The organism is Chryseobacterium sp. UF-81 (assembly GCF_058245105.1).
In genome coordinates this window covers 57,672-519,044 of the sequence record NZ_JBSIBX010000001.1, presented here as the reverse complement: position 1 = coordinate 519,044, position 461,373 = coordinate 57,672, and the positions used below count along the sequence as shown (strand labels likewise).

The window sequence follows — 461,373 nt, the reverse complement described above, 5'->3', positions numbered from 1 at the left end:
GATTGTCTAAAATATTAAGGATATACCCCTGTTTTTCCCAGCCTGTAATATCTTCTCCGGTACCATGGTACAGATATAAGACAGGCAATTTTTCAGATCCATAATTGGGTGGAAGATATACTTTAAAGTTCCGCTGGCTCTGTATTATTTCTGAGTGTAAACTGTCATTAACAATTTTTCCGTGCTTTATATTTTTTTCCAGGAAAAAGTCTTCGCCGGAAGGAACTTCAATTCCACTCGTCGGCTGGCTGTACCCGAAATACAACTGTGTATTGGGATCGTTTGTACGCTGCCCATCCACATTGAACCAGTAATAATGAAAGCCTATTTCCATGGGAGTCGTGGAAATGTTCCAAAAGCCGTCTTTATCTTTGGAACCGGAGGATTTTATACTTTTCATCCCATCTCCTCCATCTAAAATTACGGATTTTGCATCCGGAAAGTAAACACGGAATTCTGCTTTTTTCTCTGTGTCTATTTTCGGAAACTCCTTTCCCGGTAAAACTGTTGAAGAAGTTTTATAGGCCTGGGAAAATACAACTGAAGAAAATAAAACGAGAATTAAGGGTATTTTTTTTGAGTACTGCATTGTTTTAATTTTAGAATATGAGATTCACAGTCACACGACTTTTCTGAAGAAAAGGCCTCTTGTTATTTCTGTCAATCCAGTGTTATTACATCAATATTAAGGAAAATATTTTTTCTGTATTAAAATCTGTAGAATATTGTTCTTTGTTTCCAGTATTCAAATCAAGATTTTTTCAACTTTTTTATTCTGATTATTTAAGAAACTGCTTCATCATTCTCAGTGTGATGTCCATGCTTCCGGGAAGTGGCATTCCGTGAGCATAGCCTGCAAAAACGTGTAATTCTGTGAAAACACCTGCTTTTATCAGGCGGTCTGCGTAAGCTATTCCACTATCCCGTAAAGGATCTGTTCCGGCAACAAAAATTACAGCAGGTGGAAGATTGGAAACATCTTTAATGTTGCCAGGCAACACATATTTTTCTTTTGAATTGCCATTTTTCCCTATAAAGAAATCTTTTAAAACCGGGAAATCATCACTTTTGATACCGGGAATTCTTTTAAATTCAACAATTGAGGGATAATCCATCCCGAAATCACCGGGAGGAATTTCCAGAACCTGTAAACTGATTTCCGGACCTTTCTGATCTCTTGCATATTGTACCAGACTTCCGGATATCCCGGCTCCTGCACTTTCCCCTCCCACTGCAATCAATTTTGGATTTCCACCAAGATTTCCTGCATTTTTGTTGGCCCACAAAAGTGAAGCATAGGCATCGTGAAGTGCCGCAGGAAAAGGATTCTCAGGGGCGAAACGGTAATCTACATTGATAACGACAGCATTTCCTCTCAGCGCATAATCTGCACATCTCTGATGATCCCATTTAGGGGTTCCATACACAAAGCCTCCGCCGTGGAACCAAAGAAATATGGGTAAATTTTTCGCGTTTTTAGGCTTATAAATGGTTACCGGAATTTCGGGGTCTTTTGTATTCAGTCCCGGAAATTTTGTATGGGCTACATCAAGGCTGTCTTTATTTTTGAGTTCCGGCCAGGGCATTTGTGCCTGGGCTTTACGTTCTTTTTTTACTTCTTCCAGGGTAATATCCTGAATCGGAGCATTAATCATGGCTCTAAACTGGGGCAGTAATCTTTTTTCTGCTTCCTGAAGGGTAAGTGGGTTATATTGTTGTGCAAATGATAAGCCCGGGATCAGGAAAGATAACAGAAATAACAGGTATTTTTTCATAATAGTATAGTAATGGTAAAATCTATTCTTTCAAAAGTAATATTATGCTTACCACCGGATGATACGAAAAGGAAATTTTGTGATACGGAAAAGGAATTTTTATAACCGGATCTTCAAATTCGTCCGCTGTAGATTTTTATTTAGTTTTAAACTTCTTCCGGAAAGCAGCAGCTGTCATTCCCCTGTGTTTTTTGAACTGCCTGCTTAAATGGCTCTCATCTGAGAATCCTAAGTCATCTGCAATTTGCCCGATGGAATATTCACTGTAGATCAACCGCTGTTCAACAATATTCATTTTATACTGGGTGAGATAGCAGTGTAAACTGTCTCCTGTAAGATTTTTAAAATATTCGCCGATATAATTGGCAGAGAGATTAAACTGTTCTGCAAGATGTTTTATTCTTAAATTTTTAGGACAGTGTATATGCTGATGCAGGTAAACCAGTATTTTATTGATCAACGGTTCATCCATGGTTGAATCTGATATGGTCTGCTGAGGATTCACATTACGGGAAATGATATTTAAAACAAGGATTACCAAATGCTGTAGGTTTTCATCAAAATAGGAAGGCTTGTTATTGTATTCTATGATCATGTTTTGAATTAATGAAGTAATCATATCACAATCTCTCTGCTCTTTAATCAAAACCTCTTCAAAGCGGTTGTGATACGTAAAAATAGCTTCGAGTTGTTTTAACCATTTGATAACTTTCTCTTTTTCGTGTTTGGTTTTATACTGTTCAAGAAAAACTTCAGAAAACCGGATGGAGCAATAGCGTGTAGTGGTAGTACTTTCAAAACCTCTACAATCTAATGGCGTGAATAAAAAAATACTCCCTTTACTGTATGAAAACTTGTTTTCATTGACAATTCGGGTACCTTCACCTTCTATGATCTGTACAATTTCGAAGAACTGATAGATCAGCGGTCGCTCGTTCCAGTGCTCCATATCTGATACAAACAGGTCTAAAGGTTTATGTAAATGTTTAGCTTTCATTACCCGAAATGTACAAAAAAAACCGCTTGATATTCCTGTTCCCGTCTGTTGTCCCATGCTAATTTTGTCAAAAAAAAGAATATGTCACAGAAAAAGTTAGCCACGCCATTCATCAATGAGAATATTTCTCTTTCCAGCAGAGTTGTCATGGCTCCTATGAACCGCAGAAGAGCCATTAAAGGCATACCGTCACCATCCATGATCACGTATTACCAGCAAAGAGCCGGTTCAGGATTATTAATATCAGACAATATTGCAGTTTCTTCCAATGGTGGAGCGTATATGAATACTCCGGGAATATATAATAAAGAACAAAAAGATGCCTGGAAAAAAGTAGTGGAAGGAGTACATGCAAAAGATGGAAAAATATTTGCCCAGCTGGTACAGTCAGGCCGTGTCGGACATCCGGCTATCCAAAATAACGAGCCATTGATAGCACCATCTGCCATCTCCGTGAATGAAACTATCCGTATCCCTGATAACAGCTATCAAAGCATGACGATACCCGTTGCCATCAGCACAGAAGAAATTCCGGTTTGGGTGCAGGCTTTCAAAGAGGCAGCTATCAGCGCAGTGGAAGCGGGATTTGACGGTGTTGAAATTCATGCAGCCCACGGCTTTCTGATCGACCAGTTCATCAATCCTCTGAGCAATACCCGAACGGATGAATACGGCGGAAGTATTGAAAACAGAACGAGGTTCCTTTTTGAAGTCATGCAGGAAGTTATTGCAGCAGTTGGTAAGAATAAAGTAGGTATAAGGCTTTCCCCTTTCCGCGAAATTTATGATCTGAAAACTTATCCTGAGGAACTGACCACCCATGAATATATACTTGACGAGCTCCAGAAACTGGATATTCTGTACATTCATTTTTCTAATGCAATAACCGATGGCAAACCTTCAATTCCAGTAAGTTTTCTACAAAATGCCAGACAACGTTTTAAAAATATCATCATGATTGCAGGTGGATTTACAGTAAAAACAGCCGAGGATATTCTGCAAAACGGCCTTGCCGATATGGTTGCTTTCGGTAAGCTGTATATTTCTAATCCTGACCTTGTGGAACGTATAAAAAGTGACCTTCCATTGGCAGATTGGGATGAGGAAACCTTTTATCATGGCGGAGACAAAGGTTATATTGATTATCCGGATTTCTCTTACAGCAAGTGTATCAATTATTAAAAAACAAATTTTCAATTACTTCTGCTATGGAAATAGCTTCTCTGGTTCATGTCATTGAAACAGAGAATATCTTCAAAATCCTCGTCTTTTCACGGGGATTTTTATCTTTCAGATGGAGTACGGGATTTAACTGCGTTTAACAATGTAGTAAGCTAGTTCACCATATGTTCTTTTCAGATTATCAATCCGATTAAAACCTGCTTTCTCCAATACTTTCTGTGAACCTATGTTATTCAGGTCTGTTACGGCTACAACTTCATTTGTCCGGGTATTTAAAAAGCAATATTTTACGAGTGCGCAGCTTACTTCAGTTGCTATGCCTTTTCCCCAATATTTTTTACTCAAAGTATATCCTATTTCCACCTGACCGGGTACGTCTGCAAAGATCCTGGCAAGACACATTCCAATAAAATCATTATTTTCAGAGTTGAATATTCCAAAACGGCCAAAGGGACCTTTAAGATAATCCTCCAGAGCTATTTCAAACATTTCTGTATACTGCTCAGGGGAACGGTATGGAAGATACTCTGTAACTTCTTCATCTTCAAAAAGATCACAAAACAGGTTCCGTTCTTCAGGTAAAAATTCACGGATCATAAAGTACTGATCCTGGTGTACAATACGCATATTAAAATTCTAATGATGAGAAAGTAAAGGTACAAATTAATGCTTCGTCAGCAAGAATATAGTATTTATAACTATTTATTCAGGCTCATGGCCTTAGTTTCAAAATATTCTGCCTTCGAAAAAAAATCTTTATCTTTCATAGCCTTTGAGACCAATTGAGTATCTTTGAGTAAACTGAGGAGCAAATATAACAGCCTTTTTTGAAAATTGTTTAATAGATCGAACCTTGAATATGAAAAACATGTTATTTTCAATTGTATTATGTTGCTCGATGGTAACAGCGGTTTTCTCCCAATCGAAAGCGTATATCCCTGTATCCAAAGAACTCTATGACAACATCATAAAAAAAGACAGCATTCTCTTTGCCGCGGCCAATTCCGGAAATATCAATAAACTGAAGACTTTCTTTACTGAAGATCTTGAGTTCTTTCATGATGTCGGTGGCCTGGCCGACTATAAGGAAACTGTTGACAATTTCAGCAGAGTAGCCAAAAATTACTCCTATACCCGGAGAGTTTTGATTCCCGGATCTGTCGAAGTATATCCTATTAAGGATTATGGTGCTGTACAAACCGGAATCCATCAATTCTGCCGCCTGGAAAACGGCTCTCTGACCAACTGTGGAACATTTAAGTTTGTTCATGTCTGGAAAAAAACTCCTGATGGATGGAAAATTTCAAGAGTGGTCAGCTACGGACACTAAATAAACTCAGAATAAATTTTAAAGTCCCTGTTAATTAATAGTTTACAGCACCAAAAAGCTCACTCAGCTAGTTTAACATTTCGGAATTGATGCAAATAACTTATAAACGTCTGCTAACAAATGATTTGCAAACCTTTCATCACATGCAATGGTATGCATAATATCAACAGCTTTCCCATTACGGATATTAAAAAAAAGTATTACTTTTGCTTGAGATAATAAAATTGTTTAAACACTTTTTATTAGTAATTTTAAGACACAAATTTATAAAACATAAAAATCCCTTCCACATGAGAAAAATAATTCTACTCATTACATGCATGTTCAGTATTTCAGTTTTCTCGCAGATCAAAGTGCTGAAAAATGAAAACTTGGTGGAAATTGGCAAAGATAATTCCGTAGGTTTATATAAAAAAGAGGATAAATTTACCATCAATTACCAGGATCTTAATACAAGTAACCTGAATACCATAAGGTCTTTTTCCTTTCACAACCTGGACAGCGATGTATCCGGTCTGTATAAACTGCTCATGGACGGCTTTATATCCTCCCCGGACGAAAACATCATCCTGGAACTTCCTAATGATATTATTGAACTTCATTACGAGAAAAATTACGGGCAGCCGACCGTACAGTTTATCCAATACATCAATAAAAACCGTAAGTATGTTGGAAAATCACAGTTTTTAACCAGAAAACAGGTGGATAAAATATTCGGAAGAACGAACGGAAAATCCGCTATGTATGAGAGACCTGCTACCATGCAGCAGATCAATGGTACAAAATCTTCGTCAAATCAGGCATCTACTGCGGCTCCAGCTTCAAACAGCGGCAATAAAAACAAGAAATCGAGAAAATAATTATACTATTTTTTAACATTACTGGACTCATTCATTCGGATGAGTTTTTTATTTTAAGATAAATCCGGGAGATAACGCTTTTATTTCTAATATTACGCAACCGTACATTACGAAATGAGTTTTTTATTTTTTACTTTTGCAGAAAGACATTACTTATTATGCCGCTTCAGATAATCAATTTAACCAAGAAATTTGGGGAACAGACCGCACTAGACAACATCAATATTTCTATTGATAAAAATGAGATCATTGGCCTTCTGGGTCCTAACGGAGCCGGAAAATCCACCCTGATGAAATCTATTGTCGGAGCATTGAAAATTGATCAGGGCAAAATTATCTTTAACGGAATGAATATTTCCGAACACGAGATCGAAAGCAAGAAAAAAATAGGCTTTCTTCCTGAAAACAATCCGCTATATCTGGAAATGTATGTCAAGGAATACCTTCAGTTTGTTGCCAATATCCATAAAATATCTGCAGCTAGAGTCGATGAGGTGATCGGGCTTGTGGGAATTACTCCGGAAAAGTCAAAAAAGATCGGGCAGCTGTCTAAAGGATATAAGCAGAGGGTTGGTCTTGCACAGGCTATCATCCATCAGCCTGATCTGTTGATTTTAGATGAACCTACCAATGGACTGGATCCTAACCAGATCATTGAGATAAGAAATGTAGTGAAAGAGATCGGGCAACAGAAAACAGTCCTCCTGTCTACTCATATTATGCAGGAAGTGGAGGCACTTTGCTCACGTGTTATTCTGATTCACAAGGGAACCATTCTTCAGGACTGCCCTATTGATGAATTTAAAGGCAGATTTAACAGTCTGGAAGAAGCTTTTGCAAGCTATACGGCTGTTTCTTAATTACTCATGGAAATCCACATCACTCACGGACAGGGCATTATTAAAGTTCTGTACGATGGTTTTGCCAGCTGCTTAATCATCCGGCGGCCTGTGGCCATTAACTGGCCGGATTCCAGAGGAAGTGTGGGTGAATACTATTCGGTATCAGAACTCTCTGATGAAGAAAAAATAACTTTGGCCGACAGTCTTAACTGTGCTCTTACGGATGGAACTGAAGCCGAAATCATGACTGGGATTAAGGATTTTCTCAAGCTTTTTGAAAGTGGCAGTTACCAGGTTAATCTGGGTGAAATTCCGTTTGACAATTCCAACTTTTATATGGCCAGACCTTTACCTGCCGACAAAGATATTCCTGACCGGAAGAGGTTTTCCGGCTGGTTCTACCCTTTCCAGGATTTCAATTATCTGTATACGCTGGAAAGTAAAAGCATAGATCCCAACAGAATAGAATATTATATGGATCTTATCAGAAAAGGAGGCCGCCCAAAACCCGTTGTATTTTACAGTCTTTACCATCTGGATCCGATGATGAGCTGTGCTTTTGTTTTGGACGGACACCATAAAATTGAAGCGTATACCCGTCTGAAAATGGATATCCCTGCAGTGTTTATTGTAAAAGATAATAATGACTACAGTCCTGCAGCAGAGATCATGCACGGAGCACACCATATGCTTCAGGATATTGAGTTTGAACATCTTTTTCAGAACAATGACGAAAATCTGCCCGACATTAATTTTATCAATGACGAAATACTGACCCATGCTCTGGATAAAATGCTGAAAGAATCGGAAAGAATTGACACCTCCATCATTGAAGTTTTGATCAGGCATCACAAGTCCGGTTCTGTGGAGGAAAGAAAGTGGCTGGACAGGCGGCTCGATTTTTTAAAAGAAAATATTCATCTTAGCTTTTTTAAAGAGGGCCTGAAAGTATATTCACCCCAATATTCTGAAAGACATAAGACCAATATATGGTTCCTGACAACGCTTAAAAACACAATAGAGCTGGATGCATGGATCAAAGAAGTCATCTTAGGATAAATATCCATGGCTTCATATTTGATGGGTCTATTAATCTAACCAATAACCCAAATTGTAATGATCAAAAGAATCTTATTAGGAGCTTTTTGTATGGCTCAGTTTTCTTTAGCTTATGCAGCCGAGAAGCCTTTAGCCTCCAGTTTTATTAGTATTTCCAGCAAGATGCTTCCTTCTCAGCAAGTCCCGAAAACCGTGATCATCAAAACGAAAAAATTTAAGATCAGGATTGATAAACAGCCCAATGGAAAATATCTTTACCAGTCGTGGGCTGCTAACGCCAGAATTACGTCAAAGCCAAGCATGATCATCAGTGACGGTGAGCTGATCCCTGACGGTTCAGGAGGAAATTACTATTTCAGCTTTGTGAATAAAGGACACACATACCAGGTATGGAGAAATTATCTCACCGATTCAGCGACCAAAGCCCCTTACACACTCACTGTGAATGACGAAAATGACCAGGAAATTGTACGTCAGGACGGGTTTGTAGTGAAGCAATAAAATAGTATTATAAAGCTTAACGATATGCCTTACTAACCTGCAGATTACACCCATCCAATTCCACGAATAGTGTAATCTGTGGGATTTTTATTATAAATTCAATTTGTTGTATAAATAATCTTATGAACCAGACTGTTTCAGCTCTGTATGAAAACTGCTTGTTTCATAGCTTTCTTCGGCGGCTTTATATCCTATGTTGAAAATTTCTTCCAGACGGTCTTTTTTGCGTTCAAAAGTTCCGTAAGAGGAAAGCTTTTGGGAAGAAATAAACCAGTCACAATAATCGAATTTTCCTTTTTCGACTCTATAGGACAGAAGATCATAGGAACGGGAAACAATGGCTTTGATGGATTTCAGGTCTTTAATATCAATATCATGCGGTGGTGATACGAAAACACCGATCAGTTTATCACATTCATCTCTGATGATATCTGCAGGAAAATTGTTCAGTACTCCGCCATCGCAGTACATTTCCTCACCAATGATATAGGGTGTTGTAACCCCTGGAATGGAACAAGAGGCAATAATGGCATCTACCACTCTGAAGTTTTCATCAAAAATTTTCTGGGTTCCGGATACCAGTTCTGTGGCTACAATTTTCACTTCTTTTTTCAGATCTCCTAATTTCATATCGTGAAAAATAGGCTTAAGATAATTACTGAAAATCACGGAAGAAACCAGCCCAGGCTGGTTGAAGGTAAAATGTTTCCAGTTGAAGAAATAAATAGAATTAAAGAATTCCAGGATCTCATCCGGCGTTTTTCCTACTGCATGCAAACATCCCACAATAGATCCTGCACTGCAGCATGCCAGCACATCGATGTCTATATTTTTTTCGTTCAAGAATTTTAAAACTCCTGCATGGGCGATCCCTTTGGTACCGCCTCCTGATAAAACCAGCCCTGTTCTCTCAAAATTCATAGAATAAAATTAAGAAAAGAGGATGAGAAAATAAGATTAAATTTCATAAATATTGTATTTAGAAGTATTCTGGCAGTATGATTCCGTTAAAGCTGATGAAAATTTTCTAAAAACTGTCCCCGATATTTATCATAGAAAGATTATCCTGAAAAATGCAGGTTTATCTCATTAATTGTATAGCCTTATTAAGGTTTTTGGGAATAGGCAGGATACTTTCCGGCAATAATATTATCATTAGGACTTACCTGAATTTACAAAAAAACCACAGACATCATCCGTGGTTTCATTTATTTACAAAAGTTTCTGTATTATTTTTTATCGTATCGTTCAAGAATCGTTACTAAATCTTTATCTTCAACCATTCCATCTATCAATAATGAAATATCGGGATATGTCCCGAATATTTCTTTCAGTTGCGCTTTTACTCCGGGTGCCCAGAAATATATTTCATTAATATTTTTATTCTTACGCATGATCAGATAATCTGTATTCTTTGTTTCGTAGGTATAGATAGAACCTGTATAGTCGCTTTTTCTGTACCATTGTGTCTTATTCCCGCTGTACATCACCTGAAGCAATCCGGAAGCTGCTGGAAGAACAGATTTTGAATTAACAAAGGTTCTTTTCACTTTTTTAAGGTCTCTTATTTCCAGGTATTTAATATCATTTTCATTCACCTTCATCTTTTTACCTGAGGGATTCAAAACTGTGATCTGCTGGATATAAGTTGCCGGAGAAAACTCGTCATTATCATACAATCCAATATTCAGAATTTTTGTTTTTATGGTGTCTTTAGAACTTTTCAGGACATATTTGGCCGGAAAGTATGTTTCTTTCTGAGAAAATAGAAAATTAAAACAAAGGAAAAGAAGGAGTAAATGTATCTTTTTCATAATTGCAGCTATCATAAAAAAAGCCCAGAACAAATCTGAGCTTTAAATATAGTTATTAATATTTTAGTTATTAATATACTTTTCAAAAATCGCTGAAAAGTCTTTCTGATTGTATTTTTCAAAGCTGTTTTTGACCAGTTGAAAATATTGCCAAAAGAACTTTGCTTAGATGTGGATTACTTCACCGTAAGCTGCTGCTGCCGCTTCCATAATCGCTTCAGAAACTGTTGGGTGCGGGTGGATAGATTTAATGATCTCATGACCTGTTGTTTCCAGTTTTCTGGCAACTACTGCTTCTGCAACCATATCTGTAACCCCTTCTCCGATCATGTGACATCCTAACCACTCACCGTATTTGGCGTCAAAAATAACTTTGATAAAACCGTCTGTATTTCCGTTAGCAGTAGCTTTACCACTTGCAGAAAGAGGGAATTTTCCTACTTTGATCTCGTATCCTTTTTCTTTAGCCTGCTTTTCTGTAAGACCTACAGAGGCTACTTCTGGGTGACAGTATGTACATCCCGGAATATTGCCGTAGTCGATCTTCTCAACATGCATTCCTTTGATTTTTTCAACACAAGTGATTCCTTCTGCGGAAGCAACGTGTGCCAATGCCTGTGTAGGAATGATATCACCGATCGCATAGTAACCCGGAACGGAAGTTTCGTACCATTCGTTCACTAAAACTCTTCCTTTATCAGTCTGGATTCCTACTTCTTCCAATCCGATATTTTCGATATTGGCAGCGATACCCACAGCAGAAAGCAAGATGTCAGCTTCAAGGGTGATGTTTCCGTTAGCTGTTTTTACAGTAGCTTTAACGCCTTCTCCGCTTGTGTCAACGCTTTCAACTGATGCATTGGTCATGATCTCGATTCCTGTCTTTTTAAGAGATTTTTCCAAGTGCTTAGAAATTTCCTCATCTTCTACAGGAACAATATTTGGCATAAATTCTACAACCGTTACTTTGGTACCCATTGTATTATAGAAGTCGGCAAATTCTACCCCGATAGCACCAGAACCTACAACAATCATAGATTTCGGCTGCTCAGGAAGAGATAATGCCTGTCTGTATCCGATTACTTTTTTACCATCCTGAGGAAGGTTAGGAAGTTCTCTTGAACGTGCTCCTGTTGCGATAATAATGTTTTCTGCTGCATATTCAGTTACTTTACCATCTTTATCTGTAACAGACACTTTTTTACCTTTCTGAACTTTAGCTGTACCAAGAATCACGTCGATCTTGTTCTTCTTCATAAGGAATTCGATTCCTTTGCTCATTTTGCTGGCTACGCCACGGCTTCTCTGGATCACATTTGGGAATTCAAAGCTGGCTTCCACTTTATTCAGACCATAGTCTTCAGCATGGTTGATATAATGAAAAACCTGAGCAGACTTCAGTAAAGCTTTCGTAGGAATACATCCCCAGTTCAGGCAGATTCCCCCTAAGTTTTCTTTCTCGATAATTGCAGTTTTGAAACCCAATTGTGCTGCTCTGATCGCTGTAACATAACCGCCAGGACCGCTTCCGATGACAATGATATCGTAGTTCATTATTTTAAAAATTTTATGCGAATTTAAGGAAAAATATTGGATGTTCTATGTCCTGTCATTCATATTTCACTGAATGCTACGTTCATTTGGCGGACCGTTGACTGGCTTTATATTTCCTGGTTATTTTTTTCTTTTCAATCTTTTACTTTCAGGAAAATTATATAAAGCCGAAATAAGCACAGAAAAAAATAAAGAAAGCCGTTCTCAGCTGGTGAAAACGGCTTTTTATCTGTTTTAATATATAATTTTAAAAAGATCCGGGATTACAGTTTTTTAAGTAATCTTTTCTCGGTCCGGTATCTTTCATTTAAAGCTTTCATCTGATCTCTTTTCATCTTTTTTGTCGCAAGCGGATGATTCATAATCAGTTTCTTTTCTGTATTGTATTTTTTGTCCAGCTCACGCGATTTACTGCTGATTAGCTCACTTTTGGATGGATGTGGAGGAGCCGGTGGACGTTTCTGGGCATTCACATTCATTGATAAGCCTAGTAACAATAGTGTTGATATAAAAAAATTTCTCATGACATTTACTTTTTTTAAATGATTAATTATCAATTGATTCACTTAGGTTTAAGTAAATATTACATATATCGTACCATAATTTTTATCTTGTTTAAGTTAGCTTGTTACAAGTCGAATAAAGCAATCCTTCACCTTTTACTTCTTTCAACTGCTTAAAAAAGTTATACAATATATTTCTTTGTATTCACTTCAATTTCAGAACCTTCCGCAAGCATTACTGAAACAGGAATCTGCTCGTTCAGGAACTCAAATTCTTTTCCATAAAGGGCACTGAATTCTATATCCAGCTGATAATCTTTGATCTGATAATGATCCCATTTTGGGTGGCAGACTTCATATTCTGAGGTTTTATTTTTTCTTTTGGTGAAACCGAAATAATGCTCTGTAATAAATTCAAATTCCGAATCATTTTCCATTAGAATTGCATTACAGTCGGCTGTGATCCGGAGAGAATGCCAGCTTTTGTCTTTCCAGGAATATTGGACTGTCAGTTCGTCATCATTTATCTGGATATCATTGTTCATTGGCATCGTTTTGTAGTTCTCTTTATAAAATGCATTAGCTACAAAACTTAGCGCGTATTTGGGAACAATCTCTTTGATAAAAACTACCCCTCTTTTCCAAGCATTCTTTTCCTTCTTTTTAACGTAAAATCTCAGGTTTACTTCTTCGAAATTCCGGTAAAAAGGAATTGAAAGACCCAATAATCTGGTATTTAAGAACATAAATCCAACCAAGCTCACATAGCATTTTCCATGATAAAAATCGAGTTCCGTACCTTCAGGAAGATATTTTTCCAAAATTTCAGGATCTATTTCGTAATTGATGATGGCCAGCTTCTGCCATTCTGCTTTTAGGAAGTTCATTTTTTTGTTATTTTTATTTTGGGTCCGGGTTTCGAGATACGAACTGCAGTTAAAAATATGGGATATAGTATATTTCAGATTAATTAACTGTTTCTGCCGTTGTTTTAATTAACTCATTCCGTTCCAGCAAGAAGTTTTTCATGTAATTTTTAAGGAAAATATGATTAAAGAATTAAAAAGTCTGTTTTTTGTTCAGCTCCGGTAGTTCCTTATCTATTCTTGCAGCAAGTTCCTTTAGTTTAATCGTTGGGACTGCAGGAAAAAGGTGGTGTTCCATATGATAAAACATACTGAAAGTAATTTTATTTTTCCAGGATCCGCGCTGTGTTCTTGCAATATTAGGGGCTTCATGGGTATCGTGATGAACAGTCCATACTGCAAAGAATGCCATTGAAAATTCTCCGAAAAGCATGATCAATACATGATAGATCAGAAAATTAATCTGAAAATAGAACACTATAAAAGCAAAAACAGCTATTGAAACAAGTTCTGCCATCATATTTCTTTTATACTTTTTATTGGCTTTTTTAAAGGTGATCCAGTGGATCATGAACATATGCTTCGGGCCATACAGGATTGCTTCATACCATTTCATAGAGGCAGATTTGCCTTCGTAATCCTCCTCTGAAAGACAGAATTTATGATGCCTGATATGGTTAAATTTTACCGCATGAATAGATGTCATCATCAAAATACTGTTCAGATACAGGGAGAGCCATGTTAGAAATTTTCCTGTCCCCAAAGCATTGTGGAAACCATTATGCACCTGTCTGAGTGCCGTCAGAAAATAGAATGCAGAAAAAGGAAGAGCCAGTCAGGAATATTCATAATAAGCCAGGAATATCGAAATAAAAAACCATGGCAGACTGATATTGTTTTCAATGAGCATTTCTTTAACGGAGAGAGTTCTGAGGTCTTTCCATTCTACTTTTTTAATAAGTTCAAGATGGTCCATGTTTTCAATTTTAAAGGGTAAGCCAAATAATAAGTGCCAAAGCTGTTATTCTGAACAGGATCCATGAGATGGTAGGAAGATCGTTCAATTTTAGGAGTCTGCATCGTCTTATGTGTTCCAGAAACATCATTAATACAACAATTCCGAAATAAATGATATAAAAAGAAGGGGAGAAATTGGTCAGTAAAGCAGGAATTAAAAGCAGAGTTCCAATCAGAGAAACTGTCATCATATTTCCGAGATAATCCCAGATTTTATCTTTTAAATAAATTCTCAGAAATACAGTCTGCCAGATCATTTGTCCGATGCAAATGCTCAATTCTCCTGTAAAATTATGATTCAGGTTAAATCCCAGCTTTACTGAAAATATACTTAAAATATATGCTGAAAAGATCATCACAAAAGCAATGTATAGTATTCTGTATTTCAAATTAAAATCAGGAATACAGGCTTGGTCGGTATGATCTGTTGCTGACGGAATGATCTGCTTCCGGTTATAGGAAACCAATGAATACAGTTTTTTGAAAAACCAGTACAAAGGTTTTGTCCTGGCAATTTTTTCCAGCAGTGGGAAGGAATTTCCAATGATCAGAAGAAGGCTGTCTAATCCATACACCGCTTCATTTTTACCGTGATCTATCAATGCAATCTCGTTTTTTGCACGATTGAAATCTATGATAGACTTATGGGCGGCAGATATTTCTGTAAAGGCTTCTCTCCCATTCTCATCAAGCATTCCAATTTTTGTAAAACCTTTAGAATAAATATTACACATGGGACATTCATTGTCGTAGATCAGGGTGTGGTTTTTTAAGGTTTTCATAGCAATTATTTATAAGATTTGTAAAGTCTAAAATTGTCATAGATATAGATTACGGCCATAACCGGACTGTAAAATAAAGCACCCATTAAGATCAGTAAAAGCAATTCAGCAATTTCCGGGTGCATCTTAAGTCCGAAAACAAGCAACAAGGAGACCCAGACCGGCAGAATTAAAATCCCATAAATGGTGTATAAAACAGATTTTTTTTCCGGTTGAAAGGCTCTGATCAAAAAGCTAACGAACTGCGGAATACCTACCACAAAATAAAATGCTCCACCAAATATTCCTGTACTTTCGATTATAATTCCGGCAGCCAAAATTACTAATTGAATATAAAAGTCATATTTTGCAAATGTTTTCATGATTATTCATTTTAAAAGGTTAGGAAATCGCCCCTGGTTCTTTTATTGTTGGATCTGAAAGTAATATACATCCAGATCTTAAAGATGAGTGTTTTCATTCTGTCGGTATTTTTATTAAATATCTTATAAATATTATATTTTCAGTAATTTTTGAAAATTAAATTCAAATAAAAAAGGATTCACTCCTCTTCTATTTTAACAGGTTGGTGATTTTGCCTACCAGCCAGTGATCATCACTTTTGATTGCTAGATCCATAATATTGTTGATCTTCCCAGTCACGGAGCTGAAATCATTCATAAGCTTTATAAATTCTTTTGCTTCCTGAGAATTGTTATCTTCTATATTTTTCAGCTCTTCCAGGAAAGAAATTACCGGTTCTATTTCTCTCTTCCTTCTTTCTTTCGTGATTTGCTTAAACAGGTACCAAACATCCTTTTCTGCCACGAAATATTCTTTCCGCTCTCCTTTTACAAATTCTTTTTTTACAATGCCCCAGTCTATCAGAGCGCGGAGATTCATATTGGCATTTCCTCTTGAAATTTCCAGCTGCTCCATTACCTCATCGGTGGATAAAGGTTTCCCATTGGCCAGAAGCAGTGCATGAACCTGCGCCATCGTACGGTTGATTCCCCAGTTGGTGGCAAAGGTCCCCCAAGTCTGAATGTACTTTTCTTTTGCTTCCGAAAGTTTCATTTTTAACTATTTTAATTCTGTAACAAATGTAATTATATTTTTCGAATTTTCAATAATTATTGAAAGATAAATTTAAAATAAAACAGACATTTTTAGTAATAATGTCTGTTTTAAATCTACTTTTGAATGGTTTTGTACGTTTCTACCAATCTTACAAATTCGGATCTGTACCCTTCTTCATCATTGCTTTTACCTTCTCTGGCAAGCATTTCAATATCGTTAAGGTCTTTTTTGCCTATTAATTTTGAATCTCTCAAGACCAGCCCAAACCAGGCTAAAGATGATGCAAATTTAAAATCAGGACTAGCAGATGTAGCCGGTTCATCAGAGTTTTTTATAATCTGAATAATCTCAACACTTTTATCTTCATCCGGTTTTTTATACCGGAATTTAACTGTTGCCAGTTCACCATTGAAATTTCCTGAAAGGGAAGTTTTGTTATATTTCAATTTATTTTCCTCAGGCAGAAACTCAGATTTCACACCGGCAGGAATTACTTCATATAAAGCTGTTACCGTATGCCCGCTTCCCAGTTCTCCGGCATCAATTTTATCATTGGTAAAATCTTCATTTCTCAGTTTCCTGTTTTCATATCCAATGAGACGGTAGGAGCTCACATATTTAGGATTAAACTCAATCTGGATTTTTACATCTTTTGCAATCGCATACATGCTACCGGCAAATTCCCTTCCCAGGAATTTATTGGCCTCCTGCATATTATCAATATAAGCATAATTACCATTTCCTTTATCCGCCAAAGTTTCCAGCATATTATCTTTATAATTACCCATTCCGAAGCCCAGACAGGTCAGAAAAATTCCGGATTTCCTTTTTTCTTCAATCAAGGTCTTCATATCTGAAGTGGAAGAAGCACCGACATTAAAATCTCCATCCGTAGCTATAATTACCCGGTTGTTGCCATTTTTAATAAAATTTTCCTGAGCCAGCTTATAGGCGAGCTCAATTCCTGCACCGCCTGCCGTACTTCCTCCTGCCTGAAGATTGTCCAGTGCAAGAGCTATTTTTTCTTTCTCTCTGGCAGAAGTCGGTGGCAGTACCATACCTGCACTTCCGGCATACACTACAATCCCAACCTTATCTTCAGGTCTGAGCTGATCCAGCAGTACTTTGAAAGAAGATTTCAGAAGAGGAAGCTTATTCGGCTCATTCATAGATCCCGAAACATCGATCAGGAATACAAGATTGGATGCAGGCACTTTGTTCATCGCAACATTTTTTCCCTGAAGACCTATTTTTAAAAGTTTATGCGCAGGATTCCAGGGTGCATTGCTGTATTCTGTATTAATGGAAAACGGATCGTTATTTTTCGGCTGAGGATAGGTGTATTTAAAATAATTAATCATTTCTTCGATCCTTACCGCGTTTTTATCTACGGTTTGTCCATTATTGATCATTCTTCTGATGTTGGAATAGGCCGCATTATCCACATCAATAGAAAAAGTTGACAGCGGCTGATTCCTGGTGAGCTCAAATGGGTTTTCTTCAAATGCATCATAGTCTTCATTATCGGAAACAGTATTCTGCTTGTATTGGCTGATTGTTTTCTGTATTTCCTCCATCCTTCTTTTCTCCTTACCGGAAAGCCTTTTGGTCTTTATTACAATAACTCCGTTCGCTCCCCTGCTTCCGTATAATGCTGTTGCACCAGCTCCTTTTACAACTTCTACACTTTCAATTTTTTTTGGATTCAACGCATTGAAATAATCACGCTGTACTATTTCACCGTTAACCACAAATAAAGGTTCATTTGTCCCTGTAAGACTTGCAGCACCTCTTATATTTATTTGATTATTATTTGAATAGATATTATTAACTGTACTGAGTTTCTCTGCAATTTTATCATTTCTTCTCCGCTTAGTCCCGTAAGCCTGAATCTGGACTCCCTCTACTCTTCCCTGAAGTGCCTGGGAAACAGTATTTGATGCAATATAATTAGACTGTACGCTAACAGCACTTGAGGTATAGGCCTGTACTTTTTTAGGCGCAAATCCTGTTACAACAACTTCTTCAATATTCTGCGTCTGTAAAGTATCTCCCTGCTTACCTCCTTTTACCTGGGCAACAGTTACATTACCGGCTTCTTTCTTTTTGATATAATATTCATCTGTTGAGTAAGCATTTTTTCGTGACGCATACCTCTCCTCATTCTTATTAACGGCTAAGGTTTTATTCTTGCTGTTCGGATCTTCATTTTTTGCTAAAGAAAGGGGTTTCTGTGGTGATTTTGAAATTTCGATTTCCTTTTCAATATTCGATTTAACTGTGCTGTCTACTGTATAAATGTTCCTTTTTTCAGGATGTGTTTCAGTCCTGTTTTCTACAATTAAAGGAGCTGAATTTTCAACAGTTCCATTTTTGCTGATAAAATAAAATGCTCCCAGACCGAGAATTAAGCTGGCTGCAACTCCATAAGGAAGCCAAACCGGTAATATTCTCTTTTTCTCCTCTTTTGTATCTAATTTTTCTTCAACCTTCGCCCAAACTCTATCAAAACCCTGAAAAACAGACGGCTCTTCTGAAAGCTTAGAAGCATCATTGAATCTTTTATCTATGTCGTGATTATTTTCCATTTTCCTAAAGTTTAAATGTTCTGATTGACTAAAAGCTCCTGTAGTTTTTTCCTTGCAAAATTGAGCTGGGATTTGGATGTCCCTTCGCTTATCGACAGCATGGAAGCAATTTCTTTATGCGGATATCCTTCAATGGCAAACAGATTGAATATGGCTCTGCAGCCTTCGGGAAGAAAATTCAGCAGGCTCAGAATATCTTTTTCAAATGAAATGCTTTCCGATAAGGTTCCGGATGTTTCTGCAAAACCATCATCCATAGAGATAAACTGTGTCTTGGTAGCCCTCAGTTTCTGAAGGCATTCATTGACTGCAATTTTTTTAGCCCATCCCTCAAAAGTATCCAGATTCTGAAGCTGAGTGATTTTGGTGAATACTTTGTAAAAAGTATCGGCCAATACTTCTTCAATATCTTCATCGTTTTTCAGATAGCGTCTACAGACTGAGTACAGCCTGCCCGCCATTTTCTCGTAGACTTTCCGCTGTGCACTGCGGCTGTTACGCTGGCATTCTATTAGTAATTCTTTTTCCATAGTCAGGCTTTATACTGTAATAGATGCATAAACGGTTGGATGGGTTGGAAACATTTAAATCTTTTTTTTGATAAAAAGCAAAATACTTAATTAACTGATAACAAATACATTTATTTACTTCGGAATTTTTTTCAGTTTTATCTGGCTTTTTTGACTTCCAAATTTAACTTTTCCCTTTGTAACAAATCTTTAATATGAACGACTATTCATATAAATAATCTTTTTATAGTAATGAAAAATACCAAAATTGCCTCATTACTTTTTGTTTTGTCTGCAGGAAGTATGATGTTTGCCCAAGATGACTTGATCAACAAATTAAAGAACAATCAATCTCAAAATGCTAATTTTCAGTTCACAGCGTTAAAAGACGTAGGAGCTACTTCAGTAAAGAACCAGGGTTCATCAGGAACCTGCTGGAGCTACTCAGGAAATTCTTTCCTTGAATCCGAAATGCAGAGAATGGGTAAAAAACCTGTAGATCTTGCTGAAATTTTCACAGCAAGAAATTCTTATCATGATAAAGCTAAATTATATGTTCTCAACAGCGGCGCTATCAGCTGGGGAGATGGCGGTGAGCTGCATGATGTGGTAAATATGTACAAAAAATACGGTGCCGTACCTCAGGATGTTTATACAGGACTGAAATCCGGGCAGACCCTTAATAACTTTAAGGAGATGCAGGGGAAACTGAAACCTGTTTTAGACAGTCTTGTTCAGGCAGGATCAAAAGCACAGCTTACGGATAACTGGATGGATTCTGTAGATGCAATTCTGGATGAATATCTAGGAAAAGTTCCGGCTAACTTTACGTATGAAGGAAAAAATTACACTCCCAAAACATTCGCTAAGGAAGTTGTAGGAATCAACCCTGAAGATTATATCGAGATCTCTTCTTACAAAGATTATCCGTATTACCAGAAATTTGTAGTTCCGATTCCGGATAACTGGAGCCATGATTCTGACTGGAATCTTCCGATGAAAGATCTTACAGCTATTATTGACAATGCAGTGAACAAAGGATATTCTGTAGGATGGGCAACGGACGTTTCCGAACCTTATTTCTCTTACAAAAACGGGGTAGCTTATGTGCCGGACATGGATCTTAATCAGATCACTGCTGAAAACAAGCAAACATTGTTCACTGAGCCTAAAAAAGATAAAACCATTACGGAAGACATGCGTCAGAAAGCTCTTAATAACCTTTCTACAACGGATGACCACGGTATGCACATCGTAGGACTGGCAAAAGACCAGACTGGTAAAGAGTATTATATGGTAAAAAACTCCTGGGGTGTAACCAATGATTTCGAGGGTTATCTGTATGTAACAAGACCGTATGTAGAATATAAATCAACGGCCATCTTAGTTCATAAGAATGCAGTTCCAAAAAGTATTCGTAAGCAACTGAAGCCTACCAAAAACATTGGCTTATAAGAAATAATCACTGTTGCCGTCATTACGGTAATTTTAGATATTTAAATCTGTTAAAACCGCGCTCCAGAAATTCTGGAGCGCGGTTATTTTTTTAATATATGCAACATCTATTTAAATAATATTTCCCTAATCAGTGAAAATATTATATTTTTATTATCCAATAAATCATTACGATATGAAAAATCTAAAAAAATTAACTAAACCTGATCTAAAGAAAATCAATGGTGGAAATGCACCTGATTGCCCGGCAGGAACAACAGCATGCTATATTCCCCCGAAAAATGGTTTTCCAGCCCACTGGAAATGTATTTCAGATACTATGGAATGCCCGGATTAACAACAATCAAAACCCGCTTTCAGAAATTCTGAAAGCGGGTTTCTTTAAATAAATAGGTGAAAAATTATAATATAAAAATAAAGAAAAATATAATTTGTGAATGGTGAATAGTGAATTCGCTTCGCTGTCAATTTTTTATTTTCGCTGAGTTAATTCTATTCACTTGCGAAGCAAAATTGACCATTCACAATTGCCTTCTTAATACAGTTTCGCCATGCTTTCTGCTGAAAAGTCAAGAAGCTCGTCTGTATTGCCGTTTTTTATTTTTTGAACCCACTGAGGATCCTGTAAAAGTGCACGTCCTACAGCAACAAGGTCAAATTCTTCATTGTCCAGTCTTCTGATCAATTCGGTCAGGTCGGTTTTTTCAGTTCCCTGTCCTGCGAAAGCACCCATGACATCTCCTTTCAAACCTACGGAACCTACCGTAATCGTCGGCTGACCTGTGATTTTCTTTGCCCAACCTGCAAAATTTAAATCTGAACCATCAAATTCCGGCTCCCAGAAGCGGCGTTGCGAGCAATGGAAAATGTCTACGCCGGCTTCTTTTAATGGCAATAACCATTCTTCCATTTCTTCCGGATTAGCAGCTAACCTGCTGCTGTAGTCCTGCTGCTTCCATTGTGAAAGACGAAGAATAATAGTGAAATCCTCTCCTACTGCAGCTCTGATAGCTTTAATGACATCTACTGCGAAACGGTTTCTTTCTTTGATTGTTTTTCCCCCATATTCATCTGTTCTCGTATTGGTCACCTCCCAAAAGAACTGATCGATAAGGTAGCCGTGTGCTCCATGAACCTCAACGACATCAAAACCTAAGTCTTTTGCAGATTTTGCAGAGGCAGCAAACTGTGCAATGGTATCCTGAATATCCTCCAGAGTCATTGTTGAAGCTTTTTCCATAGGTGCCAGCGGATAATCTTCGGACATTCTGGTATCTCCTACATGCCAGATCTGCGGTCCCATTTTGCCGCCATTCTGATGAACGGCATCGATCACATTTTTCCAGCCCGCCAATGCTTCATTTCCATAAAAATCAGGGATATTCTGCATGTTTTTTGAGGATGGCCTGTTGATCACAGTTCCTTCAGAAAGAATCAATCCTACTTCTGAAGCTGCCCTTCTTGAATAGTAGTCTGCAATATTTTGGGTAGGAACTCCATTATCAGACTGTGCTCTGGTCATAGGAGCCATAACGAGCCTGTTTTTAAGTTCCAGATTTTTGTAAACAAATGGTTTAAATAATGATTCTGTGCTCATTTTTTAATTGGTATTTTATAATTGTTACACAAAGTAACTAATAATAGTTTGTTTTTGTATCTTTCATTGGAAAAATAGTGGTAACTTCGCAGTAACTTACATTAGTAACTTAAAAGTAACATATGGTAAAGAATGAACTGATGAAATACAGCTGTCCTCTGGGCAAGGCAATGTCTGCGCTGGGAAGCAAGTGGAAGCCAATTATTGTTTTGGTGATTAAAGACCGTAAATTACGTTTCGGAGAATTAGCTGTACGGATTAATGTCATCTCCAGAAAAGTTCTAACAGACCAGTTGAGAGAAATGGAAAGCGACGGACTGGTTATTCGTGAAGAGTTTAAAGAGCTGCCCCCGAGAGTTGAATATTCTCTGACAGAAAAAGGACTGGCATTGCTGCCGATTTTATATTTACTGGAAGAATGGGAAGCGAAATTTACTACTGAAGATTTTAATTCTGAAAAAAACTGCAGCTTATTGGATAAGGAAAACCGAAAGGAAGTCAGAGCCTAAATTGCAATATAACAAAGAGAAACCGCTTCCAGAAATTCTGAAAACGGCTTAATTTTATTTAAAAATCCCAATTAAAATATCGCAGGATATTTCTGAGGGTCTGTTTCATTGAACATAGCATAGATTCTTTCCACCATATCATCTGAAGATGGCTTGCTGAAGTAATCTCCGTCACTTGCATAAGCAGGTCGGTGATCATTAGCTGCAATCGTCAACGGATCTGAATCTAAATATCTGAATGCTTTCTGCTTTTCAAGGATCTGCTGAAGAATAAATGCTGATGTACCGCCTTCCACATCTTCGTCGATCACAACCAATCTGTTGGTTCTTTTCACACTTTCAGCAATTTCATTTGTTAAATCAAAAGGAATTAATGACTGAACATCGATAACTTCTGCAGAGATTCCCAGTTTTTCCAATTGTTCTGCCGCATCCATTACAACTCTCCAGGTAGAACCGTAAGTTACCAGGGTAACATCTTTTCCTTCTTTGGTTACTTCAATTTTTCCTACAGGAACAGTGAATTCACCTAAGTTATCTGGCTGCTTTTCTTTTAATCTGTATCCGTTCAGACATTCAACAATAACCGCCGGATCATCACTTTGAAGCATTGTATTGTAGAATCCTGCAGCTTTCGTCAGGTTTCTCGGCACCAGGACCAGGATTCCTTTAGAAAGGTTAAGGATTCCAGCCATTGGAGAGCCTGAATGCCACACACCTTCCAGCCTGTGTCCTCTTGTTCTGATAATTACAGGAGCTTTCTGACCGCCTTTTGTTCTGTATTGTACAGTCGCCAGGTCATCACTCATTCCCTGTAAGCAGTAAAGGATATAATCTAAATACTGGATCTCAGCGATAGGTCTCAGACCTCTCATCGCCATACCGATACCCTGGCCAAGAATGGTCGCTTCACGGATTCCTGTATCTGCTACACGTACTTCACCATATTTTTCCTGCATTCCTTCTAATCCCTGGTTCACATCACCGATATTTCCGGCATCTTCACCAAATACCAAGGTTTCAGGATATTTTTCGAAAATTTTATCAAAATTATTTCTTACCACCACTCTTCCGTCTACTTCTTCAGAAGTTTCTGAAAAAACAGGTTTCACCTCCTTCACATTTTCAGCTTTCCACTGAGACTGTGAATATAAGTGGGAAGAATAGTTATCTTTTTCTACTTCAAAAACTTCATGGTACTTCTGCATCAATTGGGTCCTTTCCGCAGAAGTTGTTCCTCTAGTCGCCAGTAAAGCTTTTCTCGTCAGATGGAAAATATCTTTTTTAGCTTTGGAAACCAATTTATTGAACTGAGCAATATATCCTTCGATTTCAGCATTCTGACCTTTAAGGTTTTCAACTAACGGAAGAACAGACTGAGCTAAATCCGTAATGGTCTTCTGATAGTTCTCCCAGGCATTCTTCTGGCCTGCTTTTACTATTTTTTTAGCTTCTTCATCTATTGCATCCAATTCTTCTGCTGAAGCAATAATCTCTTCTTTTCCTTCAATTTCTATTGAATAATTCAGGATCCATTCTTTGAATTTCACCATACCGTCAAAATCTGCTTCCCAGGAAAGACGTTCTTCATTTTTATATCTTTCATGAGATCCTGAGGTTGAGTGTCCCTGAGGCTGTGTAACCTCAATAACATGCACTACGACCGGAATACTTTCTGTTCTGGCAAAATGTTCGGCTCTGGCATAAGCATCCAATAAGGAAGGATAATCCCATGCTTTTACCTGAATGATCTCGCAGCCCTGGTTTTCCCCTTCTTTTCTCTGGAAGCCGCTCAACATTTCAGCAATGTCCGCTTTTGCTCTCTGGTTTCTGGTTGGAACTGAAATTCCGTATCCGTCATCCCAGATAGAAACAATCATGGGCACCTGAAGCGCACAGGCTGCATTCAACGTTTCCCAGAAATGCCCTTCTGCTGTAGAAGCATCTCCAATTGTTCCGAAAGCAACTTCATTACCTCCTTTTGAAAACTTCTCAGAACCGTCGAATTTTACACTTTTATACACTTTGGAAGCCTGAGCCAGTCCTAATAATCTAGGCATCTGTCCTGCTGTAGGGGAAATATCCGAAGAAATATTTTTCTGCGCCGTAAGATCTTTCCAGCTACCATCTTCATTTAAACTTCTTGTGGCAAAGTGCCCGTTCATCTGTCTTCCAGCTGATGCAGGCTCTCTTTCAACGCTTGTATCTGCGTACAACTGTGCGAAAAAACTTTCAACTGTTAAAGCATCTACTGCTAATGCAAAAGTCTGATCCCTGTAATATCCTGAACGGAAGTCGCCATTTCTGAAAACTTTCGCCATTGCCAGCTGAGGAAGTTCCTTACCATCCCCAAAAATTCCGAATTTAGCTTTTCCTGTAAGCACTTCTCTTCTTCCAAGATAAGACATCTCACGTGATATCTTCCCTAACCTGTAATCTTCAAGTATCTGGTTTTTAAAGTCCTGGAAAGAAATTTGCTGTGTTTCAATATAGGTTGTCTGCATAGCTAGATATAAAAGTTTTTATTCTTCAAGTATGCCGCTAATATACAATTTTTAAATTAATTTTAATTTTCAATAATCTTTTTTAAAAATTTGATAATAAACGAATTGTGTTTTATATTGTAAAAAAATTGTAAATGATGGAAAAAAAGTCAACCCACATTCTGAATGCGTCCAGCAACCTTTTAGGTTTTTCGCTGATTATCATCACCTCGCTCAAAATCACTAAAATCAGTGGGAATACACATCTGGATGAGTTTGCCGGTATAGCATGCCTGTTATTTTCATGCAGCTGCTTTTTTTCGTTTATGGCTATCAGAACCAAAAACGAAAAGCGAGAAAATAAATATGAGACCATTGCGGATTATCTATTTTTAATCGCTTTATTTTGTATTGTTTTAGCAGTTCTTATTGTGACCGTAAAAATAATTGATTAAATCTATCATCTAAACATTTTGTTTTTCAAAATTTTATTTCTTTTGGGTATATAATTCACTGATTTGTTCTTACAGATAAAATGAGTAACGGGACTTTCGTATTTAAATCAAATGCAGGGGGCATGATTTATATATTTCTCAATTTTAAGACAGAAAAAACATCAATTACTAATCATTATTTAGGGATAGGAACAGCCACTCCTAACCGGCTATCAAATTCGTTTTACCTCTGCCGGTTTAAGGCTGTAAGGTTTAAAAATGAACATTTTCTTTCATTCACTGCATTTCTGCCAACATTAAATCTTCCTGCTCGCTGCATATTATTTAATTTATTAGAAATATTTTGCATATTCTGTAAAATTTAACTCCTAAAAAAGCTAAAATTTATCATATTGTTAATTATTTTCCCTTTAACGGTATAAAATTTGATAGTAAGATGAGATGTTAGATAATTTAACATACACAAGAAAAAAATTAAATCGATGCAAAAAAGAATTATTTCGCTTCTTGGCGTTTTTTTAACGTCGGGTATTATCTATGCACAAATAGGCATAAACACAAACAATCCCCAAGCCAGTTTTCATGTTGACGCTGCAAAAGACAATCCGCTGTCAGGTGTGCCTTCTGCCACACAACAGACTAATGATTTTGTTGTAACCAATGTTGGAAATGTTGGGATTGGGACCACAAATCCAACAGACAAGCTAGATATAGCTTCAGGAAATGCACGAATCCGCAACATCAATTCTAATATTGGGGTCGGAGGTACAGACAGAGTTGTTGTTGCTGATGCAAACGGAGTTTTGAAAACTATCAATTTTAATTCATATTCTTTATTCCATGCCCGCCTTACAGCTAATCAAAGTTTGACGACTGCTACCATTACTACTTTAGTATTCTCTACACCGCTGGCCACTTCTCCTTATTACAGCTATAGCAACACAACTGGTGTTTTAACATTTAATCAGGCAGGGAATTATCTGGTGACCTTACAGGCAAGTTTCACAAATATGCCGGCCGGGACACAATTGCTGCTAGGGATAAGACCTGTTCCGGATGCGGATTATTTAGGAAGAGGGAGCCATTATAACGCTGTTGCTAACTCTGGAAGTGTTGGAGAATTAATGAATTACACTACATTACTGATTATACCGACAGCCGGTTATCAGGTTCGTTTTACGGCAGCTCCCAATCAAAATGCCACTGTTTTAGCGACTGAAACGGGAAGTACCGGAAGCGGTAACGTAACGAATGTTACCATCCAGAAAATATAAAATTTAATTAGAGAAAAACAGCCTGAACATACAAAACGTTCAGGCTGTTCTCTGATGATATGACATTTCACATCATTATACTTTTTGCACGTATTTTACTGGTCAATTATATAAAGCAGTTTTGGGAATTCTGTACCTGATGACCACATGTTGGTTATTTTTTCGGTTACCAGGAAGTATTTTTTCGTTTTAATGTATTAAATTTTATTAATGATTAGCGGAAACTTTTCTTCCATTTACCTATTGTATTTCTGCTAAGATTAAATTCTTCTGCTAGCTGCGTATTATTTAATTTATTTGCTTTCTGATAGTCTAATATTTGCAGTACTGTAGGCTTGCTATAAGAACGCAATTTTTGATTAAATTTAAATGTTTCAGCATTTGTATTATCAAAAATAATATTGTTTACCTTGATGATATCCAAACTGGACAATTCCTTCTTACCCAGTATACCCTGACATGCAGACCTTTTGTGAGGATATTTTTTTGAAATAATATCTTCGTAAATTAACTTATAATTTGGGGCTATATTATTCATATTGTATTAAAATTATTAATTCATTATTTAACCTGAATTCGGGATAAAAAGATTAAGTATAATAGGCTGGAAGTTGGAAGAGAGAGGCTGGAAGTTACTATTAGCCTTACAATCTCTGATGTTGTCGTAAAATTTGATGAAGCAGTCTTAAAAAAAATAATAAATTACGGGTTGTAAGTGGCTTTTTCAACCTCAACTCACTTCCCTCTCCCAGCTCCCGGCTTCTTTACTTATTAAAAACAGAAATCTCTTAACCTACTCATTTTATTAAAAACTTATTTCTGTTATTGCACCTATGAAATGGGCTAATCTCATTCTGCTTTCTTCCTTATTTGCTGGTTTTTATTATATTTTGCTATCCATTTATAAAGTGTGGTTTTAGGAATCCGGTATTCATCTATAATCTGTTTTTTTGTTTTTTCACGTGAATTGATGAGCTCTAAAATAAAACCAATGACTTCTGCTGTATAGATATTTTTTCTAAATCGGGGCAGCTGGGAAACATTTTTTTCAACTTCGCCTGTACTCCTTTTAGATGGAGGTGAGAATAATATCAGGTATTGGGTATAGAGTCTGAAGAAATCATATTCCAGCAATTTACTCCAACTCAACAAAATATTTGTTGGCAAATCTTTCTGCAGGAACATTTCTTCCACCTCTTCCACACTGCATTTCATGAAATTACAGATGCGGGAAGTTTCCATATCAAGCTCAATGGTTTTCTGTTTAATTAATGACCCTATATGAATGTTTTTTAAGCTATGACTCATATCAATAATTTTTTATTTTTAATTTCTTTAAATATTAACAACACCTGAGAGTTCGGGATAAGAAAATTAAGATTAATGTGCCGGAAGCTGGAAGAGGGAGGCTTGAAGTTACTATTGGGCTGATAGTTTCTTAAAATTGAATTAATGAGTCTTAAAAAAATTGATAAAACCGGAGTATCGTTATTTTTCACGACCTTAATAACTTCCCTCTTCCAGCTTCAGGCTTCCTTACCTTATTAAAATCCCGAACTCAGGTTAACAACACTAAACATTTACTCTATTATTTACTAAAGTAATGTTAGTCAGCAAGATCATAGAATTTCAAAAAAGAAAATCAGCAGGGAAACTGATTTTCTTTAGATTGCCTCTGCATTATGCCATTCCTCATCATTTATTTGGTTTTTAGAATCTTTTGAACTATGGTACTGCAGTATACATTACGGAAACATGACAGCCCGCTTCTCTGTAGTATCCGCTTTTAGCCATCGCTGTTGCCAGATTAAAAGTATCTCCTGCATTTAATTTGATTGTTGTGGCTATAAAAGTGGATCCGCTTGAATCTCTCCGTCTGCTTCCTTCAAAGTTTATATTTACATTTCCTGCAGTCAACCCCATTCCTATACCTTTAGTTCCAGACACGTAATCTGCTAATTTCTGAAACATATTTACGTAAACTTGTGGTATACCTGATGAAGCAACATTAAGCTCTTTCTCAGGAATATCTGAAAAGCTTGCCCGCACATCGAAGGTATATAAACCCGTTTTATTCACCATAAATTTTCCCGGATCCACTCTGGTGATATATTCATTATTGATATGATCCGTTGCTTCAAACCAAAGTGGATTCACTGTATTGGAGCCTGTCTTCCATGAGGTAGAAGTTCCTCTGGCATACAAAACGTTCGATGGAATCTTAAGGTCAGATACAAAACCATCTGTAATCAAGCGTACCCATTTTCCGTTACTTATAGTTCCGGAGGCTGCAGGATTGGAAAAATAGTAAAACCCGGGCGTTACAGCTACCTGCTTCCCTTCATTTATCATGGTATTTCCGGTACCGTAGTTATAAACCATCATTCCATCAAAATCTGATAATATCTGAACATTATTGATGACTGACACATCAAACTTAAACTTCGTAAGATCAACTCTGGGAAATCCCAGTCCTTTTCCAATATTGTTCTCATAATTGTTAAATTTACTTGCATCCATAAAAAAATTGGAATTCGATAGTGTATTTTCAACATTCTGATTGGTCCCAATCTGCGCCTTTACAGAGTAAAATGCAAGCATAAGGATAATGCATGATATTATTTTCTTCATTTGTTATTTATTTTTTTGATTAATTATAATTTAAAATCCTGCTATCTGATACCATCTGATCCCATCACTATGAAACAGGATAGATCTTGTTGTCAGTAAAGAAACTGCTATCTGGTTGGTATTATATGCTTCCTGGAATGTAAATCCAAATGCTGCATCAGCACTATTCCTTATTGAGACGGTTCTGTCCTTGTAAGCATTTGCCAGAGGCATTAAGAGATTCCCATTTGAAATGCTGAATTCAAAAAAATTAATACCCTGCTGGTTATTATTTGCCGACATATCAAAACTGCCGGAAGAAAGGTTAGTCATTACTTTGAATGGAGCCTGTGGAACAGTTGTGCTTCCTCCATTCAACTTCACCCATTTACCTAAAGACTCATCAAAATAATAGAAACCAACCGAGTCAACATCAGAAGCCTGTCCGGTAGCCGAACCTGTAGTGATTTCATTAACATAGATAAGTGTGGAATGCTTAACCTGGGACATATTCAGTGCCCTTTCCCTGTCCACCCTGGGAATCAGTAACCCGTCAATATTCTTCGTTGTCCCCGATACATTTTTCGACTGAATGTCTAGTGTAGCCTGGGGATTTGTTGTATTAATTCCCACCTGAGAATAAACTGCTGTGGAAGAAAACCACATGGATAATAAAAATAATTTGTTCATTACTTGGATTTTTTATTTCCCTACAAAAGGACAAAATATTCTTAATACCCTTGCTACAAAATGCTACGTATTAGATACTTAAGCATCATAAAAAGATCGCAAAACCCTGTCTTTCAACACAAAACAACGGGCCGGAATTATTGTTCTGAGTTTCCCATATTTTGAATCCAGAGATAAATATCAGTCCGTGCAGGAATATTCAGCTTTTTACGGATATTATATTTGCGGGTCTGAACGGTTCGGGGTGAGGTAAAGGTAAATTCGGCAATATCCTTGGTAGAAAAATTAAGAAATAAAAAAGTGCAGAATTTAAGCTCAGTAGTTTTCAATCCGGGAGAAGTTAAAAGCAGCCTGCTTACGAACTCAGGGTAAACTTCCTGAAAACGGATAAAAAATTCAGGATGATTTTCTTTAGCCAAGTAAACAACTTCTTCAAAGCAATTATTGATCTTTTTCTGCATTTCTTTTGCCTCTTGCTCTTTCTCCAGAAGACGCTGCTCTTTTTCCATAAGCTCGGATTCTCTAGCTTTTTTATCATTCAGCACTACCTTATAAGCCAGGTATATGCAAAGAAGAATGATTAATATAGAAATACTGACCAGCAAACAGACCTTATTCGTCTGCTTTCTCTGCTCATCGTCCTTTTCATCAAGGATATTATGAATGACAAAATCCATAATCTTTGCATTTTCCCGGGTAAGGCTGTCATTTAGCTTTATATATTTATTCAGGTATTCTTTTTCCTTTTCAGGTCTGTTCATAGCAGCATAAACTTCCGCGAGAAGTTGATATTGATCCTTTATATCTGCTGAATGGTTTTGTTTTTTGTTATATCGGATGGCTTCATTTATAAAATGCAAGGCCTTTTCGTATTCTTTCTTTTCATAAGCAAGCTTTCCTGATGCATACCAAAGGTATTTCTTATTAGGATGGTGGCATTTTTCCAGTATCTGCGCTGCGCTATGAATATGTACTTCTGCAGAATCTACTTTTTTCTGTTTTAAGAATAAGATGGCCAAGCTAATGTGAGCTGAACTGAAGCTATAATGGTTAAAATCTTTCTGTATTTTGCTTTGCTTTTCATACCCTGCAATACAAAGCCGATGATAATATAGGCTGGAGTCAATATCATTTTTATCTCCATACAGGCTTCCGAGTTTTAGATAAGAAATATTCAGGTATTCTAACCGATACTCTTCGTCCGGAATTTTATGGGAGAGCTTTATTTTTTCTAAAAACTCTTCCTTTGCTTTGTCATAGAGCTTCATTTCTCTATATATGCTGGCAAGGATGTTTTTGATATCTGCCTTCAAAGTATAATCATTTTCAGGAATATACTTCTCCCCTATTTTAGCATACTTTAAGCTTTCATTATACATATTAAGATATAATAAAGGATAGGCAATATAAATATTTCCCTCGGCTATCCCCTTGGAATATTTTTTTTCTTTTGCCAAGGCCAAAGCCTGGCGGGCGGTCTTTATGGCAGCAACCGGCTGGTCCTGGTAAGCCAGCTCTGCTGAAACATCCAGCAGGCTGTCTACCCTTTGCATTTCGGATCTGGACTGACCGGAAACAAAAACTGATAACGTAAGAAAGAACAGATAAAAGGATAATTTCATTGGTGATAAAATATGAAGACTAATATATCAGATTTACAAATAATCCAAAATATTGAGACTGTTTAATTTCTCTTTTATAAAAAATCCTGTTCTCTAATGAAAGCTGTATTATAATTGGAAGCAGTAATAGGAGATATACTATTGAATGTACTCTTATGGTACCATTTATATCCAGTATTTCCGTAGATTGTTGTGTATTAATACCTACTTGAGTGAACTTAAGCAAGCAGATACCGGCTGCAGCTGTTACCATTAATTTTTTCATTGTTTATGTTGTTTTCATTCTGTTGCTGCAAAACTAAGAAAGGAACTCTGCAGTCCTAGTATAGGGCAGTACGTATTGGATACGTATTGAAATAAAAGAAATAAAATATTAAAAATCAATATTTTAAAATAAATAATCATTCAAATGCAGTAGAAATGCAGTGTAAAATCACAAGAACTAAATCTTTAAAATTGAAAAAACATAGATTCTTGTTACCAATCATGATCTAAACTCTCATAAAAATCAAGACAGGGTGAAGAAAAATAAAAAATATTGATTGATAAGCAACATATTGCAACTAAATCAAAGAAACTATATATAGAAGACAACCATGATATTAACAAATTTTCTCCAGAAAAAAGAAAATCAGCAGGGAAACTGATTTTCTTTAGATGGCCACTACATTTTATCTTTTCATCATTTATTAAATTTTTTTAGAATATTATTCTAATAATTCTTATTTTAATCGTTTTACAGACATTTGAGTAATAGGACCTGAACCTGTACTGCCTGAACTTAAATACCTGATAGTCACATCTTTTGTATTATGTAATCTGAAAGAATATGTATGAGAAGCTACCATAGGAATAGAGGTAATCAAAGTATAAGTTTGTAAACTTACACCATTAGCTGCACTTCCAGACATATAAACATCATTAACACGTGCTACCCAACCACCAATTGTATCGTCCCATATACCTAACACTGGAGCGGTAGGTGTAGTACCTTCATTAGTTGTTGTTAACTGTCCATTCATGATTACCTGATATACTCCATCAGCAGCAACTTTAAATGAATTAGTTGACGGTGAGCCTGTATACAGGTTTTCATTATCTACAATTTCATTATTTAAACTTCCTATGGCAACCGGAATACCTCCATTAGTGCCAAAAACAGTAAAATCGGAAGTCATTTGTACAATAATTTCCTGCGCCACCAAAAATTGTCCATTCACTGCAATGACCGTTCCTGTAGAACTGGGAACCCCTGCAAGGTTTTGCCATGTAGGAGCAGTACCTGGTCCGTTAGACTTGAGCACCTGCCCGGCAATCCCCGGCGACCCGGCCGTAGAAGCATCTCCTCCTACATTCAGCTCATTCACGACCTGTAACGATCCATTGACATGCAACATTTTTTGAGGAGTTGTCGTGTTAATCCCTACATTACCAGCTTGAGCAAACATAACTGAGGAGATACCGGCTGCACCTATAGCCATTAATTTTTTCATTTTTTTCATTGTCTATATTTTATTTGCTGCGAAGCTAATAAAAGGACATCGCAAACCTACAATAAGACAATACGTATTAGATACGTATTAAAATAAAAGGAAATAACATACTAAAAAACAAAACTTTAAAAGAAAAAACTAAACGAATGCAGTAGAAATGAAGTGGAAGAATCGTGAGAAAATAAATCTCTACAATTGGAAAAGCAGAAGTTTCCGTTACAAACAATGACGTAAACTGTGAATAAAAAACTAAAACAGGGAAAAGAAAATGGAAAAGTGATTTTTTAATTTGGCATCAGAACTTTCGCCCGATGATAGCATAAGAAGAATAGGCATGGAAATAATTTTATTGATCATAAAATATAAAGGCTAATATAGGTTATTTACCAATAACCCCTAATATTGGGACTGCTTAATTTTTATTTTATAAAAATCCATCTCTCTCAACCACACATTAACAACCATATTGTTGATGGTAGACGCAATTAATTTTCCTCGTTCACCAATATTCAGTCTTATTTGATTATTACTAGTCCGAATTTCTTGATTCGTCGATTTGATTTCTACAGCTAGCTTTCTTAAACTCTGTACTGCTTTTATTATAAGATTAAATTCTTTTTTCATGATGTGTTTGTTTAATTTATAACTGTAAATTTTTATTTTTTTTAATAATCTGTTTTTAATTACTTACATATAGCCCATATCAGCTACAATACAAAAGAGTACGGAAATTGACAAAAAGAAAACCAGCAGGGAAACTGATTTTCTTCAGATAACTTATGGAATTAGCATTCTTTATCATCATTGAAAAGTTTTTAGAGATTTTTTTTATGATCATATTGCAAAATCTGTAGTTAATAATTACATACTACTATTGTAGGGACAACATATCTCATATTTTTTGCGACGGCAACAACAAAAAAATCCTCAGATTAATCCTTTTGTTTTTATCTATTTTGATTTCCACTTAATTAGTCTGCTTTACTTTATCAATAGTATAAATAACAAATAATCCGGCATTAGGAAAATAAGTAGGCTTGTCATCAAAAGAATCGCTAATCTGACCATTAGCATAGGTCAGCGTATGTCCTGATCCAGCACTACATCCAGAGGCATTTGCCAGTTTTTCAAGTGGTTGTCCAAAAACAGACTGGTTGCTTGCTAAAGTAACTGCAGAATATGAGGTTGTGCCTTGTGTCGCTCTTCCCTGTAATGTAGCCCCTAAGTAGGACGTCCCTATAAAATAAATTGTAAAATCCACCATTACTCCATTACATGCCCCCACAGATGTTCCTGTAATTTTAGTAAGATATCCGTTTTCTAGAGTTAAAGGGATGGTTTGGGTATGGGTAGGAGCCATAGGACTAAATCCCAGATACGTATTATAAGATGAAATAGAAGTTTCTTTGGCAAGCACTCCAAGCTCATTGACTCCTAACCTGTACATCAGTGCGTCTTTCTGAACATCTGGAACGAGTCTGAACCTCGCATTACCATTCACATCCAGTGTTTCAGTAGGTTGTTGCGTATTGATACCTACCTGAGAGAACATCAGTGAAGAAATACCCGCTACCCCTGCTAACATTAATTGTTTCATTTTTTTCATTGTCTATATTTGTTATTTATTCTATTTGCTGCAAAGCTAGGAAAGGACCTTCACAGTCCTATCAAAAGATGATTCGTATTGGATACGTATTTAATCAAAAATAAATAACACACTAATAACCAATATGTTTAAATGAAAATTATACAAATGCAGTAGAAACAAAGTGGAAGAATCGTGAGAAAATAAATCTCTACAATTGGAAAAGCAGAAGTTCCCGTTACAAACAATGATGTAAACAGTCAATAAGAAAATTAAGACAGGGAAAAGAAAATGGAAAAGTGATTTTTAATTTGGATCAGAACTTTCGCTCGATCACATAATCCAGCATAAGATGTAATGATTTCTTAGGCTCAGAATCCGGAAATTCATTAAGAATATCTTTAGCCTTCTGTTGGAAATCTTTCATTACTTTTATGGCATAATCCATACCTCCGGAATTTTTGACAAAGTCTATAAGCTCCTTAACCCGTTTCGGATCGTTATTGTAACGTTTGATGGTATTGAAGTAATATTTACGCTCTTTTTCGCCGGCTATTTTTAAAGTATGGATCAAAGGAAGAGTCATTTTTTGCTCTTTAATATCAATTCCTACAGGTTTCCCGATGACATTGGAACTCAGATAATCAAAAAGGTCATCCTTGATCTGGAAAGCCATCCCGGTATAGGTCCCGAAATTCATCATCTTTTTGGCCAGAGTTTCATCTGCATTATTGGAGAGAACACCAATTTCACAGCAAGCCGCAATCAGTGTCGCAGTCTTCTGGCGGATAATCTCATAATAAACATCTTCGGTAATATCCAGCTTCCTGGCTTTTTCAAGTTGCAAAAGCTCACCTTCGGACATTTCACGGATAGTTCTTGAAATAACACCTAAAAGATCATAATCCTTATGGTCTGTGGAAAGCAATACGGATTTTGACAAAAGATAATCTCCTACCAAAACCGCAATTTTATTTTTCCATAAAGCGTTGATTGAAAAGAAATTACGTCGCTTAAAGCTTTCATCCACCACATCATCATGTACAAGAGTTGCGGTGTGGATCAGCTCGATCATGGAGGCTCCGCGGTAGGTTTTTTCATTAACGTCACCTATCAGCTTTGCGCAAAGGAATACGAACATAGGACGCATCTGTTTTCCTTTAGTAGTAACAATAAAACGGGTTACTTTATCCAATAAAGGCACTTTGCTCTGCATCGATTCATAAAACTTCTGCTCGAAAAGCTTCATTTCCTCATTGATCGGTCGTTTGATTTCTTCTACGATGTTTGCCAAAATCTGTGAATGAAAGGTAAATACTAATTAATTCTCACAAAGATAATTTTTTTCACGCAATTTCAGGACAAAATTAATCTCTGAGTTCTTCATTTGGAATAAAATAAAGTGAAGGCTGTGCACTTCCCAATCCAGACCTGAATTTTTCCCCTGAAATATAGATTCCTGATTCATTAACTGCAATACCTTCAATCTGACCTACTGCCAAAGCACTGCCCAGATAATAATGCTTTGGCTTTTCTTTAAAAAAAATGCCGGATTCCGTTTCCGTAAAAATATTAAGAAAGACTTCCGTTTTCTTGGTATAGCCTACCAGATACAGCTTTCTGTCAAAATAAGCAGCATCGGTTACCACAAAGTTGGTTTTGTAAGATTCTGTTCTTTCTGCTTTCTGCGGTTCGGATATCTCAGGATCAATGATATAATGGGAAGTTGATTTTGATTTCCATTCTTTGGTAAACAGGTGCAGCTTTCCATTGAGATAGATCATCGCTTCCGCATCAAAATCATTGGCAGTATATTTTGGAATGAATTCTGTCTGTTCCGGATAATAAAACGATATTTTCGTAATGGAATCGTTCTTGGGTTCATTCATAAAAGGTAATTTATAAATTTCCAGATCTCTTCTGGTTCCCCCGTTATTTCCGATATCTCCAATATAAAAGTTCTTTCCGTCATTAGTCAAAGCCTCCCAGTCTTTGTTTTTAGCATTGATTGTGAATGTATTTCTGATATTGCCCGAAGCTTCATCCAGTTCAAAAAGTTCCGGAGCATTGCCGCTGTCATTGAATGTATACAGCTTACCGTTCAGAATACTCAGCCCTGATGTTTCCTGAATTTTATCCTCTAAATAACCGACTCTGTATTTCCTTATTTTCAAGAAGTCTGTCTGTTGCGAAAACGAAGATTGAAAAATGACAATAGCAGTAAAAAGAAGGAGTTTTTTCATAAGGCAAAGGTAAATGTTTGCGGATGATTGGGAAAGTTGAGATATATTTTGTTTAAGAACCACCCCGTCAAAAATTCTTTGAATTTTCGCCACCCCACCAAAGGAGGGGAATTTGGGTACTACGATTTCTAGTTGTCGGAATAAAGACCGGTAATTTTCAAAAACCTAAGTGTACTTCTCTACTATATGCATTAGTAACTTAAAATAAACTAACGTGTTAAAAAAATTGCGTTTTTGTAATTAAGATATAAATACATATCATGAATACATCATGCTGATTCTGCTTTTTGTTTCTGTTTTTTAGCCTGGCTTTTTAAATAATTTTTCTGATATTGTCTTACTGTTTTTCCCGTACCATCATGTCTCCAACCTGGAGAATTAAAAATATAATTGATGCGGTCGGAAAATTTCAGTCCCGGCTGTCTGATGTCTTTCCAGATTTTTCTCCATTCATAAAGAAGAACAGTGTCTGGCTTATTGTCCGGCATTTTTGGATAAATTCCATATTTTACGGGTACATCCGGATCTTCTTTTTCGAAAGTTCCGAATATTTTATCCCAGATGATGAGGCACATACCCATATTTCTGTCCAGATATTTGATGTTACAGGCATGATGTACCCTATGATGTGAAGGAGTTACCAGAATATATTCCAGGATTCCCAGTTTTTTTACAGTCTGTGTATGCACCCATGTTCCATACACCTGCCCAATGGCATAAACCACCATAATATGCCACGGATTAAAGCCTAAAAAAGCAAGCGGCGAAAAATAAAGATACCGGTAAAGCGGTTGCAGTACGGGACTTCTGAATCCTGTTGTAAGGTTAAAATACTCTGAATTGTGGTGGGTAATATGAACCGCCCAGAACGCTCTGGAGTGATGATCCACATAATGCAGCACATAATAGGCAAAATCTGTGATGGTAAAACAGATGAGCCAGTACCAAACGGTAAAATCCCAGGTAAAAAGCCTGTGATTGTAAAAGAAAAACATAACTCCCATGGCAAAAGCCTTCATGACCAGGTCCAGCCCGAAATTCATTAAGGCAAGATATACGCTCGTGGCTACATCTTTTCCGTTGTACAGCTTTGCTTCAGAAACATGACTGTAAATCATTTCAGCCAAAATAACGGCAGCATGAAACGGAATAGCCCATGCGTAAACGTTCTCCAAACCGTCCTCGCCCATAAAGAAGTCCATAGTAAACTTTTTACTTTATGTAAAGGTAGGATTTTAGGAAATTTTTAAGGAAATTTTTCGTTTTTTTAAGGAAATTTTAATCAGCTGTTTTATTGGCAAGCTGCCCACAGGCCGCATCGATGTCTCCACCACGGCTTTTTCTGATCATTACAGTGATTCCTGCATTTTCCAACTGGCGTACATAATTTTCTTCTGCCTGCTTGTTGCATTGGTCATATTTTCCGTCCCCGATAGGGTTATATTGAATCAGATTCACTTTGGAAGGAACCTGTTTGCAATATCTGATCAGCGCTTTGATATCTTCATCCCCATCATTAATACCTTTCCATACACAGTATTCAAAAGTAATGACAGAGCCTGTTTTCTGATACCAATACTGAAGCGCCTCCATGATATCCGTCAATGGGAATTTATCCGAGAAAGGCATAATCTCGTTCCGTTTGGACTCAATAGCAGAGTGAAGCGAAAGTGCCAGTTTTACACGGAGCTCATCGTCTGCCAGCATTTTGATCATCTTTGGAATTCCGGATGTAGAAACGGTAATTCTTCTTGGTGACATGCCCAGACCTTCCGGCTGGGTAATTTTTCTGATGGCTTCCACTACATTTTTGTAATTCATCATCGGCTCTCCCATTCCCATAAAAACGATATTGGAAAGCGGTCTGTTGAAATACATTTTACTTTGGCTGTCAATCAGAGCCACCTGGTCTACGATCTCTGCTACTTCGAGATTTCTCATTCTTTTGAGCCTTGCCGTTGCACAGAATTCGCAGTTTAATGAACATCCAACCTGGGACGAAACGCAGGCCGTCGTTCTTGTTTCTGTAGGAATAAGAACAGATTCCACCAGCAGACCGTCGTGAAGTTTCACCCCGTTTTTGATGGTTCCGTCTGTACTTCTCTGAAGCTGATCTACAGAGACAGGATTAATGGTATATTCTTCGGAAATTTTTTCGCGGAGAGATTTCGAAAGATTCGTCATTTCATCAATCGAATGGAGGTTTTTACTCCATAACCAGTCATAAACCTGCTTCGCACGAAACGGTTTTTCCCCTAAAGTCAAAAAATAGTCTTTAAGCTGGTCTAGTGATAAAACGCGGATATCTTTCAAAATAGTAGTGATTATAGATTTTAAATTATAAATTTTAGATTAAAATCCTTTACAGAAGTTGGGGACTCAATCTAAAATTTATAATCTATAATTTAAAATTAATTACAAAATAAGCATGGCGTCACCATAAGAATAGAATTTATACTTTTCTTTTACGGCTTCTTCATAAGCATGCATGATGAAATCTTTTCCGGCAAACGCAGCAATCATCATCAGTAATGTTGATTTCGGCGTGTGGAAGTTGGTGATCATTGAATTGGCTACTCCAAAATCGTGAGGCGGATAAATGAATTTATTCGTCCAACCATTGAATGCAGAAATCTTTTTGTTTGAAGAAACGGAAGTTTCCAATGCTCTCATCGTTGTAGTACCTACTGCACAGACTCTTCTGTGGGCATCTACCGCTTTATTGATGATGTCAGCATTTTTCTCATCAATAATGATTTCTTCAGACTCCATTTTGTGTTTAGAAAGATCTTCTACCTCGATCGGGTTGAAAGTTCCCAAACCAACGTGAAGCGTTACTTCAGCAAAATCAATTCCTTTGATCTCCAGTTTCTTCATCAAATGCTTGGAGAAGTGAAGCCCTGCTGTAGGGGCAGCAACCGCTCCCTCAACTTTTGCATAGATCGTCTGGTATCTTTCCGCATCTTCCGGCTCTACGGCTCTTTTGATATATTTTGGAAGTGGAGTTTCACCTAATTCCTTCAGTTTTGTTCTGAATTCGTCATAAGAACCATCGAATAAGAATCTCAATGTTCTTCCTCTTGAAGTGGTATTATCGATCACCTCAGCTACCAAAGATTCATCTTCAGTAAAGAATAATTTGTTACCGATTCTGATTTTTCTTGCAGGATCTACAAGAACATCCCATACTCTGGTTTCTTTATCCAGCTCTCTTAAAAGGAAAACTTCAATTTTAGCGCCTGTTTTTTCCTTATTTCCATAAAGACGTGCAGGGAAAACTTTAGTATTATTGAAAATGAATAGATCTTTCTCTTCGAAATAATCCACAACATCTTTAAACAGCTTATGCTCAATGGTCTGTGTTTTTCTGTTAAGAACCATTAGTTTGGCTTCGTCTCTGTGTTCAGATGGGTGTTCTGCCAATAATTCCGCAGGAAGATCAAAATTAAAATCTGATGTTTTCATTTTTTTAAATTACGGTTTAAAAATTATTCAAATTACAAGTGTAATTTCGGAGTGCAAATATACAACATTCAATACCCCTTTGTCAAGTATTATTTAAATCAAATTGAAAACCGGGATTCTACGGTGATCTATGAGCGAAAAAAAAGATTATTTTTGGAAATATTAAAAAAATTTACACTATGAGCAAATATTCATTGGAAGCTTTCGTCAACGAAACTAAAGAAAATCCACAACAGAGAGATTATTTTGAGCTGGAAACTCCTCATATGCTGGAAATCAACCTCAACAATCAGGCAGTTTGGACCAAAAGAGGAAGTATGGTAGGCTATGTAGGAGGCATTAATTTCGAAAGACAGGGAATGCTGGCAGGAGGTATCGGCAATCTTTTAAAGAAAGCGATCAGCGGCGAAGGAAGCAAGCTGATGAAAGCTGAAGGAAACGGTAAACTGTATGTGGCAGATGCCGGAAAGAAAGTACGTATCCTGTATCTGAACAATGAATCGGTTTGTGTGAACGGAAATGATGTTCTTGCCCACGAACAGACTGTAAAAAGTGATATCACCATGCTAAAAAGCGTTGCCGGAATGATGGCCGGCGGTCTTTTCCAGGTAAAACTTTCCGGAACCGGACATATCGCCATAACAACGCACGGCGAACCATTGACTCTTATGGTAACTCCGGACAACCCCGTTTTTACGGATCCTAATGCTACAGTGGCATGGTCAGGAAACTTAAGTCCTGATCTGAAAACCAATGTTTCTTTCAAAAGTCTTATCGGAAGAGGAAGCGGGGAAGAATTCCAGATGAAGTTTTCAGGAAACGGATGGGTACTGATCCAGCCGTACGAAGAAGTATATTTCACAGAAAAATAATATTAAAAATTGATGATTATAAACGGCTGTTCCTCATAACTGGACAGCCGTTTTTATGCTCAAACTGGGTCTCAGATTCCCGGATCTACAGCCCAAAACCAAGGGCTAATACGCCTATTCCACAACTTTTTAATATATTTAAGAAAAAATTTTAATGGACACCACCTCTTCACGCAGAAACTTTATTAAAACTGCTGCCCTGGCAAGCTTTGGGGCGTTGGTTTTACCTAATTCTTTATTTGCCTATTCCAATGATTTCAAATCAGATAAAAAAATCCGTGTAGGTTTTATCGGTGTAGGACTCCGCGGGCAGGAACATGTAAAGCTGCTGGCAAAACGCAGTGACGTAGAAATTGTAGCTTTTGCAGATCCGGATCAACGAATGCTTCTGGCTTCTCAGAAAATACTGAAAGACAATAATAAATCCGCGGCCCAGGAATTTTCAAACGGTGATTATGACTATCGGAATCTTTTAAAGTTAAAAACCATAGATGCTGTCGTTATTGCCACTCCATGGGAATGGCATCTTCCACAGGGAACGGAAGCGATGAGAGCAAAAAAGATCGTAGGAATGGAGGTTTCCGGAGCAATAAAGCTTCAGGACTGCTGGGAATTTGTAAAGGTATATGAAGAAACAAAAGTTCCTATTTTCATGATGGAAAATGTTTGTTACCGCAGGGATGTCATGGCTGTTCTGAATATGGTCCGTAAAGGGATGTTCGGCGAGCTGGTTCACGGAAGGGGCGGTTATCAGCACGATCTGAGAGGGGTTCTTTTTAATGACGGCGTTACGCCCTACAATTCGGGTGCTGAATTCGGGGAGAAAGGTTTCAGCGAGGCTCACTGGAGAACGGAACATTATGTAAAACGCAACGGAGAGCTTTACCCAACACATGGATTGGGGCCTGTAGCAGTGATGATGGACATCAACCGTGGCAACCGCCTGACGAGGCTTTCATCATTCTCTTCAAAATCTGTCGGGCTGCACAAATATATCGTGGAGCATCCTAAAGGCGGCGAAAATCATCCGAATGCCAAAGCAAAATTCAACCAGGGAGATATTGTCACCACACAGATTGCCTGTGCCAATGGCGAAACTATTCTTTTAACCCATGATACAAGTTTACAGAGACCTTATGATCTTGGATTCCGGGTACAGGGAACGGAAGGCTTGTGGCAGGATTTCGGATGGGGAGATTTCAACCAGGGACATATTTATTTTGAAAAAACGATGAATCACAGCCACCGGTGGGAAAATACAGAAAAATGGATGAAAGAGTTTGACCACCCGATCTGGAAAAAATTTGAAGATACAGCGGCAGGCGCAGGCCATGGCGGAATGGATTTCTTTGTAATGAATACCTTTATCGAATGTATCAAACGAAATATTGAATTCCCTATGGATGTGTATGACCTTGCTTTATGGTATTCTATCACTCCGCTGAGCGAAGAATCTATTGCTAAAGGAGGCCAGGCTGTTGATATTCCGGATTTCACCAACGGAAAATGGAAAACCCGTAAACCTGTATTTGGAATGACCGATGAATTCTAAAAAAACACTGCTCATATTAGCCGGAGGCCTGGGAAGCCGCTACAAAGGCCTGAAACAGATAGACGGAATATTGGATAACGGCTCACCTATCCTGGAATATTCCATATATGATGCATTGGAAGCCGGTTTCAGTAAAGTTGTTATTATTGTGAACAGGCTGATCCCTCAAAGCTATATTGACAGATTAAATACCATATCCGGCAAAGCAGGCTTTCAACTTCACTGGGTGTATCAGGAAAATGAAAGCTTTTTAGCTCAGGATTTTGATATTTCACAGCGGCAAAAGCCTTGGGGAACTGGACATGCCGTACTTTGTGCAAAAGGTAAAGTACCGGAACCTTTTGTTATGATCAATGCAGATGATTTTTATGGAAAAGAAGCGTATCAGCTGGCCGCTGAAGAAATTGATACCCATATTTCAGGATCGCGGTTCGGAATGGCTGCCTATCCGGTAGAATCTACTTTAAGCGGAAATGGAAATGTCGCCCGGGGAATATGTACTTTAGACGCTGACAGTTATCTCGTAAAAATAGAGGAACAGACTTCTATCCGGAAAAAAGGAAACCTGATCATATATACAGAAAAAGCAAAGGATATAGAAATAGCTCCAGATACGCTGGTATCTATGAATTTTTTCATTTTTCATCCGGCAATTTTTGATGCTCTTGAAATGTATTTTAATGATTTCATAAAGTCGGATCCGGAGCCCACGCAGGAGTTTTACATTCCTTCTGCCGTGCAAAAAATGATTGATGAGAAAAAGGCAAAGGTATTGGTAAAAGTTTCTCCCTCGCAATGGATGGGTGTAACCTATGCAGATGATAAAAGCAGTATTAAAGATTTTCTGGCATCAGAGATCAAAAACAACAGATATCCTGAAGATTTATGGAATTAAAACAAATTGTGACCGGGTTTACCGGAACTGAAAACTGTACGGTCACTCCTATCACCAACGGACTGATCAATACAACCTATTTAGTGGAAAACCATGATTCTGAGGAAAAATTCATCCTTCAAAAGATCAATACTCAGATTTTTCCGTTCCCTGAGATCATCAGCCTGAATCATCTTTTGATCAACGGGATGCTGGAAAACGAAAACTATCCGCTGCAGCTGGTAAAACCGAAAAGAGCTTTATCTGGTGATTTTATTATGAAAGATGAAGAGGGAGAATCATGGAGAATGCTGAGCTTTATTGAAAATACGAGGACTTTATTTAAGATTCCCGATATCAAAACCGCTTATGAATCGGCAAAGGCTGTAGGGTGTTTTTTAAGTATGGTCAATCCCGAACATCTTCCGGATATTCAGCCTCCGATTCCTGATTTTATTAATTTTGAAAAAAGAATCCTGGATTACCAGGCCTCTTTACAATATGCAAATGAAGATCTGCTGAAAAACGCTGAGCTGGAAATCAGGACAATGAACGAGCTTCTTTTTCTTCCGCAAAAATGGATTGAAATGGAAAAAAACGGTCTGTTGCCCAAAAGAATTGTACACGGAGATCCTAATGTAAGGAATATTCTTTTTGATGAAAATTCAAAACCCTTGGCTGTTATTGATCTGGATACGGTAACGGTTTCCACAATCCTGTATGATTTCGGCGACATGGCGAGGTCTTATACCAATACTTTGGATGAGGACAATGGAAGAGCCGAAAACAATTTTAACCCTCAAATTTACAGAACCGTAAGAGACGGATTTCTGTTGTATTTGAAAGATAAACTGACTTTTGAAGAGCTTGAAAACCTTGATTATGCTGCGAAAACCGTTATTTATATTCAGGCAATCCGTTTTCTGACTGATTATCTGAATGGAAGTACTTATTATTCAACACAATATGCTGCACACAATCTGGACAGGACCAGAAATCAGCTGGAGCTGCTAAAAGGGCTGAGAAAATATTTGAAAGATGATTAATCTGCGAGAACAAAATTTATTTCAAGAAATCTAAAATCTTCTTCCATTCTTCCAATTTTACATCAAAAGATACGGTATGAAGAGGGCTTGTGGAAGGAAGCTGAAAAATGGGTAATCTAAAGTTTTTCCCTAAAAGCTTCTGCAGGTTTTTGTACGATTTCCCTCCATTACAGAAAATAGCTTTAATGCTGGAATGCTCCTCCAGAAGTTCAGCAATTTGGTTGGCTTCCTCATTTTTGATCTCAGAATCCAGGCTTCCTTTTCTTTCACAGGAGTCAATGACATCCCAGACTGCTATATGATTTTTCTTTAAAATATTCAGCCGTTCAGTATAATCTTCAGTAAACTTTTCATTGAACAGTTCAAAAATAATAGCCCAGAATTTATTTTGCGGATGCGCATAATACTGTTGTTTCTCCAAAGATCTGACACCGGGAATTGAGCCCAGAATTAAAATTTCAGACTGATGATCAATTATTGGCGGAAATGAGGAAATTCTGTTTTGCATACTCAAATATATAAAATTTGGCTAAAGCCTCTCAAATCTGAAAACAAAAAGCGGGCTAAAGCCCGCTCCTATTGATATTTTAAGGAATAATTTAATCTATTTTCATTATTCACTTTTAATTTTTAATTATAAAGTTTCCTTCAGCCAGTCGAAGAATTCTCTCTGCCATACCAATCCGTTTTGCGGATGAAGTACCCAGTGGTTTTCGTTCGGGAAATAGACTAATTTAGTTTTCAATCCTCTTAATTTAGCTGCCTGAAAAGCTTCCTGCCCCTGCTCGTAAGGTACACGGAAATCGATTCCTCCCTGAACAATCATGATTGGCTTGTTCCATTTTTCAACAAAATTGCTTGGATTGAATTCCGTATAGGCTTTTGGAAGCGGCTTTTCCCATGGAGAGCCAAGGTCCCAGTTGGCAAACCAAAGCTCTTCGGTAGTAAGGTACCAGGATTTCATATCAAATAATCCATCATGGGCGATGAACGTTTTGAATCTGTTTTCGTGGGTTCCTGCTAACATAAATACACTGTATCCTCCATAGCTTGCTCCTACTGCTGCTACTCTTTCGCCGTCTACATAAGGTAATGTTTTCGCAAAATCGGTTGCTGCCAGATAGTCTCTCATCGGCTGTCCACCCCAGTCTTTAGAGATTTCTTCGTTCCATTTTGTTCCCCACCCCGGCATTCCTCTTCTGTTTGGAGCCACTACGATGTATCCGTTGGCTGCCATCAGAGAGAAGTTCCATCTTGTACTGAAATACTGTGTCAGTGCAGATTGCGGACCTCCCTGGCAATATACCAGTGTAGGGTATTTTTTATTCGGATCAAAGTTGGGTGGGTAGTGGAACCATACGCCCATTTCTTTTCCATCCGTTGTTTTAACCATTTTCAGCTCAGATTTCCCCTGTGCCAGTTTAGCATAAGCTTCTTTATTGGCTTCGGTCACCTGCTTCATTTCCCCGTTTTTCACGTTGACAGAAAATAATTCTGTTGCGTGGTTAACGTCTGTTCTTCCTACCAGAAGTGAAGTTTTATTGTCGGTAAAGATTTCGTTAACGTCAAAATCCCCTTTTGTTATCTGCTGTACTTTTGCTGCTTTAGGGTCTAAAGAGAAAAGCTGTTTTGTACCTCTGAATGCTGCTGTAAAATAGATGGTTTTTGAATCACCGCTCCAGAATACATCTCCGGAAACACTTTCATCCCATCCCGCAGTAAGATTGGTTGTTTTTCCGGACTTCCAGTCCATGATTTTTACATCATTTTTATCCGCTTCATACCCATCTCTGGCCATGCTTTGCCAAACCAGTGATTTTCCGTCCGGACTGAACTTTGGGTTTACATCGTATCCTTTATTGGATTCTGTAATATTCTTTGTAGTTCCTGAAGCCAGATCGTACGCAAAGATATCTGTGTTGGTGCTTGTGGAATATTCTTTTCCGCTTTTAGGTTTTGTAACATATAAAAGCTGTGAAGAATCCGGGCTCCAGATAAAATCTTCCGCTCCTCCGAAAGGTCTTTGGGGAGAATCCCAGGTTTTACCTTCCAGAAGATCTTTTGCAGATTCTGCCTTGTCTGTGGCATTCACTACGAATACGTGGTTGTACTTCCCTTCATTGAAATAATCCCAGTGCCTGTGATTCAGATCTGTATATACCTGGGCTGTCGTTTTAGGGGTATCGCTGTATTTGTCTTTTCCCATCAGCTTTTCTACCAGAACCTGTTTGCTGAACGCAATTTTTTTACCGTCCGGAGAGATCACAATATTGTCTACTTCTCCGATGGTGTAAAATTCTGACCAGGTTTTCCCGTTATCTTTTGAAAGGAAAATCTTATCTCCTTCCTGAGCATAAATCCCGTTTTTATCCCACTGAATAAGGGCTTTTTTACCGAAATCTATTTTGGAAGACTGGTTATTAAGAACATTGAGAAAGTAGTTCTCACTTTTTGTTTTTTCTGTTTTCAGATCTACTTGTCCCACTTTATAAATCAGTGAAGACTGATCCGGTGAAACGGCCTGTACTCCTACCTTTTTCAAAGTCCAGAGAATTTCAGGCGTCATTAACTGTTGTGCATTCATTAAGAGCGGAGCTGCCAGGGCCAGCAGACTGTACTTAAATTTCATATGTTGATATTCATTTTTTAACGGAACTATAGAATCTTACTGATTTCATCCCGTTTGTTTTATTTAATTCAAAGATGACCAAAGTTAATACTTAAAATCCCAATGGACGAAAGAATTAACAAGAAAATTCCATTTCACAATTGAGGTGTGCTTTACAGGAAAACACCTATTTTTTAAAGATGGGTATTTTCCCTCTTCTTTCACTGACCTGAAATCCTGAATTTTACCTGAGTGAAATCAACAGAATCGTGATTTTATGACAGCATAAACAGCAGTTCATAATTGACTCGGTTTTTATTAATTAACCATTTAAAATTTACATCATGAGTACATTAGAAACAGGCGATTTTAAAGCAACCCAAGTAGATGCAGGAGCAGCTAATCTTTGGCACATTCACAAAGACCATTTGAAATATGGCTCGATTCAGGCAACAAGAGTCGATTTTAAAGGTAGAACTCTGGAGAAAATCATGGCTAAAATTGCCGAAAATGCTCCTACGAATGCTCCTTATATCCAGACCCCGGCACAGGTTCAGACTTACGAAGAATGTATAGATTGGATTAATGAGAATTATTCTTAAAAACAGATCGGCTGTCTCAATGAGACAGCCGATTTTGTTTGCTATATTTTTTACTATTAATCCCCGTCTGAAAACATGGAATTGGCCAGTGAAGTTACAAAGGACAGCAGCACACTGAAAATAAGTGCCCACCAGAAGCCGTCTACGACCATACTGTCTATAAAATAATCTGCGATCAAAATAATCAATGCATTGATTACTAAGGCAAACAGTCCTAATGTAATGATTGTAAGCGGAAGCCCTAAAAGTCCTAAAATAGGTTTTACAAAAATATTTAATACCCCCAGTACGATGGCAAAAATGATGGCCGAAGAAAATCCTTCGAAATGTACCCCCGGAAGCACCTTAGTCAAAAGGTATGCAACGATTGCTGTAATGAACAGCCTGATAATTAAGTTCATATTATTATTTTTTAATGTTATGGTATTTACGTTGCAAATCCTGTTCCATTCACGCCTAAAAAAAGCCGGTAATTCCTGTATTTACGGAATATTTTGATGGCTGCATTTCTATTTATTTGATCCTCATCATGGTTACCAATGAAGTCGCCACATGACTTTCCGAACCGGTACTTTCATCAAGGACGTAAATTTCAGTCCTCACCACGATAATCTTTGCTCCACCTTTTACAACATAGGACCTCGATATGAGGGCATCTCCCAATGCAGGGCGAAGATAGTTCACCTTCAGTTCAACAGTCACTACATAACAGTCGTCTTTATAGTGGCTTACCGAAGCATATCCTGAAGAAACATCCACCAGAGAGGCAATCATAGCACCATTGAACATTCCGGCTTTACGGGTCATCATTTCCATTTTGGGAATTTTGATGGAGACGAAATCGGTGTCTACTTCCAGCAGTTCGGCATTGTAAAATTTCAGCGTTTCTGAGCGGCCGAAGCTGTCTGTCATGAGTTTCTTTTTTTCCGGAGTCATGAATATATATTTTAATCTGAATGGAATACAAAGTACACAAATGTTTTTCAGAAATGCCAGAAAATTTGGAATAAGTTTACTTCTTAATGCTGGAACTTCAAAATTCGACAGGTTTTTAACCACAAAAGTCACAAAAGTTTTTTGAACACTTAAGTATTTTTTTTAGTTAAATATATTGCGCATAAGAGTACACTTAAGTTTCTATGAAAGTCTTTGATTTTCATGACACCTGTTGTTAATTGGACAATTATTCCCATCCTCTGGAGGGGTGGCGAAAATCCACAGAATTTTTGACGGGGTGGTTTCCAAAAAACAGTTACAAAAAATAGTAGCTTTGCACAAACAGCCATCCATATGACTACAACAAAGATTTTCCTATTTTTAAGCCTCCTTCTATGCTGTATTTCACAGGCACAGACGCTGCATCTGTACGGAGGTTCCAACCAGGATCAATATTTGGGCTGCTTGAATTGTGATACTTTTGATAAAAATTCGATCTGGAATCCATACAGTGATTATGGAAATGTACTCAGTTCAAAATCTATTTGGAACGGTTATGGAAACTATGGAAGTTCATACAGCACCTATTCTCCGTGGAGCAGTTATGCTTCTTATCCACCAGCAATTGTTGATCAGGATGGTAACTTTTTCGGTTATCTGACTTTAAACACTTACAAATCGGAAAGGTCCGAGCTTGAGCTGGCGCAAATCTTGTGTACATACCATGATGCTATCAGGAAAGACCTCAGTGGCTGGTATGATAAACTATTCCGCTAAACCTTAAGAAAGCTGCACCTGAAAATCTTCTCCAAGTGCTAAAATTCCTTCTGTTAAGGCTTCAGAGTGTGCAGTGAATCCTTTCAGTTTTGAAGTTTTCCCTTTTAAAACCAAGTCCAAGAGTTGTTTGTCCGAAAGCTTTTTGCCGAAAATATCAAAAGTAATTTTGAACCCGCAGTTTTTGAAATCTGAGCATCCTACAGCTGCTTTTCCTTTGATCAGATGATGGTCTTTACATTTCGGACATTGGGTTTCTTCCCAGGACTGAAGTTCTTTTTTTACGGCAGGCTCGCGTTTTTTCTTTTCTTTGACTTCCTCTTTTTCTTCGTATAATGTAATTACTTTTCCTTTTCCATACACGACCTTTTCAGTCAGTTCCGTTACCATCTGAATCAGTTCTTCCTTAAACTGGTTGGCTTCATATTCTCCTTTTTCAATCTTACGAAGTTTTGACTCCCATTCTCCGGTTAATTCGGGGCTTTTCAACAGTTCGTCCTCAATGGTATCGATCAGCTGAATTCCGGTTTGAGTGGCGATCAGATTTTTCCTTTTCTTCTCAATATATTTCCTTTTGAAAAGGGTTTCGATGATATTGGCACGGGTAGAAGGTCTTCCGATCCCGTTATTTTTAAGGAGTTCGCGCAGTTCTTCGTCTTCAACCTGTTTTCCGGCGGTTTCCATCGCTCTCAGCAAAGTTGCTTCAGTGTATGGTTTGGGTGGTGTGGTTTTCCCCTGATGGATCATCGGGTCGTGCGGACCGGTTTCTCCAACGGTAAATTCAGGAATGGTTTGTTCTTCTTCCTTTTCTTTTTCCTTATCTGTAGATTCTTCTTTGGGCTCTTTTGCATACACCACTCTCCATCCCGGCTCCAGAACCTGCCTCCCACTTGTTTTGAAAGGAATAGTGCCTACTTTACCTTCTACCAGGGTATTTGAAATTTTACATTCAGGATAAAAAACAGAGATAAAACGTTTTGCAATCAGGTCATACACTAACTTCTCTTCTCTGCTCAGGTTTTGAGAAGGCGGAACCTCTGTAGGGATAATCGCATGGTGATCGGTCACTTTCGTATCATCAAAAACTGCTTTTGACTTAGGAATCGGCGCTTCCAGCAATGGGGAAACCAGATCCTGATAAAAATGCATTTTCCGGAGAATGCCTTCTATTTTCGGATACAGACTCTCGGATAGATAAGTGGTATCCACACGCGGATAAGTCACATGCTTTTTTTCGTACAGACTCTGGATGTAATTTAAGGTATTTTCTGCGGAGTAGCCATATTTTTTGTTGGCTTCTACCTGAAGTCCCGTCAGATCGAAAAGTCTTGGATTCTTTTCTTTTCCTTCTTTAATTTCAAAAGAGACAATTTCAAAAGGGTTCAGTTTAAGATATTCAAGTCCTTTTTCGGCACGGTCTAATGTTTTTAACCTGTCGATCGCTGCATTGAAAATTACGTCACGGTACTTGGTTTTGAGTTCCCAATATTCTTCGGTATTGAATGCATCGATTTCCTTCTGACGCTGAACCAACATAGCCAAAGTAGGCGTCTGCACTCTCCCGATGGAAAGAACTGCTTTATTACCACCAAACTTCTTGGTAAATAACCTCGTTGCATTGATTCCCAACAGCCAGTCACCAATCGCTCTTGCATTTCCTGCCAGGTACAGATTTTTATACTCTTCAGCCGGTTTCAGGTTGTCAAAACCTTCTTTAATGGCTTCTTCAGTAAGGGACGAAATCCATAAACGCTGAATGGGCTTGTTGCATTTTGCTTTCTGTAAAACCCATCGCTGGATCAATTCTCCCTCCTGCCCGGCATCACCACAGTTAATGACTTCCTCACATTCTTCCACTAATCGTTCAATGACCTTGAACTGGTTTTCTACACCTTTGTTTGGAATTAATTTGATTCCGAAACTGGCTGGAATTATGGGTAATAAAAACAAATTCCAGGATTTGTACTGAGGACCATAATCGTGAGGTTCCTTTAAGGTACAAAGGTGCCCGAATGTCCATGTCACACAGTATCCGTTACCTTCCATATAGCCCTGTTTAGGCGTGGTAGCACCTAATACTTTGGCGATATCTCTGGCAACACTGGGCTTTTCGGCAATACAAAGTTTCATGAATTCGGGATTATTGAAGGGGGACAAAAGTCGGGATTTTTTTTGGATTTTGCTAATTTAGCCAGGAGTTAAAATCGGCTATTGAGAAATAGTACCATGCAGAATTATAAGGTATCAGTACTTATCATTATCCTGATTATTGGATGATAGTAATAAATAAATTAGTCTTCATCAGTAAATATTAACAAAATTTAAAACAAATTAATCCACTGAAAAACAAATGATTAAAAATTAATAAAACAAAAACCATTAAAAAAGTCTATAGTTTTAGTGGACTAATAAAAATATATGTTCTATATTTGCACCCGTATTCAGGAAAAGAAAAATAAAATGATACAAGGATTTAAACATCAGCCAATGAAGAAACAGACCATCAAAACTATGATGATGTGCAACTGTATGCTTATGCATCAAAAATCCTGTGGCTGACCTTATTTTATATTACATATTTCTAAAGGCCTTACCACGTTGTAGGGCCTTTTTATTTTAATACACATCACAAAAACATAAAGAATGAGCACTTCTAAAAACAGCTGGCTGGTGCCGGTAGCATTTATCAATATTTACGTAATCTGGGGAATTACATTCCTCGCTATTTCATTTGGTCTGAAAGGGTTTCCTCCTTTTATTCTTTCCGGATTCCGTTTCCTGGCGGCCGGACTTCTGATGATCGGCTGGCTGCTTGCTAAGGGTGAAAAAGCCAATTCTCTGATCAACTGGAAAAAGAATGCCATCACAGGAATACTTATTCTTACCGGCGGAACAGGACTTGTTGCCTGGGGCGAACAGTATGTATCGGCTTCTGAAGCGGCGATCGCCATTGCAACGGGACCTTTCTGGTTCATTGCTATTGATAAGAAGAACTGGAAGTATTATTTTTCAGATAAATTTATCCCGATTGGACTGGTCATCGGATTTGCAGGCTTAATCTTATTCCTGAACGGAAGTGTTTCCAGCGCACATCATACAGCGGTGGACGGAAATCTGCGAATCACAGCATTCATTGTACTGGCGTTAAGCTCAGTGGCCTGGGTGCTGGGATCTTTATATTCGAAGAAAAATCCGGCTTCACAGTCTACATTTATGAATATAGCACAGCAGCTTATCACAGCAGGCGTTGTCGCTTTTATTATTGCCGCATTCAGAAAAGAATGGCACGGTTTTTCATTCTCCAATGTTCCGATATCGGCATGGGCGGGTATTCTGTTCCTGGTATTCTTCGGATCTGTAGTCGCTTATTTATCTTATATATGGCTGCTTTCTGTAAAACCTGCAGCTTTGGTAAGCACGCATACTTATATCAACCCTATTGTTACAGTACTGGCAGGCTGGATTGTAGCCGGCCAAACCATTAACGGAAGCCAGCTGTACGGATTGTCCGTGATATTACTCGGAGTTTTGCTCACCAATGTTACCAAGTATTTCAGACTTTCAAAAAGGTCAAAAGTGAAGATAAGAAGACTGAAACGGTTTTTCAATAAGACCACGCAACCGTATCAGCCTATTTAAAAATTAAATCAGACATTAAAAATGATAGAAATCAAAAACATTTCAAAAACATTTCACCAGAAAAAGCAGTCATTCAAGGCATTGGATCAGGTAAGCCTTAGTGTTGAAAAAGGAGATATTGTTGGCATCATCGGGTTTTCCGGAGCCGGAAAAAGCACTTTGATCCGTACCGTAAATCTCCTGGAAAGGCCTGATGAAGGGCAGATCATTATCAACGGAAGAGATTTCACCAAATTAAGCTCAAAGCAGCTTGCAGGTGAAAGGAAAAAAATCGGGATGATTTTCCAGCATTTTAACCTGCTTTCATCCAGAACTGTTTTTGATAATGTCGCACTTTCGCTGGAATTGGATCACGTCAGCAAGGATGAGATCAACAGAAAAGTCAATGAGCTGCTGAAGATTGTAGGATTGGAAGACAAAGCCAATGATTATCCCAAAAGCCTTTCGGGCGGGCAGAAACAGAGAGTAGCCATTGCAAGGGCATTGGCAAATGATCCTTATCTCCTTCTGTGTGACGAAGCCACCAGCGCACTGGATCCGGCAACTACACAATCCATCCTGCAGCTTTTAAGGGATATCAATCAGAGGCTTGGCATTACGATTCTGCTGATCACCCACGAAATGGAGGTCATCAAGGCAGTCTGCAACCATGTAGCTGTCATCGACAAAGGAAAATTATTAGCAAAAGGAACATTAAGCGAGATCATCTCGGATAAAAAAAATCCGGTGATCCGACAATTTATAAATTCAGACATCATGACGATTCCTCAGGAACTCAATAAAAAACTGCAGAAAGAGCCTCAAGACGGTTTATTTCCGCTGATTGAAATAGAACTCAATGAAAATATAAGTGTTGAAAAACTGCTTTCAACGCTTTACGACCAATACAAAATTCCTTACAAGCTTCTGAAAGCTGATGTAGAATATCTCGGTGATGCCAACTTCGGGAAACTTCTGCTTCACCTTCAGGGTGAACATGAGGAAAACCAGAAAGCTATTTATTATTTTAACCAGAATAAAATTCAAAATACAGTAAAAGGATATGCTTAGTGATTCGGTAATTGCTCTTTTGGGAAAGGGACTTTGGGAAACGGTTTATATGACGTTTGTTTCAGGATTTTTTGGATTTGTTTTGGGGCTTCCGGTTGGAATTCTATTATTTTTAACAAGGAAAGGACAGCTGCTGGAAAATGCCGTGTATTACAGAGTAACTTCTATTCTGGTTAATATTTTCCGTTCTATCCCATTTATTATTTTAATTGTCTGGATGATCCCTTTTACGAGAGTAATCATAGGAACTTCCATCGGGATGAATGCGGCTTTGGTTCCGTTGAGTGTAGGAGCAGCTCCGTTTATCGCCAGACTGGTGGAAAACAGCCTTCTCGAAGTTCCCCATGGGTTGATAGAAACGGCCAGAGCTTTAGGGGCATCTCCTTTACAGATTATCCAAAAAGTATTGCTTCCGGAAGCGCTTCCTTCTCTGATCAACAATGCAGCCATTACGCTCATCACTCTGGTAGGGTATTCTGCAATGGGTGGAGCACTGGGAGCCGGTGGATTAGGACAGATCGGTTATCAATACGGTTATATTGGTTATGATGCGGTGATCATGAATGTGGTATTGGTGCTACTTGTTGCTTTGGTATTTATCATTCAGTTTGCAGGCGATAGGTTGGCGAAAAAGTTCGATCACAGGTAATTAAGGCCTCAGACATTTAATATAAAAATAATAAAGGCAGTTTCAAGCGCCTCAATCAACTTTTAATTTTAAAATTCTAATGAAAAAAATAAAAATAACAGCCCTTTTAGCGACTGGACTTCTCCTGTTCAATGCATGCTCAGGAAAGAAGGATGACCCGAATCATATCGTAGTAGGAATTACCTACGGTCCTGAACTGGAAATTGCCGAAGCGGCTAAAAAAGTAGCCAGGGAAAAATACAATCTTGATGTAGAACTGATTCCTTTCAATGATTATGTAGTTCCGAATGAAGCATTGAACAACGGAGATATTGAAGCTAATGCTTTCCAGCATGTTCCTTACCTGAATGAGCAGTCGAAGCAGAGAGGCTATAAACTGGCCGTAGTAGGAAATACTTTTGTCTATCCCATCGTGGCCTATTCTAAAAAGATCAGAACGATCAGCCAGCTTCAGAACGGAAGTACCATTGTTATTCCTAATGACCCAACCAATGAGGGGCGATCTCTTCTTCTCCTTCAGAAAAACGGACTTTTAAAGCTGAAAGAAGGAACAGGATTATTACCCAAAGTTACCGATGTCACTGAAAACCCCAAACAGCTGAGAATCCTTGAGATTGAAGCTCCGCAGTTGCCAAGAGTTCTGGACGATAAAGAAGTGGTTATCGCCATTATCAACAATAATTTCGCATCACAAGCTGGATTAGATCCTGCTAAGCAGGGCGTCTTCAGCGAGGATAAAGATTCTCCATATGTGAATGTAATCGTTGCGACCCATGACAATAAAAATTCCGCCAAAGTAAAAAACTTTGTAAAAGCCTACCAATCTGACGAAGTAGCTAAAAAAGCTGAGGAAATCTTCAAAGGTGGCGCAGTGAAGGGATGGGTGGATCATGAGTAATCAGTAATGAGTAATTGGCAATAAGTAATAGGTGATGAGTTTGTTGTGGGTACTTGGGTTTAAGAGTCAGAGAGTTTTAAAGTTTCGGAGTGCGGATTGTAAGTCGGAAGAAAGAACTCAAACCTCGAATACGAAACCCATACTCTAAAACTCTCCCTACCCTCAAACTTCGAAGTCGGGATCAAAAATTTATTGGTTAAAATTTATTTTCTCAATTTGAGATAATAAAAATTTTACTTACTTTTGTTGTTAATCAATAAAAAGGCATTTATGTTCAAGAAAACCGCCATTGTAAGTTTATTCACTTTTATTGCTGCTTCCTATATGGCTCAGAATCATACCCAACCCGTTTATTTAGATGAATCGAAACCCGTAGAACAACGTATTCAGGATGCTCTTTCGAGAATGACCGTGGAAGAAAAAGTCACGATGCTGCATGCACAGTCCAAGTTCAGCTCGCCCGGCGTTCCAAGGCTGGGGATTCCTGAATTCTGGACCACAGATGGTCCCCACGGGGTTCGTCCGGAAGTGATGTGGGACGAGTGGGATCAGGCCGGATGGACGAATGACTCTATCATTGCCTACCCTGCCCTGACGGCACTTTCTGCAACATGGAACAAAAAAATGTCGTGGAATTACGGAAAAGCTCTGGGAGAGGAGGCACGATACAGGAAAAAAGATATTCTTCTGGGACCTGGTGTTAATATCTACAGAACACCTCTAAACGGAAGAAACTTCGAGTATATGGGTGAAGATCCTTACTTAACTTCAAAAATGGTAGTTCCCTATATCAAAGGGGTACAATCCAATGGTGTGGCTACTTCTGTGAAGCATTTTGCCCTGAACAATCAGGAAATGTTCCGTCATACAAGCAATGTGAATATTGATGACAGAACGCTTTATGAAATCTATCTTCCCCCTTTTAAAGCAGCGGTAACTGAAGGGGATTCCTGGACAATCATGGGTGCCTATGATATGTATAAAAACCAGTATGCCAGCCAGAATCAGTATCTTTTAAATGATATTCTGAAAAAGGAATGGGGCTATAAAGGAGTTGTTGTATCAGACTGGGGAGCGGTCAACAATACGGAACAGGCCATCCACAACGGATTAGACCTTGAATTCGGGAGCTGGACGAACGGACTTTCTGCCGGAACTAAAAATGCCTATGACAATTACTATTTAGCAAAACCTTATTTAGACCTCATCAAGGCTGGAAAAGTAGGAACACAGGAACTTGACGATAAAGTGACCCGATTACTTCGTTTAGCCTACAAAACAACGATGAACAGGAACAAGCCTTTCGGGAATATTGCTTCTGAGGAGCATAAGGCTGTAGCAAAAGAAATTGGTGAGGAAGGAATTGTATTGCTGAAAAATCAGGGCGACATACTTCCTATCGACATTAATAAAGCTAAAAAGATTGCAGTAATCGGTGAAAATGCTATCAAGATCATGACGGTCGGCGGTGGATCTTCTTCATTAAAAGTAAAGTATGAAACCCTTCCATTGGACGGAATCAAAACCAGGTTCGGAAAGCAGGCAGATGTACAGTACGCAAGAGGCTACGTAGGTGATATTGGTGGGGAATATAACGGGGTAAAATCCGGACAGAACCTTAAAGACGACCGTTCTGCAGCTGAATTACTAAACGAAGCTGTAGAATTGGCTAAAAAATCCGACTATGTAATTTTCGTAGGAGGATTGAATAAATCTGATTTCCAGGACAGTGAAGGTAATGACAGAAAAAGTTACGGGCTTCCCTACAATCAGGACAATTTGATTTCCGCATTAGCGAAAGCGAATAAAAACCTTGCAGTTGTTCTGGTTTCCGGAAATGCAGTAGCTATGCCGTGGATTAAAGAAGTGCCTTCTGTTCTGCAGTCCTGGTACCTTGGTTCCGAGGCAGGAAATTCCATAGCTTCCGTTCTGGCCGGTGATGCCAATCCGTCAGGAAAGCTTCCGTTTACTTTCCCTGTGAAACTTGAAGATAATTCAGCCCATCGGTTAGGAGAATATCCGGGACAGAAAGATGAGCTGGCAGCAGGCAAAGGAAAAGATCAGAAAAACCCGATCAATATTACCTATAACGAAGGTGTTTTTGTAGGCTACCGTTGGCATGATACGAAAAAAATAAAGCCTCTGTTCAGCTTTGGCCATGGTTTGAGCTATACCACATTTGAGTTTGGAAAAGCTTCTGCTGATAAAACAGTGATGTCTCAGGATGATAAGATCACATTTACTGTGACTGTAAAAAATACAGGTAAGAAATCAGGTGCTGAAGTTGCGCAGTTATATATCAGTGATATCAAAGCTTCCGTACCACGTCCTTCAAAGGAACTCAAAGGTTTTGAAAAGGTATATCTTAATCCTGGCGAGCAGAAGGAAGTGACTTTTACGATTGATAAAACAGCTTTGAGCTATTTTGATGCCGATAAGCATGAATGGACAGCCGAGCCCGGAGATTTTGAAGCACTGATCGGGAATTCTTCGGATGCGATTAAAACAAAAGTGAAATTTACGCTGAAGTAATTTTCATTATTCATAAAATTTAAAAAGCAGGTTCTACGGGATCTGCTTTTTTGCTTAAAGTACCTTTTGTGGTGGTGTTTTACCCACAGATTTCACAGATGTACACAGATGTTTATGGATAGTATTTTGGATAAAAATCTTTGATTTTTTTAATACTTATGTGAGCTTTTATGCATCAGGCTTTCAAGCTTAAGAATTACTTAAGTGTTAAAAACGTTTGTTCTTTTGCCTTGAAACAAAAGAACCAAAAATTCAAGATCAAGAACCTTCTGCTAAAAATGAAATCTATTCTCTAAAAACTCTAAACTCGTACGGTAGTTACTATATATTAAGAATCATTATTCTATCCGTATTGATAATATCAAATGATACTATCAAAAACATTAAATCGAGTTCAGTCAATAAAAAATGCCGGACCTCACCCAGGCATCACATAGCAAACTGACAAGGATAAAAAAACAGATATGCTAGTTGGCATTCTCGAAATAATGGATCATCCCACCTTCAGGAAGATGATATTGCTGTGTATTGATTTCTGATTTTTCACTTTCGCTGTTTTCTAAAAAAGAATGACTGAAAAGGGCATAAGATGGATTTTCTGCAAATTCATTCTTCAGCATCTGGTGGGCCTCCACGACTGTTTTTCCGTAAAGTTTTTTAAAGCTTCCGATCGTATACTGGGAAAATTTTCCATAATGTACAATGAACTTGAGCGACATGTCTATGGACATACTTAATTCTTTGCTTAATTCCTTAATCTTTTGGTTAAATGCATTCCGCATGTTCCAGAGCATTCTTGAAATATGATCATACGACGGATGATTGTCATACCTGTAAAATAAAATGGCATCGCCCTCGATCTCCGAGATATCAAAATACTGATCATTCATATCGATCAGCGTAGATAGTAGCTGTCTTACAATATATTCTCCTGTATAAAGTTTCGTATTGAATACAAATTCAGTAAATCCACTGAAATCAGGAATAAGAATAATACCCTCATGTATATTTATATTCTTCATAATGATTATAGTTTTAAAAACCTGCTGCATTATGATAGACGGACAAGGTTTCATTTTACTTTATTATCAGTATTGCCAACCATTCTAGAAGTTGCGGCATCCAATAATTATACTTTCAAAAGGACGAATATGCTGAAAGATAGAGAACCTAATAGAAAACAATTCCAATCCTACACTTCAATGATGAGCTCTTTTTCATAGCCGTTGTATTTTTCATCAATATAACCATGCGGATTACAGATAATTTCAGTTTTTCCTATTCTGTAACGACACGGTGTATGAATATGTCCGTGAATCCAGTACTGTGGTTGATGTTCTGTGATGAAATCTTCCAGATTGGATGCATAAGCGGAAGTCACAGGATCTTTTTTGTACTGTTCCGGAACAGATTGAATACTGGGTGCATGATGAGTAACGACAATATTTTGCAAGCCCGCAGAACTTTCCAGGCTTTCTTTTAACCAAAGCTTTGAGAATTGATGAATTTTAAACGTATCAAGAGTCCTCATCTTTGAATAGGAAGGATCCCGTTTGATTTTTTTATAATCATTCATTACCGGCTGACAAATCATTCCGTGATATAAAGGATCTCCGAAAATAGAAAAGTCCGTCCAAAGCGTGGCTCCGTGAAAACGGATTCCGTCAATATCCACGGAATCATCTTCAAGTACAAAGACATTTGATCCTTCAGCTGCCTGTTTTATCTTATTTAAGGTTTTAGGATAGGAACCTTTATAATATTCATGGTTTCCCAGAACATACACAACAGGTTTGTCCCTGATAGTCGACCTGATCCATTCAATTCCTTTTGTCCCCAGATTAATATCTCCGGCCAATATGACAACATCTGCCTGATCAAAAAATAAATCAGTTGATCCGAATTCCTGGTGAAGATCGCTGATGATCTGTATTTTCATACTGCTAAAATAAAAAGAATCGTCCTAATAATGTTGATCCTTTTTATATAATTGGTGTATTTCGCATGAATCAGGGGAAGAGTAAAGTTAAACGCAGTGATAAACAAAATTTCATATGTTCTTTTGTCTTGAAACAAATAGAAAGTAATAATAATTTCTTTGTGTTAAAATCATGGCTTTATACCTGTTTATTTTTATGAAACCGCTATTTCAGTCTGTCTGGCTTTTAAACTTTTAACAATGAAATACAGCAGCATTCCAAGGGCCAGTAAAGCATATCCAACCAGAATGATCAGACTTAAATCTCCAACCGCATACTGAGAAGGAAAGATCTGGCTCATTAAAGTCATAAATGACAACCCGATACCTGCACCCAGAAAATAACTGGTAGAACTTAAGCTGGATGCCACCCCATAATGAGAGGGCTCCACATCCTGAATTCCCATCACCGAAAGTGCCGTAAAGCAGAACGTCATTCCTATCCCTGAAATGCAGGCAGCTCCCAGCAACACCATTACCAACGGATGGCCTGTATACACAGCGATCAGCAAGAATAAAGCACCTGCCAGCATAAAGCACCATCCGAAAACACCCATTTGGGAAGAACTCAGCCTTTTGGAAACATGAGGCAGGACAAATTTCGCCGCCAATGCTGACATAATACTGAACGGTACAAGCATCAGCCCTGCCGAAGCTGCACTGTGCCCCATATCTTTCTGAAGCATTAATGAAATAAGAAAAAGAAATCCTATGAAAAACGCTCCCAATGTGAAGAAAACGGCATTGGAAACCATCAGCGATCTGTGCTTCAATAACTGCAGATCGATCAGAGGCTGAGCTACAGATTTCAGTCTCATAAATACAGCAGCTAGAAGCAGAATGGCAAGTACCAGAGAGCCGATAATCATGAAAGAATTTTCTTTGATATGAACCAATTCATGGGTTCCGTAGGTGAGACTTAACAAGCCTAAAACAAGCAGCAATCCTGATATAAGATCTGTTTTCTGACCGGTTTCACTTTTTTCATCTGCAGGCAGATATTGATAGGCAAAAATCAGGGTAAGTAAAAGAATAGGGACATTGATCAGGAAAACCCAGTGCCAGCTAAGATAAGTACTGATAATGCCGCCTACAGAAAGTCCGCTTCCCGAACCAATCGCCGCAAAAGAACTGAAAATCCCGATAGCCCGGTTGCGTTCCTGCTCTCCCATGAATGTGTTGGTCACAATGGATAAGGCAGAAGGCATAATCAAAGCCGCTCCCAATCCCTGTAGGGCACGGAATATAGCCAATACCTCAAAGCTCTGCGAAAGTCCGGCTCCCAATGAGGTCAGCATGAAAACAAGAGCTCCGATAAGGAATATCTTTTTACGGCCGATCTGGTCTGACAGCTTCCCGCCAATGATCAGAAAACCTCCGAAAAACAGTACATAAAGGGTCTGCAGCCACTGTACAGTTTCCGCTCCGATATGAAACTGCTCCTGAATAGAAGGAATCGTTAAATTAATAATGGCAATATCCAAAGCCTCTACAAAAGTTCCTACCGATGCTAATATTAATATTAAATTTTTCCTTGTACTCATGTATTCAAATTTCCTGCAAAATTAATTTTAAAAGAACATATTCAAAAATTATATAGTAAATTTGGAACAAATTTGTACTTTATTTAATTTTAAAAGAACAAATACACTATCACCGACAATAACAAGCTTAAAAACAGAACAAATGACTGCAGACCATTATTCTCCCGATGAAAAAGACCTTTCTATCCTTCGTTTGCTACAGAAGGATGCCAAAATGAGCATACGTGATATTTCCGCCAGAATCAATCTGAGCCCCACCCCTACCCATGAACGGATCAAACGAATGGAAAAGCTCGGTATCATCAGGGAATACACTGCTGTAGTAGACCGTAAAAAGGTAAATAAAGGCATGATGGTCATCTGTATGATTGCCCTGAATGTTCACAATAAAAAAACAGCAGGAAAATTTATTGAAGAGGTTGGTAAGCTGAAAGAGGTTGTAGAATTTTACAATATAAGCGGAGACTTTGATTTTATGCTTAAAATCCTTGCACCGAATATGGATGAGTTCCATGAGTTTTTTGTCAACAAACTTTCTGAAATTGAAGGCATCGGGCAGACGAAAAGTATTTTTGTAATGAACAGCATTAAGGAAAGCGTGCAGATTTTGTAGTGAATTGAGAAAGAAAGATGGCAGTTGCCAATTTTTATTTCTTATCCATGTCAAGGTTTAAAACCTTGACATGGATACCAGCACTCGATGATTGTCCTCTACCCTTTCAGTAATTCCGGCTCCCATCTGTTTTTTTAAGAATCTTTTAATATTTTAATTTCCTCATTCTATTCAGGAATTGCTAAATTGAAGTCACATTAAAATGACCGAATATGCCCTGGAATCCTGACGTTTACAATCAATTTAAAGATATCCGCTTCAAACCGTTTTATGATCTTGCCGAGCTGATCATCGATGAAAGTAACATGAAAGCGGTAGATATCGGCTGCGGAACAGGTGAACAGACCGCCATTCTTACAGAAAAATTTCCCAATGCTGTTTTTACAGGGATCGACTCTTCTCCCGAAATGTTGGAAAAATCCAATACCCTGGAAAATGAACGCCTCCATTTTAAAATATTGACGACTGAAGCAATGCTTGATGCTGATGAAAACTGGGATCTCATTTTCAGTAACGCTGCCCTGCAATGGTCTGATAACCATCAGGAATTATTTCCGAAGCTGATCTCCAAGTTGAATGGGAACGGCCAGTTAGCAGTACAGATGCCTTATCAGCCAGGGAACATCCTCAATAAAATTCTTTTTGAGCTGGCGGATGAAGAACCGTTTAAATCTCAGCTTAACAGCTGGAACCGTCCTTCTGCGGTCCTGACCATTGATGAATATGCACAGATCCTTTTCGACAACGGCATTCAAGATCTGAATCTTTCACAAAAGGTATATCCTATTATTGCCGAAGATCATGAAACCCTGCTCAGCTTTATCTCCGGATCAGCCCTGATCCCATACCTGGAAAGGCTTGATGAACAACAGCAGAAAACCTTTACAACAGAGTTTAAGCTGCGTATTACGAGGAATTTTCCAAAACTTCCGGCTATTTATGCATTCAAAAGAATCCTGCTGTATGGAAGGAAAAAATAAAAAGCCCTGTTTATTATTTAAAACAGAGCTTTTTTGAATAGCTTAATATTACTACTTCCAGTAATTCCAGACCGTTCCGTCAAAAACAGCAAACGTTTTGCTGGCTGTATCGTAGCATATCATTCCCGGATACGGATTTTTCACATTAAGATGCGGCGAAGATATTTTAGGAAGAATCATTGCCTTGTCAGATGATTCCAGAACGAGTACTCCGTCTGCACTTCCTTCTTTGGAGCCAATCACTACGCCATTCCCGGTTTCATCTGAACCGTTAGGTATTACGGATGCAGAATTTCCCACATCACTAAGTGCTTTCCAGGTATTATTCTCGTACATCTTTACTGTGTCATCTGAGGTATCAAATACAAATGTTCCGTTTGCCGCACTGCCTGAAGGAAGCCCCTGTGTGGCAGGAAGAATAAGACCTTTTGTGTTGGTGGAGGTATTATTGAAATCCAGTATGGTGCTTCTGCCGTCGATTGTGTCTTTACCTATAGCTACCTGAGCGTAAAAAACATTAAAAATCATCAATATCAGGGTTATACTTATCTTTTTTACAGGTTTCATATGATGTTAAATTAGGTTAATCGTTACAACTTCTTTCAATACATTTCCACTGAGTACCGTTGTAGAGTTTTACACAGCTGTCCTGAATATCATAGACCAGCATTCCCTCTTTCGGTTCTGCAACTGCATCTCCTGGCTTAGGGGTCTGACTTACATGCTGAACTCTGGTGATAACGAACCCTTTGGTTTTCGATTCCAATGCGAGAAAACCATTAGGAATATGCTCAGGCCATTTACTGGTTTTCTGCTGTATGGTAATTCCCATTTTGGTATAGCTGTCAGGACTTCCCGAGGCTCCAGGTTTGGTACAATAATTATCTAATTCATGAACGATTTCATCCGCAAAGCCGCAGGCAAATTTGTCATTGGGAAGCCCGGCTGGCCAAAGATCCGGGCATGAAGCCTGAGTAGCATTCGGTCCGCAGAAACTGGCATTTCCGGGAGCAAGCCCTGTTACGGTATCCATTGCAATGGCTATAATCTGACTGTCGTTGCTGAGTATGGAACTTCCTCCTCCATTCACCTGGGCTTTGGCAATACAATAGGCTTTACCCAAGGGAGCACCAACATAATTTATAAAAGGATAGGTAATAGACTGCTGGCTGAAAGTTCCGCATATTTCCACAACGCTGTATGTTCCCATATCAATGGTTGAAGTAGCTCCGGGAAATGTTCCCATGAATGAAGGATCTCCCTGAGAAACTGAACCGGTAAGGGAAAGATAGGCTTTTGTTCCCAATTTCACTTTTGAATTTTTCTGGCTTCCAAACACTCCTATGATGATTGATCCCTCGGATTTTACACTGGCAGCATCCCGGATCTCAAGGTTACCGTTTACCGTAATCCCTTTTACAGTAAGCACTCCTCCAGGTTCAATAATAAGAAGTGCATCCTGAGGGATGGTAATATCATTAGCCAAAGTAAGGTTTCCGGTAAGACAGTAAGTCTGTCCGGTACTCATTGCCTGACCTGTGTAAGGCGTACATTGCGCGTTCGCAATACCGTAAAAAACAACCATTAACAAGAAAATGAATTTCCCATTAATGGCGCTAAAATTTAAATTATTCATATGACTTTATAATAAATTAATATTTTTCACATAATTTAATGCGTTAAAAATAAAATTTTAGTTAGCCCTCTATTCAACAATTTATGTACCAAAATTTTATCCGGAGCTTCATTTATGCCCGAATTATTTCAGCCAAATACACTTAATTAACGCAATAACAGGAAATTAAACAACTGTTTAAAAAAATGAAATTTATTTTAAAGTAAGATCAGTCTTTGCCAATTCAGCCTGAATTATATTAATAAAAAAAGATGCATCGTTCTGATGCATCTCCTGAGTTAAAATTATTGTTTTCAGTTTTAGTTAAGCTGTAACTTAATTATCTGTATTAAAAAGGCTTTTCAAAGTAATTAGATGATACAAATAAAATATATAGAAATTAATTATAATACATCGATTTACCTTTATCATTGAGCTTAAATCAATAAAACAACATTTAATATCACATAAAAGTGATTAAAGTTTTAATTTCAATAAAAATATTTCATACTTTAGTGATAACTAAAACCATCAAAATTCAAAATTATGAAAACACCATTATTATCCATGAAAAGTGGCCTGGCAGCAGCTATGCTTCTTTTGACAGGAATTGCTAATGCCCAGCAATGGCAAATTACCGGAAATGCAGGAATCACACCGGCAAATTACGCAGGCACAGTAGATCCGAGACCCTTTTTCCTGAGAACCAACGGAGCATCTGCCAATCCGGGGCAGGCTATCCTGAATGAAACAGGTTCGTTTATCGTAGACGCCGTGAACAACTCCAATATCGCCAAAGTAAAAGGAAGCATCATCACCGGAAGCTCCAATATTCTTGGAGGACTGGCAGGCAGTTCCATAGTAAGCGGCTGGGGAAATGATCTCAGTAATGCCGGAGGTGCCAATATCGTGAGCGGACAGGATAACATGGTCCTGAATAGCTCAAGCAAGTCTGTAGCATTGGGCTGGAAAAACACAATCAGAAATCATAACCAGTTCGCATTAGGGGTAGGCATCGATCTTAAGGATGTATATTCCGGGGGATTCGGAATTGACCTGGCTGCTACCGGAAACCGTTCTTTCGTGATCGGATCAGGCACAGGAGGTGTGAAACTGACAAATAATATTCCGTTGTCCATCATGTTTGGCTTATCTCCTACCTCAACGATGCTGATCAAAGATCAAAGTGTGGGTATCCTTACCCTTGCTCCGACTGCCAATTTCCATACGGTGGGAACGGTAAGGCATGAAAACCTGCCCACAGGAAGTGGCCGGGCCCTGGTTGTAGATGCGATTGGAAATGTAATGGTTTCGAACACGCCGCTCAACAAAACAGCTCCGGCTTCAGATGAAACCATCCAGCAGCTGGAAGACCGTATTAAAAATCTTGAAAATACGGTAGAGGAGCTGAAACAGCTGCTATTAAATAAAGGCATTTCATCAACTGATATTTCTTCTTCGGATGTTGCGCAACTTGCTCAAAATGTTCCCAATCCCACCAAAAACGGAACGAGCATCAGCTATTATCTTCCAAAAAGTGCTAAGACAGCCTCTATTGAAGTATACAATATCTCCGGGCAGCTGGTGAAATCCCTCCCACTCCGTGAGAAAGGCAACGGAACAATCACCCTATCAGGCTCAGAACTGCAATCCGGCACTTATGTATACAGCATGATTACAGACGGAAAAGTGACGGGTTCTAAAAAGATGGTTATCCGGGATTAAATTCTTGATATCATATTTTCAAAAGACGATCAATGGAAGTTCCATTGATCGTTTTTATTCAGTTAAGAAATCCAATTTCAGAATAATGGAATTCTTATTCTGTTTTTTGAAATACACCTATCTCCAAACAATGTGATTTAAATCCAATTTTTTCGTAAATTTCAACCATAAAGAAATATCATTGTAAATATTTAATATTATGGAAATTGAGAACATCTGTAATGCCATCAGGAAATGGAATACTTTAACAGAATCGTATAAGATGGGGAATAGGGTAAGTGAACAGGAAATCCTCAACGCACTTAATCAGGGGACGCATTTCAGTGTTACAGGAAAGGAAATTAATGAGTGGAAAAGCTATCTGGGACATGAAGATAATAAAGCTATACACGCCTATGCAGGCATTGATGAAGGCCAGCTTAAATTTTTCCTGATCGATTCCAAAAGCGATGCAGATGCTGATTTCAGCCATATCCTTGTCAAAGAGTTTACTCGCGGATCAATTGATCCGCTGCAGCAGTATTTCAGTGAAACATTGGAGATACCGTCTATTGACTGGGAATCTGCAATCAACCGGAGTTTCAGATGGAATATGTTCGGCAGCACATGGCTTGAGGTGAACAGGGAAAAGCCATTTTTCAGGTTAATTTCTATTCCTTTTTCAGATTATGAAAAATTAGGCCTTGAGGAGGATCAGTCATGCATCTGTTTTCTGGGACTTACCACTTTACTAAAAGACGGAGGCAGTCTCTCGGATTATCATATAGAATTTATCACCGTGAAATATCTGGAAGTGAATGAAATGAGTAAGGAAGCAGAAGACTTTTCTACACCCAGACCGCCATTCTCCATATCCGGCCTTCAAAATTTCCAACTCCTGATCAAAAGTGATGGAAACATATAACAGCCTGTCTCTTTTTCTGCAGATCCTTATCAACATTACACTGATCGCCGGCCTTGTTCTTTTTCTGATGACCGGAATAAGAGAAAAGCTCCTGCTATTGTTGTTTTTTCTCGGTGAATCTGCTTTGGAACTGTCTGACCTCATCGGAAGGCTGATGAAACTGAATGCATACAATGTTTACAATTACTCATTAAGCCAGTTTTTGAGTTTGCTTGCCCTGACAGAAATTTACAATAGCTATTTCTTCAAAATTCCTTCTCGTATAAGAGCTCTGATCTACACGTCTGCATTGGTACTGCTGATATTCAACATTGTGTACCGCCAGAGTATTGAAGCACTTACCTTCTACTCTAATATTATCCCGAATATTGTGATCTGCAGCTTTGGAGGACTTTATTTCCTGAAAGTAATCAGAAAGGCAAAAACAGACTCTCCCCTGTTCATGGTGAATGTTGCTGTATTTCTGTTTTTTTCCATTGAGACGGTGATCTCCACAACATTTAATTTCCTGATCAACAACCATATGCAATGGGTAGCGCCCATCTGGCTTTTCAGAGGAGTTCTTTTGCTGTGCTTTTATCTTGCTATCGTTAATATGGGATGCCGTACCGGGAAGATCAGAATCTGGCAGTAGTTGTATGGATCTGGATTGGGTTTCTGTTCTTAATAACCTTATTCATAACCGTACTCACGGCCACTTATCTGAAAGGTATCAAAAAAAATAAAAAAAAAATAATGCAGATGGTCAGAAATGCCCAGACAGAATGTTTAAAAAACACACTTTATATCCAGGAAAAAGACAGAGAGCGCTTGTCGGAGGAACTCCATGATAATATTATTTCAAGACTTAACCTCATCCGTTTAAATACGGCAGGTAAAAGTGTTAATGATCTGAGCAGGGACATCAGAGTGTCGATGCAGCTTATCCGGGAGCTTTCCCACAACCTTACGCCACCGGATCTGGATGAGATAGAACTAGCGGATCTTATGGCAGATTATCTTGAACAGGTTGAAGACATACCTGTTATTTTCCATCATTACGGAACTGATGGTAACAGGATCAGCAGTTCAGTCAAATTGAATCTGTTCAGGATCGTGCAGGAGCTTATCAGCAACGTACTGAAACATGCGCAGGCTACCAAACTGGATATAAGGCTCAGGATTTCATCCCGGTATCTGGTCTTAACTGTAAAAGATAATGGATGTGGCTTTAAGACAGGAAATAAATATGGAGGAATAGGCCTGAGAAATATAAAATCAAGGACTCAGCAGATCAACGCTGCTTATAAAGTAAAGACCAAGCCGGGAAAAGGAACCCAATGGCTGCTCTTTATGACATTAAAATGAAACTAAAATATGAAAGAACCAGAAAAAATAAAGATCGGCATTGCAGACGATGACCTTCTATTTGTACAGCTTTTAAGGGATTATATAGACAGGGATAAACGATACCGGACGGTACTTACCTGCGCCAGCGGAGCAGCTTTCCTGGAAGAAATGAACAGGCATACCCCCGATATTCTGATCCTGGACCTGAGAATGGCCAACGGCAGCGGCCTGGAAGTATTATCAGCTTTATCCAACAGCTCTACAGGTATGAAAATCATTGTACTTTCGAGTTTTTACAGGCGGTCTTTTATGGGCCAGATGCTGAAAATGGGAGCGCATGCTTTTCTTTCCAAAGAAATAGAAATGAGTGAGCTTTCGGATGTGATTAATGCTGTGCATGTGAACGGCCATTATTTTTCTGACGACCAGGTAGAGGTGATGAGGCACCAGCTGTCTAATAAACTTCCTGAATTTCACGCTTATTCAAAAGATGATCTTACGGAAAGGGAAATTGATGTCCTAAAGCTTGTTTGCCAGCAGATGAGTACAAAAGAAATTGCAGACACCCTGTTCATTTCCCCGAAAACCGTTGAAACACATAAAACCAATCTGATGATCAAAACCTGTGTAAAGAATATGGCCGGACTGGTGATTTATGCTGTACAGAACCGCATTATTGATGCAGACGAAATTGTCTTGCTGGATAAATAATAATTTATTCCATAAAAAATCAGGGAGTACACGTAGGCACTCCCTGACAGGAAATCTAAAAAACATGTTATAAATTAAGGATTCAATATTTTGGCAATGGAGACAGCATCTGCTATCGTATCCATGCTGTAGATCTGTATAACCCCTTGTGTAGTGGCTGCCTGACCTAAAATATTTTGCTGATTCTGCGTATTCACTGCATTTTCAAACATGATTCCTGTAGAGTGTGCAGCGGACTGATACACGTTGCTTAATGCCATTGCAGGAGACTCTGCTACTACCTTTACATTGGATTGGGTAACTGCGTCTGTGATTTGTTCGTTAACTGTTGCCATAATGATTATTGTTTATTTGGGTTAGAAAACAGCCGGCTTATCCGGCTGTCAGGATTTTTTTGCTTTCAGCCGAGTCTTAAGGATTCAGGATTTTAGCAATAGAAACAGCATCTGCTATTGTATCCAGGCTGTAGATTTGCGTTACTCCCTGTGTAGTAGCTGCCTGGGTTACAATATTTTGCTGATTTTGGGTATTTACTGCATTTTCAAACATGATTCCTGTAGAATGCGCTGCTGTCTGATATACGTTGCTTAAAGCCATTGCAGGAGATTCGCCTACAACTTTTACATTGGATTGTGTAACTGCGTCTGTGATTTGTTCGTTAACTGTTGCCATAATGGTTATTGTTTATTTAGGTTAAAAATGACCGGTTCATCCGGCTGTTAGAATTTTTTTGTTCTGAATTTTTTTTAAGGATTCAGGATTTTAGCAATAGAAACAGCATCTGCTATTGTATCCAGGCTGTAGATTTGCGTTACTCCCTGTGTAGTAGCTGCCTGGGTTACAATATTTTGCTGATTTTGGGTATTTACTGCATTTTCAAACATGATTCCTGTGGAATGCGCTGCTGTCTGGTATACATTGCTTAAAGCCATTGCTGGAGACTCTGCTACCACTTTTACATTGGATTGGGTAACTGCGTCTGTGATTTGTTGGTTAACTGTTGCCATAATGATTATTGTTTATTTGGGTTAAAAACGACCGGAATTTCCGGTTTGTCATGATTTAGTATCTGCTGAAAAGCTTTTAAGGTTTCAGAATTTTAGCAATAGAAATTGCATCTGCAATGGTATCCTTACTGTAAATCTGAGCAATACCCTGCGTTGTGGCTGCCTGAGTCACAATATTCTGCTGGTTTTGGGTATTCACTGCATTTTCAAACATGATTCCTGTAGAATGCGCTGCTGTCTGGTACACGTTGCTTAAAGCCATTGCAGGAGATTCACCTACTACTTTTACATTGGATTGCGTTACTGCGTCTGTAATTTGTTCGTTAACTGTTGCCATAATGATTATTGTTTATTTGGATTAAAACACCGGATCTGCCGGATTTGTAAAGCTTATTTTTTGTCCTGTAAAAATTAAGGTTTCAGGATTTTAGCAATTGAAACAGCGTCTGCTACCGTATCCATGCTGTAAATTTGCATAATACCCTGAGTAGTGGCTGCCTGTCCTAAAATGTTCTGTTGGTTTTGCGTGTTCACTGCATTTTCAAACATGATTCCTGTAGAATGTGCAGCGGTCTGATACACGTTGCTTAAAGCCATTGCAGGAGATTCACCCACCACTTTCACATTAGACTGCGTTACTGCGTCTGTAATTTGTTCGTTAACTGTTGCCATAGTTGTAATTGTTTTTTTTGAGATCCGATCTCGGTTAATAAAATATTTGATTTAAACTAGTTTCTATATTATTTAAGCCCCTGCAGATGATACGGTAAAACAGATTTCAAAACATTGTTGTAGACTGTGACTGTGCTTCCGCTGTATGGGTGATTCTCAATACAATGGGTTGAAATCATGGTCTGTAAAATCTGCAAGAGTTAAAATCTCTATTTTAAGCTCCAGCTATCCTGGTATGATACTGAAAAAAGGATACGGTTGAGATTTTCCGGGTATATTCCTGAAAAATCAGTTTCTGCCGTAGGTATGCTGTAACATGATATACGCCTGTATTTGAGGATTACCTGACTGTGTATGTTAAGCATCTAAAAACCGGTGTGGAAAATAATATTGACGTGATTGTATATGCTGAGGTCACCGGTTTCTATCTTTACAGAGAAATAAACCGCATCCATTGTTATTGATGACTGAAATAGGTTAAAAACGGCCTCTTCCTGATATTGAACCTTTCAGCTTTAATCTCCCGGAACCCATCTTTTTTATTCCCATAACGTAATTGCTCATTCCCAGCATTGCGTCCCGCTGCTGATTCAGGGAGGAATTGATATGCATTATCCCCGTGGAATGTGCGTTTATCTGCATTGAGATGGCTGCTGGTACGGAGGCTGACATTCCCATAACTGCTGTATTGATTTCATTCATATAAACTGTAATTTTTTGATTGATATATTATTTACGGATATTGGCAAATCTTATCTGAAGCTTATTCATTCTTTCCGCTATCTTTAATTCTTTGTCTTTTATCTTTACCACAGAAGCTTCCTGCAGCTTTTTTAACTGTTCGTCATAGTTCATGGTTACCGGGCTGGCTGCAGCAGGGGACAGATAAGCTTCCTGCTGTTTCACTGCTTCTTCCAGTTTTTCCAGCAGAGGTGCTAAAGATTTAAGCGTTTCTTTCGTCGCTTTATCTTTGATGTAGTTAATGATTTCATCTTCATGGCTCAGAACAAACGGCATGGCGCTGATGTCTATTCCCACGGTATTATTTTTTGTTTCTACAAAAGGAATACAATTTTCCGGTTCCGGATCTGTCACTCCGTTTTCCGTTCCCTGGATTGGAATATCTTCATAGATTTCCGGTTCCATATCTTTGCTTCTATCTTTTGAATAGTCCATTTCCTATTTTTTTAAGTTTATCTGTAATCTGTATAACTAAAGGTTTTCTCACCTCTTCTTGTTCGGGTTCCTCTGCAGGGATTACCGCTTCCTCAATTTTAGGCTTTACGAGAGGCTGAGCCAGCTTGATAGATTTCAGCACCAATTTTCCGTCCCTGCCATCAACTTCAAGATTTTTATTTCCCATGCTGTTTTGTTCTTCTGATTTCTCATTGGCAGGCTCTGATGTCAGACATTTTTTTTTTCAGCATCTTCTGCATCGGGATCTTCAACAGGTGCAGTATGCTGCGGGGCATTGAGATTGCTGTTAACGGCATAAATTGCGGTAGAAATTTTCGTTTTCACTTCTGCATAATCACTGACTATTTTAAAGAGATCCCGCATCATTTCATTCCCAGTCCCGTTTCCTGTATCATCGGCCTCACTCAGATTGTTTTTTGGTGGCGGTTTGTTTTCACTGGGAGTTCCGTAGGTCAGTAAATTATTGGCCAGTCTGCTCAATGCGATGAGACCTACCTGCTCGAATCCTTTTAAGAAAGACTGCAGATCCTGAACCATCATTCCCGTCGACTGATCGATCATCACTTTTCCGGCTCCCGTCATTGGCGAAGCCGCAGGTGGCGACAATACCTCTTTGTTGATGAAGATCACCGCCTCTTGTGCAGATTTGGTTCCCTCTGAATTTTGCGTTCCCATTGTGTTAAAGTTTTAAATTATCCTTTTAGGATCTTAATGGCATCTGCTACAATAGCAGGATTAAGCTGATTAAGATTCTGTTGGTTTGTTACTGAGTTCTGTATCGAAATTCCGCTGGCATGCATCGCCATCTGGTACAACATACTCATTGCCTGAGCCGGCGATTCGCCTAGCACTGTAACATTGGTCTGCGTTACCGCATCTGTGACCTTGTTATTTACTGTATCTGACATATACTTGGTTTTAATGGTTATTAAATTAAGAGGATCATCAATTCTTCTTATCTTTAAGAACTTTTCTCCCGGTTTACTTTTCTACGCCTCCCCTCTTCCTCATTTCCGTTTCTCCCATTCTTCTGATACAAATGTCCAAAAGAAAAATATATCCAGATTAAGGGAATTTACTGAATTTTAGAAACTCAGGTATTTCCCTTTAATGTGACAAAATAATAAATCCATCATATTGCCGCTAATTAAAAACAAGGTATGGCTGTTTATTGAAGGGGTACAGAGATTTTTAAACATCAAAACCGCCACACACAATGCAGACGGTTTTTTATTCAACTGAAAAATGGCCATTTCATACAGCCAGATACAGCTGGCAATCTATAAACATTATAGATTTAAAATGAGCTAACAATTAATTTTAATGATTTTTATATTGCTTTTTGAGATTACATTTTCACAGGGAACCATATTTACTGTGGCCTTTTAAAATGACATTAAGTTTATAATTATCCGGCATTAGTAGTTCTATAATCCTTTCTTCCCCTCCATCCAATACGCCTGTGACCTGATACACTTCCCATCTACCCCCTTTGCCTTAAGAAACTTCCGGATTACAGACATCGTATTTCCGTTTCCTGTAAGATAGAAAACCGCTTCGTTATTGTAAATGGCTTGTTTTTCTTCTTTTAAAAAGTCGTTTAAAGCTTCCATGATGTTTTGAATATCATTTTTGGGAGCGTGATAGCCGTACAGTTCCAGTTTTTTCAACACCGAAGAATCTTCCAGCTCATGAAGGCATACAAATGCACCTCCGATCTCCTCCGCTGCTTCTTTGATGGACAGAGAGCTTCCCAGCGAAGTGGCATCGCCTATGGAAAAGTGAATTTCTGCATTGGGTTCAAAAAAACGTTTTCCCCTGGGCATCAGTATTTTTGTAGTTTCGCCTACTGAAAGACGGCTTGCAAAACTGCTTCCTACAGAATCCGTATCATGAAGATGAAATATTACATCAAAAGTTCCGGTGTGCTTATTAAAACTGAAGGGTGAATAATTACGGTAATCCCTTTCGTTGATCCTTATTCCTATAGCGTAAGCCGGCTCAAAGTGAACATCTTCCAGATCTGAAGTAAAGCGGATAAGGCGAAGGTCCTTTGAAACAGTTTCTGTATAAATAACGGTGCATTCTTTAAATTTTGAGGACATGACATTTTCTAAAGTATCATTGATCCATTTTGGAAGGCTTGGCATAAATAATTTTAATGCAAAGGAAGCTTCAAAATAAACGCAGACCGATAGCTGTATCGGGGTATTAGTTGGATAATTCGCGGTTTAGTGCCGGCTCTGGTATTTGTTCCGGAATTCTGTAGGCGGAGAGCCCTCAACCTTAGCAAATAAGCGGGAAAAGTAGGTATGATCAGTGTAACCCAACTCGTACGCAATTTCTTTTACTGTAAGCTGGGTAAAAGACAGGAGCCTTTTCGCTTCTATCAAAACTTCCTGGTGGATCCAATACTGCGCAGATTTACCTGTTACCTCACGAATAACCTCAGTCAGATAACCGGGTGAAATATTCAAAAGTCCGGCATAAGCCGATGGACTTTTCAGGGTCTTAAACTCTTTTCTCACCAGAATCCTGAACTTTCTGGTCAATTGAAGAGCCCGGCTTTCACCGGATGTTCCCGTATGGTTGACACTTAAAAAAATAAGGGCATACAAGCCTGTAAACGCATTCATTAATGACTGGACAACAAGAAATCCTTCTTTAGAACCCAGCATTTCTTCTGTACAGGACATCTGAAGTATCCCGGCACAGGCATTGAGCTTTTCAACCCAGCTATCATCAACGGGTACCGGCTGTATATCCACTAAAGATTCTTCAAAAACGGACCTTACAGCATCGGGCAGCAGATCTGCTTTAACGGCAATAAACCATCCGCTAACCTGCTCCATTAAAATTCCCTGATGAACCTGTCCCGGCAGCAGAAAGAATACAGCAGCGTCGCGGGCTTCTATCATCTTAAAATCGACCATCATCCTGGCCCTGCCACTTTCAAGGAATGTAAAAATATAATGGCTGTCCCTGTGAATTCCTTTATCAAAAAGATTATCTATGGTGCTCATCGTCCGATTTTCAATTCTTTCGATCAGAATGCCATGCTGGGTAATACTGCTTAAATCGTATGTGGGAATGGACTGCTTCATTGAAAAATAACTGATGATGAGAAATTATTCTGATGTATTAGCCTCAGGTTATCTGGCCTTCGACAAAGCCATTTTTACGGCTAAATAAGTAAGTACACCCGCCATAAACCATTTCTGAATCTTCACCCAAAATGGATTATCAGAGAAAAATGCAGCCACCCTCGCGGCTGTAAGGACAATAATAAAATTAACACTGAAACTTACCAAAACCTGGACAATTCCCAGTTCAAAACTTTGAGTTAAGACAGAGCCGTATTCAGGTTTTATGAACTGCGGGAAAAAGGACAGGTAAAATACAGCCACTTTCGGATTGAGTGCACTTGTCAGGAAGCCAATGGTAAAAAGCTTTTTGGTGCCATCATGCGGACTGTTTTTATCTACTTCAAATATATTTTTACTCTTAGGTTTTATTGCCTGGTACGCTAAATACAGAAGATAAACGGTTCCAAGTGTTTTCAGAACGGTATAAGCAACCGGAACTGCCAGTAATACCGCTGTAAGCCCGAAAGATACCATGATAATATGGAACATAAAACCACAAACTACTCCTGCCAGAGAAATCAGTCCGGATTTTTTTCCCTGTGTAATTGATTTTGAAATAAGGTAGATCATATTAGGCCCGGGGCTTATCACTAAAACAAGGGCAGCCAGGACAAAGAATAAAAGCTCGTGAAGTGGAATCATTTTTTATGCAGTTATTTATTAAATAGTCTGTGCAGGAATACGGTACTCCGAGTATGGAGAATAACCGAACAAATATATTAATTTCCTTCGCAGCCTGTTTAAAGTGATGCTCATTTTTTATCCTGCAGTGATCATTTAACATTAAGATGACATAAAATATAAGCCTGGTCATGGTATTTTGTTATTTTTGTATTCCCGGAAGAGGGATTTTCTACCTTTTCAGGATAACCACACCAAAAACTATGAACCGAAATCAATCGCTGCCTATTGGCTGTACACGAAAAAAGACTGTAAAGGAGCATTCAGTCTCAAAAATACCTTCTCATTCCTTCAGAATATTCACAAACCCATCTGCCATAAAAGATTGATAAATATTTATTCGGCTTTGGTATCTGGCAGATATTTTTTTCAATATCAGTAATATCGCTTGAATTTTTACGTTTGACAGTAAACCATGAACCATTTTACCTAACATTAAAAGCTTTATCCCTCTAATTCTTTTTTCTGCAATTAGCTTTAACATCACCAACCTAAACATACTATTTGAGAGGACTTCTACTACATTAAAATTTAAACTCAATGCAAAAATTGTTTTTTAAAACGGCCGTCACCGCCGCTGCACTCTGTTTCAGTGCCATGGCCCTGGCGCAGCAGAAATACTCGGTAAGCGGTACCGTGAAGGATCACAAGAACGGGGAGCTGCTGATCGGAGTGACTATAAAAGTAAGTGAAGATCCTTCTGTTTCTGTGGTTGCCAACGAATATGGCTTTTATTCGCTATCACTTCCGGAAGGAAGTTATACGCTGATCGTTTCCTATCCGGGGTACCGTGATTTTGAACTGCCTGTAAAGGTTGAACAGAATACAAAGCTGGACCTGCCGCTCGATCAGGAAGAAAAAGGGGATGAAAAAGTGGGGAAAATTGATGAAGTCGTTATTTCAGGGATTAAGAAAGATAAAAACCTTAGTTCGGCCCAGATGGGAACTGAAACTTTAAGCATCAAAAATATAGAAAAGCTGCCGGTTTTATTCGGGGAAAAGGATGTCATGAAAACGATACAGCTTTTACCGGGAATTAAAAGCAATGGTGAGGGAAGCAGTGGATTCAGTGTAAGAGGAGGCGCTACGGACCAAAACCTGATCTTACTGGATGAAGCACCGGTTTATAATGCTTCGCATCTGTTGGGCTTCTTCAGCACCTTCAACAGTGATGCACTGAAAGACGCCAGCATTATCAAAGGAAACAGTCCTGCCCAGTACGGAGGACGGCTTTCTTCTGTGATGGACGTTAAAATGAAAGACGGGAACAACAAGGATTATAATGTGAACGGAGGGATAGGGCTGATCAGCAGCAGGCTGAGTGTGGAAGGCCCTATTCAGAAGGAAAAATCTTCATTTATTGTTTCGGGAAGAAGAACATATGCCGATCTTTTTCTTAAGACGAGTGATGATTACAAGGACAGTAAACTGTATTTCTATGATCTGAATTTGAAAGCCAATTACCAGATCAATGAGAACAACCGCCTTTACCTTTCAGGATATTTCGGCAGAGATGTCCTGGGATTGGGTGATACGTTCTCAACAGACTGGGGAAATACAACGGCAACACTCCGCTGGAACAGTATCATCAGCAGTAAACTGTTCTCCAATACTTCACTAATTTACAGCAATTACAATTATAAAATCAGCCTGAAAAGCAATGATAATACGTTTGGTTTGGATTCGCAGATCGAAGACTGGAACCTTAAACAGGATTTCACCTGGTTTGCCGGCAATAAGCATTCGGTTCGTTTCGGGCTTCAGTCTATTCACCATACCATCACACCAAGCAGTGCTTCCGGTACGAGTGTGAGCAGCTTTCCGAGAAACCCGAGAAAATCATGGGAGAATGCAGTATATATCAATGATGATTTTAAAGCCTCTGATAAGCTGACTGTGAATTATGGTTTAAGACTTTCTGCCTTCAGTATTTTAGGCGGTGATACCTATAATACTTATGACAATGGAGTGATTACGGACAGCCGGTTTCTGGAAAAGGGTAAATTCGGGAAAACCTATTTTAACTTAGAACCGAGAATTACCGCCAATTACCGGATCAATGAGGTAAGCAGCATCAAGGCCGGATATTCCCGCAACACACAGAACCTGCATCTTCTGAGCAACAGCAGCAGCGGAAATCCTACGGACCAATGGATCGGGAGCAGCTACAGCGTAAAGCCGGAGATAGCCGATCAGATCAGTGCAGGGTACAGCAGAAATTTCAACAACAACAATTATGAACTGAATGCTGAGATCTATTACAAATCCATGCAGAACCAGATCGACTTTAAAAATGGTGCCCAAATCACATTTGATACGGCAGCAGATGTAGAAAGTGAATTGCTGTATGGTAAAGGAAGAGCCTATGGACTGGAACTGATCGCCAAGAAAAAAAGCGGAAGACTTACAGGATGGATTTCTTACACCTTGTCTAAAACAGAAAGAAAAATAAACGGAATCAATGATAATGACTGGTATAATGCCAGAATGGATAAAACCCACGACCTTTCTATCGTAGCCACTTATGAGCTGAATAAGAAATGGTCTTTATCCGGATTATTCCTTTACAGTACAGGAAATGCCGTGACCTTCCCTACCGCGAAATATGAGCTGAACGGACAGACAATATTCCAGTACAGCAGCAGGAATGCAGACCGTATGCCTGCTTACCACAGAATGGATCTGAGCGCTACCTATGAACCGGAATCTACCAAGCGTTTCAAAGGCTCCTGGTCATTCGGCATTTACAATCTTTACGGACGGGAAAATACCTACACGATTACATTTGAAGACAACCCGAACAATCCGGGAACAACACGCGCTATGCAGACCTCTCTTTTCCGTTGGGTACCCAACATCACTTATAATTTCAAATTTTAGATCATGAAGAATATCATTTTTATCATATTATCGCTGTTTTTACTAACTTCCTGCGAAAAGGAAATCGACCTTGATCTGGATGACAAAAGTGGAAACATTGTCATAGAAGGCAATATAACAAACCAGCCGGGGCCGTATATTGTAAGAATCACAAAATCTGTAGCTTTTACACAAAACAATCAGTATCCTGCAGTTACCGGTGCACAGGTTGTCTTAAGTGACAATACAGGTCAGACAGAAACTTTACAGTATGTAGGTAACGGTAAATATATAACCACAGTTTTTACCGGGGTGACCGGAAGAACCTATACCCTGAAAATACAGGCGGAAGGAAAACAGTATACCGCTCAAAGTACAATGCCTGAGGTTGTCAGCTTTGATGGCCTGACCCAGGATTCGTTTACGTTCGGAAGTGAAACCACCTACACTCTTTTACCTGTTTTCACTGATCCCGCAGTACTGGGAAACCGTTATCTTTTCAATTTTACCATCAATAACATGACTAAAAAGACATTTGAGGTATTTTCGGATAATGTTAACAATGGAATGGTCAACCAAAGACCGCTGTTTCTCCCGAATGAGGACAAAGATGATGATCCCACCGACCACAAGGTAGTGCCGGGAGATACTGTTTATGTAGAAATGCAGTCCATTGATCATACCATATTCACCTATTATTCTGCCCTTCTGCAGATTTCAGGGGACGGCGGACCAGGCGGAGGTGTTACACCTTCCAATCCTCCAAGTAATATTAACAATGGGGCTTTGGGTTACTTCTCAGCGCATACGGTACAGAAAAAAAGTATTGTTATTCAATAAATCAAAATGGTTAATCTCTATAAAAGGCTGCTCCTAATGACTGGAGCAGCCTTTTTTTAATCACTCTGCTAATTATTTTTCTAAAATTTATCTGAATTGTCTTATCAGAAATCGTGTTTACAGAATGGATTAAAATAATTCACAAACAGCTAATAAACAACTAATTACCATTACTAAGTATTTCTACTGAAAATAATATTTGGTTATTTACACTCTAAAATCCGGTCCCTTTTCTTCGTTCCTTTGAGTTGTTCAATAAGTAATTACAAACACCAACCAAAAAACAAAACAATGGAAACAATTCAAATTACACAGACCGAAGTGGGCTTCAAAGATCCGTTCGAACGCGTTATTTCATCCTCAAAAGCAGGAGGAGAATCCAAAGAGTCTTATTCTATCGAAGTAGCAGGGGAAGGGCAGCTTACAGGGCTTTCCTATTCTGTACCGCCATTCACTCAGGGAAGGATCACGGCTTCACTTCAGGTATCTGCCATGTCCAGTCAGGATGTGAAAAACCTGAATGACCTGGCCATGAGCATGCTGAGTGCCAGCTACAAAGAAGAAGTGAAAGAGTATGAAAAAACATCGGCAAGTGCCAATTTATCCGTTTGGACCTGGTTCTTCGGTGGCGGAGGCGCTTCTGCTTCTTATGAAAAAACAAAAGAATCTATGAAATCCAAAGGGCTTACGGAAGCTCAGATCACCACATTAATGGATGCTTTTCTTGAAAAGGCAAAGCAGATGTCTACTGTAAATATTGACTTTTATGTGAATAATTCAGCCAATGACTTTGCCGTTTCGGGTGACCTGTATCTGTATACGGTTTCAGGAACGATCAAAACTGAAAAAGGAACGGCACAATACCGTATGCTGGCCGATCAGGCTTCTGCAGGCGGACCTCCTCCTTCTGGCGGCGGCGCACCTTCTTCAGGAACCATTAAACTGAACTAACATTAAGTTTATTGAGATGATTAGAGTTCGGAACGGCGACGCCGTTCCGAATTTTAATACAGTAATTATTACCTATTCTATTTATCAATCCAATAAAACCACCAGATCATGAAACTAAGTAAAGAAGAACTGGCCCTGCACGATGAAATGGCCAAAAAGCTCCCTGAACTCGTTAAAGAGTATTTTAAAAGACCTGAGATCACTTCTTTAGGGGTCTCTCTGAAAACAGTGAACGACCAACTGATCCCAAGCCTTAGCTATACGTTCGGAGTAAAAAAGAAACTGCCTTTAGCCAAAGTCAGCAATCCAATTCCGGCTGTCCTTTTTGGTTATCCTACAGATGTTGTGGAATTTGAAATTCAGCCTAATAATTTAGCAGCTCCGGATTCAGTTTTGGCAGCAAGAAACGAAAAAACAGATCCGCTGATCGGCGGGGTAAGCATTTCGGCTAACGGTGAACTGATGCAAGGAGGAAAAGAAATCGCCGGAAACGGCACGTTAGGCGTGATGATCAATAAAACGGGGGATGACAATCCTTATTTGATGACGTGTGCCCATGTACTGGCAGGAACAACTACGGAACTGGATTCGGATGTATGCCAGCAGTCTAAATGGGAAACAACTCTGAATTACTGCCACAACTGTGCATCCCTGAAGAGCTATTATCATGAAAATGTCACATTTCAACGTAACTCGGTAATTATCGATGCATGGCTGGACTGTGCTATTGCAAGAAAAGGATATTTCAGATATGCTACGATAGGAAAAGTATATGGTGTAGGAAGTATCATCGGAGGATTTTCTGATATCAGCCCTGCCCTTCTGGGTGAAGAAGTGATGAAAAGCGGCATTTCAACAGAAGTCACCACAGGAGAAGTAACAAGTATTACCAACTCACTGAAAGCCAGAAATTTTAACGGCACAGAAGTGACAGCCAACAATATGATTATGGTAAAGGGTAAATCAGGATCTTTTTCTGCTTCAGGAGATTCCGGATCTGCAGTCTTTACCACCAATGGCTCTCTGATGATCGGTGTTCTTACAGGCGCTGGGGTTACAAGCGGACTAAGTTCGATCTCTGCGGCTGATGCTATTTTAAGCAAATGGCCAGATTTGAGATTTTAAACTCAAAAAAAGACCGGTCCACAAAGCTATTTACAGAAAAAAGACAGAATGGTATCCTAATATTTTGGGTAACCGTTCTGTCTGATTTTTTTTAAAATTAAGAATTATATTCTTAAGATGTAGGCCATTCTGCTTTGTAAGAAGAATTACCTAAGTCAATCTGTTCTGCACTTACGATGAAGCTGATGTACATACTGTTTTCATCTACTGCATTGAAATCTACTTCGTGCTGAATTACATATCCGTTCTCCCATTTCAGAGTAGTGAGTGTTCCTTCTTCGTGAGATTTGTTGAACGTTACTTCTCCGCTTGTAGGCTTGTATTTTCCGTTCAGAAGACTTTCCAGAATATCTGATTTTTCTGTAGCTTCCACTGTAATTTTGATAAGAGCATTAGAAGGATCTGATGCTACTCTTCCTGATACGTCCGTAGAACGTGATACACTGTAGTGAAGTTTTAGCAGTTTCTGCCCTTCTCCACCATTAAATTTTAAGATTCCTCTTGAATTTCTTTCTGCCATGATTTGTAAATTAATGGTTAATATTTTGTGATCTGATGTTATTCTATTTCACCAAATATAGAAGTAGTTACACTATAAAAAGGATATTTTATGATTTATCTGAGAAAGTGTAGTAGTAGTACGACTAACAACTGTTAGGGCTTTTATTAATTATAAATCAAATATTTACGGTTGTAAGGAAGATCAGTTCCTGTTTATCTTTCTTTGAAATATTTTTTAAGATCTGATATATTCTTTATATGAAGGTCCTGGGACTGCTTTTTGCGCATCATCAAAGCATAGGAATTATTAAACCCAAGAGGTTTAAGCCACTGAATACCATACTGCTTTTTAAATTCGGAATTGACATAGGCATATGTTTTATCAGGACTTTGAGTTACATTTTTAAGAGTTTGCTCTGAAGATTTCAAAAGTACCAAAAGCCCTGTTCCCGTATATTCAGGATAAAAATCAATTCCATCATTCATTAAGGCATCAAAACAGATCTTGGTACCACCCAGCCCCGTTTTTGTTTCCACGCTATAGTCTGTATAGCCTTCAATAAGCATTTTATACATTTCCGTGAGAATATACTGCTCGCCAAAAATCTTCGAGCCAATCCGTATCGTTCCGGAGTTTCCTTTTCTGGAGTTTTTATATAAATTATTTTTAATTAAAAAATCCTTTGCTATTTTTTCCGGTGTCTGGTTAAGATAATCAGATTTATAATTCAGATCGGTCATTATGGAGTCATTGAATTTACCGGCCAGCAGATCAAGGGTTTTTTCCAGCCCAGGAAATTTCTTCAGTGTTTTTATTTTAATGATGGGTGCTGCAAAATAGGGCGGAAATATTTTTTTGTCATCATTCAGGACATAGAGGTCAAAAGCTTTAATCCTGCCATCGGTAGAATACCCGCTGATAAGATCCAGCTCTTTTTCGTAGGCTGCTTTATACATAATGGCATCGTTTACAACAACGGGATTTACATTAAGTCCATAAACGGATCGCAAACCAAGATCACCATCCTGCCTTCCCATAAATTCGGGCGTAAAACCAGCCTTAATTTTATTCTTTGATACGGAAGTAAGCAGATACGCTGCACCAACAATAATAAGGATGGCGGGAATTATATATTTCAGTTTCTGAAATAATCGATAGCCGGATTTCTGTACAACGGCAATGGTCTGATCGAGCAAAACAGCCAACAAGGCAGCAGGAATGGCACCTGCCAGGATCATATTGGTATTATTCAGTGAGATGCCTCCGAAAATAAACTCACCCAAGCCACCTGCTGCCACAAAGGATGCCAATGTAGCCACCCCTACATTGATAACCGCTGCCGTTCTGATTCCTGCAATAATGACAGGCATGGCTAAAGGTAGTTCTACTTTAAAAAGGAGCTTTCTCCTGTTCATTCCCATTGCTTTTGCAGCTTCTACAACGATGGGACTCACTTCTGTAATTCCTGTATAGGTGTTTCGGATGATGGGTAACAGAGCATAAATTAACAAGGCTACAATAGCCGGCCTGGCCCCTATTCCAAAAACAGGAATCATAAAACCCAGCAGGGCAATGCTCGGAATAGTCTGCAAAATACCGGTAAAACCAAGCACCGGACTGGAAAGTTTTCTTTTTCTCGCAATCAGTATTCCTAAAGGCACACCGACAATAATTGCTAAAAGTAATGACAGAAATGTAAGCCCGAGATGTTGCACAACCTGGGTCAGTAATTTTTCCTGCTGTTCAATAATAAACTGCCAAAGACTTTGCTGTGTCATATGATCTTTAATTTTCTGTACTCATTAAATGCCCTGATCAGGTTTTCATAATACTGCATATTTCTGTGCTCCGAGCTTAATTTTTGCAAAGCATTCCAGACACTGGTATTTTCAGTAAAACCAAATTCACTGTATAGGTTTTGCGAACCAGGGAGATCCCTCAAAACCGCAATTTTGTATTCAAGCAAAAGCCTGTTTTCGGCAAAAAATTCATTCACAAAATCGTTTAGAGGACGGTAAAGCATTTCTTCAGGAGTTCCTGTCTGGATAATTTTCCCTTTATCCATCAGGCATATACGGTGCCCCAGTTCAAATGCTTCCTGAACATCGTGGGTAACCAATATGATGGTTTTGTTTTTAAGTTCTTCCAGCGATTTAAATTCCGAATGAATATCAGCCTTGGTGATATTGTCCAGGGCTCCAAAAGGCTCATCCATCAGTAAAACGGGTGTATTGGCGATCAAAGCTCTTGCAATGCCTACTCTCTGCTGCTGTCCCCCACTGAGTTCGTTCGGAAACCGCGAAAGTACATCTTCTGAAAGATGAAGTTTGTTCAGCAGCTCATGGGTCCGGTTTTCTGTTTTTTTCCTGTCCCATTTCAGTAATTCCGGAACTACGGCAATATTCTCTTGAATGGTATAGTGAGGAAACAGACCGGAATGCTGCATCACGAAACCGATTCCCATCCGCAGTTCTTCAGGTTTCTGATCACGGATATTTTTACCGTTGATCGAGATATTTCCTGAATCTGCTTCTACAAGACGATTGATCATTTTAAGAGTGGTCGTTTTGCCACAACCGCTCGTTCCCAAAAGGACCAAGATTTCCTGATCATGAGCCTGAAAAGAAATATCATCTACAGCAGGTTTTCCGTTAAAATTCTTTGAAACTGATTCAACTGTAATCATCGGCAAAAATTATTGAGCAAGTCGGATTCCTGTAAACTGCCATTTCAGATTGGTCTGAAAGAAATTGCGATAGGTATTCCTGCTGTGTCCGGCAGGAGTAGCCTCAGAAGCACCGCGCAAAACCATTTGATTGACCATAAATTTGCCGTTATATTCTCCTACAGCTCCTGCTTCTTTTTTGAAACCGGGATAAGGTAAATAGGCAGAATTGGTCCACTCCCAACGCTTTCCCCAACTGAATTTATCTGATGCTGCTTCCCATTCTGCTTCGGTAGGCAGACGCATTCCTTTCCAGGATGCAAAAGCAGAGGCCTCATAAAAATTGATATGGCAGACTGCCTCATTAAGGTCAAGTTCCTGTAAACCGTTTAAGGTATAATTCATCCATTTTCCATCAATAAGATGCCAGTACAGCGGAGATTCTGCATTGTTCTGCTTTACCCAATCCCATCCTTCGGCATGCCAGTGTCTGAAATCAGTATACCCTCCAGCTTCCATAAACTGCAGATATTCTCCGTTGGTCACCAGTTGATCTGCAATTTCAAAATCGTTCAGATAAACTTTATGCCTGTCCAGCTCATTATCAAAGCAGAAACCTTCTCCATTAAATCCAATTTCATAAATTCCTTCGGAAAAGTTTAGCATTTCAGTGCGTCCGCCACTTTCTTTTTTTGAGATCGTTTCTTTTTTATAAGCTGGAAAAAGCGGGTTGTGCCCCAGGATATATTTAATGTCGGTAATCAATAATTCCTGATGCTGCTGTTCATGATTAAGCCCCAATTCTAAGAGCGGCTCAACAGTTTCTGTCATGAACCTGCTCTGAAGAAATATCTTCATGTGCTCATCTACATACTGCCGGTATTTATAGATATCTGAAACAGAAGGACGGCTGAGATTTCCGCGGTCCGTACGGATCACTCTCGCTCCAATGGTCTCATAATAGCTGTTGAAAACAAAATTATACTGGGCGTCGAAAACTTTGTAATCAGGTAAATTGGGAATCAGAATAAAAGTTTCAAAAAACCAGGTAGTATGGCCGAGGTGCCACTTCGGCGGACTTACATCTACGATGGGCTGTACCACATAATCCTCTATTTCCAAAGGAGCACATATCTGTTCAGAATGCTCCCGAATATCTGTGTATTTTTTTACTAAATCCGTAGTGGTTATATCTGGGGTCATGTTCTTTAGTTTTAATGGGTTATCTTAACTTGAGGTTAAATAAATATACTTCTTATTTTTTACTCTAACAGATCGAGGTCAGATTAAAAGAATTCATGCTTTTGTAGATATATATGTTTTTTATTTAACGTAAAGTTTTATGAGTTCAAATGTATGAGATGAGGAAAGAAAATCGACAGAGCTGATGAAGCTGTATAGCTTGGTTGTTCGCTTCTTAAGAATCAACGTCCTTTATTTTACCTGCCAGGCTGCATCTACAAACCATTTTTTTGAGTCATTGATCTCTCCTATCCGTTTAAAACCTGAGTTATCTCTTAATTCTTCTATTTTTTCCATGGAAAATTTTTGTGAAATCTCCATGTCAATAAGTTCATTTTCCTCAAATGAAATGCTCTCGTTTCCAATTTTTACGGTCTGTTTTTGCAGACTCACGAGATAGCTTTTGCAAGCTCCGCTTATGGGATCGTAGGTTTGATAATGCTGGAATTGTTTCAGCTCAAAATTGGCATCAAGCTCTCGGTTGATACGGGCCAGCAGATTAAGGTTAAATGCTGCCGTGATACCTTTCCGGTCATTATAGGCATTTAAAATGGTATGAGGATTCTTCTTAAGATCAAAACCGACCAATACCCTGTCGCCGGAAGTCAGATTGCGGTTTAAACTGTGGCAAAAATTTTCAGCTTCTTCGGGATTCATATTGCCTATATTGCTCCCTAAAAACAGGATGACTTTTCTTCTGCCGGACAGTAAGGCTGCTTTCTGAAGCATTTCAAAATACTCACCTTCTAAGGCGGATACATCCAATTCCGCAAGTTCCGTACTTAATCTTTCTTTTAATATGGAAAGAATATTGCCCGAAATATCAATGGGCATATAGGTGAAATGTATACCTTTTTCTACCAGATGCTTCAGTAAAAATGTGGACTTCATGGCATCTCCGGCTCCCAGTTCAATCAAATCGAATGGCTCATTTTCAGGAATGACAAGACGGGCCAGATCAGTTGTTTTATTTTTGAAGATGTCGAGCTCACACTGGGTGAGGTAATATTCAGGCATAGCCATGATTTCCTGGAAAAGCCGGTCGCCTGTTTTATCGTAAAAATATTTTGAAGATAGCTTTTTCGGATTGCTTTTTAAGCCCTCCAGAACATCCGGAAGAAAACCATCAACATGATGATTGTCAACCTTTGAATGTGGGTTTAACTGTAAATTCATATGTTTTAATTTGTGTGGTTTTTAGTTAACTACAACTATCTTGCCGCCCCAACATTGAATTTACAAAAATATATTTACTCTTGTTTCATTCATTTAAATATCTGCTTAATTGATGTATCCCTTACCTCTTAATAATCTTATTTTACAACAATCTCCTAATCACTGAAAATAAACATTATATTTGAGAAAGCTATAACAAACATCTACTATGAAAAAGTTCTCAATATTGTTCTCTGAGTATTCTATCAGTATTTATTTTATTGGTCTGATCAGACTGAAAATTCAAAATTAATATCTACTTCTAACCTATTACATTATATTAAGCTACTATTTCGTAGTCATCATCAAAATATATAGAAAATGCTGAAATCTGCTTTAATTTCAAGTCTGGTATGTCTCACTATTTTTTGCTTTGGCCAAAAAGTAAAAAATAAAAAAAACGATTTACAACAGAAAACATATCTCTTGGATAAACTCATGAAATCTGCCTATGATATGGGAATATTTAATGGTAATGTTCTTGTTTCACAAAATGATAAAATAATTTACAAAGCTTCGTTTGGTTTTTCTGATGCTGCAAAGACCACTCAATTAACAGATGAATACAGATTTCATTTAGGCTCTATAACTAAGGAGTTTAGTGCCATTGCGTTATTTCAATTAAAAGAACAGGGGAAACTAAAACTATCTGATCATGTTTCCAAATTTATTCCTGAACTTCCTGTCTGGGCCAATGAAGTTACCATAAAAGATCTGTTGCAATATACAAGCGGAATTCCTAATGTGAATTGGAAGAAAATCAAAAATGACGCAGATATTTTCAATGATTTATTGTTGATTGACCATCTATCTTTTAAGCCGGGTACTGATTATGATTATAATAATAACAATCTTTTTCTGAGACAATTTATTATTGAACGTATTGCAGGAATTCCTTTTAAAACTTATGTTGAAAAATTTATTTTCAAGCCTTTGGAAATGAATACTACCCTGATGACTCCTTTTGAAAACGAAAAAAACATTGCTCAGGGATTTAACAATCAAACAATACCAGATCGTGCAGAACTACCCATAACTGGTGGAACTTATACTACAACTCTTGATTTATTGAAATGGGCCAATAGTCTACATTCCGAAAAAGTTATCAGTAAAAATTCTCTTTATGAATCAGGTCAAAGCTTTCATATTTCAGATAGCCAATCAGCGTTGGGAAATGCCAAATTTGATAATAAAAATTTAAAAGAACATCTTCATGATGGCAGAGCGGGAAGTTTTGAAGCTATCTTATTTTCAGATGTTCAAAACAAAATAACGATCATTTTACTCAGTAATAATTACAACGGAAAAATTTTTGATATTTCAGAAGCCATACAGGCGATTTTAAAAAACGAAACATTTAAAACGCTGCAAAAATAAAGACATCAATATTCAATTGTAATAATTCTTATAGAATATTGGTTTGCTTTAATTCATATTCAATTTCACCGTCGTCTGAATCTCCTGTTTTCACAAAATTAAGCCGTTCCAGCAGTTTAATGGCAGAACCATTATCTTGGCTCGTTGCCGCCCATATACGCTTCAACCCTAATGTATTCCTTCCAAAATCTATAGCCAGCGACATTCCATTGGTCATATACCCTTTGCCGTAATATTTTGACAATAAGACACAGCCCAGTTCTCCCTCTCCTTTATCTAGCCCCCGGTAATAGCCACAAGTTCCAACAATCTTATCAGTTGCATTATCTACGATTCCCCAGTGAATGGAATTCCCGTCCAGATAATCCTGATTGATCTTTCCCTGCATTTCCGCTGCCTGCTGAGCAGTTTCTGCCCGTACAGCATCATAAAATGAGATCTCGATAAGATCTTCAATATCAGTTTTCAGAATCTGTCTTAATGATACTCTGCTGCCTGTCACTTGTGGGAAATTGTTGTATTGAAATAGTTTCATGAGGATAGAATTATTAATTTTTGAAGATCAGTATCTAAATATAATTTCTATACATGAATTACATCTGATCTGTGATTTGATAAATATACTATTAATTGAGTATAAGAATTAAAAAAATACCGTTGGACCAATCTGTTAACGGAAAAAATGAAGAACGGGATTACGATTTCTGATTTAGAAAAGAAAAGTACTGCAACCTGTTTTCAATAAGGATGAAATTATTCTGACTCTGATCCGGGTTCGGAAAAGTGAAACATCAGAATCTTCTATCTGCTTTTTTACCAATCATTTTTATTACTAATGACCGATGTTGAGTTTTAACTGATTAAAAACCTTACCTATACTTCATTTTATTGATAAGAGGGTTCGCATACATGGTAAGAAAAAACTCTTTGGAGATAGCATCGGAAGGGTCAATACGCATTTCAAGTCTGCGCACGAACAGCTGTTTTTCCTGTTCCGTATATTGGTCAGCATAAATATCGGTATTGTGAAGCAGGTCGTAAGCTATAAATTTGGTGGGCCAAAGCTTATAGTTTTTTATAATGGAATCGTCGATGATCTGTGCAATTGCCTGCAGCTGCTTATTTTTATTTTCAGCATTGGCAGCAATATCATCCAGCTCCGTATTAAGAACTTTGCCTGCATGCAGGTGAATCCGTTTCTTCTGGCCTAAAACTCCGCTAAGCATGGTCATAAAATCCTCATCTTTACCTTTAACGTACTCTTCATCTCTGTGTTTAGCCAGAAGCTGAGGCATTTTTAAGGAATCTGTAGGATCATATTCGTAGGAAATGGATACGGGAACAATTTTCAGTGTTTTAAAATAATCCACCAAAGGTACATCTTCTGCGGCCATGGCAAGCATTTTTAAAACGCCTTGCTGGGTAACATCATTTCCGTCTTTTGTGCGTCCTTCGCGCTGGGCAATCCAGACGGAGCGGTTTTCTTTATGTAAAAGTTCCTTAATATATTCAGACATGATCTGGGAGCTCTTCAGCTGCTCACGAAGCGGCAGTCCTCTCTGAACTAAAAAATTACGGTTCAGCTTGGCCAGGTCATGTAAAAAAGTTTTCTGAACAAGATTGTCCCCAATCGCTGAAGCCGTCATAATAAGACCTTTCTCTAGAAGAACCAGGTTGATCAGTGAGGTATCTAAAACGATATCCCTATGGTTCGAAATGAAAAGGTACGACGTGTTTTTATCCAGCTTATCGAATCCCGAAGTCGTAAGCCCCTCAGAACTTTTCGCAAGGATCTGGCGAATGGTATGGGCAATAAAATTGTGCTGAAAATCACTTACAGAGTGGATATTTTTAAACTGCTCCCTCCAGATTTTCTTATCTGTATCAGGAAAAGTAAAACTCATCAGCGCGTTCATCATGGGATCACGGGCTATTCCAAGCAATGCTTCATTCACTTCACTGTCATCAAAAAACCGGATCTCATCGAACTTCGACATGTAATACTGTTAAAATTAAACTTTTTGCAAAAGAACAAAAATTTATTGAGGGTACGCCACAATGTTTGTTAAAGTATTATGATTGACGTTTAAGTTTAATGCTCTCCCTCGAATCGTGTTAGTCGGTTTCATCGGCCTAGGAAGCTGTAGCGTTTAAAAAAATAAAAATTGATCCGTTAAAAAATTCCCGCTGTCTGAGTGCGGACAGAACATTGAACCGAAGAAGAAACATTCAATCCGCACGAGTTTTGGGAATTTTAGGAGCAAATTTTATTTTTTAGCGAAAGATTCCAAGCCTTGAATTTTTGGTTCATTTTGTTTCAAGACAAAAGAACAATTGATAAAAAATAATCAATTATTTTACTTTTTCCAGCAGATACAGCTTAGCCCCTGAAAAAGCAAGTTTAGGCATTAGGTTTCCTTCCAGCACCATGGTTTTATTATTGACATCAATCACAGAAATATAATTATTGGAATTGTATTCTATATAATTTTCCTTTTCTTTGGTTAAAGGATTTTTCCCGAATTCCATAGAATATTTTACCCAATCTTCTTCACCGGAACTGCAGTGTACCGGTTTAAACTTGGATTTTTTAGCTTTGAAAATAATCTGATCGAAACTATCCGTACAGTCTGATGTAAATGAACTTTCCGGGTTCGGATCGTTGGTAAAATCTTCAAAAGAGCCTTTATAAACCCCTACAATTTTCCAGGTCCCGTCCAGGCGGTCTTCATCTATTTTTCCTTTGGCTTTGCTTACCGCCCAGCTGATGCCATTCACGGTTCCTTTTACGGCTTTGTAACCAATTGTCGCAGCTCCTGTCACCACTTTTGCAGCTGTTCTTACAACGCAGGAGTTTAGCACAAAGGCTGTTGAGACAAGGAATATTATCTTTTTCATATCATCAAATTATTTAAGATACGAAGATAAGATTTTAAAAACAGTATGTTTATTTCTGCAATATAGATTTCAGCTTTAGTGATCTACTGCTTTGAAAAAAGTATATTTTCAAATAAAAAAACAGCAAAAACTTCGTCTTTGCCGTTTTTTTTTATTACTTCGACAGTATGGCATGCACTCCTATTTTTGTACAAAAATGCTGTGTGGGATAAGAATGTCATCCCCTTCCCTGCCATACTGTGGTACAATAAATCCTTTCGGTTCATACCGGTTGGTCCCTGAATTATAATACCAGTTGGCACAGCCGCTTATCTGGAGTTTAATATGATAAATATGATCATATGCCTGTTGTTGGAAAGCCCCGAAATCAGGGAGGGAATTATGAAGATCATCCAGTTCCTGCCCATACGCATCGTGTAATCTCATCGCTTCTGTACAGGCTTCCTGATAGGTAAGGTTGTATTGGTGGCTCAGAATGAAGATAATATTCAGACTTTCACTTTCTATTTCAAGCTCTTTTTTGATAGAGGCAAAATCATTCTGGATCACAATAATCAGGGAAAGCAGCTCTCTGCAACGCTGTACAATAGGATGGTTGTAAATAAAAACCGGCAACGGAGAATTCGTTGCAGGATCTATCAGGTCCCCATATGGCCACATCCCGATCGAATATTTTCTGAAGCTGAGATAATGCGGAAGTAATGGATAAGTTCTTTTTTCAGCTTGTTTGAAAGGTATCTCCTCCAGCATTCCATAGATAATAAATTCATAAAAATTGATGGCCACCCGGTCTATCCAGAACCGGGGCATAAATGTTTCCCATTCTTTTCTTGCCTGTGCCATCTGCCGCAGAATACCAATTTCACCCGGATCCGGATCATCGCCCATCATGACTTCATATACCCTTTCTGCCATTGCTTTCAGTTCTTTCGCAGGGGTCATTCCGAAATAGTCATCAAACAATGTGATATAGATCATCAGCCTGGCACAGGGACGCATCCGTTCTATACTGTCGCAGGTAGGATTCATATAAGTAGCTACGCGGGACAGAAACTGGGGTTTGCATCTTTTTATTCCTTCTTCAGAAATGAAAGTATAATCATTGTCATACCAATCCTTTTCTTCTTCATCAAAGGCATTGGCAATGGGGCTGGTAACAGTGGGCCAAGGGTAGCGACATTTAGGGACAATTAATTCTTCTCTCATGGTTTTTTTTATCAATTTTAAATGGTTTTCATATCATTACTTATCTCCGGCCAGGCAAAGCCTACGCCTCCATGCCGGTATCTTTCGGTTTCCAGATAAAAAGAATTCACTCCCTGAAGCCCTACCCCTGCGTAATAAACGAACTTGTCTACATGCTCCTGATATTCACCAAACTCCCGGTACTCAGCATGTAAAGCAAGAACTTTTGCCAATTCTTCATTATGGATGCGAAATGCCTCTGCACAGGCATCCTCCAGCGAAAGATTATATTCCTGCTGCAATACAAAGACCAGGTTAAAAACCTCTGTCCCTTTCGCCATTTCTTTTGGCAGCGAGTGAATGTCATTTTGCCATGCAACAACCAGGGTTAAATGAGATATCATTTTTTGAACGACAATATGCTCAAAAATATGTTCAGGAAGAACGAGACCTGATTCAATCTCGCCCAGGATCAGATAGGGTCGCATAAGAACAGAATACTCACGAATTGTTTTGAAAAGCGTAAGCGATGGCGGACGCTCTGCTATTTTGTACGGATACTCCAACTCGATTCCGTATCTGAAGGACTGATAAAAATAGTAAATAAAGCGCTCCACCCATATATCCGGCATCAAGGCGCGAAATTCATCTCTTATTAATGCCATATGATGATAGAGTGCATTTTCTTCCTGCTTCGGCTGAGCTCCCTTCAGAATATCTACACAACGAGTTCGCAGCTGTTGGATTTCCTCCAGAGACGAATGCTCCACCTGATCATCAAGAGCGACATACTGAAGCATAAACCTGTTACAGGGAATAGTCTGTTCATAGGTTAAGTCCGGCCACATACGGGCGGTGCACATGTGCAGCCTCATTTTTTTGTATGTTGTGCGTTGTTTTTCTGTCAGGAAAGTGTAGTCATTGTCAATCCATCCGTCCATATCTTTCCCCATCTGCTCTGCATGTGGATTGATAAGGTCTGGCCAGGGATAATGGCCACGTGGCAGATAATCTTTTGAATTATATTCTTCCGGTTTCATATTGTTTACGATATAAGTTTGTAGATTATTGAATAGGTATAAGTTTACTGCTTTAATGTCTTTTTATATTTGGTTCAGTCTTTCTTTCAGCTCCCTGGCCTCCGGAAATTCCATAGCATTGTAACGGCCAAGTTTTGTAGATATATTCTTCCATCCGCTCAATACCATGCTCATATAATGAACCCAATTGACAACGGCGTCCTGCCAGATACCGAAGTCAGGTAAAGAAGTCTGTAAAGCCACAAATTCTTTAAGATCCTCATTGTGAAGACGCAGATCTTCAAGACAAGCCTCCTCCAGAGAGATTTGTCGTTCGTTCTGGATCACTTTAACAATATTGTAATAAACACTGCCGGTCGCTTCATCTTTCACTACGGACTGTACTTCGTTGAAATAAGTTACCAGATGGCAGGCCAGAGTCTGCAGGCGGCGGATGACCGGATGCTCGTGTATTTCCTGTGGCAGAATGATTCCTGTTTCTACCTCTGTAAGCTGCAGAAAAGGATAAAGACAGATAGAATCTTCCCTTAAAGCAATACATTCTTCTATGGTTGGAAATATTTTTTTCTCCTTGTATTGAAGTTCAGTTTCCAGTCCGGTAAAGTACCGGCTGATCATCCTTGTAAACCGCACGATTGATTCCTGTGGGATAAACTGCAGCAGCTCCTGCCTTAATGAAGCCAGCATAGCTCCCAGTGGTATTGTTGCTTCTGCAGCGCTTATTTCGCCATTAAGCACGGCAACCGACTGGAGATGTATTTTTTTAATATCACCGGATACACTTTCTTCATAAAGATCATCATTGTACAGCGTCCACAGCATCAGCCTGCAGATGGGTCTAAAACGTTCAAGTGATGCGGTAGGAAACCACTGAGCAGCAATGTGTGCCGTTTTGGTTTTTTTGTATTTTTTCCGAAGATCAGGATTTTGCTCATAAAGCCACAGGTATTCCCCGTCTATCCACTGATTTTCAGTTATTTCCTGCATTTTATCTGCATGGGGATTCTTTAATGTCGGAAACGGATAATTAAATTTTTTGTTTAATAGTTCAAGTGTGTTCATGGTTTTATAGTTATTTTAGTTTTACATAATAGGTACAATATGGGTGTCGTTGGGCCTAAAATGATAAATAGGCCCTATAAAAATTTAAGCATACACATTCCGTTGATGAATTATCTGTCTTTAAATTCATTCAATCTATATTTCCCTGGCATATCGGGTATAAGCTTCTTATAAAAATAATTCGGGATATAACCAATCCCAACCTGACTAAAAATATCAGAAATTATTTAAATTTAAAGGTTGATATCAAATAAACTAATCTGTTGTATGCAGATGAACAGCTCTATTTCTTTATGGGAATTTTGGTAAATCGTAGTATCCGAACAGGTTTACCATCTTATCTGATTGGGCAGAAAATTTTCATGAGTTTTCATTTAATTATTTTATGTTTTAATGGCATTAGTTTCTGATAATGAAAATAATAAAAAATATGACATGATTCAAATTTATCTCACATCTGATTGATATTTATCACCGTAACATGCTGATATGACAGCATTAATGAGCTTTCAGGAGAATAAAAAAGATTTAATGATCATTTAAAACATGACAATTTTTGTTTTTTGAACCATTTTTCTTCCTTTTCCATCTTCCGTTTTTAGCGAGAGAACACAAAACAATAGCAAATTTGTCAAAAAAAATACTTTATGATTAAATTATTCATTGGGTGTCATTGTAGGGCCAGTATCATGCCATGAACTGCTGTTTATTTAATAAAGCAGGCCTATATCAATTCTTGTAAGACACAAAAAAATTATAAAAACAGGTAATTATTATTCTTTCACAATCAAACACATTTTGCCTAAAAAATATCTATTTCAATATCAACGTCTATTCCCTCTATTTTAATATGATCCGGATTTTCAAACTGAAAAGTACCTTTTGCCGTAAAGGCTTTATTATAGGATATCTCCCGATCATCTTTACCTGACTCCACTGTTACGTCAAAAGAAAAGAAACCGTCATTTACTGAAAAAGTTCTGTTAGGAATATCTACCCCAATATCCGTTGGATTAATATCTACTTTCCAATGGTCACAAACATAATTTTCGGGCTGTGTATTATTCAATACACTGCTCCATACATGATAATCATTGTTTAGTTTCTGCACAATGTGATCTCTGATTTTGTCAATTTCCATAGTTATCGTTTTTTGGTTAAGTAAAATTAATAGAGTCCGCTATGAAGCTACCACAGACCGGCATAGATATCTTTTCAATCTTCTTACCGGCACATACACAAAAATGACAGACAGTACTCCTGCCAGCACGCCTACAAGCACTGCCATCGCCGTAGCATCCAGCTTATAATATTTTGAAAAACCGTACTGTGCAAAAAGTAATACAGACAATACCAGTAATCCGGTAATAAGTCCGTGCAAAATACTCAGCTTGATCATGAGTTTCTTTTTATTCAGCTGTTCATCTACGGTAAATTCAATCGCACCCTGTTCGGAAGCAATGATCACTCTGTTGATGATATCAATGGTGAGCACTACCGGTAAGAATATGGCCATAGGCAGGGTCAGCCGTGCCAGATTTTGGGTTCCGGAAAAGAAGTGTGTGTAACCCAATTCCTGAAAGCTGGCGTAAGCAATAATGAAATTGAAAAACACATTCGGAAGGACATAGTAAATCGTCCGCCTGATTAAAAAGCGTTTCAACGTGGTTTTTTTGAGTTTTTTAGGGGGTGGCGGCTTCAGTTTAAATTTCATAGCGACGAGGTCAGAAGTTCAATGGCTTTATTTTTAATGGTAACGGCTTCTTCTTTGGGCAGGAAATCCTCATTGGACATCAACGTGAAATCCATTTGCTGGCTATACGTTGTTGCAACCAAAGTATTCGAATTCAGCCAAGGAAAAGCAACCGTCGGGCTGAAGACCGTTTCCACTTTAAAATGTTTATAATCGCTTGGGATATTGATTCTTCCCATATTGGAAAGTGTTACATCATGCCCGCCTTTACTGGATTTCATCATGGAAACCATACGTTCAGCGACCGGATGCATCTGCTCACCCATCCACAGAAGCTCTCTGGCCTCCATTTTTTCTATTTTTTCTACAAGATCTTTTTTGATCTGTCTGGCGTTGTCCAGGACATCCGTGTTTCCTTTTTTTAATGACAATTCAACGGTTGGCGCGAAAGCAAATACATGATCCTGCCTGATCTCCGGAATAAAATGGCGCACATCTACCGGGCTGATCACCTTACCTTTTGCCTGCTTTCCCTGAATCTCCTGAAAAGCCTGCATAAATGAAGAACAGAGCAAAGCATGTACAGAAACACCATGAGCTTTGGACTTTTCCATTATCTGCGCAGTTGTATCTGAATTCAACTTCCAATGGACCGCGTAATTTTTTCCGAGGTTTCTTATCTTACTTTTTCGCTGCATAAGAAAAAAAAGTCGGGCCATCATGAGGTAAAAACGGGCTTTACGCTTCTTTTTTTTCATGCTGAAATCCAAAGGCAGAAAATCATCTACAGAGCTGAATACCTCATAAGGCTGCAGCTCCAGAGCAGGATCATCCAGTAAAGCAAGAAGCTCGGTCATCATGGTAACAAGGGAAGTTCCGTCGCAGATGCAGTGAGGCAGTACCCAGAGAATTTCCGATACATCCTGTCCTTTAACCCAGACCAATTGGGCCAGTGGCTTTTTTTCATCTTTAAACAGCCTGAACCACTCAGCTTCGGATTCCTGCAGCCAGTCTTCATCTGTTTTCCGCTCAACAATACGGAGCGGAATAGGTTCCATTTCTTTTTCTTCTATGAAAAACGGGTACTTTTCACTGCTGTTATCAATCCTTGTTCTCAGCAAAGGATGTTTTTGCTGGATTTTTTCTAAAGCAGCCTTAAAGTTCTCCTCAGGGATATTTCCCTTGATTTTTGCCGTAAATACACAATTGACAGGGGTTTCAGGATCAACATACATGATCCGTTCCACCATCATTAAATTTCGCCTGATCATAATACTGCTATAGGGTCTAATTGTAATTTCACCGTATGAATCACCTCATCACGAATAGCTAAGGCTTCAGCATACGGTAAATATCCTTCGCTTCCTACAAATGAAAAATCCATTTCCCCTCTGAATGTTGACGTTACCATCGTCGTGGTATTACCCAATGGCCCGATCACAGAAGGACTGAAAATGGTTTCCAGTGTAAATTCTTTGTACTGATGGGGAATCTGAATGCGTCCTAAATTGGAAAACATACAGTCGTTGGAAGATTTCCCATGCTTTAAAAGCTTGGTGAAATTTTTCAAGGCATCATGAGCAGACTCCATCACCATCATGGTAATGTAGGGATTCAGTTTGGAGGTTTTCTTTTCTACAGACTCCTGCATCATCCACAAATTATCTGAAAAACTCATCTTATCGTCAGATGAAACCACAATCATCAAACCGAAAGCGAAGATATGATCGTCCTTGATCTGTGGAGCAAAACGCCTGATATCTACTGGACAGGAAACTTTATTAAAAGCCGCCTCTCCCCTTACCTTTTTAAATGCATGAAGCAGCACAGCGCTTAAAAATGTATTGACAGTAACCTCCTGTGACTTGCAATAGGAAATCAGTTCCTTACTCATCTCTTTGTCAAATTTCCAGTGGATCAGGTAATCATTTTGCCGTTCAACTGCTTTCTTACTGACAGGAATACATTTGATAGCCGTTGCCGCCACCCTGCTGATGACCTTCGCTTTCAACTTTTGGTAGCGGCTTGTGAGAATCGCTTCCGGGACCACATCATGAATTCCAAGAATAGGATGTTCTATCCCGATTTCAGCCGATGGATTGTCCAAAATTGTTAAAAATTCATATAGAAAAGCCATCGCAGAACCCCCATCACATAAACAGTGATGAAAAGAAAAAAGCATATCTGAAACCTCTTCACCTTTGATCCAGATAAACCGGAGAAGGGGTTGTTGTCCAAAATCAAATAAAGTCTGCCACTCCCTTCTAGACTCTTCCTGCCAGTCATCTTCCCCTTTTCTGGAAACGATCCGTATCGGGATTTGCGGATATGTTTCCAACACTTCAAACCAGGGAATATCATCTTCATCATAACTGATGAGCGCTCTCAGCCAGGGATGTTTACCCTGAAGCTGATTCAGGGCATTTTGGATATTTTCTTCTTGAAAAGTACCACGCAGCCGAAACGGAATTACTGCATTGAATGGTTCTGTTCCGTCTCCTAAAAGCATACGCTCGCCAAATAACAATTTTCGTCTCATAGGCTTATATCGTAACTAATGTTGAACGATGTTGCTGTACAAAATCTTCCAGAAGCTCTACCGCCCGGTCATTACCGCCTGCATTCAATAAATTCGTCTGCACCTCCTTTGCTGCGTTTCTGTAGGCAGGATTTTCCAGCAGTTCAAAAACGGTTTCACGAAGAGACTCAACACGCAATCTCTTGTACCGGATGCTAATTCCGCAACCGGCCTTTTCGATTAATTTAGCAATATGAAAATGGTCGTAGGCGATAGGGGTAATGAGCATCGGTAACCCGTTGGTGAATGTATCATTAACGGTATTGAAACCTCCGTGGCAGATCACCGCATCCATATGAGGCATCAATGCGGATTGAGGGACAAAACCGTTTACAATAAAATTAGAAGGCCATTCATCAAATATGTCCGGCGGAGTTGCCGCGATGACCGTTACAGGTTGATCTGCAAAAGCGGCAATCACCTTTTCAAAGAATGCTTTACGGATGTCTACTAGAAGTGTTCCAAGTGATACAAATATTTTTGGTGTCGTAGATGCTTCCAGTTTTTCCCAGTCAAAAGGAGCCGGATTCGGACGTCCTTTTACGGGACCTACAAATCTCATATGGGAAGGTACCGTTTCAAAATCTGCAAACGTCTGTGATGTGAATACCAGATTTAACTTATTGGAATGGATAAAAATGCCTTCATCATTAATCCCTACTTCTTTTTGAAGATCTTTGATCAGGTTTTGCTGCCATTCAAATATTTTGGGTGCGTTATTTGCGGTATCGCCCATTACATCAGGGGGAACAGGGGTAGTCGTTACACATGGAATGTGATGTTTGTGGGCAAAAAGAGCTCCTCCGAAAGTGATGCAGTCATTCACCAGAACATCCGGTTTCCACTGCTGTACGAGACGCTCCAATCCGGGCATCATCATTTTGGCAAACGGAACATAGGTTTCCTCGAGTGCCAGTTTCATGACCTCAGGTCCTGAACAAGCGGGCCCGTCATCCTGTCTCTTTAAAATACGCTGAATTTCTTCCTGAAACGGACTCAAATCTTCTTCAGGATAAAAATAACTTCCTCCTTCCGGAATATGTTTGCTATCCAATGGGGTGATTCCAAACCATTTTACTTCGTGACCACGGGCAATCAAACTGGCACCAACACTCAATGTTGGGCTGATATGTCCAAAAAACGGCGGGATCACAAATAAAAATTTAGACCCCGGCTTTATTGTTTCCGTAGCTGGGATTAATGCTTTTTCAAGCAAATTGGCTGCAGTGGCAGTACCTCCGGCTTCGGTGAAAGACTCACTAACTTTTTCAGCAGCTTCTTTATATTCTGAATGATGTAAAATTTTCTGAACTGCTTCGTTCAAATGATGGGATTTGAACCGGTTAAAATTAAGACGTTCTCCTGCTCCGGTGCGTACTACGCGTCCTGCCACATGAGACTGATCATACGCAATCGGAATCACCACCAACGGAAGACCGTTGGAAAGGGCTTCAGAAACGGTATTGTGACCACCATGACAAACGACTCCATCCAGATGAGGCAGAAGATCCAGTTGTGGAACCTGATTATAGACCATAAAGTTTTCCGGCCAGCTGTCAAAAAGCTGCGGATCAGAAACCAGTACAACGATCAGATCTTCATCTTTAAAGGCATCTACCACTTTTTGGAAGAACGCTTTTTTATGATCATGATCGAAAGTTGTTCCGATACTTACCAGGATCTTTTTGTTGGTACTGCTTTTCAATCTGTCCCAATCAAATTCACAGGAGATCCGGCGTTCCGTAAGAACAGGTCCCGTAAATTGATAGTTTTCCGGCAGATCCATTTCGCCAAAGAAATATTTTGAAGTTAAAACAAGAGTTAACAGATCCGAAGAAGCGAATGAACGGTTTTCCGTTACCCCCAGTTCTTTCTGCAGTTCAATGATTTTATTAACTTCCCATTCATGCACTTTAGGCAGCTCGTCCATCATTTTAATGGCAGCCGGAGCGGTAACGGAGGTGCTGTAGGGAAGATTCAGTTTTTTAGAGGCAATAGCAGCAGCGAATAACTGATGATCGCCAATCACCATATCGGGCTGATATTGTTTCAGCAGGGTAACGATCCCATTGTAGCAATGTCTGTTTAAGGGAATCAGTACGTCATCGTAAAGAAACTTGATACTGTCGATACCGTAGACTACTTTTTTAGAAATAATATCGAGATAGCTCTCGCTTTCTCTTTTTTCTTCGTCGGTCTGGTCATATTGAATGAGCAACAATTCTCCCCCGACCGGAAGTTTTGTACCTAGATTTTTATCAAGACTGATCCAGGCTACTTCATGTCCTCTTTGCAGTAATTCTGCGCCGATGCTTAAGGTTGGATTGACATGGCCTGTCAATGGTGGAACAACAAATACAAATTTAGCCATGATTTTGTGTTAATGCGTTAGATAATGATTGAGATAAAAAATGAACGATCGATTCTGCGATCTGAACGGGCTCCTGTATCGGGACATTGTGATCCCCGGGAATCAGTTCCAGCTCTGATGAATTGATCTGTGTTTTCAGCCATTCCCCTGTAGGTTTACAGTTCGATTCGGATCCGTAAAGCAAAAGTGTAGGAGTATCCAGTTCTGAGAAATTGGCTTCCCCCAAAAAATGTTTTTCCCTGATCATATCTGCTTTGATACTGGTTTTTTCAAACAGGAATTCATACATCCGGTGGTTTTTCTCCATCTGTCTTTTTCCCATCTGCACTTTGGTGGTGTCTGTAAAATTGGCCACATAATGTTCGAGGAATTCTTTACTGTATTCATCGATGATGTTACGGGCCTTTTCGTCCTGAGGATCCGGGGCTTCTATAACGACCAGCTGACTGACACGATCCGGCGCGTTCAATGCCGTTTTCAAAGCGATCAATCCTCCAAAACTGTATCCGGCCAGATGTACTTTTTTAAGGTTTAAAACATCCATCAAAGCCAATACATCGGATGACATACTTTCCAGATCGTAGCCGTCTGTAAAACGCTCGCTCATGCCGTGGCTTTTCAGATCGTACATCACCACGTGGAAATGTTTTGCCAGAATCGGGGCAATATTAAAATAATAAATGGAGAGGTTGCTGAACATCCCGTGGATCAATACCACCGTCTGTTCAGCCCCTTTGTTGAGTTCCTGAATATGAACCTGTTTATGGTTTACATTGATTATTGGCATTCGTAGATATAATTGATGATCATACGGAGGTCAAGGTTGATCAGTTCGTCTAAATCCATAGAAGACAGCCATCCCGTGAAGTCAATCTGATCGCCGAAATGCGCTTTGATCTTCTCGGAAAAAGAAACGATTTCTATGCTGTCCATTTCCAGGTCTTTCGTGAATGAACTGTCCGGAGTGATATCCATCTCCTCTACAAATTCGGCACCTATCACTTCCGTAATAAAACCTTTTAAAAGTGTGAACAGTTCCTCGTGATTCAGTTTTAATGTGTTGTTTATAGTGTCCATCCGATAATATATTTTTTATGTTTAATAGTTTTTATTTCAGTTTGGTTGATCCATAAATGATCTCCCTCAATATGGGTGATTTCAAAGGCTTTTGGATTTCCTTTCAGTCCGGATCCCAGAAACTTTCCGTACGCTTCTTTCGCTACCCAGAATCTGGTGGTCCATTCCGCCTGATCTCTGTCTTTTAATAAGGTTAATTCATGATCGGTAAATACCAGGTCGTAAAATCCGGAACTGCGTTCTTCCATGACCTCCATGTCAATTCCCACCGGACCGCCTTGTCGTGCAATACCTACCGCATCCTTTTCTTTATGAGCTAAAGAAATATGGATATCTTCCGTGACATCACCTATCAGATAAGGTTTTCCAGCTTCATCCTTCCCTATTTCAAAAGTGATGGGGAAACAAGGGTGATTTTTCTTTTCACGGAGAAGATTCCGAACGGCATCTTTCACGGCTACGCGGCTCACCATCCATTCTTTCCGCTTGTTGGGAAACAACTGCTGGTGATATTGTTTTTCCGTCTGGTTGAAATATCTTTTAAGAATAAAATCCCACGAAGCCACTCTGGTATACGCCTGATGAAAGAAAAATACTTCAGGAGCTATTTCCTCCGAAAGACGGTTGTGCAAAGGCGACATGGAAACATTCCACAGCGGTTCATCGATCTCCAGTCGGCGGTTTTGCCATCCTGTAATCGCACACCATACTTTTCCGTCTCTTTTCAGGATAATATCGGCAATGGCAAATTCTTCATTGAGTTCAGTAAGGATGCAGGTGCATTCAAAAAGGCCATCCTGGTCTTCCATAGCACCAAAGAATTCGATATCTCTGATTTTCACGGGGAAAGCGATACGGTCTTTGGTCAGGGTAAGCTGCAGCCACAACCCGAATAATTGCCCGGCATTATCAAGCAGTGAACCTTTTCCTCCGTTTCCTTTTATTTTTCCTATAATTCCCTTCGTTCCTACCGCTGAAATCTCTGTAATTCCCTGGTAGAGTTCTCCATGGAACATATGTTTGTCATAAATCTCTTCAGGGGTTCTTTCAATAGGCAGAAGATCCCCGATCGATAGGTTAAAGGCCGGAACAGCAGGTGCAGAGGAAGCCAGCAGGACTTCTGCATTGGCAAAGTTCTCAATATCAAGGTAGGCATGGTTGGGTGAGCGCCATTCTCCTTTGACTGTTTTTTCAAAAGGTTTGGCGACATTCATCCATTGAAACACGCTCACGTTCATAATTTTATGAACGCGGGTTCCCGGTATTTCGGCCTGTGCTATTTCTGCTAACTGCTCAAAAATCATGGTCATCGGGATTACCGGTTCCATATCAGAGACATTGGTCCATCCTTTCGGCTGTCTCAATAAACTGTGATCGATAAGGTAAGGATGCGTATCTAAAGTAACATGCAAAAGCTTCGAGAAATTCTTACTGACAGGTGCTCTAGAAACCACAGGTCTTGGGATTGTAATTTCCGGGCGGTTTTGAAACAGTGTCAGTACTTCTTCCTGCATCCGGATCATATCGCTAATATTTTCCTGGAAAGCCTGAACAAGAGGATGACCGGTCTTAGCTACCGTGGCAGAAATGGTATTTAGCTTTGGTATTTCAAAAGACTGAGCCAGATTTTTAATTTCTTTAAAATCACGGATGATCGGTGAACCCAGCTGTAATTTGATTCCCTTTCCTGATGATTTTTTAGGTGAGTTTTGTATTTCTAAAAAGTCCAATGCCACGGTTTTACCTTCCACAAATAATGCGGCTACCACACGCTGCAGCTGAGCCAGTGCAGATCTTGTGGCCACGCTGGAAGCAATCGTACTGAATGGTTTTCCTTTCAAAGTATCATCAATAAACCCGATCAGTCCTCCGGTACCAATCTGAATAAAGAATTTTGCGCCTTCTTCATACAGCTTATCCGTCAGTTCACGGAAACGGACCGGCTGTACCAAATGCTCGGCACTTAGTTTTCGGATCGCATCCTGATCGGCAGGATACGGTTCTAAAGTCGTTGCAGACCACAACGGGATTTTCGTCTGTTGAAACTGTGCTTTTTCCATTCCTGCTAAGATGACATCCAGTTTATCAGCGATAAACGGTGAATGAAAACCGGACTGGAAAGGCAGAATCTGATGAAAGATCTGTTTTGATTTTAACAATGGGACCAATTCATCCAAGGCTGCATTACTGCCACAAAGGATCACCTGATTGGGACAGTTGTCATTGGAAATATAAAGATTGGGAATCGCATCGATAAAAGGCTTCACCGCATCAATCCCCGCTCCGATGGCAATGAATCTGGAGTCTTTTAATTCAAAGGTTTCCGGATTCAGAACATCAATCAAAGCTTTCACAGAATTCACTTCTGCCAGTTCTGAGGAATATCCTGCCAGCCATTCTCCCAGGCTGTGCCCGGCATTCATAGCGGGAACAATTCCCAGTTTTTTCAGGGCGTTATCCAGGATGCTGCATTTATTGAAAATTCTCAATGCATCGCTTAGTAAACCTTCCCCTTCCGTTTCGATAGGTTCTGTTAATCCAAAATAACGGCTTACGCTGTCCACTTCACCCTTCGCAAGGCCATCCAGCCCCGGAAATACGAAAGCGATTTTGCCTCCATCTTTCAGTAAAGGGGTGTTGGTGTACCAGATATCCTGTTTGTTACGCCATGGATTATCTTTAGCTACAATTTTAGTGGCTTTTTCTATTCTTTCAGGGGTCGGGTCGAATAAAGCAATCCGGTAATCCCCTTCTCCTACTCTGTTGTCGTTGTTTTTTAAAGCTGAAAGCAATTCTGCATGGGTAGGTCTTGCCAATACTAAAACACGGTCTTTTTTCGGCATATCATAGCCTTCCAAAACAACATGTGCATTGATTCCTCCAAATCCGAAGGCATTGACTGCCGCTACTTTCGGCAAGCCTGTTTTCGACCAGCTTTTCGGGTCCTGTACCGGAGCAAAACGGGTCTGCTCCATATCTGCGATTGGATTTTCGCAATATAAGGTAGGTGGTAAAGTATCATGATGAAGTGCCAGACAGGTCTTGATCAAACCAGCGATTCCGGCAGCCGGCATGGCATGTCCAATATTGGATTTAACGGATCCTATTCCTGCAGCCTGGGTTGTTTCTTCTTTAGTGAAAAACTGAGCCAGGGTTTGAAGTTCTGTTTTATCTCCAAGTGGTGTTCCTGTGCCATGAGCTTCCAGATAACCGATCTGTTTTTCGTCCAGATCTGCATTGATCCAGGCCTGTTGCAAAGCTTTAAGCTGACCTTTAACGGATGGGCTCATCACGCTGGTTCCATTCCCATCGCTGCTTACACCAACGCCTTTGATCACTGCATAAATCTTATCCTGCTCACGAATGGCGTCTTCCAATCGTTTTAACACGACGAAACCACAGCCTTCGCCAATCAATAATCCGTCTGCATCTGTACTGAACGGCTTGATCTGCTGCTGATGTGACAGGGCTCCCAACTGGGCAAAAATGCTCCAGAAAGCAGCATTCTGTCCGGTATGCACACCTCCCGCGATGACCATATCACAACGGCCACGGTTGAGTTCCTGAACGGCGTGATCTACCGCAATCAGGGCACTGGCACAGGCAGCATCTACTGTGAATGCAGCACCTCCCAGATTGAACCTATTTGCCACTAAAGAGGCAACCAGATTGGGAATCAGTCCCATGGCTGTATCTGCGGCGAAGCGGCCTTTTCGCTCCTGGAAAGCATGTTTCACCTTTTCGATATCTGCCGAAGTTACCTGAGGAAGCAATTCCTGCAACAGCGAAGAAATCTGTTCTCCAGTGCGAACGATTTCTATGGCACGCGTTGCGCCGGGACCGGTATAATTTCCTTTACCAATGATGATTCCTGTTTTTTCAAGAGATGTTCCCTTTTGAAATACACCGGCATCTTCCAGGGCTTTCTGCACCAGATCGAGGGTTAATAAATGATCTGGCTCGGTACCTTCTACTGCTAACGGAAGAATTCCAAAAGCTGTCGGATCAAATTCATAATCTGAAATAAATCCACCGCGTTGACAGTAAAATCTGTCGACAGGACTGGTCGCATCACTGAAGTGTACAGGATCAATCCTGTCCGCAGGAGCCGGTTGGGTGGAATCTACCTTATTGACAATATTCTGCCAAAAAGTTTGGGCATCCTGTGCCCCGGGAAAGACACAGGACAGGCCAATAACAGCAACATCTGTTTTTTTCATAGTTATTGTATACAGAGGGTTACCAGTTGTTTCCGGACATGATCAGTACCTGACTTTCGGTTCCGTATTTGATCTCGTTAAGAAAAATTTCTTTCCCCTGGTCCAATGGAATTAAAGAGATACCGCGGCGTTCATATTCTGTTTCGAGAGACGATGAAACCATTCCGGCTCCTTTCCACGGGCCCCAGTTGATGGAAATTACTTTTCCTTTTAATTTTTTGTTTAATGCTTTCGCATAATCATCCAGTACGGAGTTGGCCGCCGCATAATCGGTCTGGCCTTTATTTCCGTATACTGAAGCGATGCTTGAAAACAATACCACAAACTGACAATCAGCACGAAGCTGTTCTGCCAATACTCGAAGTGGTTTCACTTTGGTATCAAAGACCCGTTCAAATGAGCTGGAGGTCTTCTGTCTGAACAGTTTATCTTCCAAAAGACCTGCCCCATGGATCACTCCGTCTAAACGGCTGTATTTCTTGTAAATATTTTTGATCAGATCTGATAATCCTTCTTCATCACAAAGGTCTAAGGATTGGTATACCACCTTATTTCCCAATTGTTCCATATCACGGATGGTACGCAGAATCTGATTGTTTTTGAAAATTCTTACGGTCTCTTTTTCTATTTCGGCAGGAGAAGTGAATGTTCCGGTTTTAATAAGATAGCTTCTTATTTCTTCCTTGGTTGTCATGGCTTCCACTTCTTTCAATCCGGCGGCGGCATCTCTCGGATCTGCTGATCTTCCGACAAGGATATAGGTGCAGGGATATGCTTCGGACATATGCTTCACCAGTTCGGAAGTGATTCCCTGTCCTCCGCCAAGTACCAGGACAACAGATTCCTGATCCAGTTGGATATGAGCCTCTTCCAGACTTGTCGACAATGGAGAAGGAATGATCTCTATTTTATGCCTTTGGTCATGTTTGTAAACGACTTCGGAAGGTTTATCTGTGGTTAATATTTCTTTTAACGTGATTTCCGTAATCTGATCCACTTCCTGTGGCGTGCTCAGACTGATCAGCCTGCATGAAGTTTGTTCAAATTCTCTTGCCAAACTTTTGAAAAGTCCGGGATAGCCTTTGTAATGACGTAAAAGACGGGTATCAGTCAGTTCCTGAATATGGGCAGGAATGTCTGAAATCAGATACACCCATTTGGCCTTGTCAAGATCCAGTTTCTTGATCTGGTCCACATGATCAATGATGCTGTGTTTTACGGTTGACGAGAACAGATCCAAAATGATCAGTCCGTCAAAATCTTTAAGATCTCTTTCCGTATCCACCAATTCTGCAACAGCGCCATGTTTTTCTAAAGCATTTTTGATCGCCATCGTCTGCGGACTGTTGTCCTGAGTGATCGCAAAACATTTTCCCTTGATGATGTCTGTATTCTGTTCTGTAGAAACATCGGTTGGAGTCAGATCAAAGCGAAGGCGTGACAATAAGTTCTGCACCGGTTCAGCATCGGTGTTTCCACTCATCTCGCTGATCCATGAAGCCAGTCCTTTTAATGTTTTAATGGCCGCCAGTTTTTCCATCAGATCGTCGGCCTGGTCCATATCCTGACCGAAACCGATTTTGGTTTTAAGGTCTCCGATAATTTCCATTCTTTTAATAGAGTCAATGCTCAGATCAGCTTCAAGGTCAAGATCCAATCCCAACATTTCTTTCGGATAACCTGTTTTTTCACTGACGATATCCAAAATGACATTTTGAAGTTCTTCAAGAGAGAATGCAGATTTACTTTGTACTTCTGCTGCCGGTGTTACTGCAGTTCCGTTTTTTTCAGGAGCAGCTGCCGGAGTTCCTGTCAATTCCGTCAACCAGGAAACCAGACCGCTTAACGTTTTGATCGATGCTAATTTTTCCATGACCGTATCTTCATCGGCATTACCTGATGTAAGCGCTCCCAGCTCACTGCGAAGTGTTCCAATGATTTCCACCCTTTTGATAGAGTCAATACTCAAATCAGCTTCCAGGTCCATTTCCATGCCCAGCATTTCTTGAGGATAACCTGTTTTATCACTAACCACCTGTAATAACAAGGTTTTAATATCTTTTGCCGCAGCCTGTTTTACTACAACAGCAGGCTGCTTTTCTACATTGACCGACTGTGCAGGAATCGTCACCAAACGGTCGTTCACAGGGGCCTGTACCGGCGCAGCATAAACAGGAGCAGGATTGATCTGTGGATTCTGTCCCAGGAAGGAAAGCATTACATCACGCTGTGCCTGGATCAGCTGTTTCATGGTATCTAAATATTCGTAAAGCATGCGTTCAGCGAAAGGCTGAGATTCTGCTATTGGAGCTGGTTGATTATTGGTAAAATTGTTCATTGGAATAGGATTTAATATCGGTAATGCACCATTAGCCGGTAGATTACCTGTGGTTGGATGTGCCGTCTGTCCGTTCACACGCCAGATGGCCGGATTTTTCTTATACAGTTCAGGCTGGTCCATCTGAATCAGTCTGGCATTGCGCCCTTCGAAAAGTTTTTCAATGCTGAAGCTTCGGCCTGTTCCCAGATATTGTGCCAGCATGGCAAGAAGATGGCTCAGTTTATTACGGTTGCTGTCTTCTACGTAAAGCGTCAGCTGATCTTTCTCCAGGCAGGATTTAGTCAGTCCGGAAAGAACTTTTCCAGGTCCTACTTCAATGAATATTCTGGCTCCGTCTTCATACATCGCCTGAATTTCTTCTACAAATCTTACCGGCTGCACCAAATGATCCGTCAGTCTTTTTTTGATTTCCGATGGACTTTTTGGATAGATTTCCGCAGTTGTATTCGACCAAACCGGAATCTGCATTTCATGGAAAGGAATGTCTTTTAAAACCTCATCATATAAGCCTTTGGATTTAGCCAATAATGGGCTGTGGAATGCACACGCAACTTCTAATTTCTTAGCAGAAATACGCTCCTGTTTTAGGGTTTCCATTAATTTATTGATGGCCGACGTACTTCCTGCCACCACGCATTGAGTCGGAGCATTATAATTAACCGGATAGCAGCCTTCCGTCTTGTCCAATACCGGCTGTAACTGTTCTCTTGTTGCGCTTACCGCAATCATGGTACCCGGATCTCCGCCTTCTACTGAATTCAGAATGGCGTGGGCTCTTTGAATACTTAGGTCAACCAGTTTTTCTTCTTCAAAAACACCGGCAAAGCATAAAGCGGGTAATTCACCATAGCTATGACCTGCTACCATATCCGGAACGATATCCAGTGATTTCAGGAATTGAGCCAAAGCAAGATCTACCATTCCCAAAATAGGTTGTGCCAGGCGGGTATCTTTAATGGTTTCTTTTTGTTGTTTTAAGGCAGTTTCATCAAACGTTGACGAAGGGAAAACTACTTTTTCCAATTCAGGATATCCGTCAATCAGGTTACGCATGGCCGGAAAAGCTACGAACAGATCGCGGGCCATATTGATTCTCTGGCTGCCCTGTCCAGGGAAAAGGAATGCTACTTTACCATCGCGTTTATTTACTGTAAAAGTGTCTTTGCTTTCAATGCCGGATAAAGCCAGCTCGATATTCATCATCAAATGTTCAGCAGTATCAGCAACAATGCTTAGCTGGATTGGCTTTTCTGAGTCCACCGCTAAGCTGTAAGCCATATCTTTTAGCGGAATATCACCGTTAATTTCTAATAAAGATTTGATCTGTGCCAATTGAATTTTCGCATCCTCATACGTTTCCCCACGGAATACAAATAATTCTGACGGCCACGATTGCAATACCGCAGAATCATCTTCTTTAGGATGATTGGCAATAACTGTATGGAAATTGGTTCCTCCGAATCCGAAAGCGCTGATTCCGGCATAACGGTTCTTCTCACTCCACAATCCACTTTCTGCATAAAAAGCAAAAGGACTGGTTTGGGCATTATAATAAGCATTAGGCTGCTGTAAGTGAAGTGTCGGTGGTTTTACACCGTGATATACTGCCAGTGAAGCTTTGATGAGTCCGGCTAATCCGGCCGCACATTTGGTATGCCCGATCTGCGTTTTCACGGAGCCTAAATGAGTCTGTCCCGGTATCGCTCCTGAGCGGCTGAATAAATTCGTCAGTGCACTCAATTCAGTTTTATCTCCAACTACAGTTCCTGTTCCGTGAGCTTCCACTAAACCAACTGCCGCAGGACTAATCCCTGCTTGGGAATAAGCACGTTCTAAAGCACGTACCTGTCCTATTTTTCTCGGGGCCGTAAGACCCAGCGCTTTTCCATCACTGGATCCTCCTACTCCTTTGATCACAGAATAAATACGGTCACCATCACGAACGGCATCTTCATATCTTTTTAAAACTAGTATTGCAACTCCTTCTCCAAGGGCAATTCCGTCAGCATCACCATCAAATGTCGCACATCTTCCTTTTCTGGAAAGTGCGTGGGTACTGGAAAACATCAGATAATCATTGATCCCGTTGTGCAAATCTGCTCCACCGGCAAGAACCATATCGGATTTCCCTAATACAAGTTCCTGACAGGCCAGATCAATAGCAGCCAAAGAAGAAGCACACGCCGCATCTACGGTGAAATTTCTTCCCCCAAGATCCAGACGGTTGGTAATCCTACCTGCAATTACATTCGCCAGAATACCCGGGAATGAATCTTCCGTCGTATGTGGAAATGCCTGCTTCACCTCTTCATGAAGTTCTCCGAAAACCTGTTTATAGTATCCTCTGAAACTATAGCTGTTAGCGAGGTCATTCCCGCCTTCAGCGCCGATAATGACAGAAATATTTTCTCTGTTGATGTGTTTTTCTCCATAACCTGCATCTTCCATGGCGCGTTTGGCGACCAATAAGGTCAACAGCTGTGTTGGCTCAATAGCAGCAAGTGACTGAGGAGGAATCCCGAATGCCAAAGGATCGAAATCTATTTTCGGGATAAATCCGCCCCACTTAGAGTGCGATACATCCGGCCCGTCTGAATCCGGATGGTAATACAGTTCTTTGTTCCAGCGTTCATCAGGAACTTCTGTAACACTGTCTCTGCCCAGGATGATGTTTCGCCAGTATTCTTCAAGGTTTTTAGCGCCCGGGAAAATACATTCCATCCCGACAATCGCTACATCCAAAGGCTTTTCTGTGGATATCGGCTGTTCCGGTAAAGCGGCCTCTTCAATATATTTATAATTATCAATACTTACGTTCTGATGTAGTGATGCAAGGGAAATCACGCGGTTTTGCATCGTGGCTACCTGGCCAATCATGTACATGCCCAGATCCAGCTGCTCATTTTTAGGAATATTCACCAGTTTATCGCCCTGACGGTCGATTCCTTTTGCAGCAATCCTAAGCCTTCCCACATTCAATTTTTCAAGCTGTTCCCAGACTTCTTTTTTATCGGTTCCGGCTGCCAGAAGCTTTATCTTCTCTTTACTGAAATGCTGGGCAAATGCTGTATTTAAGCAACGTGTCTCGTGTCCGGGTGCAGTCTCCAATAAAACCGTGTCTTTGGCCTGCATGGCCTGTACCTGAAATTCTTCCTGGATAGCTCCCGTTCGTACGGCTTCTTCAGTATACAGATAGGCAGTTCCGATTAATACTCCAACTTTTACGCCTCTGGCTGCTAACGGAGCCGCCATGACAGAAACGAATGCTGTTGAAAATGCATTGTGAATTCCGCCTGCAAAAAATACGCTGATCTTTTCCGGGTGTTCTTCTTTTAAGATGCGTTCAATCTGTTTTTCCCAAAGAACCATGCTGGAAAGCGGGCCTACGTGGCCACCGCATTCACGGCCTTCAAAAATGAAATTGGTAGCACCTTCTTTTAAGAAAATATCCAGTAATGCAGGGGAAGGAACATGCAAAAAGGTTGTTATTCCCGCCTTTTCAAATACCTTAGCCTGAGCAGGTCTTCCTCCGGCAATAAGAACCACAGGAGGCTTAGCTTCTAATATGTATGAAGTCTGTTCATCTCTCAATTCCTGAGGGGCAAATCCAAGGATACCTACGCCCCATGTTTTTTCACCAGCCAGTCTTTTAGTATCCATCACTAAAGATTTTGCCTGTTCTCCCTTAAGTAGCGACAAAGCCACAAAAGGCAGGGCACCTGCATCTGCAACTGCATTGGCAAATAGAGGTACGTCACTGACGCGGGTCATTGGTCCCTGAGCAATAGGATAACGCAAGCCCAGCTGTTTAGCCATTGTATTATTCTCGCTAATTACCTGAAGGGCTTTAGCCTGCTTCAGATGTCCATACATCGCTTCTTTAAATCCGAAAATCATTTTTTTCAGATTTTTGAAATTTTCATACAGATCTGTTGCTAACGAAATATCCTGGCCCATAGGAATATAATTTTTATACAGATCAAAGCCTGTAAAATATTCTCTGAGCTCTTCAGGAGTGATATTGTCCTGTAACGCAGGTGAATTTGGCCTCACCAATACGCGATGATTGGTTATTATTTTGGTTTCGGTACCGTTGAGCTTTGAGCAAAGGTCCTTGATTTCCTGTGGAACGGAACTCTCCGGGAACAGAGCAAGCTGGCTATCCAGTACAACACCTGCTGCTCCCAGTGCTTTGGCAGCAGCGGCCGTATGAATCCCTACTCCTCCATGTATCCAAACGGGAACAGAATTAATTTCTTTGATGATACGCTGAAATAATACAAATGTAGACTCATAGCCTACGAGGCCACCTGCTTCATTGCCTTTGATAATAATCCCTTCGGCTCCAGACTGTTCGGCCAACCTGGCTTCATCTAAACTGGTCACCTGATAAATAACGGGAAGATCCGGAATAAGGTTCATTAAAATACCGGACGGAAGGATGGCCAGCCTGACGTTTTCCGGGATCTGAAGGGATATAAAGTTGTCGTTCGGCAGATAAATTCCATAAGACGGTATATCTGTCTCGTTCATTTGATTCAGCGCTTCCTGAGCTGCTTTTGAATCATGTCCTAGGCTTAAGACGGGAAACGCACCTGCCTCATGCAATTTCAGCATAAGATTAACATCCGGCTTTTCAAAAGGCGTTACACCAATAATGGTTAAGTTTTTCATTACATTCATGGTATTGAGATAATAACTGGGAAATTATATAACACAACTCGTAACCTTTCGGTATAAAGAGCATTTATCAATTATTAGGGAATAAAAATAATAAATTTATATTACATTTCTAATCATAAATAAAATTTAATAATTAATTATTAACAATTAATTATTATTAATTTAAATAACATTAAAAAATGTAGATTATATTTTTATTATCGAAAATGAGACGGTACAGCCTATAAGCTTCAATTATAAACGTTTATAATTGATAATTTAAAGCAAATATAGAAATAAAAATAAAATAAATCAATAATAAGAGAATTATTTACCCTATATTACAAAAATATAACACTCCTGTAAAAGTGTATGAAATCTACAAAAAACAGGTTTGCTGATCCGGTAAAAAGAATCTGCAAATTCAGAATTTAGAAAAAACAATCGTAAAGTTCTATAAAACTTCACAAAAAAATAACGTTACCCGAAAGCACCGTTATGAGAATAAGAAGATTATAGAATTATTTTTTTATCCGTTGGGATTAATCATGCAACAGATGATTTAAGATCAATCCCTGTTCCCACTTTTAGCCTGTCGTACTGTCTGATTGTCTTTTTGGTTAAATCTGTAAACCAGCGTTAACCGATAGCGGGCAGCATTGGGAATACTGGTCTGGCTGATTTCGTAATCTGCTCCTGCAGTTTTGCTGATCGATTTTCTTAATCCAAACAAATTGCTTATATCAAACATAATCGTTGCCTTGTCTCTTAAAAAAGTTTTACTGAGTCCAAAATCGATGCTGTGAAGAGCATCTGTATGCGTCTGGGCTGTAGCATTGGCTCCTCTGAAATTATAAAGCGTCTGAAAAGCAAGTTTATTCTTCAATTTCAGCTGGGCACTTACGCGGGCGGTTAAGGTATTCCCGGAATAGTCGAAGTTTTGATCTTTATAACTGCCCTGTTCGGCATAATGAAACAGATTAAGCTCTGTATTAACCTGCAGCCATTTGACAGGATTATAAAGCACAGACAGCTCAAGACCGTAACGGGTTTCCCTGTTGATATTAACCGGCATCGTGATAAACAGCCCCTCCGGGTTCCGGAATGTATAATCTTCCATCACTCCGGTATTCCGCTGATAATAGAGGGATGGATTAAAAGTAAGGATCTTCCAGTTTTTAAGAAAAGCAAATTCAAAGACATTGGCGTAAGATGGGTTAAGATCTGGATTGCCCACATAACGGCTGGTCAGATCAGTCAGTTCATTAAAAGGATAAATCATATTCAGCCTTGGTCTGTTGATTCTTTTGCTGTAGCTTCCCTGTAAAGTCGCCTGCTCATTGAAACGATAGCTTACATTTAATGTTGGAAACAGACGGTTATAATTTTTCTCATTGGTATAACTGCCCGCACGGTCTTCGATACCAATATGGGTAAGCTCGCCGCGTACACCGGCCTGATAACTTAAAGCTCCGGTTTTTCCGGAAAACTGCACGTAAGCACTTCCAATCAATTCTTTATATAACAGATGGTTATCAATCTGATCAATAATCTCCCAGCCGGCTGAATTCTGCTGTTCCGCGATAAAGTCGCTGCTTACTCTCCGGTCTTCCAATTTCAAACCGAATTCCAGGGTGGAAATACTGTCCAGTGGCTGCACCATATCTGTTTTAATCATAAAATCTTTACTTGCACCCATTGAACTTGTTTTGATCACAGGTAAATCTACAGCAGATGGAAACACTTTGCGGGTTGATAAGTTCCAGTCTTTGTCACTATCCCAGAAATCATACTGCATGTCTACGGTCAGCTTCTTTCCTGCTTTAGCAAAGTTTTTGGTATAATTGAATTCGAACTGGTTATAGCTGCGTTTTTCCCATGATTCACCCTTTCTGGAAAGGCTACTATCCATAACATTGCTTTTATTTGAATATAAATAATTAAGCCGGGTCTTGTCGTGATCATGAGTTGAATTTCTCAGGAAAGCTGCGGTAATGGTATTATGATCATTAATCTTAAAATCTGCTCCAAAATAAAGTAATTTGGCATCATCATGCCGGTTCTCATCCTGCCTCCGGTTCAGATCAACCGGTGTTCCTGAAAGTCCAGTGGACTGTTTCATCGTATACAGACCTACATAATCTGACAGCCTAATGCCATAGGTAGCAAACAGATTCAGTTTATCTGATTTATAATTCAGGCTGGGACTGATACGGGTTTCATTGGGAATACCACCCACCAGACGCAGCTGTCCACTGAATCCAGCCTTTTTATTTTTTTTAAGTATGATATTGATAATCCCTGCAGAGCCACCTGCATCGAATCTGGAAGAAGGGTTGGTGATTACCTCCACACGCTCTACCTGATCTGCAGGTACCTGCTCCAAAGCACTGCTCTGAGTCAGTCCGGTCCGGCGGCCGTCAATTAATACCAATACATTAGAATTTCCCCGTAAGCTGATTTCCCCACCCGGACTCACACTAACAGAAGGAACGATGTTGAGAAGATCCGTTACCGCACCCGACTGTGAAAGAATATCCTTACCTACTTCAAAGACTTTTTTGTCGAGCTTTAAACTGACCGATGAACGTTGTCCTGTTACAGACACTTCCTGCAATAGTTTTGTATCAGACTCTAAAATGACCGTTCCCACATTGACTACCTCATCAGGCTTAACCGCCACAGACCTGCTGATCGTCTGAAAACCCGCAAGAGCATAAATGACGGTATAATTTCCAGCTGTAATGTCTTCCAGCCTGAATATTCCTTTAGCATCCGAAATACCGGCGGCAATCGCCCGATTTCCGCTATCCTTTAAAGTTACGGTTACATACGATATGGGTATATCCTGTTTTTCCTGAATGATTCCAGTGATCTGACCTTTCTGTGCGAATGAATACTGAACAGAAAAGATGATAAAAAAAATGATGGCTACTTGTTTCATGATGTAAATTTAAATCGCAGGAAAAGTCATTCACAGAAAAAACATCTGAACAGCTCTACAGACTTTCCAATGACATCCGGTTTTTCAAATTAGCTTGTATATTTACATTATGTATTATTTAATATTTTTATTAACGCTGCTTGACCTGCTGGCCATACCTGTTATCCGCAATGAAGACCCGGTACCGGTTTATAAAACCGGAGACAATATGGCCTGGGTAAGTAAAAATTACAATGATAAAGACTGGTCTGAAACCAGGGGTAATACTTCGGATAAGATATTCTGGTCACGTACCCATGTTGATCTGCGTCCGGTGGAAAACGAACTGATCCCTCTCGGTCTTCAGATCAATTCTTTCGGGGCTTTTGAAGTGTACTGGGATGGTGTACTGATCGGCAAAAACGGACAGCTTCCGAAAAATGGAAATCCGGAAATACCGGGAACCGAATGCAGTTATTACAGAATTCCGAATCATCTGATTTCGCCTGGTCTTCATACTATTGCCATGCGCAGCTCCCAATCCCTTTATCCGGATGTTCAGCGGAATATTGGATTCACAATCAACAATTACGAAACATTACTGACCAATCCGCTGATCACAATGGCCTATATGAACCTGATGGCCGGAGCTTTTCTGATTGCAGCCGTTTATTATTTCTTCATCTATCTGAACAGCAAAAGAAGGCAGAAAGACATCCTTATATTTGCCACCATATGTCTTCTTTTTTTTACTTTACTGATCATGGAATATCTGAAATTCCATGTGATGCTCCCCTATTCTAAGTTCTTCGTACGCCTTGAAATTATCGGATGGCTGACGTTTACCAATGCGCTGCTGGTTCCATGGTATTTTATTATTCAGTTTAACTTCAGGTATGGGAAATGGCTGATGCTCGCCCTGCTGCTGACACTGCTTGGACTCTATTGGTTTAATTACGGACACTATGACCTGACTGCCCGGCTCTACAGCCTGGCCATGCTGATAACTGCCTTCATTGTGGTTCTGAATGGAATTCGTCAAAAGGAAAAAGGTGGCTTTATTGCTCTGGCTGCTCTTTTGGCGAGTGCATTGGTGAACAGGCTTGTGGTTTACGATTTTGGGCTGTTCATCAGTTTTACCATTATTGTACTGTCTATGCTTTATCTGCACTCTATCCGTACCAGTGTCATTGAGGCGGAGCATCAAAATGCCGTTTTACTTTCATCAAGACTGCAACTAGAATTGCTTAAAAAGAATATTCAGCCTCATTTTTTAAGGAATACACTGACTTCGATGATGGATTGGGTAGAAGAAGCCCCTAAGGACGGAGCCCGCTTTATACAGGCACTGGCTACAGAATTTGACATTATGAACGAGATCTCTGAACAGACCCTGATCCCTATAACCAAAGAGCTAGAGCTTTGCCGCCAACATTTGTCGGTGATGGGTTTCCGGAAGGAAATGAATTATATCTGGGAGCAAAAGGGAATCGATGAAACACAGCTGATACCGCCGGCGGTAATTCATACTTTGCTGGAGAATGGCATTACACACAGCGAGCCATTGTCCGGAAATACAATTCAATTTGTACTCCATTATTCTTTATTAAAAGATGCCCATCATTATACTTTTGAAACTATTGCGAAGAACCGGCCAGTGATGACTGACCGTGCAGGCGGAAACGGCTTTAAATACATCAAAGCGAGACTGACTGAAAGTTACGGCCAAAACTGGACATTCGAATCGGGTTCTACGGAAAACGGCTGGATGTCTGCTATTCAAATTTTAAAATAATGAATATAGTAATTATAGAGGACGAGGCCAGAATTGCCCGCCGCCTGCAGCGTATGACATCTGAATTCTTTACAGACAGACCCCATGAGATCATTATCTGTGATTCCCTACAAAAGGGGCTTGACCAGGTTTCGGGCCGGATTCCTGACCTTGTATTGCTGGACCTTAACCTGAATGGAGATAATGGTTTTGAACTGATGGAGCAGATGGTAGCTGCTTCTTTTCATACGATCATCGTTTCTGCCAATATTGATAAAGCAATTACCGCTTTTGCGTACGGAGTTCTTGATTTTGTCCCCAAACCTTTTGATCAGGAAAGATTTTTTAAGGCCTTGACAAGATTCGTCAGCCCCACCCTAAAACCGAATGAAGGCATTAAATACCTTGCCGTAAAAAGGGCCGGACAGGTTCGTCTGATCAGTATTTCCGAAGTGATCTACATCAAAGGAGCCGGCATTTACACAGAGTTGCATCTCAATAACGGGCAACATGAACTCCATGATAAGTCCCTTGAATATTTGCAGCAGCTTCTTCCTGAGAGGTTTGAGCGTATTCATAAGTCTTATCTTGTCAATTTTCAGCAGATCGAAAAAATCATTATCACTCCCGGCACACGATATGGAGCATTGCTTAAAACAGGCGAAGTACTGCCTGTAGGGCGCTCCAAGTATAAGGATCTGAAAAATAAAATGGTCTGATGTCTGAACTCTACATGTAAAGACCTATTTTTAAAACAGACTCAGGTCATACTGTTTTACCAGGTCTAAAATCATGTGATAACCGGCTGAAGAGTTTCCATGCTGATCTAAAGCAGGACTGAAAACACCGATTCCCATTTTCCCGGGAACACTTACCGTAATTCCGCCTCCGACACCGGATTTGCTTGGCAAACCTACTGTTCTGGCATATTCTCCACTGAATTCGTACATCCCGGCAATGAGCATTTGAGACTGGATCAATCTGGCAAGATCCTCATTTTTATAGGCAGAATCTCCATCGAACCGCACACATTGATTGGCAAAGAAATAACCGATTTTAGCTAAATCTTCGGCTGTCAGCTCAATAGAGCATTGCTTGAAATAATTATCCAGCTGATCTTCATTTCCGGTAATCAATCCGTTGTTTTTCATCAGGTAAAACATCCCGCGATTACGATGCCCGGTAGATTTTTCAGATTGATAAACGGATGTATTATAGTCAATTGTCTGATTTTTGGTAATATACCTTACCAAATCCAAAATTTTAAGAAATGGCTTTTCACCTTCTCCAGCAATTAACGAAGTGGTAAGAATCGCTCCTGCATTCATCATCGGATTCAATGGCTTACCTGTGGTTTCGAGATTGGAAAAGTGGTTGAAAGGTTTATCGGTTCCGAAATAACCCATTTTATCAAAGACACCGGATTCACCTTTTTCACTGACAGCAATCATCAGTGCAATGATTTTGGAAATGCTCTGCATGGTAAATTTCTTGTGAACATCACCGGTATTAAAGATTTTCCCGTTTTTACCGACCACTGAAAAAGCGATTGCTTTTGCATCCATTTTCCCCAGCTCAGGAATGTAATCAGCCACTTTTCCCTGTGTGTAATAGGTTCTGTTTTTTTCCAGAATACTGTTTAAGGTTTTTTCCGAAATTGTGGAAATATCTGCTGCTTTTTGGGCATATATCACAGTATTCAAGGAAAGAAAGGCTGCAATACAGACCCCTTTTGCAGAAAGTAAGAAACTATTATTGTTCATAAAGGCATTTCGGCGGATAACTTATCATCAGCCATGAAAAACAAAGATAAAGCATTTCCTCCTCTGCCAACAAGTCTAACGGAAAATATCAGTTTTACAATTTGTTCTCCTAAGCTAAGTATTTCTACCCAAAGCCATAATTGGTCATTTGTACTCTACAACAGCCGTATTCTTATTTGTTACTTTGGAATACTAAACAATTAGAAATAACCAACAAAATAAATTCGATATGGAAACTACAAACGTTAATGCCAACTCTTCCGGCCAGCTTCAATTGGGTGGAGGGGCACAATTCTGGGTTTATCTTTCACCTCAGAACAATACCGCTAAAATGATTTCTACATGGCGTGTCACATTTTCACAGGGTAACTGGAGTGATTCGATTTCCAGCGATGACCCGACGAAACAAATCCAGACTCCCAATCTTTCGGGTATTTTTGAGATTAAAGTGGAATTATTAAGCGGTTCTACCGGTACTTGGCGCCAAATTCCGCCTCAGGCAGGAAGTTACAATGAAATAGGCTGTAATTCGAACTGCGCTTCTATGGTAGGTATTGTTGCTGACAGCACCAACCCGCCTCCGGGAGCTATAAATGCGCATTTCTGGACGACATGGGATGCTATGTGTAAAGCAGGATAAAACAATCTTCATCGCACTAAGCTGTCAGCTATTCATTTAAGGACATCAGATACAAAATCAGATAAAGCCGTCTCATTGCTAAGACGGCTTTATATTTATTACCGAAATCGTCTGAACATTATCTAACAAAAGTCAAGTGCATTGGCAAACGGTTGCAGGAACTTTGTGTTATTAAAATAAGCAATTATGACACAGAAAAATCTGGCCTTAGTTTCCGGGGCCAACGGACATTTAGGAAATAACCTGGTGAGATTCCTGATCAAAAAAGGTATTCCTGTAAGAGCCAGCGTAAGAAATATTAATAATAAAGCGCCATTTGCAGGACTTGACTGCGAGGTGGTACAGGCCGATATCACCGACAAATCATCTTTTATCAAAGCTTTACAGGGAGTGGAGACATTTTATGCAGTGGGAGCATCCTTCAAGCTCTGGGCACAGGATCCTGAAACAGAAATTTATGATGTGAATATGCAGGGCACAAAAAACACTATTGAAGCCGCAGCAGAAGCAGGCGTAAAACGTATTGTCTATGTAAGTTCTATAGCGGCATTAGATTATACAAAGCTCCCTACCAAAGAAAACTACGGCTACAATCCTGACCGCAGGGACATGTATTACAATTCTAAAAATGATAGTGAAAAACTTGCCTTTGAACTGGCCGGAAAACTGGGAATAGAAATAGTATCCGTCATGCCTTCAGCAATGATCGGAAGTGAGGCTTTTTTACCGCTGAATGTTTCTTACGGAGTTTTAAAGCTTATCCTCAACAAGGAAATTCCGGTAGACACCAAAATCACCCTGAACTGGATTGATGTAAAAGATGTAGCGGAAGGCTGCTATCTGGCTGCACAGAACGGCCGAAACGGAGAACGCTATATTCTTGCCAATGAAAAGTGTATGACTATTACAGACACTACTATCTTAGCCAATACATTATTTCCTGAGCTGAAGATCAAAATACCCGGTTCGGTACCTAAATCTGTTTTATTTATTATTGCGGGGATCATGGAGCTTACTGCCAAAATACAGAAAAAGCCGCCTGTTCTGACCCGTAAGGATATTGCCATGTTTTCGGGCTTACAGCAAAATTTTGACATTACAAAAGCAAGAAAAGAATTGGGATTCAGCCCCAAAAGCCCCGAACAGGCAGTAAAGGAGGCATTACTTTATTTAATGGAGCATAAAGAGCTATTGAAATAGTTATTGTACATTTGAATATATGATCACTGTAAGGTATGATGCAGCAGAAATTAATTGATTTTATCCAAGCCGGATATCCTCTTTCCCAAATGGATAAGGATTTTATTTTTCAGTATTTTGAACCGGTACTTTTTCCTAAAAACCGCATTATTGAAGAATCGGGAAAAGTACCGGAATACCTTTATTACATTATATCAGGTTATTTACGCCTGTTCCATTACAATGAAAATGGAGACGAAGTGACAACGCATATCAACTGCCCTCCGGGATTTTTCACTTCCTATTTTAATTTCATAAATGCAACAAAATCCAATGAAAATGTTGAATGCATCACTGAATGTGAGCTTCTAAAAATCAGCAAGAAAGACCTTGATTTTCTGACTTCAAAAAGTGAAGCTATGAAAGATTTCAGCATAGAAGTTTTTCAAAAGTCTATTATCTATAATGAAACCCGGTCCACCGAGCTTGCCACTCTTTCCGGGGAAAAACGATACAGGAAACTTATTGAAAATTATCCGGGAATCCTGCATAATGTTCCTATTAGCTATATTGCTTCTTTCCTTGGCATGAAACCGGAAAGCCTGAGCCGCATCCGCCGGAAACTGACATGAAAAATAATTAGAGTCTAATCCTTATTTTTGCAGATCATTAAGCAACTTAATTGTTTATTCTAAATTATGAACCGAACATTTTCTGGCAACAATCAAATTGAAGTAGTTTCTACTTTTTCTGAACTTGTAAATACTCATTTTCAGGGAGCGATGAATGCAGTTTGCTGGAACAGGAATTTAGCCGGTGATTTTAAAGAAATTGTATCTCAACTTCAATTAAAAGAGAATATTACAGAAGTTTCCATTGAAGATCTTTTAGCGCTACAGCTATCAGAAGAAGGTCATATTGCAAGAGAAATTATCTTAAGTGATTTACAGCAGTTAACTGATTTCGGAGCCTCTCCTTCACTCAATTTACTCAAAAGTTACGAGCGAGATGAGGAGTTCGATTTCATTTCCACAGACGTATATTCATACCATGTAGACCGTTCGCCTGTTGGTACGCCAACTTTTTTATGTACCTACCATGGTGCTGCAAGCGATATCTTACCCAATGATCAGGCTATACAAAAAATCCTGATTCCGGAAATCCGGGAAAAGCTTAAAGAATTACATGACGGTCCGGAGGCCGAATTTGAAACATTCCTGAAAGACTGTTTCTTCGATCTGCATTATCAGCCCAAACCCAATGCCCAACCCATCAATCTAGGATCAGGGCATCTTTGGAAATTGGCTGTAGATCATCCCGGACAGCAGGCCCTGCCTTGTATCCATAGGGCTCCTGCTGAAAATGAGGGTGAATGTAGATTGCTTTTGATTTGTTAAATGAGGATTGGTATTTGCTAAAATTACTTCCCGATACAAAAATAGTTAATATTAATTACCAATTAGTTACAAAAAATAGAAACAGTATAGTAGCAAATAAATAAAATAACATTATTTTCACCCAAATTGTAGCTCGCTAATAACAAGATAACTAAGACCTGAAATAATGTCCATTTGATTCAAAATAATCATACATAACATTTCTTGCTGTAGCTTCCCAATCAATTACTACAAAATTCGGCAAATTAAATGGTATATCATTTTCATATAGATATTCCACGAACTTAATATCGTTTGCATGCTCACCGTAGTAAAAATTGTTTATGTACTCATAAAGGCTTTGAAAGTCAATTTTTCCAAGATTATCCAAACAGGCTTCAAATACTTCTGAGTTGTATTCTGATTCATTTATTTGCTCAGCAATGTTGTAAATTTCGGGAGATAAAAAACTTTCTCCTATCAATCCTAATTTCTCAAAGAGTTCGCAGTTTTCGTAATCTTGGAGCATGAACTCGCAATCTTGTTCATCATTGTGTAACTCTCGCATTGCTTCTAATAGTTCGTCATAATCTGAATAATCAGAAAGATTTAACCATTTGCCGTAAAGGCTTCCGTTGTTGTACTTGGCATATGTGCCACAATAGATACTAGCAGTATCAAGACAATTTCGTAGATTTGTCATGTTGATAAGTTTTAAGTCAGATTTAAAATTTATTGATTCGCCTAGCAGTACGCCAATACTGTTAGGCACTTTTGTTTTTATATTGCACCTTATGCCCAAAGATACAAGGCTAAAAAGTAGCTTGTAAAAGATGTATAAATATACAATAAAAAGTGCATAAATACAAGGGTTTACAACACTTTTTAACCAGAATATCAACGTCAGTTAAAAACTTTTTGACTACTCGGAGCGCAGGAAAGAAAAACAGCAGTCAAAAACAAAGAATCTTTGACAGGGGGTATAGCAAAAAAAACTCATTTACGGGGTATCAAAATACGTATAGTAAATACACACCCGATACCTATATGAAAATTTGAGATTCTGCATGGGGGGACATTTTTTAAGTAAAATTTGACTAGTGGTGTAAATAGTAACCTAAGTATTGTACATTTTTCATTATTTCTAGCCTTAATAACCTGACTGTAGAATAAAACGGTAGTTTGAGTCTTTCCTAGTAAAAAGAATTGTAAAAACTAAAGATGGTCACTAAAAGCGACCATCCAAATTATTTATACCAAAAATTTCTAAAAGATATTTTTCAATTAACGGAGAAAGTACCCTATATATTTCCTTTTTATCATCAGGAATATCATTAGAAGAAATTGTCAATAGATACATAATTGCAACTGGAATATTTAAAACTTCTGAAATCTTTTCTAAAGTTTCAGGGCTAGGACTATATGCTCCATTAATCATTTGAGATACAGCAGTTTTACTTTTACCAATTTTACTAGCTAGTTCCAATTGTGTAATATTTCTACTTTTTAATATTTCTTTTATTACTTCTCCGATTGTCATTTAAAATAAATTTTGAAAAATTGAGTACATATGTAAAGCTTCCTTAAACAAGGTTATCCATTTTAATGCAATGTCTTTTGCCTCCTTTTTATTTTTATTTTTATTTTGTTTTATGCTATCTTTTAAATCAACCAATTTTTCTTTTAAATCAGTAGAAAGTTCAGAATTAGCTAATAATTCATCTATTTTATCAATAATTATTTTTGCTTCCATTATGAAGATTTTTTGAGTAAGTATTAGAAATTAAATTTTTGGACTTTAATTTTAATACTATCTCTTCTTCATCATTATAATTAAGATTAGATTTTACATGCTTTATATTTATTCTTTGGTCTATTTTATTACGTAACTTATCATAGGCTTTTACTCTAGACAATGAAATAATATACTTCGTTAAAAACCTGATTTTTTCCTCTAATAAATCTAAAGAAATTACAAAATCTAAATCACAAAGAATCTGTTGAGCTATTTCTCTTACAGAAATATTTTGCTTTATATATTTCGACGAATTTTCCAGAACGAATTCTTTTTCGTAATCTGAAATAATACTGTGACTGTAATCATGGTTAAACAAAAATCTATGCGAGTGACGGATTGATAAGTCTTCAATGAGAGACTCTTTTAATCCATTACTAATACGAATATTACTATTTGAATAATATTTTTTGCTAACCTTTCTACCTATACTAGACTCTTTTTTACCCTTGTAAATTATTATTGAGCTAGCAATTGTATTAAGTGCATTTTGTAATTCATTACCACTTAATAGATACTGCATACATAATATTTTATACAAATTTAATAAAAACTTAAACAAATGCAAATTAATTAAATAAAAAAATAACAAAAAATTAAATATCATTATATTTTACTCCATACTTTTTTTACACCTAAACCAAACAACAAAGATTATTTACTATCCCAAATCAATATTTATTTATTCAAATTTGAAAAAATCCATATTTTTGTAGTTGAATTTTATCGAAAAAATATAAAGCGTTAGCTTTTATTCTGTTAATAGGAAATCTCGCAAATTAACTAAAGTTACACAGGATAAACAGTTGATGCCTCCACATATGGCGTGGAGGCTATTCTTGTTTGTGTAACACGGTTTCGCGAGAACCTCCTATTTACAAATTAAGTTTAGTCCTTCACGCTTTCTGTATTATTAATACTCACTTCAGGAGGACGAGTGAATAAAAACATTCACTATGAAAAAGTTTATCCTTTCCGCATCTTTGTTAATTGGAACTTTTTGCTTTTCTCAATCAGTTACTAAAAAGTATAATTCATTTTATGACAGATATGAGTATTTTGACCCAAACGGAAATATGATTAGCTATGAAAAGTATAATAGTTTAGCTAAACAATGGGAAATGTACAATGTTGATGGTTCAAACATTTCAAGCAATAATAGGCAACCCACACAATATCGTGACCCACAACAATTAAGCATTTCAGGCTTAGGAAATGCAATGACAGCAAAGCAAAACAGATATGACAATAATGTTCAGCAAGTTCAGAATACCGTAAACTCAATATCTAATCAAATCAATAATTTAAACGTAACTGACGAACAAAGGCAACTTATACACGATACTTTTCAAAAAAGCTGTGTTAATGAAGTAAATCGAACAAGAATTAATTACTCATCAGCCAATGAAACCAACCGTGTTATACAATGGCTGTATGATTCTATAAATACCATTATTAAAAATGTAACAGCTTCTTCCAGTGTCAGCTATAATAATAACAGTAGTAATTATCAAAACAATTATGGTAGTGATAGCAAGATAAAAGCTAATTATGGCAGAACATTACCTGTCTATAATATTGCCATTTTTGATAAGGATAATCGCAGACTAAAAGACGAAACGATTATTAGTGATTCTTATGTAATTATAAATGAAAATCGAATTGATTTCAAAAGGGCTGATGGATTTGTCACTTATAGAGATTTTTATGGGAAGGTTTATAATGAGCAAAAAAAAGGTTATACATATTCATCAACTACAGGTGCAGTTTTTATACATGATGATTTGAAATATATTGAATTTTTCACTAATAATTTAGGAGAGGGAGAAAATTACACTTATTACATTACACCATCGGGAAATAGATAGAACATTTCATGTAAAAGGCAGTCCAAAAGGCTGTCTTTTAAATTTATATCATTTACTTTTTAACAAAAGGGATTGCAGGAATTAAGCATAATCGTTAAAAGATTATCTCAAAATACCGTAAAAATACCTATCAGCAAATCTCTTTTTTTATCGATATTGTAGAATTAATTTTAAAGCTAATAATATATTTTAAGTTATGAGAACACCAAATTTCAGAAATATATCCACATTGATAAAAAATAATAGCTATTATGGTTTCCCGTAGTTATAGAAATTTAAAAAAAATTATTTTAGTCCCATTACTTACTAATAATTTGCTATTAAACTAATTGAATTAAAAACATGAGTGCTTCTTCTGCTTTAAAAGGATACAGAACACAATTTCTGTATTCATTATATAGGATATTAAATGAATATGAAAAAGGATATATCTATCAACCTGAAGGTTTTTATGAAGATTTAGATATTCTTGATACTGAAAATAACCATATTGAAATAATACAAATTAAAAATTTAAGCTCGAGATTAGTATTTAGTGATTTATTTACTAACACTACATCTTTTTTTAATAGAGCGGAAAAAGCAATCACTAACAATGAAAGTTGCATCCTTAAATTAGTTTCATTTGGAGAGATTAGTGATGAGATTACAGATAAGAAGAAATTAGAAAAAAAATTAAAGAATAAAAAGTTCAAACAAATCAGTATTAATAAAATTGTTGATAATTTTTTCTTCGAAATAATTGAGGAAAAAGATATTGAAGAGAAAGTTTTAAAATTAATAAAAGAGACTAATCTATTTTCAGACCCAAAGGCAGCTTTAGAATTGCTAGTCTATTGGTTATATACATTAGGTGAAAATAGAAAACCTACGAGAACTTCAGAGTTAATATTAAACTTACAAAAAATAGGAAAATTTATTAGTGAACAAGAAGCTTTCAATAAATCCTTCAATAATACCATTCTACCCTTAAAAATTAAAAATATTGAAAATGACGATTTAGCGAAATACAAAGATGATTTCTACTATGGTGTATCAGCTAGGTATGAGCATATTTTAGCTGATTTAGATATAATACGAGAAGAAAAATTATCACAAATTGAAACTCTATTCCAAGAAAGTAATATCGTCTTTATTCATGGAGCTTCAGGACAAGGGAAAAGCACTTTAGCTTATAGATATTTAAACAACTATGGAACTGAAAATATAGTATACGAACTAAAAATATCAGAATCTCTAAACAGTGTTTTTGATACCATTAATAGTTTAGACGCTTTAAGTAAAGGGTTAAAGTTCCCAATATTATTATATATAGATGTTACCCCTCAAAATACTAACTGGAATGAGATATTAAAAGAACTTTATGGAAAAGAAAATATTAAGTTTTTAGTTACTATAAGACAAGAAGATTGGAATTTCCGAAGTAATGATTTACAGCAATATTATAAATACAAAGAAATTGAATTAGATTTTAATGAAGAGGAAGCAAAAATAATCTATGACTCTCTGTCAAAATACAAAAAGGATTTAAAATTTACAGATTTTGAAGAATCTTGGAATGCATTTGGAAATCAAGGTTTATTGTTAGAATACGTTTATCTAATAAACCAAGGAAATACATTAAAAAGCAGATTATTCCAACAGGTTCAAAATATAAGAAATAAGGTTGCTCAGCAAAAAACAGATGAACTAGACATATTAAAATATGTTTGTTTATCAGATTCCTTTAATGCAAAATTAAGTTATAAAAAACTTATTAATCATCTTAACATACAAGTCCCAATTAAGTATATTAATGAGTTAGAAAAAGAATATTTATTGCAATATTCTGAAAATAAAGAGTATTTATTAGGGCTTCACCCTATACGGTCAAAAATATTATGTGAAATTCTCTTTGATGAAGATGAATACACCAATATATATGAGTTCATTAGTAACGCTCTTTCTTTAATTGACGAAGATAGTATACATGAATTCTTATTAAATTCATTCATGAAAGGATATAATGTTCATGAAAGTATCAAGTCCTTAATAAAAATTAATTTTAAAACATATACAGCATATAAAAATATATTTAATGCGTTAATGTGGAAAGGAGTTTATGAATTTATATTTGAAAAGAATTTTGAAAATTTTGAAAAATTAAGAAACTTTTTAGGGGATGCATGGTCTTTAGGTCTGCCTTTTAATTTCACATCTTCAGACGGAAGTAGTATGCACGATATAATAAAAAATTCATTTCCTGATGATAAAAATGAGGTCATTAAACAAATTCATGAAGGCTTTTCAGATGAAAGATTAGTTTTTGAATACATACTGAAATGGTTCGAAAAAATATCAATATCTGATTTAAGTATAAATAACGACGAGGAATTAGATGCTCTTTCTGAAATTCTTTTCTGGAAGGCATATTTAAAAAATAAGATTCCTATAGAATTTAATCTTCCTGACATTACTAATCTGTCAAAAAAAATAAAAAGCAATCAAAAAGAGTTTGCTAAACTCATCTATTCTTTAGAAATGCTTCCAGAAAGTGACAGGAATTTTATCTCAGAAATTAAAAACAATCTTATTGAATATATAAGAAAAGAATATAGTATTCCCTACTTCCAAGAAACTAATGATACGGTAGTTGCTCAATATTTTTATAACCCCATAAAATACGAAGAGGGGAATTTAGAATTTAAAGGAAATCTCTTTCATGAAATGACAATGGAAATAGTTGACTTGCTAAAATATATATTTCCACACAAGAAAAAATACAACGTAAAAGGAATTGCCCTTACAAATTTTTTAGGTATAAACTTTCCTTATGACCCCTCTGAAAAAAATATAAGTAATGAAAATCTGCCTATCGAATATTTAATTAATATAAATTCACTCGTTTTAGGTATATATAGAATGAGTTATAAAAATTCAGAATGGAATGATTATATAAGATTACTTAATGAAAGAAGGAGTTTGTATAATGACTTAACACAAAAACTTATCAAATCCTTTTCTGAATATTTCAAAACTAACAATTATACAGTATTTATAAATACTCTACGTTATATCAATGATAAAATTTATGGTTTAAACGAAATTTCCTTTCCTTCATCAAATGAATATAATAAGTGGGGATATAGAGAACCTATAAATAAAAACTCGTTTGAAGATAGATATACTTTATATAAAAAATACCAGAAAGATTATTTCCAGGGAATTGAAAATTTTTTAAGGCAAATTGAGAACAATATTTTAGCAATTTATGATGAGTCACTTGGCATATCTAAACAAGAATACAACCATAATATTGCTTTTTATAATATTAAAGAAGCTATAAAGAATCATGTATGGTTTAAGGAAGAATATAACAAGTTCTTTAGAAAATATAATGAGTCATCACTTCTTAAAAACCTAGAAGAGTCGGAAAGTAATAATTTACAGGCATTATTTTATTGTTGGAATAAATTTTACTCTCGACAAAATGGTGGAAATAAAGTATTTAAAGATTCTCAAAAGCTAATAGAAAATGAAAGAATAAATTTAACAAAAAGATTTAAAGCGGAAAGAGAAAAAATCTTCAAAGAAACAGGATTTTCTTTTGATATAGAATTAAATTCCAAATTAGAAAAAAACCTTATAATAACTAATGAAGTCTTTGGAAATACTTATTTGCACTCTCTCATAGCTGCTAGAGAATTAGTTAGAAAAGTTTTAAGCACTGGAAGTCTTTTTAGTGCAAAGAAATTATTTATTGAAATTAATATAGAATCTGTCATTTATATCCCAACAATGTTTGGAAATCCTATTAACAATAAAGCTTTTGAGATAAATTTACATCATCTTGATGAAGAAATAGTTGTGGAAGATTTCTATAAGTATATAAACTTTTTTAATAATATTCCTAAATGTGTGTTGGATTATTATCAATTTGAATTATGGAATACAAGAATTGATTCACTCAAACATTTCGAACTCAATATGGGGAATATTTCTACTTTATTATTTTTTCAAATTCAAAAAACTCATTTAAACCAAATTAAGATAAGTGACGAAGATAAAGCAGGTAGAGAAATTGTCAGCAATTATTTTGATGAGATAAAAGTTTTCATGAAAAATAAAATTTCCGATGAACTACAGCCGTGGAAAAATATAGAAAATGATATTAGTAATAAAGAACTTTACAATAAAACCAAATCATTGTTAGATAATTATCTTATCAATATTGAACCACAAAATGAGGATTTAGAATTACTACAAAGAGAATTAGGTGATGAATATTACATCTTTGCTGATAAAGTAATTAGTGAAGATTTTAATAAATAATATAAAGTGTGCAGAGATATATTAAAACTGTTTTCTTAAATAACTATAAAAATAACCTAAAAAAATTAAATATGCGATTTTTAAATACAAACGATTTAGAAAGATGGGCAGATACTGTGGAATGTAAATATCATTTGCCTCACGTTATTAGAAAATTAATTTTATCTACAATCGATAATAATACAATTAAAAATATTTCTTTCCCTTATGGAGAGGACGTTCAGACAGGTGGATTTGATGGGGAGCTTAATACAGAATCTGAAAATGTATTTGTTCCGTTAGGCGAAAGTGTTTGGGAATTCGGAACAACAATGAATAAAAAGGGTAAGGCAGATGATGATTATGAAAAGCGGAAACAAAATACTTTAGGAAAAAATCCAACAGATACTACATACATTAATATTAATGCTAAAAAATACAGAGATAAAAGTAAATGGGCTACAGAAAAAAAAGCTGATGGCTTTTGGAAAGATGTTAGATATATAGATGTATTAGATATAGAACAATGGCTAGAATTGGCGCCAACAGTAGAATTATGGCTTGCTGAAAAATTAAAGAAACCTACATTAGGAATATATACAATTGAAGAATATTGGAAAAGGTGGAGTGAAAATGAATCAGTAAAAATTATTCCAGAAATGTTATTAGGAGATAGCAGGTTAAAAGAGATTGAAACAGTTAAGTTATTTTTATCAAATACTGAGAAAATACTTTATATTAAATCAATAACTGTTGATGAAGCAGTTGCTTTTCCAATAGCAGTTTTACAATCTAATGATTTATCAAATCATAATGTTGTTGTTATTGATAACAGAGAATCTTTTAACCAATTTACACAGACAGAAAAGCCATTAATTGTCATTGCTAAATTCAAAATAGATAGTATAGATTTAAGTGGAGCTATACAGAGAGGACATAAAATAATAATTCCAATAAGCCTTTCAGACGAAACAACTTCATCTGAAAAAATTCAATTACCAATAGTTTCGAGAGATACATTTGAAAAAAGCTTAGAAAAAATGGGTATAGACTCTGAGCAAGCTGGTGTTTTGACTAAAAATTCAGGAAGAAATATCTCTGTATTAAAAAGACTACTAAAATTTAATGATAGCACTAAACCAAAATATTTAGATAGTGTTGAAATTAGGGATATCATTCCTATGCTTTTAATAAATCGTTTTTCAGAAAACCTTGAAGGAGACAGAGAAATTATTGAAAAATTAAGTGGTAAGTCTTCTGATGAGTATATTCAGTTTTTGAAAATTCTAGTTACATTAGAAGACTCTCCTATTTATTACATTAATGGAGTATGGAGGTTGATTTCACCAACTGATACATGGTTATATTTTGCTAAATATGTAACACAGCAAGACCTTAAGAATTTTCAGGAAGCATGTTTAGAGGTCTTAAATGAAGTTCAGTACAAATATACTTTACCATTAGAAAAGAGAGGTGGTTTATTTCAAACAAATGAAAATAGAACAACATACTCATCAAAATTAAGAGAGGGACTTTGTGAGACTTTAAATGTTATATCTGTTTTCGGAGAAAATTATGGCTTAGATTCTATCTCTAATATTTCTTCATATACAGATAATATTGTTCAGAAAATTCTTGAAATGGATTTGGTAGTCTGGAGGTCATTGTCCAGTAATTTACAGCTTTTAGCAGAAGCTTCTCCGATAGTATTTTTAAATAATTTGGAAAGAATTATAAAAGATAAATCTTTTACCGTATTTTTTGAGGAGGAACAAGGATTTCTAGATACCTCAAATGACCTAGCTCCTATATTATGGTGTCTCGATATTATTGCTTGGTTTCCAGAACATCTTATGAGAGTCTCGGTAGCATTGTGTGAAATAATATCAATCTCTCCTAAAAGTTTTCCAACGACAAACACGCCATTAAGTAATTTAAGAAATATTTATAGACCTTGGTATCCTCAAACTAACACAAATGCAGAGGACAGAAAAAAGATAATGGAAATCCTTATTAAAAAGTATCCAGAAACACTCTATAATTTACTTCACGAAATCATTGATTCTAAATTTGATACTGCCTTTCATGTACCAAGACCAAAATGGAGATTGTTTTCAGAACTTAGAGAGATTCGAGTAACTCAACGTGAAGTTTACTATATGCGTAATTTTTGTATAGACAATATTATTGAAATGTCTAAAAATAGAATTGATAGGATTTTAATTCTTATTGATTTATTAGATGATATGGAATGGGATAAAATGGATGAAGCATTGTTGGCAATAGAAACTGCGATTGGTTTTGATGAAATACATAAAAATGAAATTTATCATAAGTTCCGAAAATTTATAGGAAATCATAGAAGTCATCTATCTGAACATTGGTCTTTACCGAAAGAGATTCTTAATAAAATAGAACAGGTAGCACTTAAATTTAAACAAGAAGATAACCTATTAAATGATATCTATTTATTTAAAGACTCCTATCCGATGTTTATTGAAGGACAGCAATGGGATGATTATACAAAACACGATGAGGAAATTTTAACAAAAAGACTTCTATTTGTTGAGGATATCTATGATAAATATGGAGTTAATAAAATACTTGAATTAGCTTTAGATACGGAACACCCATACTTATATGGAAATATTCTAGCTATCTCTGATAAAATAAGAGAAGAAGACAAACCTATTATTTATAAACTTGTTGAATCTACAAATAAAAACCATTTATCCTTAGTTAGAGCATTCATAGGAACTTCAGAAAATAAGACAAACCTTAGGGTACAAACAGATATTTTAGATGAGATGCTAAAAATAGGTCTTTCAACACGGGGCACGGCTAATTTCCTCATGTCATTGAGAAGTAATATTGATTTATGGAGGTTCATCTCGGATTTAAATAATAATGAAGTAGAAAAATTATATTGGCAATCTCAACAAGGATTCTTATATACAAAGAGTAAAGAAGAACTCTTTTATGCCTTGGATAAGTTAGAACAACATAACAAATCTATAACCTTATTAAATACACTTGGCTGGGGGGCTTATGTACATAAAACAACTTTGACTTCAGAGGAGGTTTTGACAGCACTTGAAAAGGTATCATTATCAGATTTTGGAGATACGTCTCATTTAGACCATCATCATTTTAGAAACATTTTGGATTTCCTATATTCAAAAGACGATTATAATATAGAAAGGGCGGCAAAAATTGAAATGAAATTCATGTTTATTTTTGGAGGAGGTACTTATGGACCAAAGCCAAGAAACCTTTACAAATTGATGTCACAAAAGCCCGATGAATATTTTGGAATATTATCGCAGGTTTATTTACCAGATGATGATGAACTTAGAGAATCTGAATTGCAGAAAGTAAAAGATAATCCTGGATATAACGAAATTCTTAAAATGGGATGGGGTATCTTTAATTCCTTTAATTTAATCCCTTCACTACAGGAAGATGGTTCTTTGGATGGAGAAGTATTAAAAAACTGGATAATAGAGGTACGAAAACTTGCCGAAGAGAATCATAGGATTGGAGTAACGGATGATTGTTTAGGAAAGTTATTGGCAAAATATCCTATTAATATGAAAGAAAATACAGGATTTCCAAGTGAAATTTATGACCTCATTGAACAAATTAATACTAAGGAAGTCAAAATCGCTTTTGAAATTCAAATTTCTAATAATTTAGGATTCACTAGCAGAGGAGCATTTGAGGGAGGTGATATTGAACGATTCAGAGCTAATTATTTCAATTCTCTGTTTGAAGAAACAAAAATTACTCATCCAAATGTTTCTCTAATTTTTAAAAATCTTCGAGATAAATATATACATGAATCAAAATGGGAAGATGAAAATGCTTTGCTGAGAAGTTTAGAATAAATTAAACTTTGTAAAATTGAAAGATTGGCTTTATATATTTTTTATAAAATCAGTCTTTTTTTAACATAATATATTAATAATTATTTTTCATCCCACATTCATTTAATATTAATTATTTTACACAAATATAATTAACATGGGGTTAGGTAGAATTGCATATAAACAAGAAAATAATTATATTAGAATAAAATTACAACACATTTAAGCAGTCAAATGTGAAGGCTTTAGTCAATAAATTTTGAAATTATACCATGTCAATAGAAGTCCATATAGATAGTATTACCTTAGATATTCTTTCTCGAAGGCTCAAAAATACAGTTACTCCTATGGGGATATTGAATTGGCTCAATAATTTTGAAAAAGAAGAAACAGAAATAGCCATTGATTTTCTTAAACGTTTTACAGTTTATACCTCAAATGAAATTGAAGAAATTTTTCATGAAAAGTTAAATTTAGTATTCAGAAAATTACAAAAATCTGAATGTATGATAGTACATCCAATAGGCACTTTTGGTAAAAGTGGAAGCATGATGAGTTATCTATTGAAAAAGACTAATATTTATAAAATAAATTCTGAAAGAATAAAATTATGTCCCAATAGTATATTGTTAAAAAACTATGATAAAACTACTCACAAAACACTGGTACTAATTGACGATTTTATAGGTTCTGGAAAATCAGTTATTGATTATTGGAATAGCGACTTAAATGAAATACGGGATTATTACGAAAATATATTTTTTATAGGAATAGCTGGTATGGAATTAGGCATTAATAATATTGAACCACTTTTTGATGATATAATAATTCCTAAATCAAATATTTACAAGAAAGCATTTTCCAGTGACGCAAGTTTCTTTGGATATAGAAACCAACACCAGCATAGAGAAATTGCTTATAAATATGGATGTAAACTAACTAAACCTAGAAGGCTAAAATCTAAAAAATTTAAATATGATAATGCCTTAGGTTTTGAAAATTCTCAGTCATTAGTAGGTTTTTTTTACGGTTGCCCAAACAATACTCTGCCAATTTTTTGGCAAGATAGTAATAGTGATTTTAAATGGGCTTCACTATTACCTAGATTTAGTCAAGACAAAATTTCAAAAGCTAAGGACTTTAGAAAAAGTATTTCATTTGAATTGAGTCTCTTACAAGAATTTGGCACAGATAGATTGCAAAGAGAGTTTGTTACTTATGAAGTTATTCGAGGAAAAAAAATATTTGAATCTGTGAATCATATTGATTTTTCCTTATACGCTATTTTAAAACTTACAAGAGAAGGACATAATGATTTTAATATTTGCCAAAAATTAGGTATTTTACATTCAGATTATTTGGAATACCTTAAACTTGGAAAAAGAAAGGGAATATTTAATAGTAAATACGAGATATCACTTAAAGGTCTCGAATTATATAGCGATGCGAAAAAATGTATAAAAAACAGTTTTGCTTTTAAATTTGAAAGTAAAAATGATTTTAATGATAATCAAATAAATTATATACCAAAAACTTTCAATGGGAAGTCATAAATGGCAAGCAATATCTTGTTTAAAAACAGATAATAAGCAAGATTACCTGAACAGTTGTTCAAGTTTAGCTGAAGATACTTATCAACTTTCACACCACAACATCTTTCCAAGTATTCGAGAGTTGTGGTGTAATACGCTTCGCATATTTTAAAAAAGAGTTGCCATTATGACTTTTCCGTTGGATAAATACATAGAAAATGCTTTAGCACTTAATCATAGTGAAGATTTTACAAAAGACACAGTTGATTATGCTACAAAACTAATCAACAAAGATTTACCTGTATTGTTTTCATTGCCTCATTTATGTTTAGCATCCACAGTTAGTATAAAAAATACTATAGAGATTTGCTACTCAAGTCGTATTGATTATTACAAAAGATTTAAAGTAAAAAAAAGAAGAGGAGGATATCGGGTTATTCAAACACCAAGTAATGAACTAAAATATTTACAAAAATGGATTTTGAAGAATATATTAGAGAAAATTCCTTCACATCAATGTTGTAAAGGTTTTGATAAATTAAGTTCTATAAAAAAAAATGCTGAATCTCATTTAAATGCTGAATGTATTCTTAAAATCGATTTGCTTCGTTTTTTTGATTCTATAAATGAAAAAAGAGTTTATGGCATTTTTAAATCATTAGGATACCAAAAAAACTTAAGTGTATCATTAGCTAAAATTTGTACGATAAAACAGAATGATACATTCTATAAATCATTTAAAAAAAATGAAAATAACTTACTGAAATATTTATTATTTAAAGATGAAGGAATATTACCACAAGGAGCTCCTACAAGTCCAAAACTCGCAAATCTTATTTTAAGAAATTTGGATTTACGCTTATATAAATTATGCTCAAAAAAAAATGTTAAATATTCTAGATATGCAGATGATTTAACATTTTCTGGAAAAAAGGAAGATTTGGTACACCTGAAAAAAATAATTTATAAAATAATATATAGTGAAAATTTATTTGTGAATTTGGGGAAGACAAAATTTCTAGTTCGAGGTAATTCGTATTTTGTTACAGGATTGTCAGTTCATAATAATGAGGTCAAAGTAATCAAACGAAAAAAGAAAGAGATAGAACATCATTTATATCACTGTATTAAGAATGGAGTTATGGGACATTTAAATAGGTCAAAAATAAAAAATAGAAACTTTAAAGATTGGTTATATGGAAATATTTGTTTTATATTTTCAATTGAGCAAGATTTAGGTCAAGAGTACTTTAATCAATTCAATAAGATTGACTGGCCATTGTAACTACTTAATTGAATTCAATAAGCAAAAATAAGTTACAGTTTCAACTTTATATGTAAACCTTTTTGGTCATATTTTGACTTTAATTAATAGATAAGAAATTTACAGAAATGATTGGTTTACCTTATCGCGGGAAAACCAATCATTTTAGGTAGTGCTTTCACTTATATACATTTTCAGATAGAATATAAGGTACACTTACGTTCACTTATACAATGTCCGTAAATTAATTATCTAATAGTTCAACGAACTTCCTGTCCATCAGGTTTAAGAGAATATTTTTATGTTCTAATAAATTATTTTTTTCAAGATAGGGATAAACTTTTTTTGATTCAAGTTTGAACTTATCTCTATCCAATTCTCCCCAGAATTTATGAGAACTATATTTGTAAAGTTTATTTTTTTTGTAGTTGGAAAACTGTCTATCTTCAATATTATCAATACACATTAATTTGAAATTTATGAGGGTGTTTAATTTATTATAGAAAAAGATGAGATTATCTTTATTATATAAATCGCTCAAAACATAAATATTATTTTTATTGAAATCTCGCTTATCTAAAAACTTGACTTCAACTCTTAAAATATTTTCTCCGTGACATTGCTGCCTGCCTTTGTGATATATTTTAAGCCTATAGTTACCTTTCTCAAATTCTTTATAAACCAATTCATCATTTGGCGGTGGCACTTTTGATGCTTGACAAAAATCGTAGAGTACACATTCATTTAAAATAAAATTATCTAAATCAAAAGGTATAGTTAGGTTTAACCCAAACTCCAAACCTTGTGAAAGTTGCAATTTTTTAACGGGGAATTTAATTTGTTCTTCTAAAAAACCGATTGAACTGCTGAGTGATGAATGGCTAAAATCATTATAATTCCCATCAATTCCAAGTAATATTTTATTGTAAAAATGATGTAAAGAATTATGAATATATGCTCCCTGGTTAGTAATTTTAAGCTGCATATTTTCAAAATCTTTCTTATAAGTCTCATATAAAACATCTGTATCTTTATTTTTATCAAATCGGGAATAACTGATTTTTTCGAGATTGTAATTTTCTTGCATAATTTCAAAAATTTCATTCTTGTCAGGAAAATATGCTTTAATGTAATCTATCATGTCTTATGGATTAAGATTAAACATATTTTCTATTATCAAATCCACGATTGACTTCAGCGTTAATCATTGAAATTGATTTATACTGAGTTCCTGATGTAATCTCTTTAATTAATTCTTGCTTTAACACAAAAAACTTATTAGTAATCTTACATTTATAAGCAGGAATTAATCCTGAATTAATCTTTTGAACTATTACTCGTTCATTCATGTCAAGAAGTTCTGCAACATCTTTGACTGTTAGAATAGCTTTTGAATCAGCTATTTCAATTATTTTTTCCAATTCTGTTGTATAAGCAGAGAAATATTCACTTACTTGTCTCTGTACCAATTTTTCGATTATAGAATCGAAATTTTCGTTATGGCTGGTTTTCGCCGTCATGATTTTATCTTTCATGCAACGGTTACATCAATAACTTAGCGACTGTGCCAAAAACAAAAAAACTCCTACTATACAGTAAGAGTTTTTATTTGTTGATTTTCAACAACTTGAATTATATATTAATCGAGAAATAATTCATTTATGCTATAGGTTATGGGAAAAATTTAAGAAAGTCTAAAAAATTTTTAGAGGTGGAGTGTAGTTTTAAGTCGTGACAAAGTGACAATCATAGTTCAGTCAAATTGTTAGATAAACTTGTGCCTTGTTTTTAGTTATTCATACGAATATCAAGTTTATGCAACAATCTTTTTCAAAAAACTAAAAGTATCTTTAAGTTCATCTACCATATTTAGGTTTGTAGACCTTTTCTTGCCTCTAAGTTCTTCTTTCGTTATTTCAGAATCCTTTGTTAAAATGAAATAATCTGATAAAATTTTCCAATGTTCTCCCTCTGAATCCTGTATAATTTTGTCTTCTTCCATTACTTTGTAAAATGTATGTAAAGCTGTGACATTCTTAAGCCAAATGATTTTATGCAATTCTCTTCGCTTATTATTAAAAAGGTCATTAATTTGTTCATAGGTAGTCGTATCTGAAATAAATCCATTGTCAATTAGACTCTTTTGAATAGATGATATAATCTGAAATCTTGCATCCATATCCTTTAGATTCCTATAGTTATTCCTTGTTGCCAATTTAAATGATTGAACCTCTTTTTTGGACGGATATACAAGCTTTTTTAAAATCTCAAAATTTTCGTTTGATAAATAATCCGCAAAGTTTGAATAAAAATCCCTAAAAATTTGTAAATAAACTTCCTTTATAACAATTCCATACTTGGCAAAAACATTTTTCTCTTTTCTTATCGCATCATCTAAATCATAATAATCACCAATCATCAACTGAGTGAGTTTATTTGTGTAAGAATGTTTGTTTTTTAATAAGATATATTCATGCCTTAGTAATATTTGACATCTATTTTTTTCCTCAATCAAGGCATTGTATAAAGGTTCAAAAAAGGAAATTGTTTTTAAACTACCATTATCTTCAATTTTCATTCTTCCTTCAACTTTATACTCAAAACCATAATCTTTAACATGATTAAAATATTGATAAGCTATAAGGTAGAAATAATCTCCTCTTGTGAATATATTTTTGAACATATCGAATCTTTCAATCCGAGATTCATCTATTTGTAAAAATGCTGGCAATCTTTTTTTTTCCCAAAAGAAATATCTAAATCGAGAAAACGGGTATTCTGTAAAGTTAACATCATTACTACTATACATATCCGCCGTAGAATAATGTACAAATAGTGGTGAAAAGTCAAAGTCATCATAAATAGCAGGTAAAAAATTTATCATATTCCTAAAATTATATTATTAATGGTATTTGCTTTACGCTTGTCAACTATTTTTGCGTAAATCTCTGTTGTTGTTACATTTTTATGACCGAGCATTTTGGAAATTAGATAAATATCCGCTCCTGCTTCTAATTGAGCAACTGCATAAGAAGTTCTAAAATTATGAAAAGTAACCTTTTTGTCAATTTCTGCCTTTGAAAGCCATTTTCTTAAATTATCATTCAATGAGTGATACGCAATTCTATCAAAAACAAAATCTGTCTTGTCTTTTCTTTCTCCCATCAACCTTATAGCTTCTTCTGAAATTGGATGATACTGAAAGGCTGAGGTTTTCTTCATTCTGAAAAATATATAGTTAATTCCTTCCCGTTCGACTACATCACACCATTGTAAGCTATTAATATCACTGTATCTTAAACCACTCAAAAGGGCAAAAATGCAATATTTCTTTAATGCTTCATCGGGAAAATCAGTAGTAAATAATATTTTACATTCTTCTATAGTCAAGAAATTTTTCATTACCTCTTCCTCTTCAATCCATTCTATTCGCCCCTTAAAACTTTGAGAAAGATAGTTTTCATCATAAGCCATTTCTAAAACCTGTATAAACCTAATAAAATAACTTGCTGCTGAATTTCTGCTAATTTTATGTGTAGTACTTTTTAACTGATAAGCATTAAGTAACTTATTTTTAAAATCTTCAATGAGAGTCTTATTAATATCTTGAAACAGAATATTTCCATAAAATTTTATAAAATGTCCGTAGCTCCCACTCCATGCACCTGCAGAACTAGTTGCATTTTGGGCTTTTTCCTTAAAATATTCAGTAAAGATTTTGCTTTTATTTTCCGCTAATTCTAAAGACTTTAATTCTGTTTCTGTATAAATGTCAGGCTTTGTTATTTCTTTGAATCTTTTAGCTCTGTATAGCTCAACCATTTCCAAGACTTCTTTATTATGAAGTTTTTGAGCTGGAGTTAATGTTAGTTTTTTAGGAAAACCTTTTTTATCTGTGACAATTTCAATTTTAGACTGCTTTTTACCTTTTGAATCATTGTAATAAATAATCTCACTTTGAAAATCATTATATAAAAAGTAACTTGTTTTTTCATAGCGGGTATATTTGCCAGTCTTCCTATTGAAAACAGGAGGATAAAAATTTAATGATAGATTACTCTTATTACCTTTTACAAGTTTTTTCAGTACAGTTACTTTTTTACTCATTATTGAAGATTGTATTTACTAAGTTTTTGGGAACATAAACATTTTTACCTTTTGGAATTTTCGGAATATTATGTTTTTTGCATAAATGATAAAATGAACCAGAACTCACTTTAAATAAGTCTAAGACTTCGTTAATCGTGTAATAATTGTCATCACAGAAATATGGTAAATTATATTGTTTTTCTTCGTTATTTTCGGCTTTTTGCCTGAAGAGTGCATCTAAGTCAATCTTTCTAATCCTAACCGATTTAAAGCCTTCTAATTTGCTTAATCTGCCCTCTTTTAACATTCGATAAATTGATGTTCTACTAATATTAAGTAAAAGCATAACTTCTTTGATTGATAAGTAATCTTTCTTTTGAATTTCTTCAATATCATAACCTTTAATTTGCACTTCCAAATCCTTATCACTCGCTTGAATCTTTTCATTACGCTTTCTCTTTTTGTAGAATTTCTTAGCACAGTCATCAGAGCAACATTGAGTAGTTGTTCTTTTGGCTACAAATCTATTTCCGCAGAATTGACAAATTTTATTGACTTCCATAACAATTAAATTCTCCTCAGAAATGTTTCACATTGTTTCCTCATGTTTCTCATTGTTTCAAAATGTAATATTTTTTAACGATGAAATTACAAAATTTATTCCAAATTAAATTCATAGAAACGAAATAGAAACAAATAGAATGTATATATTCTTCAATATTAAATTTTGAAACAAAACAGAAAGCAAATAAAAAACCCCTTAAATACTATATTTAAAGGGTTTTTTGTATTATTGTAATTGCAATCTATATACAATTTAAAACACAGCCTACTTTCCGATACAAAACTTAGAAAAAATATTCCCCAGCACCTCATCATTGGTTACTTCACCGGAAATTTCACCAAGATGTTCCAGAGCATTTCTCAGTTCATAGGCCAGCAGCTCTGTGGAGATCTGGAAAGAAATGGCTTCTTTTACTTTATGGGTAGCCTCCAAAGATTTGCGAAGGGCTTCAAAATGTCTTTGGTTCGTAATAACTACATTATTTTCCTGGGACTTTAACTGTTCAACGTAGGAAGACAGTTCATTTTTAAGATCCTGGATATTTTGGTTTTCTACCGCTGATATTCTGATAAAATCAAACTCCTGGGGAATTTCATTTCTGAAAATATCTTCTACAGCTTCATATTTCGGAGGCAACACTTCGTCAATTTTTGTAGCACAGATAATCAGTTTCAGATCATCTCTCTGCAGGGATTTTATCATTTCGATATCTTCAGAATAATCTTCTGTCGCGGCATCTGCCAGATATACAAGAATATTGGCATTTTCTACTTTTTCTTTGGCCTTCTTTACCCCGATGGCTTCGATCTCATCAACCGTTTCACGGAGTCCGGCCGTATCAATCAAGCGGAACGCATGACCTTTGATGTGGAGCACTTCTTCGATCGTGTCTCTTGTAGTTCCGGCAATATTACTAACGATTGCTCTTTCTTCTTTCAGTAAAGCATTTAGTAAGGTTGATTTTCCGGCATTCGGCTTTCCGATAATGGCCACTGCTGTTCCGTTTTTGATGGCATTTCCATATTGGAAACTTTCAATAAGAGAGTCTAATTTTAATTCGATCTTATCCAGCAGTCCGTTAAGGGCTGATCTGTCAGCAAATTCTACATCCTCTTCAGCAAAATCCAGTTCCAGCTCAATCAGGGACACAAAATTCAGAAGATCTGTCCTTAAGATTGATATTTCATTGGTAATTCCTCCTTTCAGCTGATTGATCGCTACTTTTCGGGAAGCTTCATTTTCAGAGGCAATCACGTCCGCAATGGCTTCCGCCTGTGAAAGATCTATTCTTCCATTGATAAAAGCACGAAGGGTAAATTCTCCTGCCTTGGCCATTCTTGCCCCGTTCTTAGTCAGAGTTTCCAAAATACGTTTTCCGATATGCGGTGAACCGTGAAAAGCTATTTCCACAGAATTTTCTGTAGTAAAACTTTTCGGAGCCAGGAAAATAGAAAGCATTACTTCATCAATAGCTTCTTCACCATCCATAAAATATCCGTAATGGATGGTATGAGACTTCTGCTTTTCCAGTTTTTTGCCCGGAAAACTCTTCTGGACAACCGGTAAAGCATCGTTCCCTGAAACCCTGATAATCCCTAAAGCTCCCACTCCATTGGCTGTGGCCAGTGCGCAAATCGTATCGTTATTCATGATGCAAATTTACGTTTTTTCAGGCTAATTTCTGATGGGGTATTTTATACAGATTGTCTATGTCTTTGATTGGAATTATTGGAGTTTTAAAGTCATTGCGAGGAACAAAGTGACGAAGCAATCTCAATTCGTGCTAAACCTTTGTGCTATTTGTGTTAAGATACCCTATAATTCTGTAAAAAAGCTCTTGCATAATTATAAGTCTCCAGGAATTAAACATTCCTTTTTTAAATAAGGCTGCTTCGCCCCTTTGTTCCTTGCAATGACAGCTTACTGTCTTCTGCCCAATTCCTTCACTTTCTGAAGCCATCCGACACGCTGTGCCTCGGTAGAATTCCGTATGATACCTATATAAGTAATTTTCACCGGTTTTACACCGCAGAATTCCAACGTTGATTTTTTCAGCTGATTAATGCTGGGCCTTCCATATAAAAGCCGGTAATACCATCCCGGCTGATCGAGTGTTGTGATGATATGGGCGGTTTTCCCTTTCAGCAGCTTATCCCACCAAACTGAATTTTCCCTGTACCGGTAGGCAAATCCGGGAAGAAAAAGCCTGTCAATGAAACCCTTCATCAGCGCAGGTAAACCTCCCCACCAGACCGGATGAATCCACACCAGATGATCTGCCCATTGTACGGTTTCCCAAGCCTTCAACAGATCAGGTTCCAGCTCCATTCTTTTCTGGTATCCAAAGTGAAGAACAGGATCGAATTCCAATTCGGCTATTATGATTTCTCTGATTTCAGCGCCTGATTGTTCGGCTCCTTTCCTGTAAGCTTCTGCCATTCCGAAATTGAATGAATTCTTATTGGGATGTCCGTTGATGATGGCTATTTTTTTCATCTTGATGTTTTTATATTTATGGATTCATAAGCTTTAAGCTTCTCTAGAAGTGAGTATGGCTGATGGAGCTGATGACTGAAATAAGTATTATTTTCATGGGAATTCTTCAACAGCTCTTCCGTATGAAGCACTGCAGAAAGTGCCGTTAATTCTGCCTGTCCTTTTGTACTTTGCAGGCTTAATTTTTCATTCCCTGATTTAGTTTTTATAATAATCTCAAATACGCTTTGATCGCCATTTCCACTTGATCCGAAAATCATTCTCCGTTCTTTAAGTGATAAAATATTAAAAATCCTCACCTTTTGAAATGCGCCTAAAAGCCATGTAATAAATTTAGAGTTATAAGTCATCTTCACACTGACATCAGGTATTTTTTCTATCTGATTGAGAATATATAAATCCGGAACATCAAAGTTATAGGCTTCCCTTTTCCCTATTCCAAAAGAAAAATCAAAATCTTCGGAATCCAAAAAGTGTTTTATGGGAACCTGTCGGTTATTCTCATACCTGATAAATGGCTTTGCTACGTTTTCAGCCATAAAGTGGGCTGAGCTTTCTCCCGCAAGGTCTTTCACGGAGTAGTATACAAAAAGCTTCACTTCCTGAATGTCGCCTGTATTACCTGCAAGTGTTTTTACCAATCCGTTGACAATACCTCCCATCCATCCGGAACTGAATACAATCCTGCTCCTGACATTTCTGTTTTTAGCAATTGCATACGCTTTGACAAGGTCGGGAGTCGGTTTGGTGATATCCAGATAATCTATTTTATTTTCGATGGCAAAACGAAGAATATTATCCTCTTTATCATTCACAGAAAGAATGACCAGATTTATTTCCTTTTCCAGAATCACCTGAAAAGTCCCGGGATCCGTAACATCAATTTTAAGATGATTGCCCGTTCCTCCTTTTCTGCCACCAATGAAAATATTAACCTGGGGATTTCTTGATTTTAAAATTCGGATAATTGTTTTACCTACAAGGCCGTTTCCTCCAACAACCAGAATATTGTGCTCCATATTATTTTTTTTACAAAATTATAGAGCTGTAATGCTGGGGCACAGGACAAATGTCCAAAAATTATATGACCGTTTCTTTTCTGATCCTGCTAAGATGCCTCTGTGTAATTCCTAAGTAAGATGCCAAATACTGCAGAGGAATTTTCTGTACATAATCGGGTTGATTGCCAAGCAGCGTTTCATACCGCTGTGAGGCACTGTCTCTTTGGAGCTGAAAAAATCTTTTCTCAAGCTCAAGATATTCCTGTTCTGCTATCATCTTTAAAAATTTTGTCCAGTTAAGATCATCTTTTATCAGATCATCTATTGCCTCTTTTTTTAAAACCAGCAAATCGGCATCGGTAATAGCCTGCATATTTTCCCTGCTGGGACAATCTGCAATAAATGAGGAATAGCTAGCCATCAGTTGATTGGGAAACCTGAAGCAGTAGGTCATATCCTTTCCATTATCCGAGATATAATAGGAACGGAATATTCCTGATATAATAAATGCTATTTCCCTGCATTTGTCACCTTCCTGCACAAAAAAGTCATTTTTATACACTTTTCTGGTTTCAAAAAGCTGTAAAAAATCTTCAATCTCATGGTCTGAGAATATATTAAAGCTCCGGAAATAGTTTTCTATCATATTTTTCAAATTGCAATTAGAATCCTGAAAGTTTTTCTTCAACGTGTTTTTTGCAAAATTAAACAAATACAAAGCGACTGCAAGCCTTTGAAATTTTCTTTGATGCTTATAACCTTACTCCATTGAATTAAGTATGATTATATTCAAAATTGAATGTATTCTATCTGTGAGAAATCTTAACCCGATGATGAAAAATAAAACCATTTCAGAACGAAATGGTTTACCTGCTTTGAATTTAATAAATATATGAAGATATGAAATGATGCATTTTTATTGACACAAAGATAGATCGTCCCGCAGGGTTTTCTGTCAGGGGAATCCCTAAAATTATATCCGTGAAAATACGGTTGCAGGTATAAAAAAGCCCTGCGGATTTCTCCGTAGGGCTTCAGAATTTATCTAACAATTATTAATGTTCTAAGTATGGAATTCAATATTTAAGGTCCAAAAATTGACCATTGACTATTCACAATTACCATTTATTGACCTACTAAAGAGGACTTACCAGTTCAAGGAACCATGTTTTAACATCTCCTTCAAGGTAAGGACCTATTTTTTCTTCACATGTTCTGTGGTAGTTATTCAGCCATGTTATTTCTTCTTCTGAAAGGATTTCTTTTACAATAGTATCCTTAAAGAACGGGCAGAACGTCAGGGTTTCGAATTCATAGAAAGTTCCATGAATTGTTTTTTCCGCTTCTTTTACAGCAATCAGATTTTCATGTCGGATTCCGTATTCTCCTTCAAGATAATATCCCGGCTCATTGGAACATACCATTCCCGGAAGAAGATCCTGCGGGTTCATATCTTTTCGGATGCTCTGCGGACCTTCATGAACGTTCATAAAGCTTCCTACTCCATGGCCTGTTCCATGATTGAAGTCCTTCCCTTCCATCCAGAGTGGAAGCCGTGCAATGGCATCAAGGTGAACCCCTTTTGTTCCTTTCGGGAACTTTACCATCGATAAACGGATCATGCCCTGAAGCACTAAGGTAGAATTTCTTTTGAACTCATCGGAAACAGCTCCTAAAGCCAGGGTTCTTGTAATGTCGGTCGTTCCCTCCAGATACTGTCCTCCTGAATCTACCAGGATACTTGCATCATTGGTAACTTCTTTACTTCCTTCACTTTTTGCAGAATAATGCATGATAGCTCCGTTATCCTTATATCCTACAATGCTGCCAAAGCTTTCCCCAACAAAGTTTTCTCCTTCTGCACGGAAGCCTCTCAGTTTTTCACCGATAGAATATTCGTTCATACTTTCTTTCCCTGCATGATGGGTCAGCCAGTAAAGGAATTTTACCATGGCAACACCGTCCCTTACCATCACTTTTCTGAATCCTTCCAGTTCAGTTTCATTTTTCTGGGCTTTCATCAGGTTACCGGGAACCGGAGCTTTTATAAACTGGTTGTTTTCTTTTAAAGTTTCAATGATCATCTGGTTGCTGTTTGGCGAAACCAGGATTTTTTCATCTTTAAAGGCTTTCAGATAGTTGTAAAATTCTTCATAGGGCATCATTTTCACAAAGGAATCATCCATCTGTTTTCTTGCTTCAACTTCCAGCTTTTCAAGGTCTGTGAACAGCACTGCGTCATTTTTGGTAATGACAATATATCCTAAAAATACAGGATTGCTCTGTACATCACTCCCTCTTAAATTCAGTGTCCAGGCTACATCATCGAGACTGGAAATAATATGAACAGTAGCTTCCTGTTCTTCCATTTTCTGACGGATTGCTCCCAGTTTATCTGTAACAGATTTTCCGGCTCTCTCGACAGGATGTACGAAAATAGGATTTTTTGAGGGTGTGCCCCTGTCTTTCCAGATCTCCTTTAATAACGGAAAATCTGTTAAGGCAATATTTTTTGACTGCAGTTTTTGCGAAAGCAGTTCCCAATTGGCATTTGAAGTGGCAACTGCATTAACGGCCACTTTTCCTCCGGCAGGAATCTGGGAAATAATCCAGTCAATATAATTGGGTGTCCCTTCCATTCCGTCTTTGAAAAGATCGATTCCTGAACCTTCCAGCTCCAGGGCAGCCTGAGTAAAGTATCTTCCGTCCGTCCAAAGCCCCGCTTTGTCTTTTGTTATTACTACAAAACCTGCAGAACCTAAAAATCCTGACAGCCAAGCTCTTTCCTGCCATTCTTCAGGCAGATATTCGCTCATATGGGGATCTGCAGAATATATTATAAATGCATCAACATTATTTTTTTGCATTTCTTCACGAAGTGCGGCCACTTTTTCCTTTGAAGTCATTCTTTTCTTTTTTAAAACACCGAAAGTTACAAAAAAATTGAGGTTTGGAAATGAATTCCAACCTGTATTTTCGTTAATAATCTGTTATTTTTCTTTGTTTCTGCATTCAATCCGTAAAAATTTTATCGCGTTTAATTTTAACGCTTATTCTGGATTCAGATGAAATATATTTTTTACATCTTGATGATTTTATCAACAATATCTATTGTAATAATATACTTACATACCACAAAAACAACATTATTGCTAAACATATAAGGTTTTGGAGAGATTATTGCTAGTATTATAACATGAGAGAGCAGAATTATAAAAATCACAGGAAATTTTATCCTCCCCATCATTTTATTTATCTTCCGCTACTGATCGTGCTGGAAATTCTTGGGATTTATAAAATCTGGGACGATCCTGAAAATAAGCTGATATGGATATTATTTTCAACCGTGATATTTCTGCTTTTCTACCTGGCTTTTATGACGAGACAGCATTATGCGCTGGGACTTCAGAACCGTATGGTAATGCTTGAATTTAAACAGCGGTATTTTGAAATTTTCGGACAGAGATCTGATGAAACGGCAGATAAGCTGAGATTTGACCAAATAGCAGCATTAAGGTTCGCCTATGATGATGAATTCAGGGAACTTCTGTACCGGGCACTTCACGAAAATATATCAGGAGACGAGATCAAGCGTTCTATCAAGAACTGGAGAGCTGATCGCCAGAGAATCTGATTTAACACCAAAAATATTTATATCATGAGAAAGTTAACTTTATACAGTATGATCGTTTTCACATTGCTAACGTTAACAAGCTGTGAAGCAATTGAAACTATTTTTAAGGCTGGAATGTGGTGGGGAATTATCCTGGTCGTTGCAGTAGTAGTAATCCTTTTTTTAATCTTTTCGAGGGGTAAGAACTCTTAACCATTTTTTATGGAGAAGAATACGGATCTGGAAATTATTTCCCACTTAAAGCCTTCAAAAATTATCAAGATCATGAAGGATCCCGAAGCCTCCGCAAAGGCGGTACATCTTGTATATACCACCGATGCGGAAACTGCCGGGATTACCCGCAAAAAAACGGGAAAAAAATATTCTTATTACAAAGACGGTGAAAAACTCAAGGATAAGGATGAAATTTCAAGAATCAATAAGCTGGTGATACCTCCTGCCTGGGAAAACGTCTGGATATGTGCCTTGGACAATGGTCATCTTCAGGCTACAGGTTTTGATGTAAAAAAAAGGAAACAGTACCGTTATCATCCGCTGTGGAGCGCACTCAGAAACCACACCAAATTTTACAGAATGCTTCAGTTTGGGTATGCATTGCCCAATATCCGGCTTCAGGTAGAGCAGGATCTTGCTTTAAGAAATTTCGAGAAAAGAAAAATCCTGGCATTAATTGTCAGTTTGATGCAGCATACGAACATCCGTATCGGCAACAATGCCTATGAAAAGCTATATGGCTCTTTTGGCTTAACCACTCTGAAAGGCAAACATGTGAAAATTAACGGTCAGAAAATTTCCTTTTCGTTTAAAGGAAAGAAAGGGGTTATGCATAATATTGATCTTAAAAGCAAAAGGCTCTCCAGACTTGTGCAGAAATGCAAGGATATTCCCGGAAAAGAACTTTTTCAGTATTTTGATGATGATGGAAACCGCCATTCGATAGATTCAGGGATGGTTAATGAATATATTAAGGAGATCAGCGGAGAAGATTTTACAGCCAAAGATTTCAGAACATGGTCAGGAACAGTAAGTGCTCTGATCGCTTTTAAAGAGATAGGCTACGCCGAAAACAACAGCCAATATAAAAAAAAGGTAAAAGAGGCCCTGGAAATCGTTGCCGAACATCTGGGAAATACCAGTACGGTATGTAAAAAGTATTATGTACACCCTTTGGTGATCAATCTTTATGAGAATAATACGATTAAAAAATATCTTGACGAACTGGAACAGATTGAAGAAAATGACGGAAAAGCAGGTCTTACTCATGAAGAAAAGCTTGTCCTGAAAATTCTGGAGAATGAAAAGATGTAGGTTAAAAGGACATAAAGCAGATTCTTGAAAATGGAAGCCCAAACCTTAGATATAGGTTTTTATTGCTGATTTTTCCTTAATCCACAGACTGCAAATTGTTTTGGCTAACCAAGAATATATTAAAATAATAAATTTCCCCTTTTACACTGTAATTTTATTGGTTAAAAAATGCGATCTGTATTCTTTGGGCGTAATACCGGCAATTTTCTTGAAAAGCTGGGTGAAGTGTGAGGCGGTCTGGAAATTCAGTTCGTAGGCAATTTCAGCAATATCCCTGCTCGAGTGAAGCAAGGCTTTGCTATAATTGATATCAATCTCATTGATCCACTGTTTTAGTGACTTTTGAGTAACATTTTTCACACACTTGTTAAGATAACTCTCCGTTACCGATAATTTATCTGCATAAAAAGCCACTCTTTTTTCTTGTACGTGATATTTAAACAACAGGTCACGAAACTGAAGCGAAAGCTCCATTGGCCTTGTTGCTGATTTGTGATGGTTATCCGGGTCCGTGTTCAGCATTTTCATCAGGATCAGATGTAGCATTGTGACAATAACTTCGTTCATATTCAGATTATTCAACCATATTTCCTGTTCCATAATCGGAAGAAGCTGGGTAATTGTTCCATAGGTCAGGCTGTCGAGATTAAGGAAAGGGGTCATGAAGAAGATACTGCTTTTATGCTTCGGCAGTTCCTGTTCGGACAGAACATTATTTTCGTAGGCCAGGAAAAATCCCTCGATATCATCGGAGAGTTCCAGGGTGGCAGTAATTGTTCCCTGTTTGATAAAGATTACACCTCCTTTTTCTGCATGATACTCCTTATTTTCAAGATATTGCCGGATATGACCGTTGGTTACAAAAATAATAAAGTTAAAGGTCGTACGGTACGGAATCACCGGGATCAGAATTCCTTTAAGATAATTCTCCAGCCGGTAAAGCTGTATATCGGCATTATTGGCTAATATTTTCTCCGTAATATTCGGGAGGAAAAGCTTTTTATACTGAAAATTGGATAATACTTCCATATCCGATAAATAATTTAATAAAGTTAGACAAAATTTGCTTAATCAGGTTAAAAGGTTTGAGAGTGGGAGAGTTTTAGGGTGATAGAGTCAATCAAGTTGGAAATATCCTGATAAATTTTCAAAAGATTTTTTTTCAATATTCTACCATACCTTTACACCCAAACTCTCAAACTCTCCCACTCTCAAACCCTAAAATTTATAATACATTCCTACTTTCACTCCCAACGGGCTTCCCGGCGTATAGGTAAGATCAGTAACGGATTCTGCTTCGCCTTTTAACTGGGTTTCCGTGGCAAACTGGGCTTCGTTCCATTTTACATTGAAAAGATTGTTTACCTGAATATTCGCACCCCATTTCTGGCGGCTGTAGGATAACATAAGATCATTGACGAAATAAGCTTTTGTTTTGATGCTGTTGTCTTCCACAGCAGGTCTTGATCCAAGATACCTGTACTGAAACCCTACCGAGAATCCCTGCAGAAAATCCCAGTTAACGGATCCTGTACTGGTGACAACAGGAGCCAGCGGAACGTAATCCTGACCTTTTTCTTCCTCAATGAATCTTGCATGGGAATAATTGATATCTGCATTGAAATAGAAATTTTCCACCGGCTGGAAACGGATTCCCAGATCCGCCCCGAAGCGTCTTGATTTTCCGGATGGTTCCACTACCGCATCATCTCCTACGTAAACAAACTCCTGCTGAAGATACATATACCATAAAGCCGGAGTAATAATCAATGATTTAAAAGGATGCAGCCTCACCCCAAAATCTCCGCCTATGGAATACGGAAGTGTTTTCTGATCAGGATTCGGGACAACTACTCTCAGGTCATTGGAATGGAAACCCATTCCGGTTTTCAGAAACCACATGATATTATCGTTCTGAGCATAGGAAAAATTAAGTTTCGGGCTTAATCTTGTGGCTTCTTTTGACTGTCCCGAAGGAAGTTGTTCCGGGTCCAGAAGATTATGCATATTGAAAATAAAATGATCTGCTCTCAAAGCCGGATTAACGGTCCATTTTCCGCTTTTCCAGATCAATCCTGAATAGACATGAAGATTGGTTTCTGTTCCGTTCACGTCAGCTTTTCTGTCCAGCAGAAGATCTCTGTGATAAACATGATTGAGCTGTAGTGTATTGATATCGTCATTTCTTAATCCTACTCCGGAAATCCAGTTCAAAGAGCTATTTGCGAATGTAAAGCTTTTGGTATATTTTATCTCGGCTCCGTAGATGTTTCTTCCGTCTGTCTGCTGGATTTCGTCACCATGGTCTTTATCATTCAGATAAAAAGTAAAATCTGAATAGAGATTAAAATTATATTTCGAATAAAAAGCCATGACATCCATCTGTTCCGAAGATGAAATAATGTGCTTAAAGTTCATCTGCAGGTTGGTTCTGGAAGTTTTTCCGCCTTCCGTAGGATCAATACTTCCCCATCTGCCTATAATTCCTTCATCTACAGCCCGTTCAGGAATCTGTCCGGAAGCGTTCCACGAAGAATTAAATGTTGAGAACTGGATGTTGAAATAATCATTATCAGTAATCCACTGGTTATATTTCCCGAAAATATTAACTCTGTTAAAATTCTGCTTTACATCAAAAGGTCCGTCGGTATAGTTGTATTCTGCAGCTACATAAGCATTTTTCCTTCCTGTATCATCATGCAGAATATTGAACATTCCCAAAATTCTTTTTGAATTAAATGAACCGCCTTCCAGTTTGACCACGCTGTTTTTTAATCCGTTATAGGTTTGAAAATCCACATATCCGGCGGTATTAAAATCTCCACGGTCCATATAATAGGCCCCTTTCCCGAAATCAATATTATTTACGGTTTCAGGAATCACAAAATGCAGATCGGAATATCCCTGTCCGTGCGCATGGGAAACAATATTTACCGGCATTCCGTCCACGTTGACGCTCACATCTGTACCGTGGTCTGCATCAAATCCTCTCAGAAACAATTGCTCAGCCTTTCCGCCTCCTGCATGCTGTGCAATAAACAGTCCGGGAACTTTTCTCAGCAGATCCTGAGCGGAATTCACTGGAAACTTGTTCAGGTCCACTTTGGTAATAGCCGTTAAAAACGAACTGTGATTAATAGATACTTCGGAGATCTGATAAGGTTTGTGCTGTAAAAAGATAACTTTATTTTGATCTTCACCATTTGTTACCACCCATTTAACCTCATCGTATCCCTGACGGCTGATCATCAGCGTATCAGGAAGACTGGCATCAGGAATGATAAAGGTTCCGTCTGTTCCTGAATGCGTATGGCTGTTTCCGTGGTTGTATTTCACTAATACATCGGCGACTGGAAATTTATCTTCTGCATCTTTTACTAGCAGTTTTTTTTCTGTTTCCTGAGCTGATATTTTTCCGTTAAAAGCCAGTGCCAGAAATATGGCTGCTATTTTAGTTATCTTCATTTTTAATTGAATATTTATTTTGTTTAGTGTCTGGTAAGAGTCAAGAACCTAGAACCAAGAGACAAGACTTCAGATGCCAGACGCTAGATTTTAAATTTTAGATTTAAATATTGTACACTTCTTTCCTCTTTTTGCTTAAAGGTATCTTAATCATTTTTTTTTGCTTTAAATATTTTTTGAATTACAAGGGTTATCCATGTTCCCGCAACAAACGGGAAAGTCAGTACACCTCCTACTTCACTCAGTGTGTTATGATCTATCAGGAGATCATCTATAACAACTGTAATAACAACTGCTATCAGTACCCAAAGTCCGTCTTTCTTTTTAAATCCTGAAAAGACAATAGCAGAAAGTACCGCATTGAACCCGAAAAGCCCCATGTGTATCTTCTCGATCGGCTCACCATTCATATGGGATATGTAAGACCCTATGATAGCGCCTGCAAAACCATACAGTGCCGCCGCCGGCGAGCTTATGAAAACGGCCACAAAGAAAATGATCCCCGAAAGTATTCCTCCCTGAAATATTACCTCTCCAAAAGCATTGGTACAGGTCAGAAAATCATCATAGTCCGTAGGAACTGCCGAAGCTGAGATCATTTCCGAAGGAGGAATCTGTGTGAAATGATGCAATACAAATACACACCCCCATGTAATAATGATAAAGGGCAATGTAAATACCGGAATCTTTTTCTGAATGAAAAAATGCTGGATAATCGCTGCCAAAGTACCTCCCAGTATAATAAGTATCCAAATGACCACAGTTGTCTGAAAAACAAATGACAATGCAACTCCCACAAGCGCAGCGCTGAAACCATAAAGCCCTGCATTGATTTCGGAAAGATCATATTTAAGCTTCATCGCGGTAAAAGTTCCTGCGATTGTTGAAAGTAATACCGCAACACCACCCTGCCAGCTTCCCATAAAGATTCCGATGAGGAAGAGAAGCCCCGTCCATCTGTTTTCCTGGAGCATAATCTGCCCGATTCCTTTTAAAATGTTGTCTATAAAAGGGAGTTTTTTAAAAATTTCGTCCATAGTTTTTTTATGTATAGTGTATTATTTAAAGTGTATTAATGCCTTGAAGTAAAGATTTTAGATTTCAGATGCCAGACATCAGATTTCAGATTTTAAAGAGCTGGAAAATGAGTAGTTTCTTTTTCACTCTAACCCTAAACATTCTGACTCTAAAGCTCTCCGACTCTCAAACCCTGCTTACCATCCCAGAAACACCATCCCAATGCCGCAGACTGTTACCACAGCACCGCTTACCACTCCCATATATCTTTCCAATTTTTCTGTGTTGAATAACGTTGAATAGCCGTAGCGCCCCAGAAGAACCATTCCCAGCATTGTCAGAACAGTTGTTAATGTGAATGAAGTAACCAGTACCACAATTTCAGACATCGAATGTTTCACTCCTGAGTAGAATAGCAAAGGAATCAGCGGTTCACTGGGACCCATCACGAAGATCATGAAAAGAACCAGAGGAGTTACCTTAATTCTTTTCTGAGGCATCACCATTTCAGTGTGGTTGTGTTCATAAACATATACATCATCCCCCATCACATCGAAATGCTTATGAGGTTTGTTTCTGATAGCCTGGATCAATCCATACACTAAGTAGATCCCCCCAAATATCAGCAAGGCCCATCCTGAAAAATTTCCTCTGATATCCTGAAACCATGATATTTTATTCAGCTGCCAACCTAAAAACACTCCGATGAAGCCTAAGATCAGAGAGCTCAATACATGCCCGAATCCGCAGACAACAGTTAAGACAGCCGTTTTCATTCTGCTCCATTTTTTGGATTTTGAAAGCACAATAAACGGCAGATAATGATCCGGTCCGGAAGCTGTGTGTATAAAACTTATTGAAACGGCACTTATGAGAAGTGCCCAAACTGTACTGTCCATTCTTCTGTTTTTCTGTTATGCCTAATCTTATTTAGGTTTGGCTAAAGCCATTTATTAATGTTTTTATTTTTTTAGCGGGCTAAAGCCCACTCCTATTGAATTGCATTCTGCCGTAATTCAAAAAGAAATCAAACCGATTATTTATTCTAAAGACCAAAGGATTTCCTGAGCCTGAAGGAAAAAATTATACATCAGTTCGCCTCCGTGGCCTAAAGCCCTTACCACAAAACCATTATCTTCCATAGCGGAAACTCCTACTTCCATTGCTTCCTTATGCTGTTCTGCCAGTTCTACAATAGTCTCAACCAAATTATTTTTGTCAATATTGTTTTTTGTACTGTAGAAAATAAGGGTTCCCTGGTGCGTATACTGCTCCAGATTTCCAATACTGCTGATAGGAATCAGATCCGGTTGAATGACAACATTATCCTTGATAACCAGCTTATTTTCATGGTAGATTTCCATCAGATTCTGGAAGCGTTTCAGTTTAAAAACCTCACCGTAATGCTTTCTTCCGCAGGTAATAATTTCACTGATGATGATCTGGCTGTTCTTTCCTACCTGAATATTAGCTTTACTCTGAAAATTGGAATTTTCATGAGGAACCACAGGATGAGGCACATAAGCAAAAGAAGTATTGTCGTCCATCTTTACATTAAGCTCCTGAACAGCTTTATCTTTCATATTGAATAATCTCTGATAGGACTGCGACTGCAATTGCAAGGATGAACCTTTTTCCAGCTCAATGTTCAGATAATAATGATCTCCATCCAGGATTCCGGGAGAGGAACTCATTACCATCTGGTAAAGCTTGTTGTCACTTTTCCTCTGCCCTACGGAAACCACCCTAAATGGAAGTGAAACATAGAGGTCTTTCACATAAGATCCTCCATCCTTGAATCCTGCAATGATATGTAAACGGCTGTCCATCTATCTTACCAGGTTCGGTTCTTCAATTTCTTCCAGAAGTGCATATTTTTTGATCCAGCCGATCACTTTATCCAGACCTTCATCTGTTTTAAGGTTGGTGAAAACAAAAGGATTCCCGTTTCTCATTCTCCTGGCATCTTTTTCCATGACCTCAAGGCTGGCTCCCACGTGTGGGGCAAGATCTATTTTATTAATAATCAGCAGATCTGATCTTGTAATACCAGGTCCTCCTTTTCTCGGGATCTTCTCTCCTTCGGCTACGTCAATGATGAAAATGGTTACATCCGCTAAGTCCGGACTGAATGTTGCGGATAGATTATCGCCGCCACTTTCGATCAGTACCAGTTCAATATCCGGGAAACGTGCTGCAAGCTCGTCTACTGCTTCCAGATTCATACTTGCATCTTCACGGATCGCGGTGTGCGGGCAGCCTCCTGTTTCTACCCCGATAATCCTGTCATGAGGCAAAAGGCTGTTTTTTGCCATAAATTCGGCATCTTCTTTTGTATAAATATCATTCGTGATCACCCCAAGATCATATTTTCCGAATAATTTTCTGCTTAAGCGTTCCAATAATGCTGTTTTTCCAGAACCCACAGGCCCGGCAACTCCTACTTTTATATATTTTCTGTTTTCCATTTTTTAATTTTATTTATTTTATGAACAACTTCTCTGCTCTTTATTTTTTAAGACATATACAATCTGGAATACAACCTCTCATGTTGCATGCATCTGATATCAAAGGCTGTATTGCATAGGCCAATCATCTCCCTGTCCAGTTCTATTGTTTCATTGGCTGTTTTTTCCATGACCGGATAGAGAGAAAACAGGATATCCTGGCCGTCCAGCTGTCCCAGTGGCACCAGTTTTACTGCATTGGTAATCATTCCGGCTACGGAAGTGTGATAGAATCCCAAAAGTGCTTCGTATAAAGGAATTTTCATCAAATAAGCATACACCCCGAATACGATGCAGTAATGTGAATTGGCTTCACGGTTCTGAACTGCTTTTTCAAAGGCTTTCATCAATGGGAAATGCTCCCTTCTTTTAAAGATTTTAATTAGCCTCAATCCCAGTTTCTGGCTGGCCTGCCGGATTTCCTTAGGACATTTTATGGCATTACATTCATTGTCAAGGCTTATCAACAGTTCCAGATCATTATTTTCTGCAGCATTGTAGGCAAGCTTTACGAAGGCTCCGTCATTGTATTTGATGTTGTACTGAAGCATATTTTCAACAAATTCTTTAGCGGTCTGTAAATTATTGACAATTCTTTGCTGCACATACGTTTCAAGACCATTGGAATGAGTATAACCCCCTATCGGAAGGGTTGGGTCAGACAAATGAAGCAGACCTGACAGGAAATTTAAATTCATATTATTCATCTTTTGGAGCAGCCATTTTTAAGATTTTAGTAAAAATTGAAGATCCCAAACTTCCGTGCCCGTGAGGTTCCACATTGGATTTAAGAAGGTTAAGCAGTTTTACGGTCTGTTTTTCAGGTTTAAAGCCACTTGCCTCGAGCCATCTGAACATCGGCATTTCAAAAGGAAGAAGCACTTTATCGTCCTGAATAAAAAGCGGAATATGCTTGTTTCCGATTTCGTAACAAACAGTTCCCATTTCGAGCAAAGACCCAGGCGACATAACGATGGCTTCTGTTTCCAGTACATTTACTGCAATCACTTTTTCTTCATCTTCAAACAGGATATCTCCTTCACGCAAACGTTGTCCTTCGCGGAGAAACTTGATGGCTACGTCTATTCCCTGTCTTGTTTTCTTGCGCTGAATTCTTTTTGTGGTTTCAAACCACTCCAAATCCAGAAAATCAACAGATTTTGGTGTAGGATTTTGGGAAAGGTTACCAATTGCTTCATTAATTATCATCTTTTTTTGTTTTTTTTCTGAAATCTAGATTTTTAGAAATTCCCACTCCGAATGTTGAACCGCTGATTCCGGCAACATAAGTTTTCGTCCAGCCTTCCTGTTTTGTTTTAGTCTGAAGCATTGAAAGCTCTGCAAACTTGAATTTCAGGGCCCAGCCTCCTCCCAGCACAATCCCGATCAAAGGATAGGCACGAAATCGGTAGCCGTTAAAATTTTCCATTGAATCTGCTGTTCCTGATACCTGCTGCCCCCATACATAATGCGCATCCACCTGGGCAATCAGAAGGAAATATTTCCCAAGCGTTAATGACGGGCTGTACCAAATTCCGGCTTCATTCTGTTTATATACTACGTTATGGTCCACAGCATTCTGCGAGTAAGCATAGTTTACTCCGATAACATCATTATTATTAATGAAATATCCCAATCCAATCGGCGCACTTGAAACTGTGCTGGAGCTGCTTGAAGGGGTTGTTATTTTTGAGTAATCCAATGAACCATAAATCATAAATTGCCCTTTAGGCCCTTCATCATCATTTTTCAGTCTGCTCCCTCCCAGAAACTGAGCGTTAAGATGTCCTGAAAGCATAGACATTCCGGCTACAGCAAAGGAAAAAACAGTTTTATTTAAGTGTTTCATTTAATTTGTTCAATGTTAGTTATATCATTCATTTTCTGAAAAGGCCCGGCATTTAACCGAGCCTAAAAACTCAAGATTAAAACAAGTAATACAACTGTGTTAAAGGAAGTTTTTCCGCAGGTTCGCAGGTAATGTATTCACCGTCAACCGTTACTTTGTAGTTTTCGGGATTTACTTCAATTACAGGTGTTTTATCATTGTGGATCAGGTCCTTTTTTGAAATATTTCTACAGTTTTTCACTGGCAGGATCGTTTTTTCCAGCTTGTATGATGCTATAGTCCCGTTATCAATGGAAATTTGAGAAACAAAATTCACGCAGGTTCCAAATTTTGCCTTTCCGTGCGCTCCGAACATATTTCTGTAAATAACGGGCTGTGGTGTAGGAATAGAAGCATTCGGGTCACCCATTTTAGCGGCAATCACAAATCCTCCTTTTACAATCATTTCCGGTTTTACCCCAAATAATGCCGGTTTCCAGATGACAAGATCAGCCAGTTTTCCTTCTTCAAGAGATCCCACATATTCTGAAATACCGTGGGCAATAGCCGGATTGATGGTATATTTTGCTACGTATCTTTTGGCTCTGTAGTTATCATTTCCACCTTCTTTATCTTCTTCAAGGTTACCTCGCTGCTCTTTCATTTTGCTTGCCGTCTGCCAAGTTCTGGTAATCACTTCGCCGGGTCTTCCCATCGCCTGTGAATCCGAGCTCATAATACTGAAAACACCCATATCATGAAGAATATCTTCTGCAGCAATGGTTTCAGGACGGATACGTGAGTCAGCGAAAGCTACATCTTCAGGGATATTTTTGCTTAAATGATGACATACCATCAACATATCAAGATGCTCATCAATCGTATTTATGGTATAAGGACGTGTAGGGTTTGTGGAAGCCGGAAGCACGTTGGGATACATCGCAGCTTTGATGATATCCGGCGCATGGCCTCCACCAGCTCCTTCTGTATGGAACGTATGGATTACTCTTCCGTTGATGGCTCTCATGGTATCTTCCAGGAACCCTCCTTCATTGAGTGTATCGGTGTGGATAGCCACCTGAACATCATATTTATCAGCAACTTTTAATGCTGCATCAATGGTGGCCGGAGTTGCTCCCCAGTCTTCATGGATTTTCACACCCAAAGCCCCTGCTTCCACCTGCTCTTCAATAGGTGCTTCTGCAGAACAGTTTCCTTTTCCGAAGAAACCGAGATTCATAGGATATTCTTCAGCAGCTTCAAGCATTTTCTGCATATTGAATTTTCCCGGAGTAACGGTGGTTGCATTGGTTCCGTCGTTTGGTCCTGTTCCGCCACCGATCATTGTGGTGATTCCGCTGTATAAAGAGGTTTCGATCTGTTGTGGGCAGATATAGTGAATGTGGGTATCGATTCCTCCTGCCGTCACAATATATCCTTTTCCGCCATGCACTTCTGTGGAAGCACCGATAATCATGTTTGGAGAAACACCGTCCATTGTGTCAGGGTTTCCGGCTTTTCCAATGCCTACAATTTTACCGTCTTTAATTCCGATATCCCCTTTTACGATTCCCCAATGGTCAATAATCACTGCTCCGGTAATGCAGAGATCCAGAACACCTTCATCTCTTTTCGCGGTAACGTTCTGGCCCATTCCGTCACGAACGGTTTTTCCACCTCCGAAAACGGCTTCATCTCCGTAATGGGTGAAATCTTTTTCTATTTCAATAATAATTTCAGTGTCTCCGAGTCTGATTTTGTCGCCGGCTGTAGGCCCTAATATATTGGCATATTTTTTTCTGTCTACGTTTAAGCTCATCTTAGTGTGTTTTAAAGTTTAATTGTTCAGCTTTTGCAAGGCTTGCTTTTTTCTGGTCTTCAGAATCTGTCTGCCCGTCTACAAGGTTATTGAAGCCCATAGCTTTTTTTGTCCCGCCTATTTCCACCAATTCCACCTCTTTTTCTTCTCCCGGTTCAAAACGGACAGCAGTACTTGCTACGATATTCAATCTTTTTCCAAAGGCTGCTTCCCGGTCAAAGCTCATCGCTTTATTCACTTCAAAGAAATGGAAGTGGGAACCTACCTGAATTGGGCGGTCTCCTGTATTGACAACTTTTATTCTGACAGTTTTTCTACCTTCATTGCAGATGATTGTGCCTTCTTTTACAAATATTTCTCCTGGTATCATAGGTATTAACGAATTGGGTTATGTACGGTTACCAGTTTGGTTCCGTCCGGAAAAGTTGCTTCAATCTGTACATCGTGTATCATATCTGATACTCCGGGCATTACATCATCTTTGGTTAAAAGATTTGCGCCTTCCTGCATCAGTTCGGCCACTTTTTTTCCGTCTCTTGCGCCTTCAAGCAGAAAGTGGCTGATGAGTGCAATAGATTCTGGATAGTTAAGTTTAAGACCTCTGGCCTTTCTTTTTAGGGCAAGCTCGCCTGCCATGAACAGCATGAGCTTCTCCGTTTCTCTCGGTGTTAAATGCATTGTATTTTTATTTTAAATTGGGTATAGGGAATCCTGTTTGCCTCATAAAAAGGCAAATAGATATATTCAAAAAATATTGAAGCCCGGAAATGAGACTTACAGATCTGTATTTATATACAAATCATAGTAAATCATTAAGATGGGGAAAAATTTTAGTAGCGTGCAATTTGCAGAGAATGATACAGAATGTATCTGGGTGCTGTAATATAGACGCGGTTTTGTACAGCAGCGGTTTTGGTTTTGTAAGAATAATCAGTGAAGAAAAAGTTCAACCACTGCTGTATGATGACTGAATAATCAAATTTAACTTTTTCAAGATCATTGGAATCCTGTGCATCCTGATCATCCGAAACACTGTAAATTTCCAGCTGTCCCTGCTCATCTACATGCTTCAGAAGACTTGTTTTTGAGGACTTACCCAAGTATGAATCTACCTTATCCTTACCTGCAAAAAAACCTGCACATAAAGCGGTGAAAAAAATTACAAAAGAGAATAATAGGATTCTATTTTTCATACCTGTCATTGATGGGATAAAATTAGACAATCCGATATGCCTTAGCTATCAAAAAGATCATTTAAAATGTTCAAAATCGAGACAAATATAATCCCTACCCAAACAAGTATTTATTGTTGATTTCTTTTAAACAGCCCGTTTTGAAGCATTTAATGGATTTTTCTATTGCAATATATTTTAATTCTCATATAATTACTAAGCCAATATATCTTCATTATAAAATTTAAAATCATCTAAAAAAAGCTAAAATCTATCCAATATGTCTTATAAAATCTCCTATTTTTTAAATTTAAGACCGTATTAAATTTTATTTTATAAAGATGAACTGCTTTTTTTCTTTGCGTTAATTATTGTAAATTTGTATACCAACATATTTATCAATTTAAAATAATACAACATAATATGTCAAAAGCAATTTCGCAAGTACCATTTGCAGTAAACGAGCCGGTAAATTCTTATGTACCGGGATCTCCAGAAGTTAAAAGCCTTATCGCTACTTACAAAAAGATGTGGGCCGAGAAAACAGAAATTCCAATGATCATCAACGGGAAGGAAGTAAAGTCTGACGAGAAAATTCAGCTTCAGTCTCCTCAGGATCATGCTCATGATTTCGGATTTTACTACAAGGGTACGATGCAGCATGTAGATGACGCTATCAACGCGGCACTGGCAGCTAAAAAAGAATGGAACGAACTGGGCTGGGAACAGCGTGCAGCTATTTTCCTGAAGGCAGCTGACCTTTTGGCCGGACCTTACAGAGATGTGATCAACGCGGCAACTATGATCGGACAGTCTAAGAATGTACATCAGGCCGAGATAGATTCTGCCTGCGAATTTATTGATTTCTTAAGATTCAACGTAGAATTCATGACTGAAATGTATTCTGAGCAGCCGGTTTCCGACAGCGGAATCTGGAACCGTGTAGAGTACAGACCATTGGAAGGGTTCTGTTTTGCAGTAACTCCGTTTAACTTTACGGCAATTTCCGGAAACTTACCGACCTGTATGGCAATGCTTGGAAACGTGGTTGTTTGGAAACCTTCCGACAAGCAGGTTTATTCTGCTAAAGTCATCATGGATGTATTAATTGAAGCAGGTCTTCCTGCGGGGGTTATCAACATGGTATTTACAGACGGAAAAGAAACTGCTGAGAAAGTATTGGCACATCCTGATTTTGCAGGTCTTCATTTCACAGGTTCTACGAAAGTATTCCAGGGAATGTGGAAAATGATCGGTGATAATATCCATAACTACAGAACTTATCCAAGAATTGTCGGAGAAACCGGTGGAAAAGACTTTGTAATCGCTCACCCTTCTTCCAATGTTGAAGCTGTGGCTACTGCTTTGGTAAGAGGTTCTTTTGAATACCAGGGGCAGAAATGTTCAGCAGCTTCAAGAGCTTATATTCCTAAATCTCTTTGGGCTGATGTGAAAAAAGTAATGGAAACCCAGATGAATTCTATCAAAATAGGTTCTCCTGAAGATCCGTCTAACTTCGTTAATGCAGTAATCGACAAAAATTCTTTCGAAAAATGTAAAGGTTATATCGACAGAGCAAAAGCTTCAGGTGAAGCGGAAGTAGCAATAGGCGGTAAATATGACGATTCTAAAGGATGGTTTGTACACCCAACTGTCATTGAAACGACAAATCCACATTATGAAAGCATGGTTGAAGAGATCTTCGGACCTATCTTATCGGTTTATGTATATGAAGATCAGGACTGGAAAGAAACCCTGAAATTGGTAGATTCCACTTCTCCGTATTCATTGACAGGTTCTGTTTTCTCACAAGACCGTTATGCAATCAATGAAGCTTTCAAAGCTCTGGAAAATGCATCAGGAAACTTCTATATCAACGATAAGCCGACAGGCGCCGTAGTAGGACAGCAGCCTTTCGGAGGAGGAAGAGCTTCAGGTACCAACGATAAAGCAGGTTCTAAAATGAACTTACTAAGATGGACTTCCGTAAGAAGTATTAAAGAAACTTTCGTTTCTCCAAAAGACTACAAATACCCATACCTGGGATAAGAGCTAAATTGTGAGTTAGATGATGAGCAATCAGTAATGAACAAAGAATAATCCAAAGCCCCGAATTTATTTTCGGGGCTTTTTTTATTAATGATAAAACATTATTTATAATTCAAAACTTTGTTCTAACCATCTATAATCTTTTACTGTTATTTTTCTAACAACTTTTAACAAAGTTTATCTATGTTTTAATATTTTGAGTGACCGGTTAGGAATAATTATTGAACTTTAAATAATAACACCAAAATAAAATATTTATGAAAAAGTTTTTGTTAGCAGCCATAGGTACAGGAATACTGGTTGTGAGCTGCGGAACCAAGGAATCTTCTATGTCATCCGGTAATACTGATTCAACGGCAGTAGATACTACCAGAACAGCAACACCTCGTACAACAGATACAACATCCACAAAGATGGCTACTCCTGATACGATGAAGATGAAAGTAGACTCTACGGCTACCACACCTCCGGCTAAATAGATAAAAACAAGTTTAATCTAAAATGGAAAATCCGCAGATGAAAGCTCTGCGGATTTTTAATGTTTGCTATTGAAGGTAACAATAATTTTTTCTTAGAATCTATAGCTGACTCTCAGAAAGCTCCTAATATTTTTTTATATTTGATTGTATTAAACATCAAAATTAACTATTATGAGAAAATTATGGATAGGAGCTGTTCTGGGGATATTGTTTTTAGGAAGCTGCGCTCAGAATAAAGAGAAAAGAGAAGAGTTTAAAGATGAGCACAATAAAGATTCACTGAGAAACAATATGGGAGATTCAGCGGTTGCCAACTCTGAACCGGCTCCGGTTGCTCAGGATACCACCAAAATAAAAGCCGACAGTCTTAAAACAAAATAAAAAAACAAATCCGCAGCATACTGCGGATTTGTACTTAAAAAAACTTGACTGAAAAAAACCGGGCAATCAACCCCGATTGTATTATTGCATCAGATCAGATTACTACTCCTGATCAATAAAAAACATTTGCTATTTGATGAATATCCGTTAATCGAATACTGTTTTCAAAAAGTCCTGGAGAGATTCTCCCCTAGTCTGGGATCCGTTACTGTTCACGACGATATCCAGACCGCAACCGAAACAGCAGTATTGGATCTCTATCTTTTCAAAGACATTGATAGAAAATATAAATTCCAATACGGCCGCTGAAGTTGCCATCCGTTTAATTTACCAGCTTAAAAGTTTTCATGGTTAATGTAAAATAATCAGATATTTTACACGTCTAGTAATTTTAGTGTTTAGATTGGAACGCTGTTCTGCTTTATTGGAATGAAGATTAAAAAATGAGTGACAAACCGCAGTAGGTCTATTCCCATAAAGCTGGCGCAAAGATATAGATGTGAAGCCCTTACGTAAAACAATAGGTTAGCCATTTTCGTGAAAATGAAAAGACAGAATATATAAAAACATCTGCTTTTTAATTGTTTTCGGGAAAATGGGTATTTTTATCTGACTGATTTTCATCCAGATATTTAATATAGGCTGAAGGAGAAAAATCTGTCACTGCCTTAAATACGGAAGCAAATTTGCTGTGGGAAGAAAAACCGCATTCTTCAGCAAGGATACTTATTTTATACTGCCTGTATTTATCATCATTGATGAGTTTGTCTACAATATAATTAATCCTTAAGCGGTTGACATATGTTTTTACATCTGTACATTTATGCCGGTTGATCACATAGGACAGGTATTTCGTATTGGTATTCAGTTCTGCGGCTAAAAATGATAAAGACATATTTTTGTTGTTGTACAGCTCTCCTTTTTCAAATTCCTCCAGAAGTTCCAGAAGCTTAGATTCTGTTTCGGAAGTCATCAGGGATTCACTTCTTCGTTTATCACTTTCCCCGGCTCTGTCGTCTACTTCTTCCACAGAAATATTTGAAAAATCAGATTGTTCCCTTTTTAAAGGTAAAGGCTCGTTGCGTACACTGATCATCTTCAGCTGGCTCCTGATAATATTCCTGAATTTTGCACGCTGCTTTTTCTGTTTGGTTCTGAAAAAAATAATGATAGTAACCAGCGCAGCAAACAGAACAATAATTGCAGCATTTTTAACAATACTGATCCGGGCACTTTTTTTATTGGGCTGAACAAGGGTTTCAGGACTTTTAAGGGCAAATTCACGGTTTCTTGCCATAAGACTGTCATAAGCTCTTACATATTTTACGGCATAAAGTGAGGCTTTGACGTTATCGCCAATTCCTTCATAATAATCATTGATATTGGAATATACTGCTTTTTTAAGCTTGAGACTCCGTGAACTGTCCGCTATATTTTCAGCTTTTTTCAGATAGATTTCAGCATCCTTCCAGTTTTTCTGCTTTAGGCAAATGCCGCCCAGCCCGTTATATACCAAACCCAGAACACAGCATTTATCTTTAAGCATCGATTCTGCTTTGCGGTAATTGCTTTCAGAAGTCACGTAATCTTTAAGCTTAAAATATATGTCTCCAAGAAGCTGGTATGAGGCTGCTACAGCCCGTTCATTATCCTGAAGATTATTTTTCCCAAAAGAATGTAATGAATATTCAATATATTGAATGGCATTGGAATAATTTCCCTGTTCGATTTCATAATAGGCCATTTCCTGATCCAGCAGCCCCAGTATCTCTCCTCTTTTTCTAATATCGCTGAGACTTTTCGCTGCTTCCATACCCTTCAGCGTGTATTTTTTCGATCGCTCAAAGAGGCCGACCAGCCGGTACTCTTTAGCCAAAAATTCATTGACACGGCAACGCCATTCAGCATCATCAATCTGGCTAAGCAGGGAATGGGCATTTTCACCATAACAGATGGACTTTTTGAATTCACCCGCTGAGTGGTACAGTTCGGCAGAAAGTAAAAGGCTTTTTACCTTATCCAGGGGCTTTTGCGCCGTCATGTATAAAGAATCTGCTGTTTTTAAAGCTTCGGGAATATCTTTTTGTGCTACCTGAACCGATGTTCTTTCACAGATCTGGTCAAAGTTGTATTTTTTCTGCGCCCAGACGGGGGCAGCGGTAATGAACAAAAACAAAAGTTTTAGCAGACTCCTGGACATAAAAAAATAAATTATTATTTTGATTTTATAATAATTCATCATTCTCATGGGGTGTCTTTTTGTTTTTACAAAGCTACTAATATTTTATATTTTATTAAAATATTCTTCTATTATTTAATTTTTTTAACTAAAAAGTTCAATACTATTTATTTTAATAACATTTCATCAATAATATTTATTTTTATATAGACTTATTACATATTAAAATAAATATCCGTAACTATTTTCTTTATGCACCGACTTATTTGTTAACATAATTATTACATTTGTAATCAATAAAAAGTTTTATGAAAAAATTAGCACTATTTTCTTCTTTATTTATAGGAGCTCTGGCATTGGCGCAGGGAATTAAATTTGAAGACAGCAATTTTGCCGCTATACTGGCAAAAGCAAAAAAAGAGAATAAACTGGTATTTGTTGATGCTTATGCATCATGGTGCGGACCCTGCAAACTGATGGTAAAAAATATTTTCCCGCTTCAGACGGTTGGAGATTTTTATAATTCCCACTTCGTGAATGCAAAAATAGATATGGAAAAGGGCGAAGGAATAGCTCTTGCCAAGAAATACAATGTAAAGGCATTCCCAACTTATCTTTTCATCAACGGTGACGGAGAAGAAGTACACAGGACATTAGGCTATGTAGAGGAAAAAGATTTTATCCAGTTTGCCAAAGACGCTGAAGATCCTAATAAAAGGCTTACCGCATTGAAGCAAAAGTTTGAAAATGGAGAAAAAGATCCTGAATTTTTAAAGAACCTTGCAGGATTGACGATCTATAATGATTCCGAATTTGCAGGAAAGGTAATGGACCGTTATTTCCAGCAGAAAACAACCCTTGACCAGGAAGATGTACAGATGCTTCTTTCAGGAACACAAAGCACGGAAAGCCCATTATATAAGACATTCCAGGCAAGAAAATCTGAAATCATCAAGATTTTCCCGGAGGAAAAGTATGCAAAATTCGACAAAAACATTAAGCTTAATACTGTTCTTAAAAAGTCTTACAATGCAGATACAAAATCCTGGAACGATAATTATTTTCTAGCCGAATCTCAAAAATTCATGACGAAAGACGAGGCTGAAAAAACATTAAAAAGAGCAAAGGCAGGCAGAGCTTTAAAAAATAAAGATATTCCAGCCTATGAGAAATTAATGCTGGAGCTGTATAAGGATTCTTCTGCAGCTAGTTCTGAAGAATTAAATTCTTTAGCATGGAATTTTTTTGAAAACGTAAGCAACAAAGCTTCTCTGGAAAAAGCAGTAGCCTGGGCCCAGGAATCTGTAAAAAAAGATGAAAACTATGCCAATACAGATACTCTGGCCAATCTTTACAACAAGATCGGTGATAAAAAGAATGCCAAGATCTGGGCTGAAAAATCTGTTCAGTTGGCTAAAAGTACTGGACAGGATTCAGCAGATACCGAGAAGTTGCTGAAGAGCCTGTAAATCTATCAAACCACAAATAAAAAATCCGCAGAAAATTCTGCGGATTTTTTATTTTTTAATCTTTGCTGTTTAGTTATTGTATACCAAAACCTGCATTTTGGTCAGCATTGATTCTGTATCACCATTATATCCTCCATATGTAGAAGGCACAAAATTAACGATTTGATTTCCTGCCCATGCAGAATACTGCACTTTAAAAGTATAGGTCCCTGCTGTAAGCGTCACAGCCTTCAGAAAAGTGACCGGAATTGGAAGTCTTACTAAAGCAGTTCCACTTACCATTGAAGTATAGGCAGAGGATATTTTAGTTCCATCCTGTAACAAATAGAAAGCGCCTTGTGCATCAGTTGCAGTCGTACTCGCTGCATATCCCAAAATAGTAAACAGGAAAGTTTGAGTAATACCGGCTGGTACTGTTAAAGTTATGGTAACTCCCGGCACATCAGCAACCGCCCCTTGGTTAACCGTCAATGCTGTTGTACCCTGCACATAATTAGCCGAAGAAATAGTTCCACTTGATGTATTAAGAGTCTTCCAGGTAGGTGCCGCTCCGGCTCCGCTCGATGTGAGAATCTGGCCTGTAGTCCCTGCCGATCCAGCCGTAGTAGCATTACCCCCGACGTTAAGTTCATTCACAACCTGTAAAGAACCATTAACATGCAATGTTTTCTGTGGGGTCGTTGTCCCAACCCCCACCTGCGCATGATAGAATAAGGGCAAGAGAAAAACCCCAAGTAATAAATTCTTTTTCATTTGTTATTGTTTATAAATTAGCATAACAAAGTTAACAAATTAAAAATTCATCTCAGACTTTTTTTTGAATAATTTTTAATGAAAACAATTAAACACCCTTAAAAACACATGATAAAATAGAAATCAATCAATTAATCACATAATATTGAAAAATTATTAATATTCAAACAGAACACTTCCCCATGTAAATCCGCTTCCGAATGCTGAAAGAAGCACAAGATCTCCTCTTTTGATCTTTCCTTCCTCGATTGCTTCGCTTAATGCAATAGGAATAGAAGCAGCCGTCGTATTTCCGTATTTCTGAATATTATTATGGACCTTCTCATCCGGAAGACCAAATTTCTGCTGGACAAACTGGGCAATTCTAAGATTGGCCTGATGAGGAATGAACATATCAAGATCTTCAATAGTTTTTCCTGCTTTATTCAGAGCCTCCATCATGGTTTCAGGGAATCTTGTCACCGCATGCTTGAATACAAAGTTACCGTTCATGATAGGATAAACTTCCTTGTCAGTAACATTTTCAGGCTCTTTTCTCATTCTGTCGCTCCACCCGAATTTGGAACCCGGGAACTGTGTACACAGTTCATCAGCATATTTTCCTTCGGAATGCATGTTTACCGCTAAAATATCTCCTGCATTTTCATCTTCCGTTGCTGAAAGTATAATAGCTCCTGCCCCATCTCCAAAGATCACAGAAACACCCCTTCCTTCATCTGAAAAATCAAGTCCGAAAGAATGGATCTCTGCTCCTACTACAAGTATATTTTTATAAGTTCCTGATTTGATAAAAGCATTGGCAACACTTACTGCATACACAAATCCGGAACATTGATTTCTTACATCCAAAGCACCGATGGTATCACACCCCAGCATATCCTGAAGTAAAACACCGCAACCCGGGAAATAATAGTCCGGAGAAAGCGTTGCAAAAACAATATAATCTATATCCTGAGCAGTAAGGCCTGCCTTTTCAAGAGCTTTTTGAGAAGCTTTGAAAGCTAAATAGGCAGTGGTTTCCTGAGAATCATTTCTGTTTTTTCTGTGTCTTCTTTCTTTGATACCCGTTCTTTCCGTAATCCATTCATCATTGGTGGTCATCAGTTTTGCTAAATCATCATTCGTAACAACATTATCTGGAACATAAAATCCAATCCCCTTTATTGTACTTTTAATCATATAGTTTTTTTAATTTTGGTAAAGATAAAATTATTAACAGATAGTTTTTCAAAATATTAGTATTTTTATTATATGCCAATTGATACGATATACAGAGACTCCCAATGTGAATGGGTAGATGTAGAGGCTCCCACTGCGGAAGACCTGAAATTTCTTCACGAAAGATATGAGATCAACAATCTTCTCCTGGAAGACACGATGGACCCCAACCACCTTCCGAAATATGAAGAGGATGGCAATATAAAGTTCTTTCTCCTCCGCGAAAGCACAGAGCTGGAACGTAAAAATCTCAATACCATAAGCGATATCAGCACAAAAATCGGGATCTTTCTGGTGGAAAATACCATTATTACTATCCACAGGATGAAGACCAAAAGCATTTCGGAAACGAAGAAGCAAATCACCGGTATGCAGACAGAAGTTCCGCCTTCAAAAATAGCTTTAATAATAGCCCTGCTGATCATGAAAAGCTTCGATGACGAGTCGGTAAGTCTGCTGGAAACGATGGACAATATCGAAAATGAAATTTTTCTTAAAAACACCAACCATACCAACCAGATCAGAAGACTGTATAAGCTAAAAAGGAAATCCGGACTGAATTCCAGGGTGATGACCATTTCCACAGATGCTGTGGATAAATTCAGATTATTACATCTTCAGGATTCTGAAATTGTTGATTTAAAGGACAAACACAAAGATGTAGTGGCAGATTTTGACCATCTTAATATCCAGATTACCAACCTTATTTCGATGTTCCTCGCATTGTCGGATCAGAAAGCGAACCAGGTCATGAAAGTTCTGGCTATTTATTCAGTATATTTCTTGCCGATCACCTTCATTGCCGGTGTTTACGGAATGAACTTCGATAATATGCCTGAGCTTCATCATAAATACGGTTATTTTATAACGTTGGGCATTATGGCTTTGGTGGTGATCTGTACGTTTATTTATGCAAGGAGAAAACAATGGTAATGGAATTAAAAAAAAATCAAATAAATGAAAACACTTAATGAAAAAATGAAAGATTGGACGGATATTGACATTGCAATGCATGAGATTGCATTGAAATTAGAACTCATACCTGAAGACAATTTTCCCAAATTTAAGTCATATTATTGGTCAGGGACAGAAAAAAGCAAAGCTTTAAAAAATATATTATATGAATTAACAAATATTGGATTTCTGGACTTTAATACAGATGAAAATATTGTCAAAGTAAATCAAGAGTTTTGTTTTGAAAAATAGTTTATAAGCTTATCAAGAAATGTTTTTTCGTTGGTAGAAGAAACTTTTTCAAGATTGACTGCTCAGTCACAATAAAACACCAAACCGCCATGAAAACCGAAATCCTAAATAAAATTCTTGAGGAAGATATTCTCTCCGGAGCGTCTAAAAATAAGCTTTCTGCTCTGCACGAAAATATTTCTTCTAAAGAGTTTTCTGACCTGTTAGATGCTCAGGGAAATCAATATGTAGAGTTTGTTCAGGAAGGAGGCGGTGTATGGGGGAGTGCGCTGGTTGGCTATCTTTATGGTCTGGAAATTTTTGGAGTCCGTTTTCTGAAAGTAGCGGGAACCAGTGCAGGAGCGATCAACACGATGCTTATTGCTGCCTGCAAAACTAAAGAAGAGGCTAAAAGTGAGATCATCAAAGATATTCTCTTCAGCTGGAATTTTGCAGATTTCATGGACGGAAAAACCTACGTTAAAACAACCATCCATGCAATCCTTAACAATAAAGATTTTTTTAAGATCAATGCCATTATTGCAGCGGTCCTTATGATCATTCTTATAATTATTCCTTTTGCAGCTCAGCCTGAAACCACGCTAAGCGCCAAACTGCTTTTCCTGATCCCACTGATTCCCGTTATTATTGCTTTTTTCTGTATTAAAAAATTCTATAATGATTTCAGAAAGCAAAACAGCGGATTCAATCCGGGAAATACATTTTTGAGTACAATGCAAAGTGTTCTGGATGGTTTCGGAATTAAAACTGTGGCTCATCTTAATGAGAAATTTATTCAGGAAGAACAGGATCTCAACCTCAATTACCGCTACGGAAATAACCAGGAGTATTATACCATTGCTCTGAAAAGCATAGAGGCAATCAAGGAGAAAAATCTTGAACATATTGACCAGACCCGTTACAGGATATTTTACGAAAGTGCCGTCAACAATGATTATTACAAGAACAACCCTTTCTACCAGCTCCGTTCGGAATATGTTGTAATTACTACGGACATTAATGCAAAGATAAAGGTAGAGCTTCCCACAATGGCCAATTTATACTGGTCGGAAGAGGAACTGAAACATATCAGCCCCGCTGAATTTGTGCGGGCATCCATGTCTGTTCCTTTCTTTTTCGAACCCTTCCAGAAAAGGATCAATAAGGATGATGATTCTGTGAAATACGCCTGGAAATTCTGGATGAACACGAAACCGGAAGACATCTACCCTGTCGGTCTGTTCATTGATGGGGGAAGCATTTCCAATTTTCCCATTGACATTTTCCACGCCAGCGATGTATTTTATCCGAGAATGCCGCTTTTCGGGGTACAGCTTACCAGTGATTCCGATATCCTTTCGGACAAAGGAAAAACCAGTGAACAGATTCTCAAAACACCATTTTCTTACGCAGGAAACATCATCAGTACTTTAAAAGGTTTTAATGACAAATTATTTCTTACCAAGCACAGTTTTTACCGGCTTTACAGTATCCAATCTGTGAACTGTGGCACAAGCAGCTGGCTGAATTTCTTCATGAAAAGAGAGGAAAAAGAAGATCTTTTCAACAGAGGCTTCCAGGCTGCCCTCGACTTTCTTAATCAGTTTGACTGGGAGAAATATAAATATGAAAGGATGATGCTTTCGATGAAGGAGAAAAAAATATTGAAGGAAGAGGATACAAAAACGGTGGGGTAAGGAAATTAAATATTTACAGGAAACTTAGTATTTACACTAGTTTCATCACAAACTTTCCAAAAACTCCAGATACATCGGTACACTTCTTTCAATCCATTCTTCTGAAGGATCGTTTTCGATTCCATAATAGACAAATGGTTCTTTGTAATCTGCTCTGATATAGTCAAAAGTAAGCTCATAAGGCCGGAAAAGCTCGTTCATGGTATATTTATATTTCCCGGATGCGCTGTAACCTTGCTCATCAATTCCTGCCGTAACGGCCAGGGTCATCTTCTTTCCTCCTAATTTATAGCCGCTTTTGCTTCCGTAAGCCCAACCGTAAAGCAAAACCTCATCAAACCATTTTTTCAAAAGAGGCGGACTGCTGAACCAATAAAACGGAAACTGGAAAACTATTCTTTCATATGATTCCATGAGTTGCTGCTCTTTCGCAACATCTATCTTTTCATCCGGATATGCTTCATACAGAGAGTGAACGGTATATTTCTCAGGATGTTTTTTCAGTTCCCTGATCCATCTTTTATTGATCACCGATTTTTCTATATCAGGATGAATGACTATGATTAATGTTTTCATTTTTATTTAAATTTCTTCAGCAAAAATAATATGCGTAACTTACATTTTCAATAGTAGTGCCCAATTGTATGGTACTATAAAAAATGTAAGTAATGACTAAAATAAAGGAAACATCTACCAATTTTGCCAATAAAAAAGCCCTTGCTGATGAATGTCCCGAAATCTATGCTTCCAATACAATCGGCGGACAGTGGGCACTCGCAATCTGCTGTTACCTGATCAACGGGAAACTGAGGTTTGGAGAGCTTAGAAAAAAGCTGAACAATATCACAGAACGTATGCTCACGCTGCAGCTTCGCAGGCTGGAAGAAGACCGTATTATCACCAGAACCGTTTATGCTGAAGTTCCGCCCCGTGTGGAATATGAACTGACCGAGATTGGATATAAGCTGAAACCTATTATCCTGGAATTTGAAAAATGGGGGAAAGAGCATAAGGAAATTATGAAAAATATAGATTCTGCTTCTGAATCACAAAAATTATAATACTAAATTTAGATTCTAGCTAAAGCCCGCTTCTACTATCAGAATTCATTACTCTAGTCCATCCAAAGCGGCTTCTGTTTCAGCACATGATGATAAACAGGGCAGCTCTCGGCATGTGCCCCTTTCAGGTAACCTGTACTCATTAAAAATTCATTGACAATTTCTCCGCCTGTAAATTTGAATGTCTTTTTGAACAGCTTCATCCATTCCTGAAGGGTTTTCGGATGATGATATTCCAGCCACTTTTCAAACGACCCGAATTCTTTCTGCAATTCTATAATGGTCTTCGCATTTTCAATGGCAGCATTTATTTTGAGTCGGTTTCTTATGATTCCGGCGTCATTCATAAGCCTTTCTCGATCGTCTTCCGTATAGGCTGCAATGATCTGAATATCAAAATTGCTGTAAGCTTTCCTAAAGCTCTCTTCTTTCTTTAAAACAGTTTCCCAGCTTAGTCCTGCCTGGTTGATCTCCAGAATCAGCCTTCCGAAAAGTTCATTATCATCATGGATAGGAAATCCGTAATAATTATCGTGATAGTTTTTATGCAGTTCTTTTCTGCTTTCGGGCTGCATTCCTTCGATGGCTAAACAATAACTCATTTTAATAAATTTTCTGTTTTGGTTGAACAATTTCAGGCGGTAAAGATAAGACAGGTTTGTGACAACAGTTAGTCAGCAGTATTTTAATTTTTAAATATTATAGTCTATATATTTATAAAACATTTTAAATTAGAAGCTTCAAAAAACAATCCATGAAATCTCTCCTGTCTCTTCTTTTCAGCCTGCTTTTGGTTTCCTTTAATGCCCAGAAAATCTATTCTAAATCTTACGGCAGTCCGAAAGACACGCCTGTTATTTTCATTCATGGCGGACCGGGTGGAAATGCCACTTTATTTGAAGGAACAACAGCTCAGAAGCTTGCAGATAAAGGATTTTATGTTATTGTATACGACAGACGCGGAGAAGGCAGGTCCAAAGACGGCAATGCTTCTATGACTTTTAAAGAAAGTTTTGAAGACATCAACCAAATTTATAAAACCTACGGCATTAAAAAGGCAAATATTCTCGCCCACAGTTTTGGGGGAATTATAGGAACCCTGTTTACGAGACAGTTTCCTGAAAAGGTAAGTTCACTGACCCTGGCAGGAGCTTTATTTTCCCAGCAGGAAACCTACGATCATATTTTGAAAAAGGCTGAAGAAAAATTTAAAGACAATCCTTCAAAACTGAAAGAGATCTCTGAGATTGAAAATTTAAATAAAAACTCTGCAGATTACAGGAAAAGATGCTACAATATAGCAAGTGATATGAATCTCTTCTCCATGCCTTCCCCTACTCCTGAGAGCCAACAATTAAGGAAAGAATATGAATCGGGTGAGTTTTATGCTGCCAATTTCAGAAATCCGGAATCGCCCTTGAAATTTTATAAAAATGAAACTCGGAACAATCTCGACAATACTGCCGTTTTGAAAGAAATCAAAAAACAGGGAATCCCAATTTTTGCTATTTATGGAAAAGATGATGGCATATTTTCAGAAAAGCAGCTCAACGATATGAAAGCAATCGCCGGAGCAAATCATTTTAAGGTTATTGGCAACTGTTCGCACTACTTATTCGTGGATCAGCAGCATGAATTTCTGCAATTCCTAAGCTTACATCTAAAATAAAGTGTAGTTTTGTAAAAATGCCCATACCAGGAACCCATATGAAAAACCACAAAGCACTCATCATGATGCTTATACTGGTGTTTTCATTATCACCGTGTTCCGTAAAAAGAGATTTTCTCGGAATTTTTGATATCCAGCATATCAGCGGTTTAAATAAAGCAAAAACAACAACCGTTTCAGTATCGTTATGTGGCCCTTCTGCCGACGCTTCATCAGTGCAGACTATCCTTTCAAAGGCTGATGTTAAGCTTAAAAGTAAAGGTTTTCTTTTCAGTTTAAGTACAGTTATCGGTTTAGGAGAGAAAAAAATTGCTTTCAACAAATATTCCGGACACTCTACCGGAAACAGTCCACCGAAATATATTTTGTTTAAAAGATTGAAGTTAGATCTGGTTTAAATTCTAACCGGATTAATTTTTAACACACAGTCTTTTAATACAATACAATTTCAATGAAACATACTTCAGACAGCCGGTCTTATGACCTGGCCGGACTCTACACATTATCACTCCGTCTGGTAATCGGATGGACTTACTTCTCAGCTTTCTGGCGCAGACTCGTTCTCGAAAATAAATTAAGCCCTGATGAAGCGGGATATATCGGTGAGAAATTCAATCATTTCCTGCCTAATGCCTTAGGCATAAAACCTCTTATCGAATATCTGGTTACCCATCCGGATGCCTTACATACGTCCATGGTTACCTTTACCATTGTGGAAGCAGTTGTAGGGCTTTTTATTATTTTAGGATTATTTACAAGATTAATGAGCATCGGCATTTTTGGCCTTGCGATGGGAATCCTGTTGGGCTCCGGCTGGATCGGGACAACCTGTCTTGATGAATGGCAGATCGGTGTTTTGGGAATTGCGGGAGGATTTGTTCTGTTCCTTACCGGAAGTGGTCCTTTTTCCCTCGATCATTATTTCATTAAGAATGATAAGAATTTCACCCGTAAAAAATGGTTTTTATGGCTGGGATCGGGTATTCTTCCTTTCTCAAAGCCAAAGACAATTGTACTCGCAGGTTCTATCTTCATTTTTGGACTTACACTCTATACCAACCAGTATTTTCATGGTGGAGTCTGGGGGATACTGCACAATAAATCCGTAAAACCTAAGATTGAAATTTCCAATATTTCTTTAGTCAATACAGATCTAACCTTTGAAGTTTACAGAACGGAAGGTGCAGATGTTTACGGCTCTTTTGTTATAGGCATTCATATTCTGGATAACAACGGGAAGATTATAAAAGTTGTAAACCACACAGAACTTTCAAACTTTTCAAAAGAAAACATCAGAAACCATTATGTAGCTAAAGTAAAGCCGGGAAAACACAGCCTGGTTATTCCGCTTGGCTCAAAAGCTGTCCTTACATTGAACCTCAATGATATTTTAATGGAAAAAGACAAGATTCACACGATAAAACTGATTGACATCAGTGGGATAGAGTGGACGGCGAAAATTAATAAGTTTTAAAACCATTAAGGACTTTTAAGCTTTTAAGAATATTAAGTGAAATGCTTCGACTCCGCTCAGCATGACGTTTCTGATACTAACTGTTTTTAACAATCCTTTTTAGTGTTGTTATGCTGAGCGAAGTCGAAGCATCTTTCAGGAAGAACATTCGTATCATTTCCGCAAAAAAACCTCCGGATATTTCCGGAGGTTTATATTGAATTCAATTTAATGCATGGCTTCACTTAAATCTATTTTCTCTTTGCTTTTCCTTTCTTTAATGAAAAGAATAAACGGTATACAAACGAGGAATATAACTCCTAAATAAAGGAAAACATCCATATATGAAAGTACCGTAGCCTGTTTTGTGACTGATAGATCCAACATTTTATAAGCGGCATTCATGGCTGCATCCGGAGTCATTCCCTTTGCAACAAAGCTGGCTTTTAATGCATTCAGACGCTGCTGTACATCAAAACTGTTTTCATCCAGATGGGAAATCAGATTAAGCCTGTATTTCTGACCTGCATTGGCAATAAACGTGGTAATCGCTGCAATCCCGAATGAACCTCCGAGCTGTCTCATCATCCCTGTAAATGCCGCACCCTGGCCAATTTCCTGTCCTTTCAATGTACTCAAAGACAGTGAAGTGATCGGGATAAACAAAAGTCCCAAACCGGCTCCCCTTACGATCAGCATCCAGAAAAAAGCATCTTTACTGGTATCCGGTGTAAGGATTTTGTAGCCCCAGAAGCTATACACAAAGAAGATGAACAGTCCCAGAGAAACAAGGATCTGCTGTTTTGCCCCTTTTGAAAGGAGTCTTCCGATAATCGGCATCATGAAGGCTGTCGTCAGCGCTGCAGGGATCATCAAAGCTCCCGACTGCAGGGCCGTCCATCCTAAAATACTCTGTGTATAAAGCGGAACGATGAATGTAGAACCATACAGCCCAAACCCCAAAACAAACGACATCACCGTTCCGATTCTTAAGTTTCCGTTTTTCAGTACCCGGAGTTCCACAATGGGATATTTGAAGGTAAGCTCCCGCCATAGGAAGAGGATGAATCCTAATATGGCCGATACGGTAAATGTTACGATCATTCCACTCTCAAACCAGTCTTCTTCGTGCCCTCGTTCCAGAATAAACTGTAAAGATCCAACGGTAACGGCCAATAAAGCAATTCCGATCCAGTCTACATCCGAAGCCTTCCGTTTTTCAGCATATTTCGGACTTTTCACAAACTGTAAAGTCATCAGCGTTGCTGCAATTCCAATCGGAATATTGATATAGAAAATATACGGCCAGCTGAAATTATCTACGATATATCCTCCTAATGGCGGGCCTAAGGTTGGACCGATAATTACTCCCAGACCATAAATCGCCTGAGCCATACTTCTTTTCTCAATAGGATACGATTCTGTAATGATCGTTTGTGAAGTTACCAGAAGAGCTCCCCCACCTATTCCCTGCATGAGTCTGAAAAATACAAGCTCCCAGATATTGGTGGCATTTCCGCATAAAAATGAAAATATGGTGAATATAATGATGGAGGCAGCAAAGTAATTTCTACGTCCGAACTGCTGCGACAGCCAGCTTGTCATCGGTACCACAATTACGTTACCGATGGCATAAGCTGTAATCACCCAGCCAACTTCAGAAAGAGTGGCTCCAAGATTCCCCTTCATTTCATTCAGGGCAACATTCACAATCGTGGAGTCCACAATTTCAAGCAGAGCACAAAGGATTGCTGTGATCGTGATGATCACCCTCCGGGCTCCATATTCTACTAATGATTCTTGCATAGTTTTTTACGATGTAAAAAAGTCAATTGTGAATTCTGCTACGCAGGGGAATGATGAATTTTAAAACCAATCATTTAAATTGACAATAAACAAATTCACCATTGACAGCGAAGCTAATTGACCATTCACAGTTTTAATATTATTTAAGCGACACTTCTGCTTTTACGTTCATTCCTGTTCTCAGTCTTTTTGCAATATTCTTGTCCAGATTTACAAAATCGATCTTTACAGGAAGTCTCTGAACCACTTTTACGAAGTTACCGCTGGCATTATCCGGAGGCAGAATTGAAAAAGTAGCTCCTGTTGCCGGAGAGAATGAGCTTACAACTCCATCAAACTCCTGGTCAGGGAAAGCATCAATTTCAATTTTAACTTTCTGTCCTTCTACCATTTTATCTACCTGTGTTTCCTTGAAGTTGGCCACTACCCATTTCTGGTCATTTTTAACCAAAGCAAAAAGTTGCGATCCGGCTTGCAGGTATTGACCCGCCTGAGTGGAAACTTTACCTACATACCCGTCTTCCGGAGCAAGGATCACCGTGTATGATAAGTTTAATCTGGCATTTTCCACATCCACTTCTCTCTGTTTTGCTACTGATCCGGCAACGCTGATCTGCTGAGAGCTTGCTGCAGTCTGAGAAGACGCAATGGTAGTCTGCTGTGCAATCTGATTTCTCTGATCCACCAAAACCTGAAGCTGTCTGTCCGCCGACTGTTTAGCCGCTAAAGCCTGTTCGTACTGCTGTTCTGTAATCGAATGGTCTTTGACAAGATTGGCATATCTTTTCAGATCCTGTGATGTTTTCCAAACATTTACTTTTGCTGCTTCTATCTGTGCATTGGCTGTTGTTACCGCTGCCTGGGAAGAGCTTATATTTTTTGAAGTAGCCGTAGTGGTAGCTTCTGCATTTGAAATATTGCTTCTGGCTGTTGACAGAGCGGCCTGAGCCTGCTCAAGGGCCATTTTCTGATCTCTGTTATCCAGGATCACCAAAGTATCTCCTTTTTTTACGAACTGATTGTCTTTTACTTTTACTTCTGCTACATATCCGGAAATTTTAGAAATTACCGGCGCCATATTGGATGTAATCTGTGCATCGTCGGTTTCTTCATGATACTGTCCGTAAGTAAAAGCTCTGTATCCATAAATCCCTCCACCGATTACAACAGCGGCTAAGATGATAGGAAAAACAAAACTTTTTTTCTTTTTAGGTTCAAGTTCAGCGGTTGTTTTATTATTATTTTCCATTTTGGTTTCAGTCTGATTATTTAATTGTTAAAGTTCCTGTTGTCTGTAATAATTTTCTGTACGCTAAAGCGGCATCTGCCTTGGCATTGATCACACCTACATTAGCTGATATCTGAGCAGCGTCCGCATCCAGAAGTTCTGTCATGGTTGCAAGACCGTTGTCGTATTTGTTTTTGGTAATCCTGTAGTTTTCATTAGCCTGTTCAGCAGCTTTTTCATAAACTGATATTCTCTTTTTAGAGTAATCAGTGTTCTGATATTCTCTGTTGACATCAAGTTTAATGTTGTCATTCAGCAATTCATCATTGGCTGCCAACTGCTTTTCTCTAGCCTGAGACTGTCTTAACGATGAATTTTCTTTCCAGATATTGGATAGGTTATAAGAAATTCCAACCCCGACGTTTACAGCATTGTATATGGTCAGGAATTTTGGAATATCTGCCGCCACATATCCTCCGGTAAATGCTATAGAAGGAAGGTTTTCAGCTTTTGCGGATTTTGTTCCCAGTTCTGCAGCTTTTCTTTGCTGAGCCAGAGCCTGCAGATCTTTACGGTTTTCTTTAGCCTCATTTACGTAGTAATCCACTGTTTTTACTTCAGAACCTTCATCGATATAATTCGGATCAACCTCAATTTCTGTGGTTTCCGGAATCCCCAGCAGCAGATCCATATTGATATTGGCAATATTATAGTTGTTTTTAGCTTCCAATAGCTGCAGCTCGATATTTGAAGTCTGAAGGTTTGCTTTTAAACGGTCATTTCTTGCAATAACTCCATTATTTTCAAGCTTAAGAAAAGTCTCATCTCTTTTTTGAGAAGCCGTAAGGTTTTCTTCTAAAACTTTGATGGACTGGTTAGCTTTAAATAAATTATTATAAGCCTGGGCAACATTGTAAGCAATCGCTATTTTATCATTCTCCGTGCTTAGCTTTGATGCTTCCACCAAATATTTTGCAGACTGGATACCATATTTGATCCTTCCACCGCTGTAAACCGGAACACTTAGGTTAACTGATCCGTAAGCCACCTGATGCACTTCCGGGCCTCCTTCGCCTGAAACACCTGAAAGCTTCAGATCAACAGTGGGCTTAAGAGGAAGGTACATATAGCTTCCCGAAACTTTAAGTTCCGGAAGCTGCCTGTTTTTAGCTTCCAAAAGATCTGCCGTAGCTTCTTCTATTTTAGCAGCATCGATCTTAAGGTTTTTACTGTTCTGGATTCCCAGCTGCACGGCTTCATCGAGAGTGAGCTGTTTTTTCTCCTGAGCATTGATGGCTGCCATTCCCATAAACAGGGATAATGCCAATACCGAGTTATTTATTCTCTTCATAACCTAAAAGGTCTTTTAGTAAATATTTTATATGTTTATTAAGTTCTGTGTAGTACTTTTCATCAAAAACTTCATCCTCCTCCGTATCGTTCAGGAATTCTTTGTACATCTCTTTGGCATTGGATGCATAAAATAAGGTTCCGCTTACTGTGGCATGAAGTAGATAGATAGGAGGATTTTTAGTGAAAATTCCCTTTTTCAGACCGCTTTCAAGAACCTGGGAATACATGGAGATAAAGCCCATCTTAGTCTGCTTCAGAAATTCCACGATCTGCGGCTTTTCCGTGTGAAGCTGCTCACGCTGCATGATTCTGTAAAAACATTTATGATGTCTTACTCTTCCGGAAAACTGGTCTACGATCTTTTCTATTTTCTGCCATTCATTGATATCTGTTCTTTCAAGAATATCTTTGGCAAAGAACTGACCTTCATTCATTCTGTATTCCACTAATTTCTCGTACAGCTTTTCCTTGGATCCGAAATAGTAAGAAATCATCGATATATTTACATTCGCCGCCTTGGAAATCTCCCTGGTGGAAGTTCCTTCGAAGCCTTTTTCAGCAAAAAGCTTTTCAGCAGCAAACAATATATTTTCTTCTTTTGAAATCATAGTAATTCTATTTTTCAGGCCGCAAATTTACATAAGATTCTAAACAAATCAAACGATTGATTGATTTTTTAATTAATATTTAATATTAGCCAATGTAAACAGCTGAATATTAATTACATTTAAAACAAAAAAAATTAAAGAAAATGTAAGTAGCGTCAGAAATTTTGCGCAATATGGAAAGTCCGAAAGAGTCCGGACTTTATTGTATTCATTTAAAATTAGTCGTGTAATCAGCCGGAACTATGAGTTTTTGTGAATGTACCGTGATAATTTAATCCCAAGGTCTGTCCAGACAATTTTAGGATTCCCGTTTCTTGTCAGGTGCAGATCCGCAGTGCTGATCTCTTCCAGAATACTTTCAATATTGGCCCCGCTGATGAATTTTGAGAATCCGGTCCAGTTGAAACCGTCTGCATCAATCTTTTTATACACCAGATTTTCGGACTGGTAATTCTGAAGCAGGGCAAGCCTGAAGATCTCGGAGCAGTAGTTAAGGAAGTTTTTCTGTTTTTCACGGTTCCAGCCTGCAATTTCTCTGGCCCATAGGATAATGCTTTTAAGGAACTGAGGTTTCTTTTTTACCATGAACGCATCTCTTACCCACTGTATAAAAAGCTTTTCAAACTCGTCGCTCTTATGTCCGGAATTTAAAATTTTCAGAGCTTCATTAAGGTCGCCTTGGGCTTCGTGAACAATCTCCCTAACTTTTTCTTCTGAAATTTGAAAATTCTTCCTAAAGTAATTTTCCAGATCCTCATCACTTATTCTTGGAACTTCCACGATCTGTGTCCTGGAAAGAATGGTGGGAAGAATATCATTAGCCGTTTCAGCAGTAAGAAGAATAAGTGTTTTTGCCGGTGGTTCTTCCAAAAACTTCAGAAATTTATTCGCGGCTGCTATATTCATTTTATCGGCTCTCCAGATGATCAGGATTTTGGTTCCGCCTTCAAAACTCTTTAAAGCAAACTTCTGGTTCTGATCATCAATTTCATCGGCAGAAATAAAAAGCTGTTTGTTTTCAGATTCAAGAAAAGCGGTCCAGTCGTCATAGCTTGCATAGGGAGAAGCCATGATCATTTCCCTGAAATCCTCAAATTTATTTTTACTTAAAGAATTTTTGTTATCGGTAAAAACGGGGAAACTAAAGTGCAGATCAAGATGGTTCAGATGTTCCACTTTCGAAGCAGCATGTTCATTTTCCCGGGTAAAGATCTCTTTGGCATAGGCCAAAACCATAGGAAATGTACCATATCCTTCTTTTCCTAAAAAAAGCTGGGCATGGCTTACCCTGTTTTCAGCAATGCTTTCACGAAGAAGTTTTTTCAGATTTTCCTGTCCGGCGATGTTCTCCCAATTCATGGCTCAAAGATAAAGAATTTTTAGAACGGATGATTTCTGAAATGTGAATTTTGCTTCGGAAGTGAATGGTGAATTTTAGTAATATCATTTATAAGTAAAGCATAAAAATAACAGGCAAAGCGTATTCACAATTAACAATTCACCATAATTATGGCTATTCATCCCCCTTAACAAACTTTAACCACATATAATTTTTACAATTCATTAATATTTAAGATATTTGCGCATTGTTTTAAAAATAAAGAATGAAAAAAATCTTTGCCGTATCATTCATATCAGTTGGATACTTCCTAAATGCACAGAGTATTAGTAACTCTCCGTATGCAACTTATGGAATTGGGGATGTAAAATATGATAATACGATTGAAACTGCCTCTATGGGTGGTATATCTACTGCTTATATCAGTGATTTCACGAGCAGCTTCAATTTCGCAAACCCTGCGAATAACTCTAATTTCGAGCTTACAAGTATCAGACTGGAGGCTACCAACGAAAACAATTACTTCAAAACAGATTATAACGATACGAAGTCTACCAAACATTCTACGTATCTTTCTAATATTGCATTGGCATTTCCATTGTCTCCAAAGGTAAAGATGGGACTTTCTTATCAGCCTTACAGTTCCAAGAGCTATGATATTGTAAATACGATTAAAACCTACGAAACTGTAGATAATGTTCAAACATTAAGCGGATATTATACGAACCGTTTTAAAGGAAGCGGAACTTTGAATACTGCCCAGGCAGCCATTTCTTATAAAATCAACCAGAACTTTGCGGTAGGTTTGAGAGCTAACCTTTATTTTGGAAATCTTTATGACCTGAACGAGCTTAGGTCTTACGATAAAGACGGAGTAGCTAATGCTGAATATATCAACGGTTACGAAACTAAAAACAGCATTAAAAACTTTAATTTCACGCTTGGGGGTAGCTACCAGAGCCTGAATACGCGTACAGACAAGAAATTAACCATCGGGGCTACGGCTACGTTTGGTAATACCAGCAACATGACCACAGATTACGTCAACAGTACTTATATATATTCTGATGTTGCACAGACAGTTAAGGCTTTGGAAACCGTTATAGAACAAAAAAGCACAAGCTCTAAAAACCTTCTTCCATTACAGGCATCTTTAGGGGTTGGATATGGAAGCGAAAACCACTGGTTCTTTTCAGGACAGCTTGACTATAAAAAAGGAGAAGATATTTCTTATTTCGGAAGAACTTTTGACTTCCAGGATACTTACAGAATTTCTGCCGGAGGATGGTATCTGCCGAATTATAACAACTTCAGAAACTATTTTTCAAGAGTAACCTACAGGTATGGGGCTTTCTATGAACGAGGAAATCTTAAGATAAACGGTACCAGCATCAATAAGTTTGGGGTCTCTGCAGGGGTATTGCTTCCATTCAAAACCAGCAGTATTACAAGAATGAGCGGTCTTGAACTGGGCGTTGAACTTGGAAAGAGAGGAACTCTTAATAACAACCTGATCAACCAGAATTTCATTAACTTAAAAGTCGGCTTCAACTTTGCTGACAGATGGTTCAGAAAGACTCTGTACAACTAAAATGAATTTTTCAATAAAAATATCATATAAAAATATAGCATGCCTTTTTAGTTGTGCTATATTTTTTATACTGACATCCTGTGAGGAAGATCTTACCAAAGCCAATGGAAATAAAAGCAAGAACTTCCCTTCACAGATCATCAATAACGCAAATATCATACAAAGGGATTCAGGTTTTATATCTTTAAAAGCCAAGGCTCCGATCATTGAAAAATATGAGCTGATCGACAGTCCGTACGTTGTGGCCAAAAGGGGGATCAACATAGAATTTTACGATAAGAAGAAGCCTAAGATTCCTGGTAAAATCACCGCTAAATATGCCCGCATTTTTGAATATAAAAGATTCTACGAAGCCAAAGGCGATGTAAGAATTACGACCAATGAAGGCCAGCGGTTCGCAATGCAGAGTATCTACTGGGATCAGAAAAAGAAAAGAATTTACACAAAAGACACCGTATATGTCACCATGGAAGACGGCTCTACTCTGGTTGGTGCCAATGGTATGACAGCCAAAGATGATTTCTCCGAATATACTTTCTTCAATAATTCAGGGGATTTCAGTACAAAAAGACTCGAAGAAAAAAAAACACCACAGTAATATGAAAGTTCAGGCTATTGGGCTCATGTCCGGAACCAGTCTGGATGGTCTGGATATCTGTTTTGCTGCTTTTGAAAAAAAGGAGGACTGGAATTTTCAGATCATAAAAGCTGAAACCCTTCCCTATTCTCAAAACTGGGAGGAAAAGCTCAGAAATTCCATTCATTTATCTTCGGAAGAATTACTGGAACTTCACTCGGAATATGGTTTTTACCTTGGCCAGAAGGTCCGGGAATTTATTGACCGTCATCGTCTCGAAAAGATTGACCTGATCGCCTCTCATGGCCACACGGTATTTCACCAGCCTAAAAAGAAATTTACTCTCCAGATCGGAGACGGCAGAGCCATCAAAATAGAAACAGGACTTCCGGTTATCTACGATTTCAGAAGCCAGGATGTATTGATGGGAGGAAACGGAGCTCCCTTGGTTCCCATCGGGGACGAACTTCTTTTTTCTGAATATGATGCATGCCTGAATCTGGGTGGGTTTTCCAATATCTCTTTAAAGCAGGATGGCAAAAGAATAGCATTTGATATTGCTCCTGTCAATATTGTTCTGAACAGGCTTGCTCAGAAATTCAATAAAAATTTTGATGAAAACGGAGATTTAGCCCGAAAAGGCCGTATTGACAAAGATCTTCTGGAAAAACTTAATTCCCTGGATTTTTATGATCAGCCACATCCTAAATCTTTAGGAATTGAATGGTGCAATGAGTCTATCTTCCCTCTTTTGGCAGGCATTACAACAGAAGATGCCATGGCTACGTTCACTGAGCATGTGGCCTGGCAGATCTCAAATGTTATTAACCAACACCATTTAGAAAATGTCCTCTGCACCGGCGGCGGCAGTTATAATACCTGTCTCATCGAAAAGATCAGAGAAAAAACAGCGTTTTCAGTTATCACTCCGGACAGGCAGATCATCGATCATAAAGAAGCGTTAATCTTTGCCTTTATGGGTGTTTTAAGGATGAAGAATGAAATCAATGTCCTTTCTTCTGCAACCGGAAGTACCGGAGATCACAGTTCAGGAGTATGGGCATAAAAAAACCTTCATTGCTGAAGGTTTTCATATTATTTGTAAGCTTCGATCTTATCTGTCAGTGTATTGATAAAGTTCTGAAGCGGCTTTTCCACCATCATTTTGATAAAAGGATTAAATTTTCCTTCAAAAAGCATCTGAACTTCAGTTTGACTTTCGTTGATAGAGTTTAAAGCAGCGGTCAAGGTAAAATCCAGACTTGAGCTTGCGGATTTCAAAACTGCTTTCTGCTCGTTCACTTCATCTATTTTCAAAGCGATTTCAGGCATACCCTGAAGACCGAATTTGAACCCGTTATCTCTGGTTTCAAATTTCTGAAGACCATCCGGCATAAAATCTTTATAGTTTTCAGGCGATTTCAATATTTCAGACAAGTCTTTAGATGATTTATTGACAATAATCTTTCGTCCTTCTAAATTCATTTTTTATTTTTGTATTTAAATTCTTAATTCTTACAAATATATGTATAAAGTTTTTGTGAACGAAAAAAAATTATTAGTGTCTAAGCAGCCCGAACCTCTTGAAAAAGAACTTAGGTACGAAAGTTTCACAACTTTAGAGATTGCATTGGATCTTCTGGAAAATACTTCGGTGAAAGAACTTAATGTTTTCGGTGAGAATATTGAAGAAATCTGGAGCGAATTCCAGAAGCTTTTCAGAATCATAGAAGCGGCAGGCGGCCTTGTCAGCAACCCTGACGGAAAGCTGCTTTTCATTAAAAGGTTAGGCAAATGGGATCTGCCCAAGGGTAAAATGGAAAAAGGCGAATCCCGCGAAGAATCGGCTATAAGAGAAATTGAGGAGGAAACAGGGCTGAAAAATGTAGAGCTGGTAAAATTCATTAATACAACCTACCATATCTATATCGAAAGAAACGGTGAAAAGATCCTTAAATGCACACATTGGTTTGAAATGAACTTCGATGGTGAAGATACCTCGAAACCACAGATAGAAGAAGGAATTACAGAAGTTGCCTGGAAAAACACCACTCAGATCGAAAATGAAGTTTTCCCAAGCACTTTCCAAAATATTAAACTGATCGTAAAAGAATTCTGGAATTCAAAGCTTAAATAAATTCGATAGCCTTTTCAAGCGCAATCCCTCTTGAACCTTTTAACAGGATATTTTCTGCATCAATTTTATTCTGCTTGAGATATTCTATTAATTCTGCCGTATTTTCAAAAGACAATGAAGAGGAACTGACAGCTTTAAAATGTTTCCCTACCGTAATGATTTGGTCAAAAGCTAATTCCTGGGCAAGATTTAAGATATTTTGATGTTCTTTTACGCTCTCCTCACCCAATTCAAGCATATCACCGATAATGATTGTTTTACGGCCTTCAAAGGTCACAAAATTGTGCAGTGAAGCAGTCATAGAGCTTGGATTGGCATTGTAGGTATCCAGGACTAATGTTGCATTTTCCTTTTTCACGACCTGCGAGCGCATATTGGTCGGGGTATAATTTTCAACAGCATGTTTTATGTTTTCAAAGCTGATCCCGAAATGAAGACCAAGACTGGCTGCTGCACATAAATTGGTAAAGTTATATTCTCCGGTCAGCTTCGAAACTGCTTTTGAATTCTTATATTCTAATCCTACAAAGTGTTCTTCGGAAAACAGTCCGAACTGGTAATCGGAAGTATGTTTTCCAAAGGTAATTGCAGGCGTATAGTTTTCCGTTTTTTCTACCTGTACCGGGTCATTCTCATTGACAATAATAGTCTGATGATGGGCTTTCAAATAATCATACAGTTCAGATTTCCCTTTGATCACTCCTTCAAATCCACCAAAGCCTTCCAGATGGGCTTTCCCAAAATTGGTAATATACCCAAAGTCCGGCTGTGAAATAGTACATAAAAGCTCAATTTCTTTCTGGTGATTGGCTCCCATTTCTACCACTGCCATTTCATGCTCAGGTTTAATGGAAAGAATGGTTAAAGGAACTCCAATGTGGTTATTTAAATTTCCGGAAGTATACTGTACATTGAATTTTTCAGAAAGAACAGCATGGATAAGCTCTTTGGTCGTTGTTTTCCCATTACTTCCCGTAAGCCCGATAACAGGGATTTTAAGCTGATTTCTGTGGTGAATCGCAAGCTGCTGAAGAAATTCCAGTGTAGAAGGAACACAGAAGATGTTTCTATCCTTATTTTCAAATTCCTGTTTCTCCACAATCACGGCCAAAGCTCCGTCATCAGCAGCTTTTTCTGCCAGTGTTGCAGCATTGAAATTTTCACCGGAAAAGGCAAAGAAAATATCATTCTTACCGACTTTTCTGCTGTCGATTGTCACTTTATCTGACTGTAAAAATAAAGGATAAAACTGTTCTATATTCATGTGGAAATATATATTTTTTTTAAAGAAGTCACATGCAATCGCCAAATCTATACAAGTGTTTTTAGACTTTTTAGCCAAAGCGATTTCATAGTTCAAAAATAAAAAAACCTTCCGGAAATCCGGAAGGTTTTTTATAAGTATTTTTTGATAAATATTATCTTCTAGTTCTGCCTTTATCATTAGCTCTGGCATCCTGTGCAACACGGAACCCAATCCATCCGAAAGCTTTGCCTTCGTTTTTGTATCTTCTTTGTCCCGGATCCAGCCAATATGCTGTATCCTGCCAAGAACCACCTTTTACAACTCTTACGTCATTAGATACTGCAGATGTTCTGTCTCTGGTATCTTTCTGTAGTTTTACTCTTCCCCCTGCATCTACAATAAATCTTCTCTGAGGAGCATTGTACATATTAAATGAAGAAGATGAGTCTGAAGAAGCTCTGTAATATTCTAAAGAAGACTGTCTGTCACCATCTCTGTAGTTTCTAAGATCAGCAACGGTTTCTCTTTCAAACTGTCCAGGTAAACCTTTGTATACTAATCTTCCGTCTGCTAAAGTATCATACTTGATCGTACCTTCGTCGATCATTTTGTAAGTTCCGTCACCGTTTCTTACAATAGCCTGAGGCATATTCCCTCTATAGTAGTTGAAATCGTTGAAATCTTCATCAATGATTGGTCTGTATACGTCAGCCGTCCATTCAGAAACGTTTCCGTACATACCGTAGATTCCAAGATCGTTAGAAGGATATTGTCTTACGTCTGCTGTTTGTGCAGCTCCGTCGTTTTTCCATCCTGCAATACCGGAATAGTCACCTCTTCCCATTTTGAAGTTTTCAAGGAACATTCCTTTATCTCTTCCTTTGGTACCTCTTAATCTTTCGATTTCAGGTTTTTTACCTAAGTATTGGTTGTATTCTCTGTTTTTAGCCATACCAAGAGCTGCATATTCCCATTCAACTTCGGTAGGAAGTCTGAACTTCTGAACCATTGAAGCATTTGGAGCTCTGTTTGCAGAAAGAAGTCTCTGGTTGGTTGTTTTCATACCAGATTTTTGCTGCAACCTTTTCTCATTGATATATCCCTGCATTTCCGGATCATTCGATTTGAATTTATCCATGTTGAATGCAGTTCCGCCCTGGTTATTGGATTCGTTGATGTACAAATCTTTAGCAATAACTCCGGCTTGCATTAAAGCTTTTTCATTTGCTCTGTCTGTAAGCCATTCACAGTATCTGTTCGCCTGAGTCCAGGAAACGCCTACTACCGGGTAGTAATCGAATTCCGGAGAACGAAGATACGTTTCATTATAATCGTTTCTAGCTAGTTTGTTGTCCCATAAGAGAGTATCTGGCAAAGCGCCGTTATAGATCTCCTTGAAGCTGGGGTCACTTGGTGGAAATACATACTTCAACCATGTAAGGTATTCGCGGTATTCGTAGTTAGTAATTTCTGTTTCTCCGATGAAGAATGAACTTACCTGCATTCTGCGCGGTGTGTTATTCCAATCATGCATAACATCATCTTTCACTAATCCCATTGTAAAAGTTCCACCTTCTACATATACCATTCCTGGCCACCCCTTCTGTTTTTGTTGCTTTCCTGCAAAAAACCAACCTTGTTTTTCGTTTGGTTTCCAACCCGTCTTGCTGACAAATTTTTTAGTACCGCCTCCTTTGCTGGTCCCGGATCCGCCACAGCTGGTTAATGCAAGTGTAGAACTTAATGCTATTAATGAAAACAACTTTAGTTTTTTCATAGTCGATATAAATATTTTCAAAGTACAAAGAAAAAATAAATTATTCAATAAATCAAGTAAACATTTGATTTTTTTGAAAAACGTTAACAAATTAATTTTATTGTATCACAATTTAATTCTAAAATTTTCATTTTATTTGTAATTCAGAAATTTCAATAATAAACATGAAACAAAAAATCACCTTTTTATTACTATTCTCTTTTGTATCAACACTTTGGGCCCAGAGAAAAGCCATAGAATGGGAAGGCTCTAAAATCCAAGATTTTGGTGACACAAAATTAAATCTTCCAAATTTCAAAAATGAAGGTTTTTCGTTCAGCCAAAATAATGTTTTTATCATAACCAAACAAAAAATAGGAGAAAAGCAGCTGAAAGTTTCAGATCTGGCCTGGGAGAATGTTTCCAGTAAAGATTTATATGATCTTGACAAGGGCAGACTGCCGGATTATGACGTTGCAGATATTGCCTACTATACATTGGAAGGAGAAAGGTATGCAAGCATCAGTGTGTCTTTATTTAAGAATGTAAAGGGACGTATCCAGAGACTTTCTTCATTCAACATTTCTGAAACAGCAGCTTCCAGCAATTTCATATCCGGAAATGCAAACAAAGTGGGAAGCACCGCAAATCCTCTTTCGAGTGGTGGCTTTTATAAAATTAAAGTAGACAAATCGGGTATATTTAAAATTACAACCCAGTTTTTAAAAGATAACGGCATTAATCCGGCTTCTGTAAATCCGAAAAATTTCAGAATTTATGGAAACGGCGGTGTAATGCTTCCTGAATATAACCTGGACACCAAATACAGCGCACTTCAGGAAAATGCTATTCAGGTAGTGGGTGAAGAAGACGGTGTATGGAATGACGGTGATTATGCTCTGTTCTATGCTCAGGGGCCAGACGGATACAATCTTTATGACACATCCAACGGAAATGGTTTCAAGAGAGTGGACAATAGAATGGACAGAAGCAATAATGTCAAAAATATATATGAAGATTTTTCTTACTACTTTATTAATTTTGATAAGGGTGCAGGCAAAAGAGTGCAGCCAGTCGACGTTAATCTTCCGGCCGGTAATTTAATAACAAGGTATGATAATTACCAGGTGATTAATAATGACCAGAAGAATCTTTTAAAAGTAGGACGAATCTGGGTGGAAGAAGCGCCATTTACTACGGATAAAGCAGTAACTTTTACTACCAATTCACCAATACAGGCTGGTGATGTCATAAGATACAGAACACAGGCGATAGGCTATAGATCTCAGCAGAATAGTGTTGAATTTAAAATTAACAACCAAAACCCTATCACTCAGACGGTTCCGGCCAATACCAATAATTATGTATTTGATTTTTATCAGCTAAGATATGAAGGAACGATATCCAACCTGAGCGGAAACCAGATTACTTTTAATTATGCTCCCAATATTTCTGTAAATCCGAACGGAGTTTTCCACTTTGATTATGCGGAAGTACAGTATAAAGAAAATCTTGCTTTCAACGGATCCCAGATGAACTTCAGGGATTTCTCACTTACCAGCGGAACCAATACCAGTTACGGCTTCGGTATTTCCAATGCTGTAAACCTTGAGCAGGTATGGGATGTAACTGATATTACAAATGCCAACAGAAGAGTAAATAAAGCGGGCGCAGGCAGCTTTAACTTTGGCTACCTGACTTCTGACCCAAATTTCAATAATGAATTTGTGGCTTTCCGTGCTGATGCAGCATATAACCCTCAGTTTGTAGAAAGAGTTGCCAACCAGAATCTTTCCGGGCTGCAGAATGTGGATTACCTCATCATCACAGTTCCCGAAATGATGGGACAGGCCCAGAGACTGGCCAGCTACCACCAGACTAAAAACAATTATACGGTAGAGATCGTAGATGCGGCTAAGATTTATAATGAATTCGGGAGCGGAAGCAGAGATCTTACTGCAATAAGGGATTTTGTAACAAAGCTTAATAACAGCGCAAGACTTAAATATGTATTTATTTTGGGAGACGCTTCTTATGACTACAAAAACAGGATCTCCGGCAATTCGAATATAGTTTCTGGTTACCATGGTGAAAATTCGGCAGATTTTGTCGGTTCTTTTATAACCGATGACTATATTGTGATGACGCAGCCACAGACTACATCTTCCATTGAAAATAACCTTCCGGATATCCCTGTGGGCAGAATTCCTGCAGCCAATGCAACTGAAGCGGGAAATATGATCAGTAAAACTCTTGCCTATTACAATGCTCTTCCAGGGCAATCTTCTCCTTTCGGAGAATGGCGTATGAAGCTTGATTTTGTAGTAGATGATGATAAAGATGGCGGAAGTCCATTCCATGAAGTAATGAATAATACGCTAGCCAGTGTTTTTGAAGTTCCCGGCCAGCAGGATCTGAAAGAATATAACGTAAGAAAATTATATCTGGATGCTTTCGCAGCCCAAAGTACTGCGGCCGGACAAAGATTTCCTCAGGTGACCCAGGCCATTTCAAATGATATCGGAAACAGTCTTTATCTGTTCTATTTCGGACATGGAGGAATCAACGGATGGGCACAGGAAAGGGTACTGACGAGTACGGAAATTCAGAATTCCAATAATTTCTCCAATGTATACAGCAGATTCCCGTTTGTATCTACCATCACCTGTGAATTTACATTATGGGATGAACCGGCTACTTCTTCTGCAGGGGAACAGTTCATTAAACTTAAACAGGGAGGTGCTGCTGCCATGATTACATCAAGCCGTGCCATTGGGGTAGATTACGGACGTAACTTTACAGATCTTTACACAAAGAATATTTTCAAACTGATCAATGACGATTTCGAAACTTTAGGTTATGCCCATTTAAATGCTAAAAAACAAAAAGGAGCCAATATTGACCATCTGAAAGTAAATTTACTTGGGGATCCGGCAATGAAACTGAGCAGGCCACAGAGACAGCTTGTTATCGACAATATTGAATCTCCGGTTCCGGGACTGATCAGAGGTCTGGATTTCATTAAAGTGAAAGGCCATATCAACAATCCTAACGGAACGGTTAACACAACTTTCAACGGAAGGGTTTCTATCAATATTTTTGATAAAAGACTCAACAAAAAAACCTTGAATAATGACGGGGCATTAGCACCTGTCATGAATTACACAGAAGAAGGAAGTGCTATTGTTAAGGCCTCAGGAACTGCGGTAAACGGAGTCTTCACTGTAGAATTCTATGTGCCGAAAGATATCAACTATGCTGTAGGACAAGGAAGAATACTGGGCTATGCGGACAATAAAGTAACAGATGTGTTCAATAACCAGGCAGTACAGGTGGGAGATATCAATCCTAACGGAATCAACGATAACGAGCCACCAAAAGTAAAATTGTATATGAATAATACAAATTTTGCCGATGGCGGAATTACCAACCAGAATCCCATGCTTTTGGCTTGTGTTACAGATGATACGGGGATCAATTCCACAGGATCTGGTGTAGGTCATGATATTACTGTTTATCTTGACGGGCAGATCATCAACACGGTTGTTCTGAATGATTTCTTTGCATCAGGCGAAGGAAACGGATGTCTTAGCCCAAGTCTTGCCGACTATCAGAAAGGAAATGTAACCTACCCTTTCAGGAATTTAGCAATAGGACAACACCAGTTAACATTTAAAGTTTGGGACATAAACAATAATTCGACAACGTCTACGTTAAACTTTGAAGTTAAGGATGAAACCGACCAGCATCTGATCATTAACAGACCGCTAAACTGGCCGAATCCGTTCACCAATAAAACATACATCCAGTTTGAACATAACTGCGATGATATTTTAGATGTAAATGTTCAAATCTATACGATAACAGGAAAATTAGTGAGAACATTATCTCAGCCTGTAGTTGCAGAACCGTTCCTACAGGGCTTTAGAACGCCTCGTCAGGCAATAGAATGGGACGGAAGAGACGATTTTGGGTCAACTGTTGCAAAAGGTACGTATATTTTTAAGATATTTGCAAAAAGTCAAAATCAAGAAAAATGCAAAGGAAGTGCTACAGCTGTAGAAAAAATGGTACTTTTGAAATAAATTAAATAAGACATAGACAATAATTTTTATAAAAAACTGATAATATATAAAAGACAACATATGAATTTAACTACTAAACTGCTTTTGGGATTTGGTTTAAGTGCTGGTTTTTTAGGCTATTCGCAAGATTTAAGTAAAATAAATCCAGTATTAACCGGAGCTCCTTTTCTAAGAATTGCACCAGATGCAAGAGCTGGAGGTATGGGAGACCAAGGGGTGGTAACTTCACCGGATGCATTTTCACAATTCTGGAATGCGGCAAAATATCCTTTTAGCAGAACAAGTTCTTCCATAGGTCTTAACTATACGCCTTATATGGGGAAACTTACCAATGATGTATTTTTACTATATGGTGCATTCCATAAATTTTTAGGCCAGGAAGAAAGATCTACTATTTCAGCAAGTATCTATTATTTCAACATGGGTGAGGTAGACCTTACTCAGCTGGTAGGTTCAGAAGTAACTTCTATGGGTACATCGAAGCCTAATGAATTTTCCATTGATGTTGCTTACGGCCTGAAACTTTCTGATTCTTACTCAATGGCCGTTACCGGTAGATTCATCCGTTCAGATTTAGCCGGAGGTTTTAACACAGATACTACCCTTAAAGCTGCCAACTCTTTTGCAGTTGACGTTTCAGGATACTATACTTCTCCAAGATTTTCAAGTTTCGGAGGATATGATGGTAAAGTGAATGCAGGTTTCGCTATTCAGAACTTAGGTCCGAAATTAGACTATACAGGAAATGAAGAATCCAGATCTTATCTGCCTACGATGGCAAGATTGGGGCTTGGATACGATATGTATTTAGATGATATGAACAAAATCGGCATTAGTGTTGAAGGTTCTAAGATTTTGGTTCCGGGTTCAGAATATGTTGGAATAGATCCTAACACCAGACAGCCAAGATATGAGATTCCTAACGTAGGAGTAATGGCAGGGATCGGAAAATCTTTCAAAAATAAAAATTCTATCATGATGAGTGGTGCCCTAGAATATTCTTATGATAATGCATTTGCCGTAAGAACAGGTTACTTCCACGAAAGTGAAGAGCAGGGAGCAAGACAGTTCGCTACAGCAGGTATCGGATTAAAGTACCGTTCTTTCGGACTTGATATTTCTTACCTGATCAATATGTCAAAAATAAATACTGCTTTAGATAATACCCTTCGTTTCGGTCTTACCTGGAACATTGGTGATGAGACATCTAATGTAGATAATTAAGATATTTACTGCCCAAATACAAAAGCCTCATTTTTATGGGGCTTTTTTTTGTAAACCATTAGTTGGTCAATAGGCAATTAGCTGCGCTGTCAATTGGCTTCGCCGTGAATTTTTCTACCTTTTACAGATTCACCATTCACTTGCAAAGCAAAATTCACCATTCACACTTGAGCAACAGACAATGCAATCCCAGCACTAAATTTGTATTGGCTTTGCCGTGAATTTTTCTACCCTTTACAAATTCACTATTCACTTGCGAAGCAAAATTCACCATTCACACTTGAACAACAAATAATACAATCCCAGCATTAAATTTATATTGGGATTACCATGATTTTTCTGTCCTTCACAGATTCACTATTCACTTGCGAAGCAAAATTCACCATTCACACTTGAGCAACAAATAATACAATCCCAGCACTAAATTTGTATTAGACCCAACCACAATCCATTACCAATTGAAAAATTATTACAGAAATATAATATATAAGTTTGCAAAAGTCTCATTTTTATAAGGCATTTCTTGTTTTCAATAATTAATTTTGTAGTATGAACTATTCAGCAGAACTCAAAAAATTTGTTACCAGCCAATATGTCTATTCTGCGATCAGAATTACGCTGGCAACTGTTCTGCCTTGTTTAGTCCTCGCCCACTTCGGAATCCTGAAAGAGTACTTTTTATTTCCTCTCGGAACCAGCTTTGTAGCACTTTGCGATCAGCCCGGGCCTTTTATCAGAAGGAGAAATGCACTTACGTTTGCTATTTTTTGTTTTGTGTTCGTTGCATTTATTGCCAGCATGGTCATGAATTTTAAAGTCCTGGTCATCCTGGAAATTATTGTATTCGGCATGTTTTTCTCTCTTATCGGGGTGTACGGACAGAGGCTTGCTGCCGTCGGTTCGTTATCTCTTGTTGTACTCGCGATCTTTATTGACGGGCATCTTACGGGAGGTAATATTTTTAAAAGCCTGCTGATCTTTGCATCCGGCTGTATCTGGTTTTTGCTGATCTTCCTTGTGGTTACCACCATCCAGCCTTATAAACTGGCAGGACAGATGATCGGGGAAAATTATCTGCAGCTCGCAGAATTTTTAAAGATCAAAGCTAATTATTACCAGAAAAACCCTGATTTTGATAAACTGACCACTCAGGTCATTGCCAAGCAGGTCGGCATCAAAAACCTTCAGGAAGAAACAAGAGAAACTGTTTTCAAAACGAGAACCATCGTAAATGAATCTACCACAACCAGCCGATTGCTGATGCTGATGTTCCTTAATTCTATGGATCTTCATGAAAAACTGATGACTTCTGAAAGCGACTATCAGAAACTGCAGCAGAGTTTTGAAGACAGCATGATCCTTGTTAATATTCATGACTATCTAAACCTTCTGGCTGAAGAAATCACAAATATCGGAATCTCGCTTCAGATCGGAACAAGGGCAAAACCCATATTCGATCTGGAACATGAACTGAAAAATCTCAACGTTCATTATTTTGAGTTGCGCAATAAACAGCTGACCCCTGATAATCTGGAAAATTTTATGATCCTCCGTCAGATCCTGATGCGCATCAACGAGATCACAAAAGAGATCAATGAAATTTATAAAGTATTTTCCCAGGATGTAAAACTGGCCAAAAGTCTTTCCACAGGTTTAGATTTAAAAAAATTCATGCCTAATGAAGAGAAGCTTAACTTCAAAGTTTTAAGGAATAATGTTTCGTTTTCTTCCTCTCATTTCAGACACGCCATAAGAATTACGACAGCACTGCTTGTAGGCTATCTTTTCTCTATGTTCGATTTTCTGGGCCTGGGCCATACCTATTGGATCCTGATCACAATTACGGCGATATTGAAGCCCGCCTACTCCATTACAAAAAAGAGAAATCTTCTCCGTTTATACGGAACCATTGCAGGTGCAGTTATTGCCTATACGATTCTGCATTTTATACACTTCAATGGGCTTTTATTTACCATTCTGCTTTTGAGCATGATTATGTGTTTCAGCTTTCTGAAAGGCCGCTATTTCTGGGCCGTCCTGTTTATGACCATCTATATATTTCTGAGCTTTAACTTTTTAAATCCCGGAAATGTAAACGTGATCTTTAAGGACAGGATTCTGGATACCATTATAGCCGGAGTTATTGCTTTTGCCGTATCATATATTGTTCTTCCTGTATGGGAACATACTCAGAATCTTGATCTGATGAAAAAGTCTGCGGCAGATAATCTGATTTATTTTGAAAGTGTCATTTCGAAGTTTTTACATGGAAATTTTGATATTGAAGATTATAAAGTAAAGCGGAAAAATGCCATTATTTCGCTGGCCAACCTTTCCGACAACTTCCAGAGAATGATCTCTGAACCGAAGAACCAGCAGAAAAAGCTGGAAGTCGTGCATCAGTTTGTCGCAACATCACACCTGATCACAGCCTATACCGCTTCCCTTTCCCAATATTCTAAAAACAATGAAAAGTATCCTGAAATAGATGCCGAAAGCTGGAGCAGAAAAATCGAAGCCGAAATGCAGCAAACGTCCGTTTTATTACATGGAAACGAGATTAATGAAGCTTTAAAAATGGAGAGCCGCCTGGAACCGGAAGATTCTTCCATTGAAGATCTGATTTCGAAAAGAAAAACGGAGATAGAGGAAAATGATCTGGTTGACAAAAGAGATCCTGATAAAATTTCACATTTAACGGAGCTTAAAAACATCCACGATATTCTGGAACTGATTTACGACGTAGCCAAAGAACAGAGAAAAGTAATTGAAAAATACAGAAGCGAAGCTGATTCTACTCCTCCACAATCGTAAAGCAATAGTCATCAAAAAATTCCACTCTCGCCTTGAATTCGTCTGAAAACTGTTCATCATAAACCCTGCAGCTAATTTTATAAAGATGCTTGAGCTCAAACGGCTTAACTTCGTAATTCTTCTTCAGGGACCAATACTTGGAATGATGAATCTTGTACATGCTTTCCTTCACACTCCATATAATAGTGTAGAAAGCAGGAGCATTATCTTCAGGAATGAATCCTCTTTCATGCTCGTAGGTGAATTTATCGATAACTCTTAAAATTTTTGGATTGAACTTTTCAATATCAATGCCTATTTTATTTTTAGAAACCGCTATCGCTGCGAAAGGAAATGAATGGGTAATAGAAATTTCTGCATCTTTAGGCGACAGGAAAGGCTCCCTTTCTTTATACAATATTTTGGAGTGAGGTTTTAACCCTTTCAGGAGCTTACGGACCATGAGTACCTCCTGGAGTTTTTTCGGATGATAGTCTTTTACTTTTTCCGCATTTTCAGGTTCCAGAAGCTCGTTGATGTCAAGTTCTTCGCTTTCATCATATTTCCATACAAGGATCGTGGCATTGTCATCTGAAAAATCTCGGTAAAGGGGCATCGTTTTTTTATTCGATAAAAGTAGTGAAAAGAAGCGGAAAGAGAAAATGGAGTAAATGAAGAGGGACGGAAGATGGAAGCTTGAAGAAGGAAGTTTATATTTGTCAATAAAACAAAGGTACCTATTAAAAGTATTTTTGCCTCTTAGCTTAACAGGTATAACCTCCAGCCTCCCTCTTCCAGTTCCCCTTACCTATTTACTTAGACTGATGGTTCACATCATTTCTATGCTCAAGAATTTCAAGATTCTCATCTACAAAATACGCGCTTCCAAATCCGTTTACATAGGAACCTTTTACGGCTGCAGAGCGATAAGAATAAAATCTCCCATTTCTGAAATAACATCAACCACTTTTCCGTGAGTTTCTTTAAGCTTAGTAACAGCAGTGTTCCAGGTTTCAGAATCTCTTTCTATCCGGGATGTTGATGCTTCAATGGTGAGACGTTCACGGGCATAAATCTGTTTAGTTGCAGATTCGTCTTCAATAAACATTACTGAAGCTTTTCTGCCGTCTGCAAGGTTTTTAGTATGTTTTGCCATAAAGGATACCAGAATATACAACGTATTTCCCAACTGTACAAAAGGTGCATAGCTGGAATTAGGAGTTCCTTCCGCATCTACCGTAGCCAAAATCACACTTTTGGCACGTTCTATCAGTTCCTTTACTTTTGGAGCAACCGGCTTTGCTTTTCTGTTAGCCATTTCCTGGGTATTCGTATGATTCATAGTATAAAATTATCTGAACAAAAATAGTTATTTATATTAAGACTAAATAATATTAAATTATGTGTAATCTCATTAATATAACCCGGCCTGCCGTTTTTTTATCTTAATTATTAATCGTAATTTTGCATTTCGTTATCAACTGAATTTAAACTTATTCATTACATATGAGTACTACAACACAATACGTTCCTTACAAAGTGAAGGACATATCCCTAGCAGAATGGGGAAGAAAAGAAATTACCCTTGCCGAAGCAGAAATGCCAGGTTTGATGTCTATCCGTGAAGAATACGGACCATCTCAACCCTTAAAAGGCGCAAGAATTGCCGGATGTCTTCACATGACGATCCAGACAGCTGTGCTTATCGAGACATTGGTAGCTTTAGGAGCTGAAGTTACCTGGTCTTCTTGTAATATTTTCTCTACACAGGATCATGCTGCTGCTGCTATTGCTGCTGCAGGAATTCCCGTTTATGCCTGGAAAGGTCTGAACGAAGAGGAATTTGACTGGTGTATTGAGCAGACTTTATTCTTCGGTGAAGACAGAAAACCATTGAACATGATTTTGGACGATGGTGGAGATTTAACAAACATGGTTTTTGATAAATACCCTGAATTCACAAAAGATATCAAAGGTCTTTCTGAAGAAACCACTACAGGTGTACACAGACTTTATGAAAGAATGAAGAACGGAACTTTAGTAATGCCTGCTATCAACGTAAATGATTCTGTAACTAAATCTAAGTTCGACAACAAATACGGATGTAAAGAATCTGCAGTAGATGCTGTAAGAAGAGCTACAGACGTTATGCTTGCCGGGAAAAGAGTGGTAGTTTGCGGTTATGGAGATGTTGGTAAAGGTACTGCTGCCTCTTTCAGAGGAGCTGGTTCTATTGTTACGGTTACTGAAATTGACCCAATCTGTGCGCTTCAGGCTGCCATGGATGGTTATGAAGTAAAAAGACTGGATACAGTTGTAGACAATGCAGATATCATCATCACCACTACAGGTAACTTCAACATTGTAAGAGGAGAGCATTTCCTTAAAATGAAAGATAAAGCGATCGTTTGTAACATCGGTCACTTTGATAATGAAATCGATATGGCCTGGTTAAACAAAAACTACGGTCACACAAAATCTGAAGTTAAGCCTCAGGTAGACATCTACACATTAGAAGGCGGGAAAGAAGTAATTATTCTTGCTGAAGGTAGATTGGTAAACCTTGGTTGTGCAACAGGACACCCAAGTTTTGTAATGTCTAACTCTTTCTCTAACCAGACTTTGGCTCAGATCGAATTGTGGAACAATGCTGCTGCTTACAAAAACGAAGTGTATATGCTTCCAAAGCATTTAGATGAAAAAGTAGCTGCTTTGCACCTTAAAAAATTAAGCGTTGAACTGGAAACTCTTTCTCCGGAACAGGCTGAATATATCGGTGTAGATGTAAAAGGGCCATTCAAGCCTGAGTACTACAGATACTAAGATTTATTTCAATCCATACACAATCCCATTATTCAATATAGTGGGATTTTTTTGTTTGCTGTATTTCCAAACCTGACAAGTATTCCTTATTTTTGGAAAATAAAAAAAGAGAATGAAAAAATATTTATTTCTGGGGTTAATGGGCTCAGCGACAATTTTTACAAGCTGCAGCAGCGATGATAACGAAATTACAAATGATCCTTCAGAAAAAAAATTGTTATTGAGTAAAGTCACTACCATTTACTACGACAATCCTTCCAATCCTGAAACCACTGTATCCACATTCGAATACAACAGCCAGGGAGAGCTCATAAAAATGCTGTCCGGAGGGAGATCTTCCGTTTTCGAGTATAGCAACGGAAAACCGATAAAGATAAATTACTACACAGCCAATCAGACTTTAGAGTATTATGCTGTATTTAATTATAATGGCGATCAATTAGTTGATATCAAAGCTATCTATACGAACCCGGATTTCAACAGAAAAAGCACTTATACATATAATTCAAACGGTAAACTCGTATCTTCCACCCATTGTCAGTCAGCAGACTGCTCGAATCCAGGTACTTCCACCTACACTTATGGCGGAGACAACATTTCCGTGGAAACTTCCACCTTCGGCGGAATAATAAGCCCTACTTATAAAAGAGAATTCTCTTATGATGATAAACTAAGTCCGTTTACCAATACAAACAAGTATATGAGAATTATGATGGAAGGAGCCTATTCTTTAAGCAAAAACAATTATACAGCAGAAAAAATAAGTTACAGAAATAGTGACGGAAGCTGGACCCAAAATCAAACTAATACTTATACCATACAGTACAATAGTGCCCAGCTACCCATTCAGGTAGTCGGAAAACAGGCTAATGGAAGCAATTACGTGCAATATAATTACGAATATATTACACAGTAACGGCTACAGAAAACTTTCCATTTAGGAGAGTTTTTCTTTTTTGAAGCTATTCCCGCTATCCGCTTCTACTCCTCGCGCCGGGCTTAAGGCCTCACTGCTGTGGGGTAACCGCTTCTATCGGGGCTAATGGAATCCCAATTACTGCCGTATCCCTATTTTATCCATATTTTCTTCCATCGTGCTGTTGGCAGTTGGGCTTTGGAATGCCACCATACTTCCAAGTGAAAAAGGATTTTATGCATTTGCATTTCTCCTCGCCCTTTTCGGAGCCATCTCCGTCCAGAAAAATACACGGGACAATATGATCCAGGAATAATAAAAAAACGCTTCAAATATTGAAGCGTTTTTTTATTAAAAGCAATATAATGAGAATACAGGAATAGATTTTCCAATATTTGCAGAATTTTATTAATTTACATATATTTATTTCCAAAAAACTAATATATGATTAATAAAATTCTATTATTTATTTCAATAACATTATTATTTCAATCTATCAATGCCCAGGATGAATTTATTACAATCTGGAAGCCCAACCTCCAACCACTGAACTCCGTCACTATAGATGCTCCTGTACAGGCAGGGGTTAATGAAATATGGTTTCCCGGAATTGGTGAAAACTACACCATTACTTGGGAAGAAGTAAACTACCCCCAGCATAATGGTACAATGGTGAATGTCAATTCGAACAAACAGGTACTGATTCAGTTCGGAACTCCTCTGAACCCCATTCCTGCCAATGCCACTTATAAAGTAAAAGCAAGCAACGGAAACGGTCTTTTCAAACAGATTCAATTCAGCAGCAACATAGGCAACTCATGGACTAATTACGGAAATATTGATAAGATTATGGAAATATCTCAATGGGGAAATATCCAATGGACATCTATGAAGAGTGCATTTGCAAACTGCCCTTCCCTCCAGCTCACTGCATCCGACGCACCTGATCTTTCCCTGGTTACTGATGCATCCTATATGTTTTACAATATCAGACAGTTTGCGGGAAACCTATCAATGGGTACCTGGAATACATCGTCCATAATAAATTTTGAATATATGTTTGCCTGTCCTCCTTTTTTATCACAGGATAATTTTGATGCACCTATAGGTTCCTGGAATACTTCATCTGCCGGAAATTTCAGTTACATGTTTTACAACAACAAAAAATTTAATCAGAATCTGAATAACTGGAATACATCAAATGTTACAAATATGCAGTATATGTTCGCTGAAACACTTAATTTTAATCAGCCTTTGAACAACTGGAACACTTTGAATGTGACCAATATGACCTTCCTTTTCCATTTCAACCCCAATTTTAATCAGCCGCTCAACAATTGGAATATCTCCAACACCACTGATATTTCCCATATGTTTCATGGCTGTACCGCATTCAATCAGCCTCTTGATTCATGGAATACCAGTAAAGTGACTACTATCAATACCATGTTTACAGGAGCGGCTCATTTTAATCAAAGTCTGGAAAACTGGAATCTTCCATTTCTTACCGATGCGCACACGGTTTTTTATAATTCGGGGATTAACTGTACAAATTACAGCAAAACCCTCTCCGGATGGGCCATGAATATCAATACAGCAAATAATATTAATCTGGGCCCGCTACAGCCCCTTTCCTATTCTACGGATATTATTGATAAAAGAAATATCCTGATTGCCAAAGGCTGGATTTTCACTTATGATCTGCCTGGAGATTGCCGTGTATTATCTGTTTCAGACTCACATTTGGAAGAAAACGGATCTATCTATCCCAATCCCGTACATCATAGCATTTTTATCAGAAATATGCCGGAAATCATTTCTTATATGATTCTGGATACATCGGGCAGAATATTAATGAAAGACCATATAAAAGGGGATAGCATCAATGTAGAACCTTTACTACCGGGAAATTATATGCTGCAGCTTATTTCAAAAGAAAAAATCCGGTCTTTTAAATTTATCAGGAAATAAAACAAAAATCGCCTTATATCTTCTGATAGGGCGATTTTTTATTGGTGCATGTGCTATTAAAGATCAAAATGATTCGGGTGTATGGCTTTGATATCATCCACTGTTCCCAATACTTTATCTTTAAGGGAGTCCTGGTATTTCTGCAGATTTTCAGCGATTGCTTCATCTGCGCTTCCCAGAATTTTCACAGCTAAAATTCCAGCATTTAAGGCTCCATTCAATGCTACCGTTGCCACAGGAATTCCTCCAGGCATCTGAAGAATAGACAGTACAGAATCCCAACCGTCAATAGAATTGCTGGACAGGATTGGAACTCCAATGACGGGCAAGGTGGTGCAGCTCGCTACCATTCCCGGAAGATGTGCTGCCCCGCCGGCTCCTGCAATGATTACTTTAAGCCCTCTCTCTTTTGCCGTTTTTGCATAATCGAACATTCTTTCCGGTGTTCTGTGTGCTGAAACTACTGTCAGTTCGTATGGAATGTCGAGGCTTTTCAAAAAATTTGCAGCCTGTTCCATGATCGGCAGATCGCTCTGGCTGCCCATTATAATTCCTACCATCTTCAATTTTTTATTAGATGGTCAAAGATAAAAAAATATAACCTTTTTTTGATATACATTTTGTCCTGCCCTTTCAGATGAGAAAGGATAAGAATATTTCACTTTATCCAATCAAATAAAGAAGTTAAACTGTGTTAATTTTGACTTGTCGCTATTATTTTTTTCCAATATTTGTTTCACCAATAACATAAAATTTACTTGTAATGAAAAATTTAAAAAAGCTTAAAAAAGAAGAATTAAAAAAAGTTTTAGGAGGTATTGAAGCCTGCTCATTCCAACTTTGCTATAGAAACGGCAAATGGGTATGTGTCCCTTTTGACACATGCGGGGGATTCCAGCCTTAAAAAAACAAAGAGAGTACATTTTTAATGTGCTCTCTTTTATTCCATACCTGATCAGTTCTTCTGTATCTTCAAAAAATACAACAACTGTACCCATTCGCTTTATTTCATAACAGGTATATTTGTTTGTTATACTATAGATTCACCTTGAAAGATTACAAACTTCTTTTTGCCGTTCTCACTGTCGCCCTCGTTTGGGGAACTACATTTCTTGCTATCCGTGTTGCTGTAGAAACTATTCCTGCTTGGTTTGTAGCCGGAATCCGTCAGTTTCTGGCCGCCATGATTATGCTTCTTATTCTCCTGTATAGAAAAGAATTCAGATGGATTGGCTGGAACAAGCTGAAATACCAGCTTATATTTTCGTCATTAATGCTGATCATTGCAAACGGAATGACGACGGTAGCGGAGGAAGAGGTTACCAGCAGCCTGACATCCCTGATCAGTGCCTGCTCACCTATTCTTGTTTTTCTGGGAAGCCTGGCATTTGGGCTTCAGAAGTTCCATGCAAGGGCTTTTATCGGTATCATCATGTCTTTCAGTGGCATTGTTTTTATATTTTGGGATGGCATTCATGATCTTAAAAACCCGGATTATGCCTTAGGTATTCTGTTTCTGTTCATTGCCATTGCAGGATGGGCTTCAGGAACGATCTTTACAAAAAAAATGAATATCCAGAGTGGTAACATTTTTCTGAATCTGTTTTACCAGTTTCTGTTTGCCGGAATCGTACAGATTATTTTTGCATTTTTGTTTTCAGAAAATTATAATTTTGAGAATTGGAGCTTAAAAAGCATATCTGCAATGCTTTATCTGGCCGTTTTTGGCTCTGTTGCAGCATTCTTTGCCTTTCATTATGCTTTAACCAAAATATCACCGGTGCAGATATCAATACTTGCTTACATCAACACCCTTATTTCTATATTTTTAAGCTGGCTGATCCTTAATGAGGATATCAGCGTTAAATTTATCATTGCAGCCGTACTGATCATCCTTGGGGTATTTATCATTAATTATAATCCGCAAATGTTCAAGAAACAAAAAATAGAATAATAATAAAATTAAATGGCCGGTGCAGAATGCAGAAAATATTCCCGTCAGCTGAAAACTCAAAAGCCTGTTTTTTTTTCGCATTTAAGGGGATATGAACCGGTAAATTTTATATTTTCCTTATTTTTTCCTATATTGTTTAAACCAACACTGACAATATGCTTAAAAACACATTTTTTATCCTTCTTACCGGCTCATTTCTCCTGATCAGCTGTGATGATAAGGAAAAAGAAAAAAATCTGACAGAAAGGGAAAAACAGCTGCTCGAAAAAGAAAAAATATTTGCCCGGAAAGAATCTGAATATCAGTCTCTTTTAAAAATGAGGGATAGTATTTTTGCGAAGAAAGATTCCGTTAAGATCGCTTTATGGCCGGAAGAAATTTCAGGTCTGTGGACGGGAAAAGTCATCTGTACAGAATCTAACTGCAGTGATTATGTAGTGGGTGATCAGCGTACGGATACCTGGGAATTCGACAGCGACTCTATTCATCTGTCGGCCAAAATCATCAATAACAATAACCTGGTAAGGGTTTATTCCGGAAGGTTCGAGCATAATGAGATTAAGCTTAATTTCAGGACAGATTCCACTTCTCAAAAGAAAGTAGAAATGAACGTCCTGCTTAATGATATTTCGGATACCAAATTAAAAGGAACAAGAACTATTACTGCCGAAAACGGCTGTACAGCCAAATTTTCCGTCGAATTAGTACGTTCTACCAAATAAAACACCTATGATTTTACTGAGTATACATAATCTGAGTTTTCCTATAGAAGATCCGGTTCTAAAATTCCTGTTGGTACTGGTCATCATCCTTGCCGCTCCCCTTCTTCTGAATAAAATTAAAGTTCCGCACTTGTTGGGCCTTATCATTGCAGGAGCTATAATAGGCCCCAATGGCTTTAATGTATTAGCCAGGGACAGCAGCATTGTTGTAACGGGAACTACAGGTCTTCTTTATATCATGTTTCTTGCCGGATTAGAGATCGACATGGGCGATTTTAAAAAAAATAAGTGGAAAAGCCTTACTTTCGGAATTTACACATTTACTGTCCCGTTCGTTCTGGGATATCTTGGCGGTTACTATCTGCTGCATTTCTCTATACTGACCTCTATTCTTTTTGCGAGTCTTTTTTCTTCGCATACATTGATTGCCTACCCGTTAGTCAGCAAACTGGGAATTGCAAAAAATAAAGCAGTGAATATTACAGTCGGCGGAACTATGATTACCGATATTCTGGCGCTTTTGGTTCTTGCCGTCATTGTAGGGATGTCGCAAGGTGATGTGGGTACGGAGTTTTGGGTTAAACTCTCCGTTTCCTTTATCGTTTTTGCCCTGATTGTTCTGATTGTATTTCCAATCATAGGACGTTGGTTCTTCAAAAAGGTAGATGATAAGATTTCACAGTATATTTTTGTGCTTGTCATGATCTATCTGGCAGCGATGCTTGCTGAGCTTGCAGGAGTAGAAGCTATTATTGGAGCATTCTTTGCCGGACTTGCCCTAAACAGGCTCATTCCGCATACCTCATCTTTAATGAACAGAGTAGAGTTTGTAGGAAATGCGATCTTCATTCCGTTCTTTCTGATCAGTGTAGGAATGCTGATCGACTTTAAAGTTTTCTTTAAAAGCTGGGAAACACTGGAGGTAGCGGGAATCATGCTCGTTGCATCCATCGGAGGGAAATATCTCTCAGCGGTAATGACCCAAAAGACCTTCAGGCTGTCTAAGGAAGAAGGAAAGCTTATTTTTGGATTGAGTTCTGCTTCTGCGGCGGCAACATTGGCCTCCGTAATGGTAGGATACAATATTATTCTTTCTGAAACGGAAACCGGTGAACCGGTAAGATTGCTGAATGAGCATGTACTGAACGGAAGTATTCTTCTGATCCTTATTTCCTGTACCATCTCTTCATTTATTTCCATGGCCAGCGCCCAGAAAATTGCAGAAAGCGACAATGAAGATACGGTTTCGGGTAACAGCCATGAAGAGGAAAATATCCTTCTGGCTATTAACCATGAGGAAACTGTGGAAAGAATGGTGAATCTGGGTATTTTGATCAAAGCCCATTCTAATACAGAAAACCTGTTTGCTTTAAATGTCATTAATGAGGATAAAAATGAATCTTCAGTAAAAAATGCTGAAAAACTACTTCATCAGGCTGCCGATGCTGCAGCCGCAGCTGACGTTAAAATGCAGTCTCTGAAAAGGTATGACAATGATGTCATTAATGGAGTTAAAAATGTCATTAAGGAGCAGAACATTACGGATCTTATCATTGGGCTGGAAGATGAAAAAGGCTTCTCTCCTTCTTTTGTGTACAATCTTTACAGCGGATATCTTCAGAATGATGACGTGAACGTGCTGGTGTACCATGCTGCACAGCCACTCTCCACGATAAAAAAATATGCTGTGATGATCCCGGAAAATGCTCATAAGGAAGCTGGATTCTTCCATGCGCTTCTCAGAGTGTGGAATATTGCCAGAAATTCCGGTGCCAGTGTAGTATTTTATGCCCCGGAAAACATATTGGACATTCTTCAGAAGATCGTTAAAAAAGCCAATATAGAAGCTGAATTTATCATTATGAGTACATGGCAGGATGGTGAAAAAACAGCAGCCCAATTGAAAGAAGATGAAGCACTGATTGTCCTGATGGCTAAACGCGGAATGAAGTCTTATATTCCGCGGATGAGGCTTATCCCGGAATTACTGAACAGATACTTAAATGGTAATAATTATCTGTTGATCTTCTCGTTCTCAGAATTTGATGAAAACAGCCCGGAGATACGTTCCGTAGGGAACCATGGAGATTTTGTGGAAATCGGAAATGTGATCCAGAAGATTTTTAAATAACAGGAATGAATAAAAAAGCCGGAAGAAAAATCTTCCGACCTTAGGCTACCAAAGGGGTATCTTTATTGTATGTACCAACGTCCACAAGCATTATGACAACCCAAATTAATATCAGGGTCATAATTTGGAGATTGAAGACAGGCAGTCTGACTTGTATAATATGGCTGCCCTGAGCCCCACCATTGTGCACATTCCGGAGTAATTCCTCCTTTTACAGATTTTAAAGATTCTCTTGAAATTTTTTTTAAATTTTTCATAGTAAATAATGTTTGATGTTTATCCTACTTTTATACTTTAGGATTCGTGTTATGAAAATACATGTTTTATTTTAATTTAAATATATTTTTTTATTAAAATCAAATAAAAAAATTAAAATAATTTCATTGACAGGCACAATTCACAATCTAATGTAATATTGAGAATATAAGATAAAGCTGGAATCAACAATTTGATTTGATGAAGCGGACAGATTGTAATCACATAAAAAGAGCTGTAATAATTTTACAGCTCTTTATCTTTTTTCTTTTATCTAAGTTTTATTCAGCAATAACCTTTACCATGCTTTTTACCTTCACCAGCTTTTCCATCAGCTCTTCTCTGGAATCAGCCAGCACATTGATGTGTCCCATTTTTCGTCCTGGCTTGGTTTCTGTTTTTCCGTAGAGATGAATATAAGTTTTCGGTAGTTTAAGAACATCATCCATTCCTTCATAAATCACTTTTCCTGCATGTCCTTCTGCGCCGACAAGGTTCAGCATTCCGCTGTAAGTAAAAGCATCTGTGTCTGCCAATGGCAGGTTTTTTACAACCCGGTACATCTGCTCAAACTGGGAATTGGCATTTCCTTCCTGGCTTTGATGGCCTGAATTATGCAGCCTCGGAGCAGTTTCATTCACCCATACTTTTCCATTTTTATCAAGAAATAATTCGATGGCAAAAAGCCCCGGAGAATTGACTGCATCCAGAAATTTTTCAGTAATGGAATTGATCTGCTTCTGGATATCATCGCTCAAAAATACAGGGCAGATATTGAAATCCAACAGGTTCAGCTTTGGATCAGCTACCATTTCCGTTACGGGAAAAGTTTTGGTTTCACCATTTTCATTTCTTGCAACAATTACAGAAAGTTCTTTGTCGATGTCTACCAGTTTTTCAATCACAGAATCCTGTACCCAAAAATTTTTCATGTCTTCTGCTGTGCGGATTACCTGAACTCCTTTTCCGTCATATCCTCCCGTATTCATTTTCTGTACGAATGGTAGCAGCATTTTAATTTCGTCAGAACTTCCGTCCATCACTTCAAATTCAGGACTTGGAATATCGTATGTTTTGTAGAATTCTTTCTGGAGGATTTTCTGCTGGATGGTTTTGATAATAGCGGCATTGGGAACTACTTTTACCCCCTGCTTTTCAAGTTCGGCCAAAGCATCAGCATTCACATGTTCTATTTCAATGGTTACCACATCTTTATCTTTTCCGAAATTCAGTACCGTATCATAATCATTGAAATTTCCCTGGGTAAAATGGGAGATGCTGCTGCACGGTGCATCGGAAGCAGGATCGAGTGTATAAAACTGGTCGTCGTATTTCAGTGCGCTTTGTATCAGCATTCTTCCAAGCTGTCCGCCTCCTAAAATTCCTATTTTCATTCTTACTTTATTTTTTTCTATTAGATTTTTAATGGAAAGCTTTATTAAATTTTATCAATCTTTAAATACCCAAGCTCTATTGGATTCTCCTGGTTTTCTGCATCAGATTTTGTCAGGATGATGGAGTATTTTTCTTTCATTTTTTCCGGCAGAATATCATTGACATTGAAAATATCATCAATATCAACACCATGCTTATCATCAATATGGCTCACAGCTCCTTCAAAGCCCATTGTTGCATAAAATTCTGTAGCCTTAGCTCTTTTCACAATTTCCCCCATTGATTTTCCTACCATCAGGTGCTGTTCGTGAAATTCTTCAAAAAAACCTTTTTTATATCCTCCTAAATTAAGGAAATACAACTGGTCTTCAGACGGCTGATCTGTTTTCTCAACGATCTTCACCTCGTATCCGTCTGCAAATTTCACTTCCTGATAACAGTCCAAATGGATCTTCCCTTCTGCTTCTTTCCAGAAATCTTTCATATCGGGAACGAGATCTTTAAGATTTTCTGCGATCCCGAAAAAAACGTCATGCTGCTCGATATTCCTGCCTTTGGGCGTTGCACCGAGAATGATATAAAATAATTTCATTTCACTTTTCATACCTGCAAAAATACATCAAATTTATCTTTTTTAAACGTTTGGCAGAGTACGACAATAGTTTTATATTTGTAGCATGTCAGAAATTATTATTCTGTTTCTCGGCGCAGTTTCCGCCGGTCTTTTGGGTTCACTTACAGGTTTGGGAGGAGGAGTTATTATTATCCCTTTATTGACGCTGGGTTTCGGCGTCCCAATGCATTATGCCATTGGTGCTTCTTTAATTTCTGTGATCGGTACATCTTCGGGTGCTGCCGTAGCTTTCGTGAAGGAAGGTTTCACCAACATGCGGATAGGCATGTTTCTGGAAATCGGGACTACTGCCGGGGCAATTATCGGAGCATTGGTTTCCGGAATGCTTAATCCGAATACCATCGGAATTATTTTCGCCAGTATCCTTTTATTGACAGTTATTATCAACCTTAAGGGAAAACCTGATCACCAGGAACCTTTGATAAAAGGAAGCCTTGAAGAAAAACTGAAACTGTACGGAACGTTTCCTGATAAAGGGGTTGTAAAAAGCTATTCTGCAAGAAATACCGTTTCAGGATTCCTGATGATGCTGTTTGCCGGTGCCATGTCCGGGCTTTTAGGAATCGGGTCTGGTGCATTAAAGGTTTTGGCGATGGACAATATGATGAAGCTGCCGTTTAAGGTTTCTACAACTACAAGTAACTTTATGATCGGTGTAACGGCTGTGGCCAGTGCCCTGATCTACTTCCAGAGGGGTGAGATTATTCCCGTAATTGTAGCTCCGGTACTTATCGGTGTCGTAGTAGGAAGTTTCATAGGTTCAAAAACCCTGATGGTATCCAAAACGAAGAAGCTAAAAGTATTCTTTGCGATTGTGATAACCATTTTATCAATATATATGATGTATAACGGTATCAATAAAAGTTTCAGATAATGAGAAAGAATTTTACAGATGTAGATCTGAACCGTTCGGTAGGAAATCTTCTGAGACTTGGTGTTATTTTATCCGTGGCAACATCATTGATCGGCTTTATCAAGCTTTTTATGGAAGGCTTTAAAATGCCTGAAAAATATACTTCTCTGGAAATGGGCTCGTCATCTGAAAAGGTATGGGCAATGTTTTGGAATTCTTTATGCAAGGGGGAAGGCATGGCCATTATTCAGCTGGGAATACTACTGCTGATCTTTACGCCTCTGGTCAGGATTATTTTTGCACTGGTAGGGTATCTAAAAGAAAAAGACTACGTGTATGTAGTCATTTCTTCAATTGTGTTGGCGATTATGGCAATCAGTTTCTTTGCAGGTTACGCTCACTAATTTTACATTTCATAAAATTCCAGCGGAAGCTGATCCGGATCCTGGGTAAAGAAAAATTCCTTTCCTGTGTATTCATCTATGCGGATATCCTCGCAGATGAGTCCTTTGGCTATAAGCTCATCTCTTTTGATCCCGACATTTTCTACAGAGAAAGCCAAATGCCTTAAACCACATGACTCCGGACGGGAAGGCCTTGGCGGCGGATCGAGAAATGAAAACAGTTCAATAACGTAATGATCTCCGATAGCGAGGTCAAGCTTATAGGACTGTCTTTCTTCACGGTATACTTCGCGGATTATAGTAAGACCTAAAACTTCAGTGTAAAATTTCTTTGAGACTTTATAATCTGAGCATATAATGGCAATGTGATGGATCTTCATTTTAAATGTTTTTTAATTCTTCTGTCAGATTTGATAGGTTTTGAAGTGAAATCAGGTTTTCAGCTCTTCATTATTTTATTTCTCTGCAATTCTCTTTTCTTCTGGTATCTACAATATACTGAATTTTCCAGTCATTCTGTTGCCTAACCAGTTGAAAGCTGTTCGCCCCACAATGTGAGAATTTACCTTTGAAGAAGAAAGAATACGGCGTGAACACACTTGCAAGCCCACCATCAGTATGGATTGCATCTATGATAATCCTTTCATCAAGATCATCTTTTGAAAATTTGGAAACAGAGGCGATAAATTCCTGTACATTTTCATTTTTCACTGTTCCGTCCTTAGTAATACTCTGAAGAATGGCTCCTTCTGCAAAAGCGGATTTCATCAGTTCAGGATCTGCATTCTTCATCCCTAAAAACAGGTTACGGATTGGTTTTTCTATTTCCAGGTTCTGCTGTCCGAAACAAAAAGCACCAAAGAGCAGGGCAGCTGCAATAAGTTTATTCATATGGGATTTAATTAATCTGACAGGATAAAAATAGGAAAAATTATGGCAAACTCTTAAATTAACAAAGCTTAAAAAGCGAATTGATTTGAATTGTTTAAAAAATAAACTATTTTTATCCGTTGATTAAATTTTATGTGGGGTATTTATTTGTCGTTAATCGGATTGCTGGTGCTTTTGACACTATTGCCTAAAATTCAGAATTCCCATTGGATATTCAGGGTTCCGGAGTTTGGTAAGATCCAGATAACCTATATTGTTGTTATTACTTTTATTGCAGGTCTTCTGATTGATCATCCTCAGGATTTCTGGTATGGACAGGGAGTTTTACTCTTACTCTTTGTTCATCATGGGGTCACGCTTGTAAAATATACTCCGCTCTATCCTGTGAAAAAGCATAAGCAGCAGCAATCTTCTCAAAGGCTGCATTTCATTTCTGCCAATGTTTATCAGTTTAATAAAGAATATGGCAGATTTATCAGCCTTATTAAAAAATACAGGCCCGAAGTCTTCATGACCATGGAAAGCAATGGCGATTGGGAACAGGCCATGCAAGCTCTTGAAAAAGATTATCCGTTCCAGCATAAAGTAACTCTTGAAAACACCTACGGAATGCACTTCTACTCTAAGCTTGAGGTTAAGAGTGCTCAGACCCATTATTTCGTAGCTGATGATATTCCTAGCATTGAAATACACCTAAAGACCGAAGATGGTTTTTCATTTGTGTTTTTCGGAGTGCATCCGCCTCCACCGAGCCCTACTGAAGAGGAGACTTCAAAAGAAAGGGATGGTGATCTTTTAAGTGCGGCCAAACGGGTAAAAGATATCCATGAGCCGGTGATTGTGGTGGGAGACTTTAATAATGTAGCATGGTCAAAATCATCCATATTATTTAGAAAAACAAGCCATTTGATTGATCCCAGAATCGGGCGTTCCTTTGTGTCTACCTTTCATGCCAAATACCGCCTGTTGAGATTCCCTATCGATCTGATGTTCCACAGTGAGGATATTTTTATCAAAGAGCTTAAAACTCTGGAAAATTTCGGTTCAGACCATCTTCCGGTCTACTGTGAGTTTTTCATAGACCATCACAATGATGAACAGGAAGAACGGGTTCAGGAAGCTACCCAGGAAGAAAAAGCGGAAGCAGAAGAAATGATACAGGAAGGAAAAGAAGAAGACGGCAACCGTGATGAAGTGGTAACTGAAGGATAAAATCCTTTCTCACATGAGCTGATAATTTTTCCCCATAAAAAAAGAGACTGTCGCTTGACAGTCTCTTTTTTTATTATATTGTATTCTAAAAATATTAGAATAATTCTTTTCTGATGATGTTCTGGCTTCTTTCAGGACCTACAGAAACCAAATATACATTGATTCCCAAATACTCCTCAATAAACTCGATGTATTTCTGAGCATTATCCGGAAGTTCGTCATAGCTTCTTACTTTTGTAAGATCTTCGTTCCAGCCTGGTAAATCGTGATAAATTGGCTCGTAGTTGTACAATTTCTCCGTTGAAGAAGTGAAATAATCGATGATTTTTCCGTCCTCAGTTTTATAATGGGTTACAATCTTTAAGTTTTCGATCCCCGTAAGAACGTCTAGCTTTGTAATAACAAGGTTATTGATTCCGTTGATCATACAAGCATGTTTTAAAGAAACAAGGTCTAACCAGCCTGTTCTCCTTGGTCTGCCTGTTGTAGCTCCAAACTCACCACCGATCTGTCTGATCTTTTCTCCCAATTCGTTATCCAGTTCAGAAGGGAAAGGCCCGTTTCCTACTCTTGTGCAATAGGCTTTGGCAACACCGATAAGGTTTTGAAGTGAAGTCGGCGGTACACCTGCTCCCGTACAAACTCCTCCTGTAGACGGAGAAGATGAAGTTACGTATGGATATGTCCCGAAGTCGATATCCAGCATCAATGCCTGAGCTCCTTCGAATAAAACATTTTTACCGTCTCTGATCGCTTCATTCAGCTCAACTTCTGTATCTACGATTCTGTCCTGAAGCTGTTTTCCGATGGCTAAGAATTCGTTATAAATTTCTTCTACATCCAGTGTCGGTTTTCCGTAGTATTTTTCAAAAAGAGAATTTTTAACTTTTAAATTCTTCTCAATTTTATCTCTTAAGATTTCCGGATTTAAAAGGTCTACCATTCTGATCCCGATTCTTGCGATCTTATCTTCATAGCATGGCCCGATTCCTTTTTTCGTAGTTCCGATCTGAGTTCCTCCATGTTCCTCTTCACGGTAAGTATCCAAAAGAATGTGGTAAGGCATGATCACATGCGCTCTTCTGCTGATAAAAATGTGGTCAGTTCTCAAGCCTTTGCTCTCGATCTGGCCAACCTCTTTAATGAAAGATTTTGGGTTTACCACTACTCCATTAGCAATGATACATTTCCCTTTGCACTGCAGTACACCAGAAGGAAGAAGGTGAAGTACAAATTTTTCTTCGCCTACATAAACCGTGTGACCAGCGTTGTCTCCTCCTTGGAAACGAACAACATAATCCGATTTAGCCGATAAAACATCCGTGATTTTTCCTTTACCTTCATCTCCATACTGAAGACCTACAACTACGTAAGTTGACATATTTTACTTTTATTTTAGATTCATGCAAAATTACTTTTTAAAAATAGGGTGGGCAAATTATGAGGGAAATTTATTTTATGGGTGGGGTGGAAATCATAGAATTATATAGAATTTTCCTTCAGTATATTAACTTTATTATGTTTGAAAGTTTACAAATTAATTTCATTAAATCAATATAAGATCCAATTTCTATTATTTGGTAAATATCAATAATTGGTAACTTTGAATTAAATTAAAATGGAATGAAATGGCAAAAAACACATCCATATTATTGGGAGATTATTTTGATAATTTCATCAGTAAACAAATAAAATCCGGAAAATACTCTTCTGCCAGTGAGGTAATAAGAAATGCTCTTAGATTATTTGAATATGAACAGTCTAAGAAATCAGAATTAATCAATGAATTAAAAAAGGAGAAAAATCTGGCTTTGTTGAAAGTTTTGACCGCAAAGAATTCTTAAAAAATATTTATCAAAACAACGTGATTAGATGAATAGACTAAAAATTTAAAATCATCAAAAAAGCACTTGATGATCTTAAATGAGGTTTAATTAATTCCGTATATTTGATTGTCTACTGAAATAATAAGGCAATCCATATGGCATCAAAAGAATCATCCTACTTCTCCCCATCCCCAACCAGCAAAACAAAACTCTTCCATACCCTGTTCACGCCTGATGCAGTTCCCGTAAAAGCCACTCTGCTTATTATCCACGGCATGCAGGAACACAGCGGAAGATATGCTGAAATTGCCGGTTATTTTGCAGACCGGGGATTTGCTGTACTCACCTATGATCATCTGGGACATGGAAAATCGGTGAAAGACAAAAAAGACATCGGGTTTTTCCAGCAGGACCAACCTGATGAAAAGCTTATTTCAGACGCTGAAGCAATGAGTAAATATCTTCACCAACAATATCCTGATGTCCCCCATTTTGTTCTTGGACATTCCATGGGATCATTTGTTACACGCTGTCTTCTGCAAAAATCCAGTGGGAAATTTACCGGAGCTGTCATTGTTGGAACCGGTGGTCCTTTGGCCGGCATTAGCCTGATAAAAGGATATCTCTCCTTAGCTAATAAAATAGCACCGCATTATCCGACTTATCTCAATACTCTTTTCAATATTGTCAATAATAAACATTTCAAGAAAGATCCGGATTTCAGCGACACGAGCTGGCTCAGCCTGAATCCTGCCAACAGAAAAGCTTTTGCCCAAGATGAGCTCTGCGGACTCCCTTTTACCAATAATGCTTTCTATGCGCTGTTCAGCATTTACAAAAAGGCTACAGCAAGAAACTGGGCTTCCACTATTTCAGAATCTTTTCCTTTTTTGTTTATCAGTGGACAGAATGATCCGATAGGAGATTTCAGTAAAGGTGTGCAACAAACAGTTGATCATTTGAAACAGGATGGATTCAAAGATGTAGATGCTAAAATCTATCCCGAAATGCGCCACGAAATATTAAATGAGAAAATCAAAGCAGATGTCTTCAATGATATATACCAGTGGATTCTAAAGCATTTATAACATTAATGTCCGTGTTCATCTGTAAAATCTGCGGGAGATCTTTATGTTTGAAGGCTGCAAGCTTACTTTCTTCTTTCATTTTTTTAATTATTATATATTTAAGCATTGATAATTATAACAAAAACACAAAAAATTATGGCTAAAAGATTAAATTTTATTGTTGCTCTACTTTCCCTCATAACATTTTCTCTACATGCTCAGAATAAAACGATTGATTATTTAAACATTCCTGGCCCAATTAAAATGGATAGCAAAACCTATAATTTGGTCTGGAGCTCTCATCCCAATGAAAATTATTACAAGCAGGAATATTTATGTTCCAACGAAAAGATTGAAAAATACAATACATTAACTTTGATCGAATTTGTAAAGGGAGATTTCAATCTTAAAGATGTTATTGATCAAAAAGTAAGCGAACTTGAAAAAATGAAGCAATCGAATCCGGTTGTAAATTATAAAATATATGAAAATGATGGTGAATATATTTTAGATTTTCTCATGAGCGAAAATTCGAAAGATGGAAAGGAAATACTAATTGCAGAAAGAAATATATACCGTTATAAGCTGATTACTGCAAATGAAAACAAAGGTGTCTTACTTTTCGCCATAAGTGAAAGAGGTTATAAAGAAAATATGGCGAAATTTTTCAACAATCTAAAAAATAACTCTGCTCATTTAATAGAAGTCGTTGGGAATTATAAACTACCCAATGTTCAGTTAAAATAAAACTTTGCGAACAACAGAGAAACGTTACCTCCACTCGAACCTTATAGGTTTTAGAAACCTATAAGGTTTACATCTCCAATAAAAAATACAATATATATCTACATCATCTGCAAAATCTGCTAGAGATTCTTAGCTAATTTATCCTTTATACGATTCTTCAAATGTAAATTGTGACTGTCATTGCGAACCGTAGGTGAAGCAATCTGGATTGCTTCGTCCTTGCGCTCCTCGCAATGACAAATACAACAAAAACATCTGCTCAATCAGCAAAATCTGCGGAGCATAAAATCATCAGGTCATAACGGTTCAATTTAATCTAAAACAATCTCCCGCTCCACTCCGATCTCTTCCAGAAACACCTCATCATGCGAAATAACTAGCAAAGTCCCATGATAATCTTTAATAGATCTCGTTAAAATTTCCACATTCTGCAGATCCAAATTATTCGTAGGTTCATCAAGGACAATCATATCAGGTGCTGTACTGCTTATGGAAAGTCCGCACAGAAGCACCCTTAAGCGCTCTCCTCCGCTCAATAGTCCGCATTTCTTATCCCAGGCTTCTTTTCCAAACAAAAATCTGGACAACAAAGTTTTCACTTCAGACTCCTGCATCGCACCGTCATTAAACTGTTGTACAAAATCATACACGCTTATTTCCTGCCCGATCAGGGAATATTCCTGGTCAATGTAAATCGTATTAAATTCTGACCTCGAAATATTACCAACAGTCGGTTGTAAACTTCCCAACAACAGTTTTATCAAGGTCGTTTTCCCCGATCCGTTTGAGCCTTTGATAGAAATTCTGTCGCCACTTCTGATCTCAAGACTGAGATTATCTTTCCATAGGTTTTCATTTCCGTATTTGAAATTAGTATCCTCCGCATTGATCAGAATTTTCCCGGAATGCAGACTGGAATCGTTGAAATTCACTTTCATCTGATCAGAATTTTTCAGTGAAGAACGAAGATCGCGAAGGTCACCGGAAATGCCGCTGATTTTTTCAGCATGAACACCTTTTAATCTGGATGTATTTTTCTCAGCATTATTCCGTAAGGTATTCATCATAATTCTTGCCACACCGGATTTTTCCTGTTTCTGTTTTCCTCTTGCATCCAGTTTCTGTTTACGTTCTATGGTTTCCCGCTCCTTTTCTTTTGCCTTTTTCAGGGCCCTTTCTTTAGCATGAATGTCATTATAAAGTGCCTCCTGCTCTATTTCTTTCTGCTCAGCATAAAAGTCATAATTTCCGCCATAGGAAGCTATGCCCTGGTTACTCAATTCAAATATAGTGTCAGCAAGATTCAGCAATGAACGGTCATGACTCACCATAACCACTTCTGCATCCGTTTTTTCGATAAAACTGTAAAGTAAGTTTCGCCCTTCCAGATCAAGGTGATTTGTAGGCTCATCCAGAATAATAATGTCCGGCTGACTGATCTGAATACCAGCCAGAAAAACTTTTGTTTTCTGACCTCCGCTTAAGCTTTCCAGCTTTTGACTTAATTCCAGTTCTTCTAGTTTCCAGTAACTTAATGCATTCTGGCAGCGTTCTTCAATATCCCAATCATCATTTAGAATCTCAAAATATTCTTCATCCACTTCGCCACTGATGATCTTTTGAAGAGCATTCAGCTTTTTGTCAATTTTAAGACATTCTGCAACAGACAGATGATCAAAATTGCCAAACATCTGTGGAACATAGTATACATCACCCCTGACCGTTACACTTCCTTCTAAAGGTTGAATTTCCCGGCCAATGATCTTCAGGAGCGTAGATTTCCCAATACCATTACTTCCGGCTAATGCGGATATGGTGTGAGGCTGTATAGTTAAATTGATTGAATTAAAAAGGAGATCCTCTCCCGGAAACCCGTAAGATATATTTTGTAGTAAAATCATTATTTCTTTCTTAGTAATAGTTAAACATCAGCAGCGCCAGGCTACTGTTTGATAGATCGGAAAGAAACTGAATCCTACATGTTATAATCAGGTTTTTGGAAATACAAAGATAGTAAATTATTAATTATTTATTTTTTTCAGGTAAAAAACATAAAATCTTCATCTGAAAAACAAAGGCAAAAGCACAAAAAACATCATATTTTTATCATGCTCAAATTCATTGGATCAGAATTTTGTTTACGTAAAGGACTTTTAAATCGAAGATTTTTCCAAACAGCTTACGATAATTAAAGCCGTAAAAGGTGAATTATTTCAATATATTCTTTTTAAATTATATGTTTATTAAATCCGGAATAAAAGTAGAAAAGATTTTCATCAAAAATCCGTAACTTTGCCGACTACTAAAATTTTTTATGGAAAGCATTAAAGTTCACGACAAAACTTTCGTTCCTTATCTGAAGGATGCCGAAATTCAGGAAATTGTAAAAGAAACAGCGTTAAGGATTTATGAAGATTACAAAGACGAGGTTCCTGTTTTTATCGGGGTTCTGAACGGGGTGATCATGTTCTTCTCAGATCTTTTAAAATACTACCCTGGCGAATGCGAAATTGCTTTCATCCAGATGAGTTCGTATGCAGGAACAGAGTCTACAGGGATTGTTTACCAGAAAATGGAGCTGACTAAAGATGTGAAAGACCGTCACATTATTCTTGTAGAAGATATTGTGGATACGGGAAACACGGTTGAGAGCCTGTTCAAATATTTTACGGAAACGCAACGTCCGAAATCTGTAAAGCTGGCTTCATTCTTATTAAAGCCTGATGTTTACAAAAAAGATTTCAAGCTGGATTATATCGGAAAAGAGATTCCAAATAAATTTGTCCTTGGGTATGGTCTTGATTATGATGAATTAGGAAGAAATCTTTCGAATCTGTATCAACTGGAAGAAGGCCAGATCAACCATTAATTACTGCTACTAGCTTTTGGCTATTAGCCATTAGCTTTAAATATTAAAATCGAAATAAAGTAAATATTAACTAAAAAAGCTAAAGGCTGAAAGCTTAGTGCCGGAAGCTGCAGGCGAATCAACATTATGATAAACATTGTTCTGTTCGGCCCTCCAGGAAGTGGAAAAGGAACACAAGCTCAAAACCTGATCGAAAAATTCAATTTAAAACAGATTTCAACAGGCGACCTTTTCAGATACAACATGAAAAATGATACCGAGCTTGGAAAACTGGCTAAGTCTTACATCGATAAGGGAGAACTGGTTCCGGATCAGGTAACAACGGATATGCTGATCGACGAGCTCAGAAAACCTACCGATACCAACGGATTTATCTTTGATGGCTACCCAAGAACTACTGCCCAGACGGAAGCTTTGGAAAAAATTGTAGCAGAGGAACTGAACGACAAGATCGACATTTGTCTTTCATTAGTGGTAGAAGATAAAATTTTAGTGGAAAGACTTCTGAAGAGAGGTGAAACCAGCGGAAGATCTGACGACAGCAATGTGGAGATCATTGAAAACAGAATTAAAGAATATTATACTAAAACAGCAGAAGTTGCCGAACTTTACAAACAACAGGGTAAATATGTTGAAGTAAACGGTGTAGGAGAAATTGATGAAATTTCCCAAAAGCTTTTCGCTGAAGTCGAAAAAATTAAATAATCGGGATATGGATTACAGGGTTCTAAAATTCGGGCCCTGTAACCTACACCCCGCAACACAAACTATATGTCTAACTTTGTAGATTACGTAAAGATCCATTGTAAAAGCGGACACGGAGGTGCTGGTTCTGCCCACCTTCGCCGTGAAAAATATATTCCTAAAGGTGGTCCGGATGGAGGCGACGGAGGCCGTGGCGGACACGTCATCATGAGAGGGAATGCTCAGGAATGGACTTTACTTCCGCTTCGCTACACCCGTCACATAAAAGCGGACCGTGGTGAAAACGGAGCAAAAAACCAGCTGACCGGCGCTGACGGTTCTGATATTTATATTGATGTTCCGATCGGGACTATCGCTAAAAATGAAGATGGAGAAATTATCGGCGAAATTCTTGAAGACAAGCAGGAAATTATCCTGATGCAGGGAGGAAAAGGAGGAAAAGGAAACGAGCATTTCAAATCTTCTACCAACCAGACGCCAAGATATGCACAGCCAGGAATGGATGGCGAGGAAGGTTTTGTTGTTTTTGAGCTTAAAATTTTGGCCGATGTAGGTTTAGTTGGTTTTCCAAATGCCGGAAAATCTACCCTTCTTGCATCCGTATCTGCTGCCAAACCTAAGATCGCTAACTATGCATTTACAACTCTGACCCCCAATCTTGGCATTGTGGACTACAGAAATTACAAATCATTTGTAATGGCTGATATTCCGGGAATCATTGAAGGTGCTGCAGAAGGAAAAGGTCTGGGACACAGATTCTTAAGACATATTGAAAGAAATTCCATCTTATTATTCTTAATTCCGGCTGATTCTGAAAGTCACTTTCAGGAGTTTAAAATTCTGGAAAATGAATTATCAGAATATAATCCGGAACTATTAGATAAGGATTTCATCATTTCTATTTCAAAATCTGATCTTCTGGATGATGAACTGAAAAAAGAAATTTATGCTGAATTCCCTGAAAACAGGAAGCCGTTATTCTTCTCCGGTGTTACGGGAGAAGGTCTTGTAGAACTGAAAGACGCTGTCTGGAAAAAACTTCACGGATAAAAGATGATACACCCATTGAAGAAAATAACAGCACCCTCTGTTATTTTTGTTTCATTTCTGTTGCCTGCCCTGACTTATGCTCAGGACAGCTTTTCATTCATGGAAACATCCAAACAGGATGAACCGGCCCCTTTAAATAATAAGGCGTTCTTTAAGTATGAATTCAATAAAAGGCTACAGTATAAGCTTACCTACGAGAAGGCGGAGAATCATGGTATCAGTAATGAGCTAAGCAATATTATAGAATATTACACCAATGAAACCGATCTTTCTGTACTGTATTTTGACAACAGCAGAAATGGGGTTATTTATAATTTAAATAAAGATACCAATCCTGTTCTTCCTGTTTCGATCAAGGATGAGAGTAAAGAGATCAAACCCGGCAATTTTGATTATTTCACCGGAGACATTCCCTTAGAATCTGAAATTGCTGACATCAGAAAAAGGAAAAAGTTAAAAACTGACCGGATATTAGAGTTAGTTGAAAAGAAAACGGAAAATGATCTTATCCATTATAAATATAATCTTATCCGTAATAATAAAGCAAAAACGAATCTGGGAATTATTGAGCTGGATGTAACCAACGATGACCAGAATTTCAACAATAATATTCTTTATGACATGGAACCTTTGTTCTTTAAAAATAAGATCTTTTTTGACAAAGGGGAAATAAAAACCTATTCTTATTATAATACAGCTAAGAAGAGAACAAAGTATTATGAATCAATGAATAATGATTCTGTACTTTTAAGATTATCATTCACCAAAGGCTGTTGTGTTTCATCTCTGGAATAGCTTCTATACTGAGACCGGTCTGCATTTGGAATAATTATTGAAAGAAACCAGGAAACCATCGGCTATGAAATATATACTAAGTCTTTGTGCATTTATATGTTTATTTTCTTGCACAACCCAGAAAACCAATTCAAAATACGCTAAAATTGAATATGAAGCAGGAGCATGCTTTGGATCCTGTCCTATCTTCACGATGACCATCAACCCGGACAGGACGGCCATATTGGAAGCTGAGCATTTCAATTTTTCGAAAGATTTTTCAAAAGGTGAATTTTCAAAACCACGTGAGGGAACTTTTAAAGGGGTGATCAAAGAAGCAGATTATAACAAATTGGTTTCTCTACTGAATGGTCTTGACGTGAAAAATCTAAAAGACAAATACGGAACAAGAAATATCACGGACCTCTCAACTTCATATCTAAGAATTAATTTTACGGACGGAACTTCCAAAAATGTAGAAGACTACGGCAAAAGAGGAAGTGAAAAATTAAGAGAAGTTTACCTGTTCATTGAAGACCTGAGACATAATCAGCAGTGGGCAAAAGTAAAATAATTCGTTTAAAAATATTTAGACTACCTTTGCATCGTATAATTCCTTCACATTGAGGGAATTTTATTTTAAATTAAAAAAACAGTTCATTTGAATTTTACAGACCTAAACTTAATAGAACCTATTGCAAAAGCAATTCAGGAACAGGGATATACAAACCCAACACCCATTCAGGAGAGATCTATCCCTGAAATTTTAAAAGGTAGCGACTTTTTGGGATGCGCACAGACAGGAACAGGAAAGACAGCGGCGTTTGCTATTCCTATTCTTCAGAATTTATCAAAAAACAAGACCAAAAATAATCATATAAAAGCCCTGATCTTAACGCCAACAAGAGAACTTGCCATACAGATCGAGGAAAACATTAATGCATACGGGAAATACCTTCCGCTAAAACAGCTCGTAATTTTCGGAGGTGTAAAGCAGGGAAATCAGGAGGCCGCCTTAAGAAAAGGTATCGACATTCTGGTAGCAACCCCCGGCAGACTTCTGGATTTTATCGCTCAAGGTATTATCAGCTTAAAGAACATCGAAATCTTTGTTCTTGATGAGGCAGACAGAATGCTCGATATGGGTTTTGTGCACGACGTAAAAAGAGTCATCAAACTTCTTCCACAGAGAAGACAGACTTTATTCTTTTCAGCGACAATGCCTTCTGAAATCCAGAAGCTGGCAGATTCTATCCTGAATAATCCTGTGAAAGTAGAAGTGACTCCGGTTTCTTCCACTGCAGAAACGATTAAACAGTCGGTTTATTTTGTAGAAAAAGACAACAAGCTGAACCTTCTTTCCCATATTTTAGAGAACGACATTGCGGATTCCGTTCTGGTATTTTCGAGAACGAAACACGGTGCCGATAAAATTGCAAGAAAACTTCAGAAAGACAATATTTCAGCAGAGGCTATTCACGGGAATAAATCCCAGAATGCAAGGCAGAATGCCCTGAATAATTTTAAGTCCGGAAAAACAAGGATTCTGGTTGCTACAGACATCGCTGCAAGAGGTATTGACATTGATGAACTTAAATATGTAATCAACTTCGAACTTTCTGATGTTTCTGAAACGTATGTTCACAGAATCGGAAGAACGGGAAGAGCGGGAGCTGAAGGATCTTCAATTTCTTTTGTAGACAGCCTTGACCTTTTAAATTTAAGGAATACAGAAAAACTTATCGGCAAGAAAATTCCAGTTATAAAGGACCATCCTTTCCATACAGATGATCTTGTAGCACAAAAAAGAGATTCTAATAACAAGCCTATGGCAGCCGGCGGTGACAGAAGACCTCCGAGATCTCCAAAACCGCAGACTAATAACAATAAACCTGCAGGCAGCACTCCGACCGGGTTCAAGAAACCTAAGAATAAAAATTTCACCAGAAAAAAATAATACGAAAGCCCTTTCCAACGAAAGGGCTTTTTTATATAGAATTTTCAGATTTAAAAACGGTTGCCCTACTCATGATTCTGAGATTTTTAAATATAAAGGGGCTTTTGGATGTTAAAGAAAATTTAGATTATAAAACTGGAATTACTAATTTGATTCTTTACCGAGACTATTTGGATCGGGTGATATAAGAATTTGTCTTCGACAAAATAAGCAGAGCTCAGTAATCCATCTTTAAACTCAATTATCTGAATACTCAGACTTTCTCTGTTTCTTTCTGAATGGAGAAGCAATAAGCAATAATACTGAAAGGAAGGCAAGCCGCCAGATAGGTGGTTGAAAAAAGATTATGCTGGAAACCCAGTCCGAAAAGCAAAAATTTTTCCACTACAAAGCTGAGCATCACCAGAAAAACAATATATGCCGAAAAATAAAATACATCATTTATTGTTCTGACATAAAAAGCCACAAACAGAGTTACCCCGAAAAAAAACAATATGACAAATTTATTGCTTTGCCCCTGAAGAGTCAGTGGATTGTGCTGTATAATGTAATCAAGATTTTCAGCAGGAAAAAAAACGGTTAATAGTAATATGGCTATGGTGAGCATAAATGCTGCAGCTGTTTTTATTTTACGGTTTACACCTGTGGCCAGAAAAGGCTTCAGTAAAAAAATAATCAGTGGGATAACAGCCACACTCCTTGTCAGAAATAAAACACCAAGGCATACTCCCAACAGCGCCGGTTTCTGAAAATAATCTCCCTTAAACTTACTGTGCCAGAAAAGGATGAATGCAGCCACGAAAATAAAAGAAGAAATAAAATCACTCTTACATACCACTTCATAAATGTAAGACAAGGATATTCCAAACATCAGTATAGCTGTGAACCTGATCAGATTGTTTTTAAATTCCAGAAGCACAGCATAAGAAAACAGCAAAAAAACAGCTACCTGAAGATAGCCAACATTTCCTAGCAGATACGCAGGGAGAGCCAGTAAAAGCTGCCCGGGAAGGTACGAGGATAAGTTCCCCATAAAGTTATGGATATCATAAATATATTTTCCGTGAATCCAGTAATCTAAAGAAAATTCCAGCGTTTGCCAACGGTCTATATTCATTTGATAAGGATCTTTTAAGATATGGCATAAAGCAATATACCCAACTCCTAAAATCCCCGTCAAAACATAGACAAGCTTTACATTAATCTTTTTTACCAACAGTTCATTCTTTCTTACAAGAAACAGGAAAACATGTACAGCAATAAAGACAACAATCAGTATACTAATGGGTATAAATGACTGTCGAATACCATATTTGGTCAGGAATAAAAAATTGATCACAAAATAGACTGCAAACAGCATTAAACTGCTTACCTTACTGTTTTTTGTAGAGATTAAAATTTTATTCATATGAATAAGTTAACGGGAAAAAATTCTATTAGCATTTTCAGTAGTGATTTCATCAATTTCAGAAAAATCTTTACCATAGATATTCACCAACTTTCCGGCTACGAGATCCAGATAAGCGCTTTCATTTCTTTTGCCTCTATGCGGAACAGGTGCCAGATAAGGTGAATCTGTTTCCAGAACAATCTTATCCAGAGGTATTTCATTCAGGAACTGATCAATCTTACCGTTTTTGAACGTTACAACGCCTCCGATTCCCAATATAAAATTCAGATCTATGGCATGTTTGGCCTGTTCCAGATCTCCTGAAAAACAATGAAAAATTCCACGAAGTTTGGGATGTTTTTTTCTTTCAAGGACCTCAAATGTTTCATCAAAGCTTTCTCTTGTATGGATCACGATAGGGAGATCTTTTTCTATAGCCCAGTCGATCTGCTGTTCAAAAGCCTTAACCTGGATATCCAGCGTTGTTTTATCCCAGTAAAGATCGATCCCAATCTCTCCTATTGCCGGAAAATCCTTTTCTTCCAGATAATTTTTAACGATATCAAGCTCTTTTTCCCAGGATTCAGGCTTTACATAGCACGGATGAAGCCCCATCATGGAAATGATCTGTCCCGGATAATCGGCTTCCAGCTGAAGCATCTTTTCATGGGATTCCGAATCAATGGCAGGGAGGTAAAATTTTGTGATTCCTTTATCTACTGCTCTCTGTATAGCCTCTTTTCTGTCTTCATCAAATTCTTCAGCGTATAAATGGGTATGTGTATCAATCATTGTCTTAAAATTTTAACAGATCTTCATAAGGGTTTTCCAGTTCCATCAGTAAGCCGAAGGCCGGTTCGGTCTTCACTCCCTGTTTTTTCAGATCTATTATTTTATGTTTAAAATCTGCTCCTTTTTCTTTTAATATTTTATATTCGGCAAGCATATGCCGATAAGCATTCTGTTCAGTTGAGGGTATATTCTGTCCGAAAATCTCTATGGGAAATTCTTCCAGCATAAAGTTCAGAATGATGCTTTTTTCTCCATTAATAATGATATTTTCAATTTTCACTTCAGCATCCGCAGGAACTAATCGGTTAGCCGTGATATTATCGAGGAAATCTTTTTCAAATTCAAGATTAACTTCACAAATGATATCCAGATCACTGTTTTCAATATCGATTTCAATAGGAATTGTTCCGGCAAGAACTGGAGAATAGGGTTTTAATTTCTCAAAGATCTGATATTTTTGAAGAACTTCATAAGCTCTTTTCTGCCTTTCGTTTCCTGATTTCAAATAAATAAGGTTTGAAAAATCAATCATTTATAAAAATTTTGTGCCTTACTTTTCCTCTCTGAACTTCAATTCTCTGACTTAATTTTTCTCTAAATTCAATATATTTTGGATCCTTCTCATCATCAGTTCTATGTTCCAGTGCTTTATTGATCTTAAAATTTTCTTTGATAAAACTTTTTGTCTCATCTGAAAAATAGGCTTCTCCGAATTTATCAAAAATGTAACTGACAGCCTGCGATGTCGGATGGATCATATCTTCCTTATAAAAACGGTAATCACGCAAATCATCCATCAGTATTTCATAAATGGGCAGGTAATGGCAATTTTCCAACTGCAAAATTGCTTCATGAACGGCAGTGATGAGTTTGGATTTGCTGAGCTGATTTTCAATCATCCCATCCTTGGTATGACGTACGGGTGACACGGTAAACAGGATCTGTACATCATCCCTGCAGATATCTTTCAGGTTTAAAACCGTATTATAGATGGAGTCTGTAAGTTCCTGATGGGAAAGCAACCGCTTTTCAAAAAACTTCTGCGGAATTTTGTGGCAGTTAGCAGCCAGTTTTTTCTTTGGAATAAATTCATAAATAAATGAAGTTCCGTACGTAATGATTACCCACCCTGTATCCTGCAGAAATCTGTTTCCTACTTCTATCCCCATATTAATCCTGTCCAGAGTTTGATGGACATATCTTCTGTCGAAGCTGCTATGATGGTCTAGGGAGATAAATTCGTCGTTAAAAGTGATCAGCTCATCTTCTGTATAAAACTCTGAATCATGAAGCCTTTTAACGGCATTACTGATCGAAAACGGATTAAAAATAGTTCCGAACGGATTATTGACCGTCTGAAGCTGTCCTTGACCCAGCAAATCTGCCATTTCTGAGGCAAAACAGGATCCTATTGAAAATATTTTATCTTCAACATCAATCTTTTTTTCTGATTCCGGAATGTTAACTTCAGTTCTGAATTTCATTATTTAGGTAGCAGATAATAGGTAGCTGGTGGCAGATAACAAGTGGCAGGTAGTAGTCAGTCTTTGAAAACTTACAACCTCTTACCTGTCATCTTAGCTTTCTCTTCTCAACAGATAATTAGCCAGTTCTATGAAAGGTTTTTTCTTTTCTTCGGGAATATTGATCTTCTCCAGGTAGCTCTGCCCTATTTCGTTGTGCTTTTCGATCAGGCGCAATGCTTTTTCATCCACTTTAGTTCTTCTGAAGATTTTTTCAACACCATATACTTTATCAATATTATCGGTTTTCTTACCATACCAGTGGTCTAATTCTCTTCTTTCTTCTTCTGTGGCATGTTCTCTGGCTAAAAGATAAAGAACGGTTTTTTTATTTTCATAAATATCCCCTGCATGCTTCTTCCCAAACTGAGCCTGGTCTCCAAATACATCAAGATAATCATCCATAATCTGGAACGCAATACCGATATGTTTTCCGAAATTAAAGATAGCTTTGGCATCTTTAAAATTAGCTTTTGCAATAAGTGCCCCTATTTCAAAGGAAGATGCACTCAGAACCCCTGTTTTGTAAGTGATCATTCTGATATAATCATCGTATGTTACATTCTCCTGAGTTTCAAAATTGATGTCGTATTGCTGCCCTTCACACAGAAGAAGTCCTGTATGCGTAAAGATCCTGATACAAGCCTTAAAAATTTCAGGTTCAAGGTCTTCAAAAAATTTATAGGCTTTCAGCATCAGTCCGTCTCCGGAAAGGATCCCGACATTGATCCCATGAAGGGTATGGATAGTAGGCTTATTCCTTCTTAAAGGAGCTTCATCCATAATATCATCATGGATAAGGGTGAAATTATGGAAAAATTCAATGGCCAGTGCAGGTTTTATTGCCTGTTTAAGGTCTCCGCCAAAGAGGTCGCAGGCCATCAGTACCATAATAGGACGAAGACGCTTTCCGCCATGGGAAATGATGTAGTTCATCGGATCATAGAGTTCTGCGGGCTTGTCTTTGAAAGTATACTTAGTAATGGCTTCAGCAACAATCTGCTGGTATCTGTCTAAAAATTCCATAAAATCTAATAGTTTGAACAAAAATACAATTTTTCAAGGCTTTATAAAACAAAAAACTTCGTCCCGAAGGACAAAGTTTATATGATGTATTGTGCATTTAAATTAAGACAGAAATGTTACTGCAAGATAAGTAAGCGCAGCAACAATTGCTGAAATAGGAATTGTCAGTATCCAAGCCCAAAGAAGGCTTACTGTAATTCCCCATCTTACAGCAGAGATTCTTTTCGTTAATCCTACCCCGATAATGGAGCCTGTAATGGTATGTGTTGTAGATACGGGAATACTAAGCTGATCTGTCAGGAAAAGTGTAATAGCTCCTGCCGTTTCAGCACTTACTCCTTCCAATGGAGTTACTTTCGTAATTTTCGTCCCCATTGTCTTGATGATCTTCCAGCCTCCGCTCATTGTTCCTAAACCAATCGCAAGGAATGATACCAAAGGAACCCAAAGATAGTGCTGTGCGAAGTAATCAAAACGACCGGCAGACGGAATGTTAAGGTATACCGGATCGTGCAGCATTTCCACGTGATAGTAAATCAGGGCAGCACCAATAATACCCATTACTTTCTGAGCATCATTCAGACCGTGACCTACACTGAAAAGTGCTGATGAAACAAGCTGTAATCTCTTGAAAGACTTGTCTGCTTTGTACGGGTTGGATCTTTTATAAAGATGAACAATAATTAATGTAATGATGATTGATATTACCATCCCTATTATCGGAGCCATGAAAATGAAAAGGAAAATAGGAATCACTTTATCAAATTTTACAACACTCTGAGTTGTTAACTGATGAAAAGCCTGTTTTAATGTATCAAACATCCCAAGATTTGGCTGTGTGGCTACAACATTGTGATAGTCCAGCATGAAAGCATGCATCAGGGCCGCTCCTAAAAACCCTCCGATAAGTGTATGCGAAGATGAAGATGGGATACCAAACCACCAGGTTAAAAGATTCCATGCGATTGCTGCCAAAAGACCTGAAAATATCACTTCAAGTGTGATAAAATTCTCATTCACTGTTTTAGCAATGGTGTTCCCTATCCTGAATTCACCTATCACATAGGCTGCTAAAAAGAAGGCTGCAAAGTTCCATAGTGCTGCCCAAAGTACAGCCTGAAAAGGGCTTAAAACTTTTGTAGAAACAATGGTTGCGATTGAATTGGCCGCATCATGAAAACCATTAATATAATCGAAAATTAAAGCCAAAGCAATAATAACCGTAAGTAAAATCGGAAATTCCATTTCTGTAAGTTATAATTGTTTTAAGCGTATTTAATCATGATGTTCTCAATCGTGTTGGCAACATCTTCTGCTTTGTCAGTTACTATTTCAAGATAATTAAGTACAGATGAAACTTTGATAATGTTAATGGCATCATTAGTTTCAAAAAGATCTACCATTGAGTTGGAAAGCAGGTCATCTGCAATGTTTTCAATAGAGTTCACTTTGATACATGCTTCTTTTACCTGGTCCATATTTTTGAAGCCTTTAAGGTTTTTCATCGCATTCTGGATCTCAAGACAAGCTTTGTGGATCAATAATGAAAAATCTGAGTAAGCCTTCATTTCAGGCGATTTGTATAGGAAGATGTATTTTGTGGAAGCATAGATGTAATCAGCGATATCATCAAGGCCGGTTGCCAGGGTGTGAATATCTTCACGGTCGAACGGCGTAATGAAGTTTTTTCCTAATTCAACAAAGATCTCATGGGTCAGTTCGTCGTTTTTGTGCTCATAGTCGCTCATTCTTTTTAACATTGTATCATCATTAAGATCGAAATCTTTGATACCGTTATTAAAGTCTTCAGACATTGCCACTAGGTTCTCCGTTACTTTTTCAAAAAGCACAAAGAAGATTTTATCTTTTGGTTGAAAAGCGTGGAAAATATTACCAATTCCCATTTTTATGTATTTATAATTTGAGTGCAAATTTCCTAAAAAAGGATTTGCCCTGAAACAATATAACATTAAGTTTTGTTAACATTAGGTTAACACCTGATTATCAAATAAAAAAACCGGCCAAAAGCCGGTTTTATATATCTTGAGAAGCCTTAGTTTGCTACTTCAGCTCTCATTTCTTTTCCCTTAAATTTCATTGAAGGAATATTACTCATTACATTTTCCTGGAATGATTTTTCCACTTCAAAGAAAGAAAATTTTTCTAAGATTTCAATATCACCGATTTCCGCTCTTTTTTTGCTTTTTCCGGCTGTCGCTTTATTGATGATATCTAATACATCAAGCTTTTTCAACTGATCTTTTTTCCCAAGGTTGAAGAAGAATCTCACCATGTTTTCGTCCTTTCTTCTAGGTTTTCCACCACGGTCTCTGCTATCTCTGCTTCCTCGTGTATCACGATCTCCACGATCTCTTCCCCTGTCTCTGTCTCTGTCACGTCCTCTGTCTCTTCGTGAATAATCATCATCTCTGCTGCTGAACTTCTGCTCAACAAGATCATGCTTATCTTTGTAGTACAGCGCAAGATCTTTCAACTGGAACTGTAACAGTTTATGAACAAGTTCTTCTTTAGTGAAAGCACTCAGATCAGGAATTAAGCTATCGTTAAATTCAAAGATATCTTCTTCATGCTCTGTAAATAGTTTTTCAAAAACTCCTCCAACCTGAGCTTTGATAATATCATCACCTGTTGGAATAAATTTTTCTACGATATCGATTTTAGTTGCAGATTTGATCTGCTTCAGTTTTCTGCTTTCTTCCGGCTTTATTAATGCCATTGAAATACCGTCTTTTCCAGCTCTTCCGGTTCTTCCGCTTCTGTGAACGAATACTTCCGGATCATCAGGTAAAGAATAGTGGATAACGTGCGTTAAAGAGTTCACATCCAGACCTCTTGCAGCAACATCAGTCGCTACAAGGATATCGATGTTTTTCAGTCTGAATTTCTTCATTACCGTATCTCTCTGTGCCTGGGATAGATCTCCATGTAGAGCATCCGCTGCATAGCCATTCTGCATCAGGAAATCTGCAACCTCCTGAGTTTCCATTCTTGTTCTGCAGAAAAGAATAGAATACTGGTTAGGGTTTGCATCAATTAATCTCTTAAGAGCTTCTTTTTTCTGACGGTAACCTACCACGTAATATTCATGCTTAATGTTCTTTTTAACTTCGTTAATAGAACCTACAGAAATACGGTGCGGGTTGGTAAGATAATTTTTAGAAATTCTTTCCACTTCTTTGTTCATCGTTGCCGAGAACAAGAAAGTTTGCTTTGTATCCGGTGTTTCACTTAAAATTGTTTCCAACTCATCTTTGAAACCCATGGAAAGCATTTCATCAGCTTCGTCTAAAACTAACCAATGAATGGCAGAAAAATCTAGGGCTTTTCTGTTGATAAGGTCGATTACTCTCCCCGGAGTACCTACAATAATTTGTGGTTTGTCCTTTAAAGAGCGAATCTGATCCATAATACTGCTTCCACCGTAAACCGCTGTGGTTTTGATGTCTTTCATGTACTTGGAATAATTTTTTATGTCTTTAGAAATCTGAAGACATAATTCCCGTGTCGGACAAAGGACCAAAAATTGGATTTTGCGACTCGTTTCGTCAATCATATCCAAAATCGGAAGCGAAAACGCTGCTGTTTTGCCTGTCCCTGTCTGCGCAAGTGCGATCAAATCGCGAATATCTGAAAGAATGAAAGGGATAGTCTGTTTTTGGATTTCTGTCGGGCTTTCATAACCCAGTTCGCCAACTGCCTTAAGGATGTCAGGACTTAAATTGGACTCCGTAAATAAATTCATTAAATATTTTAAAATTTTTGCAAAGATACAACAAATATTTGATTTGTTTTTGAATAAAGTTTTAAATATGTAAACTTTAATTCAGAATCCTTTAATAGTTTCTTAATTTTTAAAAAATTAAATCCAAAAAAACACGGCCTGCATTAAAAACATGTTAAACATTATTTTTTTTTATTAAATTGGTTTGATTTTTTCGGTATTATTTATGAATTTTCAAAAATAACATAATTCATGGTAATTTTTTTCTTTAAAATTACCTTTCTTCCCCATCCGGATTATTTCCTTTAACTGCGACAATTTTTAGATATTTATCACTCAATGGTTAAGTATAATTTTCTTTACGTCCGGTTATTTTAAGTATTCTATTTATTTTTTAAACTGCCGGAATTACCCAGCTTTTATTTTAAAGCATGGACTGCACTATATAAGTTTGGTCAGCATGACTTTATTTTTTAACTTGGTTTAAAATAAATTCACAGCACATCATATTAAACATTAAAAACATGAATATTATAAATCCGGAAACACTGACATTTCTAACAAACCTAACCGCCAACAACAACCGTGAATGGTTTAATGAAAATAAAGCCGCTTATACCGAGGCACAGGAAAATGTTATTGCCTTTCTTGACGGATTGATCAAAGAAATGTCGGGTTTTGATGAAGAATTGGCGAAAATTGACGGTAAAAAATCACTATTCAGGATTTACAGAGACACCCGGTTTTCAAAAGACAAGTCACCTTACAAAACCAATTTCGGAGCCTCTCTCGGTATGGGTAAAGGAAGTCAGAAAGGAGGCTATTATCTGCATATGGAACCGGGAAAATCTTTTCTGGCGGGCGGAATCTATATGCCGGAGTCTTCTGTTCTGAAGGAAGTAAGGAAAGAGATCTCACTTTATGGCGACGATTTCCTTAAAATCATTAACCAGAAAGAGTTCAAAAAGCATTTTCCGGAACTGGATCAGGACGATAAGCTGAAAAAAATTCCGCAGGGATTTGAGAAAGAGGATCCAATGGGTGAATATTTGAAATTAAAGAATTTTATTGTGATCTACTATTTGAAAGACGAAGAAATTCTGGACAAGAATGCCCTAAAAAATATAACTAAGATCTTTAAACTTATGAAGCCTTTCAATGATTTCCTGAATGCACCTTTTCAATAAAATATTCCACGTTTAATTAAAAAGATAAATACAAAAGTTAAATGTAAACTGACTTTATTTTTTTACTGAAAGTTTAAAAAAGAAATCTGCTTAATCTGTCAAATCTGGAAAAAAACTCTCGCAGATTTGACAGATTAAGCAGATTTTTATATTATAATCTTTTAAAACTTCATTACGTCCTTCACTACTCCATTTTTCTGGGTGTGCTGCAATAATTCGGTTTCGATGAATGTTTTGATCTTATCTTCAGAACCATTGTCTGGGAATAGGAGATGAACGTTGGCCCCGGCATCCAGCGTGAAGAACAGCGGCAGGCCCGTTTCTCTTCTGAAATCCCAGATTTTATTGATCACCTCCAGTGTTCCGGTTTTCATCAGAATAAAAGCAGGATCACTCATCATCATCATGGCGTGAAGAGTAAGCGCTTCATGCTCCACCAATTTGATGAAACGCTCCATATCACCATTTTTTAAAATTTCCTTCATAGGAACAAAATTCTCCCTTGCTTCCTGAAATCTTCTTTCAGCATAAGGATTGGTGTTCATCAGGCCGTGTCCTACGGTTGAGGAAACGCTTTTCTGCCCTTCATGGATCAACAGGACCCAATCGTTGAAGTTTTTAAATACATCATGAATTTCTGCATCAGGATATTTTACCGCAAACAGGTCTGAACTTCCTCCTACCTCATCTGATGTTCCCCAGACCACGAGCCCATTGTACAGACTCCTGCATGCGCTTCCGCTTCCTAATCTCGCTAAAAATGATGCTTTTCTTAATGATTCTTCTTGAGATTCATTTCCTGAAAACTCTGCATTCAGCTTCATCAGGCATTTAGCAATAGCACCGAATCCGGAAGCCGAACTTGCAATCCCGGAACTGTGGGGAAAGGTATTTTCTGTTCTGATGATATATTTCCCTTTCAGAATCCAGGGTAAATACTGCTCAATATTTTTGAAATATTTTTCTATTTTTTCAGCAAATTTCACTTCTTCATTTCCTGACAGAAAAGTCTGAACAGAGAATGGTTCATCTGCCAGAAATTCTATAGAAGTATTGGTCTTACAATGATTTAAGGTGTAGCTGATGCTTGGGTTTGCTGGAATCTGGTTATCGTATTTGCCCCAGTATTTAATCAGGGCAATATTGGATGGACAGCTTTCTGAAACTGTCCGGGTATGGATGGTAAAATTTTGTTTCCCTAGAAATTCTTGTGTTGTCATAGTCTGATTTAAAATGATAAAATGCTTTTATTTAACCATAAAAGGCACAAAAGAACCTTAACACTTAATTTATTCATAAGTTAAATAAAACTGTCTATTCTAGACCACTTAAGTTTTTTTATTGGAAAAAACCGTTTGTGTCTTTTGTGGTTTAGATCGTTTTATTTTAATACATTTTCTCTATAATATCTGCATATTTTTTAAGTACTACATTTCTTTTGACTTTCAATGTAGGTGTAATTTCGCCGGTATTGATATCAAATTCAGCAGGCATTAATGTAAACTTTTTTACTTTTTCGTAATCCGCCAGGTGAACCTGCAGTTCTTTAATTTTTTCTTTGTACAAAGCAATGATCTTTTCATTTTCCACCGCTTCTTCCCAATTGGTAAAAGGAATATTGTTTTTCTTCATAAAATCCTGCAGAAACTCAAAATTGGGAACGATAAGGGCTGAAACGAACTGTCTGCCTTCCGCTACAAGCATGATCTGTTGGATAAAATTATTATTGGTAAGAAGATTCTCGATCTGCTGCGGGGCCACGTACTTTCCGTTGGATGTTTTCATGAGGTCTTTGATCCTGTCTGTGATGATCAGGTTTCCTTTATCATCAAATTTTCCGGCATCTCCTGTTTTGAACCATCCGTCTTCCGTGAAAACTTTGCGTGTTTCTTCAGGCTTATTGTAATAGCCTTTCATAATCCCGTTCCCTTTGGCCTGGATCTCATCGTTTTCTCCGATACGGATTTCTACACCGGGTAAGGGTTTTCCACTCGTTCCGTGCTCAAAATGTGTTAATGGGAAAAGTGTAAGTGTTGCCGTTGTTTCGGTCAATCCATAACCTACTGTTACGTGAATTCCTACCGAATCGAAGAATTTCGTAACTTCCGGTGACAGGGATGCTCCTCCGCAAGGCAAGAACCATAGCCTTCCGCCCATCTTTTCTTTAATTTTACTGAACACCAGCATATCTGCCACGGATTCTTTCAGTTTTAACCCGAGAGGAATCTGTTTTTCGTTTCTTCTCAGTTCTGCTGTCTGCCATCCTGTTGCCAATGCCCAGTCGAAGATTTTTTTCTTCAATGATGAACCTTCTTCTGCTTTTTCCAGAACGCCGGCATATACTTTCTGGAAAAACCTCGGCACCGCACACATCATGGTCGGTTTTACTTCTTCCAGAGTTTTGGCAATATTTTTCGGATCTTCCAGGAAATACACTCTTGCACCGCCATACAAACAAAGCAGGCTCCAGCTTCTTTCGAAAACATGACTTAATGGAAGGAATGCCAATGACAACTCTTCTTCGAAATTTTTAAATTTAAAAAACTCAAAGTGGGAATCGAAAGCTTTGATGAAATTTCCATGGGTAAGCATTACGCCTTTCGGTGTTCCTGTAGTTCCTGACGTATAGATCAGCGTTGCTGTATCATCATATTCTTTTTTACAGATCTCCAGCTTAGGAGAGGATTTTGCGATGAAATCTTCGAGATAGAAGCTGTTCAGCTCTTTCTTGATCCAGACAGATTTTTTGGAAACAATAATGGTTTCCAACTGATTTTCTTCTTTCTGCAAAATTTCCAGGCAAGCATCATACTGCTCCTGACTTCCGACAAGGACAGCCTTTGCAGAGGAATCATTTACAATATATTCTGCCTGCTCTGCATTATTGGTAGAATAAACAGGTACGGTAACAGCACCAATGGCCATTGAAGCCAGATCAAAAATCACCCATTCCGAAGAATTATCTGAGTAAATGGCTACTTTATCATTTTCCTGAATTCCCGCATTTTTCAGCGCATTGGCTGTTTTAAAAACGATCTCACCGAATTTTTTCCAGCTCAGCTCTTTCCAGGCTTCGTCTTTCTTTTTAAAGCCTATCGCTGATTTTACCGGATGCTTTTCTACATTTTTAAGTATAATTGCTGCTGCAAGGTTCATGAATTCAGCTTTTTGTCGTTAATATAATTTTTAAGATGAAAATCTATACTATCTTTCACAGAGATAAACTGATAGTTGGTCTTTTCTTTAATTTTCTGATTGGAAATGGTATTGAGTGATGAGATGGATTCAATATTGGATTTTGTAATGATTCTCAGCTTAGGGATCAGCCACCCAAAAAGGATATTGGCGAATCTTCCCAAGCTTAGCTGAGATTTTGTAAGGATTTTTGCTTCTTTCAGTCCAAGCTGGCCTCTGATCTGTTTTCCAAGCTCTGCATATCTTTTATTTTCGGAAATGAGAATAAAACGTTCTCCGAAAGCATTCTTTTCCATCAGCTCAATTGAAATCCGAGCAGCATCTCGTACGTCTATATAACTTGTTCCACCGGAAAATGTAAACCCATTTTTTTCGAAAGTAGGAAAGATATCTCCACTGCTCTGCCCCCAGTTTCCACTTCCGATGATCATTCCCGGATTTACGATTATGGTGTTCAGCCCTTCAGCAGAGGCTCTCCACACTTCCATTTCAGCAAGATGCTTAGAAACAGCATAAGCAGAATGTTCTTCTTTGGGATTAAATTCTGAGGTTTCGTCCAGTTCTCCTTTTTCATTAAAAATATCTAAAACAGCAATCGTGCTTACATGCAGAAATTTTTTCACCATTGAACCTTCGCATACAAACAGCAGATTTTCTATACCTTTTACATTGGTATGGTACATTTCTTTTGCATCATGCGGATGGAAGCTTACTTTTGCAGCACAGTGATAAACCTCTTCCACACCTTCTAATGCGTTCTGAAGAGAATCAAGATCGTCAAAATCTACATCTACCCATTCGATCTTATTAAAAAGATCTTCGGGATTCTTTGTATAGAAGCCGTAAGAATGTTTTACATCGTTTAAATTGCTCCCCGGTCTTTTGGAGGCACGTACGCTTTTTCCTTTTTTAAGAAGCTCTAAAACAATGACTCTGCCTAAAATTCCCGTTGCTCCTGTTACAAATACCATTTACTGTTTTAATTTATTTTTCCGTTCCCAAGCATTGTCTGCCATACAGATTTATATATGGTGTTTTTAATACCTTGTGTATGATATGGATTTCTATTATTTTTTTTATTGGGCTTCTCTGATGAAAAGTCTATTTTTTTATCAAAAGCAAAGATATGATCTTTTGGAATTTTTAATGCCGTACATATTTCTCCTAAAGTTTTTGCGGCTATTTCATCAATATGATAGGTAGCATACCATTTCTCTGCTGGTGTTTTACTTTTGTTAAAATACCAGCCAGCTATTTTTTTCTCTTTAGAATTTGAATAGTCCCAACCTCCCGAAAAACTAATAACCCTGTCTACAGAATTATTCTGAGCAATAAATTCAGCCATGCCTCCTCCCTGTGATTGTCCGGAAACGGCAATTTTGTTCCAGTCGGGACTATCATTTTTCAGATAGGCAGACCAGCCTCCCTGAGGATCAGATTTTGAAAGGCTTTGTAATAGTTTGATGAACCTGGGTACTATTGCATCCTGAGGTTTATCCGGAATTAAAGAAAAAGCGGGTGTCCCGTAAATTCTCATTCTTCTAAATTCAGCAGCACAGTCTGTGTCTGATTTCAAATTATCACCTATACAAACCTGAGAAACCCCCGGATCAGAGATAAACGAAATTGCAATTACTCTATACCCGCTTTCTAAAGCTGTATTGATAAATGATTCGGGAACATGTTTTGTTGTTCCTCCTGTTCCTGTAAGCCAAAGCAAAATTTTATTATTTTTTATTTTTGGATTATAAAAAACAATGTGAGGGTCGTCCGCCATCCGGACAGATTGATCTAGCTTGCTTGGCTTCACTTTAATTATTTTATAAACAGCTGAATCTATGGTTTTTTGTGCAGCTACAGGAACATACATTAAAGCTATAATAATAGCCATAATGCTTCTAATAATACTTTTTTTCATTTCTTTATGTACTTTTTCACAAAGATAGTATTTTAGCTAATGATAAAAAGTATTTTTATATGGCTGTGGCTTAAATTTTATAACTTTTTAGGAATTATTAAAATTAAACTTATCTATACCACAATCATATTGTTCCTTCTTGGCGCTTTGTCACAAAGAACGTCTGCAATACTCTTCGAAATCAGATTTTCTTCTGTTAAATTATCTAACCAGAAAAATTCTCCTGCAGCATTGATCTCGATGAAATAATATTCGTCTTCGGGAGAAACAATGATGTCTATAGCACCGTAATCTACGTTGTAAACATCTAAAAGCTCCAGAAGCTTGGCTTCAACATCTGAAGGAAGTTCTGTCCTTACCCATTTGGTGAGCAGATTCACCCCGTCCTTTCTCCAGTCAATCTTTGCATCTTCGGACTGCTGGGAATCTATTTCGAAAGCATATACATCCCGACCAACAATGGTAACCCGTAATTCTTTTTTCTTTTCTATTTTTTTCTGGAACTGCATCGGGCAATACACCAGTGAATCCAGTTCTTCAAGTTTGTCTTCATTAACTACATTGGTAAAAACCACATTTTCCACACCGTCTTCATAGATGGCAAAGCCGGTCTGCATTTTGGCTATCACATTCTGATGCTTAAGGATGAATTGTCTGGCTTCTTCAGGATTATTGGTAAGGCAGGTTTCCGGAATTTTAAGGCCTAGCTTAACGGCAATTTTCAACTGCTCTTCCTTACTGTCCAGTCTTCTGTAAACTCCCGGTTTTCCCAGTGCATAAGCATCTACAGATTCTATAAATCCAAAAAGTGTGTTGCGGATCTCGCCCATTGCGGCACTATAAAACTTTTTATCCATTTCTTCTTTCACCCCGTTTCCGATGTTGTAAGCTCTTCTGTACCAGATTGCAGCAATATCGTCAAGACGGTATTTTGCCTCTTTGGTTTCAAGGACACTTACCCACTCACCATCCTGAAAAACAGTGGAAAGTTTATTTTGTATTGGATACAGGTCTACATCGAAGCGAATGACCTCGCAGCCGTTTTTCTCTATATATTCTGTTACTTTTTCGATTGAAAAATTATCTTGTGTATGCGTTATAATTAGTATTTTATTCATGGATATTGATTCTTTTTATAAGGTTATCGGCAATTCTTTCTGCAATGGGAAACCCAAGCTCTTTCTGGAGCATTCCCCATTCTCCCTGAGGATTTACTTCAAGGAAATAATATGCTCCGTCTTTTCCCCGGATCATGTCTATGGCTCCGATATAAAGCTCCATTTTTTTCATCATTGAAGCAAGACCGGTTTTGACTTTTTCCGGCAGTTCATAGGCAGACCATGCATAATTTTCTTGAGCTAGTCTCCAGTCTGCATTGTCGCTATTGTTAATCTTTCCGGTAAAAAACTCTCCGGCTATATAAACAATTCTCAATTCATATTCTTTGTCTATATAGGGCTGGAAGATCATCGGACAATAAGTAATATCTGCAATATGCTCCAGGGTAGCTTCTTCAATGACCATGGTTGAAATAAGGTTCTCGCCATTCATGGATTTAGCTGTCAGACTGTGAAGTTTTGCAACCGCTTTACCATTGCAGAATTCATGAAAAAAGGCAGTGATCCTTTGTTCATCGTTGGAAAAAATAGTTTCAGGGATGGTCAGGTTACTTTCTTTTGCTATTTTCAGCTGAAGCATTTTGTTTCCATCAATCTTTCTTTCATTTTCATAAGGATTGATCCATGGAATATCTTCCAAAACAGAGATCAGATTATAGCGTAGATTTGCATACGCGGCCAGGAATATTTTTTTGTAATCTTCATCCAGTTCTTCGGGAACAGTTATTCCCCAGGCCTTTCTGTGCCATACTGCTTTGATATCTTTGGAGTGAACGGTATTTCCATACTCATCGGTCAGTTCAAATGAATTTTCATTTACGGTGAGCTTCTGGAGATGGTTCATACGGTCAGAATTCAGTCTGAAGTAAGGAATATCCTTAGAAGCAAGATATTCAAAAAAGATATCGATATTGTAAAAATCCTTCGAATGGGTAATGCAGAGAATCATTGGCCGGCTTTTATTAAAAAAGGAAACTTAGTGGTAAGTTTCCTTTGGAAGATTGTATAATACGATTATTTCTTTAAAGTATTAGTCTAATGGTACTGTTGGGGCATCATCATCTCCGTCAGATGGATACTTCATTGTATGCATCAGATCATCTTGAGGTGAAGTCACCGTATCAACTGACGGTTTTGTGATCACATCTCTTTCAGGAATAGTAATCTCACCGCCTCCTTTCACTGTTTCAGGATCTTTAAGCTGCTTTTCTAAAAATGACGCAAAAAACGGTTTTTTTTGTGAATTTTTGTTTTTCATAATAATTTAGTTTTGGTTAAAATATGCTTTTGATTTCTTTCCGGAGAAATTTAAACAACATCTTCATCACCATCCGAAGGATACTTCATCGTAACCAAAAGATCCTTGCTCGGAAGCGTTACGTTGTCAAAAACCTGTGCTGTAACATTATCAGCTGAAGGTGCCGTAACGATGTCGTTATCGGTACTGGTAATAATGCCGCCTCCCTGGATGGTTTCCGGATCTTTGATCTGCTTTTCCAGGAACGAAGCAAAAAAGGGCTTCTTTTTTGAATTCTCGTCTTTCATGGTAATTGAGTAGATTATGTTATTTTGTAATGCTGATTATAGTGCATCCAGATCTCCACTCTCGTCGCTGTCGGAAGGATATTTCATTGTCACCGCCTGATCTTTTAACTGCGATGTTGCATTATCAAGAAATGGTGAAGTCGTGACAGTATCTCTCGTAGGTACAGTAAGTACATCAGTAGTAGGTGTCGTAATTCCACCTCCCTGAATAGTCTCAGGATCATTGATCTGTTTCTCTAAAAATGAAGCAAAGAATGGCTTTTTTGAGTTTTTCTTTTCCATAAGTTATTATATTTAGTTTTATGCAAACTAAAGTACAAAAAATTTCAATGCACGGGGATATATTGTTTTATTTTAAGAGAATTTTAACTAAACCCACAAAAAGAAAGAATTAAATTAACTCAAACCTAAAAATTCTTTAACAACTTTCGCAAAATCAACCGGATTTTCAGCCTGAACCCAATGTCCGGCATTTTTTACTGTAACAATTTTCGCTTTTGGAAACTGCTGTTTGATCCCGTATTCATCCTGAGGAAGGATATAATTTGATTTTTCGCCTGCAATAAATAAAGAATCACCTTCGAAAACTCCAAATTTCACGGCATTAGAGACAAATTCGTTATATTTTTCAGACAGGGTTTTAAGATTGAATCTCCAGTTCAGCTTTTTATTGTCGTCCCAGTATAGATTTTTTGCCAGAAACTGGATCGTTGATTTTTCAGGAATGTATTGGCTTAATACTGCTTCCACATCACCACGAGAGCCTGCCGTATTGAAATCCACAATTTCAAGAGCTTTAATGATTCCCTGATGATGCGGAGGATAGGCTTTTGGGGAAATATCCACTACAATCAGCTTTTCTACTCTTTCAGGATATTTTAAAGCAAACTGCATCACTGCCTTTCCACCCAGAGAATGTCCCAGAACATGGGCCTTCTGAATACCATAATGATCCATATAATGTGCAATATCATCCGCCAGGTCATCATGAGACATACTTTCGGAATGAAAGCTTCTCCCGTGATTTCTAAGATCGATCAGGTGTACGGGAAGGTATTCACCTAAGTCTTTTCCAAAACTTCCCCAGTTGTCGAGCATTCCAAACAGTCCGTGAAATACAAGAAGTGGCGTAACCGTAAGATTCTCGCCGAATATTTTTGAATTTAAGATTTCCATTTTTTAGAGGTTAGATATTAGAAGTTAGAAGCTAGAATTTAGGGCTGGGAGTTAATATTTAAAGCATGTCTTTACACTGGCTTCTAACCTCTAATTTCTAGCTTCTTCTTTACCATTTTGCCAGTCTCTTCAAATAAGCCTGAACGGTGTTTTCAAGTCCCATATAAAGAGCTTCAGAAACCAAGGCATGCCCAATAGAAACTTCAAGAAGATTCGGAATATGGTCTGCAAAGTATTTTAAATTTTCCAGGCTCAGATCATGCCCAGCATTGATTCCCAAACCGAATTCTGTAGCAGCAACCGCTGTATCATAATAAGGTTTTATAGCCTGTTCTTTATTGATAAGATAGTTTTTCGCGTAAGCTTCAGTGTAGAGCTCAATTCTGTCGGCTCCTGTTTTCGCAGCATGTTCTACCAGCTCAGGAAGAGGATCAAGAAAAACAGAGGTACGGATTCCTGCATTTTTAAACTCTGTAATAATTTCGGTCAGAAAGTCCAGATGCTTTTTAGTATCCCAACCGGCATTGGATGTAATGGCATCATCTGCATCCGGAACCAAAGTTACCTGTTCAGGTTTCACTTCCAGAACCATATCAATAAAAGTGCGGTGCGGATTTCCTTCAATATTGAATTCAGTGGTAACGAGCGGCTTCAGATCATATACGTCTTTTCTTGTAATGTGCCTTTCATCAGGTCTGGGATGTATGGTAATTCCCTGTCCTCCAAATTCCTGAATTTTTACGGCTGCTTCTGTTACGCTTGGGGTATCACCTCCTCTGGCATTTCTTAATGTCGCAATTTTATTAATGTTTACGCTTAATTTTGTCATTTCTTTATTTAGATGTTATTTTTTAGAAATTAGATATTAGAGTCAGAAATCAGTTTTGGGGTTACTTCTCTAGCTGGATAAAAGTAACGGTCGAATTATACTAACTTCTGCTCTTCAGTTTCTAACTTCTCTATTTATGCCTTAATGCTTATCTGCATCACCTGAAGATCAAATTCTTTAGAAGCCACCAGGAGATGATCGAAAATATCAGCCTGGATCTGCTCAAAATGCTCCCATTTGGAATCATTTGCAAAACAATATACTTCAAGAGGAAGTCCCTGTGGCGTAATATCCATCTGGCGGACCATTTTAGCCCCTTTCTGATCTATATCCGGATCATTCTCTATATATTTTTGGGCATAATACCTGAAAACCCCGATATTGGTAAGCTGTCTTCCGTTAATGGTTTTATCATTATGCTTCAGGTCCTGTTTTTCTTTTTCTATCTCCAGTGTTTTCTCTTTCAGATAATCCGAGATCAGGTTGATTTCTTTTAAACGTTCAATATCTTCTTCATTCAAAAATTTAAAAGAATTGATATTAAAATAAATAGATTTCTTGATTCTTCTTGTATTGGATTCGGACATCACCTGAAGGTTTCTGATCTCCGTAGTCAAAAGGTCATAGGTAGGAATTGTAGAAATGGTTTTATCAAAATTCATAACTTTCGTTGTCAGAAGACTGATATCTATAATATTTCCTTCCATGCTGTATTTCGGAATGCTTACCCAGTCCCCTACCTTAAGGTTTTTGGAAGTAGCAACATGAATCCCGGTCACAAAACCTAAAATGGTATCTCTGAAAACCAGTACCAGCACAGCCGTAATAGCTCCTAAACTCCCGACAATAGTGGTTCCTTTAATTCCAAACATGACGCATACTCCCAATACGGAAAATATGAAAATCCCTAAGATCTTTACGGTTTCTGAAATAGCATTCAGCGCCATAATCTTATAAAAGTCCTGCTTTATGGTGAAATAATTCCTGAAACCTGTTAATGACCTGTAAAGCATTCCGGCAAGGATAAGTACAAGCCCCAAATTGATAGACCTGTTGATAAAAATATTTGTTTTAGGAAGTGCCGTTGCCGGAAATATAGAAGGATGTATTCCCGCAACCACCAAAAGCGCAGCAAAATGAGCCACAGAATTGGAGATTTTAGACTGGTAGATAGATCTGATGATTGGATATTTTTCATCATTCCTGAAAAATCTGAAAATAAAATTGATCGCAAATTTAAAAACAAAATCTACCACTAAAAATACGGTACACAGAAGTGCCAGCTTGATAATAATATGAACAACCCAATCCATTCCGCCGGGCGTTACCTGGCTGATATAGATGTATAGCTGATCACTTATTTCCTGTAAAAAATTTTTAGTGTCTTGTATTTCGTCTTTCATTACAGCAAATTTATAAATTAAGAATGATGATCTTACTATTGACAATCAATTTTCATCCCAAATATTAAAAAGGCTTCTGTAAATTTTCTTTTTTCCTATCTTGCATTGATAATTTAAAAGAATGGATACAACCTTAATTAATATTCTCTGCCTTATTTTATTGGTTCTCGGGATGCTGGGAACTTTCCTTCCTGTACTTCCGGGGCTTTTATTAAGCATCTGCGGACTTTTAATTTATAAATTCGGGACAGATGCCGATCTGCCGATGTTTTATATCTGGGCATTCGGTATCCTCACAGCAGTTTCTGTAGTTCTGAGCTATGTAATCCCCGCAAAGACCAACAGGAAATACGGCGGAACGCGTTGGGGAAGCATCGGATCAATCATCGGAACCATTGTGGGAATTTTCATTCCTATTCCCTTAGGATTTCTGATCGGGATGTTTGCCGGAGTATTTATAGGGGAACTTCTTCATGACAGTAAGGATATGAATAAGGCCTTACGGTCTACCAAAGGTGCGTTTATCGGTTTCATTTACGGAACAGGTTTTAGTCTTGTGGTAGGTGTGGCAATGTTTTTGGTAGTAGTTTTAGATATGCTTGATATTATTTAAAAAATAAAATATGTTCCATAAAGCCATCATACTCAGTCTGGGACTGCTCACTTTAGCAGGATGCAATGCCCAAAAGAAAACAAAAACTCCAAGATCAACCGCCGGAACGGCCTCCAATGCTTCAGGAGTCAAATCTGGAGTACAGAAAGAGGGTATCATTTATTTCAATCAGGGGGAAAATAAATTCCTTAAAGAATATGAAATGAATGTGACCTTCAAAGGCATTTCTGAAGACAGTCGCTGTCCTGAAGGAATGGCCTGTATCTGGGCAGGCGTTGCCGTAGCACAGGTAGAAGTTATGGGGACTTACTCCCGCCCTATGGTTTTAAGCCTTGCTACCATGGATAATACGGGACGAAATTACCAAAAGTCTGCAGAATTTAACGGGTATACCATTTCACTGGAAGAAGTAACTCCTTCCCGGAAAGCTGAAACCGGAGGAAAAGATCTGGAAGGAAAATACAGAATCGGAATCAAAATTACAAAAGCTGACGGGAAATCAAATTCTACCAAGAAATAGGCTTCTTCCCTTTTGATATCAGATATTCATTGATCTTTGAGAAGGGTCTGCTTCCAAAAAAACCTCTATGTACAGAAAACGGTGACGGATGTGCCGATTTTAGAATAAAATGCTTAGCCGGATCAATGAGTTCGGCTTTTTTCTGTGCAAAAGCTCCCCAAAGAACAAATACGACGTTCTCCTTTTTATCTGAAATTTCTTTGATAATAAAATCTGTAAATTTTTCCCAGCCTAAATCCTTGTGAGAGTTAGGGGCATGGGCACGAACCGTTAAAGTAGCATTCAGTAATAAAACACCCTGCTTTCCCCAGTCATCCAGTTCTTTTGAAGTCCTTATGATTCCCAGGTCATCTTTCAGTTCTGTAAAAATATTTTTAAGTGACGGTGGCGCAGCAACCTGCTCCGAAACGGAAAAGCACAGACCATTAGCCTGATAATCATTATGATAAGGATCCTGCCCGATGATCACCACCTTGATCTCCTCAAAAGGTGTAATCTCCAATGCTCTGAATATTTGGTTTTTAGGAGGAAATACTTGGGTTGTAGCATATTCCTGTTTTACTTTTTCCCAAAGGTTTGTAAAATAGGCTGTGCTTTTTATGGGGGCTAAAACGTCTGTCCAGGTCATGGGGTTGATATGATAATTTGAAAATGTATGAATGTGATATAATTCTTCCTTTACCGGAAACTATATTACAAAAATATTCTTTAATTCCTGGATGACCAAATCTGGCAATACAATGATTGGATGATGTGGTATTGAAATAGCCGGCTGAATTACGTTTTAAATATTTTCACTCTTTTTTCAATAAGCAGGTAAGAAAAATAAGACAGCAGTATGCAAAATCCAATCAGCAGAAAATTATTGAGATGGTAGGAATCTACAATGACGATTTTCTGTCGCCTTACGATATAATGGATAATATATAGTGAATATGAAATATTTCCTAAAAAATAAACCGCTTTTGTTTCTAAAAAACTTTTAACCAGACTCCTTTTTTCTGAATACAGATGCTTAATGATAACTGCTGACAACAAAGGAATAAAGAATAATCCTCTTGCCGTATAAAGCAGCAAAAAAGATAGAATAACTACACCATAGATAATAAAATTACTTTTCCTTATTTTTATTTCCGGCAAAAATGCAACGCCGATTCCCAATAAATAAGACGATACTGTCCGTACCAAAGAGCTCATCCCAAAAACTACATCAAGATATTGCGATGATCTGTCTATCTCAAGCGGTGCATCATCAAAATACATGTCCGGCAGATAAGGAACAATACCTCTTAAAACCAAACCTAATATGATAAGGAACCAGCTGTTTATTTTATAGCGCAGTATAATCCAGAGTATAAATGGAAATATAAGATAACAGATCCACTCTGTGCTCAATGACCAGTAAATCTCATTCAATGAATAATTAGGATTAAAAAAACACTGTAGCAGTGCTGCATTAACTAAAAATTGGGACCAGGTAGGATTTTTTGCTATAAAAAGGATGATAAAAACAACAGAGAAAAAATATACAGGATAGATCCTGTTGACTCTTTTCTTATAAAACCTCTGAACACCGTCAAAAGTCAGGCGCTGAAATTTTCCCGAATAAGATACCGCCAGCAGAAAAGCACTCAGTACAAAAAAAATATCTACTGCCACATACCCTTTCCCGTTCACTGACTGGATCCAAAAATTTCTAAAGTAACTGAAATGGAAAAATGTTACCCATAGCGCAACAATACCTCTAAGCCCTGTTAATGATTTTATTTCATTTTTCATATGCTAAACAATGCAGTCCGCGGGGAAATCAATTAAGTGTTTTCTTTAAACTAAAAATAATATTATCGGGAAAATCCTCATCTTCTTTGTTCTCTTCCAAAACAAAATTATGCTTCAAAAGAAGACCTTTCGAGTTTTCATTAAGCTTGTGGGTAATCGCTAAGATTTCCTGTAGATGCAAATTATTAAATCCATAATCTAAAATAGCTGTTAAGGCTTCAGACATAATTCCTTTTCTGTGATAGTCCGGTAGCAGTTCATAGCCGACTTCAGCCGTTTTTCTGTCTTCAGAAAAGTTCCAGAGGCAGATAGTCCCAATAAGGTTCGGCTGGTTTTTATAGGCAATTCCCAAATAAAGCGACTGCCCGTTCAGGGTTCGTTCTTTAATCGTTAAAATAAACTGCAAAGCATCATAGTTTGTTTTCGGAGAATTCCTTTTCACAAACTGATTAATTATTTCGTTGCTTCTAATCTTCAGGATATCTTCTACGTGGCTTTCGTTGATTTCCTTTAATATTAACCGGTCTGTTTCAATCATTAATTTCGTAAATAACTCAAATATACATAATAATCACATTTTCTCACTAAATTTGCAGTGTGTATATAAATAAAGAAGATTTAAACGAATTAGAGTTTCCGCAATTGCTCGCGGAAATCTCTCCATTTGCGTATTCTCCGAAAACGAGAGAAAAAATTCTTCAACTTCGTCCCATGGAAATTGACGAGGCGGAACTTTCATTGAAAAAAACGTCGGAATACCTTTCGAGTTTTGAAAGCTCAAATGCAATTCCGTTCGATGAATACGAAGATATCGAAAGTGAGCTGAAATTAATGCTGATCGAGAATTACCGTCTGGAAAACAGTGCTTTCATTAAAATAAAAACTTTAACCGAACAGATAGGAAAACTTCAGAAATTTTTCCCGACCATGCCCGAGACCTTCCCTAGTCTGATAGGTGATGTTTCTGTGCTGGAATTTAAAAAGGAAATTATTGATAAGATTGATAAGGTCTTTAACCGTTTTGGGGAAGTAAAAAGTGATGCCTCTCCTATTTTAAAGGAGCTCAGAGCTGAAATTCAACATGCTAAAAAAGCAATTCAGGAGAATTTCAACCGTGCACTGTTTAATTACGGGCAAAGCGACTTTCTGGACGATATCCGCGAAACCATTATTGAGGATCAAAGGGTTTTAGCTGTAAAATCCGGGTTCAAGAAAAGGGTGGCAGGAAGAGTTTTAGGAATTTCAAAAACAGGTTCTATCACATATATCCAGCCGGACAGTGTGGTAAAGCACTACTTCAAGCTGCGTGAAAGTGAAGAGGAAGAGAAGAAAGAGATAGATAAAATCCTCAGAAAACTGACTGCTGAACTGGCAGAATTCCAGCCTCAGCTTTGGAGATACCAGATTTATATTTTTGATCTTGACCTTACAAGAGCGAAAGCAAAATTTGCTGAACTTGTCAACGGAATCCTTCCGAAGATCAACCGTCACAGGACATTAAAGCTGAAAGACGCGTATCATCCGCTGTTATGGCTCAGAAATAAAGCTGAAAACAAGACTATTTTCCCACAGACCCTGGCATTAACGGATCACAACAGAATTATCTGTATTTCCGGTCCGAATGCAGGAGGAAAATCCATCACATTAAAAACCGTTGGATTACTTCAGCTGATGATTCAGAGCGGGATTTTGGTTCCGGTACATCCGAGGTCCGAAATGTTCTTCTTCGAAAAAATCATGACGGATATCGGGGACAATCAGTCGATCGAAAATCACCTGTCCACCTATTCATCAAGGCTTAAAAAAATGGCAGGGATCATCCGTGAAGCAGATGCCAATACCCTTTTGCTTATTGATGAATTTGGAACCGGATCTGATCCTGAACTTGGCGGTGCACTTGCAGAAAGTTTCATGGAGTATTTCTATGATAAAAAGAGTTTCGCCATCATTACCACGCACTATACGAATATCAAACTGGTGATAGAACAGCTTCCGAATGCTGAAAATGCAGCGATGCTTTTTGATGAAGAGACGCTGGAACCAATGTATAAACTGGAAGTGGGACAGGCCGGAAGCTCGTTTACTTTTGAAGTAGCAGAAAAGAACAGGATCCCGAGGTTTATCATTCATGCTGCCAAAAAGAAGGTAGAGCATGACATTGTGAATCTCGATAAAACGATCGTAAAACTTCAGCAGGAAAAATTTGAAGTTGAAAAACTGAAAACCGATCTTGCTGAAAGGAAGGAATCTGTAGAAGACAAACGTGATAATCTCCAGAAGCTGAACGAACAGCTGCAGCAAAAGCTTTTCAACTTCCAAAAACTGTATGAAGAGGAACACCGAAAGCTTCAGTTTGGAAATAAGATTGAAACGTTCATCGACAGTTATGTAAAGGGAAAATCGAGGAAAGATGTTGTCAAGGATTTTGTGAAACTGCTTGAACAGGAAAAATTCAGAAAAATAGGTGCTGATAAAGATGAATCTAAACGTCTTCAGGTGGTTAAAAGAAAGATCACGCAACAGCTTAAAAAGGAAGATGTCATTGAGAAGATAGCTGAAACCAATGAAAAACTGGAAGAAAAACGCAAAACCGACCGTGCCGTCTGGATGAAAGAAGGACAGCGTGTCCGTATTCCGGGAAGTACCAGCGTAGGAACTATTGAAAAGATTTCTAAAAATAAAGTAATCGTCAACTATGGAACTTTTAAGACAACGATTAATGCAGATGAGCTTGAAAGAATTTAATGATGTATAACTTTTAACCTTATAAAAATAGCGCTGAACATTCAGCGCTATTTTATTTTAACTACAAAACATTGCATGTTGAAGTATACAGATCAAATTTTCTTATTATTTTTGGATCATGGATAAAAGCCTTACTGTCCTTTGGATTTTTTATAGAAAATTAATGATTCCCGCGGTGTTATTTTCTGTGCTGTTATGCTTCGGTACTCAATTCACTTTTGAAAATTTTGGACTTTATTTTTTCCTGATTCTTCCCCTCCTCCACTTTTTTATTTATGATATAAGGCTGAAAGATGAATATTTTTTCTATGCCAATTTTGGGTTTTCAAAATGGTTTTTGTGGGGTTTCACGGGAGTGTTAAGTTTAATTATTAAAGTCATTACCCGATTCTTATGAACAGACTTCACATCGATAGTGTTACCCAATCTTTCGGCGGTAGAAAAATTCTGCAGGATATCTATTTAAGCTGCGAAACCGGAAAAACAGCAGGAATTATTGGCCCGGCGGGTAGCGGGAAATCTACTTTATTAGAAATCATCTTTGGAACAGTTAAAGGGGATACACAGTTTATTAAATTGAATGACACTATTCTTAAAAATCTGTCCGACAGGAAAAATAAAATTGCTTATCTGCCTCAGCGATCTTCATTTCTTCCAAAAGAATATAAGATCAGGAAGCTTATCCCACTATTCTGCACCCAAGAAAATGCGGAAAAGCTTTGTGATTTAAAAATAATACAACCCTTTTTGAACGAAACATCAAAAAATCTTTCAGGTGGTGAGAAAAAAATTATTGAAACCCTGATCATTACTTATTCAGACGTGGAGTTTATTTTACTGGATGAACCTTTCAGCGGCGTTTCCCCTAAAAATGTTGATGAATTGGAAATGATCATTAAAAGCCAGACACCCTATAAAGGAATGATTATCTCCGATCATAATTATATGACCTTATTCAATATGGCTGATGATATTTATCTTCTTTCGGATACCCATTTGAGAAAGGTAAAGGATCTTAAAGAACTGCAACAATTTAATTATCTTCCGAAAAACTTTAAATACTAAGAAATATGCACCTAATATTTCGCTTTATTGCTATCATTTTAATATCCTCTCAGGCCTATGCGCAGGAGACAAAAAACATAGGGGAACAAAATTTCCTTACCATGAAAAGCACCAATACAACAAAAGAGACTCTACACATACCGTCGTATAATAGTCTTATGGCTGATGTAAAGAAAAAACAGCCGGTAAACGGAATGTTTTACACAACAAGCTGTGGTGGCAAAGATACCAGCTGTTTTATATATGTGGAAAATAAACAGAAAACAGAAGGAGCAATTTATGGCTTTGAAGATACAAAAATCAGTTCCGCTATTATAGGAAGAAAGGATAATCAGGTATATAAAAGAAAGACAGAAGCCCCAGGTTATACACAGGAATTTTCAGACGGCATTTCCACTTATGTTGATTTTTATAAAAACGGTGCAATCCATACGATACGACATCTGGGAAACAATCTAAAAGTTGCTGAAATTCCTGTAGGAATATGGTACGCATACTCTGAAAAGGGTGATCTAATTCAAAAAATAGAGCATGATGATCATTTTAAAATGAATTTTTATGATATTTTGAAGATTGCAGACCGATACACCTTCCCTGACATCCGTATTTACAGAAAATTTAATGATGTTAATTCGTACTGGTATATATATTTGAAACCCCACTATCGGGATGGGGTTACAAAAAGCAGGAGCATTCTGATTGATGACAAGACCGGAGAGGTCATTTACGATATCAGTCAGGATCAAGAAAAATATGTGAAAGCTAAAAATTATGACAGCTTGCAATTAAGTAAAGAATCTGTGAATTGGCTAAAAAATAATGATCTGCATCAAGTTCCTGATGGAGAGTTTTATAAATTGTTTAGAGGATATTGATAATTTAAGCAAACACAACAAGATTTTACTGATCAAAAAAACATTTAATTTATATATTTGAGGGATCAAAAAAATTTCATAGAATGATTTCCATAAACAAAGCATTGTACCTTTCCGCTTTCAGCCTTTTTTCTCTGGCATTTGTCAAGGGACAGAATAAAGTTCCTTTTGGTGTTGTAAAAGCTGAAGAAGGCTACGCCAACGTGCGCGTCCACAAGGATGACTACAGGAAAATTGTAGACAAGATCCGGATGCGTAAAGGTGATGTATTTGTTTATGTAAAACCTGCACCCGGAGAAACGGAATGGGTATGGATCAAATATCCTGAAAAGCAGGATGAAGAAAAACCTTTTGTAAGATATGAGAATCTTGAGAAGGAAGGAATGGTAAATAAAGGGCGTATTGCCTTTATAGATCAACTTCCTCAGTTTACGCCTTCTAAATCCAAGAACGGGAAATCACTTATTTTCACAGACAACAGCAATCCCAAAATACCCACTTCACAAAGAACCAAGGTGGTTATTGATATTTATCCGTCGAATGCCGGTTACAGAAAGCAGGAAAAAGATACCGACGGAAAGATCCTTACAATAGATAAAATAAAACCATGGGGCATTAAGGACGGACTTCCGGAAGGGATGACAGAGATTAAATCCATCAGAGTACAGCAGCCGGGAAGAGGTTCTGTTTTTGTAAGGGAAGCTATTAAAAATATGTTTCAGCCTACTATGGACTTCAACAATGTAGGAGTAACGGCTCTTGACAATGATCATATTTATCTTTATATGATCAATGGCTCTGGTGAAAACAGATATGTCACACTTTGGACCATCAAGGAAGGAAAGGTAATGAGCCAGATTATTTACAATAGTCCGGAATAATTGCCGTTTTTCACACTAATATTCTTATTTTTGCCCTGAAAAAGTTTAACGCTAATTCATCACAGAAACTGGTTCTGCTTAACGCAGATTAAAAGGGAACCGTGTGCAAATCACGGACTGTCGCGCAACTGTAAGTAACTGAAGTCTTTATCAAGGATCCACTGTGCAGCGCACGGGAAGGAGATACAAGATGTTACAAGTCAGGAGACCTGCCTATTTCTTTAAACAAGAAACTTTCGCGATTTGAAGTTTATTGATCTGATGGACTGCTTCAGGAATTCCTGTGATTCCTGTCACTGTTCTGTTATTTTGATCTATTTCATTTCGCATTAATTAATAATGAAATATGACTACAGAAGAAAGAATTGCAGCATCCGAAACCAGAATTTTTAAAGCAGTTTTCCCCAACACTACCAACCACTATGATACCCTTTTCGGAGGTACAGCAATGCAGCTGATGGATGAAGTAGCTTTTATCACCGCAACCCGTTTTGCAAGAAAAAGAGTGGTAACTGTAAGCAGCGATAAGATCGATTTTAAAAAACCTATTCCTGCAGGAACCATTGTGGAGCTGATCGGAAAGGTTGACTATGTCGGAAAAACCAGCATGAAAGTGAATGTAGAAATCTATACGGAGCAAATGTACTCGTATGAAAGAGAAAGAGCTATTGTGGGCGATTTCACTTTTGTGGCTATAGATGAGTTTAAGAAACCAATCAGAATATTGTAAAAAATAAGTTTCGGGCGGCCAAAGGCCGCCCGAAAATTATTATAAAGTATAAACAATGTATTGTAAAAATTGTATCACTCTGATAAATGAATGCTTTGTTCATTTAAAGAACATCAATTTAAAATCTTTCCTCCTTATTTTGCGATAAATCTACCGAACTACCTTGTCAGTCTCCAGACTTCTGCTCAGCAACATTTCAAAAGCCTCTCCCATCTCATCGGATGCTCTTGTGATAGCATTTTCCAGCATATTTCTGATCTGCTTTTCAGTAACACCTGCTTCCGTCCAGCTTTTTCCTGAAGTGTGAGAATTTAAGATAAACGGCATGATACGGTCAATAGAGCAGGCGAAAATAGCGTCCGGTGTTTTTTCTTCCTCAAATTCCAGCCACAATTCAAAAAACTCAGTACGCAAAGGTTCATCAAGGATTCCAAAGATTTTCTGCGCTGAAATTTTTTCTCGCTCAAATTTCCCCACCATTGCCTGTTCATCAAAAAGAAAAGTATCTCCCGCCCCTATCTCCACTAAATCGTGAATGGAAAGCATTCTTATTACTCTTAAAAGATCAATATCCGCGCGGTTTTTAGCATATGGATAAAGTATCTGGGCCAAAATAATGATCTGCCATGAGTGTTCGGCTGTATTTTCCCTTCTCGTATCATCGGCATTGTAGTTTCTCCTTTGTACATTTTTCAGGGCATCAACTGCCAGAATAAAATCGATTTCCTTCTGTATTTTCATTTCCTTTATTTATTATTTGGATAATTTTCTAACGATCCATTTATTATTAATCTTTTCTCTAACGGTCACCTTCGTTTTTTCATCACTGAAATCACTGATCTTTTCGTAAACCAGATCTAATCCTTTGTTGGGAATCACCTGATATTCGTAGGTGTAATGCAGAGACGCCCCGGATCTGGCATAAGTGGTTAACCGCTTTCGTTTGGAATCTACATCAAACATTCCCTGATAAGAGCTGGCAATTTCAGTAAGTTCTTTACTCAAAACAAATTGTTTCTTTGTGGAATTAAAAACATACACATCAAAGGAGGCACTGCCATAGTTTCCGCCACTGCCGTTTCTTATGGCTACATCTTCCGTCCCGTCAAAATTGAAATCTCCAAAAACCACAGGAGCATCGTGGACCATTCCGTGGGTTAGTGTTGTTACACTGGTGCTTGACGGTTTCACCTCTTTTTCAAAATACATGACAAAATCTCCGGAAGCAAGAGTCTGTAGCTTTTCTCCGCTTTTACTGAACAATATGATAGCAGCCTTATTTCTACAGGCATCAGTCTGACATTCTTCAACTGTAACCTCTGCATTATATTTCCCGGATGCATCTTCGATGGCAAAATGATATTGTCCGAAACAAAAAGGTGCAAGCAGTATCAATGCTGACAACGACCTGTATGATGTAGATGTATTGATCATGGATGATTTTTATGCATTAGTTTTTCAACAAATTTTATGCAAAAATAGGGGTTTTGGCTGAAAACTATTTTATATAAGAGATTAGTTGTATTTTTAATGGAAATATCTATAATATGTCTCCAGAATTCAATTATCCGACGGAAATTAAAGGAACAAGAAAGCTGTATTCTTTATTTAAAGGAATAAAAAATCCGTTAGAGGTTATTACCGGAAACCATGAAATTGCAGGAGATAACTACTACATCAAAACCAATTTCACCAATAAGAACTTTATTTTTTCTCAGGATAAAGAATTCACAGAATATATTTTAAAGCAAAATCATAAAAACTATTACAAATCTGAGATCCAATCCATCACTTTAGGAAAGTACCTGGGAAACGGTCTGCTAACGAATAACGGAAAAGACTGGCTGAAACAGAGAAGGCTGATCCAACCCGGTTTCAGCAAAACGAAAATTGCCAATCTGGTTTCAATTATGGAAGAGGAAATTGATAAAGCTTTTCATTCATTCCAACCTGGGCAGGATATAGATCTTTATGATTTCTTTCATAAACTCGCTTTTAATATTGTCGCAAAAACTCTTTTCAGCTCTGATATTGGGGAAGCCCAGGTGAAAGAACTGGGTAAAATCATTACAGAAGTTCAGGAAGTTTTCGCCAAAGAGGTTCGCCTGCCTTTTTATTCTAAAATTTTAAAAATTTTGGGCATTATTGACAAAACTATTGAAAAAAGTAAAAGATCAAAAGCTATTATTCAAGGGGTTTTGGATAAACGGAAAAGTTCAGGAGAAGAGAAAGATGATTTGCTGGACATGCTTATCCAAACAAGATATGAAGATACGCAACTTCCGATGTCTGATGAGCAATTGGTTGATGAAATGCTTATCCTTTTCATTGCCGGTCACGAAACAACCGCTAATGCATTAAGTTTTATTTTTTTTGAAATCAGTCAGAATCCTGAAGCTGAGAAAAAATTAAAAAAAGAGATTGCAGACGAAGGGGAAATGGTTTTTACGTCAGAAAGCTTAATGAAAAAGTCTTTTACTTCAAATATCATCAAAGAAGCTATGCGACTGCATTCTCCAGCCTGGGCTATTGATCGTCAGGCTTTGGAAAATGATCATTTTAAGGAATATTCCTGGCCGAAAGATACTTTAATCATACTGTATATCACCGGTCTTCACAGAAATCCTAAATACTGGAAAGATCCAAACTCTTTTATCCCAGAGCGTTTTGATGATGAAAATGCCAAGAATTTCGCTTACTACCCTTTTGGTGCCGGGCCCAGGCTTTGTATTGGTGAACATTTTGCTATGATGGAAATGGCTCTTATCATCCGTAAATTTTACAAAAAATTTACTTTTATATCCTATCAGACAGCATTGAAGAAAAAAGCTCTTGTTACTTTAAGGCCCACCAGCTTAAAAGGAAAAATTAGTAATAATTGATCTGGTTTTCTTTAAAATTCTCACATCTAAAATTCACAACTAAAAATAATTTTATTGATTTTCAACTAGTTACATAATTTATTTATATTTTTTCACTACTTTGTATTGCATATTACCATTTTAATTACATATCTTTGTAATGTAAAATCGGAATAGGTTCATCTAGCTAGGAACATTATTCTGAAAATATAACTAATTAACAAAACTTATTAAAGATGAATACTGAAAATACCAAAGCGCAAATGCGCAAAGGAATTCTGGAATTCTGTATTTTAAGTCTCATCAACCATCGTGAAATGTATGTTTCCGACCTTATCGATGAGCTTAAAAAAGGAAAACTGGATGTAGTGGAAGGAACCCTCTATCCTCTCCTTACAAGACTGAAAAATGGCGAGTTCCTTTCCTACAGATGGGAAGAATCTACAGGAGGACCACCAAGAAAATACTACCAGATTACAGAAAAAGGCAAGCTTTTCTTGGACGAACTTCAAAATACCTGGGCAGAGCTGACAGCGTCAGTAAACCAAATTATTCAAAAAATATAAAAAACAAAGCTATGAACAAGACACTCTCAATAGGACTCGCAGGTTTTTCTTTTACTATAGAAGAACACGCATATATAAAGCTCAGCGATTACCTGAATGCACTGAGAAGCTCATTGGACGCTTCAGAGGAGGAGGAGGTAATGCATGATATAGAAATAAGAATGGTAGAAATCTTCAGAGATTCTTTAGGAAAACGTGAAGTTGTAAATGATTCTGATGTAGAAAGAGTAATTGCTCAAATCGGAACTCCTGAAAAGATCGAAGAGCAGGAAGAAGCTTACTATTCTGAAAAAAACAGCAAAAGACAAAATACTACAGGAACTACATATTCTGATAAGAAGCAATTGTTCCGTGACCCTGAAAGACAAAAAATCGCAGGAGTTTGCGCCGGTTTAGCCGCATACTCTGGAATGGAAATTACTTGGATGAGATTAATTTGGGTGGGTGCATTTCTTTTCCTTTGGGTTGCGCCTGGTTCCTCGTTTTTAATTGTCCTTTTATATTTTATTCTTTGGGCGGTATTACCTAAAGCAGAAACTGCATCAGATTTTTTGAAAATGAAAGGAAAGCCATTAAACTTTGATAATTTAAAGGAAGAATCTAGTAAAATTGTGCAATTCGCCAATGAGACAACAACCAGAGCTGGTGAAATTTACACTGAAAATAAGCCTTACATCAGCAACGCAGGAAGCGGAGTATGGAATGTTTTAAAATATATTATTGGAATCTTCTTCGCATTTATGGCTCTAAGCAGCATTATAGGTGTATTTGTAGTCTTTGGTCTTTTCGGAATTGATTCAAACTTTCCCGGAGCTGATGAAATGAAATTTCTTCTTGATAACGATGGACTTTACAATGTATTTTTAGCATTAATTATTGTTGGATCTTTAATTCCTGCCGTTCTTTTCAGCCTACTAAGTATCAAGATTTTTTCACCAAAAACTAAGTTAAGAAATATTGGTTGGGTTTTAGGAGTCTTATTCTTGGCAGTAATATGTTTAGGAACATTCTTTGGAGTAAGTATGGCGAAAAAAGAAATGTTCCTGAAAGGACATAAGGAAGATACGGAAGAGATTTCCATTAATACAACATCTGATAGTTTATATGTAGATATGAAACAGATATCCATTCCGCAAAACTTTACAGGATACGATGATGACCTTTACTCTGACAAAATCTCTGTTTTTGAAAAAGACTGGATACATGTAGACGTTACGAGAAAAGCAGATATTAAAACACCTTATCTGATTATTAAGAAAGAAGCTAAAGGATACAATCTTCCTCTTAATGTAAATGTTCCGGTAGAAATTGTTAACAACAAGGTTATTCTTCCAAATTATATCAAATATCCTTATGAACACAGATTCAGAGATTACAATATTGATTACGAACTGGTAGTTCCTCAAAATATGATTGTCCTTCCAGCAAAAAAAGACGGAATTAATTTTGACGGAGATCTGAACGGAGACGGGATCAACGACAGTGATCAGGAAAAAGATGAAGATGGAAAAATCAGAATCGAAAAGAACAAAATTTCTGTAAATGGCTCTACCATAGAATATAACTCTGATGACAAAGACAGCATTATCATCAACGGAAAAAAAGTTCCGAATTCCCAGGCAGACCAGGTAATTGATTCTATGAAGTCTACGCTCAAAAAGGCAAACAAAAATGTAGACGTCAAAATTAAAGACGGAAAAGACGAAATTTCCATACAAACTAAATAATTAACTTCAGAGAGTGCAGAAGGTGTGAATGGAAGGCAACCGTTTGAAATTCACACTCTTCTTCTCTCAGAAATCAGAAAAAAAATGTTATTTAGTTCGCTATGTTAAAAAAATGTTATACATTCGTATAGTTAAAAAATAATTAACCAAATCATTAAAAAACACCTTAACCATGGTACAAGTTGCACTAGAAATTGTTATGAAAATCGTAGATTTAATCAGCGGTTTGTTTTAAGAGCGATAATATTTCAATATATTTGTAAAGTATAACCTGTTTGGTTATACTTTTTTGTTTTTAATCTAAAGATATATGAAAAAACTGATAGGTAAATTAATGTTAAAGATACTGGGCTGGAAAGTTGTCCTGCAGGGCGATGCGAAAAGTCTGAACAGATGCATCCTTGTCGTTGCACCCCATACGCACAACATGGAATACCTGTTAGGAAATCTTGCCTATTGGTCTTTAGAAAAACCTTTGAAAATCATCATCAAAGATGCCCACACAAAAGCATGGTACGGAAGTCTTGTAAAAGGGCTTGGCGGTATCGGTATCGACAGAAGTCAGAAAAATGACCTGGTCAACTTTGTAGCCAGACAGTTCGAAAAAGAAGATTTCAGTCTTGTGATTACTCCTGAGGGGACCAGAAGCTGGGTTCCGAAGTGGAGAAAAGGGTTTTATCATATGGCATTGGCTGCAAAAGTACCGATTGTTCTGGCGGCAGGCGATTTCAAAAGAAACATCGTGTATTTAGGCTATACCATACCTTATGAAAGGATTGCTTCAGTTCCTTTTTCCGAGATCATGGAGGAAATTCAGGATTACTATGTAAAATATGATATTGTTCCTAAAATACCTGCGAACTGGAATCCGAATATTATGGGAGCTGGCAACGAGGAAGAAGTTAGAAGTTAGAAGTTAGAAGTTAGAAGTTAGAACAAAATTACATTTGCTCATTTAGACAATCATTTATCATTCATTATTTATCACTTATAAAATGAAAGGTCAGACCAAAGAAGAGCTCCTTACGTTCTTAAACAACTGGGGAGAAGATATAACATTAGCAAAAACACTTGAGATACAGTTCATCGATATTGACGTTGAAAATGAAACTTTAACTGCTACAATGCCGGTACAGCCAAAGGTACACCAGCCCTTTGGGATCCTGCACGGAGGAGCAAGCTGTGTGCTTGCTGAAACTTTAGGCTCAAGCCTGTCCAATATGTTTATTGACGGCAGTAAATATTACGGGGTGGGAACCAATATCAATTCCAATCATCTAAAAAGTAAAAAAGACGGAATCGTAACAGCCACAGCACGATTCATCAGAAAAGGAAAAACCATGCATGTTTCCGAAATTGAAATCAGGGATGAAAAAGGAGTACTCATCAACCATACGACAATGACGAATAATATCCTTCTGAGATAATTCGAAATATCAATAAAAAATAAAAGATCCAAAAAAATGGGTCTTTTTTCATGTCTATATGCGAAATATTTCATTAAAAACAGCTCTTTTAATTTTGACATTTTTAAGACTAGTAATACCTTTGCTAAAGAGAATCATCCCGGAAATTCCCTGCTGTATTTCCTGATATTGATCTCCAAAATCCATCTACACTCATGATCTATTTCAAACTACCTTTCGACGAAACATTATACTCAACTGATCAGAAACAAAACAGTGAATCCGTGAGTTTTCACTCTTTTGACCTGTTGAGGCAGATCAGTTTTCAAGGCAGTATTACCGAAGCTTCAGAACAGTTTGAACAGGACCGCATTACCAGTGAAACTCTTTTGAAAGATGAAAGCTTTTTCAATGCAGAGACCAAAGAAGAATATATCGGCAGCCTTCATCAGGTTATTGATGTGATTAAAAATCATCAGCTTCCAAAACTGGTGTATTCAAGAAGGAAAATCTTTCAGGACTTTCATCAAATAGATTATAAACAGAGTTTTGAAAAGCTATGCACATCTTATCCTAATGCTTTCAGATATATCTTTAATGATGGACAGCAAGCCTGGATGGGAGCTTTTTCAGAGACTCTTGGGAAATTCAACAAGATTACTCATGAATTTGAAACCATGAGCCTGGCAGGAACGCTTCCTGTATCTGAGGAATGGACGGAAAAAGAAATTGAAGAACAGAAGCCTGTGACAACCTATATCCGGGATACGCTTAAAAACTATTCCGGGAACATAGAAATATCAGATACCTACGATCATATTTCAGGAAATATCAAACATCTCAGGACAGATTTTAAAGCCCGGATTAAGCCTGAAGACCTGGACAGCCTTATCAATGATCTTCATCCCACTCCGGCAGTCTGCGGCATTCCAAAGGATTTCTGCAAAAAGAATATCCAGACCCTTGAAAAGTTCCCGCGTGAATTCTATTCTGGTTATAGTAAGGTAGAAACAGATGAAAGTGTAATGTATTTTGTAAACCTGAGATGTGCAAGGCTTTACAAAGATTCCATACACCTATTTGTGGGTGGAGGAATCACTGCCCAGAGCAGCCCGGAAAAAGAATGGAGAGAAACAGAACTGAAATCCGAGGCCATTTTAAAGAATATTGTGGTTTCTTAAAAATATGGTAATGATGAACCCTGGAACCCTTTTCACCAGTAACATATCCAAATTTTTCTATAATGAATTTAAAATAAAGGAGTATTGTAGGCGGCTGAGAACCTTGAAGCTTCCTCTCTCTCAAAACAAAAAACCTCTTTCCAACGAAAGAGGTTTTGTTATATTGAATAATAATTCTGAATTTATTTTTTCATTCCGATCCTGCTCCATGTATCCAGTACAAAAAGCAAAATGAGACCTAGAACTGCTGAAGCAATTGAAAATACAAACTTCAGGTTATCTTCTGATAAAAGATCCGTCTGCCAGTCCAATGCATAAAGATTGATGGCAATAAAAACGATAAACACAACTAGAAATACTTTATAAAACTTCTGCATGATTCTTAAAAATTAATATAGTTCAGCACCAATTGGGCAAAGTTTGCGGTAAATAATTTTATTGAAATAGCCAAAAGGATGATCCCGAAAACCTTCTGAAGAATAGACAGGGTAGCCTCCCCCATTTTGTTTTCCAGCCATTTCGCTGATTTCAGCACCAAATATACGAAAATTGTATTGAGAATGATTCCCAAAATAATATTAATATCATGAAATTCAGCTCTGAGAGATAAGGTGGTTGTAAGGGTTCCGGCTCCTGCAACCAGCGGAAAAGCAATAGGAACAATGGATGCAGCCTTTGCTTCGGTGGTCTTATTGATCTCAATGCCCAATATCATTTCAAGGGCTATGATAAAAATCACAAAAGCTCCTGCAATGGCAAAAGAATTCACATCTACACCAATCAGCTTAAGAATTTTATTTCCTACAAAAAGAAAAACGATCATAATGACACCCGCAGTAATGGATGCTTTCCCGGCTTCGATCTGTCCAAACTTCTGCTGAAGGCTTACGACAATAGGAACAGAGCCGATAATATCGATTACGGCAAAAAGAACCATAAAGCAGGTAACGATCTCTTTAATAGAAAAATCATTAAATATTTCCATCTCTTTGTAATTAAAAATTTCGCAAAAATATGAAAAAAAATTGATTATTTGCTAATTCGTGAATATAAATTAACAACTGCTTTTAAAAGTTCCTCTATTCCTTCTGCTGATTTCAGAGGTGAGTATTTCTCCATCTGAATCCTTTGAGACAGATTTCTGTATTCCTCAGCAACGGAAGATCCTTTATAATTTTCCAGGAATACCCTGAAATCCTGTGAAGAACTCTGGAAATACTGTTTTCTCACATCCATATCCATTTCTTCCAGGGTATCAAAGAACTTCTCGTAATCCTCATTATCTTTCAGGTTTTCAAGATAGCTGAAATAATCATTGATATCCGTTTTCAAAGTTTCTCTGATCTGTTTTTCTGTTTCAGCTACAGAACCCAACGGTTTTGGCGATGCTGTTTCTTTAACTAACGTTCGTTTTTTTTGCCATGTCTTAAATAACAGATACATGATAAACAACCCGATAAGAATGAAAATATTGGTTAAAAGAATATTCCAGTGGAATTTACTCTTTTCCTTTACTTTAAATGTTGTTGTCTTCAGAACAGGGGTATCTACCGTTTCCAAAAGTGTATTGGTATATTCGTTTACCTTTTCAACTGTGGTACGTGATTCCAGGATCTGATCATGGGAAAATGCATTCAGGGCAAGAGTTTTGTTTCCAAGTTCCACATATTCGTGACTGGCCGGATCAAAGAATGCAAACTGCTCGGTCTGTACAGAAATGGCACCCGCTTTTTTTGGAATGATAACATAGTTAGCCAGAACCTCACCTTTCATACCCGTAGTTCCGGGAGCTACTTTGGATGTAATTTTAGGGGTAAAAACCTCATAATCAGGAGATGAAACAATCTTAGGAAGATGCATATCCGGAAGATTTCCTTCTCCCGAAACTCTAACTATTACGTTGATTGGTTTGTCAACCTCTATTTTATCCTTTGATGCATTGTATACATTCACACTGAAATTACCTACCGCATTCTTAAAGTATTCAGGCGATCCTTCCGGAAGTTTTTTTACATTAAGCTTTACTTTATTGGAAACAATTTTATTCTTATTCGAATAAGAGCTAACCGATGCCGATACCGCAGGCACATCTACATATCCTGATTCATTAGGAAATACCATAAATACAGCCACAACCTGGGAAGCCATATTTCCGGCTCCTGAGGGATCTATCTCCGATTTGTTTAAATTTACAGGGTGTACATTGAGGTTATCCTGACGGGGAAGGCGAACATCCTTCACCTTTCTGAAATTATCCATGTTTTTGGAATACACCCTCAACACAGCCACTGTAGCCTGATCCTGATATACCTCGCGGTCTTCTATCTCCATATTCAGATAGACATCATTGGAGGTATTGCCGGCAAGAGACCTTTTTTCAATAATATCCTTTATATTGATATCAAAAGGCTCTGTCTTGTAAATCTTATTATTAACCGTTACCAGTACGGAACCGATCTTGATTTTCCCTTTCTTTTTCGGTTCAAGGGCAATTCTGGATATTTTCTGAGTAATCAGTGTATTGGTGGCCGGATCAATTAATGTATTGGTCATTGATCCGCTTCCTATTATATTGAATTTTGAAAGATCGGGAAGCTGAAAACGGGTTTGTGGTTCAAGGTCGATACCATTAAGCTCCAGAACGATGGTAAGGTTTACAATATCCTTTCCGTTGTATTCTGATTTATCAGGTTCCATAAACAGGTTTACCTGTCCGTAAGAAATTACGGATGCAAAAAGGAATAATATGTAAATCAGTTTCTGTTGCATCACCAATCTTTTTCTTTGCTCTGAGGCATCGAATAAGAATTCTTATTTAAGATTCTTCTGGCGGTTTCTTTTTCTTTTTCGTTGACTTTATCTAATATCGCATTTTCAAGATTCTTGGGCATTTTCCCTTCATTATTCTGGTTCTGCTTAGGGGTATTTCCCTGCTCGCTTTCCCCTTCATTCTGCTGGCCATTGCCCTGATCCTGCTTTTGATCTTTTTGGTCACCTTTCTGATCATCATTTTTATTCTGATCATTTCCTCCTCCGCCTTTTCCTGAATTGTTCTGTTCGTTTTTCTGCTGTTGCTGTTTCTCTTTTTCTTTCAGCTTGGCAATTTCATAATTTTTTCTGGTCGCTTCATTATAAGGATTCTGCTTCAGAGCCTGCTTATAATAGTCAGCCGCTTTTTCCGGCTGATTCATCTGCATGTAGGTATTGCCCAAATTATGAAGAGCAGCCGTTTTATCCGGCAGAGTTTGAGAAAGTTTCTGTGCTTTGTCAAATTCTGCTTTAGCCTCCTCATACTTTTTGCTTTTATACAATGCATTTCCCAAATTATAATGAGCTGTAAAGTCTTTTTCATTTTCTTTTACAGCTTCCATATACTTCGAGGATGCTCCGTCATAGTCTTTACCGTTAAATTTCTGATTACCTTCATAAACTAAAGTTCTATAGTTTTCCTGCCCAAACAGTACGTTTGAGAGTGAGAAAGCTATAAGAAACGATAAAAAAATGATTTTAGTATTCATTACCTGCAAAATTATTCCTTTATATGTTAATAAACAGACTTCTATTTGTTAAAGTTCGGTTAAAGTACTTATTTAAAATCTTGATAAACAAAGTATAAAACTAAATATTGAAATCTTTTTTCGGGTTTAAGATATAAATTAAAAAGAAAAAGAAAATGGAAACTATTAAAAAATACTGATAATAGTGATTGGCATTCTGAGACTTTACCATAGTCTGTGCAGATGAGGATTTTTTACTCACAGCATCAATGATTTTATCGGGAGCTTCATTGATGTTATTTCCGTCTACGTAATCTCCTCCTGTAGATTCTGCCATCTTTCTAAGGGCTTCCGTCTGTCTTTTAGAGATCACAGTTCCACCGTCCATATCGGTCTTATAGCCCATCAACTGTCCGAAGACATACTCAGGAACAGGCGCTCCTTCGTCTGTTCCTATTCCTACCGATGTTATCGAAATGCCTTCTTTATTGGCCAGTCTTACGGCAGCATTATCATTTCCTTCATTATCTTCACCGTCACTCAGCAGAATAACTTTTCTGGAGCCTTTGCTTACATTTTTAAACTTTTCTGCTGCAGCCTGCATTCCTTTCAGAAAATCCGTTCCCTGGATCTTCATAGAACTTGTTTCTACTGCACTTATATAGGTTTCAGCGGTTCCGTAATCTGTGGTAAGCGGCATAATAGAAACTGCTTCACCGGCAAAGATCACAATACCGATCTTATCATTCTTCATTTTCTGCATGGTAGCCAGCATCAGGTTTTTTGCTTCTGCAAGACGGCTGGGATCAATATCTTCAGCATTCATGGAATTGGAAACATCAAGCATAAAGATGACATTGTTAAGCCTTTGATTGGTTTTCACTTCCTCGGAGCCATTCAGTAAATCTATGATCGAAAATATCAGGAAGAGTGTTCCCAACAGGTATAAAGCCGGAAAGAATTTTGTAAATCCGGATTTCTTTTCAAACAGGTTTTCATGAAACCGGCTGTCTGCAAAAACTTCTCTCTTTTTCTTTTTCCATCTCAAAAAACGGATCAGAAAGAAAGACAGCAGTGGCAGCAGCAACAGCAAAAGTAAATACCAGTAATTTCCTAACGACCAATTCATCAGCTCAAAAATTTATATAATACCCATCGCAGCAGTGCATCAAAGAACAGCATTCCCAACGCAATCCATAGGAAAATTTTAAAATATTCATCGTAATTGTACAGCTTGGAGACCTTGATGTCTGTTTTCTCCAATTGGTTGATCTCATCATACACTTCCTCCAGACTGCTGTTGGAAGTCGCCCTGAAATATCGTCCACCTGTTGTCTGCGCTACTTCTCTCAAGGTATTTTCATCGATCGTCACTTCAGTTTCCGTGAAGATAAGATCCCCGAAAATATCCTGTGAAGTAGGCATCAGAGCAAAGCCGTTGGTTCCTATCCCAATAGCGTAAACCTTTATATTATTATTCTTGGCAAGCTCTGCAGCCAGCTGTGGAGGAATTGCATTCTGGATATTGCTTACTCCGTCTGTCATCAGGATCACCACCTTACTTTTAGCTTTGCTTTTGATAAGATGATTTACAGCTACAGAAAGCCCCTCTCCAATGGCTGTTCCCGGTTCAAGGCCAGCGGAATTAAGATTTTTAATTTCGTCAATAACCACCTGATGGTCAGAAGTCACCGGTACTTTGGTAAAAGCTTCAGCAGCATACGCCACCACCCCTATCCTGTCATTTGGACGTTTCTGGACAAATTTTACGGCAATATCTTTTAATGCAGTAATACGGTCCGGGCTAAGGTCTTTGGCAAGCATGCTCAGGGAAACATCAATGGAAAGCATTATATCTACGCCTTTGGTATCATCCCTGTCCTGGGAAACCGTAAAGGTTCTCGGTCTGGCCATAGCAATAATCAGTGCAGAAAGAATGATATATTTCGAGAGCTTAAGCAGCACAAGCACGGCACGGATTCCCCCGCTGTCTTCCATATTCCGGACAGTAGGAACTTTGATGCCTTTCTTCTGCTTTCCACCCGCATCTTTAATAAAAAGGGGAATAAACAGCAGAAAAAGCAGCAGGAACCACGGACTGTAAAATTCAAAATCAGGCATCCTTTCTTAAGTTTTCAAATTCTAAATCTTTTGATGATCTCTTCACAAAATCGCGGATATCTGCAAAATCTTTTTCCATAGTGGTCTGGTCAGGAAATGTCTTGGCAAATTTTACCAGATCTCCCCTTAAAAATACATCTTCTACGATTCTTTCATTTTCCTGGGAAATGGTATTGTTTTTTTTCATGACATCAATAAGGTCATCTGTAAGAAGAACATCAGCCGGAAGATGATATTGCTTGGCAATGAATTTTCTGGATATATCTATCAGCTCCACATAAAACGAACGGAAATCACCGCCTTCAATATATTTTTTCTTTTTCAGGGAATCCAGCTCTTTTAAAGTCTGGTTCGTGGCAACAGCAGGTGAGCTTTTAGATTTTCTGCCCCATTTGATAAACATAATGATGGCAATGATCAGAGCGATAACGGCTAAAGCAGCGAGAATATAAAATTTATAAAGCTCCCAGTAATCTTTTGTTTCAAGTTTTACTTCCTTATTGTTCATGATATCATTGATCTGGTCTGCCTTTTGGGCGGTATTCACCACATCAATTTCATAAGGAATGGTTTTTAAAATTTTACCTCCTACATTAAATTCCAGCTCGGGAATGGTAAATTTACCTTCTTCATACACTGAAAATTCAATTTTTCTTTCGTAAGAATTTTGGTTTTGTCCGATACTGTCTTTAATTTCTTCAAAATGGAAAGGCAGCAGTTCATTTTTAGGTGCGGAAGTTACCTGCAGCTCATGAACATTGTCTATTTTAATAACCAGACGATTCACTTCACCTAAGGCAAGGGTTTTCTTCTCCAGATTGGAAGATAATATCTGCGAAAAAGCATTTCCACAGATTAAAAAAGAAAGTATGAATAATATTTTTTTCAATTTCAAATAATAATAGTTTGGGCCGGAGCCTTTGTTTTTATATTTACTTCTTCTGGAAATAATTATACAGCATTTTAGAATAATCAGCACCGGTGTTCATATTCATAAAACTGGCCGAGCTGGTGGCAAAATCTTCTTCCAGGGCACGGACTTTCTGCTTCTGGGCTTCAGCAAATGTATACCTCCATCTCGCACTGGAAGTATTGGCCCAGACTTTTTCCCCTGTTTCAGCGTCATACAGAAGAGCATAGCCTACATCAGGAATTTCATTATCCTTTTCGTCATAAATCCTCATACCCAGCAGCTGATGCTTTTTTGAAGCCACTCTGAGCATTTTTGAATCATAAGAATCCTCAAAGTCTGAAAACAGAAAAACCAGAGACTTTCTTTTGAAAATTCCCATCATATATTCCATTGCTTTATCAATCTTTGATATCGCCGGAACATAATCTGCCGTCAGAATATTGCTGATAATAGAAAGAATATGCTTTCTGCCTTTCTGAGGCGGGATTACTTTATACACCTTATCTGCAAACAGGATCAGTCCTACCTTATCATTATTTCCTGCCGCTGAAAAGCCGAGACTGGCAGCAATTTCTGCTACATATTCCCTTTTCAGCTGGTTTTTGGTTCCGTAGTCCATGGAAGCGGAAATATCTACTAAGATCATCATGGTCAGCTCTCTTTCCTCTTCCATTACTTTTACGAACGGTTCACGGAAGCGGGCAGTTTTGTTCCAGTCGATTCTTCTGATTTCGTCTCCGAACTGGTACGGACGGACTTCCGAGAAAGTCATTCCCTGTCCTTTAAAGGCACTGTGATACTGTCCCATAAGCGAAGCTTCCGTCTTCTTTCGGGTACGGATCTCTATCTGCTTGACTTTTTTTACAATATCTTTTATTTCCATAAATGTGGTTGCGGGTTTCAAGTTGCGGGGTTTCTGTGCCGCACTTCCATCTTCCTTACTTCTGGCTTTTAATCTTTCAATTCAATCGAAACATTCAGCCATTCATCGTCAAACTTGGGGCTGTATTTCTTATAAAAATTAATAGCGGGTTCATTCCAGTTTAACACCTGAAAAACCATTCCGCTATATTGGTTAGATTTTCCATATTCCAAAGTAGCATCAAACAAAAGTTTTCCAATCTGTTTTCCTCTCATTTTTTCAGTCACTACAAGATCTTCAAGATACAGCCTTCTTCCCTTCCAGGTTGAAAATCGGTCATAATACAGGGAAATCCCTACAATTTCATTATTCAGTTCAGCCACAAAAGCTCCCCAAACCGGAGATTTCCCGAAACCGTCTTCCGTGAACTCATCCAAAGTTATGGTCACCTCATGAAGGGCCTTTTCATATTCTGCCAGTTCCCGGATCAGCTCCAGCATGGGAGCACAATCTTCCCGGGCAGCTTTTCTGATAATCACTTCACTCATTACGGTGCCTGAATTTTTGCCAAAATTCTGTTGATGATTTCTTCTGATGAAATTTCTTCCGCTTCTGCTTCGAAGGTAAGACCAATTCTGTGTCTTAATACATCCTGAGCCAATGCTTTTACATCTTCAGGAATCACAAAAGCTCTTCCTTTCAGGAATGCATAAGTTCTGGACGCAATGGCAAGATTAATGGATGCTCTTGGAGAAGCCCCGAAACCAATATAATTTTTAAGTTCAGAAAGTCCGTAATTTTCAGGATAACGGGTTGCAAAAACCATATCAAGAATATATTTTTCGATCTTTTCATCCAGGTAAATCTGGTTGATCAGTTCTTTGGCATCTACAATATCCTGCAGGGATATCACCGGTTTAATGACAGGCTGATGAGAGGTAGAAACCATTCTCATCACCGTTCTCTCGTCTTCAAAATTAGGATAGTCTATCTTACACTTCAGCATAAAACGGTCGCTTTGTGCTTCCGGCAACAGATAAGTTCCTTCCTGATCAATTGGGTTTTGGGTAGCCAGTACCAAAAACGGTTTCGGAAGCTTCATGGTTTCATCCCCAATGGTCACCTGCTTTTCCTGCATCACTTCGAGCAATGCCGACTGTACTTTTGCCGGTGCACGGTTGATCTCATCCGCCAATACAAAATTGGCGAATACGGGACCTTTTTTTATCGAAAAATCATTGTCTTTGATATTGAAGATCATGGTTCCCACCACATCCGCCGGAAGCAGATCGGGCGTGAACTGTATCCTGGAGAATTCACCGTGAACAGCTTCTGCCAGGGTTTTGATCGCTAAAGTTTTTGCCAGCCCCGGAACTCCTTCCAAAAGGACGTGCCCGTTGCCTAAAAGACCTACCAAAAGTCGGTCTATCATATATTCCTGGCCAATAATCACTTTATTGATTTCCTGCCTCAGAAGGGAAAATAAGTAATTCTTTTCTTTTACTTTTTCCGTCAACTGGCGGATATCTTCAGCTTGATATGTATCTGACATAGCTTTAATTAAAATAGGTGGTAAATTTCTGATAAATACTGGCATTAATCAACATAATGAATGCCATATTAGAGTTAAAGTTTGTTAAATATTCCTCTATTAATAATGTATCCAAATAACAGGCAGGAATTTGTGGTACTGATTTCTTTAAAAACAGTCCGCTTCTTTGAAAACATATTAATTTAATGACAACTCATGTTATCATTGAAAGTATGGCAATAAGGGTCTAAAACTAAAGTTTGGTAATGCTAATGGTAAAAACATTTTCCGGCATATCGACCGTTTCTTCATAGGCTCCAACATTGATAAAATATTCAGTTCCTGCGGTTGTTGTAAAGGTATAGGTTTCTGCAGCTCCGCCTCCGCCGTTGTCTACTGCATTTACACATGCCAGATTGCCACAGGCTCCGCTGTAGATATCCATCTGAGGATCATAAGCACTACCTGAAGGCATGGTTATTTTAACGGTAAACTGCCCACCGTCCCCAGTAAATTTAAACCAGGTTCCATCATTCATTGCATCAGGACATGTGGTTATAAATCCGCCATTATTAGTGGCAGATACCGCGTCAGTTTGGGTGTAAGTGTAAGGAAACGCTGACGCTGCAAAAGCACCGGAGCATGCATCGTTTAGAGGTACGGGAGGAATCGTACTAAAAACAACATCTGTGCAGCCGGAAGATTCAAGATTTCCTGTAACAGAAATGACTTTCAGATAATAATTGGTATTGGGACTAAGGGGTACTGACGGAGAGAAATCAGTAGCATTCACGATCTGTTGGTTAATCACATCTGTTCCTCCCGCACTTGTTCCCAGTGAAACTTTATAAGAATCTGCTCCGGAAACAGGAAGCCATTTAAAATTGGGGGTTAAAGATATAAATTGGGCATTATTAACCGGAAAATTGACGAAAGGACATGCAGGAGTAGGCTTAGGTGTTAATCCTGAAATGGTAACAGAAGATTTGTAATCCGCCCTAATCCCTCCGGGAGGAGATGCCGGGTCAACAACTGCACGGTCTCCTTTATAATAAAGGGTGGAATTCGGAACATGGGGATAAACATGAAAAGCTTCATCAAAATTATTAATATCGATACTCTGAGCATTTTCTTTTGCCGCAATTACCAGATTATCCGTGTTATTATAAGCAAATGGTGTTGTCAAAGTAATTTCAACCTTATTATTGATCTTGGTCACTGTACCGGCAAACACCTGAGTAAGCTGTGTAGCGGGAATCCAGTCTGTTCCGGATGCAAAGGCTGTTTTTGGGGTATGTCCCATATAAACAGTCCAGTCCGATGAGTCATTAATAGTAGCCGAAGGATCTACATAAAATGTAAGACCCGTAATATTTCCTGCAGCTGTAGCATTCAATTCCTGTTTAGGATAAATCTGCTGGACATAAGAATACGAAAAAAAACTACTAACAGGTGCCGTTCCGACAGCTGGGCTTCCAATGTTTAAACTGATCTGGGCTTTAAAAACTGATATTATTGACAACAAAGATAAAAGTAGAATTTTTTTCATTATTAATAATTTAAATTGAATGTTGCGCTAATTTAATGATAAATTTTAATTTAATCATTAAATTGTGAATTTTAATTAATACATAACAACACTTTATGCTAATATTTAATATATTTGTAATAAACACCACAATATGTATCAAAAACTACTTTTTCTGAGCATCCTTTTTGCAGGTCTTATAAAATCACAGACGACCAACAGGATGAATTTGATTTCAGATGCAGTTTATTACGACGGGTATGCGGCCACGGTATCGGATCCGGTACCTGCAGGACTTACCAGACTTTCAAATACCAGATACACAAGAAAGCTTACTGACGCTGAACTCAACTCTTTTAAAGCTAAAATAGCCATGAGAGTGACCATAGGCGCTCTTTGTGATAATTACGACCGTCTGGGAAGTGTTTATTTAACCATGGTACCCAAAAATCAGCCTACTTATACTATTGATGATGCCAATGTGAAAAGAATTGAAGTCGGCAGATACATTACTCCGTTCATGAGTAAGAACCGTACTCCTACAGAAGTTCCTTATACTTATAATTTAAGTAATCTGTACAGCATATTTCATGATACTGCATTACGTACTGCCTATGATATGTATATGGAACTGGATGTTTTTGGTGTTCCTTATGCAGCTCAGACTCAGGTGGCCGGCTGCGCCGGCAGAATTGATGTTTTTTCGGGGTCTCTTACTTTCTTTTCCACAGACACAGGGGCCACTCCTGCAGATTACAATGCGGTGGTTCCTATATTAAGTTACAACAGGTTAAATAATTATAACAGCACTGATATTCCCGGTGAAACTGTAAGAATTGTCAGTTTCAATCTTCCCAATACCGTCACCAACGCTAATTTTTTCGTTATCTCTACTCCTCATGGTGCCAACAGTGGCGGTGAAGAATATGTCAGAAGGCAGAACTACACTTATATAGATGATGTACAAATGCTTACCTATACTCCCGGCGGAATTTCCTGCGAACCGTTCAGGGTTTACAATACACAAGGCAATGGAATTTATGGAGCAACTCCAAAATCCCTTACAGAATGGACTTCATGGAATAACTGGTGTCCGGGCAATTCAGTTCCGATTAGGGGATTTACAATGCCTAGTATCGCTGCGGGAAATCACACGCTGAAACATACAATACCCACCGCAGTTTTCAACCAGCAGCAAGGCGATGTGTATTTATCGGTTTATATGCAGGGAAAAAGCAATGCTGCTCTGGATGTAAAAGATATTAAAACCGTAGATGTGAGTATATATCCCAATCCTGCTTCTGATTTTGTCAATATCAGATCCAAAACAGATGTAGCCTCAATCAGTCTTTTCAGCGTAGATGGAAAAAAACTGACTGAAACTCATGGAGAAAACCGGATTGATATTTCAGCTTACAGTACGGGAGTTTATTTTCTGAATATCGTGCTGAAGGATGGGATAACGTTTAAGCATAAGATCATTAAAAAATAAAAATGGTGGCTTCGGGAGCCTCAGCCACCATTTTATTAATCTTATTTGCCACCCCTCCGGAGGAGGGGAATTTGATCCTACAGGGTTTTGTCGTATTTTACTACTGAAATAATTGGCGATCAGGTGGTAATTCTTAAAAATACATTCTCAACTACTAATTATTCAAAATTATATTCAGGCCGTATGAATCTGAAAAACAATAAAGAATTCCCTTGATATTTTCAGGGGAGTTTTTTTTATGATTTACAAAAAACAGTCATCATTAACATTTTTTTTCATGGTTTAAGAACATTTAATTCAATCCCTTATCCAAAAAATTGTCACTTCCAGTTTATTAAACTATTTTTGGTGATTAAAATTTTTGCAAAATGAATTATCATTTTCAAGCACACAGACAAGTGAGAAAGAACCTTTTAAGTATTCTGCAGAACACTTCCCACGAAGATCTTCTGCTGATTCCTGACGGTTTCAATAACAATATATACTGGAATATTGCCCATACAGTTGCTACCCAGCAGCTTCTGCATTATTATCTGAGCGGAAATCCTTTCAGAATTGATAAATATTGGATTGAAACCTACAAAAAAGGCACTCTTCCCAACCTGAATGTACAGAAATCTGAAGTGGAAGACCTTGAGTTTTTACTCACTGAAACTTCAAAGATTTTAATGAAAGATTATGACAGCGATTTCTTTTCAGACTACACACCATATACGACAAGTTTCGGGATGGATCTGAAAAGTATCCAGGATGCCATTATCTTCAACAATATGCATGAAAGCCTACACTACGGCTATATCATGGCACAGAAAAGAGCAATACTCGGAGAGAACGGAAGATAGTGAATCTTCACTGCGTAAGTCAATGGTCAAATGTGAATTTTATCCATACCAAATTTGACTTACGAAGTAAAATTCACAATTGACCATTCACCATATAATTTATAATAAATTTCAATGAAAGACGATTTTATTTTCGGGCTGCGTCCCGTGATTGAAGCAATTGAAGCGGGAAAAACGATTGACAAGATCTTTGTGCAGAATGCACTTCAAGGTCCTATTTATGCTGAGCTGAAAACCATTTTAGCCAAAAATAAAATTCGTCCCAACTATGTTCCAATTGAAAAGCTGAACCGTTTTACAAGAAAAAACCACCAAGGGGTGGTTGCTTTTATTTCAGATGTTCCGTTTCACAGAGTGGAAGATCTTGTTCCACAGCTATTTGAAGAAGGAAAAACACCTTTCTTACTGATCCTGGACAGGCTTACGGATGTAAGAAACTTCGGGGCGATCTGCAGAACAGCAGAATGTGTAGGCGTAGATGCTATTATCCTTCCTGAAAAAGGGGCAGCGCCGATCAATTCGGACGCTATTAAAACGTCTGCGGGAGCGCTTTACAATATCAAGATCTGTAAGGAACCGAACCTTGCGCATGCGGTAGATTTCCTTCAGCAGAGTGGTATTTCAGTATTTGCAGCTACTGAGAAAGCTGAGAAACTTATTTATGATGTAAATTTCACAGAACCTTGTGCGATCGTAATGGGGAACGAGGAAACCGGAATTTCTAAAGAAGTCATGCATCATTCAGACGAAAAAATAAAGCTTCCTATTGAGGGAAAAACACAGTCGTTAAACGTTTCTGTAGCATGCGGAGCCATTTTGTATGAAGCGGTAAGACAGAAAATTGTAGCAGCTCCAAATCTTTAATCAGATTGGACATAAGTATTTTATCGTGATGTTTTGTGGTATCGTTATTGATGCACAGAACGGAAATGTCAGTAAAATTTAAACTTAAAAAAGATCAAATGAAAAACGTAGCAGCATTAATGCTAATCTCATCTATAGCTCTTGTATCTTGTAAAAAAGAAACAGCAACCATCACTAAAGTAGATCCTAAAACAGGAAAAACAGTTACCGTAGAAGTTCCTGCCGATTCTGTCGCTAAAGTGGCAGAAAACCCTGCCATCAAAGACTCTGCAGGAGTTTTCACCCAAACATTTAAGCTGGAAAAAGGAAAAACCTATCCTCTTACGACATACCAGAGGGATGTAAAAACGATGGAAGACCCTCAGGGAAAAACGATCACCGCAACCAGCGAATCTACGGATGAAATGAACTTCACCGTTAATGATATCAAAGGTAACGTATATGATATGACCCTTAATCTTGTAGCCAAAAGAAATTCGCAGAGTGCACAGGGCAAAACAGTAATCGTAGATACTAAGCTGGCAATCCCTAAAGAAGATGACCTGAAAATGATCTGGAATATCAACAAAGCGTTAACAGGAAACAAGCTTAACATGAAAATGGATACTAAAGGAAATGTAGTTTCTATTACAGGTTTTGATGCTGTTTATACAAAAGTTGCCGCTGCTGTTGGAACCCTGATTAAAGATGCCAACCAGAAAGCAAGCGTTGTAGCCAGTCTTAAGGAAACTTTCAATGAAAAGGTATTAAAAGACCAGCTGAATAAAAACTTAACGATTATTCCTAAAAAGGGAGTAAAAATCGGTGAAAAATGGACCACTTCTGAAAATGCTGATCCAAGCGGAAGCGTTAAAGTCACTTCAAACTATGTATTGAAAAGCGTAGGAAACGGAGCTGCAGAAATTTCTGTAACAGGAGGAATTCCTAAAAAGACAGAAAAGAAGACTCAGGGACCTATCACACATAGTCTTAGCAGTGAGCTTAGCCAGAACGGAACCATTAAGTTTGATCAAAGTACAGGGTGGATCACCAATCAGAATATTGATGTAAAAACAACACAGATCGAGACCATTTCAGACGGAAAACAGTCACAGTCTATGAAAAGTACATCCAAATCTTCTGTAATGGTAAATCCTTCTGCAAAATAATTGAATTGAAGACGTTTTAGAGTCACAGTGTTTGAGAGTGAGAGTATTTAGAATTTGAGTATTTTTTATTGTTGATAATAACTTTCAGTACAATTTTATAAATCCTGACTGCAAACATTGAACTTTAAATCATCAACCTTGAATTTAAATTAGAAGTTATGAAATACATTCTTGAGTTAGTTCTCTCTGCCATCATTATTTTCTTTGTCTGGAATATCCTGAAAAGGTTGTTCTTCAAGACTTTTTACAGTTACAGATTTGATAATAATAAAAATAATAACAGACAGCAGGATCTAAACAGCTCGAATAAGAATAAACAGAACCTCAACTGGGATGCAGAAACAGTTGACTATGAAGAGGTAAAAGAAACTAAAGACAAAAGGTAAAAATTCCAAGAAATAAAAGATAATAACCCGTATGGCTAAAAATAAAAACTTAATTTATATTGCAATTTCATTGGTTGTATTTATAGTTTTAGCATTTTTATACTCCACTCCTGTTTTTTCAGGAAAACAGCTTTTCCAGCATGATATCGTACAGTACAGAGGAGGAGCAAAAGAACTTCTGGACTACAGAGCTGATACCGGAAATGAAACCTACTGGAGTGATTCCATGTTTGGCGGGATGCCCACCTATCAGATGGGAAGCCAGTTCAAAGGCGACATCATCAAAAAGATCGACAGCAACCTGAATTTCCTGCCAAGACCGGTTAATTATCTCTTCCTCCTTTTTGCGGGATTCTTCTTCCTTGGAATGGTAGCCGTCCGAAACTGGAAATACGCTTTATTGGGTGCCACTTTCTTCGGATTATCTACTTATTTTTATATTATTATAGCAGCAGGACACAACGGTAAGGTAAATACCATCGAGTATTTCGCACCGCTTCTTGCCGGGATTATACTAGTTTATATCAGGAAACAATATATCTGGGGATTCATTGCAACAACCCTTTTTATGGGGCTTCAGATTGCGGCGAACCATCCTCAGATGACCTATTACCTGTTTTTGGCATTAGGATTTCTGTTCTTATCCGAACTGGTAAGAGCTATCCAGAAAAAGACTCCGATGAAGCATTTTCTTATTTCATCAGGAATTATCGCTGCTTCATGTGCAATTGGTGTTGGAATGAACTCTCAAAGGATCATGGCCAATTCCGAATACATCAAAGAAACCGTACGTGGAAAGCAGATCCTGACGAATGAAAGCCACACTTCAGGGGAATCCGGACTGGATAAAACCAGCATACTGATGTGGAGCTACGGAAAACTGGAAACTCTGAATCTTTTCATTCCAAGGCTGATGGGGGGCGGAAGCCAGGAACCGGAAGCTAAGGAAATGATGAACAGGGTTCAGGAGCTTATCCAGGAAAATGTAGGCTCACAAGCTGAAATGGACAGAATTTCCAAAGGGTTCAACGGGATTACCTACTGGGGAGACCAGCCGGGAACCTCCGGTCCCGCCTATCAGGGAGCCGTAGTATGTTTCCTTGCCTTATTAGGATTTTTCTTTGCGTGGAAAAAATACCGTTACTGGATTTTAGGAGCTTCTATTCTGACCGTTTTACTGGCATGGGGAAGCAACTTTATGCCGTTGTCCGACTTCTTTATCGACTATGTTCCTTTCTACAGCAAATTCAGAGCACCCTCTTCCATATTGGTGGTGGTGGAATTATTATTCCCATTAATTGCTGTTATTGGAATTTACAGGTTCTTTACAGACGAAAAACTGACTGAAGAATACAAAAAGAAAATCCTTATGTATGTAAGCGGTGGAACGTTAGGACTGCTTCTGATTCTTCTGATTTTTGGAAAATCACTGCTTGGTTTTTACACGGATGGCGAAAAAACATATTTCCCGCCATTCCTGCTAGACTATCTGGCTGATGAAAGATTTAAACTGTTCAGAATTGATGCAATAAAAGCATTGATTTATGTAGCTGTAACGGCCGCTGTTCTTTTCTTAACCATGAAGAAAAAACTAAGCCAGAATATTGCTTTGATTATCATTGGAGCTGTAAGTTTATTTGATCTCTGGACCGTGAACAAACGTTATCTGAATGATGAGAATTACGTAGACAAGGTTTTTGCTGAAAACCCGTTCCAGACGGAGAGCTCAGACCTGCTGGCAGAAAAAGTTCAGGGAAATCCGAACTTAGAATCTATTCTTGCTAATGTCAACGTTAATAAAACGCTTGAAACCATTGCTGAAAAGGACAAAACACATTACAGGATTTTCAATAATATTTTAGGCACATTCAGCGAAACGAATACATCATATTTCAAATCTTCAATCGGGGGGTATCATGCCGTAAAGCTGAGAAGATATGACGATGTGATTAATGAATATTTCCAGATCATGGACTCTGTGAAAGTACCGAACATTCTTAACCTTCTGAACGCAAAATACTGGGTAATGGGAGGCCCGGAAAAGCCTCAGGCAATGCCGAATCCTAAAGCCAACGGAAATGCATGGTTTGTAAGTGATCTGAAATTTGTGAATACACCAGACGAAGAAATTAAATCTATCGGGGTGATCGACAGTAAGAAAACAGCTGTCATTGCATCAGCAGACAAATCTTATTTCAGCAGTAAACCTGTTCAGGCAGATTCTACGGCATTTATCAATTTAACAAAGTATCAGCCGAATGAACTGGAATTCAAATCTCAGTCTAAAACACCTCAGCTGGCTGTATTTTCTGAGATCTATTATCCTCACGGCTGGAAAATGTTTGTGGATGAAAAAGAAGTTCCTTACATCAAAGCAGATTACCTTCTGCGTGCTGTACACGTTCCTGCAGGGAATCACAACATCAGAATGGTTTTTGAACCTGAAGTGATACAAAAAGGTAAATGGCTGTCGCTTTTATGCTTCGGACTGTTTATCGCACTGAGTGCATTCGGAATCTTCTGGATGAATAAAAATAAGAAAAAAGAACAGCTTGCTGAGAAAACTGTTTAACGTTTAAAGTTCATTGTTCAAGATTAATGGAACAAAAAAAAATATTGATCATCACCTATTACTGGCCTCCTGCGGGAGGTCCTGGTGTTCAAAGATGGCTGAAGTTTGCTAAATATCTGCCCGAATCCGGCTGGAATCCCGTGATTTATACTCCGGAAAACCCAAGTTATCCCCTGCTCGATGAAAGTCTGCTGAAAGACATTCCTCAAAATCTGGAGATCATAAAAACTAAAATCTGGGAACCTTATCAGCTGGCTGAAAAGCTGAACAAAAGCAACAAAAAGTTCAAAGCCGGACAATTCGATGTCGGTAAAAACCAAAGCTGGAAATCCAGGCTTTCGATCTGGGTGAGAGGAAACTTTTTCATTCCGGATGCAAGGGTATTCTGGGTGAAACCTTCCATTAAATTTTTAGAACAGTATTTAAAAGAAAATAAAATAGATGTGGTGGTAACTTCCGGCCCGCCCCACTCTCTTCATATGATCGGCCTGGGACTGAAAAAGAAGTTCCCGGACCTGAAATGGATTGCAGATTTCCGTGATCCATGGACAGAGATTTCTTATTATAAACATTTAAAGCTTACCAAAAGTTCCGACAGGAAACACAGACAGCTTGAAAGTGCCGTCTTTAAAAATGCAGATATAACATTAGCAACAAGCTATACGGATGCCGAAAACTTCAGGAAATCAGGAGCCAATGCAATATGCATTACGAATGGATTTGATGAAAGTGATGCTTCGGCACCAACCGTTGCGACTGATGAAAAGAAACAGAAAACCTTTACTTTAAGCTATATCGGAGTTCTTGAACAGTTGAGAAACCCTGAGAATCTCTGGAAGATCCTTGCTAAGCTAGTAAAGGAAAATAAAGAGTTTGCAGATAACTTCACTTTGAAATTTGCAGGAAGAATTGATGATAAGATTCTTCAATCCATAGAAAATTCAAACCTGAAAAACCATATCCTGAACCTGGGTTATATTTCTCATGACAAAGCCGTTGAAGAGATGGCCAATTCAAATCTATTGCTGATCACCAATTTCCCCAATGAGTCTTCTAAAGGGATCATTCCCGGGAAGATATTTGAATACCTGGCGACCGGAAAGCAGATTATTTCTTTCGGCCCGAATGATGCTGATGTTGCAAGAATCCTTACCGAAACTGCTGCCGGAAAACATTTCGGTTATGAAGATTCTAAAGTGATCAAAGATTTTATTCTGGAAAAATTTGAGCTTTGGAAAAAAGGAAGTCTTCTCGAAAATACTCAGAATATTGAACAGTTTTCCAGGAAAAATCTCACTAAAAAACTGGCTGAGATTTTAGGTTAACCTTCTACCCTTGTCAAGGTTTTGAACCTTGACAAGGGTAACCAGATTAATAACGTTCAGTCTTTAACTTTAATTCCCTTAGCTCAGGTTAGATTAAATCGTCCACTGGTCATTGACAACAGCTACCAGATATTGTTTCCCGTGGAACTCCTCAAAAACAAAACGGATGGTCTTCCAATCCATTTCACCATTCTTTTCGGTCCCCTTTATATAGTTTTCGGTAAAGTCTTTACCGGGATATATTTCCTTTAAATTATTAAGTGAATTTCCGCCAGCCTGGAATTTATTCAATGAATATTGTGCGGTGGTAAAATCTTTGGAGAAAACCCATTTTGCAAAATAATCATTGATGGTTGCTTTGTACGGATCTCCTGAACCATCCTGGGCACCCCAGGTAAATACAGTCTTTGTTGGCTGGAATTTTTCGAAATCCACTTTGGAAAAATGTTTGTCTTCTTTTGGATTAACAAATCCATACATTGAGAAGCTGATTCCTTTTTCCGGATGAATGAATGTTGCAAAAGTTTTGTAATCTTTATTTTTCAAAGCCTGCAGAATCCCATCGTTAGCAGCCTTCACAGCTACCTCATCCGTTTTTTTCTTTTGTGCTGCCGTCTCAATATTTTTTTCCCTGGCCTGAGCCATAGAATCTATTACATTGGGAACAGGCTTTTCAGGGTTTTTCTTACAGGCCGCCAACAAGGTTAATGACAATACCGGGATAATGAAGCTTTTCATCTTTTCAATTTTTTGATTCATAAAAAAGCACCAAAACTGATGCCAATACAATACCTCTGATAGATAAGTTCTGTCGCCAATTTTCTGTTTAATAAGGTGGTTTTAAGTAAATTTGTCCTATGGAAATTTTAGACATCCTTATTATCGGAGGCGGGCCTATTGGTCTGAATTGTGCTCTTGAGGCGCAGAAAAACAATCTGACCTATCTGATCATAGAAAAAGGTACCATCGTCAATTCATTATACCATTATCCTTTGTATATGCGTTTCTTTTCCACGGCAGAAAAACTGGAAATAGATGGTATTCCGTTCATCTCTACTGCTCCCAAACCGGGAAGACAGGAAGCACTGGAATACTATCAGGGGATCGCCAGGCAGAGGGATATCAATATTAATCTCTATGAAAAAGTTCTGAAAGTTTCCAAAACCGGAGATGTTTTTGATATTGAAACCTCAAAAGCAGCTTATAAGGCCAAGAATGTGGTTATTTCCACAGGATTCTATGATATCCCGAATCTGATGAATATTCCGGGAGAAAATCTTCCGAAAGTGAAGCATTATTATACAGAGCCTTATCCATATGCAAAGCAGAAAGTGGTTGTTATAGGATCCAGTAATTCCGCGGTGGATGCAGCTCTGGAAACCTACCGCAAAGGTGCTGATGTGACGATGATCATCCGTCATTCCGAAATTTCCAAAAGTGTAAAATACTGGGTAAAACCGGACATCGAAAACAGAATTGCAGAAGGAAGCATCAAAGCTCATTTTAACTCAGAAATAGTAGAAATTACCGAAAATTCTGTCATTTTTAAAGATGAAAACGGACAGATAAATGACATTGAAAATGATTTTGTCCTTGCCATGACCGGCTATTTACCCGATTTTGAGTTCTTAAGAAATTCCGGACTGGAACTGCAGGGCGACTGCCTGAATCCACAGTACAACTCGGAAACCATGGAAACCAATGTCCCGAATTTATATCTGGCCGGTGTAGTCTGTGGTGGAAAAGACACCCATCTCTGGTTTATAGAAAATTCACGTATTCATGCGGAGATGATTGTAAGAAATATATTTTCTAAGTAATATTAATTCATTGTGCCTTTTTTATATATTTTGAACTGAATTTTGCGAATTCTGATGCAATGGCAGTCTGTTAAAATTCAACATTCGCTCCGAAGATAAAGTTCCTTTTTGCAGCAGGATTATAGAAACGGCTTCCAAAAGCATTGATATCAAAACCGGCAATGTAATCCGTATTGTAAAGGTTCTGAATCTGCAGATGTACATTCAATTTTGCACCATCAATTTGTATTGGAAATCCTAATCTGATATTTCCTACCAGGCATGGTTTTGACCAGACGGAATTGGCGTCATTCAGAGGTATTTTTGAGATATAGTAATGAGAATAGTCTACATTAAGCTTTTTTAAAAAAACAAAATTAAATAAACTGTTTACCGTCGTGTCCGGTACTCCTGTAACTTCATTTCCTGAAAAATCCTTCTCAAGCTGTTTATAATTTCTGAATTTAAAATCATAGAAGCTTCCGGAAAACCGGAACTTAAAGCTGCTGAATATTTCATTTTTAAGATGAAAGCTTTTAGATTCTACAAGAACTTCCACCCCTTTTTGGACGATATTCCCCTGATTGGCAAAATATTCCTGCCCACTTTCATTTTGCCTTCTTACAATGGCATCTTTCATTCTGAAATCGAAATAACTTCCTTCAATAAAAATAATATTTCCAAACTGCTTTCTGAAACCAATTTCTTTATTCCAGCCGTATTCAGGAACAAGATTTAGATTAAACTGCTGATTGGAAGACCGGATTTCTTCGCTTGTAGGAGCTGAATTTCCTTTTCCTATTTTTCCCCTTATCGAAAAACCTTTTCCCAGCAGATAAGTAATGCCAAAATTCGGAAGCCATTGTTCTTTAAATTTCACCCTATCCTCTTCTGAAGCCGGATACATTCTCTCCCATTCGTAGGAATTGGAATTTAAACTTATCGAAATATCGGTAAAAAGCTTTTCATTAAAATTCAGTTTTTGTGACAGAAAATAAAAGCCGGACTTATTTTTTAACTGATCAAAATTCTGAGGATCGCCCGGTATTCCTTTATTGTTGCTGTAATTCTTAACCAGAATATGTTGATTTCCACCCTCAAACCCTAACCTCAATGCTAAGGATATATTGGTCCAGTTTTTTTCATAATTAAAATGGGTCCTCAAGGCAAAATTCCTTTCAAATCTGTTTTCAAAATTCGTAATAAAAGGATTTTTAAAATCTACATAGGAACCCTGTACTAAAATAAAGTGTGAAAAATTTGGGTTTATAGCAGTCTCATGTGAAATTCCTGCTAAAACCATTTTATTACGGATTCCTGCATTTTGTTCCTTTGCGCTCAAAAGCCCTCCAGCAGCTGGCCTTGCCTGCTTCCTGTCAGATTCCATCTGTTGCAGGGTAAGTCCGCCCGGGGTTTCATAATCCAGATTAGAAACTAATAGTACAGCATTCAGTGAAGCCGTAGAAGCATATTTAAAATGATCTTTAAGATAGATCTGCTGTCTCTTTACAGCCGATTGTTCACGGTAAGAGTCTGTCTGGTAATAATTCTGGAAAAGCTCAAAAAAGTGTTTCCCTTCCTGACGGGCAACATCAAAATTTTGTTCGAAAGTTCCATAACTTCCTATAGAAATTCCGGAAGATAGATGATCTGATTTCATGGTCTTCAAAAGCACCGTTCCACCAGTTACAGCTCCGTAATCTCCGCTTTCCGGGCCTTTATAAATCTCCATTCTGTCGATAAGCTTCGGGGATATGATATTAAAATAAGTATTCCCGGACGCATCCGATAAAATGAAATCATCCAGATAGACTTTGATATTCCGTACGCCAAAAGGAGATCTCAGGGTACTTCCACGGATTGATATCCTGTAGCTGGCCGGTGAGCGCTCCTCCATTCTGGCTCCCGCAATTTGATTGACAGCTTCCAGAAGTCTTTCCGGAGAATTCTGCTCCAGAAGATTTTCAGAAACAACCGCTACGGATTTCGTAGAGGTCATAAAAAGAGCCGGCTTCTTATAGGCATCAATTTTCACCTCAGATATCAGAACAGCAGTATCCTTTTTCTGCGAAAAGAAAAACGACACCGTGAGAATAAAAAATAATGCTAATAATCTCGTCATCAGCACAAAACTAGCAAAGTTTTATCGTATTTTTTTATGTGTAATTTTTAAAAACGTGGCATTTAGCTTTTAATTTCTCTTTTCTTCAGCATCCATGGAATCACAAAATAAAATCCAAGTGCGATTCCGACAGCCAGTACCCCGGTTCCTATCCACAAGGTGTTAAAGCCCAGTTTATCTGCAGTCATGGTCCCGACATACGGAGTAATGATAAAGGCTAAGGCTACCGATATTCCGTTCATTCCCATATAAGCTCCTTTGTTGTTTTCGCCTGAACGCAGTGCGGTTATGGTAGATATAAACGGAAGCGTCCAGATCTCGCCAATACACAGCAAGGTCATAGAAACAACAAGTGTAAGAATGGAATGATCAAAGGCCAACATCACATAAGAAACCCCGCACAATACAGTTCCTATGAACAAAGTAAAGGCAAGGCTGAAATATTTTTCTGCAATCTGTACAAAGCCCATCTCAAGCAATACGATCAGGAAACCGCTATAGCCAAGAATATAACCGATAGTCTGCTGGCTTAGATGCGCTGTATCTTTATAGAAAATAGTCAGTGTACTGAATAACTGGAAAAAACAGATGGCGAACAGCATACAGAAAAAACTGTAAAGCAGGAATTTTCCGTCGCGGTAGGGAGAATTTTCTTTTTTAACAGCAAGGGCTTCTTTTACTTTTTTCGGTTTCAGGGAAGCCCGCTTATTCCGTTTCCCGAAGAACCGGATATACATCAGGCCAGCCAGCAGTGCGGCCAGGGCATTACTGAAAAATAAAAATTCATAAGAAATAGCGGATAATATTCCTCCCAATGCAGGCCCAATGGAAAACCCAAGGTTTACAGCCATCCGGTTAAGCGAAAAAGCCCTGGTGATATTTTCAGGTTTAGCATATTTCGTAATTGCTACCGAGTTGGCAGGACGGAAAGTCTCACTTACGATACTCTGGATCAGAATAATGGCAGCCAGTCCCACTTCTGTTTTAAACAGCGGAATCAAACAGAACAAAGGCACACTCAGAAGCAGACTCAGGCTCTGAACGCGGTATTCTCCGATTTTATCGGTAATTAACCCTCCCAGCCAAGAGCCCAATACGGAACCTATTCCGAAAAAGCTCAGAATAATCCCTGAGTTTTCAATGCTGAAATGAAGATGCCCCGTCATATACACTCCCAAAAACGGAAGTACCATAGAACCTGCACGATTGATGAGCATGACCAGCGCCAGCATCCAGCTTTCTTCTGAGAGTCCTTTGAAAGAACTCGTATATACGCTAATTAATTTCACAATATTATTATTTTTTGGGGGAGAAAATTCGAGTGAGGTGCAAAAATAGACAAAATGGCCAAGAAAGCCCTTTAAAAGGCAGTTTTTTTATCAATCATATTGATAGAGGCAAGGATATAACCCATTAATGGGAATTAACAGAAAGTGATCTTAGATACAATTTGATTACCAATTAAACAAAAAAAGCAGGACCTGTTGAAAGTCCTGCTTTTATATTTGATCATTGTAAGATTATTCCGGTTTAAACGAATCTTTCAGTGTTACCGTACGGTTAAATACCAAATTGGAATCCGTAGAATCCTGATCTTTTGTAAAGTACCCGATTCTCTGGAACTGAAGCGGCTCTCCTACCGCTACATCTTTCAGACTTGGTTCAGCAAATCCTTTAATGGTTGTTACCGATTCAGGATTGATGAAGTTCAGGAAATCTACATCCTTTTCTGCATCAGGCTGCTCTACAGTAAAGAGTTTTTCGTAAATTCTTATATCTACCGGGATCGCATGAGCAGCAGATACCCAATGAAGTGTTCCTTTTACTTTTCTTAGGCTTTCTTCGGTTCCGCTTCCGGATTTGCTCTTTTCATCATAGGTAGCATAGATGGTAGTGATCTCACCGTTTTCATCTTTGTCTACCCTTTCTGCCTTGATGATGTAAGCTGATTTCAGACGGACTTCCCCGCCTAATTTCAGTCTGAAGAACTTATTATTAGCCTCTTCTTTAAAGTCTTCTCTTTCGATATATAACTCTCTGGAGAAAGGAACTTCTCTTGTCCCTGCATTTTCCTGTTCAGGATTATTTTCAGTTTCAAGCCATTCTTCCTTACCTTCAGGATAATTTTCAATAACCAGTTTTACCGGATCTACAACTGCCATCACACGTTTTGCCACCTTGTTCAGGTCTTCACGTACACAGAAATCAAGCAGCTGGATCTCGATCAGGTTTTCTCTTTTGGCCACCCCTACCTTTTCAATGAAATTTTTGATTGATGCCGGTGTGAACCCTTTTCTTCTCATTCCGGAGATGGTAGGCATCCTCGGATCATCCCAACCTGTTACTACTTTTTCAGCCACCAGCCTTTGAAGCTTTCTTTTGGAAGTGATCATATAAGAGACATTCATTCTGGCGAATTCTCTTTGCTTAGGGGCTATTTTAGATTCGTCGTATACCTGCTCAAGATACCAGTTATAAAGAGGTCTGTGATTTTCAAACTCTAATGAACATAATGAGTGTGACACCTGCTCCAGATAATCTGATTCACCATGAGCCCAGTCATACATCGGATAGATTTTCCATGCTGTACCTGTTCTGTGGTGAGGCCTTTTCAGGATTCTGTACATCACAGGATCACGCAAATTCATGTTCGGGGAAACCATATCGATCTGTGCACGCAGAGACATAGAACCTTCCTCAAATTCTCCGTTTTTCATTCTTTCAAAAAGATCAAGAGATTCTTCTATCGGACGATTCCTGTACGGTGACTCTATTCCCGGCTCTGCAGGGTTCTTTCTTTGTTCCGTGATGACTTCAGAAGGCTGCTCATCTACATAAGCTTTTCCCTCTTTAATCATCTGTACGGCCCATTCGTAAAGCTGCTGGAAGTAGTCGGATGCATACAGCTCTTTATCCCATTTGAAACCTAACCATTCCACATCTTTTTTGATAGAATCTACGAATTCCTGTTCTTCTTTCTCAGGGTTCGTATCGTCGAAACGAAGGTTTACGGGAGCGTTGTATTTTTCGCCCAGCCCAAAGTTGATGCAGATGGCTTTCGTGTGGCCAATATGCAGGTAACCATTAGGTTCAGGGGGGAAACGGAAACGGATCTGTTCTTTTTTAAGACCGTTTGCCATATCATCTTCAATAATTTGCTCAATAAAATTGAGTGATTTTTTTTCTTCTTCCATTTAAATTAGCTTTTATTGTATGCAAAAAAAGTTTGACAAAGTTACGGAAAATTTGGGGCTTACGGAAATGATAATCTAAATGCCGGACGGGTGATAAATCATTATTTTTAGCTAACTTACAGACAACTAAAACCACTTCCAAAATTTACCGACTATGGCTGTTTATATCCTAAGCAATCGTAAAATCGTCCGGCACAAAGGCGAAAAAGCAGATTCATTTTCCAATGATGAATACTCTATTCCCAATTTCAGGATCGCAAAATGTGATTTTGACAACTACAAAGAAGCTACCGCTGCAGCCAAAAAGAAGAAAGATTACACCAACCGCAATATTTTAAATTACAAATTATTTTCTGAACCTGAAAAGCAGGGCTATGAAGATGTCCTGGAGGTTTTACGGAGTGAAAAAGGAATTAAAAGCTCCCCATTGACGGCCAATAATCTGGGCGGAACCCAAAGGATGTTCTATGAATTATATAAGAATATGTCTTCCATAAAGGAAAGAAGCGATGTCCTGATTTTTATTCATGGGTATGCCTATGATTTTGATGATGAATTAAAAGCGATTATCGATCTTAAAAAACTGTTTATTGATAACCCGGCATCGCCTGTGGAACATATTCTTTTTGTAAGCTGGCCTGCTTCAAGCAGTATTATTCCTCTGACCTATTTTGATGATAAGGCATCCAGCATTAATTCAGGATCATCACTCATGCGGCTGTTCTATTTTTATACCCAGTTTTTAAAAGATATTTTCTCAACCCGTGACCTTGCTCCATGTAATCAGAGAATACACCTTATGGCTCACTCCCTTGGAAACAGAGTGCTTCAAAGCATGCTGTACAGCCTTAAAAGAGAGAACATTCTCCGCGTTATCGATCAGGTCCTGCTTTTAAATGCAGATGTAACCTATAAGGTGTTCGAAGATTCTGAGGATTCATATAATAAGCTTCCGCTGCTGGCCAACCGCATTTCTATTTATCTCAACAGAAAAGACACCGTCCTGGGGATTTCACAATTCACTAAAAATATACTGACCCCCAGATTAGGCAAAAATGGCCCCACCGATATTGAAAAACTGAAAGATATTGTTTCTGTTATCGACTGTACTTTTGTAGAAGATGACATTCTGAACAGTCTTAAATATGAAATCGGAAATCATTGGGGATATCTTTCCAGCTCGATGGTTCAAAAAGATATTTTTCAGAATTTACATGGAATTGATAGAAATTTAATCACAGGTAGATTAAAAAATAACGAAAATATTTTCACAATTATTTCTTAATGGTTAATTAAAAAAATATTATAAAATAAACTGTATGTTAAATTTTTATCCATTGCCTGAAATGGCATAAAGATTGCAAATTTCATTAGTAAGAGAAATAAAATATTTTATCATGAAACGAATTAAAAACAAGTTTTCTTATATAGTAAGATATATTAAGGAAGCAATTTTTGTAAAAGACGTGATTTAATAAGAGTACTGATTCATAAAATAAAGTTTATCGACCCTAACACTACTTTTGACTCATTTTCACGTCTGTATCTTCTTTAATTGTTGAAGATATTTTTTGCCCTTCCGTAATATAATATATTTACGGAGAATTTGCATGGGTATAAATCTGCTTAATTTAGGTTAAAAGTATTGTGTAATAAGAAAAATAAGTTGATATTTACTTTACCAACTCAATTAAAATCTTATTATGAAAAAACTTAAAAAATCAGAATTAAAAGTTATCAAAGGAGGCATAGTTCCACTTGGTTGTAATAACTGGGATACAAAAAGAAGATGCTGCACATCATGGGATGAAGAGCATATGAACAACCCTATCTGCCCAGAGCTTTAATTAATTTTGCATGTCTTTGAACCAGAGCAACTCGTTGTTCAGTTCTAAACTAGATTCAAAATTATTTACAAACAGAGATCCGGTACCCAAACCTTGCGGCATCGGATTTTTTTTCGTGAATGTATACTGTGCAATGGCATTAAGGCCAATATTACTTTCGAGGGCGGAAGTGATCCACCAGCCAATATTTTGTTCCTCTGCAAGTGAAATCCATTCATCTGAGCCGGCAAAGCCACCAACCAGTGCAGGTTTAAGAATAATATACTGTGGTTTAATGGTTTCTAAAAGTTTTCTCTTTTCAACAGGATCTGTAATTCCTATCAGCTCCTCATCCAAAGCAATGGGAGTTTGAGTTTTGGCACATAAAAGCGCCATATCGTTCCAGTTTCCAGCCTTGACAGGTTGCTCAATAGAATGAATATCCAGATCAGCCAGCTGTTGCAGGACAGTTTCCGCTTCCTTCTTATTAAATCCGCCATTGGCATCTACCCGAAGCTCCAGTGCATCTGTTGAGAATTTTTCTCTTAATTTTTGAAGGATCTTATGCTCAGATTTCCAGTCAACACCAATCTTTAGCTTGATACAGTGGAAGCCTTTTTCAAGCTTTTCCCGGATCTGCTCTTCCATATACTGAATATCTCCCATCCAGATAAGTCCGTTGATCATGATAGCAGATTTTCCTTCGGTAAATTCACTTGGAAAATACAGGTTTTCTCCGTATTTCAGATTCAAAACCGCCTGCTCATATCCGAACCATATAGACGGGAATTGTTTCAGTTCTTCTTTCAAATACAGATAATCCCCTTCAATATTTTCACAAAGCCATTGCAGTTTTTTTTCATAATCCGGCCTGTCATCAAAACTCAGGCCCCTGAATACTGCACACTCCCCTGTTCCTTTTTTTCCATTGTCTTCAACTTCAAGGATAAAGGTCTCTTTTTCATGCAAAACGCCGCGAGACGTTCCGCTCGGGCGTTTAAATTCTAATAAATATCTGAAATATTTTGCTTTCATTACTTTACACTGTCAATCCGCATAAATTCCTCTGCTTTTTCCACCATCTGAATACTTCCGCAGAAAAACGGAATTCTCTGATGCAGTTCTGTAGGCTCTACTTCCAGAATTCTTCTGAACCCGTCTGTAGCTTTTCCTCCAGCCTGTTCAGCAAGGAACGCCATCGGATTACATTCGTAGAGCAATCTTAGTTTCCCGTTCGGAGCCTGGGAATAGGAAGGATAAATATAAATTCCACCTTTCAGCATGTTTCTGTGAAAATCTGCTACTAAGGAACCAATATATCTTGAGGTGTAAGGACGGTCTCCTTCTTCCATCTGGCAGTATTTAAGATAGTTTTTCACACCCTGAGGGAATTTGATATAGTTTCCTTCGTTGATGGAATAAATCTTCCCATTGGTAGGAAATGTCATATTAGGATGAGAAAGATAATAGGTTCCCAATGAAGGGTCCAGAGTAAATCCGTTCACCCCATTTCCTGTAGTATAAACGATCATGGTAGATGAACCGTAAATCACATATCCTGCCGCAATCTGATTAATTCCTTTTTGAAGAAAATCTTCCAGCTGAACCGGGGTTCCTGGTTCTGTTACCCTTCTGTAAATAGAGAAAATAGTTCCAACAGAAACATTAACATCAATATTGGATGATCCGTCCAAAGGATCGATCAGCACCACATATTTACTTAGATGGCCGTTTTCACCACATTTAATGTCAATAAAATCATCATTTTCCTCTGAAGCAATACCACAAACAACCTCTCTCTGAGACAAAGCCGTAATAAAAATTTCATTGGCAATCACATCAAGTTTCTGCTGTTCCTCACCCTGAATATTCTGGTTTCCGGCAGCCCCTGTGATATCTACAATGCCGGCTTTATTTACTTCTCTGTTTACTACTTTTGAAGCCAATCTTATTGCGCTCAGCAGACGGGAAAATTCACCTGTGGAATACTGAAAATCGTCCTGCTTATCTATAAGAAATTCTCCTAAAGTCTGTAATGGTTGATTTGACATATTTTTCTTTTTACGTTTTCCCCAAATTTCGGAAAATTTATCGGAGAAAGAAAGCTTTTATTAGAAAAGACCTTAACGGTTGTTTTTCAACAGTATACAGAACCGACAATAATATAGACCTAAAATTTCCCCTGCATAATTAATCCCCATTTGATGACAATAAATCAATGAAATTCTGATAATATTCATCAAGTCTCAATTTTAATTAAATCTTAATTCCATCCAGCCGCCAGAAACTTTCATATCTCGTTGTAAATTTATAATTTTGACCTCCGTAAAAAACTCATGTAATTTTTAATCTAACAATTTTATTTTTAATAAATTAATGAAAATTTTCAAGTTTGGTGGAGCATCTGTAAAAGATGCCGAAAGTGTAAAAAATGTGTCTATGGTTTTACAAAGCCAGGGATTTGCCAAGTGCCTGCTGGTTATTTCAGCAATGGGCAAAACGACAAATGAATTGGAAAAGGTTGTAGAACTTTATTTCAAGAAGGATAACTACCAAACTGAAATTGAAAAGATAAAACGAAAACACATCGAGATTGCGGAAGGCCTGTTTGCTGAAAACCATGCCGTTTTTGCTGAGATCAATCTATTTTTTGATGATATTGATTCTTTCTTAAGAAGAAACAAATCTCCTAATTACAGCTTCGTCTATGATCAGGTGGTAAGTTGCGGGGAAATGATCTCTACAAAAATCCTAAGTGAATACCTGAACGAAATTCAGTTTACCAATCAGTGGCTGGATGCCAGAGATTATATCAAAACCGACAGCTCTTACAGAGAAGGTACGGTAGACTGGGCAAAAACAGAAGAGTTTATTTCCACTTTAAATACGGATATCTGCTATGTAACGCAGGGATTCATCGGTTCTGATGACAATAATTTTACAGTAACGCTAGGAAGAGAGGGTTCTGACTACTCTGCTGCTATTTTTGCGTATTGCCTGAATGCTGATGCCATGACGATCTGGAAAGATGTTCCGGGAGTAATGACAGGGGATCCAAGGAAATTCAGCGATGTTTCCCTTCTTTCCAATATTTCTTATGAGGAGGCCATTGAAATGGCTTATTACGGAGCAAGTGTCATTCACCCGAAAACATTGCAGCCTCTGCAGCAAAAAAATATTCCTTTTTATGTAAAATCTTTTGTAGATCCTACCAAAGGAGGAACTAAAGTTGGAGCTTCAGATAAAAACCAACATGAAGAATCATATATCTTAAAAGAGAACCAGGTTCTGTTAAAAATTTCAACGAGAGATTTCTCATTTATTGCAGAAGACCATATGAGTCTCATTTTCGGATATCTTTCCAAATATAAAATCAAGGTATCTCTTATGCAGAATTCCGCTATTTCATTGGCTTTATGCCTGGAAGACAAATTCAATCAGGTGGATGAGCTTAATGATGAACTTCAAAAAATATTTAAAACCAAAGCGGTTAAAAATGTATCTTTATTCACAGTAAGAAATGCGAAGATGGATCATATTGACAAATTTTACCAGGAAAAAAATGTATTATTGGAACAGATTTCCAAAAATACGGTTCAAATGGTAACACAATAATTTTAACTGCGACTAAACACATATGAGTTTAATTTCGAAAAACGATCTTATCACAGCTTCCGGCTTAAGCAAAATTGGGTTCCTGAAAAACCCGGTCGCATCGGCCGTGATGAGTATTGCCAAAATAAATGAAGTTAATAGATTATACGACAAATTAAAAGATAAGGAAGGCAAGGATTTTTTCGACTCATTTGTTAGAGAAAGGAATTTAAGCTATATCGCTTTTGAAGAAGATCTGGCAAAAGTTCCGAAAACCGGACCGTTTATTCTGGTCTCCAACCACCCTCTGGGTGCCATTGACGGAATTTTAATGTGTAAGATCCTTTCGGAAGTGCGTCCGGATTTTAAAGTAATGGGAAATTTCCTTCTGGAAAAGATTAAGCCCATGGAACCGTACGTAATTTCTGTAAATCCTTTTGAAAACAGAAAGGAAGCTTACAGCAGCACTTCGGGAATGCGAGAAACCCTGAAACATCTTCAGAATGGAGGCTGTGTGGGAATCTTTCCGGCAGGAGAAGTATCCAATAAGAACAATCCTTATGGAGAAATTCTTGACAGGGACTGGGAAAAGCCGGCCCTTAAGCTGATCAGAATGGCTAAAGTACCGGTAGTTCCTCTGTATTTTCATGCTAAAAACAGCCGTTTGTTTTACCAGGTTGCAAAACTTCATCCAAGTTTACAGACGCTGATGCTTCCTGCGGAAATGATGAACGACAGGGAAAAACCTATCAGAATCAGAATAGGAAAGCCAATCACTGTAAAGGCAATGGATGAAATGGAAACCATTGAAGAGCTGGGTGAATTTCTGAAGCGTAAGGTATATATGATGAAATCTTATTATGAAAAGAGAAAATCATTAGCCCAAAGCATCAATCTTAAAAATCTAACATTAAAATTTCCGCTGTTAAGAGAAGAAAATATTGTCCAGAATATTATTGATGAAACCCCTAAGGAAGATATACTGAAAGATATCAACCGCCTGAAAGGGACAGATAAAATGCTGTTCAGTAACGGAAATTACGAAATCTATTTCACGACTTACGAGGAAATTCCTTCTGTGATGAGAGAGATCGGCCGCCAGAGAGAACTTACTTTCCGTGCTGTGGGTGAAGGGAGCAATTTACCTTTCGACCTTGACGAATACGATAAGCACTATCATCACCTTTTCCTTTGGGACAACAGCGCAGAGAAGCTTGCCGGAGCCTACAGAATGGCTTTGGGTAAGGAAGTCATGAAGAAATATGGCATCAAAGGATTCTACACAAGCTCTTTATTTGAGTTTGAACAGGACATCCATCCGTTCTTCAAGAAAGTGATCGAAATGGGCCGCGCTTACATTTGTGAGGAATACCAACAGAAGCCACTTCCACTTTTCCTTTTATGGAGAGGAATTGTTCATGTATGTTTAAGAAATTCCGATCATAAGTTTTTGATGGGCGGCGTAAGTATTTCCAATAAATTTTCTGAGTTTTCCAAATCTCTGATGATTGAGTTCATGCGCTCAAACTATTTTGATTCAGCAGTTGCACAATATATAACGCCGAGAAATGAATACAAGGTGAAACTTCGCGACCGGGATAAAAATATTTTCTTTGAGGAAATGGAATCTGATCTGAATAAGCTTGACAAGATCATTGATGACCTTGAACCTGAGCTGAGATTACCTGTTCTGATTAAAAAATACATTAAACAGAATGCAAAAGTGATTGCTTTTAATGTGGATCCAAACTTTAATGATGCTATCGACGGATTGATGTATATCCGAATCAGTGATCTTCCGGAAAGTACGATAAAGCCTGTATTGGAGGAGATGAGCGACCACATCAGAAAGGAGCAGGAAAATAATTCAGCTGAAAATCAGTAGGTTTTATTTTTATTTTAAAAAAGTGCGGTTAATACTTGCTTCATATAGGAAAACTTACTACTTTTGCATCACTTTAAAACAACGAAGTAAGTCAACAAAAATATAATGGTTTCTTAGCTCAGTTGGTAGAGCAATGGATTGAAAATCCATGTGTCCCTGGTTCGATTCCTGGAGAAACCACTGGAAATTAAACAATTTCTAACAACCCCCTCAAATTGCATAATTTGAGGGGTTATTTTTTGATCTTATATTCAAATTCTCTCATACTGAGGGTGGCCTTTTCATTTCCTTATTTTACAACTTATCTTAATGATCTTTGTATTGAATATGCATTCAGCCGATTAGTAAAAGATATGAGCAAGCATTTTTTTAGCTTTTAAGAGAGAACAGTTCCTGCTATTCTATCTATCTCGAAGAGATTCCAAGAAACGAATAGCTTTTTAAAAAAAGACTACAAGTAACTCATATTCAACAATCTAAATGTTCTATTTTTATAAATCTATAGCTCTAAATTTACAAATCTAGGGTTCATTTACTTTTTTCATACCATCTTCTTATGCATCTTTGCTCAGGGTAAAAACATAACCATTTATTTTTTGTATGTGTACAGTATAAAAAATAAAATAACGCTGATCAGCAAAACCCGTGTCAGGGATCATATGGCAAAATAATTTACTTAATTTAAAAATTAAACTAAAATGAAAACATTATTATTCACAGCGTTCTTATTGGCAGGAACAACTTTAGGATTTGCTAAAAGCAATGCGCCAGCTCATAATTTTTCTAATGAAAGCAAAGAAACTGTATCTTTGAAATCTACATCTGACCAGGTAAATTCTTCGGAAGAAATGAGAAATGATGAAAAAGCAGAAGATGTTAAAAATATCTGCCATCAAACTGTTTTTACTACTGAGGTTACGTATAGTTATTTTGATGATGGTATGGGAAATCTTATTGTAACAAAATCAACTGATTTGGTAATGACCACTTATTGGTACGGTTGCTAAATAATAGTTAGTAAAAGTATAAATAATAAGAACGTCTATTTAATTAGGCGTTCTTATAAATATAATTTATCAGATATGAAATACACTTTTTTTATCTCTTTATTTTTTTTAAATTTTATTAGTGCTCAAAATTTAAAGGTAGAATATGAATATGTAAATAAGCAGGATCTTAGCGAATACGCTTCTGAATCCTCAAGCACATTTAAAAGCCAGGCGCAGGAACGGCTTAAAAAAGCTCAAAAGCAAGTCCTTTACTTTTATGAAGGAAATACTTTTTATAAAAATATAACCACTGAAGGGTTTGACAACGAGAAAGAAAGAAAAAAAGTAGATGAAAGAACGACCAGCATAACAAAAGAATCTTTTGTTATAAAACCAATTAAGATTTACCATAAAAAAAATGATCCCGGTTTCTATCAATATCAAAATTTTGGAGATGAAGAATATTATAAATATTATGCACCTAAATTTTCCAAAGTAGAGTATAAAGATAATGTTGAACAGATTGAAAAATACACATGTAAATTAGCCGAGGTTACATTAAATAATGGGGGCTTGGTAAAAGTATGGTATGCAGAAGATGTTCCGGTAAGTGCAGGTCCTTATGTTTATAATAGTTTTCCCGGATTAGTTTTAAAAGTGGAATCTCCAAATTTCATTGTATATGCAACTAAAATAAGTAATGACGGAAAAGAATCAGATTTTGAGCCTATGAATCCAAAGCTTAAAATTCTAGACCAGGAAAAGGACAAAGATAAAATTCAGGAAATTATGAAGGAAGCATCAAAAGTAAAAGAAACACATACAGATATTCGATTATAATGAATTTCAAATTTTCAATCATTATTTTCCTGTTGTTTTTCAGCTATTCTTTTTCACAAAACATTAATATTGAAGTTAAGGAAGCAAACGGAAGCCCTATATCGGAGGTTAACGTTCAGCTTCTTAAAAACGAAAAAACTTTAGACTTTCAAAAAACAAACGATAAAGGTATTTGTAATTTCCAAATCTCCCAGAAAGGAATTTTTTTCTTAAAATTTACCTCTTTATTGTATAAAACAAAGATTGTAGAAATTAATACCAACGAAAAAAATGATTTTGAAATTATATTAGAATCACAGGTTAAAATCATACCTACAGTAGAAATAAAAGCACGTCCTAAAATAGCCAGTGCGAAGGAAGACACCATCGCTTTTAACCTGAAAGCCGTAAGAGATGGTACAGAAAGAACAACGGAAGATCTCATTAAAAAACTTCCGGGCCTGAACATTAATGATAACGGGAAAGTAACCTATAAAGGAAAATCAATAGGACAGGTCTTAGTAGAAGGAAACGAATTTTTTGGTAAAAACCATAAAATGGCTACGCAGAATATTTCGGCTAATATGGTTGAAAGTATTGATCTCTGGCAAAACTATACGACCATTAATGGAAACCGTTCCACAGCACTTAACTTAAAGCTGAAAGATGAATATAAAGGAAAGGTTACCGGAAATATAGAGGGTAATTACGGTTCCAAAAATTCATATTCAGGACATGCCAATGTGTTCCGGATTGGAAAGCTTGGCAACCTGGCTCTGATTGCAGATGCAAATAATATTGCTAAAGATCCGATAAGTTTTATGGATTTTTACGAAATGAATACTCAGGAAGATATAGACAATGCGGATAATAATTCAAATATAGATATTCCTACTTTCCTTAATAATGACGGAAAAGTAAAATCTAAGGATAATCAGTTTGGAGCTTTGCAGTATTCTAAGTCAAAAAAGAATTTTAGCATTACGGCTTTTTCTATTTTCAACAATGCCCAGTTAAATAAATTTTCAACTTCTAAAAGAACTGCATTTGAAGGACAGTCAAAGGATTTTAATTTTTACGAACAAAGGACAGAAAATAATAAAGGTTTTTTAGGGACTACTCAAATTAAAATAAAGAAGAGCTTTACAGATGACAGTTTTCTCTATTATAATTTCGGCTATAATCCTACTCAGGATAATTTTAACCAAAATATAGACCGATATTCTACAGATGCCAATTTTTACATTATTAACAACACCGCAAAAAATAATGGAGTAACTAATTTTCTTTCATGGAATAAACAGTTAAATAATACAAAAATAATCTTCGCTTTCAACCAAATCAATGAAGATTATTCGGGAAGCTTAAATATACTTTCCAATAAAAATCTATTCCTGACTGATCATAATTCATTATTTCAGCAATATGACGTAAATTCAAACAGATATGGCCTGGACTTTTATCTGAAGAATAAAAACAGGTTTGTCAATTTTAATTTTCATTCGGGATTTTCTAATAAAAATGAAAAATCGGAACTTACGGAGCGTATGTCACAGGCAAATGAGAATAGGACGTTAAAAACGTATCACTATATCAATGACCTGAATATGTATAAACAATTCGGGAAATTTGACCTGTCAGCTTCTTTAAGCTCTCATTTTCTGAATATCAATGAATATGAGAAACATTATTTTGAGAAAAGGCTAAAATTCCAATACAGTCCCGCATCAAAAGCCAGTACAGAAGTTAGCCTTGAATATAATTCAATATATAAACTTCCCACTTTAAAGCTTCTGCAATACGACCCTTTATACACAAAGGATTTATATTTTAATCAAAATATGGATCTCACCCCCGATTTGCTAAGCAATACGGACAGTTATAAATTAACCTTTCACAGGGCTTATTTAGAAAAAGGAAGCAGCATGTTTCTTATGCTGATGTATGACAAAACCAAACCTAGTTTTACGACAAATACCATCAATTATGGTCCGTTTTCGGCTATGGAAAATACAATGGGAAGATACAATGACCGATTGATATTTTTGTTTGCCAGTGATCGGAGATTTAGTAAGTACTATACATTAAAAACAAAGTTTACAAGTGCTTTAACCAAGAATGTAAATTTCATCAATGACAATGAAAATATTTCTACTGTCCAAAATTTTGAACTGTCTCAAAAGCTCTCTACTAATTTTAAAAATCAACCTCTGCAATTTGATTTAGGCTACACTTTTACTAAAAGTATTTTTGAGCAGAGCTTTTATAATACGACTTCCACACAAGATAATATAAAACTATCTTTTGGGATAAGAGCCAGCATAAAAAAAGAATGGATTGGGAATATTTTAGGCGAATATTTAATACAGAAAACAGGAGAGAACACACTCAGGAATTTTTTAATCGGTGGCCAGGTTTCTTATCGAAAAGAAAAATCGAACTTTGAATATAACCTGCAATTCAATAATATCCTGAATTTAAACTCTTTTCAGTATATTAACAGTTACACAAGCCAACTAGGTGTAGATGAAACTTCCACAACAGCATTACGAGGTTATATCATTGGTGGTTTGAAGTATAACTTTTAAATAAGAGTGATAGATTAAGATGTTAACATATACTATTGCAGAAGTTCTTCCAAAAGCAGAATATGAATTAACGGAAATCAGGCGACAGCTGCTCCCTGTTTTAGATCAATTGGAAATATGGAGCGAAGACCACAAGCAAATAAAGCAAAGCTTATAAAAATGACTATATTGTTTTTAAGCAAATACAAATCGTAAAAAATATCCCTGAAAATACTTTTGAAATTAATTATAAAAAACTTGCACGATATTACAAAAAGTTCTATTTTTGCACCCACGTTAAACAACGAAACAAATGGTTTCTTAGCTCAGTTGGTAGAGCAATGGATTGAAAATCCATGTGTCCCTGGTTCGATTCCTGGAGAAACCACAATAAACAGTTGTAAAGCCCCTATTTTAGGGGCTTTTTTTATTTTAAAAATCACGCTGCTCAAATATATGCTCAAACTTTCTCGGAAACTCTCTCCTGTATTGACATTGTTTGAATCGAAATACTTCTGAAAATAAAAATTAAAATGATCTTGTGATTATAAAATCAGAGAAGTTATTTACATTTTATACCTGTAGTGCCTTTGCCTAAAGAGATTGAGAAGATTCCCATTTTCGTCAATCTCTAATATTTTTTCAACTCCCATCAAATACTTTACCTTAGTCCTTCCACAAGTCCTCTTACTATGCCTAAACATGATATAACTCAAATACCTATCAAATCAGCGTTAAGATTTTAGAAATGACAAATAATCAAAAAATTTTCATTTGAAAATATTATGATACGACGAGTTTTGTCGCTATGTCGTGATAGCTTTGCAATAAAGAACTTTCAAAACATAAGTCGCAAAAAATCAACCCATTAAAAATAAAATCTATGAGAAATATCACTTTTTCACTCTTTAATGAAATAAGAGTAAAAAAAATATTATATTTGTGGAAATTGCCTTTAAAAGCATTTTTATTTACTAATAACCATAAAATATCCTGATGAAGAGAAAATTACTATCATTATCATCACTACTAATCGGGTTTTTGGGATTTTCCCAAACCGAAGTCTATTTTAAATATGATGAAGCCGGAAATCAACGATACCGGGGTACTGACGTCAGTGCTAAACAGGCACCTGAAACATTAGCGAAAGCTGAATCTAAGACAGCTCCTTTAACTCAACCTGATCAATCTTCAGTAATTGATGAGAAAACATTCTGGAAGCAGATACGTTTGTATCCTGTTCCTGTTAATGATGTACTGACCATCGACTGGACAGAGGAAGTAGACGGATTAATAGAATCTGTATCCTTATATCAACACAGTACAGTTCACTGGAAATTCCAACAGCAAAACATGCCTGACTTAAACAAACAGATAAAAATCAATATGACGGGCTATGATTGGGGAGTATATGTATTACGCTTTACCCTAAAAGATGGCAGAATTTTCAGTAAAAATATTACCAAAAGATAAATAAAAACTAACCATGAAATTTTACGACAAAAGGATGAAGTTATTTTCATCTGTTATATCCTGTATATTCATATTAGGATTTTTACAGACTTTATCAGGACAAAGCTTCCATGATACCAAAGGAGGTGTCAACGTTACCTCATCGGGACAGCTGCAATATACACTTCCTATTGCTTTACCTCCGGGTATCAAAGATGTTGCGCCCAATATGGACATGACATATTTAAGTAGTTCAGGAAGCGGTATTGCAGGTTATGGGTGGAGCGTTTCGGGAGTTACTACCATATCCAGAAGCGGAAAAACCATTGAAAAAGACGGGGAGTTGAAAGGACTTCAATTGGATTACTCCGATTATTACAGCTTTAACGGACAACGATTAATCTTAAAGTCGGGAGAATATGGCAAAGACGGAGCTGAATATGTAACCGAAAAATATTCTAATGCCAAAATTAAATCTGTCGGTTCTATTACAGGGCAAACCTGGCAAGGTCCGGAATATTGGCAAATAACCTTTGAGGATGGATCTCAGGCCTGGTACGGTGGCATTTCTTCAGGAAATAATACTGCCAAAACACCAATAGAATACAATATTGTCAAATGGAGAGATAAAAAAGGAAATTATATTACCTATAACTATACTCAAAATAATAATATTTCTTTGATTAATACTATTCAATGGGGAGGAAATGAAGAATTGGGAAAGCCTCATTTTAATCAGGTAAATTTTTATTATTCTCCAAGGAATGTACAAGAATCTTCCTACATCAAAGGAGTTTCCTTAATACAGGACAAAAGACTATCACAAATCACCATATTTTCTAACAGTTCACTGTTTAAAAATTATTCAGTACAATATTCCACTACACAGAACATTGTGAATAATGATTCTAATAACAAAATTAATTATGATTTTGTTGAGAAGGTTATTGAAACCAATTCAGCCGGAGAAGATGCTAATCCGGTAGTATTTTCTACAAAGCCCTTAACAACGGGTACAAATGAAAGTAATTTTGGTGATTTCAATAACATCGTTACTACAGGAGACTATAATGGAGACGGATTAGTAGATTTTATTGTGATGCAACCTGCCCAAAATGGCAGACCTGATGGTTACTATATTTATTTTGATGCTATTAACAGCAGTAGCCCTTCTTTTGTTTACTTAGGTTCTTCAAGTACTTATTGGCCAAGCAGCGGTTTTACTACATTTAATATAAAATCAGCAGATAACTATATTAAAACGAAACAGGGACTTATTATTTCAAAAGCTAATGCAGGTTCTAACCCTCCTACTACAGGAAATATAGAGCTGAAATATTATTCTATTAAAAGTGATGCTTCGGTACTTAATACCTATAATAACCCCCTTGTTTTAGAATACTCAAAAACAATACCTTCAAACAATTATTTATACAATAGTTCTCTGTACCCGCCTGAAACGGATCCCGAATATATGGGAGGACTAAATGTTTCTCATGCTTTAAATATAAAAGAAGTAGATATTGATTCCGATGGAATGTCTGAACTGATCATGTCTCTAGAGGATAAAAAATGTAAATATGTGATCATTGTTCCTGATCCGCCTAAGGGGAGATGGCAATGCAAAACATTAGGAAATAGGTATTTAGTTGTAGACAATGAGGATATACAAAATAATACTATTCATATTATCCCCGGAACAACCCCTAAAAATATCCTTAGCAAGGGAGGAATTATGGATTTTGATAATGATGGAAAGCAGGATATTGTTTTTATTGACCCCACCAATACGAGCACAAATGCTACTTATTATACCAAAAGCTTTATCAATGGAAGTATCGGCTCGAAAACATCGAGTACTCCAACAAATAATTTAGCACAGTACGAGCTCAAGAAGCAAAATAGCAATTATACTATTGAGCTCAAGAAAAGCTATACCATAAAAGGATTAGCAGATGGAATCCAATTTGGTGACCTGAACGGAGATAAAAATGTTGAAGTCTTGCTTCCTCTGCATGAGTATAAAGTCAATGACGAATACACTCCTGGCTGGTCAATTTATTTGAATACGGGGGCTAATTTAGAGGAAAGTCTGCAAGGATTGATGCTTTACAAAAAAGACATTGTCACAAGACCGGATATTCTTTCAACGACTTCTATTATAGATCTTGATAATGACGGAAAAGGTGAAATTGTAAACTCATATACTTTTTTCAGTAATATCAATACCAATCTTCAAGTCAACTGGAGATTAGACAGCTATTCTGAGCCTTATTATAATCCATACGACAGCCAGTTTAAGTGGCGTTTCAATGAAAAAAGATTAATGTCTTCTGAAAGGCCAAAATCAGTAGTAAGTCCTTTATTCGGTAATTTTAGGGTTAATAATTCCTCATCGAAGGTATTATTTTTATTAAAATCTACTACCGCTTCCAATGAAAGAAAGCTTGTCAGCTATCAGCATTATAACCTCAATGCAGATAAGAATATTTCATCCATTTCACAAGCTGATCTTCAGTACGATATAGATTATAAAGAACTTGATCCCGCTATCAATGCTAATATATATGCCCCTATAAAAAAGGAACAATATCCTTATGTGGAAATAGATAGACTTTCTCAAACCTATGCGGTATCCCAGATCAGAATGGCAGGAAGAAAACAGGATTTCCGATATAGAGGATATATTGCCCACTTGCTTGGTAAAGGAGTAATTGGCTATCGCCAAACTGCCCGCTCTTCATGGTATGCTGATGGATTTGAAAATACCAAAATATGGAATGGTATAGAAATAGATCCTTTAAATGAGGGATTACCAATTAAAGAATGGACCATCAAAACTGATAATGAAAATCAGATATTTCCTGCTGATATTTCTGAAAATAATACGCAATTATTAAGTTTCAAATCGACCAACTATCAAATAGATAAGTTATTAAACGGACAGGTAGTCACTACAATTACCGATATCGACAAGCCTAAAGTGGTAACGGCTATTATTCCCAAAACCAACAAAACAAAGGACTTTTTAACCGGAATAGTCACTGAAAACACTATTACCTATGGTGATTATTATCTCCCGGCACAGAGTGTAGCCAATACCAACAACGGCTATGGAGTCACCACTTCTATCTTTGAATATATTCATAATCCTGCTGGAACCGGAGCAGATTATTACATTGGTCGCCCTAAAACGAAAACCAATCAAGCTTCCGCTTACGGAGATACCAAATCTGCTAAAGAAGAATATACTTATGAGAATAATCTTTTAAAAACCTTAAAAACGTGGAACAGGGATAATACAGGGTATTTACAGGAAACATATAATTATGACGGCTTTGGAAATATTATCCAAAAAGTAATTAGCAACAACATCGATTCCCAAACTCAAACAGAAACAAGCTTGTATGAGCCGAAAGGAAGATTTGTTGAGAAGAAAACCGATAATTTAAACTTAGAAACGAACATTACATATAATGACAAGGGAGAGATTTTAACACAGACTGATCCACTCAATAATACCCTTACCAATACCTATGATAACTGGGGTAAATTATTGACTTCTACAACCAGTCTGGGAGGAACAACTACCTATCAGTATGAAAAAGATTTCCTTTCTAATAGAATCGTTACTCAAAATGATCCCGATGGTAATACTTCAAAGAAATTTATCAATACATTAGGTCAGGAATACATGACTTCCGTTAAATCTTTTAATCAAGGGTACTCTATATTAAAAGCAATTCAATATGATGTATTAGGTAGGAAAATAAAAGAATCTGAACCTTTTTTTGAAGGACAGGGTACCAATGAATGGAATACTATTACTTATGATGATTCCGTCTTCCCTGCCAAAATAACGGCTACCGCATTTAATGGTAAGCAGGTGGAGACCTCAGTTTCAGGTTTAACAACAACCATTAAGGAAATCAATGGATATGCAAGAATTACCTCTAAAACTGCAGATGCATTAGGTAATATAGTTTCTTCAACAGATAAAGGAGGAACCATTACATTTGCGTACAATTCCGCAGGAGAGCAGATCAAAGCACAGTATGCTGAAAATATCGTTACCACTCAATATGACGCCTGGGGAAGAAAATCCGAACTTAACGATCCTTCCAATGGTACGTATAAATATGAATACGACGGGTTCGGACAGCCGAAAAAAATCACCAGCCCGAAAGGAACAAAAGAATACACCTATAATAATCTTGGGCAACTCATCACTCAAAAGGAACTTTCCACCACAGATGGCGGGCAGGCAACCAATAAAACGATTTCTTTCACCTATGACAATAAAGGCAGACTGACAGCAAAATCCGGTATTTTCAAAGGACAGCTATTCAGCACCAATATTACTTATGATCCACAGGGAAGGCTCTTATCTTCCTCAGAAACCAGCAACGAAAGAAACTATATCCAAAAAGGGATTACCTATGATAATAAATCCAGAGTAATTTCCTACGAAAAAGAACTCCAATCTGCCGGAATGATTACAAAGGTTCAGATTGAGAATGTATACAGTACCTGGAATGGTGAGCTCTCCCAAATAAAAGACAAAACAACAGGTAAAATCTTATGGGAACTTAAAGAAACCAATGCTAGAAGCCAGGTAGTAAATGCGAAATTAGGAGCAGCAGACATTAATAATGCTTATGATCCAAACGGCTTCTTGACAAGTATCAATCATTCATCGGCAATAAAGCCAAGTATTCTGCAATTATCATATTCTTTTGATGCTATTAAAAATGAATTAAAAAGCAGAACCACAGGCGGAGATTTCAATATTGTAGAAACCTTTGATTACGATGATAATAACCGCTTAGTAAACTGGACAAATCCGATAACAGGTATCAAGCCTGCCCTCAATAGAAATGTTTATGACATCAAAGGCAGGATTATGGAAAATGATCAGGTAGGAACGATGAAGTATGAAAATTCTGCCAAGATTTATCAGCCTACCGGAATGACCCTGAATACGGCCGGAACACAGAATTATAGCAACGATCTTATCCAAAGTATTGTTTACAATGAAAATAACGACCCAGTAAAGATCAATGGAGAGAAAACACGTATCAGCTTTGAGTATGGACTGGGAAATATGAGACAACGTCTTGATATAGACAAACTAAAGCAAATCGGAGGTGGTGATGGTGGAAGTACTGATTCTAAAACAGCCGGAGTATGGGACCCTAACGCCCCTCTATGGCAGAGAACTCTAACCAAATTATACAGCGAAGACGGAAGTTTTGAGATGGTAAGGGATCAGGCCACCAACCAGGAAAAACATATCTTGTACATTGGAGGCACCCCTTATGAGTCTAATATTATCTATGTTAAGTATAACAATGAAACCAATGGATCTTATAAGTTTTTACATAAAGATTACATAGGTAGTATTTTGGCGATCAGTGATGAGGCCGGTAACAAGCTTGAACAAAGACATTTTGATGCCTGGGGAAATTTCACTCATCTCAAAATAGGGAATTCACCTGTTATAACAGATAAAGCACTTATTGCCCAAACTTCATTACTTATTGATAGAGGTTATACCAGCCATGAGCATTTAATGGATGTTGGAATTATCCACATGAATGGTAGATTATATGATCCGTTATTAAGAAGGTTCTTAAATGCGGATGAAAATATACAGGATCCTATCAATACCCAAAACTATAACAAATATGGGTATGTGATGAATAATCCGCTAATGTACAATGATCCTAATGGTGAATGGTTTTTTGCAATCAGTCTGCCTGTACTTATTGTAGGAGCATTAAAAGCTGTAGTGATTGGAGGTCTCATCTATACGGCAATGGCTGCTGTGACAGGAAATGCCAGTAAAGCAGGATTTTTAAAAACGGTTCTTACTTCCTTTATTACAGGAGGAATAGGTGCCGGAGTAGGTGTTCTTAACGTCTTTGGCAATGGCTTTTGGGGTACAGTAGCTCAAGGTGCCGCTATTGGTGCAGCAGGAGGAGCGGTAGATGCTGTGGTCAACCAAACAAATGTTTTACAGGGAGTTTTAAAAGGTGCGGTAATTGGCGGTGCTGTATCGGCAGTGACTTATACGATTAGGTATTATACTACACCAACAGGTTCAAAAACCTCTGTAATAGAAAATACTTCAGAAAACACTGTCGAAGGAAAGACTCCAGTTGGAGATAGATCCTATGCAAGAGATTTATATGAAAAGGAGTTTGGTACGCAATCAGGCTTAGATAAAAATAATATTTATAATCGAGCTGTTCCTGGTGGAGAGATGACCTGTAATTGTCCTGATGGGGTAATAAAATATAATTATAAAGGTAAGGAAATAGAAGCTTTGGGGGTTACAGATAGCCAAACTGTAGATAAAGGCTTTTGGAAAGGAAAGGTAACAACCCACAAAATATATTTATCCCATAAAGCTTTTGCCAGTAGAGAGCAGTTAGCGTTTGTAATGCAACATGAATTAGGACATGTAAGAGTATATAATGCAGGTTTAAGAAGTGCTGGAGATAAAACAATTAAATTAGAAAGTGATACTGCAAAAAAATACTCTACTTTATTGGATAATGCAGAACATTATCATATTCAGCAGTACGGAACAAGCTTTTTAGAAAATAACGGATGGAATAATATTAGATCTTCAGTTCCTTCTGATGTCTTTAATCATTTCAACTTTAAAATGTATAATCAACAAATCTGGAATTTATTAAAAGGAACTGATATTAAAATAAATATTAACTTTAAATAATATGAAAAATATTATAATAATATTCTTACTACTGATTTTAACTTCCTGCTCAAAAAATAAGGATTATAAAATTATTAATGGTTTTTTAGAAACTAATAACATCAAATTAAAAAACCTTTCTAGTGAACCTTATTATTTAGATAACTCTTTAAAACATTGGAAAGAAAAAGAATTTACTGATCTGCATTTTAACATTAAGAGAAATGAAAACTATACACTTGACACCTCTTTGATAAGAAATAAAATTTCAGATAATTCTAAATTTAAAACTAAAATATCTCGTCCATTAATATCTAATGATACAAAAAAAGCATTAATAGGTATAGAAGAAACTTGGGGGTTATATGAAAAAGTGACAATATATCTTTTAAAAAACAGTGAGAATGGTTGGACTTTGGAAACAAAAATCAATTCTACCACAACACTGTCTCATTAAAGTGATAATGTTTTAATAAAAAAGAGTAGCCAAAGAGGCTACTCTTTTCATTTATACATTCAAAATACAAACATCAATTTTTAAAAAAACTGAAATCTGCTCCATCCAAAAATCAATATTCTCCAAATCTCGAAACTAAAATCAATATCAGAATACCATCGAAGAAATAAATTGGAAAATATCATTAAAAACTAACTTTAGCTCAAACGATACTCAACCCCATCTACATCCATACAGTTCCACCTGATGACACGGAGTTTGTTTCTGGAGAAACCACAATCCCCTTAATCATACGATTAGAGGGTTATTTTTATATTGTTCATGATCTGTTATTTTAATCAAGGCCCGTAGCAGTCTTAAAGTTCGTTAATATAGAGCCTAACCAGCCAAATTCATCGTCTGTTTTTTGGAAAATAACTATCTTCGCCTACAAATCTAATTTGAAAATGAAGAAGATCATCTCCGGGGTATTTGTTTTCTGCTCTGTTGTTATACTGGCCCAGGAAGCCATACAGTTCCAGGAACTGCCATTCAAAGATATTATAGCAAAGGCAAAAAAAGAAAAGAAACTTGTTTTCATCGATGCCTATGCTTCCTGGTGCGGACCGTGCAAGATGATGGAGAAAAATGTATTTACCCAGAAGCCTGTCGGAGATTATTTCAACACCAATTTCGTCAATGCCCGATTCGATATGGAAAAAGGTGAAGGAAGGGAAATTGCCGCAAAATATGGTATACGCTCCTATCCTACTTATCTTTTCCTGAATGGTGAAGGTGAGCTTGTTTCTCAGAATTCCGGTTATATGGAGCAAAGCATGTTTGTGGCCATGGCTCAGGATATTAATTCTGCAGGCAATAAAAAAGGTTCTTTAAAAGAACGTTTTGCCAATGGAGAAAAGGATCCGGAATTCCTTATCAACATTATGAAACTGAACTCCTCTTCAGATTACGACTTTGCTAAAAAAGCTTCCGAACGATATTTTGAAAACAAAAAGAAAACAGAAGAAATTTCTAAAGAGGAAATAGGTTTCCTGTTATTTTTTGTAAAGTCAACGGAAGATAGCAACTACAGCACATTTACATCAAGAAAGGCTGAAATTATTAAATATCTGCCGGAAGAGACATACAATGAATTTGACAATCAGCTGAAGCTTTCAAAAATCGTAGAACAGTCTATTGATGATAAAAATAAAAGGATCAACGATGAGTATTTTATGAAAACAGCAGAACCGTTAGTAGGAAAACAGCTCGCGCAATCCAAACTGAATCAGACAAAGCTCAGCTATTATGAACAGAATGCCAATTTCCCGGAGTTCGAAAAAACAGCTCTGGAATATTATAAAAACTCCGATGCATTTGAGCCCAATGAACTGCTGAGAGCAGCCTGGATATTCAGTGATCACATCAAAAATCCAGCATCCCTGAAGAAAGCCTCGGAATGGGCAGAGAAATCCGTAATGCGTGGCGAAACATCAGAAAACACTTACATTCTTGCCAAGCTTTATTTTCTTACCGGAAATAAAGAAATGGCCAAAAGCTACGCAGAAATGTCTAAAAATATGGCCGTTCAGACCAATAAAGACTCCAAACTTGCTGAAGAATTATTGAAACAAATAAAATAAATGCTAAAACACAAATTTCTTACCACATCTATCACACTTTTGTCTGCAGCAATGCTGACAGCCCAGGAACAAGAACAGGAAAAAGGTCTATACATTAAAGGAAATGCACTTCTGGCTTCAATTGGACTTATAAATATCGGTCTTGAAAAGCAATTAACTCCAAAGATCACAATGCAGGGTGATGTACTGGTGTCTCCATGGAAGTCTTTTGCAGGACATGAATTTCAGTATTATTCTCTTTCCCTGGAGGGAAGATATTATTTCAATGAAGCATTCAGCCATTGGTATGTAGGAGCTAATATTGCCGCCTCAGCATTTGTACTTCAAAAATGGAACTATTGGAAAGATACACCATATATAAATGATAAAAATGAAGTATTCATATCATCAAATTTGTATCAAAAAGGAGTATCATTTATATTAGGTGTGACAGGAGGATATCAATTTAAGGTATCTGACCGCTGGAATATTGATGTATATGCAACGGTAGGTACATCACAGGACTTCTATAAAGGGTATGACCGCACCACCGGACAACGGTATGAATCAGCTAAAAAATTTAATAAAAGCGGAGAGATCCTTCCTTACAGAGGAGGTGTCATGATTTCTTATAAACTAAAATAACAGCATGAAACTGTTCGGAAAAAATCATATTATTATTTCAGTAATCACTTTTGTGATTCTTTTTTTAATGAATTACATCGGAAATGACCTGCCCGACAAACTGGAAAGAGCGTTGATGACAGCTTTTGCAGGGGTAATAGGTTTATCACTTGGCCTTTTCATTCTTAATAAAGGTAAGAACGATAAAAATCCTCCGCAGAATTTTGATTGATTCCACAGTGAAGGGTCAGTTGTGAATTTGGCTTCGCCAGTCAATTTTGAATTACATGTTGTAAAATTCACCGGAAAAGCCAAATTGACTATTATTTTTCAAAAAAATTAGTCCTGATACACAACATACTTAGTACGGATCTTTTCGAACTTTTCCAGGTCACTTTTCCATGAAGCTTTGATTTCCTGAATAGATTTTCCGGCTATGATCTGTTTTCTTAATTCATCCGTTCCGGCGAGCTTATCAAAGAACAAATTCTCCAGAAAGAAGCCTTGTGTTGTATTCTTATAGCCTTTATAAGATTTAATCAGCCACTCAAGATTCAATTGTCTGAGATCTTTCGGATAAGCTGAAAGATCTTCACCATAACAAAGCTTTCCGTTCAGAAAAGGATCTTTTGCTCCAAAATTAGGTTTTGGTGTAAACTGATAAGGAAATCCCTGCGTCCATGGAGAACCATAGATCTGGAATGGCAGATCTGTACCTCTTCCTACAGAAACCTGGGTTCCTTCAAAAAAACATAAGCTTGGATATAGATTGATCGATTTATCATTAGGCAGATTCGGGGAAGGTTTATCCAAAATCGGATAGCGCTGCTTTTTGTGGTAATTTTTCATAGGGATCAGGGTATATTTGGCCTGAACTCCATTTTTCAGCCACTTTTCTCCATTCACCATTTTCCCGTACTCTCCTATAGTTAATCCGTATACTACAGGAACTTCATGCATTCCTACAAAACTTGACCATTTCTTTTTTAAAACAGGCCCGTCTGTATAACCATCGTGTGGATTCGGGCGGTCCAGCACCATTATTTCTACATTATTTTCGGCTCCGGCTTCCATCAGGTAGGCTAAAGTTGAAATATAGGTATAAAACCTGACACCAACATCCTGAATATCAAAAACAACAATATCAATTCCTTTTAATTGCTCCGGCTTTGGCTTTTTGTTGTTTCCATATAAAGAAATAATCGGGATTCCTGTTTTGGTATCTACGCCGTTCTTTACTTTTTCGCCTGCGTCTGCATCTCCTCTGAAACCATGTTCAGGAGCAAAAATTGTTTTAATCCTGATATTGTTTTTTACCAGAAAATCCACCACATGGTTTTTATCACTCATCAGCCCCGTCTGGTTGGTTACCACTCCGATGGTTTTATTCTTCAGCAGCGGCAGATAAAGCTGAAACTGATCAGCACCGGTTTTGAAATCCGGCTGAACTTGAGCCTGAGAATAATATTGATTGAATACTCCTAAAAAAATTAGGCAAATAAGAAGTAAATTTTTAATTTTGAAATCTAAATTCATAAGCTTGAAATTTCCTTTATATTTCTCTAGAAAAATAGCGTTTTCCAAAGATAACAAAAATAACCTTTCAAGGGTTATCATCTTCATCGGCAGGCTTTCTGTAGCTTTGGGGATCATTGTTTCTTTGATTACCGTATCTACGGGCTTCGGTTCCAAGAAGGCCATCAAAGAGAGGCTGGCAGATTTCAGCGGACACATTACGGTACGGTCTACAAGATCCAATTCCTCTTACAATACGTCTGTTCTTGACAATCAGGGACTGAACATTCAGAAAATTAAAAACCTTCCGGATGTAGAAAGCGTTCAGAAATATTCAACAGTAACGGGAATTATGCGTAATGAGCATAATTTTTCAGGCATTATATTCAAGGGAGTCGGAAAGGATTTTGACAGTTTGAGATTCAAAAAATTTCTTGTTGCCGGTACCACTCCTAAAGTAACAGAAAAAGGCTTTAACAATGATGTGACCATCTCACAGAAGATTGCCAATGATCTTCATCTGAAGGTTAAAGACAGTATTGTTACCGTATTTTCAAAAGCAGACCAGAAGCCGATCTACCGTAAATTCAGAGTGATAGGAATTTATAAAACCGATATTAAAATGATTGATGAGCAGTTCGTTATCGGCGGCATCAACCATGTAAGAAAAATTCAGGAAATGAAGCTGGATGAGATTGGCGGGCTTGATATATTCTTTAAAAATGTGAATGACATCGACAAAGATTTTCCGGAAATTGAAAAACTGATCGGCTATAAAAACTATGCTGAAAAAGCAACGGAAAAATTCCCGCAGATTAATGACTGGATCAGTATTTTTGACACTAATATTGCTCTGATCATCATCATTATGCTGATTGTTGTTGTGATCAACATCATTATGGTTCTTTTGATTCTCATTATTGAAAGAACGAATTCTATCGGACTTCTGAAAACGCTGGGAGCAAGCAATTCACAGATACGGGCTACGTTCATTAATTATACACTGATCATCATGATCCCGGGACTTCTTTATGGTAATGCCATAGGTCTGGGCCTGATTCTGATTCAGAAATTCTTCGGTATCATTAAGCTTAATCCTGAGAACTATTATGTAAGTACGGTTCCGGTAGATCTCAATCCTGTAGCCATTATTTCTATTTCTTTAGGAATTCTGCTTATTTCAGGACTGGCTCTGATTGTTCCAAGCTACCTGATCAGTAAGATATCTCCTGTGAAGGCAATTAAATACAACTAACAATGTGAAATTGTGAAGGAGTCAATTGTCAATAATAAAAACAGTGATCAATTCTGTTTTAGTTTAAAAATTCACCATTCACCATTCACCATTCACTTTATACAATTATTAATGAACAGGATGCAATCAATCCAATTCAATGACCGTAAGTAAAAAATTCACATTAACTATTTACCATTCCCATTTATAAATCATAATCTTTAAATTATACAGCTAATTTTTAAAGCATTATCTTTGTACCGCTTATAAAACATTTATGAAATACGCAAAAAATATTCTTGAAACGATAGGGAATACTCCTCTTGTAAAACTTAATAAAGTATTGGGAGAGGACTTTCCTGCTTTAGTTTTAGCAAAAGTAGAGACATTCAATCCAGGGAATTCTGTAAAGGACAGAATGGCCCTCAAAATGATAGAAGATGCCGAAAAAGACGGCAGATTAAAACCCGGAGGGATCATTATTGAAGGGACCTCAGGAAATACAGGAATGGGACTGGCTCTTGCAGCCATCATCAAAGGCTACAAATGTATTTTTGTAACCAATTCCAAACAGTCAAAAGAGAAATGCGACATCCTTCGTGCTGTAGGAGCAGAAGTGATTGTATGCCCTACGGATGTGAAGCCTACAGATCCGCGTTCTTATTATTCAGTTTCCAAAAGACTGGCTAAAGAAACAGAAAACGGATGGTACGTGAATCAATACGATAATTTATCGAACAGAGCAGCTCATTACGAATCCACTGCTCCTGAAATCTGGGAACAGACAGATGGGAAGCTTACACATTTTGTAGCAGGTGCCGGAACAGGAGGTACTGTTACAGGTTGCGGAACATTTTTCAAAGAGAAAAATCCGAACATTAAAGTAATTGGTGTTGACACGTACGGTTCTATTTTGAAAGAATTCCACGAGACGGGTGAGCTTCATTATGATCATGCCTATACGTATATCACAGAAGGAATCGGGGAAGATATTATTCCTGAGAATTACGATATGTCTGTTATTGATCATTTTGAAAAAGTAACGGATAAGGACGGTGCTATTTATGCAAGAAAACTTGCCAAAGAAGAAGGTATTTTCTGCGGATATTCTGCAGGAAGTGCAATTGCTTCTCTGATCCAGATGAAAGACCAGTTCACGAAAGATGATGTAATTGTTGTTCTTCTTCACGACCACGGTTCAAGGTATGTAGGAAAAATCTACAATGACGAGTGGATGAAGGAAATGGGATGGTTGGATTAATCAAAAACGAATAAGGTATTTACCTTTTACATAAATAAAAAATCAGAGCGTTTTGCTCTGATTTTTTTATGGCTTGATGTTTTTCTTTATCGTCTGTTTTAAGATGCTGTAATCTCCCTTACTCATTGATTTTTCAGGAAACATATAATTGTATTTTCCTTCCAGGGCAATGAATGAATCATTGATATCATATACCTTGAAATCTTCCCATTTGCTGAGCTCTTCCTGATGATTAAGATTAACATTAAATATATCATCATTAAAACGGATCTCATAGATTTCAGAATCTTCCAGAGACTTTAAATATCTGTTAACATCTTTTTTCCACCGGGAAACCTTGTTGATGCTTAATGAAAGATAAACCGTACAAAGCAGGAATAAAAAGCTCACGAAATACAGAATCCCAAACTTTTCTTTGCTTAAATCATCTTTAAAACAAAATAAGATCAATAGAATTAATCCTATAACTGCCGTAGTAACCGTTTTTCCTTTGGTAGTCGGTGAAAAAAACAAACTTCCCTGGTTACCGGTGAAATAAATTTCCTCGAAATCCTTTCTGTTTACATTTAATTTAATGATTTTCTCTCCATTCATTCTCAGAAATATTTAGTTTGTTTTTAAAGATTACAAAACTAAATCAAATATCTTCATATTGGTTACTTATTGCAGAAAGTTTATTCATCAGATCACGGTTTTTTTTCTTTAAATCTTCCATTTTCCGAAGCATATGATGGATGACTTCCAAACCGGGAAGATTAATTTCCAGATCATAATGCCAGTTGGTAAACTTTTCAAAAACAGGCAGGTCTTCATAGAGCAGATACCGGACCTCATTTTCTGTTTCTACATGCAGTAAACCCTCGTCTACCAATTCATCAAAAAAAGTGATCTCTATATTGTATATTTTTACGAGTTCTTCCCGCGATATTCTTTCACTCATGACTTAGGAATTTTTAAGTTGTTCAAAAAGTTCTTTCTGCTTCTCCGTCAGATTGGTCGGCAGCTTCACCTCATACGTCACAAAAAGATCTCCGGCATGGCCTTCTTTCTTATACACCGGAAAGCCTTTCCCCTTCAGCCTTACTGTTGTTCCGTTCTGGGTTTCCGGTTTTACTTTAAGGTTAACGCTTCCGTCCAGTGTAGTCACTTTTATATCGCCACCTAAAACAGCAGTGTACAGATCTATAGAAACCTTAGTTTTCAGGTCATCTCCGATTCTTTCAAAATTAGGATCTACAGGAATATTAAAGGTAATATACAGATCTCCGTTTGGACCCCCGTTAAAACCAGGACTTCCATGTCCTTTCAGTTTGATCTGCTGTCCGTCATATACTCCGGCCGGAATTGTAATTCTTACTTTTTTACCGTTGATGTCAAAAGTTTGCGAATGGGTCTGGGCTGCGTCTTTTAAGCTTAAATTTAATTCAGCGTGAACATCCTGTCCCTTGAATTTTCCTGAGGAGCTTCCCCGTGAACTTCTTCCGAAACCTCCACCTGCACCGCCAAACATACTTTGGAAAAAATCTGAAAAATCTTCACCCTCACCAAAATCAGCACCGGAAAAACCGCCGCTGCCATAATTCTGCTGCTGATACTGTCTTTGCTGTTGCTGGGCTTTTTCGTATTCTTCACCATGTTTCCAGTTTTCCCCATACTTATCATATTTAGCACGGTTTTCAGGGTTACTCAGGACTTCATTGGCTTCATTCAATTCTTTGAATTTCTTCTCTGCTTCTTTATCACCCGGATTGAGATCAGGATGAAGCTTTCTCGCCAGTTTACGGTAAGCTTTTTTAATGTCATCCTGTGTTGCGCCTTTATCTACGCCTAAAATTTTATAGTAATCTATATAAGCCATAGAAACGATATTTACTCAAATTTATGAAATTTGACCCTGAAAATTATATAAGAGAATGTTAAAATAAACCTATCTTTGATAAAAAGCATTGAATGAAAGAGGTACTGAAAAACTACTCAGGAATTATACTTTTACTTTTAGGAATTGTTGCAGGAAGCATTATAGGCATTACTGCTCCAGGTGTAGTGGAATACATTAAGCCATTGGGGGATATTTTTCTGAACCTCCTTTTTGTGAGTGTGGTACCATTGGTATTTTTTGCCGTTTCCAATTCTATAGCTTCACTGGAACAGCAGTCTAAGTTTGGAAGGATCATTTTAGTGATGTCCTTTACTTTCTTGTTTTTTATTTTGACAGCAGCCATTTTTACAATCTGTGTAGTCTATGTATTTCCTGTTTCCGGTGTTTCCGGCAGTTCTGAACTCATTTCCGAAACCGTTAGTGAAGACAGTTGGGGGAACAGGATTGTAAGCTTTTTTACTGTTGGAGAATTTACGCAGCTTTTTTCAAGACAAAATATGCTGGCTCTTCTTATTTTTGCTTTCATGACCGGATTTGCTGCCCGTAAGGCCGGAGAAAAAGGACAGCCGTTCAGAGTTTTTATTGCTTCTGGATATGAGGTGATGAAAGAGCTTCTTTTATTGATCATGAAGCTGGCGCCTATCGGTCTTGGGGCTTATTTCGCCTATCAGGTAGCCACTCTGGGGCCTCAGCTTTTTGGATTTTACGCTAAGCCTTTAGGACTTTATTATATTGCAGGAATCGTTTATTTCTTTGTATTTTTTTCTCTGTATGCTTTTATGGCCAACGGACAAAAAGGAATCAAAAGCTTCTGGACGAATGCGCTCTACCCTACTCTCACTGCTCTGAGCACGTGCAGTAGCTTTGCCACTATGCCTGCCAATCTTCTGGCCGCATCAAAAATTGGCATTCCGGATTCTATTGCAAACCTTGTTATTCCTATTGGAACAACCCTGCATAAAAACGGATCTTCCATGTCTTCCATTATTAAGATATATGTTGCCTTTCTGATCATCGGAAAAGACTTTTTTGATCCGGCGAATTTATTGCTGGCTTTAGGAATCACCGTTTTTGTAAGCATTGTAGCAGGTGGAATTCCGAACGGCGGGTATATCGGTGAAATGCTGATGATTTCGGTTTATAAACTACCACAGGAAGCTATTCCTGCAGTGATGATTATCGGGACGCTGGTGGATCCTTTAGCTACGGTTCTTAATGCTGTGGGAGATATCGTGGCGGCAATGTTTGTGAACCGGTTTGTCAAGGTCTGATGGGATAAAGAGAAAAAGAATAAAGAATAAAGAACAAAGAGAAAAGAATAAAGAGCAGGTATAGTGTATATTTCTACGATTGGTTCAAATCTATGCTTATAATCCTCTTGATCTGCGATAGTTTGGATAATTATTTTCTGACTGATTAAGTTGACCGGATATGTTTTTTTCTAGCCGATTGTTTCAAAGATCGGTGTTGATGGTCGATATGTTATTCACTGCGTTTTACTGGCTCCAGATGTTTATATTCTTCTTTGGTGAAGAGTCTGTATTGGACTTTGAATGTCTTGCCTAAAGGAGTTTCCAGAGAAAAACCTCCTGGCCCGAAACCATCTGTAACATCCAGTGTGAAATGGGAATATTTCCAATACTCGAATAAATCGCGGTCTATCCAGAATTCATGCCCGTTGATGGTCCCTATCATAGCATCATTCATCCTCGGAAAAAATCCGCCTTTTTCAAAACATTGCGGCTGAGTGCCTTCGCAGCACCCTCCTGCCTGGTAAAACATCAGGGGGCCATATTTATCTTCCAGCTGATAGATAACATCGAGTGCTTTTTCCGTTGCTGATAATCTGGATATTGTCGTTTCCATTTTTCTTTTAATTAAACAGGTTTGTCTCTATTAAGGTACAAAGATTTAATAATGAACTCTTCTTCTTAATACATTTTTTAATAGCAAAGGCACAAAAGTTTTTTTATCTTCCTCTTGTTTTAAGGCGCAAAGATTTTATCTCCGATAAAATTGTATACAGCTGGCATTTTGAGAAATGAAGCAATTTCAAATCAAAAAAATATCCTTGTACATGGGTCTTCTTTTTATCCAAATCTCTGAGCTATTATGTCTTAAAAATGCTGTAATTAAACCGTCAATTCCAAGAGAATGGCTATACTTTTCGCGTGAGGGATAGGAAGGGCGGCGAGGAACGAGCCGGTGCGGAATGAAATGGAGCACCGAAACGAAGTGAAGCCCTGGAAAAGCCCGACCGTTTTGCCCCGGCTCTGCCGGGGCAAACGGGCACGCCCTAATATTTAAAATTAAAAGAAACCTAATTTGTTTTTGTTGTAGGAGATCAGCATATTTTTAGTCTGACGGTAGTGGTCCAGCATCATTTTATGATTTTCTCTACCGATTCCCGATTGCTTGTACCCTCCGAAAGGTGCTCCTGCAGGATAGGAATGATACTGATTCACCCAAACTCTTCCTGCCTGGATCTGGCGCGGAATATTATACAGCTGGTGGGCATCTCTTGTCCAAACTCCCGCTCCAAGGCCATAGATGGTATCATTGGCAATTTTTACAGCCTCTTCTTCATCTTTGAAAGTCGTAAATGCCAGCACCGGACCGAAGATCTCTTCCTGGAAGATCCTCATTCTGTTGTTACCTTTGAAAATAGTCGGCTGGATATAGAAACCATCCTCTAAGTCTTCACCCACATTATTTACGTCACCGCCCACAAGAACTTCTGCTCCTTCTTCTTTTCCTAACTGAATGTAAGACAATATTTTATCTTTCTGGATCTGGGAAGCCTGAGCACCCATCATTACGGTTTTATCAAGCGGATTTCCTACTTTGATGGCTTTTACTCTTTCGACCACTTTTGCGATAAATGCGTCTGCAATATCTTCCTGAACCAGCAGTCTTGAAGGACAGGTACAGATTTCACCCTGATTCAGGGCAAAAAGTACAGCACCTTCAATCGCTTTATCAAGGAATTCATCATCTGCATCCATTACGGAACTGAAGAAAACGTTCGGAGATTTTCCTCCCAGTTCAAGGGTTACCGGAATAATATTTTCTGTAGCATACTGCATCACAAGACGCCCTGTAGCCGTAGAGCCTGTGAATGCCGCTTTTGAAACTTTAGGATTTGTCACTAATGCTCTTCCCAGTTCTGCACCAAAACCGTTAACGATATTAATAACACCTGCAGGCAACAGATCACCGATAATTTCCATCAGCACCAGGATGGAAACCGGAGTACTTTCAGCAGGTTTCAGTACAACGCAGTTTCCTGCTGCCAGAGCCGGAGCTAATTTCCATACGGCCATCAGAATCGGGAAATTCCAAGGGATGATCTGGGCAATTACTCCCAGCGGTTCGTGAACGATCAGGGAAACGGTATCTTTATCCAGTTCATTGTGAGAACCTTCGTCTGCACGGATCACGGAAGCAAAATATCTGAAATGGTCTATAGCAAGAGGCAAATCGGCAGCCAGTGTTTCTCTTACCGCTTTCCCGTTGTCGATGGTTTCAACGATGGCAAGGTATTCAAGGTTCTGCTCGATCCTGTCTGCAATTTTGTTTAATATAACGCTTCTTTCTGTAGATGAAGTGTTTTTCCAGGTTTGGAATGCTTTGTCTGCAGCATTTACAGCCAGCTCCAGATCTTCTTTGGAAGAGTGTGCTACCTGCGTGAAGTTTTTACCATTCACCGGCGAAACTACATTGAAATACTGTCCGTTTACCGGAGGTGTAAATTTACCGTCAATGTAATTATCATATTTGTTTTTGAATTCAGGCCACTGAAAAGCGGTTTCTGATTTCGGTTCTGTCATAGTGCTCATATTAATGTAATTTTATTTTTTTCGTAAAGCCAAATTACATTTCCCGATGAAAAAGTGATAGCACAATCGTGTAAAAAAATATCACAATAGTGCAGATGTTTAATTTTATAATTTTATTAACAACAGTGTAGGTCTAAAATTTATATATTTGAGTGATTGGGTTTTACAAAATGTTTAGAAATGAATAACAATAATAAATTTTTATTAAATACTCCTGAATTAAAGAAGGAGAGCCAGTTATTGAACCTTGTTGAAAACCAGACAAAATTCAATCTAAACAACTGTGAATTCAGTATATACGAAACCCATAAAGCTGCTTTCGGAGTAAAACTTCACTTTGAAAACATTGCCTTTACAGCTATGCTGAGAGGAAAAAAACATATGAAGCTGGATAATAAAACAAATTATTTTGACTACTTTCCCGGTGAAAGCATTCTCGTCGCACCTGGTGAAACCATGGTCATTGATTTTCCTGAAGCAGACGAATCGCCTACGCAATGTATTTCTTTAAGCCTTAATCCTGATTTTATAGAAGATTCGCTTAACTATTTAAATTACAGTCTTCCCAAAGCGGATGAAACTTCCCAATGGAATATTCAGCTGGATGAATTTTTTCTTTTTAATAATAAATCCTTAGCGTCTGCTACCAATAATATCATGAGAATTGCGATGGATGATAATTCCCAGAAGGATATCATGGCAGATTTTGCTCTGAAAGAACTCCTGATCAGGCTTATGCAGACCCAGGCGAGAAGCATGGTGGAAAAAAATATTGCTAAAAATAAGTCCAGGATAGGTTTTGCGGTAGATTATATCCGTAAAAATCTGCACCAGAAGCTTTCTATTGACAGTATGGCGAAACTGGCTTATGTGAGCAAGTCCAATTTCTTTAAAATGTTTAAAGATGAGCTGGGAACTTCACCGAACGATTTTATCCTGCAGGAAAGGATCAACAAGGCAAAAGAATTACTCGCCGGGCAGAACAGCATTAAGGAAACCGCTTATCAGACAGGATTCTCGGATACAAATTATTTTACAAGAGTGTTTAAACAACTGGTGGGCGTTACACCGAAGAGCTATCAAAATGAAAAAATATTTTTTGAATAAACTAAAAAGAGCAGAAGAATCTGCTCTTTTTTATTTTTCTGAATCGTTTATTTTTTCTCTAAAATCTGCTCTATCTGTTTTTCCAATTTATTAATTTTTTCGGATTGAGATTTTAAAGTCTGATTTTCTTCCTGGAGTTTTTTGATTTGCTTATTCTGCTCTATGGAATAAAGGGTAAGCTCCTCGATCTTTTGCAAAAGTTTGATCTGAAATTCACCAACATTTACACCCTCCTGCTCCATAACTTTAGCAGAAGCTATTTCCGGCAAATGCTTATTTTCTTTAATATGCTTTTCAACATCTTCTAATTTCGGAAGATCATAGTCTTTTTCAAATACGAAGTCAGCAGTCGGCGTAAGTGTTACTTTTACTTCTTTCGCTTCTAATTTCCCTTGAAGGGCTGCATTTCCGTTAGCTTTTAAAGTAAGAACCTCAATTCCTGGAGACCCATTATATCCAACAAAAAAACGGTGCTGCCCCTGGGAAAAATAATCTAAACTTGCAGTGCTTATTCCAAAACCAAAGTAATTATTTGAACCTCCTGACCAAAGTGTAATCTTATTAGGAAAAGTTGACGGATCAGAGTAATTAGTTCCTAAATCTAATTTAGAAACTGGACTTGAAGTACCTATTCCCACATTCCCATTTGGCGTAAACCTTACTTTTTCGTCACCATTAAATCTAAATCCAAGCCCAATAATATTATCTCCACCTCCTCTAATAATGCCTATATCTGCATGATTATTATACCATGTAAACATCAGGGAAGAAATCAACGTATCAACAGGGTTTTGAGTTGCAGAAGGCTGAAAGAATCTGATTGCCTTTGGTTCGTTTCCAAAATTCACATCGAATTTAGCCGTAGGAGTTGATGTCCCAACTCCAACATTTCCGTTATCCAGTAATTGAAGACCTACTCCAGCAAATGTTCGAAGCCTTACCCCACCATACCAATTAATATCCAAGCCAGAAGAACCTGTCACGGGATAACTCCCTAAATAATAATTTACAGGATCTGCATGACCATATAATTTACTGAATGCGATATCTTGAGAGAATAGTAGTCCACAGATAACCAGACCAAGAACTGATAATGTTTTTTTCATAATATGTGTTTAAAAATTATTTATTCTTTCCATTAAACCAAAAGAGCTCAATAAAAAGTGAGCAAATTTAACTAATTTTTCAAGAATATCAGAATAATTTATCACCACATATAGACAAACTTTTAATCTTTATAATGATAGTATCTGGCTCCTTTTAAAACAGGATTTTCAGATTCTACTGAAGTCAGTCCGAAACCTTTATAATCTTTATTAACAGAAGTCTGAAGCTGTTTTCTATGAAGCTTTTCATAAGTTTCAAAATCAACTGCCGTTCTGTTTTTTAGGCTTTCAAATAAGTTCCATTTTGAAACAGCTGACTTCCAGTTTTGGGATATTTTTCCGGCAAAAACTTTAGATTTTGAACCGCTTCCGTATCCTAAAAAGCCTATTTCTGCGCCTGCCAGCTCTTCACCTTCATCAAAAGAAGCCTGTATTGCAGAAAGAAATGCCATAAAGATGGAAGCGGTATACATATTTCCTATTTCGGAAGAAGCCCGCTGTGATCTTTCAATCTTTTCACTGATAAAATGAAGATAGTCTTCTGATTTTGCAACAGCTTTCTGCTCGTCAGATGTGTCATACGGAAGTCCGTTTTCTAAGCTGTAAATCTCTGTAAAAACTCTTTTCCCGTGAAAGGCATACGGAAGATGGAAAATAAGGTATTTCCAGTCTTCATAAGGCTTATTTTTTCCTGTAATTTCTTTATAATGCTGGTAAGCTTCCCTGATCCTGTCCTGATAGCATTGATTTGAATATTGCCCGTCAAAAACCGGCTCATCCGTAAAGATCTCAATTTTATCAGGGAATGTTTCGGGAACCGAATTCAGATCTTCCTTCATGTAGGCTCTTCTGGGTTTAAAAAAGTCAAAAACGCCTTCGGTAGCCACTCCCCAGTTATTTTCAATCTCCAAAAGATCCGGCTTTGATGAAATAAGCAGAGCAACTGCCCCTCCTCCCTGGGTATATTCTCCGGAAGAAGCCAGTTCGTATTTGGCATAATCGCTGGCGATAACCACTGCTTTTTTGTCAGGGTTTACTCTTACAAAGTCAAGGGAATTATGCAGTGCATCTACTGCTCCGATACAGGCGAAAGTCATATCCACAACATCGCAGTTTCTGAAACATCTTTCCCCAAATTCTTTTTCCAGAGCTTTTTCTATCATCTGCATTGTGTAAGAAGCTGTGGGTTTTGCCGCATCCAGGGCACTTTCAGTTCCCAGATAAATTCTGGCTATATCTTTAGGATGAAGATCATGATCTCTGATCAGTTTTAGTAAAGCTTCCGCAGCAAATGTAGCGGTATCTTCATGAACATCAGGAAAGCCCATTTTATGCAGTCCTAATCCTTTTTCCAGTTTTGCAGGTTCAATTCCTCTTTTCTCCGCCAAATCTTTGATCTCTAAGTACAAAGATGGCACATAATAGCCCGCAGCCTCAATTCCAAAAGTCATTTTATTCTAAATTTTTATACGAATTTATAAAATGATGTTTGAATAAGCCCTCAATTCTCAGGCATAATTTGTCTTTTAAATACAAAAATCATAAAAAAACCGCTGTTCGGTACAGCGGTTTTATATTCTCAGCAATTTCAATGATCTGTTTATTTAAAATCTTCAATAGCTTTATTTATTGCATCGATCTGTTTGTTGATACTTGCAGCACTCTGGGGATTCTGTCTCAGCAGTTCCATTTTTTTACTTAAGCCATCTTTCAGCATCTGGGAAATCATCATTTTTACCTGAGGATTATCTCCCATTTCACCTTTTGCATGACTGATTATTTTGGTAATATTTTCAGTAGCTTTCAGATTATCTGAACTCATGATCCAGTTATATCCTTCTTCTGCAGACTTACCCAATTCCGGATTCTGGAATTTGATAAACGGATAAAAGGCAACAAGCGGGGTGATATTGGCCATCTGTGAAGTTACTTTATTCTTTACAATCACCGGAAGCAACTGGGTTAGCAACTCGTCTGAAGCTCCTTCAAGATCAATTTTATCAGCCATTGTATTAGCCTTTGACGGATCGATAGTTACAACAGCGCTTAATGAAGTTCCTTTTACAGCATTGGAGACAGCATTTACTCCTTTTTCAAAAAGCGGAAGGTATTTTTTATCCTTGGTCTTGGCCAAAGCCGAAATTGCAGCAGCCTGCACCAAGGTTTTAGGGTCGTTGGAAGCTAATTTCTCAACATCTGTACCTAAAGCTTTCATCTGTTCAGGATTTGAAAGATCCATCAGCTGAAGAGCTTTGATTCTTGTTCTGAAATAAGGATCTTTTAATGCAGCAGCCAACAATTTTGTGGCGGCCGGATTTTTTCCTACCTGATCTTTTATAGCTGATAAAGCGTTGTATCTGCTCTTGAATTCTTTAGAGTTGGTGAACTGCATCAGGTTCTGCTCCGGAGTTTTGGTGTCTGTGATATCTGCCAGTAAAATTCCGTCTGCGTTGATGTTCACAAGATCAGGAGTTTTGGAAGCATCAAAATTAAATGTATTCTTCGCTTCGGCATTTACCCATACGTTATATCTTTTCGACTTTCCGTTGTCATATACATCGATGGCAAGAGGAAACTCGAATGGCTGCTCCTGGGTCTGGCTGATCGTTACTGCCACCTGCTTTTTTACCGGCTCGAAAGTAAATGAATAATTGATCTTTGGATTTCCGCTTCCGAAATACCATTGATTGAAGAACCAGTTCAGATCTTTCCCCGAAACTTTTTCAAAAGAAAGTCTTAATTGATGAGCCTCTGCATTCTGATATTCATTGGTTTTCAGATAGTCGTTCATTCCGGCAAAAAAAGCATCATCACCCAGATAATTTCTCAGCATATGAAGGATTCCTCCCCCTTTCTGATAAGTCACCAGGTCAAAAACATCTTCGCGGGAATCATAGTTGAATCTCACGAGATTTTTCTTGAAATCAGCCGGATTGTGGATGTACATATTTACATCGGTCATCTGGTGGTAGTCTGCCTGGTCTTTTCCGTATTTATATTCATTCCAGAGGTATTCGGAATAGTTGGCAAATGATTCATTTACTGTTAAATTACTCCAGCTTTCTGCCGTCACAAGATCTCCGAACCAGTGATGGAATAATTCATGGGCAATGGTATCTTCCCATTTGTTTTCATCGATCAGCTGTCCCGGCTTCTGAAGGATATCACTTCCATGAAGAGTGGCCGTTGTATTTTCCATGGCACCGCTTACATAGTCTCTTCCTGAGATCTGTGCATATTTTGCCCAAGGGTAATCATAGCCCATCTTTTTGGAGAAAAACTCAATCATTTCCGGAGTATTTCCGTAAATCTGTTTTGCATAAGGTTCGTATTCTTTTTCGATATAATAATCTACCGGAATATTCTTCCATTTGTCTTTAACGATAGCATATTCCCCTACTCCCATAAAGAAAAGATAGGTAGCATGTCTTTTATCCATTACCCAATGGTCTGTCCTCAAATTGTTTCCTTCTTTCTGCGAATCTTTTAAAATTCCGTTGGAGAGGGTTACATATTTATCAGGGACGGTCATATAAATTTCCTGAGTAGTCTTCTGATTCGGTTTATCGATGGTCGGGAACCATGCAGAAGAAGATTCTGTTTCTCCCTGTGTCCAGATCTGAGTCGGCATATCCGGATCCTGCCCCTGTGTATTGATGAAATACAGTCCTTTGGCATCATTAATTGCCATGCTCCCTTTCTGCTTTACCTCATTCGGACGTGCCGTATACTTGATATATACCGTATATTCCTGGTTTTTCTGATAGGTTTTATCCAAGGTAATCTTCAGAATCTCATCTTTGTACTCATACTTGAGAGGTGATCTTTTTCCGTTGTTGTCAAGAGCTACTTCATGAATCAGCATTCCCTTTGCATCAAGCGTTAATTCATTGGCCGGATAGAAATACGGAGAGGCTGTCAGCCATTCTTCCCCACCCATCTGCTCTTTCTGATAATCGAAATTGACTTTAAGCTTGGTATGTTTAAGTTCCGTTACTTTCGTATGTGTGGCTCTGTAAGCCTTTTCCCTTCCTGAAGTTTCGGTCTGTGCTGATACGTTCGAGGAAAAGAAAATTCCGAGTATAGCAATGGACAAAATCACCTTTTTCATGTATTATTTTATTATTTCTTAGAATTATTTTTTGTTATTATATCAAAAATATCATTAACGAGAGTTTCATAATCTCCTTTTTTAAGCTGTTCTTTTGTTTTGGCAAAAGCTTTCTTCAGTTCACTATCAGGGTTTTCATCGTCGATGATATCTACAGAAATCACCCCTTTCATTTGAAGAATTGCATTTTTTAATGCTTCCGGATCAACTGTTTGCTCGGTATTTATTTTTAAATATTTCATTTTATTCTTTTGTAAAGGTATTTTTTGTTCCTCCCTGAATTATTATGAATTGCTTTTTTGCAGGATAAAAGTCGATAACAATTCCGGCCATATCAAATTTAAAACTCGTCTCAGAAGTTGCTTCCAGAGGAAATGCACCTTGCCCGGTTGCCTGAGCCATCAATTTTTTATCTTTGATAAAGATATTAATTTTTAAAGGGACATCCGGGCTTGCATAATTTCCTACAAATTTCTGCAAATCAGCTTCCGAAATTTCAAGGGTTTCAAAACTTGGCATTTTAAAATCTTTTCCCATCGCTGCCTCTACCATTTTGATAGAAATTTCGTTGGTATCCATATCCGCTTGATTCGTCGTGAAACTTATTGCAGTTTTCAAATCCGGAAAATAAAACAATGCTGATCTGAAATTGTCGATTCCGCCTGTATGACCAAATCCGGAATATTTATCAAAAGGAACTTTCACCAAACCATATCCGTAATTATCAATAAAATTTTTCATTTTATCAACATTTTCTTTTTTAATTAATTTTCCGTTTTCAAGACCAAGAATGAATTCCAGCAAGTCTCTTGGTGTTGAAATGATATTCCCTGCCCCGATCGGAATACTCATGTCCGTTTCATTGGAAACTTCATATTTTCCGTTGGTAAACTGGTAAGATTTTGCCTGATCTTTTGATGTATCAATCTTTCCTCCAACTTCCGTTAAGGTTAATTTTAACGGTTTTGTAATTTTAGCTTTAATTAATTCAGCGTAAGATTTTTTGTATGCTTTTTCAAGAATAAAACCCAGCAAAATATAATTTGAATTACTATATTCATGCTTTGAACCCGGTTCAAAATCACTTTTATATTTTTTGATGATATTAACTAAGCTGCTTTCTGTCTGAGGTTTTGTATTGTATTGCCAGTATTCGGCTTCGTTGGTCAGATTATGAATTCCTGTTCTGTGCTGCAATAAATTTTCGATTGTAATTTTGTTTGCGTTGGGAATTTCAGGATAAAATTCAGAAAGTTTCTGATTTAAGGAAATCTTTTTCTCCTCAACAGCTTTCATTACCAAAACTGCCGTAAATGTCTTACTGATCGAGCCAATTCTATATTGTGTATTTACATTGGCTTTCTGCTGTTTTTCAACATCAGCAAATCCAATTACTTTCACAAAAGTCGGGTGTTCATTTTCTGCAAATGCAAAACTTCCCATTACCTTATGATGAACAAACAGAGAATCAAAATAATTCCCCAGTTTTTCCTTTATATTCTGTTGAGAAAAAGCGGCACCCGAAATACTGATCGTTGAAAGAAAAAGTAACTTTTTTAGCATCCCTTTAAGATTTAACTGATAAGTAATAAAAAATAAGGTTTTGTTACATATTAACAGTCATTCTTGGCAGGATATTCAATTGTTTAAATAGCTACCGGAGCTTTGATTCCCGGATGCGGATCATAATTTTCCAGAGTAAAATCTTCAAAATTAAAACTGAAAATATCTTTGACCTCAGGATTAAGCTTCATAACCGGAAGCGGCCTTGGTTCTCTGGAAAGCTGCTTATTGACCTGTTCAAAATGATTGTTATAAATATGAACATCTCCAAAACTATGGATATAATCTCCTACCTCCAGATCACAAACCTGAGCCACCATCATCAGCAGTAAGGCATAGCTTGCAATATTGAACGGTACTCCCAGAAACACATCAGCACTTCTCTGATACAGCTGCAGCGAAAGTTTTCCGTCTGCTACATAAAACTGGAACAAGGCGTGACACGGCGCAAGAGCCATATTGGGAATTTCAGCTGCGTTCCATGCAGAAACAATCAGTCTTCTTGAATCGGGATTTTTCTTGATCTGATCTATTACTTCAGTAATCTGATCCACTACTTTCCCGTCGGCTCCCTGCCAGCTTCTCCACTGTGCTCCGTAAACAGGCCCCAGGTCGCCATTTTCATCAGCCCATTCGTCCCAAATGGTCACTCCGTTGTCATTGAGATATTTGACATTGGTATCGCCATTCAAAAACCAAAGCAACTCATAGATAATGGACTTCAGATGTACTTTTTTTGTAGTCACCATCGGAAAGCCTTTTGACAGATCATATCTCAGCTGATACCCGAAAACACTTCTGGTTCCGGTTCCCGTTCTGTCCGTCTTGTCTGTTCCATTATCTAAAATATGCTGTAAAAGTTCCAGGTAGTTCTGCATTTTGAGAGGGCTTTTTATGGTTCAAATTTAGAAAAAATTAAACGATTTACGTGTATTATAGATCATAAAAAAGCATCCATTTTCATGAATGCTCTGTCTATCATATTCTTTTATCTTTAATCGAAATAACAAAAATTTTTAGTTTCAAATTCCGATAAAATGGTTCTACCAGATCTTCTGAATAGTCTGGATTATATTATTAACAGCAAAAGTCTCCCCTTCTTTTTTCCCTGACATGGCTTTCACAAGAGGTGATTCTGCAGAAACCGTCATCACTTTTTGTTTTTCAGAAATAATTTCGCCCACAGATACGGCAACGTAAAACAAACCTTTATCTGTTTTGACCAAAGCTCCCATCTGAACTTTGTCTGAAGGTTCAACTGATATTTTTTGAATCGCAGACTGCTGATTTAAAGATTCATTCATCTGCCGCTGAAGATTATTGATTTCCTGCTGAAGCATTTCACGGCCGGTTTCATATTTGTCGCCCATGGAACTTTTGGTATCATTATTAGAAGCACGGGTTTCTGCAATCAGGTTTTCAAAAGACTGTATTTTTTCTGTAAGCTTTGCTTTTATGATGTTTAATAATTCCTGTTTGTTCATAGCATGAAGTTTCGTGTAAATTTTGGCTAAAGCCGATACAAATATGCATAAAATAAGCGGGCTAAAGCCCGCCTCTATTGAATATTTTAACAGATTAATATACTTTTAAAAATAAAAGATATATAAGTACTTCTTATTTTTTAATAGTCAATTTCTGATTTATTTTTCAAAAACTGCATAATCTGAAACTTTGAATGTGAAATCTTTCCCACTGTCAAAATCTCTTTTGGTCCTGTCAAAAACATTACGGAAAGCTCCTGAAAGATTCTGATCTTCAATGGTGAAGTTGACAGGCTCCTTTGACATATTGAGAACTACCAGCACTTCATCTTTTCCGTTCTTTCTAACGTAAGCCAGAATTTTGTCGTTGGCTGTGGTATTTAAAAGATAGGTGGATACATTGCTATCTCCACCTCTTAATGCAGGATTGGAGGCTTTCAGTTCCAGCAAAGTTTTATAAAATTCGGTCATCTGGTAGGTATTGGTCCATTTGATGACATCTTTTTCAAAAAATTCAAGCCTTTTCATATTGGGAAGCTCCTGACCTGAATATAACAGGGGAATACCATTCCATGTTGCAGAGAATACGGCCATAGGTTTTGTAATGACTCCATATTTTTCATATTCTGTTCCGTTCCAGGAATTTTCATCATGGTTAGCTGTAAACCAGGCTCTCATGGAAGCATCTCCTATATTGGAATATTTTTGCAGCAAATCTTTAAGTTCCTGAAGAGGCTCATTTTTCTTATAATAGTCTGCAGATTTGTGCATCCATTTCCATGAATAGCTTGCATCAAATACTTTTCCGTATTCGGGACTCTCGAGCTCATCAAATTCTCCCAGCCAGAAAAGCGGCTTTATTTTTTCGACTTCCGGACGTGCCTGCTGCCAGAAATCCACTTCTACCCAAGAGGCAAGATCGCATCTGAAACCGTCAATTCCCGTTTCTTTTACCCAGAACTTCATGGCCTCTATCATTGCCAGTCTCATTTCCTGGTTTTTGTAATCCAGCTCAATAATATCATCCATTCCTGAAGCAATATGGAATTTTCCGTCAGGGTCTTTAAGGTAGAATTCCGGATGTGTTTTTGTCCAGACATGATCCCAGCCGGTATGGTTGGCCACCCAATCGATGATAACTTTAAAACCCAACCGATGGGCTTCGTTCACCATGTGTTTGAAATCATTCATGGTTCCAAATTCGGGATTAATGGATGTGTAATCTGAAGCTGCATACTGGCTTCCAAGGCTTCCCTTTTTATTTTGCTGGGCAATGGGTGTTATGGGCATGAACCACAGGGTTTTGATTCCCATTTTTTTCAGGCGTGGCATTTCTTTTTCAAATGCTTTAAATGTGCCTTCCTGTGTATATTGTCTTAGGTTTACTTCGTAAATATTGGTCGTGTGCTTCCATTCCTTCGGCAGATCCATAGTGTTTTTCGTATTTTGAGTGGCACAGGAAACAATTCCCAGGCCAATTATTGCTAATAGAATTAATTTCTTCATTCATCTATTTTTAGCAAAAGTAAGGAATGTTTTTTTGTTAAAGACAGAGAAATTGAAGAAGTCGAAATGTAAATGTGAATAGTCAATAGTGAATTCTGCTTCGCAGGGTAAGCGTTAAAAGTATGAAGCATGAATAGTCAATATAAAAAAAGACCCCGAATTTTCTCCGGGGCCCTGTATTGTTTAGATGTTATCTTTCATCATCGTTATCATCTTCTTCTTCGAAAACATCGTCATTGTAATTTTCTTCTTCTTCATCGTCGAAACTGTCGTCATCTTCATCTTCAAAATTGGTACTTCCTCCAAAATCATCCTCGAAACTGAAATCATCATCTAACAATGGCATTGCTGATCTTTTCTTGGATCCTCCGCCTTTGCTTGGTGCCTTTAACGGTACATTTCCAAATCTGTATACCGTAATAGGATAATTAACTCCTTTTGTTTCTTCGATGATTTCTACAAGCTCGCAGTACATTTCCCAAAGATCAAGAAGCCCATACTGGAACTGAGCTTTGTCGCCCACATTTCCAAAAGCTTCATCAATGTATACATCCGACATAATTTCGCCATCACCATCGTCACTCATATCTTCCAGGGGAACGCTTTTAATTATTGTTCCGTCGTCTTCCAACATATTAAAAGTGGAAAGTTCGTCTCCCTGCAGACTGAACGCACTTTTAATTCCCAAATGTAAGTTCCATAGTGATTGTTTTCCCTTTACTTCAATATCACGGAAAATATCCTCTTTCGCATCTAATATTACGCGGATCTTGTAAACCATATCAGTTTCTTAAATTACTTTTTTGCCTTAATTATTATGATAAATCTCTGTTGCAAATATATAATAAATGACAGGTGACAAAAAAATATTTCAGGATTTTTTAAAATATTTTTTTTTCATACATTTTGCCAGGATTATTTACTTTTCTCAAGCATAAAACTAAATTTAGTCCCTTCAAGATAGACACTTTCTACGGTAATATTTTCGCTGTGGGCTTCCAGGATATGCTTTACAATAGCCAGTCCGAGACCGGAACCTCCTTCTCTTCTGCTTCTGCTGGTTTCGACACGGTAAAATCTTTCAAAGATTCTAGGAAGGGCTTCAGCTTTAATTCCCATTCCGTTGTCGATCACCTCAATCAGCACTTTATTTTTAAGAACACTGGTTTTTACGGCTACTTTCGCTTCCTGCCTGTTGGCATAATGAATGGCATTGGAAATCAGGTTAATGAAAACCTGTGAAATTTTCTGCTTATCGGCATCTACAAAAATCTGCGGATGAAGAGTCTGGATCTGCAGGGTTGCATTATGTTTTTCAGCTTCAAATTCAAGAAGCTCGAAAATTTCTTTGATGAGAAGGTTAACATCAAATCTTGAAACCGTAATGCTTATTTCTCCTGCCTCGAGACGGTTGATCATATCCAGATCTGTAACGATCGCGATCAGTCTTTCCACGGATTTATCTATCCTTTCCAGATATTTGTCGCGGATGGTAAGATTGTCGACACCTCCGTCTCTGAGGGTTTCTACATATCCCTGAATGGAAAACAGCGGTGTTTTAAGCTCATGGGAAACATTTCCGATATATTCTTTACGGTAGCTTTCCATTTCTTTCATCATATCGATTTCCGTTATCTGCTGCTGGTTGAGATCGGAAAACCTTTCCCCCAATTCTTTAATGGTAATGTTTTCGTTATTGTCATGAACAATTTCCTGCGGAAGCATTTGCGAAAGCCCGCGAACCTGCTTTTTCCCATAATAGTTGAAAAGAAGTTCCAGGACCACATAATTGATCATGAAAATGAGAATAAGGCAGGTAAAAAGACCAATTTTAAAAAAAGGCGTCTGATAATAGATATCTTTCAGTGAATCAAAGATGATCACTAAAAGAAACATCACCAGTGTCAAAAGACACGAGGCGACGAGTGTAAGTCTGTAAAATTTCAATTTTACAAGTTTTTATAGGTTTATGTAAAGATAGGCATTTAAGTCATTAAACAATAAGCTTATAACCGATTCCTTTTAATGTCTGGATGGTATTAATTCCCAGCTTTTCTCTCAGTCTTCTGATGTGGACATCAATGGTTCTTTCTCCTACGATCACATCATTACCCCATACTTTTTCCAGGATTTCTTCTCTCTTGAATACTTTTTCAGTGTTTGAAGCGAGAAGATAAAGCAAATCGAATTCTTTTTTAGGAAGAAGGAACTGCTGTCCGCTCTTGGAAACTCTGAAATTGTCTTTGTCGATCACCAGATCACCGATCTCGATCAGTTTAGCATTATCTGAAACCTGAGAAGTCAGCTGTAATAAAGCGTTCACTTTAGAAATCAGAATTTTCGGTTTGATCAGCTTTACAATGTAGTCATTGGCTCCGGCCTGAAACCCTGCCAGCTGGGAGAATTCTTCACTTCTTGCAGAAAGAAAAACAATGAGTGTTTTCTGCAGCTCTTTTACTTTACGGAGTTCCTGACAGGTTTCGATGCCGTCTTTTTCCGGCATCATGACATCCAGCAGGATAAGATCAGGGATGATCTCTTTGGCTTTGTCTATTCCTTCGTTACCGTTTGTGGCTGTATAGATATCATAGCCTTCTTTTTCCAGGTTGTAAGACAGAATCTCTAAAATATCCAGTTCGTCGTCTATTAAGAGTATTTTCTTTTGGTTCATTTTCAATTTTTACAGAGTCAAAGTTAATAAATTTTAAAGCACAGATGAACAAATGTATTATCGTTCATATAAAGTTAACAATAACCTGCTTTTATTAATGTTTAGTTAAAAAAAAATTAAAACAACCTAAACCATTTACCCCACTAATCTTTTATTCCTTTGCACCGAAAGAATCTAGTAAGATAAAGTAACAATGAAAAAACAACTCCATAAGAGTATTATGCTACTTGCTTTGTTTTCCGCCGGCTATGCTTTTGCACAAAGCCAGGTTTTGGAAGGTAGAGTATTGGATGAGAAAGACAACAATCCTATAGAGGGTGTAAAGATAACAGTAAATAATCAGGAAGTAGTGACTGACATTTCCGGATACTACTCTATTAATCTGTCACCGGGAACCAATTATATTATAAAGGTATCTTCCAATGGATATAACAGAAAAGAGATCAGTGAAGTTACTGTAAAAAGTGACGCGAACACTCATCTTGATATTGTTTTGAACAAGCCATCAACTAAAGAAATTGAGGGTGTTGTTATAAAATCCAATGCCAGAAAGGAAACCATAGCTTCTACCATTGGGTTACAAAGAAATTCAGGGGTAGTTTCTCAGGTAATCGGAGTTGAAGCAATTAAAAGAAGCCCGGACAGAAACACAGGAGAGGTTCTGAAAAGAGTTTCGGGTGTGAGTTTGGCCGATGGAAAATACATTGTTGTAAGAGGTCTATCAGACCGTTATAATCAAGCTATGCTGAACGGAATTCAGTTATCCAGTACAGAGCCGGACAGAAAAACTTTCTCTTTTGACCTTTTCCCGGCTAACGTTATCGAAACACTTGTTATCAATAAGACTTTCATTCCTGAATACAGTGGTGAATGGGCAGGAGGACTTATACAGGTCAATACTAAAGATATTCCCAATAAAAACTTTTTCAATCTTCAGGTAGGTGTTGGAGGAAACTCTATTACAATGGGACAGGAATTCCGCATACAGAAAGGTGGAAAATGGGATTTTCTGGGAATTGATGACGGATACAGAAAACTTCCTTCTGATATGCCCGCAAAAAATGCTTTCGGTATTTTAGATGAGGCTAGTAAAACAGCAATCGGTAAACAATATGTAAAGAATCTGGGCTATAACAGCATCGGATATCCTGAGAATTTAAGTTTCCAGCTTGATGGAGGGTTCAATACAAAAATCTTCGGAAAAGATTTGGGTGTTATTGCGGTTCTTAACTACAGCAACAACAAAAGAAGAATTGAATCTCAGAACCGTTTCTTTACGATCAATGACCAGCTTGCCGATACGAATTTCGATTATTATACTGAAAAATATCAGAACGATATTATCTTAGGCGGTTTACTAAATCTTACTTTAAAACTTAACAGCAATAATAAAATTTCCCTGAAAAACATTATTACCAACAATACGGTAAACCATATGTCTTTCAGAACAGGAAAAGATTTTGAATTTGATCCTGTAAACGGAACAAATATCATGGCAAGGGAAATTGGCTTTAAGGAAACTACTTTCTATAATTCAACGCTTAACGGTACTCATAAAATAGATGCTCTTGGAGGTCTTACTTTCAACTGGTACGGAAGTTTCGGTATTCTGGATCAGTATATTCCACTATTGCAGCGTCTGCAATACAATCAGTATCCGGATATGACAGGAAGTCCTTATCTGGCTTTGATTTCGAACGGACTTTCACAAAAATCAGGAAGTGTATTTTATTCTACACTGAGCGATTATTTATATAATGCAGGTGGTGATCTATCTAAAACTTTCACAATGTTTGGACAAAAACAAACGATAAAAGGTGGGTATTTATTCCAGGTAAAAGATAGGATCTACAATTCCAGACCATTCTCTGTAAGACTTTCAGGGTATAATCAGGGATTACTTTCCCAGCCATTTGAAACTATCTTCAGTCCTGAAAATTTCGGAACAGACGGAGGCAAATTTACGTTCGACGAAATTGCAGGAAACCAGTACAGATATATTGCCAATACTATCCTAAATGCAGGTTACTTACAGTTTGACAATAACTTTGCACCTTGGTTCAGAGCGGTATGGGGATTAAGAGTTGAAAATTTTGATCAATTGGTTGGAAGTACAAAGAAAAGTGATGACCGTTTCGTCAATACTCGTGTTACTGACTTTTTACCGGCACTTAACTTAACATTCAAGGTGAATAATAACATGAATATCCGTGTTGCAGGTTCACAAACTGTTGTAAGACCTGAATTTAGAGAAGTTTCTCCTTTAGCATACTACGATTTTGATTTAGGGGCTACAGTGATCGGTAATAAATTCATCCAAAGAACAAAAATCACCAATGCCGACGTACGTTGGGAATGGTATCCAAGAAATGGTGAAATTCTTTCCGTTGCCGGTTTCTACAAAAACTTTAAAAATCCTATTGAATTATACTTTAACCAGTCTGGTGTAGGAACCAGTAATACCTTCAATTATTTGAACGTAGATAAAGCAGATGCTTATGGTGCTGAACTAGAATTCAGAAAAAAACTGGATTTCTTCAGTGCTCTTAAAAACTTCACATTCGGTGGGAACTTTGCCTTAATCAAAAATAAAGTAACGGACGAAGCTACTAATATTGACAGACCAATGCAGGGACAGTCTCCTTACACTGTCAACCTGAGCCTACAGTATGATACTGAAAAAACAGGCTGGACTTCAACAGTACTTTTCAACATGATCGGAAGAAGAATTCTTTATGTAGGAAACGATCAGGTTCCACCAATCTGGGAAAATCCAAGACCACTTCTTGATTTCCAGGTTGCTAAGAAAATCTGGCAGAACAAGGGAGAAATCAAGCTTAATGTTTCAGATATCCTGAACCGTCACGCGAAATTCTACCACGATCTTAATAATAACAAAAAATACGACAGTGCAGATGCACTTGCTATCGATAGAGTAACAGGAACAAATATCAGCTTAACTCTAGGATATAGCTTTTAATTTAAATCTAATAAAAAATAAGTCTTTATAACATGAAAAAAATTGTTTTATACTCTTTAATGCTTGGTACATTAGCAACGACTATTACCGCATGTAGAAATATAGAAGAAGATGGTGAAACTATCGTTCAAAATGGAGGATCAGGTGGCGGAAATACTGAAAACCTGATTCTTTCAGGAAAGATAACTGCTAACCTTACGCTTAAGGCTAATAACACTTATAAATTAAGAGGATTAGTATACGTAACTAACGGAGCTACATTAACTATCGAGCCAGGAACAAAAATTGTAGGTGAGGCTGACAAAAACGGATCACTAATTATTACAAGAGGAAGTAAAATCATGGCAGAAGGAACTGCTTCAAACCCAATTATATTTACTTCAGAGAAGCCAAGTCCTAAAAGAGGAGACTGGGCAGGTTTAGTAATCTTAGGAGCTGCTCCTACTAACGCTTCTTTCAACAACCAGCAAGGAGTTGGGGAGATCGAAGGAGGTATCAACAACACTGAAGGTCTTGGTCTTTACGGAGGAACCAATGCTGCAGATAATAGTGGTATTTTAAAATATGTAAGAGTAGAATATGCAGGGTACGCATTCTTACCAGATAAAGAAATCAACGGAATTACTTTTGGAGGTGTTGGTAGCGGAACTACTGTAGATTATGTAGAAGTTGCTTATGCTAACGACGACAGTTTTGAATGGTTTGGAGGAACCGTAAACTGTTCTCACCTTATTTCTTATAAAGGTCTTGATGACGATTTCGATACTGATAACGGTTTCTCAGGAAAAATCCAGTTCGGTATTGCTGTAAGAGATTCTCAGGTGGCTGACGTTTCAGGTTCTAATGGATTTGAATCTGACAATGATGCTAACGGTTCTACTCTAACACCGAAAACGTCTGCTGTTTTCTCAAATATGACTATCATTGGGCCAATTAACTCTACAAGCACTGCAACCAATGCAGGTTCAATCAACTCCCTGTTCCAAAATGCATTACAGATCAGAAGAAATTCATCAATTTCAGTATTTAACTCTGTTTTCACAGGATTCCCGGTTGGATTGTTTATCGATGCTACAAAAGGTACACCTACAGATGCTAACATCACAGGAAACAGTTTGGTTTTCCAGAATAATATTTTAGCAGGAAATACAACTCCTTTAAAATTCGGACCATCCACTTCTACTCCTACGCCTTACACTTTGGCCGATCTTACAACCTGGTTCAATACAGGGGCGAATTCTATGCTGACATATACTGCTGATGTAAAATTAACCAATGCATGGGCTCCTGCAGGAACTACTCCAAACTTCTCTCCTGCTTCAGGATCACCTTTATTAACAGGTGGTTTATTTACTCACGCTAAATTAACAGGCTGGTTTACACCTGTAGCTTACAGAGGAGCTGTTAAAGATGCCAGTGATACATGGTATGCAGGCTGGACAAACTTTAATTTATAATACATAGTTCAGTCACTATATATACTAGATTAACTATATACTAAGTAACTAGTTTCTTCATATCAAATTTTTAAAAGCCATCAGAATTTTTTCTGGTGGCTTTTTTGTTCAGATAAACCATGAAAAAGCCATCAGAAAATCCAATGGCTTTATTACAAAAAACAAGTATATTAAAAAATATATTTCAATTAATGTCTCCAAAATAAGTTCCCGTCATTCATCAGGGCTTCTATTTTGGATATTCTGGAAACGGCTTCTGCAGAACATGAAGCATCGGCAAATACAACGGAAGCATCATCGCCAGGTTTGGGCCATTGCTGCGTTCCTCTTTCATCCAGCGGAAGAATATTTTGAGTCGCAAACTGAAGTGCTCTTGATAGATCAAATTCTGTTTCATATCCGTATAGCTCAGCAATCAGATTTGCTTTCTGAAGCATATTTCCTGACCCGAAGGTACTCCAGTAGTCCTGCACATTATCATTCCCGATCAGTACGTTCACTCCATATTTTTTCAATACAGGAATCGGCATAACTGTTCCTCTGAAGGGTACGGAAGATGCAATTCCGACTTTCCCTTCTGCCAGTCTTACTGCAATTTTTTCAGTTTCCTTTGGTGAAAGATGCCCCAAAGCGAAAGCATGGCTTACAAATGTTTTTCCCTGAAGATGTGGATTTTCAATTGCTTTATCGATGAGATAATTGATTGTTTTCATCCCAGATTCTCCTGCCTCATGCAGATGAATATCAATACCTTTTTTATGGTCTAAAGCCAGCTGTACCGTGAAATCAATTACCTTCTCAATATTCCCGTCAATACTTAACGGATCAAGACCTCCGATAAAACCTACACTTTTCAGCTGTGCCGCTCCTTTCATCAAAGGGACCGTATCTGTATAATGCAGGCCATGCTGCGGGAAAGCAACAAGTTCAGCTTTAAAAGAATCTTTTTTATGCTCCAGTGCTTTTTCCAGATTCTCAAGTGACTGCAAACCAGAAGTAGGGTCAATATTAAAATGAGCTCTTGCAAAATGAGTCCCGTAATGCTGAAGCAGACTGATCAGCTGCTCTGCTCTTTCCACAGAAGTTTTTAAGAGCTCAGGGATAATTTTCTGCTCATAGGCAATCATATCCTTCACCGTTCTCCGTTTCGGTGAAAGCGCCTGCCAAGGAAGTCCGTATAATGTCTTGTCCAGATGAATATGCATATCTCTGAAGGCGGGAAGCATCAGAAAATCTTTACCATCCAAAGCATCAGAAGCCCGATCATTCGGTTTTACGGATTTGATCTTTCCATCTTCTATTTCAATGCTGAAAAGGTTGGTTTTCGTCCTGATCACTTCTTCATTATCATATTCAAATCCCGTTTCGAGACGGACATTTTTGAGTGAATATGTTCCTTTTGCGGCCAATTGATAGGGAAACTGCATGACTTATCTTTTTAACAGGACAAAGCTACGACCACCCTGTTTCAAAACCGGTGTACCAATTATGCTTTGTGTTGTACAGATTATTATTTGAACTGTGACGGAGTCATTCCCGTCTGTGCTTTGAAAAATTTGGAAAAACTGGCATGATCATAAAAGCCGAGATCGTACACAATATCTTTTACAGACATTTCCGATACTTTTAAAAGGCGTTTTGCTTCCAGCAGGATCCTGTCCTGGATGAGGGATGAAGCAGAAGCATTCAGATTTTTTTTGCAGACAATATTTAAATAATTGGCAGAAATATTAAGCTTTTCCGCATAAAATGAAACCGATCTTTCTGTTCTGAAATGTTCATCGATAAGCTGTAAAAATTTAGAAATTATAGGATTGGAATGATACATTTCAAAATCTTTGAAACTTCCTTCCACCGATTGACTGATCAATAACCCGATCAGTTCGCTCCGCTTCTGAATGATTTCCCAAAAGATATTTTTTTCACTCACTCCTTTCCGGATAGCCTGAAACTCATATAGCAAATCCCGAAAAGTTTCTTCGGAAAGATTAATGACCGGATGATTCTGATAATAGGAAGCTGAAAATCTCAACGAAGGCAGGAAACTCTCAAACCAGTCTCTGCTGATCATCAGCTGGTAACCGACCGTTTCTTTTTCAATCACCCATTGATGCACCTGATCCGGAAAAACCAAATGGATCTGGCTGTTTCCCACTTCATATTCTGTGAAATCAATGGTATGGCTTCCTTTTCCGTGTTCAAAAAGATTAATGATAAAAAAATCATGTTTGTGCGGTTCGTCAATGGAACGCTCCCCATGCAGCTCATTGAACAGCAGATGACAGCCCTGAAGCTGGTTTTCGCTGAACTCCTGAATTCCTAAAACCGGAAAATGATCTGTATGCCCCACCCTGTCTGATTTTCTTTTAAAATTAGTAAAATTTATGCAGGAAATCTGAATGGATGGAGGTATTTTCATCTTAGGCCGGATGTCTTTTACCACAAAAGGCACAAAAGTTTTTTTACACTTTAGTTATTTTAAGTTAAAAGCTTTGAAAAAAGAAGAACACTTAAGCTTTCTGGAAATCTTAGATTTCCATGGTGACTAATATTCGTCGGATCAAAATTCCCCTCCCTTGGAGGGGTGGCGAAAATTCAGAGAATTTTTGACGGGGTGGTCTAATAAACCACATTCCCCTGACAGATTAATGATTCCACATCCGAAATCCTCGACACCACCTCCGCAGAACAACTGGCATTCATCAGTACAAAATCAGCCTTGTCTCCTGTTTTTGGCCATTGCTGCGTTCCTTTGTCATCCAGTGGAAGAATATTTCCTGTTGCCAGCTTCAGGCTTCTTGACAGCAGGAATTCTGTAGAATATCCATACAGCTGTGCCATCAGGTTCGCTTTCTGCAATACACTTCCCGTCCCAAAGGTATTCCAGTGGTCTACAATGCTGTCGTTACCGGTCAGTACGGTTACATTATGTTTGTATAAAGCGGGAATCGGCATTATCAGACCTCCGAAAGGAATAGTAGAAACAATTCCAATCTGGGATTCTGCCAGCTTTTCTGCGATTTCCTCCTGTTTTATTTTATCCAGTTTTGCCAGAATGAAACAGTGGCTCAGATATGTTTTTCCTTTCAGGGAAGGGTTTTCATTAACTTTTTTAATTAAATATTCTACGGTATTCAATCCGGATTCTCCAGTTTCATGGAGATGGATGTCAATTCCTTTTTTATGGTCTAAAGCCAGCTGAACGGTAAAATCAATTGTTTTTTCAATGGCTCCATCAATCGTGAACGGATCCACTCCACCTATAAAATCGATATCCGTCTGGGCTGCTTCCTTAAGATAAGGCACAGAATCTGTATAAAAGACTCCATGCTGGGGAAACGCCACCAGTTCAGCTCCGAAACTTTTCTTTTTATTTTCTAAAGCCTTCTGAAGATTTTTTAATGAATCTAATTTCGATGTCGGTTCTATGTTGACATGGCTCCTTGCAAAAGAAGTTCCCTTGGACTGTAAGAGCTCGATCATTTTTTCGGCTTTAAACGTTGAGCCTTTCAACATTTCAGGAAGTATTTTCTGCTCCAGTGTGATCATTCCTTTTACCCCGCCTGTTCTTTTTCTAACGGCCTGCCATTTATCGCCGTAAAATGTTTTATCAAGATGGATATGCATATCTTTAAATGCAGGAAGCATCAGCATTCCTTTAGCATCCACAGCTTTGGAATTCGGCTGATTCGCAGCTATAGTTTTTATCTTCCCATTTTCAGTCTCGATATAAAACAGATCAGTTTTAGTAGAAACAACCTCTCCTTCTTCATACTCAAAACCGGTTTCCAGACGGACATTTTTAAGGCTTAATTTTCCTTTTACTGAAACATTCTGATCATCAAAAAATGGTGATGCTGACATAATATTAGGTATTAATGTGAGTCCGGCGGCTGCCAGTGCTGAATTTTTTATAAAGTCTTTACGGGATATCGAATTGTGAGAGGTCTTCATTTCCAAACTATTTATACAAAAGTAGAAAGACTGCGAATGATTAAGGTGTATGGTTTATTACAATATCTGTATGATTTATTGGATGGTTTAATTTCTTTTGTCTTGAAACAAAAGAAACAAAAATTCAAGACTGGAATTCTCGGCTAAAAATGAATTCTATTCTCTAAAAATTCTAAAACTCGTGCGGTTACTGTCTATGTTTAGAATCAGGATTTGTTCCGCACTCAAACAGTAGATTTTTTTTAACGTTCATAGAAATCATATTCTTAACGCCTCCACTTCCTATGTTATTTCTAAATACTTAATACTTTTCCGGTGGATATAAAAAAGACCGGATTCTAAAAACCCGGTCTTTTTATAATTTATTTTTTAAATATTTAAGAATAATATTCAAATTTTCTTACTGCTTCAAGTGTCATGTCAATTTCTTTATCCTTGATGGCATCACTGATGAAATATGTTTCGTAGCCACTTGGCGGAAGATATACTCCGTTCTTCAGCATCTGGTGAAAGAAATTATTGAATAAAGAATGGTTGGAAGCCTCTGCTTCATCAAAATTGGAAACCCTGTTGGTATGGAAGAATACGGACATCATAGATCCTTTTCTGTTGATCTTGTGAGCAATTCCTTTTTCATTTAAAATCTTCCCGATCCCGAAATCTAATGTTTCCGCAGTTTTATTGATTCTGTTAAAGAATTCCGGATCATTTTTGATGAGCTGTAAAGTTTTCAATCCGGCTCTCATTGCCAATGGATTTCCGCTTAGGGTCCCGGCCTGATAAACACCGCCTTTTGGAGCTAAATGGTCCATAATTTCATTTCTTCCTGCAAATGCACCAACCGGAAGACCTCCGCCGATCACTTTTCCGTAAGTAACCAGGTCGGCTTTTACATTATACAGCTCCTGTGCTCCTCCAAAAGCGAGTCTGAAACCGGTCATCACCTCATCAAAAATCAATAAAGCTCCGTTTTCATCACAAATTTTTCTCAGGTTCTGAAGGAAATTATTTTCAGGAAGCACACAACCCATGTTTCCGGCAACCGGTTCAATGATGACAGCTGCAATTTCGCCCTGATTGTGACGAAATAAATCTTCTACCTGCTCAAAATCGTTGTAACGTGCTAAAAGAGTGTCTTTAGCTGTTCCTGCCGTTACTCCCGGAGAATTCGGATTTCCGAAAGTAGCTGCACCGCTTCCCGCCTTGATCAGAAATGAATCTGAATGGCCATGGTAACAGCCCTCAAATTTAACGATCTTATCTTTTTTTGTAAAACCTCTTGCCAGTCTTACAGCGCTCATACAGGCCTCTGTACCTGAAGATACCATTCTGATCTGGTCTATATTAGGAACATTGTCTACGATGAACTTTGCAATTTCTGTTTCCAGTTCTGTAGGAGCTCCGAAAGAAAAGCCTTTTTCAGCCTGTATTTTCAGATCTTCAAGAACCTCGGGGTGCGTATGTCCTAAAATAGCAGGACCCCATGAATTGATATAGTCGATATAGGTATTGTCGTCAGCATCCGTAAGGTAAGCCCCTTTTGCCGATTTCATGAATACAGGAACACCTCCTACTGATTTGAATGCTCGAACCGGTGAATTGACTCCTCCGGGAATGTATTGGTAGGCTTCATCAAATAAAGCCGAACTTCTTTGGTATTTCATATTTTAGTTGAGTGTTGAAGTTTACAGCTGATAGTGAATTAAGATACTGCCAACCGGAAACCTGCAACAAAAAATTAGTTTCTGGGCTTTTTATCAATTAAATAAATCAGCTGGCCGGCAGAAGGTTTCTGTCCCTCGTCCATCCTGTTTTTTGCGTATAATTTATTTAATTTGATTCCAAATTTCTGGGCAATATCATGCATATCTTCGCCTGATTCGGCTTTGTAAATGGCTGTATTTCCAGCAGAATTTTTAGATTCAAGAAAGACGATATCATTTTTCTTTAAAACATCACTGTTAAGCTCATTCCATTTGATCAGTCTGCTTTCGCTTACTTTGAATTTGTCTGCAATGAATTTAATGTTAGTATCTTCAGGAATAACAATGTATTTTAAGCCCTCGTTCGGATGGCTTTTGATAAGAATGGAATTTAAGATTTCAGCTTTCGTTTTAATCTTTTCGACTCTTTTCTGTTGCTGAGCATACGAGGTTTGTTTATAAGGGACTTCTACTGTAACAGGATCTTTCGTCTTCTTCACTGTCATTTTTGAAGGTTCCAGCTGAGCCATAAAGGTTCTGTCATCTTTCAGATCCGGGTACATTTTAAGAACGGCATACAGTACTTCTTTGGAGTTGGTATCGTCATACTCGTAAAGTCTGTACCTCTCGATCTTACCAATCAGAATCGAAGCGTAGCGGGGATTGGTTGCATAGCCTGCTTTTTTAAGTCCATGTGCCCACGCTTTGTAGTCTTTCATATCCAGATTAAAAAGACTGGTGTAATATTTTCTTGTTGATAAAAATATGGAATGGTCTTCATAAGACTGTCTGGGATCATCGTACACCCGGAAACATTCATTGGGAGCATCATCTGTATGCTTCATGGTTTTTCCGGTCCAGTCTTCCTTACATTTTATTCCAAAGTGATTTTTGCCTTCCTGAGCCAGCCTGCTCTGTCCGCCTCCGGTCTCCAGGAGACCCTGGGCCAGTGTAATAGAAGCCGGAATTTTATATTTTTCCATTTCTTCTACTGCATATTTAGCAAATTTTTGAATGTACTGGTCTTCAGTCGCCCAAGTCTGGGCCGAGAATGTTGATAAAACTAAAAGGCTTATGATTGAGAAAAGTCTTTTCATGTTTTTCAATTTTACTTATATAATTAAATTTCTATTCTGTTTTTCCAAAAGCAGATTGGCTCCTTCAATACCCTGCAGTCCGCCGGTATGAAAGCACAAGATCCTGCTGTTCTCAGGAAAATATCCTTCATTAATCAGTTCAAAAACTTTCTGCATCATTTTTCCTGTATAAACCGGCTCCAGAGGAATGCCGTACTTCTCTTTAAAATCATTGATAAAACGGATGTTTTCATCTTTTATTTTACCATAACCTCCAAAACATGAATCTATTAGATTAAAATTCTGCCTTGAAGTTAATTCTAAAATTTTATTCCCGAGTGAAGCATCGTCAACTACTTTAAATCCTATAACTTTCTGATCTTCTTTACAAAACTTTGCTATTCCGGCAACCGTACCGCCGGTTCCTACTGCGGTGCAAAGATAGTCAAAATCTTTTGTTTGGTCATTGAGCATCATTTTAACGCCTTCTACGGCATCTTTGTTGGTACCGCCTTCCGGAATTATCAGGGCATCGGGGAACTCTTTATGCAGAAATTCAGTTAGCTTTTCTTTATGCCTGTATTCTTCCCGGGTTACAAATTTCAGGTTCATTCCGTTTCTTTTTGCTAAAAGAAGTGTAGGATTGTCGCGCCATTTATCCTGCAGTTCTTCTCCCCGTATAATTCCCAATGTTGGAATTCCGGACAGGCTTCCTGCCGCTGAAACGGCAGCAATATGATTTGAAAATGCTCCTCCAAAAGTGATGATGTAAGGACTTTCCGGTTTTTTCTCCAGATAGCTGTTGATATTGTAAAAAAGTTTCCAGTATTTATTTCCTGAGATTTGAGGATGGATAAGGTCTTCCCTTTTCATAAAGAGCTTTACATTCTTATCAATAGGTATTTCCTGGATAGGAGTAGATTCTGACGGGGGTTTTAATAGCATTTCTGTTGTTTAACTATTATCTGCAAAATTAGTAAAGATTTGGAATTGATTAGCTATGAATTAAATTTGTGTTTCAAACGTTGGTTTTAGCTAAAGCCGGATGAATGATGGTTTATTTTGCGGGCTAAAGCCCGCCCCTATTGAATTAAGGTGTACATTTATTATAAATATTTCCTGAAATTCCATATTTTCCTGTTCTTCAGGTAATTCAGATTGCTTTCATTTGCATATGCTTCCCTTTCAAATGAGATTCTTTTATAAGCACGGAAGCCATCTTTCAGCTTAAAAAACCAGTAATAATATTCGATGACATAAAAGACATAAAAGAAAATAATGAGCATTTCGAGCTGCTGTCTCAAATGGATTTTTTCGTGATTGATAAGTACTTTATTTTCCTTATCTTCGGGTTTCCTAATGAAGATAAAGGGAAAAAGGGCAATGCCGTTAATTTTTAATTTTTTTAATGGCTTTTGGCATATAATTATCATACTAACAAATATAAAGTTTTTTGACTTAGAGATTTAACTTATGGCCCAATATGACATCAAAGAAGGTGAAGACTTCTACTATAATGAACAGGGGTACAAGGTTTTTACAGAAAAATTCCATCTGAAAAGGGGATATTGCTGTAAAAGCGGATGCAGACACTGTCCTTACGGGTACGATAAAAAGACTGATACATTTATTAAAAACGATAAAAAAAATAAATAAAATGAAAAAATATATTTTTATTTTGTTGGCATCGGCTGCATTAGGCCTTACATCGTGCAGTCCGTTTCAGGTGCGTTCAGATTATGCTGAAACAGCTAATTTTACTACTTACAAAACATATAAAATTAGAATTGACGACCTGAAGCTTAATGACATTGATAAAGACAGGGTTTTAAACGAATTATCGAGACAGCTCCAGAGCAAAGGGCTTCAGTCGGGAGAAAATCCTGATCTGATCGTTAATGTAAAAGCAAATCATAAAAAAGTAACAGATATCAACAACAGTTCTCCTTACGGAATGTGGGGATGGGGCGGTCCTTTCGGATGGGGAGTCGGAATGAGCAGAACATGGACCAGCAATTATAATGAAGGTGCATTAATCGTTGACCTCATTGATTCTAAAACCAATAAACTGGTTTGGCAGGGAATCGGTAGCGGAATTTCTGTGGATTCTCCAAAATCTAAACAGAGACAGATTCCTGAGATCATGGCTGAGATCATGAAAAATTATCCTCCTCAAAGAAAATAATTTAAATCAATTATCAATATATTAAATCCGGTGCAGTTTTTCTGTGCCGATTTTTTTTCGTCCAAAAATAACTGAAAGCTTCAACATCATTAAATTTCTTTTTACCTGTTCTTTTGTCCTGAAACAAAAGAACGAAAAGTTCAAGACTGGAATCTTCCGCTAAAAATTATTTCTATTCTCTAAAAATTCTAAACTTGCGCGATTTCAATATTTGTTTTCAATTCAATATTTTTGTCGCGCTTCAAACAGTAGAATTTTCTTAACGCTCCATCTTCCCAAGTCGGTTAAAATTTCTCTCTAGATACATTGCCTGCCATTGAAGTGAGTCTACAATCATTTGAAGTATTCTGCTCTTACAAAACTGCATGCGCTACATCTTAAAATTAACATTAATGTAATTTTTTATTCGCAAAAATATAGTATTCTTACAGAAATTTTATCTGTATGAAAAAAATTATCTTATTTACTGCAATAGCGGGGCTTGCCAATGCCCAGGCTCCTGCAGGATACTACAATTCAGCAAACGGACTGAGTGGTGCAGCGTTAAAAACGGAATTAAGTTCTATCATCACAAACGGACACCAGGACAAAGGCTACAGCGGACTCTGGACAGGTTATAAAACGACTGATATTGATAAGAACTATGAAAATGATGGCTCTATCATGGATATTTATTCGGAAAGACCTTCCGGCACCGATCCTTACAAATATACTCCAGGTACGAACCAATGTGGCACATACTCTACGGAGGGTAACTGCTATAACAGGGAGCATATTGTTCCGCAGAGTTTATTCAGTGAGGCTGCCCCTATGGTTTCGGACATTCATTTCATCCGGGCTACCGATGGAAAGGTAAACGGGATGAGAAGCAATTATCCTTTCGGAAAGGTGGGTTCAGCTACATTTACCTCTCAAAACGGCTCAAAATTGGGCAGTTCTTCGTCTTCAGGATATGCAGGAACTGTTTTTGAACCGATTGACGAGTTTAAAGGGGATGTGGCAAGAATGATCTTTTATTTCGTAACCCGCTATCAGAGCAAACTTTCTTCTTTTTCTTCAGGAAATATGCTTGGCAGCTCAACATTCCCGGGGCTACAGACCTGGGAGCTGAATGTTCTTCTTGCATGGCACGCTCAGGATCCTGTTTCACAAGCTGAGATCAATAGAAATAATGCCTCTTATACTTTCCAGGGCAATAGAAACCCGTTTATCGACAATCCTGGTTATGTAAGTCAGATCTGGGGCTCCAATCCCGGAACCACTGATCCAGGAACTCCTACTCCGGGTACAGAATGTATCAATGAAGCATTCGGAACAATTCCTACTGCCAGCAGTGCTTCTTATCTAACAAGAACCTGGACGGGCAGCGGTATTTCATGGACTGCTACAGATGCAAGAACTGACCAGACCATCAACAGCCAGGCTATTACGGTAAGAAACGGTTCTTTAACTTCGGGAAGTTCAGCGAACGGTATCGGATCATTAACGGTAACGACTCAGCTTAAGTTTTCGGGAACAAACGGAACTTTTGATGTGAAAGTAAACGGTACAACGGTAGGAACAGTACCTTACAGTGCTACTGCTACCACTACAACAATCGATAATATCAATATCTCCGGGAATGTTACGGTAAGTCTTGTTAACAGCTCATCGAGCAACAGAGTGGCTATTGATGATCTTAAATGGACGTGTTATTCAGGAACTGCCAAGCAGGCTGTAAGAATATTAGCTGATGAAAATGCTGTTCAGGAACTTCAGGTTTACCCTAACCCGATTTCAGGACAGGAAATTTTTGTAAAAGGTGACACCCGTAATATTAAAAAGGCAGAGATCATTAATCTTCAGGGAAAAATCCTTGAGACCATTAACAGTCCTTTTAAAAACGGAAACTCTATTAAGATCAAAAATCTTGAGCAGGGTGTTTATATTTTAAAGCTTGACCAGTCTGCACTGAAATTTATTGTGAAATAAACAGTTTTAATAATAATAAAAAGCCGGTTCAAAAATATTGAACCGGCTTTTTTTATCCGGATTTCCCGTTATCAGTTTATTTCATATAGTTATACCATGGGGATCCCTGCGGAGTCGGGTATTTTAATCCAAAAACAGCATCATTTCTATAGGCATCCTTGGTAACGGTAACATATTTATTTCTTATTCTTCCATCGTCTTCAATGGAAATACTCAGTATTGAATAATTTTCCCCGTCATCCCAGAAAAAAGAAGTGGGATAAGTAAATGAATTTTTCTCACCCTGATTCCATGAAACTTTATCGGGTGAAACTTTTTTAAGCTTTTCAAAAATTGGCTTTACAAGCCTGGCATCTACTGTGGCTTTGTCTGTTACTGTGGCTGTAGGCTTTCCATGCTTGGCAGCTATCTTTTCAACGAATTCTAAAGAATATTTTTCGGCGGCATTGGTATCAATAGCACCAACTTTTCCTTTATATACAGTAATCCTTGTTCCCATTGTGTTATCCAAAGGAATACTGCTATACATCAAGCCCTTGTTTTCATCTGCATAGTATTGTACAACATCCGGCTTGGAGCCTTTATCTTTAAGAAACAGATCTTTGTTTTCAAAATCATACTTCTTCGCATCATCTCCTAAGGAAACGGATGACAGATCGAATGATTTGTTTCCACAGCAGATATTGATCAATACAACGAAAATCAATATTACTACTTTTGTTTTTTTCATCATATTAAATGCTTTTCCTGAAAATTACTGATTATCTTTTTCTTTAATTATTTTAGACCAATCGGTAAACATTTTGGTGATGGTATTGACATTAATCATGCTGAAAAAGAACATTCCTGCGAGTACCGTAAGCCAGCAATAGGCTAGTTTTACTCCATTTTTATCGGTAATAAAAAAAAGGATAAGCATGGCAAGAGATCCGAGTACAAATGTAAACATAAGCGTATACAACAATACATGGATGATGTACATATTGAATTTAAGCTTTCTAAAGATCCATCCTATCAATGCAATTGGAACAAACAGAAGCAGTGGCAGAAACATAGCTCCAAAAATGGTTACCTCCGGGTAATCAGCTATTTTGTCTTCTAATCCGAAAAAGGTATTAAAACTGAACCCCATCATAATGTTTCTCAGCATTTGTTACCTCCAGTAAAGTTTTGTCTTTGTATCCTAGCATTTTCGCCAATATAACATTGGGAAATTCATGAATCCCTATATTATAAAGATTCACACTGTCATTAAAAAATTCTCTTCTGTCTGCTATTTTGTTCTCCAGTTCGGAAACCCTTTTCTGCAGTTCAAGGAAATTAGTATTGGATTTCAGTTCAGGATAATTTTCTGAAACAGCAAAGAATGAAGAAAGTGCTTTTGAAGTCTCATTAGCAAGCTCGGTTCTTTTATCTGCATCAGTACTGTTATTATAAAATGTCCTGAGTTCTGTAAGGCGGGCAAGAATTTTTTCTTCATATTCCATGAAATGTTTGGCAACAGTAACCAGATTGGGAATTTCATCTGCGCGCTGCTTCAGGACTACATCAATATTACCATAGGCTTTATCTACATTAAATCTGAGCATAACCAGCTTATTATAAAGATTGATCAAAAAGCTGATGAGAGCTACTCCCAGCAAAATAAGTAATATGATAGCGACTGTCTGATTCATTATTGTGTAAGAATATAAATAATTATTAAAAGGATGATGGAGCAGGTAAATATAAACGACCTCAGCAATGGCTGATATTTGTTCCAAACATTGATTCCTGATGCTGACGTAATTCCGAGGACTTTATAATGTTCATCTTTTCTAATGAAAGGTACTCCGTTTTTAGAATCGACATAGCCTACCAACAGTATTTTCTGCCCATTTTTTAAAAGGGTTTCTGTATATCTTTTGCTGTTGGTGCTGCTCACATTGGTTTTTCCTAACAAAACAAATTCAATTTTATCCGGCTCTACTTCTATCGTTCCGGTATCATCTGTAACCTGGAAGGCATTGCATTGCGTTTCTCTGTGGACGGTTGTGTATGAAAGCCTACCATCGGAATCTTTGCTGATATTTTCTATGGTATAGTAATATCCGATACAGACTTCATGATCCACCGGAGAGGTCAGCGGCTCTTTCATGATCAGAGTTCCTTCGATCTCTGCCAGACCTTTTGCCACGGAATGGATCTTAGAGGTCGGCAGTGATGACTGCAACCGTAAAAAACGTTTGGCAGCCGTGGGTTTCATGAAGGTAAAAAAAATGAGCACAAAAATCAGTAAAGGAATAAGAATGACAGCCTTTGCTGCATAGGCATCATAATTATTGGCAATTTCAAAAGCATATTCATGCAGCGGCATTTTATCTTTAAAAATTATCCACAGAATAAAATAAATAAAGCATGTGGCTATTATTCCTAAAATGATATATACAATGTATGGTCTTCCTTTTTTAACTCCCATATATTTTGCTCTAAACACCCAGTAAAATCTCTGAATATTATTCCTGCATTTCTTTCTTTTTTCTAAATGATTTCAAATTCTTCTTTTCCCTGTGGGATATGAAACATCAGTTCCAGCATCAGCTCTTCACCGGTTTGTTGATTATAAAGGAAAAATGCAGGTTCCCCATTTAATTTTTTATAGGTGGCCAGTTTTCCGTTACCATAGATTTTTAAAACCCTATCTTCCTGCAGCGGCATCATTTTAAAGCCATTATTAAAATCTTCTAATAAGCTGTTCAGTCTTGCTTTTGCATCTTCATCGCTTAAATACATGGATAAAGCCATATTTTTTTCACGATTCTTTATCATTTCAAAGTAAGGTTCATATTGTTTTGAGCTGATAAGACTGCTTATTTTTTTGTATGCCGAATCCAGTTTGGCAGCAAGGTAAGAATTATCTTTTGAAATTGACAGCAGATCACGGCTCTGCTCCCATTTTATCATCTCATAAGGAATTTCAGCCTGAAAGGATGATTTGTGATGTAATGAAGGCAGCTTCTTTGCAGTCTCTTTTTCTGAAAACTGAAAATTACCGCAATCTTTTTCATGGACAAACTTATCATTAAAAACGTCAAATAACTTAACGGTATATTGAAAGGCTGTCCTTGAATCTATATACTGTTCTCCTGCGACCGGCAGAAGCTTAATTTCAATTTTCTGCTCACCGGAACTGCTTATTCCAAAATTAACAGGAACATTGGGAGACATCTGTCCTTCAGTTTCCAGGGCAATAACAGGGATGTCATTCACCAGAATTTCGAATTTGCAGTAAACAGCAGTAAAATCAATGGTATAATAAGGTTCTTTAGCCATTATGGTTATTATTTATTATAAAACATATCGAGACTTCGGTAAGAAATCCATTCTTTATATTTCGGGCTGGTTTTATCTAAAGCAAAGATCTTCAATGTATTTTCATTAGGTTTCTTGGAAAGATTAACGGTGTGGATGGTGAAGAAAGTTGTTTTGGCTTCTTTATCCTCCCAAACCTGTATTGTTTCTTCTATGTGATCTGTTTTGAACTCTCCGTTTTCATCCAGGAAGATCGGCCTTTCTTTGGTGTTTACCTTCTTATCTGAAAAGTCTGCCTTATGGCCTGCTTTTTTTTCAATAGCACTCAGAATGGCATCTGTATTCGGATTGTTCTGCAATACCATTTCGTAGCACCATACTTTTTTATCATTCTTTGAATAAAAAACGGAAACATCATCCGTAGCAGACTGCAGTGTATTACTAAATAACGACAGGTTCAGGTTTTTATCTTTTGGAAATTGAAATTCAACATAATCCACTGAGGTATTAAAATCACCTGAAGCATTGTCATTGGCCGTTAAGCCTATTTCTTTGAGGAAATTTTCCCCGTTGGTTCCGAATTTCAGATCTTTAAAATCCATTTTTCCCTGTGTGCTATTTTCTGTTTTATTGGTAACACTGGTACTGGCTGTCTGGGAAACCAATTTGCCTGTTCCTTTTTCCTGACAGTTCATGAGAACAAAGCTCAAAACAATTTGGCATATAACGATCTTTTTCATTCAACTTTTATTTAGTTTCTTCTTTATTGTATATACTATATGGGTAATTTTCTACCTTTTTATTATTTTTTATCCTGAATTTTAAGTACTCCGAATATTTTGTAGTCTGAGTAGCATTAATGATCAGTGTGGTAAAGTTAGTATTTAAACATAATAGATCCGATTCTTTTGTTTTTTCTCCTTGTATTTCGGCATTTCCGTTATTCAGAATATATAACTTTCCGGAAGTTTCCCAGATGATGTTTCTTTCTGTTTCGTTTCCTTTATCAAAGGCGGGTTTCCCAAGTTTTTCAAGAAGGAGTTTTTCCAGCTCTTCACTTTCTTTCGGGGTATATAGATGGATTTTATATCCGTTTATATTTTTTGAATCTCCTAAAAGTTCAAGGTAATTTTTTCCTGCATAGGTCGCAGAATTACTTTTAATTTCATTTGTGAAAGACTGTCCATACAATATAAAAGCATTCATATCTTTCACCTGATAGGCGGTAAGGCTTTTATCTAATATAGATTTTTTCTCCGTATAGTCGATTCCGCTTAAAATATTTTCTTTTTTTACGGGGAAAAGAACATTGGATAGGTCTTTTTTTGCATTACTGCATGATATAAAGAGAGACATGATTAAAAGTATAAACATATTTTTAATTTTTCTTTTTTTCCCAAAGTAATATTTTGTTATCATAACCTACTAATTCTGCCAAATATTTCATAATATTAAATCCATCAAAAAATGTGCGGGTTCTGTTATAGTTTACCGGAGTCCAGTCTGAGCTTACCTTTTTATAGGTGAATCCAGCTTTTACCATGATTACTACAGTTCCTACACACGGATCTATGCTTAAGCTTGGAATGTAATAAATCCCAGCCGTAGAATCGTATTTTAATTTATGTCCTGAAGTAATTCCCATAGTTGCTCCAGCACTTAATTTCCCTTCCACATGTCCTTCCAGCTCAGGTTTTTTTGTAGTTCCGATAACAACAAACATTCCTTTTAATTCGAGTCCTGACTTTAATTCAACAGTAATGTTTGAGCTCAGATCAAAATTAACTTCTTTATCACCTTTAACGGTACTGAATGAACCATCGATAACACCATCTATTTTTCCTTTCACTTCAAGATCAATGTACATTTTAAAGTTTATGACCACATGTTCTGTTTCGTAACCTTTGCTTGCCCATTCTCTGATCATATTGAAGATTTCGAGAGCAAGCGCATTTCCTGTTCCGGCTGACGCTACAGCAACTCCTGCCTGAACAATTAAAGCTAAAAGGTCAAAAACAATAGCCAGTTCAATCAAAGGTTTTGCTTCGATAAAGAGCATCAGCTTGGTTCCTATGTCAGAATGTGCTTCATTAACATCTGCTTCCCATTCTGCTCCAAAATATAGTGCGGGTGCATTTAGCTTTATTTCAAATGGCAATTTTCTTCCTACTCCTTTGGACACAACACCTTTTGTCTGCGATGTGATTCCCTGCGACATTTTTTTAACGGAAGAAATAATAGAGAAGAGTTTACTGATCTTATCTTTATATTTCAGAGTAAGCTCCGGTTTACAGTAATAGCTTCCATCTTCTTGTTTATCATAAGAAGCTTTAAGCTCAACTCCGAATTCTACATCTGTATATTTTCCTTTCTCTTCATTGGCAAGGCTCAATGCTTTGCCTCGAAGTTCTTTGTGCTTTTCAGGAGTCATTTTTTGCCATTTTATACTTAAGCTGTTGCTCAGGTTGATAAAAAAGGCGAATCTCCACTTTATATCCGGATATGCTTTTATTAATACCGTAGTTCTTTTCTCATTGCTGTAATATCTGCAGGTATGTACGTGCATATGAAACTGATTCGGGCTGGAAGATGCAGGCCAGATATATTGCATAACGGTCATTGTTTGGGCATCAAACCCAACTCCTCCTCCAAAATTATACCTGCTCAGCGGAGCATAGACCTCATAAGGGAATGTTGGTGTCTGAAAGCTTTTTTTTGTATCTCCTTTATCTATTGCCTGCCCTACATCGACGATATAAATTTCTTTTTTATGTTTGTTTTTGGCATCTCTGAAACAGCTATTGGTATCAAAGCCTGTCACATCAATGATAAGTTCTTTTTTCGTGGCTGAAGTAGGAGCTACTACCGCATAATGGATAGTTTGGGCATCGTGGGCATTGAATACAAAAGAGATGTCTACTCTACGGTTGTTTTCGTAATCTTTCTCATTTTTGTATTTGATATTATCTCTTCCCATTTTATCATCTGTAGGATCTACTTCCCCTTTTCCTACCGAGATGATTCTTCTGGGATCCAATCCTCCGTCTGCAAAGAATTTTTTCACTACATCAGCTCTTCTTTGGGAAAGTCCTTTATTATAATTTTCTTTTCCTATAACGCAGGCATAGCCACTGAGATTCATGGTGGCATCTTTGTGCTCGAGAAGGAATTTGAGAACATTATTCAGGATGGCAACTCCATCTTTATCAATGACTGTGGAATCAAATTTATAATAGATTGTTCTCTGAATATGTTCCTGAAGAGCAGCAGATTTTATGAGTTTGACACCATCTCCGTTTTTAAAGACTGTAGCTGTTGTATTGTTGGCTTTCCCATCTTTTGTTTCAGTTTCCGTTATTTTGATGACTTCAAATTTACATGGCTCGAGTCTTGTGGAATTTACATCCGGCTTGTATACTTTTGTCGGGGTCTGGTTTTTGCTGACATTGGCATTGGTGGTAACCACTTTGTTTTTGACATTCAGATAGATAGCATGAAGATCATCACCCAGATTATCTTTGATGTACTTTTTGGAAGCGGAATCTTTTACTTTGACATAAAATTCTTCTACATTCTGGATATTGTCCACATGGGCCATCCATGAGTAGGTATTCTCTATTTTCAAATTGACCTCACCATCTATGACCTGTACATTATTGTATACGTGAACCAGCTTGTCACCTTTTGCAGACTGCTGGTTCCAAAGCTCAATAGTCAGCGTATTTCCATTGAGACCTTCTGTGGCCAGATTAAGATATACGATATGTCCGTAAGAAATATAATTGACTTTATTCTGGTTTTTGATGCTGGTCTTGCTGCCTCTCTGGGTAGTCCATTTACTGGTAACAATTTTTGGTTCACACCAGCCTTTCACATAAAGCCCCACATTATTTTTGGTATCTCTTTTCCCTGAAAAACTGGCTTCAATGTAGAACTGATAACTTCCGCAGTACTGCTTATCAATACTGAATTTATAGCCTGTGGAAGATGGAGCCTGATAGATAATAATTTTGCGGTCGTTGGTCTGTCTCATCCAAATCACAGGCTTCTTTTTATCTTCAGCTGTTGTATCCGGCAGCCATTCTTCTACCTGGAAAGTGACATCCTGATTGGGCATAATCGTAACTCTCTGACCCGGAACAGACATTTTCGGATAATATCTGCCTTTTGTAATCTTTATTTTTTTTACTCCTTTTGCCATTTCTTTATCATTTAGATTACACCATCCTGCCCGCCGTATTCAGGCTGTTCTTTATACATTTCTTCGGAACTGACCAATGGGTTGATCTGCTGCTGTACATCCGGATCAGCATTTTTAAAATTCTGCGGACTGCCTTCTGTTCGCTGGCCATGATCTATGATCTCAATACACGGGGTTCCGGCAATGGCACATACTGCCTTGCTATCTTCCAAAATAATATATCCATTGTTATTGAGCTGTACTTTATCGTAAAAATTCTGCCATTCGGTTACCATAATTTTGCATGGCGGCGGCGGAACTCCCATTTTTGTACAGTTTCCGAAGGTATTTTTTTCAAATGTAGCCGCACCTATTTCTTTTGTGGTTACAATAAGTTTTTTGGAGGCATTTTTATCATTAGCGTATTCTTTCTGGTGTGATAGCACTTTGAGTTTGTCCGGAAGCTGTCCGAACTGGCATTTGCAGATAGCACCCTGTACTACAATATGTTTTTCTGCCATGGCTAAAATTCTTTATTTGAAATTACTACTCTGGTTAAATACTCATTCCCGAATTCCAGACGGACAAAGGATGAATTCATCTTGAAAGTAACAACGGTTAGAGCTTTTTCCGAATTTTCATTCGTATCTCCTACGGTCTGATAAAGCTTTGCATTATACCTTGCAAATTTCTGTTTACATTCTGATGGTGAGCTATCATTGAATACCAGACCATGTGGTAATCCTGATACCATATCCTGCCCGTAATACTGAATAGCATAATATTCCAGACCGGTGCTCATATTTGCGTAGATCATATTGAAATCATCGAAATCCCAGTTGGAATATTTTCCACCTTTGCAGTCTTTGCATTCCAATTCACTTGGACTTACCTGTAAAAGTTTTGTGAAGGTACCGGATGTAGCCGGTAGCGCTATAAACTGTTTCTTCCCGAACAGAGTCTGCAGCTTTTTTGAAGTTTTCTTCTGCTTCGGGTTTTCTGCAACCATATCTGCTGTTGTCACGGCAGTTGTATAGGTGGTAGCCGTACTATCGGCATCTGATACATCGTTATTGTTCGAATGCTCTGAAGGCTTATAGTTTAAAAGAAATTCTTTGATCTCTTTTTCAAGCTTACCGGTGGATTTTGTCAGTTTGGTATCAACTTCTTTTTTAGACCCGCTGTCCGGAACTATTTTCTCAAGAAAAACAGTGATTTTCGTACTTTTGGAAGAGACTTTTTTCATATTGACGTTCCAGATTGCCTGCTGAATAAACTGTTTGGGTTTAGAACCGCTTTTCAATGCCAGATCCAGGTAAGGATTTTTGGTATCTGCATCATATTTCAGATTATAAAGATCAACAGTGGTTGAAAAATCGCTGTCTGATACAGCAGCAGCTTTGGCTTCATCTCTGGTGAAATCATTCTGGAAATAAAAGATGGAGTTTTGTAAGGTCTCAATATCTTTTGGAACATTAAACTCTACTTTTTGTCCAAAATACAGACTAAAGCTCAATATAAAGACGAATATGGATATTTTACGATTTAATTTGGTTTTCATTTTATTATGTTTTCAATTAATCTGTTAAATCAGCAACTCCTACTGATATTTTCTTTTTTTTCTCAAGTTTTATACTGCATTCTAAATACATTGATTTTAAAAGTAAATTTTCTCCGTTCAGATATGCTACTATTCTGAATTTTCCTTCATCATTCATCACCGGGTTATCTTCAATGATCATTGAGAAGGGTGCTTTATTCATAAAATCATACACTGATCTTTCATCATTCAATTTTCCTTCACCTTCTATGTTAACCAAGCCAGTCTCACCTTTCAGCGGATCTGTTTTTAATTTTATTTTATATTTCGGTTCTATAGGGTTATTTACAACAGGGAATCTATCCTCCATTTCTACCTCATAATTTTGACCGAAACTCTGATGCACTCCAAAGAACAGGGTTCTGATGAAATAATCGTCTTTTAAATAAAGACTTACCGCATCCGGTTCATGTATTACTTTTTCTATCTTTTTGCAGTAATTGTCTACTGTTTCTCCTTCAAATTCTTTGTAAAGCTCTTCTTTTACAGCCGGCCATCTTTCTTTAAACACCGAAAGATTTTCTACGGCATTGAATTTCCCCTGTTCATCTACGCTGATCTGTAGCGGGTATAAAACCTTAGAGGTCTTATATGCCAGCAAGTCTGCTATTTCGTTGACTTCTTCTTCGTTCAGATACAGATTGGAAGTTCTGTCTATTTCAAAAAAATGAAGGTTATTTTCCTTTTTCAGCCAACGTACTGATGTTTCGTATTTCAGCTCATTTTTATGATCACCATTTTCAATATTCACGGTAACCCCGTATCTTCTGAATGAGTTTTCCGGCTGAAAGATCAGGCTGTTTGCCCGGCCGAACCTTACCAGGCTGTTTTTATCCGTTACAGCCGTTCTGGGAAGAAAAATTTCTTTCTGCCCTGTGAGCTCTATCAGAATCATGTCTTTTACGTTACAGTTGTTATTATGAAATAACTTTAAAGCATCAGCATCTAAATTGTACAACTGGCTTATGCTTCTTAAGCTCTCTCCTTTCTGAACGGTATGTATATTAAATTTCTGCATAAATGATTCCTGCTTCCGTATTCTCTTTTCTTATTTTGCTTATTCATGAGCCATTAATGGAGCACTCTTACCCTGTCTGATGTCGGGTCCATTCCTATACCTTCTCTTCTTGCCGACCTGTGCAGATATTTGTTTCTTAATGTTCTCAAGTCATCCTGTTCTTTTATCTCCTTCTGATAGTCTGCATATTTATGTTCCGGTATTGGTATTCCGCCGTATGCTCTTTCAAGATCTTTATACCGCTTAAAGATGTACTGTTTTCCATCTCCCATCGCGTAAGGTCTCAAGCGGTTTTTTATTCTCATCAGCAGGGCGTCTGATGAAATGGAGTACTTTTCGTCGGTAATTTTCTTTAAGGTCAGGGGAACTGTTTTCTGAACACCATATTCCGCCATAAAATGTAGAGGAATATAGCTGTACGCTTTTTTTATAAGTTTACGTTCTCCTCTCAATGACAGATAAAAACCCGGAGTAATGGTAAGCTCTTCTTTTGTGTACCAGGATTCTGCGATAAGCTCTCTTTTAAATTCTTCTAATTTTGCACTGGTTGTCCATGACGTTTCAAGTTCTTCCCAGACTTCGGGACCGTCTTCGTAAGCTCCTCCTACATCACAATGAACGCCGGGAAATATTTTCTCTATTCCTACATGCACATTCGTAAGGTCGAAATTTTCCCTGTGCTCGTTTTCTGCCACAAAATGAATCACACTCTGTGCTCTGCCGATATCATTCAAGCTGAGCTCTTCTACGTCATTGTGAAAGTTCGGCATGGCAGAAAAGTTTTTTGAATAGGAAGAAACGGTATCATAAATACCCAGAAACCTAACCTTCAGCACATCTACCGTAATTCCGGCTTCCTGCAGTTTAAGTCCAAGATGCCCCCATTTCGGAAGCTCTTCACTTTGTATTCCTCCGGTACCGTCGCTGTCGTAACGGGCAGTTACTGTGACACCTTGATGTGAAACGGTAGTGGTAGTAGCTTTATATTTTGATTTACCTATTTCGTGGACGAAATTACGGGCAGCAGCAGCACCCCTGCTGAAGCCGAAAACATCAAAAGTAAGGACGGCAATTTTATCTGCTTTTTTTGCATTTTTGATATTTTTTACTTTTTTCACGATCTCTTCACAGCCTTTTCTCACTTTTCCACGGATCCCGGTGGGCCCGGTTCCAAAGGCATAGCCAAGCATAGAATCTTCTTCTTTATCTTCGGTACCGATACCTTCTATATAAATACCAAAATTTTTATCGTAATTGTCCCACAAACGGGCTACGTTGCTCCAGTCGTTATTATAACTGTTGTTATCGGTGGGGTCACCTCCATTTTTCTTGTAGTCGGCCGTTTTGTTTCTTCTTTCTGTGGTATTGGTTTTATTATTCAAAGTTCCGTCAAAAAACACTCCAAGAGTAATGTCTAACACTTCCTCTTTGGATATTTCCGGTGTATAATCTCCAAATTTATTATTGTGCATCGTTCTTATTTTATTTTTATGGACAGACTGATTATAATTTTATGAAGGATATTATTCTATTGTACGCGAAAGCCTCATTTTTGCTTTTGTAACAGGCAATTCTTCTTTTTCGCTTTTTAATAACAGATCAGCTCCTGTATTATCTGGATTGACTTTAATGATCAGGTCAATATTTTGTTCTTTTCCAAGTTTCGCGAATACTTCAAAAATTTCTTTTTCATCAAAAGAGTCTATCCATACGCCGTATCTTTTTTTATTCTTATCTCTCCAGTAAAAACCACAGAATTTTGGAAAAGCCCGTTTTTTATAGGTATCAGCTGTCAGGCTTTCCCCGAAAAGATTTTCCTGTTCTCCATTGTAACTGGTGAATCCGAAATCGATCCACTCACTGCCTTCCGGCAAAATCACTGAGGGTTTCCAGCTATATTTTTCTCTGTACACTTCATAAATATCCGGAGCAGGATAGCCTTCTTTCTCTATTTTAGCTCTGATCTCGGGTTTAAATGTTTCATAAGACGGATCTTTCAGCATTCTGTCTGCAAAACCTTCCTTCAGCATATACTGTGCGTTTTCGTATGCATTTTCTTTGGTAATAATGGTATCATGAGCCTGAAAAGCACCAACTTCTTTCTGGTTTCCCGGACCGTTGATCCATAAAACCACCCGCCCTTTCGGGGCAAGGCCAACAATAAAATTACTGTATGTGGTCTTTTTGCCATTATCCTGATCTGTAAAACCTTTATCAAAAAGATCTTTTATTTTTTCTTTATCCAGGTCCCATTTTCCGGTATAGAATTTATTTTCCACCAGAGAGTACCAGGTAAATTCCAGCTTGTGGGGAATATCCATCTGGCTGGTTTCTACACTCATTGTACCGCCTTCATTTCCCCAGCCTGTATTCTGTGTGCCCCAGATGGCATCGAAGCCGTAGGTAAAATCATCTGCGATGAGGGCTCCTTTGTAAATTTCCATCGGATATTCCTGCGGTGCCGAAAGGGTTCCCAGCCAGCTGTATTTTTGTTCCATTTTTTTATTTTGACAATTGATTAATGAGAAACTACTTACAATAAAAAGAATCAGAATTCTTAATTTACTTGTTTCCATGGGACATTATTTTCTTATTGCTTGCCAAAACAAGGTTGTTTTTCTGTGCTTCCACATTAATTTTCTGAGCAATTTTTTCAACCTTTTTGCCAACATTCAGGTGATAAGAGTCCGTGACTTTTATCTGTATATTCTTAGCAGTTTTAATGATCGCCATATCAGAAAAGTTTTGATTTTTCGGCACTGTTGAACTCTACGATCTTACCACTCTGCATCGTCATGTTTTCAAGCTCGCTGAACATGGATATTTCTCCGGCAATCTCATTGGATGTTTCAGACTGCCTTTTGAATTCTTTTTCCACCATTTCTGTTCTGGTGTCCGAAGTTTCACGGATATCACCGGAAGCGGTCTGTACAATATCTTTTCCGGCCGTAGAAATAATACTGTTATTCGCAGAACTGTTGATTCCTTCTCCTGCACTGATCGAAATTTCTTTTCCGGCTGTGATGTTGATATTATCTCCGGCGTTCAGGGTAAAGTTTTTAGGAGCTTTCATGCTGATGTTTCCGGCACCATCCATATAATAGATGTTTCCGCTCGGATCCATGATTTTTACACTTCCTTCTTCATCATTCATCAGAATTCTGATTCCACTCCTGGTCTGGATAGATTTCAGATGGTTGTTCACTCCGCCACCCAAGGCTATTCCTCCGTGAAACATGCCTCCCATGACGAAAGGTCTGTCCGGATGACTATGAACAAAATTCACCATCACCTGGTCCCCCACTTCCGGAATGGCAACATATCCTCTGTTTTGTGTAATCTGATCTGTTCCTCCGGCGTCAGGACTCATCATCCTGATAAAATGGGTTGTATCGCTCGTCTGCCAGTCAAACTGCACCTGTATTCTTCCCTGTCCTTCCGGATCTGTATTGGATATTACGACAGCAGTCTGTGGTTCGGCTTTAGGAATCTTATATTCCGGTCTTGGAAGAAATCCTGTATCTGCTGCTATCCCTGTAAAGCTACCTTTATAATGTCCTATTGTATCGATCTCATGCTCAACTTCCGTGATCATAATTCTTGTGAAATAGGAAGTTTCGTTGGAATCCTGTTTCCGCATCTGGACATCGGCTATGCACCCCGGATGTAGGAATGGAACGGTTGTATTTCCTGAAATGGAAAAAACGTTCACTGCTGCACTTCCTGAAGCGCTTTTCTGGGAATATTCTACATCCAGATGAGTGGTTGCCTTAATAGGGGCTATCTGAAGCGCAGGGGTTTTATAAATACTGTTGTTGTGATTGTAAGCCGTCTTTGCAATATCACTTACGTGCTGAATAGGTGTGGAACCTGAAGTAAGCTTTTCATTTTTATTGCTGTTGTACCCGTAAAACTGAGGCTTGGTATGGATTGCTTTCAGCTCAACCTTAATATCGTTGGCACTGCTTCCGTAGGTCAGGATAATGGGTTTGTTCTGAGGCGGCAGCTTCCCGAAGTGCAGGACTTCACCGTCATAAAAAAACTGTTCACCATATGCTTCTGCCATCCTTGCCAGATAGTTGTAATGAGTTTCGTCGTACTGGCTGCTGTAGATGATCTGGGAAAAATTATTGGCATCTATCCTGACATCAAAACGGCTTTTATCAATTCCCTGTTTAATCACTTCTTCAGCGATAATCCCTATATTAACCGGCTGACCTCCTCCAAAGCTCTGAATATGGGAAGCTCCATCCAAAAGAATGGTTGGGCTGGATCCTGTAAGTACAATATTTCCCAGGCTCATTTTTTCCTGACTGAATGCTACCCCGGTAATGATTCCTACAAAGGTTCTCTCAGGACTGTTGTCTATGCCTTTATAGGCAATGATTGCCGTGAGGCGTTTTCCCAGGAATTTATTGGCTTCTTCCAGCGAATGGGTCTGGCGGTCTCCCAAAGCATCATGAGCCAGGGTAAGGGTAAATTCATGATGGCGCTGGGCACTCTGTTTAAGTTTGAAATGCTTATAAAATTTGATGATTTTTCCTTCTATGACTAAGGAAAGCTTAACCAGACGGTTGATACCGGTATGATGATTTTCGGATACCCCGTCTGCATTTTGTGCCGGGCGAAAACTCGTTCCCTTTGATTTTTCAGGTGTAGTAGACATATTTTATAAAGTGATTTGTGTTAAATGTGTATATTATTCATCCAATCGGGAATTTTTGAAAAAAAACAAAGATCCCTTATCAGAAAACAGCTTTCACAACAGGTAAAAAAAGACCGTCTTGAGGGACAGTCTCTTTGTATTTTGTACTACTCCGGACCTAGCTTAATGGCCAGAATCCGTCGTATAATGAATTTCCATAAGTAATGCTTTCTGCACTTACCACAAAGCTTATCAGCATATTGTTGCTGTCGATGGCATCAAAATCCATTTCGTGCTGGATTACATATCCGTTTTCCCACTTCAGGGTAATTAAAGTTCCTTCTTCATGTGATTTATTGAATGTAACTTCACCGCTTGTAGGCTTATATTTACCGTTCAGTAAGCTTTCCAGAATATCAGACTTTTCAGTTGCTTCAATTGTTACTTTAATCAAAGCGTTCGACGGATCTGATGCTACACGTCCTGAAACATCTGTAGATCTTGATACGCTATAATTAAGCTTTAACAGCTTTTGTCCTTCACCTCCATTGAATTTTAAGATTCCTCTTGAATTTCCTGCCATATTCTTCTATTTTAATCATTAATGATTATACAATTCATAAAGTTTGTCTAACAAAGATAGACTTCATGGTCTAATTTAAAAAGTTTTTAGTGAACAGATTTACATTTTGTAGTAATTCTACGACTTTTTTTCTATATACATCGATTAAACATTAAAAAAATACACTTCTTCGCTTTGTTTTCCATCAGTGAGCATGCATGTAAAAATATTTATAATAATAAGAGAAGATTATGATGACCAAATTTACAGCAATCATGATCATCAGGATGTTACCGTATTTTCTTTTCTTATCTACAAAACTCAGACCCAGGGTAAAAAGGAACAGGAGCAGTGTATAAACAGCCGGGTAGAGATGAAAAGCTTCTGAAAACCTACCTTCAAATACCAATACAACTGCTCTCTGGGCACCACACCCCAAACATTCTATTCCCAGAAATTTCTTACTGGGGCAGGTCAGCATAAAGTCTTCGATCTTCATTGCGAATGTTATGATGAAATTCTTGCTCTTGTATATTGGTGCGGGAAGAAACAGTCTTCTTTCATTTCAAATGATCCCTGAACGGCAATATATGGATTCCTTAAGATTTCTCTTGCCACGAATATGAGGTCTGCATCTCCTTTTTCCAGGATTTCTTCAGCCTGCTCCACCGTTGTAATCAAACCGACTGCTCCGGTTTTTACTCCGGCTTCTTTTCTGATCTGGGCGGAGAAAGGAACCTGGTAACCATCAAATACAGGTATTTTCGCGCCGTGGATATTTCCACCGCTTGAAACATCTACCAGGTCTACGGAATGTTCTTTTAACACTTCAGCAAGCCTTACGCTTTCATTAATATTCCATCCGTTTTCAGCATATTCGGTTCCGGAAATTCTTACAAAAAGCGCTGTATTTTCGTCCAGCTCTTCGTTGACAGCATCAACAATTTCTAAAAGAAAACGGATTCTGTTTTCAAAACTTCCTCCATAATCATCTGTCCTGATGTTGGATAGCGGTGATAAAAACTGATGGATAAGATATCCGTGGGCGCCGTGAATTTCTATGAGATCAAAACCGGCTTTTACAGCTCTTTTTGCTGCTGCTTTAAAATAATGTACCTGTTCTTTGATCTCGTCAGCAGTCAGGACATGCGGGATCCTTTCAGAGGGATGATAGGGAATGGCACTTGGCGCAACGGTTTCCCAACCTTCTTCAACAGGAATCTGCAGGTTATTCCAGGTGGAGCCTTTTCTTCCGGCATGGGCAAGCTGAATTCCTATTTTACTTTCTGAACGGGAATGGACAAAATCAACAATTTTCTTAAGCTCTTCTGCCTGCTGATCATTCCAGATTCCCATACAGTGATTGGTAATTCTTCCGCGTGGCTCTACTCCCGTGGCTTCAACCATGATAAGCCCTGTCCCGCCCTGGGATCTGCTTCCGTAGTGTACAAAGTGGAAGTCATTGGCCAATCCATTTTCGCATGAATACATACACATAGGAGACATTACCCATCTGTTTTTCAGTTCTATATTTCTAAATTTTATTGGTGTGTATAACATTTTACCTTTTGATTTTCAATTTAATCATGAATAAAAAAAACATTGTCGAAGTGATGAAAAAGAAGTAAATTTGGCCCCCTTTTTAGTCTTACTAATATATGAAAAAAGACATACAGATCAGTTACGAGCATTTTAAAAACAGCAGTGAACTGAACAATATAGAAAAAACCTTATTTGAAAGAGCAATACAGGCCCGTGAAAATGCTTATGCGCCCTATTCGAATTTCCTTGTAGGATGTGCCGTTTTACTGGAAAATGGTGAAATATATTCCGGTAATAACCAGGAAAATGCAGCCTATCCATCAGGGTTATGTGCGGAAAGAACAACTCTTTTCTGGGTGGCAGCCAATTTTCCGGATGTCAAGGTGAAAAAAATCTTTGTCGTGGGAGGTCCTAAGGAATTTCATGAGAAAAACCCTCCGATTCCACCTTGTGGAGCCTGCCGTCAAAGTCTGATAGAATATGAAACGAAACAGAACGAAGACATCCTCCTTTATTTTTCAAGCATGAATGATGAAGTGGTAAAGGTGCATTCTATTAAAGATCTGCTGCCGTTCTATTTTGATTCATCGTTTTTGTAGAAGTGAAATTTTGTGAATAGGGAATTTTGGTTTGCATTTAAGAATCAGATCCTGGAGTTTTGTCAATGGTGAATTTGCTTCGCATGTGAATTGATAATTTAATAATTATTTTCAATTTTGTACTGTCATGTTCAATACTGATCATTTATACATTTTAAAAAATTTCTCTGCGAAGCAAAATTCCCTATTCACAATTGACCATTCACAATTGACTTTTTGCCTTTTTGCGCAATAAATTTAAAAAGTTATCTTTGCAAAAATTTTGGTTTCCAGCATTTTGGAAATAATAGGGAATTGGGTGTGACTCCCAAACTGTCCCCGCAACTGTAAATCGCAATAAGATTTCTGCAAAAAACCACTGTTTATACGGGAAGGTGCAGAAAGCGAAAGTCAGGAGACCTGCCAAAATTATAACTAAAAACGCATTACTTTCGGAGGAAAAGTAAAATAGTATGAATATAAAAAGGTCTTTATTACTGCTTTGTTCGTCTTACGGCAGCTTTCTCTTCGGACAGGAGAAAGCAGTTGACACCATTTATATTTTCGACAGCCAGATGAGCAAGGCAAAACTTTTTCATCCGGTACAGAGGATCACTCCAAAAGATCTCGAAAAAAATTCAACCAATCTTTCTGAGCTTTTACGTTTCCAGTCTTCTATTTATGTTAAAGAAAATGGACGCGGGGCCGTTTCTTCGCCTTCATTCAGAGGAACAACAGCTCAGCAGACTGCTTTTGTATGGAACGGAATCAACATCAATTCCAGCTTTCTGGGACAGGGAGATGTGAATAATATTCCTCTTTTCGGGTATGATCAGATTGATATAAAAGCTGGCGGAGGAAGTGTTGTCTATGGCAGCGGAGCTATCGGAGGAAGCATTCATTTAAATAATATTCTGGATTTCAACAGGGGTTTCAAGGGCTCTGTTTATTCGGAGGCGGGCTCTTTTGATACGTACAATAATTTTCTGCAGGCATCTTTCAGCAATGATAAATTAAGCGTTAAGGTTTCGGGAAGCTATTTCACAAGCCAAAATGATTATAAAGTTCCTGAGTTTGTCGTAGGAAGTACAGGGTTCCACAATATTAACGGAAAATACTATAATACTTCGGTGAACATCGGAGCTTCTTATAAAATTGCTGATCACCAGACGATTTCATGGCAGAACCAGATCTTCGATGCCTCACAGCGGTATCCTGTTTTTGAACAAATTGGAAACAGAACAAAATATAACGCGCAGACTTTAAGAAGTTTAATCGCATGGGATATTAATAAAGGTAATCTTTCGAACAGCTTAAAAGCTGCTTATACGGAAGATAATTTCCAGTATTTTTCAGGTCTTAACCAACCTAAAACAAGTGGTGCAGAGGGAAAAAATTATATTTTCAAAAATGATTTCAACTATTTCATCACTCCTAAGATCAACATTAATGCTATTGGAGAATTTCAGGTGAATAAGGGTGAAGGCTATCAATCGGACAAAAACAGTCAATCCGGAATTGGGGTTATCAGCAGAAATGTGGGTTCCCTATCCGGCTTAATAAGATATTTTGTCACCAAGGAGCTTCGTTTTGAAGCCGGCATCAAGAAGGATTTCGTGGAGGATATTTCTTCACCTCTTCTGTATTCTTTTTCGGGAAAATGGGATGCTTTACAATGGTATCGTATAGGCGTAAGCTTTTCAAGAAATTTCAGGTATCCTTCTTTTAATGATCTTTACTGGCAGCCGGGAGGAAATCTGGATCTGCTTCCTGAAACGTCCACGAATATTGACATGAGCCATGAGTTCAGCTTAGGAGATTTTAAAATTACATTAAGTCCTTATTACATGGACATCAAAAACCTCATCAACTGGCTTCCTACCTCTTATGGTTACTGGGCACCCGTGAATACGTATAAAGTTGAATCGTATGGTTTGGAATCACAGGTTAAGTGGAATAAGAAATTCGGAAAACATGCCCTGAAGCTGGACGCAGGATACACTTATTCAAAATCTGTCAACAAAAATACTGAAATGCAGATGATGTATGTTCCGATCCATAAAGCTGTCGGAAATATTGAGTACGGCTATTCTTTCCTTAATTTGTATGTCCAGGGACTTTTCAACGGTCTTACTTATACGACTACGGATGAACAAAGGTCTACAGCTATTGATCCTTATTTTGTTTTAAATGCCGGAGTTTCTGCCGCACTCTTCAAGAAATACACTTTGGGATTTAAAGTGAACAATGTTACCAATACAATTTATCAGACGGTATCCCTGTATCCGATGCCGAAAAGGAATTACAGTATTTATGCAACTATTAATTTTTAAACTTAAAAATATTATGAAACTGAACAAACTTCTACCTCTTCTTTTTGCTTTTACACTCCTTTTGGGCATCGTGTCCTGTAGCAGTGATAATAATGATGAGCAGGAAATATTCTATGGCAACGGTTTTTTAATCGCTAATGAAGGTACTTTCGGAAAACCTGAGGGTGACGTAACGTTTGTAAGTGCAGACCTGAACCTTAAACAAGATAACGTTTTTGCCCTTAACAACGGAGGAGCGAAATTAGGTGATGTTTTACAGATGATTGCTTTCAATGGTGAAAATGCTTATCTGCTATTGAACAATTCCAATAAAATCCAGATCGCAAACCGTTATAATTTTAAAGCGAATGGCGAGATTACCGCTGAACTTAATTCCCCGCGATATATGGCTTTTGCCAACAACAATATTTATGTAACGAACGATAAATATTTAGGTGATAAGTATGTAAGCATCTATAAAGCTTCAGACCGTTCTTTTATCAAAAAAATCACTTTCACAGATGCTGCTGAAAGAATTGTAGAAGCCGGAAACAATATCTTTGTACAGAATGCTTCATTTGGTTTTGGAAACAAAATTTCTTACATCAACACTTCTACCAACAATGTTCAGTCTACGATCACTTTGCCAGCCGGAAATATCAACAAGATCATTTCAAGCAACCAGAATGTGTATGCCATCGCTGCAGGAACTGCTGATTCTTATATCTACGAAATCTCAAGCACAGGAAGCATCACAAAAACAACGACTTTAACAGGTATTGCCAATGCTACGAATCTTGAAATTGCTAATGGTAAGTTTTATTTCACTTCAGGAAAAAACGTGTACAAGATGGATATGGCCGCTACAACAGCACCTGCATCACCGTTGTTTACTGTAGCAAACAGTGTTGATGCGTATTCTGCTTTATACGGCTTCAGCGTGATCAATGACAAAATTTTTACTTCTGATTCCAATGGATTTACACAGGCCAGTAAAATTGTAGTTTACAATACTTCAGGTGCTATCATCAGATCGTTTACAACGGGTATAGGCTCAAATTCAGTTTATGCAAACTAAAACATTAATACTTCGGTATTATTTATAAATTTTATTTTTTTTCATCATTTGTGTTTTTTTTCAGGCCGCTTCTCCGAAGCGGCCTGATTTTGTTTTCACCTGATTAAAAAGGTTTCGGCGGGACAAAGTCCCGCCGAAACCTTTTTTTTAAAATTTAAATTTTAATTATACTTTAAGCCTAACTTCTCAGCTTCTGCAATAACAAATTTTTCAGCTTCTTCCTTATCATTGGGAATCTCACCTTCCAGGATGGCTTCTTTTACTTTTTCTTTAAGGATTCCGATCTCTTTTCCGGGTTTCAGATCAAACATCTGCATAATCTCTTCTCCTGTGATTGGCGGCTGGAAATTACGTACCTGATCTTTCTCCTCCACTTCTTTGATCTTCACTGCTACATATTCGAAGTTTTTCTTGAATCTGTCCTGCTTTTTGGAATTTTTGGTGGTAATATCTGCTTTACACAGGGTAAACAGATCTTCCAGGTCTTCGCCGGCATCAAATAAAAGTCTTCTCAATGCAGAGTCCGAAGCATCATCTGTAATAAGGGCAATAGGACGTGATGAAAGCTTCACCATTTTCTGGACATATTTCATATCATTTCCCAACGGCAGTTTCAATCTGTGAAAAAGGGTCTTGACCATTTTTGAGCCTAAAAACTCATGGCCATGAAAAGTCCAGCCTGTTCCTTCCACAAACTTTTTGGTTGGCGCTTTACCGACATCATGCAGCAATGCAGACCAGCGTAACCAAAGATTATCTGTATTTTCTGAAATATTGTCTACTACCTCCAGCGTGTGATAGAAATTATCTTTATGGGTCTGCCCTTCCACTTCTTCTACTCCTTTCAGCTCGATCAGCTCAGGAATGATCAGTTTTAAAAGTCCCGTCTCTTCCATTAATCCCAATCCTACAGAGGGTTTTCTGGACATCATGATCTTGTTGAGTTCAACCATGATTCTTTCCATAGAAACGATTTTGATCCTTTCTGCTTCCTGCTTTATAGCGTTTAGTGATTTTTCTTCAATGACAAAATTTAATGTTGAGGCAAAACGAACAGCTCTCATCATTCTTAACGGATCATCAGAATAGGTTTGCGCCGGCTCCAAAGGGGTTCTTAAAGTTCCTTTCTCCAGATCGGCAACTCCGTTGAAAGGATCTATCAGTTCTCCGAAATTAGCTTTATTTAAAGAAATCGCCATCGCATTAATGGTGAAATCTCTTCTTTTCTGGTCGTCTTCCAGCGTTCCGCCTTCTACCTCTGGTTTTCTGCTGTTCTCTGTATAACTTTCTTTTCTGGCTCCTACAAATTCCAGCTCAAGATCTTTGTATTTAATCATGGCTGTTCCGTAAGTTTTGAAGACCGAAACTTTTAATTTAGGATCAATATCATTCGCAACGGTCTGTGCAAGCTCAATACCGCTTTGCTCTGTCACAAAATCAATATCTGTAGATGCTGTTCTCTTCATTAAAAGATCACGGACATAACCGCCAACAATGTATACGGACTGGTTATTTTTTTCCGCAGCATCAGCAATGATCTTGAACAGCTTTAAATTTTTATTTTGGGTAAGATTAATTTTCATCTTTAATAAATAGATCGTCTTTTTCTTTCAATGTATCTTTTCCATTAATCATAATGGGCATACATTTTATTAATTTTTCCTTCATCATCAAAAAACATGACTTCCACAGCATGTTTATCCATAATAGATTTATAAAACAATGCTACCGAATTTACACCTGCAGTTGACCTTATCAGTTCAAAATTCAGATCGGGAAATTTGTCCAGTGCTTTTCTCCAGTATTCACGGACTGCTTCTTTTCCTCTCAATGTATTATCTTTTCCTCCTGTAGCCAAGGCAATCATTGGTGTTGTCACCTCTATATCCTCGGCATAATGAGACAATATATCTTCAAGATCATGCGAATTCCAGGTATGGATCCATTCTTCAGCAAATTTTTGGTGGTTCATGGCAGGTCTTTTATCAGTTGAAGAATGCAAAGATAGAAATTAAAAAAAAGAAATCCTGCCGATATATATTGACAAGATTTTAAATTGAAAGAATTATTGCAGGATATTATTCACGAAGAACCTTAATCCTGTTGTCACTCCATATTTTTATTACCGAAGAGCCTGAATATTTTGATACTTTTTCCCTGTCTTCCTCTACCGCATAATCTACCAGTTTAATAATTTCCGGAGAAATATCGGAAAATTTCATTGGACTTTTATCGCCACTGAAATTGGCAGAAGTAGAAACTAAAGGCCGGTTCAGTTTAGTGATCAGTTTTTTACAGAAATCTGTTTTTATCAGTCTGATTCCTATACTTCCGTCTTCAGCAAGGAGTTCCTTTGGAAGTCCACGGGGGTTTTCATAAACAATAGTTACCGGTTTTTCGCTAAGATCAATGATTTCCCATGCCATTTCCGGAACATCCACGAGGTCCTGAAGTCTCTTTTCAGATTCCACCAGAATAATCATAGATTTGTTTTTCTCTCTTTTTTTGATGTCAAATATTTTATTGACAGCTTCTATATTGGTGGCATCACACCCGATTCCCCAGATGGTGTCTGTAGGATAAAGAATGGTTCCGCCGGATTTTAAAATTTCGATAATGTTTTCCATAATTCATCAGGGCATAAAACCCGTGTATAAAGGTAAAAAAACAGGAAGGTTCAGCCAAAAAATATGGGATAAATGTTTTTGTTTAGATGAATGTTTTAAATTGGGCTAAAGCCTGAATAATAGGTTTTCTTTTGTTGAATGGGCTAAAGCCCATTTCTATTGAATATATTGATATCTTAAAAGTAATGTAAGCTTTTGACAGAAAATGTATATAAAAATTTAATAGGAACGGGCTTTAGCCCGTTTAAAATAAGGTTCCATAACATTTGGCTTTAGCCAAAACCTATAAGAAATTATTCCTTTCAAGAAATTCCTGATATTCTTCTCTAAAACTTTTTCTCTGATGATGTTTCTCCTGATTCTTAATATATTCTCTCACAGCCTCAACCTTTGACTCCGAAACAGAAACGGCAAAATATTCATCCTGCCATGAAAATTTTTCCCGAGTAAGTTGATTTTTATTAATCCAAAAAGAAGATTCTCCCTTTAACAATTGTACTATTTTTTCCATATTCTGACCCGATCCCAGTGAAATCAGACAATGGCAATGATCTGAATAGCCGTTAACCATATCTAAATAAATTCCTTTTTGAGAAGCATTTTCCTTGATATGTTTCCAGACCTTAACTCTTAAATCAAATGTATCCAGATGTGGAAATCTGTTTTTTGTGGAAAAAACAAGATGAATATAAATTTTAATAAATGACATTTGTGTTGTTTTAACCAAAAATAATATTTTTTAATCTGTGTTTTGGTTAAAGCCATATTTGACTGATTATGCTCCAAAAAAACGGGCTAAAGCCCGTTCCTATTGATTTAAATATCATTCTCGATTTATCATGGCTCATAGATCTTATCTCTTTATTCCTGATTGTTGATTCTATAAACCTAAAACCTATTTCAATTCCGGCAAATATCTCTCCTCAATGATGCTCAAATGGTGATAATTGTGTCCTACGATAAGTTTCCCGATGGTTTCTACAGCAAGCTGATTTCCATTAGCTGTACCTACATTATTTAAAACAGACGGTTCAAGAGTTTCCAGCAGGATTTGAGAAGATTTTCTGATAAGCTTATATTCTTCCAGTAAAGATTCTAAGGATCTTTTATCCGCAAAAGAATTGGCAGCATATTCTTCTTCATCAAAGCCAGGCAGTTCGGCTTTATCCCCTCTGGCAAAAGCCAGAATCCTGTATTGGAATATCCTTTCGGTATCTGATAAATGAAGCAGGAGTTCTTTCAGGCTCCATTTTCCTTCTGCATAAGCAAAAAGAGACTGTTCTTCCGTAAGATCCGAATACAGTTTTACCGTTTTCTCTCCTGATATTTTTAATTCTCCGATCCAGTCCTCAGAAGGAATCCGGTCCAGATATCTTTGTACGTATTTTTGAAAATCAGACATACTTTTTTTGAGTGATAAATTATTAATGATAAGTGATAATTATAATTGATGAATAATGCGTAGAGTGAAATTCACAAATTGACTATTGACAATTTACTTTTGCTCTATTTCCCCGTTCGTCCATTCATAAAAATTCACAGAATCATACAGCTCAAAGCCACAGGCTGGGTATAACCGGTTTCCGACATCGTTGCTTTTTCCTGTTTCCAAAAGGACCCCGCAGGCATTTGATAATCTGCACAGTTCTTTAGCTTCTTCAATCAGTTCTTTAGAATAGCCTTTTCCTCTGTGATTGTCATTGACATAAAGATCATTCAACAGCCAGTACCGCTGCATTCTTGTGGATGAAAATATGGGATACAGCTGAACAAACCCTGTCAGGTTGCCATTTTCTTCCGCCACAAAAATTTCAGAATCTTTGTTCTCTATTCTTGTTCTGAGAAAATTTTCAGCAGCAGGAATATCTGATTCTTTATGATAAAAAATTCTGTATTGGTCAAATAATTCTGCCAATTGAGTTACATCTTCAAAAGTAGCTTTTCTGGTATTTTTCATATGGGTTATAAATGATGATCATAGCTTAATACCCTTTTCATCTTCCACTGCTTATCTTCCAGGATCCACAAAATGGTAAATTTAGCCCGGCTCCCCTGGTTCCATTTTCCGTTGGAAAATTCGAAAAATTCATGTTCCCCTTCTTCTATGAAAGCGTACAGAACATTATTGTTGTATAAAGGATATACTTTCATAGTGTTGGGTACAAGATCCCGCTTTACTTTATTGGGACCACCACAGATATTATTTTTAATGGAAGCAGTAAAAGCCTTTTCTCCGGAAGTGATTCCTCCTTTATCATGGTAAAATTCCAGATCATTGCTGACTATAGATTTATAATGAGAAAGATCACATTTATTAAATCCTATATCAAATACCAGACTGTCCAGCTTTTTAGCTGTCTTATACAACTCGTCAGTAGTTTTCACCTGTGAATAGACCATCTGGCCGAAAAAACTTAGGATCAGGAAAAAATGAATCTTTCTCATTATATTTATTTTAAAGGGTTAAGAAAAAGCTTTCTCAAGATCTGCAATAAGATCTTCTGCATCTTCAATACCAACGCTCAAACGGACTAAATCGTCTGTGATTCCTAATTCTTCACGTTTATCTGCAGGAATGGAAGCGTGCGTCATCAATGCCGGGTGATTCGCTAAAGATTCTACCCCTCCTAACGATTCTGCCAAAGTGAAAACTCTTACTTTCTCAAGGAATTTTACAGCATCTTCTTTTTTACCGGATTTGAATGTGAAGGAAACCATTCCCCCTGCTTCTTTCATCTGGGATTTGGCAAGTTCATATTGAGGGTGAGATTCCAATCCCGGATAAATAACTTTATCTACTGCAGGATGATTTTCAAGGTATTTCGCTACAGCAAGTCCGTTGTCTGAATGACGCTGCATTCTTAATGCTAAAGTTTTGATTCCTCTTAACACCAGGTAAGAATCGTGAGGGCCTAAGATACCACCGCTCGCAAACTGAATAAAGTGAAGTTTTTCACCCAGTTCAGCATCTTTTGCAATCAGTGCTCCGGCGATAACATCTGAATGTCCACCCAAATATTTTGTAGCCGAGTGCATGACGATATCTGCTCCCAGATCAATAGGTCTCTGGATATATGGGGTTGCAAAAGTATTGTCTACAGCAACCAGAATATCTTTCCCTTTTGCAATTTCAACTACCGCTTTAATGTCTACCAGCTTCATCAGAGGATTTGTAGGCGTTTCTACCCAGATCAGCTTGGTTTTGTCTGTAATAACATCAGCAATTTTAGAAACATCATCAAAATTCACGAATGTAAATTTCAACTGATATTTTTCAAAAAGTCTGGTGAACATTCTGTAAGTTCCTCCATAAAGGTCATCTACTGCTACTACCTCATCACCGGGATTCAGTAATTTCAAAACACAGTCGATGGCAGCAAGTCCGGAACCGAAAGCAAGACCTCTTGCTCCGTTCTCAATGCTTGCCAGAGAGTCTTCCAATGCCTGTCTTGTAGGGTTGGCAGCTCTTGAATATTCATATCCGGAATGTACTCCCGGGCTTTTCTGTGCAAATGTAGACGTTAAAAATACAGGAACATTTACAGAACCTGTTGCAGACTCGTGGTGCTGCCCTCCGTGAATTACTTTTGTATTAAAATTCATAATATTTTTATTTTATAAGCCTCCCATGAAAAAATCAAGGCTCTTTGAAACGTTGTCAGATTTTCTTTTTACTTCCAGCTTTCCGTTAAAAGCATAAGCCAGAACGTCTATTTCTTCCGGAACTTTATCGGGAACAGTGGTTGTGAAAGAAACCAGGTATTCGCTGTTTTCGTATTTATCTTTACCTGTTTCTTTAAGTTCTTCAAATTTCCCGTTGATTTTGAGAATTATTTTTTTCAGGGAATCATCTATATAAGCAATATCCGAGCCGTTTCCTTTAATGAAATCATGCATGCTGGGAACAAGCTCCATGACAGATTCGCCTTCCATATCATGTGGATGAAGGCTTCCCTTTAACATTTTGGCAGGAATTTCCTTTTCTTTGAATAAGGCGATATCCAATGCTGTATTTTCTGAAAGCTTCTCGGTTTCTGAAACTTCATTGATCCCGGAATCAGGCAGCTTTTCTGCCTGTACAGCAGAGTCAGGAATTTTTGTTTCCTTTACTTCGGTTTTCTTATCGCACGCGGCCAACAATACCGCTGTACTGATGAGTAAAAGTGTTTTTTTCATATAATTTTGTGATTGGTGCGGAGTGTTGGTTTACATTCTGATGGCAGATTTTACAGCAAATTCATCTGCAATCTGCTCAAGCCACTGTGCTACATCCTCTTCTCCGGTAGCTCTCTGGTAGGTACTCCCTAAAGATACCAAAATCTGGTGAATAAACATCTTCATCTGGTCTACCGGCATTTCTTTTGTCCAAAGATCGATTCTTAAAGCTTCCATTGTTTTATCATCCCAAACAGAGATCATCGTTGCTTTGGTTTCTTCTTTTTCCACACCACCGTCCTGGGCGTTCCATGTTATACTTTCAGGAATGTGGTTCTCATCCAATTCTACATCTATTGTAATCTGAGTTTTTCTCATATCAATCTAAAATTTTTCCGCAAAGTTAATACTTCTTCAGCTTATCTAAAATTTCTACGAAGTTATCTTCATCAGGAAATGGTGTATTAAAATTAAAAATCTTTCCTTCCGGATCTACAATGATAAATCTTGGAATAGACTGTATCTTGTATTTGCTCATAAACTGTTCTGCATTCGTCAGCCAGAATTGGGGAACACCGGATGTTTTTGTTTTCAGATAATTCTGCCATTTGGATTTATCCTGATCCAAACTTATAGAAATAAACTGGATATTGTCATAATATCTGTACTGATGGCTTCTGGTCTCAAATACAGGACGAATCTGTTTACAAGGCCCGCACCAGGTCGCCCAGAAATCGATCACCACATATTTTCCTTTATATTTTGAAAGCTGATTCTTTTTATCCTGATCATTCAGAAGAACAAGATCCGGGAACACAGAGCCTTTCTGAGACCTATTGATTTGCTCGATCTTCGAATACAGCATGCCCTTATAATCCATATTGTTTATTTTTCCAATTTCAGCTGCAAAAAGCTGATTCCTTGCCAGACTGTCCGTCTGCAGTTCAATGGTTTTTGCAAGATGTTTTGCCATCAGCTGATCTTTAAAAATTCCTTTAGGCATCTGATTGATCTTTACGAATAAGATACTGTCCGGATTTGATATCTGATCTTTATCTGAAAGCAACTGATCTAATTTGTACTGAAGGTAATTATCATTTTTACTTAAGAGAACCCCGGGTTTCTGAATGTTTTCATTAAGTTCCTTCATAAAAGGTGCCGGAGCAGCAAATTTCGGATCGTTCCACGAGGTCATTTTTCTGTAATTATTGATCTCGTTCAGATATTCAATGGTCATCAGCTGTCTTCTGTACATTTTGTAATCCTCTGAAAGTGCACTATTTTCGGGATCTGCAAAAACATTTAAAACCCTTTTATTCTCTTTCCAGTCAGATTCAGCCAACTCGTAAAATTTCTTCGGATCGTTATTATAATTCTGTTTTTCAAGCGCATACTCAAATTCATAGCCGAAAGAATTTTCCGTATTTTTATATACCTGATCTGCTTTCCGGTTAGATTTTACATAAGATACCATATTGGCACCGTTAAGTTTAATTTCAAAATCAAACCAGTCTCCGCTTCCCATGACGATATCCAGTTTTTTGTTTCCGACTTCCAGTATATATTCATCCAATGGAAGTTTCTGTGTGGTCACCCAGCTGAACGTATTGTTTTTAACCATTACAGCACCGATCTTTTTGTGGAAATCTTTGGAATAAATCCGTACGGAATCTATTTTTAAATCGGTTTCCAGTTTTCCTTTAATCACAATCCCCGATCCATCACTTTGATAAGATTTAGGCTTTTGAAACATATACAGAAATCCTGCTGCCACAATTAGCGAAACTGCTGAAAGCAGGATCTGTTTTTTACTTTTCAGGAATGCATTTTTAAATCCTTTTCTGCTGTACCAAAAGTAACCTAAAGTAAGGAAAACAATCATCCAGAAAAGACTCATGTATTCTGAATAGGAAATAAAGTGGTTCAGGTTTCTCACTTCAGGAGCCTTCCAGAAAGCATATAATGAACTGTAAGGGTTGAAGAAATAAGACTGCTTCTGTACCACGGAAGTAATATTGGAAGCCATTCCCAACGCACCAATAAGAAACGACCAGATAAACCCCTGGAATATCACGGAAACACAAAGCTGCAAGGCAGCAATTCCTAAAATGGTCACACAGATCCTTATAAAAGTCTGGATCATCCAAACAGTATCGAAAGTCAATAGCTTAGCAGGGTCCGGATGGATGTAATAATCTGCAAGCGCTAAAACAATATTAAAACCAAAGTAAGAAATCACACAGATAAAACTCAACAGCAGCAAAATAATATATTTGGAAAAATAGAGATTAAATCTGCTCACCGGTTGCGTTTCCATCAGTTGCCAGCCATTATTTTTATGATCCGTCTGGGCTATTCTGTTGGCAGCAATGATGATGAAAAGAAGCATGATAAAAAAGGTAAAGGATTTAATGACATCTCCTCCGATGGCATCTTCAAAAACAGAATATGGAAGATCTCCCTCCTTTGCAATCTGCGATGTAAAAAAACCTGGAACAAAGCCTATCAAAGGAATCAAAGCTCCTAAAACAATAGCAATATAAGACAATCCCAGACCTTTTGTTTTCAGCCATTCTACATTGATGGCGGTGAATAATTTTTTCATCCGTGTTTTAGTTTTTAGTTATTTCCATGAACCAGTCTTCAAGACCTGCACTGTTTTTAATTTCAAAAATCTCAGCATCATTCAGCACTAGTTTTTTAATAAGAGCTGCAATGTTCTCTTTAGATTCAGCAGTGATCTCGATCGTACCTGAATCAATAATTTTTGGTGCATAGCTTTCCGGAATCTGGCCTGCAAATTGAGAGGCATTTTTCAGTCCTATTCTGATATGATCGTATCTGTACAATTCGTTAAGATCTTTTATACTTCCGGTAAAACGAATTTCTCCATGAGAAATAATCGCAAGGTGAGTAATCATTTTTTCAATTTCTTGAAGAAGATGGCTTGAAATAAATATGGTGACTCCTTCTTCCCTGTTAAGTTTGATCAAAAGTTCGCGCATTTCCAGCATACCGTTTGGATCAAGACCGTTCACAGGTTCATCAAGGATTAAAAGGTCAGGTTTTCCCAAAAGGGTCATCGCTATGGAAAGTCGCTGTTTCATCCCAAGAGAATACCTTTTCATCTTCATATGCCTGCTTTCCCAAAGATCTACGAGATGAAGCACCCTTTCACATTCGGATTCCGGCAGATTTCTGAGTCTGGAAATAATAAGAAGGTTTTCCCATCCTGAAAGATGGTCATAGAAAGCGGCGGTATCTATCAGACTTCCAATCTTGTGAAACCCTTCAGGATAAAGTTCGGATAAGGTTTTATCAAATATTTTAACAGCACCGGATTCATCAGGAATACTTCCAATCAGCATTTTCATCGTGGTAGACTTACCTGCTCCGTTTGCGCCAAGAAATCCGAAAATACTTCCTTTTGGAACTGAAAGATTAATATTTTTAAGAACAGGTTTGTTCCTGGAAAATTCAAAGTTTAAATTTTGGATCTGGATTATATTTCCCATATAAGTGTATTTCGCTGAAAGCAAAAATACAAATTAAATAGTAATATGCAATACAAAGTAGTATGCTTTTTTTAAAATTCCCTAAAAAAAGCCTCCAAATCACTTTGAAGGCTTTTTTTTATTTTGAATGTTATGGTGTTTTAGGTTTATAGACCGCTTCATTAAAGATGTTGGTAGCATCAAGCTTTAAAAAATCTACAAGCTTGGTTTCCGGTTTTTGCCTGAAATAGGCTTTACAGATCTGCCATCCGGTAAAAATTCCAATCTGCGGCGAAGATTCATTATCAATTTCCGTATAAAATTTTGAGAATGGTCCCGGAGAAATGAAACGCTCCACCAGCCTTGGATCATCTCCGAAAATCAGGTTACTTTCTACAAAATAATTCCAGATATTGGCTTCATTGGCTACAGCCCAGTCATATTGTTTTTGGGTATAGTTCATTTTCAGATAATCCGGTGTATCCGGAAGGAAAGCATCCTGAAGCATCATGATTTTTCCGTTCAGAATAACTTTATCAATAAATTTCTGGTGATCCGGAGATTCTGTCACGATATTCTCCGCAAAGATCTGTGAAACTTTCGGAACAATATTTTGCGGGTTCATCGATTTCTGAAAGTACAGTTCAAGTCCTTTGTAATTGGCATTGCCGTCACCCATAAATCCTGTGATATCTATAAAAAGAAGATTTCCTTTTGAGTCATAAAAAATAGGATCCTGAACCATCTGGAGTGCCGATGAAAAAAGGTAAACCTTAGGACTTTTAAACTGTGGAAAATAGTATTTGATATGAGAGAACAGATCCTGAAGTTCCTTCTGAAGTTTTGCCTGGTCTATTTTGCCAGCCGCTTCCTTATAAATCTTGATTTCTTCTGCATCCGATCTTCTTTTTCCAAAATCCGCATCGGAAACCGTTCCCTGGAACCAGGGGAACTTAGCCTTGAATTGATCCAAAGGAATTTCCTGATTATAGAATTCTCTGGAAATATCCGTCATCTCAACTTTTTCAGCGGGTTCTTTTACTTCTACTTTCCACTGGTTTTCAGGTTCTTTTTTACAGGAATCCAACGCAAGAACTAAAATGGAAGAAAGGGCAATAATTCTAAAAATCTTCATTATTTTTACATGAAATTTAAGTACACAAAAATAAGGATTAAAAACACAATCGATGATGAAAATTAAAATATTTGCAACTTCAGGCCTTATTATTTCAGGATTTTCTCTTTTCTGTGCTCAAAAACTCAATTTTAAGGATCCGAACTTTGAAAAAGCTGTCCTTGAAAATTTTGACCTTAATAAAAACGGTTCACTGGAACAGCTGGAAGCAGATCTTGTTACTAATTTATTTCTGGTCCAGAAGAACATTACATCGGCTGATGACGCAAGATTTTTCAGCAATGCTAAAATGATCGTGCTTGATGATAATAGGATTCCGAATATCTCTATTACAGGCCTGCCCCATCTCGAGCTGTTTTCCTGCACCGGATGCAAGATTTCTTCTTTCAGGGCAGAAGGTCTTAAAAGCTTAGCTTCACTGTATCTTGATAATAATCTTCTGGAGAATATTTCGCTTAAGGAAACTCCAAGAATTGACCAATTAACATTATCTTTAAATCAATTAAGGACAATTGATATCACCACGCTAAAAAATTTAAGAAAGTTAAACGTCGAACATAATAAGATCCAGAAGCTCGATATTTCCGGGAATCCAGGACTTCAAACTCTCAATGTGGGTGGAAATACAATAAAAGAATCAGATATTAAGAAGGGAATGAAAACGGACGTAATTATTTTCGGAGCTGAACAATAACAACTATCATGAAACTAGAAACAGAAAGACTGATTTTAAGAAAATTTGAAGAAACGGATACTGAACGGATGTTTCTGCTGGATTCTAACCCGGAAGTGATGAAATACATTGGTGTTCCGGTACTCACAAAACTGGAAGAATCATTAAATGTTATCAGAATGATCCAGAAACAATATGATGAAAACGGCACAGGAAGGCTTGCTGTCATTGAAAAGGGAACCGGACTGCTGATTGGCTGGAGCGGACTGAAATTACTGACCGAAGAGATCAATGGCTATAAAAATGTCCTCGATCTTGGTTATCGTTATTTACCTGAATTCTGGGGAAAAGGTTATGCATTGGAAGCCGAAAAAGCATCCCTGGAGCTTGGTTTTAACAGTATGAAGGCTGAGATAATCTATGCCCATGCTCATTCAGGAAATGAAGGATCCAATCATATTTTAAAGAAATTAGGCTTTGAAAAAACCGGTGAATTCGCAGAACCTGACGGAATCTGTAACTGGTATGAGCTAAGACGTGAAAAAAATTTACCATAGTTTGGTTACGAAAAAACAGTAATTTTGGAATTTTATTTTCCGTTTGAAATTCCCGGAGTGAATGAATGGTTGTGGAACCGATAAAGACGGATTAAAAAAATATAAAGGGTATAGTAAAATACCCTAAAGAATTTGGAATAGACTAAAAAAATAAATAATGCAGACTCAAAAAGTAATAGATCATATTGTAGCATGGTTAAAGGATTATGCTGTAAAAGCTAATGTAAAAGGATATGTAATAGGTGTTTCCGGGGGGGTAGATTCTGGAGTAGTTTCCACGCTTTGTGCAATGACCGGACTTGAAGTTTTGCTTCTCGAAATGCCTATACGTCAGAAACAGGATCAGGTAAACCGCGCTCAGGATCATATTGAAGATCTTAAAAAAAGATTTCCAAACGTTCAGGGTAAAACCATCAATCTGACTCCTGTTTTTGAAACTTTTGAAGATGTCGTTGAAGATCATATTGAAGGAAGATGGAGTAACAATCTTGCTCTTGCCAATACCAGATCACGTTTCAGAATGTTGACATTGTATTACTTTGGGCAGCTTCACGGGCTTTTGGTCTGCGGAACCGGAAACAAAGTGGAGGATTTCGGAATCGGATTTTATACCAAATACGGGGACGGAGGTGTAGATGTTTCTCCAATTGCTGATCTGTATAAAACAGAGATTTATAAGTTGGCAAAAGGATTAAACCTTATCGAAAGTATTCAAAATGCAATTCCTACAGACGGACTTTGGGATGCAGACAGGACCGACGAAGATCAAATCGGGGCAACATATCCGGAACTGGAGGAAATTCAAAAAGAATACGGAACTAAAACTGCTGATGATTATGAGGGTCGCGATAAAGAGGTATTTTTGATCTTTGACCGAATGCATAAAGCAGCAAAACATAAAATAAATCCTATCCCGGTTTGTGATATTCCGGAGGAATGGAGAAATGATTAGTTTGAATGATAAGATTTATATATGAACGGTAAAATAAGATCGGTATTTTTTATTTGTCTTGGACTTCTTTTCGGAATGTCCGCAATGTATATCTACAATAATTTTATTGCAGACAAAAAAGGAAATACAGAGTCTGTAAAAATAGAAGCTGCCAGCTACGGAAGTACATCACCGGATTCCCAGAATAATAATACAAACCCCGCTTCCCAGCCTATTGACCAGCTGACTGAGGAAAAAACAGTTATTAATTATGTAAAGCAGAATCACAGACTTCCAGAGTATTATATCACCAAAAATGAAGCAAGAAAGCTAGGCTGGAATGCTTCAAAAAGTAATCTATGTGATGTATTGCCTGGCAAGGCAATTGGAGGAGATAAATTCGGGAACCGGGAAAAGAAACTTCCTCAGGGTGAAAAATATTTTGAAGCTGATGTGAATTACAGCTGTGGAAACCGAAATGCAGACCGGATCATCTTTAGTGAAAACGGTGATGTTTATCTGACTAAAAACCATTATAAGAGTTTTGAAAAGCAGTAGTTGAATAGGTCATTGCGAGGAGTGAAGCGACGAAGCAATCTTTAATCATAAAAATAAATTTACAAACCCATGAAACCAGGCTTTATTTATATTATGACCAATAAGAATCACACAACTCTGTACACAGGAGTTACTTCAAACCTGCCCAAACGCGTCCAACAGCATAAAGACACCTATTACGAACAAAGTTTCACGTCAAGATACAAACTATATGTCCTAGTCTACTGAGAATCTTTCCAAGAAATCGGAGATGCTATTTTCCGGGAAAAACAGATCAAGGCGGGCTCAAGACAGAAAAAAATAGATTTAATAAATCCTGAGTGGAGAGATTTAGCAGATGACAACGAAAATATCATGGATACTTTTTGAGATTGCTTCGTCGCTATGCTCCTCGCAATGACCAATATTAAATTAATAAAGAAAAAAAGAATATGAAGACAATATATATCGATTTTACAGACATAGGCGACTATGAAGATTTTTATACCCAATTAAAGGAAAAAGTTAGTCTTCCCGAACATTTTGGAGACAATCTTGATGCTCTTTCCGATATCATTACCGGAGGATTGGAGCTACCACTTCACATTGAATTTGTGAATATGACGGTAGACCAGCTTGAGATCTTTGAGGATCTTCTGACAACTCTTGAAGATGCAGAAGATGAAACAGAAGATTTCAACTTCACTTATTACCTGGAACAGTATGAGGACGAAGAGGATGAAAATAATTCTGAAGAAGAATAATTCAATTCAATAAAAACAAAACTCGCAGAAAATTCTGCGAGTTTTTTTGGTCAAGTCTTTTTTTATTTTCAGCTTTCAATCTGTTAAACAGAATCTACAAGAAGGGAGATTCAGAGACTGATAAGATCATAGATGATCAGCCATGAATGATAATAAAAAAAAGCATCCTTTTCAGAATGCTTTTTTGTGATTTTATCTTCCAATAACCTCTGTAATTGGGTTTCCTATATTTCCGCTTGGAAACTGAATTTTCAGTAATGATGAAACGGTAGGTGCAATATCCGTCATATTATAAGGCTTATTACTTTCTCCTTTCTGGATTCCCCATCCCATAAAAATCAATGGAATGTGTGCATCATAAGAATTCCATACACTGTGGGTAGTTCCTGTCTTAGCATACGGAGGAAGCATAGAATCGTGAGAGATCAGCTGGATATCCCCGCTTCTCTGTCTGTTGATCCCGTTGATAATTCTCTGTTTGATAGGCTCCGGAATAGTTGCTTCCTGAACTTCATCCACAGAAACTGCATATAAAACAGTAGGATCTTTCTGAAGCTCTTTTATCGTAAAGTCTCTCAGGTCATCCAGTTCAATTTTATTATCCTGCATCAGCTTTCTGTCAAAATAAACCTGATAATTGTCTACTGCATTAATCAGCTTATCAACTCCGAATTTATCCTTCAGCTTCTGATTAATATCTTTTTCCATTCCTTCGCCAAAGAATCCTGTTGTAATTTTATGCTCTTTCAGGAATCCTACGGAATGTGCTCCACCGTGGTCAGCAGAAAGGAAAACAGTATATTCCCCTTTTCCTACTTTTGAATCCAGGTAGCTGAAAAACTGAGCCAGGTCCTGGTCAAGTCTTAAATAAACATCTTCCACTTCGATAGAATTCGGGCCAAATTTATGGCCTGCATAATCTGTAGAAGCCAGGTTGATCGCTAAAAAGTCCGTGATCTGATCACTCCCTAATTTTTCACCTTCCACAGAAGCTTCCGCCAGTTTCAGCGTTAATGTATTTCCGAAAGGCGTATAGCGGATATTATCTTTTTTTGCCTGATAATCCTGTGCTAAATTACTGTAAGGGAAAACAGGTGTTTTTGCACTTCCCAACAGTCCTTCCCAAGAAGAATTGTCAGGAGAACTTTCTGTGTACTGATTAATCGGGAGCAAAGTATTCCAGCCGTTCGCCACTAATTTTTCAGGCAGGTTCTGCGAATTGAAAGATTTCACCCACTGAGGCAGATCATTCATATACCATGTGCTCGTAATGAAGTTTCCTGTACTGTCATCAAACCAGAAAGCCCCATTCGGAGTATGGCCAGCAGGAAGGATGGACGCACGGTCTTTTAATGAAACCCCGATCACTTTTCCCTGGAAATTGGTAGCCAGTCTCAATTCATCCGTTACCGTAGTAGACCAAAGGTTTTTTGGAGAATGGCTTCCTATTTTTGCATTGGTTGTTCCTACCGGCTGAACGCTTTCATCTGCTGTACAGTAAACATTTTTCCCCGTTTCTTTATCCGTCCAGTCATTTCCGGCAATACCATGGATCGCAGGTACAGAACCTGTATAGATACTGGTATGTCCCAGAGCTGTAACAGTAGGTACGTAGTTGATATGAACATTATTTAAAGAGTATCCGGTATTCAGGAGTCTTTTGAAACCGTCGCTTCCGTATTTACTGTAAAAACGGTACAGATAATCCCACCTCATCTGGTCTACCACTAATCCTACGACTAATTTGGGTCTTTCTAATTGAGAGTTTTTGTTCTTCTGAGCATTGATTGTAATCACGGACAATAAAGCCGCTGCCGCAATTGAAATTTTCCTAAGCATCTAGTAAATTTTTGTTGACCACAAATTTACGGGTTTTGAAAGTTTTGGAGTGTGAAATTTTCTTTAAATTTGAGAACCGTCCATTAACCAATAAATGCAGAAATGATTTTAGGAGTATATTGGTATTTTAAATTCCCGGAAAATATATACAGTTTCCAGTTTTTCAGATTTTTCAAAGGCTTTGGAGGTCATGCTGATAATCCGGCTGAGCTAGAAGCCCGGGTTTTGGTAGACCATCCGGAAAGTTTCATCAAAAAACTGGAGGAATTGCATTTCCTTTTTAAAAGCATCTATCTGGATATTAAGATCAATGAGAACCAATTATTAATCTCAATAGGTGACTATACTCTTTTTGATGAACATTTCCAGTTTGTTTCGGAAATAGAGCAGCTTTTGGTTCATCACAATGCAGTTCTGTCTGATCTGCCTTTTGAAGTGAAATCAAGCAGAAGACTCAACCCGGAAAAGAAAAATTTCGAGACCATAGAGCATAGATTTATGCAAATTACCGGTTCCGATTTTAAGAAAAACAATGCTGAAAATCTTTCTGTCCGGATCGATTGTAATCTGCCGGCAGTAAACAAAAAAGATCTGATTAATGATCTGATCATGATATGTACTGAAGAAAATCTGCATGTGTTTTACTATTATGATCATGATTTCGGGCAACGTTCTAATATTATGCTTTTCTTTACCAACGGAAGGCAGTTGGAAAATGCCGTTCAAAATGTCAACATTAATGCTTTTGGCAGAAAAGTGCGTCATCTGGATCAGAAGTATCCGCTTCACTTCGGTCTTTTCGGAGGAATGGAATATTATCCGCGGAATGGCCCTTTTGTGGAACTGATTACTGACGAAGAATATATTTTAAATAAAAAATAAACTATTACTATGATCAAATTCAAATATGTCATTTTATATGTGGAAGATGTGGAAAAATCTATGAATTTTTATCACCAGACATTTGATATACCAATTAAATTCATCACACCTGAAAAAGATTACGGAGAGCTTCTTACCGGAGAAACCAGTCTTTCTTTTGCATCCATAAGTCTGGCCAGCTCCAATATTAAACGGGGGTTCTTGTCTTCTAAATCTGAAGAAAAACCTTTCGGAATTGAGTTGGGTTTCACAACGGATGATGTAGAAAAACTGGTAGAAAAAGCAGTAAAAAACGGAGCGGTTCTTTATGAAGATATTGCAGTAAAACCCTGGGGGCAAAAGGTAGCTTATGTTAAAGATCCTGATCATTATTTAGTAGAAATCTGTATAGAAATTCAATAAAACAATCACATTCCACATTTCCATGGAAATAAAAAAATTAGAAAAACTGACTGAAAATCCTCTACCACGCTGGGGACTTAACGGATATACTACAGACAAAATCCTTTCCATTTCCTTCGTTGAATATGGCGGCTCTTTTGAATTTGTCTTAAAAGAAAAATCTATGCCCTACTCTAAGGTTTGGGAAACCTTTTCGGATGACCTTGAAGAACTTAATGAGATCATTGAAAAAGGATATTCTTTCGGAGCTTTTGAAGGTAATGAATTGATCGGCTGGATCATCTGCGAGCACAAAATATGGAACAACAGTTTTTATATTGAGAATATTCTGATCAGTGAAGAATTCAGAAGAAGCGGAGCCGGAGCACAGCTGATCAAAAATGCTGTCCGGGAAGCCAGACATTTGAACTGCAGAATTATTGAACTTGAAACGCAAAATACCAATTATCCGGCCATACAGTTCTACAGAAGAATGGGTTTCAGCATTACGGGCATCAATACAAGACTGTATGAAAATCCGGAGGAAACAGCTGTTTTTATGACTTTAGATCTATAGAAGCATTTCTACTCTGTTCATTGCCTCTTATAATTGACAGAAACTATAAATCATATTGAAAATTTTATTTTGTACCGGACGGTACATTTATATACCTTTGTCCTGAAAATAATCACCGATGGCAGGAAGACCTAAAATATTTGATGAGCAGGAAGCTGTTGCAAAAGCAACTGAAGTTTTCAGAAGTAAAGGCTATGATACAGCTTCTGCAGACGAACTGCTCTGTGCCATGGGCATCGGAAAAGGCAGTTTTTACCTGGCTTTTAAAGGTGGAAAGCGGGAACTCTATATCCGGTCGATCACTCAGTTTTCAGAATATTTTTATCAAAAGCTTTCAACCACTATTGCTGCCTCTGATGATAAAATACAGTTCATCAGGAAGTTTTTTCTGAATCTTGCCGACGCTCCTGATTTTGATAAAGAACGGGGCTGTTATTTAGGAAATGCCCTGGTGCAGCTTTCTGAAAAAGATCAGGAAATAAAAACAATAACAGTCCAATTGCTGAAAAAACTACAGGCCCTGTTTGTAGAAATCATTAGAACAGCACAGGAAAATGGACAAATTTCCAGCACTGAAGATCCCGAAATGATCGGGTGGCACCTGAGCAATTTGTGGAACGGGATCCATGTTACAAGAAGAATGGAAAGCTCACCGGAAATTCTTAGAAAAATTATTGAAATGAATCTTAAAATACTCAGCTAAAATTTTTTAACCAATTATGTACCAATTAGTACAATTTAAAATATATTAATTTAATACCAACATGTCATGAACATTACCAACAACACGATTCTAATTACCGGCGGAGGATCGGGAATCGGATTAGAAATTGCAAAAGCACTGAACACAACGAACAAAATTATTATTGCAGGAAGAAATAAAGAAAAACTGGATACAGCAGCCAAAGGACTGGAAAATGTCTTTACTATTCAGGCCGATATTACCAATGAACAGGATGTAAACCGTCTGATTGAAGAAATTAAAGTCAATTTCGGAGAGTTGAACATTCTGATTAACAATGCAGGACACGCCTATGTTTATACAATTTCTGAAACATCCGACACTTACAGCAAGGCAGTCGCTGAATTTGAGACTAATTATTTTGCGCCTATCCGTCTGACTGAAAAATTACTTCCTTTACTGAAACAGCAGCAAAATGCAGCAGTAGTGAACGTTTCTTCTATTGTAGCATTTGCTCCGGGTTCCCATCTTCCTACCTATTCTGATTCTAAAGCAGCTCTCCATTCTTACACCAAAATATTAAGGCATGAGCTGGCAAAAGACACTTCTGTTAAAGTTTTTGAATTGATGCCACCACTTGTTAATACAGATTTTTCAGCGGAGATCGGAGGCAGGGAAAATGGCATCCCAGCTTCTGAGGTAGCAGAAAGCTTTGTAAATGCTCTTATCAATGATACCTACGAAATCCGCGTAGGGAGCACTGAAGTTCTGTACAGCAACTTCTTTGCAGGTTCCGAAGGGGCCTTTAGCATGATGAACGCGTAATTTTAAAGTACCGGTTATTCATTGCGGGAAAAGGAAGAACCTTTTTCCGCATTTTTGTTATTATCCATCCCATTTCTTTTTTAATTTAAAATTTAAATAATACATTTAAATCACATCTACGTGTATTAAAATTTTATATCTTAGTAATCAACAAACTAAAATATTAACTGCTATGAAAAATCTAAAGAAATTGACAAGAAAACAGTTGGGAATTATCAGCGGAGGCGACACGGCCTATGCGCTATGCGATATGGACGGTAACTGCCCTCCTACCAGCGGATCTTATTATTGCAGTGATGGAACTTGCTACAGATCTGATGGTGGCGGAAACCCTGGCGGCGGGTGCAATGAGCCACAACGTTTATGTCAGCCTTGGGAAACCGGATGCGGATGCGTTTATTTTTAGAGAAAAATTATTGTTAGATAAAAGGAGAGCGGTTTTTACCGTTCTTTTTTATTTTAGAATTATTACTGCCCAGATTGGCTACGTGAAAAGCAGATTTGGATACAAATATCTTTTAACAATTACTGAATTTTGCTTCAAGAAAAAAAATCAAAATGAAAATTATCGTAACAGGCTCATTAGGAAATATCAGCAAACCGCTGACAAAAGAATTAATGGGCAGAGGACATTCTGTAACTGTTATCAGCAGGAACAGTGAAAGGCAACTGGAAATTGAGGCTCTAGGGGCAAAAGCAGCCATCGGGTCTATGGAAGATGTAGATTTTTTAGCAGAAACTTTTAAAGGTGCAGATGTTGTGTATGCTATGGAAGCCCTGAATGCAGGGGTATTCTTTGATCATACTGTTGATTTTACAGAAGCCAATATTCAGATTGCCAGAAACTACAAAGATGCTTTTGAAAGATCAGGAGTAAAGAACATTGTCCACTTAAGCAGTATTGGCGCACATATGAGCGAAGGAAACGGTATTCTGGCGTCTCATTATAATGTAGAAAAAATACTGAATGAACTTCCGGATGATGTTTCTATAAAATTTATGCGTCCGGTAGGATTTTACTACAATATGTTTTCATTCATTCCGACAATCAAATCACAGGGTTTAATCATTCAAAATTATGGTGGAGATCAAAAAGAGCCGTGGGTGTCGCCACTGGATATTGCCAGTACTATTGTGGAAGAGATTGAAAAACCATTCAACGGAAGAGAAATCTGCTATGTGGCAAGCGAAGAAATTTCGCCCAACGAAATTGCCCGGACGTTGGGTGAAGCTATTGGAAAAAATGATCTTAAGTGGCTGACTGTTTCTGATGAAGAGCTCCTGAGTGGTATGGTGAATGCAGGAATGAATCCGAAAACGGCCAAAGGTTTTGTGGAAATGAATGCAGCAAGAGGAAATGGCGCTATATATGAAGATTATTATCTGCACAAGCCAGTTTTAGGAAAAGTAAAGCTGAAGGAATTTGCAAAAGAATTTGCTGCAGCTTATCATCAATAATAATTAATTTTGTGATATGAAACAGCCTATCAGAATCAAAACGATCAGTGAATTTCACCAGTTCCGGGGCTTGGCAAAACCTGAGCATCCCCTCATCAGTGTTGTAGATTACAGTACCATTAAGGATGTTGCAAACGAAACTGAGCTGAGCTGGATCCTTGACTTCTACTCTATTTCTGTTAAGCGGACGTCTCTCACAAAGATAAAATATGGTCAGCAGCAATATGATTTTGATGAAGGATTCATGTTCTTTATGGCTCCGGGGCAGGTTTTCAGCATTAAAAGAGATCCGGATTCAATTGCAGAACATACGGGATGGATCCTGCTCATTCATCCCGATTTTCTTTGGCATACTCCTTTGGCAAAGACGATACAAAATTATGAATACTTTGATTATTCGGTGAATGAAGCTTTATTTTTATCGGAAAAAGAGGAAAATGTCATCAGCAATATTGTTCAGAATATCCATCAGGAATACCATTCTAACATTGATACATTCAGTCAGAATATTATTATTTCACAGATCGAAACGCTGCTGAACTATTCGGAACGTTTCTATCAGCGTCAATTTATTACCCGCAAAATTTCCAGCCACAAAATCCTTGATTCTTTGGAGGCACTGCTTGCTGATTACTTCAGCAGTGAAGATCTCATTACCAAAGGACTTCCGAGTGTGCAGCATATTGCAGGTGAACTGAATGTATCTCCAGGCTATTTAACCGGTTTGTTAAAAGTTCTTACCGGCCAGAATACCCAACAGCATATCCACGAAAAACTGATCGGAAAGGCAAAGGAAAAATTATCCACCACCCAGCTGTCGATCAGTGAAATTGCTTATGAATTAGGTTTTGAACACCCTCAATCCTTCAGCAAATTATTTAAAAGTAAAACCAATCTATCTCCGTTGGAATTCAGAAAATCCTTTAGCTGAATACTTTCATACAGTTAATACTTACCCATATATAAACGCATCTCTCCGATGCGTTTTTTTTTGAAAGCTTTCATTAAAAATCATCATACTCAATTTACTCATTGTAACAAGCACAGAATATCAAAATCAACCAATAATTAAAAATAATAGTAATTTTATCACTAAAAATTGAAATATAATTAATTTTTTATATATTTATGCCACTAAAACAATATTAATTACTATGAAAAAAACATTCTTGTTTGCTATTGCATGTTCCTTTTTTTTAGCATCATGCAACAATGAAAGCATTCCAACAGTGGCTCAGGAAACTCAGAAAACAGAAGCTGTCCAGAATTTCAAACGTGCCATCACAACCGTGAATACGTCTAAAGATCTTCCCCTGAGTGAAGAAAAACAGAGCTCTGAATATCAGTTTCCGCAATTAAGTGAGAAAAGAAAGGATATCCTGCTTCCTGCTGCAAAATCCCTTATAAAATCTACAGGAATAAAGGATGAACAAATTGAAAAAACCACCCATGGTGATAAGACCAAAATCATATTATGGGCAATGGAAATTTTCCAGGACAATTACACGAATTCTTCTTTATAATCTTAAGCTTAAATTATCAAAATCAATATGAAAAATATTTCATTATTCCTTTTACTATTAATTGGAACTTTCGCATATGCCCAGACAGGCAGTATGACTATTTATAATTTCTCTGCCCATAGTGTAAGCTACAACCTGATAGGCACCAATGACAACAGTTATCCTATAGATTGCCAGCCCATCGTAGAAGGCAATTCTGCTACATCATTGGCTCCGGCATCCACAGTGGTTTACTCACAATATAATACCAGCCATCTGGTAACCCCTGCTATCAATCAATGGGCAGTAATTTCAGACGCAATAGGAATTCCCGGTCAGACCTATAATGTATCGGCGGGAGTTAATGTTCCACCTGTGATCGCCACTCCTACTTCATGGCAATCGCTACGTCTTAATTTTTCAAATGGTGAAATGATCCATCTTGGAAGAGACTGCGGCTATGTTGACAGTCATCACGGAGCATTTAACGGCTCGACAGTAAGCGGTATTACGGCAACATGGAACTATTTAGGAAATAACGTGGTTGTATTCATCAATTAATACAGATCACATCAGATGATATCACAGCAGGTTCAAGTATTGGGCCTGCTTTTTTATAAACCAAAGGTTATTAGTCTCTAAAGTAATAAATACTATCTTTCAGCTGTTATTATTATATGAAAACCATTCAATTATTTATATTTATCATCATCTCTCTGGCTACTGTCAAAGCTCAGAAGCCAAGTTCTGATCATTTCTTTGAAACGTCAGATCACGTCAGGATTAAATACAAAATTTCCGGGAAAGGAGAAGCCTGCATCTATGTTCCGGGAGGTCCGGGGCAGGGATATCCGTCATTTGAACTCTTAGGAGGAAATGCCCTGGAGAAAAACATGCAGATGGTTTATATGGATCAGCGTGGATCCGGCGAGTCGGAAAAATCAGAAAATTATCATCTGGATGCAATGATTCAGGATATTGAAGAGCTGAGACAGCATCTGAAGCTTGATAAAGTTTTTCTGTTGGCTCATTCTTTCGGAGGAATTATCGCTGTGAATTATGCTAAAAAATATCCTCAGCATACCAAAGGACTCATCCTGTCCAATATTACCCTTCATTTCCTGAATAACGAATCTTTGAAAGAACAGATCGAATATGGAAACAGCCTTCTTCAGCAACCCAATAAAGCTGTTCCTGAAGACAGTCTTTCTACGGAACTTTCGAAAATAAGTTCGGCATTACGAAAGAAAAGAATCGGATATAAATTTCTGACCGAGGATATTGAAACCATTAAACAGATGGACAAAATAGATTCCCTTCATCCCAGGATCATAGATTTTGGCATGGCCGTGATCTCGAAACCTAAAGAATTTCCGGAATATTATACCGATTATGCGCCGGTTACAAAAGACATTCATGTTCCAGTATTAATTATCACAGGGAAAAAAGATAAAGCCGTAGGAACGCAGCATTACAAAACCTTTCAGTTTCCGGATCAGAAGGTGATTTCTATTGATGGTGGACATCTTCTGTATTATGAAAAAAACAGGGAGTTTGTGAATGCAGTTTGGCATTTTATAAACAAACACCAATAAGATAAGAAATGTGAGATTGATTATGGAATAAAAAGCTCAGCGCGGCCTTCGGCCGCGCTGAGTCTTATATAAAGTTAAATCTTATTAAAACTTAAGATCTCCGTTCACTTCTCTCACAGCATTGGCTGCTTCAGCAAACTTCAACTGCTCATCAGCAGTAAGCGTTACATTCACAATTTTCTCTACTCCGTTTGCCCCGATGATAGCTGGAACCCCTAAGCAGATATCATTTTGTCCGTATTCCCCTTCAAGCATTAAAGAACAAGGGATCATTTTTTTCTGGTCGCAAGCGATCGCCTGAACCATTACAGAAACAGCTGCACCCGGCGCATACCAAGCTGAAGTTCCTAATAATTTGGTCAATGTAGCCCCTCCTACTTTTGTTTCTTCGATTACATATTTTTGTTTCTCATCATCTAAGAATTCAGTTACAGGAACTCCGTTTCTTGTCGCTTTGCTTAATAATGGAAGCATTCCTGTGTCACTGTGTGCAGCGATTACCATACCGTCTACGTCAGAGATAGGGCTTTCCAATGCTTCAGCCAATCTGTATTTGAATCTTGCAGAGTCTAATGCACCACCCATTCCGATGATCTTGTGCTTAGGAAGACCTGAAGTTTTGTGTACCAGATAAGCCATAGTATCCATTGGGTTAGAAACTACGATGATAATAACTTCCGGAGAATTTTTTACTAAGTTTTCAGTAACTTCTTTCACAATACCAGCGTTGATACCGATAAGTTCTTCTCTTGTCATTCCAGGTTTTCTTGGAATACCTGAAGTGATCACTGCTACATGAGAACCTGCAGTTTTGCTATAATCTCCTGTTGTTCCGGTAATTTTTGTATCGAATCCGTTAAGCGATGCAGTCTGCATCAAATCCATTGCCTTACCTTCAGCAAATCCTTCTTTAATGTCTACTAAAACTACTTCTGAACAGAAGTTTTTCATTGCGATGTATTCTGCACAGCTTGCTCCTACAGCGCCTGCACCTACTACAGTTACTTTCATATTGTATACTTTTTTTAAATTATTTTTTAGTTTAGTCTAAAAATTGAAACGCCCAAATTTAACAATTCCTGAAAATGTGGGCAATTTTTCAGGAATTTAATTAGGGTTCAATGAAATTAATTGACGTTCAGTAAAAACGTATATAGCTTTTTTGCTCCTGACAGGACCTCATGGTAATTTTTCTCGGTGACTTCAGTATCTAAAACCTCTTTGAAGCTTTTCCACATCGATCCCGTATTTTCCTGATAACATCCGAAGAAATTGAAGGTCACCTCATCAAAACCTTCTGTTTTAGAAAGCTGTTTCGCAATCACATTTCCGCCTAAGGTAGAACCTTCGATCACGTACATTGCTCCCAACGCTTCATGTTCGTTGGCAAACTCAAGATTATGGGAGGCATCCTGGTTTTTCAGAGAAAGGCTTTCAAGATCCATTTCAATAAGGGAAAGCTTCTTTCTGTTGTTGAGCTGAAGCTTTTCCGAATACTTACCGGAAAGGCTTCTGAATATTTTATCTTCACTATGAAGAAGCATCAGATAATTCGTATTGATGATCTTTTTATAATCTTCCAGAGTAAAGGTCTTGTTAAAAATTTTTTCAGAATTGAAAAGTTTTTCTGCTGCATTGTGATATTCCGCCGTATTTTGCTTAAGATATTCTGATACCATAAATAAGGATTTAAGTTTCCCAAATTTAGGGTTTTTTGAACGTTAAAATAAAACAAGTTCCCCCTTTATTGCTTTCATAATCCACATTTCCTCCGATACGCTTCATAATCCTGTGTACAATAGAGAGTCCTATACCATTTCCTTTGAATGTTTTGGCATTATCCATCCTGTTGAATATCTTGAACATTTTATGCTTTTCCTGCTCCGGAATTCCAATCCCGTTATCTGAAATCCTGTACACCACAGTTTCGCCTTCTTCAGTTCCCTGGATTTCCACTTTCGGTTCTTCCTGATGAGAAGAATATTTCACCGCATTATTGATGATATTTAAAAATACCTGGTGAAGCATCGTTTTATCCGAAAGTACCTCTGGGCACTCCTTAATAGTGATTATGCTTTTCGGACTGTCGAAGGTAATCTTTGCATTTTCCGATATCTTCTGGATCATATTCAGGGGTTGCAGGCGTTCCAGCTCTATCTCGCTGTGCTTGGCACGGCTGAGCTGCAGTACATCATGCATCATTTCTGCCATATTGTCGATTTCTTCAACAATAGAATTCAGCTTATTTTTATTTTTTTCCGTTTTTTCAAAATTAGAAAGCAGCATCTGTGCATTCAGCTTCATAACGGTCAAAGGGGTACCCAGATCATGAGAGATCGTGTAAGAAAAACTGTCTAGCTCTTCATTTACCTTTCTCAGTTCATTATTCAGCGCTTTGATTGCGTTGTACTGTTTATGTGAGGTTTCCAGGATCACATCGCGGACGGCCTGTACCGAAATAATGTCTCTGGAATTCCATCTCTTTGAATTTCCTTTGATGTTTTCTGTAAAAATCTGGAAAGAGGTTCTTGGCGAAACCGTCTGTATTTCCTTACCGTCCTGCAAGAGTACTTCTGTTTTCTTCTCAGGATTTCCGGCCCAGTCGATATGTTCGTCAAACTCTTTACGGAACCAGATCAGCATTTCTTTTTTACTTCTCTCAATAAAATAAATAATGATTCCGGCTGCATTCTCATCAAGTTTTAATTCCTCTCCATAATCTTTAAGGAAGCTTCTGCTCACAAAAATACTTTCAGCAGTATTTTCAAGAGCCCAATGTGCAATTGCATCAATCATACTGTTTTCAGGAACTACCCCTACAGTGACCGTATTCCCTTCCGAAACAATAGCTAAACCGTCTGCCTCAGGCAGTTTTCTGATCTTTCCTTTATTATCTGCAAGAGAATCAAAAAGATTGTTATGCTTCAAGAACTCCGCTTTCAGCTGTGACGATTTTTCGTTCAGCTCCAGACGGTATTTCAGTTCATTTTTAGATTTGAATGAAGAATAGGCATTGGAAGCGAGAGCAGTAAAGATCCCCGCCTGTACCCTGTCTTCAAGATCAATATGCTTAGCCTCCGAGTTCTGGCAGGTAACGAGTCCCCAAAGGTGATCTTCAATAATAATAGAAACACTGAAACTGGATGAAGCTCCCGAATTTTTAATGTACTGCCCATGAATAGGTGACATTCCTCTTGAAGCTACAAAAGTAAGGTCAATATTTTCATCTGTTCTGCTTAGAAGCGGAACCGTTTCGGAATATACATTACTGAATATTCTTTTCCTTTTCTTTAAGTAAAGCTCTCTGGCCTGCCTTGGAATATCAGATTCAGGGTAATAAAGCCCCAGATAGCTTTCCATATTATCCTTCCTCCTTTCTGCAATCACTTTCCCCGAGCCGTCCATCATAAATTTATAAACCATCATCCGGTCATAATTCACAATTTTAGAAAGTGTACTTAGCAATTGTTCCCACAGTTCTTTCTCATTATCTATGACATAAAAATTGTCATACTTATTAGAAATTCGCTTATTGGGATTTTTCAGTACCGCCTCAAATTCAAGGAAAATATGTTTACCGCTTCTGAAAACAGAAAAATGATATTCTTTTTCCCCTATGAATACTTTATCGAAATGGGTTTCATTTTCTCTTCTTGTAAAATCGTGCAGAGAAGTATAAAGATCGGAGTCGATAACCGTCCGGAAGATTTCAGGAAAATCCACAAGGTTCTTTCCGAAAAGCAGTTCTGCATTTCCGACTCTGAATATATCCGTGATATTCCGGCTGAAAAAAGTGATGGATTGAGATTCTGCATCAATGCCAATCAGGTATCCAAAACTTTGTATATACCCAGGAATATGGATGGGTTCCTCATGACACTCTACAAAATTCATATATTTATTTGATCTATCAAAGATAACGATTTTTTTAACGGCATATTACTTTGTGGTACTAAATCACGATGTTCTGAAACATCATTGCCCCTGTAACCGATAAACTGGAACCTGCTGAATTCCAGAACCAATACCCTTTCTTTTTCAAAATATTAACAGGTTTTCATTTATAATATATTAAAAATTTCGCAATCAGTCAAGTTTAATTTTCTGATCATGATTCATTGCATGAATTTCGGATTAATACCTGAAATAATTATGTTAATTAAGCAAAATTTATTAAATTTATATCACTAAATAATGAATACGTTTAGAAAATATTGATCTTTTTTACATTATTTTCAATGAAGCCTTCATTTAAATTCAAATAACACGTCTATGAAAAAGTTCCCTTTAATTATTATCAATCCTACCTGCCTATCCGTAATCGGGACCTGTTACGAGGCCAATATAAAGAAAGTCCACAAAGACCATAAAGATGCTATCGCTGTTCATTCTATAAATTGGAGTCAGCACCTTTCAAATTGTCAGAATTTCAAATAATAACTTATTAACACCAATACTATGACCTTTTTTTCACAAAAAAAGAGAAGCCTGCTACTTTGCGTTTTACTGGCTGCCTTTTCAGCCAATGCTCAGATCCAGGATTCACTCCGCTCCGATAAACAGGAAGAAGATCATGTGAAATATCCTGTACTTCAGATTAAAGGACTTTTTCAGGCACGCTATCTGGTAGGCATGACTGATGATGTCGATGTAAATGGCCTGCATCATGCGGACGGATCAGGAACCAGTAACAATTTTATGCTCAAATATATGAGGGTTCAGGTACGTGCACAAATCAGCAAAAGAACAGAAGTTGTGGCACTGGCCAATTTCGCTGACTTTAAAAACGACCCAAAAAGCAGAGTCCTTGAAAATGCTTACCTGAAATATACCTTCAACCCTAAATTGGCATTTACTGTCGGTCAGTTCAGGCCCTGGTTCGGAATTGAGGAAACGTATCCTATCGACATCATCAAGTCTCTGGATTGGTCCAATCAGTATACGGAATTCGGGAAACTGGGCTGGACGAGCTTCCAGATCGGTCTTTCTGCTACCGGGCAGCTTCAGTTGGGGAAAATTCCTTTCCAGTATGCGGTTTCAGTCGTTAATGGGAACGGAAAGAATCAGATCAATGACAATGATAACGGGAAGCAGTATTCTACCAGACTGGTTTTTGGACTGTCTAAAAAATATAATTTCAATGTCGGACTTAACGGAGGTTTCGGTGAAGTTTTAAGTAAAAAAGTATATGCAGTAGGAATTGACCTCAGCTCGCTGATCCAGTTTGACCCGAAATGGAGTCTGGACATGCAGCTGGAAGCCAAACAGGCAACCAACCATGTCCTTTACAACACGATCGATCCTGAGCTCAGACCTTCGAATCCTGACCAGTACCTGATCCGTGGGGCTTATTTCCTTCCGAATGTAAGATACGAGGTCAATCACAAAAACCTCAGTGCCTTCGAGCTGTCATGCCGGTATGAATATCTGGATACCAATTTCAGGCTGAACTCCAATCCAAGACAGACCATTACACCTATGTTCGGACTGGAATTCCTGAAAAACTATGGTGCAAGAATCCAGCTGGGTGTACAGTTTGACCGTTACAAGCATCAGGTAGAAAACACATCACAATACAATAACAATCTGTTCATTGTTCAGGTACAAAGTAGATTTTAACCACTTAAAGATTTATAGATCATGAAAGAAATTAATATCAGAAATATCGCGATAACGTTTGCCGTTGCGCTGGTCATATGGTTTATTCCCGCTCCGGAAGGTGTCGCCGAGAATGCCTGGCAGCTGTTTGCTATTTTTGCAGCAACCATATTAGGGATTATCCTCAAAGCAGCGCCTATGGGCACCATGTGTATGATGGCCATTGCATTTACAGCACTTACACAGGTTGTAGCTCCCGGAGACGCAGGAAAATCCATCACAAAAGCACTTTCAGGATTCGGAGATAAAGTAATTTGGCTCATCGGGATCTCATTCTTTATTGCCAGAGGATTTATCAAAACCGGATTGGGAAACCGGATTGCGTTTTTATTCATCAGAATATTCGGAAAAAGCTCATTGGGACTGGCTTACGGGCTTGGACTTGCAGATGTATGCTTAGCTCCAGCTATTCCGAGTAATACTGCAAGAGGTGGTGGAATCATTTATCCGATCATGAAGTCTATGGCCATAAGTTTCGACTCTGTTCCTGAAAAACCGGAAACCCACAGAAAACTGGGCTCTTTCCTTACCCTGAACAGTTATTATATGAATCTTATTGCATCATCCATGTTCCTTACCGGAACTGCAAGTAACCCGATGTGTCAGAAATTTGCAGCGAATTTAGGAATCAATATCACCTGGATGTCATGGGCTGCAGCCGGCTTCGTTCCGGGATTGGTTGCGTTCTTTGTTGTTCCTTTGGTTTTATACAAATTGTATCCGCCTGAATTGAAAAAAACAGGAGATGCTCCAAAAATGGCCGCTCAGAAATTAAAAGAAATGGGACCTATTTCCAGAAATGAATGGCTGATGTTATTGGCATTCTTCATCCTATTAGCCCTTTGGATATTCGGAGGAGCGCTTTCTATCGATGCTACCACTACGGCTTTCATCGGATTGACAATGTTACTTCTTACTTCAGTACTGACGTGGGAAGATATTAAAGGGGAAAAAGGAGCCTGGGATACCATCGTTTGGTTCGCAGTTCTCGTAATGATGGCGAGTTCTTTAAATGAGCTCGGTTTCATTGGCTGGTTCAGTGATCTGATCAAAGTAAAAATAGGCGGATTAAGCTGGCAGGTAGCCTTTCCGGTGATCATTGTCGTTTATTTCTTCAGCCACTATATTTTCGCGAGCGCAACTGCTCACGTGGCAGCCATGTATGCAGCATTATTAGGAGTTGGTGTTTCTTTAGGAATTCCACCCATGTTACTGGCGATGATGCTTGGTTTCTTAGGATCAATCTATGGAGTACTCACCCATTACGGCCACGGCCCTGCCCCGGTATTCTACGGAAGTGGCTATGTTGAACTGAAAGCATGGTGGCTGAGAGGTCTTGAAATCGGAATCGTGTTACTCATCATCTATATGGTAGTCGGAGGACTATGGATGAAAGTTTTAGGATATTATTAATCAATTAAATAAAAAATATGCTGTCAACCTTGTCAAGAAAAATGCTGATGTGCCTTACAGGATTATTCCTGAGCTTCTTCCTGCTGATCCATTTCTTGGGAAACCTCCAGCTGTTTCTTCCGCCGGAGCAAGCGCACCTGCAGTTTAATGCCTATTCGCATTTTCTGTCCGGAAATATTCTGATCAAAATAGTTTCATACGTTCTGTATGCAAGTATTATTCTGCATGCAGTTGACGGACTGGCCATTACTTTAAAAAATAAAAAGGCGGGAGGCAGTTACCAGTCAGAAAGGCGTGGCAGAGCCAGTAAATGGTATTCCCGCAATATGGGAATTTTAGGGACACTGATCCTGATCTTCCTGGTGATTCACTTCCAGAATTTCTGGTACGTCTACAAATTTGGAAACCCTCCACTCGACAGCAACGGTAATAAGGATCTGTACATTCTTGTCGTAACGGTTTTCAAAGAATGGTGGTATGTGATTATTTATGTAGTATCAATGGGAGCTTTATGTTATCATCTGATCCACGGAATTCACAGTGCGGCCCGGACGCTGGGATTATATCATCCTAAGTTTGTCAAATGGTTCAAAACAGCCGGAATTGTCTATTCAGTCATTATCAGCATAGGCTTTGCGCTGATGCCCGTTTATGTATTTTTCACTGCCCGTTAAACAGAAAAGTTATGATTTTAAATTCAAAAATACCTCAAGGCCCATTGGAACAAAAATGGGATAATTATAAAAAGAAAGCCAAGCTCGTTAATCCTGCCAACCGTAAAAAACTGGACGTTATTGTCGTGGGAACCGGGCTTGCAGGAAGCTCTGTTGCCGCTTCTCTGGGTGAAATGGGTTACAATGTGAAATCATTCTGTTTCCAGGACAGTCCGAGGAGAGCCCATTCCGTAGCTGCGCAAGGAGGCGTGAATGCCGCTAAAAATTATAAAAATGATGGCGACAGCGTTTACAGAATGTTCGCAGACACACTCAAAGGCGGAGATTTCAGAGCCCGCGAAGCCAATGTCTACCGTATGGCAGAATGTTCTTTAAACCTTATCGATCAGGCCGTAGCACAGGGTGTTCCGTTCGGGCGTGAATATGGTGGTTATCTTAACAACCGTTCTTTCGGTGGGGTTCAGGTGAGCCGTACGTTTTATGCAAGGGGACAAACCGGGCAACAGCTGCTTCTGGGAGCCTATCAGACGCTGATGAGACAGGTGGGAAAAGGAACCGTACAGTTGTATTCAAGACATGAAATGCTTGATCTGGTCATGATCGATGGCAAAGCAAGAGGAATTATTGTCAGAAATTTAGATACCGGGGAAATTGAAAGACATGCTGCACATGCTGTGATTCTTGCAACCGGAGGGTATGGAAAGATTTATTACCTGTCAACCCTGGCAATGGGCTGTAACGGTTCTGCGATCTGGCGGGCTCACAAAAAAGGAGCTTTAATGGCTTCCCCGAGCTGGATTCAGGTACATCCTACTTCCCTTCCGCAATCGGGAGATTATCAGTCCAAATTAACCCTGATGTCAGAATCATTGCGTAATGACGGAAGGATCTGGGTTCCTTCAAAAGCTGATGAAACAAGACCGCCCAATGATATTCCGGAAAACGAAAGAGATTATTATCTGGAACGCCGGTATCCTGCTTTTGGAAACCTGGCTCCAAGAGATATTTCTTCCCGTGCCGCCAAAGAAAGAATTGACGCAGGTTTTGGAATCGGACCTCTGAAAAATGCTGTTTATCTTGATTTTTCCAAAGCGATACGAGAACAGGGAAAGGAAAAGATCCAGGAGAAATACGGAAATTTATTTGATATGTACCTTAAGATCACAGGATACAATGCCTATAATGAACCGATGATGATTTCCCCTTCCGCCCACTTTTCAATGGGTGGCCTGTGGGTAGATTATGAGCTGATGACCACTATTCCGGGACTGTTTGCTTTGGGAGAAGCTAATTTTGCAGATCACGGAGCCAACAGACTGGGAGCCAATTCCCTCCTGCAGGCTTCCGTAGATGGCTATTTTATTGCCCCTTATACCATTGCCAATTATCTGGCTGATGAGATCCATACCGGGAAAATTTCACCGGATGCTCCTGAATTTGAAACGGCAGAAAAAGCGGTGAAAGAACAGATCCAAGGTTTTATCAGTATTAAAGGAACCAAAACGGTTGATTATTTCCACAAAACTTTAGGAAAGCTTTTATATGACTACTGCGGTCTGGCAAGGAATGAAGAAGGCTTGAAATACGCGATAAAAGAAATAAGAACATTAAAACAGGAATTCTATAGGGATGTAAGGGTTTCCGGACAGGGAGACAAAATGAATTCGGAACTTGAAAAAGCAGGCCGAGTAGCCGATTATTTCGAGATCGGGGAATTGATGTGCTATGATGCTTTAACCAGAAATGAGTCCTGCGGTGCCCATTTTAGGGAAGAATTCCAAACCCCGGACGGTGAAGCGTTAAGAAATGATGCCGAATATCAGTTTATCTCCGCATGGGCATGGAAAGGTGAAAATTCCGAACCTGAACTGATTAGAGAGCCCCTGATATTTGAAGAAATACAGCCTACGGTAAGAAGTTACAAATAAAAAACAGAAATTATGGATTTACATCTTAAGATATGGAGACAGAAAGAAAGACAGAGCGAAGGGAAACTGGTCAGTTATGACCTGAAAGAACTGAACCCTCACATGTCTTTCCTGGAAATGCTGGATACTTTAAATGAAAAACTCATTACGGAAGGTGACGAGCCTGTAGAATTTGATCACGACTGCCGTGAAGGAATCTGTGGACAGTGCGGCATGATGATTAACGGAATTGCCCACGGACCTTTAAAAAATACAACGACCTGCCAGCTTCACTTACGGTCTTTCAAAGACGGTGAAACTATTTTGATCGAACCTTTCCGGGCAGAGGCTTTTCCGGTAAAGAAAGACCTTAAAGTAGACCGGTCGGCTTTTGACAGAATTATTTCTTCAGGCGGATTTGTATCCGTGAATACAGGCCAGGCTCCTGATGCCACAGCCATAGCAGTTACTCACCAAACAGCCGAAGAAGCTTTTGACTCTGCGGCCTGTATCGGATGTGGTGCGTGTGTAGCGACCTGCAAAAACGGAAGTGCTGCTTTATTCACTTCTGCGAAAATCACCCATATGGTCCTTCTTCCTCAGGGTAAGGAGGAAAGAAGCGAACGTGTCCTGAATATGGTCAGCCAGATGGATCACGAACTTTTCGGGCACTGCTCCAATACAGAAGCCTGCGAGGTGGAATGTCCTCAGGGAATTTCTGTGCTGAATATCGCCCGGATGAATTATGAGTATGGAAGGGCACTGTTTTTCAGGAGAAAGAGTAAATAAAAAACATAAACTAAAAATAGCGGAGAAAGCAAATGGGCCAATCCGCTTTTTTATTTTACCTGGATTCGGAATATTTATTATTCTATTTTTTACAATATTCTAAATTCCCGGTATCGTTATTTTTTTAGGATCGTTTTCGTTGTACAGGATTTCCACGGTTCCCTGTTTTGGGACAGAGGAAAGATCAAGAAGCCGTACAATTTTTTTGTAAGTTGTAATGTGTTCCGCTCCTTTAGTATCTTTAAAACTTACCTGAAACATGATCTGAGGCTGATCATTCACCGTCAGGCCGGTTTGGCTGACACTGATAATTTCTGCCTGAGCACTTCTCCCGGCAAACAGGATCTCTTCTTCTTTTTTATTCTTCACAAATTTTCCAACGATCAGCTTGTATACCAATAAGGTTAAAAGAAACATAAAGCCGCTGAAAATAATCGGATGCATAAAAGTAAGGAACCTCCATCCGAAATCAAAGGATTCCCTGAGATAAAAATAGCTGTAAAGTCCTATGACATAAGCAATCATGAAAACCAAAAATACGATTCTTAAGATCATATTTTTAACTTTAAACTTCGTCTGCATGCCGCTTAAAATAAAATAGGGTTCTTTTGAAGTATCGGGATTCAGAAGTACCTTAACCGTTTTTCCAATATCAAATCTTTTTTCCTGAGGTTTTGTATCATAGAACATCATTTCGTGCCGGATCGGCGTATTGCTGAGATTCTGAAAAGAAAGCACAATATGGATGAGATTAATATTGGTTCCGGCATTATATTTTACAAGCTTATAGTCTGTAATTTCCGCTTCCCTCGGAAGTCCGTTTTGCACAATATGGCTGATGGTATTTTTTTCCTTAAAGGTTTTAATAAGAAGATTATTGATGAGAAAAGTTAAAACATACAGCCATATCAGCAAAGAAAAACCGAGATATACATAGCTCACTGCCAATGTATTTCTCGGTTCCGTTGTTATTTCCGAAGTCGTCATATAAATAAAGATCGGAAACGGTATGCAGAAAAAAAGCATGTAGAGTGTCCAGAAAATGATCATAAATTTCATAACTGTTTATTTTGCGGTGCGATATAAAGTTATGATATTATTCTTAAATGGACTTTCTCCTTTTATACTTCCTTATCGAAATAAAGTCTGTAGTATTTTCCTTTATCGTCCTCTCCCATTTCAAGCTTCTGCCTGTCACCGTGGATGTAGATGTGGAAGTTTTTGTCCAGTTTGATAATGCTCTTGAAATGACGCTGGGTTTTCTTTACTGCTGCTTCACTGATCGGGAATTCTTCGGCAATATTCACCTGCATATCCTGCTCGTAATCCGTTTTGAAATTCACGAAACTTTCGATCACATGCTGGTCTCCCAACACTTCATTGGTAAAGTCATCCAGTTTAAACTCTTCCTTTTCCTTAAAGAAATTAATGGATTTATTTAAAAAATCTGCCTGATCTGCTTTGGAAACTTCAAATTCCTGCGGAAGCTGTTTCGTGATATAGTCTTTATATACCATCAACGCTTCCTGGGTGTGAAAATATTCGTCGTCACGCTGTTTTACTTTCAGGAAATCTTCAAACCAGTAATACATATCTCCGTTTTTGTTGTTGTCAACCACAGAAAGTACATATCCGGTTTCTTTATTATTGTTGTAGATCAAAGCTGCTTTATCGATTTTAGACAGACCGATTCCCTGGTCTTTTTCTATGTCAAAACTTTCTTCCTGAGGGGAAATCTTCAGGAAAGATTCTCTCTTTTCCGTTTTAAAGATCCCGATTTTGTCTACTTTATCCGGACGGTCGCTTTCTTCCTCGAAAAGAACAATAAACAGCTCTCCACCCTGAACTCTTGGGTTTTCAGCTGCTTCAAATAAATGTTTTGCAATATTTTCAGATTCCCAAAGAAACTTCGCTTTGTCTTCAAAAATTTCAGATACAGAACTGTATACCGGATTATTCACCAGATACGTGTCGCTATAAAAATTGAAGGTTTCCTCCGATTTAAAAGAACCTAAAAAATAATCTTCAAGCAGCTCTGCCATTCCTTCTTCCAGCTTCAGCTCTTCCTGAGACAGCGTTAAAGATTCTCCGTTGATTTTATTTCCTACTCTGTGTACTATAATTTTTGAAAACATGTCCTGAATAATTTGGAGTGCAAAGATATTCATTCTATTCTTTCCATCATACAAATAAAATAATCCCAAAAAACAAAAGTTGATATAACGATTAAGTTTTGTCAGTTGATAATTAAGACTAAAAATCTGCTCCATCTGCAAAATCTGCGAGAGATAAAAAAGACACTCTTCTCCAATAAAATTTAAAAATATCAACTGTTTATATTTTCTCGCAGATTTTGCAGATGGAACAGATTATACTTCAAAATAAGTTCCTTCATTTCGTTTTGATAAAAACCTTATCATTTTGACATGCCTTTTTTGATTATGGCCAGTCGCATAAAGCATCCAATAGTCTGATTTACAATTAATTAATTGAAATTCATTTTCAAAGGAACGCCATTGGCTTCATAATCTTCAAAACATACACAATGGACCTAAAGACCTTGAACCGCCTTGACAAGTTAAGAAGATTAAAAAGCAGAGGACCTGAAACTCCGAAATGGTTAAAACCTTACCATCTGATTCTTATCGTTTTCCTGAGCATTTTTGTCTTTGGAACCATCATTAAACTTTTAGAACAAAATCACTAATCCTATGAACTATTCTGAAGCTGTCAGGGAAATTGCAGAAATTATTCCTGGCTTTGAAAATGAACTTATTAATCATACATCTCAAAATTCCTACAGTGTAATCCGCACTTTCACAGAACGCATCAAAAATATGATCCGACAGGATGACACAAAAATTTTATTTAAAAGCTTGCAAAAGATGGACAAAATTTATACAGAAGGAGATATTGCATTAAAAAATGCAGTAGAGGGAATTTTCATTTATTCCCTGGACAATTTTACAGCTTTCTGCAGCAGGGAATACAGAAAAGTGATCTTTAGTCACATTTCAAAAGATTTACAACAGACCTATTCAAGACAGATTTACACTCATGGCACATAAATTTTGTTACATATTTTATCTGTTTCATTACAAAAGTATCTTTTGCTAAAAAATAAAAACCACTCAAATTCAATACGTTATGAAAACAAAAATCAGAAGAATTTCCGACTGGAAAACATTGAAAACCACGACTAACAGGCACAATACAGAGCTATTGGTGACTCACATTGCTGTGATTATAGGAGTTTTTATTATTGCAACCATGCTGTAAATTTTGGTATACATTTCGCTGAAAGATAAATACTGAAAAATATTAGTTATGATGAAAGTACAAATGCAGGCTATTAATAAGAAAATAGCCGTTGAATACTTAAAATTTTTCTATCCGCCACTTCGAAATGAAATCACACAGTTATCTGTTCAGGAAAACTTCGCCGGCGTCATTCAGGCTACCATCAATTATTTGAAGGATATGCTGCAGGAATCGAAAATCTACATTGTAGCCCATCACATCAAGCTGATGGACTGGATCTACAGAAACGGTGATTCTTATGTAAGAACTGTCATTGAAAACCTGTTTGTAAGATCTTTGGAGAGCTTTAAAAAACATGCTAAGATCCAGCACTGGAAGCTTCTTTATCAGAATATGCCTGATAATTTTCAGCTTATTTATAATGAGCAGCAGAAACAGGACGAGATCTTTTTCGGTAAGTAAAATAATTTAATTTGTCAATAGGCTCTTCAGGCATCTTGTCTGAGGAGCTTTTTATTTAAATTTTTTCAAATATTTAGGCAAAGCGGGGATTAACAGAAATATTAGTATGCTTTACAGATATTTTATTGAATTATATTTCACCGTACGGTGTAAAATTCATACTTTTACAAAATTATCCGATGAAGCTGATAATCATCGGAGATATTAATCTTTAATCAGCTACTGATTATAAAAATTAACAAATTTTGACGATGTGTAATCAGATCCTAGAAATATCCTTTCATACATTTATTTGATCTGAGAACAACCTCCCCTGACTCATTGCCGGGGGAGTTTTCTTTTATTTATCTTTTTTCACAAATACCTTCTGGATGATCTGAAGTTCTTCTTTATTCATTTTTGAGCTCTTTTCGAGCTTGGCTAAAAACGAAGAAACTTCTTCAGGAGTTGCGGGCGATCCTAAATTTTCACCTTTACTGTTGAATGAATCTGCAAGCACTTCACCTTTTGGATTTAGTATCAGCCAGAAAGGAAGGCCGGCATTTTCTCCCTTATATCTGTTCATCAGCTCCTGCCCGCCGGGATTTTCAAGCTTTTTCTTCTCTCCTCTTTCCTGAACATCGATGTAAGTCGTTACAAATTTCTTGTCGAAAATAGGCTTTGTTTCAGGAAGGTTCATATTCTTTTCCATCAGCTTACACCAGCCGCACCATGAAGCATGAAATACGAGCAGAACATTTTTCTTTTGGACTTTAGCTTCTGTAAGGGCTTTATTCAATTCTATATCGGCCTTTTCCTGAGCAGCATTCAGCTGAAACAGGAATAAAGAAGCCACGATGATCACTTTAAAAAATTTCATTTAAATTTTGATTTGGTTTACTGATACTAATTTACATAAAAGTGGATACCCATATCCCATTTATTCAGAAAAAATGTATATTTGAAATAACTCATCATTTGTTGAATAAAAATAAACTCAATGGCATATTGTTATAGTTGTGGCCGTTCAGGAGCTTATCATCGCAGGAATGTTGTCACCGGCCACTCTTCATCCAGCCGTACCAACGTAACTTACACTGGTCCCAGGTTTCTGTGTGACGAATGTTCACTGAACATGGACAAAGCGGCTCTGGAGAAAAAAATTTCCACTAAATATGTTATCATTATAATATTAGTGATATTAATTTATTCTGTTAAAAGATAAATGGCACATTCAGATAATTTAAAATCACTCAGAACTCATTCAAATATATTGAATCTGGTTATTGTCGGGCTTATACTTTTTCTGTTAATGGCTCCGGGAAACTTCTTTGGAGGTAATTCAGTTGAAGACAGCAATTCAGTTTCAGCTAAAATAATAGCTAAAAAGGGAGCTTCAATCAGGGATAAACCTTCGAGAAATGGTAAAATTTTAATCATTGCTCCTGCCAACTCGAAAGTAGAGATTATTCAGAGAAAGGTACAAAACGATATCATTGACAATAAGCAGGGAAGCTGGGTAAAGGTTCGATACCAAGGTAAAACAGGATATGTCTGGGAATACCTGATTGATTAAACATCCGGTATATTCATTCTCCAATACATGCATAATAAACAAAAATCCCCGAACTAACGTTCGGGGATTTTCTATAGTCTGGGATTAGTAATCCTTATTTTACTTCTTCGAAGTCTGCATCCTGTACATCATCAGCACCTCCTGCATTTCCTCCAGGATTCTGAGCTCCTGCATCTGCACTCTGAGCCTGCTGTCCTGCTGCATACAGTTCTTCTGAAGCTGCCATCCATGCTGCATCTAAAGCTTCTGTTTTAGCTTTCACATCGTCTGCATTTTTAGTTTCGAAAGCTGTTTTCAGTTCTCCGTGAGCTGCTTCAATAGCTGCTTTTTTATCAGCAGACAGTTTTTCTCCGAATTCTTTTAACTGCTTTTCAGTCTGGAAGATCAATCCGTCAGCTTTGTTGAAGATTTCAACTTCTTCTTTTTTCTTAGCATCTGCTGCAGAGTTTTCCTGAGCTTCTTTCTTCATTCTTTCGATTTCTTCGTCAGAAAGACCTGAAGAAGCCTGAATCTTGATCGTCTGCTCTTTTCCGGTACCTTTATCCTTCGCAGAAACGCTTAGGATACCGTTGGCATCAATATCGAAAGTTACTTCAATCTGAGGAACTCCTCTTGGTGCTGGTGGAATATCTGTAAGATCAAATCTTCCGATTTCTTTATTATCGTTGAACATTGGTCTTTCTCCCTGTCCTACTCTGATGCTTACAGCCGGCTGGTTGTCAGAAGCTGTAGAGAATACCTCAGATTTTTTAGTTGGGATCGTAGTGTTCGCTTCAATTAATTTCGTGAATACAGAACCCATTGTTTCAATACCCAGAGAAAGTGGTGTAACGTCAAGAAGCAATACATCTTTTACGTCTCCTGTCAATACTCCTCCTTGGATTGCAGCTCCAACAGCTACTACCTCATCCGGGTTAACCCCTTTTGAAGGTTTTTTACCAAAGAATTTTTCCACTTCTTCCTGAATGATCGGGATTCTTGTAGAACCTCCTACCAGGATTACCTCATCGATATCAGAAGTTGATAAACCTGCATCTTTCAATGCTTTTGCTACCGGCTCCATAGATCTTCTTACTAAATCTGAAGCCAATTGCTCGAATTTAGCTTTAGTTAAAGTCTTTACTAAGTGTTTAGGACCTGTAGCCGTAGCTGTGATATAAGGTAAGTTAATCTCTGTCTGAGCAGAAGAAGATAACTCGATTTTTGCTTTTTCAGCAGCTTCTTTCAATCTCTGAAGGGCAATAGCATCAGTTTTAAGATCTACTCCTTCTTCAGCTTTGAATTCATCTGCCATCCAGTTGATGATCACATCATCAAAGTCATCACCTCCTAAGTGTGTATCACCGTTAGTAGACAATACTTCGAATACTCCGTCACCCAGATCAAGGATAGAGATATCGAAAGTACCTCCACCAAGGTCATATACAGCAATCTTCTGGTCTTTATGGTTTTTATCCAAACCGTAAGCCAATGCAGCAGCTGTAGGCTCGTTGATGATTCTTTCTACTTTAAGACCTGCGATTTCTCCAGCTTCTTTAGTAGCCTGTCTCTGTGCATCGTTAAAATATGCAGGAACCGTGATTACCGCTCTTGTTACTTCCTGTCCAAGATAATCTTCAGCCGTCTTCTTCATTTTCTGAAGTATCATTGCTGAAATTTCCTGTGGTGTATATTCTCTGTCGTCGATTTTTACTTTTGCCGTATCGTTTGGTCCGGATACTACTTCATAAGGTACTCTTGAAATTTCTTTAGCATCTTCCTTAAAATGAGTTCCGATAAATCTTTTGATAGAGTATACAGTTTTCTTTGGATTCGTTACAGCCTGTCTTTTTGCAGGATCCCCTACTTTTCTCTCACCATCTTCTGTAAATGCTACGATAGATGGAGTCGTTCTTTTACCTTCCGCGTTAGGGATAACAACAGGGTCTTTACCCTCCATTACAGCAACACATGAGTTGGTTGTTCCTAAGTCAATTCCAATTATTTTACTCATAATATTTATATTTTTTCTAATTTTTATATTTTAATTTACACTCTCAATTTCTCAATATCTGTACCATATCATTTTTTGTGACAAAATGACAGAATCAAAAATAGTCAAAGCGAAGAATATCCGCCAGATTATGTTAAATTGTACTATCCAAGACAGTTTGAACATTGAAAATTTTAAAAAATTAATCAAAGTTTAACCTTATAAATATCAAATTAAACTATACGAATTGCTATTTTTGATAAAATATAAACTTTAGAATGTCAGTACACTTTAATCCGCGAGATATTACATGGCTTGCCTTCAATGAAAGGGTTTTACAGGAAGCAATGGACGAAAATGTCCCCTTACATTTAAGAATACGCTTCCTGGGAATTTTCTCCAACAATTTAGATGAATTTTTCAGGGTGCGCGTGGCAGGATTAAAGCGGGCAATGGATTTTAAAGAAAAAGTGATCGCTGAATCTTTCTATCAGCCACCCTCTAAGATTCTTCAGCGGATCAACGAAATTGTGATCAGACAGCAGCAGAATTTTGATAAGACCTGGAAGCATATCCAGACTGAAATGGCAGGGCTGAAGGTTTCTATTAAGACCTCTAAAAACCTGACGGCTAAGCAGAAGGAATTCGTAAGACAGTATTTTGATGAAGTCGTGGAATCCAATGTGATTCCCATCCTGCTTCATGAAAATACACCGATGCCTTATCTGAGGGATAAAAGCCTCTATCTGGGGGTTGCCATGAGAAAAAAAGACTGGCAGTATTCCAGCAATTATGCTATTATTGAAATCCCGTCACGTTTTGTAGGAAGATTTGTCCTGTTGCCTACAGAAGATCCGGAAGAAAAAAACGTTATGCTGCTTGAAGATGTTATTACCTTCAACCTTCCGCATATTTTTTCTTATTTTGGCTATGACGAATTTTCTGCCAATGCTTTCAAAGTAACAAAAGATGCCGAGCTGGACCTTGATAATGACATCCGGACCAATTTTGCAGAAAAAATAGAAAAGGGACTTAAAAACAGAAGAAAAGGAAAGCCTACCAGGTTTGTTTTTGATAAGGATATGGACAAGGCCTTACTGGAACTTCTTATCCGAAAACTGAATTTAACGAAAAAGGACAGCATTATTCCGGGAGGAAAAATTCATAATTTCAAACATTTTATGGATTTTCCTGATGTTTTTGAAACCTATGAAAAACCTGTAGAAAGATCTTCTTTCACTCATCAGGCTTTTGAAAATGGTGAAAGAGTGACAGATGTTATTTTAAAAAAGGATGTTCTTCTGTCTTTCCCATACCACAAATACAATCCTGTGATCGATCTTCTGCGTGAAGCAGCGATGGATCCTGATGTGAAGTCTATACAGATCACTGCTTACCGCCTGGCCAGTAATTCAAAGATCAGTAATGCTTTAATCTACGCCGCCAGAAATGGCAAAGAAGTGACGGTCATGCTGGAACTTCAGGCAAGGTTCGATGAAGAATCCAATCTCAAGTGGAAAGAAATGTTTGAGCCCGAAGGAATTACCGTACTTGTGGGCCTTCCCAACAAAAAAGTACATGCCAAGCTTTGTGTAATTAAGAAAAGAGCACACAATAAGACACTCCAGTATGGTTTTGTAAGCACCGGGAACTTCAATGAAAAAACGGCAAAAATATATGGTGACCATTTATTGATGACCTCAGACCGTGGCATCATGGCAGATATCAATAAAGTATTTAATGTCCTGAAGAAACCAAAAGATGATTTTCTTCCGGTTCTGAAAACCTGCAAAAATCTAATGATCTGTCCACAGTTCATGCGCGAAAAGATTGTTCACCAGATCGACAGGGAAATTGAAGAAGCTAAAGCTGGAAGAAGAGCAGAAATTATTGTCAAAGCTAATTCCATGAGCGACAGAGCCCTTATCGAAAAACTTTACGAAGCTGCAAAAGCCGGAGTTGTTACAAAAACAATCGTAAGAGGAATTTACTGTCCTGTCAATCAAAAGGAATTTAAAGAAAAAATAAAGGCAATAAGTATTGTCGATGAATACCTGGAGCATGCAAGAGTCATGTATTTTTATAATAAAGGTGCAGAAGACCTTTACATCTCATCTGCCGACTGGATGACCCGAAATCTGGACTACAGAATTGAAGCGGCTGCAAAGATCACAGACAAGGAACTGAAGAAGGAATTGAAAGATATTCTCGACATTCAGTTAAGAGATAACGTAAAAGCTCGTATTTTAGACAAGAAATTGAGCAACGAGTATGTGAGGAATGATAAAAAGGAATGCCGTTCTCAAATAGAAACCTACAAATATTTAAAAGCTAAAACAAGCAAAAAATGAAGATTGCAGCGATAGATATAGGAAGCAACGCCGCCAGACTTCTGATCAATGAAGTAAAGATCAGCAACAGAAAACCTGAATTTATTAAACTTAATCTTTTAAGAATTCCTTTGAGACTGGGTATGGATGTCTTTACCATGGGGATGATTGGAGAGGAAAGAGAAAAAATGGTCGTCGATTCTATGAAAATTTTCAGCGACCTTATGAAAATCTATAAAGTAGAGCATTATCGCGCCTGCGCCACCAGTGCCATGCGTGATGCCTCCAATGGAAATGAAATCATCAGACGGGTTCAGGAAACTTCGGGAATCAATATAGAGATTATCTCCGGTGACGAGGAGGCTACCCTTATCTATGAAAACCATGTTGCAGAAGGACTTGACAAAGAGTTCGCCTATCTTTACATTGATGTGGGAGGAGGTTCCACAGAGCTTACTTTTTATGAAAACGGAAAAATGGTATATGAAAAATCTTTCAATATCGGGACTATCCGGCTTCTGAACAATCTGGTAACTCCGGAAAACTGGCAGGAAATGAAGGATGAGATTAAAAATAATATTGTCAGTAAAAAACCTGTTGTAGCTATCGGTTCCGGAGGAAATATCAATAAGGTTTTCTCTATGAGCAAGACTAAAGACGGTAAACCGATGACGCTTTCCCATCTTAAAAAGGTCTATAAAGAATTTAATGAGCTTTCTGTAGAGGAAAGGATGACCAAACACACTCTCAGAGAAGACAGAGCCGATGTTCTGGTTCATGCTCTAAGGATCTTTAATAATGTCATGTCATGGTCGGATATCAACAGGATATTTGTTCCTAAAATTTCTGTAGCCGACGGACTTATCCATAATATCTACAGTCAGCTGCACGAAAAAAAATAAATTCTGACATATTATAAAAAACCAGCCATTGTTTGGCTGGTTTTTATTTTTATGCCATTGCGAACGAAGGATAGCTCATACTATAAATCTGCTCTTCAGTATTTATCTTCCAAAATGTAGAATTTTTGCTGTAAATTTAAAGTAATACTAAACGTTAGTACGTCATACATAATATCAACAGAAAAAGAATGAATCCGATCAAAATAATTCTTACAGGAGCAACCGGTATGGTAGGTGAAGGTGTCTTAATGGAATGCCTTGAAAATCCCAATGTTTTCGAAATACTAAGCGTAAGCAGAAAGCCTTCGGGAAAAACACATCCGAAGCTTAAGGAATATTTCGTTCCGGACTTTTTGTCTATCGACATGAATGATGAAAAACTTAAGGGCTATGATGCCTGTTTCTTCTGTGCAGGGATCAGCAGCGTAGGAATGAACGAGGAAGATTATACGAAAATCACCTACGATACTACGATTCATTTTGCCAAAGCAGTTCTGAACCAGAATCCGGAAATGGTTTTCAATTATGTTTCAGGTGCGTCTACGGATAGTACAGAAAGCGGAAAGCTCATGTGGGCAAGGGTAAAAGGCAGGACCGAAAATATTTTGAAAAAACTGGGCTTCAGAAATGCCTTCAATTTCCGTCCGGGATTTATGAAACCCGTTGAAGGCCAGACCAATGTAAAATGGTTCTTTAAACCATTTATTTGGATTTTTCCTGTTGTATTACCTTCAAAATCGTTAACTTTACACGAAGTGGGTAGAGCAATGATCAATGCCGTACATAGAGGCTATCCTACATCTACTTTGGAAATTAGGGACATTAAAAATTTAGCAATATGAGGGATATGTTAAAAAGAATAGTTATTGTTGTTTTTATACTTCTGGTTCTAATGGCTGTTTCAGGATTTTTATATATGCAGAAACATCCGCTGGAAGGAAAAAATTCGGTAGATAAAACCTCATCGAATATCCCGGAAAGCATGATAACCAAATAAAAATTTGTTTCTAATCCTCCATGTTATAATGGAGTTTTGTGATTTACCTTTTTTCTCAACATCCATTACCTTTAGTTAAACATTTCTGTAAAAGTTATTTTAGAATAAAAGACTTGGGCGGAAAGCTTCGCTTTCCGCCCAAGTCTTATCAATATCTTAATGTTAAGCTTTCGGAGTTTCGGGCCCCGGATTCATATCGTCAAAATTCTTTTTCTCTTTCTTTTCAGGAACCAGTACAATTTCTTTCTGTACCTCATCCGGTTTACCTTTTAGATATTCGGGTAAATTAAGGCCTGCCATATTAAACAGGTCGTTCAGCGGCGGTACCGTTTTCATCATTCCTGAAACAAAATTAGCGGTAGAGCCATTTCCGTCCTGTCCGTTTCCGCTGTCCCAAACCGTAATTTTATCAATTTTAATATTCTTAACGGCTTCTACCTGGGTTTTAACCAATTCAGGAAGTTTTTCAATTAACAGCAATTGGAAGGCACTGTTGGTATCTCCTCCTGCAGCCTGTACTATTTTATCGTAACCTTCAGCCTGCTTGGTCAGGATTTCGTAAAGACCTTTTGCTTCCGCTTCCATTTTAGCAAAAATAGCATCTGCTTCCCCTTTTGCCTGTAGTCTGATTTTCTCAGCTTCAGCCTGTGCATCGATAATGGCTTTCTGTTTTGCAATTTCTGCATGAACTACAATATTGGCCTGCTGGGTAGAACGCTCTCTTTCTGCTCTTGCAGCTTCCGCTTTCTGTTCAGCAAGGTAAGATTCTTCCAAAGACCGTGCAGCCTGCACTTTTTCTGCAGCAGTGGCAATTCTCAATGCTTCTGCTTCTTTCTCTCTTCTTTCAGCATCAGAGTTGGCAATGGTAATTTTTGCTTCGTTTTCCCCTTTTACAGCAATGGAATTTGCTAATGAAGTGGCAATTCTGGATTCTTTTTCCGCTTCTGCCTTACCTATAGATTCATCTTTTATGGCCGCTGCAATACTGATCTCTTTATCTTTTTGCGTGATCGCAATTTTTACGTCTCTGTCTCTTTGGGTTTCTGCTATCTGAGTATCTTTTTCCCTGTCGGCAATTGCTTTTCCGGTTTCCCCGATCTTCGTTTGCTCGGCAACACTGATGATCGCTTCGTTAATAGCTTTTGCTGCTGCTTCTTTACCCAAAGCTTCAATATATCCGGATTCATCTCTGATATCCGTTACGTTCACGTTGATCAGTTTTAAACCGATTTTTTTCAATTCAGTATCTACGTTTTTAGAAATATTGTCTAAAAATTTATCTCTGTCTGAGTTGATTTCTTCAATCGTCATTGTAGCAATCACCAAACGAAGCTGCCCGAACAGGATATCTTTGGAAAGTTCCTGGATTTGTTCCTGAGCCAGTCCCAATAATCTTTCTGCTGCATTTCCCATAGAATCCGGTTCCGTAGAAATGGCGATGGTGAATCTACAGGGTACATCTACACGGATATTCTGTCTGGACAGGGCATTGGTAAGATTGGCCTCTATAGAAATAGGTTTCAGGTCAAGGTAAGCAAAATCCTGAATAACGGGCCAGACAAAAGCACCACCTCCATGGATGCATTTTGCTGAGGTACCGCCTGTTTTACCGTAAATAACCAAAATTTTATCCGAAGGACATCTTTTGTACCTCGAAATAAGGGCCAAAAATGTGACGAATAGTACAAGTACGATAACTAATGTTAAAATAAGACTTCCTGGTATTGCCATAAATAGTTTTTATAAAATGGTTGATATTTAAATTTTTGAAACGACAAGGATCTTGTCATAGATGTAAGTCACCCTCACAGAATCACCGGATGGAATATTTTCTTTTTCTTCCGTCATTGCAGGAAGTTCGTGGCTGGTCCCGTTCACAGAAATGGTGATCTTTCCTTTGCCACCCATGTCTGCCGGAATGGTAAGATAAACTTCTCCTGTCCTTCCGATCAGGTTTTCCATTTTAAATGTATTGTCTTCGGTAAGTTTAAGGATCTGCATGATAAGAATAAAGAACAGAAATATAAATCCGGCGCCTACAAGCACTGCAACAAAGATCAGCAGCGATCTGTTGCCTATTGAGTCATAGAATGCTACACCACTCCATCCGAATCCTAAAAGGAAGTTGATCAGGTTTCTGAAAGAAAATAACTGAAAAGGGCTGTCAGCATGGCTGTCTCCGCTAAAATCAGAATGCATCACATCTCCATGGCTTCCTCCTACAAAAGTAAGAACAGTTTGAATTAAAAAGATAAGGCTGGCTGCTATGGCTGTATACCAGAACCCCTGTTGCAGTGGTTCTAAGTTTTGCAGAAATTCAAACATAAGATGCGTTTTTAACAAATATAATTAAAAAAATCAATAAAGCTAATAAAATCAGTGCAAAAGACAGCTATGAAGTATAAATCACACGAATTATTATCCTTTAACCGAGCATAAAAAAAGACAGGCTGAAAAAACCTGTCTTTAAAAAATATTTCGTGTAATTTTTTACTCTACATTGATTACTTTTTCAATCTCCGGGGCGTGTTGCTTGATGGTATTTTCTACGCCCAGTTTCAGGGTTGAAAAATTAAGCGAACACCCGGAACAGTTCCCCAAAAGTTTTACAAAAACCTGGTTATCCTTCACGTCAATAAGCTCGATATCACCTCCATCCTTATTCAGGAACGGCCTGATGCTTTCCAGAGCTTCCATTACTCTTGTTACTGTATCTTCGTGTGTTATATTTGTTTCCATATTTCTTTAGTTCAATTCGGCTTTTTCAAACTTAATTGAAAATAATTATTTTTTAGCTTTCGGCGAGCATCCTGCCATAGTCGAAATTTTTACAGCTTCCGTAGGTGGAAGATTTTTATTTCTTTCTACAAGACTTTCTACCATATTTCTTGCCGTTTCTGTATAGATTTCTGCAATTTTAGACCCTTCCTGAAGCGCTGCCGGTCTTCCGACATCCCCGGCTTCTCTGATGCTCTGGACCAATGGAATCTCCCCCAATACCGGAATCCCCAGATCTTCAGCAAGATACTGAGCTCCCTGTTGTCCAAAGATGTAATACTTGTTATCAGGAAGTTCTGCCGGCGTAAAATACGCCATATTTTCGATTAATCCAAGAACCGGAATGTTAATACTTTCCATCTGGAACATCGCAATCCCCTTTCTTACGTCTGCCAATGCCACATGCTGAGGTGTACTCACGATCACAGCACCGGTTACAGGAACTTCCTGGATGATGGACAAGTGGATATCTCCCGTTCCCGGAGGAAGGTCGATCAATAAAAAGTCAAGTTCACCCCATGCTGCATCCCTTATCATCTGGTTTAAAGCTTTGGAAGCCATAGGACCTCTCCAGACTACAGCCTGGTTGGCTCCTGAAAAATATCCTATAGACAGCATTTTCACCCCATAATTTTCTATAGGCTTCATCATACTTTTTCCGTTAACTTCTACAGAGATCGGCTTTTCGCCCTCAGTATCAAACATCGTAGGAACAGACGGTCCATAGATATCGGCATCCAGTAATCCTACTTTGAAACCCATTTTAGCTAAAGTAACTGCCATATTCGCAGCAACTGTAGATTTTCCTACGCCCCCTTTTCCGGAAGCAATAGCTATAATATTCTGGATTCCTGCAATCTGCTTACCTTTAATCTGGCTCTGCTGAATCTCGCTGGGTTCCGGAGAAACAATTTTCAATTTCAGATTAATATCTTCTCCAAACTCACTGGCAAAAGCCTGCTTCATGGCTGCTTCCAGCTTTTTCTTTTCATGCATTGCCGGTGAATGGGCTGTCATGTCAATATAAACATCATTACCCATGATTTGAAAGTTACTCACCAAATCATCTACTTCTATCTCTTTAAGGAAATCCTGAACCTTTTCTTTCGTCAACATACTAAATATAAATTGTTCACAAATTTACGCATTTTTTCGTCAATTTAGAATCAATAAAATCTATAACCTGATGTGATAAATAAGATTACAAAAATTCTATCCTTATATTTATGATCCTCATTCTTACAATATGAATTTATTGCCAAACAAAATGATCTATGAATACGAACACTTATCCTTCTAAATATGCATCTCCCAAAGGTATTTTTATGCTCGGGAAAACCAGGTTTAAATGGTATGATCTTGCCGAAGACCCATCTGTAGTTTCTGCTCAGGATATTATTGATGCTAAAGCCTGCATCGAAAAATCTGATGAAAATTTTCAGCATAAAGATGACCCGGGCTTTATCATTCTGCACCGATGCGGTGAATATTATCTTTTACTGGTGTGCACATGGAGAAATGAAAACGAATTATGGGAAAGTGTTTATTACAACGGTTCGGGAAAATTTGAAGTCTGGGATAGAAACAAAATTCATCTTCCTACATACTGTGTATGGGAAATGAGCATCGTATATCATGAGTCCAAAGCCTGGAAAAAATTCCTGGGGACAGACCGAACGGAAGTTGATAAACAAAATTATCTGGATGACCTTTTTGAAGGGGAAGTTTAGAATTTAAGATTTAAGGATTTAAAAATTGAATATTTAAAAGATTGAACAATTTATATAAATTCAATAGGAACGGGCTTTAGCCCGTTTATCAAATATATTATCAATCATCCGGCTTTAGCCAAAACCTAAATTAAAGCACAGCCATCTGTAAAAATATATTCAACATATAAAATCAATAATCCTTTGAACTAGGCCCTGTTTGTAGACAATTCCGGTCTTTTTTCATTACATTCCGTTCTGCCGTTTTTTCAATATATTCGCTGCATAAAATTATGATATGAAAAAAAGCCTGGCAGTTTTCTCACTATGTATTGCCCAGATTATCTATTCCCAGAATTATTCGCAGTATGTAAATCCTTTTATAGGAACCGGAGGTCATGGCCACACCTTTCCCGGAGCTATTGTACCGTTCGGAATGGTACAACTTTCTCCCGATACAAGGATAGATGGGAGCTGGGACGGATGCAGCGGTTATCATTATTCTGATTCTGTAATCTATGGCTTTTCTCATACGCACCTCAACGGAACAGGAGTATCGGATTACGGAGATATTATGCTGATGCCTACGATGGGGAATACAAGTTTAAGCTCTAAGGATTATTCTTCTAAGTTTTCGCATAAAAATGAAAAAGCATCAGCCGGATTTTATTCCGTCAAATTAGACAAAAGCAATATTGATGTCCGTCTTACCACTACCCAAAGAGTCGGCTACCACGAATATACCTTTAACAATTCCGGTAAGGCTAATATTATCCTAGACCTTAACCACAGGGATAAACTGCTGGAAGGTGAAGTAAAGATCATTGATGATAAAACCATTGAAGTGTTCAGAAGAAGTGAAGCCTGGGCTGCCAATCAGTACATCTACGCGAGAATTGAATTTTCAAAACCTATGAAAATATCGAAAAAAGAGGTTAACGGAAGGCAAGAAGACAAACTTTTCACAGGAACAAAACTCGCCCTGGCATTTTCGGCAGATGTTAAAAAAGGAGAAAAGATCAGCGTAAAAGTGGCGATCTCCCCGACAGGTTATGAAGGAACAGAAAAAAATATGATGGCAGAAGGAAAATCCAATGATTTCGAAACCGTAAAAAAACTGGCCGAAAATGATTGGAACAGGGAGCTGTCAAAAATTGAAGTCAAATCTGATGATAAGGATAAACTTTCTGTCTTCTATACAGCCCTTTACCACGTTTTTACGCAACCGAATATCAATATGGATGTAGATGGAAAATACAGAGGCCGCGATAACAAACTCCACACCACTAATGGATCTGATTATTATTCTGTCTTCTCTCTTTGGGATACTTTCAGAGCTGCCCATCCGCTGATGACGCTGATCGACAGAAAAAGAACAGCAGATTTCATCAATACTTTCATCAAGCAGTATGAACAGGGCGGAAAACTTCCGGTTTGGGAACTGGCTTCCAATGAAACGGAATGCATGATCGGTTACCATTCTGTTTCTGTAATTGCAGATGCGATGGCGAAAGGCATTCAGGGCTTTGATTATGAAAAAGCATTCGAAGCTTCTAAAAATTCTGCCATGCTGGATATTTTCGGCTTAAATGCTTATAAGCAGAACAATTACATCAGTATGGATGATGAACATGAAAGTGTATCAAAAACGGTGGAATATGCCTACGACGACTGGTGTATTGCCCAAATGGCTAAGGTTTTGGGCAAAAAAGAAGATTATCAGTACTTCATGAAGCGTTCGCAGAACTGGAAAAACCTTTACAATCCAAACAACGGCTTTATACAGCCCAGAAAGAACGGAAACTGGTATGAACCTTTTGATCCGGCGGAAGTCAACAATAATTATACAGAAGGAAATTCCTGGCATTATTCCTATTCGGTACAGCAGGATATTCCGGAACTGATCGCAGCTCATGGCGGAAAGGAAAAATTTGAACAGTTCATTGATGCTATTTTTGCGGCACCGGATAAAACAACCGGAAGAGAGCAGGCAGACATTACAGGATTGATGGGGCAATATGCCCAGGGGAACGAACCAAGCCACCACATTGCTTATTTATACAACTATGTGGGAAAACCGGAAAAAACAGATGCCAAGATTAAATATATTCTTGATCATTTTTATAAAAACACTCCGGACGGTCTCATCGGAAATGAAGACTGTGGCCAGATGAGTGCATGGTATATTTTAAGCTCACTGGGAATTTATTCTGTAACACCTGGATTGCCCGAATGGCAGACAACCACGCCCTATTTTGATGAGGTTAAAATTCATCTGGAAGACGGCAGCACGAAAATAATTACCAAGAACACCAGCAGATCCGAACTGCAGAAATTAGGTTTTGAAAACAGCAAGCCACTAAAGGATTTTAAATATATACCGCTGACTCCGGCTCCGGTCATTACCTCCGACAGGATCTTCGATTTTTCTGCCAAAGTACAGATCACACCACTGAATCCGGGTGACAAAGTATACTATATGACTTTGAGTGACAGTGACGCCAACGTAAGAAAAACTTTTACCGCATATAAAGGCCCTTTCACGATCAGTAAAACAACACAGGTTCTTGCCTATTCGGAAAGAAACGGCGAAAAAAGCTCAGTCACAGCAGCCAATTTCAACAGAAGGCCTAATTATTGGGATATTACCGTCAATTCAAAAGTTAATCCACAATATACTGCCAGTGGGAAACTGGCTCTGATTGACGGGATCAACGGTGATATAAACTGGAGAAAGGGTGAATGGCACGGCTATCAGGGCCAGGATTTTGAAGCCGTGATCGATTTAAAATCTCCACAACAAATTACTAAATTATCATCCACTTATCTTCAGGACAGCAGAGCCTGGATCCTGATGCCTAAAAAAGTAGAATATTATGCTTCCATGAACGGGAAAGACTTTGTCCTTCTGAAAACTTTAGATAATACCATAGATTCTAAAGATGAAAAAGTACAGATCAAGGATTTCGGAACAGAAATTCTTCCGACGGAAGCCCGCTACATCAAAGTAAAGGCATACTACTACGGAAAACTCCCGGAATGGCATCAGGGAGCCGGCGGTGAGGCTTATATCTTTATTGATGAAATTTCTGTGAAATAATGGTAAGGAAAGTTGGAAAACAGAATCTAAGGTGACTGAATCTCAATTTTATTAGCCCTATGTTACTAATCAAAAAAAATGCACTTCGTAAATTTGAAGTGCATTTTTTTATGGAAGTCTATAAGTCCTTCTTTAGATTATACAAATCCAGAACACCGGGAGCAATTTTCAAGTCGGGCCTGAACATACTGATGCCTTTTATGAAATGCCTTTTTAATGAATTTCCATTAGTAATTACAAAATCTCCTTCTAAGAATAACCCTTTCATTACTACTTTATCTAGTGCATCATCAAATATATAAAAGCACAAATCCATATCAGTATCGCTCTGGTCAACGTATATGAAAATGTCATATTTCCCGTTCCCAGGATCCTGCATCAGTTGATTATACTGTATTGATTTTACTAAACCCTTATTGCTATAATGATGAATTCCTGTTTCGTCAACTGTTACCCGAATTATTTTCGTGGTTGATTTTGTTCTTCTTTGTACCATTAAAAGCCATACAAATAATCCAATAACTAATATTGCCAGTACAACAACTAAAATTTTTATTTCAATCTGAATGTTTCCTGAAGCCAAGGTAAACCATGCCATCAAAATCATTATCAGCGGTGTCAATACAACGAATACTGAAAAAAAAACTTTAATAGCCAAAGTCCAGCCTTTAGAAGTTTTTGAATCAATGGCCGGAAATTGATTTTCGTCTGATACCATTTTAATGTTGGATTTTAATTCAATCTTTCAGACCATTTCAGACCCTCCGGCAGTTCCATATCAGAAAACTCTATATGGATCACTCTCCTTCTCCTTCCATCGGTAGTTCTGTTGGAACCGTGAAGCGTAAGCGGCTTCATGATCATAATACCACCCTTCTGCACATCACATATTTTTTCTGTTTCTGTACTCCAGTCTATGGTTTCCGGCCTGTAGATTCCTTTCGTATGAGATCCCGGAATAACTTTCAACGCTCCGTTATATTCATCCGTATCATCCAGGTGAATCCTGATGGTACATATATTTTCAAGAAATGGCAGAGGCGGCTGTACAACAAAGTGGTTGTTCTTGGACGTCCACGGTCCGAAGCCCTGCATTTCCATTTTTTTATCCACTGAAATCGTCAGATCCTGATGATAGGCCACATACCAGTTTGAGGTTTCTGGTTTGTCAAAATAAATACTTTTTACAGCAAAATATTTTTCTCCGAAGAATTTTCTTACGATGGTTTTAATGGCATCGTTAAATATCAGATCTCTAGCTTCCGGAACTTCCTTCAGGAACTGTCTTACGGCAAAAAGGTCATCAGATTTTCTGAAATTCTCTCTCGAGGTATCCGCATTGTCAATGCTTTTTGCAATCTTTTCAATCTCATCATCAGAAAAGACCGAATTGATTACGGTAAGGCCTTTTTCAAAGAAATATTGTTTATGATTCTCTATATATTGTTTTGTCATGTTCGATTAAACTTCCTGAGGTGTATTTTCAAGCTGTCCTTCCCATTTGGAAACAGCGGAAGTTGCCAATGCATTTCCTAATACATTCGTCATACTTCTTCCCATATCACAGAAATGGTCAATCGGCAGGATCAGAGCGATACCTTCCGGCGGAATACCAAACATGGAACAGGTTGCCACAATAATTACCAGTGAAGCTCTCGGAACTCCGGCAATCCCTTTTGAAGTAAGCATTAATACCAAAAGCATTGTGATCTGCTGACCCAATGACATTTCAATACCATAGATCTGGGCAATAAAGATGGAAGCAAAAGTCATATACATCATGCTTCCGTCAAGGTTGAATGAATATCCTAAGGGGAGGATGAAGGATACTACCCTGTTATTACATCCGAATTTTTCAAGCTCTTCTACAAGCTTCGGAAATACAGCTTCTGAACTCGTCGTTGAAAAAGCAATCAGTAACGGCGCTTTTATTCTTTTAAGCAGCTCAAAAAGACGGTTTCCTAAAATCAGATAGCCTACCAATAGAAGAACAAGCCAAAGTACACCCAATGCAAAGAAAAAATCCCTCAGGTAAATTGCATAGACTTTGAATATTTCAAACCCGTTCATAGCCACTACTGCAGCGATAGCTCCCAAAACCCCAAGTGGTGCAAACCACATGATATAGCCTACCATTTTAAGAATGGCATGGGCAATAATATCAAAAAGTTTAACTACCGGCTTTGAATATTCTTCCCCTAAATTAGCAAGGGCTACCCCAAACATAATGGAAAAAACAACAATCTGAAGCACCTCATTGGTGGCAAAAGCTTCAAATAAACTTTTAGGAATCATATGCTTTACGAAATCCTCCAGGGAAAAGCCTTTACTACTTTTTAAAAGATCTTCCGCAGCTGCTGCATCCTGGATAGGCAGTTTGGTAACATGCCCCGGCTCCAGCCAGTTTACCAATGCCAGACCTATAAAAAGAGAAACCAATGAAGCGCTGATAAACCACAGCATTGCTTTCGTTCCTACTCTTCCGATCATTTTGATATCACTCATTTTGGCAATTCCCACTACGAGCGTGGTAAAAACCAGCGGCGCAATAATCATCTGTACCAGCCTGATAAAAACGGTTCCCAGCAATTTGATATTTTTGGAAAACGGTTCTGCACTTTCGGGATACTGTACATGTACAAGACCTCCGATTCCTACTCCCATGATAAGTGCAATGATAATGGCAATAAAAAGTTTATTTTGTCCTTTCATATATATAGTTCAATTCCCGCAAATATAATAGTTTTTCAATTGGTATAAGATTTTGTCTGAATTCAGTTAAGATTGAGTTAAGTTTTTAATACATTAAAATTAAAACGCTGATTCCGAAAATATTGTAAAAAATTTAAGAAACATTTATTGAGCTTTTATTATTTTGGTACAAATTTTATTATTACATTTGATTGTATTAACAACATTAATAAATATACAACTATGAAAAAAACTATCGCAATGGCTGCATTAGCTGTAGCTATATCTTTTGGAGCGGTGTCTTGCAAAAAGAAAATTTCAGATGCCGATCTTCAGACTCAGGCTACAACTGTGGTAACTTCTAATCCCAATGCTTCTGTAGAAGTAAAAGAAGGAGTGGCTCATTTAAGCGGAACTTTCGAAGACCAGCAGTCTAAAGATGCTATGATTGCAAAACTAAAAGCAATTAATGGCGTAAAAGAAGTGATGGATATGTCTACTGTAGCTGCTCCGGTTACAGCTGCACCAGTGGAAACAGCATCTGCTGTAGATCCTGCGGTTCAGAAAAAAGTGCAGGATGCTGTTAAAGATTTCCCATCTGTAAAAGTTGAGGTTGTAAACGGACAACTTACTCTTACAGGAAATGTTTCAGGCCCTCAGGCAAGAAAAATCAAAGAATCTGTAGATGCTTTGAAAATCGGAAAGTATAACAATAACCTAGTGGTAAAATAATTTTAAGATGAGCACATTACAAGATAAATATTCAAGTGTAGTTTCAGCAGCTCAGTCTGCAGGAATTTCTAACCTTCAGGTTCAGGAGCAGGATGGTATTCTTTATGTTACTGGAAACGCTTCCAGTACAGCAGCAAAAGATGCAGTATGGAATGCTTTAGGAACTATTGATTCTACTTATTCCGCTTCAGATATCAATATTGATGTACAGGTAGCAGGACTAACTTCAGGAGCTTCTTTAACGGTAGCTACGGAAGATTCTAATCTTAACATCAGACAGGAGCCTTCTACTGAGGCTGCTGTAGTAGGAAAAGCGGCAAAAGGTTCATCGGTAACTTTGATCGAGCAGACTTCTGATGACTGGTGGAAAGTGAAAACTGATGACGGTCAGGAAGGCTATGCTTACTCAAGATATTTAAAAGCTTAATTTTTCAAATAGTTAATCTTCAATAAATATTACGAAACATCCCCGTTTGGGGGTGTTTTTTTATTTTCTTACCAGCTGGTTTTTCAACAGCAAACCGACCGGTTTTGCAATTTCTTGCAGAAGGAGCAGGTGTTTATGTTTTATATGATACTGAAGAAGTAGAACTATTTTATATGCCTTATTTTTCATTTTCCTCCTATTTTTCGTTAAAGATTGAGGTATACAGCAGAACGGATGCTATTTATTTTTAAATTAGCGATAAATTTTATTTATGAAGATCCATATTTCAATTTTGTTTATTTTCTTTTTTATCCTTGGAGTTGCACAGACTCCAGACCAGAAGGATACTTTCGTAAAAGATAATTTCACTAAAAAGGAATTCTATATTCCGATGCGTGACGGAGTAAAGCTTTTCACAGCGGTATATATTCCGAAAGATATTTCAAATAAGAACAAATATCCTTTCCTGATGCAGAGAACCTGCTACAGCATCGCTCCTTACGGTGAAAATGAATACAAAACCAAACTGGGTCCTAACCAGTTCCTGATGAAGGATAAGTATATTTTTGTCTTCCAGGATGTTCGCGGAAGATACATGAGCGAAGGCACTTTCACCAATATGACGCCTCAGGTGGACCGCAAAACAAAAAAAGATGTAGACGAAAGCACGGATACTTATGATACCATTGAATGGCTTTTGAAAAATGTTAAAGACAATAACGGTAAGGCGGGACAATATGGAACTTCGTACCCGGGATTTTATACAGCAGTAGGCATATTGGCGCAGCACCCGGCTTTGGTCGCTTCCTCCCCTCAGGCTCCTATTTCAGATTTCTGGAATGATGATTTTCTTCATAACGGAAGATTCATGCTGGGGTACTTCAGAACTTTCCCTGTTTTCGGGATTCAGAAAACAAAGCCTGAAAATAAAGCCTGGTATATGGATACTTTCGTAAAGCAGACTTCGGAAGATGGCCTTAAGTTTTACAGAGATATGGGAACTTTAAAGGACGGCTACGAAAAATACTATAAGAACAACTTCTTTATGACGGAGATTATGAATCATCCTAATTATGATGAATACTGGCAGAAAAGAAGCCTTCTTCCTCACTTAAAGAATGTAAACCATGCCGTAATGACTGTTGGAGGCTGGTTTGATGCAGAAGATCTTTCAGGTCCGCTGAATATTTACAAAACCATAGAAAAGACAAGCCCGAAAGCTAAAAATACCATTGTCATGGGACCTTTCTCTCACGGTGCATGGGCACAGGAGCAGGGAAAACATTTCCACAACCAGATCTATTTCGGCGATAGCATTGCAACCTATTATCAGAAAAATATTGAAACTAAATTTTTCAGTCATTACTTAAAAGGAAATACAAAAGAAGATGCCGGCCTTCCGGAAGCTCTGATGTATGATACCGGATCTAAAGAATGGAGAGAGTTTGCCTCTTATCCTCCGAAGAATGCTCAGAAGATTAATTTTTATTTAACTGACGGTTCATTAAAAAAGACCGCAGGACAAGGTTTTTCAGAATACTACAGCGATCCGAACAATCCGGTTCTAAGCTCTGACAATCTGAAGGATTTCAATGGTTTTACCCCTAAAAACTATATGTCGGAGGACCAAAGATTTGCAGTAGGCAGACCAGATGTTCTGACATTTACAACGGATGTTTTAACGGAAGATATCAGTTTTGCAGGAGAGATCATGGCTAAGCTGAATATTGCATCCACTTCTACAGATGCAGATTTTGCAGTAAAGCTGATTGATGTTTACCCTGAAGATTTTAAACCCGCAGAAAAAAAAGACGGTGTGATCTATCCAAACTACCATCAAATGGTAAGAAGCGAGATTATGCCTGCCAGATTCAGAAATTCAAGAGAAAAAGGAGAAGCGTTAGTGCCTAACCAAAAAACTGCTGTGAATTTCAGATTGCAGGATGTGATGCATACTTTCAGGAAGGGACACAAAATCCAGATCCAGATCAGCAGCACCTGGTGGCCTCTTTTTGCCATCAACCCTCAGAAATTTATGGCAAATCCAAATTTTGCAACAAAGGAAGATTATACAAAAGCTTTCATCAGGGTATACAATGACAGCTCTATTGAAGCTGATGTATTGAAATAAAAAGAAACGGTGGCTTCGAGAACCTCAGCCACCAGTCAAATATACATATCAGAAAACATAAAATCCGGTCGCCTCGAGGCGACCGGATTTTTATTATGGGCCTGCTGACTTCGAGAACCTCAGTCAGCAGAGATTTAATACTTTCTTACAAAAGATGGTGGCTCGAGAATCTCAGCAATCATCTTTTTTATTCCTCAATCGTTCTGAAAGTAAGGTTTACTCTTGGAGTTTTTACTTTTGTGGTTGGCGGCAGTCTGTGCAGCCAGTTTTCCTGTGTTGTTCCTTTCATGATCAGAAGACTTCCGTTTTCAAGAAATATTTCAACCTTCTCTTTGGTTGTTTTATGCTTAAATAAAAACTTTCGTTCGGCCCCGAAAGTGAGAGAAGCAATAGCCCCATGTTTTTTAAGATCTTTTTCCCCGTCACTATGGTAGGCCATTCCTTCACTTCCATCGTGATAGAGATTAAGAAGGCAGGAATTGTAGGTTTCTCCGGAGACCTCTTCACATTTTTTCTTTAATTCCAATAGTTCTGGAGTCCAGAATTTCGCCAATTTTGTCCGTTTTGAATAGGTATATTCAAACGCTTTTTCTCCGAACCAGGCTACTTTTCTTTTCGTTAAAACTAATTTTCCAAAGATCACTGCTTCATCATTCTCCCATGGAATCTGATTCAATAGATAATCATAAAAAAAGTCGGATTTTTCTTTACTGAAAATCTTTCCATAATAGTGGACCGTTCCGTCATGCGAAAGAATATTCAAAGGATACTCTGCTATTTCTTCAAACAGGCTGTTCATGATTTTGAGTTTGTAAAAAGTATAATATATTAATGACTTTTAATTAGTTCTTTAACCACAAAAGTCGTAAAAGATTTTTAACACTCTGGAATATTTTAGTTTAAAAGCTTAAAAATAATTAAAGTTCATATAAGAAGAAAATCAAAGATTTTCATGAAACTTAAGTGTACTTACTATTCACAAAGCCGTTAACTTCAAATAACTTAAGTGTTAAAAAACTTTTGCGACTTTTGTGGTGGAATAATAAACTATCCCGTGTAAACCTGCGAGCTTTCCCACCCCACGATCAGCTGCTTTCTTCCGCTTCCCCATCGGTAACCCCCAATATTTCCGGTAGATTGTATCACACGGTGACACGGGATAAGAAATGCTACCGGATTACTGCCAATTGCAGTTCCGACAGCTCTGGAAGCATTCGGATTTCCTATTTTTTCAGCAAGGTTTCCATAAGTGGAAAGCTTTCCCATGGGAATAGAAAGTAAACTTTCCCAGACTTTAAGCTGAAAATCGGTACCTTTTAAATGTAATTTAATCGTGTTGAGCTTCGTCCAGTCTTTATCAAATATGGACAGGGCATTTTTCTGCAGGGCATCCTGTATTTCAAAAAAAGAAGCATTGGGAAATTTCAGTTTCAGATTTCCCAATGCTGTTTCTTTATCGTCTTCAAAAGCCATGTAGCAGATCCCTTTTTCCGTAGATGCTGCCATTACATATCCAAAAGGACTTTTGGAAAAACTGTAATTGATGTTCAGGCTTTTTCCGCCGTTTTTATATTCTGCCGGAGACATTCCTTCTATGTTCACAAACAGGTCATGAAGCCTACTTGTGCTGGAAAGTCCCGTCTCATATGCGGTATCAAATAAAGTCGCTTTCTCTTCCTTCAGTAAATTTTTAGCGTGTTCAAGACTGATAAACTGTAAAAATTTCTTAGGACTTGTTCCTGCCCATTCTGTAAATATTTTCTGAAAATGAGCCGGACTCAAGTGAATATTCTCTGCCACTTCCTCCAAACTTGGCTGAAGCCTGAAATTGCTCTGGATATATTCTATCGCTTTGGCAATTCTGTTATAATCTATCTGACTTTGTGCGGACATAATATTTCTTTTTTACCTCACAAATTTCCAAAGAATATAGGGCAGAAAAAATCTGATTCTTGCGGAATTTTAGTTGTTGTTATAAATATGGTTGTAAGCAAGCATTTTGTAATATAACTTAGCTGCAAGGAAAGCAGTTGGCTTAGCCATCGGAGAATCCATTAATTCTACAATATCGAAAGCTACTACATTACATTTTTCAAATACTTTTCTCAACAATTCCAACGTTGGGTACCACTGAAGTCCACCTGGTTCCGGAGTACCTGTAGAAGGAGCAATTGACGGATCAAAAGCATCAAGGTCGATCGTAATATATACATTTCCTGAAACTTTTTCTAAGACATCGTTGATCCAATTGTCATTGTTAGCAATCTCATGGGCAAAAAACACTCTTCCTTCCGGCAGATATTGAGCTTCTTCAGCATCCATGGAACGGATTCCCACCTGAACCAGGTTATGCTTCTGATTTGCTTCAAAAACCGCACATGCATGGTTAGAAGTAGATCCATGGAATTCAGGACGCAGGTCGGTATGAGCATCCAGCTGAAGGACTGTAAGATTTTCAAACTTCTCTCCTACCGCACGGATAGAACCTATGGAAACCGAGTGCTCCCCTCCGAAAAGAGTAAATACTTTTCCTTCGTTATTCAAAAGCTCTTTGGTTTTTTGGTAAACGGCTTCCGTCATGGCTTCCGGAGTCGAATTTTCAGAAATTTCTCCTGCCAGATATACCCCGTCAAGATAAGGTTCAGTTCCTGTTTCAATATCATAAAGCTCCATGTTTTCGGAAGCATCAAGAAATAGTTCTGGGCCTTTATCAGCTCCTTTACCCCACGTTGAAGTTCCATCGTAAGGAACGGTTACCAGCATTACTTTAGAGTTCTCTAACGTTGCATTTTCTTCAGGAATTCCTGCGTATGTTCTCATGTTTTATTTAAAAATTTAAATGATTTAAAGATTAAATTATTTCACAAAGATACAAAATAGTCGTTGAGTTATAAATCAAGAGTGGTGGGCTCGGAATTTTTTAATCCTAAAATCTTTTTAATGTTTAAATTTTAAAAGTTATTTTTGTAAAAAAACAAAATATGTCCTTAAAAGCTGTTCTTTTCGATATGGACGGGGTTATTGTAGATACGGAACCACTGCACAGAAAAGCTTATTTTGCCACCTTTGACGAACTGGAAATTGCTGTTTCCGAAGACCTGTACACCTCTTTTACAGGAGCCTCCACAAAAAGAGTCTGTGAGACACTGATCCAGAAATACAATTTAGCCCATACCCACGAAGCCATTGCCGGTATTAAAAGATCATACTTCAAAGATTATTTTGATAATGACGAAGAATTTGATCTGATTCCGGGAGTAAGAGAGCTGATCAAGCATTACCATGAAAATGGTATTAAGCTTATCCTTGCCTCTTCGGCTACAATGACGACCATCAATATGGTTTTTGAAAAATTCGGGCTTGAACAATATTTCAGCGGGAAAATAAGCGGCGCCGCGCTAAAGGAATCCAAACCTCATCCTGAGGTATTTCTTCTTGCAGCACAGATGGCAGAAGAATCAGCAGGGAACTGCATGGTGATTGAAGATTCGACTAACGGAATCCTTGCCGCCAACAGGGCGAAAATTTTCTGCGCTGCCTACAGAAGCCCGCATTCAAAAAATCAGGATTATACTCTAGCGGATATCGTAGTTACAGATTATGAAGAACTGGAGCTGGATAAGCTTACAAAATATTTTTAAAGGAAAAAGCTCTCAAATTTTGAGAGCTTTATTTTTTATGTTTTTCTAGGGGAAGTGTAGATTCTTAATAAAAGCCTTAATGATTTAAAATTGAAACGTTAATAAACAATTAAGTTGTTAAGATTATTAAGATGAGATTGCTTCGTCACTCCCGTTCCTCGCAATGACTAGTAACCCAGAATTTTCAGAATATCTTCAGGTTCCTGCTTTTCACGGAAAATTTCATACTGCAGCTCACCGTTCTCGTCTTTCTGAATCAGAACGTGTCTTGGCTGAGGCATCAGACAATGGTGAACTCCACCGTATCCTCCAATCGTCTCCTGGTATGCTCCTGTATGGAAGAATCCAATATAGAGAGGCTTTGTATCACTGAAAACCGGCAGGTAAATTGCGTTCGTATGCTGTTCAGAGTTATAATAATCATCTGAATCACAAGTTAATCCACCAAGGAATACTCTTTCATAGGTATCTTCCCATCTGTTTAATGGGAGCATGATAAAGTGTCTTGAAATGGCCCATGTATCAGGAAGCGTGGTCATAAATGAAGAATCTATCATATTCCACTTCTCTCTGTCATTCTGACGTTTCTGAGAAATGATTTTATAAAGATTAGCTCCACTTTCCCCTACGGTAAAGCTTCCGAATTCCGTATAAATATTAGGTTCTTCCACTCCTTCCTCTTCACAGAATTTTTTGATCTGAGAAACGATTTCCTCTACCATATACTGATAGTCGTACTCGAAGTTTAAAGAAGTTTTGATCGGGAAACCGCCACCAATATTCAAGGAATCCACTTCCGGAGCAATTTTCTTCAAACGTGCGTATACACGGAGACATTTGTACAATTCGTTCCAGTAATAGGCAGTATCCTTGATCCCCGTGTTAATGAAGAAGTGAAGCATTTTCAGCCTTGCATTCGGATGTTCAGCGATTTTCTGACTGTAATAAGGAATAATATCTCTATATCCTATCCCCAGTCTTGAGGTATAAAATTCGAATTTCGGTTCTTCTTCTGAAGCAATTCTGATCCCGATATCGAAAGTAGTATCGATACTTTCAGTAAGCTTATCCAGCTCACGGTAGTTATCCAGGATCGGGGTAATATTTTCAAAGCCGCTGTTGATCATTTCTGAAATTTTCACCAGATAATCATCAGTTTTGAATCCATTACAAATCACTTCAATATTTTTATCTACTTTTCCTTTCTCATAAAGAGATTTTACAATGTCCATATCATATGCTGAAGAAGTTTCGATAGAAATATCGTTCTTAAGAGCCTCTTCAAGCACAAAATTGAAATGACTGGATTTTGTACAGTAGCAGTAGGTATAATTCTTTTTATATTCGGCTTTCTCAAAAGCTTCCCTGAACCAGCTTTTCGCCTTCTGGATATTTTGAGAAATTCTTGGCAGGTAGCTAATTTTTAGCGGGGTGCCAAATTTTTCAACGACTTCCATTAAAGGAACATCGTGAAATAACAAATTGTTCTCAGAAACATTAAATTCCTCAGTAGGAAAATATAATGTCTGATCAATAAGTTCCGAGTACTTTATTTTCATTTCTTGACAAGTGAATTACGAAATGCAAAATTGCTAAAAAAGTTTGATTTTTAAGCGTTAAATTTATTATAAATTTAAAAACAGGATCAGGCAAAAACCTAAACAGATTATTGATTTGTAAACTTCTTAATATATTCTTCTCTCTTATCCGCCGAAATCCCCAACACCTGTTGAATATAAGTGTCGGTAGAGCCATATTTCTTATTGATTTCATCAAAAGCCGCATCAAGATAAGTGATTTCCACCCAACTCAGCTTTTCAAGAACCTTCACATCCATTTTGGGATATAAAAAATGTAAGTTATTAGCCAGATTCAGCCTTTTCCGGACTAATTTTTCTCTGTAATTATTGGATAAAAGATAATCATTGTAAATTGTCTCCTTATCAAACTTTAGAATAACCAGAATTAAAGCAGTTATGATTCCTGTTCTGTCCTTTCCGGCAGTACAGTGATAGAGGACCGGCTGTTCGGATTCCAGAATTTCAGTGATGATTCTTCTGATCACTTCGGGATTTTCCGTTACGTATTCCCTGTAAAATTCAATCATTCTTTTATCAGCATCGGGACCGTTTACTTTTCCTTTTAAAACAAGCTTTTTAGCCTGGGTCAGCTGATCTCCTTCATCATCAAAGGCTGAATATTTTTTATAAATGACACCATCGGGAAGTTGGTCGGGCTTATCAACTATTTCTTTTGAATTCCTGAGATCAATTACTTCGTGTATTTCCAGGCTTTGAATTTCTTTGAATGATCTTTTCTTCAGTTGGTGAAGATGACCGCTTCTGTAAAATTTTCCTGCTTTCAAAGTTCTGCCTTCAGAATTTTTAATATTACCGACCGTCCTGAAATTGTATACTTTTTTGATTTCAATAGGATTTATTGCTTCATTTTTTCCATATTCAGGTTGAATAAAATTCTGTGTTTTACAGGAGGAAACACAGAATGCCGCGATAAGCAGAACCGATATTTTTATGAATTGTTTCAATATATTCCGGGATATTCTATTTCATTAATTCCTGCAAAAAACAGCAGATCTCCGGATTGATACCGGATGGTAACCTCATCTTCAACCGCAAAATTTCTTGTTCCTATTCTTGAAGTGATGCTTAGCTTTCCATTGGTCAATGGCCAGTTTAATCCTGTTGTTGTTATATTTTCAACCGTAGGAAAAGGATACAATGAGATCATTCTGTTCTTAACCCCTTTTATGGTAAAATTTTCCGGGACAAAATAATATTCGGAAAAATCATCATAGAACTTTATTCTCAACCGGTCTTTAAATGCATAAGCAACGGTAAGGTTTCCTAAAAAATGGTCCTGCTCGCCGCCGCTTCCTCCAAATACATCTACAGAAAGACATCCTCTTTCTAAAATAATTTCCAAAGCTTTATGAAAATCTGTTTTATCCTGGTCCAGGGTAAGGATAAATTTTTCTTGATAAACGTCCTCATCTGCCCCTGAATGGGAATCGAAATCACCGGAAATAAAGTCCAGTTTGTCTAAGGGGAAACCTAATTGCTTCAAATAATGAAAAGCACCGTCCGTACACGCAATTAATCCATATTGGTCCGGATCCGGAAAAGTTTTTGGATGATCTCCGTTAATGAAAAGTAGTGCTTTATCTTTCATTCGGATTCCAGTATTCTTCCGGTTCGTTGTTTATTTTTGAAATATATCTTGCCAAAACAAAAAGATAATCAGAAAGCCTGTTCAAATATTTGATCAGCTCAGGACGTACTTCTTCGGACTCATTCAGGAAAACAAGAGAACGTTCTGCCCTTCTGCAAATGGTTCTTGCAGCATGTAAAAATGTTGCAGATTTTCCACCACCGGGAAGAATAAAGTATTGAAGCGGTTCCAGCTTTTCTTCAAAAGCATCCATCCACTGCTCCAGCTCTTCAATTTCAGTGTCTGAAATGATCAATGGCAGACGTGATTTTCCATTGGCCAGCATTAATTTATCAACCGGCGTTGCAGCTTCTGAACCTACCGTAAACAGATCAAACTGAATTTTCTTCAACTGCTTCAAAACTTCTTCATCCTCAATATGACTTTTGGAAATACCAATGAATGAATTAAGCTCGTCTATATTCCCGTAGCTGTCCACTCTTGCACTGGCTTTGGAAACTCTTGTGCCGCCATATAAAGCGGTCTGTCCTTTATCTCCTGTTTTAGTATAAATTTTCATAGTACTAAATTACTTTATTTTGTATAATCTAAAAAGTAAAATGTAGGAATGATTCGTAGTTTTATCTCTGCATAGTTATAACCCTATTATTGACTGAATGAGAGAATCCTTCGACTGCGCTCAGGATGATATAGCTAATAAAATCTGCTTTTATTACATGTTGTGATTTCACAAATTTCCACAGATGTAAATTTGGAGGATTTAGGTTTTGGCTAAAGCCGGATTGATGGTGATTTTTTTTAAACGGGCTAAAGCCCGTTCCTGTTGAATTTATTTAGATATAATCAACAAAAAATGACCGGAAAAATCCGGTCACTTACAAATTATTTATTTACCTCTACATATTGTATGACGGTCTGGTTTTTGGGGTTATAGATTATTGTACTGTTGTGGGGAAACCTTTTCAGCTTGTAATATTCTATATTTTTATCATTTTTAATATCTTCTAAAAAACTGGTATCAAAGGTATTTTCAGGAAGAAATTTTGAAACAAAACTTATTTTGTCAATGATGCTTTGCCCATCTATTTTACGGGCTGTTTTATCTGATTTGTTTTCGTCGGAAGAGGCCTGTTTTTCCAAAAAAGGAAGCAGTACTGCGATATCCGATTTATATTTGAAAATATAGCCTTCGGAACCGTTAGGAAATTTAAATTTCTTTCCGGTGTCTTCTGAGACTACAGGTTTTCCTCCATCGGGAAATACCTGGCTGAATTTTACATCCTGGGAATTCGTTAAAGAATTGATTGATTCACTGACGGTGTTCTTCACTGTTTCTTCAACAGCCTTCTGAGCTTTCTGCTGAACGGTTTCGGTGGTTTTCTGAATAGTCTGGTCAATTTTTTCCTCAATTTTATTACAGGATATTAATAAAAGAGCCGGAATAACAGGCAAAATATACTTCTTCATTGTAAAATTCTAATAGGGATCAATTTCTTTTTACCCATACACTTTCTCTCTAACGGAAAAACAGGTATAGATATTTCAGTAAAGAAATAAAATATTTTTTAATATCAAAAATCCTACTGACAAACTGTTGTCATAACCCTGTCATACCTTTGTATCAACAATAACAAAATAAACAATACAATTATGACAACTACAGCAACAGCCACAAAACAGTTCATGACATCCGAGCAATTATTAGAGCATTGGCAAGGACACAGAAATCTGACAAGAAGAGTAATCGAAGCTTTCCCTGAGAAAGAATTATTTGAATTTTCTGTAGGGGGCATGAGACCTTTCGCAAAACTGGCGGTAGAACTTATCAGCATCGGCGGACCTGCTTTAAAAGGAATAGTTGACAAAAACATGGAAGCCTACAATGAGGAAGGCTTCAACCCAAAAACCAAAGAAGAACTTCTGAAAAAATGGGATGAAGAAACAGAAGTAATCAACCGTTATTTCAGCCAGATTACTGAAGAGCGTTTCCAGGAAACTTTCAATTTATTCGGACAGTATGAATTCCCGGTATATCAGAATATTCTTTATTTCGTGGATAATGAAATCCATCACCGCGGACAGGGCTATACCTACCTGAGAGCATTAGGAATTGAACCTCCTTTTTTTTGGGAGAGATTTTAGGATCGTTAATGCCTTTGTTTAAACTGAAAATGATGATTCAAAACAGGCAGAAAAAGGAAATGGCAGAATCATAGAACAAATCATTCAAATTATCCATTTATTAAATACAGACACTCAGACTTTGTTGTTTTTATTTTGTCATTCAGTTTAAGCAAAGCTTTTTATTCAGATATCAATTTCTAAAATTCAGGCTTCACATTCGTGAAGCCTGAATTTATGTTTCTTATTCCACTCTTTTTGAAATAGTTGCCGCCAAATTCCTAAGCTTTGTTTTTAAAGATTCCGGTTCCAAAATAGTCGCATAATCTGCAAAAGTAATCAGCCACCTCGGAAAGCCTTCATCTATCCATTCCGTATCAAAGATCATTTCAATTCCCTGTTCTGTTTCCGTTTCTTCAATAAATCCATAATACTTCCTTGAATTAACGATATGTCCTATTATTTTTTTCTCAACTAAAAGCCTGACCCTGGTTTTCTCTCCGTTTGAATATCTCCTGTAATCATTGATCTGTCCATACTCCTGCGAGAAAGGGTTCTGGGTTTTTAAAATCTGCTGAATCCTGTCGACACGAAACTGCCTGAAATCTTTTCTCATGGTACAGAAAGCCATAATATACCAGTAATTGAATTCAAAGAAAATACCAACTGCCTCAATAGTCCTGTTTGTTACTCGGGAATCAACTGTTTTATATTCAATAATAAGCTGTGTTTTATCTGCAATACTTTCCAGAATAGTAGGAATCACATTTTTGATCGTATCATTGGTCTGTGGAAGATGGTTATAAACATCAATCTGCTTTTCAATATTCCGGATCAGGTTTTTATCTGAATTCCGAAGAACTGACCGTACTTTTTCCATGGCCATCTGGTAATGATTTCCAAGGCTCTGGTGAGAAAATTTCTGCATCAGTTTTTCCGCAGTGATAAAACTCAATACCTCCTCTTTTGTAAACATAATAGGTGGAAGCTTATAGCCATCCATCAGGGAATACCCGTTTCCAGCTTCTCCTATAATAGGAATGCCGGCATTTTCCAGCGTTTTGACATCCCGGTAGATCGTGCGGATGCTGACATCAAATTTTGCAGCAAGGTCCTGTGCCCTTACGGTCGGTTTTGACTGTAATTGTGTAAGAATAGCCGTTACCCTGTCGAGTTTTTTAAGATAGTGATCATTCATATTGATATGACAAATCTATCAATCTTTTTTGGTGTACAAAATATAAATGTAGATGCTTTTTTATTATATTTAGTTTCTTTATAAACGATATTTTAAATATGAATTCTCCCCGTTTCACCCAAACCATTGAAAGTATTATAAAACCGGAACAATCTGTAATGGAAGCTCTCACATCAAATTTAGAGACAAAAACTTACAGAAAAGGAGACTTTATTTTAAAAGCAGATGAAACCTGCAGGTATTTTTATTTCCTTGAAAAAGGTCTGGTAAAGCTGTTTTTTGATAATGGAGATAAAGATTTTATCATGACTTTTTTTGCAGAAAATTCTTTCTTCACAGAACTGAACGGTTTTCTGACCGGTAATGCTTCAAAATATATGATTGTCGCACTGGAACCATGTGAAGTTTTGCGCATACATAAAGATGTTATCGAGGGGCTATGCAAAAAATACCATACGGCAGAAACACTTTTCAGTAAACTGTATTCAAAAGCTCCGATCAATATGATGGGACGGATCAGCGAAATGCTTGAGGACGACGGTAAAAAACGGTACAATAATTTTCTGAAGCAGAAACCTGATCTCATCCAACGAATCAGTCTTGGGGACCTGGCAGATTATATTGGAATCACCCAGGTTTCTTTAAGCAGGATCAGAGCTCAGAAATAGTTTTTTATCATATGTAAAAAAATTCCGGAAAATTCCGATCTACATTTGTGTCATAATCAATCAAAAAACAAATTATTATGTCACAAAGAATCAATGTATTTGCAATGGGAAACAAAGCTGTAAACGCCCTCCATAATATGGGGTTTCAGGTACAGCACTCATCACTAGACAGCTCATTTCTGGAGCTTCTGTATTTCCGTGTTTCACAGATGAACGGGTGTGCTTTCTGCCTGGATATGCACTCGAAGGAATTAAGAGCCAAAGGCGAAACTGAACAACGAATTTTTCTGGTAAGCGCCTGGAGAGAATGCTCTTTTTATACGGATAGAGAAAAAGCCGGATTGCTTTGGGCGGAAAGCTTAACGTCTTTAAATGGCAGGGAAATCTCTGACGAAATTTATTCCGAAGTCAGCAGACATTTTTCTGAAACTGAAATGCTGGATCTTACCATGGCTGTGATTGCGATCAACAGTTACAATAGAATCAATATTGCTTTTGGAGCAGATGTAGGTGCTTATCAGGTTGCTGAAAAAGCAGAGTAACTTCATTTTTTTATCGCAAAGTTTTATCGTGAGTGCTTTAGATTGGACTTATGATAAAACTTTGCATTTAATGTGAAATTTTAAAATGATATTGTAATATATTCTCTCACAGGTTGAGCTGATTCGGCAGATTTATAAAAAAATTTAAGATTTGTGAAAGCTGTAGAATCTGTTGGAAATAAAAACCAGTTTCTTTCTTAAAAATCAATGTAAAAGATTATTAGTTATCTTTAAAAGTACTTACCAGCTTATCCAGATTCAAGCTTCGGGCAGATGCATCAAAAATCTCGCGGTATGTACCATTCATCTGAACCAATTCATCATGAGTACCACTCTCCACTACTCTTCCTTTCTTCATCACATAAATAGTGTCGGAATCCAGGATCTGCGACAGTGAGTGGGAAATAATAACCACCGTACGGCCTTCTTTGATGGCATCCAGTGAATTTTTGATCTGTTCAGTAGCAATAGCATCCAGGCTCGCAGTTGGCTCATCCAGGAAAATAATAGGTGGATCTTTCAGAAATAACCTCGCAATGGCAATCCTCTGCTGCTGGCCTCCTGAAAGCTGGGTAGCATCATGCTGATAGCCATCCGGAAGATCGAGGATCTGATCATGAAGATAGGCTTTTTTTGAAGCTTCCTGAATTTCCTCAAAACTGGCATTCATATTGCCATACCGGATATTGTCCTCAATGCTTCCCTGAAAAATATGGTTTTTCTGTAATACCAGGCCAAGGTCGTCTCTCAGGAAGGTATTATCAAAATTATTTAGATTGACCCCGTCCAGCAAAATTTCTCCGGAATCAGGAAGGTAAAATTTACAGAGAAGATTGATCACCGTTGATTTTCCGGCTCCACTCAACCCTACTAATGCAGTAGTTTTTCCGTTCTCTATCTTCATGGAGACATCGTTCAGGGCTTTTGTTCCGTTGGGATAGCTGAAATCTACATTTTTCAGTTCAAAATTACCTTTAATCTCCTTTTCAATAAAAGTTCCGTTCGGTTCTTTTTCATCATCTGCATTAAGGATTTCAAAATAACCTTCAGCATAGATCATAGCATCATTCATATCATCGTAGATTCTGTGCAGCTGGCGTATAGGAGCAGATATATTGTTGAACAGCATGATATGAAGCATGATCGCCCCAATGGTCATCTGCTGATCCAGCACCAGATAAACCGTCAGAAGAATAATTAAAACCACACCGAACTGCTCGATGAATGTTTTTAAACCATCGTAGATAAAATTCGTTTTTCTGGTGAACATCTGGCTTTCCATAAGCTCCATCTGCAGGTCATACTGCTTTTTGCCTTCAAATTTTTCCCGGACAAAGCTTTTGATCACCATAATAGAGTTGATCAGGTTTAAAAGTCCTGAAGTCTTTCTTTCCCTTTGGTTTCTGAGCTGGCGGCGTACTCCTCCAAGCTTTTTTGCCTGTAATGAACTTATATAAAAATAGATGGGAATAATGATGGTAGAAACCATTCCTACATATACATTCTGCATATACATGATGATCAGGGCAATAATAGCATTGGAAAAAAGCGGCAGTATATCGATGAAAAAATTCTGTACCAGCCTTGTTAAACTTTCTATTCCACGGTCTATCCTGATCTGTAATTTTCCGGATTCATGATTCTCATCATTGAAATAGGCCACCCGGTACATCAATATTTTATCAATAGCAGACTGTGCCAGAACAGAGCTTACGTTAATCCTTATTTTTTCACCGTAAAATTTCTGTCCGAAGTTGATAAAAATATTAAGCAGCTCTTTTCCCAGTAAAATAATGGAGATCACCACCAGAATATGAATGCCCTCAGACATCGGATGCGGAAGATGGGTAAGCTCTGTCACCTCATCTACCGTATATTTTAATACAATAGGATTGACCTGGGCTGCGAGAGCTCCTAAAAAAGTGAGAAAGAGCGTCCCGTAAATCATTAAACGGTAAGGTTTTATAAATGGAACGAGCTGTTTGTAGATCCCGAATAAAGTAACTGTTCTGTTAAAGGGTTTTGCCATAGGAGTTATTTTAACTAAAAAACGTACCGTTTCCGAGAGAAAAGGTACGTTTTATTCTATTTTTCAGCAAATACTTTTATAGCAGATGTAGTTTTATCCTTCATAAAAATAGGTTGTAAGGTAATGCAGCTCTGGCTTACTGGCAGCTTTTGATTCAGCCTGCGCCTGCTCCAGAGGATATTGTGAAGTCAGTTCTTTTCTTTGGAAAACAAACGAATTATTAGCATTTTTATCTACCACATCATTGAAGATATGCTCAATTTCAGAATTGGCAAGAGAAGCAAAGCTGATGTCTTCAAAACCGTACATCAGTCTCAGATCATCATACTGTCCGAAATTTTCATCTACAAATCCCTGCAGCTGCGCTTTCGAATCGAAGTTACCTGCCCAGATATTGTAAATATATTTTTTCTTTTTCGGTTTGTCTAAAATACTCTGGTACACAAAGTTTTCCCCAAGATAGGCCTCTCTTACCTGCGGATCGTTGGCAAGATCTTCGGGAAGCCCCTCTTTAAGGATTTTACCTTCAAACATGATGTATGTTTTATTGGTGATGGCTAAGGTCTGCTGTACGTTGTGATCCGTGATCAGGATTCCGATATTTTTATCTACCAGACTTCTTACAATTTTCTGGATATCTTCTACCGCAATGGGGTCTACTCCGGCAAAAGGCTCATCGAGAAGAATGAAGTTAGGGCTCGTGGCCAGACAGCGTGCAATTTCTGTTCTACGTCTTTCCCCTCCCGAAAGAAGGTCCCCTCTGTTTTTACGTACGTGCTGCAGTGAAAATTCTTCTATCAGCTCATCACATTTAATCTGCTGTTCACGTCTTGAAAGCTTTGTAAGCTGCAAAACGCCCATAATGTTTTCTTCTACGGACAGCTTTCTGAAAACGGAAGCTTCCTGTGCCAGATAACCGATTCCCTTTTGGGCACGGCGATACATGGCATCGGTAGTGATCTCCTGTTTATCCAGAAAAATTTTCCCTGAAGTAGGCTTAACCAGTCCTACGATCATGTAAAACGAAGTGGTTTTTCCTGCTCCGTTGGGACCAAGCAAACCAACAATTTCTCCCTGTTGAACCTGTACAGAAACGCCTTTTACTACTTTTTTAGGACCGTATTCTTTGATTAAGTTTTCTCCTCGTAAAATCATAGGAGCAAAGATAAAGTTTTTTTGAATTCAAATTTTAGATTATGAAATGTACTATCATTTTTTAAGAAGCCAGGAGTAATTTTTTGTTTTTTTTATAAGTGTGGCTTGCTAAAACTTCAACTCTACCGGTATGAAAGTTGTACAGAAAGTAGTTAATTAAACTGCTATTTTGTAACTCTCAGAGGTTTTATTCTACTTATAGAGAAATCATTTACTCATCACAAATAAATTAACAATGGAAAATTACGGTTATACAAAAACAGAAGGCACCCAGGATCAAAATCAGCAGAATAGTGTTCCCTACCGTTCGGAAAAGAAAATTCCGGCAGCAATACTAGGAATTCTCGTAGGCTGGCTAGCTTTGAACAAATTCTATCTGGGCTATACGAAAGAAGGTATCATTCAGCTTGTCCTTAATATTATCACTTTTGGAGCAGCTTCTATTATTCCTTTTATTGAAGGGATTTTATACCTGTTTATGAACGATAAGCAGTTTGATGACACTTATGTTTATGGAAGAAAGGGCTGGTTGTAAGAATTATTTTATTTCATAATTTTATATGACCAAACCAACAACTAAAATAATATGGAAACTAATCAAGACCTGACAGATCTTCTTGCTCTGGATCTGGGTATTAATATTGTCGACAGAAGGCCTTATGCCAAGGAAGTTTTCAAATGGCAGGATATGGATCTTCTTCCCCATTCATCCACAGATACACTGCTTTGTGAGATTTTCGAATGGAACGGGAGAAACTGGAGAACGACGGGAAACAACCTCATCGGATACCTATTTTCCGGAGATCTTCTTAATACGGTAAAGGAGCAGCTGATTAATACACCGAAGCATCCTGCACTGATTCCTGATTTTGAATTCACAAAAGAGAGCATGGTTGAATACGGTCTGTCGCTTCCTTCTTTGTTCAATATCGGGGTAAACGGAAATATTAAAAATGCTAAAAGTTTTTCAGTGAGGGTAAATGGCGTAACCAAATCCAGAATTACCAACATTGACTCTCCCGGAATTGAGATTCTGAAAAATTACTCATTATTTACACAAAGTAAATCTAAGACTTACAGAAAGAATATTAAGTTCAATTATCTGAGCACTTCTCTCTTTTATGCTGAAAGTGTAGAAATCTTCCTTGAAAAAGAGTCGGGAGTGGGGTTAGATGTGAGTTTTCAGACACAGAATGTAGAAGTGGATGCTAAAATAGATACGGACACCAAGAAACATTTTATTTTAAAATACTCCGGAAACCAGGCTCCTTTTGCCGCAAAATTCACGAAAGGAAAAGATTTCAACATCATGTGATAAATTTTTACTATTTTAGTTTTACTAACCTATAAAATATTTGTCATGAAAAAGTTAACGAAAAAGGAACTAAAGAACATCAGCGGAGGAAGTATCAGATTTCCTGATGCCAACGGTAATTGCCCTGCAGGATGGTACCTGTGTCCTACCAATGTTTGTGTAAATGATAATGGGGGCGAAAATCCTATCCAGCCGGGAGATCGTGATTATTACACATGCTTCGGACACAACTAAGAATATTTCTTATATAAAAATAAAGTCTGCCCCTAAAATTTATTTAGGGGCAGATTATTTTGAATAGTAATGACTTATTATTTGTTCAGAATCATCGCTGCTTCTTTCGCAAAATAAGTAAAAATCATATCTGCTCCGGCTCTTTTGAAACATGTCAGGCTTTCAATAATAGTTTTATCATTATCCAGCCAGCCATTCTGTGCAGCTGCTTTTACCATGGCATATTCTCCACTCACATTGTAAACTGCTATAGGAAGATCAATAGCTTCACGAACTTTAGAAACGATATCCAGATATGGAAGTCCCGGTTTGATCATGATAATATCGGCCCCTTCATCAATATCTTTGAAAACTTCGTTCAACGCTTCACGGGAATTGTGGAAATCCATCTGATAGGTCTTTTTATCTTTCGGAATTTCCATATTATCTTTCGGTGCGCTGTCCAGGGCACTTCTGAAAGGTCCGTAGAAAGAACTTGCATATTTTGCGGAATAGCTCAGGATTCCTACATCGGTAAATCCACTTTCCTCTAAAGCTTCACGAATTGCCAGCACTCTTCCGTCCATCATATCACTTGGCGCTACAATATCAGCTCCTGCCTCGGCATGGGATACGGACATTCTTGCCAGGGCATCATTGGTAGCATCATTCACAATCTTTCCATTTTCAATAATCCCGTCATGCCCGTAGATCGAATAAGGATCTAAAGCTACATCCGGCATTACAATCATTTCCGGAACTGCATTTTTGATCGCTTTGATCGTCTGTTGCATAAGCCCGTCCTTGTTCCAGGCTTCCTTTCCTGTATTGTCTTTCAAATGTTCTGACACTTTCATGTACAGATTGACAGATTTTACACCCAAAGAAAATAACTCCTTACATTCCTTTACCGTTAAATCTATACTCCTCCTGAAAATCCCCGGCATCGACGGTATCGCTTCCTGTTGGTTTTCGCCCTCCATTACGAAAATAGGCATTACAAAATCATCAGTTGTAAGATTATTCTCTCTTACTAAACTTCTGATAGATTCATTAACTCTAAGTCTTCTATTTCTTGAATGTATCATTTTGGAATACTTTTTGAATAAGTTTCTACAAATTTACTACAACTTATATAAAAAACTATTGTATAGAATTGTAGAATTGTTTATTTTTGTTTTAATACATTCGAGAAATTATAATTTGATGAAAAAACTTTTACTTTTATTCCTATTTACAGGCGCTTTCGTTGGGTTTTCCAACAATATGCAGGCACAGCTGAGAGAGCCGGGTTCCATCACACAGAAGTCTGATGACGGTGTATTGGTAGCTTACCCAAATCCTGCGAAGGATTTCCTTTTGATCAAAGCAAAAGATTCTGCATTAAAGATCAAGACTGTTACCTTCTATTCAATTTTAGGAACACAGGTAGCCAATTACTCTGTCAACATGAATTCCGGAGAAATCAATATTGAAAAACTGAAACCCGGAAAATATCTGATTCGCTATATTTTAAGCGATAATACCCAAAAGGTTACTCAAATCGTAAAACAATAAAATTAAATCCTGATAATCATCAGGATTTTTTCTTTTGCATCAGTTCTGCCTTAATATTTCCGTAACTTTAAGGACTTTTTTATACTCATTGTTAAAAACAATTTAATGCTTAAAGCTGAACATATCAGAAAGACCTATAGTGCCGGGAAGAAAGTAGCATTGGATGATTTCAGTATCCATGTACCACAAGGCAGTATTTATGGTCTTCTAGGCCCGAACGGAGCGGGAAAAACTTCCTTCATCCGTATTATCAATCAAATTACCCAGGCGGATTCCGGAGATGTATTCATTAATGGAAACAAGCTTAATCCCAGCCACATCAGAGATATCGGCTATATGCCTGAAGAAAGAGGTCTGTATAAAAATATGAGCGTGGGCGATCAGATCCTTTATTTCGGAGAACTGAAAGGAATGAGCAAGAATGATGCTCTGAACGAAGCCAAGAAGTGGTTTGAAAAACTGAACATCGACCAGTGGTGGAAAAAGAAGCTGTCCGAGCTCTCAAAAGGGATGGCGCAGAAGATCCAGTTTGTGGTTACGGTTCTTCACCGCCCGCATCTTCTGATCCTTGATGAGCCTTTTTCGGGTTTTGATCCGGTAAATGCCAATTTAATCAAAGATCAGATTATTGATCTTAAAAATAACGGAACTACGATCATTCTTTCTACACACAGAATGGAAAGTGTTGAGGAAATGTGTGATTATGTAGCACTGATCAACAATTCTAAAAAGATTATCGACGGAAGAGTTTTTGATGTAAGGGAAAAATTTAAGAAGAATATTTTTGGAGTTACACTTTCTGAAGTGGATGAAATAAAATTTGAGAGCTTCAAAAACAGCTATGATATTTTTAATTTCTCTAATGAAAACAATATGGTTTCTTTTGATCTGAAAAATGAAAGCGGGCAGAATGAGATTCTTCTCGATCTTGTCAATGTAGGAAAAGTGAGATCGTTCGACGAAAGAATTCCGAGCATGAATGAAGTGTTTATTAATGCTGTAAGTAACCATTCTTAATTTTTATGAACAATATTTTTTTAATTACAAAAAGGGAATTTCTTACGCAGGTGAAGAAAAAGTCCTTCATCATATTAACACTGCTGGCCCCTCTTTTATTGATTGGGTTTGGAGCAGTGATTGGGTTAATGTTTAAAGCCAACGAGTCCCACAGCATTATTGAGGTTGTAGATAAAAGTGGGCTTTTCAAAGATCAGCTGAAATCCAATGACAAGCTCAATTATGTATTTGTTTCTGCAGCGGATGAGAAGGCAAAGATCAATAACCTGAAAGATAATGAATCTCTGGATGGCATCCTGATCCTTCCCGAACTGAAAGATCATGACTATACCGGACTTGAAAACGGTACAAGGCTTATCGTAAATGTCAAAATGGGACTCGATACGAAACAGAAGATCGTTTCTGATATTACAGATGTAATCAAAAAGGAAAAAATAAAGCAGCTCGGTATTGAAGAAAGTCAGCTGAACAGTCTTGACAAAGGTTTTACTTTAAAAACGATTAATGTTTCTGATAATAATAAGGAAGACTCTGATCTTGCTTTTGGGGTAAAAAGCGGTTTAAGCATTCTTTTGATGTATGTAACGTTTATGTTTATCATTATTTATGGGGTAAGGGTCATGAGAAGCGTTCTTGAAGAGAAAAACAACCGTGTGGTAGAGATCATTATTTCATCTGTGAAGCCGTTTGAGCTGATGATGGGTAAGATATTAGGGGTAACACTGGTCGCTTTGACGCAGTTTCTGATCTGGATCTCCATGTCTGTTATAGGTGCATTGGTTTTAAATACCGGATTTTCTTCCTTCCAAAAAAATATTCCCGGGGGCAATGAGGAAATTGCCAGTAAGCTGGACGTTACCCGGATTGCAACACAGGTTTCACACAGTTTATTAGAACTGAACTTTCCGCTGATTATTTTTGTATTCATTGTATTTTTCCTTTTGGGATATATTTTTTACAGTTCCATCTATGCAGCTATTGGTTCTGCAGTAGATAATGAAACAGAGACCCAGCAGTTCACCTTATTTGCTATTTTACCGCTTACGCTGGGAATGTACGGCAGCTTTTCCCTGATGAACAATCCTGACGGCCCGTTGGGCTTCTGGCTGTCCATTATCCCTTTTACATCTCCGGTTGCCATGATTGCGAGAATACCTTTCGGCGTCCCTGCATGGCAGATTGCTTTGTCTATTGCCTTATTGCTGGGAACTACCATCCTCATGATATTCCTGGCCGGAAAGATCTATCGTGTAGGGATTTTGATGTATGGAAATAAAGCGACTTTAAAGGAGATCTGGAAGTGGATCAGAGGATAGGGAAATATTTATTTAATTATTTCGTCTGATTGTTCTTTTGTCTTGAAACACAATAAATCAAATTTCAAGGCAGGAAGCCTTTAGTGATAAAAAAACAAAATCCCGGAAATTAAAATTTCCGGGATTTTTATCGTTGAATAATTAATTATTCTATTTGAAAATATAGCTTAGGCTAAGGCTGATCACCTGTTCGGATTTTCTCTTATCAGTACCTCCTTTTTCTTTTGCAAGATCAGGATAAGTATCTGAAAGACCAAGGTCATATTTAAGAGCTAATTCCAGCTGTCTTTTATAGCTATAGCCAACTCCTAATCCTAAAGCAAAATTAAAGCTTGACGCTTTTCCGCTTACTGACGGATATAAAGGATCGGTAACATCCGGATCATAATATGGTCTGCCTATAGGAGCATTCTTAACATTCTGACTCATCAAAAAGTTAAATCTTGGTCCTATCATTCCAAAGAATTCTGATTCTGCTTCAGAAAAATATCCTTTAAAATAGATAGGTACGCTCAGATAATTGTTACCATATACTGCATCATAACCATCTTTTCCTTTAGCATCTTTATCTTTTCCGGTTTCTCCTGCACCGTAATACACGACCTCGGGCTGTATAAAGAACTGGTTAGCTTTTCCAACCGGGATAAGAGCTAAAGCTCCACCCTGGAACGCGAATCTTGGACCAGAAGGGTTATGGGCATTTCTTACTCTGGAGTAGTTACCTCCTGCCGTGACACCAAATCTTGTGTTTGCAAAATCGATCTGTGCAAACGACAGAGTTGAAAGGGCCAATGCTGAGGTTAATAAAAGTTTTTTCATATGTTTTGTTTTTGTATGTCTTATCCTAGAACTTTAGCAACTGTAACACCGATATCTGCAGGAGAATCTACAACATTGATTCCGTTTTCTCTCATGATCTCCATTTTTGCCTGAGCAGTATCTTCATCACCACCTACAATAGCACCGGCATGTCCCATCGTTCTTCCTTTAGGAGCAGTCTGTCCGGCAATAAATCCTACAACCGGTTTCGTAGATCCGCTGGCTTTATACCATCTTGCAGCTTCAGCTTCCAATCCACCACCAATCTCACCGATCATTACTACCGCTTCGGTTTCAGGATCGTTGATGAATAATTCCAAAGCTTCTCTTGTAGTAGTTCCAATGATTGGGTCACCACCGATTCCGATTGCTGTAGAAACACCGTAACCAGCTTTTACAACCTGATCAGCAGCTTCGTAAGTAAGAGTACCTGATTTTGAAACGATACCTACTTTACCTTTTTTGAAAACGAATCCTGGCATAATACCAATTTTAGCTTCTTCAGAAGTAATGATTCCCGGACAGTTCGGACCGATTAATCTGCAGTCTCTGTCAGCGATGTAAGATTTTACTTTCACCATATCCGCTACAGGAATACCTTCAGTAATACATACGATAACTTTGATACCTGCCTCAGCAGCCTCCATGATCGCATCAGCAGCGAATGCAGGTGGTACGAAAATGATACTTACATTGGCTCCAGCTTTTTGAACAGCATCAGCTACTGTATTGAATACAGGCTTTCCTAAGTGCTCAGATCCTCCTTTGCCCGGAGTAACCCCTCCTACTACGTTGGTTCCGTATTCAATCATCTGGCCCGCGTGGAAAGTACCTTCGTTCCCTGTAAATCCTTGTACAATTACTTTAGAATCTTTGTTTACTAAAATTGACATTTTATTGATGTTTTAATTTATTTAAATATTTTATTAATGCTCACAAATTTACTTATTTTTCTTTGATTTTGGACAAAACCAAGTGAATAGTTTATTTGAGATTTCTCAGCTTTACTTCTTTTTTCAAATAGCCTTTGAAATCTTCTGCAAACATCCCAATGTAGGTTCCTTTTTTAAGATCTCTGTTGACTCCTGTTTTACCAAGAATAACAGATCCGCTTTCAATTTTATTCCCGGAAGCGACACCTACCTGTCCCCAAAGTGTTACTTCATCTCCTATGACACAGCATCCTGCAATTCCCACCTGTGATGCAATGAGGCATTTCTTTCCGACAATGGTGTCATGCCCGATCTGAATTTGGTTATCCAAAACAGAGCCTTCCCCGATGACGGTGGAATCTGTAACGCCTCTGTCGATTGTACAGCCATTTCCAATTTCCACATTGTTTTCGATGACTACATTTCCAACCGAAATAAGACGGTCAAAATTTCCATTCAGCTTTCTGTAATAAAACGCATCACCCCCTAAAACCGTGTTTGACTGAATGATCACGTTATCACCAATTACTGTTCTGTCTCCAATAACGACATTTGGAAAAATTAAAGTATTTTTCCCGATTACAACATTATTTCCGATAACAGCCGTACGATGAATCTTTGTTCCCTCCCCGATTTCTACGTCGTGAAGTTCCTCAGTGAAATTGTATATTCTTGTAAAGTGGGTATTGATCTTATTGAAGTCCCTGAAAGGATCATCAGAAACCAGAAGTGCTTTTCCTTCCGGACATTCTACCTTTTTGTCGATCAGAATAATCGTAGCTGCAGAATTTAATGCTTTATCGTAATATTTCGGGTGGTTGACAAAAACAATGTCACCCGGCTTAACCATATGAATCTCATTAGTTCCCAAGACTTCAAAGTCTTCGGGGCCAACAAATTCTGAGCCTATTAAATCGGCAATAGTTTTGAGCTTTTGTGGAGAATGGAATCTCATAACAATTGGTTTTCTTATAAAAACAAAATTCGGACTGCTGGTGCAAACCGAATTTATGTAAATTTAATTATTATTTTACTCTTTCTAAGTAGCTGCCGTCTTCTGTACTTACTTTAATTTTGTCTCCCGGCTCTATGAATAAAGGAACCATTACTCTAGCTCCTGTTTCAACAATTGAGTTCTTAAGAGCATTGGTTGCTGTATTTCCTTTTACTCCCGGATCAGCTTCAACTACTTCCAGGTATACAGACTGAGGAAGTTCGGCAGAAAGCGGCGTTTCGTCAGCTTCTTTCAGGATGATCGTTACTTCTTCTCCTGCTTTCATGAACTGTGAGTTTTCAATCATTTCTTTATTTAAATATAATTGAGAGAAATCATCATTGTTCATAAAGTGGAATCCGTTCTCATCATCATAAAGATACTGGAACTTTCGGGTGATTACTTTTACTTCGTCAATTTTGTGTCCTGCAGAGAAAGTATTGTCGATCACTTTCCCGTTAGTTACTGACTTTAATTTTGTTCTTACGAAAGCAGGTCCTTTCCCCGGTTTTACGTGAAGAAATTCTATTACTTTAAAAATATCGTTACTGTACTCAATACAAAGTCCTTTTCTGATATCGTTGCTTGTTGCCATTAATTTATGTTATCTTTTTATTTTTAGTTTTTTACTTCAGGTAAAGCTACCTTTTGGCTTTTAATTGCTTTCCTTGGTTGTTCCGTATCCTTTTACAATACCTCTTGGTGAGTTTTGGATAAACTGAAGGATCTCATCTCTTTCAGCAGTTGGAAGCATTTCTTTTTCAATGTAAGTTACAGCCTGAGAAACGTTCATTTTCATTTGGAAAATTGTTCTGTAGATCTTTTGAATCTCAAAAATTTTCTCATTGGTAAATCCTCTTCTTCTCAAACCAACAGAGTTGATTCCTGCGTAAGACATCGGTTCTCTTGCCACTTTCACATAGGGCGGAATATCTTTTCTTACCAGAGTTCCTCCGGAAATCATTACATGTTTCCCAATTTTACCGAATTGATGCACAGCACTAAGACCTCCCATTACAGTATAGTCTCCGATCTCTACGTGCCCTGCAATACCACAACCGTTTACAATGATAACATGATCCCCGATAACACAATCGTGTGCAATATGGGAAGTTGCCATGATAAGGCAGTTTTTGCCGATTTTAGTAAAACCGAGAGCTTTTGTACCTCTGTTTACGGTAACACACTCTCTGATTGTTGTTTCATCACCAATAATTACCTGGGTATCTTCACCATCAAACTTTAAGTCCTGAGGGATTGCAGAAATTACCGTTCCCGGGAAAATTCTGCAGTTTTTACCTATTCTGGCTCCATCCATGATGGTTACATTAGGGCCAATCCAAGTTCCTTCTCCGATCTCCACGTCCCCTGCAATTGTAGTAAATGGTTCTACAATAACGTTTTTGCTGATTTTTGCACGTTTATCTACGGCGGCTAATTGATGAATCATTTAATCAACTTTATTTTTTGCAACTTGAGCCATTAACTCTGCTTCTACAGCCACTGTGTCTCCCACATATCCGTATCCCTGCATATGTACAATTCCCCTTCTGATAGGCTCTATCAATTCAATTTTGAAAATCATTGTATCTCCGGGAACTACTTTTCTCTTGAATTTTACTTTATCTATTTTAATAAAATAAGTAGAGTAATTTTCAGGATCCGGAACGCTGGCCAATACAAGGATACCTCCTGTCTGTGCCAAAGCTTCCACCTGAAGAACTCCAGGCATTACGGGCTCTTTAGGAAAATGTCCTACAAAGAAAGGCTCATTCATAGTAACATTTTTCAGGCCTACCACATGGGAATCTGAAAGTTCAAGAATTTTATCGATCAATAAGAACGGTGGTCTGTGCGGCATAAGACGCATGATGCCGTTGATATCAAAAACCGGCTCTTTGGTTAAATCAAAATCCGGAACATTTTTTTTCTTTTGCAATTTCCACTGTCGGTTCAGTTTTTTGGCAAACTGGGTGTTCACATAGTGTCCCGGTTTGTTCGCAATGACTTTACCTTTTATTTTTACACCAGCCAATGCCAGATCGCCAATTACATCAAGTAATTTGTGTCTTGCAGCTTCGTTTGGATAGTTTAATGTAAGATTATCAAGAATACCATTCGGTCTGATAGAAACATTATCTTTTCCGAATGCTTTTTTTAATTTTTCTGTGGTGTCAGGCGTAAGATCCTTATCCACATACACGATAGCGTTTGAGATATCTCCGCCTCTGATCAAACCATGATCTAAAAGCATTTCCAATTCATGCAAAAAGCTGAATGTTCTTGCAGAAGAGATCTCATCTTTAAATTCTGAAATATTTTTAAGGGTAGCATTTTGGGTTCCCAAAACTTTGGTTCCAAAATCCACCATAGTAGTCACTTCATAAGTATCCGAAGGAATAATGGTAATTTCTGATCCTGATGCGGGATCTGCATAGCTCAGCACTTCTTTGATTACCAGGTATTCTCTGGCAATACCCTGTTCTGCTATGCCTACACTTTCAATAGCTTCAACAAAGAATTTTGAAGATCCATCTAAAATTGGCGGCTCGGAAGCATCCATTTCAAGAATGGCATTATCAATATCACATCCTACCAATGCAGCTAAAAGGTGCTCGCAAGTAGTAATTTTTACGCCTAATTTCTCTAATGTTGTTCCTCTTTCTGTTGCTACTACATAATTAACATCAGCTTCTACCTGGGGATGTCCCTCCAGATCTGTTCTTACGAACACAAAACCTGTATTTTCTTTTGCGGGTTTAATGGTAAGTTTTACTTCTTTACCGGTATGAAGGCCAATTCCAGAAAGTGTTACTTCTTTCTGGAGTGTTTTTTGCATATCACTCATTAGTTTTATCTTTTGAGATATCCTCAAGATTATTTATTCTCTTTACAATTTCAGTGAAATTTCTGAAATGGACATAATTTCTAAGATAGTCATTGTAGCTTATCGCCGGGGATCCATACAATGTTTCTTTATCATTAACACTGGAATTCACGCCACTCTGAGCCTGAATTTTCACCTGATTCCCAATTTTAATATGGCCAACCACTCCTACTTGTCCACCGATCTGGTTCCAATCTCCAATGGTAGTAGATCCTGCAATTCCGGCCTGTGCCGCAATAACATTATTCTGCCCAATCTTCACATTATGTGCGATCTGGATCAGGTTATCGATCTTTGTTCCTTTGCCGATAATGGTAGAACCTATTGTAGCTCTATCAATGCTGCAGTTGGAACCGATCTCTACATCGTCTTCAATAATCACATTTCCTAGCTGAGGAATTTTTTTGAATCCTTCTGCAGTAGGCTGAAAGCCAAATCCGTCGCCGCCTACAACCGTATTGGAATGGATTACACAATTGTCTCCGATAATACAGTAGTCATAGATTCTGGCTCCGCTGTCGATTTTACAGTTTTTACCAATCTTCACACCTTTACCGATATAGACCTGCGGATAGATTTGCGAACCTTCTCCAATCTTAGCCTTTTCCGAAACATAAGTAAATGCTCCGATATAGGCTTTTTCCCCGATCACTGCAGTTTCATGAATAGAAGAACCGGTTTCGATTCCCTCTTTTCTTCCCTGCATTTCCTGGTACAGATTCATTAAAACCTGAAAAGAAAGGTAGGCATCCTTTACGACAATTAAGGTAGGATTATAATCAACTTTATCGATAAGTTTTTCCGAAACAATAATAACGGAGCATTTTGAGGTATTTAAAAAATGTGAAAATCGATCCTGTGCTATAAAAGAAAGATGTCCTGATTCACCATTCTCAATTGGTGAAACCCCTGTAATAACCGTACTTTCGTCGCCTATTATTTGTCCGTCAATAAAACTTGCAATTTGCGAAGCTGTAAATTCCATATTCTGCAAAGATAAGAAATTCTGTAATTCGCAAACATTTTTTGATTTTAGGAACGTGAATTTTAAGATTATTTAAGATATTATGTGGGAAATATCTCTTGGAAAGGTAAGAATATACCGGGCGGTCTTGTGTACCATAAGCCCAGACAATAACTGGTCCTGTGATTCTTCTAACCTGATCTTTTTACCATTTTTCTGAAGTAAATAAATCGGCTGCTTTTTGGTATCATAAGGCAGTAATTTTCTTTTAATCTCGTGTACAAGCTCTTTTCCATTATTGATTCCGAAAAATTGATTGGTATTTTTTATTTTTTCCTCAATAAATTTTCGCTTGAAAGGACG

437 protein-coding genes, 2 tRNA genes, 2 pseudogenes and 2 riboswitches (2 of these 443 running past the window's edge) are annotated in these 461,373 nt (G+C 37.7%); of the genes and pseudogenes, 181 read left to right on the top strand and 260 right to left on the bottom strand.

Annotated features, from left to right (window positions below):
- The 3 genes from AC4IFE_RS02475 to AC4IFE_RS02465 all read right to left on the bottom strand — a co-directional run.
- A protein-coding gene (locus AC4IFE_RS02475) for an alpha/beta hydrolase-fold protein (RefSeq protein ID WP_490754599.1) crosses the window boundary here: on the bottom strand, positions 1–589 show its 5' portion. The gene continues 542 nt to the left of window position 1, outside the view; the window shows 589 of its 1,131 coding nt (coding positions 1–589); its start codon is at positions 587–589; its stop codon lies beyond the left edge, outside the window.
- Between the two features lie 190 nt (positions 590–779).
- Complete coding sequence (locus AC4IFE_RS02470; protein WP_490754597.1) at positions 780–1,775, bottom strand: alpha/beta hydrolase; 996 nt, start codon at positions 1,773–1,775, stop codon at positions 780–782.
- A 136-nt stretch (positions 1,776–1,911) separates the two neighbouring features.
- Positions 1,912–2,772: an AraC family transcriptional regulator gene (locus AC4IFE_RS02465; protein ID WP_490754595.1), complete on the bottom strand. Its 861-nt coding sequence runs from the start codon at positions 2,770–2,772 to the stop codon at positions 1,912–1,914.
- 81 nt (positions 2,773–2,853) lie between these two features.
- Here AC4IFE_RS02465 and AC4IFE_RS02460 point away from each other — a divergent pair, with 81 nt between their 5' ends.
- A complete protein-coding gene (locus AC4IFE_RS02460) occupies positions 2,854–3,954 on the top strand; it encodes an alkene reductase (protein ID WP_490754593.1) in 1,101 nt (366 codons plus the stop codon).
- A 126-nt stretch (positions 3,955–4,080) separates the two neighbouring features.
- Here AC4IFE_RS02460 and AC4IFE_RS02455 read toward each other — a convergent pair whose 3' ends face one another.
- The gene (locus tag AC4IFE_RS02455) at positions 4,081–4,581 is read right to left on the bottom strand and encodes a GNAT family N-acetyltransferase (RefSeq protein ID WP_490754591.1); all 501 of its coding nucleotides are present in this window, start codon (positions 4,579–4,581) and stop codon (positions 4,081–4,083) included.
- 241 nt (positions 4,582–4,822) lie between these two features.
- On the opposite strand from AC4IFE_RS02455, the gene AC4IFE_RS02450 reads away from it, so the two are divergent.
- The 5 genes from AC4IFE_RS02450 (at position 4,823) to AC4IFE_RS02430 (ending at position 8,546) form a co-directional block, all read left to right on the top strand.
- Positions 4,823–5,284, top strand: a complete 462-nt coding sequence (locus tag AC4IFE_RS02450; protein WP_490754589.1) for a nuclear transport factor 2 family protein — start codon at positions 4,823–4,825, stop codon at positions 5,282–5,284.
- Between the two features lie 290 nt (positions 5,285–5,574).
- The gene (locus tag AC4IFE_RS02445; protein ID WP_490754587.1) at positions 5,575–6,144 is read left to right on the top strand and encodes a hypothetical protein; all 570 of its coding nucleotides are present in this window, start codon (positions 5,575–5,577) and stop codon (positions 6,142–6,144) included.
- A 158-nt stretch (positions 6,145–6,302) separates the two neighbouring features.
- On the top strand, positions 6,303–7,004 hold the full coding sequence (locus AC4IFE_RS02440; protein ID WP_490754585.1) for an ABC transporter ATP-binding protein: 702 nt from the start codon (positions 6,303–6,305) through the stop codon (positions 7,002–7,004).
- A gap of 6 nt (positions 7,005–7,010) precedes the next feature.
- Positions 7,011–8,045: a hypothetical protein gene (locus AC4IFE_RS02435; RefSeq protein ID WP_490754583.1), complete on the top strand. Its 1,035-nt coding sequence runs from the start codon at positions 7,011–7,013 to the stop codon at positions 8,043–8,045.
- 57 nt (positions 8,046–8,102) lie between these two features.
- The gene (locus AC4IFE_RS02430) at positions 8,103–8,546 is read left to right on the top strand and encodes a hypothetical protein (RefSeq protein ID WP_490754581.1); all 444 of its coding nucleotides are present in this window, start codon (positions 8,103–8,105) and stop codon (positions 8,544–8,546) included.
- Between the two features lie 120 nt (positions 8,547–8,666).
- Here AC4IFE_RS02430 and AC4IFE_RS02425 read toward each other — a convergent pair whose 3' ends face one another.
- From AC4IFE_RS02425 to AC4IFE_RS02365, 13 genes are all read right to left on the bottom strand, one after another.
- Positions 8,667–9,467 carry a patatin-like phospholipase family protein gene (locus tag AC4IFE_RS02425; RefSeq protein WP_490754579.1) on the bottom strand — a complete coding sequence of 267 codons (801 nt, stop codon included), beginning with the start codon at positions 9,465–9,467 and terminating at the stop codon, positions 8,667–8,669.
- Between the two features lie 308 nt (positions 9,468–9,775).
- Complete coding sequence (locus tag AC4IFE_RS02420) at positions 9,776–10,360, bottom strand: hypothetical protein (RefSeq protein ID WP_490754578.1); 585 nt, start codon at positions 10,358–10,360, stop codon at positions 9,776–9,778.
- 63 nt (positions 10,361–10,423) lie between these two features.
- Positions 10,424–10,498, bottom strand: coding sequence for a YvbH-like oligomerization domain-containing protein (locus tag AC4IFE_RS02415; protein WP_490754797.1), 75 nt, complete (start codon positions 10,496–10,498; stop codon positions 10,424–10,426).
- 27 nt (positions 10,499–10,525) lie between these two features.
- The gene (gene lpdA / locus AC4IFE_RS02410; RefSeq protein WP_426048680.1) at positions 10,526–11,914 is read right to left on the bottom strand and encodes a dihydrolipoyl dehydrogenase; all 1,389 of its coding nucleotides are present in this window, start codon (positions 11,912–11,914) and stop codon (positions 10,526–10,528) included.
- Between the two features lie 263 nt (positions 11,915–12,177).
- Positions 12,178–12,438 (bottom strand): hypothetical protein, encoded by a 261-nt coding sequence (locus AC4IFE_RS02405; protein ID WP_490754576.1) that lies wholly within the window; start codon positions 12,436–12,438, stop codon positions 12,178–12,180.
- 161 nt (positions 12,439–12,599) lie between these two features.
- Positions 12,600–13,304, bottom strand: coding sequence for a YqjF family protein (locus AC4IFE_RS02400; protein WP_490754575.1), 705 nt, complete (start codon positions 13,302–13,304; stop codon positions 12,600–12,602).
- Positions 13,305–13,476: 172 nt separating this feature from the next.
- Complete coding sequence (locus tag AC4IFE_RS02395) at positions 13,477–14,070, bottom strand: fatty acid desaturase (RefSeq protein ID WP_490754573.1); 594 nt, start codon at positions 14,068–14,070, stop codon at positions 13,477–13,479.
- Positions 14,071–14,118: 48 nt separating this feature from the next.
- Positions 14,119–14,259 carry a hypothetical protein gene (locus AC4IFE_RS02390; protein WP_490754571.1) on the bottom strand — a complete coding sequence of 47 codons (141 nt, stop codon included), beginning with the start codon at positions 14,257–14,259 and terminating at the stop codon, positions 14,119–14,121.
- Positions 14,260–14,269: 10 nt separating this feature from the next.
- The gene (locus AC4IFE_RS02385) at positions 14,270–15,082 is read right to left on the bottom strand and encodes a DCC1-like thiol-disulfide oxidoreductase family protein (protein WP_490754569.1); all 813 of its coding nucleotides are present in this window, start codon (positions 15,080–15,082) and stop codon (positions 14,270–14,272) included.
- 5 nt (positions 15,083–15,087) lie between these two features.
- The gene (locus AC4IFE_RS02380; RefSeq protein ID WP_490754567.1) at positions 15,088–15,444 is read right to left on the bottom strand and encodes a hypothetical protein; all 357 of its coding nucleotides are present in this window, start codon (positions 15,442–15,444) and stop codon (positions 15,088–15,090) included.
- 190 nt (positions 15,445–15,634) lie between these two features.
- Positions 15,635–16,138: a GbsR/MarR family transcriptional regulator gene (locus AC4IFE_RS02375; RefSeq protein WP_490754565.1), complete on the bottom strand. Its 504-nt coding sequence runs from the start codon at positions 16,136–16,138 to the stop codon at positions 15,635–15,637.
- A 116-nt stretch (positions 16,139–16,254) separates the two neighbouring features.
- Positions 16,255–18,729: a vWA domain-containing protein gene (locus AC4IFE_RS02370; protein WP_490754563.1), complete on the bottom strand. Its 2,475-nt coding sequence runs from the start codon at positions 18,727–18,729 to the stop codon at positions 16,255–16,257.
- An 11-nt stretch (positions 18,730–18,740) separates the two neighbouring features.
- Complete coding sequence (locus AC4IFE_RS02365) at positions 18,741–19,259, bottom strand: RNA polymerase sigma factor (RefSeq protein ID WP_490754561.1); 519 nt, start codon at positions 19,257–19,259, stop codon at positions 18,741–18,743.
- A 231-nt stretch (positions 19,260–19,490) separates the two neighbouring features.
- Between AC4IFE_RS02365 and AC4IFE_RS02360 the strand changes: the two genes are divergently transcribed.
- Together AC4IFE_RS02360 and AC4IFE_RS02355 are read left to right on the top strand one after the other, a co-directional pair.
- The gene (locus AC4IFE_RS02360; RefSeq protein WP_490754560.1) at positions 19,491–20,693 is read left to right on the top strand and encodes a C1 family peptidase; all 1,203 of its coding nucleotides are present in this window, start codon (positions 19,491–19,493) and stop codon (positions 20,691–20,693) included.
- 175 nt (positions 20,694–20,868) lie between these two features.
- Positions 20,869–21,030 carry a bacteriocin-like protein gene (locus tag AC4IFE_RS02355; protein WP_490754558.1) on the top strand — a complete coding sequence of 54 codons (162 nt, stop codon included), beginning with the start codon at positions 20,869–20,871 and terminating at the stop codon, positions 21,028–21,030.
- A 198-nt stretch (positions 21,031–21,228) separates the two neighbouring features.
- Here AC4IFE_RS02355 and AC4IFE_RS02350 read toward each other — a convergent pair whose 3' ends face one another.
- Positions 21,229–22,290, bottom strand: coding sequence for an NADH:flavin oxidoreductase (locus AC4IFE_RS02350; RefSeq protein ID WP_490754556.1), 1,062 nt, complete (start codon positions 22,288–22,290; stop codon positions 21,229–21,231).
- Positions 22,291–22,412: 122 nt separating this feature from the next.
- On the opposite strand from AC4IFE_RS02350, the gene AC4IFE_RS02345 reads away from it, so the two are divergent.
- Positions 22,413–22,799 carry a winged helix-turn-helix transcriptional regulator gene (locus AC4IFE_RS02345; protein ID WP_490754554.1) on the top strand — a complete coding sequence of 129 codons (387 nt, stop codon included), beginning with the start codon at positions 22,413–22,415 and terminating at the stop codon, positions 22,797–22,799.
- 71 nt (positions 22,800–22,870) lie between these two features.
- On the opposite strand, the gene AC4IFE_RS02340 is transcribed toward AC4IFE_RS02345, so the two are convergent.
- The gene (locus AC4IFE_RS02340) at positions 22,871–25,303 is read right to left on the bottom strand and encodes an alpha-ketoacid dehydrogenase subunit alpha/beta (protein WP_490754552.1); all 2,433 of its coding nucleotides are present in this window, start codon (positions 25,301–25,303) and stop codon (positions 22,871–22,873) included.
- A 134-nt stretch (positions 25,304–25,437) separates the two neighbouring features.
- Here AC4IFE_RS02340 and AC4IFE_RS02335 point away from each other — a divergent pair, with 134 nt between their 5' ends.
- Together AC4IFE_RS02335 and AC4IFE_RS02330 are read left to right on the top strand one after the other, a co-directional pair.
- Positions 25,438–25,737, top strand: coding sequence for a hypothetical protein (locus AC4IFE_RS02335; RefSeq protein WP_490754551.1), 300 nt, complete (start codon positions 25,438–25,440; stop codon positions 25,735–25,737).
- Positions 25,738–26,219: 482 nt separating this feature from the next.
- Complete coding sequence (locus tag AC4IFE_RS02330; RefSeq protein WP_490754550.1) at positions 26,220–27,011, top strand: hypothetical protein; 792 nt, start codon at positions 26,220–26,222, stop codon at positions 27,009–27,011.
- Positions 27,012–27,225: 214 nt separating this feature from the next.
- On the opposite strand, the gene AC4IFE_RS02325 is transcribed toward AC4IFE_RS02330, so the two are convergent.
- From AC4IFE_RS02325 to queA, 13 genes are all read right to left on the bottom strand, one after another.
- The gene (locus tag AC4IFE_RS02325) at positions 27,226–27,549 is read right to left on the bottom strand and encodes a helix-turn-helix domain-containing protein (RefSeq protein ID WP_490754548.1); all 324 of its coding nucleotides are present in this window, start codon (positions 27,547–27,549) and stop codon (positions 27,226–27,228) included.
- Between the two features lie 311 nt (positions 27,550–27,860).
- On the bottom strand, positions 27,861–28,319 hold the full coding sequence (locus AC4IFE_RS02320; protein ID WP_490754546.1) for a transposase: 459 nt from the start codon (positions 28,317–28,319) through the stop codon (positions 27,861–27,863).
- A 417-nt stretch (positions 28,320–28,736) separates the two neighbouring features.
- Positions 28,737–29,642, bottom strand: coding sequence for a hypothetical protein (locus AC4IFE_RS02315; protein ID WP_490754544.1), 906 nt, complete (start codon positions 29,640–29,642; stop codon positions 28,737–28,739).
- Between the two features lie 30 nt (positions 29,643–29,672).
- On the bottom strand, positions 29,673–30,311 hold the full coding sequence (locus tag AC4IFE_RS02310) for a phage tail-like protein (protein ID WP_490754543.1): 639 nt from the start codon (positions 30,309–30,311) through the stop codon (positions 29,673–29,675).
- Between the two features lie 137 nt (positions 30,312–30,448).
- Positions 30,449–31,933: a tetratricopeptide repeat protein gene (locus AC4IFE_RS02305; protein WP_490754541.1), complete on the bottom strand. Its 1,485-nt coding sequence runs from the start codon at positions 31,931–31,933 to the stop codon at positions 30,449–30,451.
- Between the two features lie 722 nt (positions 31,934–32,655).
- On the bottom strand, positions 32,656–33,414 hold the full coding sequence (locus tag AC4IFE_RS02300; protein WP_490754540.1) for a hypothetical protein: 759 nt from the start codon (positions 33,412–33,414) through the stop codon (positions 32,656–32,658).
- A 408-nt stretch (positions 33,415–33,822) separates the two neighbouring features.
- Positions 33,823–34,050, bottom strand: a complete 228-nt coding sequence (locus AC4IFE_RS02295; RefSeq protein WP_490754538.1) for a hypothetical protein — start codon at positions 34,048–34,050, stop codon at positions 33,823–33,825.
- Between the two features lie 343 nt (positions 34,051–34,393).
- A complete protein-coding gene (locus AC4IFE_RS02290; protein ID WP_490754536.1) occupies positions 34,394–35,023 on the bottom strand; it encodes a hypothetical protein in 630 nt (209 codons plus the stop codon).
- A 304-nt stretch (positions 35,024–35,327) separates the two neighbouring features.
- A complete protein-coding gene (locus tag AC4IFE_RS02285; RefSeq protein ID WP_490754534.1) occupies positions 35,328–36,305 on the bottom strand; it encodes a polyprenyl synthetase family protein in 978 nt (325 codons plus the stop codon).
- Positions 36,306–36,378: 73 nt separating this feature from the next.
- On the bottom strand, positions 36,379–37,254 hold the full coding sequence (locus tag AC4IFE_RS02280; RefSeq protein ID WP_490754533.1) for a hypothetical protein: 876 nt from the start codon (positions 37,252–37,254) through the stop codon (positions 36,379–36,381).
- A 269-nt stretch (positions 37,255–37,523) separates the two neighbouring features.
- A complete protein-coding gene (locus AC4IFE_RS02275; protein WP_490754531.1) occupies positions 37,524–38,456 on the bottom strand; it encodes a sterol desaturase family protein in 933 nt (310 codons plus the stop codon).
- Between the two features lie 76 nt (positions 38,457–38,532).
- On the bottom strand, positions 38,533–39,567 hold the full coding sequence (gene rlmN / locus AC4IFE_RS02270; RefSeq protein WP_111954525.1) for a dual-specificity RNA methyltransferase RlmN: 1,035 nt from the start codon (positions 39,565–39,567) through the stop codon (positions 38,533–38,535).
- Positions 39,568–39,669: 102 nt separating this feature from the next.
- Positions 39,670–40,719 (bottom strand): tRNA preQ1(34) S-adenosylmethionine ribosyltransferase-isomerase QueA, encoded by a 1,050-nt coding sequence (queA, locus tag AC4IFE_RS02265; RefSeq protein ID WP_490754530.1) that lies wholly within the window; start codon positions 40,717–40,719, stop codon positions 39,670–39,672.
- Between the two features lie 179 nt (positions 40,720–40,898).
- Between queA and AC4IFE_RS02260 the strand changes: the two genes are divergently transcribed.
- The 4 genes from AC4IFE_RS02260 to AC4IFE_RS02245 all read left to right on the top strand — a co-directional run bounded on the left by AC4IFE_RS02260 (position 40,899) and on the right by AC4IFE_RS02245 (position 45,063).
- Positions 40,899–41,591, top strand: coding sequence for an AIM24 family protein (locus AC4IFE_RS02260; RefSeq protein WP_490754528.1), 693 nt, complete (start codon positions 40,899–40,901; stop codon positions 41,589–41,591).
- Between the two features lie 154 nt (positions 41,592–41,745).
- Positions 41,746–43,143, top strand: a complete 1,398-nt coding sequence (locus AC4IFE_RS02255) for a Gfo/Idh/MocA family protein (protein ID WP_490754526.1) — start codon at positions 41,746–41,748, stop codon at positions 43,141–43,143.
- Positions 43,133–44,038 (top strand): sugar phosphate nucleotidyltransferase, encoded by a 906-nt coding sequence (locus AC4IFE_RS02250; RefSeq protein ID WP_490754524.1) that lies wholly within the window; start codon positions 43,133–43,135, stop codon positions 44,036–44,038. The genes AC4IFE_RS02255 and AC4IFE_RS02250 overlap by 11 nt, the downstream gene beginning before the upstream one ends.
- Positions 44,029–45,063, top strand: a complete 1,035-nt coding sequence (locus AC4IFE_RS02245; RefSeq protein ID WP_490754522.1) for a phosphotransferase enzyme family protein — start codon at positions 44,029–44,031, stop codon at positions 45,061–45,063. Before AC4IFE_RS02250 ends, AC4IFE_RS02245 begins: the two co-directional genes overlap by 10 nt.
- Positions 45,064–45,079: 16 nt before the next feature.
- Here the strand turns inward: AC4IFE_RS02245 and AC4IFE_RS02240 are convergent, their stop codons facing one another.
- Positions 45,080–45,571, bottom strand: a complete 492-nt coding sequence (locus AC4IFE_RS02240; RefSeq protein ID WP_490754520.1) for a DNA-deoxyinosine glycosylase — start codon at positions 45,569–45,571, stop codon at positions 45,080–45,082.
- 126 nt (positions 45,572–45,697) lie between these two features.
- A complete protein-coding gene (locus tag AC4IFE_RS02235; protein ID WP_490754519.1) occupies positions 45,698–47,692 on the bottom strand; it encodes a S9 family peptidase in 1,995 nt (664 codons plus the stop codon).
- 323 nt (positions 47,693–48,015) lie between these two features.
- Here AC4IFE_RS02235 and AC4IFE_RS02230 point away from each other — a divergent pair, with 323 nt between their 5' ends.
- Entirely contained in the window at positions 48,016–48,273 is a 258-nt protein-coding gene (locus AC4IFE_RS02230) for a hypothetical protein (protein WP_490754518.1), read from the top strand.
- A gap of 56 nt (positions 48,274–48,329) precedes the next feature.
- Here the strand turns inward: AC4IFE_RS02230 and AC4IFE_RS02225 are convergent, their stop codons facing one another.
- The gene (locus tag AC4IFE_RS02225; RefSeq protein ID WP_111954513.1) at positions 48,330–48,674 is read right to left on the bottom strand and encodes a phage holin family protein; all 345 of its coding nucleotides are present in this window, start codon (positions 48,672–48,674) and stop codon (positions 48,330–48,332) included.
- A 112-nt stretch (positions 48,675–48,786) separates the two neighbouring features.
- A complete protein-coding gene (locus AC4IFE_RS02220) occupies positions 48,787–49,209 on the bottom strand; it encodes a PaaI family thioesterase (protein ID WP_490754517.1) in 423 nt (140 codons plus the stop codon).
- A 354-nt stretch (positions 49,210–49,563) separates the two neighbouring features.
- Between AC4IFE_RS02220 and AC4IFE_RS02215 the strand changes: the two genes are divergently transcribed.
- Positions 49,564–49,986 (top strand): hypothetical protein, encoded by a 423-nt coding sequence (locus AC4IFE_RS02215; RefSeq protein ID WP_490754515.1) that lies wholly within the window; start codon positions 49,564–49,566, stop codon positions 49,984–49,986.
- Between the two features lie 3 nt (positions 49,987–49,989).
- On the opposite strand, the gene AC4IFE_RS02210 is transcribed toward AC4IFE_RS02215, so the two are convergent.
- A complete protein-coding gene (locus AC4IFE_RS02210) occupies positions 49,990–52,113 on the bottom strand; it encodes a type IA DNA topoisomerase (protein ID WP_490754514.1) in 2,124 nt (707 codons plus the stop codon).
- 513 nt (positions 52,114–52,626) lie between these two features.
- Here AC4IFE_RS02210 and AC4IFE_RS02205 point away from each other — a divergent pair.
- The 5 genes from AC4IFE_RS02205 to AC4IFE_RS02185 all read left to right on the top strand — a co-directional run bounded on the left by AC4IFE_RS02205 (position 52,627) and on the right by AC4IFE_RS02185 (position 58,751).
- Positions 52,627–53,622, top strand: a complete 996-nt coding sequence (locus tag AC4IFE_RS02205; protein WP_490754512.1) for an EamA family transporter — start codon at positions 52,627–52,629, stop codon at positions 53,620–53,622.
- 21 nt (positions 53,623–53,643) lie between these two features.
- The gene (locus tag AC4IFE_RS02200; RefSeq protein WP_490754511.1) at positions 53,644–54,672 is read left to right on the top strand and encodes a methionine ABC transporter ATP-binding protein; all 1,029 of its coding nucleotides are present in this window, start codon (positions 53,644–53,646) and stop codon (positions 54,670–54,672) included.
- On the top strand, positions 54,665–55,321 hold the full coding sequence (gene metI / locus AC4IFE_RS02195) for a methionine ABC transporter permease MetI (RefSeq protein ID WP_490754510.1): 657 nt from the start codon (positions 54,665–54,667) through the stop codon (positions 55,319–55,321). The genes AC4IFE_RS02200 and metI overlap by 8 nt, the downstream gene beginning before the upstream one ends.
- A 79-nt stretch (positions 55,322–55,400) precedes the next feature.
- Positions 55,401–56,219 (top strand): methionine ABC transporter substrate-binding lipoprotein MetQ, encoded by an 819-nt coding sequence (gene metQ, locus AC4IFE_RS02190; RefSeq protein ID WP_490754508.1) that lies wholly within the window; start codon positions 55,401–55,403, stop codon positions 56,217–56,219.
- Positions 56,220–56,489: 270 nt separating this feature from the next.
- Positions 56,490–58,751 carry a glycoside hydrolase family 3 C-terminal domain-containing protein gene (locus AC4IFE_RS02185; RefSeq protein ID WP_490754507.1) on the top strand — a complete coding sequence of 754 codons (2,262 nt, stop codon included), beginning with the start codon at positions 56,490–56,492 and terminating at the stop codon, positions 58,749–58,751.
- A gap of 467 nt (positions 58,752–59,218) precedes the next feature.
- Here the strand turns inward: AC4IFE_RS02185 and AC4IFE_RS02180 are convergent, their stop codons facing one another.
- The 3 genes from AC4IFE_RS02180 to AC4IFE_RS02170 all read right to left on the bottom strand — a co-directional run bounded on the left by AC4IFE_RS02180 (position 59,219) and on the right by AC4IFE_RS02170 (position 62,273).
- Entirely contained in the window at positions 59,219–59,773 is a 555-nt protein-coding gene (locus tag AC4IFE_RS02180; protein WP_490754505.1) for a DUF2652 domain-containing protein, read from the bottom strand.
- A 170-nt stretch (positions 59,774–59,943) separates the two neighbouring features.
- A complete protein-coding gene (locus AC4IFE_RS02175; RefSeq protein ID WP_490754504.1) occupies positions 59,944–60,690 on the bottom strand; it encodes a metallophosphoesterase in 747 nt (248 codons plus the stop codon).
- A gap of 194 nt (positions 60,691–60,884) precedes the next feature.
- A complete protein-coding gene (locus tag AC4IFE_RS02170; RefSeq protein WP_490754502.1) occupies positions 60,885–62,273 on the bottom strand; it encodes an MFS transporter in 1,389 nt (462 codons plus the stop codon).
- Positions 62,274–62,415: 142 nt separating this feature from the next.
- Here AC4IFE_RS02170 and AC4IFE_RS02165 point away from each other — a divergent pair, with 142 nt between their 5' ends.
- A complete protein-coding gene (locus AC4IFE_RS02165) occupies positions 62,416–62,886 on the top strand; it encodes an Lrp/AsnC family transcriptional regulator (protein WP_490754500.1) in 471 nt (156 codons plus the stop codon).
- A 212-nt stretch (positions 62,887–63,098) separates the two neighbouring features.
- A complete protein-coding gene (locus AC4IFE_RS02160; protein ID WP_490754499.1) occupies positions 63,099–63,866 on the top strand; it encodes a methyltransferase domain-containing protein in 768 nt (255 codons plus the stop codon).
- 51 nt (positions 63,867–63,917) lie between these two features.
- On the opposite strand, the gene AC4IFE_RS02155 is transcribed toward AC4IFE_RS02160, so the two are convergent.
- Both AC4IFE_RS02155 and AC4IFE_RS02150 read right to left on the bottom strand, forming a co-directional pair.
- Complete coding sequence (locus AC4IFE_RS02155; RefSeq protein ID WP_490754497.1) at positions 63,918–64,433, bottom strand: phage tail-like protein; 516 nt, start codon at positions 64,431–64,433, stop codon at positions 63,918–63,920.
- Between the two features lie 16 nt (positions 64,434–64,449).
- Entirely contained in the window at positions 64,450–65,502 is a 1,053-nt protein-coding gene (locus AC4IFE_RS02150) for a phage tail-like protein (protein WP_490754496.1), read from the bottom strand.
- 525 nt (positions 65,503–66,027) lie between these two features.
- Between AC4IFE_RS02150 and AC4IFE_RS02145 the strand changes: the two genes are divergently transcribed.
- The 5 genes from AC4IFE_RS02145 (at position 66,028) to AC4IFE_RS02125 (ending at position 70,150) form a co-directional block, all read left to right on the top strand.
- Positions 66,028–67,206, top strand: coding sequence for a T9SS type A sorting domain-containing protein (locus AC4IFE_RS02145; RefSeq protein ID WP_490754495.1), 1,179 nt, complete (start codon positions 66,028–66,030; stop codon positions 67,204–67,206).
- 199 nt (positions 67,207–67,405) lie between these two features.
- On the top strand, positions 67,406–68,110 hold the full coding sequence (locus AC4IFE_RS02140) for a hypothetical protein (RefSeq protein ID WP_490754492.1): 705 nt from the start codon (positions 67,406–67,408) through the stop codon (positions 68,108–68,110).
- Positions 68,097–68,744 carry a hypothetical protein gene (locus AC4IFE_RS02135; RefSeq protein ID WP_490754491.1) on the top strand — a complete coding sequence of 216 codons (648 nt, stop codon included), beginning with the start codon at positions 68,097–68,099 and terminating at the stop codon, positions 68,742–68,744. The genes AC4IFE_RS02140 and AC4IFE_RS02135 overlap by 14 nt, the downstream gene beginning before the upstream one ends.
- A 101-nt stretch (positions 68,745–68,845) precedes the next feature.
- Positions 68,846–69,457, top strand: coding sequence for a sensor histidine kinase (locus AC4IFE_RS02130; RefSeq protein WP_490754489.1), 612 nt, complete (start codon positions 68,846–68,848; stop codon positions 69,455–69,457).
- 9 nt (positions 69,458–69,466) lie between these two features.
- Entirely contained in the window at positions 69,467–70,150 is a 684-nt protein-coding gene (locus tag AC4IFE_RS02125) for a response regulator transcription factor (protein WP_490754487.1), read from the top strand.
- Positions 70,151–70,224: 74 nt separating this feature from the next.
- Here AC4IFE_RS02125 and AC4IFE_RS02120 read toward each other — a convergent pair whose 3' ends face one another.
- The 13 genes from AC4IFE_RS02120 to AC4IFE_RS02060 form a co-directional block, all read right to left on the bottom strand.
- Complete coding sequence (locus AC4IFE_RS02120; RefSeq protein WP_116011212.1) at positions 70,225–70,485, bottom strand: RebB family R body protein; 261 nt, start codon at positions 70,483–70,485, stop codon at positions 70,225–70,227.
- A gap of 76 nt (positions 70,486–70,561) precedes the next feature.
- Complete coding sequence (locus AC4IFE_RS02115) at positions 70,562–70,822, bottom strand: RebB family R body protein (RefSeq protein ID WP_034728080.1); 261 nt, start codon at positions 70,820–70,822, stop codon at positions 70,562–70,564.
- 74 nt (positions 70,823–70,896) lie between these two features.
- Complete coding sequence (locus tag AC4IFE_RS02110) at positions 70,897–71,157, bottom strand: RebB family R body protein (protein WP_116011214.1); 261 nt, start codon at positions 71,155–71,157, stop codon at positions 70,897–70,899.
- A gap of 76 nt (positions 71,158–71,233) precedes the next feature.
- A complete protein-coding gene (locus AC4IFE_RS02105) occupies positions 71,234–71,494 on the bottom strand; it encodes a RebB family R body protein (RefSeq protein ID WP_116011215.1) in 261 nt (86 codons plus the stop codon).
- 74 nt (positions 71,495–71,568) lie between these two features.
- Positions 71,569–71,829: a RebB family R body protein gene (locus AC4IFE_RS02100; RefSeq protein WP_116011216.1), complete on the bottom strand. Its 261-nt coding sequence runs from the start codon at positions 71,827–71,829 to the stop codon at positions 71,569–71,571.
- A 477-nt stretch (positions 71,830–72,306) separates the two neighbouring features.
- The gene (locus AC4IFE_RS02095; RefSeq protein WP_490754484.1) at positions 72,307–72,531 is read right to left on the bottom strand and encodes a hypothetical protein; all 225 of its coding nucleotides are present in this window, start codon (positions 72,529–72,531) and stop codon (positions 72,307–72,309) included.
- A gap of 27 nt (positions 72,532–72,558) precedes the next feature.
- Positions 72,559–73,005 (bottom strand): hypothetical protein, encoded by a 447-nt coding sequence (locus AC4IFE_RS02090; RefSeq protein WP_490754483.1) that lies wholly within the window; start codon positions 73,003–73,005, stop codon positions 72,559–72,561.
- Positions 72,986–73,192: a hypothetical protein gene (locus tag AC4IFE_RS02085; RefSeq protein WP_490754481.1), complete on the bottom strand. Its 207-nt coding sequence runs from the start codon at positions 73,190–73,192 to the stop codon at positions 72,986–72,988. Before AC4IFE_RS02085 ends, AC4IFE_RS02090 begins: the two co-directional genes overlap by 20 nt.
- A gap of 41 nt (positions 73,193–73,233) precedes the next feature.
- Entirely contained in the window at positions 73,234–73,701 is a 468-nt protein-coding gene (locus tag AC4IFE_RS02080) for a hypothetical protein (RefSeq protein ID WP_490754480.1), read from the bottom strand.
- A 17-nt stretch (positions 73,702–73,718) separates the two neighbouring features.
- Complete coding sequence (locus AC4IFE_RS02075; protein WP_034728290.1) at positions 73,719–73,934, bottom strand: RebB family R body protein; 216 nt, start codon at positions 73,932–73,934, stop codon at positions 73,719–73,721.
- 519 nt (positions 73,935–74,453) lie between these two features.
- On the bottom strand, positions 74,454–75,176 hold the full coding sequence (locus tag AC4IFE_RS02070; protein WP_490754479.1) for a siderophore-interacting protein: 723 nt from the start codon (positions 75,174–75,176) through the stop codon (positions 74,454–74,456).
- Between the two features lie 81 nt (positions 75,177–75,257).
- Positions 75,258–76,130 carry a helix-turn-helix domain-containing protein gene (locus tag AC4IFE_RS02065; protein WP_490754478.1) on the bottom strand — a complete coding sequence of 291 codons (873 nt, stop codon included), beginning with the start codon at positions 76,128–76,130 and terminating at the stop codon, positions 75,258–75,260.
- A gap of 48 nt (positions 76,131–76,178) precedes the next feature.
- Complete coding sequence (locus AC4IFE_RS02060; protein ID WP_490754477.1) at positions 76,179–76,814, bottom strand: LysE family translocator; 636 nt, start codon at positions 76,812–76,814, stop codon at positions 76,179–76,181.
- 579 nt (positions 76,815–77,393) lie between these two features.
- Here AC4IFE_RS02060 and AC4IFE_RS02055 point away from each other — a divergent pair.
- The 4 genes from AC4IFE_RS02055 to AC4IFE_RS02040 all read left to right on the top strand — a co-directional run bounded on the left by AC4IFE_RS02055 (position 77,394) and on the right by AC4IFE_RS02040 (position 82,628).
- Positions 77,394–79,733 carry a TonB-dependent receptor gene (locus tag AC4IFE_RS02055; protein ID WP_490754476.1) on the top strand — a complete coding sequence of 780 codons (2,340 nt, stop codon included), beginning with the start codon at positions 77,394–77,396 and terminating at the stop codon, positions 79,731–79,733.
- A 3-nt stretch (positions 79,734–79,736) separates the two neighbouring features.
- Positions 79,737–80,552, top strand: coding sequence for a DUF4249 domain-containing protein (locus tag AC4IFE_RS02050; protein ID WP_490754475.1), 816 nt, complete (start codon positions 79,737–79,739; stop codon positions 80,550–80,552).
- Between the two features lie 291 nt (positions 80,553–80,843).
- Positions 80,844–81,503, top strand: coding sequence for a hypothetical protein (locus tag AC4IFE_RS02045; protein WP_490754473.1), 660 nt, complete (start codon positions 80,844–80,846; stop codon positions 81,501–81,503).
- Positions 81,504–81,611: 108 nt separating this feature from the next.
- Positions 81,612–82,628 (top strand): chymotrypsin family serine protease, encoded by a 1,017-nt coding sequence (locus AC4IFE_RS02040; protein WP_490754472.1) that lies wholly within the window; start codon positions 81,612–81,614, stop codon positions 82,626–82,628.
- 112 nt (positions 82,629–82,740) lie between these two features.
- Here AC4IFE_RS02040 and tssD (AC4IFE_RS02035) read toward each other — a convergent pair whose 3' ends face one another.
- From tssD (AC4IFE_RS02035) to egtD, 5 genes are all read right to left on the bottom strand, one after another.
- The gene (gene tssD / locus AC4IFE_RS02035; protein WP_436809456.1) at positions 82,741–83,148 is read right to left on the bottom strand and encodes a type VI secretion system tube protein TssD; all 408 of its coding nucleotides are present in this window, start codon (positions 83,146–83,148) and stop codon (positions 82,741–82,743) included.
- A gap of 194 nt (positions 83,149–83,342) precedes the next feature.
- On the bottom strand, positions 83,343–84,908 hold the full coding sequence (locus AC4IFE_RS02030) for an ABC transporter permease/substrate-binding protein (RefSeq protein ID WP_490754471.1): 1,566 nt from the start codon (positions 84,906–84,908) through the stop codon (positions 83,343–83,345).
- Positions 84,905–85,816, bottom strand: coding sequence for an ABC transporter ATP-binding protein (locus tag AC4IFE_RS02025; protein WP_490754469.1), 912 nt, complete (start codon positions 85,814–85,816; stop codon positions 84,905–84,907). Before AC4IFE_RS02025 ends, AC4IFE_RS02030 begins: the two co-directional genes overlap by 4 nt.
- 9 nt (positions 85,817–85,825) lie before the next feature.
- A complete protein-coding gene (egtB, locus tag AC4IFE_RS02020; protein WP_490754468.1) occupies positions 85,826–86,998 on the bottom strand; it encodes an ergothioneine biosynthesis protein EgtB in 1,173 nt (390 codons plus the stop codon).
- Positions 86,999–87,229: 231 nt separating this feature from the next.
- On the bottom strand, positions 87,230–88,213 hold the full coding sequence (gene egtD, locus AC4IFE_RS02015; RefSeq protein ID WP_490754467.1) for an L-histidine N(alpha)-methyltransferase: 984 nt from the start codon (positions 88,211–88,213) through the stop codon (positions 87,230–87,232).
- 360 nt (positions 88,214–88,573) lie between these two features.
- Here egtD and AC4IFE_RS02010 point away from each other — a divergent pair, with 360 nt between their 5' ends.
- The gene (locus AC4IFE_RS02010) at positions 88,574–89,629 is read left to right on the top strand and encodes a serine hydrolase domain-containing protein (RefSeq protein WP_490754466.1); all 1,056 of its coding nucleotides are present in this window, start codon (positions 88,574–88,576) and stop codon (positions 89,627–89,629) included.
- Between the two features lie 28 nt (positions 89,630–89,657).
- Here AC4IFE_RS02010 and AC4IFE_RS02005 read toward each other — a convergent pair whose 3' ends face one another.
- The 16 genes from AC4IFE_RS02005 to AC4IFE_RS01930 form a co-directional block, all read right to left on the bottom strand.
- On the bottom strand, positions 89,658–90,164 hold the full coding sequence (locus AC4IFE_RS02005) for a GNAT family N-acetyltransferase (protein ID WP_490754465.1): 507 nt from the start codon (positions 90,162–90,164) through the stop codon (positions 89,658–89,660).
- Positions 90,165–90,498: 334 nt separating this feature from the next.
- On the bottom strand, positions 90,499–91,626 hold the full coding sequence (locus tag AC4IFE_RS02000; protein ID WP_490754463.1) for a 1-acyl-sn-glycerol-3-phosphate acyltransferase: 1,128 nt from the start codon (positions 91,624–91,626) through the stop codon (positions 90,499–90,501).
- 355 nt (positions 91,627–91,981) lie between these two features.
- Complete coding sequence (locus AC4IFE_RS01995) at positions 91,982–92,527, bottom strand: hypothetical protein (protein WP_490754462.1); 546 nt, start codon at positions 92,525–92,527, stop codon at positions 91,982–91,984.
- A 180-nt stretch (positions 92,528–92,707) separates the two neighbouring features.
- A complete protein-coding gene (locus tag AC4IFE_RS01990) occupies positions 92,708–93,733 on the bottom strand; it encodes a terpene synthase family protein (RefSeq protein WP_490754460.1) in 1,026 nt (341 codons plus the stop codon).
- Between the two features lie 17 nt (positions 93,734–93,750).
- Entirely contained in the window at positions 93,751–94,752 is a 1,002-nt protein-coding gene (locus AC4IFE_RS01985) for a terpene synthase family protein (protein WP_490754459.1), read from the bottom strand.
- Positions 94,753–94,815: 63 nt separating this feature from the next.
- A complete protein-coding gene (locus AC4IFE_RS01980; RefSeq protein WP_490754458.1) occupies positions 94,816–95,814 on the bottom strand; it encodes a terpene synthase family protein in 999 nt (332 codons plus the stop codon).
- A gap of 802 nt (positions 95,815–96,616) precedes the next feature.
- Positions 96,617–96,955 (bottom strand): hypothetical protein, encoded by a 339-nt coding sequence (locus tag AC4IFE_RS01975; RefSeq protein ID WP_490754456.1) that lies wholly within the window; start codon positions 96,953–96,955, stop codon positions 96,617–96,619.
- Positions 96,956–96,994: 39 nt separating this feature from the next.
- The gene (locus AC4IFE_RS01970; protein ID WP_490754455.1) at positions 96,995–97,477 is read right to left on the bottom strand and encodes a hypothetical protein; all 483 of its coding nucleotides are present in this window, start codon (positions 97,475–97,477) and stop codon (positions 96,995–96,997) included.
- Between the two features lie 47 nt (positions 97,478–97,524).
- Complete coding sequence (locus tag AC4IFE_RS01965) at positions 97,525–98,778, bottom strand: condensation domain-containing protein (protein WP_490754454.1); 1,254 nt, start codon at positions 98,776–98,778, stop codon at positions 97,525–97,527.
- Positions 98,775–100,046 carry a condensation domain-containing protein gene (locus tag AC4IFE_RS01960; RefSeq protein ID WP_490754453.1) on the bottom strand — a complete coding sequence of 424 codons (1,272 nt, stop codon included), beginning with the start codon at positions 100,044–100,046 and terminating at the stop codon, positions 98,775–98,777. The genes AC4IFE_RS01965 and AC4IFE_RS01960 overlap by 4 nt, the downstream gene beginning before the upstream one ends.
- Before the next feature lie 4 nt (positions 100,047–100,050).
- Positions 100,051–102,456, bottom strand: coding sequence for a glycosyltransferase (locus tag AC4IFE_RS01955; RefSeq protein ID WP_490754451.1), 2,406 nt, complete (start codon positions 102,454–102,456; stop codon positions 100,051–100,053).
- The gene (locus tag AC4IFE_RS01950; protein WP_490754450.1) at positions 102,449–103,243 is read right to left on the bottom strand and encodes an alpha/beta fold hydrolase; all 795 of its coding nucleotides are present in this window, start codon (positions 103,241–103,243) and stop codon (positions 102,449–102,451) included. Before AC4IFE_RS01950 ends, AC4IFE_RS01955 begins: the two co-directional genes overlap by 8 nt.
- The gene (locus tag AC4IFE_RS01945; RefSeq protein ID WP_034728171.1) at positions 103,234–103,533 is read right to left on the bottom strand and encodes an acyl carrier protein; all 300 of its coding nucleotides are present in this window, start codon (positions 103,531–103,533) and stop codon (positions 103,234–103,236) included. Before AC4IFE_RS01945 ends, AC4IFE_RS01950 begins: the two co-directional genes overlap by 10 nt.
- Positions 103,521–107,753, bottom strand: coding sequence for a beta-ketoacyl synthase N-terminal-like domain-containing protein (locus AC4IFE_RS01940; protein WP_490754448.1), 4,233 nt, complete (start codon positions 107,751–107,753; stop codon positions 103,521–103,523). Before AC4IFE_RS01940 ends, AC4IFE_RS01945 begins: the two co-directional genes overlap by 13 nt.
- Before the next feature lie 19 nt (positions 107,754–107,772).
- Positions 107,773–114,768 carry an SDR family NAD(P)-dependent oxidoreductase gene (locus tag AC4IFE_RS01935; protein ID WP_490754446.1) on the bottom strand — a complete coding sequence of 2,332 codons (6,996 nt, stop codon included), beginning with the start codon at positions 114,766–114,768 and terminating at the stop codon, positions 107,773–107,775.
- Positions 114,769–115,324: 556 nt separating this feature from the next.
- Positions 115,325–117,700 (bottom strand): TonB-dependent receptor, encoded by a 2,376-nt coding sequence (locus tag AC4IFE_RS01930; protein ID WP_490754445.1) that lies wholly within the window; start codon positions 117,698–117,700, stop codon positions 115,325–115,327.
- Positions 117,701–117,809: 109 nt separating this feature from the next.
- Here AC4IFE_RS01930 and AC4IFE_RS01925 point away from each other — a divergent pair, with 109 nt between their 5' ends.
- Positions 117,810–119,474 carry a histidine kinase gene (locus AC4IFE_RS01925; RefSeq protein ID WP_490754444.1) on the top strand — a complete coding sequence of 555 codons (1,665 nt, stop codon included), beginning with the start codon at positions 117,810–117,812 and terminating at the stop codon, positions 119,472–119,474.
- Positions 119,474–120,172, top strand: coding sequence for a LytR/AlgR family response regulator transcription factor (locus AC4IFE_RS01920; RefSeq protein ID WP_490754442.1), 699 nt, complete (start codon positions 119,474–119,476; stop codon positions 120,170–120,172). The genes AC4IFE_RS01925 and AC4IFE_RS01920 overlap by 1 nt, the downstream gene beginning before the upstream one ends.
- A gap of 30 nt (positions 120,173–120,202) precedes the next feature.
- On the opposite strand, the gene glsA is transcribed toward AC4IFE_RS01920, so the two are convergent.
- Entirely contained in the window at positions 120,203–121,216 is a 1,014-nt protein-coding gene (gene glsA, locus AC4IFE_RS01915) for a glutaminase A (RefSeq protein WP_490754441.1), read from the bottom strand.
- Positions 121,217–121,445: 229 nt separating this feature from the next.
- Between glsA and AC4IFE_RS01910 the strand changes: the two genes are divergently transcribed.
- From AC4IFE_RS01910 to AC4IFE_RS01895, 4 genes are all read left to right on the top strand, one after another.
- On the top strand, positions 121,446–121,856 hold the full coding sequence (locus AC4IFE_RS01910; protein WP_490754439.1) for a hypothetical protein: 411 nt from the start codon (positions 121,446–121,448) through the stop codon (positions 121,854–121,856).
- Between the two features lie 186 nt (positions 121,857–122,042).
- The gene (locus tag AC4IFE_RS01905; RefSeq protein WP_490754438.1) at positions 122,043–123,056 is read left to right on the top strand and encodes an NAD-dependent epimerase/dehydratase family protein; all 1,014 of its coding nucleotides are present in this window, start codon (positions 122,043–122,045) and stop codon (positions 123,054–123,056) included.
- A 35-nt stretch (positions 123,057–123,091) separates the two neighbouring features.
- Complete coding sequence (locus tag AC4IFE_RS01900) at positions 123,092–123,667, top strand: Crp/Fnr family transcriptional regulator (protein WP_490754437.1); 576 nt, start codon at positions 123,092–123,094, stop codon at positions 123,665–123,667.
- A 66-nt stretch (positions 123,668–123,733) separates the two neighbouring features.
- Complete coding sequence (locus AC4IFE_RS01895) at positions 123,734–124,432, top strand: DUF1826 domain-containing protein (RefSeq protein ID WP_490754436.1); 699 nt, start codon at positions 123,734–123,736, stop codon at positions 124,430–124,432.
- Between the two features lie 151 nt (positions 124,433–124,583).
- Here the strand turns inward: AC4IFE_RS01895 and AC4IFE_RS01890 are convergent, their stop codons facing one another.
- The 4 genes from AC4IFE_RS01890 to AC4IFE_RS01875 form a co-directional block, all read right to left on the bottom strand.
- On the bottom strand, positions 124,584–125,114 hold the full coding sequence (locus AC4IFE_RS01890) for an antirestriction protein ArdA (RefSeq protein WP_490754434.1): 531 nt from the start codon (positions 125,112–125,114) through the stop codon (positions 124,584–124,586).
- 525 nt (positions 125,115–125,639) lie between these two features.
- Positions 125,640–125,951 carry a helix-turn-helix domain-containing protein gene (locus AC4IFE_RS01885; protein ID WP_490754433.1) on the bottom strand — a complete coding sequence of 104 codons (312 nt, stop codon included), beginning with the start codon at positions 125,949–125,951 and terminating at the stop codon, positions 125,640–125,642.
- The gene (locus AC4IFE_RS01880) at positions 125,952–126,164 is read right to left on the bottom strand and encodes a hypothetical protein (protein WP_490754431.1); all 213 of its coding nucleotides are present in this window, start codon (positions 126,162–126,164) and stop codon (positions 125,952–125,954) included.
- The gene (locus AC4IFE_RS01875; protein ID WP_490754430.1) at positions 126,142–126,729 is read right to left on the bottom strand and encodes a hypothetical protein; all 588 of its coding nucleotides are present in this window, start codon (positions 126,727–126,729) and stop codon (positions 126,142–126,144) included. Before AC4IFE_RS01875 ends, AC4IFE_RS01880 begins: the two co-directional genes overlap by 23 nt.
- A gap of 433 nt (positions 126,730–127,162) precedes the next feature.
- Here AC4IFE_RS01875 and AC4IFE_RS01870 point away from each other — a divergent pair, with 433 nt between their 5' ends.
- The 5 genes from AC4IFE_RS01870 (at position 127,163) to AC4IFE_RS01850 (ending at position 139,047) form a co-directional block, all read left to right on the top strand.
- A complete protein-coding gene (locus AC4IFE_RS01870) occupies positions 127,163–128,074 on the top strand; it encodes a hypothetical protein (RefSeq protein ID WP_490754429.1) in 912 nt (303 codons plus the stop codon).
- Between the two features lie 342 nt (positions 128,075–128,416).
- Complete coding sequence (locus AC4IFE_RS01865) at positions 128,417–132,385, top strand: hypothetical protein (protein WP_490754428.1); 3,969 nt, start codon at positions 128,417–128,419, stop codon at positions 132,383–132,385.
- Positions 132,386–132,393: 8 nt separating this feature from the next.
- Positions 132,394–136,251 (top strand): hypothetical protein, encoded by a 3,858-nt coding sequence (locus AC4IFE_RS01860; RefSeq protein WP_490754427.1) that lies wholly within the window; start codon positions 132,394–132,396, stop codon positions 136,249–136,251.
- Positions 136,252–136,502: 251 nt separating this feature from the next.
- Positions 136,503–137,783 carry a phosphoribosyltransferase-like protein gene (locus tag AC4IFE_RS01855; protein WP_490754425.1) on the top strand — a complete coding sequence of 427 codons (1,281 nt, stop codon included), beginning with the start codon at positions 136,503–136,505 and terminating at the stop codon, positions 137,781–137,783.
- Positions 137,784–137,949: 166 nt separating this feature from the next.
- Positions 137,950–139,047 (top strand): reverse transcriptase family protein, encoded by a 1,098-nt coding sequence (locus AC4IFE_RS01850; protein WP_490754424.1) that lies wholly within the window; start codon positions 137,950–137,952, stop codon positions 139,045–139,047.
- Between the two features lie 223 nt (positions 139,048–139,270).
- Here the strand turns inward: AC4IFE_RS01850 and AC4IFE_RS01845 are convergent, their stop codons facing one another.
- The 10 genes from AC4IFE_RS01845 to AC4IFE_RS01800 form a co-directional block, all read right to left on the bottom strand.
- Entirely contained in the window at positions 139,271–140,167 is an 897-nt protein-coding gene (locus AC4IFE_RS01845) for a hypothetical protein (protein WP_490754422.1), read from the bottom strand.
- A 16-nt stretch (positions 140,168–140,183) separates the two neighbouring features.
- Positions 140,184–140,561 carry a helix-turn-helix domain-containing protein gene (locus AC4IFE_RS01840; protein WP_490754421.1) on the bottom strand — a complete coding sequence of 126 codons (378 nt, stop codon included), beginning with the start codon at positions 140,559–140,561 and terminating at the stop codon, positions 140,184–140,186.
- A gap of 278 nt (positions 140,562–140,839) precedes the next feature.
- Complete coding sequence (locus AC4IFE_RS01835) at positions 140,840–141,910, bottom strand: hypothetical protein (protein ID WP_490754420.1); 1,071 nt, start codon at positions 141,908–141,910, stop codon at positions 140,840–140,842.
- Positions 141,907–143,133: a tyrosine-type recombinase/integrase gene (locus tag AC4IFE_RS01830; RefSeq protein WP_490754419.1), complete on the bottom strand. Its 1,227-nt coding sequence runs from the start codon at positions 143,131–143,133 to the stop codon at positions 141,907–141,909. Before AC4IFE_RS01830 ends, AC4IFE_RS01835 begins: the two co-directional genes overlap by 4 nt.
- Entirely contained in the window at positions 143,126–143,677 is a 552-nt protein-coding gene (locus tag AC4IFE_RS01825) for a helix-turn-helix domain-containing protein (protein WP_490754418.1), read from the bottom strand. The genes AC4IFE_RS01830 and AC4IFE_RS01825 overlap by 8 nt, the downstream gene beginning before the upstream one ends.
- 267 nt (positions 143,678–143,944) lie before the next feature.
- Complete coding sequence (gene mnmE, locus AC4IFE_RS01820) at positions 143,945–145,330, bottom strand: tRNA uridine-5-carboxymethylaminomethyl(34) synthesis GTPase MnmE (RefSeq protein ID WP_490754416.1); 1,386 nt, start codon at positions 145,328–145,330, stop codon at positions 143,945–143,947.
- A 270-nt stretch (positions 145,331–145,600) separates the two neighbouring features.
- Positions 145,601–146,176 carry an NAD(P)H-dependent oxidoreductase gene (locus AC4IFE_RS01815; protein WP_490754414.1) on the bottom strand — a complete coding sequence of 192 codons (576 nt, stop codon included), beginning with the start codon at positions 146,174–146,176 and terminating at the stop codon, positions 145,601–145,603.
- The gene (locus AC4IFE_RS01810; RefSeq protein ID WP_490754412.1) at positions 146,173–147,195 is read right to left on the bottom strand and encodes a saccharopine dehydrogenase family protein; all 1,023 of its coding nucleotides are present in this window, start codon (positions 147,193–147,195) and stop codon (positions 146,173–146,175) included. The genes AC4IFE_RS01815 and AC4IFE_RS01810 overlap by 4 nt, the downstream gene beginning before the upstream one ends.
- Positions 147,196–147,256: 61 nt before the next feature.
- A complete protein-coding gene (locus AC4IFE_RS01805) occupies positions 147,257–147,823 on the bottom strand; it encodes a Crp/Fnr family transcriptional regulator (RefSeq protein WP_490754411.1) in 567 nt (188 codons plus the stop codon).
- Positions 147,824–148,313: 490 nt separating this feature from the next.
- Positions 148,314–150,083, bottom strand: a complete 1,770-nt coding sequence (locus AC4IFE_RS01800; RefSeq protein ID WP_490754409.1) for an aminopeptidase P family protein — start codon at positions 150,081–150,083, stop codon at positions 148,314–148,316.
- A gap of 290 nt (positions 150,084–150,373) precedes the next feature.
- On the opposite strand from AC4IFE_RS01800, the gene AC4IFE_RS01795 reads away from it, so the two are divergent.
- Positions 150,374–150,811, top strand: a complete 438-nt coding sequence (locus AC4IFE_RS01795; RefSeq protein ID WP_490754407.1) for a DUF6526 family protein — start codon at positions 150,374–150,376, stop codon at positions 150,809–150,811.
- Between the two features lie 201 nt (positions 150,812–151,012).
- Positions 151,013–152,119, top strand: a complete 1,107-nt coding sequence (locus AC4IFE_RS01790) for a DNA topoisomerase IB (RefSeq protein WP_490754406.1) — start codon at positions 151,013–151,015, stop codon at positions 152,117–152,119.
- A gap of 141 nt (positions 152,120–152,260) precedes the next feature.
- Here AC4IFE_RS01790 and AC4IFE_RS01785 read toward each other — a convergent pair whose 3' ends face one another.
- From AC4IFE_RS01785 to AC4IFE_RS01725, 13 genes are all read right to left on the bottom strand, one after another.
- Positions 152,261–153,148 carry a helix-turn-helix domain-containing protein gene (locus AC4IFE_RS01785; RefSeq protein WP_490754404.1) on the bottom strand — a complete coding sequence of 296 codons (888 nt, stop codon included), beginning with the start codon at positions 153,146–153,148 and terminating at the stop codon, positions 152,261–152,263.
- Between the two features lie 189 nt (positions 153,149–153,337).
- Positions 153,338–155,584: a TonB-dependent receptor gene (locus AC4IFE_RS01780; protein WP_490754402.1), complete on the bottom strand. Its 2,247-nt coding sequence runs from the start codon at positions 155,582–155,584 to the stop codon at positions 153,338–153,340.
- A gap of 146 nt (positions 155,585–155,730) precedes the next feature.
- Entirely contained in the window at positions 155,731–156,621 is an 891-nt protein-coding gene (locus AC4IFE_RS01775) for an urea transporter (RefSeq protein WP_490754401.1), read from the bottom strand.
- Positions 156,622–156,798: 177 nt separating this feature from the next.
- Entirely contained in the window at positions 156,799–157,500 is a 702-nt protein-coding gene (locus AC4IFE_RS01770; RefSeq protein ID WP_490754399.1) for a hypothetical protein, read from the bottom strand.
- A 141-nt stretch (positions 157,501–157,641) separates the two neighbouring features.
- Entirely contained in the window at positions 157,642–158,430 is a 789-nt protein-coding gene (locus AC4IFE_RS01765) for an urease accessory protein UreD (RefSeq protein WP_490754398.1), read from the bottom strand.
- Positions 158,431–159,069 carry an urease accessory protein UreG gene (gene ureG / locus AC4IFE_RS01760; protein ID WP_048502094.1) on the bottom strand — a complete coding sequence of 213 codons (639 nt, stop codon included), beginning with the start codon at positions 159,067–159,069 and terminating at the stop codon, positions 158,431–158,433. It lies immediately after the preceding gene.
- Positions 159,070–159,116: 47 nt separating this feature from the next.
- Positions 159,117–159,806 (bottom strand): urease accessory protein UreF, encoded by a 690-nt coding sequence (locus tag AC4IFE_RS01755; protein ID WP_490754396.1) that lies wholly within the window; start codon positions 159,804–159,806, stop codon positions 159,117–159,119.
- A gap of 1 nt (position 159,807) precedes the next feature.
- On the bottom strand, positions 159,808–160,317 hold the full coding sequence (gene ureE, locus AC4IFE_RS01750; protein ID WP_490754395.1) for an urease accessory protein UreE: 510 nt from the start codon (positions 160,315–160,317) through the stop codon (positions 159,808–159,810).
- On the bottom strand, positions 160,307–160,957 hold the full coding sequence (locus AC4IFE_RS01745; RefSeq protein ID WP_490754394.1) for a hypothetical protein: 651 nt from the start codon (positions 160,955–160,957) through the stop codon (positions 160,307–160,309). The genes ureE and AC4IFE_RS01745 overlap by 11 nt, the downstream gene beginning before the upstream one ends.
- A 76-nt stretch (positions 160,958–161,033) precedes the next feature.
- Positions 161,034–162,755: an urease subunit alpha gene (gene ureC / locus AC4IFE_RS01740; RefSeq protein WP_490754393.1), complete on the bottom strand. Its 1,722-nt coding sequence runs from the start codon at positions 162,753–162,755 to the stop codon at positions 161,034–161,036.
- A 1-nt stretch (position 162,756) separates the two neighbouring features.
- On the bottom strand, positions 162,757–163,125 hold the full coding sequence (gene ureB / locus AC4IFE_RS01735; protein WP_490754392.1) for an urease subunit beta: 369 nt from the start codon (positions 163,123–163,125) through the stop codon (positions 162,757–162,759).
- A 5-nt stretch (positions 163,126–163,130) separates the two neighbouring features.
- The gene (ureA, locus tag AC4IFE_RS01730; RefSeq protein ID WP_490754390.1) at positions 163,131–163,433 is read right to left on the bottom strand and encodes an urease subunit gamma; all 303 of its coding nucleotides are present in this window, start codon (positions 163,431–163,433) and stop codon (positions 163,131–163,133) included.
- Positions 163,434–163,585: 152 nt separating this feature from the next.
- The gene (locus tag AC4IFE_RS01725) at positions 163,586–163,948 is read right to left on the bottom strand and encodes a hypothetical protein (protein ID WP_490754389.1); all 363 of its coding nucleotides are present in this window, start codon (positions 163,946–163,948) and stop codon (positions 163,586–163,588) included.
- A 402-nt stretch (positions 163,949–164,350) separates the two neighbouring features.
- On the opposite strand from AC4IFE_RS01725, the gene pruA reads away from it, so the two are divergent.
- The 3 genes from pruA to AC4IFE_RS01710 all read left to right on the top strand — a co-directional run bounded on the left by pruA (position 164,351) and on the right by AC4IFE_RS01710 (position 166,836).
- Positions 164,351–165,976 carry an L-glutamate gamma-semialdehyde dehydrogenase gene (gene pruA / locus AC4IFE_RS01720; RefSeq protein ID WP_490754387.1) on the top strand — a complete coding sequence of 542 codons (1,626 nt, stop codon included), beginning with the start codon at positions 164,351–164,353 and terminating at the stop codon, positions 165,974–165,976.
- Positions 165,977–166,233: 257 nt separating this feature from the next.
- A complete protein-coding gene (locus tag AC4IFE_RS01715; RefSeq protein WP_490754385.1) occupies positions 166,234–166,455 on the top strand; it encodes a cytochrome C551 in 222 nt (73 codons plus the stop codon).
- 171 nt (positions 166,456–166,626) lie between these two features.
- Positions 166,627–166,836 (top strand): hypothetical protein, encoded by a 210-nt coding sequence (locus AC4IFE_RS01710; protein WP_490754383.1) that lies wholly within the window; start codon positions 166,627–166,629, stop codon positions 166,834–166,836.
- 147 nt (positions 166,837–166,983) lie between these two features.
- Here the strand turns inward: AC4IFE_RS01710 and AC4IFE_RS01705 are convergent, their stop codons facing one another.
- Together AC4IFE_RS01705 and AC4IFE_RS01700 are read right to left on the bottom strand one after the other, a co-directional pair.
- Positions 166,984–167,154, bottom strand: a complete 171-nt coding sequence (locus tag AC4IFE_RS01705; RefSeq protein ID WP_490754382.1) for a hypothetical protein — start codon at positions 167,152–167,154, stop codon at positions 166,984–166,986.
- Positions 167,155–167,413: 259 nt separating this feature from the next.
- Positions 167,414–169,006 (bottom strand): helix-turn-helix domain-containing protein, encoded by a 1,593-nt coding sequence (locus tag AC4IFE_RS01700; RefSeq protein WP_490754381.1) that lies wholly within the window; start codon positions 169,004–169,006, stop codon positions 167,414–167,416.
- A 317-nt stretch (positions 169,007–169,323) separates the two neighbouring features.
- Here AC4IFE_RS01700 and AC4IFE_RS01695 point away from each other — a divergent pair, with 317 nt between their 5' ends.
- The gene (locus AC4IFE_RS01695) at positions 169,324–170,484 is read left to right on the top strand and encodes a thioredoxin family protein (protein WP_490754379.1); all 1,161 of its coding nucleotides are present in this window, start codon (positions 169,324–169,326) and stop codon (positions 170,482–170,484) included.
- Positions 170,485–170,553: 69 nt separating this feature from the next.
- On the opposite strand, the gene AC4IFE_RS01690 is transcribed toward AC4IFE_RS01695, so the two are convergent.
- Both AC4IFE_RS01690 and AC4IFE_RS01685 read right to left on the bottom strand, forming a co-directional pair.
- Positions 170,554–171,237 (bottom strand): hypothetical protein, encoded by a 684-nt coding sequence (locus AC4IFE_RS01690; RefSeq protein ID WP_490754378.1) that lies wholly within the window; start codon positions 171,235–171,237, stop codon positions 170,554–170,556.
- 156 nt (positions 171,238–171,393) lie between these two features.
- Complete coding sequence (locus AC4IFE_RS01685) at positions 171,394–172,416, bottom strand: 3-oxoacyl-ACP synthase III family protein (protein WP_490754376.1); 1,023 nt, start codon at positions 172,414–172,416, stop codon at positions 171,394–171,396.
- A 72-nt stretch (positions 172,417–172,488) separates the two neighbouring features.
- Between AC4IFE_RS01685 and AC4IFE_RS01680 the strand changes: the two genes are divergently transcribed.
- From AC4IFE_RS01680 to AC4IFE_RS01670, 3 genes are all read left to right on the top strand, one after another.
- Positions 172,489–173,388 (top strand): magnesium transporter CorA family protein, encoded by a 900-nt coding sequence (locus tag AC4IFE_RS01680; RefSeq protein WP_490754374.1) that lies wholly within the window; start codon positions 172,489–172,491, stop codon positions 173,386–173,388.
- A 24-nt stretch (positions 173,389–173,412) separates the two neighbouring features.
- Positions 173,413–173,661, top strand: coding sequence for a hypothetical protein (locus AC4IFE_RS01675; protein WP_490754372.1), 249 nt, complete (start codon positions 173,413–173,415; stop codon positions 173,659–173,661).
- Positions 173,662–173,750: 89 nt separating this feature from the next.
- Positions 173,751–175,337: a patatin-like phospholipase family protein gene (locus AC4IFE_RS01670; protein ID WP_490754371.1), complete on the top strand. Its 1,587-nt coding sequence runs from the start codon at positions 173,751–173,753 to the stop codon at positions 175,335–175,337.
- A gap of 45 nt (positions 175,338–175,382) precedes the next feature.
- Here AC4IFE_RS01670 and AC4IFE_RS01665 read toward each other — a convergent pair whose 3' ends face one another.
- On the bottom strand, positions 175,383–175,913 hold the full coding sequence (locus tag AC4IFE_RS01665) for an NAD(P)H-dependent oxidoreductase (protein WP_490754370.1): 531 nt from the start codon (positions 175,911–175,913) through the stop codon (positions 175,383–175,385).
- A 92-nt stretch (positions 175,914–176,005) separates the two neighbouring features.
- Between AC4IFE_RS01665 and AC4IFE_RS01660 the strand changes: the two genes are divergently transcribed.
- Complete coding sequence (locus tag AC4IFE_RS01660; protein WP_490754369.1) at positions 176,006–176,398, top strand: winged helix-turn-helix transcriptional regulator; 393 nt, start codon at positions 176,006–176,008, stop codon at positions 176,396–176,398.
- 53 nt (positions 176,399–176,451) lie between these two features.
- Here AC4IFE_RS01660 and AC4IFE_RS01655 read toward each other — a convergent pair whose 3' ends face one another.
- A complete protein-coding gene (locus AC4IFE_RS01655) occupies positions 176,452–177,000 on the bottom strand; it encodes a DNA-3-methyladenine glycosylase I (protein WP_490754368.1) in 549 nt (182 codons plus the stop codon).
- Positions 177,001–177,152: 152 nt separating this feature from the next.
- Between AC4IFE_RS01655 and AC4IFE_RS01650 the strand changes: the two genes are divergently transcribed.
- Genes AC4IFE_RS01650 through AC4IFE_RS01640 form a run of 3 tightly spaced genes read left to right on the top strand, consistent with a single transcriptional unit; the run spans position 177,153 to position 179,541 of the window.
- On the top strand, positions 177,153–178,067 hold the full coding sequence (locus AC4IFE_RS01650) for an alpha/beta hydrolase (protein WP_490754366.1): 915 nt from the start codon (positions 177,153–177,155) through the stop codon (positions 178,065–178,067).
- A gap of 17 nt (positions 178,068–178,084) precedes the next feature.
- Complete coding sequence (locus tag AC4IFE_RS01645) at positions 178,085–178,465, top strand: hypothetical protein (RefSeq protein ID WP_490754365.1); 381 nt, start codon at positions 178,085–178,087, stop codon at positions 178,463–178,465.
- A 53-nt stretch (positions 178,466–178,518) separates the two neighbouring features.
- Positions 178,519–179,541 carry a TQO small subunit DoxD gene (locus AC4IFE_RS01640; RefSeq protein ID WP_490754363.1) on the top strand — a complete coding sequence of 341 codons (1,023 nt, stop codon included), beginning with the start codon at positions 178,519–178,521 and terminating at the stop codon, positions 179,539–179,541.
- A 207-nt stretch (positions 179,542–179,748) separates the two neighbouring features.
- Here AC4IFE_RS01640 and AC4IFE_RS01635 read toward each other — a convergent pair whose 3' ends face one another.
- The 5 genes from AC4IFE_RS01635 to AC4IFE_RS01615 all read right to left on the bottom strand — a co-directional run bounded on the left by AC4IFE_RS01635 (position 179,749) and on the right by AC4IFE_RS01615 (position 185,874).
- Positions 179,749–181,326, bottom strand: coding sequence for a DHA2 family efflux MFS transporter permease subunit (locus AC4IFE_RS01635; RefSeq protein ID WP_490754362.1), 1,578 nt, complete (start codon positions 181,324–181,326; stop codon positions 179,749–179,751).
- 139 nt (positions 181,327–181,465) lie between these two features.
- Positions 181,466–182,575 carry an HlyD family secretion protein gene (locus AC4IFE_RS01630; protein ID WP_490754361.1) on the bottom strand — a complete coding sequence of 370 codons (1,110 nt, stop codon included), beginning with the start codon at positions 182,573–182,575 and terminating at the stop codon, positions 181,466–181,468.
- Between the two features lie 16 nt (positions 182,576–182,591).
- On the bottom strand, positions 182,592–183,905 hold the full coding sequence (locus tag AC4IFE_RS01625) for a TolC family protein (RefSeq protein ID WP_490754359.1): 1,314 nt from the start codon (positions 183,903–183,905) through the stop codon (positions 182,592–182,594).
- Entirely contained in the window at positions 183,889–184,515 is a 627-nt protein-coding gene (locus AC4IFE_RS01620) for a TetR/AcrR family transcriptional regulator (protein ID WP_490754357.1), read from the bottom strand. Before AC4IFE_RS01620 ends, AC4IFE_RS01625 begins: the two co-directional genes overlap by 17 nt.
- A gap of 240 nt (positions 184,516–184,755) precedes the next feature.
- Positions 184,756–185,874, bottom strand: a complete 1,119-nt coding sequence (locus AC4IFE_RS01615; protein WP_490754356.1) for a DNA polymerase III subunit — start codon at positions 185,872–185,874, stop codon at positions 184,756–184,758.
- A 245-nt stretch (positions 185,875–186,119) separates the two neighbouring features.
- Here AC4IFE_RS01615 and bamG point away from each other — a divergent pair, with 245 nt between their 5' ends.
- Genes bamG through AC4IFE_RS01600 form a run of 3 tightly spaced genes read left to right on the top strand, consistent with a single transcriptional unit; the run spans position 186,120 to position 189,088 of the window.
- Positions 186,120–187,445 carry a BamG family beta-barrel-assembly machinery protein gene (gene bamG, locus AC4IFE_RS01610; protein ID WP_490754354.1) on the top strand — a complete coding sequence of 442 codons (1,326 nt, stop codon included), beginning with the start codon at positions 186,120–186,122 and terminating at the stop codon, positions 187,443–187,445.
- 1 nt (position 187,446) lies between these two features.
- A complete protein-coding gene (lptC, locus tag AC4IFE_RS01605; RefSeq protein WP_490754353.1) occupies positions 187,447–188,043 on the top strand; it encodes an LPS export ABC transporter periplasmic protein LptC in 597 nt (198 codons plus the stop codon).
- A 1-nt stretch (position 188,044) separates the two neighbouring features.
- Entirely contained in the window at positions 188,045–189,088 is a 1,044-nt protein-coding gene (locus AC4IFE_RS01600) for an anhydro-N-acetylmuramic acid kinase (RefSeq protein ID WP_490754351.1), read from the top strand.
- A 29-nt stretch (positions 189,089–189,117) separates the two neighbouring features.
- Here AC4IFE_RS01600 and AC4IFE_RS01595 read toward each other — a convergent pair whose 3' ends face one another.
- Positions 189,118–189,507 carry an SRPBCC family protein gene (locus AC4IFE_RS01595; protein WP_111960645.1) on the bottom strand — a complete coding sequence of 130 codons (390 nt, stop codon included), beginning with the start codon at positions 189,505–189,507 and terminating at the stop codon, positions 189,118–189,120.
- Between the two features lie 40 nt (positions 189,508–189,547).
- On the opposite strand from AC4IFE_RS01595, the gene AC4IFE_RS01590 reads away from it, so the two are divergent.
- A complete protein-coding gene (locus tag AC4IFE_RS01590) occupies positions 189,548–190,159 on the top strand; it encodes an NUDIX hydrolase (protein WP_490754349.1) in 612 nt (203 codons plus the stop codon).
- On the opposite strand, the gene AC4IFE_RS01585 is transcribed toward AC4IFE_RS01590, so the two are convergent.
- Both AC4IFE_RS01585 and gldJ read right to left on the bottom strand, forming a co-directional pair.
- Entirely contained in the window at positions 190,152–191,423 is a 1,272-nt protein-coding gene (locus AC4IFE_RS01585; protein ID WP_490754347.1) for a UDP-N-acetylmuramoyl-tripeptide--D-alanyl-D-alanine ligase, read from the bottom strand. The two genes, AC4IFE_RS01590 and AC4IFE_RS01585, sit on opposite strands and share 8 nt — an antisense overlap.
- A 154-nt stretch (positions 191,424–191,577) precedes the next feature.
- Positions 191,578–193,182, bottom strand: coding sequence for a gliding motility lipoprotein GldJ (gldJ, locus tag AC4IFE_RS01580; RefSeq protein WP_490754346.1), 1,605 nt, complete (start codon positions 193,180–193,182; stop codon positions 191,578–191,580).
- Positions 193,183–193,346: 164 nt separating this feature from the next.
- Between gldJ and porU the strand changes: the two genes are divergently transcribed.
- The 3 genes from porU to AC4IFE_RS01565 all read left to right on the top strand — a co-directional run bounded on the left by porU (position 193,347) and on the right by AC4IFE_RS01565 (position 201,284).
- A complete protein-coding gene (gene porU / locus AC4IFE_RS01575; protein ID WP_490754345.1) occupies positions 193,347–197,246 on the top strand; it encodes a type IX secretion system sortase PorU in 3,900 nt (1,299 codons plus the stop codon).
- A gap of 60 nt (positions 197,247–197,306) precedes the next feature.
- Complete coding sequence (gene porV / locus AC4IFE_RS01570) at positions 197,307–198,470, top strand: type IX secretion system outer membrane channel protein PorV (protein ID WP_490754343.1); 1,164 nt, start codon at positions 197,307–197,309, stop codon at positions 198,468–198,470.
- 549 nt (positions 198,471–199,019) lie between these two features.
- Positions 199,020–201,284 (top strand): FUSC family protein, encoded by a 2,265-nt coding sequence (locus tag AC4IFE_RS01565; protein ID WP_490754342.1) that lies wholly within the window; start codon positions 199,020–199,022, stop codon positions 201,282–201,284.
- Here AC4IFE_RS01565 and AC4IFE_RS01560 read toward each other — a convergent pair.
- Both AC4IFE_RS01560 and AC4IFE_RS01555 read right to left on the bottom strand, forming a co-directional pair.
- Complete coding sequence (locus AC4IFE_RS01560) at positions 201,265–201,879, bottom strand: 4'-phosphopantetheinyl transferase superfamily protein (RefSeq protein ID WP_490754340.1); 615 nt, start codon at positions 201,877–201,879, stop codon at positions 201,265–201,267. The genes AC4IFE_RS01565 and AC4IFE_RS01560 overlap by 20 nt on opposite strands.
- A gap of 294 nt (positions 201,880–202,173) precedes the next feature.
- Positions 202,174–202,605: a HugZ family pyridoxamine 5'-phosphate oxidase gene (locus AC4IFE_RS01555; RefSeq protein WP_490754338.1), complete on the bottom strand. Its 432-nt coding sequence runs from the start codon at positions 202,603–202,605 to the stop codon at positions 202,174–202,176.
- A gap of 164 nt (positions 202,606–202,769) precedes the next feature.
- Between AC4IFE_RS01555 and ahcY the strand changes: the two genes are divergently transcribed.
- The 4 genes and pseudogenes from ahcY (at position 202,770) to AC4IFE_RS01535 (ending at position 206,973) form a co-directional block, all read left to right on the top strand.
- Positions 202,770–204,086 (top strand): adenosylhomocysteinase, encoded by a 1,317-nt coding sequence (ahcY, locus tag AC4IFE_RS01550; RefSeq protein ID WP_490754336.1) that lies wholly within the window; start codon positions 202,770–202,772, stop codon positions 204,084–204,086.
- A gap of 112 nt (positions 204,087–204,198) precedes the next feature.
- Positions 204,199–205,002 carry a hypothetical protein gene (locus AC4IFE_RS01545; RefSeq protein ID WP_490754334.1) on the top strand — a complete coding sequence of 268 codons (804 nt, stop codon included), beginning with the start codon at positions 204,199–204,201 and terminating at the stop codon, positions 205,000–205,002.
- 169 nt (positions 205,003–205,171) lie between these two features.
- Positions 205,172–205,318 (top strand): annotated as a pseudogene (locus AC4IFE_RS01540) (YiaA/YiaB family inner membrane protein); the annotation flags it as partial.
- Between the two features lie 128 nt (positions 205,319–205,446).
- Positions 205,447–206,973: a BspA family leucine-rich repeat surface protein gene (locus AC4IFE_RS01535; protein ID WP_490754332.1), complete on the top strand. Its 1,527-nt coding sequence runs from the start codon at positions 205,447–205,449 to the stop codon at positions 206,971–206,973.
- A gap of 56 nt (positions 206,974–207,029) precedes the next feature.
- Here the strand turns inward: AC4IFE_RS01535 and purE are convergent, their stop codons facing one another.
- Positions 207,030–207,533 carry a 5-(carboxyamino)imidazole ribonucleotide mutase gene (gene purE, locus AC4IFE_RS01530; protein WP_336378206.1) on the bottom strand — a complete coding sequence of 168 codons (504 nt, stop codon included), beginning with the start codon at positions 207,531–207,533 and terminating at the stop codon, positions 207,030–207,032.
- 203 nt (positions 207,534–207,736) lie between these two features.
- On the opposite strand from purE, the gene AC4IFE_RS01525 reads away from it, so the two are divergent.
- The 4 genes from AC4IFE_RS01525 (at position 207,737) to AC4IFE_RS01510 (ending at position 211,780) form a co-directional block, all read left to right on the top strand.
- A complete protein-coding gene (locus tag AC4IFE_RS01525) occupies positions 207,737–207,877 on the top strand; it encodes a bacteriocin-like protein (protein ID WP_490754330.1) in 141 nt (46 codons plus the stop codon).
- A gap of 144 nt (positions 207,878–208,021) precedes the next feature.
- Positions 208,022–208,927 carry a DMT family transporter gene (locus AC4IFE_RS01520; RefSeq protein WP_490754329.1) on the top strand — a complete coding sequence of 302 codons (906 nt, stop codon included), beginning with the start codon at positions 208,022–208,024 and terminating at the stop codon, positions 208,925–208,927.
- 155 nt (positions 208,928–209,082) lie between these two features.
- Entirely contained in the window at positions 209,083–209,649 is a 567-nt protein-coding gene (locus AC4IFE_RS01515) for a hypothetical protein (protein ID WP_490754327.1), read from the top strand.
- Positions 209,650–209,656: 7 nt separating this feature from the next.
- A complete protein-coding gene (locus AC4IFE_RS01510; protein WP_490754326.1) occupies positions 209,657–211,780 on the top strand; it encodes a cation:proton antiporter in 2,124 nt (707 codons plus the stop codon).
- 62 nt (positions 211,781–211,842) lie between these two features.
- Here AC4IFE_RS01510 and AC4IFE_RS01505 read toward each other — a convergent pair whose 3' ends face one another.
- The 3 genes from AC4IFE_RS01505 to AC4IFE_RS01495 form a co-directional block, all read right to left on the bottom strand.
- The gene (locus tag AC4IFE_RS01505; RefSeq protein ID WP_146897209.1) at positions 211,843–212,037 is read right to left on the bottom strand and encodes a bacteriocin-like protein; all 195 of its coding nucleotides are present in this window, start codon (positions 212,035–212,037) and stop codon (positions 211,843–211,845) included.
- Positions 212,038–212,316: 279 nt separating this feature from the next.
- Complete coding sequence (locus AC4IFE_RS01500; RefSeq protein WP_490754324.1) at positions 212,317–213,429, bottom strand: 5-(carboxyamino)imidazole ribonucleotide synthase; 1,113 nt, start codon at positions 213,427–213,429, stop codon at positions 212,317–212,319.
- Positions 213,430–213,473: 44 nt separating this feature from the next.
- Positions 213,474–214,022, bottom strand: a complete 549-nt coding sequence (locus AC4IFE_RS01495) for a DUF1543 domain-containing protein (RefSeq protein ID WP_490754322.1) — start codon at positions 214,020–214,022, stop codon at positions 213,474–213,476.
- Between the two features lie 85 nt (positions 214,023–214,107).
- Here AC4IFE_RS01495 and AC4IFE_RS01490 point away from each other — a divergent pair, with 85 nt between their 5' ends.
- Both AC4IFE_RS01490 and AC4IFE_RS01485 read left to right on the top strand, forming a co-directional pair.
- Positions 214,108–214,938 carry a sulfite exporter TauE/SafE family protein gene (locus AC4IFE_RS01490; protein WP_490754320.1) on the top strand — a complete coding sequence of 277 codons (831 nt, stop codon included), beginning with the start codon at positions 214,108–214,110 and terminating at the stop codon, positions 214,936–214,938.
- Complete coding sequence (locus tag AC4IFE_RS01485) at positions 214,938–215,321, top strand: DUF1634 domain-containing protein (RefSeq protein WP_490754319.1); 384 nt, start codon at positions 214,938–214,940, stop codon at positions 215,319–215,321. The genes AC4IFE_RS01490 and AC4IFE_RS01485 overlap by 1 nt, the downstream gene beginning before the upstream one ends.
- 2 nt (positions 215,322–215,323) lie before the next feature.
- On the opposite strand, the gene gloA2 is transcribed toward AC4IFE_RS01485, so the two are convergent.
- Together gloA2 and AC4IFE_RS01475 are read right to left on the bottom strand one after the other, a co-directional pair.
- The gene (gene gloA2, locus AC4IFE_RS01480) at positions 215,324–215,701 is read right to left on the bottom strand and encodes an SMU1112c/YaeR family gloxylase I-like metalloprotein (protein WP_490754318.1); all 378 of its coding nucleotides are present in this window, start codon (positions 215,699–215,701) and stop codon (positions 215,324–215,326) included.
- Between the two features lie 70 nt (positions 215,702–215,771).
- Positions 215,772–216,212, bottom strand: a complete 441-nt coding sequence (locus AC4IFE_RS01475; RefSeq protein WP_490754316.1) for a nuclear transport factor 2 family protein — start codon at positions 216,210–216,212, stop codon at positions 215,772–215,774.
- A gap of 132 nt (positions 216,213–216,344) precedes the next feature.
- Here AC4IFE_RS01475 and AC4IFE_RS01470 point away from each other — a divergent pair, with 132 nt between their 5' ends.
- Positions 216,345–217,424, top strand: coding sequence for an endonuclease/exonuclease/phosphatase family protein (locus AC4IFE_RS01470; RefSeq protein WP_490754314.1), 1,080 nt, complete (start codon positions 216,345–216,347; stop codon positions 217,422–217,424).
- A 94-nt stretch (positions 217,425–217,518) separates the two neighbouring features.
- Here the strand turns inward: AC4IFE_RS01470 and AC4IFE_RS01465 are convergent, their stop codons facing one another.
- Positions 217,519–218,805: an adenylosuccinate synthase gene (locus AC4IFE_RS01465; protein WP_490754312.1), complete on the bottom strand. Its 1,287-nt coding sequence runs from the start codon at positions 218,803–218,805 to the stop codon at positions 217,519–217,521.
- 247 nt (positions 218,806–219,052) lie between these two features.
- On the opposite strand from AC4IFE_RS01465, the gene AC4IFE_RS01460 reads away from it, so the two are divergent.
- The 3 genes from AC4IFE_RS01460 to AC4IFE_RS01450 all read left to right on the top strand — a co-directional run bounded on the left by AC4IFE_RS01460 (position 219,053) and on the right by AC4IFE_RS01450 (position 221,064).
- Positions 219,053–219,268 (top strand): type II toxin-antitoxin system ParD family antitoxin, encoded by a 216-nt coding sequence (locus tag AC4IFE_RS01460; protein ID WP_490754311.1) that lies wholly within the window; start codon positions 219,053–219,055, stop codon positions 219,266–219,268.
- 137 nt (positions 219,269–219,405) lie between these two features.
- Positions 219,406–220,338, top strand: a complete 933-nt coding sequence (locus AC4IFE_RS01455; RefSeq protein ID WP_490754309.1) for an alpha/beta fold hydrolase — start codon at positions 219,406–219,408, stop codon at positions 220,336–220,338.
- Between the two features lie 135 nt (positions 220,339–220,473).
- Positions 220,474–221,064: an HI_0983 family protein gene (locus tag AC4IFE_RS01450; protein WP_490754308.1), complete on the top strand. Its 591-nt coding sequence runs from the start codon at positions 220,474–220,476 to the stop codon at positions 221,062–221,064.
- Positions 221,065–221,375: 311 nt separating this feature from the next.
- On the opposite strand, the gene AC4IFE_RS01445 is transcribed toward AC4IFE_RS01450, so the two are convergent.
- Positions 221,376–222,965: an ABC-F family ATP-binding cassette domain-containing protein gene (locus AC4IFE_RS01445; protein ID WP_490754306.1), complete on the bottom strand. Its 1,590-nt coding sequence runs from the start codon at positions 222,963–222,965 to the stop codon at positions 221,376–221,378.
- A 413-nt stretch (positions 222,966–223,378) separates the two neighbouring features.
- On the opposite strand from AC4IFE_RS01445, the gene AC4IFE_RS01440 reads away from it, so the two are divergent.
- From AC4IFE_RS01440 to AC4IFE_RS01415, 6 genes are all read left to right on the top strand, one after another.
- Complete coding sequence (locus tag AC4IFE_RS01440) at positions 223,379–223,933, top strand: phosphoribosyltransferase (protein ID WP_223558909.1); 555 nt, start codon at positions 223,379–223,381, stop codon at positions 223,931–223,933.
- Positions 223,934–224,059: 126 nt separating this feature from the next.
- Positions 224,060–224,638 (top strand): adenylate kinase, encoded by a 579-nt coding sequence (locus tag AC4IFE_RS01435; protein ID WP_490754304.1) that lies wholly within the window; start codon positions 224,060–224,062, stop codon positions 224,636–224,638.
- Positions 224,639–224,704: 66 nt separating this feature from the next.
- Positions 224,705–225,688 (top strand): GTPase ObgE, encoded by a 984-nt coding sequence (gene obgE / locus AC4IFE_RS01430; protein ID WP_490754302.1) that lies wholly within the window; start codon positions 224,705–224,707, stop codon positions 225,686–225,688.
- A gap of 15 nt (positions 225,689–225,703) precedes the next feature.
- Positions 225,704–226,483 (top strand): hypothetical protein, encoded by a 780-nt coding sequence (locus AC4IFE_RS01425; RefSeq protein ID WP_490754301.1) that lies wholly within the window; start codon positions 225,704–225,706, stop codon positions 226,481–226,483.
- Between the two features lie 64 nt (positions 226,484–226,547).
- Positions 226,548–227,036 (top strand): DUF6438 domain-containing protein, encoded by a 489-nt coding sequence (locus AC4IFE_RS01420; RefSeq protein ID WP_490754299.1) that lies wholly within the window; start codon positions 226,548–226,550, stop codon positions 227,034–227,036.
- 87 nt (positions 227,037–227,123) lie between these two features.
- Complete coding sequence (locus AC4IFE_RS01415; protein ID WP_490754298.1) at positions 227,124–228,419, top strand: DEAD/DEAH box helicase; 1,296 nt, start codon at positions 227,124–227,126, stop codon at positions 228,417–228,419.
- Between the two features lie 253 nt (positions 228,420–228,672).
- Here AC4IFE_RS01415 and AC4IFE_RS01410 read toward each other — a convergent pair whose 3' ends face one another.
- From AC4IFE_RS01410 to AC4IFE_RS01375, 8 genes are all read right to left on the bottom strand, one after another.
- Positions 228,673–229,827 carry a hypothetical protein gene (locus AC4IFE_RS01410; protein WP_490754296.1) on the bottom strand — a complete coding sequence of 385 codons (1,155 nt, stop codon included), beginning with the start codon at positions 229,825–229,827 and terminating at the stop codon, positions 228,673–228,675.
- Between the two features lie 9 nt (positions 229,828–229,836).
- Positions 229,837–230,601 carry a TatD family hydrolase gene (locus tag AC4IFE_RS01405; protein WP_490754295.1) on the bottom strand — a complete coding sequence of 255 codons (765 nt, stop codon included), beginning with the start codon at positions 230,599–230,601 and terminating at the stop codon, positions 229,837–229,839.
- 4 nt (positions 230,602–230,605) lie between these two features.
- A complete protein-coding gene (locus tag AC4IFE_RS01400) occupies positions 230,606–231,133 on the bottom strand; it encodes a DUF4269 domain-containing protein (RefSeq protein ID WP_490754293.1) in 528 nt (175 codons plus the stop codon).
- Positions 231,126–232,085, bottom strand: coding sequence for a GSCFA domain-containing protein (locus tag AC4IFE_RS01395; protein ID WP_490754292.1), 960 nt, complete (start codon positions 232,083–232,085; stop codon positions 231,126–231,128). The genes AC4IFE_RS01400 and AC4IFE_RS01395 overlap by 8 nt, the downstream gene beginning before the upstream one ends.
- Positions 232,086–232,178: 93 nt before the next feature.
- A complete protein-coding gene (locus tag AC4IFE_RS01390) occupies positions 232,179–233,150 on the bottom strand; it encodes a polyprenyl synthetase family protein (RefSeq protein WP_490754796.1) in 972 nt (323 codons plus the stop codon).
- A gap of 102 nt (positions 233,151–233,252) precedes the next feature.
- Positions 233,253–234,395 (bottom strand): inorganic phosphate transporter, encoded by a 1,143-nt coding sequence (locus tag AC4IFE_RS01385; RefSeq protein ID WP_490754290.1) that lies wholly within the window; start codon positions 234,393–234,395, stop codon positions 233,253–233,255.
- Positions 234,396–234,415: 20 nt separating this feature from the next.
- Positions 234,416–235,054 carry a DUF47 domain-containing protein gene (locus AC4IFE_RS01380; protein WP_040998750.1) on the bottom strand — a complete coding sequence of 213 codons (639 nt, stop codon included), beginning with the start codon at positions 235,052–235,054 and terminating at the stop codon, positions 234,416–234,418.
- Positions 235,055–235,203: 149 nt separating this feature from the next.
- On the bottom strand, positions 235,204–236,913 hold the full coding sequence (locus AC4IFE_RS01375; RefSeq protein WP_306843774.1) for a DEAD/DEAH box helicase: 1,710 nt from the start codon (positions 236,911–236,913) through the stop codon (positions 235,204–235,206).
- Between the two features lie 503 nt (positions 236,914–237,416).
- Between AC4IFE_RS01375 and AC4IFE_RS01370 the strand changes: the two genes are divergently transcribed.
- Positions 237,417–238,079 (top strand): DUF2461 domain-containing protein, encoded by a 663-nt coding sequence (locus AC4IFE_RS01370; protein ID WP_490754288.1) that lies wholly within the window; start codon positions 237,417–237,419, stop codon positions 238,077–238,079.
- 161 nt (positions 238,080–238,240) lie between these two features.
- Here the strand turns inward: AC4IFE_RS01370 and AC4IFE_RS01365 are convergent, their stop codons facing one another.
- From AC4IFE_RS01365 to AC4IFE_RS01310, 12 genes are all read right to left on the bottom strand, one after another.
- On the bottom strand, positions 238,241–239,299 hold the full coding sequence (locus tag AC4IFE_RS01365; protein ID WP_490754287.1) for a diphosphomevalonate decarboxylase: 1,059 nt from the start codon (positions 239,297–239,299) through the stop codon (positions 238,241–238,243).
- A gap of 166 nt (positions 239,300–239,465) precedes the next feature.
- Entirely contained in the window at positions 239,466–241,235 is a 1,770-nt protein-coding gene (locus AC4IFE_RS01360; RefSeq protein WP_490754285.1) for an AMP-dependent synthetase/ligase, read from the bottom strand.
- Positions 241,232–242,245, bottom strand: coding sequence for an NAD-dependent epimerase/dehydratase family protein (locus AC4IFE_RS01355; protein ID WP_490754283.1), 1,014 nt, complete (start codon positions 242,243–242,245; stop codon positions 241,232–241,234). Before AC4IFE_RS01355 ends, AC4IFE_RS01360 begins: the two co-directional genes overlap by 4 nt.
- A gap of 8 nt (positions 242,246–242,253) precedes the next feature.
- The gene (locus tag AC4IFE_RS01350; protein ID WP_490754281.1) at positions 242,254–243,192 is read right to left on the bottom strand and encodes a BPSS1187 family protein; all 939 of its coding nucleotides are present in this window, start codon (positions 243,190–243,192) and stop codon (positions 242,254–242,256) included.
- 113 nt (positions 243,193–243,305) lie between these two features.
- Positions 243,306–244,310 (bottom strand): MvdD family ATP-grasp ribosomal peptide maturase, encoded by a 1,005-nt coding sequence (locus tag AC4IFE_RS01345; RefSeq protein ID WP_490754280.1) that lies wholly within the window; start codon positions 244,308–244,310, stop codon positions 243,306–243,308.
- Positions 244,303–245,259: an MvdC/MvdD family ATP grasp protein gene (locus AC4IFE_RS01340; protein WP_490754279.1), complete on the bottom strand. Its 957-nt coding sequence runs from the start codon at positions 245,257–245,259 to the stop codon at positions 244,303–244,305. Before AC4IFE_RS01340 ends, AC4IFE_RS01345 begins: the two co-directional genes overlap by 8 nt.
- Before the next feature lie 81 nt (positions 245,260–245,340).
- Entirely contained in the window at positions 245,341–245,568 is a 228-nt protein-coding gene (locus tag AC4IFE_RS01335) for a microviridin/marinostatin family tricyclic proteinase inhibitor (RefSeq protein ID WP_490754277.1), read from the bottom strand.
- A gap of 50 nt (positions 245,569–245,618) precedes the next feature.
- Positions 245,619–245,855, bottom strand: a complete 237-nt coding sequence (locus AC4IFE_RS01330; protein ID WP_490754275.1) for a microviridin/marinostatin family tricyclic proteinase inhibitor — start codon at positions 245,853–245,855, stop codon at positions 245,619–245,621.
- 36 nt (positions 245,856–245,891) lie between these two features.
- Complete coding sequence (locus AC4IFE_RS01325; protein WP_490754273.1) at positions 245,892–246,137, bottom strand: microviridin/marinostatin family tricyclic proteinase inhibitor; 246 nt, start codon at positions 246,135–246,137, stop codon at positions 245,892–245,894.
- A gap of 114 nt (positions 246,138–246,251) precedes the next feature.
- Entirely contained in the window at positions 246,252–247,031 is a 780-nt protein-coding gene (locus tag AC4IFE_RS01320; protein ID WP_490754271.1) for an alpha/beta fold hydrolase, read from the bottom strand.
- A 109-nt stretch (positions 247,032–247,140) separates the two neighbouring features.
- Positions 247,141–247,860 (bottom strand): pyridoxine 5'-phosphate synthase, encoded by a 720-nt coding sequence (locus AC4IFE_RS01315; protein ID WP_490754269.1) that lies wholly within the window; start codon positions 247,858–247,860, stop codon positions 247,141–247,143.
- Between the two features lie 134 nt (positions 247,861–247,994).
- Positions 247,995–249,263 (bottom strand): mechanosensitive ion channel family protein, encoded by a 1,269-nt coding sequence (locus tag AC4IFE_RS01310; protein ID WP_490754267.1) that lies wholly within the window; start codon positions 249,261–249,263, stop codon positions 247,995–247,997.
- A gap of 121 nt (positions 249,264–249,384) precedes the next feature.
- Here AC4IFE_RS01310 and AC4IFE_RS01305 point away from each other — a divergent pair, with 121 nt between their 5' ends.
- Positions 249,385–249,876: a DUF456 domain-containing protein gene (locus AC4IFE_RS01305; protein ID WP_490754265.1), complete on the top strand. Its 492-nt coding sequence runs from the start codon at positions 249,385–249,387 to the stop codon at positions 249,874–249,876.
- A 10-nt stretch (positions 249,877–249,886) separates the two neighbouring features.
- The gene (locus AC4IFE_RS01300; RefSeq protein ID WP_490754263.1) at positions 249,887–250,396 is read left to right on the top strand and encodes a hypothetical protein; all 510 of its coding nucleotides are present in this window, start codon (positions 249,887–249,889) and stop codon (positions 250,394–250,396) included.
- On the opposite strand, the gene AC4IFE_RS01295 is transcribed toward AC4IFE_RS01300, so the two are convergent.
- From AC4IFE_RS01295 to AC4IFE_RS01285, 3 genes are all read right to left on the bottom strand, one after another.
- Complete coding sequence (locus AC4IFE_RS01295) at positions 250,383–251,024, bottom strand: uracil-DNA glycosylase (RefSeq protein ID WP_490754262.1); 642 nt, start codon at positions 251,022–251,024, stop codon at positions 250,383–250,385. The two genes, AC4IFE_RS01300 and AC4IFE_RS01295, sit on opposite strands and share 14 nt — an antisense overlap.
- 149 nt (positions 251,025–251,173) lie before the next feature.
- Entirely contained in the window at positions 251,174–252,175 is a 1,002-nt protein-coding gene (locus tag AC4IFE_RS01290) for an acyltransferase family protein (RefSeq protein WP_490754261.1), read from the bottom strand.
- A gap of 28 nt (positions 252,176–252,203) precedes the next feature.
- Complete coding sequence (locus AC4IFE_RS01285) at positions 252,204–252,713, bottom strand: GNAT family N-acetyltransferase (protein WP_490754260.1); 510 nt, start codon at positions 252,711–252,713, stop codon at positions 252,204–252,206.
- A 59-nt stretch (positions 252,714–252,772) separates the two neighbouring features.
- On the opposite strand from AC4IFE_RS01285, the gene AC4IFE_RS01280 reads away from it, so the two are divergent.
- From AC4IFE_RS01280 to AC4IFE_RS01260, 5 genes are all read left to right on the top strand, one after another.
- Complete coding sequence (locus AC4IFE_RS01280; protein WP_490754258.1) at positions 252,773–254,920, top strand: endonuclease MutS2; 2,148 nt, start codon at positions 252,773–252,775, stop codon at positions 254,918–254,920.
- A gap of 393 nt (positions 254,921–255,313) precedes the next feature.
- On the top strand, positions 255,314–255,985 hold the full coding sequence (locus AC4IFE_RS01275) for an ATP-binding cassette domain-containing protein (RefSeq protein WP_490754257.1): 672 nt from the start codon (positions 255,314–255,316) through the stop codon (positions 255,983–255,985).
- A gap of 5 nt (positions 255,986–255,990) precedes the next feature.
- On the top strand, positions 255,991–256,860 hold the full coding sequence (locus AC4IFE_RS01270) for a hypothetical protein (protein WP_490754255.1): 870 nt from the start codon (positions 255,991–255,993) through the stop codon (positions 256,858–256,860).
- Positions 256,861–256,943: 83 nt separating this feature from the next.
- Entirely contained in the window at positions 256,944–257,741 is a 798-nt protein-coding gene (locus tag AC4IFE_RS01265) for a hypothetical protein (protein ID WP_490754253.1), read from the top strand.
- Between the two features lie 52 nt (positions 257,742–257,793).
- Positions 257,794–257,972: riboswitch (cobalamin riboswitch) on the top strand.
- 115 nt (positions 257,973–258,087) lie between these two features.
- A complete protein-coding gene (locus tag AC4IFE_RS01260) occupies positions 258,088–258,471 on the top strand; it encodes an acyl-CoA thioesterase (RefSeq protein ID WP_490754252.1) in 384 nt (127 codons plus the stop codon).
- 150 nt (positions 258,472–258,621) lie between these two features.
- Here the strand turns inward: AC4IFE_RS01260 and AC4IFE_RS01255 are convergent, their stop codons facing one another.
- Both AC4IFE_RS01255 and AC4IFE_RS01250 read right to left on the bottom strand, forming a co-directional pair.
- Positions 258,622–259,212: an HD domain-containing protein gene (locus AC4IFE_RS01255; RefSeq protein WP_490754250.1), complete on the bottom strand. Its 591-nt coding sequence runs from the start codon at positions 259,210–259,212 to the stop codon at positions 258,622–258,624.
- Between the two features lie 12 nt (positions 259,213–259,224).
- The gene (locus AC4IFE_RS01250; RefSeq protein WP_490754249.1) at positions 259,225–259,905 is read right to left on the bottom strand and encodes an XAC2610-related protein; all 681 of its coding nucleotides are present in this window, start codon (positions 259,903–259,905) and stop codon (positions 259,225–259,227) included.
- Positions 259,906–260,018: 113 nt separating this feature from the next.
- Between AC4IFE_RS01250 and AC4IFE_RS01245 the strand changes: the two genes are divergently transcribed.
- The 6 genes from AC4IFE_RS01245 (at position 260,019) to AC4IFE_RS01220 (ending at position 266,212) form a co-directional block, all read left to right on the top strand.
- The gene (locus AC4IFE_RS01245) at positions 260,019–261,353 is read left to right on the top strand and encodes a cytochrome P450 (protein WP_490754247.1); all 1,335 of its coding nucleotides are present in this window, start codon (positions 260,019–260,021) and stop codon (positions 261,351–261,353) included.
- A gap of 215 nt (positions 261,354–261,568) precedes the next feature.
- Positions 261,569–261,898 (top strand): PadR family transcriptional regulator, encoded by a 330-nt coding sequence (locus AC4IFE_RS01240; RefSeq protein ID WP_260543296.1) that lies wholly within the window; start codon positions 261,569–261,571, stop codon positions 261,896–261,898.
- 11 nt (positions 261,899–261,909) lie between these two features.
- The gene (locus AC4IFE_RS01235; RefSeq protein ID WP_490754245.1) at positions 261,910–263,625 is read left to right on the top strand and encodes a PspC domain-containing protein; all 1,716 of its coding nucleotides are present in this window, start codon (positions 261,910–261,912) and stop codon (positions 263,623–263,625) included.
- 310 nt (positions 263,626–263,935) lie between these two features.
- Positions 263,936–264,538 (top strand): 1-acyl-sn-glycerol-3-phosphate acyltransferase, encoded by a 603-nt coding sequence (locus AC4IFE_RS01230; RefSeq protein WP_490754243.1) that lies wholly within the window; start codon positions 263,936–263,938, stop codon positions 264,536–264,538.
- A gap of 82 nt (positions 264,539–264,620) precedes the next feature.
- Positions 264,621–265,052: a PaaI family thioesterase gene (locus tag AC4IFE_RS01225; RefSeq protein WP_490754241.1), complete on the top strand. Its 432-nt coding sequence runs from the start codon at positions 264,621–264,623 to the stop codon at positions 265,050–265,052.
- 194 nt (positions 265,053–265,246) lie between these two features.
- Positions 265,247–266,212 (top strand): chorismate-binding protein, encoded by a 966-nt coding sequence (locus tag AC4IFE_RS01220; protein ID WP_490754239.1) that lies wholly within the window; start codon positions 265,247–265,249, stop codon positions 266,210–266,212.
- A 182-nt stretch (positions 266,213–266,394) separates the two neighbouring features.
- On the opposite strand, the gene AC4IFE_RS01215 is transcribed toward AC4IFE_RS01220, so the two are convergent.
- From AC4IFE_RS01215 to AC4IFE_RS01165, 11 genes are all read right to left on the bottom strand, one after another.
- Complete coding sequence (locus tag AC4IFE_RS01215; protein ID WP_479890147.1) at positions 266,395–266,589, bottom strand: hypothetical protein; 195 nt, start codon at positions 266,587–266,589, stop codon at positions 266,395–266,397.
- A 5-nt stretch (positions 266,590–266,594) separates the two neighbouring features.
- Positions 266,595–267,197, bottom strand: coding sequence for a MarC family protein (locus AC4IFE_RS01210; protein WP_426047406.1), 603 nt, complete (start codon positions 267,195–267,197; stop codon positions 266,595–266,597).
- A gap of 44 nt (positions 267,198–267,241) precedes the next feature.
- The gene (locus tag AC4IFE_RS01205) at positions 267,242–268,981 is read right to left on the bottom strand and encodes a BatD family protein (protein ID WP_490754237.1); all 1,740 of its coding nucleotides are present in this window, start codon (positions 268,979–268,981) and stop codon (positions 267,242–267,244) included.
- Positions 268,981–269,730, bottom strand: coding sequence for a tetratricopeptide repeat protein (locus AC4IFE_RS01200; protein WP_490754236.1), 750 nt, complete (start codon positions 269,728–269,730; stop codon positions 268,981–268,983). Before AC4IFE_RS01200 ends, AC4IFE_RS01205 begins: the two co-directional genes overlap by 1 nt.
- Positions 269,731–269,830: 100 nt before the next feature.
- Entirely contained in the window at positions 269,831–270,838 is a 1,008-nt protein-coding gene (locus tag AC4IFE_RS01195) for a vWA domain-containing protein (RefSeq protein ID WP_490754234.1), read from the bottom strand.
- Positions 270,838–271,830: a VWA domain-containing protein gene (locus tag AC4IFE_RS01190; RefSeq protein WP_490754232.1), complete on the bottom strand. Its 993-nt coding sequence runs from the start codon at positions 271,828–271,830 to the stop codon at positions 270,838–270,840. The genes AC4IFE_RS01195 and AC4IFE_RS01190 overlap by 1 nt, the downstream gene beginning before the upstream one ends.
- The gene (locus AC4IFE_RS01185; RefSeq protein ID WP_490754230.1) at positions 271,823–272,719 is read right to left on the bottom strand and encodes a BatD family protein; all 897 of its coding nucleotides are present in this window, start codon (positions 272,717–272,719) and stop codon (positions 271,823–271,825) included. The genes AC4IFE_RS01190 and AC4IFE_RS01185 overlap by 8 nt, the downstream gene beginning before the upstream one ends.
- Before the next feature lie 43 nt (positions 272,720–272,762).
- On the bottom strand, positions 272,763–273,626 hold the full coding sequence (locus AC4IFE_RS01180) for a DUF58 domain-containing protein (protein WP_490754229.1): 864 nt from the start codon (positions 273,624–273,626) through the stop codon (positions 272,763–272,765).
- Positions 273,627–273,694: 68 nt separating this feature from the next.
- Entirely contained in the window at positions 273,695–274,153 is a 459-nt protein-coding gene (locus tag AC4IFE_RS01175) for a GNAT family N-acetyltransferase (protein WP_490754228.1), read from the bottom strand.
- Positions 274,153–275,157, bottom strand: a complete 1,005-nt coding sequence (locus AC4IFE_RS01170; protein WP_073060603.1) for an AAA family ATPase — start codon at positions 275,155–275,157, stop codon at positions 274,153–274,155. Before AC4IFE_RS01170 ends, AC4IFE_RS01175 begins: the two co-directional genes overlap by 1 nt.
- Positions 275,158–275,389: 232 nt before the next feature.
- Positions 275,390–276,685 (bottom strand): hypothetical protein, encoded by a 1,296-nt coding sequence (locus AC4IFE_RS01165; RefSeq protein WP_490754226.1) that lies wholly within the window; start codon positions 276,683–276,685, stop codon positions 275,390–275,392.
- 133 nt (positions 276,686–276,818) lie between these two features.
- Between AC4IFE_RS01165 and AC4IFE_RS01160 the strand changes: the two genes are divergently transcribed.
- From AC4IFE_RS01160 to AC4IFE_RS01130, 7 genes are all read left to right on the top strand, one after another.
- Positions 276,819–278,156, top strand: coding sequence for a peptide-N-glycosidase F-related protein (locus AC4IFE_RS01160; protein ID WP_490754224.1), 1,338 nt, complete (start codon positions 276,819–276,821; stop codon positions 278,154–278,156).
- Positions 278,157–278,524: 368 nt separating this feature from the next.
- Positions 278,525–278,998, top strand: a complete 474-nt coding sequence (locus tag AC4IFE_RS01155; protein WP_260543269.1) for a DinB family protein — start codon at positions 278,525–278,527, stop codon at positions 278,996–278,998.
- Between the two features lie 114 nt (positions 278,999–279,112).
- Entirely contained in the window at positions 279,113–279,862 is a 750-nt protein-coding gene (gene rlmB / locus AC4IFE_RS01150; RefSeq protein ID WP_490754222.1) for a 23S rRNA (guanosine(2251)-2'-O)-methyltransferase RlmB, read from the top strand.
- Between the two features lie 98 nt (positions 279,863–279,960).
- Complete coding sequence (locus AC4IFE_RS01145; protein ID WP_490754221.1) at positions 279,961–281,010, top strand: DUF6263 family protein; 1,050 nt, start codon at positions 279,961–279,963, stop codon at positions 281,008–281,010.
- 158 nt (positions 281,011–281,168) lie between these two features.
- Positions 281,169–281,396, top strand: a complete 228-nt coding sequence (locus AC4IFE_RS01140; protein WP_490754219.1) for a hypothetical protein — start codon at positions 281,169–281,171, stop codon at positions 281,394–281,396.
- 31 nt (positions 281,397–281,427) lie between these two features.
- The gene (locus AC4IFE_RS01135) at positions 281,428–283,968 is read left to right on the top strand and encodes a YfhO family protein (protein ID WP_490754217.1); all 2,541 of its coding nucleotides are present in this window, start codon (positions 281,428–281,430) and stop codon (positions 283,966–283,968) included.
- Positions 283,969–283,994: 26 nt separating this feature from the next.
- Entirely contained in the window at positions 283,995–285,293 is a 1,299-nt protein-coding gene (locus AC4IFE_RS01130) for a glycosyltransferase family protein (protein WP_490754215.1), read from the top strand.
- 93 nt (positions 285,294–285,386) lie between these two features.
- Here AC4IFE_RS01130 and AC4IFE_RS01125 read toward each other — a convergent pair whose 3' ends face one another.
- Positions 285,387–286,031 carry a hypothetical protein gene (locus tag AC4IFE_RS01125; protein ID WP_490754213.1) on the bottom strand — a complete coding sequence of 215 codons (645 nt, stop codon included), beginning with the start codon at positions 286,029–286,031 and terminating at the stop codon, positions 285,387–285,389.
- Between the two features lie 119 nt (positions 286,032–286,150).
- Between AC4IFE_RS01125 and AC4IFE_RS01120 the strand changes: the two genes are divergently transcribed.
- Positions 286,151–287,113: a YpdA family putative bacillithiol disulfide reductase gene (locus tag AC4IFE_RS01120; protein WP_490754211.1), complete on the top strand. Its 963-nt coding sequence runs from the start codon at positions 286,151–286,153 to the stop codon at positions 287,111–287,113.
- A 70-nt stretch (positions 287,114–287,183) separates the two neighbouring features.
- Here the strand turns inward: AC4IFE_RS01120 and AC4IFE_RS01115 are convergent, their stop codons facing one another.
- The 3 genes from AC4IFE_RS01115 to AC4IFE_RS01105 all read right to left on the bottom strand — a co-directional run bounded on the left by AC4IFE_RS01115 (position 287,184) and on the right by AC4IFE_RS01105 (position 292,408).
- Entirely contained in the window at positions 287,184–289,214 is a 2,031-nt protein-coding gene (locus tag AC4IFE_RS01115) for a TonB-dependent receptor (RefSeq protein ID WP_490754210.1), read from the bottom strand.
- A gap of 62 nt (positions 289,215–289,276) precedes the next feature.
- Positions 289,277–290,446, bottom strand: a complete 1,170-nt coding sequence (locus tag AC4IFE_RS01110) for an MFS transporter (protein WP_490754795.1) — start codon at positions 290,444–290,446, stop codon at positions 289,277–289,279.
- 288 nt (positions 290,447–290,734) lie between these two features.
- Entirely contained in the window at positions 290,735–292,408 is a 1,674-nt protein-coding gene (locus AC4IFE_RS01105) for a glutamine--tRNA ligase/YqeY domain fusion protein (RefSeq protein ID WP_490754208.1), read from the bottom strand.
- A 154-nt stretch (positions 292,409–292,562) separates the two neighbouring features.
- On the opposite strand from AC4IFE_RS01105, the gene AC4IFE_RS01100 reads away from it, so the two are divergent.
- Both AC4IFE_RS01100 and AC4IFE_RS01095 read left to right on the top strand, forming a co-directional pair.
- Complete coding sequence (locus AC4IFE_RS01100; RefSeq protein WP_490754206.1) at positions 292,563–293,693, top strand: alpha/beta hydrolase; 1,131 nt, start codon at positions 292,563–292,565, stop codon at positions 293,691–293,693.
- A 418-nt stretch (positions 293,694–294,111) separates the two neighbouring features.
- Positions 294,112–294,255, top strand: a complete 144-nt coding sequence (locus AC4IFE_RS01095; protein ID WP_490754204.1) for a hypothetical protein — start codon at positions 294,112–294,114, stop codon at positions 294,253–294,255.
- Here the strand turns inward: AC4IFE_RS01095 and AC4IFE_RS01090 are convergent, their stop codons facing one another.
- Together AC4IFE_RS01090 and fbp are read right to left on the bottom strand one after the other, a co-directional pair.
- The gene (locus tag AC4IFE_RS01090; protein WP_490754202.1) at positions 294,256–295,269 is read right to left on the bottom strand and encodes an o-succinylbenzoate synthase; all 1,014 of its coding nucleotides are present in this window, start codon (positions 295,267–295,269) and stop codon (positions 294,256–294,258) included.
- Entirely contained in the window at positions 295,269–296,285 is a 1,017-nt protein-coding gene (fbp, locus tag AC4IFE_RS01085; RefSeq protein WP_040998657.1) for a class 1 fructose-bisphosphatase, read from the bottom strand. Before fbp ends, AC4IFE_RS01090 begins: the two co-directional genes overlap by 1 nt.
- Before the next feature lie 325 nt (positions 296,286–296,610).
- Between fbp and AC4IFE_RS01080 the strand changes: the two genes are divergently transcribed.
- The 14 genes from AC4IFE_RS01080 (at position 296,611) to AC4IFE_RS01015 (ending at position 315,175) form a co-directional block, all read left to right on the top strand.
- Positions 296,611–297,849, top strand: coding sequence for an aspartate kinase (locus AC4IFE_RS01080; protein ID WP_490754200.1), 1,239 nt, complete (start codon positions 296,611–296,613; stop codon positions 297,847–297,849).
- Positions 297,850–297,871: 22 nt separating this feature from the next.
- Positions 297,872–299,713 carry a bifunctional lysophospholipid acyltransferase family protein/GNAT family N-acetyltransferase gene (locus tag AC4IFE_RS01075; protein WP_490754198.1) on the top strand — a complete coding sequence of 614 codons (1,842 nt, stop codon included), beginning with the start codon at positions 297,872–297,874 and terminating at the stop codon, positions 299,711–299,713.
- Positions 299,714–299,820: 107 nt separating this feature from the next.
- A tRNA-Phe gene (locus AC4IFE_RS01070) sits at positions 299,821–299,893 on the top strand.
- 518 nt (positions 299,894–300,411) lie between these two features.
- Positions 300,412–300,720: a hypothetical protein gene (locus AC4IFE_RS01065; RefSeq protein WP_490754197.1), complete on the top strand. Its 309-nt coding sequence runs from the start codon at positions 300,412–300,414 to the stop codon at positions 300,718–300,720.
- Between the two features lie 75 nt (positions 300,721–300,795).
- Entirely contained in the window at positions 300,796–301,542 is a 747-nt protein-coding gene (locus AC4IFE_RS01060; protein WP_490754195.1) for a GLPGLI family protein, read from the top strand.
- Complete coding sequence (locus AC4IFE_RS01055; RefSeq protein ID WP_490754193.1) at positions 301,542–304,109, top strand: hypothetical protein; 2,568 nt, start codon at positions 301,542–301,544, stop codon at positions 304,107–304,109. Before AC4IFE_RS01060 ends, AC4IFE_RS01055 begins: the two co-directional genes overlap by 1 nt.
- Before the next feature lie 19 nt (positions 304,110–304,128).
- Positions 304,129–304,266: a winged helix-turn-helix transcriptional regulator gene (locus AC4IFE_RS01050; RefSeq protein ID WP_490754192.1), complete on the top strand. Its 138-nt coding sequence runs from the start codon at positions 304,129–304,131 to the stop codon at positions 304,264–304,266.
- Positions 304,267–304,403: 137 nt separating this feature from the next.
- Positions 304,404–304,476, top strand: a tRNA-Phe gene (locus tag AC4IFE_RS01045).
- Positions 304,477–305,084: 608 nt separating this feature from the next.
- On the top strand, positions 305,085–305,561 hold the full coding sequence (locus tag AC4IFE_RS01040) for a T9SS type A sorting domain-containing protein (protein WP_490754190.1): 477 nt from the start codon (positions 305,085–305,087) through the stop codon (positions 305,559–305,561).
- Between the two features lie 13 nt (positions 305,562–305,574).
- Positions 305,575–312,282 carry an RHS repeat-associated core domain-containing protein gene (locus AC4IFE_RS01035; protein WP_490754188.1) on the top strand — a complete coding sequence of 2,236 codons (6,708 nt, stop codon included), beginning with the start codon at positions 305,575–305,577 and terminating at the stop codon, positions 312,280–312,282.
- 1 nt (position 312,283) lies between these two features.
- Positions 312,284–312,718 carry a hypothetical protein gene (locus AC4IFE_RS01030; RefSeq protein ID WP_490754186.1) on the top strand — a complete coding sequence of 145 codons (435 nt, stop codon included), beginning with the start codon at positions 312,284–312,286 and terminating at the stop codon, positions 312,716–312,718.
- A 446-nt stretch (positions 312,719–313,164) separates the two neighbouring features.
- Entirely contained in the window at positions 313,165–314,340 is a 1,176-nt protein-coding gene (locus AC4IFE_RS01025; protein WP_490754184.1) for a thioredoxin family protein, read from the top strand.
- The gene (locus AC4IFE_RS01020; RefSeq protein WP_490754182.1) at positions 314,341–314,964 is read left to right on the top strand and encodes a DUF3575 domain-containing protein; all 624 of its coding nucleotides are present in this window, start codon (positions 314,341–314,343) and stop codon (positions 314,962–314,964) included.
- Between the two features lie 4 nt (positions 314,965–314,968).
- The gene (locus AC4IFE_RS01015) at positions 314,969–315,175 is read left to right on the top strand and encodes a hypothetical protein (protein WP_072921985.1); all 207 of its coding nucleotides are present in this window, start codon (positions 314,969–314,971) and stop codon (positions 315,173–315,175) included.
- Between the two features lie 107 nt (positions 315,176–315,282).
- On the opposite strand, the gene AC4IFE_RS01010 is transcribed toward AC4IFE_RS01015, so the two are convergent.
- Complete coding sequence (locus tag AC4IFE_RS01010) at positions 315,283–316,479, bottom strand: exo-beta-N-acetylmuramidase NamZ family protein (RefSeq protein ID WP_490754180.1); 1,197 nt, start codon at positions 316,477–316,479, stop codon at positions 315,283–315,285.
- A gap of 4 nt (positions 316,480–316,483) precedes the next feature.
- Between AC4IFE_RS01010 and AC4IFE_RS01005 the strand changes: the two genes are divergently transcribed.
- Together AC4IFE_RS01005 and AC4IFE_RS01000 are read left to right on the top strand one after the other, a co-directional pair.
- Positions 316,484–317,713 carry an ABC transporter permease gene (locus AC4IFE_RS01005; protein WP_490754179.1) on the top strand — a complete coding sequence of 410 codons (1,230 nt, stop codon included), beginning with the start codon at positions 316,484–316,486 and terminating at the stop codon, positions 317,711–317,713.
- A gap of 256 nt (positions 317,714–317,969) precedes the next feature.
- A complete protein-coding gene (locus AC4IFE_RS01000) occupies positions 317,970–318,953 on the top strand; it encodes a PLP-dependent cysteine synthase family protein (protein WP_490754177.1) in 984 nt (327 codons plus the stop codon).
- A gap of 66 nt (positions 318,954–319,019) precedes the next feature.
- On the opposite strand, the gene AC4IFE_RS00995 is transcribed toward AC4IFE_RS01000, so the two are convergent.
- From AC4IFE_RS00995 to AC4IFE_RS00985, 3 genes are read right to left on the bottom strand one after another with little or no spacing between them, the layout of a single operon-like run.
- On the bottom strand, positions 319,020–319,547 hold the full coding sequence (locus tag AC4IFE_RS00995) for a hypothetical protein (protein ID WP_490754175.1): 528 nt from the start codon (positions 319,545–319,547) through the stop codon (positions 319,020–319,022).
- A gap of 43 nt (positions 319,548–319,590) precedes the next feature.
- Positions 319,591–319,893 (bottom strand): chaperone modulator CbpM, encoded by a 303-nt coding sequence (locus AC4IFE_RS00990; protein ID WP_490754174.1) that lies wholly within the window; start codon positions 319,891–319,893, stop codon positions 319,591–319,593.
- 3 nt (positions 319,894–319,896) lie between these two features.
- Positions 319,897–320,811, bottom strand: coding sequence for a DnaJ C-terminal domain-containing protein (locus AC4IFE_RS00985; RefSeq protein ID WP_490754172.1), 915 nt, complete (start codon positions 320,809–320,811; stop codon positions 319,897–319,899).
- A 92-nt stretch (positions 320,812–320,903) separates the two neighbouring features.
- Between AC4IFE_RS00985 and AC4IFE_RS00980 the strand changes: the two genes are divergently transcribed.
- The gene (locus tag AC4IFE_RS00980; protein WP_490754170.1) at positions 320,904–322,103 is read left to right on the top strand and encodes a dicarboxylate/amino acid:cation symporter; all 1,200 of its coding nucleotides are present in this window, start codon (positions 320,904–320,906) and stop codon (positions 322,101–322,103) included.
- A gap of 211 nt (positions 322,104–322,314) precedes the next feature.
- Here the strand turns inward: AC4IFE_RS00980 and AC4IFE_RS00975 are convergent, their stop codons facing one another.
- Both AC4IFE_RS00975 and AC4IFE_RS00970 read right to left on the bottom strand, forming a co-directional pair.
- On the bottom strand, positions 322,315–322,698 hold the full coding sequence (locus AC4IFE_RS00975) for a DUF779 domain-containing protein (protein ID WP_490754169.1): 384 nt from the start codon (positions 322,696–322,698) through the stop codon (positions 322,315–322,317).
- Between the two features lie 443 nt (positions 322,699–323,141).
- Complete coding sequence (locus AC4IFE_RS00970) at positions 323,142–324,671, bottom strand: aldehyde dehydrogenase family protein (protein ID WP_490754167.1); 1,530 nt, start codon at positions 324,669–324,671, stop codon at positions 323,142–323,144.
- A 180-nt stretch (positions 324,672–324,851) separates the two neighbouring features.
- Here AC4IFE_RS00970 and AC4IFE_RS00965 point away from each other — a divergent pair, with 180 nt between their 5' ends.
- The gene (locus tag AC4IFE_RS00965; protein WP_490754165.1) at positions 324,852–325,778 is read left to right on the top strand and encodes an AraC family transcriptional regulator; all 927 of its coding nucleotides are present in this window, start codon (positions 324,852–324,854) and stop codon (positions 325,776–325,778) included.
- Between the two features lie 47 nt (positions 325,779–325,825).
- Here the strand turns inward: AC4IFE_RS00965 and AC4IFE_RS00960 are convergent, their stop codons facing one another.
- The 11 genes from AC4IFE_RS00960 to AC4IFE_RS00910 form a co-directional block, all read right to left on the bottom strand.
- Positions 325,826–326,884, bottom strand: coding sequence for a hypothetical protein (locus AC4IFE_RS00960; RefSeq protein WP_490754163.1), 1,059 nt, complete (start codon positions 326,882–326,884; stop codon positions 325,826–325,828).
- 122 nt (positions 326,885–327,006) lie between these two features.
- Entirely contained in the window at positions 327,007–328,335 is a 1,329-nt protein-coding gene (locus tag AC4IFE_RS00955) for a hydroxymethylglutaryl-CoA synthase family protein (RefSeq protein ID WP_490754162.1), read from the bottom strand.
- 149 nt (positions 328,336–328,484) lie between these two features.
- A complete protein-coding gene (locus AC4IFE_RS00950) occupies positions 328,485–330,995 on the bottom strand; it encodes a M1 family metallopeptidase (protein WP_490754160.1) in 2,511 nt (836 codons plus the stop codon).
- Positions 330,996–331,006: 11 nt separating this feature from the next.
- Positions 331,007–331,237 carry a hypothetical protein gene (locus AC4IFE_RS00945; protein WP_490754159.1) on the bottom strand — a complete coding sequence of 77 codons (231 nt, stop codon included), beginning with the start codon at positions 331,235–331,237 and terminating at the stop codon, positions 331,007–331,009.
- A 1-nt stretch (position 331,238) separates the two neighbouring features.
- A complete protein-coding gene (locus AC4IFE_RS00940) occupies positions 331,239–332,558 on the bottom strand; it encodes a serine hydrolase domain-containing protein (protein WP_490754158.1) in 1,320 nt (439 codons plus the stop codon).
- A gap of 83 nt (positions 332,559–332,641) precedes the next feature.
- Entirely contained in the window at positions 332,642–333,436 is a 795-nt protein-coding gene (locus AC4IFE_RS00935) for a thymidylate synthase (RefSeq protein ID WP_490754156.1), read from the bottom strand.
- 165 nt (positions 333,437–333,601) lie between these two features.
- Positions 333,602–334,042, bottom strand: coding sequence for a hypothetical protein (locus AC4IFE_RS00930; protein ID WP_490754155.1), 441 nt, complete (start codon positions 334,040–334,042; stop codon positions 333,602–333,604).
- Positions 334,043–334,201: 159 nt separating this feature from the next.
- Complete coding sequence (locus tag AC4IFE_RS00925; RefSeq protein WP_490754153.1) at positions 334,202–335,548, bottom strand: alpha-amylase family glycosyl hydrolase; 1,347 nt, start codon at positions 335,546–335,548, stop codon at positions 334,202–334,204.
- Between the two features lie 190 nt (positions 335,549–335,738).
- Positions 335,739–336,329: an IS1096 element passenger TnpR family protein gene (locus AC4IFE_RS00920; protein ID WP_490754151.1), complete on the bottom strand. Its 591-nt coding sequence runs from the start codon at positions 336,327–336,329 to the stop codon at positions 335,739–335,741.
- A gap of 134 nt (positions 336,330–336,463) precedes the next feature.
- Entirely contained in the window at positions 336,464–337,495 is a 1,032-nt protein-coding gene (locus AC4IFE_RS00915) for a sensor histidine kinase (RefSeq protein WP_490754150.1), read from the bottom strand.
- 46 nt (positions 337,496–337,541) lie between these two features.
- The gene (locus AC4IFE_RS00910) at positions 337,542–338,219 is read right to left on the bottom strand and encodes a response regulator transcription factor (protein WP_027379708.1); all 678 of its coding nucleotides are present in this window, start codon (positions 338,217–338,219) and stop codon (positions 337,542–337,544) included.
- 193 nt (positions 338,220–338,412) lie between these two features.
- On the opposite strand from AC4IFE_RS00910, the gene AC4IFE_RS00905 reads away from it, so the two are divergent.
- Both AC4IFE_RS00905 and AC4IFE_RS00900 read left to right on the top strand, forming a co-directional pair.
- Positions 338,413–341,199, top strand: coding sequence for a TonB-dependent receptor (locus tag AC4IFE_RS00905; RefSeq protein ID WP_490754149.1), 2,787 nt, complete (start codon positions 338,413–338,415; stop codon positions 341,197–341,199).
- A 32-nt stretch (positions 341,200–341,231) separates the two neighbouring features.
- Positions 341,232–342,656, top strand: coding sequence for a beta-helix domain-containing protein (locus AC4IFE_RS00900; RefSeq protein ID WP_490754147.1), 1,425 nt, complete (start codon positions 341,232–341,234; stop codon positions 342,654–342,656).
- Positions 342,657–342,844: 188 nt separating this feature from the next.
- Here AC4IFE_RS00900 and AC4IFE_RS00895 read toward each other — a convergent pair whose 3' ends face one another.
- The 7 genes from AC4IFE_RS00895 to AC4IFE_RS00865 all read right to left on the bottom strand — a co-directional run bounded on the left by AC4IFE_RS00895 (position 342,845) and on the right by AC4IFE_RS00865 (position 350,822).
- A complete protein-coding gene (locus AC4IFE_RS00895) occupies positions 342,845–344,083 on the bottom strand; it encodes an amidohydrolase (protein ID WP_490754145.1) in 1,239 nt (412 codons plus the stop codon).
- 83 nt (positions 344,084–344,166) lie between these two features.
- Positions 344,167–345,075: an AraC family transcriptional regulator gene (locus AC4IFE_RS00890; protein ID WP_490754144.1), complete on the bottom strand. Its 909-nt coding sequence runs from the start codon at positions 345,073–345,075 to the stop codon at positions 344,167–344,169.
- A gap of 200 nt (positions 345,076–345,275) precedes the next feature.
- Entirely contained in the window at positions 345,276–346,610 is a 1,335-nt protein-coding gene (locus AC4IFE_RS00885) for an amidohydrolase (protein WP_490754142.1), read from the bottom strand.
- 377 nt (positions 346,611–346,987) lie between these two features.
- A complete protein-coding gene (gene hemL, locus AC4IFE_RS00880; protein ID WP_490754140.1) occupies positions 346,988–348,274 on the bottom strand; it encodes a glutamate-1-semialdehyde 2,1-aminomutase in 1,287 nt (428 codons plus the stop codon).
- Between the two features lie 74 nt (positions 348,275–348,348).
- A complete protein-coding gene (locus tag AC4IFE_RS00875) occupies positions 348,349–349,410 on the bottom strand; it encodes a glucosaminidase domain-containing protein (RefSeq protein ID WP_490754138.1) in 1,062 nt (353 codons plus the stop codon).
- Positions 349,411–349,425: 15 nt separating this feature from the next.
- Positions 349,426–350,334, bottom strand: coding sequence for a 1-aminocyclopropane-1-carboxylate deaminase/D-cysteine desulfhydrase (locus AC4IFE_RS00870; protein ID WP_490754136.1), 909 nt, complete (start codon positions 350,332–350,334; stop codon positions 349,426–349,428).
- Positions 350,335–350,495: 161 nt separating this feature from the next.
- On the bottom strand, positions 350,496–350,822 hold the full coding sequence (locus AC4IFE_RS00865; protein WP_490754134.1) for a hypothetical protein: 327 nt from the start codon (positions 350,820–350,822) through the stop codon (positions 350,496–350,498).
- 40 nt (positions 350,823–350,862) lie between these two features.
- Between AC4IFE_RS00865 and AC4IFE_RS00860 the strand changes: the two genes are divergently transcribed.
- The 3 genes from AC4IFE_RS00860 to AC4IFE_RS00850 all read left to right on the top strand — a co-directional run bounded on the left by AC4IFE_RS00860 (position 350,863) and on the right by AC4IFE_RS00850 (position 353,545).
- On the top strand, positions 350,863–351,045 hold the full coding sequence (locus tag AC4IFE_RS00860; RefSeq protein WP_048502239.1) for a C1orf53 family protein: 183 nt from the start codon (positions 350,863–350,865) through the stop codon (positions 351,043–351,045).
- A gap of 1 nt (position 351,046) precedes the next feature.
- Positions 351,047–351,574, top strand: coding sequence for a DUF4136 domain-containing protein (locus tag AC4IFE_RS00855; RefSeq protein ID WP_490754132.1), 528 nt, complete (start codon positions 351,047–351,049; stop codon positions 351,572–351,574).
- Positions 351,575–352,018: 444 nt separating this feature from the next.
- Positions 352,019–353,545, top strand: a complete 1,527-nt coding sequence (locus AC4IFE_RS00850) for an endonuclease (protein ID WP_490754130.1) — start codon at positions 352,019–352,021, stop codon at positions 353,543–353,545.
- A gap of 76 nt (positions 353,546–353,621) precedes the next feature.
- Here AC4IFE_RS00850 and AC4IFE_RS00845 read toward each other — a convergent pair whose 3' ends face one another.
- The 18 genes from AC4IFE_RS00845 to namA form a co-directional block, all read right to left on the bottom strand.
- Entirely contained in the window at positions 353,622–354,278 is a 657-nt protein-coding gene (locus AC4IFE_RS00845) for a hypothetical protein (protein WP_490754128.1), read from the bottom strand.
- A 21-nt stretch (positions 354,279–354,299) separates the two neighbouring features.
- The gene (locus AC4IFE_RS00840) at positions 354,300–354,695 is read right to left on the bottom strand and encodes a hypothetical protein (RefSeq protein WP_490754126.1); all 396 of its coding nucleotides are present in this window, start codon (positions 354,693–354,695) and stop codon (positions 354,300–354,302) included.
- Positions 354,661–355,221 carry a LemA family protein gene (locus tag AC4IFE_RS00835; RefSeq protein WP_490754124.1) on the bottom strand — a complete coding sequence of 187 codons (561 nt, stop codon included), beginning with the start codon at positions 355,219–355,221 and terminating at the stop codon, positions 354,661–354,663. Before AC4IFE_RS00835 ends, AC4IFE_RS00840 begins: the two co-directional genes overlap by 35 nt.
- The gene (locus AC4IFE_RS00830) at positions 355,221–356,003 is read right to left on the bottom strand and encodes a hypothetical protein (protein ID WP_490754122.1); all 783 of its coding nucleotides are present in this window, start codon (positions 356,001–356,003) and stop codon (positions 355,221–355,223) included. The genes AC4IFE_RS00835 and AC4IFE_RS00830 overlap by 1 nt, the downstream gene beginning before the upstream one ends.
- A 62-nt stretch (positions 356,004–356,065) precedes the next feature.
- The gene (locus tag AC4IFE_RS00825; RefSeq protein ID WP_490754121.1) at positions 356,066–356,857 is read right to left on the bottom strand and encodes a hypothetical protein; all 792 of its coding nucleotides are present in this window, start codon (positions 356,855–356,857) and stop codon (positions 356,066–356,068) included.
- An 8-nt stretch (positions 356,858–356,865) separates the two neighbouring features.
- The gene (locus AC4IFE_RS00820; protein WP_490754119.1) at positions 356,866–357,576 is read right to left on the bottom strand and encodes a hypothetical protein; all 711 of its coding nucleotides are present in this window, start codon (positions 357,574–357,576) and stop codon (positions 356,866–356,868) included.
- A 7-nt stretch (positions 357,577–357,583) separates the two neighbouring features.
- Entirely contained in the window at positions 357,584–358,210 is a 627-nt protein-coding gene (locus AC4IFE_RS00815; protein WP_490754118.1) for a hypothetical protein, read from the bottom strand.
- Between the two features lie 4 nt (positions 358,211–358,214).
- Complete coding sequence (locus tag AC4IFE_RS00810; RefSeq protein WP_490754117.1) at positions 358,215–361,037, bottom strand: OmpA family protein; 2,823 nt, start codon at positions 361,035–361,037, stop codon at positions 358,215–358,217.
- A gap of 11 nt (positions 361,038–361,048) precedes the next feature.
- Positions 361,049–361,537, bottom strand: coding sequence for a DUF4280 domain-containing protein (locus tag AC4IFE_RS00805; protein ID WP_490754116.1), 489 nt, complete (start codon positions 361,535–361,537; stop codon positions 361,049–361,051).
- A gap of 2 nt (positions 361,538–361,539) precedes the next feature.
- A complete protein-coding gene (locus AC4IFE_RS00800; RefSeq protein WP_490754114.1) occupies positions 361,540–362,577 on the bottom strand; it encodes a hypothetical protein in 1,038 nt (345 codons plus the stop codon).
- A 16-nt stretch (positions 362,578–362,593) separates the two neighbouring features.
- Positions 362,594–363,634, bottom strand: a complete 1,041-nt coding sequence (locus AC4IFE_RS00795; RefSeq protein WP_490754113.1) for a hypothetical protein — start codon at positions 363,632–363,634, stop codon at positions 362,594–362,596.
- 53 nt (positions 363,635–363,687) lie between these two features.
- Positions 363,688–365,106: a T6SS phospholipase effector Tle1-like catalytic domain-containing protein gene (locus AC4IFE_RS00790; protein WP_490754111.1), complete on the bottom strand. Its 1,419-nt coding sequence runs from the start codon at positions 365,104–365,106 to the stop codon at positions 363,688–363,690.
- Between the two features lie 51 nt (positions 365,107–365,157).
- The gene (locus AC4IFE_RS00785) at positions 365,158–366,132 is read right to left on the bottom strand and encodes a DUF2931 family protein (RefSeq protein ID WP_490754110.1); all 975 of its coding nucleotides are present in this window, start codon (positions 366,130–366,132) and stop codon (positions 365,158–365,160) included.
- Positions 366,133–366,196: 64 nt separating this feature from the next.
- Positions 366,197–366,367: a hypothetical protein gene (locus AC4IFE_RS00780; RefSeq protein ID WP_157963379.1), complete on the bottom strand. Its 171-nt coding sequence runs from the start codon at positions 366,365–366,367 to the stop codon at positions 366,197–366,199.
- A 1-nt stretch (position 366,368) separates the two neighbouring features.
- A complete protein-coding gene (locus AC4IFE_RS00775) occupies positions 366,369–368,300 on the bottom strand; it encodes a type VI secretion system Vgr family protein (protein ID WP_490754108.1) in 1,932 nt (643 codons plus the stop codon).
- Between the two features lie 157 nt (positions 368,301–368,457).
- Positions 368,458–368,862 carry a type VI secretion system tube protein TssD gene (tssD, locus tag AC4IFE_RS00770; protein ID WP_490754107.1) on the bottom strand — a complete coding sequence of 135 codons (405 nt, stop codon included), beginning with the start codon at positions 368,860–368,862 and terminating at the stop codon, positions 368,458–368,460.
- 184 nt (positions 368,863–369,046) lie between these two features.
- A complete protein-coding gene (locus AC4IFE_RS00765) occupies positions 369,047–369,340 on the bottom strand; it encodes a DUF2752 domain-containing protein (protein WP_490754105.1) in 294 nt (97 codons plus the stop codon).
- An 8-nt stretch (positions 369,341–369,348) separates the two neighbouring features.
- Positions 369,349–370,401 carry an NADPH dehydrogenase NamA gene (gene namA, locus AC4IFE_RS00760; protein WP_490754103.1) on the bottom strand — a complete coding sequence of 351 codons (1,053 nt, stop codon included), beginning with the start codon at positions 370,399–370,401 and terminating at the stop codon, positions 369,349–369,351.
- A gap of 98 nt (positions 370,402–370,499) precedes the next feature.
- On the opposite strand from namA, the gene AC4IFE_RS00755 reads away from it, so the two are divergent.
- From AC4IFE_RS00755 to AC4IFE_RS00745, 3 genes are all read left to right on the top strand, one after another.
- Positions 370,500–370,982 (top strand): cytidine deaminase, encoded by a 483-nt coding sequence (locus AC4IFE_RS00755; protein ID WP_490754101.1) that lies wholly within the window; start codon positions 370,500–370,502, stop codon positions 370,980–370,982.
- A gap of 246 nt (positions 370,983–371,228) precedes the next feature.
- Positions 371,229–371,403, top strand: a riboswitch (cobalamin riboswitch).
- A 31-nt stretch (positions 371,404–371,434) separates the two neighbouring features.
- Positions 371,435–373,294 (top strand): TonB-dependent receptor plug domain-containing protein, encoded by a 1,860-nt coding sequence (locus AC4IFE_RS00750; RefSeq protein WP_490754100.1) that lies wholly within the window; start codon positions 371,435–371,437, stop codon positions 373,292–373,294.
- A 13-nt stretch (positions 373,295–373,307) separates the two neighbouring features.
- Positions 373,308–374,351 carry a DUF5074 domain-containing protein gene (locus AC4IFE_RS00745; RefSeq protein WP_490754099.1) on the top strand — a complete coding sequence of 348 codons (1,044 nt, stop codon included), beginning with the start codon at positions 373,308–373,310 and terminating at the stop codon, positions 374,349–374,351.
- 161 nt (positions 374,352–374,512) lie between these two features.
- On the opposite strand, the gene AC4IFE_RS00740 is transcribed toward AC4IFE_RS00745, so the two are convergent.
- The 13 genes from AC4IFE_RS00740 to gldB form a co-directional block, all read right to left on the bottom strand.
- Positions 374,513–375,934: a CCA tRNA nucleotidyltransferase gene (locus AC4IFE_RS00740; protein WP_490754098.1), complete on the bottom strand. Its 1,422-nt coding sequence runs from the start codon at positions 375,932–375,934 to the stop codon at positions 374,513–374,515.
- 44 nt (positions 375,935–375,978) lie between these two features.
- Complete coding sequence (locus tag AC4IFE_RS00735) at positions 375,979–376,323, bottom strand: nuclear transport factor 2 family protein (RefSeq protein ID WP_490754097.1); 345 nt, start codon at positions 376,321–376,323, stop codon at positions 375,979–375,981.
- Between the two features lie 106 nt (positions 376,324–376,429).
- Entirely contained in the window at positions 376,430–376,978 is a 549-nt protein-coding gene (locus AC4IFE_RS00730; protein WP_490754095.1) for an L-threonylcarbamoyladenylate synthase, read from the bottom strand.
- Positions 376,979–377,261: 283 nt separating this feature from the next.
- Positions 377,262–377,687: an IS200/IS605 family transposase gene (gene tnpA / locus AC4IFE_RS00725; protein WP_490754094.1), complete on the bottom strand. Its 426-nt coding sequence runs from the start codon at positions 377,685–377,687 to the stop codon at positions 377,262–377,264.
- Between the two features lie 186 nt (positions 377,688–377,873).
- The gene (locus AC4IFE_RS00720) at positions 377,874–378,380 is read right to left on the bottom strand and encodes a DinB family protein (protein ID WP_490754092.1); all 507 of its coding nucleotides are present in this window, start codon (positions 378,378–378,380) and stop codon (positions 377,874–377,876) included.
- Between the two features lie 93 nt (positions 378,381–378,473).
- Positions 378,474–378,935, bottom strand: coding sequence for a GNAT family N-acetyltransferase (locus AC4IFE_RS00715; protein ID WP_490754090.1), 462 nt, complete (start codon positions 378,933–378,935; stop codon positions 378,474–378,476).
- A 5-nt stretch (positions 378,936–378,940) separates the two neighbouring features.
- Positions 378,941–379,423, bottom strand: coding sequence for a nuclear transport factor 2 family protein (locus AC4IFE_RS00710; protein ID WP_490754088.1), 483 nt, complete (start codon positions 379,421–379,423; stop codon positions 378,941–378,943).
- Between the two features lie 18 nt (positions 379,424–379,441).
- Positions 379,442–380,581, bottom strand: a complete 1,140-nt coding sequence (locus tag AC4IFE_RS00705; protein ID WP_490754086.1) for a cystathionine gamma-synthase — start codon at positions 380,579–380,581, stop codon at positions 379,442–379,444.
- A 12-nt stretch (positions 380,582–380,593) separates the two neighbouring features.
- Entirely contained in the window at positions 380,594–381,154 is a 561-nt protein-coding gene (locus tag AC4IFE_RS00700; protein ID WP_490754085.1) for a hypothetical protein, read from the bottom strand.
- A 30-nt stretch (positions 381,155–381,184) separates the two neighbouring features.
- Positions 381,185–381,511 carry a gliding motility protein GldC gene (gene gldC, locus AC4IFE_RS00695; RefSeq protein ID WP_490754084.1) on the bottom strand — a complete coding sequence of 109 codons (327 nt, stop codon included), beginning with the start codon at positions 381,509–381,511 and terminating at the stop codon, positions 381,185–381,187.
- 25 nt (positions 381,512–381,536) lie between these two features.
- Entirely contained in the window at positions 381,537–383,738 is a 2,202-nt protein-coding gene (locus tag AC4IFE_RS00690) for a thioredoxin-like domain-containing protein (protein ID WP_490754083.1), read from the bottom strand.
- A gap of 7 nt (positions 383,739–383,745) precedes the next feature.
- Positions 383,746–384,648, bottom strand: coding sequence for an ABC transporter ATP-binding protein (locus tag AC4IFE_RS00685; protein WP_490754082.1), 903 nt, complete (start codon positions 384,646–384,648; stop codon positions 383,746–383,748).
- Positions 384,649–384,778: 130 nt separating this feature from the next.
- Positions 384,779–385,762 (bottom strand): gliding motility lipoprotein GldB, encoded by a 984-nt coding sequence (gldB, locus tag AC4IFE_RS00680; RefSeq protein ID WP_490754080.1) that lies wholly within the window; start codon positions 385,760–385,762, stop codon positions 384,779–384,781.
- Positions 385,763–385,814: 52 nt separating this feature from the next.
- Between gldB and AC4IFE_RS00675 the strand changes: the two genes are divergently transcribed.
- From AC4IFE_RS00675 to AC4IFE_RS00650, 6 genes are all read left to right on the top strand, one after another.
- Positions 385,815–386,456, top strand: a complete 642-nt coding sequence (locus AC4IFE_RS00675) for a leucine-rich repeat domain-containing protein (protein WP_490754079.1) — start codon at positions 385,815–385,817, stop codon at positions 386,454–386,456.
- A gap of 8 nt (positions 386,457–386,464) precedes the next feature.
- Positions 386,465–386,992 carry a GNAT family N-acetyltransferase gene (locus AC4IFE_RS00670; RefSeq protein ID WP_490754078.1) on the top strand — a complete coding sequence of 176 codons (528 nt, stop codon included), beginning with the start codon at positions 386,465–386,467 and terminating at the stop codon, positions 386,990–386,992.
- 157 nt (positions 386,993–387,149) lie between these two features.
- Positions 387,150–387,944: an NAD(+) synthase gene (gene nadE / locus AC4IFE_RS00665; RefSeq protein ID WP_490754076.1), complete on the top strand. Its 795-nt coding sequence runs from the start codon at positions 387,150–387,152 to the stop codon at positions 387,942–387,944.
- A gap of 21 nt (positions 387,945–387,965) precedes the next feature.
- Positions 387,966–388,481, top strand: coding sequence for a ribonuclease domain-containing protein (locus AC4IFE_RS00660; protein ID WP_490754074.1), 516 nt, complete (start codon positions 387,966–387,968; stop codon positions 388,479–388,481).
- Positions 388,482–388,550: 69 nt separating this feature from the next.
- Positions 388,551–388,709 carry a GIY-YIG nuclease family protein gene (locus AC4IFE_RS00655; protein ID WP_490754072.1) on the top strand — a complete coding sequence of 53 codons (159 nt, stop codon included), beginning with the start codon at positions 388,551–388,553 and terminating at the stop codon, positions 388,707–388,709.
- A 203-nt stretch (positions 388,710–388,912) separates the two neighbouring features.
- Complete coding sequence (locus AC4IFE_RS00650; protein WP_490754071.1) at positions 388,913–389,224, top strand: barstar family protein; 312 nt, start codon at positions 388,913–388,915, stop codon at positions 389,222–389,224.
- Positions 389,225–389,416: 192 nt separating this feature from the next.
- Here AC4IFE_RS00650 and pafA read toward each other — a convergent pair whose 3' ends face one another.
- Positions 389,417–391,063 carry an alkaline phosphatase PafA gene (pafA, locus tag AC4IFE_RS00645; protein ID WP_490754069.1) on the bottom strand — a complete coding sequence of 549 codons (1,647 nt, stop codon included), beginning with the start codon at positions 391,061–391,063 and terminating at the stop codon, positions 389,417–389,419.
- Positions 391,064–391,165: 102 nt separating this feature from the next.
- Between pafA and AC4IFE_RS00640 the strand changes: the two genes are divergently transcribed.
- From AC4IFE_RS00640 to AC4IFE_RS00590, 11 genes are all read left to right on the top strand, one after another.
- Complete coding sequence (locus AC4IFE_RS00640) at positions 391,166–391,945, top strand: hypothetical protein (protein WP_490754068.1); 780 nt, start codon at positions 391,166–391,168, stop codon at positions 391,943–391,945.
- Between the two features lie 9 nt (positions 391,946–391,954).
- Positions 391,955–392,347: a VOC family protein gene (locus AC4IFE_RS00635; protein WP_490754067.1), complete on the top strand. Its 393-nt coding sequence runs from the start codon at positions 391,955–391,957 to the stop codon at positions 392,345–392,347.
- Positions 392,348–392,369: 22 nt separating this feature from the next.
- Positions 392,370–392,903 (top strand): GNAT family N-acetyltransferase, encoded by a 534-nt coding sequence (locus tag AC4IFE_RS00630; RefSeq protein WP_490754065.1) that lies wholly within the window; start codon positions 392,370–392,372, stop codon positions 392,901–392,903.
- A 118-nt stretch (positions 392,904–393,021) separates the two neighbouring features.
- Positions 393,022–393,606, top strand: a complete 585-nt coding sequence (locus AC4IFE_RS00625) for a TetR/AcrR family transcriptional regulator (protein ID WP_490754064.1) — start codon at positions 393,022–393,024, stop codon at positions 393,604–393,606.
- 66 nt (positions 393,607–393,672) lie between these two features.
- Positions 393,673–394,410: an SDR family oxidoreductase gene (locus AC4IFE_RS00620; RefSeq protein WP_490754062.1), complete on the top strand. Its 738-nt coding sequence runs from the start codon at positions 393,673–393,675 to the stop codon at positions 394,408–394,410.
- 172 nt (positions 394,411–394,582) lie between these two features.
- On the top strand, positions 394,583–394,816 hold the full coding sequence (locus AC4IFE_RS00615) for a bacteriocin-like protein (RefSeq protein WP_490754060.1): 234 nt from the start codon (positions 394,583–394,585) through the stop codon (positions 394,814–394,816).
- A 152-nt stretch (positions 394,817–394,968) separates the two neighbouring features.
- Entirely contained in the window at positions 394,969–395,868 is a 900-nt protein-coding gene (locus tag AC4IFE_RS00610) for an NmrA family NAD(P)-binding protein (protein WP_490754058.1), read from the top strand.
- A 16-nt stretch (positions 395,869–395,884) separates the two neighbouring features.
- Entirely contained in the window at positions 395,885–396,799 is a 915-nt protein-coding gene (locus AC4IFE_RS00605; RefSeq protein WP_490754056.1) for a helix-turn-helix domain-containing protein, read from the top strand.
- A 223-nt stretch (positions 396,800–397,022) separates the two neighbouring features.
- Complete coding sequence (locus AC4IFE_RS00600) at positions 397,023–397,391, top strand: hypothetical protein (protein WP_490754055.1); 369 nt, start codon at positions 397,023–397,025, stop codon at positions 397,389–397,391.
- Positions 397,392–397,418: 27 nt separating this feature from the next.
- On the top strand, positions 397,419–397,931 hold the full coding sequence (locus AC4IFE_RS00595) for a hypothetical protein (protein ID WP_490754053.1): 513 nt from the start codon (positions 397,419–397,421) through the stop codon (positions 397,929–397,931).
- Between the two features lie 116 nt (positions 397,932–398,047).
- The gene (locus tag AC4IFE_RS00590; RefSeq protein ID WP_490754051.1) at positions 398,048–398,965 is read left to right on the top strand and encodes an alpha/beta fold hydrolase; all 918 of its coding nucleotides are present in this window, start codon (positions 398,048–398,050) and stop codon (positions 398,963–398,965) included.
- Between the two features lie 84 nt (positions 398,966–399,049).
- Here AC4IFE_RS00590 and AC4IFE_RS00585 read toward each other — a convergent pair whose 3' ends face one another.
- The 3 genes from AC4IFE_RS00585 to AC4IFE_RS00575 form a co-directional block, all read right to left on the bottom strand.
- The gene (locus AC4IFE_RS00585; RefSeq protein WP_307212803.1) at positions 399,050–399,976 is read right to left on the bottom strand and encodes a malate dehydrogenase; all 927 of its coding nucleotides are present in this window, start codon (positions 399,974–399,976) and stop codon (positions 399,050–399,052) included.
- Positions 399,977–400,092: 116 nt separating this feature from the next.
- The gene (locus tag AC4IFE_RS00580) at positions 400,093–400,644 is read right to left on the bottom strand and encodes a biliverdin-producing heme oxygenase (protein WP_490754049.1); all 552 of its coding nucleotides are present in this window, start codon (positions 400,642–400,644) and stop codon (positions 400,093–400,095) included.
- A gap of 25 nt (positions 400,645–400,669) precedes the next feature.
- Entirely contained in the window at positions 400,670–402,859 is a 2,190-nt protein-coding gene (locus AC4IFE_RS00575; RefSeq protein WP_490754048.1) for an ATP-binding protein, read from the bottom strand.
- A 564-nt stretch (positions 402,860–403,423) separates the two neighbouring features.
- On the opposite strand from AC4IFE_RS00575, the gene AC4IFE_RS00570 reads away from it, so the two are divergent.
- Genes AC4IFE_RS00570 through AC4IFE_RS00550 form a run of 5 tightly spaced genes read left to right on the top strand, consistent with a single transcriptional unit; the run spans position 403,424 to position 409,406 of the window.
- Positions 403,424–404,584 (top strand): porin, encoded by a 1,161-nt coding sequence (locus tag AC4IFE_RS00570; RefSeq protein WP_490754046.1) that lies wholly within the window; start codon positions 403,424–403,426, stop codon positions 404,582–404,584.
- Between the two features lie 21 nt (positions 404,585–404,605).
- Positions 404,606–406,036, top strand: coding sequence for an anion permease (locus AC4IFE_RS00565; protein ID WP_490754045.1), 1,431 nt, complete (start codon positions 404,606–404,608; stop codon positions 406,034–406,036).
- Positions 406,037–406,053: 17 nt separating this feature from the next.
- Positions 406,054–406,710, top strand: coding sequence for a succinate dehydrogenase cytochrome b subunit (locus AC4IFE_RS00560; RefSeq protein WP_490754044.1), 657 nt, complete (start codon positions 406,054–406,056; stop codon positions 406,708–406,710).
- Between the two features lie 11 nt (positions 406,711–406,721).
- Entirely contained in the window at positions 406,722–408,638 is a 1,917-nt protein-coding gene (locus AC4IFE_RS00555; RefSeq protein ID WP_490754042.1) for a fumarate reductase/succinate dehydrogenase flavoprotein subunit, read from the top strand.
- Positions 408,639–408,650: 12 nt separating this feature from the next.
- On the top strand, positions 408,651–409,406 hold the full coding sequence (locus tag AC4IFE_RS00550; protein ID WP_490754041.1) for a succinate dehydrogenase/fumarate reductase iron-sulfur subunit: 756 nt from the start codon (positions 408,651–408,653) through the stop codon (positions 409,404–409,406).
- 99 nt (positions 409,407–409,505) lie between these two features.
- On the opposite strand, the gene AC4IFE_RS00545 is transcribed toward AC4IFE_RS00550, so the two are convergent.
- Both AC4IFE_RS00545 and AC4IFE_RS00540 read right to left on the bottom strand, forming a co-directional pair.
- Positions 409,506–410,465, bottom strand: a complete 960-nt coding sequence (locus AC4IFE_RS00545) for a hypothetical protein (RefSeq protein WP_490754040.1) — start codon at positions 410,463–410,465, stop codon at positions 409,506–409,508.
- A 62-nt stretch (positions 410,466–410,527) separates the two neighbouring features.
- Entirely contained in the window at positions 410,528–411,541 is a 1,014-nt protein-coding gene (locus AC4IFE_RS00540) for a nucleoid-associated protein (RefSeq protein WP_490754038.1), read from the bottom strand.
- Between the two features lie 410 nt (positions 411,542–411,951).
- Between AC4IFE_RS00540 and AC4IFE_RS00535 the strand changes: the two genes are divergently transcribed.
- From AC4IFE_RS00535 to AC4IFE_RS00520, 4 genes are all read left to right on the top strand, one after another.
- A complete protein-coding gene (locus tag AC4IFE_RS00535; protein ID WP_490754037.1) occupies positions 411,952–412,113 on the top strand; it encodes a hypothetical protein in 162 nt (53 codons plus the stop codon).
- A 4-nt stretch (positions 412,114–412,117) separates the two neighbouring features.
- Positions 412,118–412,474 carry a DUF7674 family protein gene (locus tag AC4IFE_RS00530; RefSeq protein ID WP_490754036.1) on the top strand — a complete coding sequence of 119 codons (357 nt, stop codon included), beginning with the start codon at positions 412,118–412,120 and terminating at the stop codon, positions 412,472–412,474.
- Positions 412,475–412,553: 79 nt separating this feature from the next.
- Entirely contained in the window at positions 412,554–412,685 is a 132-nt protein-coding gene (locus AC4IFE_RS00525; RefSeq protein WP_490754035.1) for a hypothetical protein, read from the top strand.
- Positions 412,686–412,733: 48 nt separating this feature from the next.
- Complete coding sequence (locus tag AC4IFE_RS00520; protein WP_490754034.1) at positions 412,734–413,129, top strand: DUF7674 family protein; 396 nt, start codon at positions 412,734–412,736, stop codon at positions 413,127–413,129.
- Between the two features lie 340 nt (positions 413,130–413,469).
- Here the strand turns inward: AC4IFE_RS00520 and AC4IFE_RS00515 are convergent, their stop codons facing one another.
- Positions 413,470–413,988 carry a thioredoxin family protein gene (locus tag AC4IFE_RS00515; protein WP_490754032.1) on the bottom strand — a complete coding sequence of 173 codons (519 nt, stop codon included), beginning with the start codon at positions 413,986–413,988 and terminating at the stop codon, positions 413,470–413,472.
- Between the two features lie 345 nt (positions 413,989–414,333).
- Between AC4IFE_RS00515 and AC4IFE_RS00510 the strand changes: the two genes are divergently transcribed.
- Positions 414,334–414,684 carry an SH3 domain-containing protein gene (locus AC4IFE_RS00510; RefSeq protein WP_490754031.1) on the top strand — a complete coding sequence of 117 codons (351 nt, stop codon included), beginning with the start codon at positions 414,334–414,336 and terminating at the stop codon, positions 414,682–414,684.
- A gap of 94 nt (positions 414,685–414,778) precedes the next feature.
- Here the strand turns inward: AC4IFE_RS00510 and dnaK are convergent, their stop codons facing one another.
- Positions 414,779–416,677 carry a molecular chaperone DnaK gene (dnaK, locus tag AC4IFE_RS00505; RefSeq protein ID WP_490754030.1) on the bottom strand — a complete coding sequence of 633 codons (1,899 nt, stop codon included), beginning with the start codon at positions 416,675–416,677 and terminating at the stop codon, positions 414,779–414,781.
- A 257-nt stretch (positions 416,678–416,934) separates the two neighbouring features.
- Here dnaK and ppk1 point away from each other — a divergent pair, with 257 nt between their 5' ends.
- From ppk1 to AC4IFE_RS00485, 4 genes are all read left to right on the top strand, one after another.
- Positions 416,935–419,007: a polyphosphate kinase 1 gene (gene ppk1 / locus AC4IFE_RS00500; RefSeq protein WP_490754029.1), complete on the top strand. Its 2,073-nt coding sequence runs from the start codon at positions 416,935–416,937 to the stop codon at positions 419,005–419,007.
- A complete protein-coding gene (locus AC4IFE_RS00495; protein ID WP_490754027.1) occupies positions 419,004–419,888 on the top strand; it encodes a Ppx/GppA phosphatase family protein in 885 nt (294 codons plus the stop codon). Before ppk1 ends, AC4IFE_RS00495 begins: the two co-directional genes overlap by 4 nt.
- A gap of 188 nt (positions 419,889–420,076) precedes the next feature.
- The gene (locus AC4IFE_RS00490) at positions 420,077–420,730 is read left to right on the top strand and encodes an NAD-dependent epimerase/dehydratase family protein (protein WP_490754025.1); all 654 of its coding nucleotides are present in this window, start codon (positions 420,077–420,079) and stop codon (positions 420,728–420,730) included.
- 5 nt (positions 420,731–420,735) lie between these two features.
- Positions 420,736–420,885 (top strand): hypothetical protein, encoded by a 150-nt coding sequence (locus AC4IFE_RS00485; RefSeq protein ID WP_490754024.1) that lies wholly within the window; start codon positions 420,736–420,738, stop codon positions 420,883–420,885.
- Positions 420,886–421,047: 162 nt separating this feature from the next.
- On the opposite strand, the gene AC4IFE_RS00480 is transcribed toward AC4IFE_RS00485, so the two are convergent.
- The 4 genes from AC4IFE_RS00480 to AC4IFE_RS00465 all read right to left on the bottom strand — a co-directional run bounded on the left by AC4IFE_RS00480 (position 421,048) and on the right by AC4IFE_RS00465 (position 424,779).
- Complete coding sequence (locus AC4IFE_RS00480) at positions 421,048–422,616, bottom strand: flotillin family protein (protein ID WP_336378806.1); 1,569 nt, start codon at positions 422,614–422,616, stop codon at positions 421,048–421,050.
- Positions 422,617–422,643: 27 nt separating this feature from the next.
- Complete coding sequence (locus AC4IFE_RS00475) at positions 422,644–423,210, bottom strand: NfeD family protein (protein ID WP_490754022.1); 567 nt, start codon at positions 423,208–423,210, stop codon at positions 422,644–422,646.
- 165 nt (positions 423,211–423,375) lie between these two features.
- Positions 423,376–423,624, bottom strand: a complete 249-nt coding sequence (locus AC4IFE_RS00470; protein WP_002977212.1) for a NifU family protein — start codon at positions 423,622–423,624, stop codon at positions 423,376–423,378.
- Positions 423,625–423,669: 45 nt separating this feature from the next.
- Complete coding sequence (locus AC4IFE_RS00465) at positions 423,670–424,779, bottom strand: Mrp/NBP35 family ATP-binding protein (RefSeq protein ID WP_490754021.1); 1,110 nt, start codon at positions 424,777–424,779, stop codon at positions 423,670–423,672.
- 158 nt (positions 424,780–424,937) lie between these two features.
- Between AC4IFE_RS00465 and AC4IFE_RS00460 the strand changes: the two genes are divergently transcribed.
- Entirely contained in the window at positions 424,938–425,393 is a 456-nt protein-coding gene (locus AC4IFE_RS00460; RefSeq protein WP_490754020.1) for a hypothetical protein, read from the top strand.
- Between the two features lie 277 nt (positions 425,394–425,670).
- Positions 425,671–428,472: a GH92 family glycosyl hydrolase gene (locus AC4IFE_RS00455; protein ID WP_490754018.1), complete on the top strand. Its 2,802-nt coding sequence runs from the start codon at positions 425,671–425,673 to the stop codon at positions 428,470–428,472.
- Between the two features lie 118 nt (positions 428,473–428,590).
- Here the strand turns inward: AC4IFE_RS00455 and AC4IFE_RS00450 are convergent, their stop codons facing one another.
- From AC4IFE_RS00450 to AC4IFE_RS00440, 3 genes are read right to left on the bottom strand one after another with little or no spacing between them, the layout of a single operon-like run.
- Positions 428,591–429,190 (bottom strand): hypothetical protein, encoded by a 600-nt coding sequence (locus AC4IFE_RS00450; RefSeq protein WP_490754016.1) that lies wholly within the window; start codon positions 429,188–429,190, stop codon positions 428,591–428,593.
- Positions 429,191–429,204: 14 nt separating this feature from the next.
- Positions 429,205–429,927, bottom strand: coding sequence for a phytanoyl-CoA dioxygenase family protein (locus AC4IFE_RS00445; protein WP_490754014.1), 723 nt, complete (start codon positions 429,925–429,927; stop codon positions 429,205–429,207).
- A 6-nt stretch (positions 429,928–429,933) separates the two neighbouring features.
- A complete protein-coding gene (locus AC4IFE_RS00440) occupies positions 429,934–431,184 on the bottom strand; it encodes a dicarboxylate/amino acid:cation symporter (protein ID WP_490754013.1) in 1,251 nt (416 codons plus the stop codon).
- Between the two features lie 222 nt (positions 431,185–431,406).
- On the opposite strand from AC4IFE_RS00440, the gene AC4IFE_RS00435 reads away from it, so the two are divergent.
- The 3 genes from AC4IFE_RS00435 (at position 431,407) to AC4IFE_RS00425 (ending at position 434,453) form a co-directional block, all read left to right on the top strand.
- Positions 431,407–431,895, top strand: a complete 489-nt coding sequence (locus AC4IFE_RS00435) for a BON domain-containing protein (RefSeq protein WP_111956682.1) — start codon at positions 431,407–431,409, stop codon at positions 431,893–431,895.
- A gap of 7 nt (positions 431,896–431,902) precedes the next feature.
- Positions 431,903–432,322: an SH3 domain-containing protein gene (locus tag AC4IFE_RS00430; RefSeq protein WP_111956680.1), complete on the top strand. Its 420-nt coding sequence runs from the start codon at positions 431,903–431,905 to the stop codon at positions 432,320–432,322.
- A gap of 271 nt (positions 432,323–432,593) precedes the next feature.
- Positions 432,594–434,453: a CocE/NonD family hydrolase gene (locus AC4IFE_RS00425; RefSeq protein ID WP_490754011.1), complete on the top strand. Its 1,860-nt coding sequence runs from the start codon at positions 432,594–432,596 to the stop codon at positions 434,451–434,453.
- Positions 434,454–434,640: 187 nt separating this feature from the next.
- Here AC4IFE_RS00425 and AC4IFE_RS00420 read toward each other — a convergent pair whose 3' ends face one another.
- From AC4IFE_RS00420 to speB, 3 genes are all read right to left on the bottom strand, one after another.
- On the bottom strand, positions 434,641–435,252 hold the full coding sequence (locus AC4IFE_RS00420; RefSeq protein ID WP_490754010.1) for an alpha-ketoglutarate-dependent dioxygenase AlkB family protein: 612 nt from the start codon (positions 435,250–435,252) through the stop codon (positions 434,641–434,643).
- A 248-nt stretch (positions 435,253–435,500) separates the two neighbouring features.
- Positions 435,501–436,346: a bifunctional helix-turn-helix domain-containing protein/methylated-DNA--[protein]-cysteine S-methyltransferase gene (locus AC4IFE_RS00415; RefSeq protein WP_490754009.1), complete on the bottom strand. Its 846-nt coding sequence runs from the start codon at positions 436,344–436,346 to the stop codon at positions 435,501–435,503.
- Between the two features lie 69 nt (positions 436,347–436,415).
- Entirely contained in the window at positions 436,416–437,273 is an 858-nt protein-coding gene (gene speB / locus AC4IFE_RS00410) for an agmatinase (protein WP_490754008.1), read from the bottom strand.
- A gap of 161 nt (positions 437,274–437,434) precedes the next feature.
- On the opposite strand from speB, the gene AC4IFE_RS00405 reads away from it, so the two are divergent.
- Entirely contained in the window at positions 437,435–438,094 is a 660-nt protein-coding gene (locus AC4IFE_RS00405; RefSeq protein ID WP_490754006.1) for an HAD family hydrolase, read from the top strand.
- A 167-nt stretch (positions 438,095–438,261) separates the two neighbouring features.
- On the opposite strand, the gene AC4IFE_RS00400 is transcribed toward AC4IFE_RS00405, so the two are convergent.
- The 5 genes from AC4IFE_RS00400 to AC4IFE_RS00380 all read right to left on the bottom strand — a co-directional run bounded on the left by AC4IFE_RS00400 (position 438,262) and on the right by AC4IFE_RS00380 (position 442,750).
- Positions 438,262–439,653, bottom strand: coding sequence for a type III PLP-dependent enzyme domain-containing protein (locus AC4IFE_RS00400; protein WP_034704591.1), 1,392 nt, complete (start codon positions 439,651–439,653; stop codon positions 438,262–438,264).
- Between the two features lie 107 nt (positions 439,654–439,760).
- Positions 439,761–440,639, bottom strand: coding sequence for a tyrosine-protein phosphatase (locus AC4IFE_RS00395; RefSeq protein WP_490754004.1), 879 nt, complete (start codon positions 440,637–440,639; stop codon positions 439,761–439,763).
- Entirely contained in the window at positions 440,636–441,283 is a 648-nt protein-coding gene (locus AC4IFE_RS00390; protein ID WP_490754003.1) for a thiamine diphosphokinase, read from the bottom strand. Before AC4IFE_RS00390 ends, AC4IFE_RS00395 begins: the two co-directional genes overlap by 4 nt.
- Positions 441,273–441,842 carry a cob(I)yrinic acid a,c-diamide adenosyltransferase gene (locus tag AC4IFE_RS00385; protein WP_116010911.1) on the bottom strand — a complete coding sequence of 190 codons (570 nt, stop codon included), beginning with the start codon at positions 441,840–441,842 and terminating at the stop codon, positions 441,273–441,275. Before AC4IFE_RS00385 ends, AC4IFE_RS00390 begins: the two co-directional genes overlap by 11 nt.
- Positions 441,843–442,165: 323 nt before the next feature.
- Positions 442,166–442,750, bottom strand: a complete 585-nt coding sequence (locus tag AC4IFE_RS00380; RefSeq protein WP_490754001.1) for a hypothetical protein — start codon at positions 442,748–442,750, stop codon at positions 442,166–442,168.
- 183 nt (positions 442,751–442,933) lie between these two features.
- Here AC4IFE_RS00380 and AC4IFE_RS00375 point away from each other — a divergent pair, with 183 nt between their 5' ends.
- Complete coding sequence (locus AC4IFE_RS00375; protein WP_490754000.1) at positions 442,934–443,425, top strand: DinB family protein; 492 nt, start codon at positions 442,934–442,936, stop codon at positions 443,423–443,425.
- A gap of 223 nt (positions 443,426–443,648) precedes the next feature.
- Here AC4IFE_RS00375 and AC4IFE_RS00370 read toward each other — a convergent pair whose 3' ends face one another.
- Positions 443,649–444,602 (bottom strand): helix-turn-helix transcriptional regulator, encoded by a 954-nt coding sequence (locus AC4IFE_RS00370; protein WP_490753998.1) that lies wholly within the window; start codon positions 444,600–444,602, stop codon positions 443,649–443,651.
- A 98-nt stretch (positions 444,603–444,700) separates the two neighbouring features.
- On the opposite strand from AC4IFE_RS00370, the gene AC4IFE_RS00365 reads away from it, so the two are divergent.
- The gene (locus AC4IFE_RS00365; protein WP_490753997.1) at positions 444,701–445,270 is read left to right on the top strand and encodes a Crp/Fnr family transcriptional regulator; all 570 of its coding nucleotides are present in this window, start codon (positions 444,701–444,703) and stop codon (positions 445,268–445,270) included.
- Positions 445,271–445,347: 77 nt separating this feature from the next.
- Positions 445,348–445,812, top strand: a complete 465-nt coding sequence (locus AC4IFE_RS00360) for a carboxymuconolactone decarboxylase family protein (RefSeq protein ID WP_490753996.1) — start codon at positions 445,348–445,350, stop codon at positions 445,810–445,812.
- A gap of 220 nt (positions 445,813–446,032) precedes the next feature.
- Here AC4IFE_RS00360 and AC4IFE_RS00355 read toward each other — a convergent pair whose 3' ends face one another.
- Positions 446,033–447,760 (bottom strand): ABC transporter ATP-binding protein, encoded by a 1,728-nt coding sequence (locus AC4IFE_RS00355; RefSeq protein ID WP_490754794.1) that lies wholly within the window; start codon positions 447,758–447,760, stop codon positions 446,033–446,035.
- Positions 447,761–448,270: 510 nt separating this feature from the next.
- Positions 448,271–448,996: pseudogene (gene lptB, locus AC4IFE_RS00350) on the bottom strand (LPS export ABC transporter ATP-binding protein); the annotation flags it as partial.
- Positions 448,997–449,231: 235 nt separating this feature from the next.
- Here lptB and AC4IFE_RS00345 point away from each other — a divergent pair.
- The 3 genes from AC4IFE_RS00345 to AC4IFE_RS00335 are packed head-to-tail and all read left to right on the top strand — an operon-like array spanning position 449,232 to position 450,545.
- Entirely contained in the window at positions 449,232–449,531 is a 300-nt protein-coding gene (locus tag AC4IFE_RS00345; protein ID WP_490753994.1) for a TM2 domain-containing protein, read from the top strand.
- A 51-nt stretch (positions 449,532–449,582) separates the two neighbouring features.
- Entirely contained in the window at positions 449,583–450,311 is a 729-nt protein-coding gene (locus AC4IFE_RS00340) for a hypothetical protein (RefSeq protein ID WP_490753993.1), read from the top strand.
- A gap of 45 nt (positions 450,312–450,356) precedes the next feature.
- Positions 450,357–450,545, top strand: a complete 189-nt coding sequence (locus tag AC4IFE_RS00335; protein ID WP_111956642.1) for a bacteriocin — start codon at positions 450,357–450,359, stop codon at positions 450,543–450,545.
- 77 nt (positions 450,546–450,622) lie between these two features.
- Here AC4IFE_RS00335 and hemB read toward each other — a convergent pair whose 3' ends face one another.
- On the bottom strand, positions 450,623–451,612 hold the full coding sequence (gene hemB / locus AC4IFE_RS00330; RefSeq protein WP_490753991.1) for a porphobilinogen synthase: 990 nt from the start codon (positions 451,610–451,612) through the stop codon (positions 450,623–450,625).
- A gap of 118 nt (positions 451,613–451,730) precedes the next feature.
- Between hemB and AC4IFE_RS00325 the strand changes: the two genes are divergently transcribed.
- The 3 genes from AC4IFE_RS00325 (at position 451,731) to AC4IFE_RS00315 (ending at position 454,414) form a co-directional block, all read left to right on the top strand.
- Positions 451,731–452,081, top strand: a complete 351-nt coding sequence (locus AC4IFE_RS00325) for a T9SS type A sorting domain-containing protein (RefSeq protein WP_490753990.1) — start codon at positions 451,731–451,733, stop codon at positions 452,079–452,081.
- 105 nt (positions 452,082–452,186) lie between these two features.
- Complete coding sequence (locus AC4IFE_RS00320) at positions 452,187–453,098, top strand: ABC transporter ATP-binding protein (protein ID WP_490753988.1); 912 nt, start codon at positions 452,187–452,189, stop codon at positions 453,096–453,098.
- A gap of 5 nt (positions 453,099–453,103) precedes the next feature.
- Positions 453,104–454,414, top strand: coding sequence for an ABC transporter permease (locus AC4IFE_RS00315; protein ID WP_490753986.1), 1,311 nt, complete (start codon positions 453,104–453,106; stop codon positions 454,412–454,414).
- A 150-nt stretch (positions 454,415–454,564) separates the two neighbouring features.
- Here AC4IFE_RS00315 and AC4IFE_RS00310 read toward each other — a convergent pair whose 3' ends face one another.
- The 8 genes from AC4IFE_RS00310 to AC4IFE_RS00275 all read right to left on the bottom strand — a co-directional run.
- Positions 454,565–455,233 (bottom strand): porin family protein, encoded by a 669-nt coding sequence (locus AC4IFE_RS00310; RefSeq protein ID WP_490753985.1) that lies wholly within the window; start codon positions 455,231–455,233, stop codon positions 454,565–454,567.
- Between the two features lie 20 nt (positions 455,234–455,253).
- Complete coding sequence (gene sucD, locus AC4IFE_RS00305) at positions 455,254–456,126, bottom strand: succinate--CoA ligase subunit alpha (protein WP_490753983.1); 873 nt, start codon at positions 456,124–456,126, stop codon at positions 455,254–455,256.
- 91 nt (positions 456,127–456,217) lie between these two features.
- Entirely contained in the window at positions 456,218–457,120 is a 903-nt protein-coding gene (locus AC4IFE_RS00300) for a UDP-3-O-(3-hydroxymyristoyl)glucosamine N-acyltransferase (RefSeq protein ID WP_490753981.1), read from the bottom strand.
- A gap of 70 nt (positions 457,121–457,190) precedes the next feature.
- Positions 457,191–457,754 (bottom strand): elongation factor P, encoded by a 564-nt coding sequence (efp, locus tag AC4IFE_RS00295; protein ID WP_490753980.1) that lies wholly within the window; start codon positions 457,752–457,754, stop codon positions 457,191–457,193.
- Positions 457,755–457,814: 60 nt separating this feature from the next.
- Positions 457,815–458,609, bottom strand: a complete 795-nt coding sequence (gene lpxA, locus AC4IFE_RS00290) for an acyl-ACP--UDP-N-acetylglucosamine O-acyltransferase (RefSeq protein WP_111956625.1) — start codon at positions 458,607–458,609, stop codon at positions 457,815–457,817.
- Positions 458,610–460,007 carry a bifunctional UDP-3-O-[3-hydroxymyristoyl] N-acetylglucosamine deacetylase/3-hydroxyacyl-ACP dehydratase gene (locus tag AC4IFE_RS00285; RefSeq protein ID WP_111956623.1) on the bottom strand — a complete coding sequence of 466 codons (1,398 nt, stop codon included), beginning with the start codon at positions 460,005–460,007 and terminating at the stop codon, positions 458,610–458,612.
- Complete coding sequence (gene lpxD, locus AC4IFE_RS00280; RefSeq protein WP_111956620.1) at positions 460,000–461,031, bottom strand: UDP-3-O-(3-hydroxymyristoyl)glucosamine N-acyltransferase; 1,032 nt, start codon at positions 461,029–461,031, stop codon at positions 460,000–460,002. Before lpxD ends, AC4IFE_RS00285 begins: the two co-directional genes overlap by 8 nt.
- A gap of 72 nt (positions 461,032–461,103) precedes the next feature.
- Positions 461,104–461,373, bottom strand: the 3' portion of a protein-coding gene (locus tag AC4IFE_RS00275) for an HD domain-containing protein (protein WP_490753977.1). It continues 957 nt past the right edge of the window; 270 of the gene's 1,227 nt are visible here — the last part of the coding sequence; the start codon falls outside the window, past its right edge — the gene reads right to left on this strand; it ends in the stop codon at positions 461,104–461,106.

Excerpts from the sequence above, each read along its gene's own strand:
- AC4IFE_RS00730 (WP_490754095.1), bottom strand. The coding sequence starts at position 376,978 with ATGGAAAACATTATCGAAATTTTAAAATCCGGCGGAACCATTCTTTAT.
- AC4IFE_RS01435 (WP_490754304.1), top strand. The coding sequence starts at position 224,060 with ATGATAAACATTGTTCTGTTCGGCCCTCCAGGAAGTGGAAAAGGAACA.
- AC4IFE_RS00690 (WP_490754083.1), bottom strand. The coding sequence starts at position 383,738 with ATGAAAAAATTATTCACCGCCATCAATGTAGAATGGCTGAAAACAAAA.
- AC4IFE_RS01175 (WP_490754228.1), bottom strand. The coding sequence starts at position 274,153 with ATGAGTGAAGTGATTATCAGAAAAGCTGCCCGGGAAGATTGTGCTCCC.
- AC4IFE_RS01965 (WP_490754454.1), bottom strand. The coding sequence starts at position 98,778 with ATGATCAGGCGAAATTTAATGATGGTGGAACGGATCATGTATGTTGAT.
- AC4IFE_RS00470 (WP_002977212.1), bottom strand. The coding sequence starts at position 423,624 with ATGGAAACAAATATAACACACGAAGATACAGTAACAAGAGTAATGGAA.
- AC4IFE_RS01925 (WP_490754444.1), top strand. The coding sequence starts at position 117,810 with ATGTATTATTTAATATTTTTATTAACGCTGCTTGACCTGCTGGCCATA.
- AC4IFE_RS01360 (WP_490754285.1), bottom strand. The coding sequence starts at position 241,235 with ATGAACCTTGCAGCAGCAATTATACTTAAAAATGTAGAAAAGCATCCG.
- AC4IFE_RS01950 (WP_490754450.1), bottom strand. The coding sequence starts at position 103,243 with ATGCCAATAATCAATGTAAACCATAAACAGGTTCATATTCAGGAACTC.
- rlmB (WP_490754222.1), top strand. The coding sequence starts at position 279,113 with ATGAAAGACGATTTTATTTTCGGGCTGCGTCCCGTGATTGAAGCAATT.
- AC4IFE_RS00925 (WP_490754153.1), bottom strand. The coding sequence starts at position 335,548 with ATGAAGAAATTAATTCTATTAGCAATAATTGGCCTGGGAATTGTTTCC.
- AC4IFE_RS02170 (WP_490754502.1), bottom strand. The coding sequence starts at position 62,273 with ATGAGTACAAGGAAAAATTTAATATTAATATTAGCATCGGTAGGAACT.
- AC4IFE_RS01455 (WP_490754309.1), top strand. The coding sequence starts at position 219,406 with ATGGCATCAAAAGAATCATCCTACTTCTCCCCATCCCCAACCAGCAAA.
- AC4IFE_RS00575 (WP_490754048.1), bottom strand. The coding sequence starts at position 402,859 with ATGAATTTTGTAGAGTGTCATGAGGAACCCATCCATATTCCTGGGTAT.
- namA (WP_490754103.1), bottom strand. The coding sequence starts at position 370,401 with ATGTTATACACACCAATAAAATTTAGAAATATAGAACTGAAAAACAGA.
- AC4IFE_RS01410 (WP_490754296.1), bottom strand. The coding sequence starts at position 229,827 with ATGAATAAAATTTTAATCTCTACAAAAAACAGTAAGGTAAGCAGTTTA.
- AC4IFE_RS02230 (WP_490754518.1), top strand. The coding sequence starts at position 48,016 with ATGAGTACATTAGAAACAGGCGATTTTAAAGCAACCCAAGTAGATGCA.
- AC4IFE_RS00640 (WP_490754068.1), top strand. The coding sequence starts at position 391,166 with ATGATTTTAGGAGTATATTGGTATTTTAAATTCCCGGAAAATATATAC.
- porV (WP_490754343.1), top strand. The coding sequence starts at position 197,307 with ATGAATTTAACTACTAAACTGCTTTTGGGATTTGGTTTAAGTGCTGGT.
- AC4IFE_RS01810 (WP_490754412.1), bottom strand. The coding sequence starts at position 147,195 with ATGGAGCACAATATTCTGGTTGTTGGAGGAAACGGCCTTGTAGGTAAA.
- AC4IFE_RS01230 (WP_490754243.1), top strand. The coding sequence starts at position 263,936 with ATGAAAAAACTGATAGGTAAATTAATGTTAAAGATACTGGGCTGGAAA.
- metQ (WP_490754508.1), top strand. The coding sequence starts at position 55,401 with ATGAAAAAAATAAAAATAACAGCCCTTTTAGCGACTGGACTTCTCCTG.
- AC4IFE_RS02315 (WP_490754544.1), bottom strand. The coding sequence starts at position 29,642 with ATGAAGAAAATAATATCATGCATTATCCTTATGCTTGCATTTTACTCT.
- AC4IFE_RS01195 (WP_490754234.1), bottom strand. The coding sequence starts at position 270,838 with ATGAATTGGTCGTTAGGAAATTACTGGTATTTACTTTTGCTGTTGCTG.
- lpdA (WP_426048680.1), bottom strand. The coding sequence starts at position 11,914 with ATGAACTACGATATCATTGTCATCGGAAGCGGTCCTGGCGGTTATGTT.
- AC4IFE_RS01930 (WP_490754445.1), bottom strand. The coding sequence starts at position 117,700 with ATGAAACAAGTAGCCATCATTTTTTTTATCATCTTTTCTGTTCAGTAT.
- AC4IFE_RS00560 (WP_490754044.1), top strand. The coding sequence starts at position 406,054 with ATGCTGTCAACCTTGTCAAGAAAAATGCTGATGTGCCTTACAGGATTA.
- AC4IFE_RS01060 (WP_490754195.1), top strand. The coding sequence starts at position 300,796 with ATGAAATACACTTTTTTTATCTCTTTATTTTTTTTAAATTTTATTAGT.
- AC4IFE_RS01125 (WP_490754213.1), bottom strand. The coding sequence starts at position 286,031 with ATGAAAAGCTTCATTATCCCGGTATTGTCATTAACCTTGTTGGCGGCC.
- metI (WP_490754510.1), top strand. The coding sequence starts at position 54,665 with ATGCTTAGTGATTCGGTAATTGCTCTTTTGGGAAAGGGACTTTGGGAA.
- AC4IFE_RS01420 (WP_490754299.1), top strand. The coding sequence starts at position 226,548 with ATGAAATATATACTAAGTCTTTGTGCATTTATATGTTTATTTTCTTGC.
- AC4IFE_RS00795 (WP_490754113.1), bottom strand. The coding sequence starts at position 363,634 with ATGCAGAAATTTAATATACATACCGTTCAGAAAGGAGAGAGCTTAAGA.
- AC4IFE_RS00460 (WP_490754020.1), top strand. The coding sequence starts at position 424,938 with ATGAATACGAACACTTATCCTTCTAAATATGCATCTCCCAAAGGTATT.
- AC4IFE_RS01260 (WP_490754252.1), top strand. The coding sequence starts at position 258,088 with ATGACTACAGAAGAAAGAATTGCAGCATCCGAAACCAGAATTTTTAAA.
- AC4IFE_RS01470 (WP_490754314.1), top strand. The coding sequence starts at position 216,345 with ATGTGGGGTATTTATTTGTCGTTAATCGGATTGCTGGTGCTTTTGACA.
- AC4IFE_RS00855 (WP_490754132.1), top strand. The coding sequence starts at position 351,047 with ATGAAAAAATATATTTTTATTTTGTTGGCATCGGCTGCATTAGGCCTT.
- AC4IFE_RS01160 (WP_490754224.1), top strand. The coding sequence starts at position 276,819 with ATGTATCAAAAACTACTTTTTCTGAGCATCCTTTTTGCAGGTCTTATA.
- AC4IFE_RS01690 (WP_490754378.1), bottom strand. The coding sequence starts at position 171,237 with ATGAAAAAGAATTTATTACTTGGGGTTTTTCTCTTGCCCTTATTCTAT.
- AC4IFE_RS00345 (WP_490753994.1), top strand. The coding sequence starts at position 449,232 with ATGGAAAATTACGGTTATACAAAAACAGAAGGCACCCAGGATCAAAAT.
- AC4IFE_RS01205 (WP_490754237.1), bottom strand. The coding sequence starts at position 268,981 with ATGCAACAGAAACTGATTTACATATTATTCCTTTTTGCATCCGTAATT.
- AC4IFE_RS01560 (WP_490754340.1), bottom strand. The coding sequence starts at position 201,879 with ATGCCCCTTTACCGAGATTTTTCAGATGACAATGCCACGATCCTTGTA.
- AC4IFE_RS02080 (WP_490754480.1), bottom strand. The coding sequence starts at position 73,701 with ATGGGAACGCAAAATTCAGAGGGAACCAAATCTGCACAAGAGGCGGTG.
- AC4IFE_RS00885 (WP_490754142.1), bottom strand. The coding sequence starts at position 346,610 with ATGAAGACCTCTCACAATTCGATATCCCGTAAAGACTTTATAAAAAAT.
- AC4IFE_RS01000 (WP_490754177.1), top strand. The coding sequence starts at position 317,970 with ATGAAATACGCAAAAAATATTCTTGAAACGATAGGGAATACTCCTCTT.
- AC4IFE_RS01645 (WP_490754365.1), top strand. The coding sequence starts at position 178,085 with ATGCCCATACCAGGAACCCATATGAAAAACCACAAAGCACTCATCATG.
- AC4IFE_RS00745 (WP_490754099.1), top strand. The coding sequence starts at position 373,308 with ATGAAACTGAACAAACTTCTACCTCTTCTTTTTGCTTTTACACTCCTT.
- AC4IFE_RS00865 (WP_490754134.1), bottom strand. The coding sequence starts at position 350,822 with ATGATAATTATATGCCAAAAGCCATTAAAAAAATTAAAAATTAACGGC.
- AC4IFE_RS02275 (WP_490754531.1), bottom strand. The coding sequence starts at position 38,456 with ATGGACTTCTTTATGGGCGAGGACGGTTTGGAGAACGTTTACGCATGG.
- AC4IFE_RS00465 (WP_490754021.1), bottom strand. The coding sequence starts at position 424,779 with ATGTTGACGAAAGAAAAGGTTCAGGATTTCCTTAAAGAGATAGAAGTA.
- gldJ (WP_490754346.1), bottom strand. The coding sequence starts at position 193,182 with ATGAAAAAACTAAAGTTGTTTTCATTAATAGCATTAAGTTCTACACTT.
- ureA (WP_490754390.1), bottom strand. The coding sequence starts at position 163,433 with ATGCATTTAACACCGAGAGAAACGGAGAAGCTCATGCTGTTCATGGCA.
- AC4IFE_RS00895 (WP_490754145.1), bottom strand. The coding sequence starts at position 344,083 with ATGCAGTTTCCCTATCAATTGGCCGCAAAAGGAACATATTCACTCAAA.
- AC4IFE_RS00325 (WP_490753990.1), top strand. The coding sequence starts at position 451,731 with ATGAAAAAACTTTTACTTTTATTCCTATTTACAGGCGCTTTCGTTGGG.
- AC4IFE_RS00580 (WP_490754049.1), bottom strand. The coding sequence starts at position 400,644 with ATGGTATCAGAATATCTTAAGCAAAATACGGCGGAATATCACAATGCA.
- AC4IFE_RS02340 (WP_490754552.1), bottom strand. The coding sequence starts at position 25,303 with ATGCAGACAACCTATATTGAAACACAGCAAATTTCTTTCCAGGACTTT.
- AC4IFE_RS00520 (WP_490754034.1), top strand. The coding sequence starts at position 412,734 with ATGATGAAAGTACAAATGCAGGCTATTAATAAGAAAATAGCCGTTGAA.
- AC4IFE_RS00425 (WP_490754011.1), top strand. The coding sequence starts at position 432,594 with ATGAAGATCCATATTTCAATTTTGTTTATTTTCTTTTTTATCCTTGGA.
- AC4IFE_RS01235 (WP_490754245.1), top strand. The coding sequence starts at position 261,910 with ATGAACAAGACACTCTCAATAGGACTCGCAGGTTTTTCTTTTACTATA.
- AC4IFE_RS01440 (WP_223558909.1), top strand. The coding sequence starts at position 223,379 with ATGGAAAGCATTAAAGTTCACGACAAAACTTTCGTTCCTTATCTGAAG.
- AC4IFE_RS01775 (WP_490754401.1), bottom strand. The coding sequence starts at position 156,621 with ATGGACGAAATTTTTAAAAAACTCCCTTTTATAGACAACATTTTAAAA.
- AC4IFE_RS01595 (WP_111960645.1), bottom strand. The coding sequence starts at position 189,507 with ATGAATTTAGAAGGACGAAAGATTATTGTCAATAAATCATCTAAAGAC.
- AC4IFE_RS00750 (WP_490754100.1), top strand. The coding sequence starts at position 371,435 with ATGAATATAAAAAGGTCTTTATTACTGCTTTGTTCGTCTTACGGCAGC.
- AC4IFE_RS00945 (WP_490754159.1), bottom strand. The coding sequence starts at position 331,237 with ATGAAATATTTAAAAATAAATACCGAGCAAACAGTTGATCCGGAAGCA.
- AC4IFE_RS00625 (WP_490754064.1), top strand. The coding sequence starts at position 393,022 with ATGGCAGGAAGACCTAAAATATTTGATGAGCAGGAAGCTGTTGCAAAA.
- AC4IFE_RS01630 (WP_490754361.1), bottom strand. The coding sequence starts at position 182,575 with ATGGAAAATAATAATAAAACAACCGCTGAACTTGAACCTAAAAAGAAA.
- AC4IFE_RS02160 (WP_490754499.1), top strand. The coding sequence starts at position 63,099 with ATGCCCTGGAATCCTGACGTTTACAATCAATTTAAAGATATCCGCTTC.
- AC4IFE_RS01040 (WP_490754190.1), top strand. The coding sequence starts at position 305,085 with ATGAAGAGAAAATTACTATCATTATCATCACTACTAATCGGGTTTTTG.
- AC4IFE_RS01980 (WP_490754458.1), bottom strand. The coding sequence starts at position 95,814 with ATGAACACACTTGAACTATTAAACAAAAAATTTAATTATCCGTTTCCG.
- AC4IFE_RS01985 (WP_490754459.1), bottom strand. The coding sequence starts at position 94,752 with ATGAAACCGGAAGAATATAATTCAAAAGATTATCTGCCACGTGGCCAT.
- AC4IFE_RS00940 (WP_490754158.1), bottom strand. The coding sequence starts at position 332,558 with ATGCTAAAAAAGTTACTTTTTCTTTCAACGATCAGTATTTCGGGTGCC.
- AC4IFE_RS01210 (WP_426047406.1), bottom strand. The coding sequence starts at position 267,197 with ATGGAAATATTTAATGATTTTTCTATTAAAGAGATCGTTACCTGCTTT.
- AC4IFE_RS00775 (WP_490754108.1), bottom strand. The coding sequence starts at position 368,300 with ATGTCTACTACACCTGAAAAATCAAAGGGAACGAGTTTTCGCCCGGCA.
- AC4IFE_RS01865 (WP_490754428.1), top strand. The coding sequence starts at position 128,417 with ATGAGTGCTTCTTCTGCTTTAAAAGGATACAGAACACAATTTCTGTAT.
- AC4IFE_RS00810 (WP_490754117.1), bottom strand. The coding sequence starts at position 361,037 with ATGGCAAAAGGAGTAAAAAAAATAAAGATTACAAAAGGCAGATATTAT.
- AC4IFE_RS00525 (WP_490754035.1), top strand. The coding sequence starts at position 412,554 with ATGAAAACAAAAATCAGAAGAATTTCCGACTGGAAAACATTGAAAACC.
- AC4IFE_RS00400 (WP_034704591.1), bottom strand. The coding sequence starts at position 439,653 with ATGAAAATAAAGTACTCGGAACTTATTGATCAGACATTATATTTTCCT.
- gloA2 (WP_490754318.1), bottom strand. The coding sequence starts at position 215,701 with ATGAAGATCCATCACATTGCCATTATATGCTCAGATTATAAAGTCTCA.
- ahcY (WP_490754336.1), top strand. The coding sequence starts at position 202,770 with ATGAGTACTACAACACAATACGTTCCTTACAAAGTGAAGGACATATCC.
- AC4IFE_RS00685 (WP_490754082.1), bottom strand. The coding sequence starts at position 384,648 with ATGGGAAATATAATCCAGATCCAAAATTTAAACTTTGAATTTTCCAGG.
- egtB (WP_490754468.1), bottom strand. The coding sequence starts at position 86,998 with ATGACCCCAGATATAACCACTACGGATTTAGTAAAAAAATACACAGAT.
- AC4IFE_RS01015 (WP_072921985.1), top strand. The coding sequence starts at position 314,969 with ATGAAACTGTTCGGAAAAAATCATATTATTATTTCAGTAATCACTTTT.
- AC4IFE_RS00705 (WP_490754086.1), bottom strand. The coding sequence starts at position 380,581 with ATGAATTTTAATACAAAAGTAATTCACGGAGGGCAGCACCACGAGTCT.
- AC4IFE_RS02440 (WP_490754585.1), top strand. The coding sequence starts at position 6,303 with ATGCCGCTTCAGATAATCAATTTAACCAAGAAATTTGGGGAACAGACC.
- AC4IFE_RS01785 (WP_490754404.1), bottom strand. The coding sequence starts at position 153,148 with ATGGAAGTATTATCCAATTTTCAGTATAAAAAGCTTTTCCTCCCGAAT.
- AC4IFE_RS01835 (WP_490754420.1), bottom strand. The coding sequence starts at position 141,910 with ATGATAAATTTTTTACCTGCTATTTATGATGACTTTGACTTTTCACCA.
- AC4IFE_RS01250 (WP_490754249.1), bottom strand. The coding sequence starts at position 259,905 with ATGATCAATACATCTACATCATACAGGTCGTTGTCAGCATTGATACTG.
- AC4IFE_RS00450 (WP_490754016.1), bottom strand. The coding sequence starts at position 429,190 with ATGGTATCAGACGAAAATCAATTTCCGGCCATTGATTCAAAAACTTCT.
- AC4IFE_RS02245 (WP_490754522.1), top strand. The coding sequence starts at position 44,029 with ATGGAATTAAAACAAATTGTGACCGGGTTTACCGGAACTGAAAACTGT.
- AC4IFE_RS01995 (WP_490754462.1), bottom strand. The coding sequence starts at position 92,527 with ATGAAAAAGATAATATTCCTTGTCTCAACAGCCTTTGTGCTAAACTCC.
- AC4IFE_RS02255 (WP_490754526.1), top strand. The coding sequence starts at position 41,746 with ATGGACACCACCTCTTCACGCAGAAACTTTATTAAAACTGCTGCCCTG.
- AC4IFE_RS01705 (WP_490754382.1), bottom strand. The coding sequence starts at position 167,154 with ATGGCAACTTCAGCGGCCGTATTGGAATTTATATTTTCTATCAATGTC.
- AC4IFE_RS02405 (WP_490754576.1), bottom strand. The coding sequence starts at position 12,438 with ATGAGAAATTTTTTTATATCAACACTATTGTTACTAGGCTTATCAATG.
- AC4IFE_RS00595 (WP_490754053.1), top strand. The coding sequence starts at position 397,419 with ATGAAAAATATTTCATTATTCCTTTTACTATTAATTGGAACTTTCGCA.
- AC4IFE_RS01675 (WP_490754372.1), top strand. The coding sequence starts at position 173,413 with ATGAAAACACTTAATGAAAAAATGAAAGATTGGACGGATATTGACATT.
- AC4IFE_RS00585 (WP_307212803.1), bottom strand. The coding sequence starts at position 399,976 with ATGAAAGTAACTGTAGTAGGTGCAGGCGCTGTAGGAGCAAGCTGTGCA.
- AC4IFE_RS01050 (WP_490754192.1), top strand. The coding sequence starts at position 304,129 with ATGTTAACATATACTATTGCAGAAGTTCTTCCAAAAGCAGAATATGAA.
- AC4IFE_RS02235 (WP_490754519.1), bottom strand. The coding sequence starts at position 47,692 with ATGAAATTTAAGTACAGTCTGCTGGCCCTGGCAGCTCCGCTCTTAATG.
- AC4IFE_RS00650 (WP_490754071.1), top strand. The coding sequence starts at position 388,913 with ATGAAGACAATATATATCGATTTTACAGACATAGGCGACTATGAAGAT.
- AC4IFE_RS00990 (WP_490754174.1), bottom strand. The coding sequence starts at position 319,893 with ATGAGTGAAAGAATATCGCGGGAAGAACTCGTAAAAATATACAATATA.
- hemL (WP_490754140.1), bottom strand. The coding sequence starts at position 348,274 with ATGAAATACCAAAGAAGTTCGGCTTTATTTGATGAAGCCTACCAATAC.
- AC4IFE_RS01795 (WP_490754407.1), top strand. The coding sequence starts at position 150,374 with ATGAGAGAGCAGAATTATAAAAATCACAGGAAATTTTATCCTCCCCAT.
- AC4IFE_RS01165 (WP_490754226.1), bottom strand. The coding sequence starts at position 276,685 with ATGAAAAAAATTCTACTTTTATCTTTGTTGTCAATAATATCAGTTTTT.
- AC4IFE_RS00310 (WP_490753985.1), bottom strand. The coding sequence starts at position 455,233 with ATGAAAAAACTTTTATTAACCTCAGCATTGGCCCTTTCAACTCTGTCG.
- AC4IFE_RS02105 (WP_116011215.1), bottom strand. The coding sequence starts at position 71,494 with ATGGCAACAGTTAACGAACAAATTACAGACGCAGTAACGCAATCCAAT.
- AC4IFE_RS00415 (WP_490754009.1), bottom strand. The coding sequence starts at position 436,346 with ATGTCCGCACAAAGTCAGATAGATTATAACAGAATTGCCAAAGCGATA.
- AC4IFE_RS01885 (WP_490754433.1), bottom strand. The coding sequence starts at position 125,951 with ATGACAATCGGAGAAGTAATAAAAGAAATATTAAAAAGTAGAAATATT.
- AC4IFE_RS02010 (WP_490754466.1), top strand. The coding sequence starts at position 88,574 with ATGCTGAAATCTGCTTTAATTTCAAGTCTGGTATGTCTCACTATTTTT.
- AC4IFE_RS01515 (WP_490754327.1), top strand. The coding sequence starts at position 209,083 with ATGCTTAAAAACACATTTTTTATCCTTCTTACCGGCTCATTTCTCCTG.
- AC4IFE_RS01505 (WP_146897209.1), bottom strand. The coding sequence starts at position 212,037 with ATGAAAAATTTAAAAAAAATTTCAAGAGAATCTTTAAAATCTGTAAAA.
- AC4IFE_RS00485 (WP_490754024.1), top strand. The coding sequence starts at position 420,736 with ATGTTAAAAAGAATAGTTATTGTTGTTTTTATACTTCTGGTTCTAATG.
- AC4IFE_RS01695 (WP_490754379.1), top strand. The coding sequence starts at position 169,324 with ATGAAAAAATTAGCACTATTTTCTTCTTTATTTATAGGAGCTCTGGCA.
- AC4IFE_RS01725 (WP_490754389.1), bottom strand. The coding sequence starts at position 163,948 with ATGAAAAATAGAATCCTATTATTCTCTTTTGTAATTTTTTTCACCGCT.
- AC4IFE_RS00805 (WP_490754116.1), bottom strand. The coding sequence starts at position 361,537 with ATGGCAGAAAAACATATTGTAGTACAGGGTGCTATCTGCAAATGCCAG.
- AC4IFE_RS01395 (WP_490754292.1), bottom strand. The coding sequence starts at position 232,085 with ATGAAATTCAGAACTGAAGTTAACATTCCGGAATCAGAAAAAAAGATT.
- AC4IFE_RS01245 (WP_490754247.1), top strand. The coding sequence starts at position 260,019 with ATGTCTCCAGAATTCAATTATCCGACGGAAATTAAAGGAACAAGAAAG.
- hemB (WP_490753991.1), bottom strand. The coding sequence starts at position 451,612 with ATGATACATTCAAGAAATAGAAGACTTAGAGTTAATGAATCTATCAGA.
- AC4IFE_RS02330 (WP_490754550.1), top strand. The coding sequence starts at position 26,220 with ATGCAAAAAAGAATTATTTCGCTTCTTGGCGTTTTTTTAACGTCGGGT.
- ppk1 (WP_490754029.1), top strand. The coding sequence starts at position 416,935 with ATGTCAGTACACTTTAATCCGCGAGATATTACATGGCTTGCCTTCAAT.
- AC4IFE_RS01300 (WP_490754263.1), top strand. The coding sequence starts at position 249,887 with ATGTTCCATAAAGCCATCATACTCAGTCTGGGACTGCTCACTTTAGCA.
- AC4IFE_RS00660 (WP_490754074.1), top strand. The coding sequence starts at position 387,966 with ATGAACGGTAAAATAAGATCGGTATTTTTTATTTGTCTTGGACTTCTT.
- AC4IFE_RS02005 (WP_490754465.1), bottom strand. The coding sequence starts at position 90,164 with ATGAAACTATTTCAATACAACAATTTCCCACAAGTGACAGGCAGCAGA.
- AC4IFE_RS00955 (WP_490754162.1), bottom strand. The coding sequence starts at position 328,335 with ATGACTTTTGGAATTGAGGCTGCGGGCTATTATGTGCCATCTTTGTAC.
- AC4IFE_RS00995 (WP_490754175.1), bottom strand. The coding sequence starts at position 319,547 with ATGAATGGAGAGAAAATCATTAAATTAAATGTAAACAGAAAGGATTTC.
- AC4IFE_RS01805 (WP_490754411.1), bottom strand. The coding sequence starts at position 147,823 with ATGATAGAAAACTATTTCCGGAGCTTTAATATATTCTCAGACCATGAG.
- AC4IFE_RS02450 (WP_490754589.1), top strand. The coding sequence starts at position 4,823 with ATGTTATTTTCAATTGTATTATGTTGCTCGATGGTAACAGCGGTTTTC.
- AC4IFE_RS01710 (WP_490754383.1), top strand. The coding sequence starts at position 166,627 with ATGAGAAAATTATGGATAGGAGCTGTTCTGGGGATATTGTTTTTAGGA.
- AC4IFE_RS01525 (WP_490754330.1), top strand. The coding sequence starts at position 207,737 with ATGAAAAATTTAAAAAAGCTTAAAAAAGAAGAATTAAAAAAAGTTTTA.
- AC4IFE_RS02075 (WP_034728290.1), bottom strand. The coding sequence starts at position 73,934 with ATGTCAGATACAGTAAATAACAAGGTCACAGATGCGGTAACGCAGACC.
- AC4IFE_RS01450 (WP_490754308.1), top strand. The coding sequence starts at position 220,474 with ATGGCTAAAAGATTAAATTTTATTGTTGCTCTACTTTCCCTCATAACA.
- AC4IFE_RS02455 (WP_490754591.1), bottom strand. The coding sequence starts at position 4,581 with ATGCGTATTGTACACCAGGATCAGTACTTTATGATCCGTGAATTTTTA.
- AC4IFE_RS01660 (WP_490754369.1), top strand. The coding sequence starts at position 176,006 with ATGACTAAAATAAAGGAAACATCTACCAATTTTGCCAATAAAAAAGCC.
- AC4IFE_RS02365 (WP_490754561.1), bottom strand. The coding sequence starts at position 19,259 with ATGGAAAAAGAATTACTAATAGAATGCCAGCGTAACAGCCGCAGTGCA.
- AC4IFE_RS01500 (WP_490754324.1), bottom strand. The coding sequence starts at position 213,429 with ATGAAAATAGGAATTTTAGGAGGCGGACAGCTTGGAAGAATGCTGATA.
- AC4IFE_RS02025 (WP_490754469.1), bottom strand. The coding sequence starts at position 85,816 with ATGATTACAGTTGAATCAGTTTCAAAGAATTTTAACGGAAAACCTGCT.
- AC4IFE_RS00720 (WP_490754092.1), bottom strand. The coding sequence starts at position 378,380 with ATGTCTGATTTTCAAAAATACGTACAAAGATATCTGGACCGGATTCCT.
- AC4IFE_RS02425 (WP_490754579.1), bottom strand. The coding sequence starts at position 9,467 with ATGAATTTTGAGAGAACAGGGCTGGTTTTATCAGGAGGCGGTACCAAA.
- AC4IFE_RS01405 (WP_490754295.1), bottom strand. The coding sequence starts at position 230,601 with ATGATTGATACACATACCCATTTATACGCTGAAGAATTTGATGAAGAC.
- AC4IFE_RS00610 (WP_490754058.1), top strand. The coding sequence starts at position 394,969 with ATGAAAATTATCGTAACAGGCTCATTAGGAAATATCAGCAAACCGCTG.
- AC4IFE_RS01475 (WP_490754316.1), bottom strand. The coding sequence starts at position 216,212 with ATGAATAAACTTATTGCAGCTGCCCTGCTCTTTGGTGCTTTTTGTTTC.
- AC4IFE_RS00535 (WP_490754037.1), top strand. The coding sequence starts at position 411,952 with ATGGACCTAAAGACCTTGAACCGCCTTGACAAGTTAAGAAGATTAAAA.
- AC4IFE_RS01555 (WP_490754338.1), bottom strand. The coding sequence starts at position 202,605 with ATGAATCATACGAATACCCAGGAAATGGCTAACAGAAAAGCAAAGCCG.
- AC4IFE_RS01825 (WP_490754418.1), bottom strand. The coding sequence starts at position 143,677 with ATGGAAGTCAATAAAATTTGTCAATTCTGCGGAAATAGATTTGTAGCC.
- AC4IFE_RS01190 (WP_490754232.1), bottom strand. The coding sequence starts at position 271,830 with ATGCCTGATTTTGAATTTTACAGTCCGTGGTTCCTGCTGCTTTTTCTG.
- AC4IFE_RS01545 (WP_490754334.1), top strand. The coding sequence starts at position 204,199 with ATGAAAAAATATTTATTTCTGGGGTTAATGGGCTCAGCGACAATTTTT.
- AC4IFE_RS02185 (WP_490754507.1), top strand. The coding sequence starts at position 56,490 with ATGTTCAAGAAAACCGCCATTGTAAGTTTATTCACTTTTATTGCTGCT.
- AC4IFE_RS00370 (WP_490753998.1), bottom strand. The coding sequence starts at position 444,602 with ATGAATGATCACTATCTTAAAAAACTCGACAGGGTAACGGCTATTCTT.
- AC4IFE_RS01370 (WP_490754288.1), top strand. The coding sequence starts at position 237,417 with ATGAATATTATAAATCCGGAAACACTGACATTTCTAACAAACCTAACC.
- AC4IFE_RS00555 (WP_490754042.1), top strand. The coding sequence starts at position 406,722 with ATGATTTTAAATTCAAAAATACCTCAAGGCCCATTGGAACAAAAATGG.
- AC4IFE_RS00635 (WP_490754067.1), top strand. The coding sequence starts at position 391,955 with ATGATCAAATTCAAATATGTCATTTTATATGTGGAAGATGTGGAAAAA.
- AC4IFE_RS02300 (WP_490754540.1), bottom strand. The coding sequence starts at position 33,414 with ATGGCTATAGGTGCAGCCGGTATCTCCTCAGTTATGTTTGCTCAAGCT.
- AC4IFE_RS01080 (WP_490754200.1), top strand. The coding sequence starts at position 296,611 with ATGAAAATTTTCAAGTTTGGTGGAGCATCTGTAAAAGATGCCGAAAGT.
- AC4IFE_RS02110 (WP_116011214.1), bottom strand. The coding sequence starts at position 71,157 with ATGGCAACAGTTAACCAACAAATCACAGACGCAGTTACCCAATCCAAT.
- AC4IFE_RS02370 (WP_490754563.1), bottom strand. The coding sequence starts at position 18,729 with ATGGAAAATAATCACGACATAGATAAAAGATTCAATGATGCTTCTAAG.
- AC4IFE_RS02150 (WP_490754496.1), bottom strand. The coding sequence starts at position 65,502 with ATGAATAATTTAAATTTTAGCGCCATTAATGGGAAATTCATTTTCTTG.
- AC4IFE_RS02430 (WP_490754581.1), top strand. The coding sequence starts at position 8,103 with ATGATCAAAAGAATCTTATTAGGAGCTTTTTGTATGGCTCAGTTTTCT.
- AC4IFE_RS01155 (WP_260543269.1), top strand. The coding sequence starts at position 278,525 with ATGAATTATCATTTTCAAGCACACAGACAAGTGAGAAAGAACCTTTTA.
- AC4IFE_RS00480 (WP_336378806.1), bottom strand. The coding sequence starts at position 422,616 with ATGGCAATACCAGGAAGTCTTATTTTAACATTAGTTATCGTACTTGTA.
- AC4IFE_RS02310 (WP_490754543.1), bottom strand. The coding sequence starts at position 30,311 with ATGAACAAATTATTTTTATTATCCATGTGGTTTTCTTCCACAGCAGTT.
- AC4IFE_RS00390 (WP_490754003.1), bottom strand. The coding sequence starts at position 441,283 with ATGAAAGATAAAGCACTACTTTTCATTAACGGAGATCATCCAAAAACT.
- AC4IFE_RS00935 (WP_490754156.1), bottom strand. The coding sequence starts at position 333,436 with ATGCAGAACTACCTGGAACTTTTACAGCATATTTTAGATAATGGAACA.
- AC4IFE_RS00445 (WP_490754014.1), bottom strand. The coding sequence starts at position 429,927 with ATGACAAAACAATATATAGAGAATCATAAACAATATTTCTTTGAAAAA.
- fbp (WP_040998657.1), bottom strand. The coding sequence starts at position 296,285 with ATGTCAAATCAACCATTACAGACTTTAGGAGAATTTCTTATAGATAAG.
- AC4IFE_RS01170 (WP_073060603.1), bottom strand. The coding sequence starts at position 275,157 with ATGTCAGATACATATCAAGCTGAAGATATCCGCCAGTTGACGGAAAAA.
- AC4IFE_RS02390 (WP_490754571.1), bottom strand. The coding sequence starts at position 14,259 with ATGGACCATCTTGAACTTATTAAAAAAGTAGAATGGAAAGACCTCAGA.
- AC4IFE_RS00890 (WP_490754144.1), bottom strand. The coding sequence starts at position 345,075 with ATGAAAATACCTCCATCCATTCAGATTTCCTGCATAAATTTTACTAAT.
- AC4IFE_RS02200 (WP_490754511.1), top strand. The coding sequence starts at position 53,644 with ATGATAGAAATCAAAAACATTTCAAAAACATTTCACCAGAAAAAGCAG.
- AC4IFE_RS01620 (WP_490754357.1), bottom strand. The coding sequence starts at position 184,515 with ATGATTTCAAAAGAAGAAAATATATTGTTTGCTGCTGAAAAGCTTTTT.
- AC4IFE_RS00800 (WP_490754114.1), bottom strand. The coding sequence starts at position 362,577 with ATGAAAACCAAATTAAATCGTAAAATATCCATATTCGTCTTTATATTG.
- AC4IFE_RS02115 (WP_034728080.1), bottom strand. The coding sequence starts at position 70,822 with ATGGCAACAGTTAACGAACAAATCACAGACGCAGTTACACAATCCAAT.
- AC4IFE_RS00380 (WP_490754001.1), bottom strand. The coding sequence starts at position 442,750 with ATGAAGAAGTATATTTTGCCTGTTATTCCGGCTCTTTTATTAATATCC.
- AC4IFE_RS01345 (WP_490754280.1), bottom strand. The coding sequence starts at position 244,310 with ATGAATAAAATACTAATTATAACGCATACACAAGATAATTTTTCAATC.
- AC4IFE_RS01790 (WP_490754406.1), top strand. The coding sequence starts at position 151,013 with ATGGAGAAGAATACGGATCTGGAAATTATTTCCCACTTAAAGCCTTCA.
- AC4IFE_RS02175 (WP_490754504.1), bottom strand. The coding sequence starts at position 60,690 with ATGAAAATACAGATCATCAGCGATCTTCACCAGGAATTCGGATCAACT.
- AC4IFE_RS01745 (WP_490754394.1), bottom strand. The coding sequence starts at position 160,957 with ATGAAACACTTAAATAAAACTGTTTTTTCCTTTGCTGTAGCCGGAATG.
- AC4IFE_RS02250 (WP_490754524.1), top strand. The coding sequence starts at position 43,133 with ATGAATTCTAAAAAAACACTGCTCATATTAGCCGGAGGCCTGGGAAGC.
- AC4IFE_RS01350 (WP_490754281.1), bottom strand. The coding sequence starts at position 243,192 with ATGAAAAAAAGTATTATTAGAAGCATTATGGCTATTATTATAGCTTTA.
- AC4IFE_RS01635 (WP_490754362.1), bottom strand. The coding sequence starts at position 181,326 with ATGCAAGAATCATTAGTAGAATATGGAGCCCGGAGGGTGATCATCACG.
- AC4IFE_RS00845 (WP_490754128.1), bottom strand. The coding sequence starts at position 354,278 with ATGATGAAAAAAACAAAAGTAGTAATATTGATTTTCGTTGTATTGATC.
- AC4IFE_RS00565 (WP_490754045.1), top strand. The coding sequence starts at position 404,606 with ATGAAAGAAATTAATATCAGAAATATCGCGATAACGTTTGCCGTTGCG.
- AC4IFE_RS00360 (WP_490753996.1), top strand. The coding sequence starts at position 445,348 with ATGTCACAAAGAATCAATGTATTTGCAATGGGAAACAAAGCTGTAAAC.
- AC4IFE_RS01910 (WP_490754439.1), top strand. The coding sequence starts at position 121,446 with ATGGAAACTACAAACGTTAATGCCAACTCTTCCGGCCAGCTTCAATTG.
- AC4IFE_RS01295 (WP_490754262.1), bottom strand. The coding sequence starts at position 251,024 with ATGACCTGGACAGACGTTTTAGCCCCCATAAAAAGCACAGCCTATTTT.
- AC4IFE_RS01880 (WP_490754431.1), bottom strand. The coding sequence starts at position 126,164 with ATGGAAGCAAAAATAATTATTGATAAAATAGATGAATTATTAGCTAAT.
- AC4IFE_RS02350 (WP_490754556.1), bottom strand. The coding sequence starts at position 22,290 with ATGAGCACAGAATCATTATTTAAACCATTTGTTTACAAAAATCTGGAA.
- AC4IFE_RS00985 (WP_490754172.1), bottom strand. The coding sequence starts at position 320,811 with ATGGCTTATATAGATTACTATAAAATTTTAGGCGTAGATAAAGGCGCA.
- AC4IFE_RS00615 (WP_490754060.1), top strand. The coding sequence starts at position 394,583 with ATGAAAAATCTAAAGAAATTGACAAGAAAACAGTTGGGAATTATCAGC.
- AC4IFE_RS02325 (WP_490754548.1), bottom strand. The coding sequence starts at position 27,549 with ATGAATAATATAGCCCCAAATTATAAGTTAATTTACGAAGATATTATT.
- AC4IFE_RS01875 (WP_490754430.1), bottom strand. The coding sequence starts at position 126,729 with ATGCAGTATCTATTAAGTGGTAATGAATTACAAAATGCACTTAATACA.
- AC4IFE_RS00495 (WP_490754027.1), top strand. The coding sequence starts at position 419,004 with ATGAAGATTGCAGCGATAGATATAGGAAGCAACGCCGCCAGACTTCTG.
- AC4IFE_RS02225 (WP_111954513.1), bottom strand. The coding sequence starts at position 48,674 with ATGAACTTAATTATCAGGCTGTTCATTACAGCAATCGTTGCATACCTT.
- AC4IFE_RS01585 (WP_490754347.1), bottom strand. The coding sequence starts at position 191,423 with ATGAATATAGAACAGTTTTATCCTTTATTTTTACAGTCAGATAAAGTG.
- AC4IFE_RS02435 (WP_490754583.1), top strand. The coding sequence starts at position 7,011 with ATGGAAATCCACATCACTCACGGACAGGGCATTATTAAAGTTCTGTAC.
- AC4IFE_RS01095 (WP_490754204.1), top strand. The coding sequence starts at position 294,112 with ATGAAAAAACTTAAAAAATCAGAATTAAAAGTTATCAAAGGAGGCATA.
- AC4IFE_RS02155 (WP_490754497.1), bottom strand. The coding sequence starts at position 64,433 with ATGAAACCTGTAAAAAAGATAAGTATAACCCTGATATTGATGATTTTT.
- AC4IFE_RS00375 (WP_490754000.1), top strand. The coding sequence starts at position 442,934 with ATGACAACTACAGCAACAGCCACAAAACAGTTCATGACATCCGAGCAA.
- AC4IFE_RS00975 (WP_490754169.1), bottom strand. The coding sequence starts at position 322,698 with ATGGAAACGACAATATCCAGATTATCAGCAACGGAAAAAGCACTCGAT.
- dnaK (WP_490754030.1), bottom strand. The coding sequence starts at position 416,677 with ATGAGTAAAATAATTGGAATTGACTTAGGAACAACCAACTCATGTGTT.
- AC4IFE_RS01355 (WP_490754283.1), bottom strand. The coding sequence starts at position 242,245 with ATGGTATTTGTAACAGGAGCAACGGGAATTTTAGGCAGAGTCATTGTT.
- AC4IFE_RS01400 (WP_490754293.1), bottom strand. The coding sequence starts at position 231,133 with ATGATTGATTTTTCAAACCTTATTTATTTGAAATCAGGAAACGAAAGG.
- AC4IFE_RS00545 (WP_490754040.1), bottom strand. The coding sequence starts at position 410,465 with ATGAAATTTATGATCATTTTCTGGACACTCTACATGCTTTTTTTCTGC.
- AC4IFE_RS01330 (WP_490754275.1), bottom strand. The coding sequence starts at position 245,855 with ATGAAAGACGAGAATTCAAAAAAGAAGCCCTTTTTTGCTTCGTTCCTG.
- AC4IFE_RS00835 (WP_490754124.1), bottom strand. The coding sequence starts at position 355,221 with ATGAATCAGACAGTCGCTATCATATTACTTATTTTGCTGGGAGTAGCT.
- AC4IFE_RS00420 (WP_490754010.1), bottom strand. The coding sequence starts at position 435,252 with ATGAACAGCCTGTTTGAAGAAATAGCAGAGTATCCTTTGAATATTCTT.
- lpxD (WP_111956620.1), bottom strand. The coding sequence starts at position 461,031 with ATGGAATTTACAGCTTCGCAAATTGCAAGTTTTATTGACGGACAAATA.
- AC4IFE_RS01025 (WP_490754184.1), top strand. The coding sequence starts at position 313,165 with ATGAAGAAGATCATCTCCGGGGTATTTGTTTTCTGCTCTGTTGTTATA.
- AC4IFE_RS02465 (WP_490754595.1), bottom strand. The coding sequence starts at position 2,772 with ATGAAAGCTAAACATTTACATAAACCTTTAGACCTGTTTGTATCAGAT.
- AC4IFE_RS00825 (WP_490754121.1), bottom strand. The coding sequence starts at position 356,857 with ATGGCTAAAGAACCTTATTATACCATTGATTTTACTGCTGTTTACTGC.
- tssD (WP_436809456.1), bottom strand. The coding sequence starts at position 83,148 with ATGGCAGAAAGAAATTCAAGAGGAATCTTAAAATTTAATGGTGGAGAA.
- mnmE (WP_490754416.1), bottom strand. The coding sequence starts at position 145,330 with ATGAATAACGATACGATTTGCGCACTGGCCACAGCCAATGGAGTGGGA.
- AC4IFE_RS02360 (WP_490754560.1), top strand. The coding sequence starts at position 19,491 with ATGAAAAATACCAAAATTGCCTCATTACTTTTTGTTTTGTCTGCAGGA.
- AC4IFE_RS00740 (WP_490754098.1), bottom strand. The coding sequence starts at position 375,934 with ATGAAAATTAATCTTACCCAAAATAAAAATTTAAAGCTGTTCAAGATC.
- AC4IFE_RS00850 (WP_490754130.1), top strand. The coding sequence starts at position 352,019 with ATGAAAAAAATTATCTTATTTACTGCAATAGCGGGGCTTGCCAATGCC.
- AC4IFE_RS02470 (WP_490754597.1), bottom strand. The coding sequence starts at position 1,775 with ATGAAAAAATACCTGTTATTTCTGTTATCTTTCCTGATCCCGGGCTTA.
- AC4IFE_RS01460 (WP_490754311.1), top strand. The coding sequence starts at position 219,053 with ATGGCAAAAAACACATCCATATTATTGGGAGATTATTTTGATAATTTC.
- AC4IFE_RS02030 (WP_490754471.1), bottom strand. The coding sequence starts at position 84,908 with ATGACACAGCAAAGTCTTTGGCAGTTTATTATTGAACAGCAGGAAAAA.
- AC4IFE_RS00440 (WP_490754013.1), bottom strand. The coding sequence starts at position 431,184 with ATGAAAGGACAAAATAAACTTTTTATTGCCATTATCATTGCACTTATC.
- AC4IFE_RS01815 (WP_490754414.1), bottom strand. The coding sequence starts at position 146,176 with ATGAAAAAAATAGCCATCATCAACGGACATCCCAATAAGAATTCATTC.
- AC4IFE_RS01285 (WP_490754260.1), bottom strand. The coding sequence starts at position 252,713 with ATGATTGAAACAGACCGGTTAATATTAAAGGAAATCAACGAAAGCCAC.
- AC4IFE_RS02375 (WP_490754565.1), bottom strand. The coding sequence starts at position 16,138 with ATGAAACTTTCGGAAGCAAAAGAAAAGTACATTCAGACTTGGGGGACC.
- AC4IFE_RS00910 (WP_027379708.1), bottom strand. The coding sequence starts at position 338,219 with ATGAACCAAAAGAAAATACTCTTAATAGACGACGAACTGGATATTTTA.
- AC4IFE_RS02260 (WP_490754528.1), top strand. The coding sequence starts at position 40,899 with ATGAGCAAATATTCATTGGAAGCTTTCGTCAACGAAACTAAAGAAAAT.
- AC4IFE_RS01800 (WP_490754409.1), bottom strand. The coding sequence starts at position 150,083 with ATGACTTCAAAGGAAAAAGTGGCCGCACTTCGTGAAGAAATGCAAAAA.
- AC4IFE_RS00920 (WP_490754151.1), bottom strand. The coding sequence starts at position 336,329 with ATGGTTTACAAGATCCGCGTAATATTAGATGCGAAAGAGGATATTTTC.
- AC4IFE_RS02420 (WP_490754578.1), bottom strand. The coding sequence starts at position 10,360 with ATGAAAAAGATACATTTACTCCTTCTTTTCCTTTGTTTTAATTTTCTA.
- AC4IFE_RS01615 (WP_490754356.1), bottom strand. The coding sequence starts at position 185,874 with ATGAATTGGGAGAACATCGCCGGACAGGAAAATCTGAAAAAACTTCTT.
- AC4IFE_RS00570 (WP_490754046.1), top strand. The coding sequence starts at position 403,424 with ATGACCTTTTTTTCACAAAAAAAGAGAAGCCTGCTACTTTGCGTTTTA.
- AC4IFE_RS01650 (WP_490754366.1), top strand. The coding sequence starts at position 177,153 with ATGAAATCTCTCCTGTCTCTTCTTTTCAGCCTGCTTTTGGTTTCCTTT.
- AC4IFE_RS00430 (WP_111956680.1), top strand. The coding sequence starts at position 431,903 with ATGAGCACATTACAAGATAAATATTCAAGTGTAGTTTCAGCAGCTCAG.
- AC4IFE_RS01310 (WP_490754267.1), bottom strand. The coding sequence starts at position 249,263 with ATGAAAGACGAAATACAAGACACTAAAAATTTTTTACAGGAAATAAGT.
- AC4IFE_RS00590 (WP_490754051.1), top strand. The coding sequence starts at position 398,048 with ATGAAAACCATTCAATTATTTATATTTATCATCATCTCTCTGGCTACT.
- AC4IFE_RS02070 (WP_490754479.1), bottom strand. The coding sequence starts at position 75,176 with ATGCCAAGCCTTCCAAAATGGATCAATGATACTTTAGAAAATGTCATG.
- AC4IFE_RS01270 (WP_490754255.1), top strand. The coding sequence starts at position 255,991 with ATGCACCTAATATTTCGCTTTATTGCTATCATTTTAATATCCTCTCAG.
- AC4IFE_RS01975 (WP_490754456.1), bottom strand. The coding sequence starts at position 96,955 with ATGGAAATTGACAAAATCAGAGATCACATTGTGCAGAAACTAAACAAT.
- AC4IFE_RS01990 (WP_490754460.1), bottom strand. The coding sequence starts at position 93,733 with ATGAGAGAAGAATTAATTGTCCCTAAATGTCGCTACCCTTGGCCCACT.
- AC4IFE_RS02045 (WP_490754473.1), top strand. The coding sequence starts at position 80,844 with ATGGAAACAATTCAAATTACACAGACCGAAGTGGGCTTCAAAGATCCG.
- AC4IFE_RS00780 (WP_157963379.1), bottom strand. The coding sequence starts at position 366,367 with ATGGCGATCATTAAAACTGCTAAGAATATACAGATAAAAGTCACGGAC.
- AC4IFE_RS01895 (WP_490754436.1), top strand. The coding sequence starts at position 123,734 with ATGAACCGAACATTTTCTGGCAACAATCAAATTGAAGTAGTTTCTACT.
- AC4IFE_RS01685 (WP_490754376.1), bottom strand. The coding sequence starts at position 172,416 with ATGATTAAAAGTACAATAAAGGGGATTGGATTTTATGTTCCAGATAAT.
- AC4IFE_RS01850 (WP_490754424.1), top strand. The coding sequence starts at position 137,950 with ATGACTTTTCCGTTGGATAAATACATAGAAAATGCTTTAGCACTTAAT.
- AC4IFE_RS02165 (WP_490754500.1), top strand. The coding sequence starts at position 62,416 with ATGACTGCAGACCATTATTCTCCCGATGAAAAAGACCTTTCTATCCTT.
- AC4IFE_RS01120 (WP_490754211.1), top strand. The coding sequence starts at position 286,151 with ATGGAAATTTTAGACATCCTTATTATCGGAGGCGGGCCTATTGGTCTG.
- AC4IFE_RS02140 (WP_490754492.1), top strand. The coding sequence starts at position 67,406 with ATGGAAATTGAGAACATCTGTAATGCCATCAGGAAATGGAATACTTTA.
- AC4IFE_RS00510 (WP_490754031.1), top strand. The coding sequence starts at position 414,334 with ATGGCACATTCAGATAATTTAAAATCACTCAGAACTCATTCAAATATA.
- AC4IFE_RS01665 (WP_490754370.1), bottom strand. The coding sequence starts at position 175,913 with ATGAAAACATTAATCATAGTCATTCATCCTGATATAGAAAAATCGGTG.
- AC4IFE_RS02135 (WP_490754491.1), top strand. The coding sequence starts at position 68,097 with ATGGAAACATATAACAGCCTGTCTCTTTTTCTGCAGATCCTTATCAAC.
- AC4IFE_RS00930 (WP_490754155.1), bottom strand. The coding sequence starts at position 334,042 with ATGAACAAACAGGAATTATTAAACATCATAAAAGCAAAGCTTACAGAA.
- obgE (WP_490754302.1), top strand. The coding sequence starts at position 224,705 with ATGTCTAACTTTGTAGATTACGTAAAGATCCATTGTAAAAGCGGACAC.
- AC4IFE_RS01135 (WP_490754217.1), top strand. The coding sequence starts at position 281,428 with ATGGCTAAAAATAAAAACTTAATTTATATTGCAATTTCATTGGTTGTA.
- AC4IFE_RS02210 (WP_490754514.1), bottom strand. The coding sequence starts at position 52,113 with ATGAAACTTTGTATTGCCGAAAAGCCCAGTGTTGCCAGAGATATCGCC.
- AC4IFE_RS00600 (WP_490754055.1), top strand. The coding sequence starts at position 397,023 with ATGAAAAAAACATTCTTGTTTGCTATTGCATGTTCCTTTTTTTTAGCA.
- AC4IFE_RS01215 (WP_479890147.1), bottom strand. The coding sequence starts at position 266,589 with ATGCAGAAGTTTTATAAAGTATTTCTAGTTGTGTTTATCGTTTTTATT.
- AC4IFE_RS01680 (WP_490754374.1), top strand. The coding sequence starts at position 172,489 with ATGCCAATTGATACGATATACAGAGACTCCCAATGTGAATGGGTAGAT.
- AC4IFE_RS01890 (WP_490754434.1), bottom strand. The coding sequence starts at position 125,114 with ATGACAAATCTACGAAATTGTCTTGATACTGCTAGTATCTATTGTGGC.
- AC4IFE_RS00710 (WP_490754088.1), bottom strand. The coding sequence starts at position 379,423 with ATGAGAAAGATTCATTTTTTCCTGATCCTAAGTTTTTTCGGCCAGATG.
- AC4IFE_RS01840 (WP_490754421.1), bottom strand. The coding sequence starts at position 140,561 with ATGAAAGATAAAATCATGACGGCGAAAACCAGCCATAACGAAAATTTC.
- AC4IFE_RS01765 (WP_490754398.1), bottom strand. The coding sequence starts at position 158,430 with ATGGACAGCCGTTTACATATCATTGCAGGATTCAAGGATGGAGGATCT.
- AC4IFE_RS02345 (WP_490754554.1), top strand. The coding sequence starts at position 22,413 with ATGGTAAAGAATGAACTGATGAAATACAGCTGTCCTCTGGGCAAGGCA.
- AC4IFE_RS00435 (WP_111956682.1), top strand. The coding sequence starts at position 431,407 with ATGAAAAAAACTATCGCAATGGCTGCATTAGCTGTAGCTATATCTTTT.
- AC4IFE_RS02100 (WP_116011216.1), bottom strand. The coding sequence starts at position 71,829 with ATGGCAACAGTTAACGAACAAATTACAGACGCAGTAACGCAGTCTAAT.
- AC4IFE_RS01955 (WP_490754451.1), bottom strand. The coding sequence starts at position 102,456 with ATGGCTAAATTTGTATTTGTTGTTCCACCATTGACAGGCCATGTCAAT.
- AC4IFE_RS00860 (WP_048502239.1), top strand. The coding sequence starts at position 350,863 with ATGGCCCAATATGACATCAAAGAAGGTGAAGACTTCTACTATAATGAA.
- AC4IFE_RS01325 (WP_490754273.1), bottom strand. The coding sequence starts at position 246,137 with ATGGAAAAGAAAAACTCAAAAAAGCCATTCTTTGCTTCATTTTTAGAG.
- AC4IFE_RS00970 (WP_490754167.1), bottom strand. The coding sequence starts at position 324,671 with ATGAGCACTATGACAGAACCGAAATCAGAAACCGCTTTTCAGTGGCCT.
- AC4IFE_RS00655 (WP_490754072.1), top strand. The coding sequence starts at position 388,551 with ATGAAACCAGGCTTTATTTATATTATGACCAATAAGAATCACACAACT.
- AC4IFE_RS00405 (WP_490754006.1), top strand. The coding sequence starts at position 437,435 with ATGTCCTTAAAAGCTGTTCTTTTCGATATGGACGGGGTTATTGTAGAT.
- AC4IFE_RS01255 (WP_490754250.1), bottom strand. The coding sequence starts at position 259,212 with ATGAAAATACAGAAGGAAATCGATTTTATTCTGGCAGTTGATGCCCTG.
- AC4IFE_RS01200 (WP_490754236.1), bottom strand. The coding sequence starts at position 269,730 with ATGAATACTAAAATCATTTTTTTATCGTTTCTTATAGCTTTCTCACTC.
- purE (WP_336378206.1), bottom strand. The coding sequence starts at position 207,533 with ATGGTAGGAATTATAATGGGCAGCCAGAGCGATCTGCCGATCATGGAA.
- AC4IFE_RS00875 (WP_490754138.1), bottom strand. The coding sequence starts at position 349,410 with ATGAAAAGACTTTTCTCAATCATAAGCCTTTTAGTTTTATCAACATTC.
- AC4IFE_RS02180 (WP_490754505.1), bottom strand. The coding sequence starts at position 59,773 with ATGAAGAATATAAATATACATGAGGGTATTATTCTTATTCCTGATTTC.
- AC4IFE_RS01590 (WP_490754349.1), top strand. The coding sequence starts at position 189,548 with ATGTATAAAGTTTTTGTGAACGAAAAAAAATTATTAGTGTCTAAGCAG.
- AC4IFE_RS02305 (WP_490754541.1), bottom strand. The coding sequence starts at position 31,933 with ATGAAATTATCCTTTTATCTGTTCTTTCTTACGTTATCAGTTTTTGTT.
- AC4IFE_RS00455 (WP_490754018.1), top strand. The coding sequence starts at position 425,671 with ATGAAAAAAAGCCTGGCAGTTTTCTCACTATGTATTGCCCAGATTATC.
- AC4IFE_RS00980 (WP_490754170.1), top strand. The coding sequence starts at position 320,904 with ATGAAAGAGGTACTGAAAAACTACTCAGGAATTATACTTTTACTTTTA.
- AC4IFE_RS01035 (WP_490754188.1), top strand. The coding sequence starts at position 305,575 with ATGAAATTTTACGACAAAAGGATGAAGTTATTTTCATCTGTTATATCC.
- gldC (WP_490754084.1), bottom strand. The coding sequence starts at position 381,511 with ATGAGAAAAACTCAGATTACAATAGATGTAGAATTGGATGAGAACCAC.
- AC4IFE_RS02220 (WP_490754517.1), bottom strand. The coding sequence starts at position 49,209 with ATGACTCCGGAAAAAAAGAAACTCATGACAGACAGCTTCGGCCGCTCA.
- AC4IFE_RS01845 (WP_490754422.1), bottom strand. The coding sequence starts at position 140,167 with ATGATAGATTACATTAAAGCATATTTTCCTGACAAGAATGAAATTTTT.
- AC4IFE_RS01110 (WP_490754795.1), bottom strand. The coding sequence starts at position 290,446 with ATGCTGGCGCTGGTCATGCTCATCAATCGTGCAGGTTCTATGGTACTT.
- AC4IFE_RS02205 (WP_490754512.1), top strand. The coding sequence starts at position 52,627 with ATGAGCACTTCTAAAAACAGCTGGCTGGTGCCGGTAGCATTTATCAAT.
- AC4IFE_RS00950 (WP_490754160.1), bottom strand. The coding sequence starts at position 330,995 with ATGAAAAAGGTGATTTTGTCCATTGCTATACTCGGAATTTTCTTTTCC.
- AC4IFE_RS01115 (WP_490754210.1), bottom strand. The coding sequence starts at position 289,214 with ATGACGAGATTATTAGCATTATTTTTTATTCTCACGGTGTCGTTTTTC.
- AC4IFE_RS00790 (WP_490754111.1), bottom strand. The coding sequence starts at position 365,106 with ATGCACAATAATAAATTTGGAGATTATACACCGGAAATATCCAAAGAG.
- AC4IFE_RS01535 (WP_490754332.1), top strand. The coding sequence starts at position 205,447 with ATGATTAATAAAATTCTATTATTTATTTCAATAACATTATTATTTCAA.
- AC4IFE_RS01385 (WP_490754290.1), bottom strand. The coding sequence starts at position 234,395 with ATGGAATTTCCGATTTTACTTACGGTTATTATTGCTTTGGCTTTAATT.
- AC4IFE_RS00490 (WP_490754025.1), top strand. The coding sequence starts at position 420,077 with ATGAATCCGATCAAAATAATTCTTACAGGAGCAACCGGTATGGTAGGT.
- AC4IFE_RS00670 (WP_490754078.1), top strand. The coding sequence starts at position 386,465 with ATGAAACTAGAAACAGAAAGACTGATTTTAAGAAAATTTGAAGAAACG.
- AC4IFE_RS01275 (WP_490754257.1), top strand. The coding sequence starts at position 255,314 with ATGAACAGACTTCACATCGATAGTGTTACCCAATCTTTCGGCGGTAGA.
- AC4IFE_RS02120 (WP_116011212.1), bottom strand. The coding sequence starts at position 70,485 with ATGGCAACAGTTAACGAACAAATCACAGACGCAGTTACCCAATCCAAT.
- AC4IFE_RS02065 (WP_490754478.1), bottom strand. The coding sequence starts at position 76,130 with ATGAAGCAGTCCATTCCCACATACGATTTAAGCAGTATTACCCAGCAT.
- AC4IFE_RS01870 (WP_490754429.1), top strand. The coding sequence starts at position 127,163 with ATGAAAAAGTTTATCCTTTCCGCATCTTTGTTAATTGGAACTTTTTGC.
- AC4IFE_RS01905 (WP_490754438.1), top strand. The coding sequence starts at position 122,043 with ATGACACAGAAAAATCTGGCCTTAGTTTCCGGGGCCAACGGACATTTA.
- AC4IFE_RS00900 (WP_490754147.1), top strand. The coding sequence starts at position 341,232 with ATGAAAAAAATTGTTTTATACTCTTTAATGCTTGGTACATTAGCAACG.
- AC4IFE_RS01445 (WP_490754306.1), bottom strand. The coding sequence starts at position 222,965 with ATGATTTTACTACAAAATATATCTTACGGGTTTCCGGGAGAGGATCTC.
- AC4IFE_RS01010 (WP_490754180.1), bottom strand. The coding sequence starts at position 316,479 with ATGAATTTAGATTTCAAAATTAAAAATTTACTTCTTATTTGCCTAATT.
- AC4IFE_RS01920 (WP_490754442.1), top strand. The coding sequence starts at position 119,474 with ATGAATATAGTAATTATAGAGGACGAGGCCAGAATTGCCCGCCGCCTG.
- AC4IFE_RS00905 (WP_490754149.1), top strand. The coding sequence starts at position 338,413 with ATGAAAAAACAACTCCATAAGAGTATTATGCTACTTGCTTTGTTTTCC.
- AC4IFE_RS00960 (WP_490754163.1), bottom strand. The coding sequence starts at position 326,884 with ATGAAAAAAACATTATCAGTTCTTGGTCTGGTTATCTGTGGACTACTA.
- AC4IFE_RS01900 (WP_490754437.1), top strand. The coding sequence starts at position 123,092 with ATGATGCAGCAGAAATTAATTGATTTTATCCAAGCCGGATATCCTCTT.
- AC4IFE_RS00315 (WP_490753986.1), top strand. The coding sequence starts at position 453,104 with ATGAACAATATTTTTTTAATTACAAAAAGGGAATTTCTTACGCAGGTG.
- AC4IFE_RS00530 (WP_490754036.1), top strand. The coding sequence starts at position 412,118 with ATGAACTATTCTGAAGCTGTCAGGGAAATTGCAGAAATTATTCCTGGC.
- ureE (WP_490754395.1), bottom strand. The coding sequence starts at position 160,317 with ATGATAATTAATGAAGCAATTGGTAACCTTTCCCAAAATCCTACACCA.
- AC4IFE_RS01065 (WP_490754197.1), top strand. The coding sequence starts at position 300,412 with ATGAAAACATTATTATTCACAGCGTTCTTATTGGCAGGAACAACTTTA.
- AC4IFE_RS01935 (WP_490754446.1), bottom strand. The coding sequence starts at position 114,768 with ATGAAAAACTTAACCATTATTGGTGTAACGCCTTTTGAAAAGCCGGAT.
- AC4IFE_RS01100 (WP_490754206.1), top strand. The coding sequence starts at position 292,563 with ATGGCTGTTTATATCCTAAGCAATCGTAAAATCGTCCGGCACAAAGGC.
- AC4IFE_RS00320 (WP_490753988.1), top strand. The coding sequence starts at position 452,187 with ATGCTTAAAGCTGAACATATCAGAAAGACCTATAGTGCCGGGAAGAAA.
- AC4IFE_RS02380 (WP_490754567.1), bottom strand. The coding sequence starts at position 15,444 with ATGAAAACATTTGCAAAATATGACTTTTATATTCAATTAGTAATTTTG.
- gldB (WP_490754080.1), bottom strand. The coding sequence starts at position 385,762 with ATGAAGATTTTTAGAATTATTGCCCTTTCTTCCATTTTAGTTCTTGCG.
- ureG (WP_048502094.1), bottom strand. The coding sequence starts at position 159,069 with ATGGAAAACAGAAAATATATAAAAGTAGGAGTTGCCGGGCCTGTGGGT.
- AC4IFE_RS01510 (WP_490754326.1), top strand. The coding sequence starts at position 209,657 with ATGATTTTACTGAGTATACATAATCTGAGTTTTCCTATAGAAGATCCG.
- AC4IFE_RS02095 (WP_490754484.1), bottom strand. The coding sequence starts at position 72,531 with ATGAATGAAATCAATACAGCAGTTATGGGAATGTCAGCCTCCGTACCA.
- AC4IFE_RS01755 (WP_490754396.1), bottom strand. The coding sequence starts at position 159,806 with ATGAATTTAAATTTCCTGTCAGGTCTGCTTCATTTGTCTGACCCAACC.
- AC4IFE_RS00735 (WP_490754097.1), bottom strand. The coding sequence starts at position 376,323 with ATGAACCACCAAAAATTTGCTGAAGAATGGATCCATACCTGGAATTCG.
- AC4IFE_RS02040 (WP_490754472.1), top strand. The coding sequence starts at position 81,612 with ATGAAACTAAGTAAAGAAGAACTGGCCCTGCACGATGAAATGGCCAAA.
- AC4IFE_RS00755 (WP_490754101.1), top strand. The coding sequence starts at position 370,500 with ATGAAAAAAGACATACAGATCAGTTACGAGCATTTTAAAAACAGCAGT.
- AC4IFE_RS01670 (WP_490754371.1), top strand. The coding sequence starts at position 173,751 with ATGAAAACCGAAATCCTAAATAAAATTCTTGAGGAAGATATTCTCTCC.
- AC4IFE_RS02290 (WP_490754536.1), bottom strand. The coding sequence starts at position 35,023 with ATGAAACAATTAATGTTAGCAGGGGTAGCGGGTATTTCTTCACTGATG.
- AC4IFE_RS00620 (WP_490754062.1), top strand. The coding sequence starts at position 393,673 with ATGAACATTACCAACAACACGATTCTAATTACCGGCGGAGGATCGGGA.
- AC4IFE_RS01020 (WP_490754182.1), top strand. The coding sequence starts at position 314,341 with ATGCTAAAACACAAATTTCTTACCACATCTATCACACTTTTGTCTGCA.
- AC4IFE_RS01265 (WP_490754253.1), top strand. The coding sequence starts at position 256,944 with ATGATTTCCATAAACAAAGCATTGTACCTTTCCGCTTTCAGCCTTTTT.
- ureB (WP_490754392.1), bottom strand. The coding sequence starts at position 163,125 with ATGATACCAGGAGAAATATTTGTAAAAGAAGGCACAATCATCTGCAAT.
- porU (WP_490754345.1), top strand. The coding sequence starts at position 193,347 with ATGAAACAAAAAATCACCTTTTTATTACTATTCTCTTTTGTATCAACA.
- AC4IFE_RS01945 (WP_034728171.1), bottom strand. The coding sequence starts at position 103,533 with ATGGACACTATAAACAACACATTAAAACTGAATCACGAGGAACTGTTC.
- AC4IFE_RS00785 (WP_490754110.1), bottom strand. The coding sequence starts at position 366,132 with ATGGAACAAAAATACAGCTGGCTGGGAACCCTTTCGGCACCGCAGGAA.
- egtD (WP_490754467.1), bottom strand. The coding sequence starts at position 88,213 with ATGAATTTACAGTTAAACCCACATTCAAAGGTTGACAATCATCATGTT.
- AC4IFE_RS00285 (WP_111956623.1), bottom strand. The coding sequence starts at position 460,007 with ATGAGTGATATGCAAAAAACACTCCAGAAAGAAGTAACACTTTCTGGA.
- AC4IFE_RS00715 (WP_490754090.1), bottom strand. The coding sequence starts at position 378,935 with ATGAAAAATACCAGAAAAGCTACTTTTGAAGATGTAACTCAATTGGCA.
- AC4IFE_RS01105 (WP_490754208.1), bottom strand. The coding sequence starts at position 292,408 with ATGGAAGAAGAAAAAAAATCACTCAATTTTATTGAGCAAATTATTGAA.
- AC4IFE_RS00605 (WP_490754056.1), top strand. The coding sequence starts at position 395,885 with ATGAAACAGCCTATCAGAATCAAAACGATCAGTGAATTTCACCAGTTC.
- AC4IFE_RS02280 (WP_490754533.1), bottom strand. The coding sequence starts at position 37,254 with ATGAAAAAACTCCTTCTTTTTACTGCTATTGTCATTTTTCAATCTTCG.
- AC4IFE_RS01055 (WP_490754193.1), top strand. The coding sequence starts at position 301,542 with ATGAATTTCAAATTTTCAATCATTATTTTCCTGTTGTTTTTCAGCTAT.
- AC4IFE_RS01130 (WP_490754215.1), top strand. The coding sequence starts at position 283,995 with ATGGAACAAAAAAAAATATTGATCATCACCTATTACTGGCCTCCTGCG.
- AC4IFE_RS00830 (WP_490754122.1), bottom strand. The coding sequence starts at position 356,003 with ATGGGAGTTAAAAAAGGAAGACCATACATTGTATATATCATTTTAGGA.
- AC4IFE_RS01655 (WP_490754368.1), bottom strand. The coding sequence starts at position 177,000 with ATGAGTTATTGTTTAGCCATCGAAGGAATGCAGCCCGAAAGCAGAAAA.
- AC4IFE_RS01770 (WP_490754399.1), bottom strand. The coding sequence starts at position 157,500 with ATGGACAGTACAGTTTGGGCACTTCTCATAAGTGCCGTTTCAATAAGT.
- AC4IFE_RS02090 (WP_490754483.1), bottom strand. The coding sequence starts at position 73,005 with ATGGACTATTCAAAAGATAGAAGCAAAGATATGGAACCGGAAATCTAT.
- AC4IFE_RS01240 (WP_260543296.1), top strand. The coding sequence starts at position 261,569 with ATGAATACTGAAAATACCAAAGCGCAAATGCGCAAAGGAATTCTGGAA.
- AC4IFE_RS02130 (WP_490754489.1), top strand. The coding sequence starts at position 68,846 with ATGCAGATGGTCAGAAATGCCCAGACAGAATGTTTAAAAAACACACTT.
- AC4IFE_RS02355 (WP_490754558.1), top strand. The coding sequence starts at position 20,869 with ATGAAAAATCTAAAAAAATTAACTAAACCTGATCTAAAGAAAATCAAT.
- AC4IFE_RS01225 (WP_490754241.1), top strand. The coding sequence starts at position 264,621 with ATGAAAGGTCAGACCAAAGAAGAGCTCCTTACGTTCTTAAACAACTGG.
- AC4IFE_RS01495 (WP_490754322.1), bottom strand. The coding sequence starts at position 214,022 with ATGAAATTATTTTATATCATTCTCGGTGCAACGCCCAAAGGCAGGAAT.
- nadE (WP_490754076.1), top strand. The coding sequence starts at position 387,150 with ATGCAGACTCAAAAAGTAATAGATCATATTGTAGCATGGTTAAAGGAT.
- AC4IFE_RS01780 (WP_490754402.1), bottom strand. The coding sequence starts at position 155,584 with ATGAAGATAACTAAAATAGCAGCCATATTTCTGGCACTGGCTTTTAAC.
- AC4IFE_RS01145 (WP_490754221.1), top strand. The coding sequence starts at position 279,961 with ATGAAAAACGTAGCAGCATTAATGCTAATCTCATCTATAGCTCTTGTA.
- tssD (WP_490754107.1), bottom strand. The coding sequence starts at position 368,862 with ATGGCAGGAAATTCAAGAGGAATCTTAAAATTCAATGGAGGTGAAGGA.
- AC4IFE_RS02060 (WP_490754477.1), bottom strand. The coding sequence starts at position 76,814 with ATGATTCCACTTCACGAGCTTTTATTCTTTGTCCTGGCTGCCCTTGTT.
- AC4IFE_RS01485 (WP_490754319.1), top strand. The coding sequence starts at position 214,938 with ATGAGAAAGAATTTTACAGATGTAGATCTGAACCGTTCGGTAGGAAAT.
- AC4IFE_RS02400 (WP_490754575.1), bottom strand. The coding sequence starts at position 13,304 with ATGAACTTCCTAAAAGCAGAATGGCAGAAGCTGGCCATCATCAATTAC.
- AC4IFE_RS01090 (WP_490754202.1), bottom strand. The coding sequence starts at position 295,269 with ATGAAAGCAAAATATTTCAGATATTTATTAGAATTTAAACGCCCGAGC.
- AC4IFE_RS01940 (WP_490754448.1), bottom strand. The coding sequence starts at position 107,753 with ATGAAAAAAACAGATGTTGCTGTTATTGGCCTGTCCTGTGTCTTTCCC.
- AC4IFE_RS01335 (WP_490754277.1), bottom strand. The coding sequence starts at position 245,568 with ATGAAAAACAAAAATTCACAAAAAAAACCGTTTTTTGCGTCATTTTTA.
- bamG (WP_490754354.1), top strand. The coding sequence starts at position 186,120 with ATGAAAAAAATCTTTGCCGTATCATTCATATCAGTTGGATACTTCCTA.
- AC4IFE_RS01600 (WP_490754351.1), top strand. The coding sequence starts at position 188,045 with ATGAAAGTTCAGGCTATTGGGCTCATGTCCGGAACCAGTCTGGATGGT.
- tnpA (WP_490754094.1), bottom strand. The coding sequence starts at position 377,687 with ATGTCATTTATTAAAATTTATATTCATCTTGTTTTTTCCACAAAAAAC.
- AC4IFE_RS00515 (WP_490754032.1), bottom strand. The coding sequence starts at position 413,988 with ATGAAATTTTTTAAAGTGATCATCGTGGCTTCTTTATTCCTGTTTCAG.
- AC4IFE_RS00550 (WP_490754041.1), top strand. The coding sequence starts at position 408,651 with ATGGATTTACATCTTAAGATATGGAGACAGAAAGAAAGACAGAGCGAA.
- AC4IFE_RS00870 (WP_490754136.1), bottom strand. The coding sequence starts at position 350,334 with ATGCTATTAAAACCCCCGTCAGAATCTACTCCTATCCAGGAAATACCT.
- AC4IFE_RS02385 (WP_490754569.1), bottom strand. The coding sequence starts at position 15,082 with ATGAAAACCTTAAAAAACCACACCCTGATCTACGACAATGAATGTCCC.
- AC4IFE_RS02320 (WP_490754546.1), bottom strand. The coding sequence starts at position 28,319 with ATGAGTCATAGCTTAAAAAACATTCATATAGGGTCATTAATTAAACAG.
- AC4IFE_RS01565 (WP_490754342.1), top strand. The coding sequence starts at position 199,020 with ATGAACTATTCAGCAGAACTCAAAAAATTTGTTACCAGCCAATATGTC.
- AC4IFE_RS01380 (WP_040998750.1), bottom strand. The coding sequence starts at position 235,054 with ATGGGAATTGGTAATATTTTCCACGCTTTTCAACCAAAAGATAAAATC.
- AC4IFE_RS00340 (WP_490753993.1), top strand. The coding sequence starts at position 449,583 with ATGGAAACTAATCAAGACCTGACAGATCTTCTTGCTCTGGATCTGGGT.
- AC4IFE_RS00630 (WP_490754065.1), top strand. The coding sequence starts at position 392,370 with ATGGAAATAAAAAAATTAGAAAAACTGACTGAAAATCCTCTACCACGC.
- AC4IFE_RS01640 (WP_490754363.1), top strand. The coding sequence starts at position 178,519 with ATGAAACATACTTCAGACAGCCGGTCTTATGACCTGGCCGGACTCTAC.
- AC4IFE_RS00385 (WP_116010911.1), bottom strand. The coding sequence starts at position 441,842 with ATGAAAATTTATACTAAAACAGGAGATAAAGGACAGACCGCTTTATAT.
- AC4IFE_RS00765 (WP_490754105.1), bottom strand. The coding sequence starts at position 369,340 with ATGAAGATCGAAGACTTTATGCTGACCTGCCCCAGTAAGAAATTTCTG.
- AC4IFE_RS01315 (WP_490754269.1), bottom strand. The coding sequence starts at position 247,860 with ATGACAAAATTAAGCGTAAACATTAATAAAATTGCGACATTAAGAAAT.
- AC4IFE_RS01305 (WP_490754265.1), top strand. The coding sequence starts at position 249,385 with ATGGATACAACCTTAATTAATATTCTCTGCCTTATTTTATTGGTTCTC.
- AC4IFE_RS02000 (WP_490754463.1), bottom strand. The coding sequence starts at position 91,626 with ATGTCGAAGTTCGATGAGATCCGGTTTTTTGATGACAGTGAAGTGAAT.
- AC4IFE_RS01625 (WP_490754359.1), bottom strand. The coding sequence starts at position 183,905 with ATGAAGAGAATAAATAACTCGGTATTGGCATTATCCCTGTTTATGGGA.
- AC4IFE_RS01365 (WP_490754287.1), bottom strand. The coding sequence starts at position 239,299 with ATGACAACACAAGAATTTCTAGGGAAACAAAATTTTACCATCCATACC.
- AC4IFE_RS00840 (WP_490754126.1), bottom strand. The coding sequence starts at position 354,695 with ATGCTGAGAAACATTATGATGGGGTTCAGTTTTAATACCTTTTTCGGA.
- AC4IFE_RS01180 (WP_490754229.1), bottom strand. The coding sequence starts at position 273,626 with ATGGAAATAAAAGATATTGTAAAAAAAGTCAAGCAGATAGAGATCCGT.
- AC4IFE_RS01855 (WP_490754425.1), top strand. The coding sequence starts at position 136,503 with ATGTCAATAGAAGTCCATATAGATAGTATTACCTTAGATATTCTTTCT.
- AC4IFE_RS01030 (WP_490754186.1), top strand. The coding sequence starts at position 312,284 with ATGAAAAATATTATAATAATATTCTTACTACTGATTTTAACTTCCTGC.
- AC4IFE_RS01320 (WP_490754271.1), bottom strand. The coding sequence starts at position 247,031 with ATGGAAATCTTAAATTCAAAAATATTCGGCGAGAATCTTACGGTTACG.
- AC4IFE_RS00700 (WP_490754085.1), bottom strand. The coding sequence starts at position 381,154 with ATGAAAAAAACACTTTTACTCATCAGTACAGCGGTATTGTTGGCCGCG.
- AC4IFE_RS02460 (WP_490754593.1), top strand. The coding sequence starts at position 2,854 with ATGTCACAGAAAAAGTTAGCCACGCCATTCATCAATGAGAATATTTCT.
- AC4IFE_RS01220 (WP_490754239.1), top strand. The coding sequence starts at position 265,247 with ATGATCTATTTCAAACTACCTTTCGACGAAACATTATACTCAACTGAT.
- AC4IFE_RS02085 (WP_490754481.1), bottom strand. The coding sequence starts at position 73,192 with ATGGGAAATAAAAATCTTGAAGTTGATGGCAGGGACGGAAAATTGGTG.
- AC4IFE_RS01490 (WP_490754320.1), top strand. The coding sequence starts at position 214,108 with ATGTCAGAAATTATTATTCTGTTTCTCGGCGCAGTTTCCGCCGGTCTT.
- AC4IFE_RS01960 (WP_490754453.1), bottom strand. The coding sequence starts at position 100,046 with ATGAGACGAAAATTGTTATTTGGCGAGCGTATGCTTTTAGGAGACGGA.
- AC4IFE_RS02215 (WP_490754515.1), top strand. The coding sequence starts at position 49,564 with ATGACTACAACAAAGATTTTCCTATTTTTAAGCCTCCTTCTATGCTGT.
- AC4IFE_RS00355 (WP_490754794.1), bottom strand. The coding sequence starts at position 447,760 with ATGATTTACGGGACGCTCTTTCTCACTTTTTTAGGAGCTCTCGCAGCC.
- AC4IFE_RS01715 (WP_490754385.1), top strand. The coding sequence starts at position 166,234 with ATGAAAAAGTTTTTGTTAGCAGCCATAGGTACAGGAATACTGGTTGTG.
- AC4IFE_RS02055 (WP_490754476.1), top strand. The coding sequence starts at position 77,394 with ATGCAAAAATTGTTTTTTAAAACGGCCGTCACCGCCGCTGCACTCTGT.
- queA (WP_490754530.1), bottom strand. The coding sequence starts at position 40,719 with ATGAAAACATCAGATTTTAATTTTGATCTTCCTGCGGAATTATTGGCA.
- AC4IFE_RS01465 (WP_490754312.1), bottom strand. The coding sequence starts at position 218,805 with ATGTCAACTTACGTAGTTGTAGGTCTTCAGTATGGAGATGAAGGTAAA.
- glsA (WP_490754441.1), bottom strand. The coding sequence starts at position 121,216 with ATGAACAATAATAGTTTCTTACTTTCTGCAAAAGGGGTCTGTATTGCA.
- AC4IFE_RS01390 (WP_490754796.1), bottom strand. The coding sequence starts at position 233,150 with ATGGAATTTTTAGACAGATACCAGCAGATTGTTGCTGAAGCCATTACT.
- AC4IFE_RS01340 (WP_490754279.1), bottom strand. The coding sequence starts at position 245,259 with ATGATTCTCTGCATTACCCATTCGAAGGATTTTTACAATATCGATATC.
- AC4IFE_RS02050 (WP_490754475.1), top strand. The coding sequence starts at position 79,737 with ATGAAGAATATCATTTTTATCATATTATCGCTGTTTTTACTAACTTCC.
- AC4IFE_RS02295 (WP_490754538.1), bottom strand. The coding sequence starts at position 34,050 with ATGAAAAAAGAATTTAATCTTATAATAAAAGCAGTACAGAGTTTAAGA.
- lptC (WP_490754353.1), top strand. The coding sequence starts at position 187,447 with ATGAATTTTTCAATAAAAATATCATATAAAAATATAGCATGCCTTTTT.
- AC4IFE_RS00475 (WP_490754022.1), bottom strand. The coding sequence starts at position 423,210 with ATGTTTGAATTTCTGCAAAACTTAGAACCACTGCAACAGGGGTTCTGG.
- pruA (WP_490754387.1), top strand. The coding sequence starts at position 164,351 with ATGTCAAAAGCAATTTCGCAAGTACCATTTGCAGTAAACGAGCCGGTA.
- AC4IFE_RS02145 (WP_490754495.1), top strand. The coding sequence starts at position 66,028 with ATGAAAACACCATTATTATCCATGAAAAGTGGCCTGGCAGCAGCTATG.
- AC4IFE_RS00365 (WP_490753997.1), top strand. The coding sequence starts at position 444,701 with ATGAATTCTCCCCGTTTCACCCAAACCATTGAAAGTATTATAAAACCG.
- pafA (WP_490754069.1), bottom strand. The coding sequence starts at position 391,063 with ATGCTTAGGAAAATTTCAATTGCGGCAGCGGCTTTATTGTCCGTGATT.
- AC4IFE_RS00820 (WP_490754119.1), bottom strand. The coding sequence starts at position 357,576 with ATGAAAAAGATCGTTATATGCCAAATTGTTTTGAGCTTTGTTCTCATG.
- AC4IFE_RS02445 (WP_490754587.1), top strand. The coding sequence starts at position 5,575 with ATGAGAAAAATAATTCTACTCATTACATGCATGTTCAGTATTTCAGTT.
- AC4IFE_RS00300 (WP_490753981.1), bottom strand. The coding sequence starts at position 457,120 with ATGAGATTCCATTCTCCACAAAAGCTCAAAACTATTGCCGATTTAATA.
- AC4IFE_RS00815 (WP_490754118.1), bottom strand. The coding sequence starts at position 358,210 with ATGTTTATACTTTTAATCATGTCTCTCTTTATATCATGCAGTAATGCA.
- ureC (WP_490754393.1), bottom strand. The coding sequence starts at position 162,755 with ATGAGCTTAAACGTAGACAGAAAAAAATATGCCAATATATTAGGGCCT.
- AC4IFE_RS00965 (WP_490754165.1), top strand. The coding sequence starts at position 324,852 with ATGAATAACAATAATAAATTTTTATTAAATACTCCTGAATTAAAGAAG.
- efp (WP_490753980.1), bottom strand. The coding sequence starts at position 457,754 with ATGGCAACAAGCAACGATATCAGAAAAGGACTTTGTATTGAGTACAGT.
- AC4IFE_RS01140 (WP_490754219.1), top strand. The coding sequence starts at position 281,169 with ATGAAATACATTCTTGAGTTAGTTCTCTCTGCCATCATTATTTTCTTT.
- AC4IFE_RS00675 (WP_490754079.1), top strand. The coding sequence starts at position 385,815 with ATGATGAAAATTAAAATATTTGCAACTTCAGGCCTTATTATTTCAGGA.
- AC4IFE_RS01075 (WP_490754198.1), top strand. The coding sequence starts at position 297,872 with ATGAGTTTAATTTCGAAAAACGATCTTATCACAGCTTCCGGCTTAAGC.
- AC4IFE_RS01375 (WP_306843774.1), bottom strand. The coding sequence starts at position 236,913 with ATGAATTTATTTACGGAGTCCAATTTAAGTCCTGACATCCTTAAGGCA.
- AC4IFE_RS02125 (WP_490754487.1), top strand. The coding sequence starts at position 69,467 with ATGAAAGAACCAGAAAAAATAAAGATCGGCATTGCAGACGATGACCTT.
- AC4IFE_RS02335 (WP_490754551.1), top strand. The coding sequence starts at position 25,438 with ATGATGGAAAAAAAGTCAACCCACATTCTGAATGCGTCCAGCAACCTT.
- lpxA (WP_111956625.1), bottom strand. The coding sequence starts at position 458,609 with ATGATTCATCAATTAGCCGCCGTAGATAAACGTGCAAAAATCAGCAAA.
- AC4IFE_RS00540 (WP_490754038.1), bottom strand. The coding sequence starts at position 411,541 with ATGTTTTCAAAAATTATAGTACACAGAGTAGGAAATAAAATCAACGGA.
- AC4IFE_RS00335 (WP_111956642.1), top strand. The coding sequence starts at position 450,357 with ATGAAAAAGTTAACGAAAAAGGAACTAAAGAACATCAGCGGAGGAAGT.
- speB (WP_490754008.1), bottom strand. The coding sequence starts at position 437,273 with ATGAGAACATACGCAGGAATTCCTGAAGAAAATGCAACGTTAGAGAAC.
- AC4IFE_RS01290 (WP_490754261.1), bottom strand. The coding sequence starts at position 252,175 with ATGAAAAATGAAATAAAATCATTAACAGGGCTTAGAGGTATTGTTGCG.
- AC4IFE_RS01830 (WP_490754419.1), bottom strand. The coding sequence starts at position 143,133 with ATGAGTAAAAAAGTAACTGTACTGAAAAAACTTGTAAAAGGTAATAAG.
- sucD (WP_490753983.1), bottom strand. The coding sequence starts at position 456,126 with ATGTCAATTTTAGTAAACAAAGATTCTAAAGTAATTGTACAAGGATTT.
- AC4IFE_RS02240 (WP_490754520.1), bottom strand. The coding sequence starts at position 45,571 with ATGCAAAACAGAATTTCCTCATTTCCGCCAATAATTGATCATCAGTCT.